The sequence below is a fragment of the Clostridium sp. MB05 genome, from assembly GCF_046581255.1.
Taxonomy (GTDB): Bacteria; Bacillota; Clostridia; order Clostridiales; family Clostridiaceae; genus Clostridium.
In genome coordinates this window covers 3,130,044-3,591,416 of record NZ_CP174370.1, presented here as the reverse complement: position 1 = coordinate 3,591,416, position 461,373 = coordinate 3,130,044, and the positions used below count along the sequence as shown (strand labels likewise).

At 27.8% G+C, this 461,373-nt stretch carries 437 protein-coding genes, 1 tRNA gene, 1 other RNA gene, 4 pseudogenes, 5 riboswitches and 3 other annotated features (2 of these 451 running past the window's edge); of the genes and pseudogenes, 367 read left to right on the top strand and 76 right to left on the bottom strand.

Annotation, left to right across the window (positions count from 1 at the left end):
* The 17 genes from ACH36K_RS16855 to ACH36K_RS16775 form a co-directional block, all read left to right on the top strand.
* A protein-coding gene (locus ACH36K_RS16855; protein WP_411168749.1) for an ATP-binding cassette domain-containing protein crosses the window boundary here: on the top strand, positions 1–70 show its final stretch. The gene continues 830 nt to the left of window position 1, outside the view; the window shows 70 of its 900 coding nt (coding positions 831–900); the start codon falls outside the window, past its left edge; the stop codon is at positions 68–70.
* Positions 42–845 (top strand): ABC transporter permease, encoded by an 804-nt coding sequence (locus ACH36K_RS16850; protein WP_411168748.1) that lies wholly within the window; start codon positions 42–44, stop codon positions 843–845. The genes ACH36K_RS16855 and ACH36K_RS16850 overlap by 29 nt, the downstream gene beginning before the upstream one ends.
* Positions 846–1,181: 336 nt before the next feature.
* Positions 1,182–3,182: a YgiQ family radical SAM protein gene (locus ACH36K_RS16845; RefSeq protein WP_411168747.1), complete on the top strand. Its 2,001-nt coding sequence runs from the start codon at positions 1,182–1,184 to the stop codon at positions 3,180–3,182.
* A 48-nt stretch (positions 3,183–3,230) separates the two neighbouring features.
* Positions 3,231–4,028, top strand: a complete 798-nt coding sequence (locus tag ACH36K_RS16840) for a RelA/SpoT domain-containing protein (RefSeq protein ID WP_411168746.1) — start codon at positions 3,231–3,233, stop codon at positions 4,026–4,028.
* A gap of 304 nt (positions 4,029–4,332) precedes the next feature.
* Entirely contained in the window at positions 4,333–5,118 is a 786-nt protein-coding gene (locus ACH36K_RS16835; protein WP_411168745.1) for a helix-turn-helix domain-containing protein, read from the top strand.
* Between the two features lie 499 nt (positions 5,119–5,617).
* Positions 5,618–5,965 carry a metalloregulator ArsR/SmtB family transcription factor gene (locus tag ACH36K_RS16830; RefSeq protein WP_322459360.1) on the top strand — a complete coding sequence of 116 codons (348 nt, stop codon included), beginning with the start codon at positions 5,618–5,620 and terminating at the stop codon, positions 5,963–5,965.
* The gene (locus ACH36K_RS16825; protein ID WP_411168744.1) at positions 5,962–7,290 is read left to right on the top strand and encodes an MATE family efflux transporter; all 1,329 of its coding nucleotides are present in this window, start codon (positions 5,962–5,964) and stop codon (positions 7,288–7,290) included. Before ACH36K_RS16830 ends, ACH36K_RS16825 begins: the two co-directional genes overlap by 4 nt.
* Positions 7,274–9,580 carry a bifunctional glutamate--cysteine ligase GshA/glutathione synthetase GshB gene (gshAB, locus tag ACH36K_RS16820; protein ID WP_411168743.1) on the top strand — a complete coding sequence of 769 codons (2,307 nt, stop codon included), beginning with the start codon at positions 7,274–7,276 and terminating at the stop codon, positions 9,578–9,580. Before ACH36K_RS16825 ends, gshAB begins: the two co-directional genes overlap by 17 nt.
* 196 nt (positions 9,581–9,776) lie before the next feature.
* On the top strand, positions 9,777–10,814 hold the full coding sequence (locus ACH36K_RS16815; RefSeq protein ID WP_411168742.1) for a M42 family metallopeptidase: 1,038 nt from the start codon (positions 9,777–9,779) through the stop codon (positions 10,812–10,814).
* A gap of 87 nt (positions 10,815–10,901) precedes the next feature.
* A complete protein-coding gene (locus tag ACH36K_RS16810; protein WP_411168741.1) occupies positions 10,902–11,504 on the top strand; it encodes an HAD family hydrolase in 603 nt (200 codons plus the stop codon).
* Between the two features lie 338 nt (positions 11,505–11,842).
* Entirely contained in the window at positions 11,843–13,291 is a 1,449-nt protein-coding gene (locus ACH36K_RS16805; RefSeq protein WP_411168740.1) for a DEAD/DEAH box helicase, read from the top strand.
* A gap of 250 nt (positions 13,292–13,541) precedes the next feature.
* A complete protein-coding gene (locus ACH36K_RS16800; RefSeq protein WP_411168739.1) occupies positions 13,542–15,449 on the top strand; it encodes an EAL domain-containing protein in 1,908 nt (635 codons plus the stop codon).
* Positions 15,450–15,495: 46 nt separating this feature from the next.
* On the top strand, positions 15,496–15,765 hold the full coding sequence (locus ACH36K_RS16795; protein ID WP_411168738.1) for an ATP cone domain-containing protein: 270 nt from the start codon (positions 15,496–15,498) through the stop codon (positions 15,763–15,765).
* Positions 15,766–15,859: 94 nt separating this feature from the next.
* Positions 15,860–16,666 (top strand): sugar-phosphatase, encoded by an 807-nt coding sequence (gene yidA / locus ACH36K_RS16790; RefSeq protein ID WP_411168737.1) that lies wholly within the window; start codon positions 15,860–15,862, stop codon positions 16,664–16,666.
* Between the two features lie 431 nt (positions 16,667–17,097).
* The gene (gene asnB / locus ACH36K_RS16785) at positions 17,098–18,936 is read left to right on the top strand and encodes an asparagine synthase (glutamine-hydrolyzing) (RefSeq protein ID WP_411168736.1); all 1,839 of its coding nucleotides are present in this window, start codon (positions 17,098–17,100) and stop codon (positions 18,934–18,936) included.
* A gap of 189 nt (positions 18,937–19,125) precedes the next feature.
* Complete coding sequence (locus tag ACH36K_RS16780; protein WP_411168735.1) at positions 19,126–19,923, top strand: DUF4037 domain-containing protein; 798 nt, start codon at positions 19,126–19,128, stop codon at positions 19,921–19,923.
* 73 nt (positions 19,924–19,996) lie between these two features.
* Positions 19,997–20,851 carry a CorA family divalent cation transporter gene (locus ACH36K_RS16775; protein WP_411168734.1) on the top strand — a complete coding sequence of 285 codons (855 nt, stop codon included), beginning with the start codon at positions 19,997–19,999 and terminating at the stop codon, positions 20,849–20,851.
* Positions 20,852–21,088: 237 nt separating this feature from the next.
* On the opposite strand, the gene alr is transcribed toward ACH36K_RS16775, so the two are convergent.
* Positions 21,089–22,246: an alanine racemase gene (gene alr, locus ACH36K_RS16770; RefSeq protein ID WP_411168733.1), complete on the bottom strand. Its 1,158-nt coding sequence runs from the start codon at positions 22,244–22,246 to the stop codon at positions 21,089–21,091.
* 122 nt (positions 22,247–22,368) lie between these two features.
* Between alr and ACH36K_RS16765 the strand changes: the two genes are divergently transcribed.
* The 9 genes and pseudogenes from ACH36K_RS16765 (at position 22,369) to ACH36K_RS16725 (ending at position 31,773) form a co-directional block, all read left to right on the top strand.
* On the top strand, positions 22,369–23,763 hold the full coding sequence (locus ACH36K_RS16765) for a PLP-dependent aminotransferase family protein (RefSeq protein ID WP_411168732.1): 1,395 nt from the start codon (positions 22,369–22,371) through the stop codon (positions 23,761–23,763).
* A gap of 79 nt (positions 23,764–23,842) precedes the next feature.
* Entirely contained in the window at positions 23,843–25,027 is a 1,185-nt protein-coding gene (locus tag ACH36K_RS16760) for a pentapeptide repeat-containing protein (protein WP_411168731.1), read from the top strand.
* Positions 25,028–25,442: 415 nt separating this feature from the next.
* Positions 25,443–26,567: a tyrosine-type recombinase/integrase gene (locus ACH36K_RS16755; RefSeq protein ID WP_411170723.1), complete on the top strand. Its 1,125-nt coding sequence runs from the start codon at positions 25,443–25,445 to the stop codon at positions 26,565–26,567.
* A 5-nt stretch (positions 26,568–26,572) separates the two neighbouring features.
* Positions 26,573–28,522, top strand: a pseudogene (locus ACH36K_RS16750) (tyrosine-type recombinase/integrase).
* Positions 28,522–28,896, top strand: a complete 375-nt coding sequence (locus ACH36K_RS16745) for a DUF6262 family protein (protein WP_411168730.1) — start codon at positions 28,522–28,524, stop codon at positions 28,894–28,896. The pseudogene ACH36K_RS16750 and the gene ACH36K_RS16745 overlap by 1 nt, the downstream one beginning before the upstream one ends.
* Entirely contained in the window at positions 28,883–29,047 is a 165-nt protein-coding gene (locus tag ACH36K_RS16740; RefSeq protein ID WP_411170732.1) for a hypothetical protein, read from the top strand. The genes ACH36K_RS16745 and ACH36K_RS16740 overlap by 14 nt, the downstream gene beginning before the upstream one ends.
* Before the next feature lie 141 nt (positions 29,048–29,188).
* A complete protein-coding gene (locus tag ACH36K_RS16735) occupies positions 29,189–29,683 on the top strand; it encodes a DUF2975 domain-containing protein (RefSeq protein ID WP_411168729.1) in 495 nt (164 codons plus the stop codon).
* A 14-nt stretch (positions 29,684–29,697) separates the two neighbouring features.
* Positions 29,698–29,904: a helix-turn-helix domain-containing protein gene (locus ACH36K_RS16730; protein WP_411170722.1), complete on the top strand. Its 207-nt coding sequence runs from the start codon at positions 29,698–29,700 to the stop codon at positions 29,902–29,904.
* Positions 29,905–29,919: 15 nt separating this feature from the next.
* On the top strand, positions 29,920–31,773 hold the full coding sequence (locus ACH36K_RS16725) for a DUF4153 domain-containing protein (protein WP_411168728.1): 1,854 nt from the start codon (positions 29,920–29,922) through the stop codon (positions 31,771–31,773).
* A gap of 83 nt (positions 31,774–31,856) precedes the next feature.
* Here the strand turns inward: ACH36K_RS16725 and ACH36K_RS16720 are convergent, their stop codons facing one another.
* Positions 31,857–33,017: a glycoside hydrolase family 3 protein gene (locus ACH36K_RS16720; protein ID WP_411168727.1), complete on the bottom strand. Its 1,161-nt coding sequence runs from the start codon at positions 33,015–33,017 to the stop codon at positions 31,857–31,859.
* A 230-nt stretch (positions 33,018–33,247) separates the two neighbouring features.
* Here ACH36K_RS16720 and ACH36K_RS16715 point away from each other — a divergent pair, with 230 nt between their 5' ends.
* From ACH36K_RS16715 to ACH36K_RS16685, 7 genes are all read left to right on the top strand, one after another.
* Entirely contained in the window at positions 33,248–33,928 is a 681-nt protein-coding gene (locus tag ACH36K_RS16715; protein ID WP_411168726.1) for a hypothetical protein, read from the top strand.
* Positions 33,929–33,987: 59 nt separating this feature from the next.
* Positions 33,988–34,214: a binding site (T-box leader), on the top strand.
* Between the two features lie 61 nt (positions 34,215–34,275).
* Positions 34,276–35,937 (top strand): glutamate--tRNA ligase, encoded by a 1,662-nt coding sequence (gltX, locus tag ACH36K_RS16710; RefSeq protein ID WP_411168725.1) that lies wholly within the window; start codon positions 34,276–34,278, stop codon positions 35,935–35,937.
* A gap of 193 nt (positions 35,938–36,130) precedes the next feature.
* Positions 36,131–36,313, top strand: coding sequence for a MarR family transcriptional regulator (locus ACH36K_RS16705; RefSeq protein WP_411168724.1), 183 nt, complete (start codon positions 36,131–36,133; stop codon positions 36,311–36,313).
* 298 nt (positions 36,314–36,611) lie between these two features.
* Positions 36,612–37,646, top strand: a complete 1,035-nt coding sequence (gene rsgA / locus ACH36K_RS16700; RefSeq protein ID WP_411168723.1) for a ribosome small subunit-dependent GTPase A — start codon at positions 36,612–36,614, stop codon at positions 37,644–37,646.
* A gap of 1 nt (position 37,647) precedes the next feature.
* Positions 37,648–38,100 (top strand): GNAT family N-acetyltransferase, encoded by a 453-nt coding sequence (locus ACH36K_RS16695; protein ID WP_411168722.1) that lies wholly within the window; start codon positions 37,648–37,650, stop codon positions 38,098–38,100.
* A 249-nt stretch (positions 38,101–38,349) separates the two neighbouring features.
* Complete coding sequence (locus ACH36K_RS16690; RefSeq protein WP_411168721.1) at positions 38,350–38,922, top strand: RNA polymerase sigma factor; 573 nt, start codon at positions 38,350–38,352, stop codon at positions 38,920–38,922.
* Positions 38,915–40,339, top strand: coding sequence for a DUF4179 domain-containing protein (locus ACH36K_RS16685; protein ID WP_411168720.1), 1,425 nt, complete (start codon positions 38,915–38,917; stop codon positions 40,337–40,339). Before ACH36K_RS16690 ends, ACH36K_RS16685 begins: the two co-directional genes overlap by 8 nt.
* A gap of 117 nt (positions 40,340–40,456) precedes the next feature.
* On the opposite strand, the gene ACH36K_RS16680 is transcribed toward ACH36K_RS16685, so the two are convergent.
* Together ACH36K_RS16680 and ACH36K_RS16675 are read right to left on the bottom strand one after the other, a co-directional pair.
* Positions 40,457–41,059, bottom strand: coding sequence for a DUF445 domain-containing protein (locus ACH36K_RS16680; protein WP_411168719.1), 603 nt, complete (start codon positions 41,057–41,059; stop codon positions 40,457–40,459).
* A gap of 261 nt (positions 41,060–41,320) precedes the next feature.
* Positions 41,321–42,979 carry a glutamine--tRNA ligase/YqeY domain fusion protein gene (locus tag ACH36K_RS16675; RefSeq protein WP_411168718.1) on the bottom strand — a complete coding sequence of 553 codons (1,659 nt, stop codon included), beginning with the start codon at positions 42,977–42,979 and terminating at the stop codon, positions 41,321–41,323.
* A 350-nt stretch (positions 42,980–43,329) separates the two neighbouring features.
* Here ACH36K_RS16675 and ACH36K_RS16670 point away from each other — a divergent pair, with 350 nt between their 5' ends.
* The 20 genes from ACH36K_RS16670 (at position 43,330) to ACH36K_RS16575 (ending at position 60,753) form a co-directional block, all read left to right on the top strand.
* Positions 43,330–44,223: a CPBP family intramembrane glutamic endopeptidase gene (locus ACH36K_RS16670; RefSeq protein WP_411168717.1), complete on the top strand. Its 894-nt coding sequence runs from the start codon at positions 43,330–43,332 to the stop codon at positions 44,221–44,223.
* A 145-nt stretch (positions 44,224–44,368) separates the two neighbouring features.
* Positions 44,369–45,127, top strand: coding sequence for a DeoR/GlpR family DNA-binding transcription regulator (locus ACH36K_RS16665; RefSeq protein WP_411168716.1), 759 nt, complete (start codon positions 44,369–44,371; stop codon positions 45,125–45,127).
* A 25-nt stretch (positions 45,128–45,152) separates the two neighbouring features.
* Entirely contained in the window at positions 45,153–45,938 is a 786-nt protein-coding gene (locus ACH36K_RS16660; RefSeq protein ID WP_411168715.1) for an HAD family hydrolase, read from the top strand.
* 18 nt (positions 45,939–45,956) lie between these two features.
* Complete coding sequence (locus ACH36K_RS16655; protein WP_411168714.1) at positions 45,957–46,640, top strand: pseudouridine synthase; 684 nt, start codon at positions 45,957–45,959, stop codon at positions 46,638–46,640.
* A 196-nt stretch (positions 46,641–46,836) separates the two neighbouring features.
* Positions 46,837–47,325: a hypothetical protein gene (locus ACH36K_RS16650; RefSeq protein WP_411168713.1), complete on the top strand. Its 489-nt coding sequence runs from the start codon at positions 46,837–46,839 to the stop codon at positions 47,323–47,325.
* Between the two features lie 141 nt (positions 47,326–47,466).
* Positions 47,467–48,576 (top strand): nicotinate-nucleotide--dimethylbenzimidazole phosphoribosyltransferase, encoded by a 1,110-nt coding sequence (gene cobT / locus ACH36K_RS16645; protein WP_411168712.1) that lies wholly within the window; start codon positions 47,467–47,469, stop codon positions 48,574–48,576.
* Positions 48,577–49,110, top strand: a complete 534-nt coding sequence (locus ACH36K_RS16640) for a cob(I)yrinic acid a,c-diamide adenosyltransferase (protein ID WP_411168711.1) — start codon at positions 48,577–48,579, stop codon at positions 49,108–49,110.
* Positions 49,107–49,658 (top strand): bifunctional adenosylcobinamide kinase/adenosylcobinamide-phosphate guanylyltransferase, encoded by a 552-nt coding sequence (locus tag ACH36K_RS16635; protein ID WP_411168710.1) that lies wholly within the window; start codon positions 49,107–49,109, stop codon positions 49,656–49,658. Before ACH36K_RS16640 ends, ACH36K_RS16635 begins: the two co-directional genes overlap by 4 nt.
* Positions 49,655–50,416, top strand: coding sequence for an adenosylcobinamide-GDP ribazoletransferase (locus tag ACH36K_RS16630; RefSeq protein WP_411168709.1), 762 nt, complete (start codon positions 49,655–49,657; stop codon positions 50,414–50,416). The genes ACH36K_RS16635 and ACH36K_RS16630 overlap by 4 nt, the downstream gene beginning before the upstream one ends.
* 162 nt (positions 50,417–50,578) lie before the next feature.
* Positions 50,579–50,980: a bifunctional adenosylcobinamide kinase/adenosylcobinamide-phosphate guanylyltransferase gene (locus ACH36K_RS16625; protein WP_411170721.1), complete on the top strand. Its 402-nt coding sequence runs from the start codon at positions 50,579–50,581 to the stop codon at positions 50,978–50,980.
* Entirely contained in the window at positions 50,973–51,590 is a 618-nt protein-coding gene (locus tag ACH36K_RS16620) for a histidine phosphatase family protein (RefSeq protein WP_411168708.1), read from the top strand. Before ACH36K_RS16625 ends, ACH36K_RS16620 begins: the two co-directional genes overlap by 8 nt.
* Positions 51,587–52,531, top strand: coding sequence for a cobalamin biosynthesis protein (locus tag ACH36K_RS16615; protein WP_411168707.1), 945 nt, complete (start codon positions 51,587–51,589; stop codon positions 52,529–52,531). The genes ACH36K_RS16620 and ACH36K_RS16615 overlap by 4 nt, the downstream gene beginning before the upstream one ends.
* Positions 52,531–53,604: a threonine-phosphate decarboxylase CobD gene (gene cobD / locus ACH36K_RS16610; RefSeq protein ID WP_411168706.1), complete on the top strand. Its 1,074-nt coding sequence runs from the start codon at positions 52,531–52,533 to the stop codon at positions 53,602–53,604. The genes ACH36K_RS16615 and cobD overlap by 1 nt, the downstream gene beginning before the upstream one ends.
* A 54-nt stretch (positions 53,605–53,658) precedes the next feature.
* A riboswitch (cobalamin riboswitch) is annotated at positions 53,659–53,834 on the top strand.
* A 221-nt stretch (positions 53,835–54,055) separates the two neighbouring features.
* Positions 54,056–54,973 (top strand): ABC transporter substrate-binding protein, encoded by a 918-nt coding sequence (locus tag ACH36K_RS16605; protein WP_411168705.1) that lies wholly within the window; start codon positions 54,056–54,058, stop codon positions 54,971–54,973.
* Complete coding sequence (locus tag ACH36K_RS16600) at positions 54,960–55,988, top strand: FecCD family ABC transporter permease (RefSeq protein ID WP_411168704.1); 1,029 nt, start codon at positions 54,960–54,962, stop codon at positions 55,986–55,988. Before ACH36K_RS16605 ends, ACH36K_RS16600 begins: the two co-directional genes overlap by 14 nt.
* Positions 55,989–55,998: 10 nt before the next feature.
* Entirely contained in the window at positions 55,999–56,754 is a 756-nt protein-coding gene (locus ACH36K_RS16595) for an ABC transporter ATP-binding protein (protein ID WP_411168703.1), read from the top strand.
* A 15-nt stretch (positions 56,755–56,769) separates the two neighbouring features.
* Complete coding sequence (locus ACH36K_RS16590; RefSeq protein ID WP_411168702.1) at positions 56,770–57,435, top strand: diphthine--ammonia ligase; 666 nt, start codon at positions 56,770–56,772, stop codon at positions 57,433–57,435.
* A complete protein-coding gene (locus tag ACH36K_RS16585) occupies positions 57,428–58,933 on the top strand; it encodes a cobyric acid synthase (protein WP_411168701.1) in 1,506 nt (501 codons plus the stop codon). Before ACH36K_RS16590 ends, ACH36K_RS16585 begins: the two co-directional genes overlap by 8 nt.
* 142 nt (positions 58,934–59,075) lie before the next feature.
* Positions 59,076–59,783 carry a phosphatase PAP2 family protein gene (locus tag ACH36K_RS16580; protein ID WP_411168700.1) on the top strand — a complete coding sequence of 236 codons (708 nt, stop codon included), beginning with the start codon at positions 59,076–59,078 and terminating at the stop codon, positions 59,781–59,783.
* 421 nt (positions 59,784–60,204) lie between these two features.
* Positions 60,205–60,753, top strand: a complete 549-nt coding sequence (locus tag ACH36K_RS16575) for an NADH peroxidase (protein WP_411168699.1) — start codon at positions 60,205–60,207, stop codon at positions 60,751–60,753.
* A 35-nt stretch (positions 60,754–60,788) separates the two neighbouring features.
* Here the strand turns inward: ACH36K_RS16575 and ACH36K_RS16570 are convergent, their stop codons facing one another.
* Entirely contained in the window at positions 60,789–61,256 is a 468-nt protein-coding gene (locus ACH36K_RS16570) for a DMT family transporter (protein WP_411168698.1), read from the bottom strand.
* Positions 61,257–61,267: 11 nt separating this feature from the next.
* On the bottom strand, positions 61,268–61,690 hold the full coding sequence (locus ACH36K_RS16565; RefSeq protein WP_411168697.1) for a DMT family transporter: 423 nt from the start codon (positions 61,688–61,690) through the stop codon (positions 61,268–61,270).
* Positions 61,691–61,807: 117 nt separating this feature from the next.
* Here ACH36K_RS16565 and ACH36K_RS16560 point away from each other — a divergent pair, with 117 nt between their 5' ends.
* From ACH36K_RS16560 to trmB, 3 genes are all read left to right on the top strand, one after another.
* Positions 61,808–62,494: a cyclic nucleotide-binding domain-containing protein gene (locus tag ACH36K_RS16560; RefSeq protein ID WP_411168696.1), complete on the top strand. Its 687-nt coding sequence runs from the start codon at positions 61,808–61,810 to the stop codon at positions 62,492–62,494.
* Positions 62,495–62,583: 89 nt separating this feature from the next.
* Positions 62,584–63,231, top strand: a complete 648-nt coding sequence (locus tag ACH36K_RS16555) for a hypothetical protein (protein ID WP_411168695.1) — start codon at positions 62,584–62,586, stop codon at positions 63,229–63,231.
* A gap of 116 nt (positions 63,232–63,347) precedes the next feature.
* Positions 63,348–64,004: a tRNA (guanosine(46)-N7)-methyltransferase TrmB gene (gene trmB, locus ACH36K_RS16550; RefSeq protein WP_411168694.1), complete on the top strand. Its 657-nt coding sequence runs from the start codon at positions 63,348–63,350 to the stop codon at positions 64,002–64,004.
* A 94-nt stretch (positions 64,005–64,098) separates the two neighbouring features.
* Here the strand turns inward: trmB and ACH36K_RS16545 are convergent.
* A pseudogene (locus tag ACH36K_RS16545) lies at positions 64,099–65,396 on the bottom strand (aminotransferase class V-fold PLP-dependent enzyme).
* Positions 65,397–65,540: 144 nt separating this feature from the next.
* On the opposite strand from ACH36K_RS16545, the gene ACH36K_RS16540 reads away from it, so the two are divergent.
* Together ACH36K_RS16540 and ACH36K_RS16535 are read left to right on the top strand one after the other, a co-directional pair.
* The gene (locus ACH36K_RS16540; protein WP_411168693.1) at positions 65,541–66,866 is read left to right on the top strand and encodes a hypothetical protein; all 1,326 of its coding nucleotides are present in this window, start codon (positions 65,541–65,543) and stop codon (positions 66,864–66,866) included.
* A 2-nt stretch (positions 66,867–66,868) separates the two neighbouring features.
* Complete coding sequence (locus ACH36K_RS16535; protein WP_411168692.1) at positions 66,869–67,486, top strand: DUF4397 domain-containing protein; 618 nt, start codon at positions 66,869–66,871, stop codon at positions 67,484–67,486.
* Positions 67,487–67,521: 35 nt separating this feature from the next.
* Here the strand turns inward: ACH36K_RS16535 and zupT are convergent, their stop codons facing one another.
* Entirely contained in the window at positions 67,522–68,298 is a 777-nt protein-coding gene (gene zupT, locus ACH36K_RS16530; RefSeq protein WP_411168691.1) for a zinc transporter ZupT, read from the bottom strand.
* Positions 68,299–68,430: 132 nt separating this feature from the next.
* Between zupT and ACH36K_RS16525 the strand changes: the two genes are divergently transcribed.
* The 6 genes from ACH36K_RS16525 (at position 68,431) to ACH36K_RS16500 (ending at position 76,459) form a co-directional block, all read left to right on the top strand.
* The gene (locus ACH36K_RS16525) at positions 68,431–69,261 is read left to right on the top strand and encodes an alpha/beta hydrolase (protein WP_411168690.1); all 831 of its coding nucleotides are present in this window, start codon (positions 68,431–68,433) and stop codon (positions 69,259–69,261) included.
* The gene (locus ACH36K_RS16520) at positions 69,249–70,277 is read left to right on the top strand and encodes an acyltransferase family protein (protein WP_411168689.1); all 1,029 of its coding nucleotides are present in this window, start codon (positions 69,249–69,251) and stop codon (positions 70,275–70,277) included. Before ACH36K_RS16525 ends, ACH36K_RS16520 begins: the two co-directional genes overlap by 13 nt.
* A 146-nt stretch (positions 70,278–70,423) precedes the next feature.
* Positions 70,424–70,945, top strand: a complete 522-nt coding sequence (locus ACH36K_RS16515; protein ID WP_411168688.1) for an ECF transporter S component — start codon at positions 70,424–70,426, stop codon at positions 70,943–70,945.
* A gap of 209 nt (positions 70,946–71,154) precedes the next feature.
* Positions 71,155–72,003: a patatin family protein gene (locus ACH36K_RS16510; RefSeq protein WP_411168687.1), complete on the top strand. Its 849-nt coding sequence runs from the start codon at positions 71,155–71,157 to the stop codon at positions 72,001–72,003.
* Positions 72,004–72,153: 150 nt separating this feature from the next.
* Positions 72,154–73,323 (top strand): exonuclease SbcCD subunit D, encoded by a 1,170-nt coding sequence (locus ACH36K_RS16505; protein ID WP_411168686.1) that lies wholly within the window; start codon positions 72,154–72,156, stop codon positions 73,321–73,323.
* A gap of 1 nt (position 73,324) precedes the next feature.
* Complete coding sequence (locus ACH36K_RS16500; RefSeq protein WP_411168685.1) at positions 73,325–76,459, top strand: AAA family ATPase; 3,135 nt, start codon at positions 73,325–73,327, stop codon at positions 76,457–76,459.
* A gap of 52 nt (positions 76,460–76,511) precedes the next feature.
* Here ACH36K_RS16500 and ACH36K_RS16495 read toward each other — a convergent pair whose 3' ends face one another.
* Entirely contained in the window at positions 76,512–77,399 is an 888-nt protein-coding gene (locus ACH36K_RS16495; protein ID WP_411168684.1) for a helix-turn-helix domain-containing protein, read from the bottom strand.
* A gap of 141 nt (positions 77,400–77,540) precedes the next feature.
* Between ACH36K_RS16495 and ACH36K_RS16490 the strand changes: the two genes are divergently transcribed.
* The 15 genes from ACH36K_RS16490 (at position 77,541) to ACH36K_RS16420 (ending at position 92,528) form a co-directional block, all read left to right on the top strand.
* Positions 77,541–78,890, top strand: a complete 1,350-nt coding sequence (locus tag ACH36K_RS16490) for an MATE family efflux transporter (protein ID WP_411168683.1) — start codon at positions 77,541–77,543, stop codon at positions 78,888–78,890.
* 123 nt (positions 78,891–79,013) lie between these two features.
* Positions 79,014–80,651 carry a hydroxylamine reductase gene (gene hcp / locus ACH36K_RS16485; protein ID WP_411168682.1) on the top strand — a complete coding sequence of 546 codons (1,638 nt, stop codon included), beginning with the start codon at positions 79,014–79,016 and terminating at the stop codon, positions 80,649–80,651.
* Positions 80,652–80,736: 85 nt separating this feature from the next.
* Complete coding sequence (locus ACH36K_RS16480; RefSeq protein ID WP_411168681.1) at positions 80,737–81,408, top strand: Crp/Fnr family transcriptional regulator; 672 nt, start codon at positions 80,737–80,739, stop codon at positions 81,406–81,408.
* Positions 81,409–81,776: 368 nt separating this feature from the next.
* Positions 81,777–83,216, top strand: coding sequence for an NAD(P)/FAD-dependent oxidoreductase (locus ACH36K_RS16475; RefSeq protein ID WP_411168680.1), 1,440 nt, complete (start codon positions 81,777–81,779; stop codon positions 83,214–83,216).
* Positions 83,217–83,229: 13 nt separating this feature from the next.
* Positions 83,230–84,483, top strand: a complete 1,254-nt coding sequence (locus ACH36K_RS16470) for an NAD(P)/FAD-dependent oxidoreductase (protein ID WP_411168679.1) — start codon at positions 83,230–83,232, stop codon at positions 84,481–84,483.
* 1 nt (position 84,484) lies between these two features.
* On the top strand, positions 84,485–84,838 hold the full coding sequence (locus tag ACH36K_RS16465; RefSeq protein WP_411168678.1) for a DUF1667 domain-containing protein: 354 nt from the start codon (positions 84,485–84,487) through the stop codon (positions 84,836–84,838).
* A 121-nt stretch (positions 84,839–84,959) separates the two neighbouring features.
* Positions 84,960–85,044: riboswitch (cyclic di-GMP riboswitch) on the top strand.
* A 49-nt stretch (positions 85,045–85,093) separates the two neighbouring features.
* Positions 85,094–85,780 carry a signal peptidase I gene (locus tag ACH36K_RS16460; protein WP_411168677.1) on the top strand — a complete coding sequence of 229 codons (687 nt, stop codon included), beginning with the start codon at positions 85,094–85,096 and terminating at the stop codon, positions 85,778–85,780.
* A 6-nt stretch (positions 85,781–85,786) separates the two neighbouring features.
* Positions 85,787–85,870, top strand: a riboswitch (cyclic di-GMP riboswitch).
* A gap of 34 nt (positions 85,871–85,904) precedes the next feature.
* Positions 85,905–86,474, top strand: a complete 570-nt coding sequence (locus ACH36K_RS16455) for a TasA family protein (protein WP_411168676.1) — start codon at positions 85,905–85,907, stop codon at positions 86,472–86,474.
* 259 nt (positions 86,475–86,733) lie between these two features.
* On the top strand, positions 86,734–87,399 hold the full coding sequence (locus tag ACH36K_RS16450; protein WP_411168675.1) for an LPXTG cell wall anchor domain-containing protein: 666 nt from the start codon (positions 86,734–86,736) through the stop codon (positions 87,397–87,399).
* A 185-nt stretch (positions 87,400–87,584) separates the two neighbouring features.
* A complete protein-coding gene (locus tag ACH36K_RS16445; RefSeq protein WP_411168674.1) occupies positions 87,585–87,854 on the top strand; it encodes an ACT domain-containing protein in 270 nt (89 codons plus the stop codon).
* A 14-nt stretch (positions 87,855–87,868) separates the two neighbouring features.
* A complete protein-coding gene (locus ACH36K_RS16440; RefSeq protein ID WP_411168673.1) occupies positions 87,869–89,224 on the top strand; it encodes a PFL family protein in 1,356 nt (451 codons plus the stop codon).
* Between the two features lie 346 nt (positions 89,225–89,570).
* Positions 89,571–90,416, top strand: a complete 846-nt coding sequence (locus ACH36K_RS16435) for a protein phosphatase 2C domain-containing protein (RefSeq protein ID WP_411168672.1) — start codon at positions 89,571–89,573, stop codon at positions 90,414–90,416.
* Positions 90,417–90,516: 100 nt separating this feature from the next.
* Positions 90,517–90,654 carry a hypothetical protein gene (locus tag ACH36K_RS16430; protein WP_322413471.1) on the top strand — a complete coding sequence of 46 codons (138 nt, stop codon included), beginning with the start codon at positions 90,517–90,519 and terminating at the stop codon, positions 90,652–90,654.
* 21 nt (positions 90,655–90,675) lie between these two features.
* Positions 90,676–91,272 (top strand): flavodoxin family protein, encoded by a 597-nt coding sequence (locus tag ACH36K_RS16425; protein WP_411170720.1) that lies wholly within the window; start codon positions 90,676–90,678, stop codon positions 91,270–91,272.
* Positions 91,273–91,292: 20 nt separating this feature from the next.
* Positions 91,293–92,528: a hypothetical protein gene (locus ACH36K_RS16420; RefSeq protein ID WP_411168671.1), complete on the top strand. Its 1,236-nt coding sequence runs from the start codon at positions 91,293–91,295 to the stop codon at positions 92,526–92,528.
* Positions 92,529–92,550: 22 nt separating this feature from the next.
* Here the strand turns inward: ACH36K_RS16420 and ACH36K_RS16415 are convergent, their stop codons facing one another.
* Positions 92,551–93,201 carry a TrkA C-terminal domain-containing protein gene (locus ACH36K_RS16415; RefSeq protein ID WP_411168670.1) on the bottom strand — a complete coding sequence of 217 codons (651 nt, stop codon included), beginning with the start codon at positions 93,199–93,201 and terminating at the stop codon, positions 92,551–92,553.
* Positions 93,202–93,671: 470 nt separating this feature from the next.
* On the opposite strand from ACH36K_RS16415, the gene helD reads away from it, so the two are divergent.
* The 12 genes from helD to holA all read left to right on the top strand — a co-directional run bounded on the left by helD (position 93,672) and on the right by holA (position 109,066).
* On the top strand, positions 93,672–95,951 hold the full coding sequence (gene helD, locus ACH36K_RS16410) for an RNA polymerase recycling motor HelD (protein ID WP_411168669.1): 2,280 nt from the start codon (positions 93,672–93,674) through the stop codon (positions 95,949–95,951).
* Between the two features lie 141 nt (positions 95,952–96,092).
* Positions 96,093–97,265 (top strand): FprA family A-type flavoprotein, encoded by a 1,173-nt coding sequence (locus tag ACH36K_RS16405; protein ID WP_411168668.1) that lies wholly within the window; start codon positions 96,093–96,095, stop codon positions 97,263–97,265.
* Positions 97,266–97,506: 241 nt separating this feature from the next.
* Entirely contained in the window at positions 97,507–99,816 is a 2,310-nt protein-coding gene (locus ACH36K_RS16400) for an AAA family ATPase (RefSeq protein WP_411168667.1), read from the top strand.
* Between the two features lie 207 nt (positions 99,817–100,023).
* Positions 100,024–100,359 (top strand): anti-sigma F factor antagonist, encoded by a 336-nt coding sequence (gene spoIIAA / locus ACH36K_RS16395; protein ID WP_411170719.1) that lies wholly within the window; start codon positions 100,024–100,026, stop codon positions 100,357–100,359.
* A gap of 13 nt (positions 100,360–100,372) precedes the next feature.
* Positions 100,373–100,804 (top strand): anti-sigma F factor, encoded by a 432-nt coding sequence (spoIIAB, locus tag ACH36K_RS16390; RefSeq protein WP_411168666.1) that lies wholly within the window; start codon positions 100,373–100,375, stop codon positions 100,802–100,804.
* A gap of 9 nt (positions 100,805–100,813) precedes the next feature.
* Positions 100,814–101,569, top strand: coding sequence for an RNA polymerase sporulation sigma factor SigF (gene sigF, locus ACH36K_RS16385; protein ID WP_411168665.1), 756 nt, complete (start codon positions 100,814–100,816; stop codon positions 101,567–101,569).
* Positions 101,570–101,740: 171 nt separating this feature from the next.
* Complete coding sequence (spoVAC, locus tag ACH36K_RS16380; RefSeq protein WP_322545759.1) at positions 101,741–102,211, top strand: stage V sporulation protein AC; 471 nt, start codon at positions 101,741–101,743, stop codon at positions 102,209–102,211.
* A gap of 15 nt (positions 102,212–102,226) precedes the next feature.
* Positions 102,227–103,261: a stage V sporulation protein AD gene (gene spoVAD, locus ACH36K_RS16375; protein WP_411168664.1), complete on the top strand. Its 1,035-nt coding sequence runs from the start codon at positions 102,227–102,229 to the stop codon at positions 103,259–103,261.
* A gap of 15 nt (positions 103,262–103,276) precedes the next feature.
* Complete coding sequence (gene spoVAE / locus ACH36K_RS16370) at positions 103,277–103,633, top strand: stage V sporulation protein AE (RefSeq protein ID WP_411168663.1); 357 nt, start codon at positions 103,277–103,279, stop codon at positions 103,631–103,633.
* A 175-nt stretch (positions 103,634–103,808) separates the two neighbouring features.
* Positions 103,809–106,304 carry a hypothetical protein gene (locus ACH36K_RS16365; protein ID WP_411168662.1) on the top strand — a complete coding sequence of 832 codons (2,496 nt, stop codon included), beginning with the start codon at positions 103,809–103,811 and terminating at the stop codon, positions 106,302–106,304.
* Positions 106,305–106,329: 25 nt separating this feature from the next.
* Complete coding sequence (locus tag ACH36K_RS16360) at positions 106,330–108,018, top strand: ComEC/Rec2 family competence protein (RefSeq protein WP_411168661.1); 1,689 nt, start codon at positions 106,330–106,332, stop codon at positions 108,016–108,018.
* 16 nt (positions 108,019–108,034) lie between these two features.
* Positions 108,035–109,066 (top strand): DNA polymerase III subunit delta, encoded by a 1,032-nt coding sequence (holA, locus tag ACH36K_RS16355; RefSeq protein WP_411168660.1) that lies wholly within the window; start codon positions 108,035–108,037, stop codon positions 109,064–109,066.
* Positions 109,067–109,111: 45 nt separating this feature from the next.
* Here the strand turns inward: holA and rpsT are convergent, their stop codons facing one another.
* Positions 109,112–109,375 carry a 30S ribosomal protein S20 gene (gene rpsT / locus ACH36K_RS16350; RefSeq protein ID WP_322458931.1) on the bottom strand — a complete coding sequence of 88 codons (264 nt, stop codon included), beginning with the start codon at positions 109,373–109,375 and terminating at the stop codon, positions 109,112–109,114.
* A 175-nt stretch (positions 109,376–109,550) separates the two neighbouring features.
* Between rpsT and gpr the strand changes: the two genes are divergently transcribed.
* From gpr to lepA, 4 genes are all read left to right on the top strand, one after another.
* Positions 109,551–110,525, top strand: a complete 975-nt coding sequence (gene gpr / locus ACH36K_RS16345) for a GPR endopeptidase (protein WP_411168659.1) — start codon at positions 109,551–109,553, stop codon at positions 110,523–110,525.
* 77 nt (positions 110,526–110,602) lie between these two features.
* The gene (locus ACH36K_RS16340) at positions 110,603–111,721 is read left to right on the top strand and encodes a stage II sporulation protein P (RefSeq protein ID WP_411168658.1); all 1,119 of its coding nucleotides are present in this window, start codon (positions 110,603–110,605) and stop codon (positions 111,719–111,721) included.
* Between the two features lie 62 nt (positions 111,722–111,783).
* Complete coding sequence (locus ACH36K_RS16335) at positions 111,784–112,257, top strand: hypothetical protein (RefSeq protein ID WP_411168657.1); 474 nt, start codon at positions 111,784–111,786, stop codon at positions 112,255–112,257.
* Positions 112,258–112,399: 142 nt separating this feature from the next.
* The gene (lepA, locus tag ACH36K_RS16330; protein ID WP_411168656.1) at positions 112,400–114,205 is read left to right on the top strand and encodes a translation elongation factor 4; all 1,806 of its coding nucleotides are present in this window, start codon (positions 112,400–112,402) and stop codon (positions 114,203–114,205) included.
* Between the two features lie 133 nt (positions 114,206–114,338).
* Here the strand turns inward: lepA and ACH36K_RS16325 are convergent, their stop codons facing one another.
* A complete protein-coding gene (locus tag ACH36K_RS16325) occupies positions 114,339–115,250 on the bottom strand; it encodes a patatin-like phospholipase family protein (RefSeq protein WP_411168655.1) in 912 nt (303 codons plus the stop codon).
* Between the two features lie 166 nt (positions 115,251–115,416).
* Here ACH36K_RS16325 and ACH36K_RS16320 point away from each other — a divergent pair, with 166 nt between their 5' ends.
* The 23 genes from ACH36K_RS16320 to ppdK all read left to right on the top strand — a co-directional run bounded on the left by ACH36K_RS16320 (position 115,417) and on the right by ppdK (position 138,310).
* Positions 115,417–115,686, top strand: a complete 270-nt coding sequence (locus ACH36K_RS16320; protein WP_411168654.1) for a hypothetical protein — start codon at positions 115,417–115,419, stop codon at positions 115,684–115,686.
* A gap of 119 nt (positions 115,687–115,805) precedes the next feature.
* Positions 115,806–116,939 carry a radical SAM family heme chaperone HemW gene (gene hemW / locus ACH36K_RS16315; protein ID WP_411168653.1) on the top strand — a complete coding sequence of 378 codons (1,134 nt, stop codon included), beginning with the start codon at positions 115,806–115,808 and terminating at the stop codon, positions 116,937–116,939.
* A gap of 189 nt (positions 116,940–117,128) precedes the next feature.
* Entirely contained in the window at positions 117,129–118,160 is a 1,032-nt protein-coding gene (gene hrcA, locus ACH36K_RS16310; RefSeq protein WP_411170718.1) for a heat-inducible transcriptional repressor HrcA, read from the top strand.
* Positions 118,161–118,178: 18 nt separating this feature from the next.
* A complete protein-coding gene (grpE, locus tag ACH36K_RS16305) occupies positions 118,179–118,796 on the top strand; it encodes a nucleotide exchange factor GrpE (RefSeq protein ID WP_411168652.1) in 618 nt (205 codons plus the stop codon).
* A 58-nt stretch (positions 118,797–118,854) separates the two neighbouring features.
* Positions 118,855–120,711, top strand: a complete 1,857-nt coding sequence (gene dnaK / locus ACH36K_RS16300) for a molecular chaperone DnaK (RefSeq protein ID WP_411168651.1) — start codon at positions 118,855–118,857, stop codon at positions 120,709–120,711.
* 96 nt (positions 120,712–120,807) lie between these two features.
* Positions 120,808–121,932 (top strand): molecular chaperone DnaJ, encoded by a 1,125-nt coding sequence (dnaJ, locus tag ACH36K_RS16295; RefSeq protein WP_411168650.1) that lies wholly within the window; start codon positions 120,808–120,810, stop codon positions 121,930–121,932.
* Between the two features lie 212 nt (positions 121,933–122,144).
* Positions 122,145–122,642, top strand: coding sequence for a thiol peroxidase (tpx, locus tag ACH36K_RS16290; RefSeq protein WP_411168649.1), 498 nt, complete (start codon positions 122,145–122,147; stop codon positions 122,640–122,642).
* A 169-nt stretch (positions 122,643–122,811) separates the two neighbouring features.
* Positions 122,812–123,753, top strand: coding sequence for a 50S ribosomal protein L11 methyltransferase (gene prmA, locus ACH36K_RS16285; RefSeq protein ID WP_411168648.1), 942 nt, complete (start codon positions 122,812–122,814; stop codon positions 123,751–123,753).
* An 18-nt stretch (positions 123,754–123,771) separates the two neighbouring features.
* Entirely contained in the window at positions 123,772–124,524 is a 753-nt protein-coding gene (locus tag ACH36K_RS16280; protein WP_411168647.1) for an RsmE family RNA methyltransferase, read from the top strand.
* 2 nt (positions 124,525–124,526) lie between these two features.
* Entirely contained in the window at positions 124,527–125,831 is a 1,305-nt protein-coding gene (mtaB, locus tag ACH36K_RS16275; protein ID WP_411168646.1) for a tRNA (N(6)-L-threonylcarbamoyladenosine(37)-C(2))-methylthiotransferase MtaB, read from the top strand.
* Between the two features lie 94 nt (positions 125,832–125,925).
* Positions 125,926–126,267: a histidine triad nucleotide-binding protein gene (locus tag ACH36K_RS16270; protein ID WP_411168645.1), complete on the top strand. Its 342-nt coding sequence runs from the start codon at positions 125,926–125,928 to the stop codon at positions 126,265–126,267.
* A 118-nt stretch (positions 126,268–126,385) separates the two neighbouring features.
* Complete coding sequence (rpsU, locus tag ACH36K_RS16265) at positions 126,386–126,562, top strand: 30S ribosomal protein S21 (RefSeq protein ID WP_008429643.1); 177 nt, start codon at positions 126,386–126,388, stop codon at positions 126,560–126,562.
* Between the two features lie 522 nt (positions 126,563–127,084).
* Positions 127,085–127,363, top strand: a complete 279-nt coding sequence (yqfC, locus tag ACH36K_RS16260; protein ID WP_411168644.1) for a sporulation protein YqfC — start codon at positions 127,085–127,087, stop codon at positions 127,361–127,363.
* Position 127,364: 1 nt separating this feature from the next.
* A complete protein-coding gene (gene yqfD, locus ACH36K_RS16255) occupies positions 127,365–128,504 on the top strand; it encodes a sporulation protein YqfD (RefSeq protein WP_411168643.1) in 1,140 nt (379 codons plus the stop codon).
* A gap of 32 nt (positions 128,505–128,536) precedes the next feature.
* Positions 128,537–130,633, top strand: coding sequence for an HD family phosphohydrolase (locus ACH36K_RS16250; RefSeq protein WP_411168642.1), 2,097 nt, complete (start codon positions 128,537–128,539; stop codon positions 130,631–130,633).
* Between the two features lie 89 nt (positions 130,634–130,722).
* Complete coding sequence (ybeY, locus tag ACH36K_RS16245; protein ID WP_411168641.1) at positions 130,723–131,223, top strand: rRNA maturation RNase YbeY; 501 nt, start codon at positions 130,723–130,725, stop codon at positions 131,221–131,223.
* A 22-nt stretch (positions 131,224–131,245) separates the two neighbouring features.
* The gene (locus tag ACH36K_RS16240; RefSeq protein WP_411168640.1) at positions 131,246–131,947 is read left to right on the top strand and encodes a diacylglycerol kinase; all 702 of its coding nucleotides are present in this window, start codon (positions 131,246–131,248) and stop codon (positions 131,945–131,947) included.
* Positions 131,948–132,051: 104 nt separating this feature from the next.
* A complete protein-coding gene (locus ACH36K_RS16235) occupies positions 132,052–132,453 on the top strand; it encodes a cytidine deaminase (protein WP_411168639.1) in 402 nt (133 codons plus the stop codon).
* Positions 132,454–132,461: 8 nt separating this feature from the next.
* A complete protein-coding gene (gene era / locus ACH36K_RS16230; protein ID WP_411168638.1) occupies positions 132,462–133,352 on the top strand; it encodes a GTPase Era in 891 nt (296 codons plus the stop codon).
* 9 nt (positions 133,353–133,361) lie between these two features.
* A complete protein-coding gene (gene recO, locus ACH36K_RS16225) occupies positions 133,362–134,111 on the top strand; it encodes a DNA repair protein RecO (protein WP_411168637.1) in 750 nt (249 codons plus the stop codon).
* Between the two features lie 6 nt (positions 134,112–134,117).
* Complete coding sequence (locus ACH36K_RS16220; RefSeq protein ID WP_411168636.1) at positions 134,118–134,756, top strand: DUF4342 domain-containing protein; 639 nt, start codon at positions 134,118–134,120, stop codon at positions 134,754–134,756.
* A 195-nt stretch (positions 134,757–134,951) separates the two neighbouring features.
* Positions 134,952–135,590, top strand: coding sequence for a helix-turn-helix transcriptional regulator (locus tag ACH36K_RS16215; RefSeq protein ID WP_411168635.1), 639 nt, complete (start codon positions 134,952–134,954; stop codon positions 135,588–135,590).
* A gap of 89 nt (positions 135,591–135,679) precedes the next feature.
* Positions 135,680–138,310, top strand: coding sequence for a pyruvate, phosphate dikinase (gene ppdK / locus ACH36K_RS16210; RefSeq protein WP_411168634.1), 2,631 nt, complete (start codon positions 135,680–135,682; stop codon positions 138,308–138,310).
* Between the two features lie 38 nt (positions 138,311–138,348).
* On the opposite strand, the gene ACH36K_RS16205 is transcribed toward ppdK, so the two are convergent.
* Positions 138,349–139,410, bottom strand: coding sequence for a CotS family spore coat protein (locus ACH36K_RS16205; protein WP_411168633.1), 1,062 nt, complete (start codon positions 139,408–139,410; stop codon positions 138,349–138,351).
* 145 nt (positions 139,411–139,555) lie between these two features.
* Between ACH36K_RS16205 and ACH36K_RS16200 the strand changes: the two genes are divergently transcribed.
* The 7 genes from ACH36K_RS16200 (at position 139,556) to rnpB (ending at position 146,030) form a co-directional block, all read left to right on the top strand.
* The gene (locus tag ACH36K_RS16200) at positions 139,556–140,581 is read left to right on the top strand and encodes a deoxyguanosinetriphosphate triphosphohydrolase (protein ID WP_411168632.1); all 1,026 of its coding nucleotides are present in this window, start codon (positions 139,556–139,558) and stop codon (positions 140,579–140,581) included.
* A gap of 184 nt (positions 140,582–140,765) precedes the next feature.
* Positions 140,766–142,544, top strand: a complete 1,779-nt coding sequence (dnaG, locus tag ACH36K_RS16195; RefSeq protein ID WP_411168631.1) for a DNA primase — start codon at positions 140,766–140,768, stop codon at positions 142,542–142,544.
* Positions 142,545–142,574: 30 nt separating this feature from the next.
* Entirely contained in the window at positions 142,575–143,687 is a 1,113-nt protein-coding gene (gene rpoD / locus ACH36K_RS16190; protein ID WP_411168630.1) for an RNA polymerase sigma factor RpoD, read from the top strand.
* A gap of 41 nt (positions 143,688–143,728) precedes the next feature.
* A complete protein-coding gene (locus ACH36K_RS16185) occupies positions 143,729–144,421 on the top strand; it encodes a tRNA (adenine(22)-N(1))-methyltransferase (RefSeq protein ID WP_411168629.1) in 693 nt (230 codons plus the stop codon).
* A gap of 12 nt (positions 144,422–144,433) precedes the next feature.
* On the top strand, positions 144,434–145,225 hold the full coding sequence (locus tag ACH36K_RS16180; RefSeq protein ID WP_411168628.1) for a Nif3-like dinuclear metal center hexameric protein: 792 nt from the start codon (positions 144,434–144,436) through the stop codon (positions 145,223–145,225).
* Positions 145,226–145,385: 160 nt separating this feature from the next.
* On the top strand, positions 145,386–145,634 hold the full coding sequence (locus ACH36K_RS16175; protein WP_411168627.1) for a hypothetical protein: 249 nt from the start codon (positions 145,386–145,388) through the stop codon (positions 145,632–145,634).
* 54 nt (positions 145,635–145,688) lie between these two features.
* Positions 145,689–146,030, top strand: an RNA gene (rnpB, locus tag ACH36K_RS16170) — RNase P RNA component class A.
* Positions 146,031–146,080: 50 nt separating this feature from the next.
* Here rnpB and ACH36K_RS16165 read toward each other — a convergent pair.
* The gene (locus ACH36K_RS16165; protein ID WP_411168626.1) at positions 146,081–146,545 is read right to left on the bottom strand and encodes an ImmA/IrrE family metallo-endopeptidase; all 465 of its coding nucleotides are present in this window, start codon (positions 146,543–146,545) and stop codon (positions 146,081–146,083) included.
* A gap of 10 nt (positions 146,546–146,555) precedes the next feature.
* Positions 146,556–147,242 carry a helix-turn-helix transcriptional regulator gene (locus ACH36K_RS16160; protein ID WP_411168625.1) on the bottom strand — a complete coding sequence of 229 codons (687 nt, stop codon included), beginning with the start codon at positions 147,240–147,242 and terminating at the stop codon, positions 146,556–146,558.
* Positions 147,243–147,451: 209 nt separating this feature from the next.
* Between ACH36K_RS16160 and ACH36K_RS16155 the strand changes: the two genes are divergently transcribed.
* The 21 genes from ACH36K_RS16155 to ACH36K_RS16055 all read left to right on the top strand — a co-directional run bounded on the left by ACH36K_RS16155 (position 147,452) and on the right by ACH36K_RS16055 (position 166,462).
* Positions 147,452–147,664 carry a helix-turn-helix transcriptional regulator gene (locus tag ACH36K_RS16155; RefSeq protein ID WP_322379502.1) on the top strand — a complete coding sequence of 71 codons (213 nt, stop codon included), beginning with the start codon at positions 147,452–147,454 and terminating at the stop codon, positions 147,662–147,664.
* 42 nt (positions 147,665–147,706) lie between these two features.
* Positions 147,707–148,153 (top strand): RNA polymerase subunit sigma, encoded by a 447-nt coding sequence (locus ACH36K_RS16150; RefSeq protein ID WP_411168624.1) that lies wholly within the window; start codon positions 147,707–147,709, stop codon positions 148,151–148,153.
* A gap of 239 nt (positions 148,154–148,392) precedes the next feature.
* A complete protein-coding gene (locus tag ACH36K_RS16145) occupies positions 148,393–148,830 on the top strand; it encodes a chloramphenicol resistance protein (protein ID WP_411168623.1) in 438 nt (145 codons plus the stop codon).
* On the top strand, positions 148,830–149,327 hold the full coding sequence (locus tag ACH36K_RS16140) for a hypothetical protein (protein ID WP_411168622.1): 498 nt from the start codon (positions 148,830–148,832) through the stop codon (positions 149,325–149,327). Before ACH36K_RS16145 ends, ACH36K_RS16140 begins: the two co-directional genes overlap by 1 nt.
* A gap of 9 nt (positions 149,328–149,336) precedes the next feature.
* A complete protein-coding gene (locus ACH36K_RS16135; RefSeq protein WP_411168621.1) occupies positions 149,337–149,678 on the top strand; it encodes a DUF6673 family protein in 342 nt (113 codons plus the stop codon).
* Positions 149,678–150,277 carry a bacteriophage Gp15 family protein gene (locus ACH36K_RS16130; RefSeq protein ID WP_411168620.1) on the top strand — a complete coding sequence of 200 codons (600 nt, stop codon included), beginning with the start codon at positions 149,678–149,680 and terminating at the stop codon, positions 150,275–150,277. Before ACH36K_RS16135 ends, ACH36K_RS16130 begins: the two co-directional genes overlap by 1 nt.
* A gap of 64 nt (positions 150,278–150,341) precedes the next feature.
* Positions 150,342–150,974 (top strand): hypothetical protein, encoded by a 633-nt coding sequence (locus ACH36K_RS16125; protein WP_411168619.1) that lies wholly within the window; start codon positions 150,342–150,344, stop codon positions 150,972–150,974.
* A 276-nt stretch (positions 150,975–151,250) separates the two neighbouring features.
* Positions 151,251–152,981, top strand: coding sequence for a hypothetical protein (locus tag ACH36K_RS16120; protein WP_411168618.1), 1,731 nt, complete (start codon positions 151,251–151,253; stop codon positions 152,979–152,981).
* Positions 152,981–153,679, top strand: coding sequence for a phage distal tail protein (locus ACH36K_RS16115; RefSeq protein WP_411168617.1), 699 nt, complete (start codon positions 152,981–152,983; stop codon positions 153,677–153,679). The genes ACH36K_RS16120 and ACH36K_RS16115 overlap by 1 nt, the downstream gene beginning before the upstream one ends.
* 62 nt (positions 153,680–153,741) lie before the next feature.
* A complete protein-coding gene (locus ACH36K_RS16110; protein WP_411168616.1) occupies positions 153,742–154,125 on the top strand; it encodes a hypothetical protein in 384 nt (127 codons plus the stop codon).
* A 34-nt stretch (positions 154,126–154,159) separates the two neighbouring features.
* The gene (locus ACH36K_RS16105) at positions 154,160–158,518 is read left to right on the top strand and encodes a phage tail spike protein (RefSeq protein WP_411168615.1); all 4,359 of its coding nucleotides are present in this window, start codon (positions 154,160–154,162) and stop codon (positions 158,516–158,518) included.
* A gap of 20 nt (positions 158,519–158,538) precedes the next feature.
* Positions 158,539–161,241 (top strand): tail fiber protein, encoded by a 2,703-nt coding sequence (locus ACH36K_RS16100; RefSeq protein ID WP_411168614.1) that lies wholly within the window; start codon positions 158,539–158,541, stop codon positions 161,239–161,241.
* A gap of 11 nt (positions 161,242–161,252) precedes the next feature.
* On the top strand, positions 161,253–161,558 hold the full coding sequence (locus ACH36K_RS16095) for a hypothetical protein (RefSeq protein WP_411168613.1): 306 nt from the start codon (positions 161,253–161,255) through the stop codon (positions 161,556–161,558).
* Positions 161,559–161,578: 20 nt separating this feature from the next.
* Positions 161,579–161,725 (top strand): hypothetical protein, encoded by a 147-nt coding sequence (locus ACH36K_RS16090; protein WP_411168612.1) that lies wholly within the window; start codon positions 161,579–161,581, stop codon positions 161,723–161,725.
* Between the two features lie 28 nt (positions 161,726–161,753).
* Entirely contained in the window at positions 161,754–161,981 is a 228-nt protein-coding gene (locus tag ACH36K_RS16085; RefSeq protein WP_322546095.1) for a hypothetical protein, read from the top strand.
* A 505-nt stretch (positions 161,982–162,486) separates the two neighbouring features.
* Positions 162,487–162,687 (top strand): BhlA/UviB family holin-like peptide, encoded by a 201-nt coding sequence (locus tag ACH36K_RS16080; RefSeq protein ID WP_322382160.1) that lies wholly within the window; start codon positions 162,487–162,489, stop codon positions 162,685–162,687.
* A gap of 9 nt (positions 162,688–162,696) precedes the next feature.
* Positions 162,697–162,984, top strand: a complete 288-nt coding sequence (locus ACH36K_RS16075; RefSeq protein WP_411168611.1) for a hypothetical protein — start codon at positions 162,697–162,699, stop codon at positions 162,982–162,984.
* Between the two features lie 44 nt (positions 162,985–163,028).
* Positions 163,029–164,087, top strand: coding sequence for an N-acetylmuramoyl-L-alanine amidase family protein (locus ACH36K_RS16070; protein WP_411168610.1), 1,059 nt, complete (start codon positions 163,029–163,031; stop codon positions 164,085–164,087).
* Positions 164,088–164,464: 377 nt separating this feature from the next.
* Positions 164,465–164,833 (top strand): phage holin family protein, encoded by a 369-nt coding sequence (locus ACH36K_RS16065; RefSeq protein WP_411168609.1) that lies wholly within the window; start codon positions 164,465–164,467, stop codon positions 164,831–164,833.
* 236 nt (positions 164,834–165,069) lie between these two features.
* On the top strand, positions 165,070–166,113 hold the full coding sequence (locus tag ACH36K_RS16060) for an NADH:flavin oxidoreductase/NADH oxidase (RefSeq protein WP_411168608.1): 1,044 nt from the start codon (positions 165,070–165,072) through the stop codon (positions 166,111–166,113).
* Positions 166,114–166,123: 10 nt separating this feature from the next.
* Positions 166,124–166,462 (top strand): DUF1653 domain-containing protein, encoded by a 339-nt coding sequence (locus tag ACH36K_RS16055; protein ID WP_411168607.1) that lies wholly within the window; start codon positions 166,124–166,126, stop codon positions 166,460–166,462.
* Between the two features lie 80 nt (positions 166,463–166,542).
* Here the strand turns inward: ACH36K_RS16055 and ACH36K_RS16050 are convergent, their stop codons facing one another.
* Positions 166,543–166,944, bottom strand: a complete 402-nt coding sequence (locus tag ACH36K_RS16050) for a bacteriohemerythrin (RefSeq protein WP_411168606.1) — start codon at positions 166,942–166,944, stop codon at positions 166,543–166,545.
* Between the two features lie 434 nt (positions 166,945–167,378).
* Between ACH36K_RS16050 and ACH36K_RS16045 the strand changes: the two genes are divergently transcribed.
* From ACH36K_RS16045 to ACH36K_RS16035, 3 genes are all read left to right on the top strand, one after another.
* A complete protein-coding gene (locus ACH36K_RS16045) occupies positions 167,379–168,422 on the top strand; it encodes an aldose epimerase family protein (RefSeq protein WP_411168605.1) in 1,044 nt (347 codons plus the stop codon).
* A gap of 139 nt (positions 168,423–168,561) precedes the next feature.
* The gene (locus ACH36K_RS16040) at positions 168,562–169,344 is read left to right on the top strand and encodes a potassium channel family protein (protein WP_411168604.1); all 783 of its coding nucleotides are present in this window, start codon (positions 168,562–168,564) and stop codon (positions 169,342–169,344) included.
* Positions 169,345–169,367: 23 nt separating this feature from the next.
* A complete protein-coding gene (locus ACH36K_RS16035; protein WP_411168603.1) occupies positions 169,368–170,498 on the top strand; it encodes a glycosyl hydrolase in 1,131 nt (376 codons plus the stop codon).
* Between the two features lie 54 nt (positions 170,499–170,552).
* Here the strand turns inward: ACH36K_RS16035 and treR are convergent, their stop codons facing one another.
* Complete coding sequence (gene treR, locus ACH36K_RS16030) at positions 170,553–171,266, bottom strand: trehalose operon repressor (RefSeq protein ID WP_411168602.1); 714 nt, start codon at positions 171,264–171,266, stop codon at positions 170,553–170,555.
* 166 nt (positions 171,267–171,432) lie between these two features.
* On the opposite strand from treR, the gene treP reads away from it, so the two are divergent.
* The 11 genes from treP to ACH36K_RS15975 all read left to right on the top strand — a co-directional run bounded on the left by treP (position 171,433) and on the right by ACH36K_RS15975 (position 183,168).
* A complete protein-coding gene (gene treP / locus ACH36K_RS16025; RefSeq protein ID WP_411168601.1) occupies positions 171,433–172,869 on the top strand; it encodes a PTS system trehalose-specific EIIBC component in 1,437 nt (478 codons plus the stop codon).
* A gap of 55 nt (positions 172,870–172,924) precedes the next feature.
* On the top strand, positions 172,925–174,583 hold the full coding sequence (treC, locus tag ACH36K_RS16020; protein WP_411168600.1) for an alpha,alpha-phosphotrehalase: 1,659 nt from the start codon (positions 172,925–172,927) through the stop codon (positions 174,581–174,583).
* A gap of 210 nt (positions 174,584–174,793) precedes the next feature.
* Positions 174,794–174,879 (top strand) — tRNA-Leu (locus ACH36K_RS16015).
* A gap of 146 nt (positions 174,880–175,025) precedes the next feature.
* The gene (locus ACH36K_RS16010; protein WP_411168599.1) at positions 175,026–175,922 is read left to right on the top strand and encodes a helix-turn-helix transcriptional regulator; all 897 of its coding nucleotides are present in this window, start codon (positions 175,026–175,028) and stop codon (positions 175,920–175,922) included.
* Between the two features lie 66 nt (positions 175,923–175,988).
* On the top strand, positions 175,989–176,648 hold the full coding sequence (locus ACH36K_RS16005) for a GyrI-like domain-containing protein (protein ID WP_411168598.1): 660 nt from the start codon (positions 175,989–175,991) through the stop codon (positions 176,646–176,648).
* A complete protein-coding gene (locus tag ACH36K_RS16000; protein ID WP_411168597.1) occupies positions 176,648–177,409 on the top strand; it encodes a GNAT family N-acetyltransferase in 762 nt (253 codons plus the stop codon). The genes ACH36K_RS16005 and ACH36K_RS16000 overlap by 1 nt, the downstream gene beginning before the upstream one ends.
* Positions 177,410–177,427: 18 nt before the next feature.
* Entirely contained in the window at positions 177,428–178,312 is an 885-nt protein-coding gene (locus ACH36K_RS15995; RefSeq protein WP_411168596.1) for an SPL family radical SAM protein, read from the top strand.
* Between the two features lie 154 nt (positions 178,313–178,466).
* Entirely contained in the window at positions 178,467–179,099 is a 633-nt protein-coding gene (gene ppaX, locus ACH36K_RS15990; RefSeq protein WP_411168595.1) for a pyrophosphatase PpaX, read from the top strand.
* Positions 179,100–179,119: 20 nt separating this feature from the next.
* Complete coding sequence (locus ACH36K_RS15985; RefSeq protein ID WP_411168594.1) at positions 179,120–180,079, top strand: D-2-hydroxyacid dehydrogenase; 960 nt, start codon at positions 179,120–179,122, stop codon at positions 180,077–180,079.
* A gap of 270 nt (positions 180,080–180,349) precedes the next feature.
* Positions 180,350–180,450, top strand: a riboswitch (glycine riboswitch).
* 79 nt (positions 180,451–180,529) lie between these two features.
* Positions 180,530–181,912: an alanine/glycine:cation symporter family protein gene (locus ACH36K_RS15980; protein ID WP_411168593.1), complete on the top strand. Its 1,383-nt coding sequence runs from the start codon at positions 180,530–180,532 to the stop codon at positions 181,910–181,912.
* Positions 181,913–182,202: 290 nt separating this feature from the next.
* Positions 182,203–183,168, top strand: a complete 966-nt coding sequence (locus ACH36K_RS15975) for a glycoside hydrolase family 73 protein (RefSeq protein WP_411168592.1) — start codon at positions 182,203–182,205, stop codon at positions 183,166–183,168.
* A 19-nt stretch (positions 183,169–183,187) separates the two neighbouring features.
* On the opposite strand, the gene ACH36K_RS15970 is transcribed toward ACH36K_RS15975, so the two are convergent.
* Positions 183,188–183,457, bottom strand: coding sequence for an acylphosphatase (locus ACH36K_RS15970; protein ID WP_411168591.1), 270 nt, complete (start codon positions 183,455–183,457; stop codon positions 183,188–183,190).
* Positions 183,458–183,586: 129 nt separating this feature from the next.
* Between ACH36K_RS15970 and ndk the strand changes: the two genes are divergently transcribed.
* Positions 183,587–183,988, top strand: coding sequence for a nucleoside-diphosphate kinase (gene ndk / locus ACH36K_RS15965; protein WP_411168590.1), 402 nt, complete (start codon positions 183,587–183,589; stop codon positions 183,986–183,988).
* 228 nt (positions 183,989–184,216) lie between these two features.
* On the opposite strand, the gene ACH36K_RS15960 is transcribed toward ndk, so the two are convergent.
* Genes ACH36K_RS15960 through ACH36K_RS15940 form a run of 5 tightly spaced genes read right to left on the bottom strand, consistent with a single transcriptional unit; the run spans position 184,217 to position 188,536 of the window.
* Positions 184,217–185,284, bottom strand: coding sequence for an ABC transporter substrate-binding protein (locus ACH36K_RS15960; protein WP_411168589.1), 1,068 nt, complete (start codon positions 185,282–185,284; stop codon positions 184,217–184,219).
* Positions 185,271–186,083 carry an ABC transporter permease gene (locus tag ACH36K_RS15955; RefSeq protein WP_411168588.1) on the bottom strand — a complete coding sequence of 271 codons (813 nt, stop codon included), beginning with the start codon at positions 186,081–186,083 and terminating at the stop codon, positions 185,271–185,273. The genes ACH36K_RS15960 and ACH36K_RS15955 overlap by 14 nt, the downstream gene beginning before the upstream one ends.
* Entirely contained in the window at positions 186,077–186,931 is an 855-nt protein-coding gene (locus ACH36K_RS15950; RefSeq protein WP_411168587.1) for an ABC transporter permease, read from the bottom strand. Before ACH36K_RS15950 ends, ACH36K_RS15955 begins: the two co-directional genes overlap by 7 nt.
* Positions 186,924–187,973 (bottom strand): spermidine/putrescine ABC transporter ATP-binding protein, encoded by a 1,050-nt coding sequence (potA, locus tag ACH36K_RS15945; RefSeq protein WP_411168586.1) that lies wholly within the window; start codon positions 187,971–187,973, stop codon positions 186,924–186,926. Before potA ends, ACH36K_RS15950 begins: the two co-directional genes overlap by 8 nt.
* 23 nt (positions 187,974–187,996) lie before the next feature.
* Positions 187,997–188,536, bottom strand: coding sequence for a helix-turn-helix domain-containing protein (locus ACH36K_RS15940; protein WP_411168585.1), 540 nt, complete (start codon positions 188,534–188,536; stop codon positions 187,997–187,999).
* Between the two features lie 430 nt (positions 188,537–188,966).
* On the opposite strand from ACH36K_RS15940, the gene ACH36K_RS15935 reads away from it, so the two are divergent.
* A complete protein-coding gene (locus ACH36K_RS15935; RefSeq protein ID WP_411168584.1) occupies positions 188,967–190,049 on the top strand; it encodes a GNAT family N-acetyltransferase in 1,083 nt (360 codons plus the stop codon).
* Between the two features lie 88 nt (positions 190,050–190,137).
* Positions 190,138–190,851, top strand: coding sequence for a pyruvate formate-lyase-activating protein (pflA, locus tag ACH36K_RS15930; RefSeq protein WP_411168583.1), 714 nt, complete (start codon positions 190,138–190,140; stop codon positions 190,849–190,851).
* A 95-nt stretch (positions 190,852–190,946) separates the two neighbouring features.
* On the opposite strand, the gene ACH36K_RS15925 is transcribed toward pflA, so the two are convergent.
* The 3 genes from ACH36K_RS15925 to ACH36K_RS15915 all read right to left on the bottom strand — a co-directional run bounded on the left by ACH36K_RS15925 (position 190,947) and on the right by ACH36K_RS15915 (position 193,630).
* The gene (locus ACH36K_RS15925; protein ID WP_411168582.1) at positions 190,947–191,576 is read right to left on the bottom strand and encodes an exonuclease domain-containing protein; all 630 of its coding nucleotides are present in this window, start codon (positions 191,574–191,576) and stop codon (positions 190,947–190,949) included.
* Between the two features lie 146 nt (positions 191,577–191,722).
* Entirely contained in the window at positions 191,723–192,628 is a 906-nt protein-coding gene (rocF, locus tag ACH36K_RS15920; RefSeq protein ID WP_411168581.1) for an arginase, read from the bottom strand.
* A 354-nt stretch (positions 192,629–192,982) separates the two neighbouring features.
* Positions 192,983–193,630: a hypothetical protein gene (locus ACH36K_RS15915; protein ID WP_411168580.1), complete on the bottom strand. Its 648-nt coding sequence runs from the start codon at positions 193,628–193,630 to the stop codon at positions 192,983–192,985.
* Between the two features lie 266 nt (positions 193,631–193,896).
* On the opposite strand from ACH36K_RS15915, the gene ACH36K_RS15910 reads away from it, so the two are divergent.
* Both ACH36K_RS15910 and ACH36K_RS15905 read left to right on the top strand, forming a co-directional pair.
* Positions 193,897–195,402, top strand: coding sequence for an LCP family protein (locus ACH36K_RS15910; protein WP_411168579.1), 1,506 nt, complete (start codon positions 193,897–193,899; stop codon positions 195,400–195,402).
* A 122-nt stretch (positions 195,403–195,524) separates the two neighbouring features.
* Positions 195,525–196,169 (top strand): site-2 protease family protein, encoded by a 645-nt coding sequence (locus ACH36K_RS15905; protein ID WP_411168578.1) that lies wholly within the window; start codon positions 195,525–195,527, stop codon positions 196,167–196,169.
* Between the two features lie 52 nt (positions 196,170–196,221).
* On the opposite strand, the gene ACH36K_RS15900 is transcribed toward ACH36K_RS15905, so the two are convergent.
* Positions 196,222–197,730 carry a Ppx/GppA family phosphatase gene (locus ACH36K_RS15900; protein ID WP_411168577.1) on the bottom strand — a complete coding sequence of 503 codons (1,509 nt, stop codon included), beginning with the start codon at positions 197,728–197,730 and terminating at the stop codon, positions 196,222–196,224.
* 366 nt (positions 197,731–198,096) lie between these two features.
* Positions 198,097–198,304 (top strand) — a binding site (T-box leader).
* Between the two features lie 56 nt (positions 198,305–198,360).
* On the opposite strand from ACH36K_RS15900, the gene argS reads away from it, so the two are divergent.
* Complete coding sequence (gene argS, locus ACH36K_RS15895) at positions 198,361–200,052, top strand: arginine--tRNA ligase (protein WP_411168576.1); 1,692 nt, start codon at positions 198,361–198,363, stop codon at positions 200,050–200,052.
* Positions 200,053–200,167: 115 nt separating this feature from the next.
* On the top strand, positions 200,168–201,304 hold the full coding sequence (locus ACH36K_RS15890) for an AI-2E family transporter (protein WP_411168575.1): 1,137 nt from the start codon (positions 200,168–200,170) through the stop codon (positions 201,302–201,304).
* Between the two features lie 54 nt (positions 201,305–201,358).
* On the opposite strand, the gene ACH36K_RS15885 is transcribed toward ACH36K_RS15890, so the two are convergent.
* Genes ACH36K_RS15885 through ACH36K_RS15875 form a run of 3 tightly spaced genes read right to left on the bottom strand, consistent with a single transcriptional unit; the run spans position 201,359 to position 203,531 of the window.
* Positions 201,359–201,523 carry a FeoB-associated Cys-rich membrane protein gene (locus tag ACH36K_RS15885; RefSeq protein ID WP_322388401.1) on the bottom strand — a complete coding sequence of 55 codons (165 nt, stop codon included), beginning with the start codon at positions 201,521–201,523 and terminating at the stop codon, positions 201,359–201,361.
* Positions 201,524–201,537: 14 nt separating this feature from the next.
* A complete protein-coding gene (feoB, locus tag ACH36K_RS15880; RefSeq protein ID WP_411168574.1) occupies positions 201,538–203,298 on the bottom strand; it encodes a ferrous iron transport protein B in 1,761 nt (586 codons plus the stop codon).
* Positions 203,299–203,309: 11 nt separating this feature from the next.
* Positions 203,310–203,531, bottom strand: coding sequence for a ferrous iron transport protein A (locus tag ACH36K_RS15875; RefSeq protein WP_411168573.1), 222 nt, complete (start codon positions 203,529–203,531; stop codon positions 203,310–203,312).
* 286 nt (positions 203,532–203,817) lie between these two features.
* Between ACH36K_RS15875 and ACH36K_RS15870 the strand changes: the two genes are divergently transcribed.
* A complete protein-coding gene (locus ACH36K_RS15870) occupies positions 203,818–204,609 on the top strand; it encodes a ribonuclease H-like domain-containing protein (RefSeq protein ID WP_411168572.1) in 792 nt (263 codons plus the stop codon).
* A gap of 66 nt (positions 204,610–204,675) precedes the next feature.
* On the opposite strand, the gene ACH36K_RS15865 is transcribed toward ACH36K_RS15870, so the two are convergent.
* The gene (locus ACH36K_RS15865) at positions 204,676–205,518 is read right to left on the bottom strand and encodes a ComEC/Rec2 family competence protein (protein ID WP_411168571.1); all 843 of its coding nucleotides are present in this window, start codon (positions 205,516–205,518) and stop codon (positions 204,676–204,678) included.
* A gap of 171 nt (positions 205,519–205,689) precedes the next feature.
* On the opposite strand from ACH36K_RS15865, the gene ACH36K_RS15860 reads away from it, so the two are divergent.
* The 3 genes from ACH36K_RS15860 (at position 205,690) to ACH36K_RS15850 (ending at position 210,016) form a co-directional block, all read left to right on the top strand.
* The gene (locus tag ACH36K_RS15860) at positions 205,690–206,403 is read left to right on the top strand and encodes a lysophospholipid acyltransferase family protein (protein WP_411168570.1); all 714 of its coding nucleotides are present in this window, start codon (positions 205,690–205,692) and stop codon (positions 206,401–206,403) included.
* A gap of 348 nt (positions 206,404–206,751) precedes the next feature.
* Complete coding sequence (locus ACH36K_RS15855; RefSeq protein ID WP_411168569.1) at positions 206,752–208,506, top strand: phosphoenolpyruvate carboxykinase; 1,755 nt, start codon at positions 206,752–206,754, stop codon at positions 208,504–208,506.
* Between the two features lie 148 nt (positions 208,507–208,654).
* Positions 208,655–210,016, top strand: coding sequence for a DUF2334 domain-containing protein (locus ACH36K_RS15850; protein ID WP_411168568.1), 1,362 nt, complete (start codon positions 208,655–208,657; stop codon positions 210,014–210,016).
* A gap of 66 nt (positions 210,017–210,082) precedes the next feature.
* Here the strand turns inward: ACH36K_RS15850 and ACH36K_RS15845 are convergent, their stop codons facing one another.
* Positions 210,083–210,289 (bottom strand): DUF378 domain-containing protein, encoded by a 207-nt coding sequence (locus ACH36K_RS15845; protein WP_411168567.1) that lies wholly within the window; start codon positions 210,287–210,289, stop codon positions 210,083–210,085.
* A 72-nt stretch (positions 210,290–210,361) separates the two neighbouring features.
* Positions 210,362–210,829: an Lrp/AsnC ligand binding domain-containing protein gene (locus ACH36K_RS15840; protein ID WP_411168566.1), complete on the bottom strand. Its 468-nt coding sequence runs from the start codon at positions 210,827–210,829 to the stop codon at positions 210,362–210,364.
* A gap of 265 nt (positions 210,830–211,094) precedes the next feature.
* On the opposite strand from ACH36K_RS15840, the gene ACH36K_RS15835 reads away from it, so the two are divergent.
* Complete coding sequence (locus ACH36K_RS15835; RefSeq protein WP_322545927.1) at positions 211,095–211,433, top strand: hypothetical protein; 339 nt, start codon at positions 211,095–211,097, stop codon at positions 211,431–211,433.
* A 148-nt stretch (positions 211,434–211,581) separates the two neighbouring features.
* Here ACH36K_RS15835 and ACH36K_RS15830 read toward each other — a convergent pair whose 3' ends face one another.
* Positions 211,582–212,613, bottom strand: coding sequence for a histidinol phosphatase (locus tag ACH36K_RS15830; RefSeq protein ID WP_411168565.1), 1,032 nt, complete (start codon positions 212,611–212,613; stop codon positions 211,582–211,584).
* Positions 212,614–212,746: 133 nt separating this feature from the next.
* Between ACH36K_RS15830 and ACH36K_RS15825 the strand changes: the two genes are divergently transcribed.
* From ACH36K_RS15825 to ACH36K_RS15780, 10 genes are all read left to right on the top strand, one after another.
* The gene (locus ACH36K_RS15825; RefSeq protein WP_411168564.1) at positions 212,747–213,247 is read left to right on the top strand and encodes a gamma carbonic anhydrase family protein; all 501 of its coding nucleotides are present in this window, start codon (positions 212,747–212,749) and stop codon (positions 213,245–213,247) included.
* Between the two features lie 14 nt (positions 213,248–213,261).
* Positions 213,262–214,104: a S1 RNA-binding domain-containing protein gene (locus ACH36K_RS15820; RefSeq protein ID WP_411168563.1), complete on the top strand. Its 843-nt coding sequence runs from the start codon at positions 213,262–213,264 to the stop codon at positions 214,102–214,104.
* Between the two features lie 187 nt (positions 214,105–214,291).
* Positions 214,292–215,737 (top strand): hypothetical protein, encoded by a 1,446-nt coding sequence (locus ACH36K_RS15815; protein WP_411168562.1) that lies wholly within the window; start codon positions 214,292–214,294, stop codon positions 215,735–215,737.
* Positions 215,737–216,588 (top strand): GGDEF domain-containing protein, encoded by an 852-nt coding sequence (locus tag ACH36K_RS15810; RefSeq protein WP_411168561.1) that lies wholly within the window; start codon positions 215,737–215,739, stop codon positions 216,586–216,588. The genes ACH36K_RS15815 and ACH36K_RS15810 overlap by 1 nt, the downstream gene beginning before the upstream one ends.
* On the top strand, positions 216,578–217,558 hold the full coding sequence (locus ACH36K_RS15805) for a DUF2334 domain-containing protein (RefSeq protein WP_411168560.1): 981 nt from the start codon (positions 216,578–216,580) through the stop codon (positions 217,556–217,558). Before ACH36K_RS15810 ends, ACH36K_RS15805 begins: the two co-directional genes overlap by 11 nt.
* An 11-nt stretch (positions 217,559–217,569) precedes the next feature.
* A complete protein-coding gene (locus ACH36K_RS15800; RefSeq protein ID WP_411168559.1) occupies positions 217,570–218,820 on the top strand; it encodes a glycosyltransferase in 1,251 nt (416 codons plus the stop codon).
* A gap of 13 nt (positions 218,821–218,833) precedes the next feature.
* Positions 218,834–220,969: a cellulose biosynthesis cyclic di-GMP-binding regulatory protein BcsB gene (locus ACH36K_RS15795; RefSeq protein ID WP_411168558.1), complete on the top strand. Its 2,136-nt coding sequence runs from the start codon at positions 218,834–218,836 to the stop codon at positions 220,967–220,969.
* A gap of 206 nt (positions 220,970–221,175) precedes the next feature.
* Positions 221,176–221,931, top strand: coding sequence for an amino acid ABC transporter substrate-binding protein (locus tag ACH36K_RS15790; protein WP_411170717.1), 756 nt, complete (start codon positions 221,176–221,178; stop codon positions 221,929–221,931).
* Positions 221,932–222,077: 146 nt separating this feature from the next.
* On the top strand, positions 222,078–222,698 hold the full coding sequence (locus ACH36K_RS15785; RefSeq protein ID WP_411170716.1) for an amino acid ABC transporter permease: 621 nt from the start codon (positions 222,078–222,080) through the stop codon (positions 222,696–222,698).
* Positions 222,699–222,725: 27 nt separating this feature from the next.
* Positions 222,726–223,403 (top strand): amino acid ABC transporter ATP-binding protein, encoded by a 678-nt coding sequence (locus tag ACH36K_RS15780; RefSeq protein WP_411168557.1) that lies wholly within the window; start codon positions 222,726–222,728, stop codon positions 223,401–223,403.
* Between the two features lie 140 nt (positions 223,404–223,543).
* On the opposite strand, the gene ACH36K_RS15775 is transcribed toward ACH36K_RS15780, so the two are convergent.
* Positions 223,544–226,174, bottom strand: a complete 2,631-nt coding sequence (locus tag ACH36K_RS15775) for a calcium-translocating P-type ATPase, PMCA-type (RefSeq protein ID WP_411168556.1) — start codon at positions 226,172–226,174, stop codon at positions 223,544–223,546.
* A 153-nt stretch (positions 226,175–226,327) separates the two neighbouring features.
* Here ACH36K_RS15775 and ACH36K_RS15770 point away from each other — a divergent pair, with 153 nt between their 5' ends.
* The 6 genes from ACH36K_RS15770 to ACH36K_RS15745 all read left to right on the top strand — a co-directional run bounded on the left by ACH36K_RS15770 (position 226,328) and on the right by ACH36K_RS15745 (position 233,189).
* Complete coding sequence (locus tag ACH36K_RS15770; RefSeq protein WP_411170715.1) at positions 226,328–226,750, top strand: YaaR family protein; 423 nt, start codon at positions 226,328–226,330, stop codon at positions 226,748–226,750.
* A 148-nt stretch (positions 226,751–226,898) separates the two neighbouring features.
* On the top strand, positions 226,899–228,611 hold the full coding sequence (locus ACH36K_RS15765) for an ABC transporter ATP-binding protein (RefSeq protein ID WP_411168555.1): 1,713 nt from the start codon (positions 226,899–226,901) through the stop codon (positions 228,609–228,611).
* Positions 228,612–228,739: 128 nt separating this feature from the next.
* On the top strand, positions 228,740–229,054 hold the full coding sequence (gene trxA / locus ACH36K_RS15760) for a thioredoxin (RefSeq protein WP_322545443.1): 315 nt from the start codon (positions 228,740–228,742) through the stop codon (positions 229,052–229,054).
* 18 nt (positions 229,055–229,072) lie between these two features.
* A complete protein-coding gene (locus tag ACH36K_RS15755; RefSeq protein ID WP_411168554.1) occupies positions 229,073–229,942 on the top strand; it encodes an NAD(P)/FAD-dependent oxidoreductase in 870 nt (289 codons plus the stop codon).
* A gap of 315 nt (positions 229,943–230,257) precedes the next feature.
* Positions 230,258–231,997, top strand: coding sequence for an oleate hydratase (locus ACH36K_RS15750; RefSeq protein WP_411168553.1), 1,740 nt, complete (start codon positions 230,258–230,260; stop codon positions 231,995–231,997).
* Between the two features lie 406 nt (positions 231,998–232,403).
* On the top strand, positions 232,404–233,189 hold the full coding sequence (locus ACH36K_RS15745; protein WP_411168552.1) for a histidine phosphatase family protein: 786 nt from the start codon (positions 232,404–232,406) through the stop codon (positions 233,187–233,189).
* A gap of 187 nt (positions 233,190–233,376) precedes the next feature.
* Here the strand turns inward: ACH36K_RS15745 and ACH36K_RS15740 are convergent, their stop codons facing one another.
* Positions 233,377–234,117, bottom strand: coding sequence for a MerR family transcriptional regulator (locus ACH36K_RS15740; protein WP_411168551.1), 741 nt, complete (start codon positions 234,115–234,117; stop codon positions 233,377–233,379).
* 146 nt (positions 234,118–234,263) lie between these two features.
* Here ACH36K_RS15740 and ACH36K_RS15735 point away from each other — a divergent pair, with 146 nt between their 5' ends.
* The 5 genes from ACH36K_RS15735 to ACH36K_RS15715 all read left to right on the top strand — a co-directional run bounded on the left by ACH36K_RS15735 (position 234,264) and on the right by ACH36K_RS15715 (position 239,021).
* The gene (locus tag ACH36K_RS15735) at positions 234,264–235,586 is read left to right on the top strand and encodes a PTS sugar transporter subunit IIC (protein ID WP_411168550.1); all 1,323 of its coding nucleotides are present in this window, start codon (positions 234,264–234,266) and stop codon (positions 235,584–235,586) included.
* A gap of 4 nt (positions 235,587–235,590) precedes the next feature.
* Positions 235,591–236,982: a glycoside hydrolase family 1 protein gene (locus ACH36K_RS15730; protein WP_411168549.1), complete on the top strand. Its 1,392-nt coding sequence runs from the start codon at positions 235,591–235,593 to the stop codon at positions 236,980–236,982.
* A gap of 71 nt (positions 236,983–237,053) precedes the next feature.
* The gene (locus ACH36K_RS15725; protein WP_411168548.1) at positions 237,054–238,301 is read left to right on the top strand and encodes a prolyl oligopeptidase family serine peptidase; all 1,248 of its coding nucleotides are present in this window, start codon (positions 237,054–237,056) and stop codon (positions 238,299–238,301) included.
* 97 nt (positions 238,302–238,398) lie between these two features.
* Complete coding sequence (locus ACH36K_RS15720; protein ID WP_411168547.1) at positions 238,399–238,701, top strand: PTS sugar transporter subunit IIB; 303 nt, start codon at positions 238,399–238,401, stop codon at positions 238,699–238,701.
* Between the two features lie 5 nt (positions 238,702–238,706).
* Positions 238,707–239,021 (top strand): PTS lactose/cellobiose transporter subunit IIA, encoded by a 315-nt coding sequence (locus ACH36K_RS15715; protein ID WP_411168546.1) that lies wholly within the window; start codon positions 238,707–238,709, stop codon positions 239,019–239,021.
* Between the two features lie 172 nt (positions 239,022–239,193).
* Here ACH36K_RS15715 and ACH36K_RS15710 read toward each other — a convergent pair whose 3' ends face one another.
* Both ACH36K_RS15710 and ACH36K_RS15705 read right to left on the bottom strand, forming a co-directional pair.
* Positions 239,194–240,012, bottom strand: coding sequence for a VanW family protein (locus ACH36K_RS15710; RefSeq protein WP_411168545.1), 819 nt, complete (start codon positions 240,010–240,012; stop codon positions 239,194–239,196).
* Positions 240,013–240,190: 178 nt separating this feature from the next.
* A complete protein-coding gene (locus ACH36K_RS15705) occupies positions 240,191–241,255 on the bottom strand; it encodes an NAD(P)H-dependent flavin oxidoreductase (protein WP_411168544.1) in 1,065 nt (354 codons plus the stop codon).
* Between the two features lie 373 nt (positions 241,256–241,628).
* Here ACH36K_RS15705 and ACH36K_RS15700 point away from each other — a divergent pair, with 373 nt between their 5' ends.
* From ACH36K_RS15700 to ACH36K_RS15580, 25 genes are all read left to right on the top strand, one after another.
* Positions 241,629–242,606 carry a beta-ketoacyl-ACP synthase III gene (locus ACH36K_RS15700; RefSeq protein ID WP_411168543.1) on the top strand — a complete coding sequence of 326 codons (978 nt, stop codon included), beginning with the start codon at positions 241,629–241,631 and terminating at the stop codon, positions 242,604–242,606.
* Positions 242,607–242,618: 12 nt separating this feature from the next.
* A complete protein-coding gene (gene acpP / locus ACH36K_RS15695) occupies positions 242,619–242,846 on the top strand; it encodes an acyl carrier protein (RefSeq protein WP_322458835.1) in 228 nt (75 codons plus the stop codon).
* A 15-nt stretch (positions 242,847–242,861) separates the two neighbouring features.
* Complete coding sequence (gene fabK, locus ACH36K_RS15690) at positions 242,862–243,788, top strand: enoyl-[acyl-carrier-protein] reductase FabK (protein WP_411168542.1); 927 nt, start codon at positions 242,862–242,864, stop codon at positions 243,786–243,788.
* Positions 243,789–243,800: 12 nt separating this feature from the next.
* The gene (fabD, locus tag ACH36K_RS15685; protein WP_411168541.1) at positions 243,801–244,745 is read left to right on the top strand and encodes an ACP S-malonyltransferase; all 945 of its coding nucleotides are present in this window, start codon (positions 243,801–243,803) and stop codon (positions 244,743–244,745) included.
* Positions 244,746–245,489, top strand: a complete 744-nt coding sequence (gene fabG / locus ACH36K_RS15680) for a 3-oxoacyl-[acyl-carrier-protein] reductase (protein ID WP_411168540.1) — start codon at positions 244,746–244,748, stop codon at positions 245,487–245,489.
* Positions 245,490–245,504: 15 nt separating this feature from the next.
* On the top strand, positions 245,505–246,746 hold the full coding sequence (gene fabF, locus ACH36K_RS15675) for a beta-ketoacyl-ACP synthase II (RefSeq protein ID WP_411168539.1): 1,242 nt from the start codon (positions 245,505–245,507) through the stop codon (positions 246,744–246,746).
* Positions 246,731–247,234, top strand: a complete 504-nt coding sequence (gene accB / locus ACH36K_RS15670; protein ID WP_411168538.1) for an acetyl-CoA carboxylase biotin carboxyl carrier protein — start codon at positions 246,731–246,733, stop codon at positions 247,232–247,234. Before fabF ends, accB begins: the two co-directional genes overlap by 16 nt.
* 10 nt (positions 247,235–247,244) lie before the next feature.
* The gene (fabZ, locus tag ACH36K_RS15665; protein WP_411168537.1) at positions 247,245–247,661 is read left to right on the top strand and encodes a 3-hydroxyacyl-ACP dehydratase FabZ; all 417 of its coding nucleotides are present in this window, start codon (positions 247,245–247,247) and stop codon (positions 247,659–247,661) included.
* A 15-nt stretch (positions 247,662–247,676) separates the two neighbouring features.
* Entirely contained in the window at positions 247,677–249,020 is a 1,344-nt protein-coding gene (locus tag ACH36K_RS15660) for an acetyl-CoA carboxylase biotin carboxylase subunit (RefSeq protein ID WP_411168536.1), read from the top strand.
* Between the two features lie 11 nt (positions 249,021–249,031).
* Positions 249,032–249,889 carry an acetyl-CoA carboxylase, carboxyltransferase subunit beta gene (gene accD, locus ACH36K_RS15655; protein WP_411168535.1) on the top strand — a complete coding sequence of 286 codons (858 nt, stop codon included), beginning with the start codon at positions 249,032–249,034 and terminating at the stop codon, positions 249,887–249,889.
* A 2-nt stretch (positions 249,890–249,891) separates the two neighbouring features.
* The gene (locus ACH36K_RS15650) at positions 249,892–250,683 is read left to right on the top strand and encodes an acetyl-CoA carboxylase carboxyltransferase subunit alpha (protein ID WP_411168534.1); all 792 of its coding nucleotides are present in this window, start codon (positions 249,892–249,894) and stop codon (positions 250,681–250,683) included.
* A 395-nt stretch (positions 250,684–251,078) separates the two neighbouring features.
* The gene (locus ACH36K_RS15645; RefSeq protein ID WP_411168533.1) at positions 251,079–251,909 is read left to right on the top strand and encodes a hypothetical protein; all 831 of its coding nucleotides are present in this window, start codon (positions 251,079–251,081) and stop codon (positions 251,907–251,909) included.
* A 205-nt stretch (positions 251,910–252,114) separates the two neighbouring features.
* The gene (locus tag ACH36K_RS15640) at positions 252,115–252,609 is read left to right on the top strand and encodes a deoxycytidylate deaminase (protein WP_411168532.1); all 495 of its coding nucleotides are present in this window, start codon (positions 252,115–252,117) and stop codon (positions 252,607–252,609) included.
* 121 nt (positions 252,610–252,730) lie between these two features.
* Positions 252,731–253,102 carry a YkvA family protein gene (locus ACH36K_RS15635; protein WP_411168531.1) on the top strand — a complete coding sequence of 124 codons (372 nt, stop codon included), beginning with the start codon at positions 252,731–252,733 and terminating at the stop codon, positions 253,100–253,102.
* Between the two features lie 154 nt (positions 253,103–253,256).
* On the top strand, positions 253,257–253,418 hold the full coding sequence (locus ACH36K_RS15630; RefSeq protein WP_411168530.1) for a hypothetical protein: 162 nt from the start codon (positions 253,257–253,259) through the stop codon (positions 253,416–253,418).
* Positions 253,419–253,574: 156 nt separating this feature from the next.
* The gene (locus ACH36K_RS15625) at positions 253,575–254,720 is read left to right on the top strand and encodes an MGDG synthase family glycosyltransferase (protein ID WP_411168529.1); all 1,146 of its coding nucleotides are present in this window, start codon (positions 253,575–253,577) and stop codon (positions 254,718–254,720) included.
* Positions 254,659–255,348: a polysaccharide deacetylase family protein gene (locus ACH36K_RS15620; protein WP_411168528.1), complete on the top strand. Its 690-nt coding sequence runs from the start codon at positions 254,659–254,661 to the stop codon at positions 255,346–255,348. Before ACH36K_RS15625 ends, ACH36K_RS15620 begins: the two co-directional genes overlap by 62 nt.
* The gene (locus ACH36K_RS15615; protein WP_411168527.1) at positions 255,335–256,378 is read left to right on the top strand and encodes a lysylphosphatidylglycerol synthase transmembrane domain-containing protein; all 1,044 of its coding nucleotides are present in this window, start codon (positions 255,335–255,337) and stop codon (positions 256,376–256,378) included. Before ACH36K_RS15620 ends, ACH36K_RS15615 begins: the two co-directional genes overlap by 14 nt.
* A gap of 84 nt (positions 256,379–256,462) precedes the next feature.
* Positions 256,463–257,302, top strand: coding sequence for a metallophosphoesterase (locus ACH36K_RS15610; RefSeq protein WP_411168526.1), 840 nt, complete (start codon positions 256,463–256,465; stop codon positions 257,300–257,302).
* Positions 257,303–257,372: 70 nt separating this feature from the next.
* On the top strand, positions 257,373–258,107 hold the full coding sequence (locus tag ACH36K_RS15605) for a TatD family hydrolase (RefSeq protein WP_411168525.1): 735 nt from the start codon (positions 257,373–257,375) through the stop codon (positions 258,105–258,107).
* 259 nt (positions 258,108–258,366) lie between these two features.
* A riboswitch (TPP riboswitch) is annotated at positions 258,367–258,474 on the top strand.
* A 127-nt stretch (positions 258,475–258,601) separates the two neighbouring features.
* Complete coding sequence (locus tag ACH36K_RS15600; protein ID WP_411168524.1) at positions 258,602–258,889, top strand: MTH1187 family thiamine-binding protein; 288 nt, start codon at positions 258,602–258,604, stop codon at positions 258,887–258,889.
* A complete protein-coding gene (locus ACH36K_RS15595; RefSeq protein ID WP_411168523.1) occupies positions 258,864–259,640 on the top strand; it encodes an ABC transporter permease in 777 nt (258 codons plus the stop codon). Before ACH36K_RS15600 ends, ACH36K_RS15595 begins: the two co-directional genes overlap by 26 nt.
* A gap of 34 nt (positions 259,641–259,674) precedes the next feature.
* On the top strand, positions 259,675–260,679 hold the full coding sequence (locus tag ACH36K_RS15590) for an ABC transporter substrate-binding protein (RefSeq protein WP_411168522.1): 1,005 nt from the start codon (positions 259,675–259,677) through the stop codon (positions 260,677–260,679).
* Positions 260,660–261,382 carry an ABC transporter ATP-binding protein gene (locus ACH36K_RS15585; RefSeq protein ID WP_411168521.1) on the top strand — a complete coding sequence of 241 codons (723 nt, stop codon included), beginning with the start codon at positions 260,660–260,662 and terminating at the stop codon, positions 261,380–261,382. Before ACH36K_RS15590 ends, ACH36K_RS15585 begins: the two co-directional genes overlap by 20 nt.
* Before the next feature lie 476 nt (positions 261,383–261,858).
* Complete coding sequence (locus tag ACH36K_RS15580; RefSeq protein WP_411168520.1) at positions 261,859–262,524, top strand: deoxynucleoside kinase; 666 nt, start codon at positions 261,859–261,861, stop codon at positions 262,522–262,524.
* A 103-nt stretch (positions 262,525–262,627) separates the two neighbouring features.
* Here ACH36K_RS15580 and ACH36K_RS15575 read toward each other — a convergent pair whose 3' ends face one another.
* Both ACH36K_RS15575 and ACH36K_RS15570 read right to left on the bottom strand, forming a co-directional pair.
* On the bottom strand, positions 262,628–263,146 hold the full coding sequence (locus ACH36K_RS15575; protein ID WP_411168519.1) for a hypothetical protein: 519 nt from the start codon (positions 263,144–263,146) through the stop codon (positions 262,628–262,630).
* A gap of 198 nt (positions 263,147–263,344) precedes the next feature.
* Positions 263,345–263,512: a hypothetical protein gene (locus ACH36K_RS15570; protein WP_411168518.1), complete on the bottom strand. Its 168-nt coding sequence runs from the start codon at positions 263,510–263,512 to the stop codon at positions 263,345–263,347.
* Positions 263,513–263,790: 278 nt separating this feature from the next.
* On the opposite strand from ACH36K_RS15570, the gene ACH36K_RS15565 reads away from it, so the two are divergent.
* From ACH36K_RS15565 to ACH36K_RS15490, 16 genes are all read left to right on the top strand, one after another.
* The gene (locus ACH36K_RS15565) at positions 263,791–264,474 is read left to right on the top strand and encodes an HD domain-containing protein (RefSeq protein ID WP_411168517.1); all 684 of its coding nucleotides are present in this window, start codon (positions 263,791–263,793) and stop codon (positions 264,472–264,474) included.
* Between the two features lie 150 nt (positions 264,475–264,624).
* Complete coding sequence (locus ACH36K_RS15560; protein WP_411168516.1) at positions 264,625–266,037, top strand: MFS transporter; 1,413 nt, start codon at positions 264,625–264,627, stop codon at positions 266,035–266,037.
* Between the two features lie 306 nt (positions 266,038–266,343).
* The gene (locus ACH36K_RS15555) at positions 266,344–266,532 is read left to right on the top strand and encodes a hypothetical protein (RefSeq protein WP_322546194.1); all 189 of its coding nucleotides are present in this window, start codon (positions 266,344–266,346) and stop codon (positions 266,530–266,532) included.
* 63 nt (positions 266,533–266,595) lie between these two features.
* Positions 266,596–267,090, top strand: a complete 495-nt coding sequence (locus ACH36K_RS15550; protein ID WP_411168515.1) for a DUF1648 domain-containing protein — start codon at positions 266,596–266,598, stop codon at positions 267,088–267,090.
* A gap of 103 nt (positions 267,091–267,193) precedes the next feature.
* Positions 267,194–267,652, top strand: a complete 459-nt coding sequence (locus ACH36K_RS15545) for a GNAT family N-acetyltransferase (RefSeq protein ID WP_411168514.1) — start codon at positions 267,194–267,196, stop codon at positions 267,650–267,652.
* 135 nt (positions 267,653–267,787) lie between these two features.
* Positions 267,788–268,225 (top strand): GNAT family N-acetyltransferase, encoded by a 438-nt coding sequence (locus ACH36K_RS15540; protein ID WP_411168513.1) that lies wholly within the window; start codon positions 267,788–267,790, stop codon positions 268,223–268,225.
* 85 nt (positions 268,226–268,310) lie between these two features.
* Complete coding sequence (locus ACH36K_RS15535) at positions 268,311–268,787, top strand: GNAT family N-acetyltransferase (protein WP_411168512.1); 477 nt, start codon at positions 268,311–268,313, stop codon at positions 268,785–268,787.
* Positions 268,788–268,849: 62 nt separating this feature from the next.
* Positions 268,850–269,446 carry a GNAT family N-acetyltransferase gene (locus ACH36K_RS15530; protein WP_411168511.1) on the top strand — a complete coding sequence of 199 codons (597 nt, stop codon included), beginning with the start codon at positions 268,850–268,852 and terminating at the stop codon, positions 269,444–269,446.
* A gap of 167 nt (positions 269,447–269,613) precedes the next feature.
* The gene (locus ACH36K_RS15525) at positions 269,614–269,943 is read left to right on the top strand and encodes a hypothetical protein (protein WP_411168510.1); all 330 of its coding nucleotides are present in this window, start codon (positions 269,614–269,616) and stop codon (positions 269,941–269,943) included.
* A gap of 202 nt (positions 269,944–270,145) precedes the next feature.
* A complete protein-coding gene (locus tag ACH36K_RS15520; protein WP_411168509.1) occupies positions 270,146–270,445 on the top strand; it encodes a TIGR04104 family putative zinc finger protein in 300 nt (99 codons plus the stop codon).
* A gap of 261 nt (positions 270,446–270,706) precedes the next feature.
* Complete coding sequence (locus ACH36K_RS15515; protein WP_411168508.1) at positions 270,707–271,210, top strand: hypothetical protein; 504 nt, start codon at positions 270,707–270,709, stop codon at positions 271,208–271,210.
* A gap of 304 nt (positions 271,211–271,514) precedes the next feature.
* A complete protein-coding gene (locus tag ACH36K_RS15510; RefSeq protein WP_411168507.1) occupies positions 271,515–272,087 on the top strand; it encodes a class I SAM-dependent methyltransferase in 573 nt (190 codons plus the stop codon).
* Between the two features lie 93 nt (positions 272,088–272,180).
* Positions 272,181–272,642 (top strand): hypothetical protein, encoded by a 462-nt coding sequence (locus tag ACH36K_RS15505; protein ID WP_411168506.1) that lies wholly within the window; start codon positions 272,181–272,183, stop codon positions 272,640–272,642.
* 159 nt (positions 272,643–272,801) lie between these two features.
* Entirely contained in the window at positions 272,802–273,512 is a 711-nt protein-coding gene (locus ACH36K_RS15500) for a hypothetical protein (protein WP_411168505.1), read from the top strand.
* Between the two features lie 87 nt (positions 273,513–273,599).
* Positions 273,600–273,731: a hypothetical protein gene (locus tag ACH36K_RS15495; protein ID WP_411168504.1), complete on the top strand. Its 132-nt coding sequence runs from the start codon at positions 273,600–273,602 to the stop codon at positions 273,729–273,731.
* A gap of 148 nt (positions 273,732–273,879) precedes the next feature.
* Positions 273,880–274,344: a GNAT family N-acetyltransferase gene (locus ACH36K_RS15490; RefSeq protein ID WP_411168503.1), complete on the top strand. Its 465-nt coding sequence runs from the start codon at positions 273,880–273,882 to the stop codon at positions 274,342–274,344.
* Between the two features lie 153 nt (positions 274,345–274,497).
* Here the strand turns inward: ACH36K_RS15490 and ACH36K_RS15485 are convergent, their stop codons facing one another.
* A complete protein-coding gene (locus ACH36K_RS15485; RefSeq protein ID WP_411168502.1) occupies positions 274,498–275,472 on the bottom strand; it encodes an arsenic resistance protein in 975 nt (324 codons plus the stop codon).
* A 265-nt stretch (positions 275,473–275,737) separates the two neighbouring features.
* Between ACH36K_RS15485 and ACH36K_RS15480 the strand changes: the two genes are divergently transcribed.
* A complete protein-coding gene (locus ACH36K_RS15480; protein ID WP_411168501.1) occupies positions 275,738–275,932 on the top strand; it encodes a hypothetical protein in 195 nt (64 codons plus the stop codon).
* Positions 275,933–276,238: 306 nt separating this feature from the next.
* On the opposite strand, the gene ACH36K_RS15475 is transcribed toward ACH36K_RS15480, so the two are convergent.
* The 4 genes from ACH36K_RS15475 to ACH36K_RS15460 all read right to left on the bottom strand — a co-directional run bounded on the left by ACH36K_RS15475 (position 276,239) and on the right by ACH36K_RS15460 (position 281,265).
* Positions 276,239–276,436: a hypothetical protein gene (locus tag ACH36K_RS15475; RefSeq protein WP_411168500.1), complete on the bottom strand. Its 198-nt coding sequence runs from the start codon at positions 276,434–276,436 to the stop codon at positions 276,239–276,241.
* 210 nt (positions 276,437–276,646) lie between these two features.
* The gene (locus ACH36K_RS15470) at positions 276,647–277,705 is read right to left on the bottom strand and encodes a DUF4179 domain-containing protein (RefSeq protein WP_411168499.1); all 1,059 of its coding nucleotides are present in this window, start codon (positions 277,703–277,705) and stop codon (positions 276,647–276,649) included.
* Positions 277,698–278,270 carry a sigma-70 family RNA polymerase sigma factor gene (locus ACH36K_RS15465; RefSeq protein ID WP_411168498.1) on the bottom strand — a complete coding sequence of 191 codons (573 nt, stop codon included), beginning with the start codon at positions 278,268–278,270 and terminating at the stop codon, positions 277,698–277,700. The genes ACH36K_RS15470 and ACH36K_RS15465 overlap by 8 nt, the downstream gene beginning before the upstream one ends.
* Before the next feature lie 1,090 nt (positions 278,271–279,360).
* Complete coding sequence (locus tag ACH36K_RS15460) at positions 279,361–281,265, bottom strand: NAD(+) synthase (RefSeq protein WP_411168497.1); 1,905 nt, start codon at positions 281,263–281,265, stop codon at positions 279,361–279,363.
* A 336-nt stretch (positions 281,266–281,601) separates the two neighbouring features.
* On the opposite strand from ACH36K_RS15460, the gene ACH36K_RS15455 reads away from it, so the two are divergent.
* The 5 genes from ACH36K_RS15455 to ACH36K_RS15435 all read left to right on the top strand — a co-directional run bounded on the left by ACH36K_RS15455 (position 281,602) and on the right by ACH36K_RS15435 (position 285,012).
* Positions 281,602–282,033, top strand: a complete 432-nt coding sequence (locus ACH36K_RS15455; protein WP_322545449.1) for an NfeD family protein — start codon at positions 281,602–281,604, stop codon at positions 282,031–282,033.
* Positions 282,034–282,981, top strand: coding sequence for an SPFH domain-containing protein (locus tag ACH36K_RS15450; RefSeq protein ID WP_411168496.1), 948 nt, complete (start codon positions 282,034–282,036; stop codon positions 282,979–282,981). It begins immediately after the preceding gene.
* 160 nt (positions 282,982–283,141) lie between these two features.
* Positions 283,142–284,092: an amidase domain-containing protein gene (locus tag ACH36K_RS15445; RefSeq protein WP_411168495.1), complete on the top strand. Its 951-nt coding sequence runs from the start codon at positions 283,142–283,144 to the stop codon at positions 284,090–284,092.
* A gap of 316 nt (positions 284,093–284,408) precedes the next feature.
* The gene (locus ACH36K_RS15440) at positions 284,409–284,564 is read left to right on the top strand and encodes a zinc-ribbon domain-containing protein (RefSeq protein WP_195263398.1); all 156 of its coding nucleotides are present in this window, start codon (positions 284,409–284,411) and stop codon (positions 284,562–284,564) included.
* A 292-nt stretch (positions 284,565–284,856) separates the two neighbouring features.
* A complete protein-coding gene (locus ACH36K_RS15435; protein ID WP_411168494.1) occupies positions 284,857–285,012 on the top strand; it encodes a zinc-ribbon domain-containing protein in 156 nt (51 codons plus the stop codon).
* Between the two features lie 159 nt (positions 285,013–285,171).
* Here ACH36K_RS15435 and ACH36K_RS15430 read toward each other — a convergent pair whose 3' ends face one another.
* Positions 285,172–285,366, bottom strand: a complete 195-nt coding sequence (locus ACH36K_RS15430; RefSeq protein ID WP_322459217.1) for a hypothetical protein — start codon at positions 285,364–285,366, stop codon at positions 285,172–285,174.
* A gap of 14 nt (positions 285,367–285,380) precedes the next feature.
* The gene (locus ACH36K_RS15425) at positions 285,381–285,569 is read right to left on the bottom strand and encodes a hypothetical protein (RefSeq protein ID WP_322459218.1); all 189 of its coding nucleotides are present in this window, start codon (positions 285,567–285,569) and stop codon (positions 285,381–285,383) included.
* A 467-nt stretch (positions 285,570–286,036) separates the two neighbouring features.
* Here ACH36K_RS15425 and ACH36K_RS15420 point away from each other — a divergent pair, with 467 nt between their 5' ends.
* The 16 genes from ACH36K_RS15420 (at position 286,037) to ACH36K_RS15345 (ending at position 309,992) form a co-directional block, all read left to right on the top strand.
* Positions 286,037–289,780, top strand: a complete 3,744-nt coding sequence (locus ACH36K_RS15420; protein WP_411168493.1) for a phosphoribosylformylglycinamidine synthase — start codon at positions 286,037–286,039, stop codon at positions 289,778–289,780.
* Between the two features lie 167 nt (positions 289,781–289,947).
* The gene (gene purE / locus ACH36K_RS15415; protein ID WP_411168492.1) at positions 289,948–290,427 is read left to right on the top strand and encodes a 5-(carboxyamino)imidazole ribonucleotide mutase; all 480 of its coding nucleotides are present in this window, start codon (positions 289,948–289,950) and stop codon (positions 290,425–290,427) included.
* Positions 290,427–291,131, top strand: coding sequence for a phosphoribosylaminoimidazolesuccinocarboxamide synthase (purC, locus tag ACH36K_RS15410; protein ID WP_411168491.1), 705 nt, complete (start codon positions 290,427–290,429; stop codon positions 291,129–291,131). Before purE ends, purC begins: the two co-directional genes overlap by 1 nt.
* Before the next feature lie 160 nt (positions 291,132–291,291).
* Positions 291,292–292,698, top strand: a complete 1,407-nt coding sequence (purF, locus tag ACH36K_RS15405; RefSeq protein ID WP_411168490.1) for an amidophosphoribosyltransferase — start codon at positions 291,292–291,294, stop codon at positions 292,696–292,698.
* A 22-nt stretch (positions 292,699–292,720) separates the two neighbouring features.
* Positions 292,721–293,722, top strand: a complete 1,002-nt coding sequence (gene purM, locus ACH36K_RS15400) for a phosphoribosylformylglycinamidine cyclo-ligase (protein WP_411168489.1) — start codon at positions 292,721–292,723, stop codon at positions 293,720–293,722.
* The gene (gene purN / locus ACH36K_RS15395) at positions 293,710–294,330 is read left to right on the top strand and encodes a phosphoribosylglycinamide formyltransferase (RefSeq protein ID WP_411168488.1); all 621 of its coding nucleotides are present in this window, start codon (positions 293,710–293,712) and stop codon (positions 294,328–294,330) included. The genes purM and purN overlap by 13 nt, the downstream gene beginning before the upstream one ends.
* Positions 294,331–294,393: 63 nt before the next feature.
* The gene (purH, locus tag ACH36K_RS15390) at positions 294,394–295,896 is read left to right on the top strand and encodes a bifunctional phosphoribosylaminoimidazolecarboxamide formyltransferase/IMP cyclohydrolase (protein ID WP_411168487.1); all 1,503 of its coding nucleotides are present in this window, start codon (positions 294,394–294,396) and stop codon (positions 295,894–295,896) included.
* Between the two features lie 677 nt (positions 295,897–296,573).
* Positions 296,574–297,821 (top strand): phosphoribosylamine--glycine ligase, encoded by a 1,248-nt coding sequence (gene purD, locus ACH36K_RS15385; RefSeq protein ID WP_411170714.1) that lies wholly within the window; start codon positions 296,574–296,576, stop codon positions 297,819–297,821.
* Between the two features lie 53 nt (positions 297,822–297,874).
* Complete coding sequence (locus ACH36K_RS15380; RefSeq protein ID WP_411168486.1) at positions 297,875–298,024, top strand: hypothetical protein; 150 nt, start codon at positions 297,875–297,877, stop codon at positions 298,022–298,024.
* Between the two features lie 714 nt (positions 298,025–298,738).
* Positions 298,739–299,155, top strand: coding sequence for a hypothetical protein (locus ACH36K_RS15375; protein WP_411168485.1), 417 nt, complete (start codon positions 298,739–298,741; stop codon positions 299,153–299,155).
* Positions 299,156–299,335: 180 nt separating this feature from the next.
* On the top strand, positions 299,336–299,908 hold the full coding sequence (locus tag ACH36K_RS15370; RefSeq protein ID WP_411168484.1) for a restriction endonuclease subunit S: 573 nt from the start codon (positions 299,336–299,338) through the stop codon (positions 299,906–299,908).
* The gene (locus tag ACH36K_RS15365; RefSeq protein ID WP_411168483.1) at positions 299,908–303,120 is read left to right on the top strand and encodes a type I restriction endonuclease subunit R, EcoR124 family; all 3,213 of its coding nucleotides are present in this window, start codon (positions 299,908–299,910) and stop codon (positions 303,118–303,120) included. The genes ACH36K_RS15370 and ACH36K_RS15365 overlap by 1 nt, the downstream gene beginning before the upstream one ends.
* Positions 303,121–303,157: 37 nt before the next feature.
* On the top strand, positions 303,158–304,417 hold the full coding sequence (locus ACH36K_RS15360; protein ID WP_411168482.1) for a restriction endonuclease subunit S: 1,260 nt from the start codon (positions 303,158–303,160) through the stop codon (positions 304,415–304,417).
* A gap of 75 nt (positions 304,418–304,492) precedes the next feature.
* The gene (locus ACH36K_RS15355; protein ID WP_411168481.1) at positions 304,493–306,082 is read left to right on the top strand and encodes a type I restriction-modification system subunit M; all 1,590 of its coding nucleotides are present in this window, start codon (positions 304,493–304,495) and stop codon (positions 306,080–306,082) included.
* 455 nt (positions 306,083–306,537) lie between these two features.
* Positions 306,538–308,256, top strand: a complete 1,719-nt coding sequence (locus ACH36K_RS15350; protein WP_411168480.1) for an ABC transporter ATP-binding protein — start codon at positions 306,538–306,540, stop codon at positions 308,254–308,256.
* Positions 308,257–308,270: 14 nt separating this feature from the next.
* Complete coding sequence (locus tag ACH36K_RS15345) at positions 308,271–309,992, top strand: ABC transporter ATP-binding protein (RefSeq protein WP_411168479.1); 1,722 nt, start codon at positions 308,271–308,273, stop codon at positions 309,990–309,992.
* Between the two features lie 350 nt (positions 309,993–310,342).
* On the opposite strand, the gene ACH36K_RS15340 is transcribed toward ACH36K_RS15345, so the two are convergent.
* The gene (locus ACH36K_RS15340; RefSeq protein ID WP_411168478.1) at positions 310,343–310,963 is read right to left on the bottom strand and encodes a DUF4318 domain-containing protein; all 621 of its coding nucleotides are present in this window, start codon (positions 310,961–310,963) and stop codon (positions 310,343–310,345) included.
* 1 nt (position 310,964) lies between these two features.
* Complete coding sequence (locus ACH36K_RS15335) at positions 310,965–311,414, bottom strand: LytTR family DNA-binding domain-containing protein (RefSeq protein WP_411168477.1); 450 nt, start codon at positions 311,412–311,414, stop codon at positions 310,965–310,967.
* 1,518 nt (positions 311,415–312,932) lie between these two features.
* On the opposite strand from ACH36K_RS15335, the gene ACH36K_RS15330 reads away from it, so the two are divergent.
* From ACH36K_RS15330 to ACH36K_RS15300, 7 genes are all read left to right on the top strand, one after another.
* The gene (locus ACH36K_RS15330) at positions 312,933–315,089 is read left to right on the top strand and encodes an RNA-binding domain-containing protein (protein ID WP_411168476.1); all 2,157 of its coding nucleotides are present in this window, start codon (positions 312,933–312,935) and stop codon (positions 315,087–315,089) included.
* Positions 315,090–315,617: 528 nt separating this feature from the next.
* Positions 315,618–316,172, top strand: a complete 555-nt coding sequence (locus ACH36K_RS15325; RefSeq protein WP_411168475.1) for a sigma-70 family RNA polymerase sigma factor — start codon at positions 315,618–315,620, stop codon at positions 316,170–316,172.
* Positions 316,173–317,531 (top strand): DUF4179 domain-containing protein, encoded by a 1,359-nt coding sequence (locus tag ACH36K_RS15320; protein WP_411168474.1) that lies wholly within the window; start codon positions 316,173–316,175, stop codon positions 317,529–317,531.
* An 853-nt stretch (positions 317,532–318,384) separates the two neighbouring features.
* Complete coding sequence (locus ACH36K_RS15315) at positions 318,385–319,002, top strand: TetR/AcrR family transcriptional regulator (RefSeq protein WP_411168473.1); 618 nt, start codon at positions 318,385–318,387, stop codon at positions 319,000–319,002.
* A gap of 1 nt (position 319,003) precedes the next feature.
* On the top strand, positions 319,004–319,882 hold the full coding sequence (locus tag ACH36K_RS15310) for an ATP-binding cassette domain-containing protein (RefSeq protein WP_411168472.1): 879 nt from the start codon (positions 319,004–319,006) through the stop codon (positions 319,880–319,882).
* Positions 319,883–319,896: 14 nt separating this feature from the next.
* Entirely contained in the window at positions 319,897–320,697 is an 801-nt protein-coding gene (locus ACH36K_RS15305) for an ABC transporter permease (RefSeq protein ID WP_411168471.1), read from the top strand.
* A 12-nt stretch (positions 320,698–320,709) separates the two neighbouring features.
* Positions 320,710–321,507 carry an ABC transporter permease subunit gene (locus tag ACH36K_RS15300; RefSeq protein ID WP_411168470.1) on the top strand — a complete coding sequence of 266 codons (798 nt, stop codon included), beginning with the start codon at positions 320,710–320,712 and terminating at the stop codon, positions 321,505–321,507.
* A 191-nt stretch (positions 321,508–321,698) separates the two neighbouring features.
* Here ACH36K_RS15300 and ACH36K_RS15295 read toward each other — a convergent pair whose 3' ends face one another.
* Positions 321,699–322,583, bottom strand: a complete 885-nt coding sequence (locus tag ACH36K_RS15295) for a LysR family transcriptional regulator (RefSeq protein ID WP_411168469.1) — start codon at positions 322,581–322,583, stop codon at positions 321,699–321,701.
* Between the two features lie 210 nt (positions 322,584–322,793).
* Between ACH36K_RS15295 and ACH36K_RS15290 the strand changes: the two genes are divergently transcribed.
* Positions 322,794–323,615 carry a nitroreductase family protein gene (locus ACH36K_RS15290; protein WP_411168468.1) on the top strand — a complete coding sequence of 274 codons (822 nt, stop codon included), beginning with the start codon at positions 322,794–322,796 and terminating at the stop codon, positions 323,613–323,615.
* Positions 323,616–324,148: 533 nt separating this feature from the next.
* Positions 324,149–325,006, top strand: a complete 858-nt coding sequence (locus tag ACH36K_RS15285; RefSeq protein ID WP_411168467.1) for a DegV family protein — start codon at positions 324,149–324,151, stop codon at positions 325,004–325,006.
* Positions 325,007–325,503: 497 nt separating this feature from the next.
* Here the strand turns inward: ACH36K_RS15285 and ACH36K_RS15280 are convergent, their stop codons facing one another.
* Complete coding sequence (locus ACH36K_RS15280) at positions 325,504–326,055, bottom strand: TetR/AcrR family transcriptional regulator (protein WP_411168466.1); 552 nt, start codon at positions 326,053–326,055, stop codon at positions 325,504–325,506.
* 251 nt (positions 326,056–326,306) lie between these two features.
* On the opposite strand from ACH36K_RS15280, the gene ACH36K_RS15275 reads away from it, so the two are divergent.
* The 4 genes from ACH36K_RS15275 to ACH36K_RS15260 all read left to right on the top strand — a co-directional run bounded on the left by ACH36K_RS15275 (position 326,307) and on the right by ACH36K_RS15260 (position 333,513).
* Positions 326,307–327,008, top strand: coding sequence for an ABC transporter ATP-binding protein (locus tag ACH36K_RS15275; protein WP_411168465.1), 702 nt, complete (start codon positions 326,307–326,309; stop codon positions 327,006–327,008).
* Between the two features lie 10 nt (positions 327,009–327,018).
* The gene (locus ACH36K_RS15270; RefSeq protein ID WP_411168464.1) at positions 327,019–330,426 is read left to right on the top strand and encodes an FtsX-like permease family protein; all 3,408 of its coding nucleotides are present in this window, start codon (positions 327,019–327,021) and stop codon (positions 330,424–330,426) included.
* An 812-nt stretch (positions 330,427–331,238) separates the two neighbouring features.
* The gene (locus tag ACH36K_RS15265) at positions 331,239–331,790 is read left to right on the top strand and encodes a helix-turn-helix transcriptional regulator (protein WP_322389812.1); all 552 of its coding nucleotides are present in this window, start codon (positions 331,239–331,241) and stop codon (positions 331,788–331,790) included.
* A gap of 472 nt (positions 331,791–332,262) precedes the next feature.
* Positions 332,263–333,513 (top strand): GNAT family N-acetyltransferase, encoded by a 1,251-nt coding sequence (locus ACH36K_RS15260; RefSeq protein WP_411168463.1) that lies wholly within the window; start codon positions 332,263–332,265, stop codon positions 333,511–333,513.
* Between the two features lie 129 nt (positions 333,514–333,642).
* On the opposite strand, the gene ACH36K_RS15255 is transcribed toward ACH36K_RS15260, so the two are convergent.
* The 3 genes from ACH36K_RS15255 to ACH36K_RS15245 form a co-directional block, all read right to left on the bottom strand.
* Positions 333,643–334,650, bottom strand: coding sequence for an ABC transporter substrate-binding protein (locus ACH36K_RS15255; protein ID WP_411168462.1), 1,008 nt, complete (start codon positions 334,648–334,650; stop codon positions 333,643–333,645).
* Positions 334,651–334,764: 114 nt separating this feature from the next.
* Positions 334,765–335,520 (bottom strand): ABC transporter ATP-binding protein, encoded by a 756-nt coding sequence (locus ACH36K_RS15250; RefSeq protein ID WP_411168461.1) that lies wholly within the window; start codon positions 335,518–335,520, stop codon positions 334,765–334,767.
* Entirely contained in the window at positions 335,507–336,400 is an 894-nt protein-coding gene (locus tag ACH36K_RS15245) for an ABC transporter permease (RefSeq protein WP_411168460.1), read from the bottom strand. The genes ACH36K_RS15250 and ACH36K_RS15245 overlap by 14 nt, the downstream gene beginning before the upstream one ends.
* Before the next feature lie 871 nt (positions 336,401–337,271).
* Between ACH36K_RS15245 and ACH36K_RS15240 the strand changes: the two genes are divergently transcribed.
* The 8 genes from ACH36K_RS15240 to ACH36K_RS15205 all read left to right on the top strand — a co-directional run bounded on the left by ACH36K_RS15240 (position 337,272) and on the right by ACH36K_RS15205 (position 345,615).
* Positions 337,272–338,162 (top strand): CPBP family intramembrane glutamic endopeptidase, encoded by an 891-nt coding sequence (locus ACH36K_RS15240; protein ID WP_411168459.1) that lies wholly within the window; start codon positions 337,272–337,274, stop codon positions 338,160–338,162.
* Positions 338,163–338,334: 172 nt separating this feature from the next.
* A complete protein-coding gene (locus tag ACH36K_RS15235; protein WP_411168458.1) occupies positions 338,335–339,012 on the top strand; it encodes a response regulator transcription factor in 678 nt (225 codons plus the stop codon).
* Positions 339,012–340,715 (top strand): ATP-binding protein, encoded by a 1,704-nt coding sequence (locus ACH36K_RS15230; RefSeq protein WP_411168457.1) that lies wholly within the window; start codon positions 339,012–339,014, stop codon positions 340,713–340,715. Before ACH36K_RS15235 ends, ACH36K_RS15230 begins: the two co-directional genes overlap by 1 nt.
* A gap of 393 nt (positions 340,716–341,108) precedes the next feature.
* A complete protein-coding gene (locus ACH36K_RS15225) occupies positions 341,109–341,810 on the top strand; it encodes a response regulator transcription factor (protein WP_411168456.1) in 702 nt (233 codons plus the stop codon).
* Between the two features lie 129 nt (positions 341,811–341,939).
* A complete protein-coding gene (locus ACH36K_RS15220) occupies positions 341,940–342,860 on the top strand; it encodes an ATP-binding cassette domain-containing protein (RefSeq protein WP_411168455.1) in 921 nt (306 codons plus the stop codon).
* Positions 342,853–343,605, top strand: a complete 753-nt coding sequence (locus tag ACH36K_RS15215) for an ABC transporter permease (protein WP_411168454.1) — start codon at positions 342,853–342,855, stop codon at positions 343,603–343,605. The genes ACH36K_RS15220 and ACH36K_RS15215 overlap by 8 nt, the downstream gene beginning before the upstream one ends.
* A 112-nt stretch (positions 343,606–343,717) precedes the next feature.
* Entirely contained in the window at positions 343,718–344,626 is a 909-nt protein-coding gene (locus ACH36K_RS15210) for a sensor histidine kinase (protein WP_411168453.1), read from the top strand.
* 227 nt (positions 344,627–344,853) lie between these two features.
* Positions 344,854–345,615, top strand: a complete 762-nt coding sequence (locus ACH36K_RS15205; protein ID WP_411168452.1) for a PHP-associated domain-containing protein — start codon at positions 344,854–344,856, stop codon at positions 345,613–345,615.
* 50 nt (positions 345,616–345,665) lie between these two features.
* On the opposite strand, the gene ACH36K_RS15200 is transcribed toward ACH36K_RS15205, so the two are convergent.
* Entirely contained in the window at positions 345,666–346,100 is a 435-nt protein-coding gene (locus ACH36K_RS15200) for a CBS domain-containing protein (protein ID WP_411168451.1), read from the bottom strand.
* Positions 346,101–346,546: 446 nt separating this feature from the next.
* Here ACH36K_RS15200 and ACH36K_RS15195 point away from each other — a divergent pair, with 446 nt between their 5' ends.
* The 4 genes from ACH36K_RS15195 (at position 346,547) to ACH36K_RS15180 (ending at position 348,795) form a co-directional block, all read left to right on the top strand.
* Positions 346,547–347,203 (top strand): DNA-3-methyladenine glycosylase family protein, encoded by a 657-nt coding sequence (locus ACH36K_RS15195; RefSeq protein WP_411168450.1) that lies wholly within the window; start codon positions 346,547–346,549, stop codon positions 347,201–347,203.
* A 25-nt stretch (positions 347,204–347,228) separates the two neighbouring features.
* Positions 347,229–347,789 (top strand): bifunctional transcriptional activator/DNA repair enzyme AdaA, encoded by a 561-nt coding sequence (locus ACH36K_RS15190; protein ID WP_411168449.1) that lies wholly within the window; start codon positions 347,229–347,231, stop codon positions 347,787–347,789.
* A 1-nt stretch (position 347,790) separates the two neighbouring features.
* Positions 347,791–348,261, top strand: a complete 471-nt coding sequence (locus ACH36K_RS15185; protein ID WP_411168448.1) for a methylated-DNA--[protein]-cysteine S-methyltransferase — start codon at positions 347,791–347,793, stop codon at positions 348,259–348,261.
* A gap of 123 nt (positions 348,262–348,384) precedes the next feature.
* A complete protein-coding gene (locus tag ACH36K_RS15180; protein WP_411168447.1) occupies positions 348,385–348,795 on the top strand; it encodes a hypothetical protein in 411 nt (136 codons plus the stop codon).
* 188 nt (positions 348,796–348,983) lie between these two features.
* On the opposite strand, the gene ACH36K_RS15175 is transcribed toward ACH36K_RS15180, so the two are convergent.
* The gene (locus tag ACH36K_RS15175; RefSeq protein WP_411168446.1) at positions 348,984–350,204 is read right to left on the bottom strand and encodes an MFS transporter; all 1,221 of its coding nucleotides are present in this window, start codon (positions 350,202–350,204) and stop codon (positions 348,984–348,986) included.
* 150 nt (positions 350,205–350,354) lie between these two features.
* Between ACH36K_RS15175 and ACH36K_RS15170 the strand changes: the two genes are divergently transcribed.
* From ACH36K_RS15170 to ACH36K_RS15155, 4 genes are all read left to right on the top strand, one after another.
* Positions 350,355–350,816: a helix-turn-helix domain-containing protein gene (locus ACH36K_RS15170; RefSeq protein ID WP_411168445.1), complete on the top strand. Its 462-nt coding sequence runs from the start codon at positions 350,355–350,357 to the stop codon at positions 350,814–350,816.
* A gap of 555 nt (positions 350,817–351,371) precedes the next feature.
* Entirely contained in the window at positions 351,372–352,715 is a 1,344-nt protein-coding gene (locus ACH36K_RS15165; protein WP_411168444.1) for a dicarboxylate/amino acid:cation symporter, read from the top strand.
* Positions 352,716–352,930: 215 nt separating this feature from the next.
* On the top strand, positions 352,931–353,479 hold the full coding sequence (locus tag ACH36K_RS15160) for a hypothetical protein (protein ID WP_411168443.1): 549 nt from the start codon (positions 352,931–352,933) through the stop codon (positions 353,477–353,479).
* A 364-nt stretch (positions 353,480–353,843) separates the two neighbouring features.
* Entirely contained in the window at positions 353,844–354,386 is a 543-nt protein-coding gene (locus tag ACH36K_RS15155; RefSeq protein WP_411168442.1) for a DUF4342 domain-containing protein, read from the top strand.
* A 659-nt stretch (positions 354,387–355,045) separates the two neighbouring features.
* On the opposite strand, the gene ACH36K_RS15150 is transcribed toward ACH36K_RS15155, so the two are convergent.
* The 3 genes from ACH36K_RS15150 to ACH36K_RS15140 form a co-directional block, all read right to left on the bottom strand.
* Positions 355,046–355,324, bottom strand: a complete 279-nt coding sequence (locus tag ACH36K_RS15150) for a DUF3953 domain-containing protein (protein WP_322545875.1) — start codon at positions 355,322–355,324, stop codon at positions 355,046–355,048.
* Positions 355,325–355,560: 236 nt separating this feature from the next.
* On the bottom strand, positions 355,561–355,758 hold the full coding sequence (locus ACH36K_RS15145) for a DUF4177 domain-containing protein (RefSeq protein ID WP_411168441.1): 198 nt from the start codon (positions 355,756–355,758) through the stop codon (positions 355,561–355,563).
* Between the two features lie 421 nt (positions 355,759–356,179).
* Positions 356,180–356,653: a hypothetical protein gene (locus ACH36K_RS15140; RefSeq protein WP_411168440.1), complete on the bottom strand. Its 474-nt coding sequence runs from the start codon at positions 356,651–356,653 to the stop codon at positions 356,180–356,182.
* Between the two features lie 291 nt (positions 356,654–356,944).
* Between ACH36K_RS15140 and ACH36K_RS15135 the strand changes: the two genes are divergently transcribed.
* A protein-coding gene (locus ACH36K_RS15135) for an IS3 family transposase (RefSeq protein ID WP_411167527.1) occupies positions 356,945–358,296 on the top strand; the annotation gives its coding sequence in 2 pieces (ribosomal slippage) (positions 356,945–357,338 and positions 357,338–358,296; 1,353 coding nt in all).
* Between the two features lie 69 nt (positions 358,297–358,365).
* Here ACH36K_RS15135 and ACH36K_RS15130 read toward each other — a convergent pair.
* The 4 genes from ACH36K_RS15130 to ACH36K_RS15115 all read right to left on the bottom strand — a co-directional run bounded on the left by ACH36K_RS15130 (position 358,366) and on the right by ACH36K_RS15115 (position 360,499).
* The gene (locus tag ACH36K_RS15130) at positions 358,366–358,554 is read right to left on the bottom strand and encodes a hypothetical protein (protein ID WP_411168439.1); all 189 of its coding nucleotides are present in this window, start codon (positions 358,552–358,554) and stop codon (positions 358,366–358,368) included.
* Positions 358,555–358,820: 266 nt separating this feature from the next.
* On the bottom strand, positions 358,821–359,000 hold the full coding sequence (locus tag ACH36K_RS15125; protein WP_411168438.1) for a hypothetical protein: 180 nt from the start codon (positions 358,998–359,000) through the stop codon (positions 358,821–358,823).
* Between the two features lie 176 nt (positions 359,001–359,176).
* Positions 359,177–359,602, bottom strand: a complete 426-nt coding sequence (locus tag ACH36K_RS15120; RefSeq protein ID WP_411168437.1) for a selenium binding protein — start codon at positions 359,600–359,602, stop codon at positions 359,177–359,179.
* A gap of 366 nt (positions 359,603–359,968) precedes the next feature.
* On the bottom strand, positions 359,969–360,499 hold the full coding sequence (locus tag ACH36K_RS15115) for a VanZ family protein (protein WP_411168436.1): 531 nt from the start codon (positions 360,497–360,499) through the stop codon (positions 359,969–359,971).
* A 308-nt stretch (positions 360,500–360,807) separates the two neighbouring features.
* Here ACH36K_RS15115 and ACH36K_RS15110 point away from each other — a divergent pair, with 308 nt between their 5' ends.
* From ACH36K_RS15110 to ACH36K_RS15040, 15 genes are all read left to right on the top strand, one after another.
* Positions 360,808–361,347, top strand: a complete 540-nt coding sequence (locus ACH36K_RS15110; protein ID WP_411168435.1) for a ubiquitin — start codon at positions 360,808–360,810, stop codon at positions 361,345–361,347.
* Positions 361,340–362,020 (top strand): response regulator transcription factor, encoded by a 681-nt coding sequence (locus ACH36K_RS15105; RefSeq protein ID WP_411168434.1) that lies wholly within the window; start codon positions 361,340–361,342, stop codon positions 362,018–362,020. The genes ACH36K_RS15110 and ACH36K_RS15105 overlap by 8 nt, the downstream gene beginning before the upstream one ends.
* Positions 362,013–363,266 (top strand): sensor histidine kinase, encoded by a 1,254-nt coding sequence (locus ACH36K_RS15100; RefSeq protein WP_411168433.1) that lies wholly within the window; start codon positions 362,013–362,015, stop codon positions 363,264–363,266. The genes ACH36K_RS15105 and ACH36K_RS15100 overlap by 8 nt, the downstream gene beginning before the upstream one ends.
* 164 nt (positions 363,267–363,430) lie before the next feature.
* Complete coding sequence (locus ACH36K_RS15095; RefSeq protein ID WP_411168432.1) at positions 363,431–364,174, top strand: hypothetical protein; 744 nt, start codon at positions 363,431–363,433, stop codon at positions 364,172–364,174.
* A 206-nt stretch (positions 364,175–364,380) separates the two neighbouring features.
* Positions 364,381–365,442 (top strand): AEC family transporter, encoded by a 1,062-nt coding sequence (locus ACH36K_RS15090; protein ID WP_411168431.1) that lies wholly within the window; start codon positions 364,381–364,383, stop codon positions 365,440–365,442.
* 24 nt (positions 365,443–365,466) lie between these two features.
* Positions 365,467–366,465 carry a 2-hydroxyacid dehydrogenase gene (locus ACH36K_RS15085; RefSeq protein WP_411168430.1) on the top strand — a complete coding sequence of 333 codons (999 nt, stop codon included), beginning with the start codon at positions 365,467–365,469 and terminating at the stop codon, positions 366,463–366,465.
* 85 nt (positions 366,466–366,550) lie between these two features.
* Positions 366,551–368,104 (top strand): ATP-binding protein, encoded by a 1,554-nt coding sequence (locus ACH36K_RS15080; protein ID WP_411168429.1) that lies wholly within the window; start codon positions 366,551–366,553, stop codon positions 368,102–368,104.
* 4 nt (positions 368,105–368,108) lie between these two features.
* Positions 368,109–368,783 carry a response regulator gene (locus tag ACH36K_RS15075; RefSeq protein ID WP_411168428.1) on the top strand — a complete coding sequence of 225 codons (675 nt, stop codon included), beginning with the start codon at positions 368,109–368,111 and terminating at the stop codon, positions 368,781–368,783.
* Positions 368,784–368,881: 98 nt separating this feature from the next.
* Positions 368,882–369,055: a hypothetical protein gene (locus ACH36K_RS15070; RefSeq protein ID WP_411168427.1), complete on the top strand. Its 174-nt coding sequence runs from the start codon at positions 368,882–368,884 to the stop codon at positions 369,053–369,055.
* Between the two features lie 518 nt (positions 369,056–369,573).
* Positions 369,574–369,957, top strand: a complete 384-nt coding sequence (locus ACH36K_RS15065; RefSeq protein WP_411168426.1) for a VOC family protein — start codon at positions 369,574–369,576, stop codon at positions 369,955–369,957.
* A 394-nt stretch (positions 369,958–370,351) separates the two neighbouring features.
* On the top strand, positions 370,352–371,467 hold the full coding sequence (locus ACH36K_RS15060; protein ID WP_411168425.1) for a cysteine desulfurase family protein: 1,116 nt from the start codon (positions 370,352–370,354) through the stop codon (positions 371,465–371,467).
* Between the two features lie 12 nt (positions 371,468–371,479).
* A complete protein-coding gene (locus ACH36K_RS15055; protein ID WP_411168424.1) occupies positions 371,480–371,800 on the top strand; it encodes a DsrE family protein in 321 nt (106 codons plus the stop codon).
* Positions 371,801–372,116: 316 nt separating this feature from the next.
* Complete coding sequence (locus ACH36K_RS15050; RefSeq protein ID WP_411168423.1) at positions 372,117–372,569, top strand: DUF2975 domain-containing protein; 453 nt, start codon at positions 372,117–372,119, stop codon at positions 372,567–372,569.
* A gap of 10 nt (positions 372,570–372,579) precedes the next feature.
* Complete coding sequence (locus ACH36K_RS15045; RefSeq protein WP_411168422.1) at positions 372,580–372,789, top strand: helix-turn-helix domain-containing protein; 210 nt, start codon at positions 372,580–372,582, stop codon at positions 372,787–372,789.
* 45 nt (positions 372,790–372,834) lie between these two features.
* Positions 372,835–374,181 carry a radical SAM protein gene (locus ACH36K_RS15040; RefSeq protein WP_411168421.1) on the top strand — a complete coding sequence of 449 codons (1,347 nt, stop codon included), beginning with the start codon at positions 372,835–372,837 and terminating at the stop codon, positions 374,179–374,181.
* A gap of 77 nt (positions 374,182–374,258) precedes the next feature.
* Here the strand turns inward: ACH36K_RS15040 and ACH36K_RS15035 are convergent, their stop codons facing one another.
* Both ACH36K_RS15035 and ACH36K_RS15030 read right to left on the bottom strand, forming a co-directional pair.
* Positions 374,259–374,696, bottom strand: a complete 438-nt coding sequence (locus ACH36K_RS15035; RefSeq protein WP_411168420.1) for a VOC family protein — start codon at positions 374,694–374,696, stop codon at positions 374,259–374,261.
* An 851-nt stretch (positions 374,697–375,547) separates the two neighbouring features.
* Complete coding sequence (locus tag ACH36K_RS15030; protein WP_411168419.1) at positions 375,548–376,093, bottom strand: DUF3231 family protein; 546 nt, start codon at positions 376,091–376,093, stop codon at positions 375,548–375,550.
* 801 nt (positions 376,094–376,894) lie between these two features.
* Here ACH36K_RS15030 and ACH36K_RS15025 point away from each other — a divergent pair.
* Together ACH36K_RS15025 and ACH36K_RS15020 are read left to right on the top strand one after the other, a co-directional pair.
* The gene (locus ACH36K_RS15025; RefSeq protein WP_322545362.1) at positions 376,895–377,371 is read left to right on the top strand and encodes a helix-turn-helix domain-containing protein; all 477 of its coding nucleotides are present in this window, start codon (positions 376,895–376,897) and stop codon (positions 377,369–377,371) included.
* A gap of 26 nt (positions 377,372–377,397) precedes the next feature.
* Complete coding sequence (locus tag ACH36K_RS15020) at positions 377,398–377,775, top strand: DUF4180 domain-containing protein (RefSeq protein WP_322545361.1); 378 nt, start codon at positions 377,398–377,400, stop codon at positions 377,773–377,775.
* Positions 377,776–378,003: 228 nt separating this feature from the next.
* Here the strand turns inward: ACH36K_RS15020 and ACH36K_RS15015 are convergent, their stop codons facing one another.
* From ACH36K_RS15015 to ACH36K_RS15005, 3 genes and pseudogenes are all read right to left on the bottom strand, one after another.
* Positions 378,004–378,585, bottom strand: a complete 582-nt coding sequence (locus ACH36K_RS15015) for a histidine phosphatase family protein (RefSeq protein ID WP_411168418.1) — start codon at positions 378,583–378,585, stop codon at positions 378,004–378,006.
* A gap of 40 nt (positions 378,586–378,625) precedes the next feature.
* Positions 378,626–378,851: pseudogene (locus ACH36K_RS15010) on the bottom strand (flavodoxin family protein); the annotation flags it as partial.
* A 23-nt stretch (positions 378,852–378,874) separates the two neighbouring features.
* Entirely contained in the window at positions 378,875–379,720 is an 846-nt protein-coding gene (locus ACH36K_RS15005) for an aldo/keto reductase (protein WP_411168417.1), read from the bottom strand.
* Between the two features lie 102 nt (positions 379,721–379,822).
* On the opposite strand from ACH36K_RS15005, the gene ACH36K_RS15000 reads away from it, so the two are divergent.
* From ACH36K_RS15000 to ACH36K_RS14960, 9 genes and pseudogenes are all read left to right on the top strand, one after another.
* On the top strand, positions 379,823–380,221 hold the full coding sequence (locus ACH36K_RS15000; protein WP_411168416.1) for a MerR family transcriptional regulator: 399 nt from the start codon (positions 379,823–379,825) through the stop codon (positions 380,219–380,221).
* Positions 380,222–380,494: 273 nt separating this feature from the next.
* Positions 380,495–381,163: a response regulator transcription factor gene (locus ACH36K_RS14995; protein WP_411168415.1), complete on the top strand. Its 669-nt coding sequence runs from the start codon at positions 380,495–380,497 to the stop codon at positions 381,161–381,163.
* Between the two features lie 62 nt (positions 381,164–381,225).
* On the top strand, positions 381,226–382,236 hold the full coding sequence (locus ACH36K_RS14990) for a sensor histidine kinase (RefSeq protein WP_411168414.1): 1,011 nt from the start codon (positions 381,226–381,228) through the stop codon (positions 382,234–382,236).
* Positions 382,237–382,328: 92 nt separating this feature from the next.
* Entirely contained in the window at positions 382,329–383,096 is a 768-nt protein-coding gene (locus tag ACH36K_RS14985) for an ABC transporter ATP-binding protein (protein ID WP_411168413.1), read from the top strand.
* A complete protein-coding gene (locus ACH36K_RS14980) occupies positions 383,086–385,134 on the top strand; it encodes an FtsX-like permease family protein (protein WP_411168412.1) in 2,049 nt (682 codons plus the stop codon). Before ACH36K_RS14985 ends, ACH36K_RS14980 begins: the two co-directional genes overlap by 11 nt.
* Before the next feature lie 522 nt (positions 385,135–385,656).
* A pseudogene (locus tag ACH36K_RS14975) lies at positions 385,657–385,764 on the top strand (4Fe-4S binding protein); the annotation flags it as partial.
* A gap of 201 nt (positions 385,765–385,965) precedes the next feature.
* The gene (gene sstT / locus ACH36K_RS14970) at positions 385,966–387,198 is read left to right on the top strand and encodes a serine/threonine transporter SstT (RefSeq protein ID WP_411168411.1); all 1,233 of its coding nucleotides are present in this window, start codon (positions 385,966–385,968) and stop codon (positions 387,196–387,198) included.
* A 184-nt stretch (positions 387,199–387,382) separates the two neighbouring features.
* The gene (locus ACH36K_RS14965) at positions 387,383–388,279 is read left to right on the top strand and encodes a Cof-type HAD-IIB family hydrolase (RefSeq protein ID WP_411168410.1); all 897 of its coding nucleotides are present in this window, start codon (positions 387,383–387,385) and stop codon (positions 388,277–388,279) included.
* Between the two features lie 364 nt (positions 388,280–388,643).
* Entirely contained in the window at positions 388,644–390,740 is a 2,097-nt protein-coding gene (locus ACH36K_RS14960; RefSeq protein ID WP_411168409.1) for a PocR ligand-binding domain-containing protein, read from the top strand.
* A gap of 376 nt (positions 390,741–391,116) precedes the next feature.
* Here the strand turns inward: ACH36K_RS14960 and ACH36K_RS14955 are convergent, their stop codons facing one another.
* Positions 391,117–392,004: an ion channel gene (locus tag ACH36K_RS14955; RefSeq protein ID WP_411168408.1), complete on the bottom strand. Its 888-nt coding sequence runs from the start codon at positions 392,002–392,004 to the stop codon at positions 391,117–391,119.
* A gap of 179 nt (positions 392,005–392,183) precedes the next feature.
* Complete coding sequence (locus ACH36K_RS14950) at positions 392,184–392,897, bottom strand: SDR family NAD(P)-dependent oxidoreductase (protein ID WP_411168407.1); 714 nt, start codon at positions 392,895–392,897, stop codon at positions 392,184–392,186.
* A gap of 137 nt (positions 392,898–393,034) precedes the next feature.
* Here ACH36K_RS14950 and ACH36K_RS14945 point away from each other — a divergent pair, with 137 nt between their 5' ends.
* From ACH36K_RS14945 to ACH36K_RS14900, 10 genes are all read left to right on the top strand, one after another.
* A complete protein-coding gene (locus ACH36K_RS14945) occupies positions 393,035–393,163 on the top strand; it encodes a hypothetical protein (protein WP_411168406.1) in 129 nt (42 codons plus the stop codon).
* 390 nt (positions 393,164–393,553) lie between these two features.
* Positions 393,554–394,285, top strand: coding sequence for an MBL fold metallo-hydrolase (locus ACH36K_RS14940; protein ID WP_411168405.1), 732 nt, complete (start codon positions 393,554–393,556; stop codon positions 394,283–394,285).
* 235 nt (positions 394,286–394,520) lie between these two features.
* Entirely contained in the window at positions 394,521–395,045 is a 525-nt protein-coding gene (locus ACH36K_RS14935) for a dihydrofolate reductase family protein (protein ID WP_411168404.1), read from the top strand.
* Positions 395,046–395,271: 226 nt separating this feature from the next.
* On the top strand, positions 395,272–396,057 hold the full coding sequence (locus ACH36K_RS14930) for a CsxC family protein (RefSeq protein WP_411168403.1): 786 nt from the start codon (positions 395,272–395,274) through the stop codon (positions 396,055–396,057).
* Positions 396,058–396,391: 334 nt separating this feature from the next.
* Entirely contained in the window at positions 396,392–397,162 is a 771-nt protein-coding gene (locus ACH36K_RS14925) for a CsxC family protein (protein ID WP_411168402.1), read from the top strand.
* Positions 397,163–397,518: 356 nt separating this feature from the next.
* Entirely contained in the window at positions 397,519–398,289 is a 771-nt protein-coding gene (locus ACH36K_RS14920; RefSeq protein ID WP_411168401.1) for a CsxC family protein, read from the top strand.
* Between the two features lie 250 nt (positions 398,290–398,539).
* Positions 398,540–401,047, top strand: coding sequence for a CsxC family protein (locus ACH36K_RS14915; RefSeq protein ID WP_411168400.1), 2,508 nt, complete (start codon positions 398,540–398,542; stop codon positions 401,045–401,047).
* Between the two features lie 288 nt (positions 401,048–401,335).
* Complete coding sequence (locus tag ACH36K_RS14910) at positions 401,336–402,253, top strand: exonuclease domain-containing protein (RefSeq protein WP_411168399.1); 918 nt, start codon at positions 401,336–401,338, stop codon at positions 402,251–402,253.
* A gap of 95 nt (positions 402,254–402,348) precedes the next feature.
* Positions 402,349–403,314, top strand: coding sequence for a tRNA dihydrouridine synthase (locus ACH36K_RS14905; protein ID WP_411168398.1), 966 nt, complete (start codon positions 402,349–402,351; stop codon positions 403,312–403,314).
* A gap of 104 nt (positions 403,315–403,418) precedes the next feature.
* Entirely contained in the window at positions 403,419–404,057 is a 639-nt protein-coding gene (locus ACH36K_RS14900) for a nitroreductase family protein (protein ID WP_411168397.1), read from the top strand.
* A gap of 136 nt (positions 404,058–404,193) precedes the next feature.
* On the opposite strand, the gene ACH36K_RS14895 is transcribed toward ACH36K_RS14900, so the two are convergent.
* Complete coding sequence (locus tag ACH36K_RS14895; RefSeq protein WP_411168396.1) at positions 404,194–404,883, bottom strand: TVP38/TMEM64 family protein; 690 nt, start codon at positions 404,881–404,883, stop codon at positions 404,194–404,196.
* Between the two features lie 180 nt (positions 404,884–405,063).
* Here ACH36K_RS14895 and ACH36K_RS14890 point away from each other — a divergent pair, with 180 nt between their 5' ends.
* The 6 genes from ACH36K_RS14890 to ACH36K_RS14865 all read left to right on the top strand — a co-directional run bounded on the left by ACH36K_RS14890 (position 405,064) and on the right by ACH36K_RS14865 (position 412,696).
* Entirely contained in the window at positions 405,064–405,753 is a 690-nt protein-coding gene (locus ACH36K_RS14890) for a response regulator transcription factor (RefSeq protein WP_411170713.1), read from the top strand.
* Entirely contained in the window at positions 405,746–407,074 is a 1,329-nt protein-coding gene (locus ACH36K_RS14885) for a histidine kinase dimerization/phospho-acceptor domain-containing protein (protein ID WP_411168395.1), read from the top strand. Before ACH36K_RS14890 ends, ACH36K_RS14885 begins: the two co-directional genes overlap by 8 nt.
* Positions 407,075–407,307: 233 nt before the next feature.
* The gene (licT, locus tag ACH36K_RS14880) at positions 407,308–408,150 is read left to right on the top strand and encodes a BglG family transcription antiterminator LicT (RefSeq protein WP_411168394.1); all 843 of its coding nucleotides are present in this window, start codon (positions 407,308–407,310) and stop codon (positions 408,148–408,150) included.
* A 123-nt stretch (positions 408,151–408,273) separates the two neighbouring features.
* The gene (locus ACH36K_RS14875; protein WP_411168393.1) at positions 408,274–410,187 is read left to right on the top strand and encodes a beta-glucoside-specific PTS transporter subunit IIABC; all 1,914 of its coding nucleotides are present in this window, start codon (positions 408,274–408,276) and stop codon (positions 410,185–410,187) included.
* A 16-nt stretch (positions 410,188–410,203) separates the two neighbouring features.
* Entirely contained in the window at positions 410,204–411,640 is a 1,437-nt protein-coding gene (locus ACH36K_RS14870) for a 6-phospho-beta-glucosidase (RefSeq protein ID WP_411168392.1), read from the top strand.
* A gap of 204 nt (positions 411,641–411,844) precedes the next feature.
* Positions 411,845–412,696, top strand: a complete 852-nt coding sequence (locus tag ACH36K_RS14865) for a GyrI-like domain-containing protein (protein WP_411168391.1) — start codon at positions 411,845–411,847, stop codon at positions 412,694–412,696.
* A gap of 118 nt (positions 412,697–412,814) precedes the next feature.
* On the opposite strand, the gene ACH36K_RS14860 is transcribed toward ACH36K_RS14865, so the two are convergent.
* Complete coding sequence (locus ACH36K_RS14860; RefSeq protein WP_411168390.1) at positions 412,815–413,405, bottom strand: TetR/AcrR family transcriptional regulator; 591 nt, start codon at positions 413,403–413,405, stop codon at positions 412,815–412,817.
* Between the two features lie 314 nt (positions 413,406–413,719).
* On the opposite strand from ACH36K_RS14860, the gene hypB reads away from it, so the two are divergent.
* The 10 genes from hypB to ACH36K_RS14810 all read left to right on the top strand — a co-directional run bounded on the left by hypB (position 413,720) and on the right by ACH36K_RS14810 (position 423,743).
* Positions 413,720–414,391, top strand: a complete 672-nt coding sequence (gene hypB / locus ACH36K_RS14855; protein WP_411168389.1) for a hydrogenase nickel incorporation protein HypB — start codon at positions 413,720–413,722, stop codon at positions 414,389–414,391.
* Positions 414,392–414,427: 36 nt separating this feature from the next.
* Positions 414,428–417,118 carry an FAD-dependent oxidoreductase gene (locus ACH36K_RS14850; RefSeq protein WP_411168388.1) on the top strand — a complete coding sequence of 897 codons (2,691 nt, stop codon included), beginning with the start codon at positions 414,428–414,430 and terminating at the stop codon, positions 417,116–417,118.
* Positions 417,119–417,224: 106 nt separating this feature from the next.
* Positions 417,225–417,566, top strand: coding sequence for a hydrogenase maturation nickel metallochaperone HypA (locus ACH36K_RS14845; RefSeq protein ID WP_411168387.1), 342 nt, complete (start codon positions 417,225–417,227; stop codon positions 417,564–417,566).
* Between the two features lie 58 nt (positions 417,567–417,624).
* Positions 417,625–418,647, top strand: coding sequence for an ABC transporter substrate-binding protein (locus ACH36K_RS14840; protein ID WP_411168386.1), 1,023 nt, complete (start codon positions 417,625–417,627; stop codon positions 418,645–418,647).
* Positions 418,647–419,729 (top strand): FecCD family ABC transporter permease, encoded by a 1,083-nt coding sequence (locus ACH36K_RS14835; protein WP_411168385.1) that lies wholly within the window; start codon positions 418,647–418,649, stop codon positions 419,727–419,729. Before ACH36K_RS14840 ends, ACH36K_RS14835 begins: the two co-directional genes overlap by 1 nt.
* A complete protein-coding gene (locus ACH36K_RS14830; protein WP_411168384.1) occupies positions 419,729–420,565 on the top strand; it encodes an ABC transporter ATP-binding protein in 837 nt (278 codons plus the stop codon). Before ACH36K_RS14835 ends, ACH36K_RS14830 begins: the two co-directional genes overlap by 1 nt.
* Positions 420,566–420,969: 404 nt before the next feature.
* The gene (locus tag ACH36K_RS14825; protein WP_411168383.1) at positions 420,970–421,458 is read left to right on the top strand and encodes a DUF2975 domain-containing protein; all 489 of its coding nucleotides are present in this window, start codon (positions 420,970–420,972) and stop codon (positions 421,456–421,458) included.
* A gap of 14 nt (positions 421,459–421,472) precedes the next feature.
* Entirely contained in the window at positions 421,473–421,697 is a 225-nt protein-coding gene (locus tag ACH36K_RS14820) for a helix-turn-helix domain-containing protein (RefSeq protein WP_411168382.1), read from the top strand.
* 32 nt (positions 421,698–421,729) lie between these two features.
* Positions 421,730–422,392 carry an ABC transporter ATP-binding protein gene (locus ACH36K_RS14815; protein WP_411168381.1) on the top strand — a complete coding sequence of 221 codons (663 nt, stop codon included), beginning with the start codon at positions 421,730–421,732 and terminating at the stop codon, positions 422,390–422,392.
* Position 422,393: 1 nt separating this feature from the next.
* Positions 422,394–423,743, top strand: coding sequence for an ABC transporter permease (locus tag ACH36K_RS14810; RefSeq protein ID WP_411168380.1), 1,350 nt, complete (start codon positions 422,394–422,396; stop codon positions 423,741–423,743).
* A gap of 139 nt (positions 423,744–423,882) precedes the next feature.
* On the opposite strand, the gene ACH36K_RS14805 is transcribed toward ACH36K_RS14810, so the two are convergent.
* Positions 423,883–424,530, bottom strand: a complete 648-nt coding sequence (locus tag ACH36K_RS14805; protein ID WP_411168379.1) for a pentapeptide repeat-containing protein — start codon at positions 424,528–424,530, stop codon at positions 423,883–423,885.
* Positions 424,531–424,794: 264 nt separating this feature from the next.
* Here ACH36K_RS14805 and ACH36K_RS14800 point away from each other — a divergent pair, with 264 nt between their 5' ends.
* The 15 genes from ACH36K_RS14800 (at position 424,795) to ACH36K_RS14730 (ending at position 441,975) form a co-directional block, all read left to right on the top strand.
* Positions 424,795–425,967 carry an NADP-dependent malic enzyme gene (locus ACH36K_RS14800; RefSeq protein WP_411168378.1) on the top strand — a complete coding sequence of 391 codons (1,173 nt, stop codon included), beginning with the start codon at positions 424,795–424,797 and terminating at the stop codon, positions 425,965–425,967.
* Between the two features lie 67 nt (positions 425,968–426,034).
* Positions 426,035–427,006 (top strand): 2-keto-3-deoxygluconate permease, encoded by a 972-nt coding sequence (locus ACH36K_RS14795; RefSeq protein ID WP_411168377.1) that lies wholly within the window; start codon positions 426,035–426,037, stop codon positions 427,004–427,006.
* Positions 427,007–427,263: 257 nt separating this feature from the next.
* Positions 427,264–428,871, top strand: a complete 1,608-nt coding sequence (locus tag ACH36K_RS14790) for an ATP-binding protein (protein WP_411168376.1) — start codon at positions 427,264–427,266, stop codon at positions 428,869–428,871.
* A complete protein-coding gene (locus tag ACH36K_RS14785) occupies positions 428,864–429,538 on the top strand; it encodes a response regulator (RefSeq protein ID WP_411168375.1) in 675 nt (224 codons plus the stop codon). Before ACH36K_RS14790 ends, ACH36K_RS14785 begins: the two co-directional genes overlap by 8 nt.
* Before the next feature lie 78 nt (positions 429,539–429,616).
* The gene (locus ACH36K_RS14780; RefSeq protein WP_411168374.1) at positions 429,617–430,039 is read left to right on the top strand and encodes a PH domain-containing protein; all 423 of its coding nucleotides are present in this window, start codon (positions 429,617–429,619) and stop codon (positions 430,037–430,039) included.
* A gap of 279 nt (positions 430,040–430,318) precedes the next feature.
* The gene (locus tag ACH36K_RS14775) at positions 430,319–430,498 is read left to right on the top strand and encodes a helix-turn-helix transcriptional regulator (protein ID WP_411168373.1); all 180 of its coding nucleotides are present in this window, start codon (positions 430,319–430,321) and stop codon (positions 430,496–430,498) included.
* Between the two features lie 81 nt (positions 430,499–430,579).
* Positions 430,580–431,026 (top strand): WYL domain-containing protein, encoded by a 447-nt coding sequence (locus ACH36K_RS14770; protein WP_411168372.1) that lies wholly within the window; start codon positions 430,580–430,582, stop codon positions 431,024–431,026.
* Positions 431,027–431,614: 588 nt separating this feature from the next.
* The gene (locus ACH36K_RS14765; protein ID WP_411168371.1) at positions 431,615–431,944 is read left to right on the top strand and encodes a hypothetical protein; all 330 of its coding nucleotides are present in this window, start codon (positions 431,615–431,617) and stop codon (positions 431,942–431,944) included.
* Positions 431,945–433,150: 1,206 nt separating this feature from the next.
* Positions 433,151–433,348, top strand: coding sequence for a hypothetical protein (locus ACH36K_RS14760; RefSeq protein ID WP_411168370.1), 198 nt, complete (start codon positions 433,151–433,153; stop codon positions 433,346–433,348).
* Between the two features lie 472 nt (positions 433,349–433,820).
* Positions 433,821–434,067: a binding site (T-box leader), on the top strand.
* Positions 434,068–434,114: 47 nt separating this feature from the next.
* A complete protein-coding gene (gene trpS, locus ACH36K_RS14755) occupies positions 434,115–435,131 on the top strand; it encodes a tryptophan--tRNA ligase (RefSeq protein ID WP_411168369.1) in 1,017 nt (338 codons plus the stop codon).
* 547 nt (positions 435,132–435,678) lie between these two features.
* A complete protein-coding gene (locus tag ACH36K_RS14750) occupies positions 435,679–437,586 on the top strand; it encodes an acyl-CoA dehydrogenase family protein (RefSeq protein WP_411168368.1) in 1,908 nt (635 codons plus the stop codon).
* Between the two features lie 50 nt (positions 437,587–437,636).
* Positions 437,637–438,836, top strand: a complete 1,200-nt coding sequence (locus ACH36K_RS14745) for an FprA family A-type flavoprotein (protein WP_411168367.1) — start codon at positions 437,637–437,639, stop codon at positions 438,834–438,836.
* A 233-nt stretch (positions 438,837–439,069) separates the two neighbouring features.
* Positions 439,070–439,825 carry a cache domain-containing protein gene (locus ACH36K_RS14740; protein ID WP_411168366.1) on the top strand — a complete coding sequence of 252 codons (756 nt, stop codon included), beginning with the start codon at positions 439,070–439,072 and terminating at the stop codon, positions 439,823–439,825.
* A 168-nt stretch (positions 439,826–439,993) separates the two neighbouring features.
* Entirely contained in the window at positions 439,994–441,091 is a 1,098-nt protein-coding gene (locus tag ACH36K_RS14735) for a methyl-accepting chemotaxis protein (protein WP_411168365.1), read from the top strand.
* A gap of 314 nt (positions 441,092–441,405) precedes the next feature.
* Positions 441,406–441,975, top strand: coding sequence for a hypothetical protein (locus ACH36K_RS14730; RefSeq protein WP_411168364.1), 570 nt, complete (start codon positions 441,406–441,408; stop codon positions 441,973–441,975).
* Positions 441,976–442,166: 191 nt separating this feature from the next.
* Here ACH36K_RS14730 and ACH36K_RS14725 read toward each other — a convergent pair whose 3' ends face one another.
* Positions 442,167–442,688 (bottom strand): excisionase family DNA-binding protein, encoded by a 522-nt coding sequence (locus tag ACH36K_RS14725; RefSeq protein WP_411168363.1) that lies wholly within the window; start codon positions 442,686–442,688, stop codon positions 442,167–442,169.
* Between the two features lie 319 nt (positions 442,689–443,007).
* Here ACH36K_RS14725 and modA point away from each other — a divergent pair, with 319 nt between their 5' ends.
* The 6 genes from modA (at position 443,008) to glpK (ending at position 448,948) form a co-directional block, all read left to right on the top strand.
* Positions 443,008–443,808: a molybdate ABC transporter substrate-binding protein gene (gene modA, locus ACH36K_RS14720; RefSeq protein WP_411168362.1), complete on the top strand. Its 801-nt coding sequence runs from the start codon at positions 443,008–443,010 to the stop codon at positions 443,806–443,808.
* A 9-nt stretch (positions 443,809–443,817) separates the two neighbouring features.
* A complete protein-coding gene (modB, locus tag ACH36K_RS14715) occupies positions 443,818–444,489 on the top strand; it encodes a molybdate ABC transporter permease subunit (protein ID WP_411168361.1) in 672 nt (223 codons plus the stop codon).
* An 11-nt stretch (positions 444,490–444,500) separates the two neighbouring features.
* On the top strand, positions 444,501–445,568 hold the full coding sequence (locus ACH36K_RS14710) for a sulfate/molybdate ABC transporter ATP-binding protein (protein ID WP_411168360.1): 1,068 nt from the start codon (positions 444,501–444,503) through the stop codon (positions 445,566–445,568).
* Between the two features lie 431 nt (positions 445,569–445,999).
* Positions 446,000–446,560 (top strand): glycerol-3-phosphate responsive antiterminator, encoded by a 561-nt coding sequence (locus ACH36K_RS14705; RefSeq protein WP_411168359.1) that lies wholly within the window; start codon positions 446,000–446,002, stop codon positions 446,558–446,560.
* 100 nt (positions 446,561–446,660) lie between these two features.
* Positions 446,661–447,416, top strand: a complete 756-nt coding sequence (locus tag ACH36K_RS14700) for an MIP/aquaporin family protein (RefSeq protein WP_411168358.1) — start codon at positions 446,661–446,663, stop codon at positions 447,414–447,416.
* Between the two features lie 32 nt (positions 447,417–447,448).
* Positions 447,449–448,948: a glycerol kinase GlpK gene (gene glpK / locus ACH36K_RS14695; protein ID WP_411168357.1), complete on the top strand. Its 1,500-nt coding sequence runs from the start codon at positions 447,449–447,451 to the stop codon at positions 448,946–448,948.
* Between the two features lie 290 nt (positions 448,949–449,238).
* Here glpK and ACH36K_RS14690 read toward each other — a convergent pair whose 3' ends face one another.
* Entirely contained in the window at positions 449,239–449,988 is a 750-nt protein-coding gene (locus ACH36K_RS14690; RefSeq protein WP_411168356.1) for a MurR/RpiR family transcriptional regulator, read from the bottom strand.
* Between the two features lie 183 nt (positions 449,989–450,171).
* On the opposite strand from ACH36K_RS14690, the gene ACH36K_RS14685 reads away from it, so the two are divergent.
* The 4 genes from ACH36K_RS14685 to ACH36K_RS14670 all read left to right on the top strand — a co-directional run bounded on the left by ACH36K_RS14685 (position 450,172) and on the right by ACH36K_RS14670 (position 457,741).
* The gene (locus ACH36K_RS14685) at positions 450,172–452,124 is read left to right on the top strand and encodes a fructose-specific PTS transporter subunit EIIC (protein ID WP_411168355.1); all 1,953 of its coding nucleotides are present in this window, start codon (positions 450,172–450,174) and stop codon (positions 452,122–452,124) included.
* A 75-nt stretch (positions 452,125–452,199) separates the two neighbouring features.
* Complete coding sequence (locus ACH36K_RS14680; RefSeq protein WP_411168354.1) at positions 452,200–454,809, top strand: glycoside hydrolase family 38 C-terminal domain-containing protein; 2,610 nt, start codon at positions 452,200–452,202, stop codon at positions 454,807–454,809.
* Positions 454,810–454,824: 15 nt separating this feature from the next.
* Positions 454,825–456,513, top strand: coding sequence for a sugar phosphorylase (locus ACH36K_RS14675; protein WP_411168353.1), 1,689 nt, complete (start codon positions 454,825–454,827; stop codon positions 456,511–456,513).
* Between the two features lie 58 nt (positions 456,514–456,571).
* The gene (locus ACH36K_RS14670) at positions 456,572–457,741 is read left to right on the top strand and encodes a glycerate kinase (protein WP_411168352.1); all 1,170 of its coding nucleotides are present in this window, start codon (positions 456,572–456,574) and stop codon (positions 457,739–457,741) included.
* A gap of 104 nt (positions 457,742–457,845) precedes the next feature.
* Here ACH36K_RS14670 and ACH36K_RS14665 read toward each other — a convergent pair whose 3' ends face one another.
* Positions 457,846–458,310, bottom strand: a complete 465-nt coding sequence (locus ACH36K_RS14665) for a GreA/GreB family elongation factor (protein ID WP_411168351.1) — start codon at positions 458,308–458,310, stop codon at positions 457,846–457,848.
* Positions 458,311–458,788: 478 nt separating this feature from the next.
* Between ACH36K_RS14665 and ACH36K_RS14660 the strand changes: the two genes are divergently transcribed.
* From ACH36K_RS14660 to ACH36K_RS14645, 4 genes are all read left to right on the top strand, one after another.
* Complete coding sequence (locus ACH36K_RS14660; protein ID WP_411168350.1) at positions 458,789–459,757, top strand: helix-turn-helix transcriptional regulator; 969 nt, start codon at positions 458,789–458,791, stop codon at positions 459,755–459,757.
* A 66-nt stretch (positions 459,758–459,823) separates the two neighbouring features.
* A complete protein-coding gene (locus ACH36K_RS14655) occupies positions 459,824–460,387 on the top strand; it encodes a nitroreductase family protein (protein ID WP_411168349.1) in 564 nt (187 codons plus the stop codon).
* 104 nt (positions 460,388–460,491) lie between these two features.
* On the top strand, positions 460,492–461,112 hold the full coding sequence (locus tag ACH36K_RS14650) for a TetR/AcrR family transcriptional regulator (RefSeq protein ID WP_411168348.1): 621 nt from the start codon (positions 460,492–460,494) through the stop codon (positions 461,110–461,112).
* A gap of 4 nt (positions 461,113–461,116) precedes the next feature.
* A protein-coding gene (locus tag ACH36K_RS14645; protein ID WP_411168347.1) for a cation:proton antiporter crosses the window boundary here: on the top strand, positions 461,117–461,373 show its 5' end (the start). 991 nt of this gene lie beyond the right edge of the window; only the first 257 of its 1,248 coding nucleotides appear in the window; its start codon is at positions 461,117–461,119; the stop codon falls past the right edge of the window.

Genomic DNA, 461,373 nt, shown 5'->3' with positions numbered 1-461,373 from the left:
TATTAATGCAAAGAATAAAAATGAGGTTTATAGTGAGGAGGATGAAAAACTTGAAAGCAAAATTAGTTAGATATAATTTAGTTAAATATGAATTTAGAAATTTAGTAGGAAATATATTTGCAGTAATATTTGGAGTTATCTTTCCAATATTTATGTCTATTTTTTTAGGAAATATAATTGGTGGAAAAGCTCCAGAAGAATTTAGAGAAATTATAATGACTAATATTTTTATAAGTAACAGTTTAATGATTCCTTTAGCCACTGTATTTATAGGATATTCAGCAACATTTTCACAAGAGCTTGAAAAAAGTATTCCTCTTCGTTTTAGGTTGTTTGGATATAGTGAAAAAAGCTTAGTTGCTTCCAAAGTAGTGGCATATTTAATTTTTATGACTATAGCATTAGCCATATATACAATAGCAACTTTTTTAGCATTAAAAATACAAGTTCCATCATTAAGTTCAGCATTGATTTTAATAGTTTCATTATATTTTCTTGCTACGGTGTTCTTTGCATTGGCACATGGAATATCTTTATTTTTTAAAAAGTTTGGTCCAACCTATGCTATAACTATGATACTTTATTTTGCAATAATGATACTAAGTGGAATGTTTGGAGTTCAAGCAAAGGATTTTCCAGCTCCATTAATGAAAGTAGCATATTTATTTCCAACAACTTATATATGTGGTGAGTTCATAGATTTTTGGCAAAAGGGTAGTTATAATTTCATGCCATATATACAATCATTAGTATTATTTACTGCTATAGCCTTAATAATTTTATTTTTAGCTATAAATCATGATTCAAGATATAGCCATGGAGATAAAGTTTCAGTTATAAAATAATGATGACTTTATTTTATAGTATGAAAATTTAAATGAAACTAAAAAAGGTTATATTTATTAGATAAATATATAAAGATAATTTATGTTAATAAAGTTTTAAGAGAAGTGGATAATTGTTTTAATTACTCACTTCTCTTTAGTTTATTTAATTATATATAAAAATATAAATGTTAATTCTCTAGTAATATTATGTAATTTGATAAAATGCAAAAAAATAAATGATTTAATTGTTTTAAAATGTTATAATCATTAGACGTAATGTTAATATTGATATGTAGGGGATTAATACGAAGATTTCAAGTATCAATTGTCAATTTTTAAAAAGTGGGTGTTTAAATGTCAAATAACAGATTTTTACCAATCAGTAAAGAAGATATGCAAGAACGTGGATGGGAACAATGTGATTTCATTATAGTTACAGGGGATGCCTATATAGATCATCATAGTTTTGGAACAGCAATTATTTCAAGAGTATTAGAAGATGCAGGATATAAAGTTGGTATAATCCCACAGCCAGATTGGCATAGTACAGATGATTTTATGAAGCTTGGAAGACCAAGGCTTGCTTTCTTAGTTAATGGTGGAAATATGGATCCTATGGTTAACCATTATACCGTAAGTAAGAGAAGAAGAGAGAAAGATCTTTATACTCCTGGTGGAAAAATGGGAGCAAGACCAGATAGGGCGACAATAGTTTATTGTAATAAAATAAAAGAAGCTTATAAAAATATAGATATTGTTATAGGTGGATTAGAAGCAAGTTTAAGAAGATTAGCTCACTATGATTATTGGGATAATAATGTAAGGAATTCAATGCTTATAGATAGTGGTGCTGACCTTTTAATATATGGAATGAGTGAAAAGCAAATTGTAGAAGTTGCAAATGCTTTAAATGATGGATTTGAAGCGAAATACATAAGGCATATAAATGGAACTACATATACTATAGATTCACTAGATGAAATTTATGGTGATTATAAATTATTACCTTCAAGAGACGAAGTTACAAAAGATAAAATGAAATATGCTGAAGCTTTTAAAATACAATATGAAGAGCAAGATCCTGTAAGAGGAAAAGTTCTTGTACAAAAGCATGGGGATAGATATGTAGTTTGTAATACTCCAGAAATGCCTCTTACAAGAGAAGAGTTAGACAAGGTTTATGCTCTTCCATATACTAAAGAATGCCATCCTATATATGATGAATTTGGTGGAATTGCAGCTTTAGAAGAAGTTAAATTTAGTATAGTAAGCTCAAGAGGATGCTTTGGTAACTGTTCATTTTGTGCAATTACTTTCCATCAAGGGAGAGCTGTTCAAAGTAGAAGTGAATCATCTATATTAGATGAGGCTGTTGAAATAACTAATCTTAAGGATTTTAAGGGATATATACATGATGTTGGAGGCCCAACTGCAAATTTTAGAAAACCAGCTTGTAAAACTCAGCTTACTATAGGTGCGTGTAAGAGTAAGCAATGTTTAACTCCAAAGCCATGTAAGAACTTAATAGTTGATCATAGTGAATTCTTAGGACTACTAAGAAAGATAAGGAAGCTTCCTAAAGTAAAGAAGGCATTTGTTCGTTCAGGATTAAGATATGATTACATAATGGCAGATAAAAATGATACATTCTTTAGAGAGCTTGTTGAACATCATGTTAGTGGACAATTAAAAGTTGCTCCAGAACATGTTGCAGCTAATACTTTAAAGTATATGGGTAAGCCTTCAGGTGATACTTATGATAGATTTAGAGAAAAGTTCTTTAAGATTAACAAGCAGTTAGGTAAAGAGCAATATTTAATTCCATACCTAATGTCAAGCCATCCAGGTAGTGGATTAAATGAAGCTATAGAATTAGCTGAATATTTAAGAGATACAAAATATCAGCCAGAACAAGTTCAAGATTTTTATCCGACACCAGGAACATTATCAACGGCTATGTTCTATACAGGTATAAATCCGATAACTGGTGAAGAAGTGTATGTTCCAAAAACAAGAGAAGAAAAAGCTATGCAAAGAGCACTTCTTCAATTTAAAAATCCTAAGAACTATAACTTAGTTTATGATGCTTTAGTTAAGGCTGGTAGAGAAGACTTAATAGGAAATGGACCTAAGTGCTTAATAAAATCAAAAGCTGATAGATATATGGCTAAAATGAAAAAAGAAGAAGCAATAGCTAGAGGAAATTCAAAATCAAGAAATTCAAATTCAAAACAAAATACAAAATCTAATTCAAAATCAAGTTCATCTTCAAAATCAAACTCAAAAGCTAAGTATGGAGATTTTAAAGGAAAAGGATCAAAGTCAAGAAGTAGCAATAGTAGAAAAGGAAGATAAAAATTAAAACATATTATAAGAATCCTATAGCCAAAGGAGAATAAGTAAATGAAGAAGAGTTTTAGAATAGATGAATTTATATTGAAATATCCACATGTAGAGGAAAAAATTAAAGATAATAATATAGATGTTGAAGTTTTAAAAGATATTTATAATGATTTTGTAGATTATGAGATGTCTTATGAGAATCAAGCAGATTTTATATCTAATATTTTACGTTCTCAGCCAATGATTCATTCAGTAAAATCAAGAATAAAGGAACCAGATAGATTAATAGAAAAAATTATAAGAAAAACTGAAGATAGAAAATTAAAATATGGTGAAGACTTCCAATTTGCTTTAGAGAATTATAAAAATCAAATAAATGATTTAATTGGGATTAGAGTTATACACATATTTAAAGATCAGTGGCAGGATATTCATGAATTTATAACTAAGACTTGGAAGGTTATTGAGGTTACTGCAAATGTTAGAGAAGGAGATAATACTAAGAAGTTTGAAGAACTTAATATTGAGGTTAGATCAAGAATATCAGGATATAGATCAGTTCATTATTTAGTTGAGTTTTATCCAACTAACGAAAAAGTTATAGCTGAAATTCAAGTTAGAACAATATTTGAAGAAGGATACGGAGAAATAGACCATAGGCTTAGATATTCTCATGTAGAAATACCAGAAATACTAAAGTCAAATCTTCTTTTATTTAATAGAATTGCAGGAAGTGCTGATGAAATGGCATCTTTAATTAATGATCTTAGTAAAGAATGGTTTAATAAAGAAGAAGAATTTTTAAAAATAATAAAAGAGCAAAAAGAAGAGATAGATAAACTAAAGAGTTTAAAGTAAAAAATAAGAAGATTTGAATTACCGACACCAACAATTTAAAATCATTTTTAAAAGTAAAAAAGTCTACAAATACGCTGGTCTCAGCAAGTGCTACCAAAGATTGGAAAGAAAGAGTGCATAAAAAAGTATCATAGATGGAGGGATGCCCGAAAAAAGGTATCCCTAATATATATCTAAGAACGTGAAAATAGCCCATTTTAACAGGGGCGCAACTTGAAGTTTACAAAGTGCATTTCCAGAAAGATAGAAAAAAACACTTTGTTTTGATAAGATTTTAGTATCAAAACACAAGGGGGAATCACATATGAATTTTGGTGAAAAATTATTCAAATTGAGAAAAGAAAAAGGACTGTCTCAGGAAGCTGTCGCAGAGCAAGTAGGTACAACTCGTCAGGCTATAAGTAAGTGGGAAAATGGTCAAGGATTTCCAGAAACAGAAAAGTTAATGATGTTGGGTAATATCTTTGAAGTTTCTATTGATTATTTATTAAAGGATAATGAATGTGAGAATATAGAAAATAATGCTGGTTATTATGTTAGTAAAGAAGTTGCCTATGGATATTTAACTAACGAAAAAAGAAATGCTAAATATATTGCTTTAGGGTTTAGTTCATGGATATTAACCGGTGTACCATATCTCATGTTACAAAATAGCTGGAGAATCGTAGTAATGGCTGTATTCATTGTTTTGGGAATATCATTCTTCGTTGTAGGTTGTTTAAAGGATGAAACAAAGTATGCAGTTTTGAAAAAAGAACCGCTTATCTTTGATAGTAATTTTATTAAACAATTAACAACTGAATACGAAATATCTAAAAAGAAATACCATGCTCTTTTGTTAGCAAGTGTTATTTTAATTGCTGGTGGCATTATTCCTATTTTTGTTACTTTAAAAGGAATGGGCTTCGGAGACATTTTAAGTGAATATCATGCGATATCGTTTTTGATAATAGCATTTGGATTCTTTGGATTTGTTCATTCTGTTTCTCATATGGAAGCATATGAGTTTCTAGTTAAAAACGATGAATATTCAAATAGATTTCTTGTGAAATTTAGCAGGAAATTTAAAAATAAATTTGATAAATTCTAATATACAGTCAGTAAATTCCATGGAGTTTACTGACTTTTTCTTACCTGTAAATGAAAAAATGCCATTTTATAAATACAAAGGAAGGCGAATAAGAGCCAGTGACAAATCATTGGTTTTTCAGCACGTACGCTCCTGTCCCTATTCCTTATGGTATTGCTGGTGCTGAATCTGGGACAGTTCATGCGTACAAACTAGAAAGCGGGCTTTATTGTGAGTTGACAGGTAAGATAATGCATGATTCCTATGTGGAGTATGTTCTGCTCTACGATATGACAGCAAACTGCATTTCCATAGAAAACGTATAGTTAGAGCACAGCAAGCTCCGACTTATGAAAAATATGAAGTTTATTTAATATTAAATAGTTATTTTTTTATTTATTACAAATTATATATTGACTAAATATAGATAATAATCTATATTAAAATGTGTTATAAATAGATAACCATCTATATAATTTATGTTTCATATATAGACAATTATCTATATAAGGAGGGTGTTATGATTAAGAACTATGAGAAGAATATAAAAATATTTAAAGCATTAGGGGAAATAAATAGAGTAAAAATAGTTGATATGTTAGCTACAGGAGAAAAATGTGCTTGTTTAATATTAGAAAGTTTTCATTTTACTCAGCCAACACTTTCTCACCATATGAAGGTCTTAATGGATTGTGGGTTAGTAAAGTGTAGAAAAGAAGGTACTTGGATCTATTATAGTTTAGATATTGATGTAGCTGATGAACTAATGAGATTTTTAAATAGTATTTTAACTAATGAGCAAAAATGTATATGTAGTTCAAAATGTATAGATAAAAATAATGACTTTCAAATAGGGGAGTATAAATGAAGAAGGTAGATTTAACTCAAGGTAATGTACTAAAGGTGTTAATAACTCTAGCATTACCAATAATGGGAAGTTCTTTTTTACAATTTACTTATAACTTAGTAGATATGTTATGGGTTGGAGGATTAGGAAGTAATGCTGTAGCAAGCATAGGGTCTTCTAGCTTTTTTATAGGGCTAGGTTATTCAATTGGTTCCTTAGTAGTTATAGGAACAGGAATAAAGGTCGCTCACTCTATAGGAAGAAAAGATGATAAAGCTGTAGAAGAATATATAGCATCAGGAGTTATATTAAATGCAATTATAGGTGGAATATACTGTTTAGTATTAATATTTTTTGGTAAGAACTTTATACAGTTCTTAAACTTAGATAATGCTATAGTTGAAAAAGAAGCTTATATATATTTAGCTATAAGCGCACCAATGCTTTTCTTTTCATTTTTTAATACATTATTTATTAGAATTTTTAATAGTTTTGGTAATAATAAAAGTGCTCTTAAGATAAGTGCTATTGGAATAATAATAAATATAATTTTAGATCCTATATTTATATATACTTTTAAACTTGGAGTTACAGGGGCAGCACTTGCAACATTATTAGCAAACACAATAATGTTTTTACTATTTATTATAAAAGCAAAGTCTATATTTAATTTTAACTTCAAAAGTGGTATAGATTATATTAAGATTAAGGAAATTACAATATTAGGTCTTCCTATGACCTTTCAAAGAGTTTTGTTTACTTTAGTTAATATAATATTAGCTAGAATAATAGGTGGATTTGGATCAGATGCTATAGCAGCACAAAAAATAGGACTACAAATAGAATCTGTAGTTTATATGGTGGTAGGTGGATTAAATGGTGCTATTGCTGGTTTTGTTGGACAGAATTATGGGGCTAAAAGATATGATAGAATAAATAAGGGCTATAATACAGCTGTTGGAATAGGTATGGTTTATGCTTCAATTATAAGTATTATATTTATATTTATGCCTGAAATATTGGTTAAAATGTTTATTAGAGAATATAATACTATATTTATTGCAAGTAATTATTTAAGAATAATAGGATTTTCTCAAATTTTTGCCACTATGGAAATGGTATCTAACGGAGTGTTTACAGGAATGGGATATCCTAAGATACCTGCACTTATAAGTATTATTTTTACTATACTTAGAATTCCAATAGCATTAGTGCTTATAAATTATTTAAATGAAGACGGAATATGGTGGAGCATATCAATTTCAAGTATTTTGAAGGGAACTACAGCATATTTGATTTATAAATTGAAAATATGGAAGGAGTATAAAGATGTTAGATGTGATTAGATCACTTGAATATAAAAAGAGATTATTGAGAGGGAACTTCGGAGTTGAGAGGGAGACCTTAAGAGTAATAGAAAATGGAGAACTAGCTTTAACAAAACATCCTGAAGTATTTGAATGTAAAATTAGTCATCCATATATAACAACTGACTTTTCAGAAAGTCAAATAGAACTTATAACACCAACATTAAATACATTAGAGGAAGTTTATAGTTTTTTGAATTCTCTTTATGATATAACAGCATTAGAGCTTAAAGATGAATATCTTTGGCCACAATCAATGCCTTGTAGCATACCAGAAGATGATTTAATTCCTATTGCAGATTACGGGAAATGTGATAGTGGTGCAGGGGCAAGTGATTATAGAAAAAAGCTATTGAAAAAGTATGGTGGTAAAAAGCAACTAATATCAGGAATACATTATAACTTTTCATTTAATGAAGAGCTAATAATGGACTTGTACAAATTAATTGGAAATGGTAAGGAATATAGAGAGTTTAGAGATGGAATATATTTAAAAGTGGTTAGAAATTACTTAAGATATAGATGGTTACTTATATACCTTTTAGGTGGCACAACTATAATGCATGAGACATTTGGTGAAAAGTGTGTAGTAAATTTAGATAAGATATCAAATGATAGCTTTACTAATGATGGAGCTATATCTTATAGGAATAGTGAATGTGGGTATAAGAATCAAATAGATTTATATCCAGATTATAGTTCGGTTAAGGATTATGTTTCAAGTGTGTATAGATTTATAGATGATAGGCTCATAGATAGTCATAAGGAACTATATACACAAATAAGATTAAAAGCAATAGATAATAATAGATTTTTAGAATCTTTATTAGAGGATGGAATAAATTATCTTGAAATAAGAAGTATTGATATAAATCCATTTAGTAAAGCTGGAATATCATTAGATGATTTAAACTTTATAAATATATTTACTATATACTTACTTGCTAAAGAAGAAAGCGATTATAAGAACTGGCAAGAAGAAGCTCAAAATAATCAAAATATAATTTCTATGTATGGTCAAATGGATGTAACTTTATATAAAGACGGAAAAACTATATCTAAAAATGATTGGGCTATGAAAATATTAAATGAAATTAAGAACATGAATGATGATCTGTGTTTAGGAAAAGAAGAAATAATAAATAATATGATAGAAAAAATATTAAATCCTAAATTAACTTACGCAAATAGAATATCAGAAATGGTGAAAGAAGAAGGATTTATTGAAAGTCACATTAAGGTAGCTAAAAAGTATCATGAAGATGCTTATAAAAATAGATTTAAATTAGAAGGTTTCGAAGATTTAGAGCTTTCAACACAAATATTAATGAAGGAAGCTATAAAAAGAGGAGTTAAGGTAGATATAATAGATAGAAGTGAGAATTTTATTTCTCTTAAGAAGAATAATCATATAGAGTATGTAAAGCAGGCTACTAAAACATCTAAAGATAGTTATATATCTGTTTTAATGATGGAGAATAAAGTTGTCACAAAAGAAATTTTAAATAAAAATAAAATAAATGTTCCTAATGGATTTGAGTTCTTTTCTTTAGAAGATGCTTTAGAAAACATCCATAAATTTATTGATACACCTATAGTAGTAAAGCCAAAATCAACTAATTTTGGAATTGGTATATCTATATTTAAAGAGGGAGCAAAAGAAGAAGATATTAAAGAGGCTTTTGAAATAGCTTTTGCAAATGACAACACAGTTTTAGTCGAAGAATTTATTAAAGGAAAAGAATATAGATTTTTAGTTGTAGGAGATAAGGTGCCAGGAATTCTTCATAGAGTTCCAGCTAATGTTATAGGTGATGGAAATAGTACAATTAAAGAACTAGTAGAAATAAAAAATAAAAGCTCTCTTAGAGGAAAAGGGTATAGAACTCCATTAGAAAAAATAAATTTAGACAATAATGCTAAGTTATTTTTAAAGCAAGAAAATAAAGACTTTGATTATATTCCTAAGCAATATGAAATAGTATATCTTAGAGAAAATTCAAATATTAGTACTGGCGGAGATAGTATAGATTATACGGATTTAATTCCACAAAGATTTAAAGATATAGCTGTTGAATCAGCTAAAGCAGTAGGAGCTAATATTTGTGGAGTTGATATGATGATTGAAGATTACAATGATGAAAATTCAAATTATTCAATAATAGAATTAAATTTTAATCCTGCAATTCATATACATTCATACCCATATAAAGGTAATGAAAGAGAAATTGCCAAGGAAATATTAAGTTTATTAGAATTAATAGAATAAATAATATTAATTTATTTTAAATAGTAAAAGTATCTTATTATGTTAAAATTATAATAATAACATAATAAGGTATTTTTATTTTGTGCAAATACTATATCTAAAATATATCTGTAGAAATGTTATTAGTAAATATAGTAAAATAATTAATGTGTAAAATAAGAAAATATATAAATTTTTTATAAAAGGAGTGAAAAAATTGAAATATAAAGTTAATAAAGAATTTGTATTAAGTACTACTAAAATAATATTAGAGTTTGATAGTCCGACAGGATTTTGCTTTGATATTATTAAAGTAATAGAAGAAATCTCAACTAATTTTGGTTATAAGTTTGAAACTACAAACAAAGGATGTGGAATAATAACAATTCCAGGAGAAAAAGATGAAAAAGTTATAGGGCTTTCAGCACATGTTGATACATTAGGTGCAATGGTTAGGTCAATAACTAATTCAGGAACATTGAAGTTCACATTGTTAGGAGGGCCAATTCCAGCAACTTTAGATAGTGAATATTGTAAAGTAAGAACTAGGGACGGAAAAATATATACAGGGACTTTTTTAAGCACTAGCCCAGCAGCACATGTTTATCCTGATAGTAAGGAAAAAAAGCGTGATCCAGAAAATATGGAAGTAAGGATTGATGAAAAAGTACTTTCAAAGAAGGATGTTGAAAATCTTGGGATATGTCCAGGGGACTTTATATTTATTGATCCGAAGACCACTATAACAGAAAGTGGATTTGTAAAATCAAGATTTATAGATGATAAAGGTAGTGTAGCAGCTTTAATGGGGCTATTAGAAATTTTTAATAGAGAAAATATAATACCTAACTATACAACGAAAATATTTATATCTACATATGAAGAAGTTGGACATGGAGCATCATATATTCCAAAAGATATAACTGAAATGATAGCTGTAGATATGGGATGTATTGGTGATGATTTAAGCTGTACAGAATATGATGTTTCAATTTGTGCTAAGGATTCAGGTGGTCCTTATGATTATAATATGGTAACAAAGCTTATAGATCTAGCAAAGAATAATGATATAAAGTATGCAGTAGATATTTATCCTATGTATGGATCTGACGTTGGAGCAGCATTAAGAGGTGGCAATGATATAAGAGGAGCTCTTATAGGGCCAGGAGTTCATGCATCACATGGAATGGAAAGAACTCATTATGAAGCATTAGAAAATACAATAAAATTACTTATAGAATACTTAATGAATTAAAACTATTTAAATATATAATTAAGTAAATATTAATGATTTTAATATTTAATATTAGGCTTATATTAAGAAAGATGGGGGAGAGAATTTGTGTATAAAAATATAATATTTGATATTGGGAATGTATTGTTAAGCTTTAATCCAAAAGAATATCTTAAAGAAAAAATTCAAGAAGAGAAATTAGAAAATTTATATAAGGAAATTTTTCAAAGTGAAGAATGGGTTATGTTGGATAGAGGTACAATTAAAGAAGAAGAGGCAATTAATAATATAATAAAAAGAAATACAGATTATAGTAATGATATAAAGTTAGCCTTTAAGGATTGGTATGATATATTAAAGCCAATTGATAAAACTATAGAAATTTTGCAGGATTTAAAAAATAATGGGTACAATATATTTTACTTATCTAATTTTCATGATTTAGCCTTTAATCATGTGAAAATGAAAAATGAATTTTTTAATCTTTTTGATGGAGGAGTAGTTTCTTTTGAAGAAAAGATTATTAAACCAGAAGAAGATATATATAATTTGATTTTAAGTAGATATAAATTAATAGCAAAGGAATCAATTTTTATTGATGATACTAAAATAAATCTAGAGGGAGCAGAAAATGTAGGGATAAACACCTTATTATTTAGCACACCAGAGAATTTAAAGAATGATTTGAGAGAATTAAATATAAATATTTAATAAATTACTTAGAGATTGTATTTAAAGATATTTTTAAATACAATCTCTATTTTCAATGTGGAGGAAAGCATAAAAGTTTTGAAAATGTGATTATATGAGGCTTTTAGCAATTAAATTTGAGAAAGTAGATTTATTTTAACTTTTCTTACATTCATTTTTTACGTGGACATATGTAAGTTTGCGTTGGCTTGGAACGGGGCGACGGAATAAGTAAATTTACATATGTCCACTTTTTTAATGTTAATTGTTAAATATAATGTCATAGGGTAAAATAATATTATTATAATATAAGTTTTCATGCTTTATAACACAATATTTTAAAGGAACGAGGTAAACTAATGAATATAAATAAATTTGAAAATATGAATTTAAGCAAAGAAATTCTTAAGGCTTTAAATAACTTAGGTTTTGAAAATCCTTCAGAGGTTCAAGAAGAGGTTATTCCACATATATTAGATAGAAAAAATTTAGTTGTAAAATCACAAACTGGTAGTGGAAAAACTGCAAGTTTTGGTATTCCACTATGTGAATTAACAAATGTTGAGGAAAATAAAATTAAGGCATTAATACTAGTTCCAACTAGAGAACTTGCAATGCAAGTAAAGGAAGATATATCTGATATAGGGAGATTAAAAAAAGTAAGATGTGCAGCTATATTTGGTAAGCAACCATTTAATGAACAGATAAGAGAACTTAAACAGAGAGTACATATAGTATGTGGAACTCCAGGAAGAGTAATAGATCATATAGAAAGAGGAAACCTGAATATAGACAATATAGAGTTTGTGGTAATAGATGAAGCAGATAAAATGCTGAATATGGGATTTATAGATCAAATATCAGAGGTTTTAAGTAAGCTACCAAAGTCTAAAAATACAGCATTATTTTCAGCAACGATACCTAAGGAAATAGAAGAATTATATTTAAATTATATGAGTAATCCAACTGTACTTGATATAAAATCTAAGGTTTTTAATAAAGATAAAATATCTGAAAGATATTTGAGAGTAGAAAAAGAAGATAAGTTTAAATATTTATTAAAAACCCTTTATGCTTGGACTGATGAATCTGCAATAATATTTTGCAATACTAAGGACTCAGTAAGAAGCTTAAGCTCGTTATTAAAAAAAGAAAAAATTAATGTTAAAGAATTGCATGGAGATATGGAGCAAAAAGAAAGACTAATGACTATGAACGACTTTAAAAATAAGGAGTTTAAGGTTTTAGTTGCTACTGACATAGCAGCAAGGGGAATTCATATAAGTCATATAACAAATGTTTTTAACTATGATATTCCTATGGAAAAAGAGAGTTATGTACATAGAATAGGAAGAAGTGGGAGAGGGGAAAAAAAAGGGCTTGCAATATCTTTAGTTTCAAACTCTGAAAAGAGATTTTTAGATGAAATAGAAGAATATATAAATTATAAAATAGAAGAAGCAAAACTTCCTTCTTATGATGAAACGATAAATGGAAGAAAAGAGTTCTTTGAAAATCAAAAAAATGATTATGGAAATAAAATAAAATCTAAAAAGAATATTCATAATGAAGTAACTAAGATTCATATAACGGCTGGGAAAAAGAAAAAAATTAGAAATATTGATATCCTTGGAGCTCTAAGCAATTTAGATGAATTAAGTGGAGAAGACATAGGAATAATAGATGTTCAAGATGGACATTCATTTGTTGATATTCTTAATGGAAAGGGAAATTTAATATTAAAGAAATATAAAGAGATAAAATTAAAAGGAAAATCAGTTAAAATAAGCAAGGCAAAGAATAATTAAAATAGGTATTTAAATTACTTGAATGATATGTTGAAAAAAATGTATAATTATGATAAGGAAAATCTTTATAAATGTGGGGATGGTGAGCAATTTGAAGCTTTCAAAAAAAATAGCTACACTTTTACTATATTCCACGGTAACAATATCTATTATTATTAGCATGATGTTTATATTCATAACATATCATTTTAAAAATAACTCAAACCAGGTTATTATAAATTATAAGTTAATACTTTTTGCTATTATTAGTTTGATATCTTTTGCTAATATAGGAGTTTATATATTTATAAATGAAAAAATTATAAAAAGATTAGGATTAATAGAAAAATCCATAAAAAAGATAATAACTTCTACAGATATACATGATGAAAGCTTAGAAGTAGATGAAATAAGTAAACTTTATAATGAAATGAATACAGTAATGAATAAACTTATACATACAGAAAGTTATTTGAAGCAAGAAGAAAAAAATTATACAAATATATTAGATGCAATGTCAAATTCCTTTTTCCATTTAAAAGCAATAGTTGATGATGATGGGGAATATATAGATGGAATAATTGTTGATGTTAACTTAGCAGGGGTAGAGCTTTTAGGGCTTTCAAAAAAGGAAATTATAAATAATAAGTTTTCAGAAGTATATAAAAACTTCTCTAGGTATAAAATGCAGATATTGCAAATATTAAAAAGAACAAAAGAATCAAAATCTGAATGTGTTGCAAAAGAAATAAATATTGGAAATGATAAGTGGGGAGTAGTATCGATATACTCACTTAAAAAGGGATATTTTTCTATAATAATAAATAATGTAACGGAAATAAAAAAGTATGCTGAAGATATGACTTATTTAGCGAACTATGATACTTTAACAAATTTATTAAATAGACATAATTTATTAGAATATTTAATAGAGTTAGTAAGTCAAGAAGAAGAGTTTAGTATATATTTTATAGATTTGGATAACTTTAAAAACATAAATGATACTTTAGGTCATAATACAGGAGATGAAGTTTTAAGGATTGCTGCTGATAGATTAACAGAATTATATTCAGATAATATAAAGGTTGGAAGATTAGGTGGAGATGAGTTTATAATAGTTAAAAAAGGACAAAATGATATAAATAATATAGAAAATTTAGCTAGAAATACACTAGACCTTTTAAATAAACCTTTTCAATTTAGTAGATATAGTTTTAATTTAAAAGCAAGCATAGGTATAAGCAATTATCCTAATCATGCAAAAGATGTATTTACTTTATTAAAATATGCAGATATATCTATGTATGAGGGTAAAGAAGAAGGCGGAAATACATTCAAAATATTTTCAGAGGAAATGTTAGAGAAGCTAAACCTTGAGAGTAGATTAAGCTTAGCAATAGATAATAATGAGTTTGAAGTTTATTATCAACCTATTTATGATGTAAAAAAAGACAAAATAGTAGGTGCTGAAGCCTTGATTAGATGGATGAGTCCAAGTGGTATAATTCCCCCTATTAAGTTTATACCTATAGCAAAGAAGAATGGAGATATAGTAAGAATAGATGAATTTGTATTAAAGGAAGCTTGTAAATATTGCAATAAAATAATAAGCCTTGGAGAAAAAGACTTCAAAATGTCAGTAAATATTTCCCATGGATTGTTAAATAAAACTGATTTTGTAGATAAAATTATTAGTATAGTAAATGAAGCCAATGTAAACCCTACATCTATAAAATTAGAAATTACTGAGGATGAAATAATAGATGATACTGAATTTACAGTTAATATCTTAAATAAACTTAGAAAGCTAGGTTTTAGGATAGCTTTAGATGATTTTGGAATTGGATATTCTTCATTTAATCACATAAAAACATTACCATTAGATACAATAAAAATAGATAGAAGTTTATTAATTAGCTTAGAGAAAGATGCTAAAACATTTTCTATTATAGAAACTTTAATTAATTTAGCGCATAGTTTAGATTTAGATATAGTATGTGAAGGAGTAGAACTGAAAAGTCAAATAGATTTACTTAAAAATATAAATTGTGATAGGATACAAGGGTTTTATATAAGTAGACCTTTGAATTTAAAGGATTTCGATGAATTTTTACTGGAATTTAATAATATGGATATAAAAGATATAGATGTTAATAAGCAAACTAGTATAAATTTTTAAGATTTAAATAAAGTTAAAATAATCTAGATAGAAAGAAGGGTTTTTTATGAAGATAATAAAAAAAGATGGAAGACTAGAAGAATTTAATGTTAAAAAGATAAAAACCAGCATAGAAAATGCGGCAAGAGATTCAGGAACAATGTTAAATGAATCAGATTTGAAAATACTAGTTAATGATGCTGAAAAAACTTTACTAAAAACAAGGAAGGATTCTTTAATTACTTCAAGTTATGAAGTAATAGGAGTAATTTTTGACATATTAAAAAGAGACGGATTTAATTCTATTTTAAGATCTTATTTAGAATTTGATAAATAGAGTAACTAATTTGATACATTAACACAATAAATTCATTTATAATTAATGTTATGTTATAATCTAATTAGCTTTAATTATAAACGGAGGATTAAGAATGTATAAGTTAGTAGCAATAGATATGGATGGGACTTTACTTAGAGAAGATAAAAGTATATCAGAAAGAACTAAGAAAGCCATTCAAGGAGCAAGAGAAAAAGGTGTTACAGTAGTTTTAGCTACAGGAAGACCAATAGAAGGTGTTTTGAGATATTTAGAAGAATTAGAAATGTTTACAGATAATGATTACGTACTTAGTTATAATGGAGCTTTAGTTCAAAAGACGAAAAGTAAAGAAATAATAACTAAGGTTGCGTTAAAAGGAGCCGATTTACATTATTTAAAGAAGCTTAGTGATGAATTAGATGTAAATATTCATGCGTTTTGGGAGAATAAGGGCTTGATTACTCCTAAGAATAGTAAATATACAGAAGTTGAGGCACAAATTAATAATATAAATATTCATGAAATTGATATAGATCCTATAGCAGATGATGAAGTTATGATAAAAATAATGATGATAGATGAAGCTGAAATATTAGGACCAGCTATAGAAAAATTACCTAAAGATGTATATGAAAAGTACACAGTTGTAAGAAGTACACCATACTTTTTAGAATTCTTAAATAAAGATGCTAATAAAGGTGTAGGAGTAGAATTATTAGCTAAACATTTAGGAATAAAAAGAGAAGAAATAATAACTTTAGGTGATGCAGGGAATGATTTGCATATGATAGAATATGCAGGACTTGGAGTTGCAATGGGTAATGCTTTTGATGAAATAAAAGAAATTGCTGATTATATTACTGATACCAATGAAAATGATGGTGTTGCAAAAGTAATAGAAAAATTTATATTAGAATAAAATAATTAGTATTAAAGGAGCTGTCGACCAATGATTTTTAAATCGTTGGTCGACGGCTCCGTTTTTGTTTTATTTAAATTTATATGAATTTTCTCTCAAAGTGTCATTTTTGAATATTTCTAGTTTCTCCATAATATAAACCTCTCTTTATAAATTATTATTTTTCTATTTTCAAAGGACCTCTACGAAACGTTAGCCCCTTGTAAATCCTTGATTTTACTAGGTTTATTAAGGGTTTTATCAGATAAAAAATATCTATCTACTGTTTAAATATGCAGAAATCTATAGTTTTTAAAAAAATTTTACGTAAATTGAACTATAATATAACCTATTTCATTTTTCTAATTGCTTTTAAGTATTTTTAATGAACTATTGTCAAAATATAATCATATAAGTATATATAATAGATAAATACAGAAAGAAGGATGATTATGTGTGGAATAACAGGATTTGTGAATTTTAAGGAAAACATTAAAGATAATATTGGAATATTAAAATCTATGACTGATACACTAATTAATAGAGGACCAAATGCAGAAGGAACTTATATATCTAATAATGTAATGTTTGGACATAGAAGATTAGTTGTAGTTGATCCAGAAGGTGGAAAACAGCCTATGAAGAAGGTTGTTAATGGTAAAGAATATGTAATTGTATATAATGGAGAATTATATAATACTGAAGATTTAAGAAAAGAGCTTATCAAAGATGGATTTACTTTTGAGGCATATTCTGATACTGAGGTGTTATTACTTTCATATATTAGATGGGGAATGGATTGTATTAAGAAATTTAATGGTATTTTTGCATTTGCTATATATGATGAGAAGGAAAAGAGAGTTGTACTAGCAAGAGATGCAATGGGAGTTAAACCATTATTTTATACAGTTAAAAATGGAACATTTATATTTGGATCAGAAATAAAGGCTTTATTTAAACATCCATATGTAGAGCCAATAGTAGATAAAGATGGATTAACAGAATTATTTGCATTAGGACCAGCAGTTATTCCAGGAACAACAGTATATAAAGGAATAGCGGAAGTTAAACCAGCTCAGTATATACTTGTTAGGGAAGATGGTATAACTAAAGATATGTATTGGGAACTTAAAGCAGAAGAGTTTAATGAAAGTAAAGAGGAAGCGGTAGAGCATGTAAGAGATTTGCTTATTGATTCTATAAAAAGACAATTAGTTGGAGATGTTCCATTATGTACATTTTTATCAGGAGGATTAGATTCATCAGCTATATCAGCTATTGCAGCAGAGGAATATAGAAAGAAAAATAAAATTTTGACTACTTATTCAATAGATTATGAGGATAATGAAAAGTACTTTAAATCATCATTATTTCAACCAACTTCTGATCAACACTTTGCAGAAATTATGGCAGAATATATAGGTAGCAATCATAAAAATGTTCTATTAAATCATAGGGATTTAGTAAATTCATTAAATAATGCAGTTTTAGGAAGAGATTTGCCGGGAATGGCAGATGTAGACTCCTCTTTATATTTATTTTGTAGAGAAGTAAAAAAAGACTTTGTTATAGCTCTATCTGGAGAATGTGCAGATGAGTTATTTGCTGGGTATCCATGGTTCACTAATGAAGATATGATAAATGCTAATACATTTCCTTGGTCTAGATTTATAGGTGAAAGAAAAGCAATATTAAGTCCGGAGCTTAAAGATTTAAAAATAGAAGAAGTTGCAAATCAAGCTTATTCAGATACTTTAAAAGAGGTTCCTCATTTAAGTGGAGAAAATAAACTAGAGCATAGAATGAGAGAATTATTTTACTTAAATTTAAGATGGTTTATGGTTAATTTATTAAACAGAAAAGATAGAATGAGTATGGCAAATAGTTTAGAAGTTAGAGTGCCATTTGCTGATTATAGATTAGTAGAGTATGCATTTAATATACCATCAAATATAAAGCTATTAGATGGAAGAGAGAAGGGACTATTAAGAAAATCATTAGAAGGAATATTACCTGATAATATAATATATAGAAAAAAGAGTCCATATCCAAAGACACATAATCCTATATATACAGATATGGTTTGTAATATAATGACTAAAGTTTTAAATGATAAGTCATCTCCAATATTAAATATAATAGATGAAAATAAAGTAAGAGAAATAGTTAATACAAAGGGAGAGTCATATAAGACTCCTTGGTATGGACAATTAATGACTGGACCACAAATGATTGCTTATTTAATACAAGTAAATAACTGGTTAGAGACTTATAATGTAAAATTGATATAGTTTTTTATAGGATCATGTAATTTATTTTAATTATATGATCTTATTTAATTGGTTCTGTTAGACATTTTCCTATAATAGAGACATTTAATTAAATCTACATATAAAAGGCCTATTTTTTGGATACTTTGCCAATTTATTTATATTTATATAAGGAGTAAAATTTAATAAGGAATAAAGGGGGAAAGACTTATGGGAAAAGAATTAGATTTAGTTTTACAAGAAATAATAAATGATTTTAAAAGTATAGATGAGGTAGCTGGAATAAGTTTCGCAGGTTCATCAACTTCAAAAAGAGATGATAAACTGTCAGATGTGGATATAGATATCTTTACTTATTCAGATATTTCAGTGGAAGTGAGAGAAAAAATAATTAGTAAATATGCTGCTTACAAAGAAGTGGGCAATGATTATTGGGGACAAGGAGATGAATTTATATTAAGAGATAAAAATACTCCTATTGATATAGCTTATTTCGGAATTGATTGGATAGAAGATACAATAGAAAATATCTTAGTCAAATATAATGCTTCAACAGGATATACAACATGTTTTTGGCATAATATAAAAAATGCAAAAATTATTTTTGATAGAGAAGGAAGATTGAATAAATTAAAGGATATGACAAATATTAATTATCCTAAGGCACTTAAGGAAAATATTATTAAAAAGAATTATCCATTATTAAAGAAAAATATTTCTTCTTATTATAATCAAATAAGTAAAGCAGTAAGTAGAGAAGATTTAAATAGTGTTAATCATAGATTAGCAGGATTTTTAGCAAGTTATTTTGATATAATATTTGCTATTAATGAAATGCCTCATCCTGGTGAGAAGAGACTAGTGAGTATTATAAAAAATTCCTGTACTAAAATACCAATGAACTTTGAAGAAGATATAAATAATATTTTAAAAGCTTCAAGTAGTTTAAATAAAGATTTATTATTGCACTTGGATTCATTAATAATTAATTTAGAGGAAATTTTATAATTAAAATTCAGTTGTTGTATGTTTAATTTATCAGAATTATAATATAGATAAATAATTTAGTTAGGATGATATTATGGCAACAGTAATTTATAGAAATGGAATTATAAAAGAAAATATAGATATAAATGAAAAATCAGAGGATGTAGTTGGTTATTTATATAATTCAAGTAATTTTAAAAGAATAAGTGAAGAAGTTTTAACAAATATTCATAAAGATATAATAATAAAAAGTAAGGATATGATATTTTTAAAAATACCATTTATAGTGGAAGGAAATAAGGTTTTAATAGATGCAGTTATAGAAAATGATGAGTTTATAGTAAATTATGAAGATGATACCTTAATAGAGTTTTTAAATGAAAAAATATCTTTACATAAAAAGGTTGATAAGAATATGCTTTGCTTATTTTTGTTTCAATATTTTTCATATGCATATACAGAAGAATTATTAAGTATAGAAGAGAGAATAGATAATTTATTTGAAGAAGCAGTTTATAAAGGAAATGTAGATAATAAAGAAATACTAGAAATGAAACGAATAGTTTCATTAATAAAAAGATTTACTTTATATTACAAATCTATGATAACTTATTTAGATGATGAATTTAGTGGATTAGATCTTTATGATAAAGTTTTATTAGTTTTAGATAATACATTAAGCTTAGTTGATAATATTCAAAGCTCTATATATTCTTGTATAGATATATATAACTCAGAATTATCAAATAAGATGAATAAAACTATGCAATTATTAACTGTAATAACAGTATCAACTTTACCACTAACAGTAGTGTCAGGAATATTTGGAATGAATTTTTCAAATATGCCTTTAATAAGTAGCAACAATGGATTTTATTTATCTATTATTATTACTCTTATAATTATAATATTACAAATACTATACTTTAAAAGAAAAAAATATATATAAATATAATAAGCATATACTAAATATAACCAGTATATGCTTTCTTTAATTTCTATGAAAGTATAAAAGTTTAAAGTTTCGTAAATATGATTATATAAGGCTTTTAGCAAGTTAATGTGAAAATTTAGATTTGATTTATACTTTTCTTACCTTCAGTTTGTAGGTTGACATATGTAAGTTTGCGTTGACTTGGAGCGAAGCAACGGAATAAGTAAATTTACATATGTCCGCTTTTTTATATTACATTAAATATCTAATTCCTATTGTTTTATAATCTTTAATATATATTCTTGGAGCTCTTCTTCCTATAAGGCAAAGAACTTCATAGCTAATTGTATTTAATAAACTTGCCATATCCTCAGCGTCAAATTTAACATCACCATCTGATCCTAATAATATAACTTCATCTCCAAGAGAAACATTCTCTATATCAGTTATATCTACCATAAATTGATCCATACAAACATTTCCTATAATAGGAGCAAGTTTTCCATTTATAATAACTTTTCCTTTATTAGAAAGACCTCTTGAATATCCATCTGCATAACCAACAGGTAAAGTTGCAACTATAGTTTTTCTTTTAGTTTTAAAAGCCTGACCATATCCTATATATTCATTTTCCTCAACTTCTTTAATATGAATAATTTTTGTTTTCCATGTTAAAACAGGCTTTATATTAAAGTGTTCTTTATCTACATAATTTGAAGGGTAGTAACCATATTGAATTATTCCAGGTCTTACACAATCATAATGACTTTGAGGTAAATCAATTATTGCTGCGCTATTAGATAAGTTTTTCTTATTAACGTTAACACCATTTTCAAATAACTTATCTAAGAATGAGTTATAAATTTCAATTTGATTTAATGAATAACTTTTATCTTTAGAATCAGCAGTAGAGAAATGAGAAAAAATACTTTCAATTTTTAAATTGCTTAAATTAGAAATATTTAGTATATCATTTATACTAGCATCATTTTTTCTAAAACCAATTCTACCCATTCCAGAATCTATAGCTATGTGTATAGGTATTATTTTGTTTAAGGCTTTTGCTTTATTATTAAGGTTTATAGCAAATTCATAGGATGATACAGTTGGTTCTACATCATATTCAAGCAAAGCATCTATAGCATAATTTTCGCTAATTCCAAGTAGCATTATAGGAGATTTTATATCATTTTCTCTAAGCTCTATAGCTTCAACTATATTTGCAACAGCAAGCCTTTTAATACCATTATTAATTAAAACTTTAGATATTTCTACAGCTCCATGGCCATAGGCATTAGCTTTAACAACTCCAATTATTTCACTATCATGTGATTTATTTTTTATTTGCTCTATATTATATATAAAATTATTTAAATTAATTTCTGCCCAAATTGGATGTAATAAATTCATATCTAAAACTCCTTACTATTATTTGACTTATTAGCAATACTGTTGATATTATTATATCATAGACTGGTTCTTTGGTAAGTATCAGTTTTTGTATAATTAATAGTATCAGATGGAGAATGAAAATGGATATTTTAACTATAGCTTTAGACAACAATAATAGTGTTCCTTTATATATACAATTATATAATTTTATAAAAAACGAAATACAAAATGGGAACATAGAATCTAAAAGTAAGCTACCTTCAAAAAGAAAGTTATCTAAGCATTTAGAAATTAGTCAAAATACAATAGAATCAGCCTATGAGCAGCTTATTGCAGAAGGGTATATTATATCTATTCCAAAGAAGGGTTATTATGTATCAGAATTGCAAGGAGTTATTAATATAAATAATAATATTAAAAGAAAAGATAACAAAAGTACATTTAGAAAAAAATATAAGTATGAATTTTTTTCAAGTAGAGTAGATTTAGAAAGTTTTCCTTATACGATATGGAGAAAAATAAATAAGGATATTATTAATGAAGAAAACAGAAATTTATTACAAATAGGTCATTCTCAAGGAGATAGAAACTTACGAGAAGTTATTTCTAATTATTTGAGATTTTCTAGAGGAGTTAATTCAACTGCAGATAATATAGTTATTGGGGCTGGAACTGAATATTTAGTACAACTTTTAATAAATATTTTAGGAAATAGCAAAATATATGGAATGGAAGAACCAGGATATTATAAAATAAGAAAAATATTAAAAAGTCATAATATAGATGCTAAAGCTATAAAAATAGATAATCAAGGAATTAATGTAGAAGAACTATGTAATAGTAAAGCTGATATAGTTCATATAACGCCTTCTCATCAGTTTCCAACAGGAGTTATTATGCCTATAAGTAGAAGGATGCAAGTATTAGCTTGGGCTAAAGAAAAAGAAAATAGATATATTATAGAAGATGATTATGATAGTGAGTTTAGGTTTGAAGGAAAACCAATTCCTGCACTTCAAAGTTTAGACACAGATGGAAAAGTTATATATTTAGGTACTTTTTCAAAATCCTTTGCTCCTTCTATTAGAATAGGGTATATGGTGTTGCCAGATGAGTTAATAAAAATATATAGAGAAAATTTTAGTTTTTATGCTTGCACAGTTTCTAGAATAGATCAACAAGCATTATATAGGTTTATAGAAGAAGGGCATTTTGAAAGACATTTAAATAAAATGAGAAATATATATAAGAAAAAAAGAGAGTTTTTAGTAGCATCAATAAAAAGATATTTATTAGGAACAGAAATAATAGGAACAAACTCTGGGCTGCATTTACTATTAAGAGTTAATAATGGTATGAATGAAGAAGAATTAATAAAAAGAGCAGAAGAAAAGGGAATTAATATTTTAGGTTTATCAAGGTCGTATTTTAATGTTAAAGTTGATACGGCTACAGTTTTTTTAGGGTACGCAAGTTTAACTTGTGAAGAAATAAAAGAAGCTATAATTCAATTAAAAGAAGCATGGAATTTATAATATATATATATATGTTTAATTAAAATATAATTAGGAATAATAATATAAGTAATAATAGCAACTAGAAGGAGTTTATATTATGGCTTATATTAACTTTAAAGAAGAAGTAAATGTTTCAAAGATACAACTAGAAAAAAGACTTAAAAATAATGAAAAATTGTTTAATGAAATTAGATTAAACAAAAACTTACCAAAAGAATATGTTCCAAATGAAAAGTATAGTTATAAGGATTTTAATGAATCAGTTTTTGGTGGTGGACATCCAAAATCAGAAGATGAATTTGAAGAAATAAGTAATACTGATATAGTATGTTCTAAATTTATTAATTGTAGATTTTCTAATATAAAATTTAAATCCTGTAGATTCATTGGATGTCAATTTAGTAATTGTGATTTTATTGGTGGAGGGGTAGTTTTTGAAGAATGTATTTTTATTAAACAAGAAAGTGATGTAATACCAAATCTTAATAAAGAAGATAATTTTTCATGTGAGTTTAATCAATGTAAAATATATGCAAAGTTTTTAAGTTGCAACTTAAGCCATTTAGTGTTTGATAAATGTGATTTAAAGGATACTAATTTTGAATTAAGCGATATGACAGGTGTTATGATTTTCTATTCAGATTTAAAAATGATAATAATTATAGATACAGATTTATCAGGAGTAAAAATAGTAGCTTCATATATAGAAGACTTAGAATTTAGAGATAAATATAAAAGTAAATTAGATGAAAAATCTTTTATAGACAAGGTAGAACCAAAAAAGAAAACAAGAGATGAGTATGAAGGAATTTATACTGTATATGAAACTATAGCAGATAAATTTAAAGAAAATAATTTAAATAATAATTTTGGTGAATATTATTATTTATGCAAAAAAATACAAATGAAAACTTTAAACCCATTACCTAAAATAGTTTCATTTCTTAGCTTAGTAACTTGTGGATATGGTGAAAGACCTTTATATGCTGCATATTTTTCATTATTTATAATATTTGTATTTTCAATATTATATTTAATATTTGGAATTAAAGTAGATGAAGAAATAATAAGATATAGCTTAGGAAATAAACCTACATTAACAGAGTTTTTAAAAGACTATAACGAATCCTTAAATTTAAGTACTGGAATGTTTGCCGGTGTTGGGCTTAATGAAGCGCAACCAGCTCCAATGGCATATATGCTTAGCAATATAGAAATGCTTCTAGGAGTTTTGATGATGGGTATCGGAATAGGGGCATTAGTTAAAAAATTAGTAAGATAAAAGTTAAAATATAAAAAGAGGTGTATCAAGCACCTCTTTTACTTTTACATTTTTATTCAATTTAACTACCACTTAATTAAATTCTTCTTATATACATAATTAATAATACTTCTTCGAAATTATTATGTTAAATAATTGAATAAAAGTATTATAATGAAATATTTCTTTAATAAAGAATAAAAAAATATCGTTTTTCAATAAGAAACTCTTGATAAATAAATTTTGAAGTGATAATATATATTTAATTCAGGAAGAAATATAGTGTAGAAAACTAAACTGTATTTATAGTAATTTAAATAACACTTTCATAAAGAAAAATAACTAAGGTTACGAAATAAATAGTTGTGATAAAAGTAGTTAAGATAGTAAACACTATGGTTAGATAAAAAAATAACTATAGGAGTGAAGAATGAGTATGGAAGTTGTAAAAGTTAAAACTGATGAAGGTAAGGAAAGATACTATCTTGCAGATAGTAACGGATTACCTGTTGAAGCAGTATTAAAATTTATTAGATTTAAGGATAATACAAACTACTCAAGAAATACTTTAAGAATGTACTGTCAGCATTTAAAGTTATATTTTGAATATTTGGAGCAACGAGAAATTAGTTTTCAAGATGTTACAATAGATGATTTAGCTTTATTTGTTAATTGGCTACAAAATCCTTATGAAAGTTTAAAGGTTATACCAGCACACCCTACTGATACAGCAAGAACACCAAGGACAATAAATATTGTTATAAATACAGTATTAGCTTTCTATGATTATATTTTAAGACATGAAGAATATAGCAATAATATATCAGATAGACTTAAAAAGTTTGTATCTACACCAAGTAGAAATTTTAAAGGATTTTTATATGGTATAGCTTATGATAAAAAGAAAGTTACAAGCAATATATTAAAGTTGAAAGTTCCTAAGTCAAAACCTAAAACTTTAGCTAAAGCTGAAATTACAACACTTATAAAGACTTGTAATAATTTAAGAGATAAGTTTTTATTAACATTGCTTTATGAAACTGGCATACGCATCGGCGAAGCCTTGTCATTATGGATTGAGGATTTTGATGTTAGCGATATGGTCATTGACATTAAAGATAGAGGTCAGCTTGAAAATAATGCTGAAATCAAAACCGTATCAAGTCCAAGAAGAATAGATATATCACAAAATCTTGTAGATATGTTTATGGAATATGTAGCAGAATATCATGCTGATGATGTTGAAACTAATCATATTTTCATTAGAATTAGCGGTAATAACAAAAATAAAGCTATGACTTATACGGATGTTGATAATTTATTTAGAATGTTAAATAGAAAAACTAACATATATGTTACACCACATATGTTCAGACATAGTTCATTAACCGTTCTTAGAATTGCTGGATGGCAACCAGAGCTTTTAAGAATAAGAGCTGGTCATAAAAATATCTATACAACAATGAATACTTATATACATCCTTCGGATGAAGAAATATCGAGAGAGTTTGATAAAACTCAACCAAATTTAGAATTAGATATTTATAGCGAAGGAGAATAATACGTATGAGTAATTTACAAAAGATAGATAATCAACAAAGTAAATATGATGAAATAATTGAATATCTTAAACAAGATAATGGATATTGGTTAAAAAATGATAAATGGGATATAACAAAAGAATTCTTCATTGGGGGAAAAGTTAGAAGTCAAAGATATATAGATTTTTCAAATATAAAAAGTGCTTCTTTAAAAAATGAAATCAAATATTTTTTTGTATATAAATTTAAAGAAAATTTCCTAACCAATAGAGGAATTGTTCGTTTAAATACATCATTAAAATATTTCTCAGAATTTTATATTGAAGATTCATTATTAGAATTAAATAGAGAAAAAACATTTATAAGGTGGAAACTTTTTTTGATAAATAAAGGCATTAAATTTGATATAAATGAAAAAAGCTATTTTGGGTTTTCAAATTATTTAATAGATTTTATTCAAGCTTTCTATGATAACAGAGAGGAAATTGAAAAAGATATATGGTATTCAAAGAATATTAAAGGTGCTAGGATGCCTGCAAGTGGAGTTAATCACACTAATAATAATTCCATTAATTTTACTAAAATACCTACTTACTATAGAGAGACTGTAAAAGGATATTTTAAAACTATAATAACTAAAAAAAGTTGGAATCATTGTTTTCAGATATTAAATAACTTAAATTACTTCTTTGGAAAATTCTACTCTAATAACTATACTGATGGATTCATAGAGAATTTAACAAGGCAAGATATAGAGAATTATTTGTATTGGTTGGGCAATGATTATGAGGATAAAAATGCTACTTACAAGAGTAAATTTATATCTTATGTGCGAACATTTTTAGAATATATTCAAATGGCTCAGTATGATAAAGCACCTAAAAAGGAAGTATCGTTTTTAATATTCCAAGATGATATTTCAAAGAGAGAAAGGCTACAAGATGAAATAAAAAGAGTTAAATTTGTTCCAGAACCCGTATTAAAGCAATTAGATAATAACATTATGGATATAGATAGACCACAATTTATCCAAATTTATATTTTACTTCGTGAAACGGGATGGCGAGGAACAGATATATTGAATCTTAGATATAATAATTGTTTAGAGCAGATATGGAATAGTAAAGAACAAACTTACAACTATTATCTTTGTGGAGAAATAACTAAAACGGGTATAGCACAACTTAAAATTCCTATAAGAGATAAAGTTGCTGAAATGGTTCAAAAATCTATTGGTAAGGCTAAATCGTTAAGCACAGAAGAAAATAACCCTAATAAGTATTTATTTAATATTTATGAAGGAAAACTAAAAGGTAAACCGTTAGCGAAGCAAAATTTACTACAAACTATTAATAGGCTTATCAAACAAAAAAATATTAGAGATGTTAATGGTGAATTGTATCATTTTAGATTACATTCTTTAAGGCATACAAGAGCTAAAGAATATGTAGAGCAAGGTATGGGTATAAGTGTTATACAATAGATTTTAGGTCATCAAAGTTTGCAAATGACGGTTCATTATGCAACTGTTAGTGAAAATATTCTTTACGAGAAATTGAAGAATACAGAGGATTTGGAGTTATTTAAAGTTAATACTGAAACTAATGAATTAACATCAATAGATACTTCAACTGATGTTGGTGAAAATCTTGTTAGATATGAATATGTTAAAAAGAACTTAGATGCTGTTAGAGTTCCATTTGGAGTATGTTTTAAACCGTCTAAGTTGCCTTGTAAGCAACAGATGAACCATTGCTTAACTTGTGCAAGTTTCTGTACTACAACCGAAAATATTCCTGAATATGAGGAAGAAATAGAAAAAGTTAAATCTCAAATAGAGATTAGTAATAGATGTGGTAGAGAACTTTGGGCTGAAAAGAACAATCAATATCTAAATATATTGGAACAAACCTTACAAAAGGTAAAGGAGCAAAAGTTGGTTCATAAAAACGGTAAGTCAAGGGAGGATTCATAATGTCTGGAAGTACTAAAGGATTAAAAGAATATGCAAAGCATAAAAGTAAAGTGACTTTAGAAAGAGTTGATAAAGCCATTAGAGAACTTTCGTTGACGGAGCAAAAGATTAACTTTAATAGTGTTTCACAGTTAAGTGGAGTTTCTAAGACTTATCTTTACAATAACGAAGAAGTTAAGAACAGAATCGAGGAGCTTCGCAAGAAGCAACTAAGTAAAACTATGAATCAAAGAGCTAAGTATGATAAAACTTCCAAATCAAAAGATATTATTATAATGGCTAAAGATAAAAAAATAAAAGAATTGGAACAAGAAAATAAAAAGCTCAAAGAACAATTAGAAGTTCTTCGGGGGAAATTGTATGAGAAAATGTAATGTACACAATTGTATTATTATGTTCATTAATGGGGGAGGGGTAAATATGCTTTTAGGCATTCTTATTGAGGGTTCTAAAATTATATTATTGCTATCAATTCTAGTCACAGTAAAAGAAATTCTAAAGTTTTTGAAAGATAAAGAAAAATAAATATTTATGATTAAAACTGCATAGAGTAGTTCTACACAATTTAATCATAGACTACATAGGTTATATGTAGTCTATGATTAAATCAAGTAAAATAAAGCTTTGTGTCGAGATATACACGAGATATAAAAAGGAGAGATTAAAGTGGAATTAAAAGAAGAAAAATTTTTATCTAAGGTATTATCAGTAGTTCTTAATATTAGTATTTTATTTGGAATAATCCTTACAATTAGTTTGTTTTATACAATTTTTTATAAAGGAGGAATACAAGAGTTTATTATAAATAAAGGCTTAATTACAGCATTATTAGTGATAGGAATAAGTAGTTTATTTTATATAGTCTTTCAACTTAGAGGTATAATAAAAACTTTAGTAAAAGGGGATCCATTTGTTAGATCAAATGCAGTAGCTTTCAAAAAGATTTCATTAGCATCATTAATTATATCATTATGCTATTTTTTTAATTTATTCATAAATTCTAACCTTAAAGAGTTTAAGTTTATATATGTTGATAATATGGGGATTCATACAGATATGGAAGTTTTCATATTCTTATTTGCAGCAGCATTTATATTTATATTAGCAAAGGTTTTTGATAAGGCAGTTACTTTTAAAGAGGAAAATGATTTAACAATATGATGAAGGAGAAGAGTATGGCTATAATTGTGAACTTAGATGTTATGATGGCAAAGAGAAAAATATCCTTAAATGAATTAGCTGAAAAGGTTGGAATAACAAATGCAAATCTTTCTATATTAAAAAACAATAAAGCTAAAGCAATTAGGTTTTCAACTTTAGAAGCTATTTGCAAGGAACTTAATTGTCAGCCAGGAGATATCTTAGAATATATAGATGAATAAAAAGGAGGAGCATAGATGGTCAATGCTGTTTGTTTAGTTTTAATGAAGGATGAAAAGATTCTTTTATTAAAAAGGTCAAAAAATAGATTACCAGTTATAATAATGAAAGGAGAAGAAACTCCAGAAGAGTGCGTAAATAGGTGGAAAAAAGGATCTATTGAAGTAGAAGATGCACAAATTATTAATTATAACAAAAAAATTAATGTAGATGAGTATAATATTAGTTTAATATTTATGGATGCTACTAATTTAGATGTGAAATTAGTAGATGAAAATTTAGCTTTTGAAGAATGTAGATGGGCAAATAATATCAACAAAATTGAAAATGAATTTTTAAAATATATAGTATTACAGTGTAATCTAAATAATTATAATTCTATTGCAGTAGAAGCATTAAAAGATTCTATTAACATGAAAAAAAATTACAAGATAAAAAATTCCATACTAAATATTGAAAAAGAGAATATGGATACCAAAAAGGCATTAATGCTTATAGCACTTTCTTTATTGTTTGGAATATTATTTTCTAAATTTATTTTTGGATATTTAGGTATTTCTTTAGTAATTTTAAATATTTTAATGATAGCAATTTTCTTTGTTACAGTTGGAGCAAAAAATAGAAATTTATTAGGATATTTTTTCATATTATCAAGCTTTCTTCTGTCCTGTAGTTACGCAATTTTTACAAATGATTTATTTAGAACATTAAATTTATTTGTAGTTCCAATATCCTTATTCTCAGGATTTTTATTATTAAGTTATAATAATATTCCCTTTAAGTTATTAAGTTTTGGAACTGCTTTTCTTGAAATAATAGTAGGGCAATCTGTAGAGAATTCATTTAAACTTCCTAAAGTAGTTAAAGCTTCCTTGAAGAAAGATACTTCAAAAAAAGAAAATAATAATATTAAATCAATATTAACAGGTATATTAATATCAGTACCTTTAATTATAGTATTGGGAAGCTTACTAGCTGGAGCAGATGAGATTTTTAATTATTATTTAAAAAATATATGGACATATATAAATATACAGAATTTTTATGAATTAATATATAAAATTATCGTAGCACTAATAGTAATGTTTTTAATCTTTGGTTTATATTATAGTTTAAATTCTACTAAAATAAAGGAAATAGATAACAATACTACAAATAAGCCTTTTAATTCAGTTACTGTAATAACAGTCTTGATATGCATAATTGCTTTATATTTAATATTTACTAAAATACAAATTTCTTATTTATATTTAAATAAGGAGTTGCCAAATGGATTTGACTTTGCAAATTATGCAAGAAAAGGTTTCTTTCAATTAGGTACTTTAGTAATAATAAATTTAGCTATAATAACATTAATGATTTTTAAAACATCTACTAACAGTAGCATTATGAAAAAATCTTTAAATTCTTTATATAGCATAATAACATTGCTAACTATAAACATGGGAGCTTCAGCTATATACAAAATGAATTTATATATAGAAGCATTTGGTTACACTAGATTAAGAATTTTAGTGCAAGTTTTTACAGTTTTTTTATGTCTAGTGTTAATAATATTAATGATATTTATATGGAGCAAAAAAAGTTTGTTTAAACCAATATCTATTGTTGGGTTATCTATGTATTTGTGTTTAAATTATTTTAATATAGATAATTATATAGCAAAAAAGAATATGGAAATTATGAATTCAAATAATGAAATAGACGTATGGTATCTTATTACATTATCACAAGATGCATATGATTCTATAACAGAAGGATATAAGCAAGGAACGATAGAAGATAAAGATTATAAATATTGGAAGAATAGAAGGATTGATAAAAAATTAAAGTGGTATGAATACAACTATTTTAACAGTAAAGGAAAATAAAGAAGAATAAAATAAGTAAATTATAAAAAGGAGTTCTATAAAAATAATCTTTCTATTATTTTTATAGAACTCCTTTATTTTGTTTAAAGTATTCCTAAATCAAATTTCCAATTAAGAATTCTTAATACAGATTCATTTATACGATCTTCTGTAATTACTCCATTTTTTAAAGCTTCTAATACAGAGTGAATTTGAATATGAAAATCTGATGCAATTATTAAATCATTGCCAGCAGTTATTGCAAGTACTGCCGAAGTAGAATCTCCTATATACTCCTTTATAGCATCCATTTGTAAATCATCAGTCATAATAATTCCATCATAATTCAATTCATTTCTAATAATTTTATGAACATTAGGTGAAAGAGATGCTGGAAGATTTTCATCCATAGATTTTACTATATTATGAGAAACTAATATACTTTCAGATCCTGCTTCTATGCCTGCTTCAAATGGTAGAAAATCAGAATTTTTGAATGTATCATAGCTTCTTTCGTCAATAGATATACCTGTATGAGTATCTATATTATTACCATAACCAGGAAAATGCTTTAAAGTAGAACCTATTTTATTTTCTTTCATAGTACTAACTACTGTTTTTATATATTGAGCTGTTTCTAATGCATTTTTACCAAAGGTTCTTGGATAAATATAATCATCTGGATTTATAGATACATCACAAACAGGAGCTAGATTAACGTTGATTCCTAAACTTTTTAGTAAAGTGGCTTTTTCTTTTGTGTCACTAATTATTAAAGGGTATCCTCCTTCATTATATAAATCCTGAGGAGAATAGAAGGGAATAGCTCTAAACTCAGAGTATCTGCTTAATCTATTAACTATTCCACCTTCCTCGTCTATTCCAATAAGTAGCTTTATTTTAGATGAATTTTGATATTCTTTTATAGTATTAGTTAAAGATTCTTTTGTTTCGTTATTTATGTTAGCATCAAATAAAATATATCCACCAATATAATATTTTTTTAAATCTTCTAATGCACTATCTTTTCTACATCTAACGAAAAACATTTGTCCAACTTTCTCTTCTAAGGACATTGTTTTAAGTAAATTAGAAGCTTTTTCTCTATTTGATAATGAATTTTTTTCAGGTATAGAATAAGGATTTGACTCATTGTTAGAATCTTCATTTATTATATTATAATTATTATTTAAGAATTTATTTATTAAAAATCCTGATAAAATTGATAAGATTATAAACATTAGAACTAATAAAAATTTTTTCATAATTAAATTCTCCAAGTGTTATTTTAATATATTATAAATAAGAATTTTATTAATATATTTCTCTGTATACTATGATTATAACCCAAATTAATTGCTTTATATTCAATGTAGTAAGCTTTAAATCTGAATATGAGTCTTAGAAAGTTATTTATAAGATTATTAACTATATGAAATGGTAAAGAACTTCCAAATTGAAACGATAGTATAATTAAAGCTAAGGGGGAGATTTTATGCAAATTCAAAGACTAAATAATTGGAACAATCCAATATATAATAAGCTTAAAGAAGCTTCAGAAAATCAAAAGAAAGAAAAAGTAGAGGATGGAAAAAGTATCACTATAGAAAAATCCTCAAATCAAATAATAAAAAACTTACAGAGACTAAAAGAAGATTTTAAAGAACAAAAAAGAGAGCTTCAAGAAACTGAAATGGACCCTAAAGAAAAAAGAATGAAGCTTGAAGAACTAAATAAAAAAATTGCTGAAATAGAAGCAGAAATACAACAAATGAGATTAATAGAAAAAGAAAAAGAGGCCTTAGAGAAACAGCATAAGCTAGAAGAAAAAAATAAAAAGGATGAAATTATTAATTCTAAAAACAAAATGAACTTTAATGAAAATATTGATGGAATAATAATTGAAGACAGCCTAAAGAAGTTAATAGCAGCTAAACATAAATTAAGAAATGCAAATGATTTTGGTAAAACTAAAGCAGTACTAGAAGTAGAAAGAGGGTACTTAAAACTTACTGGAAATGAAAATTCTTTTGTTGATAAGCAATATGCTAAATTAACTAAAGGAATAAGAGGAATAGAAAATAGAATTTTATATGAAGTAGGAAAAGCTAACAAAGAAGTTAGTGATAATTATAAAGATAAGAAAGCTTTCAAAGATGAAAATAAAAAAGAATAAAGTATAAATTATTTACAAAGGGGAAATGTAAAGTTATAATGTTACTGGTAACAAATAAATAAATGGCATTGAAAGAGAAGAGTATATAGAATTTTAATTTAAAGAGATCTGGGGAGGGTGTAATCCTAGAAGTTAAATCTATAGAAAGAAGCTCTTGAGCTATAAACTGAAAAAGCATATATTTGCAAGTAGGTTTATGGGATTCTCCCCTTAAAGAGAATGAGTGGATTAATTTTTAATTAATCAATTTAGGTGGTAACGCGGAATTTTGTCTTTCGTCCTAAGGTTTTTAGGATGGAAGACTTTTTTATTTATATAAAATTTTAAACTACGGAAGGAAGATAAATATGAGTTTTGAAAAATTAGCAGAATTAATATTTCCAAATGTTGATAAGACAATAGAAGATTATACTTCACAATATCCAAAAAGAAATTTAAAAGAAGGTGCTGTTGTTTCTAGATATGCACCATCACCAACAGGATTTCAACATATTGGAGGGGTTTTTGCAGCCTTAATAAATGAAAGGTTAGCAAGTCAAACAGATGGTATTTTTTATTTAAGAATAGAAGATACTGATCAAAAAAGAGAAGTAGAAGGTGCAATATTAGATACAATTCAAACAATGCATAACTTTGGAATGAATTTTAATGAAGGAATGACTGGAGATAATACATCTAAAGGAGAATATGGTCCATATAGACAAAGTGAAAGAGCTGAAATCTATAAATCTTTTGCAAAAGATTTAATTAAAAAAGGTTTAGCATATCCTTCTTTCGATACACCAGAAGAATTAGCAGAACTTAGAGAAAAACAAATTGCAGCTAAAATAACTCCAGGATATTATGGAGAATTTGCTAAAGATAGAAACTTAAGTCCAGAAGAATATATAGAGAAAATTAAAAATGGTGAAAGTTATATAATTAGATTTAAGTCACCTGGAAATATCGAAAATAGAGTAGAGTTCCATGACTTGATAAAGGGAGATATAAGCTTCCCAGAAAATAATCAAGATATAGTTATAATAAAGGGAGATGGACTTCCTACATATCATTTTGCACATGCTGTAGATGATGCCTTAATGAGAACTACTCATGTTATTAGAGGAGAAGAATGGCTATCATCTTTACCTATACATGTTCAATTATTTGATGTATTAGGATTAGATAGACCTAATTATGCACATATACCAACAATAATGAAAAACGATAATGGATCAAAAAGAAAATTATCAAAAAGAAAAGATGCAGAAGCAGCAGTTTCATATTACAAAGAAGTTGGATATCCAATGGTATCAGTAATTGAATATTTATTAAACATAATAAATTCGACATTTGAAGATTGGAGAGCTGAAAATCCAAGCTTAGATTATCATGAATTCCAAGTTGCTTTAGATAAGATGAGTAAATCAGGAGCTTTATTTGATATAGTTAAATTAAATGATGTAAGTAAAGAAGTTATTTGTAAAATGAAAGCAGATGTAGTTTATGACTATTATACAGCTTGGGCTAAAGAGTACGATAAAGAGATGTATGATTTAGTAACAGCAAATGAAAAGATGTCAAAAGAAATCTTCGATATAGATAAAGAAGGTCCAAAACCAAGAAAAGACTTTGCAAAGTGGGATGAAGTAAGAGGGAAGGTTGATTATTTCTTTGATGAATTATTTAATAAAGAAACATCAGAAAATGTTGAACTTCCAAAGACTTTAAGCTTAGAAAATGCAAAAGAAGTAATAAAAGTATATAAAGATAAATTTAACTTTAATGCAGGAAGTCAAGAAAATTGGTTTGAAGATTTAAAGGTTATTGGAGCAGAACTTGGATATTGTGCTAATAGAAAAGAATATAAAGCAAATCCAGATGCCTTTAAGGGAATGATTTCCGATGTTGCTGGAGCTGTAAGAGCTGCTATATCACATAGAAGTAACACTCCAGATCTTTATACTTTAATGCAAATTATGGGTGAAGATAATGTAAGAGCGAGATTTGAAAAGTTTATAAATCTATAAGATAAAGACTATGGATTAAATTTTGATTTCATGTAATTTTTTATTATAACGAAATTTACAATTTAATTCATAGTCTTTTTTATAAGAAATGTAAAAATAATTATTATCTTTAAAAAAGTAAAATTAACTATTGAAAGATAATTAAATAATTATGTAAAATAATAATAGGAAATTTATAAAAGGAGATGAACTTATGGATAATTATAATGTAATACTTGAATGTTTTGAAAAAAACAATGAGCCAATGAATGCTACTGCAGTTGCAGAAAAGACAGGAGTAGACAAAAAAGAAGTTTCAAAAGTTATGGATAAACTAAAGAAGGAAGAAAAGATTTATTCTCCAAAAAGATGTTACTGGCAAATAAAAAATGACTAAAAGATTTTTAAAGGACTGAAATAGTCCTTTTTTCATATATATTACAAAATAAAAATAAAATTTTGTATACAAATATCAATATAAAATATAAAATATATTATATAAATAATGGTAATAATGTAATGCTTTGTTATATATTTATAAAGTATTTATGCCATTAATTATCTGGAAGGATGTGATGTTTTATGATGAGTTTAGTAAGAATTAATAGAAACTATATTGTTGTTAATGGGAAGGTGACTACAGTATAGCAATAAATTAAATATCCTTCCCAATATGTTTTATTTTGGGAGGAAAAATGAATAATAAAAACTTACTAGAATTAGGATTAAATGAAGGATACATTAAGGAAGCAAGTATTTATAATGAAAACTTATATATAGGAAGAATTTCAGTACAATACAAAGATATTTATAAGGTTTTTACAGAAGAAGGAGAAGTATTTGCGAGGGTATCTGGTAAATTATCATATTCTTCAAATAGTATCTTAGATTATCCTGTAGTGGGAGATTGGGTATTATTAGATAGAGCAGATAATAAAAATGGAGATGCTATAATTCATAAAGTGTTATCTAGAAAAAGCTATTTTTCAAGAAAGATTGCTGGAAGTAGGTTTGATACACAAGTTGTTGCAGCAAATATTGATTTTACATTTATATGTATGGCATTAAATAATGATTTTAATATTAATAGGCTTGAAAGATATATAGCTGTAGCATGGGAGAGTATGGCAATACCAGTTATAATATTGACTAAGTCAGATTTATGCGAGGATATAGATGAAAGACTTAGGGAAGTTGAGGAAGTAGCTGTAGGTATAGAAATATTAGTAACTTCAAGTTTAAATGGAAATGGATATGAAAAAGTTAAAAAATATATTAAAAGTGGAATAACAATAGCTTTTATAGGCTCATCAGGAGTAGGAAAATCTACTCTTATTAATAAGTTATTAAATAGAGAAGTATTAAAAACTAATTCAGTAGATGAAAATGATAAAGGAAGACATACAACTACTCATAGAGAGTTATTTCTATTAGAAGATGGAGGAGTAATTATAGATACTCCTGGAATGAGGGAGCTTGGGTTAATGTCTGCCGATGTTGATAAGTCCTTTAGCAATATTGAAGAATTAGAAAGACAATGTAAGTTTTCTGATTGTACTCATAGAAATGAGCCTAAATGTGCAGTGAGAGAAGCTATTGAAAAAGGGGAGTTAGATCCAGAAAGACTAGAAAGATATAGAAAACTAAAAAAAGAAGAAGAATATAATTTATTAAAGTCTAAGCAACAAGAGAAGCAAAGAATTAAAAATATGATGAAGGGTAAGAGATAAAATGAGTATATATTTAAAAGATATTAATGAAGATAATTTATTAGAATGTGCACTCTTAACCACTAATAAGGATGGGAAAAATTATGTTTTTGAAGAATTTGTTGCCTCAAATGCTTTTTCTATTGCACAATCTAAAATTCAAAAAGGATGGACTGTAAAAGCAATATATAATGATGATTTAATAATTGGGTTTACTATGTATGGATATTGTTATGAGTATGATTTTTATGAAATATGTAGGTTTATGATAGATCATAAATATCAAGGCAAGGGATATGGAAAAATTTCATTAGGTAAAATAATTGATGAAATGAAGAAGCTTAAGGATTGCAAAGATATATATATTTCCTTTGATCCAAAGAATAATATTGCTAAAAGTCTTTATGAAAGTATTGGGTTTAAAGACACAGGAAGAATTATAGAAGATGAATTATTATACCAATTAACAATATAAGAAAATAAAGTTAAAAATAAAAGAAGATAGATATAAGAGAGAGCAATTCATATTATGAGATGCTCTCTTTTATTAAGCAATTAGAATAAAAATATTATACTAAGAAATTAAAATAAACAGTATGAAAAAAATTAATAAAAAATAATTGATCTTAAATGTAACTTTTAATGGAACCTTTAATTTAAGATATACGTCTAATTAAGTGAAGATAAGTTAACATAGCTATGTTAGAAGGGGAGGGGATATGTAATGAACACTTCTAATATTATTCCTATAGGAGTATTTAATAAATTTAAAGATGAAAAGCTTAAGAAAAATAATGTTAGATTAGCTATAGATGGAGATAGAGAGGCATTTAATAGTTTAATTAAAGAAAATTTAGATTCTCTATATATTGTAGCTAGAGGGATTTTAAATAGTGAATATGATATAGAAGATGCTATTCAAAGCACTATATTAAAAGCTTATGAGAAAATTTTATATTTAAAAAATGAAGAATTTTTTAAAACATGGATAACAAGAATTTTAATAAATGAATGTAACAACATAATAAGAAAAAATAAAAAGATTACTTATATTGAAGATTCACAAATCAATAATGAAATTTATGAGGATAAATATAAAAATTTAGATTTAATTAAAGCAATGAATTCATTAAATTCTGATTTAAAGATAACTATGTGGCTATTTTATTTCAATGATATGTCCATAGAGGAAATAAGTAATACTTTAAAAATACCTAAGGGGACTGTAAAGTCTAGATTAAATAGAGGGAGAGAAAAGATTTATAATATTATGATTGAAGGTGATAATCATGAATAAGTATGATAAAGATAAAGTTAATGAAGCTATCAAAGAAGAAGTAAGAGATATTAAAATAGATATGCCAGATACTCTTAAAAGTAATGTGCTGAAAACTTTGGAAAACTTACCGGATAGAAAAATAAAAAGAAAAAGTAATTTTAGAAAAGTATCTGGATTAGTGGCTGGAGTTATAATCTGTATGTTAGGATTTAATATATTTATGCCGACATATGCAGAAAGCTTACCACTTATAGGCCCTACTTTTAAAAGTATAAATGATGCTATAGGCGTTGGTGATAAATATGTAAAAGGCTCTAAGAATATAAATATAACAAAAAAATACGAAGATACTACAATGACAATTAAAAATATTTACTATGATGGAGTTGAACTTGCAATAGCATATGAGTTAAAGTCAGAAAAGGGATTTGATGATAAACCTATAATATTCCCTATTATAAAAAGTGGATTTAAAGATATAAATTATAAAAATGAAGAAAATGACGGTGAGTTCATAGATGAAAATACTTATGTTGGACTAGCATCTTATGCACTTACAGAAAATGAATTATCAGATAAGGCAAAAATAGAATTTATAGTTAATGATTTATATGGAAATTGGGCTGGATATTATCCTGAAAAGTTCAAATTTAAGTTTTCTATAGATTCGAAGGACATGGGAAAAGAAAAATATAAAGTAAATAAAGAAATAAAATATGATGATAGTATATTTAAGATTAAGGAGCTAATTACATCAAAACTAAATACTATTATTTATTTAGATACAGATATACAGTTTGTAAAGGATAATGAAAATAATTCAAAGAATTTTTGGGAAAAGTACACATTGAAATTTTGTGTGCAAGATGATAAAGGAGTTCCTTTAAGTATGATAGGGGGATCAGGTCGTGGAAAAAATGTAAATGATGAAAGAGTTAAAGGAGATTATTATTGGAGATATGAAGGTATTCCTGAAGAAACAAAATCAATAACTCTTATACCTGTTATAAATGAAAGTAATTATAATAGAGAATTAATGATAGAGAAAATTAATAAAAATAGTGAAACAATAATGAAGTTAGAAACAGGAGAAGAGTATATTATAAAAAATATTGAATTTAAGGATGATAAAACTGTAATAGATGTAAAAGTTAAAAAATATATAGATAGGTTGGATAATATAGGAGTTGAAGTTTGGGATGAAGAGAAATTAGAAAAATATAAAAGCTCTAATAATGGTCAAGAAGAAAATTGGTATAAGGATACAAGAGATATAGAAATTATAGAAACTAAATTTAATGGGATAGATGATGGTTACAACTTCACCCTAACATTACCAGCATTGGATAAGAATAAAGAGTATTTTATCACTAAGATGAGTAGTGGAGATAAAATATTAGAAAATGAAAAAATAACTATTAATTTAGATGAATAATTTCTAATAATATATAAATATCATTAAGCTAAAGATACTGTATTACTATAACTTTGTAATACAGTATTTTTATTGATTTTTTTAGTAAGACTATGTAAAGTTATATATTTTTTAATTTTAAAGGCAAATAACTAAAACTCCTTGAAGCAAACCAATAATAGCACCTAAGACTAGTCCTAAAATTTCAATATGTTTTAATTCTTTTTTTGCAACTTTAATTATTATATCTTCAAGTTGCACTAGGTCTAATTCATTAATTTTTTCTTCAACAATTTGTTGAATATTTACCTTTTCTTTTGCCTTTAATAATAAGTCATCACTAATTTCATTAATTGCAATTGGAACTTCCTTATCTAAAATTTCATCAATATAAGGAGAAGCCATCATTCTAAAAGGCATAGGTATAATATTTAATTTCTCGTTTATTATATTTTTTATTTTATCTGTTATGTAGGAATTAAAATCTTCCCCATCAGAACTTTTAAGAGCTTGGTTTAATATATCATCTATTGAGAGCAATTCATTAGAAATTATTTCGCCTATATTAGCAGCAATTTCATTTTTTCTTTTAGGAATTAGTCCTAAGATTTCAATATTTAAAATTGGAATTTTAACTGGGGTAATAGGTCTAAATAAAAGCTTAATAGCCAAAATGTTAGTTATCCAACCAATTAATCCCCCAACTATAGTTAACATCGAAATAGTAAATAAAGTATTCATTTAAGTAAGCCTCCTAATTATGTAAAACTTATAATCAATAATGCTAAATTATATATAAATAACTTAGCATTAAATAAAATAATAAAACCTATAGATAATTTTATAGGCAATATATAAATTTTTCAAGGAAAATTTGACTGATTAGTATAAAAAATTGAGATTTAAATTATAAATTAAAAAAGGTTGCTTTTGAGCAACCTTTTTACAAAAATATATTAATTTAGTTTCAATTAAGTATCATCTTATTTTAAAATTCATTAATTATAGTTTAAATGAGCTTTTTAATGATACGATTCTATTGAATACTAATTTATCATCAGTAGTGTACTTAGGGTCTACATTAAAGAAACCATTTCTTACTAATTGGAATTTATCTTGTGCTTTAGCTATTGTAGCAGTAGTGGCTTCTATGAAGCCTTCTAATACTTCTAATGAATTAGGATTTATTTGTTCTAAGAAGTGCTTACCCTCATTTTCAGGAGCATCATCTAGTATTAATGGCTCATAAAGTCTAAATTCAGCAGGCTTAGCACTGTTAGCGTCTACCCAATGAATAGTTCCTTTAACCTTTCTACCAGTAAATCCTGAACCACTCTTAGTTTCTGGATCATAAGTACAATGTAATTCTATAACATTGCCATTTTCATCTTTTATAACATCATTACATTTTATAAAGTAAGCACCGATTAATCTAACTTCATTACCAGGGAATAATCTAAAATATTTTTTTACAGGTACTTCCATAAAATCATCTTGCTCTATATATATTTCTCTTGAGAATGGAACTTCCCTAGTACCAGCTTCTTCATTTTTAGCGTTGTTTGGAATTGGTAACATTTCTGTTTGACCTTCTTGGTAGTTTGTTATAACAACCTTTAAAGGTCTCATAATAGCCATAGCAGCATTAGCTTTTAGTTGAAGATCTTCTCTTATGAAGTATTCAAGCATTTGTGAATCTACAACTGAGTTTGCTTTTGAAACACCAATAGCGCTACAGAAGTTTTTTATAGCTTCAGGAGTATATCCTTTTCTTCTTAATCCTGATACTGTAGGCATTCTTGGGTCATCCCAACCATCAACAATCTTTTCATCTACTAATTGCTTAAGTTTTCTTTTACTCATAACAGTATTAGTAATGTTAAGTCTTGCAAATTCTATTTGTCTTGGGGTGCTTTCCATTTCACATTCTCTTACGAACCAATCATAAAGTGGTCTATGATCTTCAAATTCTAATGTACAAATAGAATGAGTTATTCCTTCAATTGCATCTTCAAGTGGATGAGCGAAATCATACATAGGATATATACACCATTCATCACCAGTATTGTGATGAGTAGCATGTGCTATTCTATATATAATAGGATCTCTCATATTTATATTAGGAGAAGCCATATCTATTTTAGCTCTTAATACCTTTTCTCCATCTTTAAATTCACCTTTTTTCATTCTTTCTAATAAATCAAGGCTTTCTTCAGTAGTTCTGTTTCTATAAGGGCTTGCTTTACCTGGCTGAGTTAATGTACCTCTGTGTTCTCTTATTTCTTCAGGTGTTAAATCACATACATAAGCTAATCCTTTTTTTATTAAAAGTTTTGCTTTATCGTACATAATATCAAAGTAGTTAGAAGCAAAGTAAATATTATCCCAGTTTCCACCAAGCCATTTAACATCCTCTTTAATTGAATCTACATACTCAGTATCTTCCTTAGTTGGATTAGTGTCATCAAATCTTAAGTTAAACTTTCCATTAAATTCTTTTGCAAGACCTGAGTTTAAAACTATTGATTTAGCATGACCTATATGTAAATAGCCATTTGGTTCAGGTGGAAAACGAGTGATAATCTCATCATGTTTCTTGCTTTCTAAATCTTCAATTATTATGTTTCTTATAAAATTAGATGAATTAATTTCATTTGACATATGCATACCTCTCCTGTACAAATTTATCTTTTTATTAGGTTTATATAATTAGTTATATACTATTTTTTACTTTTAAATCAGTTATTATATTTATTAGTGATTATTAATAAAATTATGTATATATCTATATAATAACACTTTAGTTTTACTTTTAATTTTAAACCAAGGAAGAAAAAAAATAAAGATATAAGTATGGTAAAATAAAGTTTTTTATGAGTATTTAACCAAAGGTTATGATATTTTTAGTTTATTTTCTTTATATTGTAATAAAAGTAAATATAGTGAAAGTGTTAATTTTAGTATATAATTATATTTATAAGAAATAAAGCTATTATTTAAGGGGGAAAAGAATGAAGGGAAAATTTAAAAGCTTTTTTGCTGCCGTAGGATATTTACTTTTGGCTTTTGTTATTCAGATAGCTGTTTTTGTAATTGGGGGAATAGCTATAGGAATATATTATGTTGTAAAAAGTCTGACACAAGATGGAGCAGAATTAGTAAGTAATTTAGACAATATGGATGTGATGATTAATCAAATAATAGGATTAACAAGTACCATGCTATTAATTTCTTCTATAGTAACTGTATTAGTATTTATGCTAATTTATAAAATAAGAAAGAAAAAGCTAAAAGAAGAAATTCTTTTAAGAAAAACAAATAGCACAAATATAATTATTGCAGCTGGATTAGGACTATCTGTATGGCTTTTTAATTCAGGAGTATTAACTTTAATTCAAAATAATGGACTTTTACCATCATATTTTGCAAAGATGGAGGAAATGCTTTCACCTTTAAGTGATGGAAGTGTATTTATAGCAATATTAACTGTAGGAATAGTTGCTCCATTTGCTGAAGAATTTTTATTTAGGGGGGTAGTATATAAAACATTAAGTAAAAATATATCTTTAAAATGGACAATAGTAATACAAGGAATATTATTTGGAATTTATCATGGAAATCTTATTCAAGGTATTTATGCAGCGTTTTTAGGTATTATATTTGGATTTGTGACCTATAAAACTAAATCATTGATACCAGCTATAATAATGCATATGGTAAATAATACAATTGCAGTAATATTGCCAGCATTTATATCTGAGTATCTTATGTCAACTGGTACTAATATAGGTTTTATTGTAGTTGGAAGTATAGGTATGATAATATCACTTTTCTTTATTACAAAGAAAAATATTATTAATGATAATAAAATAGAAAGCTTTGATAACTACGGTAATTTAAGTTAATTTTTGAAAGCTAGTATGAATTTGAGAAAATTTATACTAGCTTTTTAACTTGAAAAAAAGCAGTCAATGATATAAAATGATACTAAACAATAATAAATGATAACATATAGTTATTTGAAATTATGAGAGGGTGAGCGATTTGTTTATGGAAGAAAGACTAGAGGATATATTAGAATTGTTAAAGAAAGATGGAAAAGTTAAAGTTAAGGATTTAAGCGAAAAGTTTAATGTATCAGAAGGAATGATTCGTAAAGATTTATGTAAATTAGAGAAGTATGGTAATATTAAAAGAACATATGGTGGAGCGATTTTAGAAAGAAGAATAATTCATAATGACAATACAACTTCAAGAATTATAAGTAATATTAAAGAAAAAGAAAAAATTGCAAAGATGGTTATAGATGAGATAGAGGAAAATGATGTAGTATTTATGGATATTTCTAGTACAAATTATACTGTTGCAACTATGATGTATTCATTTAAAAAGAATATAACATTAATAACAAATATGAATAGAATTGCTATGGCTTTTGATTCAATACCAAATGTAGAAGTGATACAATTAGGTGGTATTTATAATAAGAAAACAGGGGGAACTATAGGAACTTTTACTGTAGATGAGATCAAAAAATTTAAAATAGATAAAGCATTTATTGGGGTTGGAGGAATCAATATAGAGGATAATTTTGTAAGTAACTTTAATTTAGTTGAAGTAAGTACAAAAGAAGCACTTATAAAAGCAAGTAAAAATAGATATTTAGTTACAATAAATGAGAAGTTTTATAATGATGGATCATATAAATTTTCTACACTAGATGAAATTGATTATATAATTACAGATAAGAAACCAGATGATAATATAATAGAAGGTTTAGATAAGTATAATGTAAAAATAATATTTTAAATAATAATTGGGAGTGATAAAGCATATGATAAAATTTATAGCATCAGATATGGATGGAACATTATTAAATGAAAAAAACGAAATAAACAAAGAATTTTTTGATATTTTTAATAAGCTTATTGAAAAAGATATAATATTTGCAGCCGCAAGTGGAAGACAATATTACAATTTACTAAAAAGATTTGAAAATATAAAAGATAAAATGATGTTTATAGCTGAAAATGGAACCTTTGTTGTATATAACGGGGAAGAAATATTAGTTAATTCACTAGAGAAGAAAGTTGCAATCAATCTTATAGAAATAGGTAGAAAGATAAAAAATTCATATGTTATAGTTTGTGGTAAAAAATCAGCTTATATAGAAAATGCTGATGAAAGGTTTGTAAAGGAAACAAAAAAATATTATGAAAGATATGAAATAGTTGATGATTTAACTAAGATAGAGGATGATATACTTAAGGTAACTATATGTGATTTTTCAGGCTCTGAATTCAATAGTAATAATTACTATAATGAATATAGAGACAAGCTACAAGTTACAGTATCAGGTGAAATTTGGCTTGATATAACTGCTAAAGGTGTTAATAAAGGTGTAGCTATAAATAAAATACAAGATATGTTAGGGATAAGTCATAAAGAAACTATGGTATTTGGTGACTACCTAAATGATTTAGAAATGATGGGAAGTGCTTATTATAGTTATGCTATGGAAAATGCACATGATGATTTGAAAAAAGTGTCTAGATTTATTGCAAAAAGCAATAATGATAATGGAGTAGTAGAAGCTATTAAAGAAGTTGTTGGAATATAAGGGAAGGGTATTTACACTGTGAGAATAAATAAATTACTTAGTAATTATGGTTATTGTTCTAGAAAAGAAGTAAATAGATTAATTGAAGATAATAGAATAAAAGTGAATGGAAATATATGCGAAAAAGGTCAATGGGTTGAAGAAAGTGATGATATATTTTTAGATGATAATAAAGTAAAGCCTAAGGAGAAGATATATATAGTTTTAAATAAGCCACCAGGAATAATATGTACAGCTTCAAAAGAAATAGAGAATAATATAATAAGTTATTTAAATTATAGCGAGTATGTATTCCCAGTTGGTAGGCTAGATAAGGATTCACAAGGATTAATTTTAATGACAAATGATGGTGAAACGGCAAATAAAATATTATCTTCAGATAGCTATCACGAAAAGGAATATGTTGTAACCTTAGATAAAGATTTTGATGATAATTTTATTGAAAAGATGTCATTAGGGGTAGAAATATTAGGGGGAGTGACAAGACCTTGTAAAGTAAAAAGAATAGATGGTAATGTATTTAGGATAATTTTAACTCAGGGATTAAATAGACAAATTCGAAGAATGAGTAAAGCTTTAGGATATAATGTTATTAAATTAGAAAGAATAAGAATTATCAATATAGAAATACAAGGCTTAGCGTTAGGAGAATGGAGAATTATAAATAAGGAGAAAATTAACGAACTAATTGAGCAAATTTAATTAAATGTATAATTAATCTACATAAAATAAAAAAATATTTCCAAAATAGGACTTTAGTCCTATTTTTTTATGACTATTTTTGAAGAATATAGGACTTTAAAATTGTAGAAAAAAGTATGAAAATATAAGTATAGGGTATTTTGTTATAATTTAGGTAAATTTAGGGGCTTTTAATTTAGATTAAAGGAGGCTTAGTATGAGTTGTATTGAAATAGATGAAGTTCTATCAACTACAGTGTTGTATGAAGGTTTTTTTAATTATAATGAATTCTTTAAAATTTCCAAGGAAAAAATACATAAGCTTTTATCTATAGCTAGTAAGTATAATGAAGATTATTGCAGTGATTCGGACTTAGAGAAGAATGAAGTATATTTAAAAAATGTAAAAAATTGCTTTTCCAGAGAGTTTAGATATAAATTCAATGACTATATTTCAATTAATAAAATTAAATACTCATCATTTAATAGAGAAGTTAGTTATTATGAAATTTATGAAATAGTAGATGAAGAAAATGATATTGATAAATTAATATTATTTGGATCATATACAGGGAATAATAAAAATTTTATTGAAATATTTTTAAATGGGGCTCTAGTAAAGAACATAAAAATAAAGCTTGTAAGTAAAAAGAATATTTGGCCTAATTCTTCAGAAATAATATTTGAGAAAATAAGTAACAATTGAATTGCAAAGATATTAATGGTAAATCCGTAGATCAGTATGCTTAATCTATGGATTTTTTGCATGTATAAAAATAAGCTTTATTGACTTTTAGATAAAAATTAATATATTATAACAAAAAGAAAGAAGTAAAGGGGAAAGGGCATGGATCATAAAGAAATAGTAGATAATGTTATAAAACATATAAAAGAAATAGATTATAAAGCTAAGGAAAAAGCGAAGATTAGGGTCGATTCTTTAGCAAAGCCCTTAGGAAGCTTAGGAAAGCTTGAAGATATTTCAATTAAGCTATCTGGAATAACAGGAAAAGTAAAAAATAAAATAGAAAAAAAATGCATAGTAATATTTTCATCTGATAATGGTGTAGTTGAGGAGGGAGTTGCTTCAGCTCCACAATATGTTACATTAGCACAAACTATTAATTTTTCAAAAGGGCTAACAGGGGTAGCTGTTCTTGCAAAGGAAAATAATACTGATTTATTAGTAGTTGATATTGGGGTTAACTGTGAAGGTGAAATTCCAGGAGCTATTAATAGAAAAATTCGTAAAGGAACTAATAATATAGCAAAAGAAGCAGCAATGACTTATGATGAGTGTATTGAGTGTATTTATATAGGGATTGATATGGCTAGAGAAGCTAAAGAAAAGGGATATCATATACTTGGCGTTGGGGAAATGGGAATTGGAAATACAACAACTAGTAGTTCTGTTTTAGCTTCATTAATAGGATGCGAAATTGATGAGGTTGTAGGAAAAGGTGGTGGCTTAACAGATGAAGCCTTTGAGAAGAAAAAATCGGTTGTTAAAAGAGCTATAGAAATAAATAATCCTGATACTGATGATCCTATTGATATAGTATCTAAAGTAGGGGGATTTGATTTAGCGGCAATGGTAGGATTATTTTTAGGAGGAGCATATTATAAGGTTCCTGTTGTAATAGATGGATTTATATCAGCAGTTGCAGCTTTGGTTGCAATTAAATTAAATATACTTGTTAAAGAGTATCTTATACCATCCCATTGCTCAAAAGAAATAGGTTATAATATTGCAATGAAACATATGGATTTAGAGCCTATGCTGAATCTAGATATGAGATTAGGGGAGGGAAGCGGGTGCCCAATAGCCTTTTCTATAGTTCAGTATGCTTGTGCTATGATGAACAACATGGCAACTTTTAGTGAGGCAGAAATAGATCCATGTTATTTAGAAAAGGTTAAAGAAGAAAGAAATTATATTGTAGATAGGAGAATTTAAATGAAATTAGGACTTATTCATATATATTGTGGAAATGGAAAAGGAAAAACTACAGCAGCTATGGGACTAGGAATAAGAGCAGCTGGTAGGGGATATAAGGTTTTACTTACTCAATTTTTAAAGGATAATGATACAGGTGAGTTAATATCTATAGAAAAATTAGGTGAGAATTTTCATATATTATTTGGAGAACCTATGAAGAGATTTTTTAAATATTTAAGTGAAGAAGACAAGAATTCTGTAATTAAGGAACATAGAGAAAGATTTGAAAAGGTTACTAAAAAGGCCGTAGAAGAAGGCTATGATTTATTAATTATGGATGAAATCATGGCATCATTAACTTATGGAATATTAGAACTTGATAAAGTGGTTGAATTCTTAAAAAATAAACCAGAGAATTTAGAAGTTGTTTTAACAGGAAGAAATCCAGATAAGGCTTTAATTGAACTAGCTGATTATGTTTCAGAAATCAATCCTATAAAGCATCCATTTGTAGATAAAAAAATTCCTGCAAGAGTTGGAATTGAAAAATGATTGTTTTAATAGTAGGTGGTGCTAAAAGTGGTAAATCAATGCTAGGACAACACATAGCTAAGGAAATAGAAAGTATAAATGGCAAGCTATATTATGTTGCAACTATGAAACCCTTTGATAAGGAAGATTTAAAGAGAATAGAAAATCATTTGCTTGAAAGAAAAGACTGGGGATTTGAAACTATAGAGCAAGATAAAAATATAGAAAATATATTAAAATATATAGAAAAAGAGGATACTCTATTAATAGATAGTTTAACATCACTAGTAACAAATGAAATGTTTATAGATAATAATTTTGTATTAGAAGTTCAAGAAAAAATTTTAAATGAAGTAAAATTGATTTCAAACAAGACATCTAATGTTGTTATAGTAACAGATTATTTATTTAGTGATAGCATAGTATATGATAAATATACAGAAGCCTTTAGAAGGGAACTTGGAAAGTTAAATAGAGAAATAGCAGAAATATCTGATGTTGTTATCGAGTGTTCATTTAATAATAAAATAGTACATAAGGGAAAGGATTATATAGGAAATTTATTATGAAAAAGTATATAAATGCTTTTATAATGGCAATAAGTATGTTTACCATAATACCTGTACCATATAAAAATTGGGATGATGAAGGGGTAAGGCATATGATGAAGCTTTATCCCTTAGTAGGGTGTTTAGTTGGTTTAATATGGTTTAGTATCTATAAGATAAGTAGTCTTTTAGGACTATCACTTATATTAATTAGCGCAATTACAATGGTAACACCGTTTATAATAACTGGAATGTTACATTTAGATGGATATATGGATGTATGTGATGCTCTTTTATCAAGAAGGGATCAAAAAGAAAAAATAAGAATATTAAAAGACCCAAACACAGGTGCCTTTGCAGTAATTTCTTTAGGAATACTTTTTATAATTAATTTTGCATCAATATATACTTTAGTTGAAAAAGGAATAAATGTTATTGCTTTAATTATTATACCAATAATTTCAAGAAGTCTTATGGGACTTATGCTTTTAAAGAAGGAATCCATGAAGGAAAGTTCTCTTGGATCGTATTTTAAAAAGGGAACAGGAAAGATAGATATAATGATAATATATATTTTGTTAATTATATCAAGTATAACATTAACACTTCTTATAGGTATTAATGGAGTTATAGTTTCAATAAGTATGATAATTTCGGCTATAGTTTCAGTAAATAAAAGCACAAAGGAATTAGGTGGAATGTCTGGAGATAGTGCTGGGTATGGACTAGTTATATCAGAAGCAGTGGGTATATTGATTTTAGCAATTTTAGGCATCTAAAAATGAATAACAAGTCAAAGATGGGAAGTATATTTTGAGTTAGACAAGGAAACAGGTTCCTCAGATAGTAGCACTATCTGAGGGGTCTGTTGACGCAGTATAACACAAAATAGACGAACATTCTGACTTATTTATTTTTTGAAGATGCCTTATAGTGTGGAGGTGTTAATTTTGGTACTTATATTTGGTGGAGCTTATAGCGGTAAACTTCATTGGGTTAAAGATAATTTTAATATAAAAGAAGCAGAAATATATTATTGTGGAAGCTCAAACAATAGTAAAGAAATAGATTTTTCCAAAAAAGTTATAAATAACTTTCATAAATTTACTTATGAAATTACTTTAGATGATAAAGATCCACTTGAGTATATTATAGATAATGAAAAACTTTTTGATAATAAGATAATAATATGTGATGACATATCAGAAGGTATAGTTCCACTTAAAAAGGAAGAAAGATTATGGAGAGAAAATACAGGTAAGTGCCTTCAATATCTAAGTAAGAAATCTAATAAGGTATATAGAATATTTTGTGGAATACCAATGGTGATTAAGGATGAATAATATAGAGGTTTACTTAATAAGGCATGGAAAAACTCTTTGTAATGAAAAAAAATTATATTGTGGAGAAACTGATATACGCTTAAGTGATAATGGAATAAAGGAGCTCAAAGGATTAAAGTCAGATATTTCATACCCAATTTGCGATAAATACTTTACAAGCGGAGCAAAGAGAGCAAATGAAACTTTTGAAATACTGTATCCTGGTGAAAGCTTTAATGAGTTAAGAGGTTTTTTTGAATATGATTTTGGTGACTTTGAGATGAAATCCTATGAGGATCTAAAAAATAATAAAAATTATATAAAATGGATTACAGATGAAATAGGAAATGTAAGTTGTCCAAATGGAGAAAGTAAAATTAATTATAGAAATAGAATAAAGAAAGAGTTTAAAGATTTTATAAATATGCTTATAAGTAATGGATATAAATCAGTTTTAGTAGTTTCTCATGGAGGAACAATAGGGACTATTTTAGAACTATTTTTTGATAATAGTAAGAATTTTTATAGTTGGCAACCTGATTGCGGTGAAGGTTATAAGCTTAATATAGAAGTAGAAAATAGTAAATTTACTATAAATGAAGTTTTAAAATTAAAAGAGGGAATAACATGATTGAATTAACAATAGGATATATATTAGATTTAATAATAGGAGATCCTCAAAATCCAATTCATCCAGTAAGATTAATAGGAAGTCTTTGTAAGAATATTGAAAAGTTATTTAGAAAGCTATTTAAAAGTTCTCTAAAAGTTGCAGGTGGGTTAACTTGGATTTTTTCTGTAGCTATAGTATTTTTTATAAACTATATAATTGTAATTTCTAGTTTTAATATTAATAGAATTTTTGGAATAATTATAAGTGGAATAATAATTTATTTTTCTATTTCAACTAAAGCTTTAAAAGTAGAAGGATTAAAGGTAGTATCCTATATTTTAAAAGATGATATAGAGGGAGCTAGAAAACAATTATCATATATAGTTGGGAGAGATACAAAAAGCTTAGATGAAAAAGCAATTTTAAGAGCAGTTGTAGAAACAGTTGCAGAGAATATGTCAGATGGAGTTGTAGCACCTATATTTTACGCTGGACTTTTTGGAGCTCCAGGTGCAATGGTATATAAAGCTATTAATACTATGGATTCAATGTTTGGCTATAAAAATGATAAATATAAAGATTTCGGGTTTTTTCCTGCAAAGTTAGATGATGTATTTAATTATATACCAGCTAGATTAACAGGATTACTTATAGTTTTTGTATCATTATTGCTTAACCTTAATTATAAAGAAAGCTTTAAAATTTATTTAAGAGATAGAAATAATCATAGTAGTCCAAATAGTGCTCATCCAGAAGCAACAGTAGCAGGAGCTTTAGGACTTAGGCTTGGTGGAGCAAATTATTATTTTGGTAAACTAGTAAAAAAGCCAACTATAGGGGATGAGTTAAAGGAAATAGAAGTTAGGGATGTTTATAAAACTAATAATATTTTATACTTAGTATCATTTTTTAGTTATTTATTAGCACTTAGCTTAACAGTAATAGGGAGGCTTTTGTAATGAGTAAAGTAGTTCATGGTGGAAATATAGAGGAGCTATCAAGAAAGTATAAATTAGATAAAGATAAACTTATAGATTTTTCAGCTAATATAAATCCAATCGGAATAAATACTAATATTAAGCTAGAAATGATAAAAGCTTTAGAAGAAGTTGAAAGATATCCTGATATAACTTATTATGATTTAAAATTATCAATAAGCGAGTTTGAAAAAATAAATATTGAAGACTTAGTATTAGGTAATGGTGCAGCAGAGGTAATATTTAATTTAGTAAGAGCACTAAAACCTAAAAAGGTACTTATTCCAGCACCAACCTTTGGAGAATACGAAGAAGCTATTTTAAGTATTAATGGGGATATAGAATATTATATTTTAGAGGAACATAATAATTGGAACATAAGTGAAGATATATTAAATTACATAAAAGAAGATATAGATATGATATTTATATGTAATCCTAATAATCCAACAGGAGTCTTAACTAATAAAGATTTAATAAGAAATATTGCAAAAAAAGCACTAGAAACTAATACAACAGTAGTAGTAGATGAATCTTTTTTAGATTTTATTGAAGCTAGCGATAACTATACTTCTTTAGATTTAATAGAGGAATATAAAAACATATTTGTAATAAAGTCAATGACTAAAATTTTTGCAATACCAGGGATTAGAATTGGATATGGAATATCTAAAAATGAAGAGATATTAGAAAAAATAGTTGAGGTATCAGTACCTTGGAATGTTAATGTAGTGGCAGAGAAAGCAGCTATAATAGCTTTAAAAGAAGAGGAATACATAAAAGAAACCATAAATTATATAGGAAAAGAAAAAAACTATTTATTTAGTGAGCTAATGAAAATAAATAAGATAAAGGTTTTTAAACCATCAGTTAATTTTATAATGTTTAAAACTTTAGAGAATATAGATTTAAAGAAAATTATGCTGAAGGAAAATTTAGTAATAAGAAGCTGTGGTAATTATAAAGGTTTAAGTGATAACTATTATAGAATTGCTGTTAGAACAAGAAAAGAAAATGAAAAGTTTATTTGTACCTTAAAAAGTCTAATAAAATAATATTTTTAATTGACATATTATTTTATTAATAATATAATCAATTTGAAATTTAGGCTATATTTAGATATATTAGGTGCTTTTTAAAGCTTAATAGGGAATCAGGTATTATTCCTGAGCTACCCCAGTAACCGTGAAATGGACGAAATCTATTAATGCCACTGCAAAAGCGGGAAGGTTAGAAAGTAGGATGAAGTAAAGCCGGGAGACCTGCCTTTTATATGCGAACTGTTATCTTCTGAGGGTGAGATAATAGGAATACTATTATAGTTTTAAATTATATTTAATGGATTATACAAGCTATTTTTCTATTAGTTTATAATTTAGAATTAATGAATATGTATTTTAGGCATACTCTTAGTATGTCTTTTTATTTTGTGGAAAAAATAAGCTAATTAGAGCTATTTTTTCTATGAAGTGCAAGCCCTAATAACAAAAATTAGGAGGAATAATAATGAAAAGAAGAAGTAAAATTCTTTCAGTAGTTTTAGTTATGTTGTTTTCTTTAGCTTTATTTGCAGGCTGTACAAAAACTACAAAAACTATGACAGACAGAGAAGGTAATGAATTTACGTTACCAAAGGAAGTTAATAAAATAGTATCAACTGCACCATCAAATACAGAGGTATTAACAGCATTAGGATTAGCAGATAAATTAGTTGCAGTAGATAAATATTCAAAAGGTATAGAAGGTGTAAAGGATGATTTAACTAAGATAGACTTTAGAAATCCAGACGCCGAAACTATAATATCATTACAACCAGATATAATTATTGCATCAGGTCATAATAAAACCGGTGACAATGATCCTTTTGCTCTAGTTAAAGAAGCAGGAATACCAGTAGTATATATTCCAAGTAGTTCCAGTATTGACGGAATATATAAAGATATAGAGTTTATAGCACAAGTAACTAAGTCAGAAAAAAAGGGAAAAGAAATTGTTGAAAACATGAAAAAGGAAGTTGATGCTATAAAAGCTATTGGAGATAAAATAACTGACAAGAAGAAGGTTTATTTTGAAATAGGTTCAGGATCAAAATTAAGTAGCTTTGGTCAAGATACTTTCTTAAATGAAATGATCCAAATAGTTGGAGCTGAAAATATATTTGGAAATGAAAAATCATGGATATCACCTACTCCAGAATCAATAGTTGCAGCAAATCCAGATGTTATATTAACAAATATGCCAGATATGAATGGAATAAAAGCAGTCGATAATATAAAGAGTCGTGATGGATGGGATAGTATAACTGCTATAAAAGAAGGTCAAGTTTATGCAATAGATCAGAATTCATCAGCAAGACCGTCTCAAAATGTAATTAAAGCTTTAAATGAAATGGCTAAGGCTATTTATCCAAATGAATACAAATAAAAAGAATAAAACATTGATGATACTATCAATACCTGTAGTATTTTTAATAATATGTATTGGAACTTCCATTGGAAGTTCCAATATTAGCATTATGGATATTATATCAATAATATCTCATAAAATTTTCAACACTCAATTATTACAGGGTATTGAGGCAAAGGATGTATCTATAATATGGAATATCAGATTACCGAGGGTTTTACTAGCATTTTGTGTTGGAGGATCCCTTGCAGCAAGTGGAGCTGTAGTGCAATCTGTGTTGAAAAATCCATTAGCTTCACCTTATACATTAGGAGTATCATCAGGAGCTTCACTTGGAGTAGGACTTTTAGTAGTTTCAGGAATAGCTATCCCCTTCCTAGGAAACTTCTCATTACCTTTAGTTGGATTTATATGTAGTTTATCAACTATGGGAATAGTACTAACCTTTGCAAGTAAGGTAGATAAAGAGTTATCTAATAATACAATTATTTTAACAGGTATGGTATTTTCTTTATTTTTTAATGCTCTATTAACAACATTAACAGCTTTATTTACAAACAAGATTGAAGCTATAACTATGTGGCAAATGGGCTCTTTTTCAATGAGAGGATGGAGCTATGTAAAGGCTGGGCTACCTTTTTTTATAATAGGGATAATTGGCGTTATGTTTTATGCTAAGGAAATGGATGTATTAACTTTTGGAGAAGAGCAAGCAAAGTCAATAGGAGTAGAAGCAGAAAAAGTAAAGAAATATCTTTTCATATTCGTAGCAATATTAACAGGTGCAGCAGTTGCCATAAGTGGTACAATAGGCTTTGTTGACTTAATAGCACCTCATATAGTGAGAAAGATCTTTGGTTCAAAGCATTCTTATGTGATACCTATGTCAGTTGTATTTGGAGGAGTATTTATGGTAATAACTGATTTAATTTCAAGAATTATTATAGTTCCTTCAGAGCTCCCAGTTGGAGCAGTAACAGCTATGATAGGCGCACCATTTTTTGCTTATTTATACTTTAAAAAATCAAAGTAGGTGACTTAGTATGTTAGAAATAAAGAATGTTAGTTGTGGATACAATGGTATTGATGTAATAAAGAAAGTTAGCTTCAATATAAATAGAGGAGAAAATATATGCATAGTTGGGCCAAATGGATGTGGAAAAAGTACTTTATTAAAAGCTATTTCAAACTTAATTTTATTTAATGGGAATATATCATTAGATGGAAAAGATATAAAAACCTTAAAAAGAAAGGATTTAGCAGCTAAAGTTGCTTTAATGACACAAGCTTCTAATATACAGTTTCCTTATACTGTATTTGAAACAGTAGCACTAGGAAGATATGCCCATATAAATAGTATTTTTTCTAGATTAAATAAAAAGGATGAGGATATAGTAAATAATTGTATAGAACAGGTTGGATTATTAAATATAAAGGATAAGTTAATAAGTCAGTTATCAGGTGGTCAGCTTCAAAGGGTTTTTTTAGCAAGAGCTTTTGCACAAGATCCAGAAGTTATACTTTTAGATGAGCCTACTAATCATTTAGATTTAAGATGCCAAATAGAAATATTAGATTATTTAAAAAAATGGGCTAGAGAAAATAATAAGATTGTTGTAGCTGTTTTACATGATTTAAACTTAGTTCAAAACTTTGGGGATAGAGCTATTATGCTAAAAGATGGAACTCTTAAAGGTGAAGGAAATCCAAAAGAAGTTTTAAATAGCAATGATTTAAAAGAAGTTTATGGAATAGATATAAAGCACTTCATGTTAAGAACTTTAGAAAAATGGAACTAGAAGGGGGAGATTTAAATGAAAAAGAAGTTTGTGATGTCTTATAGTTGTGGAAAGGATAGTACTTTATCTTTATATAGAATGATAAAAGAAGGGCATGAACCAGTAGCTTTATTAATAACAGTTGATAAGAAGGTTTTAAGATCATGGTTTCATGGAGTACCAAAGGACTTATTAAATCAAGTATCAAAATCTTTAAACATTCCTCTTTTATTAGTAGAGTGTCAAGGAGAAAAATATGCAGATGCTTTTAAAAATGCTTTGATTAAAGCGAAAAATGAATTAGGAGCAGAAGGTTGCGTATTTGGAGATATAGATTTAGAAGCGCATAGAACTTGGTGTACTGATAGGTGTAATGAAGTAGAAATAGATGCTATATTCCCACTTTGGCTTGAAGGTAGAGAAAAACTAACTTATGAATTTATAGATACTGGGTTTAAAACAGTTATAAAAAATGTTAGATTAGATGCTTTATCTACTGAGTTCTTAGGAAAAGAACTTACTCATAAAGTTGTTCAAGACATAATTAAAACTGGATCAGATGCTTGTGGAGAAAATGGAGAATATCATACCTTTGTATTTGATGGTCCACTATTTAAGTTTCCTATAAGATTTAAGGAAAATGGAATAATTACAAACGAAACCCATGGATTTTTAGACATAGTGGGTGTTATTAATGAGTAATAATATAATGTTACTTGGAACAGCTTCATCTGTAGGGAAAAGCACTATAGCTACAGCTTTTTGTAGGTACTTTAAAAATAAAGGTTTAAATGTAGCACCTTTTAAAGCCTTAAATATTTCATTAAATTCCTATGTAACAGAAGAAGGATTAGAAATGGGAAGGGCACAAGTTGTTCAAGCTGAAGCCTGTGAAATTAAACCAAGGGCTTGGATGAACCCTGTACTTTTAAAACCTAGTGGAAATATGAAAACTCAAGTAATTGTTAACGGAAAAGTAAAGTGTAATATTGATTCTTACAAGTATAAGGATTTAAATAAAGAGTTGAAGGAAATAGTTAAAGAGACATTTTATAAAGTTTCTAAAGAGTACGACTTAATAGTTCTTGAGGGTTCAGGAAGCTGTGCAGAAATAAATTTAAAAGATAAAGATATAGCAAATATGTCTATGGCTGAGGCAAGTGATTCACCTGTAATATTAGTATCTGATATAGATAGGGGAGGGGTATTTGCTTCAGTATTAGGAACAATAATGCTTTTAGATGAAGATGAAAGAAAAAGAGTTAAAGGTGTTATAATAAATAAGTTTAGAGGTAATACAGAATTTTTTAAGCCTGCAATGAAGCAGTTAGAAGATATAATAAAAATACCAGTACTTGGAGCTATGCCTTACTTTGATTTAGATATAGAAGATGAAGATAGTGTAACTGAAAGATTAAGTAATAATAAAGAAGGAAAGTTAGATGTAGCAGTTATAAGACTTCCTTACATGTCTAACTTTACTGATTTTAATGCTATAGGTAGATTAAAAGATGTTTCTATAAGATATGTAAAAGAAGTTAAAGATATAGGAAACCCCCACCTTTTAATAATCCCAGGAAGTAAAAATACAATAGAAGATTTAAGAGCTATAAAGAAAAATGGATTGTTTGAGAAAATTGTAAATTTAAAAGAAAAAGGAACTATAATATTTGGGGTTTGTGGAGGATATCAAATTCTTGGTAACACTATAGAAGACGGTCTAGGAGTGGAAGGAGATATTACTTCAGAAGGTGGATTTGGATTTTTAGATATAGATACTAATTTTAATAAAGAAAAAACAACCAAACAATCAAATGGGAAAATAATTTCTAATATAATTCCTGCTTTGCAAAATATAGATGTTTTTGGATATGAAATTCATAATGGAGTTAGTAATATAGGGAGAAATTCAGTTCCATTTATCGAACTAAACAATAATGAAATAGCAGGAGTTTCTAATGAAACAGGAACAGTTTTTGGAACTTATATTCATGGAATATTTGATGAAGGAGAATTCTTAAATTCATTTATTAAATACTTAATAAAACTTAAAGAATTAGAAAATATAGAAGAAGAAACTTTAAATTATAAGGAATATAAGTTGAAACAATATGATGAACTTACTAAAATACTTGAAGAAAATATAAATATGAAAAAAGTAGAAGAAATAATTATAAATAATTTAAAAAGAAAAGCTTAAGAATCTTATAAATTCCTTAAGCTTTTCTTTTTAAGAGTACAATATAATTAAAATGTTGTAAAATAAATATTAAGTTATATATCTATGATTAATAAAATGTTTTTTTATGAGATAAGATAAAATTATGGGGGAGGTATTAAGAGTGAAGGAAAGGTATAGAATGTTTATAGAGAAATATAATTTAAGTGATTTAAAAGGATTGGATTTAATGTGGTTTGCATTATTTCCACTATTAAATATAAATTATGTTATAGCTAGCTCAATTGCTGAAAATGGTAAAAATCTTAGTATAGCTTTAGATAAAAAAATACCATTTTTATCGATATTTATCTTTCCATATATATATTGGTATATATATGTTTTTGTAGGATTGACATTCATTTTATTAAAAAATCGCAGAAACTATATGAGAGCTCTTTTAGCCATATCTATAGGTATGTGTGTATGCTATTTGATTTATTACTTATTTCCAGTTGAGATAGTAAGACCAACTATTATAAGTAATAGTTTACCAAATAAACTTGTCAGTATAATTTATGAGAATGATAGGCCATTTAATTGTTTTCCTTCAATACATGTATTAAATACCTATATCATTATGAGATATACAAGCAAAAAGGATAATAAATCATGGTTTTATTATACACAAACTATAGGAATATTAATAATTCTTTCTACTTTATTTATAAAACAACATTTTATCTTAGACGGAATAGCAGGTATAGTTTTAGGTGAAGTTGTTATAGTAGCCTTTAGAAAAATAGAAGACAAGCATTTAGATAATATATTATTATTGCCATATAAATTTATAGAGAAAATTAAAAAGAAAAACGACATACCTATAAATTAAAATATGTGGTAACAGTTTTATTTTAGATTAATAATATATAATTAGATTAATATGAGATGAGAATTTATAAAAGTAGATTCTCATTTTTAAATATCTAGGAAAGTATAACAGTTTAAAGTTTTGAAAATGTGATTATATAATGCTTTTAGTAATTCAATGTGGAAAAGTAGGTTTATTTTATACTTTCCTTACCTTCAGTTTGTACGTGGACATATGTAAGTTTGCGTTAACTTGGAGCGGAGCGACGGAATAAGTAAACTTACATATGTCCACTTTTTTATTATAAAGTTATAAAAATTATTTATAAAATTATAAAAAACTATTTACAACTAATAATAATTATTATATAATAAAAGCATCAAATAAAGTTTATATAAAATTAAATATATAAATAATGTGGAATTTAGGAGGAGTTTAAATTATGAAGAAATTTGTTTGTACAGTATGTGGATACGTTCATGAAGGGGATATGGCACCAGCACAATGTCCAGTATGTAAGGTTGGAGCAGATAAGTTCGTAGAACAATCAGGAGACTTAGCATGGGCAGATGAGCACAGAGTTGGAGTAGCAAAAGATGTAGATCCAAGAGTAATGGAAGGATTACAAGCTAACTTTGTAGGAGAATGTACAGAAGTAGGAATGTACTTAGCAATGTCAAGACAAGCTGATAGAGAAGGATTCCCAGAAGTAGCAGAAGCATATAAGAGAATAGCATTTGAAGAAGCAGAACATGCAGCTAAATTTGCAGAATTAATTGGAGAAGTAGTAGTAGCAGATACAAAGGCTAACTTACAAGCAAGAGTAAATGCAGAACACGGAGCTTGCCAAGGAAAGAAAGATTTAGCAACATTAGCTAAACAATTAAACTTAGATGCAGTTCATGATACAGTTCATGAAATGTGTAAAGATGAAGCTAGACATGGTCAAGCATTCAAGGGATTATTAGACAGATATTTCGGACAAAACTAATATATAAATAACAAAAAGGTTTAGTACAAGATGTACTAAACCTTTTCTATTTTATTTGCATCTTCAATATTTTTATCTAGAATCATATTATAGGATAAGCCAAATAAAATTAATAAACCACCAATTAGTTTGCCTATAGAAACTGTACTATAAGAAAAGTAATCTATTAGAATTCCTATAGAAAGTTGACCAATGAATACTAATAGAGATAAAGAAAAGGATGATACCTTGGGAGTTGTATAGTTAGATAATAAAACTACTAATATTCCAATAGCACCGCCTAAGTATGCATAGAATGGAACTGATGAAAAAGATGAAGTTCCAATATTTATATAATCTCTAGTTAGTATGAAAAATAAGAATGATGTAATTAAACCAGTTAAATAATTTATGAAAGTGCCCTGAAATGTTCCTATTTCCTCTGCTATTCTAGAGTTAAATATTCTTGATATAACTACTGAAACTCCAGCAAGAATTGCTAATAAAATATAAAAATAAAACATAAATCCTCCTTTTATAAAACAGCCATAATGACTATTCCAAGTATAATAATAGAAACTCCAAATATCTTTTTTCTTTGAAATTCTATTTTTTGCATTTTCATTAGTCCAAAATTATCTATAACAAGTGATGAAACAGTCTGCCCAAGCAAACCTAGTGAAATAGTTAAAGATGCTCCTAAAGCACTAAAGCTTATAGTATTAAATAAAACTGTAAATACTCCTATAACTCCAGCACTATATAAAATAATTGGAATGTTTTTAGATAATTCAATTTTATATTTTTTAAAAAGTAAGACTAAAGTTAATATGATAAACCCAACAATATGAATAATTAGAGTGGAGGTGTAATTACCAATATAACTTGATAAAATACCATTAAAGCTAATCATTATAGTTATTAGTACTCCAGTAAATAAAGATAGAAAATTATACATACTATTTTCCCCCTAAGCTTTTTAGATTAATTTATCATAAATGAATTAATTTTTATTAGGACATATGTCATAATTAAGATATAATATATAATTAATTTGATTATTTAAGGAGTTTATATGAATAAAGTAAAAGATTTAAGCTTATTAGATAAATATATATGTACTCATAATATAGGTAATTTGTTTAATGATTATATAAAAGAAAACTCAGAGATTCTTCTCTTTGATAAAAGAGAGTTAATATTCAAAGAGGGGGAGGAGATTACTCATCTAATGTTCTTTGTTGAAGGAAAAGCTAAAGTTTATATGACGCTTAAGAGTGGGAAATTACTTCTACTAGACTTTTATAAAGAACTAGATACATTAGGAGATTTAGAATTAATAACAAATGATATATCTAGTTGTAATGTTGAAGCTCTGGATCCTTGTGTTTGTATAGGAATACCAATAAGGTTTCTAAGAAATAATTATAATAAAGATATAAATCTGTTGAACTTTTTATGTAATTCTTTAGGGAAAAAATTAAAGAAATCATCTAAAAACTCAACTATTAATTTGCTTTATCCTTTAGAAAATAGAGTAGCAAGTTATATTATTTCTATAGGGATTAATAAAGAAAGTAAAGCTTTTAGGTTTGATGAAACACTAACTATAATTTCAGAACTTTTAGGTACAAGCTATAGGCACTTATCAAGAACATTAAATAAATTATGTGATAAAAAAATAATTTGCAAAAAAGAAGATTTTTATATTATTTTAAATTATGATAAGCTTGAAGCTCTATCAGCTGATGTTTATAGATGATTATTTACATAGATTTTACAAAAATTATATATAAGAAATTTACATATGATATAATTAAAATATTCAATTGCAAGAGGAGAGATAAGCATATGAAAATAAAGAAAATATCTGTACTTTTAGCAGCTTTAGCTTTAACAGCAGGGCTAGTAGGATGTACTGCACCTAGTACAAATCTACCTGAAGGAGATGTTAAAATAGTAAATCAACAAACTCAAGGAGTAGTACAATTACTATTAGAGTCTACTGATTATGGGAAAGATAAAAGTACTGTAGCATCAATGTTATTACCAAAAGATTCGCAATATGATATAGATTTCTATATTGAAAGATATGAAAATGGACAATTAATAGAAACAAAGGAGCTTATTAAATATACTACAGATACTATAGATAAAAATTCACTAGTTAATATAATAATGAATACAGCTAAGGCTAATGATGGCGAAGCAGATAGATCTATATACTCAATTGCAGAAGTAGATAAGGAAAAGACAACAGATGAAAAAAATCCAGAGTATAAAATGACTAAAATCTATGAGAAAAGTATAGATTTTGACTCAAAATCAGAATTAACTAAAATAGGTAAAAACTTAGGTGAGGAAGTTACATTAGTTGGGTTAGTTAAATTTAAGGAAGATGACTCGGAAAAATCAAGTATAAATTTAGATTCATATAAAGATGAAGTAGGAAAATATCATTCAGCAGACATAATTAAAGTTAAGGTTACTAAGAAATAATAAGCATTAGAATTAGGTATTAATATATATAATCTTATAAATTTAAAAATATAGTTTGATAGAATTTCTATAAATCTGTATAATAGTTATGAATTATAATAAATGGAGTGAATTACATGAGATTAAGGAAAAAAACATGGGCTAGACCAGAATTAGAAAGTTGTGATTTTTTTGTAATAAATCCAAGTGAGTATAAAGGAAAGTGGAATGGCTTATTTAGCAATGATAATCCTATATATTTAGAACTAGGATGTGGTAAAGGTACTTTTATAGCTGTACATGGATCAGAAAATGAAGATATAAACTATATGGCTATTGATATTAAAGATGAAGTACTAGTGTTAGCGAAAAGAAATATAGAAGAGGCATATAAAGATAAAAATATAGAAATAAATAATTTAAAGTTAATGGCACAAGAAATAGCTTTAATTAGTGATATGCTGATTGCAGAAGATACAATAGATAGAATATACATAAATTTTTGTAATCCATGGCCAAAGGAAAGACATAAAAAAAGACGACTTACGCATACTAGACAACTAGAAAATTACAAGAAGTTTTTAGTTGAAGATGGAGAAATTTATTTTAAAACAGACGATGATGAATTGTTTGATGAATCTATAGAATACTTTAAAGAGGCTGGATTTAATATTGAATATATTACTTACGATTTACATAAAAGTGATTTTATAGGAAATGTTCAAACAGAACATGAAAGAATGTTTAGTAATCAAGGAATAAAAATTAAATTCTTAATAGCAAGAAAAGGATAAATTAAAGAAGAAAGAGTTAAGTGAAAGAAAATATTATTGGATATTTTATAATTAACATTTGGTTATTTATTAACACTTAACTCTTTTATTTATTTTAAATTTTTAATCTAGTAATTAAATCTACTGTATTTAAAAATATATCCACTTCTTTTACTGAATTATATAATCCGAAGCTAGCTCTTACCATACCTGGCATTTTACAATTTGGATCAACTAAATGCCTAGTTGCTTCTAAATCACTTAATTTTAATAGTCTTTTTACATAAGGATGTGCACAAAAGGCACCTTGCCTTACTGCAATAGCTCTAAGGTTTGCTAAGAGTTTTGCAACTTCAGCATTATACATTCCTTCTATATTAAAGATTACTATACCTAATCTATCTGATATATATTGACTATCTCCATAAGTTACAACTCCTTTTATAGAGTTTAATCCATTTAAGGTTCTTTTTAATAACAATCTTTCATTATCTTCAATATCCTCAAATCTAATGTTTTCCAATTCTTTCATTGCTTGAACCAATGCAATGGCGCCAAAAAAATTAGGACTCCCAGCTTCATTCTTTTCTGGAGTAGATAATAAGATTTCTGAGTCATCTAATACAGAGTCAACAGTTCCACCACCTTTTAAGTCTGTATCTAGTCTTTCAAAAGTTTCCTTAAGTCCAACTATTGCACCACTTCCAAATGGTGCATACATTTTATGGGCAGAGAATACTAAAAAATCTATTGACTCATCTTTAGAATTTCCGGAGATATTAATCTTTTATGAGCTACTATTTGTGCAGCATCAACTATCAATTTAGCATTATAACTATGAACAAGTTTTGAAATATAGGATAAGTCATTAACATATCCTGTTACATTTGAAGCAGCAGTGATTGTCACATATTTTACTAATCCATTATATTTTTCTAGTAAGTATTGTAACTCATCTAGTTTTAATCTACCATAATTATCGACTTCTATATATTTTAAATTACATTTTCCTCTCCATGGGAGGTCATTAGAGTGATGCTCCATTCTTGTAGTTATAATTACATCATTTCTATTTTCTATTAATATATTTGAGAGTCTATTAATCCCTTCGGTAGTATTGTTTACGAATATTACAGTGTACTTATCTTTTGGAGCATTTAAAAATTCTAGTATATAATCTCTACACTGACAATATTGTTTTGTTGAATACTCTGATTTCTGTCCAAGACCTCTACCTATAGAACCATATAATGTACATGCTTCAGTTATTTTATTTATAACACTTTTAAAAACAGGAGTTGTAGCAGCATTATCAAAATTTATTGGTATTATTTTATTTTTATCTAATATAGGAACTTTTTCATCAAGACCTATAAATAAATCTCTTAAAGAATTATTTGTTGAATTACACATAGCATTACCTCCCATATATTCTATTCATTTGACTGAGGTATGGTGATATTAAAGTAAAAAACTAGATGGTTATAATCTTATATTAGGTAACATATATAAATATAAAACATATACTTATAATGAAATATTTTTTGGAGGAAATATATGTATTATAATAATTTAAACAGACAGCAAGATGATGATGATTTAAAATTTATGCCTTTAAATATAAAAGAACCTTTTTTAGATAAGGATTCTAATTGGTTTCCTATAGTAAATATGACTTCACCAAATATAGGTGGCATGACAAATAATTTTATGTTAGGATTTGCAACTCCTATGGCTAATGGAAACATTGACGACAATCTTTTAAAAACTATTGAGTATACACCAAATATTAAATATAGCTACACAGATGAAGATGGACTTAATACTTATTATACAAATAATACTTCAAATAACATGAATGGAAGAAATAATAATCTCAACAATACTTTAAATAATATGTCAGAAAGTAGTTATAATCAAAATGACTTACAAGGTAGTATTGATGGATATATGTCCAACACTATGTTATCAAGAAATTCATTTAATAGTATGAGCAATGTTACACCACAAAATACTCCTGGAAATAATAATTATAATAATCAAAGTAATTTTAATTTAAATTATCCATCAGAAACAGAGTCAGGAGAATTATATTCATATAATAAGGATATTAGTTGTAATAAAAATTTAAAGAATATGCCTCCAAGTGGAATGGGAACAAGTCCAGGAAGTCCAGGAATGGCTCCAAGTGGAATGGGAACAAGCACAGGAGGCGCAGGAATGGCTCCAAGTGGAATGGGAACAAGTCCAGGAAGCACAGGAATGCCTCCAAGTGGAATGGGAATAAGTCCAGGAAGCACAGGAATGCCTCCAAGTGGAATGGGAACAAGTCCAGGAAGCACAGGAATGCCTCCAAGTGGAATGGGAACAAGTCCAGGAAGCACAGGAATGCCTCCGAGAGGAATAGGAATAAGTCTAGGAAGCATAGGAATGACTCCAGGAGGAATGGTAACAGGTAAAGGAAGCTCAAGTGGTACTATTAGTGAAATAAGTATGGGTTATGGCGATATGTATAATTTATCAGGTGATATGATTAATAGTAATCAAAATATAGATTATACTTATAATTCAAGTAAATATATGAAAAGTTATACAAATGTAAATGAAGAAAATAAACAAAATACTAGTGACAGGGATAATATAATAGAGCCACCTCATATGGAAGTATTAAGGCAATTAAATTTAGGGGATGACCATGATAGTATTTCTAGAGATGTTAAGGAAAAAGAAGTAAATAAAATATTCAAGAAAATAGAAGGAGAGCATGGTTTTATACTAGGAACATTAAAAATATATAGAATTCCTTATTCAATTAGTAGTTTATTAGTTAAAAAAATAATTAAATTGACTTTAGAAAATTGTAGGAAAGATGGAGGTGAATAAATTTGTTGTTTCGTCAGAACTTACCTAATTTACAAAGTAAAGTAAGGTTCTTACATGCAATTCCTTCTGGACCAGCTGTAGACTTGTATTTAAGTGGAATCCTATTAGGAAAAAAATTATCTTTTTCAGATATATCATGTTATGAAAATATAGCACCTGGAAATTATAAAGTTCAAATATATATATCAGGCACTTATGATATGCCGCTATTTACAAGTGATATAGATATTTTACCTGATACTAGTTTAACAATTAATATAACAACTTTAGGGGGAAATATTAATATATTTGTCTTAAATGATGCAAATATGCCTGCAAGTTTAACAAATTGCTTTTTAAGGTTTATTCATTTATCACCTAATTCACCATTGTTAACATTATCTTTGCCTAATGACATAGCCCTTTTTGAAAATGTAGAATATCTAGAAACTACTGGTTATTACACTCTATCTCCAGCTATATATGATTTTAAATTAAGTTTTGCCGCTATATATGGTCTTGCTAAATATATAAGTCAAAAAACACTTAGAAATGGAAAGTTTTATACAATTTATATAATAGGATTATTAAATAACGAACCACCTATTGGATATCTTATGGTTGAAGATGGGGCAGACTAAAAAAATGACTGTATCTTATTAGATACAGTCATTTTTTAATGAACATAAATATGACTTAGTGGGATTATACATATTCCTAAAAATATTGAAAAAATATATATTTTGTTATACCCATATTGCCTTGAGGATGGGATAAGTTCTGCAAAAGAAATATAAAGCATTATACCTGAAACCATAGCAAATATTATAGCTAGTATTATCTCATTTATATATGGTCTTAAAAATAAAAAAGCTAATAAAGCACCTATTGGCTCTGCAAGCCCTGAAAAAAGAGTATATTTAAATGCTTTATATTTGCTTTTAGTAGAGTAGTATATTGGCATAGCAACAGATATTCCTTCAGGAATATTGTGAAGAGCTATAGCTAAAGCTATTGATATTCCAAGAGTAGTATTTTCATATCCAGAAACAAATGTTGCAATACCTTCTGGAAAGTTATGTATCATTAAAGCTATCATTGAAACAAAGCCCACTCTATATAATTTTCCAGAGGGTGCTGAAGGAGAAGGCCTTGGTTCATCAGGAATGAACTTATCTATTAACATTGCTATAAATGCACCAGATAATAAGAAAATTATTGAAAAAATAACTCCGTTAAGTTTGCCATTAGATTTACTAAGGGTTTCTTCAGCGGACATAAATAAATCTGTAAAAGAAACAGTGATCATTACTCCAGCAGAAAATGCTAAAGCAAATGTAATAAGTTTTTTGCTTTCACCTTTAGAGAAAAATACAATAAAAGCTCCAATAACTGTTGACATTCCAGCCATTAGTGAAAGTAATAGTGGAATAAAAGAGTGATAATCAAACATAAAGTACCTCTCATAAAAATTAATAGTTTAAAATATATTAATAAATATATTAGACTAGAAAATAGACTATGCAATATATACAAAATTTTATAATATATAATAGAAGAAATATTTTAATTTAGGAGAAAAAAGATGAGGAACTATAGAATAGAAGAAAAAATTGAAATGATTCCTGTTATGTATAAGATTTTAATTGGAAATTTAAAAAGCAGAAAAAATAATTTTAAGAATTTAAAGTATGGGGAAAATATAAAACAATATTATAGAATTTATAACGGAGATAGGGATAAGCCTATAATATTTTTTATACATGGAGGAGGATGGTGGCATGGAAGTCCTAAAACCTCTAGCTGTATAGGGAAATTTTTTAATGATTTAGGTTATACAGTAATTCTTCCAGCCTATAGACTAGTTCCATTATATAAATACCCAATACAAATAAATGATATATTTAAATCTATAAAATGTTATTTATCTAGTGAAGAAAATTTAGAAAGTAGAAAATTTATAGTTGTAGGATTTTCAGCAGGTGGAGAGCTTGCAACAAATCTAGTTTTTAATTCTAAAAAACAATTAGAGTTTGGAATAGATAAGAGTATTTTTAAAGGTATGATTACATTAGCTGGTGTTCTTGATTTTGAAAAGTGTATTTCAAAACATTCTATAAGATTAATCGAAAATTATGCTGGAAAAGAAATTGATTTTAGTGAAAGTAATCCAATAAATTTATTAAATGAGAATATTGATATACCAGTTTTATGTTTACATGGAGATAAAGACCCATTAATAGATATAGATAACTCTATTAGTTTTATTAATAAAATAAATAGTCTAAATGGAAATGGAAAGCTAAAAATATTAAAAGGAAAGCATCACTCTGATATTATATCATTAGTAATTAATAAGGGAGAAAAAGAATCTAAAGTAATTTTAGATTTTATAGAAGATGTATGGAGAAAATAAAAGAAAGAAATTATCTATTAGATAATTTAAAAGTTATATTAATATTTTTTGTAGTCTTTGGTCATGTGATAGAGTATTACATAAAAGACAATGATATATTGATGAGTATATATATTTTTATATATATCTTTCATATGCCACTTTTCATTTTTATATCAGGATATTTTTCTAAGAATTTTTATAGAATGAAGAGAAAGTCAATTAGAAATTTACTAATACCTTATATAATATTTAATATGATTTGGTATTTAGCTGTGTATATAGGCACAAAAAAGGCTATGTTTTCTGTTTTATATCCAGGCTGGACTCTTTGGTATTTATTAAGTCTATTTTTTTGGAGAATAACTTTAAAATATATAATTAAATTTAAACATATTTTACTAGTTAGTTTTATAATAGGAATTTTAGTAGGATTAATACCAAGTGTAGGAAGTGTTTTATCTTTTTCTAGAACAATAGTATTTTTACCATTTTTCTTAATGGGATACTATACAAAAGAAGAGCATTTAGAAAAGATTAAAACATTTAATAAGGGATTTTTTATTGTTGGAATATCAATATTTTTAGTACTTGCAGTTTATATTGTAAAGAGTAATTTAATAGATTATAAGTTTTTATATAATTCTTATTCTTATAGTGCTCTTGAAATATCTTTATTTAAGGGAACTTTATTTAGAATATTTTTTTATATGTCTGCTATAATATTTAGTATATGTGTAATAAATTTAGTACCCAAAAAAGAAAAGTTCTATTCAAATATAGGAAAAGCAACTATGAATATATATGTTTTTCATATATATTTGGTTATGATAGTGTACTTCTTTATTCCTAAGTGGAATATGGGAATTACAAAAAATATATTAATTATAATAAGTCCATTTATTATAATATACATTTTATCTCGAAAGAGAGTAAATAAAGTATATGATGGAATATTTTATCCTGTAAATATAAGTATAGATACAGGAAAAAAATCAATTAAAAAATATAAAGATATAAATAAAAAAACTCATTAAATTGTTTAATGAGTTTTTTTATTTTATAAGTTTGTAAATTAATAAAATAAAAATTTATTTATAAGTTATAAGAATAAAAAATATTTACAAATAAAATTAAAGATACTATACTAGTGTATATACACTAGTATTAAGGGGGATTTTATATGGACAGCAGAGAAAAAATTAGGAAAATGGTCTTTGCAGCAGTTCTAACTGCAATTGCAATTATAATTCCAACACAATTTGGATTTTTAAAAATAACAATAGGTCCATTTACAGCTACAATTGCATCACATGTACCTATGTTTTTAGCAATGCTAATATCACCATCAGTAGCAATATTTGTAGGATTAGGATCGGCATTAGGTTTTTTTATAACAACTCCATTAGTGGTTGCAGCAAGGGCATCTATGCATATAATAGTAGGTTTTGTAGGTGCGTTAATAGTAAATAAGGATAAAAATTTCAAAAAGTCTATTGCTATAACAGCGCCTATTCATGGGATATTAGAAGGGCTTATAGTTATACCATTTGGTTTTTCATTCTACCAATTTATAGTTGTAGTAATAATAGGAACTATAATTCATCACTTCGTAGATGGTGCTATATCATATGCTTTAGTTAAATCTTTAGCTAAAGCAAGAAGAAAAGATTTATACGAGGTATTTTCAAGTGAAGCTGCATAATATATTTAATATAATCAGTAATAATAAAAAGTCTGTTTATAAAAGTTAAACAGACTTTTTATTATGAAAAACTATATGAAGTTTTTATATGCTATTAGTTTTATTTTAAAATAATTAAGAAACATATATTTTTATTTTAGATAAAGTGATATAATTTTTAATTAATGGGAAATAATTGGAATAGTATTATATAGTTTGGAGGAATTAGCATGGAGAGTACATCACTTATTCTAGAAGGTGGGGGAATGAGAGGCGTTTATACTGCAGGTGTTCTAGACTTACTATTAGATAAAGAGATAGATATAAAATACTGTATAGGCGTATCAGCAGGAGCATGTAATTGTGTTTCATACATATCTAAGCAGCATAAAAGAAATTATAGAGTAAATATAAATTATGTAAATGATAAGAGATATTTAAGCTTTAATAATCTAATTAAGACTGGATCAGCTTTTGGGATGGATATGCTTTTTGATATTATACCAAATCAATTAGAACCTTTTGATTATGAAAAATTTAAGAGTTCAGGAGTAAAATTTTTAGTAGGAGCAACAAATTGTGAAACTGGTAAACCTGAATTTTATAATATCAAGGATTTTAGTGATGGATATGATGCATTAAAAGCTTCTATTTCATTACCATTAGTAGCAAAGATAATTGAGTTTGATAATAAAAAATTATTAGATGGTGGAATAGCAGCACCAATACCAATACAAAAAGCCATAGATGATGGAATAGAAAAACATGTAGTTATTTTAACGCAACATAAAGGATATACAAAGAGTAAGACAAAGATGATGTCTATAATTAAGAGAAAATATAAAAAACATCCAGCTCTTATTGATGTTATGGAAAATAGATATAGAATATATAATGATACATTAGAAAAGTTAGATAAATTAGAACAGGAAGGGAAATGTTTCGTTATAAGACCAAGTAGTCCTCTAGATGTTAGTAGATTTGAAAGAAATAAAGATAAATTAGAAGCTATTTATAATAAAGGATATGAAGATGCAGAGAAATTATCAGAAGAGTTAATAAAGTTTCTTGAAAAATAACAATTAAAGAAAAGTATAAAATTATTATTTAAAAAGGAAAGTAATTATATAGTTACTTTCCTTTTATATTTATTTATATATAAAATTAATGAAATTACCGTACTATGATATAATTATTCTATATTATGTAAAATATTTTGAGGTGATGTAATGAAGATTTTTCATATGGGAGATTGGCATATAGGAAAGCTTGTTAATGGATTTTATATGACAGAAGACCAAAAATTTATAATAGAACAAATTTATAAAGCAATTGAAGATAAAAAACCTGATGTTGTTGTGATTGCAGGTGATTTATATGATAGATCAGTTCCACCAGTTCATGCAGTTGAATTATTAAATAATACTATGAAAAGAATAGTTAAAGATTTAAATACTAAGGTAATAGCGTTAGCAGGAAATCATGATAGTAATGAAAGAGTTGAATTTGCAAGTTCATTATTAAGTGATAGTGGACTATACATAGTGGGAAATCTAAAAAGAAAAATAGATAAAATAGTTTTAGAAGATAAGTATGGAAAGATTAATTTTTATCCAATACCATATGAAGATGTACCAGTTGTTAGAGACTTATTTGAAGATGAAAATATAAAAACACATGATATGGCAATGAAAAAAATAGTTTCTGAGATATTAAATGATTTTAATGAAGAGGAAAGAAATATTGCAATAGCTCATGGATATGTAACTCAAATGAAGGAGGATAATTTTGAGGTTTTAGAAGAAAGCGATTCAGAAAAGCCTCTTTCTATAGGGGGGACCGAGTATATTAACTCAAAGCATTTTGAGAAGTTTAATTATACAGCTCTTGGACATCTGCACGGACCTCAGAAGGTAGGAAGTGATAAGATAAGGTATTCAGGATCTCTTATGAAATATTCATTTTCAGAAGTGAATCAAAAAAAGGGAATAACTATTGTAGATATAAATGAAAATGGAGATGTAGATATAGAAATTTACGATTTAAAGCCTAGAAGAGATTTTAGGGTTAAGACTGGTACATTAGGTGAAATTATTAAAGGGGTTGATAATTCATCTGAAAATTATGAGGATTATATTAAAGTTATACTAAAAGATAAGGGTGAGCTTTTAGATCCTATGGCAAAGCTTAGAAGCATATATCCTAATGTCATGGAGCTTACTAGAGAGGAAAGAGTTTCAAGAAATAGTAGTAGAAGTGTGGCAACTAATATAAAAGAAAAATCTAAAACAACTTTATTTAAGAATTTTTATGAAGATATAATGGATGAAATTTGTAGTGAAGATGAGATAAATATCATTGAAAAGATAATAGAAGTAGCAGAAAAGGGGGGAGAATAAGGTGAAGATAAGAAAGCTTATAATAACAGGTTTTGGGCCATATGCTGAAAAGCAGGAATTAGATTTTGAAGCAAATCTTGATGGAAAGAATATGTTTGTTATAACAGGAAATACTGGAGCTGGAAAAACTACAATTTTTGATGCTATAAATTTCGCTTTGTATGGAGAAGCAAGTGGTAGTGAAAGAGATGGTAAAAATTTAAGAAGTGACTTTGCTGATAAATCAACTCCAACAGAAGTAGGACTATGGTTTTCACTTAGAAATAAAGATTATTATATAAAGAGATCACCACAATATTTTAGAGCTAAGCAAAGAGGTGATGGCTTTACAGAAAGTAAGCCTTCTGCTGAAATAAAAGTTGGAGATAAGACAGTATCAGGACCAAAAGAAGTTACTAGGTTAGTTGAAGAAATATTAGGAATTACATGTGAGCAATTTAAACAATTAGTTATGATTCCACAAGGTGAATTTAAAAAGTTATTAAATTCAGATAGTGATAAAAAAGAAGAAATTTTTAGAAAGATTTTTGGAACTAAGATTTTTTCAGATATACAACAAAATATAAAAATAGAAGCTAATAATCTTAAAAAGTCTATAGAACAAATACAAAGAGATAGAGAAAATAGAATCAAGGCATTTTCATGCAAAGAAGATGATGAAGATTTAAGAAGAAATATAAATGCTAAGGATTTGAATATAGAATTAATACTTTCAAAATTTAAAGATACCATAGATAAAGATGAAGTAGAGGAAAATCTAATAAAGGAAAAGTTGAAAGATATTAATATAGAAATTAATAATATTTCAAAAGAGATAGTTTTAGCTAATGATATAAATAAAAAGATAGGTAATTTAGAAAATTACAAATATGATTTGGATAAATTAAATTTATTAAAGCATGAATATGAAGCTAAAAGTATAAAATTAGAAAGTGGTAAAAAAGCTGTAACAGCTTTAGGATTTGAAGAAAAATATAAAGAAAAGAAAATATCATTACTTAAAGTAGAAGAGAGCTTAAGAAAAAGTGTAGAGAATTTAAGTAGATATAAAAAAGATTTTGATGATGCAGAAAGAAAATTTAAAATAGAAAATGAAAAAGAAGATTTGAAAAATGATTTAAGAAAAAAGCTTGATGAGATTGAGAAATTAAAGGAAAAGGCTTCAAACTATCAAATTAATAAAGAAAAGTTTGATGAGTTAAAGAGACAATCTCAATATATTATTGAAAGAATTAAACAAATCGATTTAGAGAGAAATAAGAATAATGATTTAATAAAATTATTGTTAGAAGAGCTAGAAAATATAAATAAGTTAAAAGAAGAAAAGAATACTTTGGATATAGAAGAAATAAATTATATATCTAAACAAGAAAAGCTTAATAAGCTTTTAAGCGCTTTGGAAAAATGCAAATTAGAAAGTCAAAGACATGTAAAAGGAACAGCATTTTATGAAAGTGCAGATAAAGAATTTAATGAAAAGAAAAACAATTATGAGCAGCTAGAAGAAGCTTTTAGAAGAAATCAAGCAGGGATACTAGCTAAAGATTTAATGGAGGGTGAAAGTTGTCCTGTTTGTGGTTCTACTCATCATCCAAAGCTTGCAGTTATTGAAGTTGATAGTATAAATGAATCAGCAGTAAAAGAAGCAAAAATAATAGCAGATAAATTCTATGAAAAAAGAGAATCTTATTATAGAGAACTTACTAAGATACAAGCAGAAATAAATTCACTTAAAGAGGAAACGATAAGGCCTATATTTATAGAAATATTTAGTGAAGAAGATTTTAAAGATGATATTGAAAGGTCTATAGAAAATGTTAATACTGAACTAAAAAATAATTATAGTTATTTAGATAAAATAATTAATAGAAAAAAAGAAATTGAAAAAGTAGAGTCATTAGGATCAACTAAACTAAAGCAAAAGCAAGAAATAGAAAAATATACTGAGGAGTTAAGAGTTGAGCTAGAAAATAAAAATAAAGAGCTATTAGCAAAAGAGGGAGAATTAAAATCTCAAGAAGCTAATTTACAAAATATAGTTAATGAGTTTAAAGGAACTATAAGAAGCGTTAAAGATTTAGAAGAAGAACAATGCAAAGTAAATAATAATCTTGAAAAGCTAAAAGAGGATTATGTAAAGGCAGAGAAAGACTTTAATAATATAAAAACTATTTATGATAAAGAAAATGGTAATAAGAGCTCTTTAGAAGTAATGACTGAAAATGTAAAGGTAGAACTAGATGAAGCTTTGAAATTCTTTAAAGAAAAAGTTTTACAGTTAGGATTTAAAGATTATAATGACTATTCTTCAAGTAGAATGACAGAGATAGAAATTGATGTATTAGAAAAGGATATAAATAAGTTTAATATGACATTGTCTAATGCTGAAAAAGTTTATAGCTTGTCTTTAGAAGAATGTAAGAATTTAAAGAAAATTGATATAAGAAGCATAGAAGAAGTTTTAGAAATTAAAAATGGAGAAAAGATTAGTCTAGAAAAGGCTGAAAAAGAAATTTATTTAAGAATAAGTCAAAACAAAAAGATCATTGGAGAATGTATTAACTATAATAAACTGATAGAAGAAGATGAGGATAAATACAAGACCGTAGGTAAGTTATCTAAAATAATAAATGGAGATAATCCGAGAAAGATAAGTTTTGAAAGATATGTTTTGGCAGCATATTTTGAAGATATAATTGAAGCTGCTAATATTAGATTTTCACAAATGACATGTAATAGATTTGAACTTTTAAGAAAAGAAGAGTTAGGAGATAAGAGAAAAGGTCAAGGCTTGGACTTAGAAGTATTCGATAACTATACAGGTAAATCCAGAGATGTAAAGACTCTATCTGGAGGAGAATGTTTTAAAGCATCATTATCTATGGCATTAGGGTTAGCAGATGTAGTGCAAAGTTATTCAGGAGGAATACAACTAGATACTATGTTTATAGATGAAGGTTTCGGAACATTAGATCCGGAATCCCTTGATTCAGCTATTGAATGTTTAGTAGATTTACAAGATGATGGAAGAATTGTTGGAGTAATCTCTCATGTTCAAGAGTTAAAAGATAGAATAGAAACTAAACTTGAAGTAAGTTCAACAAATAAAGGCAGTAAAGCTGTTTTTAGAGTTTAAGTATTAAAAGCAATAAATAGATTTGTTTTATATAAATCTATTTATTGCTTTTTTATAAATTTGTTTTTCTATATTTAGTAGGAGATATTGATAAAAACTTTTTAAAGGTTTTAATAAAATATGATACATCACCAAATCCAACTTCGTAAGCAATTTCTGTTATAGATAAATTTGTATTAAATAAAAGTAAGGTCGCCTTTTGAATTCTAAAGTAATTAATATATTGAGTGCAAGTTTTACCTGTTTGAGATTTAAAGAATCTTAAAAAATGATATTCACTATACTGTGCTATATCAGCTAATTCTTTAATAGTTATAGGATTTTTATAATTGGTTTGAATATATTTAATAACTTCTTTTAATTTTCCAACTTTAATTAAATCACTATAGTTTTCAGAGCTTACATTTAGGCTAACATAACCTTCTTTAAAGATAGTAGAAAAAATTAAAAATAATTCTCCTTTAATCTCTAGTTGAAACCCATAAGCTTTATTACCGTAGCTTTCTATTAAATTATTAAAAGCATTAACTATTTTAGCATGTCCTACATTTGATATGCTTATAACATTTTTAAAAAATAGTTTATTTTGTACTATAGGTGTTACAAAATTAATTTGAGAATAGTCTAAAGTATTTCCTTCTATTAAAGAAAGGTTAAATACAAGTGCTATATAGGAAATCTTAGTATTTTCTTTACCTATCATATAATGAATAGCTCCTTTAGGAATAATAATAAAATCTCCATTAGTTACACTAAATATTTTAAAATCTATACAAATTTCTGCAGAACCATTAAGTATGTATATAAACTCCATTTCATCATGCCAGTGGGAGTAAAAATCAGCTGAGTTTGTAAACTCTACATGATAGACCTCCATCGGTAATTGCATGTTTCCATGATTAACTTGTTCTTTAAGTTGTAAATAACTTTTATTATCCATAATATCTCCTTCAAATAAAAAACGCAGAATTGTTATAACTGTAAGCAATTTTCAACGAGAAAAATAATTCTAATAACAGTATAATACAAAAAGAAATAAATTTCATTATGGCAGAACATCTTTATGATGGTGGAGGTGACTATGAAAGTTGAAGCGAAATTAAGAGGAGAGTTAAAGAGAATAACATGGCCTTTATTTATAGAAAGTGCACTTTTTTCTTTATTGGGTAGTGTGGATACAATAATGTTAGGAAGATATTCTGATAACTCTGTTGCAGCTGTAGGAGTAGCTAATCAGATAATATGGATGCTCAACCTTATGTTTGGAATAATAACAGCTGGGACATCTATTTTGATTGCGCAATATTTAGGCGCTAAAAGTAAGAAAAAAACTATAATTCAAGTTGCAGGAATATCTATTGGTGTAAATACAATTATAGGTGTAACTATAAGTTTTATAATGTTTTTTGGTGGAACTGGAATGATGAAATTATTAAATAGTCCACCAGAGTTAATAGATTTAGGAAATCAATATTTAAAGATAGTGGGTGGATTTATATTTATTCAAGCAATAACTATGACTTTTACAGCTATATTAAGAGCTCATAGTTTAACAAAGATATGTATGAATGCAACTATTATTATGAATCTTGTAAACGTAATACTAAATTATATACTTATATTCGGTAAGTTTGGTTTTCCTAGCATGGGAGTTTCGGGTGCAGCTTTAGCAACTACTTTAAGTAAAGTTATAGGATTAATAATTTTAGGAAAGGCAACTTATGATTTAATTTTAAATAAGTTTAAGATGTCTATGTTTAAGCCTTTCCCAAAAATTCATCTTATTAATATACTTAAAATTGGAATTCCATCAGCGGCTGAACAAATTTCATATAATTTATCTCAATTAGTTATAACAAGTTTTATAAATCTTATAGGGGTAAGTAGCATGGCTGCCAAAAGTTATGTAGGGACAATAGTTTGTTTTAGCTATATATTTGCATCAGCAGTAGGTCAAGGTGGAAGTATATTAATAGGGAACTTAGTAGGAAATAAAGAAGATAATAAAGCATATGATTTATGCATTTATACATTAAAAAAAGCAGTAGTAGTATCAATAGTTATGAGTTGTATAATAGCCATTTCAGGAAAAGGTATTTTAGGGTTTTTAACAAGTAGCTCAGAAATAATATCAATAGCAGTAACAGTATTTGTAATAGAGATAATACTAGAACCGGGAAGATGTATAAATATAGTTGGAATTAATGGATTAAGAGCAACAGGAGATGTTAGATTCCCAGTATATATAGGAATATTTTCAATGTGGACATTTGGAGTTGGGCTAGCATATATCCTTGGAGTAAAATTTAATTTTGGACTTACAGGAATATGGATAGCATTTGCTATAGATGAATGGTTTAGGGGAATATTAGTATTAATAAGATGGAAAACTGGAAAATGGAAGGGAAAAGGATTCGTTAATAACTTATAAATTGTATTTTTAAATTTTTTATTATATATGTAACGATTGTTACCGAATTCCGATTAAAATCCTCATATAATGTAATCATAAAAGAAATAAATTAAGATTTAGATTATCAAGGAGGATTTTTCAATGGAAAATAAAATGTTTTGTTTCCAATGCCAAGAAACAGCAGGATGTACTGGATGTACAAAATTTGGAGTTTGTGGTAAATCACCAGATTTAGCTAGAATGCAAGATCTATTAGTATATACAACAAAGGGATTATCTGAGATTACAACAAGGTTAAGAAAAGAAGGAAAAGAAATTTCAAGTGAAATTAATCACTTTATAACATTAAATTTATTTACAACTATAACTAATGCTAACTTTGATGATGAAATATTCTATGGAAGAGTAAAAAGAACTTTAGAGATAAAAGAAGAGTTATTAAATAAATTATCAAACAAAGATGGCTTATCAGAAGCTGCAAAATGGACAGCTAATACAAGAGAAGAATATGATACAAAATCAGTAAATGTAGGTGTATTACAAACTGAAGATGAGGATATAAGAAGTTTAAGAGAACTTATAACTTATGGACTAAAGGGTCTATCAGCTTACATGAAGCACGCTAATGAATTAAGCTACGATGATGAAGAAGTAAATGCATTTATGCAAGAAACTTTATCAAAGATGTTAGATGACACTATGGGAGTAAATGACCTTGTAGCTTTAACTTTAGAAACTGGTAAGATTGGGGTAAGTGGTATGGCTATACTTGATAAAGCTAATACAGAAACTTATGGACATCCAGAGGCGACAAAGGTTAATATAGGAGTAGGAAATAATCCAGGTATATTAGTATCAGGACATGACTTAAAAGATTTAGAACAATTATTAAAGCAAACAGAAGGTACAGGAGTAGATGTATATACTCACTCAGAAATGTTACCAGCTCACTATTACCCTGCATTTAAAAAATATACTCACTTTGTAGGTAACTATGGAAATGCATGGTGGAAGCAAGCTGAAGAATTTGAAAGCTTTAATGGACCAGTATTAATGACAACTAACTGTATAGTTCCACCAAGAAATAGCTATAAAGATAGAATCTATACAACAGGAGCAGCTGGCTTTGTTGGGTGTAAGCATATAGAAGGTGGAGATGGAGCAGCTAAAGATTTCTCAGAAATAATTGAACATGCTAAGAAATGTCAAGCACCAGTAGAAATAGAAAAGGGAGAAATCATAGGAGGATTTGCTCATAACCAAGTAATGCAACTTGCTGATAAAGTAGTAGATGCTGTTAAATCAGGAGCTATAAAGAAATTCTTTGTAATGGCAGGCTGTGATGGAAGAGCTAAATCAAGAAACTACTATACAGATTTTGCAAAAGCATTACCAAAAGATACTGTAATATTAACAGCAGGTTGTGCAAAATATAAATATAACAAATTAGATTTAGGTGATATTGGTGGAATTCCAAGAGTATTAGATGCAGGACAATGTAATGATTCATATTCATTAGCATTAATAGCATTAAAGCTTAAAGAAGTATTCGAACTAGAAGATATTAATGATTTACCATTAGCATTTAACATTGCATGGTATGAACAAAAAGCTGTTATAGTTTTATTATCACTATTATACCTAGGAGTTAAGAATATCCACTTAGGACCAACACTACCAGCATTCTTATCACCAAATGTTGCTAAAGTACTTGTTGAAAACTTTGGTATTGGTGGAATAACTAACGTTGAAGATGACTTAGAGATGTTTTTAGCATAAAATATATATAATAGATAAATTTAAGAGAAATAGTTATAACTATTTCTCTTAAATTGCAATATATATTTTAGGAAGGGAAACTTTTATGATAGATGTTTTAAAAAATACCTGTTTTTTTAAGGGAATTTCAGAATTGGAAATAGAGGAAATATTAAAGAGTGAATCTTATATAATAAAATCATATAAAAAAGGAGAAGTAATAGCAAATCAAGGAGAAAAATGTAATAGTTTATCTGTAATTATTGAAGGTAAAGCTGTTATTCAAACTATATATGAAAATGGGAAAGTATTAACATTAGCAAATTTTAATGTAAGTGATGTTTTTGCAGAAGCTCTATTATTTTCTAAAGAAAAAGAATATCCTGCAACTGTTATGGCCGGTGAGAATTGTAAGGTATTATCCTTTCCGAAAAAAAGTGTTTTAGGAATAATACAGAAGAATACTAAATTCACAGAAAATATATTGGAGCTTTTATCACAAAAGATAGTTATATTAAATAAAAAGATTAATCTTATAGAACTAGACTCTATAAGGAGAAAAATATGCAAAATATTACTTGATAATTATAAAAAGAATAATACATTTTCTTTTAAAATATCATCTAAAAAAGATATGGCTGAAGAACTAGGAATCCCTAGACCATCTCTTTCAAGAGAACTTATAAATATGAGAGATATGGGGCTTATAGAATTTACTTTAAAAGAAATAATAATTAAAGATCTTGAAGGATTAGAAGATGAATTTTTTATAGAATAGTAAAATAATTAGGCAGACTCTATTTATAGAAGTCTGCCTAATTATTTGGTATATATAAATTGTAAAGAGATAACTTAAATTAACCCGTGTAATAAATATATTATAATAGAAGTTTTTAAATAATTAAATACGATTTTTGAAAAAATATCATAACAAATTAGTGAAGTAATAAAATTTGTATAATTTTGACGAGCTTAAATCAAAAAGATTCTGAAAATTTCATATACATAAAGAAAACTATATGATATAATTTTAGCATAATGTATTTAATGTGCTAAGGAGAACTAGAGTTAAGCACAAAAATAAGAATTGCATTCTTATTTTTGTGCTTTTTTGTTATTAAAATATATTTTAATGGGGGTATATATATGTATGATGTTGCCATAATTGGAGCAGGAATAATAGGAGCTTCTATATTTAGAGAGTTGACTAGGCATAATTTAAAAGTAGTAGCCATTGAAAGAGAAAATGATGTAGCAATGGGGACTACTAAAGCTAATTCAGCTATAATCCACTCAGGATATGATCCTGAAAATGGAACATTGATGGCTAAATATAATGTGAAAGGAAATGAAATGTTTGAAAAAATATGCGATGAGTTATCAGTTCCTTTTATAAGAAATGGTTCATTAGTATTGGCTTTCAATGATGATGAAATGAATTTAGTACAAGAACTATATAACAATGGTTGTAAAAATAAAGTTAGAGGATTGAAAATATTAAACACTCAGGAAGTTTTAGAAAAAGAGCCTAATTTAAATTCAAGTGTATTAGGAGCATTGTATGCTCCAACGGGAGGAATAGTTGGACCATTTGAATATACTATAGCTTTAATAGAAAATGGTATTGCAAATGGAGGAGAAATTAAATTAAGAAGTGAAGTTGTAGGAATAAGTAAAGATGATTTAGAAAATGATGTATTTAAAATTAAAATAAATGATGGAGAGGTTATAGAAACAAAATATATAATAAATGCAGCTGGGGTTTATGCAGATAAAATTCACAATATGATTTGTGAAGAAGAATTTAAAATAACTCCAATTAGAGGAGAATATTATGTGATTGATAAAAATCAAGGAAAGCTATTTAATAACACAGTATTTCAATGTCCATCAAAGCTTGGTAAAGGTGTTCTTGTTACACCAACTGTGCATGGTAATTTAATAGTTGGACCAAATGCAGAAACAATTATTGATAAGGAATCCGTAAAAACAACAGATGAAGGCTTAGAATATGTAAAGGAAACGTGTTTAAAAACAACTGATAAAATTAATTTTAGAAATGTAATAAGGAATTTTGCAGGTCTTAGAGCTCATCCTGATAGTGGGGATTTTATAATTGAAGAAAATAAAAAAGTTAAGGGTTTTATAGATGTAGCAGGTATGAAATCTCCAGGATTATCATCGGCACCAGCTATAGCAATAGATATAGTAGAAATGTTAAAAGTAAGTGGACTTAAAATAAGCAAAAAACAAGAATTTAATCCATATAGAAAACAAATTAGATTTATGGAATTATCAGAAGAAGAAAAGATTGAGTTGATTAAAAAAGATAGCAATTATGGAAAAATTATATGTAGGTGTGAACAAATAACTGAAGGTGAAATTATTGATGCTATTAAAAGATGTTTTGGAAGTGTTTCCTTAGATGGTATAAAGCGAAGATGCAGACCTGGAATGGGAAGATGTCAAGGTGGTTTTTGTGGTCCACGTGTTCAGGAGATAATATCTAGAGAACTTAATCTACCTTTAGAGGATATTGTTTTAGAAAAAGATGGTTCATATATTTTGACTGGGAAATCAAAATAGGGGGGGGAGAAGTATGAGATATAATTTAATTGTAATAGGTGGAGGGCCAGCAGGACTGGCAGCTGCATATGAGGCTTACTTAAATGGTGTAAGAAATATTTTAATAATTGAGAGAGATAGAGAGCTTGGAGGAATATTAAATCAATGTATCCATAATGGATTTGGGCTTCATACTTTTAAGGAGGAACTTACAGGACCAGAGTATGCGGATAAGTTTATAAAAATGGTAGAGGACGTAGATATTGATATAAAACTAGATACTATGGTATTAGAAATAGAGGAAAGTAAAAGAGTTCATGCAATAAATTCTAAAGATGGATATATGATATTAGAAGCAGAAGCAATTATATTGGCTATGGGCTGTAGAGAGAGAACAAGAGGAGCTGTGAGTATACCCGGTGATAGACCATCAGGGATATTTACTGCAGGGGCAGCTCAAAGATATGTAAATATTGAAGGATATATGCCTGGTAAAGAGGTAGTTATTTTAGGATCTGGAGATATAGGATTAATAATGGCTAGAAGAATGTCTTTAGAAGGGGCTAAAGTAAAAGCGGTTGTTGAGCTTATGCCATATTCAAATGGACTTAATAGAAATATAGTTCAATGTTTAGAAGATTACAATATACCATTATATTTATCTCATACAGTTGTTGATATAGTAGGAGATAAAAGATTAGAAAAAGTAATAATATCAAAGGTAGATGATAATAGAAAACCTATTAAAGGAACTGAAATAGAGTTTAATTGTGATACATTATTATTATCAGTTGGCTTGATACCAGAAAATGATTTATCTATAAAGACAGGTATTGAATTAGATAAAAGAACTAATGGTTTGATAGTAACAGAAAATATGGAAACAAGCCTAGAGGGAATTTTTGCTTGTGGTAATGTAGTTCATGTACATGATCTAGTTGATTTTGTTACTGAAGAATCTAAACATGCTGGAAAGGCTGTTTCAAAATATTTAAATAATAATTTAAAAAAGAAAAAATATTTAAATATAAAAAATGGTAAATCTATAAATTATACAGTACCACAAAAAATTTCTATAGAAGATATGGATGATAAATTAACTATTTTTATGAGAGTAAATAATGTTTATAAAAATAAAGTTTTAGTTATTAAGTCAGGAGATATGATAATATCAAAATTTAAAAGAAAACACTTAGCACCATCAGAAATGGAGAAAGTTATTTTAACAAAGAAGCAGTTAGAAAATATCGAAGAGGATTTAATAATTTCTTTAGAGGAGGGTGAATAAAGTGGAAAAGGAGCTTATTTGTATTTGTTGCCCTATAGGATGTCATTTAAAGGTGGATGTAGAAAATAAGAAAGTCACTGGAAATAGTTGTAAAAGAGGAGAAGCTTATGGAATTGATGAAATAACTAATCCTGTTAGAATTATTACAACGACTGTGAAAATATTAAATGGAGAATTACCTGTTATTTCTGTTAAAACTAAATTAGCAATACCAAAAGCTTTAACATTTAAAGCTATGGAAGCTATTAATGATTTAACTCTTGAAGCACCTATAAAAATAGGGGATATAATTTTAGAAAATATACTAGGAACAGGAGTAGATGTAGTAGCGACTAAAACTATAAAAAAAGCATAATTATAATATAAATTAAAAAAAGAGTAAAATATTAAAATTACTCTTTTTTTAAAAGTAAATAAGTAATAAAATGGCAAAATATACAAAAAATGGTTGACAATCTATTTTCGCTATAGTACCATATGTATATGGATGCAAAGAAGTCTATTCTGTAATTTGGTCACTTGGAATAGATGGAGCCAGTAGTGAACCCACTCCAATTTATATATTATAGATTGGAGTTTTTTTATTTTAATTATTAGGAGATAAATATATATGATTAATATTATTTTAGAAAACAAAAATGAGAGCAGCATTATAGAAAAAAATGAATTAGAAGATGAAAATATTGTAAATGATAAAGAAGCAAGTGAAACTTTTAAAAGAAGAAGTAAGAAGAATAAAGAAAAATCCTTTTTAAAGAGGGCATTATCATTGAAAATGATAAAAAATTATATAATATTTATTGTATTAACAACAATATTTGTTTTAACTTTTCAAAGTATAAAAATAAGAATTAACACTGATTATATACCTACTTTATTTGGAAATACCTATTTAAATGTATTAAGTGAAAGTATGGTACCAGAGTTTAAATTAAATGACTTAGTAATTGGAAAAATAGTTAATGATACAAAGGAAATAAAAGTAGGAGATATAGTCACTTATAGAGATGGTAGGATGCTAGTAACTCATAGAGTTGTTGAAGTAAAAAATGGAGGCGAAGCCTTTATAACAAAAGGTGATGCAAATGAAGCACTAGATGCTAATATAGTTCCCAAAGAAAACTTAGTTTCTAAATATAAATTTAATATCCCTTATCTAGGATATATAATAGCTAAATTTCAAGATTTAAAATTTTTGGCTATTATGGGAATAGTATTTATGTACTTTATAATAAAGGAATTAATAATAGAGATTAAAAAGGTAAAGAAAAATAAAAATTTTCAATTAAATAATTAATAAGTCAATCTTAATGGGACTTTGAAGCATAATCTGTATATGGTCACTTGGATTATGTGGAGTTAATAGTGAATCCACACCATTAATATTATATAAAAAATATATTTTAATGGAGGATTGTTTTATGAATAAGAAAATTGCAGCTTTACTATTAGCTGCCGCTTTAACAACTGGTATGGGGGGATTTGGTACTTATGCATATTTCACAGATAGTGATACATTAACTGATAATGTAAACATCACTATGGGTACATTAGATGTAGATGCATATTGGGCTACAGATGCTGGAAAAGATACATGGAAAGCAACATCAAAAGCTACAGAAGTAAAATCAACTAATGCAGAAACACTAACATTTGAAAATGTTAAGCCTGGAGATACATTTGAGAGAGATGTAGTTATAGCTAACCAAGGTTCTTTAAAAGCTGATACTACAGTGGAATTAAAGAAGAATTTACCACAAGGTTTAAAGGTTGAATTAGTAGATGTTACTTCACAAACTGGAAAGGTCGCAATAGATCCAAATTATGCAAATAGATTGTACGAAAATGGTGTTGGAGCTCATGGTGGATTTATAAGAGCAACAGTTAAAGTTACAGTAGAAGAATCAATGAGTAATGAGTGGATGGGGAAAGCCTTTGAGCTAGGTGCACAAGAATTCATAGTTGTTGGTGCTCATCAAACAATTTATTAATATAAATAAGATAAGGATGCAGGTTTTGCATCTTTATTTTACTATATAGGAAATTATATTTTTAAAATCTGTGGATAAATTATTTATAGCATATAAGTTATTAAAATTAGCCCTTGTGATTACGCAAGTATTATATCAACAAAAATCTCTAACAGAGACTATTATCTAAAATATATTTCTCAATATTTCAATAAAATCTATCTTTATTGAATAATTTGGTAAAATAGGTAAAAAATATAAATATTTAAGAGGGGTGAATATGTTATTTAAGAAGTTATTAAATAGTGTGTGCTTAGCTTTAGTTATTGTTAGTTTAAGTAAGAATATTTATGAAACAAAAGCTTATTCTTTACAAGATGGTGTAGTATTAGAAGTTGTTGGAGAAGGTTATGAAAGCCTATTTAATGAAGAAAAAGATGGGCTATGGGCTCCAGGGGATACAAAGACAAATTCATTTATAGTATATAATAATTCTTCAAATGATATAAAGCTAGAGATAATTACTTTTGAAAATAACATAAATTATGAAGGAAATGATGATAAGAATATATTAGTAAAAAATTCATCAATAAAAATTACTGATGAAAATGGCAAGGTTTTATATACAGGAAGTTTAGAAAATCTATTTAATAAATATGAGATGATAAATGATGATGTAATAATACTATCAGGAGAAAATAAAAAATTAAATATGACAATTAATATAAATGAAAATCTAGGTAACGAAGCACAAGATGTATATGAAAACTTAAAGTTTCTAATAAATTATAGTAACTTAAATAGATATACAAATAAAAATGGTGGAACTAATAAAAATTTACCTAAAACAGGAAGTGAAATTAATTCAAGTCTGTTACTAGGTATAGGGAGTTTATTATTAGTTGAAGGTATATTTATTTTAAAGAGGAAAAAAACACAGGTATAAGTTGTTAAAATATATTGAATTATTTAAGAATAAGATACTAAATATAATTTTAGTATCTTATTTTTTACAACAAATACGAATAATGATTATGTATAATTGACAAATTTACGTACTAGGGATAAAATTATAATAACTTTTTAGGTTATATAAAAAATTATAATGAATTTTGATAGGAGTTGAAGTTAATGAAAGCCATTTTAACAGTAATAGGAAGAGACAAAGTTGGAATAGTAGCAGGAGTTAGCAATGAGTTGCTAAGATTAAATATAAATATCTTAGATGTAAATCAAACTATAATGGATAAGTATTTTACTATGATAATGATGTTGGATTTAAAGGAAGCTAATTCAGATTTTGATAAAATTAAAAGTTCACTTCTAGATAAAGGAGAAGAACTTGGGGTAGATGTTAAAATTCAAAGAGAAGAAATATTTAACTCAATGCACACTTTATAATTGGGGGAGAAGTAATGAAGAGTAATAATATATTAGAAACTATAAAGATGATAGAGGAAGAAAAGCTTGATATTAGAACAATAACAATGGGAATTTCTTTATTAGATTGTATAGATTCAGATGGAGATAAGGCGAGAGAAAAAATTTATAATAAAATAGTTACATCTGCTAAGGATTTAGTTAGAGTTGGAAAGGAAATCGAAAATGAATTTGGTATTCCAATAGTAAATAAAAGAGTTTCTGTAACTCCGATATCAATAATTGCAGGAGCAACTGATGAAGAAGATTATGTAAAGTTTGCACAAACTCTAGATAAAGCTGCTGAAACCTTAGGAATAGACTTTATAGGAGGATTTTCAGCACTAGTACAAAAAGGTTATACAAAAGGTGATAAAATCTTAATAAAATCAATACCAGAAGCTTTAGCTAAAACTAGTAAGGTTTGTTCTTCTGTAAATGTTGGATCAACAAGATGTGGAATAAATATGGATGCAGTTAGAGAAATGGGAGAAATTATAAAAGAAACAGCAGAATACACCAAGGGTACAAAAGGTTTTGGATGTGCTAAATTAGTAGTATTTTGTAATGCTGTTGAAGATAATCCTTTTATGGCTGGAGCATTTCATGGAGTTGGAGAAGCTGATAAGGTTATAAGCGTTGGTGTAAGTGGTCCTGGAGTTGTACAAAGAGCATTAGAAAAGGTTAAAGGAGAATCCTTTGATGTAGTTTCAGAAACTATAAAGAAAACTGCATTTAAAATTACAAGAATGGGACAATTAGTTGCACAAGAGGCCTCTCAAAGATTAGGAGTGCCATTTGGTATAGTAGATTTATCTTTAGCACCAACACCTGCTGTTGGAGATTCTGTTGCACATATATTAGAAGAAATGGGACTTGAAGTAGTTGGAACTCATGGAACCACAGCAGCTCTTGCATTATTAAATGATGCAGTTAAAAAAGGTGGAGTTATGGCATGTAGTCATGTAGGTGGACTAAGTGGAGCATTTATACCAGTTTCAGAGGATGCAGGAATGATAGATGCAGTTTTAAATGGATCATTAAACTTAGAAAAATTAGAAGCTATGACTGCTATATGTTCAGTTGGATTAGATATGATTGCAGTACCTGGAGATACGCCAGCAGAAACAATAGCGGCTATGATTGCAGATGAATCAGCAATAGGAATGATTAATAATAAAACTACAGCAGTAAGAGTTATACCAGCACCAGGTTGCAAGGTAGGAGATTTAGTTGAATTTGGAGGACTACTAGGAACTGCTCCTGTAATGCCTGTAAATAAATATTCATCCTCTCTATTTATACAAAGAGGTGGAAGAATACCTGCACCAATTCACTCATTTAAAAATTAATAGATATTTATGGATAATTATAATTTTAAAATATAATTATCCATTTTTTATTATAGAAAGTTAAAATATAACTTTACTAAAAATATATTGTATAGAATTTAATAAATATGTAGATTAATAATCTATAATAGATTTATAAAAATGATTATAGCGGTTATTTGAATATGTATTATTATAAAAAACTAAATATTATAGTCTTAATTCTTTTATTTAAGTTAGATTAATACTAATTTTACTTATATCAATAAATATAGTACTATTTAATTGAATTTATAATACTCATTAAAAATTGTATAGAGGAGTATTATAAATAAAGTGTTTTAAGGTATATACGGGGGAATATTATATGAGAAATTTAAAGGCTTTATCAAAGCAAGGGTCTAATATTAAACCCAATGAAGATAAATTAACTATAGTTGATGGGGCTGCATGGATATTAGATGGAGCAACAGGATTGACAGGTAAAAGGATTACTGAAAAGGAAACTGATGCATTATGGTATGTTGAAGCTTTAGATGATTACTTAAGAAATAATATAAATAGTTCTATGGACATTAAAGAGATAATAAAAAATGGTGTCAAAGAAGTAAAAGCAAGGTATTCAATGTATAATGGATTTAGTGATTTAGATGAGGTAGATTATCCTTGCGCAGCATTAGCTTTAGCAAGATTTGATGATAGAGAATTAGAGTATTATGTAATTGGTGATTGTACTTTAATTTATAGTGAAGATAATGGTCAGATAAAAGAGGTTGTTGATAAAAGATTAATAGAATTAGAGGAAAATATATTAATAAAAATGTGTGAAGTTAGTAAAATAAATAATATATCAGTTTTAGAGTCAAGACAATACTGTAATGATGAGGTAATTAAAGTAAGAAAATTAAAAAATAAATTAAATGGATATTGTATATTAGAGTTAAATGAAGATATCGTAGATAATGGCATATTTAGTAAAGTACCTATAAATAGAGAACTTAATATTTGTATTACTTCAGATGGATTTTCGCAGTATTATGATACATTTAACTTAACAAAGGATTATAAAGAATTTATAAGATTGGTAAAAGAAAATAATATAGAAGATTTATTTAAAGGTTTAAGTGAAGAGCAAGAAAAGGATAGTGAGTGTACGCGTTATCCAAGGTTAAAGAAAAAAGATGATTCAAGTATCATTTATTTTGAACTATAAAATTTACAATTTGGATAAATATGGTGTATAATTAATAGGGAATAATTAGCAAAAGAGAAGGCGATAAATAATGCTTTCTCTTTTATTTTAGGGGGAAATTATGAGGTGCGTTGTAATACACGGTAGTCCAAGAAGAGGTAATACTTGGACTGTATTAAACTTAGCAAGAGATGAAATGAAAAAGTATGGTGAAATTGAGTTTGTAGATATTGAATTAAGGAAAGAAAATATACCATAGTGTAATGGTTGTTTTGCATGTATTTATAAAGGTGAAGATAAGTGTCCACACAATGAAAAAATAAATAACATAGTACAGGAAATTGAAAATTCAGATGCTGTTATAATGACTTCACCTGTTTATTCAATGCAAGTTAGCGGACTTTTAAAAACATTCATAGATCATATGTCTTATAACTTTCATAGGCCCAAATTCTTTACAAAAAAGGCTTTAGTGATTACTACTACTGCAGGGGCAGGACATAAAGTTTCAGCAAAATACATTAAGGATGTTTTATATTATTGGGGATTTAATCTTGTAGAAATGATACCAATAGCATATAGGGGAACAGAACTAAGTAATAAAAATATAGAAAAAATAAAATATATATCTAGAAATTTTAGTAAAGACTTAGTATCTAAAAAAATACACAAACCAAAAGTAAAATCTATCTTTATGTATAATTTATGGAGAAGATATAGTGAAGTACCTTTTAAAGAAGGAGATGCAGATTATAGATATTGGGAGAATTCAGAGCTTTCAAAATTTGTTTATCATCCAGATATTGAAATTGGAATTTTTAGAAGAGTAATAGGTAACTTTACTTATAATATTATTGGAAGTAGCAATAAAAAGTAGTATAATTTGGGGGCTTAGTAATGGATATAATAAACGAAATATATTTAGAATGTAGTAAACTATGGTGGCAAGCTGATAGAAATTTCAAGTTAGATATGAAGAAATATACAAAGATAGATAAGAAAAATAAAGAAAATAAATTAGATAAATATATAGATTTAATAATTCAAAAAATGAAGGACTTTCCACAGGAAGATAATAAAAAGGAAAAGTGGAAAAATGATTTTGATAAAATCATAGATGATTTCATTGAAAGTGAAGAAGATGCTTTTAAACTTGGAATAATAAATAAAAATCTAAAGAATGATTTCTTTAATAGTACTAAAAGCTTTATAAAAGAAGCAAAAAAGTTTAATAAGAGCTTAAGTTATAGTGATATAGGACAGGCTATGAGGAATGTTTGGATAATAAATATTCTTCAGGCATCATTTGGGCAGAAGGTAGAATTTTCTAAAGCTATCTTTGGATATAGTATGCTATATCCATATACAGATAATTATTTAGATAATATAGAAATAGATATAAATAAAAAAGAAAAATTTAATTATAATTTAAAAAAACGCTTAAAAGGAGAGCTTATAGAAGATAAAAATTCTTATGAAGAATCGGTTTATACATTAGTTAGTTGTATAGAGGAAATATTTAAAAGAGATGTTTATACTGAGTTATATGAATCTTTACTTTTAATTCATGAAGGGCAAATAAAAAGCCTAATGCAACAAGAAGGGAATAGTATTCCTTATGAAGATGATATTTTAGGTATATCTATTGAAAAAGGTGGCTCATCAGTATTAGTAGATGGATTTTTAACAAAGGGAAAACTTGATAAAGAGGAAGTATCATTTTGTATTTTTTATGGATTTTTACTTCAGATTGCAGATGATTTACAGGATTTAAAATTAGATATAAAAAGTAACCATATAACTATAATGTCACAGTTAGCACCTAAATATAAATTAGATAAAATATCAAATAAATTAATAAATTTTACAGTAAAACTATTAAGAGATGCTAATTGCTTCAAGGGAGAGAATATAGTTGAATTAAAGGAGCTTATAAAAACAAATTGTATAATGCTTATATTATTTTCAGTAGTATTAAGTAAAGATTTTTTTACAAATGAATATATAAATATTATAGAAGAATATCTTCCGTTTTCAATTAAATATATAGAGAGTATAAAATTTAAACTTAGAAAGAAATTTAGAAAAATAGAATTTGAAGAAGCAGTTAATTATATATTAGATATTAATTAAAAAGCAGCTAAAGTAATTTACTTTAGCTGTTTTTGATTTTGTCATCAACTGATGGCAAAGCAATATAATTTTTAACTGTTTCAAGAACTGAATCTTCTCCAACATAAACAATTATATCTTGTGAATGTATTTTAAAGTAAGGACCTGGAGATAAGAACAAATCACCATCTCTTTTTACAGCAATTATTGTAGCCTTCGTATTATGCCAAAAGTTAAGTTCACCTATACTTTTATCTACTGCAAAACTATCTTTCTCTACTATACTTTCAAATGGAATAATAGAGCCTACATTTCTTAATTGAGTAGCAAACTCTATTATTGAATTAATATTTTTTTCAAGCTTCGCATCAATTTCTTTTCTTTGTTTTATTAAGTCGAAGGTTTCACTATTTAAGTAAGTAAAATCAGACTTTGTTTTGAATTTATTTAAAAATTCTTTAGCTGAATATTTATCATTTATAATAATGCCACTTTTTTCATTTATAGTAACAACATTCATATCTTTTAATAATGCTAAGGATCTTCTGATAGTTTCAGGAGACACATTATATATACTAACTAAAGTTGTTCTTCCTGTGATTTTACTGCCCTCTAAAAATTCATTATTAATTATTCTATAAGCTATATCCATGGCTATTTTTATATAGTTAGGTGTTTTTGTTTGCTTAGACAATACTAACATCTCCTTCCAGTAAAGATTCTAACATACAATATAAGAAAGTAAAATACTTATAGAGAGTTATAATTTATAAATATGTATATAAGTTCTATTAAAGTTTCTAAATTTAATATAGTATTTTAAATTTTGTAAGTTATATAGTTATAAGATGAGTTTAAAGAACCTATATATGTAAAATTAAAAACTATATTATTCTAATTCACCATTAAACTTGTATTTTGAATTTTAACTATTGATTTTAATTTAAATATAGATAATGTAGAATATTAATTAGAACATATATAACCTATTTCTAGAAGTAGAATAAATACTAAATTTATAGTGAATAATTGGAATATAATATATTTTAAAGTGTTTAGCGGACTAAATATTTTAAAATATATTAATTTATAGGTTTTATATAATTGAATTTAAAATTTAATTAGCCTATAATTAAGGCATTAGTTGAATTTAGAGGTACTGCTATGAATAAAAATTTAGAGTTAGAAAAAAAAATATTAAAGGGAAAAAGGGAAAAGATAACAAATGAGCTTTTAGAGAAAAGAAAGAATCATGAAATTATAGAAAAGAAATTAAGAACTTTAACAAAAGAGTCAAAAGGAAATTATAATGAAGAAAAAGAAACTACAGAAAAAATATACTCTGTATTAAAAAAAGATATAAAGAATTATGAGGAAGCTTTAAGGGTTCCTTATTTTGGCAGAGTTGATTTTAGAGAATTAAGAGGGGAAGACGAAAGTATATATATAGGTAAACAAGCTGTAAGTTCAACTTTAGATGGCGAGGAAATAGTTGTTGATTGGAGAACACCAGTAGCAGATTTATACTATAGTGGAACTGGAGGTTACGCATATTATAAATCTCCAGTTGGAATTATAGAAGGTAATTTGTCTTTAAAAAGAAAATTCCTATTTAAAGAAGATTCATTAACAGATATATTTGACGAAGGAATAAATGAAATAATAATAAAAAGTAGTGATGAAGGTAGTGACTTAGTAGATGAATTTTTAAAAATAAATCTTGAAGAAAGTAGAGGGAAAAAACTTAAGGAAGTTGTTGCTACAATACAAAAAGAACAAAATGATATTATAAGATGGCCTAAAAATCTACCGATCATAGTCCAAGGTTCAGCTGGTTCAGGGAAAACTACCATAGCTTTACATAGATTAGCATATTTAATATATAGGTATTCTGAAACTATAAAAGGAAAGGATATATTAGTTTTAGCACCTAATAAACTGTTTTTAGATTATATTTCTGATATATTACCTAACTTAGGTGTAGATGAGGTAAAACAAACAACTTTTCAGGAATTAGTATTAAAATACTTAAAGCTTAAAACAAAGGTTAAAGGAAAAGACGAGAAGTTAAAAGAACTTATAGAATCTACTGATAGTGAAAGATGTAAGTTTATAGCAAACTCATCTAAAATAAAGGGAACATTAACTTTTAAAACAATTATAGATAGATATATTGCTTTATTAGAAGGAGATTCTGTTGACATAACAGATATAGTTATATGCGATTATATATTATTTAATAAAAGGGAAATAATGAGGCTTTATCTTAAGGATTTAAAAAGTTATCCAATAAATAAAAGAAAAGATGAAATTAAAAGGTATCTAAGTTTAAAGCTTAAAGAGAAGATAGAAATACTTTGTCTTCAAATTGATTTAGAGTGGGATGCTAAAATTAAAAATATAAAGCTTAAGTTAGAGGATGGGGAAGAGAGAAGAAAGAAATTAATAGAAGTATATGCTAAAAGAGATGAAATAAAAAATAACATAAGGAATAATTCAAAAAAAGAAATTAATGAGTACTTTAAAAAATGGAGAGGAATAACTTCTAGAGAGATATATATAGATTTATTTAGAAATAAAGAGTTTTTTGAACTTGCAACTTTAAATAAAATACCTAAAGAACTATCTGAATTTATGAAAGATGAAGTTATAGGTAATTATGAAAAAGGTCTTATAGATGAAGATGATTTAGTACCACTTTTATATATCAATATGCTATTAGAGGGAGTCGAAGAAAAAGATAAATATACTCATATAGTAGTTGATGAAGCTCAAGATTATAGCCCATTTCAAATTTACTTAGTAAATCATTTTACTAAGGGAAATTCTCTTACGTTAGTTGGTGATATAGCTCAAGGAATATACTATTATAAGGGGATAAAAAATTGGAGTGATATAGTAGATAAAGTCTTTAATGGTAAGGCAACTTATATGCAGTTAACACAGAGCTATAGATCAACCGTTGAAATAATAGATTTTGCAAATGGTGCTTTAAGTTCACAAAAGTTAGACTTAAAGAGTGCAAAGCCTGTATTAAGACATGGAGAAGCACCAAAAATTATTAAATGTATTAATGAAAAAGAAGCAGTACAAAATATAAATAATATAATTACAGAGATTATGAATAATGATAAAAGTAGTATAGCTATTATTACAAAGGGATTAGAAGAAGGAAAAATATTAGAAAAGCTTATAAAAAAACATTCAACATATAAAGCAACTCTTATAAAGGGGAATGAAAAAGAGAATAAAGATAATATTTTAATAATTCCATCCTATTTAACAAAAGGCTTAGAATTTGATGCAACAATTATATATAATCCAAGTGATACTAACTATAAGGATATTCTTTTAGATCAAAGACTATTATATGTTGCTTTAACAAGAGCATTGCATTATGAATATATAATAGAAATCGATAATATAACAGAAATGATAAAATAGAAAGTTTTTTGTAGAGTAGTTTAAAGTTTAGGCGAAAGTATATACTAAATCGTCAAATTTGATAATTGTTTGACAAAACTCTTTATGATAAAATATTTCTAGAATACATGCACAGAAAAGATTAAACTCGGAGGTAGGTATATGTTACAAGAAAAATTAAAAAATAATATTTATTGGATAGGTGTAAAAGATCCAGAGTTAAGAGTATTTGATATAATAATGGAAACAAAAAAAGGAACAACCTATAACTCTTATGTAATAAATGATGAGAAAGTAGCCATAGTTGATACAGTAAAGACTGGTTTCTATGATGAATTTAAAAAGAATTTAAAAGATATAATTGGAGATAAAAAAGTAGACTATGTAATAGTTCAACATACTGAACTAGACCATAGTGGCTCATTAATAAAACTAATAGAAGATTATCCAGAAATTAAGGTAGTAGGATCTAAAGCAGCATTAAATTACTTAAAAAATATATTAAACAGAGATTTTAATACTTTAGAAGCAAAAGAAGAAATATCTCTTGGAGAGACAACACTTAAATTTATAAATGCTCCAAACTTACATTGGCCAGATACTATATTCACATATGTAAAGGAAAGGAATTTATTATTTACATGTGATTTTACAGGTTCTCATTATTGTCCAGAAGGTGGAATAACTGAAAGCTTAAATGAAGAATATTTTGTAGAAATGGAATATTACTTTAATTGTATTATGGGACCATTTAAGAGATTTGTTTTAATGGGACTAGAGAAAATAAAAGATTTAAATATTGAAGTTATAGCACCAAGCCATGGACCAGTTCATGTTGCAAATATAGATAAAATATTAAACTTATACAGAGCATGGGCAACAGAAGCACCTGTAGATAATAAAAAAGTAGAAATTTTCTATATTTCTGCTTATGGAAATACAGAGATTATAGCTAACTTTATGAAAGAGAAGCTAGAAGAAAAGGGATTTAAAGCTGATGTTACAGAGATAACAAGCATTCCTCTAGAAGAAAGTATATCAAAAATAGAAAAAGCAAAAGGATTTATGGTTGGTTCTCCAACTATTAATCAAGATGCAGTAAAGCCTTCTTGGGACTTACTATCATTAGTTAATCCAATTATAAATAGAGGAAAAGCAGCTGTAGCTTTTGGATCTTATGGTTGGAGTGGTGAAGGAGTTAAGATGCTAACTGCAAGATTAAAGGATTTAAAGCTTAAAGTTGTAGATCCAGGATTATCATTCTGCTTTGTACCATCAGAACAAGATTTTAAAAATGCAGAGGAAATGGTAGATAAATTTATAGAATTAATGTAATAATCTTAAGGACGTATGATTTTGAAATCATACGTCCTTTATTTTTTTACAATAAGATGAAAGTGCTAGTATAAATAAATTCTTATATACATCTAATAGGTTAAATGTATAGAAACTAAATTAAATTTAAAAAACTATTCCCTAAACAAACACATTAAGAATATCTATATAATAAATACTAAAAAAGGGGGGAAACTGCTTCTTAATAATTGCATTATGCAATTTGTAAGATAGGAAATATATGAGAAAAGAGTTGACTTCACAAGAGGTAAAATTTAATTTTAATTTTAAGGAAGGTAATTTTAAAGGGAGTGTAACAAAAATTCCTGAAATAGATAGTGAGTATGAAAAAATTGCTAGAGCTCTTAGCATAGATAAAGAAGGGTACAATCTTTATTTAATAGATTCATTTTCTAAAGAAAAACTAAAGAAGCTAAAAGATTATATAGAGGAGCAGTATAAATATCTGAAACCTCCAAAGGATATTTGTTATGTTACATTAGAGGATGATAAAAAGCCAGAAGTTTTATTTGTTAATAATGGAAGAGGTAAAAAGTTAAAAGATACTGTTGAAGAAATAAGAAAGTATTATATAGAAATAGTAGAAGAATTTTATAACTCTTCTACTGACAATGAAAAAGATGAGATTATAGAAGAAATACAAGGGAAAAGAAATGATTATATAAGTGAACTAATTGAGATGGCAAAAAAAGACGATTTTGAAGTTAAAGTTACGAATAAAGGATTTGCATTCATTCCTTTAATAAATGAAAAAGTGATTAGTGAGAGAGAATATGATAACTTAGAAAAAAATAAAAAAGAGGCCATAGTTGCAAAAGCGTCAATTTTAAAGAAAAGAGCAGAGATAGTCTTAGGAAAGCTTAAGGATATAGAGAGTAAATCCATTAAAAAACTTAAAGAAATATATAGTAATTTTTTAGCAAGTGAAATGGAAGTCTATAAGGATGAAGCTTTAATGGGATTTATAGATGATGATAATGCATACGAGTATTTAGAAAAATTATTTATATCTATTGAAAAAGATATTATAAATTGTTATACAATGGATATGGATGAAGATGAAGAACAACTTTATGAAGTTATAAACAAATATAATATACATTTGTTAGTAGATAACAGTTTAAGATATACTCCACCAGTTATATATGAAGAAGACCCAAATGTAAATAATTTAATGGGACTTATAGAATACGAAAATCGTAATGGAGTTTATACTACAGATATATCTTTAATAAATGCAGGTACCTTATTAAAAGCAAATGAAGGTTGTTTAATATTAAGAGTAAATTCTCTTGCTAACAATGCGTACGCATACTATCATCTAAAAAAGGCATTGATGTCTAATAAAATAAAATATGATATATCAAAATCATATGTTGAATTAATATCAATTAATGGATTAAAGCCACAACCTATATCTATAGATGTTAAAGTTATATTAATTGGAGACCAAGAAACTTATGACACATTGTATAGTTTAGATGAAGACTTTGGAAAGTTATTTCCTTTAAGAGCAGAATTTAATCCTATAGTTGAAGTAAACGAAAATGCTAGTTCTTATATAAATAAGTCAATATTAAGAAAAATAAAAGAAAATAATCTTATGCCTATTACAGAAGATGGAGTAAATGAAGTAATAAAATATTTATCCAGAATGGCAAGTAGCAAGACAAAAGTAAATATAGATACTATGGAAATAGAAAAATTAATAATTTTATCAAACGATAATGCTAAAATTAGAAAATCATCAATGATAGAATCGAGAGATATAATAGAAATTGCTTATGCTACAGAAAGAATAGAAGATGAATATGATACGCTTTATAAAGACAATAAGATTTTAATATCCGTTGTTGGTAATCGAGTTGGAGTTATAAATGCTTTGGCTGTTCTAGACACTGGTTACCATTCTTTTGGAAAGCCAATGAGAATAACTTGTATTGCCCAAAAGGGAAGTGGAAGAATTATAGATATCCATAAAGAGAGTAGGTTAAGTGGAAAAATACATGAAAAATCAATAAATATACTAAAGGGACTTTTAAATAATATATTAAATCCATATGAAGAGCTTCCTATAGACTTTTATTTAAGCTTTGAACAAACTTATGGTTTAATAGATGGTGATAGTGCATCAGTTGCAGAAGTTATATGTATTCTGTCCGCTTTAAGTAAAAGACCAATTAAACAAAATATTGCAGTAACAGGATCTATAAATCAATTAGGAGAAGTCCAAGCAATAGGTGGAGTAAATGAAAAGATAGAAGGATTTTTCAGGGTTTGTAATTTTTTAGATAGGGTTAACAATAAAGGTGTGTTAATACCTTCATCAAATAAGAACGAACTAATATTAATTCCAGAAATTGAAGAAGCCATAGAAAAAGGGGATTTTCATATTTATATAATGGATGATTTAAATGATGCAATAGAAACTTTAATCTTGAATAAAGATGAAACCTTAGAAGAGTTTTATTTAAGTATAAAATTAGAAATTGAAAAATATAAAAAAAATAAAGACAAAAAAGAAGAATAGGATTAATGAAAGAAGAATTAACAATGATTAATATATGTTAATTCTTTTTTATATATAGAAAGAATTATAAATTTGTAAAAAATGTATTATTTCATTTGACTATGAATAAACTAATATGTTAAAATTATGGAAAAAGAAGGAAAAACAAAACAGAATACATTTGAGGAGGTGAAATACTCTAAAGTAAATAACTTTAGGGTGATTTATATGTATCTAAAATTCGACAAAAAAGAAGACAAACTAATTGTTAGCTTAATGGGAGAATTGGACCACCATAGTGCCGAAGAGGTAAGAGTTAAGATAGATGATAGAATAGATAGAGATAACATAAAAAAAGTTATATTAAATTTTAATGGCGTAACATTTATGGATAGCTCAGGTATAGGTGTTGTAATAGGAAGATATAAGAAAATGCAAAATAGAAATGGAAAGCTATGTGTAGCAGAAATTAGTAGGACTGTAAATAAAGTTTTTGAAATATCAGGTATGTATAAAATTATTGATATATATAGTAATTTAAGTGAAGCAGTAATAAGTATTTAATGGAGGGTTTAAAATGGTAGATAATAAAATTAGTATAGAATTAATGAGTAAATCCCAAAATGAAGGATTTGCAAGGGTTTCAGTTGCTGCATTTGTATCCCAATTAGACCCAACCTTAGAAGAATTAACAGATGTAAAAACAGCGGTATCAGAAGCTGTAACAAATTGTATAATACATGGTTACGAAAATAAAAAAGAGGGAACAATTAAAATAGAAGCTAGTATAAGTGGAGATGAAATAACTATAAGCGTCGAGGATTTTGGTAGAGGAATAAAAGATGTAGAAAGAGCAATGGAGCCATTATACACTTCAAAACCGGAATTAGAAAGGTCTGGAATGGGATTTACAGTTATGGAAACATTTATGGATAGCTTAGAAGTTAAAAGTGAAGAAGGTAAAGGAACTAAAGTTGTAATGAAGAAGAAATTCAACATAGTAAGTTAGGTGAAGTATATGGAGAATGGAAGTGTAAGAAAAGGGGTATATAATTATGAAGAAAATTCACAATTGATACCTCTAGCCAAAGCAGGTAATCAAGATGCAATGAATAAAGTCATTGAAATGAATTTACCTCTTGTATCATCCATTAGTAAAAAATTTCTTAATAGGGGGTATGACTACGAAGATATTTTTCAAATAGGATCTATAGGACTAGTTAAAGCTATAAATAACTTTGATGATAAGTTTAATGTTAAATTTTCTACCTATGCAGTTCCTATGATAATAGGTGAAATAAAGAGGTTTATAAGGGATGACGGAATAATTAAAGTTAGCAGAAATGTAAAAACCTTAGCAAGGAAGTTACATTTTGACAAAGAACAATTAACTAAAAAATTAGATAGAGAACCAACAATTGAAGAATTATCTGAATTTTCAGGTGTTGATAAAGAAGAAATATTATTTGCGATAGAATCTTCAGCTAGTATGCAATATTTATATGATACTATTCACCAAGATGATGGAGCGCCTGTTTTACTTATAGATAAACTAAGCGAAAAGGGTGAAGACGATAGTGATATGATAAATAAAATTGCACTAAAAGAAGCTTTAAGAAGTCTTGATAGTAAGTCAAGGCAAATAATAATGCTCAGATACTTTAAAGATAAAACTCAAGTACAGGTAGCAAAAATGCTTGGAATAAGTCAAGTTCAAGTATCTAGAATAGAGAAGAAAGTGTTAGTTTTGATGAAGCAAAAGCTACAAGAATAAAAAAATAAAAATACTAATGACAATAAAGGAATAAAAAAATGAATAAAGTATATTAAAAATCTTTTGAAACAAAATCAAAAGATTTTTTTGTTTTTTTCAAAGATATTCCAGTGTTATATTCGCAATAATTGGAATAATAAAATTATACATATTTAGAAAGGAGTAATAAATATGGCTAAAAAAAAGACACCTAATGAACAACAGATAATGGATAAATTTCAAACTATAGCTAATCAAACAAATCCTAAACCTAAGCTAGTTAGAAATTGTGTAAGAGCATTTTTGGTTGGAGGTGCAATTTGCACAATTGGTCAGATTTTACAAACACTTCTAATTAAATATGGATTTCTAGAAGATGACGTAAAAATGATATTACCGATAATAATGGTATTTTTAGGAGCTTTATTAACTGGAGTTGGTATATATGATAAAATAGCTTCATTTGGAGGTGCGGGAACAGTAGTTCCAATAACAGGATTCTCAAATGCTATTGTAGCACCAGCTATAGAATTCAAAAAAGAAGGTTTCGTATTTGGTGTAGCTGCAAAAATGTTTACCATAGCAGGACCAGTATTAGTATATGGTATAGGAAGTTCAGTAATAGTAGGTATTATTTATTACTTTATTAAACTATTAACATAAGAAAGGTGAATTGCTATGAGTGATAAAAATTTAAATATAAAAAAGGTTGGAAAGCAAACTGTAAAGCTTCAAAACCCTCCTAAAATAATAGCAACGTACTCTATTGTTGGACCTAAAGAAGGCGCTGGTCCATTAAGCAGTTATTTTGATGAAATATTAAATGATGATATGTTTGGAAAAGAAAGTTATGAAAAAGCTGAAAGTGAAATGATGTACACAGCAATAATGGGAGCAATAAATCGTGCAAATTTAAAAGAAGAAGATATAGACTATTTGTTTGCTGGAGATTTATTAAACCAATTAACATCTTCATCTTTTGCTGCGAGAAAATTAAATATACCGTTTTTTGGATTGTATGGAGCATGTTCAACAATGTCAGAATCATTAAGTATAGCTTCTATGATGATGGATGGTGAATTTGCAGACTATGTTGTAGCTTCAACATCTTCACATTTTAGTTCTGCAGAAAGACAGTTTAGATTTCCTTTAGAATATGGAGCACAAAGAAGTCCGCTTGCTCAATGGACAGTAACAGGCTCAGGAGCAATGGTGTTAGGTAAAGAAGGAAATTTCCCAGAAGTAACTTATATAACTACAGGGGTTGTTAAAGATTATGGAATAAAGGATGCTAATAATATGGGAGCAGCTATGGCTCCAGCTGCTGTAGATACCATGGCAATGCATTTTAAAGATACAGGAAGAGATCCTAAGTTCTATGATATAATAGCTACAGGCGATTTGGGTAAAGTTGGAAAGGAAATTACTTGTAAGTTATTATTAGAGTATGGTTATGATATAAGAGAAAATTATGTAGATTGTGGAGATATGATATTTGATGATGACATTCAAAATACAGATTCAGGTGGAAGTGGTTGTGGATGCTCTGCCGTAGTTTCTTCAGGGTGTTTCTATAAAAAGTTAATGAGAAAAGAAATAAAAAATCTATTGTTAATTTCTACAGGGGCATTAATGAGTACAACTTCATCACTACAAGGTGAAAGTATTCCAGGAATTGCACATGCAGTAGCTATAGAGTTTAAAGAAGAATAGAAGGGAGAAACTAATATGGAATATGTAAGCGCCTTTATTGTAGGCGGAATAATATGTGTAATAGGTCAAATACTTATGGATACAACTAAGTTAACTCCAGCAAGAATATTAGTAATTTTCGTAACAGTAGGAACTATATTAGGCGCATTCGGTATATATGATAAATTAGTTGATATAGGAGGAGCAGGGGCTACAGTACCTTTACCTGGCTTTGGGAATACTCTTGCTAAGGGAGCGTTAAAAGCTGTAGATGAAAAAGGATTAATTGGTGCTTTTATTGGAGGCATAACAGGAACAGCAGCAGGTATAACGGCAGCAATTTTCTTTGGATATATAATGGCTTTAATATTTAATCCAAAAACAAAGTCTTAATATATAATTATAGAAAATATTGCAAATTAATACTTTAAAAAATTAACCTAACAACTTATACTATAAGATGTTAGGTTTTTTATTATAGAAAATTAAGTAAAAAAGATGATATAATTAAAATAAGTATAAAAATAATAGGAATAAATGGCGGATTTTTGAAATCGGGAGGGGAATAATGAAAAAGTACTACGGAAATACCTGGTTGAAAGTAGTTGAATTATTAGAGAGCAATATTTATAAAGGTCTTTACCAATATGAGTGTGATATTAGAAAAAATGAGAACGGAGATAATAAAATTTATTTACCATACTCTAGAGGAAAAGTAAAATTAATATTAGATATATTTAAACAAAAGTATCTATATGTATTCTTAGCATTTATAATTTTCTTTTTACTAAACAAATTTAATATTATGGCAATATTAACAATACTATTATTATTACTTAATTTAGGTTTGAAATTTCATCATGAATTATCTAAGGAAAAAGAGATAGAGATTTTACAAAATCTAAATACATCACAAGCATTAGTTTTAAGAGAAGGTGTTGAGAGATTAATAGAAGCTGAGGATTTAGTTACTGGAGATATAGTATATTTTAGAAAAAATTCATTAATTGCAGCAGATATTAGAATTATAGAAAGTGAAAATATTAAGGTTGATGAAAGAAGTATAACTGGAGATAAATTCTTAAAAGATAAATATTCTGTTAAGTTAGATGGTGAGGTTACATCTATAGGAGATATAAATAATATGCTTTTTAGAGGCTCTTTAGTAAAAGAAGGTTCTGGAAAAGGTATTGTTGTAGAAACAGGTAATAACACTCAACTAGGTAAATTAATTAGAATAATAGATAATTCAAAAAGTAAAAAAGATATCACTATAAATAAAATAGAAGAAATGATATTTAAAATAGGATTATGCTTAATTTTGATACAGACTATCTTAGCTGCTATATTTCCAGGGAAATTAATAGAGAAAAAACAGCTATTTGCACAGGGGATATTTGCTATAATTTGCATATTTATACCTCTAATAATAACATACTATGGAAAATATATAAAAAATAAAATGTTAGAAGATGAAATTGAGTTAACTAATTTTTCATCTTTAGATTTAGTTGATAATCTAAAAATAATATTTTTAGATAAAGTAGGAACCATAACAAAAAAGGAATTATACTTAGATAAACTTTATACAAATGAACAAATATATAATGCTAATTCAATAGAGAAAAGTGATATAAATATAAAAAGACTTTTAGATATATCTATTCTTTGTAATAATGCAAAATATAATAATGAAAATAATTGGTCTAAGGGAGATATGTTTGAAATTGCATATGTAAAATATGGAGTTGAAAACTCAATTTTTAAGGCGAATTTAGAGAATAAGAATAGAAGAAAGTTTGAAATGCCAAGAGATTCTAATAAGAATATGGTAACAACAGTAAACAAAAATAGAAATGGTTATAGAGCAAATAGTAGAGGAAATTTAGAAACTATATTAAGTTCTTGTACTCATATTCTTATTAATGGAATAGAAAAAGAACTTACTTCAGAAGATATAATAAAAATTAAGCTTGCAGATTTAAACTTTTCTAAAGAAGGGCTAATAACAGAAGGCTTTGCTTATAGAAGCTTTAGCTACGAGCCGTCAGAACATGAAAATGTAGAAAGTAACTTAGTTTTTGTTGGAATTATGGCATTAGCAAATCCTTTAGTTGATGAAGTTGCTGATGAGATTCAATATCTTATAGATAATGAAGTTTTACCAATAATATTCAATGATGATAATAAAATTTCAGCAGAAGTACTAGGAAGGAAAATAGGACTTATATCTTCTTCAGAGCAAATATCATCAGGAGTTGAATTAGATTCATTAAGTAACGAGGAGATACTTAAGGTTGTATCTAAAACAAGAATTTTCTGTAAGCTTAATCCAGAACAAAAACATAAAATAGTGTCTTTATATAATATGGATGAATATAAGTTTGCGATAGAGGGAGAAACATTAGGCGATATTTCTCTTATAAGCCTAGCTCAAATTGGTATAGTAAAAGGAAAAATATCAATGCTCTTAAAGAAAATAGGAGATATATATACTGAGAAAAGTAGTATTAAAGCATTTCTTAAGTTAAAAGAGGAACATAAAGAAGTAGAAAATGGAGTAAATAAAGGTGTAAGTATATATGTTTTAACAATATTAACAGAAATAGCATTTTTTAATGCAAAGTATTTTTTTACAAATGGAGTTGGAGTAGATGAATACTTTATAATACTAATGAATTTCTTACTTCTTTCACCTATAATACTTATAAACATGATATATGGGAATGTTAATTTAAGAGGTAAAAAATTAGTTATAAAAGGTATTTTATTTTCTATTATTCCTGTAGTAGCAAGTTATTTTATAAAGGATAATTATGATGTCATAGGATTTTTATTGATAGGTATTATGCTTATAATTGATACATTAGTTAATAGTAAAATCTTTAAAAGAGGAAGATACAAAGGGGTAAAACTATTTTTAATATCTATTTTAATTTATATAGCATCTATATTCTTATTAATTTTCTTACAGGGATTTTCTTATTCCATTTTAGTAATTATTGTAATATTTTGGTTAACGATTATTTTCTTATTAGGAGATATAATTATAAAAAAATGGTAAAACTTATTAAATGAGGTGATGCCATTTGAATTATGAAGAAAAGATAAATATACTACCATATATATTTTTAATCTTTATTCTATCTACTTATATATTTACGCTTTCATATAAAAACAAGTGGCTAGCAATATTAATTGCTAGCTGCTTTTTTATAATACTCATATATAAAACTGAACTTAATTTTTCAATTATAATGCTGATATTTTTCTTTATACCAATAGTAAATAATATTCATTATAATGATATAGATATAGTAGGAAATGAAGAAGTTAGAATAACATCAATAAACTCATACGGAGCAATAGGAGAAGTAAAGGGGAGAAAAGCATATTTATCTGGCAATATAAAAGGTATTAGTTTAGGAGATAAGCTTATATTAAACAGTGATTTTAAAAAAGAATTAAATAGAGAAAAAGGTATAATTGGGGAATATAAAGTTAAGAGTTTTAAAAAATTAGACATAGATTTAAAGGCTAGAATATATAAACTAAGAGAGAAGATATTTGATATATTGAAAGAAAAACTTGGCTATAGAAGAGCTGCTATAGTAACATCAATATCATTTGGCTATACTGAATTTCTTGATAGAGAAGACAAAGAAAATATGAAAAGTCTAGGAGTGCTTCATGCTATATCTGTATCTGGTCTTCATATGGTGCTAGTTTATTCAATATTAAAAAGAATATTTGGAGAAAAAATAGCTCCATTTATTTCAATAATATATGTGATATTTACAGGGGCAGCCTTATCGACAGTAAGAGCATATATAATGATGTTGTGTATGACCTTTGCAACCCCACTAAAAAGAAATTATAACCCACTTGCAGCATTATCTATTTCTGGAATCATAATAACTTTATTTAAGTCTTATAGTATCTTTGAAGTAGGATTTCAGTTAAGCTTTTTAGCAACTCTTGGAATAATATTATTTAATAAGACTATAAATAAAAAGTTATATAAAATACCTAAATTCTTAAGAGAAGGAATAGCTATATGTATATCATCACAAGTTTTTACATTTCCAATATTGGTAGGTTGCTTTAGGGAATTTTCATTAGGATTTTTATTAGGTAATTTAATATTATTACCACTAATTAATATAGTTGTAGTATTAGGAAATATACTAGCTTTAGTAATGAACTTTGAAATATTATTTAATTATATTGCTTTTTTAACTTATTATGTGACTATGTTTATAGATATAGCAACTGAATGGTTACTTAATATAACACCTAATTATATATATCTAAATGAAATTATAAATATAAGTTATATGGTTATGTTAATTACAGTATATTTTTATAAAAAAGGATATAAAAAGGTGATATACTTTCCTACAGTTATACTAATGTATTATTATATGCTAATATATTGTCCACTTCCTAAAATTGAATATTTTAAAGAAGGTGCTATTTCATTAAGTTACAAAGGCGAAAGAGCTGTATTTGGATTAAAAAGTGGTATAGATTTAGAGAAAATTAAATTAATCACTTTATCTAAAAATGCATATAAGGATTTTAATAATATAAATATAAATAGTGAATTTAAAATATTAAAATATAATAAGGATATAGTGCTAAAAGGAAAATATAAGACCTATTTAATCAAGACATCAACAGGGAAAAATACTAGCGATTATGATATAATAGATTTTAAATCAGGAAATTACAATAAAATAATTTTACTGAAAAATAAGGTTTTAGTATTAGATTAAGGGAAGGTAGATTATATTGATAGATTTTGATGCACTAGAAGGGGAAATAAAGAAAAACAAAATAGATAATTCATATATTTTTTGTGGATTAGATGAAGAACTTATAAAAGAAGGAATAAATTTAATTGTAAATAATGCTGTAGATAAATCACTTTTGGATCTTAATTATATAAGATTAGATGGTATAACTACAAATTTTGATGATATTATAAATGCTTGTGAAACTATGCCCTTTATGGGAGAGAAAAAGGTAGTAGTCGTGTATAGAGCAGCTTTTCTAAAAGATAAATCAGATAGTTCAGGAACAAAAATTTATAATGAACTACTTAAATATTTAAAAGATATACCTTCATATACAGTTCTTATTATGTACTATTTGTTTAATGATAAGAGGGATAATCCAAGAAAAAATAATAGGATTAAGTCTCTAGATAAAGTATCTAAAGTTGTACATTTTGATAGGCTTAAAAAAGATAGATACTATAAAAAAGTAGAAGAAGTATTTAAGTCATATGGAAAAGAAATAGGCAAAATAGAAGCAAGATATTTTGCAGAGAAAGTTCAAAATAATTTTGATATTATTAAAAGAGAAGCAGATAAAATTATTTCTTATACTGAAGGCAAAAAAATAACTAAGAATGACATAGATAAATTAATAGTGAATTCCAGTGAAGATGATATATTCGATTTAGTAGATTTAATATCTCAAAGAAAAGTCGAAAGAGCCATTGATTTGTTAGATGAGTTATTATTAAAGAATGATCAACATATGCTAATTATAACTAATATAGAAAATAACTTTAAAAGGTTATATGAGATTAAGATACTAAGTAAAAATGGATATGATGTTAATAGCTTGGCTAGTAAGTATAAATTACCTACGTTTGTATGTGAAAAGATTATTAGTCAATGTAATAAATTTACCATGAATCAATTACAAAAATTAATGGAAATTTGTTTAGAAACAGAAAACAAATTAAAGTCATCGGGAGTTGACAAGACCATGGAAATGGAGTTTATGCTTTTTAATATATTTATGGTAAAGTAATTATGTAAAATAATAGCCGGTCCAAAGGACCGGCTTCTTATTTGATTACGCCATAGCGTTTAACTTTGCAGCTAATCTTGATTTCTTTCTAGCTACCATGTTCTTGTGACATACTCCTTTTTGAGCTGCCATATCTAATGCCTTAACAGCCTTAGGGAAAAGAACCTTAGCTTCTTCTGCATTGTTTGCAGTAACAGCTGTTTCAAACTTCTTTATAGCAGTTTTTAAAGCTGATTTAATCATTCTGTTTTGAGAAGTTTTAGCTTCTGTAACTTTAATTCTCTTTTTTGCTGATTTAATATTTGCCATTCCAAATTCACCCCCTTAATAATTTTATAGGGTCTCTTTGCAGTTTTGGGGAAATCTGCGTTCGAGTTCGTTTTTAACATACTAGATTATATCATTGAAAGTTTATAAGTTCAAGTATTAAATTATAACATTAAGGAAAAATAAGAAAGAGGTAAAAAAGTTTGGAGGTATTTTTATGGTAAATGTAAGAACAGATTTAGCTATAGAAGCAAAAGATATGTACACAAAGGAAAATAAAAGAGAGTTAGATGGAGTAATTGTAGAAGAAGAACAAGAGGAGGATATAAAAATAACTACAGTAACAATAGAAAGCGATGAAGCAGGAAAAGAACTTGGCAAACCAAAGGGAAATTACATAACTATAGATTTCCCTGAATTCACACATTATGATGGAGAATCTATGGATAAGGTATCAAAAGTTGTGGATAATGTATTAAAAAGATTAGTTAATATGCCAGAAGAAAAAACAGCCCTAGTTGTAGGTCTTGGAAACTGGAAAGTAACTCCAGACGCTTTAGGACCTAAAGTAACAGAGAAGATTATGGTAACGAGGCATTTAAAACAAGTGATGCCAGATGCAATAGATGATTCTGTAAGACCTGTTTGTTGCATATCACCAGGTGTTTTGGGTATTACAGGAATAGAAACAGGAGAAATAGTAAAATCCTTAGTAGATAAAATTAAACCAGACTTAGTTATATGTATAGATGCTTTAGGATCAAGAAAGTTAGAGAGAGTAAATAGAACTATACAAATAAGTGATACAGGAATTTCACCAGGAGCAGGAGTTGGAAACCATAGGATGAAAATAAATGAGGAAGTATTAGGAGTAAAAGTTATTGCAATTGGAGTTCCAACTGTAGTTCATGCTTCAACAATAGCAAATGATACTATAGATTTATTATTAGATGAGCTTATAAGTAAATCCGAAACAGGAAAAGAGTTTTATAACATGTTGAAGTCAGTAGACAAAGCTGAAAAAAGCAATTTAGTAAAAGAAATATTAGATCCATTTGTAGGAGATTTAATGGTAACTCCAAAGGATGTAGATGCTGTAATTGAATCATTATCTAAAATAATAGCAAATGGAATAAATATGGCTGTACAACCCAATTTAGATATGGAAGATATAAATAAATTTATGAATTAATTAAATAATTTTAATAAAAGTATTAATAATTATGTAACTCCCCTAATATAAATATTATAGAGAAGGGGGAGTTGCCGTTGTATTCATTAAGACAAACTATGCCTAATAAAGAAAAAGCGAAGGGCTTTAGAGGAAAATCTTCCTCTACAAAGTTCAATTTTAATATGGGATATATAATTATCATATTAGGAGTTGTAGTGTTTTTTGCGAGATCTGTTGGCGTGATAAATAAATATAATGAAAGAGGTGGATATGCATATGTCCAACTTTTGAATTATGGAATGCCTCTTGTGAAAACTCAAGCGTATGATGAAACAAATTATAGTGAAAATAAAATATCAATTAAAAAAGTTGCATTAGAAGCTTTAGGGTTAAGTAATATAAATGCAGCAGATATAATAGCAAATCAAATAGCTTTATTTAATGATAGTAGCCTAGTAGAAAATGATATAGGTAATCATCTACCAATACTAAAACCATTTAAGCTTAGTGATACAAGTGTCACTAAAATTACACCAGAAGAAATTGCAGAATTAAATAAAATAAGTCCAGCTTATGATTCAAGCTTAAAGAAGACTTTAGATAACAGTAAGACAAGGGTACTTATATTCCATACACATACAACAGAAAACTATTCAGAATCAGCTTCAGACACAATAGAGAGTGATTGTAACGTAGTTGGGGTTGGAGAAGTTTTAGCTAAGGAATTGGAAGAAGGATATGGAATATCAGTAATACATGATAAAACAAATCATAGCGTTGTATATAATGATAGCTATAAGAGATCTAATGAAACTTTAAAAAAATATTTAAATGAGTATGGAGATTTTGATTTAATAATTGACTTGCATAGAGATGGTGTAGATGGAGCTAAAGCAGCTACACTTAAAAATTCATATACTATTAATTTAAATGATCAAAATTTAGCGAAAATGATGTTTGTAATAGGTGAAAATAGTTCGACTTACGAATCAAACAAAGCGTTAACAGATAAACTAAACGGTATTGGGAATAAATTATTCCCAGGACTTATGAAGCCTACTTATGTTTATGAATTTGCAGCAACTTCAATTAATCAGGGGTTAAGTAACAATTCTTTATTAATAGAGTTTGGATCAAATGTAAATACTTCTCAAGAAGCTAGATTAAGTGCAAAATATATGGCAAGAATATTAGCAGAGCATTTAAATAGATAATTGAATAAAATTTAGTAAATATGAGCATCCTTATAGATATTAAAAAACTAGGGGGTGCTCTTTTGTTTAATAAAAAAGTTTTAATTGGAACAATAATATTTTTCTTAGTAGTATTTATTGGATTTATACAAATTAATATAGTAAATACTAGAGCTTTATCACCAATAGGTAATGGAGAAGATAACTATGAAATAGTTAAAGAAGAATTTGGAGAAGATTTTGAAGAGTTTATAAAAGATAATGCAGAAGTTAAAATATATAAATCAAATAATGAAAATGAAAGTCCAACTATAAAAATAGGTGAAAAAGATCTTAGGATAAATACTAATAATCCTATAACTAATAAATTTTATATGTTAGGTAGTAGTATATACAATTCCTTTACTAGTATAAAGAATAAAATTAATGGGAAAATAAAAGGGAATAATGATGAAAATAAAAATAGTGAAGAAAAGAATAGTAATAATGAAAATAGTTCAATAAATACCAATAAAGATAAGCTGGATAATATAGTAGATGATTTTTTGGAAAATTAAGTTAACTATAGTAATTAAGATATATTCATAACTTCACATTTATATTGACATATATCATATCCTTTATGATATAATTTACCTTGATTTAATTATAATGGGGGTGAAGTGACTATTAGCTTAAAATAAGGTAATAGTTTTATATATGAGTAGTAATAGACAAAAACATATTAGAAATTTTTCAATAGTTGCCCATATAGATCATGGGAAGTCAACCCTAGCCGATAGATTATTAGAAGCCACAGGAACTCTTACACAAAGAGAAATGGAAGAGCAAATTCTTGATAATATGGAAATAGAAAGAGAAAGAGGAATAACTATAAAGTCTCAAGCTGCAAGACTTATATATAGAAGAGAAGATGGAGATGAATATATATTAAATTTAATAGATACTCCAGGACACGTAGATTTTACATATGAGGTTTCAAGAAGCTTAGCTGCATGTGAAGGCGCGGTTTTAGTAGTTGATGCTACTCAAGGTGTTCAAGCACAAACTTTAGCCAATTGTTATTTAGCATTAAATAATGACTTAGAAATAGCACCAGTAATAAATAAAGTTGATTTACAGTCTGCAAGACCTGATGAAGTTAAACAAGAAATAGAAGATATTATAGGAATAGAGGCAGAAGATGCTCCAATGATATCTGCAAAAACTGGTTTAAATATAGGTGATGTTTTAGAAACAGTAGTAGCAAAAGTACCAGCACCAGATGGAGATGAAGATGCACCTCTTAAAGCACTAATATTTGACTCTTATTATGATAGTTATAAAGGTGTTGTTTCTTATGTAAGAATTTTTGATGGAGTAGTTAAGCCTGGAACTAAGATTAAGTTAATGGCTACTAATAAGGTTTATGAAGTAACAGAAGTCGGAGTATTTACTCCTAAGACTTTACCAATATCTGAATTAAGAGCTGGAGATGTTGGGTATATTGCTGCATCCATTAAAAATGTAAGGGATGCAAGAGTTGGTGATACTATAACAGAAGCTGATAGACCAATAAAAGAAGCATTACCCGGATATAAACCTGCAGTTCCAATGGTTTATTCAGGTATTTATCCTGTAGATGGAGCAAAATATCAAGAATTAAAGGACGCATTAGAAAAACTTCAAATAAATGACGCTGCTTTAAGTTTTGAGCCAGAAACATCTATAGCTTTAGGATTTGGTTTTAGATGTGGATTTTTAGGTTTATTACATATGGAAATAATTCAAGAGAGAATTGAAAGAGAATTCAACTTAGATATTATTACAACAGCTCCATCAGTAATATATAAGGTAATAAGAACTAATGGAGAAGTAATAGAACTTACTAACCCAACCAATCTTCCAGAGGCTACAGAAATAGAGTATATGGAAGAACCTATAGTTAAAGCAAGTATAATAGCACCATCTGATTATGTTGGAGCTGTAATGGAATTATGTCAAGAAAGAAGAGGAACTTTCATTGATATGCAATATTTAGAAGAAACAAGAGTTTCAATTAACTATGATATACCTTTAAATGAAATAGTATATGATTTCTTTGATACATTAAAATCTAGAACAAGAGGATATGCATCATTAGACTATGAATTTAAAGGATATACACAAACTGAATTAGTTAAGCTTGATATAATGTTAAATGGAGATGTTGTAGATGCCTTATCTATGATAGTTCCAAGAGAAAAAGCATATGAAAAAGGAAGAGGAATAGCTGAAAAGCTAAAAGAAATAATTCCAAGACAAATGTTTGAAGTTCCAATTCAAGCAGCAGTTGGATCAAAGATAATAGCTAGAGAAACAGTTAAGGCAATGAGAAAAGACGTTCTTGCTAAATGCTATGGTGGAGATATATCAAGAAAGAAGAAACTATTAGAAAAGCAAAAAGAAGGAAAGAAGAGAATGAGGCAAGTGGGATCAGTTGAAATACCACAAGAAGCATTTATGGCAGTACTTAAAGTAGATTAATAAATTTAAATATGAAAAAGGCTAAGCTCAATTAAAGAGACTTAGCCTTTTTCGTAGATAACTATAAGAGTAAGGTGGTAATATTATACTTTATTATATTAAAAATAGTATTGTTTGTTCATGAAATATAAAACTATTTTAAATATATATTTTCTATATAAGAATATAGTGTTGATAAATCATAATTACTTGCAATTGATTTTAAATAAGGAATAAATCTATAGTTATCCATTTCTATAAACTTAGAGACTCTAGGATTTATTCTAAAATAATTAGATTTTAGAAACTCCTTACAATACATATTTTCTAAATCAGACATACCATCCATAAGAAGTGATAATAAAGGTGATTTCATCTTAGTAAATGGATGAAAAGACCATTGTAATATTCCCCATTTTTCTGTTTTTCCCTTAATTCTTTCAGGACTATCACCAGTACCTATAGAAAGTAGTCTTATTTGTTTAAAATCATAGGTGTTACCAAATGCTGAAAGGGTAGCTAATAATGAAATAGCAGTAGGTGAGTTAGCAATTACTCCACCATCTATAAAGTCCTTGTAGGATGGAAAGTATGTAGGAGCAGCTGAACTTGCTAGTATTACATCCTTAACACTAAAGTCAGAAGTTGAATTTTTAGAAAGATTATTAAAAAAAACTGGCTCCCAAGATGGTTTATTAACTCCCTTTACATCAAAAGCAGGAATAAAAATATATTTCTTTAAATCACTTATTTTAAGATCATCGCTAAAATAATTTGAAATAATATTTTTTAAGTTAGTATTACTAAATTTTGGCCTAATTAAATTAAAGTGAGATGGTGAAAATATTTTTTTTGCTACAGGAATGCTATACAAGTTGTTTAAATCTTTAATAGAGATATTATTAGCTAAGAGAGCAGCTATTATTGAACCTGTAGAAGTACCAGTAAACAAATCTATTTCATCTAAAAAGCCAGGATATTTATGACAAACTCTAGAGAGAATTTCAACGCTTAAAGCTCCTTTAATACCACCACCATCAAATGCAAGTATCTTAAAAGTTTTCAAAATAAATGCTCCTCATAAATTAATATATAATTAATTTATTCTAAATTATTTTTATTGCTAGTTATATTTATAAATAAAATTCTTTACTTAATAAATATATTTTGTAATTAAATTTTAGGATTATAAATATATATAAATTGTATAAAATTTTAGGTGAGGTGGATTTATGTTAGAGGCTAATTTAAGAGATATAAAAAAGAAAGGGAAAACTTTAAGGAATTTAGGAATGGTAACAGGTACTCTTAAAAGAAAGAATGGAGAAATATGTCTAATATCAATGATTGGGCATAAGCTAGAAACACATCTTTTAAGAAATGGTTTAAAATCAAAAATTCAATTGAATTTTGAAAACAATATAATAAATACAAGAATAGAGAGAGTTCAAAAAGATATAATATTTCATAATGTAATCAATATAGATTTAGTGGAATTATAGGAAATAGGAGAATAGATTAACATGTTTAATCTATTCTTCTATTTTTAGCTTTAAATTTTTGTTTAGTTATGTATAATAGCAATAAAGAGAAATTTACTTATAGAAAGAGTGATAATAAAATGAAAAATTTAAAGGAAATAGCCCTTTATATACATATACCTTTTTGCAAGCAAAAATGTTTTTACTGTGATTTTCCATCATATGCTTCAATAGATTATCTTAAGGAGGATTATGTAGAAGCATTGTGCAAAGAAATAAATGAAAAAGTAACAGATTATAAAATAAAAAGTATATTTATAGGTGGAGGAACTCCATCATATTTAGAAACGCATCAAATAGATAATTTACTAAAAACAATAAGTAACCTTAAATTAAATAAAGATATAGAGTTTACAATGGAGTGTAATCCAGGTACCTTAGATGAAGAAAAATTAAAAACTATGATAAATGGCGGAGTAAATAGAATAAGTATGGGGTTACAAGCTATTCAAAATTCCTTATTAAAAAATATAGGAAGAATACATAGCTTTAAGCAGTTTGAAGAAAATTTCAACTTAGTTAGAAAAGTTGGATTTAAGAATATAAATGTAGACTTGATGTTTGGATTACCAAACCAAAGTGTAGATGAATGGATAGAATCATTAGAAACTATAGCAAAATTACAACCAGAGCATATATCTGCATATAGCTTAATTGTAGAAGAAGGTACACCGTTTTATAAACTTTGGGAAAGGAATAAATTAATACTTCCATCAGAAGAAGAAGAAAGAAGTATGTATTCAATTACTAAGGAAATATTAAAAGAGTATGAATATAATCAATATGAAATATCAAATTACTCTAGAAGGGGATATGAATGTCTTCATAACAAGGTTTATTGGAAATGTGAAGAATATTTAGGACTTGGTTCAGCATCAAGTTCGTTTATAAATGGAAAAAGGATAAAGAATATAGAAGATGTAAAATCTTATATAGAAAAGATTAATAAAGGAGAATCTATTGTTGAGGAAGAGTTTCAAAACTCACAAAAGGATGATATGGAAGAATATATGTTTATGGGACTAAGAATGATTGAGGGAATAAATATAATTAAATTCAAAGAAAAATTTGAAATAGATATTAACAGTATATATAAAGATGTTATAGATAAAAATATAAATAAAGGACTAATTACATTAGAGAATAATAAATTAAGGCTCACTGAAAAGGGAGTGGAGTTATCAAATGGTGTTATGAGTGATTTTATATTATAAAATGATTTATATAGAAAAATTAAGAATGTAATAGAAAAATTAAGAAAAATAATAATAATTTAATATGTTGAAATTATATTATTTAATTTATACTTTTATGAAATTGACAAAAAAGCTAATAAGGAATATATTGATATTGTAGTCATTAGCACTCAGTAATAATGAGTGCTAACAGATAGAGGTGATGTTATGGCTATTGATGAAAGAAAAATAAAAATACTTCAGGCTATCATTAATGACTATATCATGACAGGTGAACCTGTTGGTTCAAGAACAATAGCTAAGAAATATGATTTAGGAGTTGGGTCAGCTACAATAAGAAATGAAATGGCTGATCTAGAAGATATGGGGTATCTAGAACAACCACATACATCTGCAGGTAGAATACCTTCAAATAAGGGGTATAGACTATATGTAGATAAGCTAATGGAAACTGGAAGGTTAACTCGTGAAGAGGAACTAAAAATTAAGGAGTACATTATAAATTCAGCAATGTATGAGGTTGATAAGATAGTTAAGAAAGCTTGCTCATTGTTATCAGAGCTTACTAATTTAACTACAGTAGTGCAAACTCCATCTGTAAGAAGTAGTTATATAAAATCTATTCAATTACTTACTATTGACAGTCATAATTTGGTTTCAGTTATAGTAGCAGACAGTGGAGTTATTAAGAATCACAGAATAAGGGTAAATAATATGCCAAGGCCTGAAACTATTCAAATGATAAATGAAGTCTTAAATTTAAGGCTAAGAAATTTAACAATTGAAGAAATTAACTTAGAAGTAATAAACAATCTTAGAATGGAACTGAAGGGTTTTGATGAAGTTTTTAATGGGATACTGCCAGCTTTATATGAAACCTTGAAAGAGGCGAATAATACAGAAGTATTTGTTGAAGGTACAACAAATATATTTAACTATCCAGAATACAACAATATTGAGAAAGCAAAAGAAATCCTTTCTCTTATAAATGATAAGGATAGTTTAATAGATTTGATAGAGCCAGGTAATGATATTACCATTAGAATAGGAGAGGAAAATTATTTTCCAGAAGCTAAAGATTGCTCTATAATATCTGCTGAATACTCTTTAGATGGCAGACCGATAGGGAAAATAGGACTAATTGGACCCAAAAGAATAAATTATTCAAAGGTTATTGCCATTATGGGGCAAGTTATGAAAGAGTTAAATAAAAGCCTAAGAAATCAAATTATAGAATAAAAGAGATGAGGTGTTGTTGTGGAAGATAACAGAGAAGTGAGAGAAGATTTAAAAGATGAAGCAATTGAAACAGAAAAAAATGAAGATATAAATTCTACTGTTGAAGCAGAGACAGATGAATCTTCAGATGATATAGTTGAAGAAATCTTAGAAGAAAAAAATGATAAGGAAAATGAGCTAGATATTATGAGAAAATTAAAAGACGAAAATAAAAAACTAAGTAACGAACTAGATGCTTTAAAAGAAAGATTGCTTAGGATATCAGCTGAATATGAAAACTATAGAAAAAGAACAACTAAAGAAAAAGAAGGTATTTATACAGATGCTTGTACAGATGTATTAAAAGAAATGATACCAGTATTAGATAATTTAGAGAGAGCTATAGCAGTAGATGGAAACGTAGATGATTTAAAAAAGGGTATTGAAATGACTATAAAGGGATTTAAGAACTCTTTTGAAAAATTAGGTGTTGAAGAAATAGATTCAACTGGAGAGTTTGATCCAAATCTTCATCAAGCTGTTATGCATATAGAAGATGAAAATTTTGAAAAGAATTCTATAGCTGAAGTATTCCAAAAGGGATATAAAAGAGGCGACAAAGTAATTAGATACACAGTAGTAAAGGTAGCTAATTAATATTGATATAAACAAAATCTATAAATTGAAAGATATAGTTTTTAGGAGGAAATAAATTATGGGAAAAATAATAGGAATTGATTTAGGAACAACAAACTCATGTGTAGCTGTTATGGAAGGTGGAGAACCAGTAGTAATAAGCAACTCAGAAGGAGCAAGAACTACACCTTCAGTAGTGTCATTCCAAGCTAATGGAGAAAGATTAGTAGGTCAAGTAGCTAAAAGACAGGCAATTACAAATCCTGATAAGACAATAATATCAATTAAGAGACATATGGGAACAAACTATAAAGTTAATATAGATGGAAAAGATCACTCACCACAAGAAATATCAGCAATGGTACTTCAAAAAATTAAAGCTGATGCAGAAGCTTATTTAGGAGAGTCAGTAACTCAAGCTGTTATAACAGTTCCTGCATACTTTAATGATTCTGAAAGACAAGCAACTAAAGATGCTGGCAAAATAGCAGGTTTAGAAGTTTTAAGAATAATAAATGAACCTACAGCTGCAGCTTTAGCATATGGTTTAGATAAAATGGATACTAACCAAAAGATATTTGTTTATGATTTAGGTGGTGGTACATTTGACGTATCTATCCTAGAATTAGGAGATGGAGTATTTGAGGTTTTATCAACAAACGGAGATACTAAGCTAGGTGGAGATGACTTCGACCAAAGAATTATGGATCACATAGCAGATACATTTAAGGCTGAAAATGGAATAGATTTAAGAAGTGATAAGATGGCACTTCAAAGATTAAAAGAAGCTGCTGAAAAGGCTAAGATTGAATTATCATCATCAATGCAAACTAACATTAACTTACCATTTATAACAGCTGATGCAACAGGTCCAAAGCATATTGATATGAATTTAACTAGAGCTAAATTTAATGAGTTAACTCATGACTTAGTTCAAAGATCAATAGAGCCAATGAAGAAAGCATTATCAGATGCAAATCTTTCATTAAGCGATATAAATAAAATAATATTAGTTGGTGGATCTACAAGAATTCCAGCTGTTGTAGAAGCAGTTAAGAACTTTACTGGAAAAGAACCATCAAAGGGAGTAAATCCAGATGAATGTGTTGCTGTTGGTGCAGCTATTCAAGCAGGTGTATTAACAGGAGAAGTTAAGGATGTATTATTATTAGATGTTACTCCATTAACATTAGGAATTGAAACTTTAGGTGGAGTTGCTACACCACTTATTGAAAGAAATACTACAATTCCAGCTAAAAAGAGCCAAACATTCTCAACTGCAGCAGATGGCCAAACATCAGTTGAAATTCACGTAGTTCAAGGTGAAAGACAAATGGCAGCTGACAATAAGACATTAGGTAGATTTACTCTATCAGGTATTGCTCCAGCTCCAAGAGGAATTCCTCAAATTGAAGTTACATTTGATATAGATGCAAATGGATTAGTTAAAGTATCAGCTCTTGATAAGGCAACTAATAAAGAAGCAAATATAACTATTACAGCTTCAACAAACTTAAGTGATTCTGAAGTAGATGCAGCAGTTAAGGAAGCAGAAAAATTTGCTGAAGAAGATAAGAAGAGAAAAGAAAAAATAGAAGTTAAAAATAATGCTGACCAAGTAGCTTATCAAACAGCTAAGACTTTAGAAGAGCTTGGAGATAAGGTATCAGCAGAAGACAAGGCTAAGATACAAGCTAAGCTTGATGAATTAAACAAGGTTAAAGATGGAGAAGATTTAGAAACTATAAAGAAAGCTATGGATGAATTAAATCAAGAATTCTATGCTATATCATCAAAGATATATGCAGATGCAAATGCTAATGGAGCAGCAGGAGAAGGATTTGATCCAAATAATATGGGCGGAGCAGGTGCAAGTCAAACTCCACATGATGATAATGTAGTTGATGCAGACTTTGAAGTTAAAGACGATAAATAGTTGTAACTTATTATTCTAATATATATAATATATGAGGGAAGGCTTGAGTCGTCTTCCCTTTTATAAAGTTTAAAATTAAAAATGGTGGTGAAGTAGATGGCAAATAAAGACTATTATGCATCCCTTGGAATTGAAAAGGGAGCTTCAGATGAAGAAATAAAAAGAGCCTTTAGAAAGCTAGCTATAAAATATCATCCTGACAAAAACCAAGGTGATACAGAAGCAGAGGATAAGTTTAAAGAAATAAATGAAGCTTATCAAGTGCTTTCAGATCCAGAAAAAAAAGCTAGATATGATCAATTCGGAAGTGTAGATTTTGATGGAAGTGGATTTGGTTCAGGTGGATTTGGTGGCTTTGACTTCTCAGAAATGGGAGGTTTTGGAGATATATTTGATAGCTTCTTTGGTGGCGGTGGTGGAAGAAAAAGAAATGGACCACAAAGAGGTGCTGATTTAGAATACACAGTTAATTTAACATTTGAAGAAGCTATATTTGGTGTAGAAAAAGAAATTTCTATAAATAGAAGCGAAAAATGTGAGTCATGTAAAGGAAGTGGAGCAAAAACAGGTACTTCTGCAAAGACGTGTCAAACATGTCATGGTCAAGGGCAAGTTAGAGTACAAAGGCAAACTCCATTAGGAAGCTTTGTTAGCACATCAACTTGTAGTACATGTGGTGGAAGTGGTAAAGTTATAGATGAGCCATGTACAACATGTCATGGAAAGGGAAATGTTAGAAAAAATAGAAAAATAACTGTGAATATTCCAGCTGGAGTTGATACAGGAAATGTAATGCCACTTAGAGGCCAAGGAGATCATGGAACTAATGATGGCCCAGCAGGAGATTTATATGTTAGAATTAATGTTACTTCTTCTAAAAAGTTCACAAGAAAAGGAAATGATATATATATAGATGCTCATATTTCTATGGGAAAAGCAGCATTAGGTACTGAAATAACTGTTGCAACTGTAGATGGAGATGTAAAATATATAATTCCAGCAGGAACACAATCAGGAACCTTATTTAGATTAAAAGGAAAGGGCGTTCCAAGAGTAAATTCATCAGGAAGAGGAGACCAATATGTTAAGGTTATAGTTGATATTCCTAAGAATTTAAATGAAAAGCAAAAAGAGGCTTTAAAGGTATTCATGGAATCTTGTGGAGAAAATATGGGGGAAGGAACTTCTCATAAAAAAGGATTTAAAGATTTATTTAAATAAAAGGATTAGCATTTGCTAATCCTTTTTTCTTTAATGGATATAAAATAAAGAGTTTAAAAATTTGAATTTATATTAAATATTTTTATAAAAATTTTTACATTATGGATAATTAATATTTACAAATAATTATTATCGTATATAATAGAGATATATAATTTTATGAGATTTTGTAAAAGATAAAATAGAAATCTTAAAGCGAGGAGAATGATAAAATGAAAACAGTTAAATTTCAAGGATCACCTATAACATTAGAAGGAAATATATTATCAGTTGGAGATAAATTTAAAGATTTTTCAGTGGCAACAAATGATTTAGGAGAATTTACTTTAAAAGATACAAAGGGAGCAAGAGTGTTTTTAACAGTACCATCAATTGATACTCCAGTTTGTGATATGGAAGTAAAAAGATTTAATAAAGAAGTAGATAATTTAAATGGAGTAACTTGTTATACAGTATCAATGGATTTACCATTTGCTCAAGCAAGATGGTGTGGCTTAGAAGATGTAGAAAAAGTAAAAACTTTATCTGATTATAAAAGCAGAAGTTTTGGAGAAGCTACAGGAACATATATTAAAGAATTAGGTTTATTAACAAGAGCATCATTCGTTGTAGATTCAAATGATAATGTAACATTTGTAGAATACTTAGATGAGATTACAAGTGAACCAAGTTATGATAAAATTTTAGAAGCAGCTAAAGCAGTAAAATAGCAAAATAATATAAAATGCAAATTAAAAGTATTTGGTTAATCCGGATACTTTTAATTTTTATAATTTTATTTAAAAGGACTTAATTACTTTAGCTTAATATATAGACAGAAAGTTAACATAAGTGTAAAATAATAAATTAGTCAAAGTATGTTTGAAAGGACTGATTTAAATGCAAGGAACTTGGATAGAGGTTAGAGTTATAACTAAAAGTGAGGCACTAGAACCTGTTTCAGGAATATTTTATGGATTAGATTGTAAAGGGGTTGCGATTGAAGATCCAAATGACATATTAGAAAGAGAGCAAGGGCCATTAACTTGGGATTTTGCAGATATAAATGTATTAGAACATAAGGGCGAGGTTGCTGTTGTTAAAGCTTATTTTTCAGAAGAAGATAATATAGATGAAATATTAAAGTATATAAATGAAAAAATGGATGAACTTAAAGAACTTGGAATTGATACAGGAGTAGCTAAAGTAGAAAGTGAAAAAATGTTCGAAGAAGATTGGGCTAATAACTGGAAAAAGTATTATAAGCCAACTAAGATTGGAGAAAAAATAGTTGTAAAACCTATATGGGAAGAATATAATCCACAGGGAAAAGAACTAGTAATAGAACTTGATCCTGGCATGGCTTTTGGAACAGGTACCCATGAAACAACAAGAATGTGTATTCAATCCTTAGAAAAGTATGTAAAAGAAGATAGTACCGTTTTTGATGTTGGATGTGGATCAGGAATACTTGCTATAGCTGCAGCAAAACTTGGTTCTAAAATGGCTGTTGGCGTTGACTTAGATCCTGTCGCTGTTGAATCTGCTAAAGAAAACGTTGGATACAATAATTTAGAAAATATACAAATACTATATGGTAATTTAGTAGAAGTAATTGATGGAAAAGCTGACATAGTTGTCGCTAACATAATAGCAGAAGTTATATGTATTTTAACAGAAGATGTTAAAAGGGTTCTAAGTAATAATGGATACTTTATTACTTCAGGAATAATACATGACAGGGTAGATATGGTTACTAAGAAGCTTGAAGAAACTGGCTTTGAAGTGGTAGAAATAAATAAAGATGGGGAATGGAACTGTATAGTTGCCAAAGTAAAGTAGTTTTAAGGAGAATGAACAATGCATAAATTTTTTACTCCTAAAGAAAATTTTATAGATAAGCAAGCAAAAATTTTAGGTGATGATGTAAAACATTTATATAAAGTACTAAGGCTAAACGAAGGGGATAAAATAGTTTTAAACAATTGTACTGGTGAAGAATTTCTAGCTACTATATCATTAATAACTAAGCAAGAAGTAATAGTTGATATAGAAGAAAAACTTCAAGTAAACAATGAAAGCAATGTAAAAATATATTTATTTCAAGGATTACCTAAGGCTCAAAAGATGGATTTGATAGTTCAAAAAGGTACAGAGCTTGGAATTACTGAGTTTATACCAACCTTAACAGAAAGAGTTGATATAAAGCTAAAAGGAGATTTTAAAAAGCTAGATAGACTAAATAGAATTGCCTTAGAAGCTGCAAAGCAAAGTAAAAGAAGCTTAGTTCCTAAAGTAGTAGATCCAATAAGTTTTGAAGAAGCATTAGATAAAATGAAGAATTTAGATATAGTTATAGTTCCATATGAAAATGCTGAAAACTTTGGAATAAAAACTTTATTTAATAAGACTAATATTGATATATCTAAAATTAATACTGTTGGAATATTAGTTGGTCCAGAAGGTGGATTTGAATCAGATGAAATAAATAAACTAAAAGAAAATGGTGCTTATATAGTAACTTTAGGAAGTAGAATTCTTAGAACTGAAACAGCAGGTTTTGTAGCTACTTCTTTAGTTCAGTATGAGCTAGGAGATTTAGGAGGAAATTAATAATGAAAGTTGCATTTTCTACATTAGGCTGTAGAGTTAACGTATATGAATCAGAAGCAATGGCTGAGAAGTTTATAAGAGAAGGCTATGAAGTTGTAGATGCTAGTGAAGCAGCTGATGTATATGTAATAAACACGTGTACTGTTACTAATATGGGTGACAAAAAATCAAGACAAATTATAAGTAGAGCAAGAAGATTAAATGAAGGCGCTATAATTGCAGTTGTTGGGTGCTATTCACAAATAGCGCCTAAAGAAGTTTCAGAGATACCAGGTGTAGATGTTGTTCTTGGAACTAGGAACAAAGGTGATGTAGTTTACTATGTTAATAAAGCTAAAGATGAAGGTAAATCACAAGTTCATGTTGAAGGTGTACTTAAAAATAAAAAGTTTGAAGAACTTAATATAGAAGAATACCAAGATAAAACTAGAGCTTTCTTAAAGATACAAGATGGATGCAATAGATTTTGTACATATTGTATAATTCCTTATTCAAGAGGATCAGTTTGTTCAAAGGATCCTAAGAAAGTATTAGAAGAAGTTAATAAACTTGCTGAACATGGCTTTAAAGAAATAATTTTATCAGGGATACATACAGCTTCATATGGATTAGATTTAGAAGGTAAAGTTAACTTGATAGATATAATAGAAGAAATTGAAAAGGTAGATGGAATAGAAAGAATAAGAATAGGATCAATTGAACCAGCATTCTTTACTCCTGAAGTTATAGAAAAGATTAAGAAGTTTAAGAAGCTATGTCCACATTTCCATTTATCATTGCAAAGCGGGTGTGATTCAACACTTAAAAGAATGAATAGAAGATATACGGCACAAGAATATGCTGATTCAGTAAATCTTTTAAGAGAAACTATGCCTGATGTATCTATAACAACAGATGTTATTGTTGGGTTCCCAGGAGAAACAGAAGGGGAGTTTAATGAAACATATGAATTCTTAAGAAACATTAAGCTTACTAAGACTCATGTATTTAAATATAGTCCAAGAAAAGGAACTAAAGCAGCAGATATGCAAGATCAAATAGATGGTAGCATAAAAGAAAAAAGAAGTAAGCTATTAATAGAATTAAGTAATAAAAATGAAAAAGAATTTATAGAAAAGTTTATAGGAAAAGAAATGAATGTACTTATAGAAACAGAGGTTAAAGGGCAAGAGGGTGTGTATGAAGGGTATACAAGAAACTATATAAAGGTTCAAGTGCCGTGTTCATGTACAGATGTTACTGGAAAAATAGTAGATATAGAAATAACAGAGTCAAAAGATGAAGTAGGAATAGCAAAACTTTTATAATTTATAAAATAGTATAGTAATTTTAATTTAGCTATATCTATACAAATTAATTATAAATAATTTTCTTAATAATTAAGAGAAGGGTGGTGAATTTATGGATTGTATTTTTTGTAAAATTGCAAATGGTGAAATTCCGAGTAAGAAGCTATATGAAGATGATAAAGTTATAGCTTTTCATGATATTAGCCCAGAAGCTCCTATTCATTTTTTAGTTATACCTAAAGAGCATATTAAAAGTGCAAATGAATTAAATGAGCAAAACTCAAATATTATTTCACATATTTTCATTGTTATTAATAAGTTAGTAAGAGAACTAAAAATAGACGAAACAGGCTATAGAATTATAAATAACTGTGGGAAAAATGGGGGGCAAACGGTAAGCCACTTGCATTTTCATGTCTTAGGACAAAGAGAATTAAAGTGGCCACCAGGCTAAATAGTTTCAATCTAGATATTGACTTTAATATGTGTCTATTGTATAATATAGCGTGTGTTATTAAGCCCGTAGCTGAGTTAAATTAATTAATTTGAGCTAGCGGAGGGAGGGATAATAGATGTCAGAAATAAAAGTTGGAGAAAATGAAACACTTGAAAGTGCATTAAGAAGATTCAAAAGAAAATGCGCAAGAGCTGGAGTTCTTTCAGAAGTTAGAAAGAGAGAACACTATGAAAAGCCAAGCGTGAAGAAAAAGAAAAAATCAGAAGCTGCTAGAAAGAGAAAGTTCAAGTAAGAACTATTTTGGTTTAAAATTTCACTAAAACTTAATTTAATAAGCTATTATTGGAGGCTCACTTTAATCCAATAAGTGTGAAGGTATTGATTTCGAATCAATATATTAAGGTTGAGGACCATAAGGTTATATATTTTAGCAAAAATAAGTGTGAGAAATTATTATACTTGAATTTTAAAGGGAAATAGACAGGATTTAATTAATCATATTATTTGAGAATGTAGATCTTGTTAAATTACCTTCCTCAGCAGTTAAATAAAAGAAAAAATAAAATTATTAAAGAAACGGCTACACCATAGGTGTTAATAACATTGAAGATATAGCTAAGTCTTAATGAACTTAGTAATGACATTTTAAAGTCAATTGATAAGAAAAATATTAACTAATAAATAAAAGCAAAAGGAACTATAATTGCAGTTCCTTTTGCTTTTTTATTTTTAAAATTTATAAACAAATTATGTGTAATTTTCTATATATTCTTATCATAAAGTACTATTAGGAAAAATATAAGGAGAGAAAATTATGCAAGGAAAAATAGAAAAAAGTAGAGAAGTTATAGCTGAAAAATTTGATTTACCTAAAGATATAGTTTTAAATGTTCCTAAGATAACAATTATAGGAAATGATGAAATAACAATAGAAAATCATAAAGGAATAATATTGTTTGAAAGAAACATCATAAGAGTAAACACCAAGGTCAAAGTAATTAATATTGAGGGAGAAAACTTCGAAATATTATATATTGGAGATTCTACAATTACTATTAGTGGCAAATTCAAATCTATATCATACGAGGTGTAATATGGCTGGGGGAGTTTTTGATAGTGGAAAGGTAGTAGTCGAAATTAACATATTAAGACCAGAAAGACTTTTAAACATATTATGGAGTGAGAATGTAAATGTTATAAATGTTAAGCGAATAGATATAGCAACTATTAGAGTAACAATAAACTATAATGACTATAATACTCTGGTAGAAGCTGTTAAAAGGCTTAATGGAAAAAGTAAAATTATAGGAAGTTCAGGGATTTTATTTTTTATAGGTAGGTTAAAGAGTAAGATGTTTTTAGCTTTGGGTGGTGGAATGTTTATAATATTACTACTATATTTCTCCACTTATATATGGAGTATAGAGATAAATACTAAAAAGAATGTTGCTCCTTATGAATTAAGACAACAATTATATGACATAGGAATAAAGCCAGGAATAAGCAAAAAGAAAATAAAGGTTAAGGAATTAGAAAAACAATTAGAGAATATGAATTCAGATATACTGTGGTTAAGAGCGAGGATAGAAGGTTCTACATTAAAAATATTTATAGAAGAAAAGGTTAATCCTCCAGAAGAAAAGGAAAGAAAGCATGGGAACCTAGTTGCAAAAATGGAGGGGGAAGTAAGGAGGGTTTATGCATTTTCAGGAAGATCTGCAGTTCATATAGGTGATTTAGTTAAACCAGGAGATATAGTTATAGAAGGTATTAACGGAAAAGAAGAGGAACCTTATGAAGTTATACCAGAAGGTGTTGTTATGGCAAATACTTTTTATGAAAAAAGTATGAGAATTAAAATAGAAGGTACAGAATTAAAGAGAAATGGAAATAAAGATAGTGATATATATCTAAAAATATTCGGAAAAAAAATTTATCTTAAAAAGGCTATAAAAGAATTTAAAGAATATGATAGAATAGAAGAGAGTGGAAAAATACTAAATAAAGTTAAATATTTTCAAAAAGAAGAAGTTGCAGTTCAATTAACTGAAGAAGAAGCTGTTAATAAAGCATTAAATAATCTTGAAGAATCTCTTTACAACAATTTAACTAGAGAGGCTAAAATAGTTGATAGGATAGTAAATTCAAAAGAAGATTCAGATGGAAATATAATAGTTAATGTAGTTTTTGTAGTAGAACAAAATATAGTTAATAATGATCCTGTAGATTATTAGTATGGATTAATATTAACTATAGAGATTAGAGGGTGATAGACGTGGTTTTAGATAAAGAAAGCAAAAATGAAAACAAAAATGAAACTAAAAAAGAAGATAAAAAATACAAAAGAATCTTTATTTATTTATCTGTATTTTTAGCTATATACTTACTTCTATTAACTGTAATTGCACCTAAAAAGCATAATTTATCTGTTGGAGATATAGCACCAGTAGATATAAAAGCACCTATTGATACAATAGATGAAATTGCAACTAAGCAAAAAGAAGAAGAAGCTATGGCTAAGGCAAGAGAAGATAAGCAATATATTGTTAAAAGCGAAGTTAAAACACAAGCAATTGAAAATGTTAAGAAATTATTTAATAAGCTTGCAACTGAAAATTCGTCTACTAAAGAAGAGAAGGATAAAATAGCTGAAGTAAAAAAGATAGAAGAGTTTAGCTTAACTGATGCTGAATATAAGACATTAGTTGAATTAAATTCAGCAAAAGTTTCTGAGGTGCAAGAATTAGTAGTAAATGTATTAGAAAGAGTCTATAAAGAAGAGATAGAAGAAAATAAGTATGAAGATTTATTAGAGGCAAAGGGAATAGCAGATACTCAATTATCTAATAGCAATATAGATAGAGGCTTAGAAGAGGTTTTAAAAAATATATGCTATACACAAATTAAGCCTAATAAATTTATTGATAATGATAAAATAGAACAGTCAATAAAAGAAGCTCAAAAAAGTGTTCAAAAAGAAATAATAAAGAAAAATCAAATTATAGTAAAAGAAGGAGAACCTGTAACTCAAAGGCAAATAGAAATATTAAAAGAATTAGGCCTTTTAAATAGTGGTACAACAAAGAATTACTTTTCATCATTTATTTCATTAGGAATATTAGTATCATTAGTATTATTCATTCAGTATGGCTACATATCTAGAGAAAGACCAGATATATTTAAAAATAATAGAATGATAATACTTATAAGCAGTATTAACCTTATAATACTTATAATTTCTATGGGACTTAATATAATTTCACCATATTTAATACCTTTGGTATGTAGTGCGATGTTAATGACTATATTAATAGATTATAGAATATCCTTAATAATTAACTTACTTAATATAATTTTTATATCTATAATAGTTGGCTTTAGCCCCGGAGTTATAATTTTATCTATAGTAAATGTTGTGCTTGGATCAACTGCACTAAAGAAGGTTCAACAAAGAAATGATATAATATATTCAACTCTGTATATAACTATTATATCTTCTGTAGTTACATTAACTTCAGGAATGTTAGCCTCAAATGATTTAAAAGAAATATTTATACAAACAGGATATACAGCTATAGGTGTTTTAATTTCTGGAATATTAGCAGTTGGATTATTGCCATTTTTTGAATCAATATTTGATGTAGTTACTAATATAAAGTTATTGGAACTATCAAATCCTAATCAGCCATTAATGAAAAAATTATTAATGGAAGCACCAGGAACATACCATCACAGCATGATGGTTGCAAATCTAGCAGAAGCCGCTACAGAAGCAGTAGGAGGAAATCCAGTAATGGCTAGAGTTGGAGCATATTATCATGATATTGGAAAAACAAAGAGACCGTATTTCTTTGGAGAAAATCAAATGGGGAAAGAAAACCCTCATGATAAGATAACTCCTAATTTAAGCACATTAATAATACTATCTCATCCAAAAGATGGACTAGAGATGGCTAGGGAGCATAACATTCCTAAGGCTATTCAGGATATAATGGAACAGCATCATGGAACTACATTAGTTAAATATTTTTATTATAAACTTAAAAATTCTTCTGATAAGCCTGAGGAAATAAAAGAAGAGGATTTTAGATATCCTGGACCAATACCATCTACAAAAGAGTCAGGAATTATAATGCTTGCAGATAGTGTAGAAGCAGCTGTAAGATCTATCAGTGAACCAACAAAAGGCAAAATAGAAGAGATGGTAAATAACATAATAAATGACAAACTAAATTCAAGACAACTTATAAATTGCGATTTAACCTTAAAAGATATAGAGACTATAAGAAAAAATTTCTTGAAAACTTTAGATGGGATATATCATCATAGAATTGAATATCCAACAGAAAAGAAAGTTAAATAATTATTAATGTAATTTTATAAAGGATTCGAGAGGGAGGGGTTATAGTGCCTTTCCCTTTAAATTTAAACTAATTTAAAAGGAGATAAGTGATGTTATATACAGAAAATAGACAGGACAAATTAGAAGTTACAGAGGATTTTATAGAAAAAATAACAAGTGTATGTGATTTTGCATTAAAGGAAGAAGGGGTAAATTGTCAGTATCAAATTTCTTTATTATTTGTTGACAATGAAGAAATAAAAGAAATAAATAATGAAACTAGAAATATTAATAGAGAAACTGATGTACTATCATTTCCGATGTTAGATTTTAATGAGGGGAAAGTATTTAGTGACATGTATATAAATTATGATTTTGATGAAACATATAAAGATGGTGATGAATTAGTATTAGGGGATATGGTTTTATCACTAGAAAAAGCCTTAGAACAATCTAAGGAGTATAGACATTCATATGAGAGAGAAGTTAGTTACTTAGTAGTTCACTCAATATTACATCTATTGGGGTATGATCATATGGATGAAGATGATAAGAAAAAAATGAGGGAAAGAGAAGAAGAAATATTAAATAAATTAGAAATTAGAAGATAATAATATATAGTGAGGGGAATATATGAAGATAAAAAAGCTGGTAGAGAGCTTTAATTATGCAATAACAGGAATAATAGAGACTGTAAGAACTCAAAGAAATATGAAAATTCACCTGTTTGCTGCGTTATCTGTACTTTTAGCATGCTTCGTAATCGATATATCTAAAATGGAATTTCTTATTTTAGCAATTACAATTACAGTAGTGCTTGTAGCTGAAATAATAAACACTGCAATAGAAGCAACTATAGATATGTCAACTAATCATTACCATCCTTTAGCTAAAATAGCAAAAAATGCAGCTGCAGGAGCAGTTTTAGTTACAGCAATAAATGCATTACTTGTGGGTTATATAATATTTTGGGACAAAATTTCATATATATCTTATGATGTAATACATAAGATGAAAGAATCAGAGCCATATATGATATTTATAGCATTAGTTTTTGTAATTATTGCAACATTAATAGTAAAATCTATTTTTGGAGAAGGAACTCCATTAAGAGGTGGAATGCCAAGTGGACATAGTGCTCTTTCTTTTTCTATAGCCACAGCAATTTCTTTAATAACAGAAGAACCTATATGTATAGTCTTAAGTTATGTAATGGCATTAATAACAGCACAAAGCAGAGTAGATTCTAACGTTCATTCAATATGGGAAGTTATTGTAGGAGCATTGTTCGGAACATTACTTACTTTATTAATATTTGTTATATTTAAAATTTAATTTACAAATACTTTTATATATTAAAAACTTAACAACAATGCTTTAATTTTAGGAAAGTAATGATATAATAAAAGATACAATAATTTTGAAATGGAGGAATTAAAATGGATTATCAAATTCTTGTGGAAAAAGCTTTAGAGGCTAGAGAACTAGCATATGTTCCATATTCCAAATTTAAAGTAGGAGCTGCAGTATTATTTGAAGATGATAAGATATATACAGGGTGTAATATAGAAAATGCATCATTCGGTGCAACAAATTGTGCAGAAAGAACTGCAATATTTAAAGGAGTATCAGAAGGAAATAAAGTTATAAGAGCAATTGCATTAGTTGGAGATATAAAAACTTATACAACTCCTTGTGGAATATGCAGGCAAGTTTTAAGTGAATTTATAGAAAATGAAAAAACTCCAATAATATTAATAAAGAATAAAGATGATTATAAAGTTAAAACCTTTGAAGAAATTATGCCAGGAGCATTTACAAAAAAGGATTTAGAGAATTAGGAGGAAAGATGTTTAAATCAGGATTCGTAACAATAGTTGGAAGACCAAATGTAGGAAAGTCAACTTTATTAAATCAAATAATGGGAGAAAAACTGTCTATAGTATCAAATAAACCACAAACTACTAGAAATAATATACAAACAATATTAACTGGTGAAAATCATCAACTGGTGTTCGTAGATACACCAGGAATACATAAGCCTAAACATAAATTAGGAGAATACATGGTGAATTCTGCAAAGGATTCTATAAAAGAAGTAGATCTTGTTCTATTCTTAATAAATCCAGAAGAAGAAATAGGAAGAGGAGATAAGTTTATAATAGAAACTTTAAAAAATCAAAAGGCTCCTGTTTTTTTAGTTCTAAATAAAGTTGATGAATTTACCCAAGAAAGAGTAGCTAAAACTCTCCAAATGTATTCATCAGAGATGGATTTTAAAGAAATAATTCCAATTTCAGCATTAAAGGGAAAAAATGTTGATAAATTAGTAGAATTAATGATCGGAGCAATGCCAGAAGGACCTAAATATTATCCAGATGATATGATTACAGATGTACAAGAGAGATTTGTAGTTTCTGAAATAATAAGAGAAAAAGCATTAAGAACATTAAGAGAAGAAATACCACACGGAATTGCAGTTGATATAATTCAAATGAAACAAAGTCCAAGTGGAACTTGGCATATTGAAGTTGATATGCTTTGCGAAAAAGATTCTCATAAAGGGATAATAATAGGTAAGAATGGGCAATCACTTAAGAAAATAGGTGAAAGTGCTAGATATGAAATTGAAAAGTTTTTAAGAAGTAAGGTTAACTTAAAGATTTGGGTAAAAGTCAGAAAAGAGTGGAGAGATAACCAAAACCTATTAAAGGAATTAGGATATAAGAAGGTTAAGTAAAATAAGGGGTTGGTATTTCTGTCACTACATAAAGTAAATGCAGTAGTTTTAAAAACTAAGGAATTTAAAGAGAATGATAAATTAGTATGGTTATATACAGAGAATTTGGGAAAAATAACAGCTATAGCAAAAGGATCTAGGAAAAGTAAGAGTAAATTTTTATCTCTTACTTTACCTCTATGCTATGGAGAATATGTTTTATTTAAAGGAAAAAGCTTATTTAATCTTCAAGAAGGTAAGATAATTAATTCCTTTCAAGGTCTTTTAGATAACCTAGATAAGCTAACTTATTCATCCTATATTTGTGAATTAATAGATATATGTGTAGAAGAAGGAGAAGTGAATAGAGAGTTATTTAAAGATTTTCTAACTTGTATGTATTTACTTAATACAGATGCATTAGATTATGAAATTCTTATTAGGTCTTTTGAGCTTAAATTATTAAAAGCAACTGGATATGGATTAAACTTAGAAAGCTGCGTAAGTTGTAGGAAGAAGATATCGGTGTCAAATTATATATCTTTATCACATTATGGAGGGGTTTGTGAGGAGTGTTCAAGAGAGCATGGAATTTATATATCTAAGCCAGCATATAATGCAATAAGATTTTTGCTAAAGACACCTATGGATAAGATATATAAACTAAATATAAATGCAGAGGTAAAAAAAGATATAAGTAGGGTGACAACCTTTATTATATCATCAAACTATTCTAAAAAGCCTAAGAGCTTAGAAATGTTAAATTATATAAAGGAGTGAATAGATATGGGAATAACATTAGAAAAAGTAGATAAGGTAAAGGAAAGAACTGGTGTTAGCTATGCAGAAGCTAAGCATGCCCTTGAAATTAATGATGGAGATGTATTAGAAGCAATAATATATATAGAAGGAATGAAGGGAATAAAGCCAGATTACATAGAAGGTGAGTTTGGTAAAGAAGGTAGTACTGGTAAAGAAAAGTATGAAACTGTTGATGAACTAAAAAAATGGTTAAAGGACTTAATAAATAAAGGAAATGTTACAAGAATTAGAGTTATCAAAGATGATAAAGAAATTGTAGATGTTCCTGTTAATGCAGGTATAGCTGCAGGAGTAATAGCTATAATTATACCACCTATATTAGCATTTGTTTTAATAGCAGCAGTAGTTACAAAAATAACAATAGAAATAACTAAAGCGGATGGTAGTGTTGAAGTTGTTAATAAATATATTAGTAAGGCTGTAGATGATATAAAAGATGCAGCATCAGATGTAGCTTACATGGTTAAAGATAAAGTAAGCGAAGTGAAAAATGAAAAATTTAAAGGTGATATAAATAAAAATAGTAAAAAGAAGTCAGAGAAAAATGAACAAGTAGATGAAAAAGTATTTACATATACTGTTAATTTTGAAGATGAGGACTAAATTAAAGTAAATTTGAGATAAACAGGAGAAATAAGAGAATAAAGTAAACAGAAAAGGAATATTCAGCTAATATGACTAATTTTTCAGAAAATTAAGTATAGTCAAACTTTTATAAAATGTTATAATTAGAATGTAAATATCAAACTAATCTAAATTATCTGAATATTCCTTGTAAAAGCAGAAAGAGGGATAAAGTTGAAATTATCACAAAGGCAAGAGGAAATCATAAGGATAGTAAAAGAAGGACAGCCTGTTACAAGTGAAACTTTAGCTGATAAGTTAGGAGTAACTAGAGCAGCATTAAGAGCTGACTTAGCTATTCTAACAATGATAGGCATATTAGATGCTAGACCTAAGGTTGGTTATGTATATTTAGGAGAAGCTCATAATACTAGAATATTAGAAAATATTTCAAAAGTTCTAGTTGGAGAAATAATGTCTAAACCAGTTACAGTAAGTGAAGAAACTACAGTGTATGATGCAATCGTATTCTTATTCTTAAATGATGTAGGAACTTTATTTATAGAAAATAATGGGATATTAGTTGGTGCTGTTTCAAGAAAAGATTTTTTAAAAACTGCTATAGGTGGAACTGATATACATAAGGTTCCTATAGGTGTAATAATGACTAGAATGCCTAACATAATATGTGGATATAGCGATGACAGTGCATATAGCTTAGCAAAAAAAATTATAGAGCATGAAATTGATAGTATTCCCATAGTAGAAAAAGTAGAAACAGCAATTAATGAAAAAAATCAATTTAAGATAGTAGGTAAAATATCTAAGACTAACATAACAAAACTTTTTGTTAAGTTAGGAGAAGGTAATTAAAAAATATGGGTTAATTATTTAGGGTAACTACAGTGCTATTAGTACTGTTAGTATATATATTCAATTTGATTGAACGGAGGAGTATTGAGATGGAGAAAAAGAAGTATGTTTACCTTTTTAGTGAAGGCAACGGGTCAATGAAGAACCTTCTAGGAGGTAAAGGGGCAAATTTATCAGAAATGATTTTACTAGGAATTCCAGTACCACAAGGATTCACAGTTACAACAGAAGCTTGTAACAAATACTATGAGGATGGGAAAGTAATCGCACAAGAAGTTATTGAAGAAATTCACGAAAAAATAACAGAATTAGAAAAGATAACAGGAAAAGAATTTGGTAGCTTAACAAAACCGTTATTAGTATCTGTAAGATCAGGGGCAAGGGTATCAATGCCAGGAATGATGGATACAGTATTAAATCTTGGTTTAAACGATAAATCAGTAGTTGCTATGGCGGATTTAACAGGAAATCCAAGATTTGCATACGATTCATATAGAAGATTTATACAAATGTTCTCAGATGTTGTTATGGATATTGAAAAGAGATTATTTGAAAATCTAATAGATGAGCTAAAAGAGGAAAAAGGTGTTGAAGTTGATACTGATTTAACAGCTGATGATTTAAAGGTATTAGTTGCTAGATATAAAGAGCTTTATAAGAAAGAAATGGGAGAAGAATTCCCACAAGATCCAAAAACTCAATTAATTGAATCTATTACAGCTGTATTTAGATCATGGGATAATCCAAGAGCTATAGTTTATAGAAGATTAAATGATATTCCAGGGGAATGGGGTACAGCAGTTAACGTACAAGAAATGGTATTTGGTAATAAAGGAGAAACTTCAGGTACAGGAGTTGTATTCTCAAGAGACCCAGCTACTGGAGAAAATAAAATATATGGTGAATATTTAATGAATGCACAAGGTGAAGACGTTGTTGCGGGTATAAGAACACCACTTCCAATAGCTAAATTAGAAGAGCAAAATCCAGTAATATACAAACAATTTACTGATATAGTTCATACATTAGAAAATCACTATAGAGATATGCAAGATATGGAAATCACAATTGAAGAAGGAAAGCTATACTTCTTACAAACAAGAAATGGTAAGAGAACAGCTCAAGCTGCATTGAAAATTGCAGTTGACTTAGTTGAAGATGGAATGTTAACTAAAGAGCAAGCAATATTAAAAGTTGATCCAGCTCAATTAGATTCTTTACTTCACCCAGCATTCCATACAGAAGACTTAAAGAATGCTACACCAATTGCAAAAGGACTTCCAGCATCTCCAGGAGCAGCTTGTGGTAAAATAGCTTTCACAGCTGAAGAAGCAAAAGAAAGAAACGAAAAAGGAGAAGCTGTTGTTTTAGTAAGACTAGAAACTTCACCAGAAGATATCGAAGGTATGATAGCTGCTAAAGGTATTTTAACAGTTAGAGGTGGTATGACATCTCACGCAGCTGTTGTTGCTAGAGGAATGGGAACTTGCTGTGTTGCTGGTTGCGGAGAACTAAAAGTTAATGAAGAAGCTAAAACTTTAGAAGTAGGCGGAAAAGTTTATACAGATAATGATTTTATTTCAATAGATGGTTCAACTGGTAATATATATGGAGAAGCTGTTAAAACAGTTACACCAGAAATTTCAGGACATTTTGCTACATTTATGGGATGGGCAGATGAAATTAGAAAATTAAAGGTTAGAACTAATGCTGATACTCCAAGAGATACTAAGCAAGCAGTAGAGTTTGGAGCAGAAGGTATAGGATTATGTAGAACAGAGCATATGTTCTTTGCAGAAGATAGAATTATGGCAGTAAGAGAAATGATAGTTGCTAAGAATGAAGAACAAAGAAGAAAGGCTCTTGAAAAATTACTTCCAATGCAAAGAGAAGACTTTATTGGAATTTATGAAGCTTTAGAAGGAATGCCAGCAACAATAAGATTCCTAGATCCACCACTACATGAGTTCTTACCTCATAATAATGAAGATATAGCTGAATTAGCTAAAGATTTAGATATAACTTTCGAAGAGTTAAAAGCAACTGTTGAAGAATTACATGAATTTAACCCAATGATGGGGCATAGAGGATGTAGATTAGCAGTTTCATATCCAGAAATAGCTGAAATGCAAACTAGGGCTGTAATTGAAGCAGCAATAGAAGTTAGAAAAAACAATGGCTATGATGTAGTTCCAGAAATAATGATTCCTCTTATCGGAGAAATAAAGGAATTAAAATATGTTAAAGATGTAGTTGTTAAAACTGCAAAAGAAGTTATGGAAGAAAAAGGTGTTGAACTAGAGTATATAGTAGGTACTATGATAGAAATACCAAGAGCTGCATTAACTGCTGATGCAATAGCTAAGGAAGCAGAATTCTTCTCATTTGGAACAAATGACTTAACTCAAATGACATTTGGATTCTCAAGAGATGATGCTGCTAAATTCTTAAAGGATTACTATGATAAGAAGATTTACGAGCAAGATCCATTTGCTAAACTAGATCAAACAGGTGTTGGAGAGCTAGTTAAGATAGCAGTAGAAAAGGGTAAATCAGCTAGACCAAATATCAAGCTTGGAATATGTGGAGAGCATGGTGGAGATCCATCATCAGTAGAATTCTGTCACAATATTGGATTAAACTATGTATCATGTTCACCATTTAGAGTTCCAGTTGCAAGACTTGCAGCTGCACAAGCACAAGTTAGAAATAAGAGATAATATATTAAGAGGAGGTTTTTAGCCTCCTCTTTTTTAGTTTAAAATTTTACATCATAATATTTTGTAAATGCATTCATAAGTTCATAGGTAAACTCTAATTGGTTTTCAGTCCTATCTAACCCTTTTTCAAGGAGGGCGATAAAAGAATTTTTATTACATTTCCTTATATTCTTATAGTAATCTCTAGATAGTTTCCAAAATTTTTGAGGAAAAGCAATATAAGCTAATATATATTTAAAATCTGAAGAAGAGAGAGGATTTTCTTCCATATAGCTATCAAGGATATCTAGGGTTAAATTAATTTGCCAATTTGTATTTTCTCTTTTTAGCAATCGTCTTAAAAAATAAGAAATATCTCTTGAGCAATAGTCCATTTTACATTTATCAAAATCAATAAGTGAAATATTGTTACCATCTATTAAGATATTTTTATTTACATAATCACCGTGACAAAGAGATGCTGAAAGTTCATCAGTGATAATTGAAGAAGAAACTTCAAATGAAATCTTAGCTAGTTCTAGATTTTCATTGACATTCTTTAGGAATATTTTGGAGAACCTATCATTATACTTATGAGCATCATTTATACTAATTAGTAGTTGATTAAAATGTTTTGATATAGTTTCATTGTAATTCTCTAATCCTTCTCTAGAGCTACTGCCTTTAATTGGAGAAAAATTTTTAGAAGCTTTATGTAATTTTCCTAGAGTTCTTGAGGAAAGTAAAACATTGTCTAAATTATCAAAATCACATTTTTCACCTTTAAGCCAAGGGGTTAAAATAAATAGCATATCTTTATATTTAACATACCTATTTCCATCTATAGTTGGCAAAAGCTTTGGAACGTGGATTTTATTTCTATAACACCATTCCATAGCTGAATATACATATAAAAGATTACCTTCATCATAGTAAACCTTTTTTAAGCAATAACTTCTATTATTAAAATCTATTCTATATACAGCTCTTTGCTTTTCTGTATCTTTAAATTTAATACTAATTATAGATGCATTTTGAAGATTGTAATAAGATAAAATATTAGATTTTATTTCATTAAGAGGAAGCAACTCATCCTTTAAATCTGATACTAAGTTTTCCATTATTCTCTCCTTATAAAATTACTCATTATTAAGATATTAGTAAAAAAAAGAAAATATACTTGGTATTAAATATATTATTATAAAATATGTTTAAATAGAGGAAAATAGAGAAAAATATAGAATATGTAATATAGAGGTGAGATATATGAATGTGAGAGAAAAAATAGAGGGTTTCGAAAGGTTGACATTAGTTCCTCAAGCTACTTTTAGCAATTCAACTTTAGGTAGAAAAAGACCAGAAGAAAATGATACAGTAAGAACTTGTTTTATGGTTGATAGAGATAGAATTGTTCATAGTAAATCTTTCAGGAGGTTAAAACATAAAACACAGGTCTATATAAAAACTTTTGGTGATCATTACAGAACAAGATTAACTCATACATTAGAAGTATCTCAAATAGCTAGAACAATTGGAAGTGGAATTGGTTTAAATGAGTCTTTAATTGAAGCTATTGCATTAGGACACGATTTAGGCCATGTAGCATTTGCACATAATGGAGAAGAAGTATTAAATGATTTTTTAGGTGGGTTTAGACATAATGAGCAAAGTGTGAGGGTTGTTGAAAAGCTAGAAAAGAATGGATTAGGATTAAATTTAACATTAGAAGTAATAGATGGAATACTACATCATAGTGGACTTGAAAATGGAGCCAATAAAGCTAAGACATTAGAAGGAAGAATTGTAAAAGTTAGTGATAAAATAGCTTACTTAAATCATGATATAGATGACTCAATCAGAGCTGGATTGCTTAGTGAAGATATATTACCCAAAGAAATTATAAAGGTTTTAGGTAAGACACATTCCCAAAGAATTGAAACTTTAGTAGTAGATGTTGTAAAAAATACTACAGATGCATTAAATAATAATGATTTAGATATTAAATTTAGTAGTGAAGTATGGGAGGCTATGACAGAACTTAGGAGATTTATGTTTAAAAATGTTTACTTAGGGGATATTTTAAAGGTAGAAAGAAATAAAGCAAAGTTTATATTGGAAAACTTAATAAATTACTATTATAATAATGAAAATGAATTGCCTGATTTATATAAGGAGGTAGCGGCAAAAGAGGGGCTAAAAAGAGCTGTTGCAGATTATATAGCTGGCATGAGTGATGATTATTGCTTAAATACATTTAACTCCCTATTTGTTCCTAAATTAGTAATATACTAAGTTTTTGGAAAATAAGAAAATATTATTTTAAAAGGAATTTTAAAGCTTATAAAGAATATAAATAAAGATGATTCATAAAATTTCATAAAATTTTATAAAATTTTTATTTTAAAGAAGGAAATATAGAAAAAATGTCGAAATTAATATAAGTTGACGAAAATTATTGGTAAGGAGGTGAATCTCCTTGCAGATTTCTGAAGAGATTCTAGAAAAGATAAAAGAACAAAATGACATAGTAGATGTAATATCTGAGTCAGTTAGACTTAAAAGGTCTGGAAGAAACTTTTCAGGACTATGTCCATTTCATAATGAAAAGTCTCCGTCATTTTCCGTATCTCAAGATAAGCAAATATATAAATGTTTCGGTTGTGGGGAATCAGGAAATGTAATTACTTTTATTATGAAAAATAGAAATATGCCCTTTGTTGATGCAGTTAAGTATTTAGCTGATAGAGCAAATATTCCAATAGAAAATGATAGAGGAAGAATAAGTCCTACTGCAAAAAAGAGAGAAATACTCTATAAAGTCAACGTAGAAGCAGCTAGGTTTTTTTACTCAAATTTAAGGTCAACAAAAGAAGCAAAGGAATATTTTTTAAATAGGGGCATAAAAGAAGAGACTATAAAGAGATTTGGGTTAGGCTTTGCAAAGGATAGCTGGAATAGCTTACTTTTTTATTTAAGAAAGTTAGGTTATAAAGATGACTTACTACTTGAAGCTGGGTTAGTTTCAACTTCTGAGAAAACAGGGAACAGGTATGACAGATTTAGAAATAGAGTTATATTTCCAGTTTTTGACTATAGGGGGAAGGTAATAGGATTCGGAGGAAGAGTTCTAGATGATTCAAAGCCAAAGTATTTAAATTCACCTGAAACCTTAGTTTTTCAAAAAGGAGTCAATTTGTATGGATTAAACTTTGCAATAAAAAATAAGATGTCTGAAAGATATTTTATTATTGTAGAGGGCTATATGGATTTAATAACTCTACATCAATATGGAATTACAAATGTAGTAGCTTCTTTAGGAACAGCTTTAACTACAAATCAAGCAAGATTATTAAAGCGCTATGCAGATAAGGTTATAATATCATATGATGCTGATTTTGCAGGTCAGGCAGCTACTATGAGAGGGCTTGATATATTGAAAGAAGCAGGCTTTGATGTTAGGGTCTTAAGTATTCCTCAAGGAAAAGATCCTGATGAATATGTAAGAAGTAACGGAAAAGAGGCATTTATAAAATTAATAAAGAGCGCTGAAAGCTTAATCGATTATAGGCTTAAAAAGGCTGAAGAAGGAATAAATCTTAAAGATAGCAATGATTTAATTGAATATGGAAAAAGGGTTACAGAAATATTAGCAAATGTTAATCCAATAGAAAAAGATGTCTACATAAAGAAGATATCAGAAAATACATCTATACGGGAGCAAACATTATATGATTTATTGTCAAAGAAAATGACAAAAAATATAAAAGAAAATAATTTTACGTATAATAAGGAAGATAATGGAACAAAATTATATTTAGAGCCAGCTTTTTTAAAAGCTGAGAGATCTTTAATGAAGTTATGTTTAGATGAAGACTATTTTGATTATATTAGTAAGTTAATAAGCCAAGAAGAGTTAATTCTTCCAGAACATAAAGAGATTTTTTCTATTATTAAAGATGCTAAAAAGGGAAACATAAATAATATAGTTACCTTTTTAGAATCAAGATGTACAAATGTAAAAACCATTGAAGAAGTTGTTAAAATAAAAGAACAACATGTGTTAATAGGTAATAATAATAAAAAGTTAATACAAGATTTTATCAAGCAATTAGATAATTATAAATTAAACCAAAAACTAGAAGAATTAAAGCGTAAGCAAAAACTTTTAGAATCAGAGGGCAAAATTGAGGAATCTATACAAATAGCAATTGAGCTTAAAAAAGTTAATGAGCAGTTAAAGAGAGGTGCAAAGTAGCAGTTGGTAATAACGGAAGGAGGTAACGAAATGGTAGATGAAAAAACAAAAGCTAAACAAGTTAAAAAAGATAATGAGGACAAAAATAGCAAAATGAATATAGTTAAAAATCTACTAGATAAAGGAAAGAAGAGTGGTACTTTAACATATAAGGAAATAATGGATGAAGTTGAACATATCGATTTAAGTCCAGAACAAATAGAGAAAATTTATGAAGTGTTAGAGTCAATGGGAATAGAGGTTATAGGTGATGCTAATGGCACCGATGCAGTTGAAGAAGAGTTAGAATTAGATTTAACTATTCCAGAAGGTATTGCTATAGATGACCCAGTAAGAATGTACTTAAAAGAAATTGGAAAAGTTCCTTTATTATCCTCAGAAGAAGAAATAGAGTTAGCTAATAGAATAGAACAAGGGGATCAAAGAGCTAAGAAAAAATTAGCTGAAGCAAATTTAAGACTTGTTGTAAGTATTGCTAAAAGGTATGTTGGAAGAGGAATGTTATTTTTAGACCTTATACAAGAAGGAAATTTAGGACTTATAAAAGCTGTAGAAAAGTTTGATTATAGAAAAGGATTTAAGTTTTCTACTTATGCTACATGGTGGATAAGACAGGCGATAACTAGAGCAATTGCTGACCAAGCAAGAACTATTAGAATACCTGTTCATATGGTAGAAACTATAAATAAGCTAATAAGAGTTCAAAGACAATTGTTACAAGAGTTAGGAAGAGATCCTTTCCCAGAAGAAATTTCAAAAGTTATGGATTTACCTGTAGATAAGGTGAGAGAAATCCAAAAAATAGCTCAAGAACCAGTATCTCTAGAAACTCCAATAGGTGAAGAAGAAGATTCACATCTTGGAGACTTTATACCTGATGATGATGCTTTAGCACCAGCAGAAGCAGCTGCATTTACAATGCTTAAAGAACAATTAATAAATGTATTAGATACTTTAACACCTAGAGAAGAAAAAGTATTAAGATTAAGATTTGGATTAGATGATGGTAGAGCAAGAACCCTTGAAGAAGTTGGTAAAGAGTTTAATGTTACAAGAGAAAGAATAAGACAAATAGAAGCAAAGGCTCTTAGAAAATTAAGACATCCTTCAAGAAGTAAAAAATTAAAGGATTATTTAGATTAGCACCAAAAGGTGCTAATTTTAATTTAGCAAGGAGAAGAAATATGGAACTAAGCGAAAGATTAAATTTTATAGTTAAAAATATTGAAAACACATCAGTTTTAGCAGATATAGGAACAGATCATGGTTATATTCCTTTATATGCATTAAAAAATGGAATTTGCAGCAAAGCTATTGCAGTAGATATAAATAAAGAGCCATTAGATAAGGCGAAACTAAATGCTATATTAGAAGGAATGGGAGATGAACTAGAATTTAGGTTAGGTGATGGACTTGCAGTTTTAGGTCAAGGTGAAGTTGATGTTACTGTTATTGCTGGTATGGGAGGAAATTTAATTAGAGATATACTTGAGGCACATATTGAAAAAGTAAATGATATGAGCTATTTAATACTTCAACCAGCACAAAATCCTGAAGTGTTAAGAGAATATCTTTATAATAATAATTATGAAATAATAAGCGAAGATCTTTGTTTAGATGATAATATATATTATGAACTTTTTAAAGCAAGAAGAAAGGAAGGGGAAGCTACTAAATTAGATTCAATATACTATGAAGTAAGCCCTAAATTCCTTATGAGTAAGCATCCTTTAATGAAGGAATATTTAATTTCAAAAGTAGAAAACTATAAAAAGATACTTGGATTTATAACTGAAAGTACAGTTAATGCAAGTGAAAGAAGAAAATTAGTAAATGAAAAAATAGATGTAATTTCAAATATGATTAATTTTCTATAAGGAAGATGATATATGAAGAAAGTTAAAGATATTATAAATATAATGGAAGAGTTTGCTCCTGTTACATTAAAAGAAGATTTTGATAATGTAGGCCTTATGGTAGGAGATAAAGAAAAATCAGTAAAAAAAATACTTTTAGCCTTAGATTGCACCTTAGATGTAATAGAAGAAGCAAAAGAGAAAAAAGCTGATTTAGTAATAACTCACCATCCTCTTATATTTAAAAAGCCCAGTAGTATAACTACTGATACTTTAATAGGTAAAAAGATAATAGAACTTATAAAAAATGATATAAGCTTATATTCTAGTCATACTAATTTAGACTCTGCAGAAGAAGGTCTTAATGAAACTATAGTAAATATATTAGGATATGATTCTAAAGAGCTTATAGAAACAAATAAAAAGGCTAGAAATAATAATGAGGGATTAGGAAGAATTGTTAGATTAGAAAATGAAATAGAAATAGAAGAATTAATAAAAAATATAAAAGAAAAACTAAATATAAAATCTTTAAAATTAGTTGAAGGTTGTAAAAAGATAAAAAATATAGCTATTATAAATGGAAGTGGCTCTAGCTTTTTTGAAACAGCTTATAAAAAAGGTGCAGATTGTATAATAACAGGAGACACCACATATCATTATGCATCTGATTATAAGGAAATGGGAGTATCGATAATAGATACAGGTCATTTTTCATCAGAATGGATTGTATTTTTATCGGTAATGGAAAAATTAAATAATAAATTATCAGATATAGAAATTATAATATCAAATAAAAGTGAAGATCCTTACACATTTATGTAAGGATTTTTTACTTTGTATTAAATTATAAAAATAAATAAATTATTGATAAATTTTTAGGGAAAATTGCATTCATACAGTACCTTGGAAATTTTTTTATATACACAAACTTAATATTACAATCATATAATAGATAATAAGAATATTATTTTGGAGATGAAGTATGGGGAAATCATATCATAGAGGAAAAAGTAAATCGTGGACCAAAGTCTTTCAAAATAGCTTTAAAGATTTATGTGATGGAATAGTAAAGAAATTTAATGGAGGAGTTGTAATTAGGCCAAACTGTTGTAATCGTGGAGCTAGAATATGTATATATGTACTTATTGTAGTAACTCTCCTATTTTCAGGATTGGGGTTTTATTCTTGGGTAATATTAGGAATGTTAATATTAGTACTACAATTTGTTTAATTTGTAAAAAATATCATTTGTGTTATTAATTAAGTTATGGTAATATAGTCTTTGCGAGTAAGACATGCAATCGCTGCTAGACTAGATCTAGGAGAGGAAAGTCGGAGCTCCATAGGGCAGGGTGCTGGATAACGTCCAGTCAAGGCGACTTGAAGGAAAGTGCAACAGAGAGATACCGCCTAATTTTTAGGTAAGGGTGGAAAGGCGAGGTAAGAGCTCACCAGCATCATGGTGACATGATGGCTATGTAAACCCCACCTGGAGCAAGGTCGAATAGGGAAACATTTAGGGGTTGCCCGCCCCGTTTCCGGGTGTACTGCTTGAGCTTATTGGTAACAATAGGCCTAGATAGATGATTGCTTAATACAGAACTCCGCTTACGGCTTATCTCGTAACATGAAAAACACTAGGGTGATGCCTAGTGTTTTTCTTTTTTAGATAAAACTTTAAAAGTCCTCAAATTTTTCTATTATCCATAAAGGATCGAAGCTAATAATATATTTATCAATTCTATAGTATGCTCCATATTTATCTCTATAATAGGATAGAGATTCATTTAAAAACTCTTCAGTTACATCAAAAAATTCTGCTATTTCATATTTATTAGGAATTCCTTTCTTATAGCAAGTAATTAAATTATCTATGCTAATTAGCTTTTCATATCCCCATCTTCTTGCAATTATTTCTTGCTTCCTGTTATTTATTTTACTTTGATCAGTTATATTTCCAACTGTTTTATGGTAATGTCCTAGCTCCTCAGCTAGAATACATTTTTTTTCTTTGTTAGTAACTAGTTTTTTATTAATAGCAATTCTAATTCCCTTACAGTACCCATCTTTAGTGATTAAATTAGCTTCTTTAACTATTACACCTAAATTATCAGCTTCTTTTAGTAAATATTCATAATCCATAAAGCCACCATTAATTATTCCAGAAATCATCATTATCCATTATATTTTCATCATGAATATAATCTTCCTTAGTGAAACTACCATCTTTATCATGGGCAGCCATAGGAGAAGAAGAATCAATAAAATTATTTTTAATATTGATATTTCGTTTAAATTCTAATAACTTTTCTGAATTCTTTCTTTCTAAATCAAATAGTAATAATATTTTTTTGGTTAATAAGTCATAATATGAATTCACAAAATTAGTCTTTATTGTATTACTTTCTATAGAGAAGTTATCTATAGGTATTTTATTTAGTTTTTTAAACTCTAATTCCTCATATTCAGAAAGTTCTTCTATATTATCTCTTATTAACTTTAGTGACATATTATCATTTAGTTTCAATATATTATTAATCAACATAGTTAAATCTGAATTTAGTAATGATTTTTCAAGTTGATTTATATCTATAGTATTTTCAAAATCTTCATCTTTAGATATTAAATTAGTAAGTTCTATGATTTCTATATTAAAAAAATCGGCAATTTTAGTTAAAAGAATATTATTAGGAAGAGTTCTTCCACTTTCAATATCACCTAAATATGATCTAGATATATTTAGAGCCTTAGCTAGATCAGATTGGGTGAATTTTTTTCCTTCCTTCAAACTTAATTTACTTCTTAATTGTTTAATTTTAAAACCTAATTTATTACTCATAAGACACTTACCTTTCTAATTTATGGTTAAATTATACGTCTTTTACGTCATTTTGTCAAATATATTATGGGAAGTAAAGGAAAAATAATATAGAATAAGATATTTTTAAAATTAGAAGAAAAAAGACGTAAATATAAAATAGACAACTACGTCCAAAAGACGTAGTATTAATATCAAGAAAAGTAATTATTACTAAAGGGGGAATGAAGATGAAAGATTTATTTGAAAATCTACCATGGTATAAAAAAATTCAAGTTTTAAGAGTTATTAATGGATGGTCTCAGGCAGAAGCTGCTGAAAAATGCTTTACAGTACAAAAGGCCTATTGGACTTGGGAGTGTGGACAAGTATATCCACGTAAAAATAGTAGAAGAGCTATTTCACAAGCTTTTAGAATTCCAGAAAGTGATATCTTTGATTAAGATTAAAGGGTAATAGAGTTATTTATAAATAAGGAGAAAATTATGAGTAGTTTAAATGAAAAGATTAAGTTAGTAGAAAAAAATTTATATGACTATAAGAAAAATAAAATAGAGATAAAAAATATGTATTTAGATTTAGAAATACTAGAAAACGACTATAGAGGTGTTGGAAGTATAGAATATGGTGAGAAAAGTAGCAAGACATATAAATTTAATAGTAGCGTTGAAAATGAAATAGTAAGAAGGGAAGAAGATATTAAAGATATTAAAAGAAAAATTCGTTTAAAGGAAATACAAGTAAAAAGAATAGGTGACACCATAGATGTTTTAAGTGAAAGAGAAAATTATATAATAAAGGAATTTTATTTTAATAATAATCAAATTAAGTATATATCAATGGATTTAAGTTTAGCAGAAACTTATTGCTCCACATTAAAGACTCAGGCTTTAAAAAAGTTAATTAATTATAATATCTTATTAAATTCATAGTATTTTCTAAGGAATCTATAAGATATTAAGAAAATACCGGTGCTATAATGATATTGTAGAAAATAATGAAAAGAGGCACTTGGTACTTAGTACTATAGGTGTCTCTTTTCATTTGAAGGAGGTGATTATATGAAAAAAGTTGATAATAAACTTCATTAGCTACTAAAAAATAATATAGTAGAAAGATAATTCGAGAATATTAAAATCTATTAAATATTAATATTCTCTGGAGGTAGCGAATGATTATAGATTCTATTAGAGACTTTATAATGACATGTCCACACCTTAGTGCTATAGACAATATTATTAATGTAAATGTGAATTATTTAAATAATACGTCTGATGTATATAGCATTAATCAAGAGCCTGATGAAATTGTTATAAAGAGATATATAAATGGTGACTCTTTAAGAGAATATAATTTTATTCTTATGAGTAAAGAAAATTATAGTGAAGATGTAATGAAGAATATAAAAATATCGAGCTTTTATGAAAAATTCTTAGAGTGGTTAGAAGATCAAACTGATAAAGAGAATTTACCGATTCTAGGAGAAAATAAAAAAGCAATTTCAGTTGAGGCTATAAATAATGGACATGTATTAAAAGTCGAAAATGATAAAGTTACTTATCAAATAAAATGTAAATTAATTTATTTAAGAGAAGGAGAAATGAAGTAATGGGAGTTAAAGAAAGAAAGAGTTATGCAAATTATTTAAATGTAGGAAAGGAAACAGAAGAATATGTTTTAATGGGGGCTGGATTCATTGAGCTAAATGAAGCACCAGCAGCACAAACAGCATCAAAGAAATATATTAATGATAAATCAGCATCAAAAGCAATAATAGGTTATGATTGGTCAACTGCCTTTAATACAGATATGATAAGAAGTGAAAAAGCTATTGAGTTTATATGTGAAATTGGAGAAATACAAAAGATTGGTAGTGAAGCAGAAACAAGCTATATAATAGTAGATTTAGACAAAGCTGTAGCAGGTGAAGGTATTACAAATACATTTAAAGCAAGAAAGTTTAAAGTAGCAGTAGAAGTTGCATCATTTGATAATAACGATGGTCAAATGGCAGCTACAGGAAACTTATTAGGTATAGGTGATATGCTTGCAGGTACATTCAATACCACAACTAATACTTTCACAGTAGATCCAGCAGTTAAATAGGAGGGCATTATGATAATAAATGGAACTGAAATAGGGGATTTAGATATTTTTGATGCTACTGTAGCAGAAAGATATGAAAAGACATTAGAAAAAGTTAATGAATCCCAAAAAGGATTAGAAGGATTGAAAACATCCGTTATAATAAGAAAACAATGTGAGACAGTATTCTTTGTATTTGATGAATTATTTGGAGAGGGAACTTCTAAAAAGCTATTTGGAGATTCTGTGAATTTGATTACATGCTTAAATGCCTTCGAGACTTTAGTTGAAGAAATAAAAAATAAGAATGAGGAAATAGATAAAATTTCTTCAAAATATTCTCAAAATAGAGTACAAAGGCGTAAAAAATAATGAATATTCTAATAGATTTATTACCTAATAAGGTAAGTATTGAAGAGAATGAATACGAAATTAATAGTGATTTTCGTACTTCAATTCTTTTTGAATTATTGATGCAAGATGATAATTTATCGGAGGAAGATAAACTTTATTATGCATTAAATTTATATTACCCAAATTTACCTCAAAATATTAACAAAGCGGTAGAAGAAATATTATGGTTCTATAAATGTGGAAAAGAAGTTGATAGTAATAGCTCATCAAGAGGAAAGAATAAAGTAATAGGTCAGATATATAGCTTTGAGCATGATGATGATTATATATATTCAGCTTTTCTAGATCAATATGGAATTGATTTGCAAGATATAGAATTCTTACATTGGTGGAAATTTAAAGCTATGTTTAAGGCTTTAAAAGAAGACAATGAGATAGTTAAGATAATTGGTTATAGATCTATTGATTTATCTAAGGTAAAAGATAAGAGTCAAAGAGAATATTATAAAAATATGAAAAAACTCTATGAAATACCTAAGAGTAAAAATGAATTAGAAAAAATAAATGAAATTGAAGAGGCTTTACTTAATGGTAAAGACTTAAGCAAAATACTATAGAAATGTAAAACAAGCACTTATTTTATAAGTGCTTGTTATTTTTTACAAGAAAGTAGGTGAGAATGTGGGAGATAAGAAGAACGATATTGTAGTTTTTAATAATTACGAAGAAGCTAAAAAAGTGTCTAAGGATTACGAAAATGCTATTGATAACTCAAGTAAAGCATTGTCTTTAAATTTATCAGATACTAAAAAATCAATGGATGAAATTAATGGGGAGTTTATAAAACTAAGTCAAAATATAATTAATTATCAGCAAACGATGTCAATAAATTTTTCGAATACTGGTAATGAAATAAGTAAATTAGCAGAGAAATCATCTGAAGGAATAAAGGATAATAGTGAAGAGGCAGAAAAGTCGTCAAATATTTTTAAAACAATTGCAGAAAAAGGGAAGGACATATTTTCTAATATAATTACATCAGATACGACTAAGTCTATAATTAATTTTGGAAAAGAAAGTATTAATCTAGCTAGTAATCTAGAAAAAATAGATAATACAATGGAAAAATGTTTTCCAGAAGAGGCATCTAATATTACTGAATGGTCAAAAAATGCTGTTACTGCTTTTGGAATGAGTGAGATAGAAGCAAAGCAATTCAATATAAGCATGGGAAATGTATTTAAATCAATGGGTATTTCTAGTGGGGAAGCTATTAATATGTCTCAAGGAATTATAGGGCTTGCAGGGGATTAAAATTAGTTCCATATGCTAGAAATAGCATATTAAAAATGTGGTGAACTTATAAATATAAGGTGTGCATAAGATTAATTAATATATGTGCTATCGGTGAAAAGCTAAATTATAGATTTATATTCAATTTATAAAATGCCAATACCGAGCCAAGCTTAAAGAGAAATCTTTTTGAAGGTGTAACGACTAGGATAAACGACCTAAGTATTAATAAATATAAGGTTATGAAATCTGTAGATCTAAAATGAAAGGGTTAGATCGAAGCGCCACACATCCTAAATGGATGAAGAGATAGTCTATTCCGTTTTAAATATTACGAAAGTAACGGTGATTAAGTTTAGCAGTTTCTATAATATTGGACATGAAGAAGCTTTTAATGTCATACAAAGTGGGATATTAGGAGAAAGTGAACAATTAGAGCAACTTGGAATTAATATGTCTGAGGCCAATTTAGAGGCTTTTGCACTATCTCAGGGTATTAGTAAGTCATATAGTGAAATGAGTGAAGCGGAAAAGGCTACATTAAGATATAACTATATAATGAGTAATACCTCAGATATACAAGGAAATTTTGCAAAAAGTAGTAATTCACTATCAAATCAATTGATGTTATCAAGAAAAAGTATTGAGCAATTGAGTATAGGATTAGGTAGTGCACTTATACCTATGGCTCAAGGAGTTATTGCAGAATTTACAAATATGACTGTAGAATTAAATAATGCATTTAGTGAAGGTGGACTAAGTGGTCTAGCAAATAACTTTGGAAGTATTTTTGCTGATATGATAACTGGAATATCAGAGAAAGTCCCAGAGATAGTAGATTCAGCAGTAATAATTATTCAATCATTTATCATAGGTATACAAGAAAATTTACCGCAAATAACAGATGCAGCTATAAGTATAATCGAAAGCTTAATTTATGGTATATTCGAAATGCTTCCATATATTTTGGAGTTGGGAATAAATCTGATTGATTGCATAGCAACTGGAATATCAGAGGCGCTACCTAATTTATTACCAGCATTATTAGGTATATTATTATCACTTATTGATATATTTATCATAAATATGCCAATGATAATACAAGCAGGAATTGATCTTATAAATGGATTAATATTTGGACTAATAGGTGCTTTACCTATACTATTAGAACAAGCACCTATTATAATTCAAAATTTAGTAGATGGGTTAATAATAAGTATTCCAATGCTTATAAATGCTGCCTTGGCAATAATAAATGGATTGATAAGTTTTATAACAAATCCAGATAATTTAAATATTCTATTAATATCAATGTTTAAATGTATTGATTCAATTGTTAATGGATTAATAATTGCTATACCTATGCTAGTTGATGCTACAGTTGCTATAATAAATAAATTAGTCGAATTTATTACAACACCAGGTAATCTATCTAAAATAATTCAATGTGCTGTTGAATTAATAATGAAACTGATTGAAGGACTAATTAGAGCATTGCCATCATTAATAGATGGTGCAGTAAAAATAGTAGGAGCTCTAACTGATGCTTTATTTAGTACAGATTGGTTTTCGGTTGGAGGTGATATATTAGCTGGAATAGGAAAGGGATTATTAAATGGAGTAGGGAGTATTGCAAGAAATGTAGGATCTTCATTACTTGGAGGCATAAAATCTGTTTTAGGTATTAATTCCCCATCAAGAGTTTTTAGAGATGATGTAGGAAAATATCTGGCTCAAGGGATAGGCGTAGGATTTATTGATGAATCCGAAAATGTAGAATCAGATATGTCAGATTCTTTATTAAATTTGACATCTAATATGAGAACAACTGTAGAATTTGAAACATCTAAAACATCTCTAGGAATGATGAGTAGCTTAACTAGTTCAGGAAGTAATGAAACAATTTTTGATAATAATGATAATGAAGTATTTATTATTAAAAATTACATGGATAGTGACGAAATATCTGAATATACTTATAGAAAAGTAGATAACAAATTTGCATTAGCTGGAAAGAGGGTGAGATAATGCTTATTAATAATATTGATATAAGTAAATTTAAAGCAAAGTTATTAGAGAGGTCAATACAAAATTCAAATTTTGAAGTTAATAGCATATGGCTAGATAGTTCTAGAGAACCCTTTATAGATAAAAATTTTACTTATAAATTTAAAAAATTAAGTTTTAAGCTAGATCTTATATGTAAGGATAGTAATGAACTTGAAGCTATTAAAAGTAACTTAACTAAGGAATTAGCAATTGCAACTATAAAATTTGATGATATAGATTTTTATTATAGGGGATCTGTAACTGGTGATATTTCAGTGGCTTATATAATGCAAGGAAATGAAACACTAGATATAAATATGTTAGTAGTAGCAGAATCTAAAGAAGTTATTGACCATATGGATGGTTTGCTATCAAAGAGTATAAATATTGGTGGGAATATAGAAATTCCAGTATTATTAGAAATAATCCCCACTATTTCGATGCAAGAGTTAATTATTCAAGGGTTAAGTGAAAAGCCCATAATTATTAAAAATTTAGAGCTAAATAAAAAGGTTACTATTGATGGAGAATTATCTAAGATAACTCAGGATAATATAAATAAATTTAAGGATACTGACTTATGGGAATTTCCAAGGCTACTACCGGGGAAAAATACAATAACATTAAATAGGAACAATTGTAATATTACCATTAGATATAAAGAAAGATGGATATAAAATAATGTTGATATAAAAAGAGCTTTAAAGCTCTTTTTATATTTTAAGAAAGGATGATATACATGAAGTTAAGTAATGAAAAATTAGTAAATAGTATAGAAGTATTATCAAAATTAATTAATATGGATTTAAATATTAAAGCAAGCTATATGATAGCAAGAAATATAAGCATTATTGAAAAAGAAGTATATATATACAATACAGAAAGAGAAAAGCTTATCAATAAATATGGGATAAAAGATGAAGATGGTAAGTTAAAATTAAATGAAAATAACACAATTCAATTAAATCCAGAAAGTATTGAAGATTGGAATAGGGATATAAAAGAATTATTTGACCTAGAAATTAATGTGAATACTGAAGAAATAGACAGAGAAGATTTGTTTAAATGTAATTGTGAAATATCGCCAAGGGAGTTAATTTTAATAGATTATATGATTAAGTAACATTAATTTAAATAAATAGAAGGGAGGTTTTTCATTGTTACAATTATATGATGCTAAATATGATATTAATAAAGTTAAAATAGAAGGATTAACTAAATATAAAGACTATAAGATAGAAAGTGTTTTAGATACAGGAGATAAAACACTTTCTTTTTCTTATCCAAGTTCTTTTTCAAGTAATATTTTAGAAGAATGTTATATAAGAAATGAAACTGATGAATTTGTAGTTAAAGAAACAAAAGATGATGGAAAGTGGAAATCTGTAGTTGCAGTAATGAATGTGGAGGATCTGGAAGGGCAAGCCTGGACACATTTTGATTCTACAAATCAAAGTATTAAAGACTGTTTGAATTTAGCTTTAGTAGGAACAGGTTGGACAGTAAAAATGATAAGTAATATAGATAAAAAAAGAACTGTTAGAAAAACTAATTGTTCCAGCTGGGATTTGATACAAGAAGCGAAAAAAGTCTATAGAGTGGAGTTAGAGTTTGATACTGTAAATAAAATTGTAAAAGTTTATGATAAAATTGGGACTAAAAAAGGAACATATTTTATAGATTCACTGAATTTAAAGGAACTAGAAGTAGAAACAAATTCTTATGATTATTTCACCAAAATTATTGCATTAGGTAAAGATGATATTAGGGTTGAATTAGTAAACGACCAATATTCGAATAAGATAAAAACTTTAATTTGGAAAGATGAAAAATATACAGATATAAATTATTTGACTGAGGATGCTAGATTAAAGTTAAATGAATTATCTAAGCCTTATAAAAGTTATAGAGCTAAAATTATAGATTTGGCTAGTATAAGTGAAAAGTATAAAAATATCTTGGACTATAAACTGGGGGATACAATAGTACTTATATCTAAAGGCTTAAAAATAAAAGAAGAACAAAGAATAGTTAAAATAACTGAGTATCCAGATAATCCTATAAAAAATGATTGCGAAATGGCAAATGCTATTCTTAGTTTTAAGGATTTACAAAAGGAATTTAAAGATTCATCTAATACTGTAAGCAATATTACAGAAAATAATGGGAAAATATCTGAAAAAGCTGTGCAAGGAGCTGTGCAAAATCTTACAGTTAATAAAGCTGATATAAATGATTTTAATGCGGCAGAAGGAAGAATAGGAACTTTAGAAGCAACAACGGCTAAATTAACAGATTTAAAAGCCATAAATGCAGATATAGATTACTTAAAATCAAATAAAGCAAGTATAGAATGGTTAGATGCTTTATCTATAAAAGCAGAAATATTAGAAGCTAAGTCAGCAGAGATAGAAAAAGCACATATACAGGATTTAGATGCTGTTAAATCTAACATGGAAGAGTTAAAAGTACACACTATAAATGCTATTAGAGTTGATATTAAAACTTTACAAGCCGATAAAATTGGAGTAGATAAATTAACTGCCATTAACAGTAATTTTCAGACTATTAATGGTGAAATAGGAGAAATTAATAAAATTATATCACAGGATATAGAGACTGATAAATTGGTGACAAATGTTATAGATGCCATAAATCTTAATGCATCTAGTGCAAAAATTAATGGTGCAAAAATTCATGATTTAGATGCAAGTGTTATAACAACTGGAAAATTAAAATCTGAATTAATAGAGTCAGAAAGTATTACAAGTGAGAAGTTAGTTATAGGTGATTTGTCTAATATATGTAAGATAGATGCCAATTCAGGTATAACAATGAATAATGAAACTATAATTAATTCAAGTGATAGATATAAATATTTTAAAATAGGTTCAGGTGAAAGTAGCCTAATATCTCTATCAACTTCGAAAACATTAGATTTTGATATTGATGATGAATACATTGTTTCATTTTTAGGCTCAAAAGATGGACAAAATATGAGTACCTATTTTGCTATTAGATATTTTTATGAAGATAATGCCTATACTGATGCAGCTAATAATACTATAGATATTAATTATGATCCTAATGAAAATTCATTTATATCATCTTTATGTACTGCAACAGTTAAAATAAACAGCAAACCTATAAGTGGGAAAAAATTAAAGGAAATAAAATTCATACTTCTAAAAGATAATTCACAAACGGGAAGTTTTTATGCAAAAGATATAAAATTGTATAAAAAAAATAATGGCTCCTTGATAGTTGATGGTAGTATTGATGCTACTAAAATAAAGTCTGAAAGTATTACTGCAAAGCAAATAGCAGCAGGTACAATAGTAGCTGGAAGTTCAATAATAGCTGATGGTGCTATAACAAATGCTAAAATTGAAAATGGTAGTATAGATAATGCTAAAATCAAAAATTTAGATGCTATTAAAATAACAACAGGTGACATTGTAGCGAATAGAATGAAAGCTAACATAATAGATGCTGTAAATGGAAGATTTGGAACTGCTACCATAAATGAAGCTATAATTGGTAACTTATCAGCTTCAAAGATTAAAGCAAGTGTAATAGAAGCTATAAATGCAAATATAGGAACAGCGTATATAGATACTGGTATTTTTGATACGATAAATGCAGGTAAAATATCAGGTGGCAAAATAAATACCAGTATTTTATCAATAGGGTCTACCAGTGGTTCTTTAACCATCTCTGATAATACAATTCAAATAGAAGATACTCAAGAAACTCCAAAGGTTAGAGTTCAAATTGGTAAAGATAATAATAATAATTATGGTATATTAGTTGCTAATGCTGATGGGGTTGTTATATTCGATAGTGATGTTGGTGTTTATGAAGCAGGTATAGACGACCAAGCTGTATCAGCTGATAAGATAAGAAATGAAGCTGTTGGTGTTAATCAATTAAATTTAAAAAATCTTTTTGTTTCAGATAGTGCTTTTATAAAAAATATTCAAACAGTAGATTTAAAAGCTGAAAGTATTAAAACTGGTACTATATCAAATGATAGATTAAATTTAAAGGGTTTAATTTCTTTTGATTCTTTATCTTCTGATTTTGATGGAATTTTTGATTTAAGTAATCCAACTCAAACTTATATAAATGGTAACAAAATATTAACTGGAAGTATTACAGCAGATAAAGTAAATACTAGAGGATTAGTTGCAAAAGATGAAAGTAATAATGTAACTTTTGAAATTGATAACATCAATGGGGATGTTATTATTAGTAGCGGGTTATTTAGGTCAAATAATTATACTCATAACAGAAGTGGATATAAAATAGATAAAGAGGGAAATGCTGAATTTAATAATGCAGTATTAAGAGGAAATGTTATTCTACCTAATGCCGGAATGACAAATGATTATGATATGGGACAAATAGTAGGTAGAAATCTTTGTAAACAGAAATGGGAAGGTAGTTCTTCTTTTATAGTAACAATACATGATAACTACACTTCAATACGAAATGATGAAATAGCAGAGGATGAAGCTGTTTATTGTATGTTGACAAAAAGTTTAGATAAAGGCGAAACATATACTTTAAGTATTAAACTAAGAAATAATAAATCAAACGAAATAGTCTTAAAAGAAAATATAATTGAGGGCACTATGAATTATCCTAATAATGAACTTTTAAGGAGAAAAACCACTGCTAATGAATGGGTTATTTTAACAAGTACATTTGTTGCGAGTAGAACTAATATTTGCGGAATAGCTTTTGAAAATACGGATTTTGATTTTAGTTTAACACAAGTGGTAGATGTAGAATGGATTAAACTTGAAAAAGGCGTTGTCGAAGATCCAACATGGATACCAGCTCCAGAAGATAGTTTAAACCCAGTTAGAATTTGGGCTGGTTCTGATGAAACTGGTAAAGATACTGCTCCTTTTAGAGTTATGCAAGATGGTTCGGTATATGCAACTAAGGGTAATTTTGAAGGAACTTTCTCTGGAGAAGTTAATGTTGGAAATATAAAGATATTTGATACAAATACTTCGGATAGTTATATTCAATTGAAAAATAATACCAATACAGAAATATTAGCACAAATATCAGGTGAAAAAGATACATTTTTTAGTAGTAATTTTTATGTTAGAAAAAATCATAAAGCATTTAAAGATAAAATATTTAGTATTGAAAATGATTCTGATGGATTGAATGACAAGATAGTAATGAACGGAGAATTAATATTATTTGGCGATGATGATAAAAAATTTTCTACATCCCCTTTAGACCCATATGAAGTATTTACATTTAAGAATTTAGAAGGAGAATACTATCAAAGATTTGAAAGTGGAGTTGAATTTATAAGCAACAATATGTGGGCTGATTATGATTTTACTTTTTCTAGTAATAAAAAACCAACCGCTGTAGATATACAGGGAGGATTAAATATAAGAGATAAACTTACCATGGGGGATAATGGAATGAAGATAGTAGGTCAAAATGATAACAATGGAAAGGGATTTGATTTTATAGTTATATAAAACAGAAAAGAGGTGGTAAAATGGCTAATATAGTAGGAACTTATTATAGTAATCAGAGTTACAATCCTAAAATAAATTATAGTGTAAATTATTGGCAAACAGGAAGAACAGCTAATACTGTATCATATAAATTTACAGTTAGCTATGCTAGACAAAATGGTTCTTATTTATATGATGTATATATTAATTATTCTATAGGTGGACAATCAGGAAATGTACTTTTAAAAGCAAATAATGACGGAACAGCATCTACATCATGTACTTTTGATGTAACTTGCTCAACAAATGCTAGTGGCGGTACTTTATATGCTAGAATATATTCTTGGTCTAATACAGACAGTACACATTGGCAAAATAGCTTTGATACTGGAGATAAAGATGTAAATAAATCTACATTTAATACAGCTCCATATTGGGGAAGTGGAGCTGTTATTAATTTAAGTCCAAATGGAACTGTTAGAGAAGATACATCTTCGGTAACGGTTTCTTGGACAGGGGCTTCCGATGCAGAAACTACAAGCGGAATGAAATATAAAGTAGATAGATATATTAATGGTAATTTTAGTGCTACAGTTGTAAACGGATCAACATCAACCTCTTTAACCGATAATATAGGAAGTGGAAATAGTGGGAATGTTTATAGTTATAGAGTAACTCCAACGGATAATTATGGAATTAGTGGTAGTACGTTAACAAATTCTCAATCATTAACTAAAAATACTTTGTATGGGGCAAGTATAAGTGGTAGTCCATCTATAAATAATAATACATCAAGTTTTTCAGTAAATGTATCTGGTGGTAGTAATAGTATGGGTAGCGGTAATATAAGTAGAAGACTATCATCAGGAAATGTAAATATAAATAATGCTTATATAGGCACAGGAAATATAACTGTTAGTATTTATAGAAGTGGAACTGTACCAACAGGTGCTTATATTGCTTATGAAGACATAAGAGGACTATTTAAAGATGCAACAAATCAAAGTGGTAATTTTCAAATTAATTTGACTACTTATAATGATTTTGGAAGTAGTTCTCCATCAACTATTACAGTAAATGTTGACTTAAGAGACACGCCTAATCCACCATCAAATATAAGAATTACAGGTACAAAGACAGTTAATGGTATTAGCTACTATATTCCATCACTTCAAGAGCTAACTTTAACCTGGAATAATGGTAGTGATAAAGTTAATGGTAGTAGTTTGAAGTATGAAATACAAGGTTCTACAAGTGCTTCAACTGGATGGAAAACATTAGCATCGGATATACCAAGTACAAGTAGCACGACTAGTAGTAGAATTAGTATTCCTACTGATTATTTTAATGGTGGAGGAAATTATTATTTTAAAGTTATAGGTTATAATGCTTTTAATTTATCTAGTTATGTTATTTCATCAGCTATAGTTTTACACAAATACTCTTCTCCAACTATTAGTTTAGGAGTTGCAAAGAGAACTACAAGTCAACTAATTATACCAATTACAACAAGCTTAAATACCTCATTGCCAAATATAACATATAATGTGTCTAATTCAACAGAATCATTAAGAAAAAGAAATTATAGTTTAAAGTTTAAGGGGACAAGCACTTTTATAAAACCTAGTACACAGCTTACAGCTTCTCCTCAAACTGTGACAATTACTGGATTAGTGGCTGATAAAGAATACACGCTATCAGTTGTTGTTAATGATACTAGTGGATTAACTACTAATGATGTTATTACTGAATTAAATATTGGAAAGTATATTCCTATAGTATCAGTTAGAGATAAGGGATTAGGAATTAATGCTTTTGCTGATGATACTTATAAGGTTGTTGTAGGTGGAAATGCTAAGATAACAGGGCAATTAATAGTTGATGGACAATTAAACCCTAGTAGTATAATGATACCAACTCAAGGAAATATAGCTGCTGAAACAGGAATAACTAGGCCTTTACAAACAGGATTATCTTTAAGACAAGTATATAATAATGGATATCCTACTAATTATGGTAATGCCATTACTATAAAAGGACAAGGAGATAGTCAGTTAGTTATGGGATGGAGTGGCACATCAGGAGGGAATGCTAATTTATATTATAGAAACAAAAGAGATGCTAGTGAGTCTAATTGGAGTGATTGGGCTACTATTTACACTACATCTAATAAACCTTCTCCAAGTGATATTGGAGCAGCCTCAACATCACATGATCATGCTAAGATAGTAGTTACTAATGGTGGGGGTGTTTATGAAGGAAATGGAGATGCAGCAAATTCAACTATAGCTAATTTACAGGTAAAATCTTGGTATGGAATTGGGTTTGCTCCGTCTATTTCAGGTCAGTCAGTTCCACAGAATGAAAATGCAGTATGGATCAATGTTAGAAATGGCGGGATTGGCTGTAGAGGAGATTTAAATGCTGGAGGACAAATTACAGGGAATTCACTAAAAATAAGCGGTTCTGCATATGTACAAGGTACTGGATATGTATTAAATTCAAAAGAATATGGGAGAACTGATATAGTAGCTCCTAGAATAAGCAATTTAAATACGAGAATGAATAGTGGATGGTATGGATGGAGTTTAGGATCAGCAGGTGCACCTACAGATTATGGAATTCTTTTAGTAATTCAATGGAATGAAAATGCAGATTTTGTTCAAATAGCTTTTGGTACTAATAATGCCATGTGGACTAGGTGGTATGTAAATGGCTCTTGGCAAAGCTGGAGCTTAAAATAAGGAGATAAAATATGAATAAAGTATTTTGTAATAAAGAAACGAATATGGTTGAGCAAATAATAAATATTGACATTGACACAAGATTTGAAGAGAATTGGTTTTCAAATTGCTATGTTGTAGATGATATTAATAATGAAATAAATGCTTATAATTTAAGGTACAATAAGGAGATGAAGAAATTTGAATCTGTTGAAGGAGTACCAGATTTCGAAGAAGCTATATTTGAAGAATCAGAAAAAGATTTAAAAATAAAAAGCTTAAAAGAAGAGTTAGAGATAACTCAAGATGCTTTAAACGCCATATTGATGAACTTATAAAAATGGAAGGATGATGTGAAATGGCAGCTTATTTAGCTTTACAAATTAGTAAGAGAAAATTAGATTATATAGCAGTAGTGAATAAATTCTCAAAATATAAAGATGATATTGATTCTATACTAGAATCTGAAGGAAAAGAAGCTTTAATTCAAGTAGAGGCGAAATAATATAAGGCATAATTAGAAATAATGTATTATGCAAAAGCCAGTAGATTTAATTATAGAAGATAGCAAAGAAGCAATATATTCAATTCTAAATAATAGTGGTTTATCAATAACAATTATAAACATGATGTTAAAGGAAATTAGTGACAATGCTAATAGACAAAATTGTGAATATTTATCTTTGGTTAGAAAAGATTATAATCAAGCCTTAAAATCAAAAAGTGAGAAAATTGATGTAGAGAAAGAAAAAATAAAATAAAGTATTGCATAGTTAATAAATATACTATTATAACAAAATGTATATGTAAGTAATTCTTCTAATATTTTCAGCAATAAATAAGGTTAATAATATAAAATGAAATAGAATATTCTATATATAAATAATTTTAAGTATATCAAGATAGATTTTCTTTAGTTTTGTATATTTAATTTAATTTTCATAATGTTATTTAATATCAGGTAGAAAAGTAGTATTTACTAAAATCCACCTGGCAAAATAATTAACTACTTGATATAGATAATAAATTAAAGGCAAGTTCAATGTCAATTAGAGGTTTATAAATTAAAAAAGAGCTTATATTTTAAGCTCTTTTTGATTTAAAAATAAAGTGCAAATATTAGTTGAATTATGGTTATAAAAAGTAAGTTTTTATAGTATTAGATAGTATAAATATATTTATAAGGACTTAGCAAAAGATAAAATATTTAAAAGAAAAGTATTAGTAAATACTAAGTTATTTATTGATAAAGAAAGTAGGTGTAAGATGGATGAATTAATGCAAGTAGCAGTAGGTCAAGGATTAGGATATGCATTATTTGTTTTTCTATTACTTTATGTACTTAAAACAACAGGAGAAAGAGAAAAGAGATATCAGAATTTATTAGACACACTTGCAGATAAGTTTAATGTTGTAGAAGACATTAAAGAAGATGTTAAAGAAATAAAGAATAAAATTGAGGGGTAGAGATGTAAAATGGAAAATTTAATTATCTTAATCTTGATTTCCTTGTTAGCAGAAAGTGTTTGGGAAACTTTAAAAATGGTATGGCAAAATGGAAAATTATCTATAGACAGGATAGGGGCATTAGCAATTGCTTTATTAATAGCTATTGGTACAAGATTAGATTTATTATCATTATTAGGTATAGAAACTAGTATTCCATATTTAGGGGTTGTATTAACAGGTATATTAATAAGTAGGGGATCAAATTTTATACACGACTTATTAGCTAAAGTAGAAGTAATAAAGCTTAATAAGTAGAGAATAAGTTTTATTATAAAATTATTATTTAAGGTGGAAATTATATGTTAAAACAAATGTTAATAGATGAACATAAATATAAGGAAAAATGTCCATATTATATGGAACCAAAAGGAATATGCATTCATAATACAGCTAATGATGCTAGTGCTGAAAATGAAAGAAATAATATAAATAGAGTAGATAGTAATTCAGAGGTATCATTTCATATAGCTATAGATGATAAAGAAGCTATTCAATTAATACCATTTAATCGAAATGTATGGCATGCTGGAGATGGATCAAATGGTGATGGTAATAGAAATTATATAGCAATTGAAATTTGTTATTCTAAATCTGGCGGAGACAGGTTTATAAAAGCAGAGCAAAGAGCAGCTAAAGAAGTTGCATCATTATTAAAACAATATGGATGGGGAATTTCTAAAATTAGAAAACATCAGGACTTTAGTGGCAAATATTGTCCTCATAGAACATTAGATATGGGATGGCAAAGGTTTTTAAATATGGCACAGGCTGAATTAGGTGGATCAAGTAGCGCAAATATATCTTCTATTCAACCTGAATCAAAGCCACAACCACCTGAAATAGAACAATATTTATTTTTAAAACCACACATGAATAAATGGAATGTATATGCTACAAATGTTAAGCCTACAATAGGAAATGAGTGTGGGACTCTAGCACCTTCAAATTACGGAGGATTAGAATATAAAATATTAGGAAATTCTCAAAAAGATGTTTATACAATTCAAACTAAATCTTTTGGTATAGTAAATATATACGTACCTAAAGATGGTGACAGTGAATTTTATAGTAAGGGAGAGTCAAATCAGCAACAGGAGAAACCACAACAAAGTAAAAAGCAATATCTGAATCTTAATCCTCAAGTAAACAGTTGGAGAGTATATCCTACAAATGTTGCTCCTATAATAGGAAATGAAGTAGGATTTTTAGCACCCTCAAGATATGGCGGCTTATCATATGAAATATTAGGTAATCCACAAAATGATGTTTATACTATAAAAACTGAAACTTTTGGAATTGTTAATATTTACGCTTCAAATGATGAGGATAGATTAATAACTTTATATTCAATATATTAATTTTAAAGGTAGCATTTAGAAGTAATATTCTAGATGCTACCTTTTTTAATTTTTTTATTAATAACTTAAAAAATGAAATTATTTTAAATTGAAAATTTTTAATTATTTATATATCAATGAAAAATAATTAAAAATTAAATCTTACATAAATAACACCAGGTAGAAAAGCAGTATGTATTAAAATTCTACCTGGCAAAATAATTAACTACTTATACAGATAATAAATCAAAGACAAGTTTTATGTCAATTAAAAAATTAAGTTAATATAGAATATATTAATATTTTATTTAAAAAATTTTTGTTTATTTTTTAAATATTTTTTGAATTTAAGAGAATACTATATGTAACCAATGAAATGTTACAAAGGAGGAATTCTTATGGGCCAAAGTGATAATGTAAAAGAAAATAAAAATGGTAGTATTTTAGGCTGGATAGGAAGATTAATAATTGTAGCAATTGTTTTAGGATTAACATCCTTCTTCACTCCAGGATTTAGTATTAATGGATTATGGTCATATCTATTAGCAGCAGTAGTAATAACTGTATTAGATTATTTGGTGGAATCATTTATGGGAGTTGATGCTTCTCCTTTTGGAAAAGGATTAAAAGGATTTGTTATTGCTGCTATAATATTATATGTAGCACAATTCCTTGTACCTAATATGAGGGTATCTATATTCGGAGCAATAATAGCAGCTTTAGTTATAGGAGTATTAGATGCAATATTCCCAAAGAGAGTTATGTAATTATAACTTAGTAAAAAATTACTAATACTAATAGATAACTATAAAAAATATTAAAGGATTAAGATAGCTTTATCTTAATCCTTTAATATTTTAATAAAGATTTTTTTAGATTTTGTAGAATGGATTAAAATATAAAAATCAATTATATATACTAACTTAAAAGTGCCTACTTGTTTTATTAGTTTATGTTTTCTATACTAAAGATAAATTAGCTATTAATGAAAGGAGACATTTAGATGAAAGATTTATTTACACCATATAAATTAAAGGGGCTTGAATTAAAAAATAGAATAGTTTTTCCACCTATGTGCCAATATTCAGTAGAAAAAAAGGATGGAGTAGCTACTGAATGGCATTATATGCATTATGTAAGTAGGGCTATAGGAGGCACAGGGTTAATAATTATTGAAATGACAGATGTTGAGCCAGATGGACGTATTAGTGATTATGACTTAGGATTGTGGTGTGATGAGCAAATAGAACCATTAAAAAGAATAGTGGATGAATGTCATAAATATGGAGCAAAAGTGGCAATTCAGATTGCTCATGCAGGTAGAAAGGCAACTGATGCCGAAGTTCCAGTTGCACCATCACCAATTCCTTTTGATGATAAATGTAAAACTCCAAGAGAATTATCTACAAATGAGGTTAAGGAAATTATTGAAAAGTTTAGATTAGCAGTTAAACGTGCTGTTAAGGCTGGATTTGATGCCATAGAAATTCACGGAGCTCATGGATACTTAATACATCAATTCCATTCACCATTGACTAATAAAAGAAATGATGAATATGGAAAAGATTTAACTAAGTTTGGAGTAGATGTAATTAAAGCAGCAAAAAGTGAAATGCCAGAGAATATGCCATTAATTATGCGTGTTTCAGGAAAAGAATACGTTGAAGGTGGATATGAAATTGAAACAGGTATAGGGATTTCTAAAGAATATCAAAAAGCAGGAGCAGATATTTTCCATATTAGCGCAGGCGGTGAAGGGCCAATAGCTTCTGCTGGAAAGCCTGGTACTCATGCTGCATATCAAGTTCCTTTAGCAAGAGCTATTAAGAAAGCATTAAATACAGAAGTTATTGCAGTTGGAAAGTTGGATGAACCTGAAATTGCTAATGCTGTAATTGGGAATGAGGAAGCAGATCTTGTAGCTATAGGAAGAGCTATGTTTAGAAACCCTTATTGGTCATTACAAGCTGCAGTTAAATTAAATAAGGAAACTGAAATACCTAAACAATATTTATTAGGCTTTCCAAGAATTATGCAAAGTAAATAAGGAGAATAAAATGGGAGAGTTGCAATGTCCAGCAATTTATAAGCATTTTAAAAGTAACTATTATGCTGTTATGGGAGTTAGTAAACTGATAGAAAATAAAGATCATATTAAAGAAGCAATAAAGCTACAGACTTTTCATACAGAACTAAATTCAATAATAACTATATATAAGATGGATGACTTATATTTTCACTTAACTGATGATTCTAAAGAATTAGTGTTATATAAAGCTCTTTACGATGATAAGGGAATATATGCAAGACCTATTGATATGTTTTTAAGTGAAGTTGATAAAGAAAAATATCCTAACGCTAGTCAAGAATATAGATTTGAATTATTTAAATATTAATAAAAATAGACTAGAGAATATAAATTCAGCAAGTAGAAGACCAATAATCTACAATTAGATTATTGGTCTTCTAAATTTCATTAAAGCTTTAGATATTTATGTATATTCTTATCTGTTTCTAATATGTGAAATTTTATCCAATTAGAAACAATATCTAAAAGATCATTAATAGACTTTTTTTGATCTGTATCTATAGAATATAAATCAAATCCGTTAATCTGTTCTATAAATGCATCATGAGCAAATTTGTGAGATAGAAACTTAGAGTATCCATTTTTTTTCATAAATTCTTCTTCTGTCTTAAAATGATAAATTGTATAATTTTTTAACTCTTCAAGTATAGTAATGATTTTATCATACTTATCATCATCTTTATTTTTTAATAATAGTTCATAGCAATTATCAAGGATATTAAATAATTCTTTATGTTGCTCATCAATAATTTCTATGTTTACAGAGTATTTATCAGACCAAGATCCCATTTTATAGCTCCCCCTTCTACAATAATGAAATATAAAACTATTATAACTTTGGTACAGGGAATAAACAATAATAAACTAGAAAATAGTGGAATAATTAATCTTTAATTCACTATAAGAATAACAAAAATTTAATTATTTAATATACATAATATTGAAATAGTCATTAATAAGAAGATATAGATTTTGTGTATAAATTGTGTCAAAGGAAGAAATGGTAAATCTAAAGTAAAAAATAAGAAAAAATTAGTAAAAATTTAATTGATTACATTGACTATTGAGTTTTATGAGTATATATTATGAATATAAGTAATAAAATGGTTTAAATACATAAAGACTTTTATCAGGTTTAATTTATATATTAAACCTTGATAGTAACAAATTTAATACATTTTGATAATATATTTAAAATAAATATAAGTTTTAGGAGTGAAACTATGGAGATTTTAAGGGTGCTAGTTGGTAGATTTAGCGACAAAGATGTAATAAGCTACAATTTAAGAAATTCAAGTGGTTTTGGAATAAATGTTTTAAATTACGGTGGAATAGTAACAGATATATTAGTACCAGATAAAGATGAAAAAATTGAAAATGTAGTTATGAAATATAAAGATATTAATTTATACGAAGAGAACCCATCATATTATGGAGCCTTAATAGGAAGAACTTCAGGTAGAATAGCTGAAGGTCATATTGATTTAAATGGTAAGGTTTTAATGTTTAATAAAAATTATGGAGTAAACCAAGGTCATGGAGGAAAAGAAGGATTTAATAAAAAATTTTTAGACTCTAGAATTAACGAGGATGATAAAGAAGCTTATGTTGAATTTTCCTATTTAAGTCCTTCAGGGGAAGAAGGTTATCCGGGTAATTTAAATGTTATAGTAAGATATACAATTACAGAAAACAATGAGTTGAAAATATCTTATAAGGCAATAAGCGATGAAGATACATTAGTTAATTTAACTAATCATAGCTATTTTAATTTAAGTGGAAATTGTAAGGAAGATATTTTAAGCCATTATTTATATATAGATAGTGATTTTTTAATTGAACTTAATGAAAATCAAGTTCCAACTGGAGAACTTATCAATATAGAAGGCACTCCATTGGATTTTACAAGTCCTAAAACAATAGGTAGAGATATAGAAGAGGAAGATTATCAACTTAAAATAGGACAAGGATATGATCACCCATGGATATTAAATGGTGGAGATGATGTAAAACTTAGACTATATCATAAAGGATCAGGAAGAATTATGGATGTTTATACAAATCAAAATAGTGTTGTATTATATTCTCTTAATTTTCCAGATAATGAGTCTTTAGAATGTGGAAAAAGGGTAGGAAAAAGAGATGCTTTAGCTATAGAAACTCAAAGTCCACCTATTGGAAAAGATAATATTTTTGCGAAGTATTCAATATTAAAAAAAGGTGAGGAATACAATAAAGAAACAGTTTATAAGTTTTCAGTAATATGAAAATATTTTAGATAATAGAAGGAGATGTAACGAAATAATTTTTGATACATCTCCTTTTAAGTTATATTTTTAATAAATATCATTTTTTCTAAAGTTACTATATAAAATATAAGTAGATAACTATAGGAGAGGTTTTTATATGCATAAAAGATTATTTTATGATGTTTTTATTGGCTTACTATCACTAATGTCTGCAATAATGATAATATTAGAGCTTATGTATAAACTACCTACTATTGTGATAGAAACCTTTTATTATATAAACTTAGTTGTTTGTTGTATATTTTTTATTGATTATATAGTAAGATTAACATTAACTAAAAGGAAAATTATATTTGTTATTAATAACATTGTAGATTTAATATCTATAATTCCTATTATAGGAATAGGAAAATTAATTTATATATTAAATTTAGATGAAGGAATAGACTTAAAAATATTATTTAAAATAATTAAAGTGATTATTCTTATAATATTAATAGTAAAATTTAAAAATAGAATAAGGGAATCAGTAAGATTAAATAAGTTTAACTATATGTTAATTTTGACTACTATTATAATTGTATTAGGAGCTGTATTTATTGCATTACTAGAAGACATTAGTTTTGGAGATGCTATATGGTGGAGTTTCGTTACATTTACTACAGTTGGATATGGTGATGTTTTGCTTACTACAAATTTAGGAAGAATAGTAGCTATTTTATTAATGATTTTTGGAATAGGATTTATAGGTGTAACAACTAGTACAATTGCAGCCTATATAATAAATAATGATGGAAAAAAGAAAAGAAAAAAAGATTTTAAGGATGAAACAATAGATTTCATTAAATATAAAATAGATAATTTAGATTCACTATCTGATTCAGAATTAGATAAAATTTATGAAACCTTAAAAATATTGAAATCAAACAAGAAAAATTAAAGGGAAAGGAAAGAAGAAACTATATGAAAAAGAAGTATAAAATAGGAATTATAATATTAGCATTTTTAATTCTTATTTTTTATTTAAGCTACATATATTTATTTAAATATATAAAGAAAATAGAAATAGACTCTGTTATATCTAATGAAGAAATAACTGATGAAGAGGAAATATTAAATGACTTTATAAATGAAAAGCTAATGAATGATTTAAGTGGTATATATACTAATTATGTTAATATTTCAACAGAAGGAGATTTAACGAAAGGGCATGATATTTTATCAGAATCTCAAGGAATGATTTTAAATTATTATTTATATAGAAATGAAAAAGATAACTTTGATAGATCCTTCAATTATTTAAAAGAAAATATGATTTTAGATAATGGATTAGTTAGTTGGAGAATAGAAAATGGAAAAAGTTCAGAAGTATCTGCTACTATAGATGATTTAAGAATATCTGAATCTTTAATAGTTGCAGCAGAAGAATTTGACAAATTAAAGTATAGATATTATGGATTAAAAATATCAAATGGAATATATAAAAACTTAACACAAGAAAATAGGTTAATAGATTTTCATGATGGATATGGTAAAAGTAATGTAACAACTTTATGCTATTTAGATCTGTCTGCAATTAAAACTTTATCTCTTTTAGACAATAAGTGGAATGATGTTTATAGTAAATCAATGGAAGTTATAAATAATGGATTTATAAGTAGTGAATTGCCTTTATATAGAAAGTATTATGATGGTAATATTAGTGAATATGACAATGAAGAGAATATAGATACTTTGCTGTCTGTTTTAGTTATTTTGAATAAAGCTGAAGCAAAGGAAGATGTAAATGAAAGTATAAAATGGATAAAGGATAGGCTTAAAACCTTTGGATATATATCTACTTCTTATAACATTAATAAAATAGATGAAAGCAAAATTGAATCAACATCAATTTATGCTAATATAGCTCAAATTGCAAAAGTTATAAATGATGATGAGCTATATACAATGGCTATAAATAAAATGAAGAGTTTTCAAGTGAAAAATGAAAATAGTAATATATATGGATCATTCGGAAATGAAAAAACAGAAGAAGTTTATTCTTATGATAATTTAAATGCCTTACTAGCTTTTAGAAGAAAATTTAATAAATAAGTTTAATTAAGAAAAAAATGTACCAAAATCATTATTTGATTCTGGTACATTTTTTTATAATCTTTTAGCATATGTAGAAAATGTAAATTTATCAGGTCTATGTCTAGATTCTGTGTATTCAAATAAAGATCCGTCTTCTAAATAAACGTAATTTTTTATTATTGCAACTAAATTATAGTTCTTTAAATTTAAAAATGTACTATCTAATTTAGAAAAAGGTTCTATAGAAACTATTTTTTGAGCACCTGCAATTTTCAATGAAAGTATATTTTCTATGTAATAATAAATTGAATTACTTGCAATATCTTCGTTTAAATCCGTAACTATGTCTTTTAAAAAATAGTTAATATCTAATATAGTTTCTTCACCATCTATTTCTCTAGATCTAACTATGTAAAATACCTTGGAACCTAGCGAAAAACCGGTCTTTTTCGAAAGTTTTTCATCAACTATTAATTCCTGAAAGTTATGTACAGTGGTTGAATAACTTATATTATTTGTTATAGAAGCCTCTTTAAAGCTTTGTAATCCACCAACTAAAAATTTAAGTTGTTTTTTTTCTAAAATAAAAACGCCCTTTCCATGAACACTTGCAACTAGACCTTCGAAAGACAATTGATTTATTGCACGTCTAACTGTATTTCTACTTACATTAAATAATGTCGTTAATTCATTTTCAGATGGAAGTTTTTCACCAGCCTTAAATTCATCATTTAAAATTTTATTTTTTAAATATTCATATATTTCCGTGTACTTCACTTGTTTCATATAGCTTAAAATCTCCTTTAGAGCATATTATATAATATATTATAGCATCATAAATTAAAAATAAAATACAAAAAGGAAATAATCTTGTTTAAACAAGTGTTGACATACTTGTTTAAACAAGATATAATGTAATCGTAATCAAAATAAATTGTAAGGAGAGTGTGCTATGGGAAAGTTTAAACAAGAAGCATTAGACTTGTTAGAACTTATTGGAGGGAAGAATAACATTGCAAGTGCAAGTCATTGTGTAACTAGATTAAGATTTGTATTAAAAGATGAAAAGGTTGCAAAGGAAAAGGCAAAGGAAATCGAAAAATTACCATCAGTTAAAGGTACATTTATAAATGCAGGTCAATTCCAAGTAATAATAGGAAATGGTGTACAAGCTTTTTATGATGATTTAATTGAAGTATCAGGATTAAAAGTGCAATCAAAAGAAGAAGTTAAAAAAGCAGCTCAAAATAATATGTCATTGATTCAAAGAGTTATAGCAGGTCTAGCTGAAATATTCATTCCAATTTTGCCAGCTATAATCACAGGTGGTTTAATTTTAGGATTTAGAAATGTAATTGGTGATTTAGCTATTTTTGGAGATGGAACTCAAACTCTTACACAATTACACCCGATATTAGCAGAAATCCATAGTTTTTTATGGATTTTAGGAGAAGCTATATTCCATTTCTTACCTGTAGCAGTAACTTGGTCAACAGTTAAAAAGTTTGGCGGGTCAGAGATATTGGGAATTGTATTAGGTATTACTTTAGTATCACCTCAACTTTTAAATGCTTATGGATATGCAGAAGCAGTACAAAATGGAACAGTTCCTTTTTGGAATTTTGGATGGTTCACTATAGATAAGGTTGGATATCAAGCACAGGTAATACCGGCAATTTTATCAGGTATAGTTTTATCTAAGATTGAACTTACATTACGTAAATATATACCAGATGTATTAAAGCTTATAGTAATACCATTTGTAACACTTTTAATTACAGTTTTATTATCATATATACTAATTGGACCAATTTCAAGAGAACTTGGTAATTATATAGCAATTATATTTAATTATTTATTAACAGGACCATTTAAAATAGTAGGTGCAATAATATTTGGATTAACTTATGCACCATTAGTTATAACAGGTTTACATCATACATTTATAGCAGTAGATCTACAATTGATTGCTAATGGTGGAACAATGATTTGGCCACTTATAGCCTTAAGCAATATAGCTCAAGGAGCATCAGCTGTGGCAATGTTAATTATATATAAGAAGAATGCAAGGATTAAATCAATTGCAGCATCAGCAGGAATATCTGCATGGCTTGGAGTTACAGAGCCAGCTATGTTTGGAATTAACCTTAAATATAAGTATCCATTTGTAGCAGCATTAATTGGTTCAGCTTTAGCAGCTGTTGTATCTATAATGTCAGGAGTATTAGCTAACTCAATAGGAGTTGGAGGATTACCAGGATTCCTAGCAATTCAACCTCAATATTGGGTACCATTTATAATAGCAATGGGTGTAGCAGTAGTAGTTCCTATAATACTAACTTTTATATTTAATAAAAAATTTGGAACAGATATTGAAAATTTAGAATAATTAATTGTGGTTGTAGTAATATTGCTACAACCATAGTTGTTAAGAGGTGGAGTAAATGAAAGAGCAAAATTGGTGGAAATCTTCAGTAGTATATCAAATTTATCCTAAAAGCTTTAAGGATAGTAATGGAGATGGAATTGGAGATATAGTTGGAATAATAGAAGAATTAGATTACTTAAAGGATTTAGGGGTGGAGGTACTATGGCTTACACCTATATATGTGTCACCTCAAAATGACAATGGCTATGATATAGCAGATTATTATAATATAGATAAGATGTTTGGAACACTTGAAGATTTTAAAAGATTATTAGAAGAAACTCATAAAAGAGGAATGAAGTTAATTTTAGATATGGTAGTAAACCATACTTCAACAGAGCATATTTGGTTTAAGGAAGCTCTTAAGGGAAAAGATAATCCATATCATGATTTTTATATATGGAGAGAAAAGCCAAATAATTGGAACTCTAAATTTGGAGGATCAGCATGGCAATATGTAGAAAGTTTAAATGAATATTACCTTCATCTCTTTGACATAACTCAAGCTGATTTAAATTGGGAAAATCCAAAGCTTAGAGAAGAAATATTCAAAATGATGAGATACTGGCTTAATATTGGAGTAGATGGATTTAGATTAGACGTTATAAATCTAATATCAAAGGATACAAGATTCTTAGATGATGATTTTACATCAGCTACTAGAGATGGTAGAAGATTTTATACAGATGGTCCTAAAATTCATGAGTATCTAAAATTAATGAACAAAGAAGTTTTTTCAAAATATGATAAGATAATGACAGTTGGAGAAATGTCTTCAACAACTATAGATAACTGTATAAAATATACTAATCCTAATAATGAAGAATTAAGTATGACATTTAATTTTCATCATTTAAAAGTAGACTATCCTAATGGAGAGAAGTGGAAATTAGAACCATTTGATTTCAATAAATTAAAGGAGATTTTCTTCAAATGGCAAGTTGAAATGGAAGAAGGAAATGGTTGGAATGCTTTGTTTTGGTGTAACCATGATCAACCTAGAATAGTATCTAGATTTGGAAATGATAGCATATATAGAGAGAAATCAGCAAAGATGCTTGCTACAGCAATACATTTAATGAGAGGAACTCCATATATATATCAAGGTGAAGAAATAGGTATGACAAATCCAAACTTTAATAATATTGAAGATTATAGAGATATAGAATCATTGAACGCATATAAGATATTATTAAATGAGGGAATTGATGAAGAAGAGGTTTTAAATATATTAAAAAATAGATCAAGAGATAATTCAAGAACACCAATGCAATGGAATGGTGAGGGAAACTCTGGCTTTACTACAGGCTTACCTTGGATAAATATTTCAAAGAACTATAAAGATATAAATGTAGAGTTAGAAAAAGATAAATCCAATTCTATATTAAATTACTATAAGAAATTAATAATATTAAGAAAGAATAATGAAATAATTTGTGAAGGAAGTTTAATACCAGTTTTAGAAGAACATCCAAAAATATTAGCTTATATTAGAGAGTACAAAGGTAAAAGAATATTAGTAGCATGTAATTTTTATGGAGAAAAAACTATGGCTTCTCTGAAGGAGTTAATTAATGTAGATACTAGTATTATTTTAAATAATTCAGATGAAAATAAAATTGAAGAAGAAAATATATTTTTAGGACCATATGGAAGTATAGTAATTTCATTTTAATAATAAAAATTGCTTGTGATAAAATATATTTGTAATAATTTATTAATAAAAACCATGTATAGAAAGAAGCTTAGGATCTAGTTATGCATGGTTTTTAGAGTTATATAGTACTTTTGTTCATTTTACAATAGGTTTATTTATATAATACTTTTAATAAATATTGAAAAGTTATAGTATATAAATTAAAATAGAATTATAAAAACATATTATGCAGATGTGGCGGAATGGCAGACGCATCATCTTGAGGGGGTGACGAGGGAATCCTCGTGCGGGTTCAAGTCCCGCCATCTGCACCAAATAAAAAATAGTATATAGATAATAATTAAATTATTATCTATATACTATTTTTTATTTTATAAATTATTTATTAATAATATTGAAATATTATTTGATAAGTTTACTATTTAATCCTTATTTTGATAAACTAAAATAGGGTGATAATATGAAGATTAATAGGTTATTTGAAATAATCTATATTTTATTAGATAAAGAGAATACTACAGCAAAAGAGCTTGCAGAACATTTTGAAGTATCTCAAAGAACTATTTATAGAGATATAGAAGATTTATCTCAGGCTGGAATTCCTATTTATATGAGCAAAGGTAAGGGAGGAGGAATAAGTCTTTTATCAAATTTTGTGCTAAATAAAGCTATATTATCAGAAGAAGAAAAGAGAGAAATACTAGCAGCTATGCAGGGGCTTAGTGCTATTAATGAAAATGAATTTAATGGGGCATTATCCAAACTAAGTTCATTTTTGGGTGGAAATAATGAAAATTGGATTGAAGTTGATTTTTCAAATTGGGATAAAAATAATGATTTAGGAGAAAAGTTTACAACTATAAAGAGTGCAATAATAAATAAAAAATTATTGAGTTTTAAATACTTTGGTGCAAATGGAGAATCATTGAATCGTATTGTTGAACCATTAAAATTAGTATTTAAAGGGCAAGGATGGTATTTATATGGATATTGTAGAAAAAGGAATGACAATAGGTTTTTTAAACTGACAAGAATAAATAATTTAAATACTCTTTCAGAAAATTTTATAAGAGTTATACCAAATAAGGTTTTAATAGAAGAGGATAAAGAGTATGACGATGCATTAATAAATTTGAAATTAAAGATAAATAAAAAGATAGCATTTAGAGTGTACGATGAATTTCCAAACTACTCTTTAGATGAAAATGGTGATTTTATAGTTAATTTGAAACTTTCTAAAGGAGAATTATTATTTGGATATATCATGTCTTTTGGAGAAAATATAGAAGTAATTGAACCAGTATATATAAGAGAAGAATTAAAAAAACGATTAAAATGTGCATTAAGTAAATATTAATATGACAGTATGTTGTCATATTAATTATTGTAATATTTATCTATAAATATTAATAAGGAGAGAATTATGGATAAGTTAGATTATAAAAAGGAATTTAAAGAGTTATATATACCTAAGACAAACCCAATGGAAATTGCTGTACCATCAATGACATTTATAATGGTAGATGGAAAGGGAAATCCAAATGATGAAGATGGAGAATATAAAAAGGCTGTTGAACTATTATATGCTTTATCTTATACAATTAAGATGAGTAAGAAGATTAAAAATGAATTAGAAGGCTATTTTGATTATGTTATACCACCTCTTGAAGGATTATGGTGGCTAAAAGAAGATGGAGATATGAATTTTACTAAAAAAGAAAAATTTTTTTGGACTTCTATGATACGTCAGCCTGACTTCGTTACAAAAGAGATATTTGAATTTGCTTGTAATGAAGTTAAAAAGAAAAAGCCTTATATTGATGTATCTAAGGCAAGGTTAGAAATATTTAAAGAAGGATTATGTGTACAATGTATGCATATAGGACAATTTGAAAATGAATATATAACTACTAAAAAAATTGAAAAATATGTTGAGGAAAATAACTTGATTATAGATATTAATGGATTTAATGAAGATGGAAAAATTAGAAGGCATCATGAAATATATCTATCAGATCCAAGAAAAATAGATAAAGAAAGGATGAAAACAGTACTTAGACATCCTGTCAGGAGGAATCTATAGTGGATATAATTACATTAAACCATAGTAATATTGATGACGAACATATATGTTGTTCATTATCTGATAAAAAAGGTGAGTGTGGAGTTTATTTAAAAAAGAAATGGTTAAAAGATAGATTTGAAGATGGATTAATATTTAGTAAGTTAAATGTAAGAGGTAAGGTCTTTATTGAATATATTCCTATTGAAAATGCATGGGTACCTATTGAAGGTAATAATTATATGTTTATAAATTGTTTTTGGATATCAGGAAAATTTAAAGGAAATGGATATGCTAATAAATTATTAAATGAGTGTATTGAAAATGCAAAGAAAAGTGGGAAATATGGTATTATAGCTCTTTCGTCAAAAAAGAAGATGCCATTTTTATCAGACCCAGAATATTTAAAATATAAAGGCTTTGAAGTATGTGATAGTGCAAGCCCATATTATGAATTGTTATATTTTCCTTTTTCTAAAAAATATGATATGCCTAAATTTAAAGAATGTGCAAAGAAAGGAAAAACTAATGAAAAGGGATTTGTTTTATATTATTCTAATCAATGCCCTCATACAGATAAATATGCTAATCTGATAAAGAAAATTTCGGAAGAAAGTGGAGTTGAGTTAAAGTTAATTAAGTTTGAGACTAGGGAGCAAGCACAAAATGCACCTTGTCCTTTTACAACGTACAGTTTATTTTATGATGGAGATTTTATAACTAACGAAATTTTATCTGAAAGTAAGATTAATAAACTCTTTAAAGAAAAAGGTCTAGTTTAGGGATTAGGAGAGTTGAGTATGGATTATATACCTGCAAAAAGCATAATTTCAGAATATAGAGAAAATAATAACTGGTTTGGATCTAACTATAATATGAATATATATAAAGGCTGTAGTCATGGTTGCATTTACTGTGACAGTAGAAGTGAATGTTATGGTATTGATAACTTCGACATTGTTAGAATAAAAGAAAATGCACTTGATACTATACGAAAAGAATTAAAATCAAAAAGAAAAAAAGGAGTAGTTGCAACTGGGGCAATGAGCGATCCATATAATCCATTTAAAAACAAATTTCTTTTAACACGCAATGCCTTAGAAATTATAAATGACAATGGATTTGGAGTAGCTATTGCAACAAAGAGTGATTTAATTACAAGAGATATTGATATTTTAAAAAGAATTAAAGCACATTCATCTGTACTTTGTAAAATTACAATTACAACAGCTGATGATGAGTTGTGTAAGAAAATTGAACCTAATGTTGAAGTTACTTCTAAGAGGTTTGAAGCAATAAAAAAATTATCTGATGAAGGAATTTATACGGGAATATTATTAATGCCTATTCTACCATTTATTAATGATACAGAAGAAAACATAATTAATATTGTGAGGCTAGCAAAAGAAAATGGAGCAAAATTTATTTACCCTGCTTTTGGAGTTACACTAAGATCAAATCAAAGAAATTATTTTTTTGATAGGCTAGATGAATCTTTTCCAAACATTAAAGAAAAGTATATAAAAAACTTTGGGAATGAATATATGTGTGCAAGTTTAAAAGCTAAGAAGTTGTATAAAATTTTTGTAAATGAGTGTAATAAGTTAGGATTACTTTATAAAATGAGTGATATAATCTATAGTTATAAAAAGGAATATAATAATGAGCAGTTAAGTTTATTTTAAATTAGTTGCAAATATATTTAATATTTTTATTGATACCTTAATTAATTTTAGGTATCTTTTTATTTTTAAATAAACAACATAAAGCTAATTTTTTGTACAAGCATATTTTATATGTTATTATAATTATAAATAATCATAATATTAGGAGGATAAGATGATAAAAGCAGTATTATTTGATTTAGATGGAACATTAATAGATACAAATGAGCTTATTTATGATTCTTTTTATAAAACTTTTAAAAATAAGTTAGGAATAGAATTAAAGAGAGAAGAAATTGTAGACTTCTTTGGAAGACCTCTAGGAGATCCTTTTAAAAAACATGCTAAAGAAGAAGATGTAGCAGATTTAGTTGCTTATTATAGAGAATACAATGAAAGTATTCACGACAATATGTGTTTTGCTTTTGAAGGAGTTAAAGAGCTTTTAACTAATCTTAAAGAAAAGGGAATTAAAATAGGAATAGTAACATCAAAAAGAGCTGAGCTTGCAATAAGAGGTATGAAGATAGCTGGAATATATGATTTTATAGATATTATTATAACTCCAGAATCAACAGAGCTTCATAAGCCTAATCCAGATCCAGCACTTAAAGCATGTAGTGATTTAGGAATTGAACCTAAAGAAGCGATTATGGTTGGAGATAGTCACTATGATATATTCTGTGGTAAATCTGCAGGATGTAAGACTTGCGGAGTTAATTATACATTTATAGGGATAGAAAAGTTAAAGAAATCAGAACCAGATTATTTTATAGATAGACCAGAAGATATTTTAAACTTAATATAACTATAAATTAGGAGGATAAAATGAAGAATATAGTAATTTTAGATGGAAAGACTTTAGGGAATTTAGATTTTACTAAGCTAGAGGATTTTGGAGAAGTAACTTATTATGATACTACAAAGCCTGAAGAAGTAGTAGAAAGAATAAAAGATGCTAATATAATTTTAACTAATAAAGTAGTTTTAAATGAAAATAATCTAAAAGAAGCTAAAAATTTAGAACTTATCTGTGAAACAGCTACAGGTTTTAATAATATAGACATTGTATATGCTAAAGAAAATAAAATAGCAGTTACTAATGTAGCAGGATATTCAACTAATACAGTTGCTCAACATACTTTTGCAACAGTTTTATCCTTATATGATAAAATTTCATACTATGATAGTTATGTTAAATCAGGGAAGTATTCAAAATCAGGTTTATTTACTGATTTAACTAAACCTTTTTATGAATTAGAAGGAAAGACTTGGGGAATTATAGGTTTTGGAGCTATAGGAAAAAGAGTAGCTAAAATAGGAGAAGCTTTTGGTGTGAATATTGTATATTACTCAACATCAGGAAAAAATTCAAATTCAGATTATAAGAGAGTTACCTTTGAAGAATTGTTAGAAGCATCAGATATAATTTCTATTCATGCACCATTAAATAAAGATACTCAAGGATTAATAAATTATGATGCTCTTAGCAAAATGAAAAAATCAGCTCTTTTAGTTAATATGGGTAGAGGTCCTATAGTAGTTGAAGAAGATTTAGCAAAGGCTATAGATGAAGAATTAATTGCAGGGGCTGCCTTAGATGTATTTGAAGTAGAACCAATAAAAGAAGATAATCCGTTAGCTTCTCTAAAGAACAAAGATAATCTAATATTAACACCTCATATTGCTTGGGCCAGTGTTGAAGCAAGAAATAGATTATTTGAAGAAATTATAAAAAATATCAAAGCTTTTTATAATGGAGAAATAAGAGGAAGAGTAGAGATTTAAATATAGAAACATTATAAGAAAGTATATATTCATTTAAGGTTAATTTAAAGATTTAATTATAATGCGTAAGTCACTCAAATATGAGATGATTTACGCATTATTTTAATTTCTATGAAAGTATAAAAGTTTAAATTTTTAAATAGGTTGAGATTTTTTAAAAAATTATATATAATGTCTTTATAACTTAATAACGTTCGGTTGAAGGTAGCGGGAGAGTGATTTTTTTAATCCACCGAAGAAGTAAATCTTTCAGGTATTAGGACCGTTACTGGACGAACCTCTGGAGAGACTCAGATGAGCACCGAAGGAGCAAGGTAATTTAATTAATTTAAGTTACTGAAACTCTCAGGTAAAAGGACAGGGGATAAGATAGGGCTATAAATATATTTATTATAGCTTGTTTACCTATCTATTCTCCTCCGTAAATTTTAATTTAAGGGGGATTTTTTTATGTTAAATCAAATTCAATCAATTTTAAGTGGGCTAAATAATATTATATGGGGTCCACCACTACTTATACTTTTAGTTGGAACAGGGATATATTTAACCTTTAAACTAAAATTATTACAAATATTTAAACTTCCTTTAGCTTTAAAGTATATTTTTTCAAAGGATGAAGAAGGAGACGATGAAGCTAGAGGAGATGTTTCAAGTTTTGGAGCACTTTGTACTGCATTATCAGCAACTATAGGAACAGGAAATATAGTTGGAGTTGCAACTGCTATTAAAGCTGGAGGACCAGGAGCATTATTTTGGATGTGGATAGCAGCTTTTTTTGGAATGGCAACAAAATATGCAGAAGGCGTATTAGCTATAAAATATAGAGAAGTAGATGCAAATGGACAGATGTCTGGAGGACCTATGTATTATATTAAAAATGGTTTAGGTCTAAACTGGTTAGCTAAACTATTTGCTATATTTGGAGTAGGAGTTGCCTTACTTGGTATAGGTACATTTGGACAAGTTAAGTCTATTGCAGATGCTGCACAAATAGGATTTAATATTCCTTTAATTGTTACAGCAGTAGTAGTAACCATACTAGTTGCATTAGTCACATTAGGTGGAATAAAAAGAATTTCTAGTGTTTCAGAAAAGATAGTGCCATTTATGGCTGTATTATATATATTAGGTGTTATGTTAGTTTTAGTATTTAATTATAACAAAATACCAGAATCAATTAGTTTAATAATTAGAAGTGCATTTAATCCTGAAGCAGCTTTAGGTGGAGCTGCTGGAATAACTATTTCAATTGCAATGCAAAGGGGAATAGGTAGAGGGGTATTTTCTAATGAAGCAGGTCTTGGAAGTGCACCTATAGCAGCAGCTGCTGCTAGAACTAAATCACCTGTTAGACAAGGGTTAATCTCTATGACTGGAACATTTATTGATACAATTATTATATGCACAATGACAGGACTTGTAATAGTTATTACAGGAAGTTTCAATGGAAACTTAGAAGGTGCAGCATTAACAACTGCTGCATTTGAAAATGGTTTGCCAATAGCTACATTAGGAAAGTATATAGTAAATATAGGATTAATATTTTTTGCCTTTACAACTATATTAGGATGGAATTACTATGGTGAAAGATGTATAGAATATTTATTTGGAGTAAAAGGTATAAAGCCTTATAAAATTATTTTTATAATTTTAGTTGCAGTAGGTCCATTTTTACCTCTAGAAATGATATTTATTATAGCAGATATAGTTAATGGTCTTATGGCTATACCAAACTTAATTGGATTAATAGGATTAAGAAATGTGATAGTAGATGAAACAGAAAAGTTTTTTATAAATAATAAAGTGGTTAATTGTGTTAAATTTGAAAATTAAATAGCTTCATTAAAGTTAGGAGTTTTAAATTAAGTTTTAAGACTCCTAATTTAGTTCTTAAATATTCATTAATTATTCATTAAGTTTTCATATAAATATTTAAGTGATGTAAATTTAAAGTATAATATATATGTTCTAATTAATAATCTACATTATCTATATTTAAATTAAAATAAATAGTTAAAGGTGAAAATACAAGTTTAATAGCAAATTAGAATCATATATATATAATAAAATACTTCTAAATAAATAAACAATATTATAAATTAGTTGATTTTGGAGGTGATAAATTGAAGTGTAGAGGAACTTATAATGGGGTTAATGGATACAGAAAAAAAAAGAGTAAAGGTAAAATAATAAGATTTTTTTTAAAATCAATATTTTTTATAATATGTATATTTAGCATATTTTCTATAGTATTCACATTTACAAATAAAAACGGCAAAAATATTTCATTATCTCATGAAGTAGTGTTAAGTTACATAAATGTTGCTGATGAATTAAGCAAAGAAGGATATCAATTAAATTGGCAGGAGATAGCGGCAATAAATGGAGCTGTTAATGAAGGCGAATTTAATATTAATAATAAAGATCAATTAAATAGTATAGGCAAGGCTTTTTTAAAAAAGAACTCTTCTAATGATAGTATTGGGTTAAGAAATTTTGACTCAGCAATTAAGGAGCTAAAATTAAATGAGAAAAAAGAAAAATTAGCCAAAGATTATTTAATAGAATTAAAGAAAAACTATCTTCATAGCGAATTAGATAAAGAAAAAATACAGTTTATAGAAAAGGTATCAGATGGTGCATATAAGAATTATAAAAACTATGGAATATTGCCATCAATAACTATTGGTCAAGCTATATTAGAATCAGGGTGGGGAGAGTCAGAGTTATCTTCAAGACATAATAATATTTTTGGAATAAAAGCTGATGCAAGTTGGAATGAAGAAAAGGTTAATATGAAAACTAAAGAAAATCATAACGATGTTATTGTAGGGGATTTTAGAGCTTATAACAACATAAGCTCATCGATAGAGGATCATGGAAAATTCTTATGGGAAAATGAAAGATATGCTAAAAATGGGCTTTTTGAAGCAAAAAATTACAGAGAACAGGCGCAGGTACTAGAAGATGCAGGATATAGTACTGCAAAGGATGAAAATGGAAATTTAATTTATGGAGATAAATTAATTAGAGTAATTCAAGAAAATAACTTAATGATATATGATACAAAGGTACAGAGAGGAGAATAGAGCATCTAGATTAAATGCTCTATTTTATTTTAAATTTATGTTCATTTAAAACTAAATCAATTTCTTTTTTAGAGATTGAATCTACTCTTATAAAAAAGTTTCCTTTATTTATTATACTAATAAATTTATTAACTATATTTTTATCTCCTTGCACCTCAATTTCAACCATACCATTATCCATGTTACGAACCCAACCAGTTAAACTAAGAGAAGACGCATTCATTTGACAAAAGTATCTAAAGCCAACTCCCTGAACCCTACCTTCAACAATAATATAGTATCTAGTCACATTATCACTCCTTAAAAACTAATTATAAAAATTATATCATAAATGTCAGATTATTTTGAATATAATTATGTAAGCTTACTAAAAAAATGGTATAATTTGAATGAGAATTATATATGGGAGGGCATTTATATGGAAAGATCACTAGTACTAATAAAACCAGATGCTGTAGAGAAAAATATAATAGGGGAAATAATAAGTAAATATGAGGAGAATGGGCTTAAAGTAGTTGCATTGAAAATGGAAAGGATATCAAAGGATTTTGCCTGCATGCATTATGAAGAGCATATTGGTAAAGAGTTTTTTGAATCTTTAATAAAATTTATAACTAGAGGACCATTATGTGAATTAATTTTAGAAGGAGAGAATGCAATACAGAAGATTAGAGAAATTAATGGGAGTACTAATCCTGAAAAAGCAGCAGAAGGAACTATAAGAAGACTATATGCAGCAAGTAGTATGGAAAACTGTGTTCATGCTTCTGATAGTATTGAAAGTGCTAAGAGAGAAATAAAGTTATGGTTTGGAAATTAAAATATTAAATAAAAAAGTCGTTAAGGCGAGCTTGTCGAGCCGTCGACTTTTTTATCGCATGTGCATTTCTGAAGCTTGCCTGAGGAAAATCTTGCACGCGAACCATATTAATATTTTTACTCTTTAGTAGATAACTTTAATAACTAAATATCTTACAATACTTATCAACAATAAATATAAAAATATAATTTCATAAAGAGTAAAAAGGGGTTACATAAAGTACCCCTTTTAGTCTATTTTTACTTTTAACCATGCATCATCATAAAGCTTAATTTTATTTCCTAAATCTTTAAATATTTCACACTTATCAAGGACTTCTTCAGGAGGATAAACTGTTTCATCTTCTTGAGTTTCTTCGTCTAATAGTTCATAGGCAGCCTTATTAGGAGTAGCATATCCTATATACTCAACATTTTCCTTTGCATTTTCAGGATCAGATAGAAAGTTTATAAATTCCTCAGCTTCAGATTTATGTGGAGCTCCTTTTGGAATAACCATAACATCAAACCATTTATTGGAACCTTCTTTTGGCACTACATATTGTAAATTTAAGTCTGGAGCTTCTTCTTGAATAAATATAGCATCACCAGAGTAAACTGTAGCAAAAGTAGCTTCGCCATTTATCATTTTATCTTTAACTTCGTCCATAACATAAGATTGAACTAAAGGTTTTTGTTTTATTAATTCTTTTACAGCGTCATCAAGCTCATTTTTATCTACTGAATTTAATGAATAACCAAGTCTGGCTAATGAAATAGCAAGTGTATCTCTTATGGAGTCAAACATAAATATTTCACCTGTATATTTAGGATTCCATAAAATATCCCAACTATCTACTGGTTCATCAACCTTATCAGCATCATATATTATTCCTATTGTACCCCACATATAAGGAACTGAATATTCGTTATTAGGATCATAAGGAAGATTTTTAAAGTCATCACCTATATTTTTAAAGTTTGGAATATTATTAAAATCAACTTTTTCTAACATATCTTCACTTATCATTTTTTCAACTATATAATCAGAAGGAAAAATTAAGTCATAGGTGCCAGGACTATTTTTTATTTTTTGATACATAATTTCATTTGATTCATAGGTATCGTATATTACATCAATTCCAGTTTCTTCTTCAAACTTAGCTATTAAATCTTCATTTATATAGTCACCATAATTAAATACATTAAGAGTTCTTTTGTTCTTTGAACTATTTTCTTCATTACTGCAGCCTACAAAAGAAGTAGAAATTAAAAATAATGAAGATAAAATAGCAATTGACTTCTTAAGCTTTTTCAATTTTATCACCTCTAGATGTAAATTCTTTTCTATTAGCAATTAATAGAAGAGTTAATACAGTTACAAACATTAAAGTTGAAAGGGCATTAATTTCAGGTTTGATACCTCTTCTTGCCATAGAATATATCTCAATTGAAAGATTTGTAACTCCTGGACCAGCTGTGAAGAAACTAATAACAAAATCATCAATAGACATTGTAAAAGCCATTAACATACCAGCGAAAATTCCAGGTTTAATTTGAGGTAATATTATTTTCCTTAATGTATAAGATGGAGTTGCACCTAAATCTAGTGCAGCTTCTTCAATATTTTCAGGTAGCTGTCTAAGCTTAGGTAATACAGCTAATATAACATAGGGAATGTTAAATGTAATATGAGCAAGTAGCATAGTAGTAAATCCAAAATCTAATTTTGTAAGTGGTCTAATAAAAATGAATAAGCTCATTAAAGAAATACCAGTTACTATATCTGGATTTAATACAGGTAAATAATTTATATTTAATAAAAGAGCTTTCTTAGGGCCTCTCATTTTATTTATTCCAATTGCAGCAAGTGTACCAATTATTGTAGCTACTATAGATGAAATAATTGCAATAACAACTGTAAAGAATAAAGCTTGCATGATTCTTTCGTTATTAAAAAGCTCCCCATACCATTTTAATGTAAAGCCAGACCATTTTCCCATAGTCTTAGAATCATTGAAGGAGAATACTATTAAGGCAACTATTGGTGTATATAAAAATATAAATATAAGTAATAAATAAAACTTTTTTATAAAGTTTTCAAATTTTTTTACCATAATTGACCGCCTCCTTCTTTAGCATCTGAATTATCAAACTTGCTCATTATAGCCATAGAAATTAATATTATTATCATCATAAATATAGAGATAGATGAACCAAAGTTCCAATCTCCCATCATAGTAAATTGTTGCTCTATTAAGTTACCTAAAAGCATATATTGTCCACCACCAAGTAATCTTGAAATTACAAAGGTAGAAACAGCAGGCATAAATACCATTGTTATTCCTGAGACTACTCCTGGCATACTTAGTGGAAGAACTATTTTTCTAAAAACTTCTTTTCTATTAGCACCTAAATCAGCAGCAGCATTTAATAAGTCTTTATCCATTTTTGTTAGTACAGTATATATTGGAAGAACCATAAATGGTAGAAAGTTATATATCATACCAAGAATTACGGCACCATCATTATACAAGAATGTAAATGGACCTACCCCCAAATAACCAAGGATATTATTTATAAATCCATTTTTACCTAAGATAGGTAACCAAGCATAAGTTCTAAGTAAAAAGTTCATCCACATTGGAACTATGAACAGCATTATTAAAATACTAGCTCTAGAAGGCTTCATTTTAGATATAATATAAGCTACAGGGTATCCTAAAATTAAGCACCATAATGTAGATAGTAAAGCAAGCCACAAACTTCTTGTAAAAACTTTTATATATTGAGGTTGAAGTAGTCTTGTAAAGTTTTCTAAGGAAAATGCATAATTTCCATCAGGTGTAGTTATAGTAAAGCCGAAGAATAAAACTATTAATAATGGAATTACAATAAATAATGCACTCCAAACTATAAAAGGAGATGCAGCAAAATTTTCATTAGTTTTTTTTGCCTTACTCATTATTAGAAACCTTTCTCATAATATGAATATCTTCTGGGTAGATATCTAATCCTATAACTGAATTTACTTCGGCAAACTTAGTGTTATGAATTATCCATTTATTATTTCCTTCTTCAACTTCTATTTCATAGTGAACACCTTTGAAAATTATAGACTTTACAGTACCCTTTAACATTCCTTTATCAGAAGATACAATTTTTATGTCTTCTGGTCTTATAACTACATCTATTAATTCATTTTTTTCAAAACCTTTGTCGACACATTCGAATGTTTTACTACAGAATTCAACTTTAAAATCCTCTAGCATAGTACCCGTTAATATATTACTTTCACCAATAAAGTCAGCAACAAAGGCATTAGCAGGTTCATTATATATATCTTCAGGAGAACCCATTTGTTGTATTTTACCTTTATTCATAACTATTATAGTATCTGACATTGTTAATGCTTCTTCTTGGTCATGAGTTACAAATATGAATGTTATACCAAGCCTTTGTTGTATTCTTTTAAGTTCAATTTGCATTTCTTTTCTAAGTTTTAAATCTAAAGCACCAAGGGGTTCATCTAAAAGAAGAACTTTAGGTTCATTAACTAAGGCTCTTGCAATAGCCACTCTTTGTTGTTGACCACCACTTAAAGATTCTACACTTCTTTTTTCAAAGCCGTCTAGAGAAACTAGTTTAAGCATTTCTTTAACTTTTTTATCTATTTCATTTTTAGAAGTTTTTTTAATTTTTAATCCAAATGCAACATTTTCATATACATTCATATGAGGAAATAATGCATACTTTTGGAATACGGTGTTTACTTGCCTTTTATATGGAGGTAAAGTAGAGATATCAGTTCCATTAAATAAAACTTCACCTTTATCAGCATCTTCAAAGCCAGCAATAATTTTTAATGTTGTTGTTTTTCCACATCCACTTGGACCAAGTAATGTTAAAAATTCATTCTTTTTGATGTTTAATGTAAGGTTATCTAAAACGCAGTTATCCTCAAAAGATTTAGAAACACCCTTAATTTCAATTATATTTTGTTCCAAAATAAACACCTCTTTCTATAGATTTAAAATGATGGTGGAGTACTTATCCAAATTACTTTAGCTTGTGTTTTTCCTCCATTTGAAATATAGTGATTAGATCTAGGTTTAAAGTAGAAGCTTTCGCCTTTTTTTACTTTAAATTTCTTTTTACCTAAATGTAATATTATAGTTCCAGATAAAACAAAGCCAAACTCTTCACCTTCATGAGGTTCCTCTTCTACATATTGACCACCAGGTTCTAAAGTTATCATAATTGGCTCCATTTCATTTTTTTGAGCATTAGGTATAAGCCACATAAGCTTGTACTTTAAATCTTCATTTTCAGTTTCAAACATATCTTCATATGTATAAGTAACCTTTTCCTCACTAGCATCACTAAAAAATTCTGTAAGATTAGTTCCAAGAATTTCTAGAATATCTATTAAAGTTGCTATTGATGGAGAGGTTAAGTCGTTCTCAACTTGAGATATAAATCCTTTTGAGAGCTCACATCTATTAGCAAGTTCTTCTTGAGTTAATTGTTTTTCAATACGCAATCTTCGTATCTTTTCACCTATTTCCACAATTACACCTTCTACCTTTTTAAATTTTATAATACTAAACCTTAAGTTTAAAATTACTAAACAAACAATAGATATTATATATATTTATTGTGTATAAATCAATATTTTTTTATAAAAATTATATAGAAAATTTTAAATATTTTTTTCGCTCAAAGTATTGGTTCTATTTAAGTACAGTAGATTATAATAAATTTGAGTTTAATAAAACAACACTTGAAGTTTACTAATACTAAGTAAAGAATTTGATTGAAAATTAAAAGGTTTTTTATTTTAAATTTTATTTAGTAACATTTGGATATAAATTAATATTATTAATAAAATATTAATTTTAAATTACTTCATTATTGCATTAGAGGTAGATTACTTGATAAAAGAATAAATTTATGAGATAGTAGACTATATATTATCTGGAAGAATAAAGTAAATATCAATGGGTGATAAAATGAGTAAAAACTTTAATTTGTATAGAAGAAATGGTAAAAAGATTTATATAAGACAACCTAAGTTTCATGAGCTATCTTTTGTGGAAAATCTATGGGGTGATAAAGAAAATATGGTTGAGGCTGGAGGAACTTATTCATTTCCAAGAGAAAAGTGGGAGATGTTTTATAATAAAATGGTGCAGCCTTCGGATGGGAAAAATTTTTATTGTCTTATTTATACTTCAGATGATAAGACTATAGGAGAAGTTAGTTTTCATGGATATAATTCCGCAACTAAGGTGGCTAGAGTTAATGTAAAAATCCATCATAGTTATAGAAAAAATGGTTATGGTGAAGAGGCATTAAGGTTAATCTTAGAATATTATTTTTTAGATTTTGGTGGAGAAGCTATAATAGATACAGTAATAACAAATGAATCTAAGAAATTATTAAAGAAAATAGGATTCGATGAAATAAGTAGCTTTAAAAATAAATCAACATATAAGTTAACTAAAAAGAATTTTTTAAGTTTTAAGATAAGTAATAAGAAATCAGTAGCTGTTTTAGCATACGATAACATGGATATGTTAGAATACTCAATACCTTTTAATATCTTTAGTAAGGTAAATGAAATATTAAGGGAAGATTACTTTCAAATATACTCTATATCAGATAAGAAAAATATAAATATAAATAATATGTCTATAATTATTGATAAAAATTTTAATGAAGATATAGACAAGCCTAATATACTAGTGATACCAGGAGGAAATAAATTAGATAATCATATAAATGCTAACAATTTGAGTAGATATGTAGTATCAGCATATAATAATTGTGACTATATAACGACATTTTCTAATGGATTATATTTTTTAAGAGACTTTCAAGATATGGACGGAGTGTTAATACCAGAATCTAATTTGGAAATAAAGGGGACAGTCAAAGTAAATAGATCTTTTGTTGACAACGGAAAGCTAATGTTTGCTTCTAATATTATGGGAAGTATAGAGTTATGTGTAGATATTGTTAAAAAGCTTGCAGGAGAAGAAGTAAGTAAAGAATTGTGCAAAAAGATAGGGATCTTTTAATAATAGACAATTTATTATATACAAATTATAATGAATAAGACAAAATAAGTTTTATTGGCAATTGTCCAAAATAGAGGAGAAGATAAATATGCTAAAAGGTAAGATTCATTCAGTTGAAAGTATGGGGCTTGTTGACGGACCAGGGATAAGAGTAGTCGTGTTTTTTCAAGGGTGTGCATTAAGATGTCTTTATTGTCATAATCCAGATACATGGAATGAAAAGGGTGGAATAGAGTATACTGCTGAAGAATTGGTAAAAAAAATAAAAAGATTTAAAAGCTATTTTACAACTTCTGGTGGTGGAGTTACATTTTCAGGTGGAGATCCACTTAGACAACCAGAATTTTTATTAGAAGCACTTAAGTTATGTAAAGCAGAAGGAATACATACATGTTTAGACACTTCAGGTGTTGGTTTTGGAAATTATGAAGAAATATTAAAATACACGGATCTAGTATTATATGATGTGAAGCATTTATCTGAAGAAGGTTACAAAGATATGACTGGTTACAAAATAGATGAAACAAATAAATTTTTAGATGATTGCAGAAAAGCTAAAACTAAGCTTTGGATAAGACAGGTTGTTGTACCAGGGAAAACAGATAGTGATCAATATATGTTAGAGCTTAAAGACTTTGTTGATTCACTAGAAAATGTTGAAAAAGTAGAATTGTTACCGTATCACTTATTAGGTGTAAATAAATATGAATCATTAGGAATAAAATATAGATTAGAAGAAACTCCAGCAATGGATAAAGAAAAGTGCAAAATCTTAAAAGAAAAGTTTTTTAAGGAATTCTAATATTAATTTATTTAGTTTAGCTTAGCGAAAAACTCTCTATTTTTAAATAGAGAGTTTTTCGCTATATTTATATATAAATATTTATGTGCTAAATATTACTTTTTTATCAAGTTAGAAAAATATCCAGCTGGAATTAGCCCTTTCCTCATTCCTTGTATAACAGTTAAATAAGTTGCAGCTGTATCAAATCGTGCATCATGATAATTTCCACTACTTTCAAAAAGTTCATTTGATTTATTACTTATTTGTTCTTCATTGATTTGAAGAAAATCTATAACTTCTGAAAGTTTAGGATTTTTTATATTGCCAGATGGACTAGGTAGGTTACATAGTGATTTGTAGTATGCCATAGTGCAAAATGTATTTTTAGGCTCCCATGTAGCATCTATAAGTCCAGCTTCCCAAAGTTGTTGTAATTCATGTTTTAGAAATTTTATATCAAATTGAACATTATGTCCAATTATAAAATCTGCATCAAAAAAATCAGGCATAAATTCATGAACACAATCTAAGAATTCTTTACCTTCTGAAAGATCATATAATTTTTCAAGTGAAAATCCATGAATTGCTTCAGCACCTTCGTCCATACTATCAACAGTAAAGAAAAAATTCTTTCCAGTAGTTTTTTGTGGTTTTGTTGAAGCATCTATAACTATATAACTTAGTTGGCAAATATTACCTGGTTTTATACTTGTTGTTTCAGTATCAAAAAATAATAGTTTCATTTTATCCTCCAAAGATTAGTTTTACTTATTATATAATAACACAAAATTAAAAAAAAGTCGTAAGTTATAAAGTGTATAACCTCAGTTAATTAAGAAATTAAAATAATAAAAAATAGCCAATAGAGAACTATTAGCTATTTTAAAATTTATTTACCTTCAAAAGCGTTAGATATAACTTTCAATAATTCAAGACATGTTTCTAATGTTCTTTTATTATCATCTAAGTCTGGATTAAATTCTACAAAATCCATTGCTCTTACTAATGAAGTGTTAATAATAGTTTCGATTACCTGCTTTCCTTCAGAGAAGGATAATCCATCATCAACAGGAGTTCCAGTTCCAGGAACACATGAAGGATCTAAACTATCAATATCGAAACTAAAATGAATATTTTTTATATTTTTCTTGTTTATAGTTTGTAAAAGTTCCTTTAAGACCAATTCTATGCCCTTGATTTTAATATCTTCCATGGTCCATACATTAAGATTATATTCCTTGATTAATTCAAGTTCACCTAAATCTAAGTCTCTGCAACCTAATAAAAATACATTTTCAGGTTTAACCTTTCTACTAGAAAAATAAAGGTTAGTCAAAATTTCATGACCAAATCCCATGGAACTAGCTAAAGGCATTCCGTGAATGTTTCCAGATGGGGAAGTCTCGTGTGTATTTATATCACCATGAGCATCCACCCAAATTACTGCAAGATCTTCAGCAAAAAATTTACTTGAGCCAGCGATACTTCCAAGAGCTAATGAGTGATCTCCTCCAATAACTAAAGGAAGGTACGAATTTGTTAAAGACTCATAAACTTTATCAGCTAGTCCAACATTTGATCTCACAACTTCATCTAAATACTTCATTTTGTCATTAGCTGCGTATTTATCATTTGAAGAAACATTTTTTACATGAACTTCGCCCATATCACAGACTTGGTGGCTTTTATTAAAGATATCTAGAAGGTTGTTCTCTCTTAAAACTTTTGGCCCATTTTCAACTCCAGGATTATCACATCCATAGAATATAGGCATATCAATAATACTAATATTCATAAAACAAACCTCCGATTTGGAATAAATTTTTTAGGGCAATAAATATATATTAATAGCTTAAAACTAATATGTAAATAAAAAAATATAAAAAAATTATTACAATTATATAATTTTTAAGTATATGAAGAAAATATTAAATAAATATATATTATATTTATACTTTTTTGTCTTAAAATGTGAAAAAAAATCAAAATAGAAAGAAAAAATTATAATTCCTATCTCGATTTTAAATTATTTATAACCTCTTAAATAAATCTAATATATAGTTTATTTATTCCCTTAATAAATTTTGTTATTCTTTATTAAAGATAATAAAAAGGAGCTAATGCTCCTTTTTATTTATTGAGTATTTATTTATGATATCATTTCACTTAATTTTTGAAGTGCTTCTTCTCTTTTATCAAAAGAAAATTTATTTTCTTTTATATAGTTTTGATCTATTTCAGGTAAATTTGATATAGGTTTAGAATCTGAATAAACTTTCTTTTGAGATTCAATTATGTTACCAGTTTCATCTGTTTTAAATAAACTAATATAACCATTTTCTTCACCTAAATAATATTTATTTGGTTCTAGAATAACATTAGCAACGCTATCACGTTTGTAAACTAATTTATTACTATCCCATTCCGATAGTACATATCCTTGTTTTGAGAGTTCTTGTGACAATTCATCTTTAGTAAGATTTTCATTTAAAGTTAACGTATCTTTTAAGTTAAGTAAGGTTTCTGACATATCTATATTATCACCAGTTTTAAGGGTAATGTAGATATTATCACTTAAATATTTAGCATTTTCACTATATACAGTTTCATTTAAAAAACTATTGTTTGATCCTTTATTAGGATTAGTAAAATAATCAGTAATAAAATAACTTATGCAAAAGCAAATTGCTAATAAGGAGACAACCGAAACTAATATAGCAGCTTTTTGTTTTTTATTATAATTTCTTTTTTGTTTTTGAGATTTTAATGTTGAGTTTTCTTTATTTAAATTATCCATATTTATCACCTCTTATTCCTATTATTAACAAATAAATGTTAAATTAAACCATAAAATTTAAAAAATTATATATATTATGTAAGAAGTATATAATATGAGTTTATTTTATATTTATAAAGCAAATAATTTATAATATATTAGTGAAGATCATCGGTTGTTATTAATTTGTAACAAATATTACAAATTAATTTGGTATAATAGAATGAATATTGTTGTAAGAATATAAGCCTTGGTTATATAATAGTAAGGTAAAGGGAGGAATTAGGATGAGCGAAAATGATTCATTAAAGAAAAAAAGGCAGAATAAAAAGAAAAAGAATAAAAAAAAGAAAATTATATTAGTATCTATATTGAGTGTACTGGCAATAATTATAGCAGTAGTATGGGGGTATTATAATCATATTAGAAATAAAATTTATGTTGAATATAAACCCGAAAGTAAAAATCAAGCTAGTTACAAAGAAGTAGATGGAATTACAAATGTATTATTAATTGGGACAGATGGAAGAACCTTGGATGAACCAGCTAGATCAGATTCTATTATTATAGCAACTTTGGATAATAACAATAAAAAAGTTAAGTTAACTACAATAATGAGAGATACACTAGTTAATATACCCGAGTATGGAGAAAATAAGATAAATGCAGCCTTTGCTTTTGGTAGTTCTGAACAAGATGAAAAGGGAAATCTTCGTGGAGCAGAAGGTGGAGCAGCTTTATTAATGGAAACTATACAAGAAAACTTTAACTTAAAGCTAGACAAATATATTATAGTGAATTTTTGGGGATTTGAATCTATAATAGATGAAATCGGTGGAATAGAGGTAGATATAAAAGATTATGAGATAGAGGAAGTAAATAAATATATAGGTGAATCAACAGGCGTACATTCACCACCAATAACAGAAACTGGACTTCAAAAAGTAAATGGACAGCAAGCTTTATCATATGCAAGAATAAGATATGTTGGAAATGGAAACTTTGAAAGAGGAGAAAGACAAACTAAGGTCTTATATCAAATTGCTTCTAAGTTAAAACAGGTTAATCCATTAAAATATGTAGGAGTAGCTAATACTTTAGCAGAGCAAGTTAAAACTAATATAGATATTCCAGAAGCATTAAACTTAGCATATACAATTTATAAGTTACCAGATTTAAACTTTGAACAATTACAAATACCACAAGCTGATCTTATTGCAAGAGATAACTTGTATAAAGATAAGGGATGGTGCTTATTAATAGACTTTGATCAAAACATAAAGGTTTTACATGATTTTATATTTAATAATAAGCTACCAAATCCAGATGAGTTTGATTTATTAGCAGTTCAAAATGTAGCAGCAAGATATAATGCAGAAGAGGCTAGATATAATTCTATATATAACATAAAACCAGAAGATTTTAATGATAAAAATACAGATAAAATTCCTGAATCAACTCCAGGTAATAATAAAGAAAATAATAATGGAGGTGAAACACCAGGAGGTGGAACACCAGGAAGTGGAACACCAGGAGGTGGAACACCAGGAGGTGGAACACCAGGAGGTGGAACACCAGGAGGTGGAACACCAGGAGGTGGAACACCAGGAGGTGGAACACCAGGAGGTGGAACACCAGGAGGTGGAACACCAGGAGGTGGAACACCAGGAGGTGGAACACCAGGAGGTGGAACACCAGGAGGTGGAACACCAGGAGGTGGAACACCAGGAGGTGAAACACCAGGAGGTGGAACGCCAGGAGGTGGAACACCAGAAGGTGGAACGCAAAGGTAATAAAAAAGTATTTTAAGAGCTTTACACTCAGTAAAGCTCTTTCTATTAAAAAAATGTAAACAACAGGTATTTAATTTAATAAATATGTTATAATCATAAGATAAATAATAGGGAGGTGAAATATGTCAAATTATTTATTAACTAAAATATTAAGTATTCCTGCAATATTAATAGCTTTTACTGCACAAGGTTATGCAAAGGCGAAAATGGCAGATAAATTAGGTGATAAAACACCTAGATTTCAAGGGAGACTAACTTTAAATCCAGCAGCTCACGTAGATTTAATGGGGTTTGTTATGATAATATTAGTTGGATTTGGTTGGACTAAGCCTGTAGATACTAATCCAAGTGCATATAGAAGAGGTTATAAGGATGCAATAAAGGTAACTTTAGCAGCACCTCTTGCAAATTTATTAGTAGGATTTTTAGGGGTATTTATATTTGCTATATGGACTAATATAGGTTATAGGTTTACGTCTTCATCAACATATGGCATTATTGCTATAGCATTAAAATTTATATCTATAATAAATATAAATCTATTTATATTTAACTTAATTCCAATACCTGGACTTGCAGGCTTTGAATTATTTAGAGAAATAAGTCCTAAAAATTTCTATAAAGTTGCAGATAAGCTTTATCAATATCAAATGTTTATACTTTTAGGAGTAGTTTTAGCAGGACAATATATATTGCAAATACCATCTAGCTTAATATATAACTTGTTTAGCTTTATATCGTTTTTAATTGTAGGAATAATATTTTAATATAAAAAGTGGATTCAATAAGAATCCACTTTTGTATTTTTTTATTAAATATTTAAATTGCCTCTATTATAAGTTCCTTGCCATAGATTTCTTTAAATTTCTCACTAGCTCTTAAAGCTTGGCGAATTTCGAAATCTACATCTATATCTGAAGAAACCTTAAGTGTTACAGTTTCTTCGTCAAAATTGACATTAAGATTTTTAACTGCACCAACAAGGCTTCTATCTAAACCTTCTGCTATTTTAATAAGAACTCCGATTAGTTTAACAGACCTTAAATCTAATTGATTTATTACTGAAGAAAATGGAGCTAAAGGAGTTTGATAACTATTAAATCTATGAGAGGCAGCAATAGCAGCACTCATAAGTACTTCTTTTTGTGTTAGGCCATTTATATAAGAATTTAATATTATATAAAATGAATGCTTATGATGACCATAATAATTTATACTTATTCCACAATCATGAAGCATAGAAGATGTTTTTATTATATGTGAGAATTCATCTCCTAGATGATGCAAAGGCTTTAATGCATTAAATAAGTTGAAAGTCAGATTAAATACATTAGAAGCATGATTTTTATCACTGTTTAGAGTGTCTAATATACCAGTAATACTGTAATCTAAGATATCATTTGGTATAGAGTATTTACTATGTAGATATTCATACATCAAACCTTCTCTAAGTCCACGACCAGATATTATTATTTTACTACATTGAACTAGGTTTGCAATTTTCTTAAAAATTGCTGTACCACCAACTATAATATCAGCAAGCTCAGGTTCAATTCCTTCTAATTTTTGTCTTTGTTTAAAATCCTTACATTTTAATAAGTTGAATATTTCTTGAACATCTAAGTCAGAAAGTTCATAGTTATGAGGTATATCAAAAGGATATCTTTTTCTTACTCTATCTATTTTACCTATATTTCGAACTGTTGATGCAATTCCAATTATAGAATCAAACTTAGTTTCTGTAAGCCAACTTATATCATTTAGTTGAGATGATATAAAGCTAAATGCATCATTTAAATCTTGTGTAGATATTCTATCTTTTAAATTAAATTTATAAGTTAAATTAACACTTCCTACAGGTAAAGTAATTTTTTTTATTACTTTATCACCTTGAACCCATGCTAAGTGGGTATCTGTCCCTGCAACTTCGACCATTAAAGAATTTTCAATATAAATACTTCTTTTTATACCAAGGAAATTATAAGAAATTTCTTCATCACAACTTAAAACTCTTATATCTATATCTAACTCTTTTTTTATAAGGGGAAGAAGTACATCTTTATTTTTAGCTTCTCTTAGAGATTCTGTAGCTACAGCAAATATTTTATTTGCTCCAGAAACAGTACAAAGAGATTTATATGCACGCAATGTAGAAAGTATAGTTTTAAAATTTTCATTACAAATGCCATAATCAGTAACTAAATCGTGACATAATCTAATAGAAGTTTTTAATTCGTCTATTATTTTAAAATATCCATTTTCATTAACTTCAGTTAACATAAGTCTAAGAGAACTCGGACCTATATCAATAATACCAACCCTATCCATATAAACTCCTTTAATAAATACTATGAAAATTATTTTATTTATAGATATTATATCACTTTAATTAATAAAGTATATAAGTTGCAATAAATATTTTAAATTTAACTAAATTATCTTTGAAATTGATAGTATTTAAGTAAAGTCAGTATTTCAGCAACTTATATAAAAAAATTTAAAAATATATATGCTTTCAATTTTGCCATTTTACTTAAATAAGACTATTAACTTTTAATCTTATGAAACCATAATGATGTAAATTATTAATTGAAACATATATATGTTAACTAAATATATTTATATATAAACCTCTTTTAGGTTGACAATAAAAGTTTCATTTATGTATAATGTTTATATTAAATTGTAATAAGTTTATTATCTATGAAGAGAAGAGTACTATATTTGATTCTTTAAGCGAGTAAGGAATTGGTGTAAGCCTTATAAGATAAAATATTAGGAAGAGAGCCTTGGAGATAGCTACTGAAAATTATAAGTAGGATAGTTCGTATAGCTGCGTTAAAGCGTTGAGTGGCATTTTATGCAATCAGAGTGGTACCGCGGAATTTAATCCGTCTCTTAATTATTAAGAGACGGTTTTTTATTTTTATAAATCAGCATAAATTAAGGAGGATAAAAATGGATTATAAAAAGAAAGTTGCAGAAGCGATAAGTAATCATATTGATATGGATATTGAGAGTATAGAAAAACTTATAGAAATTCCACCTAAAAGTGAAATGGGAGATTATGCATTTCCATGCTTCCAATTAGCTAAAGCTTTTAGAAAAGCACCTAATATGATATCAGAAGAATTAGCAGAAAAAATAAATAAAAATGGGTTTGAAAAAATAATAAATGTGGGACCTTATGTTAACTTTTTTGCAGATAAAAGTGTCTTTACAAAGAATACAATTGAAAAAGTTTTAACTGAAGGTGAAAATTATGGTTCTTCTAATGTAGGAGATGGAAAAACTGTTTGCGTGGAATACTCATCACCTAACATAGCAAAGCCATTCCACGTTGGACATTTATTTACAACTGCAATAGGTAATTCTTTATATAAATTATTTAAAAAAGAAGGATATAATGTTGAAGGAATAAACCATTTAGGCGATTGGGGAACACAATTTGGAAAGCTTATATCTGCTTATAAAAGATGGGGAAATGAAGAAGCATTAGAGAAAAATGCAATAGATGAGCTTTTAAGAATATATGTTAAATTCCATGATGAAGCTGAAAAAGAACCTTCCCTTGAAGATGAAGGAAGAGCTTATTTTAAAGCATTAGAGGATGGAGATAAAGAAGTAGAGGCATTATGGAAGAGATTCAGAGATTTAAGTTTAAAAGAATTTGAAAGAATTTATGAGATATTTAACGTCAAGTTTGATTCATATGCTGGAGAAGCCTTTTACAACGATAAAATGGATGTAGTAGTTAATGAATTAAGAGAAAAGGGATTACTAGTAGAAAGTAATGGAGCTCAAGTTGTAATGCTAGATGAGTATAACATGCCACCTTGTATAGTTCTTAAAGGTGATGGGGCGTCAATATATGCAACTAGAGATTTAGCAGCAGCAATGTATAGAAGGAAAAACTATGATTTTCATAAGTGTATATACGTTGTAGGAACTCCTCAAGCTCTACATTTTAAGCAAGTATTTAAGGTTTTAGAGCTTGCAGGACATGAATGGGCAAAAGACTGTATTCATGTTGGATTTGGTCTTGTAAAATTTGCAGACAGAAAGCTTTCAACTAGAAAGGGAGAAGTAATTTTATTAGACGATTTAATAAAAGAATCTATAGATAAAACTATAGAAACTATAAATGAAAAAAATCCAAACTTAGAAAATAAAGAGGAAGTTGCTAAAAAGATTGGCGTTGGAGCAGTAGTATTTACTTACTTAAAAAATTCAAGAGAAAAAGATATAGTATTTGACTGGAAGGAGATGCTTTCTTTTGAAGGAGAAACAGGTCCTTATGTACAATATTCATATGCAAGAGCAAATAGTATTTTAACAAGAGCAGGAGAATTAAAAGGAAATCCTAATTACTCTAAGCTTACTTCTAAAGAAGAATTTGAGTTAGTAAAAGTAATAGAAGGATTTTCAAAACAAATACATTTAGCTATAGAAAAATTGGAACCTTCAATCGTTACAAGATATGCAATTGAAGTAGCTAAATCCTTTAATAAATTCTATAATGCTCATTCAGTATTAAATTTAGAGGACGAAGAATTAAAAGAAGCTAGACTAAATTTAGTTAAAGCTACATGTCAAGTTATAAAAAATTCTTTAGAATTATTAGGAATAGAAGTAGTAGATAAAATGTAGATAATTTCAAGGGGATACGTAAAGTCGTATCCCTTAATGTATTTTCGAGGAAAGTATAAAAGAGAATAATATTGTTGAAGACTTTAAAGTATTATTATGATATAATCAATGAAAATTGAAGAGAGGAGTGGATACTATTTTTAAAAATATAAAAAATAAAGATTTATTAATAACTATTGTTTTATCATTACTGATAGGCTTAGTAGGATTTAAGATAATAGAAAATTATTCGTATTTCTTCAATATATTAAATAAATTATGGTCATTACTTTTACCAGTCATATACGGATTAATATTTGCATATGTTTTAAATCCTTTAGTAAAGTTAATAATAAGAAAATTTAATTTAAAAGAAGGATTAGCAATACTTAGTGCATACTTATTACTATTAGCTTTAGTAGCATTAACTTCTGTATACTTTATTCCTAATATGGTAAATAGTGCAATAGATATAACTAAGAATATGCCAAGTTACATCCAAGAAGCTCAAGGATGGCTAAATAAAATTTTAAATAATGAATCAATAAAAGAAATTATATCTGCTACAGGAACTATGGATAATATTAATCAAGTTATAACTCAAATTGGAGCAATGGCAGTAGCTTTATTAGAAGGTTCATTAAATTATATAGTTAAAATTTCAAGTGAATTAGTAAAAATATTTTTAGGATTATTAATTTCAATTTATGTTTTAGTTGATAAAGACAGACTAATAAGAGAAACTAAAAAAGTATTATTTTTAATATTAAAAGAGAAAAAAGCTATAAAATTAATTGAGGCTACTAGAATATATCATAATATGGTAGGTACTTATATAGGTATTAAGGCTATAGATTCATCAATTATTGCGGCTATGGCATTGGTTCTGTTAACTATAGTGAAATCAGAGTATGCATTTCTATTAGCTGTTATCGTCGGAGTAACTAATATGATTCCATATTTTGGACCTTTTATTGGGGAAATAGTAGGATTTTTATTTAATGTATTTGTATCACCAACAAAAGGATTAATTGTATTTTTAGTTTTACTAGTATTACAATTATTTGATGGATGGTATCTAGATCCTAAATTAATTGGTGATAAAGTAGGTGTTAGGCCATTTTTCATAATTTTAGCTGTATTAGTAGGTGGGGGATTCTATGGAGCTTTAGGAATGCTTCTTGCATCACCAACAATTGCAACTATAAAAATATATTATGAAAGATTAATGAAGAAAAATGAAGAATTAGTAAAGCTTGCAGATAAAATTTAGTTTAATGTTAAAAAGGCTTAAGGGAACAAAAAATAAATTCCCTTAAGCCTTTTACTATTTTTTCTTTTCAAGTTTAATTCCATTTTCCTTATCTTCATACATTGGGCAATGATTAGAGCAACTGCCACAATTACAGCCACCCTTAGAAGATTTTCTTACAGTTTTATATATTGTAAAACCAGCGAAGGCTACAATAATTAAAGTAATTAATATTTCCACAGAAACACCTTCTTTTATATAAATAATTTAGCTATGTTAAATGCTATAAATGAAACTACCCAAGCTAGAACTAGTTGATAAGAACTTGCAAATAAAGTGAATTTTGCTCCATATTCTTTCTTCATCGCACCTATAACTGATATACAAGGAGTATATAGTAAAACAAATACTAAGAAAGATATTGCAGATGCAGCTGTAAAATATGCTGGAAGCATTAAGGTTAAATCACCAGCAAATATGATTCCCATAGATGCAACAACAGTTTCCTTAGCTAATAATCCTGTTAGTAGTGATACTGAACTTTGCCAGTTACCGAAACCTAAAGGTTTGAATACTGGAGCTATTATGTTTCCAATTGAAGCTAAAATACTATCATTAACATCAACCATGCCAGAAAAATTAAAGTTTGATAAGAACCAAATAACAACGCTCATAGCAAAGATTATAGTTCCGGCTTTAATTAAAAAGCTTTTAGCTTTTTCATAAACTTGCTTACCTACACTTTTTAATGAAGGAGTTTTATATTCAGGTAGCTCTATAATAAATGGTTCTTCATCCTTTTTAAATAAAGTATTCTTAAATATTATTCCTAAAATAAATGCTAATATAACACCTAGTAAATATAAAAGAGCAACTACTAATCCAACATAGTCAGGGAAAAATACTGCCGCAAATACAGCGTAAACAGGTAATCTAGCATTACAACTCATTAACGGAACTAATAATGCGGTAAGTTTTCTATCTTTTTCACTTTCTAAAGTTCTAGCGGACATTATTGCGGGAACCGTACAACCAAAACCAACAATCATAGGTATAAAAGCTTTACCTGAAAGACCCATTTTTCTCATTAGTTTATCCATTATAAATGCAACTCTGGCCATATAACCACTGTCTTCAAGTACAGAAATACAAGCAAATAATGCAAGAATTATAGGAAGTAATACAACTATTCCTCCAACACCAGCCACGATACCATCAACAATAAGTGATTGGAACCATGGAGATGTATTAGATAATAAATCTGATAGATAAGGTAAAAGTGAATCATTTAATAATCCATCTAGCAGATCAGATAAAGGTTGTCCTATCCATGCAAATGTAATTTGAAACATTAATGCCATTATTATTATAAATATTGGATATGCAAGGAAGGGATTTAATAAGAAATTATCTAACTTATCTTTAAAAGTAGTTTTAGATTTATCTACAGTTTTGTTACATTTACTAAGCATATCTTCAATAAATGCATAAGCTTCTTTTTCATCTTTGAATTGATAATCATTATCATCTACATTTCTTAAAAAATTACCAGATTCTAATGCATTTTTAATAGCATCAATTCCTTGAGCTTTAGAAGCTACTATTGGAATTACTGTTACTTGCATAAGCTCTGATAGTTTATTGTAATCTAAATTAATACCTTTTTTTTCTGCTACGTCTATCATATTTATAGCTAATATGATAGGTTTTTTAAACTGCTTTAATTGTGTTGTTAAATAAAGATTTCTATCTATATTAGAAGCATCAATTATATTTAAAATAACATCAACTTCATCAGTTTCTAAAAAGGCTTTAGAAATTTTTTCTTCATTAGAATAGGTATCCATGGCATATATACCAGGTAAATCTACCATTTTAATATTACTAAAAAAACCTTCTTTTTTATCAATTGTAACTCCAGCCCAGTTCCCAATTTTTTGATTAGAACCAGTTAAATAATTAAAAAGTGTAGTCTTCCCTACATTTGGATTTCCAAGTAGTGCTACTGTTGTCATTCGTATTCCCCCTATACAGCTAAAAATATATTTTTAGCGTCACTTTTTCTAATTGCTAAATCAAACCCTCTAAGGTTAACTATTATTGGATCACCTAAAGGAGCCACTCTTTTAAGTTCAATTTCAGTTCCTTCGATGCAACCTAGCGCTAATAATCTTTTAGCAAGTTTATCATCACCACTTATAGATTTTATTATAGCTTTTTCTCCCAAATTTAAATCACATAGACTCATACCATCCACCTCGTATTGAAAATCATTATCATAATATTATAATATCAAAGTGTGAAAAAATAGTCAATACTTTTTGTTATTAATTGAAAAAAGTTATCAGTAGAAAATTGTAAATCACTTAAATATAATTATCTTAAAAAGAACATATAATAACTTACATAATATTATATAAGTAGAAAGATTTTAAATTTTATTTGTTTTTACATTGTTATAAAAGGTGATATAATATTATAAGATAAACTAAGGAACTTAAAGGTGATAATGATAAGGAAGAAAGAGTGGTAACGTGATTATTAGAGAAAATATAATAGAGGTAGATTCTTTAGCAAGAGATTTCATGCTAAAAACTAATATAATTAACAGGCCTCCTGAAGAACTAATATTTTTTGATTTAGAACACTATGTTTATAAAAAACCAAAATGTATAGGTGTTTTTGGAGCTTGTATTTATGAAAAAAATAAATTATATGTTACTCAGTATATGATAGAAAATAAAGGGGAAGTAATACAAATATTAGATTTGGCTAAAAGATATTTTTTGAAAATGAAAAGAAAAGGAAAAAAAGCAATTGTTACTTTCTCAGGAAACAATGATTATACAGTAATAAATTATTTGTTTAAAAAATATAGAATAGAATTTAATTTTTCTAAGGAATTTGAAGATATAGATATTCAAAGAGAGTATGAAAAGGAAAAGGGACACTCTATAGGATTGAAAAATTTGGAGAAGGAATTCGGGATTCATAGAGAAGGAGATCTTATTAGTGGCTCTAATCTAGCAAAAACTTTCAATAAGGTGTTAAAAGATAGAGAATATATTTTAAGAATGCCTAAAGAAAAGATAGAAACAATCCTTTTATACAATGAGCAAGATGTTACTAATTTATATAGCATATATATGAAATGGAAAGAGTATGTAAATTCAGAAGAAGAACAAAATGAAAAGCAAGAAGTTGACAAAGCAGTTGAGAGTAATAATACAGAGGATAATGTAAATAAACAAGAAGACTTAAATAAACAAGAAGAAGAGAATATATTATCAAGTGAACAAAAGGATGCATTAGAAGAGTTAAAATAGATTTAAATATTAATTTAAGAATAAATTCTTAAATGATAGATGCTCCTAAAATTTTAGGAGCATCTATCATTTTATAGAGTTTCCATCAGAGGTAATTACTATATTACAATCTTTATCAGTTCTATAAATGCAAGTTTCTTTAATAAGAGATAATACTTTATTAGTGGGATGTCCGTAACTGTTATCATTTCCAACAGAGATTACTGTAATAGAAGGGTTTACTGCAGTAAAGAAATTTTTTGATGTGGAGCTAGAAGAACCATGATGCCCTATTTTTAACACATCAGATTTCAAATCAAAGCCAGCATTTAGAACCTCCTTTTCAGAAAACTCCTCTGCATCACCAGTGAATAAAAATGAAGTACTACCATAAGATATTTTTATTATAGGAGAGTAGTTATTTAAGTCATCATAATTCTCTGAAAGTGGAGAAAAAACTTCTACTTTAGTATTTTCACCAAGGTCTATTGAGTTTACATTAGCTTTTAAAACCTTAATTTTCAAATCTTTTCTAATTAGTGATTCGACCATGGTTTCAAAGGCTTTTGTTGAACTTTCTACTTTGGGAGCATAAAAGTTTAAAACCTTAAATTTATCAATTATATAGCTCATATTTCCTATATGGTCTTCATGTGGATGAGTTGCTACTATATAATCAAATTTATCTATATTCAAAGATTTTAAGTATTTTAATAACTTATCTTTTGAAGTGCTAGAACCGGAATCTATAAGCAGATTTTTAGAGTTTACTTGAACTAATATGGAATCACCTTGGCCAACATCTATATAATGAACTTTCATGTTTTTATTATCATTTATTGATACAGGTTTACTATTTTTAAAGCTGCATTGAAATAGAAATATTACTAGAAAAAGGTTAAAAATAAGATAAATTAATTTTTTCTTCAATTTTAATCTCCTTAAATTGAATTTAGTACAATTCTTATTTAAATAACTAAATTAAATACATAATTTATAGCATATCTATATTATAAACATAATAAAATAAAAATATAATTGAAGAAAAAAATATATACATTTATAATAATATAAGAATTAAATTATGGCGGTGAATAAATAATGAGTTTTTTTAAAGTGTTTAATTATGGTTTGTATATGATATATATGCATTTAAAAAGTATAAAGCTTTGGTATATAAAAAAGACTAAAGGGAAAAAAGCTGGAGTTGAGTACAGTGGACGAGTTGGTGAAAAGTGGGCAAAATATACAATACACAAAACACTAGGGATGAATGTGACAATAAAGGGAAAAGAAAATATTCCAAATGTTCCATGTTGCTATATAGGCAATCATACCAGTATTTTAGATATACCACTTCTTATAGATTCGGTAGGTAAATGTATGGGATTTGTTGCAAAACAAGAAATGGCTAAAGCACCAATTTTGGGATATTGGATGAAACAATATAATTGTGTTCCATTAGATAGAGAAAATGCAAGAGAAGCCATTAAAGTCATAAGACAAGGGGCGGAAAATATAAAAAATGGTTATAGCATGGCTATATTCCCAGAAGGAACGAGAAGTAAGGATGGAAAGCTAAGAGACTTTAAAAAAGGTAGTTTGAAATTAGCAACTATGGCTAAATCACCAATAGTACCAGTGTCTATAGATGGAGCTTATAGAGCATTTGAGATAGATAGAAAATTTAAATCTATAGATATAACTATTACATTTGGAGAGCCTATATATACAGAAAATTTAACTAGAGAACAAGAAAAAGGTCTTATGGATAAAGTTAGAGAAGTAATAGCAGAAAACTTAGGACAAGAGTAATAAATAAACCATGGTATTGATTAAAAACAATATTGTGGTTTATTTTTATAAAAATTAACAGGATTTACATATTATTATTATATTATAGAGAATAAAATTCGTTTATATGGTAGATATTAATGCTTGTATACATAAAATAATTCGAGAATTTAATAAATTTTTAAAAATATACTTAATAAAGAGGAGTGATTACGTTTTCCTTAATTAAATTTATTGAAAAGTCATAATAATTTTGGAAAATGAAAAAAGATTATTCCTAAACTTGCATAATTTATGTTATAATATAAAAAATTAATGGAAAAATGAAGTTTTTAACCTATATATATTTCAAAAAAAGGGGGGCTATTTATGCGTAAAGAGTTTTCAATAAGTAATGATAAAGTATTAATTAATTTTACAGCTAAATATTGTAGCACTTTCGAAGAATTAGTTGAAAGTGAAGGATTCAGAAGGGTTATAGAGAACTATTTAAAGAAGTCAAAGAAAAAAGTGACATTAAGTTGGAGATATTTAAAAGAAGGGTTAAAAACAGAAGATATATCAGAAATTTCTAAGCATTTATCAAAGATAGTTAAATATTGTACTGTTATGAATGTAGAAGAAATAGTAGAAGCCAATTCTTATTATAAGGATTTATTTAAAGATAAAGATAGATTTATAGCTTTTATAGAAGACGTATATTTATTCTGGAGAAGACTAGAAAGATATACAATAATTCATAGTAACAAACGTCAAGATGGGTTATCAGCAGTTAGCTTTACTCAGGCGAATACAGCATTATCGAATTTAATATTAAAATTATATAGAAAAATAGAAAAGAATACATTAGGATTTAAGGCAAATGTATTCAGACAAATTCCTGTTAGTGGAAATGCTTCTATAATAATTAATAAAATTTTATGGCCATTACCAAATGGCTATGAAGCTTTAGAAGATATAGAGTTTATTGATAGTATTTTATTAGAAAGTCCATTTATAACTTATCCAAAGAAGAATACAAGAAGTGGTATGTTTACAGAGATCGATCATAATCCACTATCATATGCTTCTTTAAATAAAGATCATTGGTTTTGCTATCCTGCTAAAGTAGGAGAACTTATAGCCTTTATATATTTCCATAGAGATTTCATGCAGCATGGAATAACTTTATGTAATTTGTTTGAATTGGCTAGATGTGAAGAATATAGAGGTAGAAAACCAGATTTAGTTTATGTATTTGGAGCAACGGATGATGAAAATGAAGATAAAACTGTATTTTATGATGATAAAGAAAATGACATTATGTTAGGATATGTAAATCATTCTGTTAATATTGATTACTTTGGATATATGAAGAAAATGACTCTTACATTACACAATTTAGTAATGATTAAGAGAGGATACCTACCTATACATGGTGCTATGGTTAATATTGAACTTAAAGATGGAAATACAGCTAATGTTGTAATTATGGGAGATAGTGGTGCTGGAAAGTCAGAAAGTTTAGAAGCATTTAGAACTTTAAGTGAAGATTATATAAGTAATATGACTATAATATTTGATGATATGGGTACTTTTAAAGATGTTGACGGTAAAATCATTGGGTATGGTACAGAAATTGGAGCTTTTGTTAGATTAGATGACTTAGATCAAGGATATGCATTTAAGGAAATTGATAGAAGTATATTTATGAATCCAGATAAAATAAATGCAAGGCTAGTTATGCCAGTAGCTCCATATAAAGAGATAGTAAAAGGGTATGAAGTAGATCTATTCTTATATGCTAATAACTATACAGAAGTTAAAGCTGGGGAAAATTCAATTGACTATTTTGAAAATCCTGAAGAAGCAATAAAGATATTTAAATCAGGAGCTAGAATGGCTAAAGGAACAACTTCTGAAAAGGGATTAGTTGAAAGTTATTTTGCAAATCCATTTGGACCAGCACAAAAACAAGCGGAGATGGATATTCTAATAGCTAAGTACTTTGATAATATGTTTAAAGGAAATGTTAAAGTTGGCCAAATAAAAACTTGTTTAGCATTAGAAGGTCAAGAAAAAGAAGGACCTAAGAAAGCTGCAATAGAGTTATTTGATATTATAAAAAAATTTAGAATAAATTAAGATTAATAATTAGAAAGTCTACTTTCAAAGTAGGCTTTTTAGTTGTACAATATAAGTTGATGTATTAAGGCCTAATTAGAAATATTTAATAAATTATTAATTGTTAGTAATTGATTTGTAAAATTGTTTTTATGAGGAAAGGATATATATGAAAAAAGTATATTTAATTTTTTTAATTGTAATTATATTTATTTTAGGGTTAAATCTATTTAAAAAACATCAATTAAGTGCTAAATATTCAGAGACTATAGGAGCTAAATTTGTAGAAAACTTAAATTTACAAAGTGAAAATGAAAACGATAAAGAGCGGGTTAAAGATTTGCCATATGATTTATCTTTTTACTCTGAAAATAATAAAATAGAATTTAATAAAAAGGTATTATATAAAGATAATAGATCTTATATGCCTTTATCAGAGTTTTTACGTTATTTTGGACAAAGTGAAGAAGTAGATTCAGATAATATTAGAATTTCTAATTTAGTAGATATAGATGTAAAGGAAAAAACTTATACGGAAAATGAGGTAACTACAAAATTAAGAGGAGCGTTATTTAAAGAAAATAACGAATATTATGTATCTTTCTTTGACTTATGTGAGATGTTAAACCTTAATACTTATTGGGACTATAACAATAAATCAATATACATATCTAAAAAAGAAATAAAGAATTTTAAAAATAAAGATAATAAAGATAATAAACATAAAAAGAACAAAAAGAATAAAAAAGCATTTATTAGATTCGAAGATTTTACTGCTGGAGATTTATACATAACTAAATCAGCTCTAGAAAAAGTAAGAGCCGTAGCAGATTATATGGATGAAGAAGATGCAAGTTTTAGCGTAGCATGGATTCCTAAGTATGTAAATAATACAAATCATATATATAATGACGTTTCCCAAGATGAATCTATGATAAATTCAAATTTTGTATTTACTCTTGATTATTTATTAAATAGAGGAGGAAATATAGGTTTACATGGATATACTCATCAATATGGAGATAGTAATAGTGTTTCAGGATCCGAGTTTGGAGATAAAGGTTATAATAAAGAAAGTGAAATAAGATCACGAGTAGAAAGCGCACTGGAAATTGCAAATAAACTTAATATTCCTATTAGTTATTGGGAAACACCTCACTATAGAACTAATGTTGAGCAACAAAAAATATTTGAAGAGTATTTTAAAATAATTTATGAGCCTTCTATAAAAGTGTACAACAAAAAAATAATTACTAGTAAAACAAATGGAGTTACAAAGTATATCCCAACTCCTTTAAGTTATGTAGATGATGATAAAGCAAGCACTATGATTGATAGAATAAAAAACAAAAAAGATAATGAAGAATTAAGCTTCTTTTATCATTTAACTATAGAATTAAAAGATATAGATATATATTTAGATAAAAATGGACGTGTTATATATAATTATAATGAAGATTCTATTTTAAAACAATTAGTTAAGTATATTAATGATTCAGAATACATGTTTGAAGATATTAATAATTTATAGAAATTAAAAGAGTGTGGAATTTTCCACACTCTTCTAATTTAAACTAAATACACTATATTATAGTAATTAATTAGAACTCATAAATCTATCTTTAGCAAAGAAAGATAAAGAGTACACTCCTGATATACCTACTAAAGAATAAATGATTCTGCTAAAAACAGTCATTGTTCCAAATAGTGTGTCAACTAAATTAAATTGGAAAAATCCAATTAATCCCCAGTTCACAGCACCAATTATAACTAATATAAGTGCTATTGAATCTAAAACTTTCATAAAAAACACTCCTTTTGAAATAGGTTTACAATATATAGTCTTACCTAAAGAAATGTTTTTATGTATTTTATTTTAAATAGTTATGTTTCTATCAATAGGTTGCTCTAGAGATATAATAGTATCTGTTCTTTGAATACCACCAATTGAATTTATTTTATTAAGCAATATGTTTTGAAGATCAGAAATATTTCTACAAACTACTTTAGCAAAAATTGAATAGTTTCCTGTTGTTAGATGTAGTTCAACAACTTCCTTTATTCTAGACAACTCATCAAAAACAGAATCAAAAGATGATGTTTTGTCTACATATATTCCAACAAAACAACATACATCATAACCTAACTTAGGCAAATTTAAAAGTATTCTAGTTCCTTTTATTATTCCTAGCTCTTCCATTTTCTTCATTCTTACATGTATTGTGCCGCCACTTACATGACAAATTCTTGCTATTTCTAAGTAAGGAGTTCGGCAATCTTTTATTAGTAAATCTAATATTTGTAGATCTAATTCGTCTAATTGATAGGCTGGATTTAAACTCATAAAATCACCTCTTATTAACATTTTATAATTTCTTTTTATATTCTATCAAATAATTAATTAAAATAGAAGGGATTTATAATAAATTTAATAAATAAAATAAAAAAAATTAGTATTTTAGCAATAATAAATAACAGAATATAGAAAGTATATACTATTAAGAGTGATTAGTGTAATTTATTGCAAACATTTAAATCGTATATCTCTTGAAAATAGATAACATTTATTTTAATATAGTAATATAAGCTTTTAAAGGAGGAGTAATACCGTGGGCATATTTTTGAGCATAGTATATTTTGCAGTACTTATTGGATTAATGATAGTGCTATTTACCTTAGGAAGGAAGTATGTATTTTCTAAAGTGAGAATAAATAAATGGATTCCTTTAGCGATATCATTAGTTTTATTTGCATTACAGTTTTTTATTAAGACAACCAATATTAATATGTGGTTAAATATTTTACTTACTTTAGTAATAGTTTGGTTCTTTTTATGGTTTATGGATATTCAAACTACAGGTGGACCAAAGAAAAAAGAAAAGAAAATAGAAATTAGACCTAAGGCTAAACCAAATAGAGTAAAGCATATGCAAAATCAAGATAAATAATTTTGAAGATTTGAAGTTAAATATGGCATACAATTTATGGGAGACATAATATTGTATGCCATATTTATTTTATACTTTTCTTACTTTAAGTTTGCGTTGATTTGGAGTGGGGCGACGGAATAAGTAAACTTATATATGTCCACTTTTTTTATGGAGACATATTTGCTGTACTATCATTTATGAATATTGGTGAGCTAAAACCGATTTTATCATTTTCTTCAATAATTTTAATTATATACCATGTCTCATTATTTTCTCTTTTATGTTCATACATATATTTAATACTACTTAAATTAATGTTTTCTATAGTTCTAATAACATATCCTTTATTAGTTATTATTTGAATTTCTTTTATCTTATACTTGATATCCTCTGTAAAAATCATAAATCTAAGTTTATTAGAAGATATAGATATTTCTTCTCCCATAAAATAATCATTAATAGTAAAATAAAGTTTTAAATACCTAGACTCAGTAGAGTAAGTTCTCCTTTCTCTAAAGGCACCTATAATTTCTGATGAAGATAATTCATTACCTATATAGACAGTTAAATTTTCAGAGTCACCAAAATTTATTTTATGATTATCTTGACCATTTATAGCACCTAATTTCCAGCCATCATCTAAAAGGCTAAAGTAATATTTTTCATGTCTTGTATATTTACTAGCAGGATTTCCATTACCAACTTCAATAGAAGTTATTAATTTATTTAGTATAGGACTATAAGGTAAAGCTTTAATATTTTTATGAGGATGATTAATAGCAATAAAAGCATCAGGATTGTTTAACATCCATAATGTAAGTAAATTTAAATCTTTAACTACTCCTGTAAAAAAGGTAGAAGAATTTACTATATTTAAATCACCATAAAGATAAGTTTTACATTCAAATCCAACTAAAGGTAAAAATTCATCATATTTCTTTTTAGTCTTAGAAGCATAAACTTTAGTTCCTTGAAATTTAGAATATTTATCATCTTTAATAGATATTTCATCTGATAAGAAGGAATTATGATCTGTTATAAACATAAAATTTAATCCAGCCTTGTACCCATACTCATAGGCTTCACTAGGAGAGCCTCTTCCAGTAGAAAAGCTAGTATGACAATGTGGAATTCCATAATAAAACTTTAAATTATCTTGATCAAAAGCTTTTAAACTCGTATGTTTTTTTTTCCCCAAAATAAGCTCCTCAAAAATTATTACTTATTCTATATATAGTATTGAATAGTTATAAATAATGACAATAATATTCTCTAATGATAAAATAACTTTATAAAGTAAATTTGCTAGGTCTGAGAGGAGAAAATTTAAAATGATAAAAGATTTTAATGATAGAAAACCTTTAATAGATAAAACTTGCTATATATCAGAGAGTGTTGATATAATAGGAGAAGTTGTCATTGAGAAAAATGCAAATATATGGTTCGGAACTAGATTAAGAGGAGACATGAATAGAATATATGTAGGAGAAAATACTAATATACAAGAGAATTCTGTCGTTCATGTTGATTTTCACTATGAAACAAATATAGGAGAAAATGTAACCATAGGTCATGGAGCTATAATTCATGGTTGTACAATTTCAGAAAATGTTTTAGTTGGAATGGGATCAATAATATTAAATGGAGCAAAAATAAGTAGAAACACTATAATAGGAGCAGGTTCCTTGATACCTCAAGGTAAAGAGTTTGAAGAAGGAGTTCTTATTCTTGGAAGCCCTGCAAAGGTTATAAGAAAATTAACAGATGAAGAGATTGAAAGTATAAAAAAGTCAGCAAATAACTATGTAGAGTTAAGCAAAAAATACTTATAAATTTAGGAGGAAAAATGATTAATATAGGACAATATAATGTTTTAGAAGTTAAGAGAGAAAAGGAATTCGGATTTTACTTAGGTGATGAAGATAAGATTGATGTTCTTTTACCTAAGTCAGCTACAGAAAATAAAAATATACAAATAGGAGATAAGGTAGAAGTATTTGTATATAGAGATTCAAAAGATAGACCAATAGCAACATTTAAAAAGCCTTTAGTAACAGTTGGAGATGTTGCCTATTTAAAGGTAGTATTTCAAACAGAATTTGGTGCTTTCGTTGATTTTGGATTAGATAGAGATATTTTTGTTCCTATAAAAGAGCAAAGATTTAAATTACAAGTAGGAAGTAAGTATTTATTTTATGTTTACTTAGATAAAACAGGAAGATTAGCAGCAACTACAGATGTAGAGGCATACTTACAAAATGCAATGGAAGAAGAAAAAGAGTTTAAAGTTGGTGATGAAGTTGTAGCACAGGTTTATTCAAAGACACCAGCAGGAACTATTTATTTAGCAATAGACTCTAAATATAAAGGGTTAATACTTCCAAATGAATATTATACAGATGTTTATCCTGGAACAGAAATGAAATTAAGAGTTAAAAGAATATATGAGGATGGGGTTATAGGATTAACTCCAAGAAAAACAAGGTTAAGTGAAAGAGATCAAATACAAGAGGATATTCTTAAATATATGACTAAGAATGGTGGATTTATGCCTTTTAATGATAAGTCAAAGCCAGAAGATATTAAAGCTACATTTAATACAAGTAAAAACTATTTTAAAATGGCTTTAGGTGGACTTATGAAAAGTGGCAAAATAGTTCAAGAAGAAGAGGGAACTAGATTAAAATAAATACTAAACTAAAATAAATAGTTAAATAAAGAAAGAAATTAAAATGAGGCTTAAGTAAGTCTCATTTTTTTTGTATATAATTAAAGGTTCAGAGAAAAATAGATACAAAAGGTTTTTTAGTTGAGATATTACATAATAACTATTGAAGAAAGCACAATATAAAAGTATTAAATTAAGGATGATATTTATGAAAAACATACTAAATAGAATAAATTACTCTATCCTAGCAGTAGGTCTATTTCTATTAATAAGTTTAGTCACCTTATTCCTATCTCCTGTAATAGGTATGGCAGATAACGGGGATTATTACAGAATTATAAGTCAAAATGATTTATATCATTTATCAAAGGATAATGAAGATATATTCTTTGGATATTTTAATAAAAATTATGGAATATATAAGTATAATAATGAAGCAGAAATAACTCTTATATCTACACAATCTCAATTTATTAAATTAGCACTATTTATAGATAAATTAGTAACAAAAGATTATATTTTCGATATAAGAATACTTGCGCTAATATACGTAATAATACAAGCAACAGCTATATATTTAATGACTAAGGTATTGGTAGAAGAAGTAGGAAATAACATATATAAATTTATAATTGTAGGTTTAATTACTATTATATTTTCAGATACTGCTTATATAGCTTATTATAACTCTTTTTATGGAGAGGCTGTTAATATATGCTGTTTTTTATATAGTGCAAGCTTACTTTTATATATGTGTAAATTTAATAAGTTTAATGTAGTGAATCTAGTATTATTTGGACTATCTACATTTTTGTTTTTCGGATCAAAGCAACAATTGGCTCCTATAGGGCTATTAGGAATAATAATGCTAGTAAGAATTTATTTTTTTAAGAAAGATATAAAGATTAGAACAGTCTCAATATTAATAATGGCAGTATTTTTAATAAGCTCTATATATTTTTATAAATCTATACAAGGAGATTTTGATTATATAAACAGATATCATGCTATGACTAGAGGAGTATTATTAAATGAGCCAAACCCAGAAGAAATTTTAGAGGAATTTGGCATATATAATCAATATTCTCTTTTGCAAAATGAAATATTCTTTGAAAAAATTCCAATGATAAATCCTGATGATGAAAAGCTTAAGAATGAGTTTTATAGCAAGTATTCAGTATTTACCATACTTACATACTATATAAAAAATCCTAAAAAATTAACTAAGATGACAGATTTAGCTTTTGAAAACTCTTACTCTATAAGACCTAAGGTTATGGGAAACTATGAAAAAATAGAAGGTAAGCCCTTTGGAAAGCAATCAAATCTCTTTGTGCTTTGGAGTAGCTTCAAGGAAAATATACTACCAAAAGGATTAATAATGTCAGTTGTATATATATTAGTATATTTAATCTTTGCATATAAAAGATATAGAGATTCTATGATGAATAATGATAGAAGTATTTTAATTCTTGAAGAAAGTTTAATATATGTATTTCTAGTAGGATTATCCCAAATATTTATATCTATAATAGGTGCAGGGGATGCAGATTTAGCAAAGCATGTGTTCCTTTATAACTTAAGTTTTGATTTGATGTTTTTATTTACAATAAGTAGTTTCTTAAAAGATAAAGGTAAAAAGGAGAGGTCTTAGTGGTGAAAGAAGAAAGTCAAAGAAAAAAAGTAGATCTTTATATAAATGCACTAATATCATATTTTTTAGTACTTTCTATAATAATTACATTTATAAATTTTAAAGATGATTTTGAAAATTATATTATGTTAACAATTCTTATGATAATTGCCTTAGTAAGCTACTACTTTAATGTAACTATAGCATTAGTATTAACATTAGCAATAGATTTCATATATGGAACTTATAGTCTATACAAAAATATATCAATTGGATACACAATAAATAATACTGTATACATTTGGCTTATATTAATTCCAATTACTTCCTTGATTGTTTCACTAGTTTCAAAAAATATATTATTACTTCAAAATGAAGTAAAGAAATTAGAGATCCTTAATGAAGAACTTGTAATGATAGATCCACTTACCGGAGATAGAAATATTAAGGCTTTTGATAATGAAATGCCAATTTACATAAGTATGAGTAAGAGATATGGAATACCTATTACAATTATGATTGTAAAATTTAAATATAGTGATAGATTAAAAACTATAGTCGGGAAAAATTATTTCAATAAAATATTAGTAAAATCCTCAGAAGTGTTAAGTAAGTCTTTAAGAGTTGAAGACAGAAAATATATTTTAAATGATAATACATTTGTTTACATATTAATTTCTGATAATAAAGGAGCAAAAGTAATAGAAAAGAGATTAAAAAAGAATATATCTAATATAGAAATGAAAAATAGCAAGTTTAAGAAAAATGTAAATATAGAAATTCAAGTTGGTTTTTATACATATGATGGAGAAGTAGATGAACCTTTAGAGTTATTAAAAAATGCTGAGAAGGAATTAGAATATGATTTATAAGAGAAATAATATAAAAATATTAATTATATTTTTAGTAATATTTAATATATTTTTCACTAGGGATTATATATGCGCTAAAGAAAATGAAAAAATATACGTAATGCTAGATGAGGTTTATCCATTTGATGATTTAAATCTATTAGTAGAGAAAATAGATTATTTATATGATAAGGGTTATCCTTTTATAATGTCTGCTATGCCTGTATTTAATAATACAAATTCAAATGCAATGAGAAGATATGCAGAAGTTTTACGATATGCTCAAGCGAAGGGTGGAGCAATAATATTACATTTTCCATATATATATCAAAAGGATAGTGTCAATGCAGGTATAGATGATATATTAGGCAAAATGACAAAGGCTAATAAAAATTTCTTAGATTATTTAGTATATCCAAGTGCAATATATGTACCAGAGGACTTGCTATATTATAATGAAGCATACAAATATTTAAACACTTCCAATACTATATTTTTAGACACTAAGAAAGAAATAAAAAAAATAGATGTAGATAGCTTGAGGAATATAGATAACATTATAGAAAAAATACCTATAGAAGATTTTTACTATAAGAATAGTTACTTTAATAATAAAGCAATTACTTTAAAAGGAGATATGGATATAGGAGAATTTAAAAATAATGTACAAATGTTAGATAATAAAGAAGTTTACTTTGATAATTTTAAATATGTAAATACATATATCCATTTAGGAGATGATATTTTAGAGAGACATAACGGTAGTATTAGTTTAAATAATTCTAATGTAACTCCACAAAAATTTATATCAATAGAAGAGTTTGAAAATATGGTGGGCAATAAGATAGAAAATAAACCTATAGAAAATAATAGGATAAATTTATTCTATGCAAATAAGTGGATTATTTTATTAACTATATTAGCTAGTTTTATATTTATAATTATAGTAATTAGAAATAGGAACTTGGATAGAAAGAAATTTTTAAAATAGGGAGTATAGGTATGAAGATATTTGATTATGTAATTTTATATTCTCTTATAGTTATTTGGTTAATAATTTTAATTAATGTGATTCTTGTTATAGGAGGATACTTTTATTATTTAGATATTATGAATACAAGGCTAGATGAAAGTTTAGATGAATACCCATTTGTTTCAGTACTAGTTCCTGCGCATAATGAAGGAAAAGTAATAGAAAAGACTGCAAGATCTTTATTAGAGATTGATTATCCAAAGAATAGGTATGAAGTAATAATAATAAATGATAATTCAAGTGATAATTCAGCAGAAATATTAGATAGAGTAAAAAAAGAATATAGTGATAGAAATTTCATAATTATTAATACTGATAAAAATACTGGTGGTAAAGGGAAGTCAACGGCATTAAATATTGGATTTTCAAAAAGTAAAGGAGAAATATTAGCAGTGTATGATGCTGATAACACTCCAGAAAAAGAAGCTTTAAAATATTTGATTCAGACACTAATAAAGGGTGATAATCTTGGAGCAGTTATAGGTAAATTTAGATGTAGAAATAAAAATGTAAATATACTTACAAGCTTTATTAATATAGAAACCTTAACATTTCAATGGATGGCACAAGCAGGTAGGTGGAAACTGTTTAAGTTATGTACTATACCAGGAACAAATTTTGTAATAAGAAGAAGTATATTAGAAGAAATAAATGGATGGGATACAAAGGCAATAACTGAGGATACAGAGCTCAGCTTTAGAATATATAGGATGGGATATAAAATAAAATTTATGCCATTAGCAGTAACATGGGAACAGGAACCACAAACATTAAATGTTTGGTTTAAGCAAAGATCAAGATGGGCTAAGGGAAATACTTATGTGGTAATTAAAAATTTTAAGTATTTATTTGATAAAACAGCAGGAGCCACTAGATTTGATATATTTTATTATATTCTTATTTATTTTTTCTTTTTATCTGCAACTATTGTGTCAGATGCAATATTTGTACTAGGTGCTATTGGATTGGTTCATATAAATATACTAGGTTATAATACAATTCTTTGGATAATGGCTTATTCAGTATTTGTTTTATCTATATTGGTTGCCATATCAACAGAAAAAGGACAATTAACTATAAAAAATACTTTTGTAGTAATGCTTATGTATTTTACTTATTGTAAGTTATGGGGAATAGTAGCAGCCCTGGGGTTTTATAATTACTTAAAAGATGTGATATTTAAAAGAGAAGCTAAGTGGTATAAAACAGAGAGGTTTTAAAGGAGGAAAACAAATGAAAAGCTATAGGGTTAGTTTGAGAAAGGCAATACATATACTAATATTATCCTTTTTGTTAGTATCGATTTTTAATTTAATAACTTTTGCAGCACCTAAGAACTATAATGTAGGAAAAAAATCATATATAAAGAAAGAAACTATCAATAATGATTTTATATTTAAAGGAGTTTTTACAAGTCATAGCATTTATTTTAATATAGAAAAATGGTGGAGCGTAGAAAAGATAGAAGCAGAAATTAATTTATCCATAAATCAATTAGTAGATTTAACTAAGGATTCATATATAACTTTTAATATAAATGGAGTACCATTTTATTCTTACAAAATAGTATATAATCCAAATGAAGAAATTCAAAGTTTAAGAGTTAATATTCCGAAAGACAACTTAAAGGAAGGAATTAATGAATTTAAAATTGACGGATATTCTAGAATAACAGATAAACCATGTACTGATGATATTAATAATGCTAATTGGTTAGTAATAAAAAAGCAATCTCAAATAAATATAGCTTATAAGGAAAAACTTGTAGATAATAGTATAATGAATTTCCCATATCCATTTTTAAAATCAAACCAAAATGATTCGCAAATAACTCAAATAGTTATACCAGATGATTATAGTGATAATCATTTAGAAAAAGCTTTGTTAATTTCAACTTATTTAGGAAAAGAAGATAAAAGTAATCTTTACAAAGGAGAATTATTAAAGTATTCAGATCTAAAAAAACAAAATAATGAAAATAATATTATTTTTATTGGGAGTAAGGGATCACTTCCAACTGAAATAAATAATCTATTTAAAAATATTAATAATATAGACCTATCAAATTCAGCATTAATAAAATTAGGGGATTCTCCTTACAAAGGAAATGCTGAAAACTCAAAATTAATGTTAATAATATCAGATAAAGAAGATTATTATTTAAAGGCTATAAAATTTTTAATGAACAAAGAAATTACTACTCAAATAAGTAGTGATACATTTATTATAGATGATAGTATTAAAGAAGAAACACAAGTAAAAGATCTAGAAAATAGGATAACCTTTGAAAGTTTAGGATTTACTCATATACAATTTAAAGGACCTTTTAGAAGGACAGGAACAATTTCATATTTTTTACCTAAAAATAAAGCTATTGCAAGTGGAGCAAAAATAAAATTAAATTTTAGATATTCAGAAAACCTAGATTTTAATCGTTCTTTAGTTACCATTTATATAAATGATATACCAATAGGTAGTAAAAAGTTAGAAAAGGAAAATGTAGCTTCAGATGAATTAGAAGTTCAAATACCTACAGATGTTATTAATAGCAATTATATAGAAGTAAAGATAGCCTTTGATTTAGAAACTATTGGATCTTACTGTGAAATAAGGCAAGAAGAAATGCCATGGGCATTAGTAAATGGAAGCTCATATATTAATTTAGAAACTAAAGATTTAACAGGATATTTCTTTAATAAGTATCCTTCACCTTTTATAATAGATGGTAAATTTAATGAACTGCTTTTTTCAGTTCCTGATAACTTAAGCTCTAATGAACTTATAGCTGTAGGTAGAGTTTTTGCTTTAATAGGTAAGGACATAAGATATAACAATGGAATTTTTGAAGTTTCAAGATATTCTGCTTTAAATGGAAGAGAAAAAAATAAAAATTTAATAGTTTATGGAACTCCAGATTCAAATAAGCTAGTTAAGGATTTAAATGAAAAACTATGGTTTAAATATGAAGATAATTATAAATTTTTTATTAGAAATGAGAAATTATATTTAACAGAACCATTTAAATCTAAAATAGCATCTTTTCAATTAGATTCATCACCTTATAATAATCAAAAGGCAATGCTAGTAGTAACATCTCCTAATAAAGATGTGTTATTAGATTCCTTAGCTTATTTAGGTGACTCTAGTAAAATAGATAAGCTAATAGGAGACTCAGCAATAATAGATGAGTACGGAGATTTAAGAACATTTAAATTTAAGAAGGATGAAGAGAAGCCAGTATATGAAAAAGTAAAAAAATTAGATACTGCTGGAAGGGGCTTACTTGGAATTATAGTCCTAATAATTATATTCTTTACTGCTTCAACAATTATGTACTTTATAAAAAATAAAGAAAAAAAGAATAAGTAGTTTCATAAAGGACATATTTATAAAAAAACTATTATAAGATAAAATACGATAAATAATTTATATAATTATCGTATTTTATCATTGACTTTAACACTTTATTATGATAAAGTATTAATATAAGGAAGCGGATTCGGATATAAATATTAAAGGGGGATTTAATAATGAGTTTATTAAAAAAAATATTATCAAGTTCTTTAGTTGTATTAATGGCATTTGGATTAATTTCATGTGAAGGAAAAAAAATGAAAAATTCTATAGATAAAGATGAATTAATTTTGGGGTTTGATGATACTTTTGTTCCAATGGGATTTAAAGATGAAAATGGAGAATACACAGGTTTTGATATAGAACTAGCAAAAGAAGTTGGAGAAAAATTAGGTAAAACAATAAAATTCCAACCTATAGATTGGAGCATGAAAGAAACTGAACTTAATAACGGAAATATAGATTTTATATGGAATGGATATAGTGTAACAGAAGAAAGAAAAGAAAATGTTGAATTTTCAAAAGTATATTTAAATAACAGACAGGTTATTATAACATTAGCTAATTCAAAGATTAACTCAAAAGCAGATTTAAAGGGTGCAACAGTAGGTGCACAAAATCAATCAAGTGCTGTTGATGCAATAGAGGCAGATAAAGATATAGTTAAAAGTTTTAAAGATAGCAAGGTAGTTACATTTGAAACTAATAATGAAGCCTTAATGGATTTAGAAGCAGGTAGATTAGATGCTGTTGTAGCAGATGAAATTTTAATTAAATACTATATAAATCAAAGAGGAGCTGAAAAATATAAAATATTAAATGATGATTTTGGAAAAGAAACTTATGCAGTTGGTATGAGAAAAGATGATAAAGAGTTAGTAGAAGCATTTAATAAAGCTTTAGATGAAATAATTAAGGAAGGCAAAGCAGGGGAAATATCTAAAAAGTGGTTTGGAGAAGATATAATAGCTAAATAATATTTAAAATAAAATTCTAAAAACTTGCTCATATGTAATTACGGAATCATCATATCAACAAAGATGTCTAACAGAGCCTAAGATTAAAGACATTAATTAAGAAAGAGGTGCTTATTTTGAATTTATTAAATGAAGTCATAGCTCTTATGCCACAAGTATTAGAAGGGTTTAAAGTTACTATAGAAATATTTATAATGACTCTTATACTATCTATTCCACTAGGAGTAATAATAGCTCTAGGTAGAATTTCTAGAATAAAGATTTTAAAATCAATAACAGGAGCATATGTATTAATATTAAGAGGAACACCTCTATTACTACAAATTTTATTTATATTCTTTGGATTACCTTTATTAAATATAAGTATTCCAAGATTCCCAGCAGCAATTTTGGCAATGGTTTTAAATTATGGTGCTTATTTTGGTGAAATATTTAGAGCAGGAATACTTTCTATAGATAAGGGGCAATTCGAAGGTGCTGAAGTACTAGGATTAAGTAAAAAAGATACTTTTTTTAGAATAATAATGCCTCAAGCATTAAAAAGAATATTTCCTCCTGTAGCAAATGAAGTTGTTACTTTAGTAAAAGATACAGCATTAGTATATGTAGTTGGGTTGGACGAGCTTTTAAAAGTTGCTAAGATAGCATCTAATAGATTATCTTCCATAATGCCTTTTGTAGTTGTAGGAATTGTTTATCTAATATTTAATGGTTTCTTAACTAAAACATTAGAAGCTATAGAAAGAAAATTTAATTACTATCAGTAAGAAGAATATATAATAGGAGGTGTTTTTATGCTTAAAATTCAGAGCTTGAAAAAAACTTTTGGGAAAACAGAAGTTTTAAAAGGTGTAGATTTAGAAATTAAAAGTGGTGAAGTAGTAGTTATAGTTGGATCTTCAGGAGAGGGAAAAACTACATTACTAAGATGTATAAATGGCTTAGAGTTTTGTGACGAGGGTACAATAGAAATTGATAATAAATTTTTATGTAAAGATGGAAATTATAAAGAGAAGGTAGAATTTAATGAAGCAAGAAGAGAAATAGGACTAGTATTTCAAAATTTTAATTTATTTCCACATATGAGTGTTATAGAAAACTTAATTGAAGCTCCTAAAAGAGTTTTAGGACAATCAGAAGGAACGGCAAATAGAAATGCTTCAAAAATTTTAGAATTTTTAGGATTAAGTGATAAATTAAATAATTATCCTTATGAATTATCAGGAGGTCAAAAACAAAGAGTAGCAATAGGAAGGGCCTTAGCACTAAATCCTAAGTTAATGTGTTTTGATGAACCTACATCAGCTTTAGACCCAGGATTAACAGGAGAAGTTGCTAATTTAATAAGAGGACTTGCTAAAGATGGAATGAGTATGCTTATAATAACTCACGATATGGCATTTGCAGAGAAGGTCGCGGATAAAATATATTCAATGAAAGATGGTATTTTAAGTGAAGGAAACATTTTTTAGAATTAAGATTATAATTAATAATTATAGATAGAAATTAAGTTTAAAATTAGTATGAAATTTTTCATGATAAATTAAAATAGGGTACATCTAAAGAAGATGACCCTATTTTAATTTTATAGTTAAGCATTCATTATTAATAATTATCTATGAATTTTTTTATCATTCATTCTAAAAAAGATTTTTACTACTTCATTTATCACAAATGGAATTAAAGATATTAATATTACAATTCCCCAATCTTTAAAGTCTAAGGAGTATACTTTAAAGATATTAGCTGTAAATGGCACTGTAATTATTGTAAATTGTAATAAGATACCGAATAATAAGGAGGCTACTAACCATTTATTTTTAAACACTCCAACTTGGAATAATGACTTAGATTCATTTCTTACAGAGAAGGAATAAAATAATTGAGAAACACTAAGTACAACAAACGCCATAGTCTGTGCATGTCTTAAAGAATCAGGATATAGGTATTCACCTAATACAAAAGCAAATAGCGTTGTTGCCCCTATTAAAACTCCATTTATAATTAGCAATTTACCCATTCTTCCTGAAAATAAGCTTTCTTTTTCGTTTCTCGGTGGAATATCCATAACTCCCTTATCTCCAGGGTCTACTCCTAGTGAAAGGGCAGGGAAACTATCAGTAATTAAATTAACCCAAAGAATGTGTATTGGTAAAAGTGGTGATTCCCAATTAAGTAGTATAGCAAAGAATAAAGCAACTACTTCACCTAAGTTACAACTTAGCAAGAATAAAATAGACTTCTTTATATTATTAAAGATATTTCTTCCTTCTTCTACAGCTTTTACTATTGTGGTAAAGTTATCATCTGTTAAAACCATATCAGCAGCACCTTTTGCAACATCGGTTCCTGTAATGCCCATTGCAACTCCTATATCAGCACTTTTTAATGATGGAGCATCGTTAACGCCATCTCCAGTCATAGAAACAATGTTTCCATGAGCTTTAAATGCTTTTACAATTTTAACTTTATGCTCAGGTGATACACGTGCAAAAACTTTATAGTTATTAACTATCTTAGTGAATTCTTCATCTGAATAAGTATCTATTTCACTACCTGACATAGCTTCTGAAATATCATTAGCTATTCCAAGCTCCTTAGCAATAGCAACAGCAGTATTTTTATGATCACCAGTTATCATTATAGTTCTAATTCCAGCATTTTTACTAACTTGAATAGATCCCTTAACTTCTTCTCTTGGAGGGTCTATCATTCCCATAAGACCTACAAAAATTAAGTCCTTCTCTAGATCATCTATTGCAACATGTTCATTTTCTATAGTTTTATATCCTAAAGCTAAAACTCTTAATGCATCATCAGACATTGAATTTGAAGCCTTAAGAATTTTATCTTTTTCTTCTTTTGTAAACTCTTTAATTTCTCCATTTAATAATATTTTATTTGATATTTTTAAAATGCTATCTATGGCTCCTTTGGTGAAAACATTAAAGCCTTTATCATAAGTATTTACAGTGGTCATAAGTTTCCTATCAGAATCAAATGGAATTTCATTGACTCTCTTGTGGATATTGTTTAGCTCATCTTTAAATATATTAACTTTATTTCCAACATCAATTAACGCAACTTCTGTAGGATCACCTGTTTGAACTCCATCTTTTGAAGTGGAGTCATTACATAAAACCATACCATCAACTAAAAGTTTACTTTCATTATTATTAATGTCGATATCATCTAAGTTTATAATTTCATAGTTAACGTAATATTTTTTAACAGTCATTTTGTTTATAGTAAGAGTACCAGTTTTATCAGAACAAATAATAGTTACAGAACCTAATGTTTCGACTGATGGAAGCTTTCTAATTATAGCATTTTCTTTTATCATTCTTTGAACTCCAAGAGCAAGAACGATAGCTACTATTGCAGGTAATCCCTCAGGAATAGCGGCAACTGCTAAGCTAATAGAAGTCATGAACATTTCAATAAAATCTCTGCCTTGAAACATAGAAACTATAAACATAATTATTGAGATACCAACAGCTAAAAATCCTAAATTTTTACCAAGTTGAGCTAATTTTTTTTGAAGAGGAGTTACATTTTCATCTTCGTTATCTAACATTTTAGCTATTTTACCAATTTGAGTATCCATACCTGTAGCTACAACTATGCCCGTTCCTCTACCATAAGTAGCGAGAGTAGACATAAATGCCATATTATGCTGATCACCAATTGGAACATCTTTCTCTTCTTTTATAACTTGAGAATTTTTTTCAGAAGGAACAGATTCTCCTGTAAAGGCAGATTCCTCAATTTTCAAATTTGCAGACTCTATTAATCTTAAGTCAGCAGGGATATATCTTCCTGCATCTATTATAGCTATATCTCCAACAACAACCTCTTCTGATGGGATTTCTATAACTTCACCATTTCTTTTTACTAAAGCCTTAGGGGTAGACATATTTTTAAGAGCTTCTAAGGCTTTTTCTGCTTTGGATTCCTGAATAACTCCAATTATAGCATTAATGAATATTACGATTAGTATTATTATTGCATCACTAACTTCTCCTACTATAGTAGAAATTATTGCTGCAATGAATAAAATATAAATCATAACATCATTAATTTGAGCCAGAAAAAGTTGAAAAGTAGACTTTTTCTTTTTTCCTTGGAGTTTGTTTGGACCATTTTTTTCTAATCTTGTTTTTACTTCTTCTGAAGAAAGACCATTAATCAGATTAGATGATAATTCTTTTACTATTTCTTCAGAACTTTTATTAAACCACATTTAAATACCTCCAAACCTTCTAAAATTTGTAAAATTAAATTCCTTATATAAGTATAGCATAATTATTTTAATTAATATTAATACATGGAAAAAAAAGTGAGAAAAAAACTAGTTGTTAATGATATAATATTCTATAGAGAAAGGGTGAAGAATATGGAAATAAGTAGAGTAAATAGAAAAAGTCCTATTAAACAAGATAGAAGAGTAGTTGCAGAAAAAAAAGATTTTTCACAAAGTTTTAATCAAGCTAGGGAAAGAAAGTCAGAAGAGCAATTAAAGCAAATGATTGAAGAAATACATAAAAAAGGTAATAGATTAGTAATTACTAAAACATATGGGGATGTCATAGCATATAAAAAGTTGATAAAAGAATATCTAGAGTCCATTTTAAGATTTATGTATGATACTAAAAAAGATATTAGCTTTTGGCAAACTCAATATTTTATAACAGTAGATACAATAGATGCAAAGCTTGAAGATTTAACTAAATCTTTTTTAACTGGAGAAGTAGATAACTTAAACATGGCAGCATCAATAGATGAGATTCAAGGATTAATAGTTGATATATATAGATAATATAAATAATAAAACTATAAATGATAAATCTCTTAAGCATAATACATTTAGTAATAGACAGATAATTTCAAAAATTTAAAGATTACTTGAAAATTATTATCAATAAGGCTATTATATAAATAATACATAGCAATAAAAGGAGGTATTTATGGTAAAAAGATTTATTAGTTATTATAAACCATATAAAAAGTTATTTTTCTTAGATATGTTTGCAGCACTTATAGCAGCAGCATGTGATCTTGTTTATCCTATGATGACAAGAACTTTAGTAAATGATAGTATTCCAAATAGAAATATAAGAATGCTAGTTATTTTTGGTGTTACTTTATTAGTTATATATATAATAAAAGCAGCTTGTGGATACTTTATGCAATATTATGGACATGTTATGGGTGTACATATGCAAGGTGATATGAGGAAGGATATGTTTTTACATCTTCAAAAATTACCTAATACTTATTTTGATAATAACAAAACAGGAGATTTAATGAGTAAGATGATAAATGATCTTATGGAAGTGTCAGAGCTTGCTCATCATGGTCCAGAGGATTTATTTATTTCTCTTGTAATGTTAATTGGATCATTTACAGTATTATGTACAATAAATATACCATTAACACTTATAATATTTGCATTTATACCATTTATAGTTTTATTTACATGGAAGCAAAAAAATAAAATGCTAAGTGCTTTTATGGAGACCAGGGTAGAAACATCATCAGTAAATGCTAATTTAGAAAACTCTCTTTCAGGAATAAGGATAACAAAGGCTTTTGTATCACATGACCATGAAATTGATAAGTTCCAAAATGGAAACAACAGATTTAAAAATGCTAGAGCAAGAGCATATAAGGTTATGGCAGAATATTTTGCAGGAGTAGGTTTTGGAATAGACATACTAGATTATGTGGTATTAATAGCAGGTGGTATATTTACATACTTTAATATTATAAACTTAGGAGATTTCTTTGCATATCTTTTATATATAAAATTATTTACTCAACCAATTAAAAAGCTAGTTAATTTTATGGAACAATATCAAAATGGAATGACTGGTTTTAAAAGATTTGTATCAGTAGTAAATGAGAATGTTGAAAAGGATGGAAGTTTAGAACTTAAGGATGTTAAGGGAAGTATAAAATTTGAAAATGTACATTTTAGTTATGATGAAAAGAATATTTTAGAAGGCATAGATTTAGAAATAGAAAAGGGCAAGATGTTAGCTTTAGTTGGGCCATCAGGTGGTGGAAAAACAACGTTTTGTAATTTAATTCCTAGATTTTATGATGTAACAGAAGGAAATATTTCTATAGATGGATTAAGTATTTATGATACTACTTTAGAGTCTTTAAGAAAAAATATAGGAATAGTTCAACAAGATGTATTTTTATTCACAGGTACAATAAAAGATAATATATTATATGGAAAACATGATGCAACTGATGAAGAAATTATAATAGCAGCTAAAAGAGCAAATATACATGAATTTATTATGAATTTGCCAGAAGAATATGATACTTATATAGGAGAAAGAGGCGTTAAATTATCAGGAGGACAAAAGCAAAGAATATCAATAGCAAGAGTATTCTTAAAAAATCCACCTATTTTAATATTAGATGAAGCTACATCTGCATTAGATAATACAACAGAATATATGATACAAAAATCTTTAGAAGAGCTTTGCAATGGAAGAACTACTATAGTAGTGGCACATAGATTATCTACAATTAAAAATGCAGATGAAATTTTAGTGTTGACAGATCAGGGAATTGAAGAAAAGGGAAGTCATGAAATACTTCTTGAAAAAGGTGGTATTTATAAAGAACTTTACGAATCTCAATTTGCACATTTAAAAAAATAATAAAATATATTAATTTGGGAAAAATAAAAGGGTAAAAGCACCCCTATAACCTATTGACTAAAAATGATAAATTGTGTAAAATTAATTGGAATAATACCCCATATGGGTATGATAGGAGGATAATTTATATGGTTCAACATATATCTGAAGTAGATTTTAATGAAGTGGTATTAAAATATGAAGGAGTTGTTTTAGTTGATTTTTGGGCAACTTGGTGTGGTCCTTGTAAAATGATAGCTCCTGTATTAGAAGAAGTAGCTAATGAAGTAAATAATGCTAAATTTGTAAAAGTGGATGTGGATGAAAATCCTAATTTAGCAAATAAGTATCAAATATCTAGTATCCCAACTTTAATGGTATTTAAAAATGGTGCTCCTGTAGACACTTTGGTTGGGTTTATGCCAAAGGACTCTTTAAAAGCTGCAGTTATTAAGCATCTGTAATTATAAAGAGGTAGAAAAGTGAGCGAAAGATATGATATTGCAATAGTGGGCAGTGGTCCAGCTGGTTTGTCAGCAGCTTTAAATGCAAAAATAAGAAATAAAAAGTTTATTATTTTTGGTTATAGTAATTTAACTAATAAGCTAGTTAAAGCCCCAAAAATTAATAACTATTTAGGCTTTTATGGAATGACTGGGGAACGCATTAAAGAAATCTTTCAAGAACATTTAAATGCTATGGATATTGAGATAACAGAAGAAAGAATTAATAGTATTTATGCAATGGGAGAGTATTTTGCTTTAATGGCTAATGATAAAACCTATGAAGCAAAATCAGTTATTATAGCAACGGGAATAGAATATACAAGACCTATTGAAGGTGAAGAAAAGTACTTAGGTAAAGGTGTAGGGTACTGTGCAACTTGCGATGCACCTTTATATAAGGGAAAAGTAGTAACAATAATAGGGCATAACAAAGAGGCTGAAGAAGAAGCAAACTATGTTTCAGAATTAGCAGGCGAATTATATTATATTCCTATGTATAAGAATAATTATAAATTAAAAAACAATATAAAAATAATTGAAGATAAGCCTAAAGAAGTTGCTGGAGAGTTAAAGGTTAATAGATTAATTTTAAATAATACAGAGTTAGAAACTGATGCTGTATTTATATTAAAAGATTCCATATCTCCAGGGCAATTAGTACCAGGTTTAAAAATAGAAGATAATCACATTGCTGTTGATAGACTTATGAGAACTAATATACCAGGCTGCTTTGCAGCGGGAGATTGCGTAGGTAAGCCATATCAATATATAAAGTCAGCAGGTGAAGGGAATATTGCAGCACTTAGTGCAGTTAAATATTTAGATTCAATCTCTAAAAACAAATAAAGTTAAATTGAGTGTATAGTACTTAAAAAGTGCTATACACTTTTTTTATGTGGAGGAAAGTATAAAAGTTTGAAAATGTGATTATATAAGGTTTTTAATAATTTAATGTAGAAAAGTAGATTTATTTTATACTTTCCTTACCTTTAGTTTGTATTTGGACATATATGATTATACTTTTTATAATATGTACAAATTATTAAGTTTAAAGAAATTTAGACAAATAATAAATATTGTCTAAATACATTTTAAAGTAGGCAAACTATAATGTTAATTAGAAAGACAAATAATCTAGAAGGAAAGTTGAGGGATCATTTTATGAGTAAAAAAACAAAAAAAACTAACATAAATCCTCTATTAGCAGTAGGTGCAATTGCAGGGGCAGCTGCAGTAGCTACAGTAGCAGCTAAAAAATTAAAAAATAATGAAGGAAAAAAATCAGCATTTGTAACTTTTACAGAAAATTTTGATGATAATAAGGAAAGACAAGTATACTTTGTTGGTGGAGGATTAGCATCATTAGCAGGAGCTGCATACTTAGTTAGAGATTGTAATTTTAAAGGCGAAAATATTCATATTATTGAGGGTATGCATATTTTAGGTGGAAGTAATGATGGTGCAGGTGATCCTGTAAATGGTTTTGTATGCCGTGGTGGTAGAATGTTAAATGAAGAAACATATGAGAACTTTTGGGAATTACTTAGAAGTGTTCCATCATTAGATATGCCTGGCATGAGTGTTACTGAAGAAATACTAAATTTTGATCATTTACATCCAACACATGCACAAGCTCGTTTAATTGATAAATTTGGTGTTATACAAGATGTAGAAGGTATGGGATTTAATAATGCTGATCGTATAGCACTTGGTAAATTAATGATTACTAAAGAAGAAAAATTAGATGATTTAACAATTGAAGATTGGTTTAAAGATACACCACATTTCTTTACAACAAACTTCTGGTATATGTGGCAAACTACATTTGCTTTCCAAAAATGGTCTAGTTTATTTGAATTCAAACGTTATATGGAACGTATGATATTTGAATTCTCACGTATAGAAACATTAGAAGGTGTTACTCGTACTCAATATAATCAATACGAATCAGTTATAGTTCCATTAAAAGCATATTTAGATGGATTTGGTGTTGATTTCAGCATAAATGAAACAGTAACTGATTTAGATTTTAAACAAGGTGAGGGAATAACAGTAACAGCTATTCATATAGAAGATGAAGAGAGAGAAAAAGTAATTGAACTTAAAGATGGAGATATATGTATTATGACTAATGCTTGCATGACAGATAGTGCAACACTAGGAGATATTAATACTGCGCCTGAGTATAATCCGGACAAGCCAATATCAGGGGAGCTTTGGTCAAAGGTTGCTAAAAAGAAACCAGGTCTTGGAAATCCAGAACCATTTTTTGGGCATCCAGATGAAACGAATTGGGAAAGTTTTACTGTAACATGTAAGGGAAATAAATTATTAAAACTTATAGAACAATTCTCAGGAAATATACCAGGAAGTGGAGCTTTAATGACATTTAAGGATTCGAATTGGTTAATGAGTATAGTTGTTGCAGCTCAACCTCACTTTAAAAATCAGCCAATGGATACAACTATATTCTGGGGATATGGACTTTATACAGATAAAATTGGAGACTATGTAAAGAAACCAATGAGAGAATGTACTGGTGAAGAATTATTAATTGAACTTTTACATCACCTACATTTCGAAGAGCAAATAGATGAAATTATGGATACAGTAGTAAATGTAATCCCATGTATGATGCCATATATTGATGCTCAATTCCAACCACGTAAAATGGCTGATAGACCAGAAGTAGTTCCACAAGGGTCAACTAACTTTGCAATGATAAGTCAATTTGTTGAAATACCAGAAGACATGGTATTTACTGAAGAGTACTCAGTACGTGCAGCTAGAATTGCAGTTTACACATTATTAAATGTGAAGGATAAGAATGTTATTCCAGTAACTCCTTACAAGAAGGATCCAAAAGTATTATTAAAGGCAGTTAAAAAATCTTATAGTTAGAATATTTTTATAAAGATATTAAATTAACTTATAAATAGAAAACAGAAACTTTAAATCCAAAACCACCCTATTAAGTAGATATATAATATTCTTAATAGGGTGATTTTTTATGATAAGAAAAATAAAAATAGTTGAATATAGGCTTAAAGAAATTGCTGAAGAATTAAAGATTAATAGGTTAATTAAAAAAATAAAGAGTTAGAAAGGAATACTGAAACAAGGATTACAGTTTATAAATTATTAAGTGTAAAAGATAAAAAAGTAATTTCAGTAATTCTATAAAAGAAAGATTTAAAAGGTCTATTAAAGTTCCTTAAAAAATCTTTATGAAATGCTTTACATTAAAGCCGCTTTAAGGTTTATAATGTTAAAGTAAATTTATAAAAATTTAAAGGAGGAAATTTATATGAAAAAAAGAATTTTATCATTATGCTTAGTAGGAATATTATCATTTATACCAGTAGGATGTGCCCAAAATAAAGCTAAAGAAACTAAAGGAACAAAACCAGTTGAAATTTATTTAACAAGACATGGTAAAACTATGTTAAATACAACAGATAGAATGCAAGGATGGTGTGATGCTCCACTTACAGAAGCCGGTATCGAAGTAGCTGAATACCTAGGAAAAGGACTTGATGCAGAAGGAATTAAATTCGATGCTGCTTATTCTAGTGATAGTGGACGTGCTATAGAAACTGCTAATATAGTCTTAGATAAAAGTGGACAGCCAGATTTAAAAGTAAATCAAAGTAAAGATTTAAGAGAAGTATCCTTTGGAATTTATGAAGGGGAAAAAACTGAAACTGCATGGGCAGAAGTAGCAAAAGCTAACAATATGACTTTTGAGGAATTTATGGATACTTTCGATATGCCAAGAAATTTAGATATGAATGCAAAAATGCCAGAAAATGATATGGCTGAGAGTTCTGAAGAACTTGCAAATAGAGTAAAACCTGCAATGGATAAAATTGCAAAGGAAACAGAGGATAATGGTGGAGGAAAGGTATTAATTGTATCACATGGTATTACAATAATGAGTTTCTTAGAGCAAATAGCACCAGGAAGTACAGAGGAGCTTATTTCAGGATTAAAAAATGCTAGTGTATGTAAAGTTGTTTATCAAGATGGTAAATACACAGTTGAATCTGTAAATGATATGAGCTATGTAGAAAAAGGGAAAAGTGAAAAATAGCACTATAAATTTAGAATATGTTATAAAGCTAAGACTTAATTATAAGTCTTAGCTTTTTATGCTGTGAATATTATTGTAAGATATATAGAAATAATACAGTGGCAAAAGGGTAGTCCTTTCGCCACTATATTTTAGTAATGTAGGTACTTTGTTTTAAACAAAAGTACCTACACTACTATAATATAAATCAAATAATCTCAATCCAAGCCTGAAAATAATCATAAGGGTAATCAGAAGCTAAGTATTGAGCTAAAATTATTCCAGGTTTAGAATTAATTGAATGAATATAATCAAGATGCTTATCTAGAGTTAATTTATCAATAATATCATCTTTAACTGGTAAAAGACAGGTTATGTAAGTATGTGGAGTATTATCATTTTCCCATAGAGCTTTTTTAGAGGTATCAGGACTATTTACTGAAATCGTACCATAATAATTTATACTACACTTGGTAAAGTCTGTTACAAAGGACAAAACATGTTGATTTTGAATGTACTCAAGTACGTTTTCTGTTTCACTTAAACGTAAGTGTACTATTTTATTAAATTTTGGAGTGGAAATTGAATAAGGCCTTTCTTGCAATTCCCTAAATAGTTGAATTTTTTCTAAAGAATAATTTATTTTATTTAAAGTTTTATTTAAATCTTCTATTTTATTTTGAATTTCAGTTTGCGATTCTTTTAATAAATCTTCGTTATCATCAATGCCCATCTGCAATATATTTTTTAATCTTCTTATAGGTAAATTTAAGCTTCTATAGAACTTTATATCACAAATTTCAAGTAAATTATCTGTACTATATTCACGATAATCGTTTTCATCATTTCTTATAGAAGATATTAAGCCTTCACTTTCCCAGTATCTTAATGTTGATTTTGGAATACTAAAAAGTTTTGAAATTTTATCAATAGTACATGTTTTACTCATTTTTATCACCATAGATTATTTTAACTTTTATACTTTATATAGTCAATTGAGTTAATAAAAATTAGATATAAAAAATTCAAAAGAAATGCTTTACATTAAAGCGGCTTTAAGGTTTATAATTTAATCAAATAAAGGAGGGAATTATTATGTTTTCAAAATTTCAAATATTTCTAGAAAAGTTTGTTGGGCCTATTGCCCAAAAGATGTCAGAAAATAAGGTTGTTCAGGCATTGACTAATGGTATGATGTCAGTATTACCAGTATCATTAGGTGTTGCTTTTATAGCTATTGTAGGAAATTTGCCAATAGGTCCATGGCAAACATTATTAGAAAACTTAGGGTTAACGCAAGTAATCCAAGATTTACTTAATATTACTAATGGATTATATGCTATCTATATTGTATGTACAATAGCATATGAAACGGCTAAAATTGAGGATGAAAATCCTATTACTGCTTTAATTTTAAGTTTAGCTTTTTTCTTAGTTTTAGCACCACAAAGTCAAATAGAATTAGCTCCAGGGGAGTATGCAGCATTCCTTAAAACTTCATCTATTGGAAGTGAAGGAATTTTTGTTGCAATGATTGTTGCAATATGTGTTACACGACTATATAGCTACTTAATGAAGAAAAATATAAAAATCAAGCTTCCAGATTCAGTACCACCAATGGTAACTGATTCATTGAGTCCAACTTTTGTTGCTATGATTATTTTTGTACTAGCATTTGTAGTTAAAGCAATATTTATATTTACCCCATATGGAAATGCCATGGATTTTGTAAATACTGTAATTACAAATCCAATTACTAATGTAGGTGTAACTCCATTGTCTATAGTACTAATATTTACTTTTGCTAATATACTATGGTTTTTTGGTGTTCATCCAAGTGCTATAATAAATATTTTTTATGCAGTTGCAGCACCAGTTTTAGTTGCAAATGTAGGAGCATTTTTAGCAGGAGAACCTTTACCATATTTAGAGATGTTATTTATGCTTAGTATACTTATGATTGGAGGTACTGGTAATACATTAGGACTTGCAATTAGTATGTTATTTGCAAAATCAGAGCGTTTTAAATCAATGAGAAAGTTAACACTTATACCAAGTATTTTTAATATAAATGAACCATTAATTTTTGGTATTCCAATTGTTTTAAACCCAATATTCTTTTTACCTTTAATATTATCAACTGCTTTAGGTGGAGGTATTATTCATATATTTTATAAAATAGGATTTTTAAACTTTTATAATCCAACTATTGAATTACCATGGGTAACACCACCAATTATTGTAGAGTGGGTAGAAGGAGGATTCCGTTTTGCTCTTGTTATGGTTGTAGTAATAGCAGCTTTAACTTTATTATACTTACCATTTTTCAAAATGGCTGATGAAAAAGCCCTTAAAGAAGAGAGAATGCAAGCCCAAGAAGTAAGTGGGCAATCTCAAGAGATAAGTGGGGAGGCCTAACCAGATGACTTTTCCAAAGAATTTTTTATGGGGAGGAGCTATTTCTGCCAATCAGTGTGAAGGAGCTTATAACGTTGATGGAAAAGGTTTAAGTAGCGCTGATATTGCAACAGTATGTAATCCCGAACATAAAAGAGAATATACAAAAGGAGTAATAGAGGGAAAATATTATCCATCTCATGAAGCTATAGATTTTTATAATAGATATAAAGAAGATATAGCAATGTTTGCAGAAATGGGTTTTAAATGTTTTAGATTTTCAATAAACTGGCCACGTATTTTCCCTAATGGAGATGAACTTGAACCAAATGAAGAAGGGTTAAAATTTTATGATTCTTTACTAGATGAATTAGATAAGTATGGAATAGAACCGATAGTAACAATTTCTCATTATGAGGTTCCTTATAATTTGGTTGAAAAATACCAATCATGGAAAAATAGAAAAATGATAGATTTCTACGTTAATTTTTGTGATACATTATTCAGAAGATATAAAGATAGAGTTAAATATTGGATGACATTCAATGAAATAAACGTAATAGGATACAAATCATTTTTTTCAACAGGAATTAATACAAACAACACTGAGTTAATAATGCAAATGGCTCATCATCAATTTGTAGCTAGTGCTAAGGCAGTATCATTAGCACATAGCATATCTAGTGATATGAAAGTTGGAATGATGCTTATGTATGGACCATCATATCCTCGTACATGTAATCCATTAGATATCATGGAAGCGATAAAAGATGATGATGAAACCTATCATTATTCTGATGTACAAGTTAGAGGCAAGTATTCTAATAAATCAAAAAAATTATTTAAAAGCAATGATATTAAAATAGTAATGGAGCCAGAAGATGAAGATATTCTAATGAAAGGGAAAGTAGATTTCATAGGCTTTAGCTATTATATGTCTTGGACATCTGGGATAGATGTTGAAGAAGTGAACGGAAATATGACTGAAGGTGGAGAAAATCCTTATTTAGAAAAGAGTCAATGGGGATGGCAAATAGATCCTGTTGGATTACGTATAAGTTTAAATAAGTTATATGAACGTTATGAAAAGCCTTTATTCATAGTTGAAAATGGATTAGGTGCAAAAGATGTTCTTACTGAAGATGGTAAAGTACATGACGAATATAGAATAGAATATTTGAGAAGACATATCCAAGAAATGGGACGTGCTATTGATGAAGATGGTGTTGACTTAATAGGATATACTCCTTGGGGATGTATTGACTTAATAAGTGCAAGTACAGGGGAAATGTCTAAGAGATATGGTATGATTTATGTAGATAAAGATGATAAAGGGAATGGAGCATTAAAACGATATAAAAAAGATAGTTTTTATTGGTATAAAAAAGTCATTGAAAGTAATGGAGAAATTTTATAATTTAGAAATTTAATTTAATAATAATTAATAAAAAATTTTGATATTATAAGTATAAATGAGGGGAATTAAAAATGTTTAAAAAAAGAAAGATTACGAATATATTAGCTGGTTTAACAATTTGCATTCTTGGTAGTGTGATAACAGGATGCGGCTCAGGAAATAAAAGTACACTGGATACTTCAAATGTAACACTTATAACTAAGGTTAGTCCATATGGTGAAGTGGGATATGCTATGGTTTGTGATTTTGGAGATACAGTTGATTCAAAATATTTAGATACTAAAAATTTTAGTGTAGAAACAACTGTTGACAATAAAACTGAAACTAGAAATATTACAAGAGTATATACCAATAGTGAAATAGCTATATCAGATGAGTCAAAGGATGGAAAATATGTTGTAATTGAGTTAAATCCAGAAGATGCTAATGCGACAACACTTGGATTTAATGAAGAGGCATTTTTAAATTATAGAAATGAAATTAACTATACAGTAACTTTAAAATCTAATATAAAAACAAAAAATGGCAATGGATTTAAGGCTACATCTGATAAAGTTAAATATTCTAATATAGTTACTCCTGTTGCAGATGATTTTAAAAAGTTAACTTATAAAGATGCATCTGGAAATAATATTAATTATGGATTATTCGAGCCAAAGAAAGAAGACGGAAAGAAATATCCATTAATATTATTCTTACATGGTTCAGGTGAAAGAGGTAGTGACAATCTTATGCATTTAATTGGAAATCAAGGTGCAACAGCTTGGGCAGAACCTGAACAACAAGCAAAAAATCCAGCATATGTATTAGCTCCACAAGCACTTGCTAAAGAAGAGTTAACAATGTATTGGGTAGAAGAGCCAAATTATACAACAGTATTAAACTTATTAAAAGAAACTATTGATAAGTATGATGTAGATAAAAATAGAATTTATGTTGTCGGAATGTCTAATGGTGGTATTGGAACTTGGAATGTAATTGAAAAGAACCCAGACTTATTTGCTGCTGCAGTTCCTATTTGTGGTATTGGAGATGTTAGTAAAATGAATCTTGGAGATGAGTATAAGCCAGTAAGTGATTTTACTAATTTTGAAAAGATAAAGAATATGCCAATTTGGATTTACCATGCAGTTGATGATCCATTAGTCGATGTAAGATATAGTAGAGATGCTAAAAAAGTAATAGAAGAATTAGGTGGTACTAAAGTTAAGTATACAGAATATCCAGAAGGTACTGTATTGCCAATGGGACATTTTTCTTGGGTTCCTGCACTGCAAGATCAAGAAATGATAAATTGGTTATTTAGCCAAACAAAATAGAATTTATCTTTAGATTTTGAATTTTTAGACGAAAAATAGCATTTAGTGCACAATGAATAGATTAAATATAGTAAGGTAATGGAGAGGAGTTTTAAATATGAAAAAGATACTTTTAGTTTGTAACGCAGGTATGTCAACAAGCTTACTAGTAAATAAAATGAAAGAAGCTGTTGCAAAGGAAAGTGAAGAATATCAAATAAATGCACATCCGATTTCTGAAGTTAAAGAGAAGGGAGCAGATTGCGATATTATTTTACTTGGACCACAAGTTAGATTCCAATTAAATAAGGTTAAAGAGATGTTACCAGGTAAAAAGATAATGGTAATTGATATGGCAGCTTATGGAACTATGAATGGAGCAAAGGTTGTTGCAGATGCAAAGAAAGAAATGGGGATATAGATAGTATGCAAAGCACAGAATTAATAAGCTTCCAAATTATTTCTGCCGTAGGAACAGCAAGAAGTATGTATATAGAAGCTATACAAGAGGCAAAAAAAGGAAACTTTCAAAAAGCACAAGAGTTAATAGATGAAGGCGAAAAAATATTCAATGAAGGACATCACTGCCATGGTGAGCTAATTCAACAAGAAGCTGCAGGAAATAAAACAGAATTTGAACTGTTATTAATGCATGCTGAGGACCAATTAATGGTTGCAGATGCTTTTAAAACAATTTCTGAAGAGTTTATAGAAGTTCACAAGGCTTTAAAAGGACAATAGATTATTGAAATCAGAAGCTAAAACAATATAGTATTTCATACAGTTAAAAATTTAAATATAAGAGTAACGAGACTATATATAAATTTATATAATTTATTAAATATTACTGGAAATTGTAATTTCCAGTAATATTTTTTAAAATAAGATAATTTATCTTTTTATTAATCATAAATTATAAATTTTCTAAATAAGGTTGATACACCATAAATGCATGATTTTCACATATATATTCATCTTTAATTTCATCACCATCTAGATTTAAAACTTTTCTATATATAATATTATTTCTAATATAATGTCCAAAAAAGCCAGGTGTTATAGAATGTTCTTTTTCATAAACTTCATATTCATAATTGCAAACTTCAGTAGAGCGCCATTCACCTATAAGATTATCTTTAGTAAGATACAGTTTCAGCTGATAAGGCTTATTTGTAGTGTTTTTAATTTCTAAGTCTAAATAGTTAAAGTAGCAAGTGGCACCAGAGCCAAAAGGTTGAGTTCTATTAATATCAGGGAAAACATCATGACTGTGTCTATATCTTTCAGTAACAGCTAGAGGTGTATGAAGAGTAATCCAATAAAGTAAGTTAGATAATTGGCAAAGACCTCCACCAACACCAGGTTTAAAATCTCCATTTGGACAAAGAATTACACCATCCTTATAACCTTTTCTATAAGTAGGCTTTCCAATAAGTTTCCAGTAAGAAAAATACTCTCCAGGCATAATAACAACACCATCAAGCTTTTCTAATGCAAGCTTTAAATTTTCAACCTTATTATGTTGCAAATACATATCTACATTCTTTAGCTTTCTATAAAGAGGAGTGCTATGTCTAAAAATTATATGTTCTAATTGTTCTTTATAAATATTTTTACTATATGAATTTTTAGAGAACCACCAGTAAAAATACTTTCTCACCTTATAGTAAGTTTGTCCTAAAAACAATCTTAATCTACCACGATTAATAGGTTTTTTCTCAACATAGGACATAAATTTCCCTCCTAAAATATAATAAAATATGCTTGTGAAATAATAGAAAATGTAAACAAGTAGTCATGTTAAATAATTTAAGTCTTAATTTTGTAATCCATAGAAATAAAAATGGAAGTAATTCAGTATACTGAATTACTTCCATAATTATTTTGTTTTTTATATATTTATTTCATAATTATTTAGTTTCTTCACCCATTAGTTCACTTATAAGTTCTTTAACAGAAACTATTTTATCTATTCTATAGGCATTAGCACCACAGAAAACTAATCCATTTTCAAGATCTCCTTTAACTGCATTAATTAAAGCTAATGATATACAATATGGAGTATCTGCAGGATTACAAGGAATTAAACAATCATAACATTTAGTTATTTTAATTTTTCCCTTACTAACCCTTTGAGTAAATTCATTGAAAATAGCTCTTCCTGGCATTCCCACTGGACTTACAGTTATTTTAATATCTTCCTTCTTGCAGTTTACATATGCTTCCTTAAAATTAGGATGAGCATCACATTCATGAGTTGCTACAAATCTAGTTGCCATTTGAACTCCACTAGCTCCAAGACTTAAGTATTTAATCATATCTTCATGAGTGAATACACCACCAGCAACTACAATAGGTATATTTGTGTTAAACTCATTTTCAAATATTTTGACTTCTTTCATTATATTTAAAACATTATTATCGAAGTTTTTAATTTCATCTTGTAGATTGTTAGCTTTAAATCCAAGATGACCTCCAGCCATTGGACCTTCAACGATTATTGCATCAGCAGTTCTATTAAAATGCTTTTTCCAATATCCTAAAATTACTCTTACAGCTTTTGAAGAAGAAACAATAGGAGCTATTTTTATAGAGCTTCCTTTTGTAATTTCAGGTAGATTTAGTGGAAGTCCAGCACCAGATATAATTAAGTCCGCTCCAGCTTCAATTGCTGTTTTAACATGCTCAACGTAATTGTTCATGGCAACCATTAGGTTTACACCTATTATTCCATTTGAGCTTATTTCTTTAGCTCTTTTTATATGTTTTGATAAACCCCTAAGGTTAGCTTTTAATGTATTAGTTTCAAAATCATCTTCCATATAACCTGCATGAGCACCAGAGATAACACCGATGGCACCATTCTTTGCAACATTACCAGCAAGATTTGATAGAGATACTCCAACTCCCATTCCCCCTTGAATTACAGGGACTTTAGCTATTAAATTACCAATGATTAATGGTTTAATATTCATAATTTTACTCCTTTAAATTTACTAAATAATACTTTGACAATCAAAGTATTATTTAATAGTATAATCTAGAAATTTAAAAAATACAATAATTAAAAAAAAGTTACGAATCTTGACAAATTAAAAAAATGGTATTATTATGATGGTATTACTTTGATAGTCAAAATATTTGAGAGGTGGTGGAAGAAGCGAAGAGACAAAAATATATATTTCAACCAACTTTTAGTTATTTAATTGGACTTATATTAACATCATATATACAAGTATAAATTTAAAAAAAATAGTAACTTAATATACGAAAAAACTTTGATTATTAAAATATTTGATGAATACAATTTTGTGTGTTTAAATATCAAATTTTAGAAAGAGGCGTTAAATGAAAGGCGTAAAAGTAGTTGGATTAGGTCACTATTGTCCAGAAAACATTATTAGTAATAAACATTTAGAGAATATAGTTGATACTACTGATGAATGGATAATAAAAAGAACAGGGATAAAAGAAAGAAGAATATCTACTGGAGAAGGAACTGTTGAATTAGCTTATAAAGCGGCTTTAGAAGCCTTAAAAAACAGCAATTGTAGTAAAGATGATATTGATTTAATAGTAGTAGCAACAACTTCACCAGATAAAATAATGCCATCTACAGCATGTAGTGTGCAAGGTCTTCTAGGTTGCAAAAATGCAGCAGCTTTTGATGTGTCAGCAGCATGTTCAGGATTTGTATATTCCCTAATTGTGGCATCTAGTTTAATTAAAGGTACTGATAAAAAAAGAGCTTTAGTAATTGGATCAGAAGTTTTATCTAGAATAGTAGATTGGACTGATAGGGGAACTTGTATACTATTTGGAGATGGAGCTGGAGCAGCAGTAATTGAAATTTCAAATGATGAAGAAGGTATTATAAGCACTTGTTTTTCATCAGACGGAAATTTAGGAGAGAAAAGTTTAGTTGGAGGCCAATTAGAGCTTAATACACCTTTTGCAAAAGAAAAAAAATTTGAAAAAAGATATATAGAAATGAAAGGTGCAGAAGTTTTTAAATTTGCAGTATCAATATTACCTCAAATAGTTAATGAACTATTAGAAAAGGCAAATGAAGATATAGCAAATATAAAATATATAGTACCTCATCAGGCAAATTTAAGAATAATTGATGAGGCTGCAAGAAGATTAAAATTAGATAAAGATAAGTTTTATGTTAATGTTGATAAATATGGTAATACTTCAGCAGCAAGTATTCCAATAGCATTAAGTGAGCTTCTTGAAAAAGGTCTAATAAATAGAGGAGATAAAATAATTGTAGCTGCCTTTGGTGGAGGATTAACCTGGGCAGGAGCATTAATTAAATTTTAGGAGGATTTTAAAATGGTATTTGAAAAAATTAAAGGCATAGTAGTAGAACAATTAGGAGTTAACGAGGAAGAAGTAAAATTAGAAACTAGTTTTATAGAAGATTTAGGAGCAGATTCATTAGATTTATTCCAAGTTGTAATGGATCTTGAAGATGCATTTGATGTAAAGGTAGAAAATGTTGAAAATATTAAAACTGTAGGAGATGCAGTAAAGTATATAGAGAATGCTATAGAAAAATAGAGTGGAGGAAATCTCATGAACAATAATATTTGCAAATTGTTAAATATTAAATACCCTATTTTTCAAGGGGGAATGGCGTGGGTTTCAGATAGTTCTTTAGCAGCTGCAGTATCCAATGCAGGTGGACTTGGAATAATAGCAGGAGCAAATGCTCCTGCAAGTTTCGTAAGAGAAGAAATTAGAAAGACAAAAGAATTAACTGATAAACCTTTTGGACTTAATATAATGTTACTTTCAGAGAATGCAGGTGAGTTAGCTCAAATTGCAATTGAAGAGGGAGTTAAGGTTATTACAACTGGAGCAGGAAACCCAGGAAAGTACATTGAAAAATGGAAAGAAGCGGGAATAAAAGTTATTCCTGTAGTTGCATCAGTTGCATTAGCTAGAAGAATGGAAAGAGCAGGAGCAGATGCAATAATTGCAGAAGGTTGTGAAGCTGGAGGTCATATAGGAAAGTTAACAACAATGGTTTTAGTTCCTCAAGTTGTAGATGCAGTAAATATTCCTGTTATTGCAGCAGGTGGAATAGGTGATGGAAGAGGAATTGCAGCAGCATTTATATTTGGAGCAGGTGGAGTTCAAGTTGGAACAAGATTTTTAGTTGCAGATGAATGTAATATACATGATAACTATAAAGAAGCTGTAATAAAAGCTAAAGATATAGATACTGTTGTAACAGGTAGAATTACAGGACACCCAGTTCAAGTTATAAAAAATAAACTTGCAAGGGAATACTTAAACCTTGAAGGTAAGAACGCTTCGATAGAGGAATTAGGTGAGTTAGGAAAAGGGGCTCTTAGGAAAGCTGTAAAAGATGGTGATGTAGAAAGAGGATCTCTTATGGCAGGTCAAATTTCAGGAATGATTACAAAAAGACAAAGCGCTAAAGAAATTATAGAAGAAATGTTTATGGAATATGAAAAGATAAGAAAGAGCCTTTAAAGAGGAGGAAGTATGAAAACAGCATTTATTTTTGCAGGTCAAGGATCACAGTATATAGGAATGGGAAAAGAGTTATATGAAAACATTCCAAGATGTAAAGGAATTTTTGATAAAGCAAATGATATTTTAGGTTTTGATATAAAGGAATTAATATTTAATGGTAGTAAAGAAGAATTAGATATTACAGAAAATACACAGCCAGCGATTTTATTAACTTCAATTGCTGCTAAAGAAGCCTTTGAAGAAAAGGGCATTAAAGCAGATGTTGTTGCAGGCTTAAGCCTTGGAGAATATTCTGCTTTAGTAGCATCTAAAGCTTTAGATTTTGAAGAAGCTTTAGCTTTAGTTAAAAAGAGAGGAAGATTTATGCAAGAAGCAGTTCCGGTTGGAATTGGTTCAATGGTAGCAGTAATAGGATTATCCTTAGAAAAACTAAAGTCAGTTTTAGAAAGAGTAAGAGAAGAAGGCGTAGTAGAAATTGCAAATTACAATACAAATAATCAAATTGTAATTGGTGGAGAAAAAGAAGCAGTAGAAAAAGCTAAAGAGTTATGCTTAGAAGCAGGGGCTAAAAGGGCTATAGAATTAAAGGTATCTGGTCCTTTTCATACTTCCTTATTAGAAGAAGCTTCAATAAAACTAAAAAAAGAACTTGAAAATATAAAATTTAATGATCCTAGTATAAAAATTATATCTAATGTTACAGCAGACTTTATAGAAGATAAAACTAATATAAAAGAGTTACTTTTTAATCAAGTTAAATCATCTGTAAGATGGAGCGAAAGCGTAGAAAAAATGCTTGATATGGGTGTTGATACATTTATAGAATTTGGACCTGGAAGAGTACTAAGTAGTTTTATAAAAGAAATAAGTAGAGAAAAAGGTTTAAAGGTAAGAATTTATAATGTTGAAGATATTAAATCCTTAGAAAAAACATTAGAAGGGATAGGTAGTTAAATGCTTAAAAATAAAAATGCAATAGTTACAGGCGGAACTAGAGGTATAGGAAGAGAGATAGCAAAGACATTAGCTGAAAATGGAGCTAATATTGCAATAAATTATAGAAATTATAATGAAGAAATAGAAAGCCTAATAGAAGAATTAAAAAGCTTTGGAGTAAAGGTAGTAGCAGTTAAATGTGATGTAAGTGATGAAGGGGAAGTTAATAACTTTATAAAAGAAGTTAAAGATAACTTTGAAAGCATAGACATCTTAATTAATAATGCAGGAATAACTAAAGATGGATTAATTATAAGAATGAATGAAAAAGATTTTGATGATGTTATAAACGTAAATTTAAAAGGAACCTTTAACACAACAAAAGCTGTTTCAGCAGTAATGGTTAAGCAAAGATATGGAAAAATAATAAATATATCTTCTGTTGTTGGAGTAACAGGAAATGCAGGACAATGTAATTATGCTGCATCTAAGGCTGGAGTTATAGGCTTTTCAAAATCTGTAGCAAGAGAACTTGCAGCTAGAAACATAAATGTTAATGTTATTGCTCCAGGATATATAAATACAGATATGACAAAAGTATTACCAGATAGAGTTAAAGAAGAAGTTTTGAAAACTATTCCTATGAAAAAAATAGGAGAGCCGAAGGAAGTAGCTAATTTATCTTTATTCTTATCATCTAATTTATCTGATTACATTACTGGTCAGGTAATAAATGTAGATGGTGGAATGGTTATGCTTTAAAAGGAGTGAATTGTTATGAAGAGAAGAGTAGTAATCACAGGATTAGGAGCTATAACACCAATAGGTAATTCAATAGAAAGTTTTTGGAATGCTGTTAAAGAAGGAAAAAATGGTATAGATAAAATAACATTTTTTAATACAGAAGACTTTAAGGTTAAAGTAGCAGCAGAGGTTAAAGACTTTAATGCTGAAGATTACTTAGGTAAAAAAGATGCTAAGAGGCTAGATAGATATACTCAATTAGCATTAGTAGCTTCTAAAGAATGTATTAAAGATAGTGAGATAGATTTAGATAATGTTGATAAAGAAAGATTTGGAGTAATATTTGGATCAGGAATAGGTGGACTTTCTACGATAGAAAATCAAATAAAAACTTTAGTAGCTAAAGGCCCTAATAGAGTTTCACCTTTAACTATACCAGCATCAATATCTAATATAGCAGCAGGATCTATAGCAATAGAATTTGGTCTTTTAGGAACTTGTTTAAGCGTTACCTCAGCTTGTGCAACTTCAACTCATTGTATTGGGGAAGCATACAGAAGCATAAAGGATGGATATTTAGATAAAGCAATTGTAGGTGGATCAGAAGCATCTATCTGTGAATTTGGAATAGCAGGGTTCCAATCTTTAACAGCTTTAAGTAAAAGTGAAGATATTAATAGAGCATCTATACCTTTTGATAAAGATAGAAATGGCTTTGTAATGGGAGAAGGTGCAGGTGCATTAATTCTAGAAGATTTAGAAGGTGCTATTCAAAGAGGAGCAAAAATTTATGGAGAAGTTGTAGGCTACGGAACAACTTGTGATGCTTACCACATAACTTCCCCAACTCTTGATGGAGATGGAGCTTATAGAGCAATGAGAGATGCGATGAAAGATGCAAATTTATCGCCAAGTGAAATTGGATATATAAATGCTCATGGTACATCAACAGAAATAAATGATAAAGTTGAAACATTAGCTATAAAAAAAGCTTTTGGTGATTACTCAAAAGATGTTTATGTAAGTTCAACTAAGTCTATGACAGGACACTTACTTGGAGCAGCTGGAGCTGTAGAAGCAATAATTTCTATAAAAGCTTTAGAAAACAGTTTTATACCAGCAAATATAAATTATCTAAATCCAGACGAAGAATGTGACTTAAATTTAGTTGTAAATAATGGTAAGAATGAAGAGATAGAATATGCTATGTCTAATTCACTAGGTTTTGGTGGACATAATGGTACAGTTATATTTAAAAAATGGAGAGGAAGATAATAATGCTAAATTATGAGCAAATAAAAGAGTTAATAAAGTCAATAGATTCATCTTCCCTTAGAGTTTTTGAATTAGAAAGTGAAGGAATTAAATTAAAGCTTAGCAAAAATGAAGAAGGCTTTAAGGAAAGTTCAAAAGAAAACAAAAAAGAAACCCAAAAAGAATTTAAAGCTTCTGAAAACAATTCAATAATAGTAAACAACAAAACTGAAATAAAAGAAGAAGCTAATATAGAGTCTATCAAAGATGAAAACTTAAAAGTAGTTAAATCACCTTTAGTAGGCACATATTATTCATCAGGAACTCCAGGGGGAAAACCTTATGTTAAAGTAGGAACTAAGGTTAAAAAAGGTGATGTTATTTGCATAGTAGAGGCTATGAAAATAATGAACGAAATTACCTCTGAATATGATGGAGAAATAGTAGAAGTTTTAAGAAGTGATGAAGACATTGTGGAGTTTGGAATGGAATTATTTAAAGTAAAGTAGGTATAGAGATATGGATATAAAAGAAATTATGGAAATAATTCCTCATAGATACCCATTTTTATTATTAGATAGGGTTGAAAGCTTAGAGGATAACAAAATAGTAGCAATAAAAAATGTAACTATGAATGAGTACTTTTTCCAAGGACATTTTCCAGTAGAGCCAGTTATGCCAGGGGTTTTAATTGTAGAAGCACTTGCACAAGCCGGAGCAGTAGCCCTTTTAAAAAGAGAAGAGTTTAAAGGGAAAATTGCATACTTTGGTGGAATAAATAATGCTAAATTTAGAAAAAAAGTTGTGCCTGGAGATACTTTAAAACTAGAAGTTGAGCTTACTAAAATAAGAGGTGCAGCGGGTATAGGAAAAGGAATTGCTTATGTAGATGGTAAAAAGGTCTGTGAAACAGAATTAACCTTTATGGTAGGATAGTAAAGAGGTGTTTTTATGATTAGAAAGGTTTTAATAGCTAATAGAGGAGAGATAGCAGTTAGAATAATAAGAGCTTGCAAAGAGCTTGGAATTAAAACTGTCGCTATTTACTCAGAAGCTGATAAGGATGCTATGCATACACAGCTTGCAGATGAAGCTATTTGCGTTGGAAAGCCTAGATCAAAGGACTCATATTTAAATGAAAGCAATATTATAAGTGCAGCAGTTATAACAAAATGCAATGCAATTCATCCAGGGTTTGGTTTTTTATCTGAAAATGCTGAATTTGCATCTATATGTGAGGAGTGCAATATAAAATTTATTGGACCAAACAGTAAGACTATAGGCATTATGGGAGATAAATCAAGAGCAAGAGAAATTATGAAAAGTGCTAATGTTCCAGTAATCCCAGGAAGTAATGGTATAGTTAAAAGCATTGAGGATGCATATATAGAAGCTAAAGAAATAGGTTATCCAGTAATGATAAAAGCAGCCTTAGGAGGTGGTGGTAAAGGTATTAGAATAGTTCATAAAGAAGAAGAACTTGAAAATGCTTATTTTACTGCCAAATCAGAAGCTAAAACAAATTTTGGTGATGATACAGTATATATTGAAAAATTTATAGAAAATCCAAGACATATAGAATTTCAAATTTTAGGTGATGAATATGGAAATATAATTTACCTAGGAGAAAGAGATTGTACTATACAAAGAAGAAATCAAAAGGTCTTAGAAGAAGCCCCATCATCTATATTAGAAGATAAGTTAAGAGAAGAAATGGGGAAAGTAGCAATTAATGCAGCAAGAGCTGTGAATTATGTAAATGCAGGAACTATAGAGTTTCTAGTAGATAAGCATAGAAACTTTTATTTTATGGAGATGAATACAAGAATTCAAGTAGAACATCCAGTTACAGAAATGATAACATCAGTAGATATTGTAAAAGAGCAAATAAAAATTGCAAATGGAGAAGAATTAAGTATTTCTCAAGAGCAAGTAGAAATAAAAGGTCATGCAATAGAATGTAGAATAAATGCAGAAAATCCTAAAAAGGGATTTGCACCTTCTCCAGGGAAAATAGAATTTTTAAATTTACCTGGAGGTAATGGAATAAGAGTAGATACGGCAGTCTATTCAGGATATACAATTCCACCTACTTACGATTCAATGATAGCAAAGTTAATAGCTCATGGTAAAGATAGAGAAGAAGCAATTAATAAGATGCTTAGAGCCTTAGATGAATTTGTAATTGAGGGAATTGATAATAACATAGAATTCCAAATAGAAATTTTAAATAACGAAAAATTTCGCTTAGGGGACTTCGATACTAGTTTCATAAGCAAAGAATATAATTTATAGTTGGTGAAATTATGGGGATTTTTAAAAAGAGAAAGTATGCAGTAATTAATTTAATTAAGGAAGAAGAAAAAGACGTACCAGTAGTTCCAGATGGGACTTGGGTAAAGTGCAATAAGTGCGGAAAAATTTTATATAAAAAGTCTTTAGAAGAAAGCCTTAATATATGCAGTAATTGTAGTTATCACTTTAGACTAGGTAGTTATGAAAGAATATCACAAATTTGTGATAAAGGAAGTTTTAAAGAATTTAATAAATACATGGAATCAAAAAATCCAATGAATTTTCCAAATTATGAAGAAAAGTTAAAAGTTAATAAAGAAAAAAGCGAAGTTACTGAAGCTGTGGTAACAGGAGAAGGAGAAATTGGAGGAAATAAAACAATTATTGCAGTTATGGACTCAAACTTTCTAATGGGAAGTATGGGTACTGTAGTAGGAGAAAAAATAACATTAGCAGTAGAGGAAGCAACTAAAAGAAAGCTCCCTATTATAATCTTTACAGCTTCTGGAGGAGCTAGAATGCAAGAAGGGATATTTTCCTTAATGCAAATGGCTAAAATAAGTAGTGCACTTGCAAAACATAGTAAAGAAGGACTTCTTTATATAACTGTATTAACAGATCCAACTACAGGTGGAGTTACAGCAAGTTTTGCTATGCTTGGAGACATTATACTTGCAGAACCAAATGCATTAGTAGGTTTTGCTGGAAGAAGAGTAATAGAAGGAACTATAAAAGAGAAATTACCAGAAGATTTTCAAAGTGCTGAGTTTTTATTACAAAATGGATTTATAGATAATATTATAAAAAGAGAAAATTTAAAGAGCACTCTTTCAACTCTTCTTAAATTTCATAAGATTAGGGAGGTGTAGTTATGGTTAAAAAAATTAAAGCTTGGGATAGACTAGTAATTGCAAGAATGGTAGAAAGACCAACTACACTTGATTATATAGATAAAATATTTACAAACTTTTTTGAGTTACATGGTGATAGATGTTTTAAAGATGATAAATCAATAGTAGGTGGAATAGGTCTTTTAGATGGAAATCCAGTTACTATAATAGGAATACAAAAAGGAAAAGACTTAAAAGAAAATATGGAAAGAAACTTTGGGTCACCTCATCCTGAAGGCTATAGAAAGGCATTAAGGCTTATGAAACAAGCAGAGAAGTTTAATAGACCTATTATTTGCTTTATAAATACATCAGGAGCTTATTGCGGTATTGGAGCTGAAGAAAGAGGGCAAGGTGAAGCAATAGCGAGAAATTTAATAGAAATAGCTCAAATAAGAGTACCTATAATCTCTATAGTAATAGGAGAAGGTGGAAGTGGTGGAGCTTTAGCCTTAGCTTGTGGAGATAGAGTATGGATGCTTGAAAACTCAGTTTATTCAATTCTTTCACCAGAGGGATTTGCTTCAATACTTTTAAAAGATCCTTCAAGGTCTAAAGAAGTTGCAGAAACTATGGGAATAACTTCTTATGATCTTTTAGAAGGAGGAGTTATTGAAAAAATAATAAAGGAACCTAAAGGTGGAGCACATAAGAATGTAGACTTAGTTGCAAACTCAATTAAGGAAGAATTAATAAATGAAATAAAAGTGCTGGAAAGCAAAGATAGAAATAAGCTTTTAGAAGAAAGATATTTAAGATTTAGAAATTTCTAATTATCTTTTACTAATGATTAACATTTTAAAACATTAATGGGGTAATAATGCTTGGTACTATTTTTAGATTATAAGCTAACTTTTTTGTTTAATACAAATGAGTTAGCTTTATATTTATTTTAAATATGAATTATAGTTAAAAGCATATTTTATATGTACAAGAAATACAATTAATTATATAATTTAATTACATATAAACTCAAATCAATAGAAATCACATCAAATTACAACATGACTTACTAAGTTACCCAAGTAAAAAAACATAATTTTGAAAACGTATAACATAAGAGGTGTAGTTAATGAAAAAGTGTATCTCTTAGTATTGGCTTAAATAAATTTAATTTTTAGAAGGTTATTTAAATGAGAAATAAATAAAAAATAAAGGAAGGTAAAAAATGTTAATCAAAAAGAGAAGCACATTAAAACCATCAAAGTTAATATCAATAATTGTATTAGCTTTAATGTTAGCAATTGGAGGCTTTCTACCTGGAAGCACTTTGACAGCTAAGGCAAATCACTTTACAGAAACGAAGATGTATTCTATTCATCTTTTAAGTACGTATGAAAGAACTGTAACTTATAATTTAGCTCCAGGAACTGTGATTGTTATGTATCCTAATAGTGATAGAACTGTATTTACGTATTTATGGGCAGATGATTTAGTAAAAAATAATACAGTGCAAACTGTTGTAATGGCAGGGGTTGGAAGTAGTTCATTAGGAACTGCAGCAATGGCAAAACAAATAGCAAATGAATTGGGAGAGCCTGTAGCAGGGATAGTTAGTGGCTGGGGGGACTCTACTATCTGGTATTATGGCTCTCAAGGATATTACGTAGGTAGACCTAATAATATTGATGGGACATACTATAGTAATTCAGCTTCTTATAAATTATATTCTCTATACTTAGATGGCGCTCGTCCACAAAGAGTTATAGGACATAGTAAAGGAAGTATGGATTCAGCAAATGCATTATTCAGACTCAAAAATGAGGGAAAAAATTCTATGTATAGTGAAACAAGTTTTATTTCTTTAGGAATAGGAGTAAATGTACCAGAAGGAGTTTATAATTATAGAGGTTACTTGGGAACAGAGGATTCTTTAGGTGCTACAAATACGACAAATGAGAATGGATTAACAATGCTGAAGGGTAGTGAGCATCATATTAATCCAACCTATTCTAAAAATTTACCAGTAACAGCAGATATGTTAGAGAAGATAGTTTGAATTAAAATTATAATGTATATAAATTAGAAAGAATTAATCAAAAGATTCTTTATGAATGTATAAGTTGAATATTGTTAATGTTAGGAGGTATATATAAAAGTACCTCCTTCATATTTTAGGGGGAATTAGTTATCCTAATAATATTTGACTAAGAGCATTCTTAGAGTATAATAATAAAAAAGAATACTAATAAGGGGGAATTTAAGTGAAGAGAAATGATTACATATCATGGGATGAATATTTTATGGGGGTAGCAATACTTGCAGGAAAAAGAAGTAAGGACCCTAGCACTCAAGTTGGAGCTTGTATAGTTGATAATGACAATAAAATATTAAGCCAAGGATATAATGGACTTCCAAGAGGCTGCTCTGATGACGAATTTCCGTGGAGTAGAGAAGGAGATATGTTAGAAACAAAATATCCTTATGTAGTTCATGCTGAGCTTAATGCTATTTTAAATAGTAGAGGAACCGACCTTTATGGATCTAAGATTTATGTTGCCCTATTCCCTTGTAATGAGTGCGCAAAGGCTATAATACAAGCTGGGATAAAGGAAGTTGTTTATTTATCAGATAAATATGCTGATACTGATATTGTTAAGGCTTCTAAAAGATTATTAAATGCAGCTGGAGTAAAAACTACAAAGTTAGAACCTAATAATAAAAATATAAATATATCTTTAGATATAAATGATATTTAATTAGTAAATATCAATCACGTAGAAGATGATTTCTCTATTAAATGGGAGTCGTCTTTTTTATTTCTTTATATTGGAATTAATTATATAATGTAGATAAGTTAATAAATTAGAGGAAGAAAAAATGAATATCAAAAATATTATAGAAAAATTTAAGTTAAAAATAAAAGTAGTTTATTTAGCATATAAGAATAAGGATACTCCAATAATTGCAAAAATATTAGCTGGTATAACTGTAGTATATGCTTTATCACCAATAGATTTAATACAAGATTTTATTCCTATCTTAGGATATTTAGATGATTTACTAATACTACCTTTACTAATATACATATCAATAAAACTCATACCGAAAGAAATCATAGGGGAATGTGAAGAAAAATCAAAGGAACTTTGGACAAATGGAAAGCCTAAGAGCTGGATATATGGAATTCCAATAATTGTTATTTGGATTATATTTGTAGCTTTAATAATATATAAGCTTTTTATCAAATAAAAGTTATTAATATAAATAATTAAATTAAGAGTAAATATTTAAAGTGTAAACATATAAAAAATTCTATGTTTACACTTTGGAAATAACTCAGTAAAAGGTGTTAACAATTGTGCCTTATAATGAGAAGGAAATAATAATGCTTTGGGAGAGAAATATGAGAGAGAATATATTAATTATAGAAGATGATAAAGATATAAGTGAAATCTTAAGATTTGCTTTAATGAAGGAAGGATATAAAGTTAAAGTAAATCCTAATGGGTTACAAGCTGAAGAAGAGATAAAAAGATTTAATATTACTAGACATAATGTAAAATGATATAGATGGACTTAGTGTTTGTAGAAATGTTTTAAACTTTAGGAAATCTTAAGGCTTTATAAAGTTGAAATTAATAATTTAGTAGTATTATTTATATAAAGTTTTAATTATCGTTAATATACATTTAGCGTAAAACTAAAGAGAGGAAATAATTACATGAAAATATTAATTTTAACAAGCCGTTTTGGAATGGGGCATTATTGTGCTGCAGAGGCTATTAAGGAAGAATTACTTGAATCTAATACTGACGATATTATTGAAGTTGTAGATATCGTAAAGGTATTGTTCCCTATTATGTATAAACTAGTTTATAGATTCTTTAATCTTTTTATATGTAGATTTTCATGTGTGTACAACTTTATAAATAGTTTTGCTATGAAACATGAAAAAACTTGCTTAAGGAGACGAAATTTAAATAAAATAAATTCTCTAATTGAAAAATATAATCCTGATTTAATAGTATCTACATGGTCTGCATGTTCTCGCTTTATTTCAACTTATAAGGAGGAATATGAAGACGATATTCAACTATATACACATATTACGGATATTACAGCTCATGATGGATGGATTGCTAATAAGACTAATATGTATTTTGTAGCAGCGAGAAGCACAATGGAACTCCTTTTATCAAAAGGAGTTGCTGCTGAGAAAATTATTATAAATGGAATACCTGTAAGGAAATCATTTAAAAATGAAATGGAAGTGCAATCTATTAATGATAAAAAGAAAATCCTAATAATGGGAGGAGGGCTTGGGTTAATAAGAGGCCTTGATAATATATTAGAAGAATTATATGAATCAAGCGGGGTTCATATTACAATTATAACTGGTAGAAATAAAAAGTTATTAAAAAAGATTAAAAAAGATTACCCTAAAATAGATGCAGTTGGTTATACAGATGAAGTATATAAATATATGGAAAGGTCAGATTTACTAATTACTAAGCCAGGAGGAATTTCTACTTTTGAAGCTATTTACACGACTACACCGTTATATATTATTAAACCATTTCTATCTCAAGAGGTTGGAAATGCTGAATTTATTGAAAAAATGCTTATAGGAAAAATTGCTTGGGAAAATAACTCTAATATATCTGAAGATATTATATCTTTAATAAGTAACGATAGGCTTTTAGGACAAATGAAATATAATATGCAACATTTGAAGAATGAAATTTCTGAATTTAAACTAAATGAAGTTTACGAAAGGAATGTGAAAAAAGATGTGGATAATTATATTGATAATTATAACGATAATATCTTTAATAATATATGGAGTAATTCCTACATTAATTTATAGAATATGGAATAAGAAACTAAAAAAGCTTAGGAGAGAAAAAGAAATAGAAAATATATACTTGACATTTGACGATGGCGTTGACAATAAATATACTACAGAAGTTCTTAAAGTCCTAAAGACTTACCAAGTTCAAGCAACGTTCTTTGTTGTAGCGGAATTTGCTAAAAATAATCCTGAAATTATTAAGGAAATAAAAGAAGATGGACATGTAATAGGACTACATTCATTAGAACATAAAAATGAAATTTTTCAGACACCATGGAATATAAGAAAAGATTTTTCAAAAAGTATGGATATATTAAAAGAACTTGGTATTAAACCGAAGTTTTTTAGACCTCCTTGGGGGCATTTCAGCTTGGCGGCTATAAAGGAAATAAAGAATTTAAATTTAAAGATTGTTCTTTGGAATGTAATTGTAGGAGATTGGAAGGCAAATATAGATGCAACAACTATAGCAGATAGATTGCTTCGTGAAACAGAAAGAGGAGATATTATCTGTCTTCATGATGGTCGAGGAAAAAATGATGCTCCGAAAAGAACTGTTGAAGCATTAGAGATAGTTCTTCCAATTTGGAAATCACAAGGAATTACCTTTGGAACTTTGGAGGAACTTTATGAACAAATGTAAAAAACTAGTGAATTTATTGAAAAATGGTGGGTTATTTATAATAATTGTTATAGTAACATTCAAAATGATTTTTTTCAATGCTGACTTTAAAGAGATTATAAAAACAGTGTCAGATGTAAACTTAGTATATATTGCTATTGGCATAGCTGCTATGTCTCTTGTGGTTCTTTGTGAGGCTATAAATATAAGGCGTAGTTTAAAGAGTTTTAAAGAAAGGGCAACACTACTTGAATGTGTACAGTATTCATTTACGGGAATTTTTTTCAGTTCTATAACACCGTCAGCCACTGGGGGGCAGCCAATGCAGCTTTATTATATGCATAAAAAAAAGATAGATATTTCTAATGGCATGCTTGCGTTACTAATATGTCTTGCAACATATCAACTTGTTACCGTATCAATGGCAATTATGGGAGTAATAATAAAATTTGAATTTTTAAAAGGAACTCTTGGAAAGTTTAGTATATTACTATTTTTAGGGATTGGGTTAAATGTAATTTTATTAGTATTAATATTGGTATCTATTTTTTCAAAAAAGCTTATTTTTAAAGCTGTAAACTTATGCGTTAAAGTTTTACAACACTTTAATTACCAAAAATCTATAATATTTAATGAAAAGGCATTAATAGAGATAGAGAAGTATAAAAAGGGTGCAGATTATATTAAAAATGATAAATTTTTTATAATTAAAACTATTCTTACTACCACGGTACAAATTTTAGCATTGCATAGCATCCCGTTTTGGATATATAAATCCATTGGAATGTCATCTGGGTCTTTAATTCAATTCATTTTGATTCAGTCTACCTTATACATTACAGGTGCAGCATTACCGTTGCCAGGTGCGGTAGGAATAGGAGAGAAAGGGTTCTTAATATTTTTTAAGACTTTATTTCCAATTCATCTAATAAGTTCTGCTATGCTACTTAGTAGAGGTATAAGCTTTTATTTAATGGTCTTAATTAGTGGTATAGGAGTTATGGTTTTACAGATAAATTTAAATAAAAATTTAAAAGGTGTAGAACTTTAGCTAATTAAAAGGTTAAGTTAAAATTAATAGAATTTGACTAAGGAATATAATTATGGATGGGAAATGAGAGGTTTATATAAAAGGATGAAGAAGTTGATATTAGTATTTTTAATAATTATAGCATTATATGTGTTTGTCGTTTGGCAGAATAATAGTATTGCAATTTCTAACTTTAATTACTCAAGCTATGATGTGCCATCTAAATTTAATGACTTTAAAATTGTACATATTTCTGATTTGCATAACAAAGTGTTTGGAAAAGAGCAATCAGAAATATTAGAAGAAATAGAAAAGTTATCGCCAGATATTATTATAGTTACAGGTGATTTGATAGATAGGCGTAGATATAATTTAGATAAAGCAATGGACTTTATTAATGGTGCAATAGAAGTTGCTCCAATTTATTATGTTTCAGGAAATCATGAAGCATGGTCAGGAAAATATTCTGAAATAAAGGATAGCTTAATTGAAGTAGGAGTTAATATAATAGATGATACTAAGTTAGAGATTACAAAAGAAAATAGTACTATATATCTTTTAGGATCATCTGATCCATCTTTTCTTACCTCGAATTATACAGATGGGACAGATATAAGTAATATGGAGGAATATTTAAGTAATTGGTCAAATATTGAAGGCTTTAAGATACTACTTTCACATAGACCAGAGCTGTTTGATTTATATTCTAAAAATAATATGAATTTAGTTTTTTCAGGACATGCTCATGGAGGCCAAGTTAGGATTCCATTTGTAGGAGGAATTATAGCTCCAAATCAAGGGTTTTTCCCTAAATATACTAGTGGAAGTTATAATAGTGATAAAACTACAATGTTTGTTAGTAGGGGATTGGGGAATAGTTTATTTCCAGTAAGAATATTTAATCCACCAGAAATTATATCAGTAACATTAAAAGGATATAATTAAGAAATTACTAATATAGAATATAAATTAAAGAGTTAATTATGCTACTTAAATTAGAATTCATGGAGGAATTATGTATATAGATGCACACACTCATTTAGATTTTTTCGGTGAAAATATAGAAAAAGCAATTGAAGATATAAATAAAAATGAAATACTAACTTTAGCAAATAGTATGGATATTAAGAGCTATATAAAAAATAAAGAATACAGTAAAAAGAGTAAATTTATTAATCCATGCTTTGGTATTCATCCCTGGAAAGCAGCAGAATATAAAGGGAATTTAGAAGGTCTTATACCTTATATAGAAGAAAGTGAGTTAATAGGGGAGATAGGTTTAGATTTTTTCTGGGTAGAAGATAAAAGTACTTATGAAGCACAAAGAAAGATTTTTAATTTTATACTAGAAGAAAGTATTAAAAGAAATAAGTTTGTAAGTATCCATACAAAAGGAGCTGAAGAAGAAATTTATAATATTCTTAAAAGGAATAATTATAATAAAGCTATTATACATTGGTATAGTGGTGAAATAAGCACTTTAGAAAAATATATTGAGCTTGGATGCTATTTTACAATAAGTGTAGATATAGGGTATTCAGAAAAAACTAATGAAGTTTTAGATAAAATACCATTAAATAGATTACTTATAGAAACTGATGGTCCAACAGCTTTAGAATGGGTTAATGGAGAATATGGATATCCAAGTGCAATAATAGATGTAGCTAAAAAGGTTTCAAATTATAAGAATATAGAGCTTAATGAATTACTAAAGAATATAGAAGGTAATTATATTAGAATAATTAGTTAGGAGAATTTTAATTTCAATGCCTATAATAAAAATAATCATAGGAGCTTTAGGGATTATAGTTGTATTATTTGGAACTAATAAGGGTGAGGGATGAAAAGCACTTAGAGAATTAAGCAAAGTAAATCGTTGAAACTTAACTTAGAAATGGATTGTGTAATATATAATTATTATACAATTAATAAAATTATTTAGTTGATAAGTATTATTGATTAACTTGACATTTCTAATAAAAATGAATAAAATGGAACTATAAAAAGTAAATAGATATCTGGGGGGGCGGTGAACTGCCTGAGATAAAGTTGATACTATTTTGACCCATGAACCTGATTTGGATAATGCCAACGTAGGGAGATTATTTGTTATTGAATTTTAATATACAAATTGAACTATAATACAGTATTTCTAATCAGAGATACTGTATTTTTTTACTATATGGACATATAAATAAAATCAAATTTGTTTACTTTTAAATATATTTAGAGGAGGAAAAGACTATGTCAGTTTGTAATGTAAGTCTTCAAGTAATACCAACAGTTAGTGAGGACAAGATTTATCCTGTTGTGGACAAGGTTATAGAATATATAGCATCCACTGGAGTTAAGTATGAAGTTGGAGCTATGGAAACTACAATGGAGGGGGAGCTTAGTGAATTATTAGAAATAGTAAAAAGGGCTCAAGAAATTTGTACTGAAGAAGGTGCATCAAGAGTAGTATCTATGGTTAAAATAGATTATAAAAAAGAAGGCGTGACAATGGATGAAAAAATTAAAAAATATAGGTAATAAACTAGCACCTATAGTATTTATTATAATTTTATTAGTTTTATGGCAGCTTATAGTAACTATTGGGGGCATAGAAAAGTATATAATGCCAGCACCAACAGATGTTATGCAAACATTAGTTAAAGATTTTAAAGTTATGATACCTCATACTTTAACTACATTATATGAAGGTATGATAGGATTTTTAATAGCAATAGGATTATCTATAATACTAGCAATAATTATGGATATGATTCCACTAGTAAAAAGAGCTTTATATCCAGTACTAGTTATATCTCAAACTATACCGACAGTTGCTCTTGCGCCATTATTTATAATTTGGTTTGGATTTGGTTCACTTCCAAAGATAATAGTGGTTGTGCTAGTATGCTTTTTCCCAATAGTAATTAGTATAGTTGATGGGTTAGAAGGTGTAGATAAGGATTTAATCAATCATTTTAAATTAATGGGGGCATCTAAGCTTAATGTTTTTATGCATTTAAAGTTACCTTATGGAATGATAAACTTCTTTTCAGGTATGAGAATTGCAGCAACTTATAGTATTATGGGAGCTGTAATTGGAGAATGGCTTGGAGGAGAAAAAGGTCTTGGGGTATATATGACAAGAGCCAGAAGTGCTTATGCATTAGATAAAATGTTTGCATCAATAGTAATAATAGTAGTTATAAGCATGGCAATATTTTTTATAGTTACTTTGATGGAAAGAGTATTTACTCCATGGAATAATAAAAAATTAAAGATAAAGGAATAAAATACAAAATAATAGATTTTGAGGTGAAATAATAATGTTAAAGAAAAAAATTATATCAGTAGTATTAGCATCTGTAACAGCATTCACACTATTAGCTGGATGTAGCAAAAAAGAAGAAGCAAAAACTTCAGAAGGATTACAAAAGGTTACCGTAATATTAGATTGGACACCAAATACAAATCATACAGGATTATATGTAGCTCAGGAAAAAGGGTATTATAAAGATCTTGGATTAGATGTTGAAATAATTCAGCCATCAGAAGGATCATCATTACAACTTCTAGCTGCTGGAAAAGGTGATTTTGCAGTAAGTTATCAAGAGGATTTAACATATGCAAGAACATCAGATAGTCCACTTCCAGTTAAGGCAATAGCAACAATTATACAACATAATACATCAGGCTTTGCTTCACCAAAGGAAAAGGGAATAACAACAGTTAAGGATTTTGAAAATAAAGTTTATGGTGGATGGGGAAGTCCATCAGAGCAGGCTATATTAAAAGCTGTTATGGAGAAAAATGGAGCTGATTTTAGTAAATTAAAAACAGTTGATGTAGGAACAGAAGATTTCTTTATAGCTACTAAAAATAACTTAGATTTTGAGTGGACATTTGAAGGTTGGACTAATACTGAAGCTAAGTTAAGAGGTTTTGATATAAACTATATACCAGTCAAAGATTTAGATCCAGCATTAGATTACTACACACCAATTATTGCAGCTACTGAGGATACTATTAATAATAAAAAGGATTTAGCTAAGAAGTTTATTGAAGCAACAACTAAAGGATATGAGTTTGCTATGAAAAATCCAGAAGAAAGTGCAAAATTATTAGTAAGTAAAGTTCCAGAAATAGGAGAAGAACTTGCAATAGAAAGTCAAAAATATCTTGCAGATAAATATAAAGATGATGCAGCTGTTTGGGGAGAAATGAAAGATAGTGTATGGGATAACTATACTAAATTCTTATTAGATAATAAGCTTATAAATAAAGATATGAAAGCAAGTGAGGCTTATACAAATGAATTCCTATCAAAATAAGATTTTATTAAAAAATATATCTAAATCTTTTGATGAAATGGAGATATTAAAAGATATTAGTATAGAAGTTAATGAAGGTGAACTAGTATCAATTTTAGGTCCATCAGGCAGTGGAAAAAGCACAATATTTAATATATTAACTAATATTATAAAGTGTGATAGTGGTGAATTAAAAATAAATGGCGATTTAAGCTATATGTATCAAAAAGATATGATGGTTCCTTGGAAAAAAGTTATTGATAATATAGGAATTCCACTTGTATTTAAAGGAAATAATAAAAAAGAAGCTAGAGAAAAAGTTAAAAAGCATATAAATGAATTTGGACTTAGTGGCTTTGAATATAAGTATCCATCACAACTGTCAGGTGGTATGAAACAAAGAGCCAATTTCTTAAAGACATATTTAACATCAAGAGATATTATGCTTTTAGATGAACCCTTTGGTGCTTTAGATTCAATAACTAGAAGAAAGATGCAAAAGTGGCTTTTAGATTTAACTAAAGAAATGAATTCAACTATACTATTCATAACTCATGATATAGAAGAGGCAATATTACTTTCTAATAGAATATATGTAATATCAGAAAAGCCAGCAGTTATAAATGGTGAAATAAAGGTTAACCTACCTAAGGAAAGAAATGAAGATATAGTTACCAGTGACGAATTTGTAGCTATAAAAAAAGAAATATTAAAGCTTATGTAACTATAAGAGAATTAATATTTAAAATATGTAAGTATAAAGTAATTAATATTTAGCAATAGAACTTATACAAGTAGACTTTTCTATTAATGTCTATTTTATAAGTTCTATTTTATTTACTCTATAGAAAATTATCAAAAGTTTATTCTGTCGATAACTTTTGATAATTTCCTTCCTTCAGTTTCCAAGTGGACATATGTAAGTTTGCGTTGACTTGGAGCGAAGTGATGGAATAAGCAAACTTACATATGTCCACTTTTTTATTATAAATACTTTTTAGTTATTGTTTAAACTGAAAGTTACTAATAATTTAAACAAATATGAATATATAGACTTGAGAAATTATATAATTATACCATATATAGTGATTTTTGAAATATAAATACCATATATGGTATAAAAATAAAAAGTCAAGACTTGAAAGTAAATTTTAAATTATGTAATATAGAGAAAGACAAAAAGTAAAGGATAGGTGAAGCATGTTGATAGTTGTTGGTGGGATGATTGGGCTTGGGAAAAGTTCTGTAGCAGAAATTTTAGGGGAGCACTTTAAATCAGATGTATTTTATGAAAGTGTAGATGATAACCCTATATTACCTTTATTCTATAGTGAGAGTGAGGAAGAAATTCAAAAAAAGAGATATCCATTTTTATTACAACTTTATTTCTTAAACACTAGATTTAAAAGTATAAAAGAAGCATTAGTTCATAATGACAATGTATTAGATAGATCAATTTATGAAGATTGGTATTTTGCTAAGAAAAATATGGAGCTTGGTAGAATAAATGACTTAGAGATGAAAATATATGAAGATCTTTTAAATAATATGCTTGAGGAGTTAGAAGAGCTTCCTAAGAAAGCTCCAGATGTAATGGTGTATTTAAAAGGATCCTTCGAAACTGTTTTAAATAGAATAGCATTAAGAGGAAGAGATTTTGAAATTGATGAAAGCTTAAAAGAATATTACCGCTTTATATGGAAAGATTACGATGAATGGGTAGAAAATTGTTATAATGCATCAGAGGTTTTAATAATAGATATGGATAAGATGGATGTTGTAAATAATGAAGCAGATAAAGAAAAACTTATAGAGTTAGTAGAAGAAAAGCTTAGAGAAGTTAGAGATATTGAAGAAATTGCATAAGAAGAGTTATTTTTATTATAATAGAGCAAACAATTTAGTTTGCTCTATTTTTTAAATTTAGAATAATATAGTCTAATATAAAGAGAACCTATAAGGGTTATTCCTAAGAGAGTATATCTTCTATTATTAAAAGTATAGAAGATATATTATCATTCCCATTTGAGAATATATTATAATCGTAAATATAATCATCAAGAGATATTTCTGTTTTATGCTTATTTTGGGTTTCTGTTAAATTACTTTCATAATTTAATCTAGTAATATGAATTGATGTAGTTTTACCAATGGATTTTAGACAATCTATTTCTTTAGGAAATCTAGCATCAGGAATTAAGGCTACATCAAAATCATCTCTAACTAGTGATAATATTTTTAGTAATTCGTTTATTAAAAACATTTCATCTACTTCTCTCATTTTATCTCCTAAATGTTGAAGTAAGGTTCTACCATTATTATCTTTTAATTCATTCCAACCATAAACTTGTGTTGCAACCATTTTTAAATAGTCGGCATAGTGAATAATAAATACTTTTTTACCCTTTCCCTCTAGTATTTCTTTTAACTTCAAAGCTAAAGTATCTTTTCCATGTCCTGCTCTCCCAGAAATTGAAACACACTTCATTAAGGAACCTCCTTCTTATGTTTAATATATATTATATAGCTTTTGGAAAAATTAAATTATTATTTTTATATTATAACAATATTAGTTTTATTTTAAATAGTATTATTCAAATAATTCTTTAGCTTTTAGTGCTATGTTCTCCAAATATTGAAAACATGGGTTTACTTTGTGAAAAGTTTTCATCTAATGCAGCAGCATCTAAATGAATACAGCTTTACTATCTAGTAAAAAGCTATCATCTACATTGTTTAAATCCAATACACCAACTTCAATTGTAGTTACTTTTTTTATGTCTTCAGATACTACATTAGCCATTTCTTTTGTATGACTAGTTTTACTAAAATATAAAATTGATATTTTCGCCATAAATCTAAAAATTATAATTATATATATTATAGAGGCTTATGAATTTATATACAAATTATAGAATTTTAGTGTGTATGAGCGAGAGTTAAATAATATAAATTATTGAGTAAATTTAGCATAAATATATTAATTTTATGATTTGCATATTATAATTATTTGTAATCAGAAAATATCTGAAATATGATTAGATATAATTTATTAAATAACTAGAATTAATAATGAGGGAGGCGTATTTAGTGATAGATTTTTTAATTAAAGTTCTTTCACTAAGATAACATATGAAAAATTTAGATGAAATAAAAGAAATAATAAGTAAAGAGGTCAGCAATATAATTGATAATGAAGTAGATAAAGCTTTATTAAAATATTTAATGGAAAATATTTTAGAAAATTATAAAGTTTTTGATAAGGGACATGGCATAAAACATATAGCAACAGTAATAGATTCATCAATTAAACTATCAAAAAATTTCCCAGTAAATAAAAATATGGTGTTAACTATTGCAGTATATCATGATTTAGGAATGCGTATTGATAGAAAAACTCATCAAATGCATTCAAGGGATATGCTGATAAATGATAAAGAGTTAGAAAGATGGTTTACAAAAGAAGAGTTGACTTTAATGGGGGAAGCATGTGAGAATCATAGAGCATCAAATTCTCATGAACCAAGAAGTATATATGGATATATCGTTTCAGATGCTGATAGAACAACAGATATATATGATATGATAGAAAGATGTTATAACTTTTCAAAGAAAAGCTATAAGGATTTAAATGAAGAGGAAACATATAACAGAGTTTATAATCATTTAGTAGAAAAATATGGAGAAGGTGGATATGCTAAATTTTATTTAGAGGAAAGTAAAGATGTAATAATGAAACCTTACATAGAAGCTCAAGAAATACTTAAGGATGAAGAGCATTTCAAAGTTTTTTATAAGAAAATTATAGCTGATTAGAATTTTGATGGAAATATACAAAATTTAAAGATAATTTCGTAAGAATGACGTAGGAGGAATCCTACGTTTTTCTATATGTATTTTCAATTTTTAAAACTAGGAGTATTATATAATGATAGGATACAAAAGATAGACTAGGAGATGGACAATATGAAGATAAAAAAAGAGTGGGCAATATTATTAACGGTGTTACCTATGACATTTATGACTACCCTTGATAGTAGTATAGTAAACGTAGCTTTGCCAACTATGGCTAGGGAACTTGGAACAACAATGGCTGGAATAGAATGGGTAGTTACAAGTTATTTAATAACTATATGTGCAACTATTTTATTATTTGGTAGATTTGGAGATATAATTGGTAAAAGTAAAGTATTTAAAATTGGAATTGGGGTTTTTACTTTAGGATCTCTTCTTTGTGGGATATCTAATAGCCTCTCAATGCTTATATTATCTAGAATAGTTCAAGCAATAGGTGCAGGAGCCGCAATGGCAACTAATCAAGGAATAATTACAGAAACATTTCCTCCTAATGAAAGAGGTAGAGCCCTTGGAATGACTGGAACCGCAGTGGCTTTAGGAACTATGGTAGGACCTACATTAGGAGGTCTTATAGTATCAGTGGCACCATGGAAATATATATTTTTAATAAATATACCAATAGGAATTTTAGTTTATATTGGAGTAATTAAGGTATTAAACTTTAAAAAGGTTAAAGAAAAAGTTCCATTTGATATAAAAGGAACTATATTATTTATGATTTCAGTTATATTACTGTTTACCTCTATAAACTTTGGGCAAAGTATAGGATATACAAATCCTATAATTATAGGAGCTTTTATTATTTCATGTTTATTACTATTTATATTTATAAAGATAGAGAAAAAAATAGAAAACCCTATGTTAGATATAAGTATATTTAAAAATAAATTATTTTCATTAAGTATATTTTGTGGATTCACTTCTTTTGTTTCTATAGGAGCAATAAATATAATTTTACCATTTTATTATCAAGATGTATTAAAGCTTACTCCAAGTGCAGCTGGACTTATGATGACAGTTTCCCCTATTATATTAGCTATAGTTGCACCTTTAAGTGGATATCTTTCAGATAAAATTGGGAGTGAAAGAATATCCTTTTTAGGGTTGTCCATATTGACATTTGGTATATTCTCATTGACTATACTTACAGAAAATACTTCATTATTAGTAGTGGCTATAGTAGTCGGACTACTTTCATTAGGAAGTGGAATATTCCAATCACCAAATAATTCATTAATAATGTCAACAGTTGATAAAACAAAGCTAGGTATAGCTGGAAGTATAAATGGGTTAGTTAGAAATATAGGAACAACAACAGGGATAGCACTTTCAACAAGTCTTTTATACAGTATGATGAGTAGCAAAATGGGATATCATGTCGTAGGATATATAGAAGGTAGAGCAGATGTATTTATATATGCAATGAGATTTGTATTTACTGGTATAGGATTTATATGTTTAATTGGTGCAATTTTAACTTTACTAAGAGTTATAAATAGAAAATCCAGAATAGAAAATTAATAAATATAAAAGATTTTATAAAAACTACGTAAAAGCTTCAGTATAAAGAATTAACTTAAAATAATAGGATAAATCCTTATATTATCTTATTATCTTAAGTTAATTTTTTTATTTTAGTCACTTAACAAAAGTATAAATAAGAGAAAATATATAAAATCTTTTTTATCTCGTTATTTTTAATTTTTATATGATCTCCCTAAGTATTTTAAAATATATTATCAACAATTCTAAGATAATACGGGTGGAATAATTTGGATGTTGGTGATATAATCTAATATTATATAATTTACAAGGAGAAAATATCATATGAAGCAATATGAATATAGAATCGAACAAATACAAATAGAATTAAAAAGCATAATTAAGACTGATAAAAGTAAATATAACAACGAAATTTCAGAAAAATTAAACTTACTTGGAAAAGATGGCTGGGAATTATCCGATGTAGATGGTACTTGGTTTTATTTTAAAAGAGAACTTAATTGTACAAAGTAAATTACTTTAAAGTTAATAAATTTGGTAGTAATCTAAATGTACTAAACTCAGGAGATGATAGAAATGCGTAAGTGGGAGAGCAGTGGAAAGTATAAAAATATTAACAAAATACTTGATATTATAGGAATTATATTAATTTTGGCTTTAGTTATAATTACCTTTATGTATTGGTTGAATGCACCAGATATTGTACCAATTCACTATAATGCTCGAGGAGAAATAGATGGATACGGCTCTAAAAATACGATATTTTTTCTATTGTCTATAGTAATAATATTATATATAGGATTGTATTTTTTAGCAAAATATCCACAAATATATAATTATGCAGTAAAAATAACCCCAGTAAACAAAGAGAAGCAATATAATATGGCAACTACTTTCATGAGAGTGCTTAATGTTGAATTAGTATTAATATTTTTTTATATTCAATTAAAACAATTTACTTCTATTAGCGGAAATAATAAAAATCTATCTATGGCTTTTTTACCAATAGAATTAATGGTTTTATTTGGAGCTATTGCTTTTTATATTTACAAATCAATTAAAAATAAGTAGATAAGCTTGTGGAGTATAAATTTTTTATTGCAAACACTTTCTGAAAGAAAAGGGTATATAAAATATAAATAATTTAAGATAGTATTAGGAGAATATATTAAAAATGAATATAGAATTTAGAGTAATAGATAGAAGTAATTATAATCAATGTATAGAATTAAAAATAAGTGAAGAACAAAAAAGATTTGTTGCATCAAATATTTTTTCTTTAGTTCAATCAGCATATGAGCCAAATTTATATCCATTAGGAATTTATAAAAATAATGAGATGGTTGGTTTTATTTTATATGATTTTGATGATGAAATTAATGGCTGGTCAATGAGTAGATTTATGATAGATGAAAAGTTTCAAAATCAAGGAATTGGAAAGGTAGCGTTACAAAAGTTTATAGAGTTTTTTATCAAAAAATATGGACATATAAAGCTTTATACAAGTGCTGAAGTTGATAACACTGTTGCAATTGGCTTGTATGAAAAGAATGGATTTAAAAAAATAGAAGTATTTGAATATGAATTTGGTGGAGAAACTTATAAAGAAGTTAGAATGGCTGTTCAACTATAAGAGAGTGCTTACAGAGTACTCCCTATTTATTTCAAAAGACTATATGCATTTTATCTAGAATTAATTTATTTCTTAAAAATAAGTAATTCAGCCTGTATATACCGAGTAAATTTAGTTAAATAATTAGGAGGGAAAATGGAATTTAAAGAAATAACAATAGAAGATATAAAAATACTTTCAAGTATGTATGTTGAAACATTTAATTCTCCACCATGGAATGACGAGTGGACAATTGAAACTGCATCTAAAAGGTTATACCAAATGATAAATTGTGAAGGTTTTTATGGACTTATTGCATATAAAGAAGAAATGGTTGTAGGGATGATATTAGGTAGTGAAGAACAGTTTTTTAACGGATTAATGTTTAATATTAAGGAATTTTGTATTAAGAATGAAATGCGTAATAATGGTATTGGAACAATACTTTTAAAAGAGTTTGAGAACCGATTAAAAAATAGAGGAGTTACAGAAATAATTTTATTTACTTCAAGAGAGGATGGAACAGAGGGCTTTTATAATAATAGAGGACTAAAATCTTATAATGGTATGGTTATGATGGGAAAAAAATTATAACTATATTAGATGAACAATCTTAACATATTGTGAGGAAAAATAAATATTTATTTTTATTAACCTTTATAGAAGAATAAGGAGTACTATGGAAAGTTTAAATATAAGAAGATTCAATGATAATGATGCAGCTATTGTATCAAAAATAATTTGCAGAAATTTTTTAGAAGTAAACATAAAAGATTATTCTAAAGAAGAAATGGAAGCTTTATCACAAATTTATGATACTAATAAAGTATTAGAGATATCTAGTTATGCTCATATGTATGTTGCTTGCATAGATAATGAAGTTGTTGGATGTGGTGCCATTTCAAGTTTCTGGGGAAGAGAAGAGGAAAGTATATTATTAACTATATTTGTTTTACCAGAATTGCAGGGGAGAGGGATAGGCAAATCTATAATAGAAACCTTAGAAAGTGATGAGTATTTTCTAAGAGCAAAAAGAATAGAAATACCGGCATCAATTACTGCATGTGAATTTTATAAAAAAATGGGGTATAACTATAAAAATGGTTTAGAAGAGTTAGATGATGAGAGGAATTATAGGCTAGAGAAATTCAGATAAATTTACTTATTCTAATCATAAATAAGAAATTATTTAGATTTTAAGGAGGATAATAAAACATAATGATGGATATTAAAATGAGGATGGCAAATGAAAATGATGCAGAAGAAATATTAAGAGTATATGCACCATATATAAATGATACAGTTATAACTTTTGAATATGAAATACCAACAATCAATGAATTCAAAAATCGTATTAGAAAAATATCATTAGATTATCCTTATCTAGTTTGCACTTTAGATGAAAAGATAATTGGATATGCTTATTCATATAGATATAAGGAAAGAGCTGCTTATCAATGGAATGTTGAATTATCCGTTTATATTGATAATTCATATTTACATTGTGGAATGGGAAAAGCTCTTTATAGTACTCTTATTGAAATATCTAAACTACAAAATATTCAAAATATATATGGAGGAGTTACATATCCAAATAAAAATAGTGAGAAATTACATGAGTATTTTAGTTTTAAGAAACTAGGAGTATATCATAATACTGGTTATAAATTTGGAAAGTGGCATGATGTTACTTGGTTTGAGAAAAGTGTTGACGAATATTATGGTGAACCCAAACCATTACTTTCAATTAAAGATATTGATGAAGAATTGCTTGACGAAATTATGGCTAAATGTTGTAAGATGATAAAAATATAATGAAAAATCATTTATAGAGGCTATTTATTTTAACTAAATCAGATGGACAAGAAGTAATTACAAATAGAAATCTGTATGGATACGGGATTTGTTATTGAAGATATTGATGGAAGGTGGATAGGCTTTGGGATAAAGGAACATTAAATATATTTTAAGGAGTGACAGTATTGGTAAAAATTAAGCTACAAGATTTAGTAAAAGTATTAAGTGAAGATGTATTAAAAAATAATTCTTGTATTGAAATTAACTTTTGTATTGATAATGATGTAGAATATGAAGATTGTTGGATGGGGAAAATGCCAGATAAGAATAATGTGAATAAAGAAATTTACTGGTATGGATTAGTTGAAGATGGTTCACAAGGCTATGATTATGATTGCTTAGAGGACTTTTTAAATGCAAAAGTATTTAAGAATAAAAGCATATGTGATATTTGGGAAAATATTACTTTATACTCATTAAACGGGTGTGATGTAGAAGAAATGCTTCAATATTAAATTTTTTATAATTTAAATACACAATATCAATATATTATGGGTAATCTTATTATAGAAGAAATGAGAGGGAAATAGTGAGAAAGATATAATTGATAAAAAATATCTACAAATAGATTTTAATGCAAAATCAGGAAATACAACTAGGAAAGCATTTGAAGAAGGTAACAACAAGGTTAATAAGTAATTTGAGGAGAAGATTATTATGAGAAATTGTATTGAATGCAATCATAAGTTCACGTTTCATGATAGACTAAAAAGCATGTTAAATTTGAAAGGATATTTGAAGTGCCAACAATGTAACTCTGTTTATAAACCCAAACCCAATATATATATGGGAATATATACTGGATTAGTTGTTTTTATATCTATTATTGGATTTGATTACGTTACTTTGAGTAATTTTAAATTAAAACTCATATTGCATATTTTTATTTTAATTCTAGTCTTATCTTTGTTTTATGTTTTACCTCATAGATGGCACAAATATACAAAGATTAATTAAATATTAAATTGCTTAAAATACCGTATTATTCAAATGAATATGCGGTATTTTTTATATTTAAATAATAAATGAGTGTAATAGATAAGTAATCTACTCTATATAAGAATGTTTAATTTGAAATTATTGAGAACTAGCTAATAGAATATGATCTTTGAAAATTGAATAATTGGGTATTGAATAAATTATTCTAGATTAATATATCTAATGAATTTTGGGAAAGATAATTTTGCAACAATAATTAGATATAATCAGGAGGTAATTATGAAAAAATATTTAAGTTGTTTTTTAATTTTATGTACTGTAATTACAATGCAGTTATTTGGGGTAAGTGAAGTAAGTGCTAAATCTGTTGTGGAGCTTTCTAATACTTATTTAAGTGCTGAGAATAATAGAGAATTCGATATTCCACAGCTTGTAAGACTACAGCAGATTTCACCTAATCAAATTCAAATAAGCTATGATATGGATGTGGATATGGATCTAGGAACAAAAGCAACTAATTACTGGGTTCAAGATACAAAGAATGTTAAACCAGAACATATAGCTACTCTTGGTAAAAATGATAAGGTTAATGAAACTAATTCGCTTACTGACAAATTAGTTAAAATTAATTCAAAAGATGGTTCAGCAAAAACATTTGTATTAACCTTTAGTCAAGATATTCCTAAAGGAGAAGAATATAAACTAATAATTTGTTATGTAACTGTTAAAGGAGCTCCGCCTTATAATGGAGATAATGGATCGGCTACTTTTGTTGGAATGTAAAGATAACTACATTTTTGGAAAAAGATAAATATTAGACTTAATTATATAGAATATTAATTAAAATACCGTATTATTCAAAAATGAATAGACGGTATTTTATATTTAAATAATAAATGAGAGAACTACATAAGTAATATATCCTATATAATAATGTTTAATTTAAAGTTATTGTGAATTAGATAATTAAATATGATATTTAATTATCAAATAGTACAATATCAAGAAAAATATGTAATTTAATGGATTATTAGTTTATAATTGTATTATGCTGTGTGGGTAATAAAATTTTAGGAGAGAATTTAAAATGAGGTACATGGGAAATAAGGAATTTTGGGATGATAAATTTGCAAATAGAAGTGATAATCCATTAAATCCAGAACAATCATTAGTTGAAAACATTATATATTTTAAAAGGGGTTCTGCTCTTGATATAGCATGTGGTGATGGAAGAAATGCTTTGTTTTTACTTAAAAATGACTTTAAAGTAATAGGAGTTGATTTTAGTAGTGAGGCACTTGAGCGTTTAAGTAGGTTTGCTAAAAGAAATAATTATTTAATAAACACAAAACAAATTGATTTAAGTGTAGCGGATTCATTAAATGATATAGGTATATTTGATAATATATTAATTAATCACTATAGATTAAACAAGGATCAATTTAAAAATATAGAAAATCATATAACTGAGAATGGAATTTTATTTGTTTGTGGGTTTGGGCATAATCATAAAGTTGATTCTAGAATTAGAAAAGAAGATTTAATTCAACCAACTGATTTTCAATATATAAAGAAGTCATTTGATTTAATTAAGTATATAGAAAATGAAGATGATAGAGGTTTTTTTGTTACTTATATTTTTAGTAAGAGAAAAAATTAATTATAACTTGAACTTATTGAAACTTAATTAATAAAACTTAATATTAGAGTATTTCATTATAATATAAACTTTTTAAGGAGTAGTGAAAATCTTATGAATCTTAGTGATTATTTTCAAATAGTATTGCTTTGTGCTTTAATTCTTATAGCATTAATTGGACAACAGTATTATTTGATTAAGGCTTCAATTAATAGAATATATCGTGCTTTTATGTGGATAGCATCAGTTTCTATATTAGTAACTACTTTTTTAAAACATACAGACACTCATGAATTAATATATGGAATAATATATACAGCTTTATTTTTAGTGTTATCATTTATGCGTAAAGGAATTACTCAAAAAGGCTTATCAGGTATTAAAGGTGATTCATGTAAATGGAGTAAAATTAATAGTGTTAAGTTATTAAAGCATAATAATAAAATTAAATTAGTATATCTTCATTCTAGGGGAGAAAGCTATATGTACTTTGATTATAGTGACTATAATAAGTTAATAAAAATTTTAAGGCAGTTCCTTAGTTATGATAAGATTAATATCTATGTCAGAACTTAGTTATTAATTGTTATATGTGATTTTTTTTACATTATTAAATTTTATATTCTAACAGTATAAATTTGCTTAGGTTTCAATTTTGGTAGTAGGACTAGCTAGAACTATATATAAAATTAATAAATATGGAAAGATTGATAGATAATCAGAGGGAGGAGAATTTTGGATAAGTTATCTAAAATACAAAGAAGAATACTTTGTTATTTAGGATTAGCAATAATGTTTGTGTTAATGGGAAATAGCAATAATGTACCAGAAATATTTACTGAAAGAATATTTAAACCTATTAGGGGTAATGGTTGGGGAATTTATTATGCTGGGTTAATCGTTATGGTGGGAATATATTATTGTTTAAAACAACTTAATGAAATAGAAGAAAACTCTATAATTAAGACAACGTTTAGAAGAGTTATTGTAACAGTAGCATTAATGAGTATTTTTCCTGTAATGTGGGTTTATTGTATTCAATTTTATAAAGGATTTTCTAAGGATTTAAATTCGATATATCTTGATAGAGAAAAAACTTTAGTGAACTTTCATGGAAATAAGGATAAACTCACTATAAATGGAAGAATAGATATAGTAAATTGTAGCAATGATACACAAAAGTTGCACATAAAAATTAAGGCACCATCCTTAGTAAAAGAGTATGTAAAGGAAGATTATATTACTTTAGAAAATGAATTTAAAGCACATCCAAAAGAAGAAAAAACTTTATTTATAAGTGAAGAGTTAAATTTTGATAGAGAAACTCAATATTCAGGATATAGCGCAAAAGCCTTTGAATATATATTGTTTAATGATAAAGGTGAAGTTGTGTTTAAAGGAACATTAGGAGAATATCAAACAAATGATTGGAGTTTAGAAACTTAATTTTTTTGATAGAGAGTAAAAATCAATGAGCAATTATCTTATAATGTGAAATAAACATAATTAACAAATTTAAAGGTAGACCTTATAATGAACATTCGTAAATGTGAAATGAAAGATGCAGATAATATGTTAAAAATGTTATTAGCATTAGATAAAGAAACAAATTATATGTTATTTGAACTTGATGAAAGCCCTAAAGATGGTAAGATAATAATATGAGAAAATGGATTTCAGGTAGAAGAAATTAAAAAAAAATTCTATATATCGTGATGGTAAGTATATTGATGAATAATATGGCTAAGTTATACTAATAATTTAATGGATATTTTTCAGTAAGTATTTATTACACAATGAAAGAGAGGTTAAGATGAATAGTTTTGAATTTATAAATGGGAGTATAGAGCTACTTGATTTAGTACAACCTTTATGGGAAAAATTAAATAAACATCATGAAGTTAACTCAACCTATTTTTACGATATCTTCAAAAATTTCAAATTTGAAGATAGAAAAAATAAGTTTATAAAGAATAATAATTTAGAGGTTAAAATAGATTTAATTAAAGACTTAGAAAATGGCATATATATTGGCTATTGCATAAGCACAATAGATAAAGAATTAATCGGAGAGGTTGATTCTCTTTTTATTGAGAAAGAGTATCGTAAATACGGTTTAGGAGATAAATTAATGAATATGTCATTAGAATGGCTAGATAGCAAACAAGCAAAAACAAAAATAATCGGAGTAGCAGAAGGTAATGAAAATGTATTAGAGTTTTATAAAAAGTATGGTTTTTGTAAAAGAAGAGTGATTCTAGAGCAGATAAACGAATAGATTTTAATGTATAATACTATATTTAATGATTATATTGTGAACTAAATTTTATTATAATTTAAGGTATTCATTAAAACATCTGTTTCTTAGAAAAAAAGTTTAGTATGATAAATTTATCTTATCATACTAAACTACGAACAATATACTTAAACATTAATTATACTGATATGATTCTTGTTTTAATTTTATGCCTAATAAAATTTTGGATATTAAAAATAGTACTGGTAACTCTATCAGTGGCCCGATTATAAGAGCTAATGAAATTAAAGGCTTATCTGGAAATGATGCAACAGCAATTGCTAATGCTATAGGAGAGTTCCTAGCGAGAGTAGTTAAACTTAAAGAAACACTATCTTGGTAATTCAGTTTAATAGCCTTACCTACTAATCTTCCAACTATAAAGTTAAGTATAAAGAATATCAATATTGGTACTAATAAAATAAATAATACTTGATAATTTTCTAGCAAGACTTTTCCCTGCGAAGCAAACATAGATATAATGGCTATATTTAAAAAATATCCTTGATAATCACACGCTTTAGGAAGTAGTTTATCTTCAAATACACTATCACCTATTTTATTTATAATAAGTTTTCTAGCGACTATTGAGCACAATAGAGGGATCATTAAACTAAAGATAACTCCTTTACCCAAGCTTATAACATTTATATCTACACTAGTTCCAGCTATCAATAATATATACACTGGTAATAAAAGTAATTGAAGTATTATATTTAAAGGAAGGATAGAAGAACCTAAAGCTACATTTCCCTTGGCAATTCCAGTAAATATTAAATACCAATCTGTGCAGGGAGTTACTATAAGCATAATAAAGCCTATTAAAAGTTCTGGATGATTATTTAAAAATAATCTACCTAAGATAAATACTATTATTGGTGTCCACACAAAATTTATGATAATTGATGTTAATGTGAACTTTATATTTTTAAATGAATTTCCTATTTCCCTTAAAGGCACTTGTATAAATACTAAAAATAACATTATTGTTAATGATGGTATTATTAAATATTCTGAATAAGTTTGTATCAGACTTATTTGACCTAGTAGAATTCCTAATAAAACCATCACGAAAATAGTAAAACTTTGAAACTTATTTATACTTTCCATTAATAATCTCCTTTGATTTAAAGTGATAGTGATTGAATATGATTATCATTTCGTGAATTAAATTATATTATACAGCAAATGATATTACAAGTTTCAATACTATAAATTTTTGTCTAAGAGATTCGAGATGGGTTTATTTAATAATTTTAAAGTATAACCAAAATAAAACTAAATATTTAATTTATGGAAGTATTGTATTATTCAAAAGTGAATATGAGGTATTTTTTATTTTGTAATTCTAATAATACTGAAAGGAGGAATTTTTATGAAAGAGATAAAAATAGAGAAATGTCCTTATTGTGAATCCACAAATTTTGCTAAAGGTTATCAGGTGGCACAAGGAAGCATTTATCCACAGCCATTTGGATTTAAAATGGGGAGTTCTATTGAGCATACTATTTGCAAAGATTGCGGTAGCATAATTCATTCAAAAGTAAGAAACATAGAAAGGTTTAAGTAATCTAAATCATATAGACTAATTGTCAACTTAATTATAACACCTATAATAGTGCACTTTCACTTAAATAATTTTACAGTTGAATAGAAAAAATTCTTAAGCTGTTTTTAATAACGCAAAATTTATTCTATGGTGAACAACTTAAGGCGACTTAGTAAATATATATTAATTTATATTTTTCTAAATCTTTCTTATCATCCTCATATCCAGTATTAAAATTATAAGAATCATTAGAATATATTCTTGCTTCAATATTAAATTTTATTTATATTTCACTTACCTAATCCTATTTTTTTCAAGCTTAGGGAGTTAAATTGTTCTTTTAACATAGTCAATTGTTTCATCTATATTATTAAAGAATACTTTTGGTGTATACACATTATTATATAGGGCATATTCATAAGTATATTTATCTAATTCATTATTAGCTCTTAAATATTCTATTTGACTTTCAACATTAGATATTCTTTCCTTAAATTCATCAACTATATTCTTAATACTTTCCACATCTAAACTATATGAAGTTAAGCATATAATAATTGGTTTTGTTATTATATTAATTTCACTTGGAGCTTCTAGCTTTGTATATAATAAGAAAGATTATTATATACACTAATTAGGCACATGAAAAGAAATAATACAATTTAAATTAAGAATGAAATAAAAGACATAGAACTACCTACTAAATAGTAAGTTCTATGTCTTTTTTATATTTATCTATTCTAAACTTATTATTTTTTCTAGTAAGATTTCAGTTGTATTCTCTGTAACTATCTTACCAATATCGTCTGAATCACTTTTATAAAGTACGATTCTAATATTTTTCAAGTTACTAGTATCATAATGGAACGAAGTAGAAATTTTGTTGCTATTAAAACTTCCGTTACTATCTTTTAAATATCTGCCACTTTCTATTGGTATCTCATTATTTGCTTCATCAAAAGCTTTAATGTTTGACTTAGAATTTTCATTAGGATTACTACTATTTACTATAATAGTAAATGGAGTAATTAAAATAGAGTCTATGGAATAACCATTTTCACCTTTATAGTTTATATCAAATGTTTTACTTAATAATTTATCAACTTTGACTGGTACATTAAAGGCCCATTCACCTTTTCTGTAATCATCATCTTCATTTACTGTTAGATCTTTAGTTCCTACTGAGGTTAATTTAACCTTAAAGTTAAAGGAATCTGGTATTTCTTTATTAAGAGATTTTAATCGATAGCGTTGCATTCCAATAAAAGTTCTTTCATCTATAAATTTCCCTTGTAATCCTGCTATACCAGAGTCATCAAGTTCTTCATCTGAAAAACTAACATTAGCTAAACTACCTCTAGTCAACATTTGAGTCATTGTTAATGGAGCATCTCCCCATGAAGTGTGTTTGAATGGTTTTTCGCTTTCAACAATATAAGTTACGTATAATCCTTCACCATCGCATAATATATCTGACAAAGTTATACTTACACCATTATTGGTTACAGTTTCATTAATTGATGTAGCATACTTAGAATATTCGCTAGGATATATCAAAGTTTTTTCAATTGCTTTAAATACATTTCCTACAATAGGCAGTTTAGCTGCAAATGTTGGATTTGCAATTCCAAATGTAATAAAAATCACAATGCCAGCAGCTGCGAGACCTGTTATTAAATTTCTTTTATACGCCTTTTTACTCTGTATTTCTTTATAACCTTTATTTATACCTTTATCTATTTCTATATCTAGTGTTTCGGGAATATCTATATTAAATCTATCTTTTTTATTCATTTAAATAGTCCTCCTTTAATATCTTACTTAAGCTTTCTTTTCCCCTTTTTAAATATGTTTTAACCGTGTTTTGTGGTATATCCATAACATCTGAAATATTCTCTATACTCATTTCTCTAAAGTACTTTAAAATAATAGCAGTCCTATATTTTTCTCCAAGTAAGTCTATTGCATTATGCAAATCTAATTTTTCATCAGTGGATATTGATTTATGTTCAACTGTAGACTCAATGCCATCTTCAAAATATAATTCGTTGTTTTTAACTTTAAGCGAATCAATGCTACAATTTATCACTATTTTTGTAATCCAAGTTTTAAAATACTCAGGATTCTTAAGTTTTGATATATATAACATCGCTTTATAACTACATTCTTGCATTATATCAATTGCATCGTCTTTATTTTTCACATAACTATAAGCTATTTTATATAAATCCTCCTTATTTTCCTTTATAAGTATAGCAAGTGAATCTTTATCACCTTTTATAGCCTTCTTTACTAGGACAATTTCTTTATTTTTAGTAAAATTAAATAATTTTATTTTCATAGTAGCTACACCATCCATAATTTTCTCCTTATTTAGTTAAATTAATGATAACATGCATGTTTGTAAATTAGACTAGGATTTTAATATAAAAGTTTCAAATATTAAAAATTAATTTAATTAGTATTTTTATAACTTAATTATATTTATAGATATTAGATCTTAAATCTTAAATAATATAAAATAGGTATATAAGTTAATATTTCTACTATAGATAAAGATTACCAGGTTCTAACTACAATGAGTCATGATAAAAGAGCGAGGCCTGAATATTTATCACGTGAGATGGCATTTCATGATGAAGCAAGTAGAATTGAAGACGCTATACTTAAGAAGGATTTATAGTATAAGGCACAATCTTAGAAAATATTAAATTTCCATGTTTATAAATTTTATACAAATTATGATTTTATGTAAATTAATTGCTTTTTAGTGTATAAGGGTGGATACCGAGATAAAGAGTTATCGCTTATATCTAATATGTGGAATAATTCACAACTATGTAACGCAAGGCTTACAAGTGTAGGTATAGCTAATATAAAAGTGAAGCTTGGATTAGATTTTGATTTAGGAATTTGGATAAAAGAATAATTAGAGAAGTTATTAAGATAATAATGTTGCATTAAAATGACCAGAATTATTCGCTAAATAGAATTTTCACGATAAAATAAAAAATTACAGTTTTAAGCCATTTGTAAGACCTTAAAATTAAAAAAATTATAATTTTAAGGTTACTATAAATAAACTTATATAAAAAAGCTATTATTTCGTACATTGCAATACTAAATTACAGCTTTTAATCATTTCTCATTAAGAATTTCTATTGTCTGAGCGAATGCGAGTTATAGAAATTTTAGAAAATTTAAATAAGTTTAACTATGTAAAAGTTAATTGATGCAAATTCGGTTTATATAAAAAAGAAAGATATTGTATGGAAAGTAGTATTATCATGAACTGTTGGAGTTTTATAATTCTATGTTTCAAAATGCCGTTAAGAATTACTATTGTTTGAGCGAATGCGAGTTATAGTAATTTAGGTGTTTTGAATAAATAGAATTATAAAAACTCCCAATGAAATGATACTGACTACTTGGAATACAATATCTTTCTTTTATTTAAAAGAGTTAAAAGAAGCATCAGAAGGCATTCTCCAATCACCACGAGGACTCAATGATATACTACCAACCTTAGGGCCATCTGGAAGAGCACTTCTCTTAAATTGTTGAGTAAAGAATCTATATATAAATTTATCAAGCCATTTTCTTATTTCTTCAGAAGTATAATCATCTTTAAATGCTTGTTCTGCAAGCATTTGGATTCTTTCTTTTGAAGATCCATTTTTAATGAAATGATATAAGAAGAAGTCATGTAATTCATAAGGTCCAACTATGTCCTCAGTTTTTTGAGTTATTTCACCTTTTTCACTCTTAGGTAAAAGCTCAGGACTAACTGGAGTATCTAATATATCTAAAAGAGTATCTGAAACCTGAGAATTAGATTCTTTTTCAGCAACATATCTAACTAAATATCTAACAAGAGTTTTTGGTATTGATGGATTAACTGAATACATACTCATATGATCTCCATTATAAGTACACCAACCAAGAGCTAGTTCAGAAAGGTCTCCTGTACCAATTAATAAACCACCTTCTTTATTAGCTAAATCCATAAGAATTTGAGTTCTTTCTCTTGCTTGAACATTTTCATATGTAACATCATGAATATTTTTATCATGACCTATATCTTCAAAATGTTGAAGAGAAGCTTTAACTATATTTATTTCTCTTAAATCACAACCTAATTCCTTGCATAAAGTTAAAGCATTGTTATAAGTTCTATCAGTAGTACCAAATCCAGGCATAGTTATTGTAACTATATTTTTATTATCTAACCCTAATAATTCAAAGGTTTTAACTACTACTAATAAAGCTAAGGTAGAGTCTAGACCTCCAGAAATACCTATAACTGCTTTCTTTAATCCTGTATGTTCCATTCTTTTTGCAAGAGCAGAAGCTTGGATATTAAATATTTCTTTACATCTTTCTTCTCTAACTTTTGCATTAGAAGGAACAAAAGGATGCTTATCCACAAATCTATCAAAGTTAGATAGTTTAGTGTCTTTATAATTAAAGTTAATATTTTCAGCTTCAAATGGAAGTATCCTTGAAGCATCTCTATAGCTTATATTCTTAAGTCTTTCACTATTTAGTTTAAATACATCTATACATGAGTATATTACTTCATTATCTCTTTGGAATCTTTCATTTTCTTTAAGTAAAGTTCCATTTTCAGAAATTATCATATGACCACTAAATAATAAGTCAGTAGTTGATTCATGTACTCCAGCAGAAGAATAAATATAAGCTGACATACATCTAGCACTTTGATTAGAAATAAGTGCCTCTCTATAATCTTTCTTACTTACGAGCTCATTGGAAGCAGAAAGGTTTCCTATTATATTTGCACCAAGAAGTGAAAGGTAAGAGCTAGGGGGAATTGTAACCCAAAGATCTTCACAAACCTCAAAGGCAAATCTAAAATTTCCAGAAGTGAATATTAAGTTAGTTCCAAAAGGAACATCTTTTTGAAAAGAAAAATCTACTTTCTCATCAATTATTCCAAGACCTTCACTAAACCAACGTTTTTCATAAAATTCACTGTAGTTTGGTATGTATGATTTAGGAACTATTCCAAGAATCTTTCCATCAAAAATTATGTAAGCACAATTAAATAAAGCATTTTTAAAGTTTAAAGGAGCTCCAACTGCAATTAGCATATCTAAGCCTTTACTTTTTTCAATAAGCTTTTCTATGGCAGAATTAGCTTTATCTAACAAACTAAATTGCATAAATAAATCACTGCAGGTATAGGAGGTGATACATAATTCAGGAAAAACTATTGACTTAGCTCCATTCTTATGTGCCTCATCTAAACAAATAAATATATTTTCTAAGTTATAATCAACATCAGCTACACGGGTTACTGGACATGCTGCTGCAACCTTTATAAAATCCATAAAATCTCTCCAATCTATATTAAGCTAATAATAATCTTGTATATAAGTTATTTTAACTCTTTTTCCTTTTTAAATTCATTTGGTTAAAAATAGTTTAGGCATTTTAATTAAATTTTAGATATATAAATAATAATAAAAGGAAAACTATAGAAAATCAATGATAATAGAAGGAAGATGAATTTAAAGATAAAATAAGTTATAAAATACTACATAAAAAGATTTAAAAGACATTGTAAAGGAGTGAGCAGTATAGTATAATCAATTCATAAGTTAACAAAATTTTAATTTTTGTTAAAATATGTTATAATGCTATTAGAAATAAAGGAGGGGGAAATAATGAATGCAGTAATTTTTTGGATTATAGTTGCTGCTGCAGTAATTGCTATAGATATAGCAACTAGTAATTTCTTGTTTGCTTGGTTTGCAGTTGGAGCATTTGCAGCTATGATAGCAGATTTATTAGGAGTATCTTTTGGGGTGCAAGCAGTACTTTTCTTAGTTGTAAACTTAATAACTGTATCTGTAGGTTATCCATGGGCAAAACGAAAGTTTAAGGTTGGAGTTAAACGTACACCGTTAATGGAAGAGAACTATATAGGAAGAGTTATTAAAGCAAAAGAAGACATTAAAGACAGAGCCAAAATAAAAGTTGACGGAATATACTGGACTGTACAAAACTCAGGAGAAGAAATAAAGCAAAATGAAAGTTTTAAGATTATAGGAATAGAAGGTATTAAATTAATGATAAAAAAAGAGGAGGAAATTTAGATGGGTTTAATAGGACTAATAATTACAGGGGTAGTAATACTTTTTGTACTAATAGTGATTTTATCAACAATTAAAATTGTTAACACAGGATACTTATATGTAGTAGAAAGATTTGGTCAATATCATAAGACTTTAGAACCAGGATGGCATTTTTTAATTCCTTTTGCAGATTTTGTTAGAAAGAAAGTTTCAACAAAACAACAAATTTTAGACGTACCACCTCAATCAGTTATTACAAAGGATAATGTTAAAATATCAGTAGATAATGTTATATTCTACAAATTATTAAATGCAAGAGATGCTGTATATAATATTGAAGACTTTAGATCAGGTATAGTTTATTCAGCAACAACTAATATGAGAAATATTCTTGGTAATATGAGTTTAGATGAAATATTATCTGGAAGAGATAAAATAAATCAAGATCTTTTAAGTATAATAGATGAAGTTACTGATGCATATGGTATTAAGATACTTTCAGTTGAAATTAAAAATATAATTCCACCAACTGAAATTCAAGAAGCAATGGAAAAGCAAATGAAAGCAGAAAGAAATAAAAGAGCTATGATTCTTGAAGCAGAAGGTTTAAGACAATCTCAAATTGAGAAAGCTGAAGGGGAAAAGAGAGGTAAAATCCTTGCAGCAGAAGCTGAAAAAGAAGCTAATATTAGAAGAGCTGAAGGTTTAAAGGAATCTCAATTACTTGAAGCAGAAGGTAAAGCTAAAGCTATAGAAGAAATATCAATTGCAGAAGCAGAAGCTATAAGAAAAGTAAACCAAGCAATTATAGAATCAGGTACTAATGAAACAGTTATAGCTTTAAAGCAAGTTGAAGCCCTTAAAGAAATGGCTAATAACCCAGCTAATAAGCTTATATTACCAAATGAGACTTTATCTTCACTTGGAAGCATCGCAGCTATAGGTGAAATGTTAAAGAAAGATAATTAGTATTAGAAATTAAAAAGTTAATATATTAAATTATGGATAAGGTACTATAAATAAGATAGTACCTTATTTTGCTATATAAATTAATCAGAAATCTATAATAAATTTAATTTTATTTCAAAGACTATATATTGAAGTTTAAATTAGTTTGGAGAAGTAAAATATGAAAATATTTATAAAAAAAAGAATAAAACTAATAATTATATTAGTTTTATTAATACTAGAAACTTTTAAAATTAGTACAGATGCAAGTTCATTAGGAACTGGAAGTAAAAATATTAATTATAATAGGGAAGCAGCTAGAGAATATGCTTTAAAATGGGCCACATCATCAAATAGTAAATATTATAACTACGTTAATGAAGGGGGAGATTGTACTAATTTTGTATCACAGGTTTTAAGAGCTGGTGGTTTAGAGTTTGTAGGTTCTAAAGCAAATGCCACTAGTATTAAATCCTGGTTTTATTATTCTCAAAACCTTCCTAATAGAACATCTACATGGACAGCAGCCCAGCCCTTTGCTTTACATTTTGGTAAAGAATACGAAAGAGCTTATGCCTTTAAAGAATATAAGCTAATAGATGCACTAGAAAATTGGGATACTATATATGAAAGTCTATTACCAGGTGACATAGTTCAGTATGCAAGGCAAAATAATATAGCTTTTCATTCTCAAGCTATTACAGACTTAATAGAAAAAAATAGAACTATATATTTTTGTCAGCATTCAAATTCTATGGAGTATTTCAGGAAAAATGGTAATTTAAGATATTATCTAATGGGAAAGCCAAATGATTACAACTTTTATATATATAATATAAAAGAAGATAGTGTTAATAGATCAGAAAATTTAGAAATTAAAAGTAGTAATAATTTAGATAATAGTAAAACAGAAGAGGACTACAGAAAAGAGCTAATAGAAGCTTTAGATATAATAAAACTAAGCTTAGAGGATACAAGAATTGAAAATGAAAAAAACTATGATGAAAAAACAAAAATATTTATAGACAAAATGGATAAAAGAATAGAAGAAGTAGAATTTCATATAAATAAAAGGGGAAAATCCTCAAAAGAATTATTAGATATACTATTAGAAAGAACAAGCTTAGATTAAAAAAATAATAAAAATTTATAAACAGAGATTATTATGAAATTTAGAATAGAAAGAAATAAATATGATAAGAATAAGAATAACCCAATAGGGTTACGTAGGTTTCTTTGCCGGTGGTTAAAACTGCCGGTATTTTTTTATTTTTAATAAATTAAAATTATTTTAAAAAAAGAGTAGCTTTTTTAAAATAACTATGTTATTATAAATGAGTAGTCAATAAGACTAACAATATTTTGTTTAAAGATTTTGAAAGATAATGACATTCTCCGTTATAGAGATTAGTAGTTACTTGAATAGTCTTTAGAATGGAGGATTTAAAATGGAAGATAAGAAATTAGTATGTAAAGATTGTGGTTCAGAATTCGTATTCACAGTAGGAGAACAAGAATTCTACAAAGAAAAAGGATTCGATAACGAGCCAGTAAGATGCATGGATTGCAGAAGAGCAAGAAAAGCACAAAACAACAGAAGATAGTTATCTGTAATTTAAGCTATAGGTTTTCCTATAGCTTTTATTTTTATGTGAAGATACATATAAAATAAACATAATATAATATGCTGAAAAATATTAATATATATCGAAAAATGAATGTTAAATTATTAATTAATATATTAAAAACCACTAGAAAAAATAATAGATGTATGATAAAATATTATAGTAAGTCGTAAGACTAAGAAATATTTGTTTAAAGATTAAATAGAAATTAGCTTTCTCCATTGTAGAGATTGGTTGATATTATATTGGTCTTTAGAATGGAGGATTTAAAATGGAAGATAAGAAAATAATGTGTAAAGACTGCGGTAAGGAATTCGTATTCACAGTAGGAGAGCAAGAATTCTACAAAGAAAAAGGATTCGACAACGAGCCAGTAAGATGTATGGATTGCAGAAGAGCAAGAAAAAATCAAAACAACAGAAGATAATTAGCAAAGACTGTAGGTTTTCCTACAGTCTTTTTAATTTATGCTCTAAATCTTTGATTTAGTTATTAAAACTTACACCCCAGAAGGTATGTGAAGAGGTGTTTCCAAATTTGCTACTATAAATATTCTATTTAATTAGTAGAATTTGAATTTCTATTCTCAATCTTTAAACCCATAAGTTGAAGTTCTAGTTGCATGTAGAGCTTCATTAACATTAGATAAAGTATCTTGAATAAGTTGTTTATTATCATCTTTTTCAACAGATTTAATAGCATCATGCAATAATTTTTGAGCATGAGTAACGTCAGAAAGAGCAAAGTTCAATTCATTTTTTGCATTTGGTTTATGTCCCATAAAAGCATCTCCTCCTAATCCTTAAATTTGTTTAAAGTGTTTTGTGCAGAATCTATAGCACTGTCAATAGATTTAAGTGCAGTATGAATTTCATTTCTATTATGATCATTTTCTGCGTGTAAATAAGCAGTATTTAGATGGGTTTGGCATGAACAAAGCTCATCTAAAGCTATTTCTAAATTTTCTTTGGAATTACCTTTCATAATTAACACCACCTTAAATTAAATCTCTATTAGTTTGTGTAAAAAAAATATTTCAATAACATTTATTAATAAAATTAATTAAAGAATTAATAGCTAAAATGTTATTAATTAGCTTTAAAACGCGCTATGTTCAAACATTAAAACTTATTAATGCAATATTTACTACAGAAAGAATGAGATTCTAAAAGTTCGCTTATATTTTTTACGCAACTATCATATCAACCAAAATATCTAACAGATCCTAAAATTCCAACGGAATAACTAAGAATATATATACGAATATTATTTTTAGATACCAATAATATAATTCGATATATAACGAATTATAAAAAGAAATATTGATATAAAGTTGACAAAAATATATCTAAATGATAACCTTAAAATATAAATACGAAATATATGAATAAATAATAAAAAAATATTCGTATTTTAAAATGGGGACTAATACTGCTTTGGAGGTATGAAAGTTGAAGGTGAGATGTGTATTTGTAGAGAAAAAAAGAGGCTTTAATGTTGAAGGAAAAAGTTTGCTTGAAGATTTTAAAAATAATTTAGCAATCAATTCTTTGGAAGAGGTTAGGCTTGTAAATAAATATACTTTAGGGCAAATGAAGGAAGAAGATTATAAAAAAGCTCTTTATACAATATTTTCAGAAAGAACAGTAGACAATGTTTATGAAAATAAATTTGAAGTAAAGGATAACGAAATTGCCTTTGGAGTTGAGTATTTACCAGGACAATATGATCAAAGAGCAGATTCAGCTTCAGAATGTTATCAATTATTGACTTCAGGAGAAAAAATAGAAGTTAAATGGACAAAAATAATAATTTTAAAAGGTGATTTATCAAAGAATGAAGTAGAAAAAATTAAAAATTATTATATAAATCCAGTAGATTCTAGAGAGGTAGAAATAGGTAACATAGAATTATCATCAAAACTTCCAGAGCCAGAGGATATAAAAATATTAAATAGATTTACAAGTAAAAGTAATGAAGAAATAAAAGAGTTACATAGCAAAATGGGGCTTGCTATGAGCTTAGAGGATATAAAGCTGATAAGAGATTATTTTAAAAATGAAAATAGAGATCCAAGTATTACAGAGATAAAGGTTATAGACACATATTGGTCAGATCATTGTAGACACACAACTTTTTCAACTGCAATAGAAAAAGTAAATATAGAAGAGGGGCTTTATACAAGAGCTTTAGTTAAATCATATCAAGCATATTTAAAGTCAAGAGAATTTGTTTATGGTGAAACAAATAGAGATGAAACCTTAATGGATATAGCTGTTATAACAATGAAGGAAATGAGAAAAAGAGGGCTATTAGAAGATTTAGATGTATCCGATGAAATAAATGCTTGTTCAATAAAGGTAAACATAGAAACTAATAACGGAACTGAAGAATACCTAGTAATGTTTAAAAATGAAACACATAATCATCCAACTGAAATAGAACCCTTTGGTGGGGCAGCTACATGTCTTGGCGGGTCTATTAGGGACCCGTTATCAGGAAGAACTTATGTATATCAAGCTATGAGAGTTACAGGGGCAGCAGATCCAACAGTTAGCATAGAAGAAACATTAAAAGGAAAACTTCCACAAAGAACTATAACTTTAGGGGCAGCACATGGATATAGTTCATATGGAAATCAAATAGGACTTGCAACAGGACAAGTTTCAGAAATATATCATCCTAATTATATTGCAAAGAGAATGGAAATTGGAGCAGTTATAGCAGCAGCACCTAAGAAAAATATAGTTAGAGAGGAACCTAAGCCAGGAGATGTTGTAATACTTTTAGGTGGAAGAACAGGAAGAGATGGATTAGGTGGAGCAACAGGATCATCTAAAGAACATACAGAAGATTCAATCAATGAATGTGGAGCAGAAGTTCAAAAGGGAAATCCACCAACAGAAAGGAAAATTCAAAGATTATTTAGAAATTCAGAAGTTTCAATAATGATAAAAAGGTGTAATGACTTTGGGGCAGGTGGAGTTTCAGTTGCAATTGGGGAATTAACAAGAGGATTAGATATAGATTTAGATAAAGTTCCAAAGAAATATGAGGGATTAGATGGAACAGAAATTGCAATTTCAGAATCTCAAGAAAGAATGGCTGTTGTAGTTAATAAAGAGGATGAAGAAAAGTTTATAAGCTTAGCAGCAAAAGAGAATTTAGAAGCAGTAAGGGTAGCTAAAGTAACAGATACAGAAAGACTTAGAATGTTCTGGAGAAAAGCAAAGATAGTAGATTTAAAAAGAGAATTTTTGGATACAAATGGGGCAAGGCAAAGAACAGAAGTAGAAGTACAATTACCAAAGAATTATCCATTCAATGTAGCAGATGTAGATGTAAAAGAAGAATGGATTAACAATTTAAGAAATTTAAATGTAGCATCACAAAAGGAGTTAGTTGAGAGGTTTGATGCAACTATAGGGGCAGGGACAGTGCTTATGCCTTTTGGAGGTAAGTATCAAACTACACCAGCAGAAGGAATGGCAGCAAAAATACCTGTTCTAAATGGTGAAAGTAAAGATGCTACATTAATGACATATGGATTTAATCCTGAAATGGGAATGTGGAGTCCATATCATATGGCATATTATTCGGTAATTGAGGCGATAACAAAACTTTCAGCTATGGGTGGGAATTATAAAAAAGTAAGACTTACATTACAAGAGTATTTTGAGAGATTAGGAAAAGATAAAAATAAATGGGGAAAACCTTTTTCAGCATTACTTGGTGCATATCAAGCACAAATAGATTTAGGAATACCAGCAATTGGAGGTAAAGACTCAATGTCAGGAACTTTTGGTGATTTAGATGTACCTCCATCACTAGTAGCTTTTGCTGTTGGGGTTATTAAAGCAAAGGATGTTATATCACCAGAATTTAAAAATAAAGATTCAAAAATCCTGCTTTTAATAGCAGAAAAAAATGAAGATATGACTTTAAAAGTAGATGAGTATAAAAAGAATTTAGAAACATTGCATAAGCTTATTTTAGATGGGAAAGTAATTTCAGCATCATCAATAAAATTTGGTGGCTTAGCAGAAGCCTTAACTAAAATGAGTTTAGGAAATCGTATTGGGGTAGAATTTGAAGGCGTAAATAAAGAAGAATTATTTGGCCTTAATTATGGAAGCTTAGTTTTAGAAGTTAAAAATGAAGTGGAAATAGATAAAGAATTCAATGGTTGCGCTTATAAAGTAATAGGTAATACAACAGAAAATAGGGCTATAGTTTCAAAGGAATATGATATTAACTTTAAGATAGAAGATTTAGAAAATATATTAGAAGAGAAATTATCAAAGGTATTTAAGACTAAAACAGAAGATAAAAATGAAAGAATTGAGACAGTTTTATATGAGAAAAAAGAAATAAAAACACCAATAATAAAAATTGTAAAACCAAAAGTATTTATTCCAGTCTTCCCAGGTACAAACTGTGAATATGATTGTGCAAGAGCTTTCAATAATGAAGGTGCAGAAGTTTCAGAGCTTGTTTTAAATAATATAAACAAGGAATTATTAAAGGAATCAATTTTAAAAATGGAAAACACAATAAGAGAAAGTCAAATAATTATGTTACCAGGAGGATTCTCTGCTGGAGATGAACCAGATGGATCAGGTAAGTTTATAGCAACAGTTTTCAGAAATGAAAGAATTAAAGATGCTGTAATGGACTTATTAAAAAATAGAGATGGCTTAATCCTTGGTATATGCAATGGCTTTCAAGCTTTAATAAAATTAGGATTAGTTCCTTATGGTGAAATTGTAGATATAGAAGAAGATATGGCAACACTAACTTACAATGAAATCAATAGACATATGAGTTCAATAGTTAGAACTAAAATAACTTCAAATAAATCACCTTGGTTTAGTGAAGTAAATGTAGGAGATATTCATTCAGTTGCAATTTCTCATGGTGAAGGAAGATTCGTAGCACCAAAAGATTTATTAGATAAGTTAAGAGAAAATGGACAAATAGCAACACAATATGTTGACTTAAATGGTGAAATATCTATGGACATGCCTTTCAATCCAAATGGATCAATGCTAGGTATAGAAGGAATAACAAGTCCAGATGGAAGAATCCTTGGTAAAATGGGTCACTCAGAAAGAATAGGAGAAAATCTATATAAAAATATTCCAGGAGACTTTGATCAAAAGATATTCAAAGCGGGTGTGAAGTACTTTAAGTAAGGCTCTAAATCTTTGATTTAGTCAGCCGAACTTACACATTCGAACGCAGGTGAGAAGGTGTTTCCTATAAAGAAAGACTGATAAAATAAGGCTCTGTTAGATATTTTCCTCTAACACAGACTAAGCTAAAAGAATATAAAGATTAATGGATAAAGGAGAGTTTATTTATGAAGGTAGCTATATTTTTTGGAAGTAAATCTGATACTGATGTTATGAAGGGAGCTGCTAATTGCTTAAGGGAGTTTGGAGTTGAATTTAAAGCGTATGTGTTATCAGCTCATAGAGTTCCTGAAAAGTTAACGGAAACTTTAAAGGAAGCTGAGGAAAATGGATGTGAAGTTGTTATTGCAGGAGCTGGACTTGCAGCTCATTTACCTGGAGTTATAGCTTCTCAAACTACTATGCCTGTGATAGGAGTTCCAATAAAGGGAGCAGTTGAAGGATTAGATGCTTTGTTTTCAATAGTTCAAATGCCAAAGTCAATTCCTGTTGCAACTGTTGGAATTAACAACAGTTATAATGCTGGAATGCTTGCAGTTCAAATGCTTGCTATTAAAGATAGTACTTTAAGAGAAAAATTAAATAAATTTAGGATAGATATGAAAAATAAATTTATAGAAGAAAATGGAGAAGGAGTAGATCTATAATGGAAAAGTTAGAAATGATGTATGAAGGAAAAGCAAAAAAAATATACGCTACAGATAAGGCTGATGAAGTAATAGTTTATTACAAAGATGATGCAACAGCATTTAATGGAGAAAAGAAAGGCCAAATTGAAGATAAGGGTGCTTTAAATAATGCAATAACATCAATGATTTTTGAAATGCTAAAGAACAATGGAATCAAAACTCACTTTATAGAAAAGCTAAATGAAAGAGAACAACTTTGTAAAAAGGTTGAAATAGTACCACTAGAAGTAATAGTTAGAAATGTAGCAGCTGGATCAATGGCTAAGAGATTAGGTTTAAATGAAGGTTTTGAACTTAAAACTACAGTATTTGAATTATCATATAAAGATGATTCACTAGGAGATCCATTAATAAATGATTATCATGCGGTGGGAATTGGAGCAACTACCTTTGAAGAATTAAATAAGATTTATGAAGTGACAGCTAAAATAAATGATTTATTAAAAGAATTCTTTATAAAACAAAATATAAGGTTAATAGATTTTAAATTAGAGTTTGGAAGGTATAATGGAGAAATCCTATTAGCAGATGAAATTTCACCAGATACATGTAGATTTTGGGATGCAACTACAGGAGAAAAGCTAGATAAAGATAGATTTAGAAGAGACCTTGGAAATGTTAAAGATGCTTATGTTGAGATATTAAACAGAATAAAGAAATAATAAATTAATGGATAATTGAAGATGGACAATAGAGAATGTAGATTGTCCATTTTCAATTATCAATCAAATAATTTATTTAAGTAAATTAGTTTTTATGAATTATATCAACAATTGTTAATAATCAATTACTAACTGTGAATTAATTGTAGGGGGTATTGTTTTGAGCTTAGATTTAATTTTAGATCCAAGTAATGATAAATTTAAGGATGAATGTGGTGTTTTTGGTGTTTATGTAAATAAGCCTATGGATGTTGCTTCTATGACATATTATGGCTTATATGCACTTCAACATAGAGGTCAAGAAAGTGCTGGAATAGCTGTAGCAAATGGAGAAACAGTTGATATTCATAAAGGTATGGGGATTATAACAGAAGCATTTTCTAAAACAGATTTAGAGAAACTTAAAGGTTTTGCAGCAATAGGACATGTTAGGTATTCAACATCTGGAGATACTAGAATTGAAAATGCACAGCCATTACTTAGTAAGACTAAACTTGGGTCTATAGCTATGGCTCATAATGGTACTTTAGTTAATGCAGATGTTATAAGAGAGCTTTTAGAAGATGGAGGACATGTTTTCCATACATCAATAGATTCAGAGGTTATAGCTAATCTTATAGCAAGAGGAGCTAAAAAAGGAATTGAAAGAGCTATATTTGATGCAATTCAAGCAATAAGAGGCTCTTTTGCAATGGTAATCTTAACAGAAAATAAGCTTATAGGAGTTAGAGATCCACATGGAATTAGACCTTTATGCCTTGGAAAAACAGAAGAAGGATATATATTATCATCAGAGAGCTGTGCTTTAGATGCAATAGGAGCAGAACTAGTTAGAGATATTGAGCCAGGAGAAATAATTGTTATAGATGAAAAAGGAATTAAATCTTATAAATACTCAGAAAACACCCAATGTCAAACATGTGCCTTTGAGTATATATATTTTGCAAGACCAGACTCAACTATTGATGGATTAGATGTTCATGAATCAAGAGTTAGAGCTGGGGAGCAATTATTTAAAGAGCATAAAATAGAAGCTGATGTGGTAGTTGCAGTTCCAGACTCAGGAATACCAGCAGCAATAGGTTATTCAAAAGCTTCAGGAATACCTTATGATACAGGTTTTATAAAAAATAGATATGTAGGTAGAACCTTTATAACACCCTCTCAAGAAATCAGAGAAAAAGCTGTAACTGTTAAACTAAACCCACTTAAGGTAAATGTAAATGGAAAAAGAGTTGTACTAATTGATGATTCAATAGTAAGAGGAACTACATCAAAATATTTAGTAGAGTCCTTAAGAAGAGCAGGAGCAAAAGAAGTACATTTTTTAGTAGCTTCACCAATAGTTAAATTTCCTTGCTACTTTGGAATAGATACTCCATATAGAAGTGAGCTTATAGGATCTAAAAAATCAATTGAAGAAATAAGAGAAACAATAGGATCAGATAGTTTAGGATATTTAAGTATAAAAGGTATGTATAGTTGCTTTAAAGAAAACTGTGGATATTGTGTTGGTTGCTTTAATGGAATATATCCAGTAGCAACACCTATAGAAAAAGCAAAATAAAAGCTGAAAGGTAGTGTGTTAAATGATAACTTATAAAGAAGCTGGAGTTAATATAGAAGAAGGATATAAATCAGTAAAGCTTATAAAAGAATATGCAAGCAAAACAATGAGTGAATATGTATTAAATGGACTTGGAAGCTTTGCTGGAATGGTTGAACTTCCAGAAGGATACAAAAAACCAGTTTTAGTTTCAGGTACAGATGGAGTTGGAACTAAGCTTGATATAGCTTTTAAAACTAAAAAATACGATACAGTAGGAATAGATTGTGTTGCAATGTGTGTTAATGATATTTTATGCCATGGAGCAAAGCCACTATTTTTCTTAGACTATATAGCTTGTGGAAAGTTAGAGGCTGAAGTTGCTTCTGATTTAGTAAAAGGAGTATCAGAAGGATGCCTTCAAGGAGATTGTGCTTTAGTTGGAGGAGAAACTGCTGAAATGCCAGGGTTTTATAGAGATGGCGAATACGATATGGCAGGATTTGCAGTAGGAATTGTAGATAAAGATAAAATAATAAATGGTAAAGATATAAAGGATGGAGATAAGCTAATAGGTATTGCATCTTCAGGATTACACTCTAATGGTTACTCATTAGTTAGAAAATTATTTGAAGATTTAAATGAAGACCTAGGTGGAAAAGAAGCTTGGAAGACTCTAATAACTCCAACAAAAATTTATGTAAAACCAATTTTGAAACTACTTGAAAGCTTTGAAATAAAGGGAATGGCACATATTACAGGTGGCGGATTTATAGAAAATGTACCAAGGATGTTTAATGGAGAAAACTTTACAGCAGTTATTAAAAAAGATAGTTATCCATTACAATTAATATTTGAAAAGATAATAGAAAAAGGTGTAGGTAAAGATCATATGTACAATACCTTCAATATGGGAATTGGGTTTGTACTATGTGTTAATGAAGCAGATGCTGAGCCTGTTATAAAAGCTTTAATTGAAATGGGAGAAAAGGCTTATGAAATAGGTTATGTAACATCTGGAGGTGAAGGTGTTTGTTTAAAATAGCAGTACTTGCATCTGGTGGAGGAACAAACCTTCAATCAATAATAGATTCAATAGATAATGGAAAATTAAATTGCAAAATAGAAATGGTTATAGGAAGTAAAGAGGGGATATTTGCTTTAGATCGAGCTAAGAAAAAAGGAATAAAGACTTATGTAGTATCTAAAAAAGAATATAAAGATACTACATCAGATAAGATATTAGAATTAATTAAGGGAAAAGTTGATTTAATAGTCCTTGCCGGATACCTTTCAATACTACAAGGAGATATCCTTAAAGAATTTAAAAATAAGATAATAAACATACATCCATCATTAATACCAAGCTTTTGTGAACCAAGAATGTACGGGTTAAAGGTTCATGAAGCTGTTATAAATTCAGGAGTAAAATATTCAGGTTGTACAGTGCACTTTGTAAATGAAGAAGTAGATGGTGGAGCAATAATACTACAAGAAGTGGTGCCAGTTTACTTTGAAGATACAAAAGAAGAATTGCAAAAAAGAGTATTAGAAAAAGAACATATAATATTGCCTAAAGCAATTGATTTAATAAGTAAAGACAAAGTAGAAATTATAAATGTAAAAGCAAGAATAAATCCAATTAACAATTAAAGATTGATAATTTATTAAATAATTCTAATAGCAATAGTCCATTGAAAGAAAGGGGTTTTTAAGTTGATTAAAAGAGCGTTAGTTAGTGTTTTTGATAAAGAGGGTATTTTAGAGTTCTCTAATTTTTTACAAGATAAAGGTGTTGAAATAATATCTACAGGTGGTACTTATAAACATCTTAAGGATAATGGAGTTAATGTTATTGAAGTTAACGAAGTTACTGATTTCCCAGAGATGTTAGACGGAAGGGTTAAAACTCTTCATCCTATCATCCATGCAGGAATACTTGCTATAAGAGATAATGAAGAACATATGGATACTATTAAAGAAAGAAATATTGAAACTATAGATATGGTTATAGTTAATTTATATCCATTCTTTCAAAAGCTTAGAGAAGATTTAAGCTTTGATGAAAAGATTGAATTTATAGATATTGGTGGACCTACAATGCTTAGAGCAGCAGCTAAGAATTTTAAAGATGTAGTAGTTATTTCAGATAAAGAAGATTATAAGGCTGTTATGGAAGAAATATCTGAAAGTGGAGATGTTTCATTAGCTTTAAGAAAAAAATTAGCAGGAAAAGTATTTAATTTAATGAGTGCATATGATGCAGCAATATCAAACTTTTTATTAGAAGATGAAGAATATCCAGAATACCTTTCAATATCCTACAAGAAAAAGCAAACCTTAAGATATGGAGAAAACCCACACCAAAGTGCAGCTTACTACAGCTCAACAGAATTTGATGGAGCTATGAATAGTTTTGAAATATTAAATGGTAAAGAGTTATCTTACAATAATATTAAAGACTTAGATATAGCTTGGAAAGTTGCCTCTGAATTTGAGGAAGTAGCTTGCTGTGGACTTAAACATAATACACCTTGTGGAGTAGCTATTGGAGAAACTCCTTTTGAAGTTTATAAAAAGGCACATGATGCAGATCCAACATCAATTTTTGGTGGAATAGTAGCAATAAATAGAAAGATAGATAAAGCTACAGCAGAAGAAATGGTAAAAATATTCTTAGAAGTAGTAGCAGCACCAGATTTTGATGAAGATGCTTTAGAAGTTTTAAAAACTAAAAAGAACCTAAGAGTAATTAAGTGCAACAACACTCCAAAAGATAAAAAATATATGGTAACAGTTGATGGTGGAATACTAGTTCAAGAAGAAGATAAAAATCTAATTGATGAATTAAAAGTAGTAACAGAAAAAGCACCAACTAAAGAAGAAATGACAGATTTACTATTTGGTATGAAAGTAGTTAAATACGTTAAATCTAATGCAATAGTTGCTATAAAAGATAAAGTAGCAGTTGGAATAGGTGGAGGACAAGTTAATAGAATCTGGGCAACGGAGGAAGCACTACAAAGAGGGAATGGTGCAACAGTTTTAGCCTCAGATGCATTCTTCCCATTTAGAGATGTAGTTGATGAATGTGCTAAGAATGGAATTAAAGCAATAATACAACCAGGTGGATCAGTGAGGGATCAAGAGTCAATTGATGCTTGTAATGAGCATGGGATTGCCATGGTATTTACGGGGGTTAGACATTTTAAGCATTAGTCTTGAGGAAAGAGAGAAATTATTACTACAGTTTATTATGCAATTTCATAGAGTATTTCTAATGTTCTTTTCAGCAGAATAGCTAAATTTAAGTAACTCCCTACGGTCAGACAACTTAAATTCTTAACGCAATTATGCTTCAAAGAACATTGAAATACTTACTACTCATTGCAATATAAACTTCCGTAAGAATTTCTCTCTTTCCTAGACGTTAATAAATGATTAGGCGTTTTTATATGTAAATACCATAGTGGGAATAGCATTGGGATGAGAGAGAGAATGGATATTATTACAATGAAATACTAGTTGCTCATTGTGATATCGCCTTCCTCAATATTTCTAATCTTCCAGTGCTAATGTGACTAAAATAGTGGTTAGGAAAATAGAGAAATTATTGCTACAGGATGTTATATGATTTTGCAGAGTATTTCTAATATTCTTATCGGTATAATTTCTAAATTTCAGTAACTCGCTTTGCTCAGACAACTGAAATTTTTAACGCAATTACACCTCAAAGAATATTGAAATACTAATTGCTTATTTCAATATATACCTCCGTAAAAATTTCTATGTTTCCTAGACGTTAAGTTAGTGCTTAGTCGTTTTACGTAAATATTATAGTAAAAGTAGCATTGGGATTATAGAGAATAAATAGTACTACTTGGAGGTAATTTGTGATGAAGATTTTATTAATTGGATCTGGTGGAAGGGAGCATGCTTTGGCTTGGAAGCTTGCTAAGAATGATAGGGTTAAAAAGATATTTGTTGCTCCTGGTAATGGGGGAACTGCTAGGGAAAGTAAGTGTGAAAATATAGATATTACTGATATAGATGAACTTTTAAAGTTTGCTTTGGAGAATTCTATTGATTTAACTGTTGTTGGGCCTGAGGATCCTTTAACTAAGGGGATTGTTGATAGGTTTAAGATGGAAGGTCTTAAGATTTTTGGACCTAGTGAAAAGGCTGCAATGCTTGAAGGGAGTAAGAGTTTTTCTAAGGATTTTATGAAAAAGTATGGAGTTAAAACTGCTGAGTATGAAGTTTTTTATGATGCAAACAAAGCTTTAGATTACTTAGAAACTTGTCCTTATCCTACAGTAGTTAAGGCTGATGGATTAGCTGCTGGAAAGGGAGTTGCTATTTGTGAAAATAAAGAAGAAGCTATAGATGCAGTAAAATCTTTTATGGTTGATGATATATTTAATGGAGCAGGACAAAAAATAGTTATAGAAGAATTTTTAGATGGGGTAGAAGCTTCAATACTTTCAATAACAGATGGAAAGACTATAATTCCATTTATATCAGCAAAGGATCATAAGCAAATCTTTGATGGTGGCAAAGGTCCAAATACTGGAGGAATGGGAGTTTTAGCACCTAATCCATACGTAACAGAAGAGGTTTTAAAAGATTTTGAAGAAAATATAATGAATAAAACTTTAGTTGGAATAAGAGAAGAAGGTTTTGATTATAAAGGGATAATATTCTTTGGGCTTATGATAACTAAAAAAGGCTCATACCTTTTAGAATATAACGTGAGAATGGGAGATCCAGAAACTCAATCAGTACTTAATTTAATGGAAAGTGACTTATTAGAGCTTATAGAAGCTGCATTAATAGAAGATTTAAAAAATACAAAAATTAAATGGAAAAATGGAGCTTGTGTTAATGTAGTTTTAGCATCAAAAGGATATCCAGGAAGTTTTCCTAAAGGATATGAAATAACTATAGAAGATGAAATAAAAGATAAAGTATTTTTAGCAGGAGCAAAGCTTGAAGATGAAACTTTAAAAACTAATGGAGGAAGAGTTCTTTCAGTAGTTGGAGTTGGGGAAACAATAGAAGAATCTAGAAAAGATGCTTATAAGACTATAGAAAAGGTTGACTTTAAGGACAAGTATTTTAGAGAAGATATAGGATTAGTATAATTGATCTAAGTTTCACAAATAATATAAAAGAAAATATTATTTGGAGGAATACCATGAATAGAGAAACTGAAAATCAAGTTTACGAAAAAGCAAAGCAAATGATAATAGCAGGTGAGTCTTGGGATAAAATAATGGAAGAAACAAGACTAAGACAAAAGGATTTAAAAAGAATACAGATGGAAGAGATAAATCCTAAATTCTAAGAATGTTAGAAGATGATTTAGCTGAAATTCTAGATAAAGTTTAAAGTGGATTTTTTATGATCCGCTTTTTTGCACAAATTAGCATGGAGGTTCTATACGCCTCGACTCCACCAATAAATCCACGATATAAATATCGTGGATTTTTATTTATATTGATAAATTTTTAGAGGTTTTTTATAGAAATTGTAGTTGTTTTTAATAATTGTGCACATCCATTAGTGGCATTTTCATTAGGGGTGTGCATTTTTATGTTTAAAAAGAAATACTATTATAAGTACGTACTTATAATAAATAAAAATGTAATTTTTAAAAACTACGAAAAATAGTATTGTAATTTAATTCCTTTTGTGGTAGTATATATTCATAAGATGAAAATTTAATTTTAAAAAGGCACAAAATAAGTTGTGGGTTATAGGATGAAGTTACTTTTATAGATCAATAAAACATTTATAAAAGTAAACAGGATAAGTTATATAAAAATAATATAAAAAAATTCAAGGTAAAAAGAAAAGATAGAACAGTGCTTCAAACTGTTTTATCTTTCAAAAGTAATATATAATTTTAATTCGTTTCAATAAAATTATAAGGTCAGCAATTTTTGTTGTCAATGCTTTTGGTATAATTAGAATAAGGGAAAGTGGGGAAACAGTGAAATTATAATACCTTTTTTTCTTGAATTTATATAGATAAAAATTTATAGAAAGAAGGATAAAAATGAAAAAGATTATAGAATACAAATATATGTATTTAAAAAATGATTACTTTGCACACAGGAGAGATACAAGAGAAAGAAATGATATTGTATATGTAAGATATACTGATGGTACGGAAGTGTGTAGGATTTACCTTAATAATGTTGAAGAATATGTTGAAATTATATATGATTCTGTCATGGTATCATATATTTCTAAGATAACTTGGACAAAAGATACAACAACTGATAAGGGAGGTTTTATCAAGTCGGATGCTGATAAGGTATGTTTAAACAATGTGTTAAGAAGATATAAAAAGATAGAGAAATATAAAGTTAAAAAATTATCTGAGGAAAGCATTGATAAACATGAAAAATGGGAAAAAAGAAAAGAATTAATTAAGAATAATCCTGAGGCAAATACTGATAAAGCTGCATAGTTGAGGATGACTAAATTAGTAATATGTAAATAGTATATAGACTATTAAACGGTATCTTAATGAATTCAATTATATGTAAGAGGTGTTATTAAACTATAGTTTAGCTCACCTCTTATCAATAATTAATGATGTGATTATGCTTAGATAGATTTTAATAAATTATAGAAAGGAAAAATAAACATGAATAAGTTAAATGAATTAGTTGAATTTATAAGTGGTTCACCTCAATTTAGAATTAGAGAAGTTGTTGATGAAAGTGCACCTGTATTTACTTACTATAGTCAAACAGATTTAACAGATGATTTGGTTGGGATTATATCAGAAAAAATAGAGAATAAACAAGTTAGAACTTATGATAAGATAAGTACATTATGTGAGAATGATGTTATATTTAGTTTAGTTAGTGGAATGGCTACTATTGTAAGAAAGAGTCATGAAGGATATCTTTATACACAGAACTATGTCAAATTATTACCTAGGAATGATATTGATTTAAAGTTTTTAGTGTATATGATTAATGAAAATAAAATGATAAGGAAGCAACTTATGTTTGGGCTTCAAGGATCTCAAGTTTTAAAATATACTCTAAAACAGCTTAAAGAACTTGAAATACCTAAAATTCCTTCTATTGATAAACAAAGAAAAATTGGACAAATTTATTTTAATCATTTAAGACTTGAGGCTCTTAAATATAGAGCAGCTAAGCTTGAATCCATAATTATATTAGCAAACTTAGAGGAGGGGAGTAAATAATGACAGAAAACAAATTTGAGACAGAATTAATACAATATATTACTACTGGAGCTATAACTAAACCTGAGCATTTAGAAGGGTTAGGCGGATATACTATAGCGGAAGAGAAGAATGTAGATTATGTAGTTAAATCAAAGCTATGGACTTATGAGCCAAAAATTAAGACAACAGAACAACTTTGGAATAATTTCAAAGAAATTCTTGAAAGAAATAATCAAAATACTCTTGATAATCCTTTAAGTGTTGTTGAGTTTAATCAAGTTAAGAAGATTATTTCTGGTATTAAGACACCATATGAAGCAGGACAATTTTTATATGGACTTAATGGTGTATCACAAATTGAGATTGATTTAGATGATGGGCGTCATGTGTTTTTAACAGTTTTCGATCAAAAGCAAATTGGTGCAGGGAATACAGTATATCAAGTAGTTAATCAAATTAATCGTCCTGCAGTTATTAATGGGAAGCAAGATCGTCGTTTTGATACTACACTTTTAATAAATGGATTACCAATAATACAAATAGAAGAAAAACGGGATACTCATGATGTAAATGAAGCATTAAATCAAATGCATCAATATTGTGATGAAAATCAATATGGTGATATTTTTTCAACATTACAAATCTTAGTGGCAATTACTCCAAATAACGTGAAGTATATGGCAAATACTACAGCTGATAAGTTCAATAAGGATTTTGCTTTTAACTGGCAAAGAAAAAGTGATAGTTCAATTGTACGAAATTGGAAAGAGTTTGCAGATTCAATGTTAAGTATCCCAATGGCACATCAAATGGCTACCAATTATATGATTTTAGATGGTACCAAAAATAATAAAACTTTAAAGGTAATGAGACCATATCAAGTATATGCAACACAAAATGTAATTGAAGAATTAAAGAGAGTTGATTTTGAATTAGGGATAAATAAGGCTGGATATATTTGGCACACTACTGGATCGGGGAAAACTATAACTAGTTTTAAAACAGCATGGCTTGCAAGTCGTATGCCAAAAGTGGACAAAGTGGTTTTTGTAGTAGATAGAATAGCTTTAACTAAACAAACCAATGAGAATTATAAAGCTTATGATCCAGATTCTAGTGATGATGTTGTTGGTAGTGTTCAAGATACTTACAATACAACAGATTTAAGTAGAAAATTGAAAAGTAAGGATAATAATATAATTGTAACATCTGTTCAAAAGCTAGATACTTTAGTGAAACGTGCATCTTTTAAGTCTCCTGACAAAAACATAGTTTTTATTGTTGATGAGGCTCATCGTTCAACTGGAGGAGAAAGTTTTGAAAAAATTCAAAAGGCTTTTAAAAAATCAGCTTGGATAGGTTATACTGGTACTCCAATGTTTGATGATACTACAAGTGGATTAAGAACAGAGGATATTTTCGGATCTCTTTTACATGCTTATACAATTCGTGAAGCTATTGCAGATAGAAATGTTTTAGGATTTAAGGTTGATTTTGAAACAACTATTGATGAAGAACAAATGAAAAAAGAATATCTACCAGCTTTCTATAAAGAAAGCTACCCAAGTTGGTCAGAAGAGAAGATTCAACAAAAAATAAATAATTTGAGTCAAGAAGATATGGATGATGCAGTAGAACCGAGTTTTTATGATGAAAATATTGATCATATAAAACTTGTAGTTAAGGATATTTTTTCTAACTGGAGAAATCGTTCAAATGAGGGGAAATATAATGCATTATTCACAACACATGTAGGTGGAGGGAAAGCTAGTACACCAATGGCGATGATGTATTTTAGAGAATTTCAACGAGTAAATAATGAAAATAGAAAAAATGGAGGACAAGTATTAAAGGTTGCAATTACATTTAGTTTAAATAATTCTAATAATAACAGTATGCTTGAAACTAATAGAGGTTTGTTTGAAGCAATAGATATTTATAATAAAGAATTTCGTACAAGTTTTGGTATGGATGATGTTGCAGCATATACACAAGATGTTACAAGTCGTTTAAATAAAAGTGCAGTAGATAAGAATTTCTTAGATATTGTAATTGTTGTAGATCAACTTCTAACAGGATTTGATGCACCAGAGCTTAATACTCTTTACGTTGATAGGACATTAAAAGGGGCTGGACTTATACAGGCATATTCAAGAACAAATCGTATTTCTGATATGCAAGAAAAGCCTTGGGGGCGTATTGTTAATTATCGTTGGCCTGCACATAATGAGAAGCTTATGAATAAAGCTTTAGCAATTTATGCAAATAAGGATTCAGCAGTTTTATCAGATGAGGAACAACGTGAATCTAATAAAAATGATGGAATTGTAGCTAAGCCTTTTGTAAATGTATTTAATGAAGTAAAAGAGACAGTTGAAAAATTAAGTAGTTTAACCAAGGAATTTCAACAGTTACCACCATCAGAGAAGAAAAAAGAAGAAATGTTGGAATTAATACGTGATTACAGCTCTGGTATGGCAAAATTAAAGCAATTTAACGCTGAAGAAGTTAATGGTAATACTGTAGGCTTTAACTATGATAATCCTGATGAGTTAATTGAAATGTTAGGTATGACAAGTGAACAAGAAGTTATGCTTACAACAGTGTTAACAAACGAATTAAGGCAACATCTGGCAAAGGAAAAGAATATACCATTTTATCAAATTGAATTAAAGATGACGCATGTTAAAGATGTTAAAATTGATTATGATTATTTAACTGAATTGGTAGAACAACTGTTAAATGAAGTGCATGAAGGTAAAAAACAAGAGGCTAAAACTACTAAGGATAGAATAGACCAATTTGCTAATGGTTTGGAGGATAGAAGTTACGCTAATAAAATTAAGAATGCTGCAAATGCTATTATAAAAGGATATTATCCACCAGCAGATGCTAATGTAAAATATCCAGTTAAATTAGATAGCAGTGAGATTATTATTCAACAAGCTAATAATGTAACTTTAGATAGAGTATTTTTAGATTTTAGAGTTAAATGGGGAATTACAGATGTTATAAAAAATGCAGAGATGAGAGAGTTATTTAGCAATCATCGTTATGGATTACAGGATTTGGATGATAATGGGAAAATAACAGATATAATCACAAAGGCAACATTGAAGTATTCAACATTAGCACATGATAAAGAAGTACAAAGTCTATCTAAGATTAAGTATCGCAACAGTTTACGTGATGCTTTGTATAAATTAGCAGATGAACAAGTAGATAATTAATTAAGAAAAAATAATGTATAGTTAGATAGGAGATAAAATGGATAAAAATGAGAAAAATGTACCTAAAATAAGATTTCCAGGTTTTACAGATCCTTGGGAACAGCGTAAGATCGGTGATGTGGGGTCATTTTATTACGGACATAGCTGTCCTAAATGGTCTGTAACAGAAGATGCAACAACTCCATGCATTAGATATGGTGAGTTATACACTAAATTCGGGACAAAAATTGATAAGGTATATTCTTATACAAATATGCCAGTTGATATACTACGATTTAGCAAAGGCACAGAAGTTTTGATTCCTCGAGTTGGTGAAGATCCGATGGATTATAATCACTGCACATGGCTATCTATACCAAATGTAGCGATTGGTGAAATGATTTCTGTCTATAATACAGAACAAAATCCATTGTTCACAGCAACCATGTTTAACGCAACACTTCAAGGTGAATTTGCTATTAGAGTTGAGGGGGGAAGCGTAACAAATTTATATTTTGAAAAATTGAAAAATATAGATGTATCTTTTCCATCTTTAATTGAGCAAGAAAAAATTGCTGCATATTTTCAACAACTTGACAACTTCATCACCCTTCATCAGCGTAAGTTAGAGCACTTAAAAGATCAGAAGAAAGGGTTACTACAAAAAATGTTTCCGAAAGATGGAGATAAATATCCGGAACTTAGATTTCCAGGATTTACTGACCCTTGGGAACAGCGTAAGATTCTTGAACAAGTCGAGAAAGTTCTTGACTACCGTGGAAAGAGTCCGACAAAATTTGGTATGTCTTGGGGTGATTCAGGATATTTGGTCCTTTCTGCATTGAATGTAAAAAACGGATATATTGATAAATCTGTAGATGCGAAATATGGAGACCAAGAACTATTTGATAGGTGGATGGGTAATGAACGATTAGAAAAAGGTGATGTTCTTTTTACTACTGAAGCACCATTAGGGAATATTGCTCAAGTTCCTGATAATAATGGATATATATTAAATCAACGTGCCGTTGCATTTAAAACTTCGCCAGATAAATTAGATAACAATTTTCTGGCAACATTGTTAAGTAGTCCTTTGTTTCAAGATAAGTTGCAAGCAAATTCTTCAGGTGGAACAGCAAAGGGAATTGGCATGAAAGAATTTGCAAAAATTGCTACGCTGTTACCGATTGATATAGCCGAACAGAAAAAGATAGGTTTATTTTTCAAGGATCTAGATAACCTCATCACCATTCATCAGCGTAAGCTAGAACATTTACAAAAGCAGAAGAGAGGTCTTCAACAACAGATGTTTGTTTAGAGTAAAATATTAGTTTAAGGTGAATTTTTGATTAAATTTATATAGAAAATTAATTAGAGAAAGGAAATAAAAATAATGAGTTATAACATACAATCAATTACGAGTAAATTATGGGCAATGGCTAATGAGTTACGTGGAACTATGGATGCATCTGAGTATAAGAACTATATATTAGCATTTATGTTTTATAGGTATTTATCAGAACACCAAGAGGAGTATTTGGTAAAGAATCACGTTCTTGACATTATAGAGGGGGAGTCTATTAATGAATCTTATAATTCACAGGTAGATGAGTCGGAATTAGAAGATTACTTACAAGATATTTCATCAAGCTTAGGGTATGCAATTGCTCCAAAGGATACATGGCAGTCTTTAATTAATAAAATTAATGATTCTCAAGTTATTCCTAGTGATTATCAAACTATTTTTGATAACTTTAATAAAAATGCTGAATTAAATAAAGAAGCAGCAAAAGATTTCAGAGGCGTATTTAATGATATTAATTTAGGGGATTCTCGTCTAGGAAGTTCTACAAATGAACGTGCTAAATCACTTAATAACATAGTAAAGTTAGTTGATAGTATAGAATATAGAGTGGAAGACGGAAAAGATATCTTAGGTGAAATATACGAATATTTAATTGGTCAATTTGCAGCAAGTGCAGGTAAAAAAGGTGGAGAATTTTATACACCACATCAAGTAAGCAAAATTTTAGCTAAAGTAGTAACAGAAGGTGTAGAAAAATCTGATGAATTATTTAGTGTATATGATCCAACAATGGGGTCAGGTTCTTTATTACTTACTGTGGGACAAGAGTTACCTAATGGTACTATTATTAAGTATTTTGGCCAAGAATTGAATACAACAACATATAACTTAGCACGAATGAATTTGATGATGCATGGTATATCATATAACAATATGGTATTAAATAATGCTGATACGTTGGAAAGTGATTGGCCGGATGGACCAAATGTAAAAGGAATTGACCAGCCACGTAGCTTTGATGCAGTAGTTGCAAATCCGCCGTATTCAGCAAAGTGGGATAACAATGAAACTAAATTGAAAGATCCACGGTTTAGTGAATATGGTAAGTTAGCACCTGCTTCAAAAGCAGATTATGCATTTATATTGCATAGTATCTATCATTTGAATAATAGTGGAACAATGGCTATTGTATTACCTCATGGTGTATTATTTAGAGGTGCAGCAGAGGGGAAAATAAGAGAAACTTTAATTGGGAAAAATTATTTAGATACAGTAATAGGATTACCATCAAATTTATTTTATGGAACAAGTATTCCAACAGTAGTTTTAGTGTTAAAGAAGAATCGTAAAAATAAAGACATATTATTTATTGATGCAAGTAATGATTTTGAAAAGTGTAAAAATCAAAATAACTTAAGAGATGAAGATATCAATAAAATTATTAACACATTTAAAGAGCGTAAAGATGTTGAAAAATATGCTCATGTAGCATCAATTGATGAAATTAGAGAAAATGATTTCAATTTAAATATACCACGTTATGTTGATACATTCGAAGAAGAGGAACCTATTGATTTAGAAGAAGTAAATAGGCTATTAGAACAAGATAATAAAGAAATTGCTGAGCTTGAAGCTGAAATTAATGAACAATTAAAGATTTTAGGCGTAAAAATGTAGGATCTACCAAAAGGGAAGTTGAGATTCAACTTTCCTTTTTTGTTTGATTGAGAACAGCGTAAATTTGAAGAAATCTTTACAATTTCACAAGGATTACAAATTGCAATTACTGAAAGATTTTTAGAACCAGGTGAAAAAAGGTTCTTATAATAATTTTTTCAAGATTAAGTAGGATAAAGAATGTTTTGATAAGTACTTTATTTGTGAATTTGTATCGTGACAAAGGATGCAAAAGAGAATTTTAAGTAGTGCTGGAAGTTCAACAATTCCAGATTTAAGTCATAAGTCTTTTCATAAACCGCTTATTGCCATGATTACATTAGGTTTATAAATTCATTAAAGTAATAGAGAATAAACATGTAATACTTTAATTATTAGGAAAATTTATTGTCATATTTTTATATATTGATGTACAATAAAAAGGAATAAAATAAATTTAAAGGGAGGAAGAAATAGTGTTTAAACTAAGCAGATTTCTTAAACCCTATATAAAAGAAACGGTAATAGGCTCAGGAGCTAAATTATTTGAAGCTGGTTTGGAGCTACTATTACCTATTTTTATGGGGAAAATAATAGATATTGGAATAGTAAATAAAGATATGTCTTATATAGGGAAAATGGCTGCAATAATGTTCTTGATAATAAGTATAGGATTAGCATCAGCTACTTTATGTCAATACTATGCTTCTTATACATGTCAAAATGTTGGTAATGATATTAGAAAAGAACTATTAAGAAAAATATCTTTATTTTCTTATGCAGATATAGATAGGTTTGGTAATTCTACATTGATTAATAGAATGACTAATGATGTAAATCAGGTGGTTTGGGCAGTTGCTATGTTAATTAGACTCGTAAGTAGAGCCCCTTTTTTATGTGTTGGTGCTATGGTAATGTCAATATACATAGATACTAAGATGTCTTTAATATTTGTAGTTTTAATTCCTATATTTGTTTTAGTAATAGCTATAATCATGATAAAAACTTTACCATTATATAAAAATGCTCAAGGAAGAATGGACAACCTAGGTCATGTTCTTAGAGAAAATTTAACTGGTGTTCGTGTAATTAGGGCTTTTGCAAGACATGAAAATGAGAGTACTCGTATGAAAGAGGCAACAGAAGATGTATCAAAAGCTTATATTAGGGTTACAAATTTATCTGCATTAATGAATCCTATAACTTCGCTTATAATGAATATGGGAATTATAGTGTTACTTTATGTTGGAGGAATTAATGTAAATATAGGAAGCTTAACTCAAGGTGATATTGTTATTTTGATAAATTATATAACACAAGTTTTATTAACTTTAATAATAGTTGCAAACTTATTAGTTACTTTTACTAAGGCATCAGCTTCTTCTGCTAGAATAAATGAAGTTTTAGAATGTGAACCAAGTATTAGAGATGAGGAAAGGTTAGATGATATTTCAGAAGAAATATTAAGTGTTAAGGAGATTGTAGCTTTTGATAATGTATCTTTTAGATATAATACTGAAGAAGTCTTATCAGATTTATCTTTTTCAATTAAAAAGGGAGAAGTCTTTGGAGTTGTTGGAACAACAGGTAGTGGTAAATCTACTGTAGCCAATCTAATACCAAGATTCTATGATACAACAGAAGGTAAAGTATTATTTAAAGGAAAAGATGTAAGAAAGTTATCTCAGAGTTTTTTACACGAAGAAATTGGTATAGTTCCTCAAAAATCAGTATTATTTACAGGTACTATAAGTGAAAATATTAGGTGGGGAAAAGAAGATGCTACTGATGAAGAAGTAATAGAGGCTTTAAAAGCTGCTCAGGCTTATGACTTTGTTAGTAAAATGAAAGATAATATTGATTCTGTTATATATGAGGGTGGAAAGAATTTTTCAGGAGGACAAAAGCAACGTTTAGCTATTGCAAGAGCATTAGTTAAAAAACCTACATTAATTATTTTAGATGATAGTTTAAGTGCTTTAGACTATGAAACAGATAAAAAGCTTCGCCAATCTTTAAGAGAAAATTTAAAAGATACTAATACCATAATAATTTCTCAAAGAATTAGTTCTATTATTTCAGCAGATAAAATTTTAGTTTTAGATGACGGAATGTGTATGGGACTTGGAACTCATGAAGAGTTATTAAAAAATTGTCCTACCTATAGAGAAATATATGAATCTCAAGTTAAGTAAAGGGGGAGAGTGTTTTGAATAATTTTAAAAGAGTATTAAGATATGTAAAGGGATATAAAGTTCAAGTTATACTAGCAATTTTCTGCGCATTTATCACTAATATTGGAGTAGTTGTTGCAACATATTTAAGTGGATTAGCAATAGATAATATTGGTGGAATAAATAATGTAAATTTTAAAAATTTAGTAGTAATACTAATATACCTAGGGTTTATATACTTAATTTCATCGTTATTTCAGTGGCTTATATCACTATATGCAAATAGAGTCTCATATTTAATAGTTAGGGATATGAGAAGAGATACTTTTGAAAGCTTAAATAAACAACCATTAGCTTACTATGATCATCATCCACATGGAGATATAATTAGTCGTTTTACTAACGATTTAGACAATGTAAGTGATGCTTTAGCTGTATCAATTACTAATGTATTTTCTGGAGTAGTTACTGTAATTACAGCACTTATATGCATGTTATATTTAAATGTTAAAATTACAATAGCTATATTAGTAGTAACACCTATATGTTTTCTTATTGCTTCAATTATAAGTAAATTTAGTCAAAAGTCTTTTTTAAGACAACAACAATCAGTTGGAGAGTTATCTTCTTTTGTAGCAGAAATAGTTGGTAATCAAAAAATAGTAAAGGCCTTTGATAGAGAAAAAACAGCAATGGAACAATTTGAAAAAATTTCAGATGATCTTTCTAAAACAGCTATAAAAGCTATGTTTGCTTCAGCCCTTATAAATCCAAGTACAAGATTTATAAACAATATATCTTATATAGCTGTTGGTTTTGTTGGAGGAATTTTAGCTATAAAAGAAGGAGTTTCTGTTGGGATAGTTTCAAGCTTTTTAATATATTCAGCTCAATTTGCAAAACCTTTTAATGAGATTTCTGGAATAACAGCTCAAATTCAAACTGCTTTTGCTTCTTTAACTCGTATATTTAATATAATAGATGAGAAATCAGAAGAGCCAGATAAAAATGATGCTATAGAGTTAGATAACTGCAAAGGTAATGTTAAAATTGAAAATGTATATTTTTCTTATGATAAAAGTATTTCATTAATACAAGATTTTTCTTTTGAAGCTAAAGCTGGTGAAACAATAGCAATTGTTGGTCCAACAGGCTGTGGAAAGACTACATTAGTTAATTTATTAATGAGATTCTATGATATAGATAAGGGTGCAATATATATAGACGATATCAATGTTAAGAGCCTAACAAGAGATAGTTTAAGAAAAAACTTTGGAATGGTACTTCAAGACCCATGGCTTTTTAATAGTACAGTAAAAGAAAATATTGCTTATGGTAAGGAAAATGCAACAGATGAAGAAATAATTAATGCAGCAAAGGCTGCCCATGCACATTCTTTTATTAAAAGATTAAAAAATGGATACAATACCATAATAAATGATGAAGATTTATCAGCAGGTCAAAGACAGTTATTAACTATAGCTAGAGTAATGCTTGCAGAGCCTAAAATTCTTATACTAGATGAGGCAACAAGTTCTATTGATACCTTAACAGAAGTTAGAATACAAAAGGCATTTTCAAAGCTTATGGAAGGAAGAACCAGCTTTGTCATTGCTCATAGACTTTCAACTATTGTTAATTCTGATAAAATATTAGTTATGAATAAGGGAAATATAATAGAGCAAGGAAATCATAAGGAATTGCTAGAAAAACGAGGATTCTATTATGATTTATATAATAGTCAGTTTTCATATTAATAATTGTTCTTTCAGAACTTAGTTGATTTTATATGTTTTTTAATTAAAGAAGGACTAATTTCTGATCATGATTGTGGAGATTTACACAAAATTATTGACAGACTTAAAAAAAAGTTATGACTTATATTAAATTATAGTCATAACTTTTAATTTTATTTAAATGTATTTTGGTTACGCTAGTAAAAACTATAACGCCCGTTATACTTATAATAAATCTTTTTAAATTCAATTAAATTTTAATTAATTTATATTTCTCTACAATTAATAACATGGTTTGCAAATCTGCCAGCAGTAGATACTATGCATTTACATAATACATTATCTATTTTAATAATAGGCTCTGAGATTTCTTATAGTTCAGTTATTTTTATTGCATAAACTAATACTCCTGTAAGGTCATAATAGTAACTTATTTCAGCTTTATTTAAAACACCATTCATTTTAACTATAGCTGGTAAATCTTTTTCAATATACTCTAATGAAATATTACTAGTACTACAGTGTCTTTCTAGAATTTGAAAAAACTCTTCCTTTGTTTTGGGTTTGCTTTTTAAATCTATTGCTAATGTTCTATTTTTAAAGGATGTAACACCATTTAACTCTTTGGCAACTTTACTAAGGGATATATAATCAATAAGCCAAAGAATAATTATCACCATTATATTTACTAATACTATACAACGAATATATGCTGGGATAAAACTTGCTAAAAATTCTAATACAGCACAAATTAAAAAAAGCCAATAAACTGATTCTATTCCTTTTGTACCATTAATATTTTTTCTAGGTGGCAAGTTATGAAGATATTGAATAGCTATTCCAATTAGAATATAGATAATTAAAATAGGTATAAAATATTGAAATGCTTTTAATGTATTTTCAATATCATTAGTAAACCTTAGTGCTAAGATTGAGCTTATAAGCAAGGTAAAACCAATACTAGTTCCTTTAACTATATTTTCCCTCATCATATTATAAACCTCCCTTTATACGATTTCTTACTTCTTTTAAATATTTTCTTGAAATATAAGCTGTTTCTGAATTTATTAATTTAGCTTCCATTAGCCCATTAAGTAATGGACTATACATTGATACTTTTTCCAAGTTTAATATAGTTGACTTTGAAATTCTTATAAACTTAGGTGGTAGTATTTTTTCTAATTCGTAAAGTCGATTTTTTGATTCATAAGTTTGGTTATTTGTATGAATTAATAAAGTATCTTTATTTGTTTCAACATAAAATATATCATTACTTTGTATCTTAAAAAGCTGATCATTTTTATAACATGATAATTTGATGCTTTTGTACTCATCATTTTCTATATAATCAATAAGTGTATTAATTGAGTTAGTTTTTTCATGTATATATATAGATGCAAATTCCTCTTTATCATGTCCTATCTCTTCAACTGATACTTTCATAATATCCTCCTAGGTCTGTATTTAAAATAACGTGCATTTATTTTAATTGGTTATCTCTTTAATATAATAATATGATATTATTGATTTATTTTCCATATTTAACAGGCAAGTGGCAGCTATTAATAGGTAAGTGGCATTTCTAGAGTTATTAAAAATTATTGATTAGTTATTATAAGATATATATAGAAAGCAAGTTAATTCACTAGAAAAAGTAAGGTTCATAAGCTTGATTAATATAATTTAAAGTTATTTATCTTTTATATGTAATAATTGATTTAAGTTTTACAAATAACATGAAAAAAATATTATTTGGAGGAAGAACATGAACAAAGAAACTAAAAATCAAGTTTATGAAAAAGCAAAGCAAATGATAATATCAGGTGAGTCTTAGGATAAAATAATGGAAGAAACAAGACTAAGACAAAGACAAATGGATTTAAGTAGCACCATATTGGAATGTAAATGTAGTTACTCTAAAAGGAAATAAGATAACTACAAATATTAGTAGCACTATATTGAAATGTAAATTTTTTAATTATGAAAGTATATTATTTTAATATAAACTAGTATGGAGGTTCTATACGCTTCGCCTCCACCAACAAATCCACGACCATTTGCATGTGGCTTGAATAGCTACTTACAGGTGGTCATGTTTTTTTATTGTCACGGTGTATCACAACAATAAAATGAACAGTAATAATTAGAAAAATAATAAATATATAATCAATGGAAGCCAAGTATGTAATTATATAAGCTTGTATAGGAATGGTATTACCAGATTTTATTAAATATGTACTTAGCAGAAATATTCCAAAATGCAGAACGTTCATAAGCAATTTTGTTAAAGAAATAATAGTTATTAAAGCTGCATTAAAGTAACATACAATGTAATTCTTTTTTGACGAAAAATAGAATAAATGCATTAAATAAAGCAGTAGAATATCGAAAATTTAGTTATAAGTTATCTAAATGATAAATTGGACATTGGTTATATAAAATGTTCACAAAGATTATAGATGCTTTATATAAAGAAAAGTTATAAGCAACTAGAGATTTGATATAGTGTTTCAAGAGAAGATGGAATGAAAAGAGAGTTTGTGGATGAAGAGTGTAAGTTAATGAAAAAATAGACAAATATAAGGTAGCTTAATAAAAAACATCAAAGCTAATGTTATATTGTTATTTTTATAGTAAGAAGTGTTATATTCGTTCAAGCTGGAGGTAAAGAGGATGACAAAAAGTAATATGTTATACATTAAGAAATTTTTAGGAGCACATAAAATAATTCATGTTTATTAGAAATACTGTAAGTGAATAAAAAAATGTTTGACTTATGTACGAGTTGGTGAGAAAATTATTTAGCAAAAATCTAAAGGAAAATTATTGCATAAAAAATTGGATATTAGATGTACAAATGGTATAATAAGGTGTGTAGTGAATTATAATTACCGAGTTTGAAATTAAAATGATTGAGAAATAAATGTAATTAATCATTTTAATACTGTGGAGGAATAGTTAATGATAGAAAATGAAAAGAAGATTTTCAGTATTGATTTCCATGTACATACACCTGAATCAAAATGTTATAATCGAAATGGTGAAGAGGAAAATGATGCATATAAAGAATTATTAGTAAAAATTAGAGAAGCAAATTTAGATGCTGTGTGTATAACAGATCATAACTCAATTAATGGTTATAGAAAACTAAATGACATGATAAGAGACATAAATATAAAACTTGAAATATATAATAAGTTAGATATTTCAATTTTATCAGAAGATATAAAAAAAGAAATAGAAGAACTTAATATGCTTAAAAATATATTTGATAGAGTTAAGTTTTTTCCAGGTGTTGAGTTTACAACACAAGATCAAATACATATGATAATAATTTTTGATGAAAAGTTAAATGTGGCATCAATAGAAGAGTTTATATATAGAGGCGGATATGAACAAGTAAACCAAGGAAAAGATGAAAATGGGGTACTTTCGAAGTGGACTGTTATCGATTTAATGAATGAGGTTAGTTCAACATTTAAGGAAAAAGCGATAGTAATTGCAGCTCATGTAGATAGAAAAAAAGGCATATGGGAAAGTTTAGATAAAAGTATATATAGAGCAAATATATTGAAATCACAAAATCTGATGGGAATAACATATAATACTCATAGTACTAAAGAGGTAATACGTAATGTTTTTAATAATAAAGAATATAAAAGAGAAGCTGCATCTCCAATAGCATTTTTCCAATGTTCAGATTTTCATAATAATGAAGGAGATAGAATTGGAACTCCACGTGCATATTTTAAGATTAATTCTTTAGAATTTAATGATCTAAGAAGTGCATTCTTCAATCCAGATGAGTATATATCATCTCCTGCACCAATGCAAACAATGAGTATAATAAAACAATTAATAGAAAATGAAGAAAATATATTAGTAGATTCATTTAAAGATAAAATTGATGAAATATGCAAATCAGTATGTGCATTATCAAATGGCGAATATGGGAATATTTTAATAGGAGTAGATAAATATAAAAATCCAGTTGGTGTAGAAGTTAATAAAGCAGATTTGGAATCATTAAAGGCAAGTGTAATAGAACTTGTAAACCCTAAGCCTAATATAGAGTTCGAAACATATAATTTAGGAAAATATGAATTGATTAGTCTTAGAGTTAATGGGGGAGAAGAAAGCTTATATTGGTATAATGATGAATGTTATTTTGTAGAAAATAGAGTATCTAAAAAAGCGCATCCAAGTGATATATTAAGACATGTTCAAGATAAAATGGCTAATAAATATAATGATATATTGACAGTAAATAAAAATAAATTGAAAAAGATTTCTGATTTATTATTGGTATATAATGATGGAGTAGAAGTTATACAGTATATCAATAACTTCGAAAAATATACGATTTCCATAAGTGACATTATAGAGTTAGAATTAATAGAGAGAGCAACAAATTTATATTCCCACAGATTAATAAAGTTTGAGAAAACAGGAAATGTAATACTATTATGTAGTGCAGAGCCAAGAATAAAAGATGCAGTATATAGATTTACTCCTGAAGTGCATTCTTTTTCTATGAATGATATAGAAAATATGCAAATAGAAAAGTTTGGTGGTGAAAAAATCATAATATCCAATTCTGGAGTAGTACATTATGATAATTCTGATGATAGATATATTTTTACAACTACAATAGGGCTTGTGTTAAAGGTAAAGGAGATATATAGTAATAGTATTTCAACTAAGTTTATTAGTGCATTTTTGAAATCAAAAGCATTATTTTATTATGTATATTTGTTAAAAGGTACATTTAACATATTTAAACCAGATGTATTTAATTCATTGAGGATACCAACTAATATACCGAAAGAGACAACTTTAGAAATAGATAATTTAGTGGATAAAATAATAGAAATTGAAAATGAATTTGTACAAAATATGAATAAAAGATGCATAGCATGTGAAGATAAAGGTGGGAAGTGTTCAACAAATGGAAATGAGTATGATGATTGTGAATCCTATTTTGATAATCATAATAAGAAGATTTACGATATTATGCAACTAATTGATTTAGAGATATATTCTTTGTTATCTATAGATGAGGAAACTCAGTTAAGAATAGAACAAGTTTTAGATACGGCATTTTCGGACATGTTTTAGTAAATATAGATATTGTATTTAATATTATTATAAAAATATCAATCTTACCAATATATTTTTGTATCTTTATATATCATGGAACAGGTAAGCGAGAATGAGTATGAATTTATATCTATATATTATAGCTTTTAATTTAGATAATTAAATATAATAGTGGATTTCAAAGGGCACGCATCGCATCCACCATGAAACCCTCGACAATACAGAAATGTGTTGTCGAGGTTTATTTATTTTTTAGGATTAAGAATAATGAACTGTATCATAAGTAAATGTGAAATTTACTGAAATTTGATAATTAAATTATAGAAACAACTTATATTATTAAAAATTATAATATAGATTATTTTTTGATAAAGATCTCGTAGTATAGCTTTATATTACGGGAATTTTTAATTAGAAAACTTTGTTTGAAAATTGAAGAAAGTATATGATATATTTATATAAATTTTTACATCTATAACAAAAAGATATATTAAGGGAACTTTTTGGTATAGATATTTATCTTAATAGTGTAAGGAGGGGAAAAGGATGAGTATTAGCACTAAAGTTTTAAATTTTTATAGCTTTAATAAATCCAAAATAGAAGGGGATACAATTAAGAAGATTGATAAGATAGAATTTATTAAGCTCATTGAAGAGAATAAATTACCGTTATATAGACTTGCAAAGAGTATAGTCAAAAATGAACATGATACACAAGATGCTGTTAGTGAAGCTATAGTAAAGGCTTATGAGAATTTGGAGAGGCTTAAAAGTAGAGATAGTTTTAAATCATGGATTATGAGAATTCTTGTTAATGAATGTTATGCATTACTCAATAGACAAAATAAAATAAAGCTTGAAGAAAATATGACTGTTTATAACATATGTTATGAAGAAAATGCTCCATATGAACTTATGTGTGAGATTGAAAAATTAGAATTAGAATTTCGAACTGTTTTAATACTTTTTTATTATGAAGATATGAGTATAAAGTCCATAAGTGAGGTATTAAGTATTTCTCAGGGTACAGTAAAATCTAGATTAAGTAGGTCTAAAGCTAAACTTAAGACTATATTAGAAGAAAGTGAGGGAGGAATATAAATGGATGATTTTGATAAGCTAATTAAATGTAAGATAAAAAACGAAAAATGGGAAACATCAATAGCTTTTGATAATACAATAAAGACTTCCTTAGATAGATTAGAAAATAAAAAAATAAAAAAGATGATACCTCGTAAGATAATAGCTATAGTAGCTATACTTACTGTTGTGAATGTTACAACTGTTTTTGCAATGACACCCCAGGGAAAAGAGATGATAAAAGGGATTGTTGAGTTTTTTAATGGACAATATGGACAAGAATATATATCGAATAAGGATAATTTTGATAAATTCAATAAAGCAACAGGCATTACAGTAGAAGATAAAGGGATAAAGGTAACCCTTGATAATGTTGCAGTTGATGATAATTTTTTAAATACTTTTTATACAATAGAAAGTACAGAAACTATAAAAAAAGTTGAAGAAGATACTCCGTGGACAGCTACATTTACATCACCATTTTTAATATCAAGTATAAATGGTGATAATAATTATATAGGGAATAATAATGATATAGATGCATATTTTAAGTCTGATAAAATATTAAAAGTAATGAAAAGAGAGAATATTTCTCAAGTTAATCTTAATGACACTTTTGATTTGAGAATAACTTGTGATGAAATATTCGGAAAAAAGGGTAACTGGACAATAGATACTAAGGTTAGTAAAGAAGATGCTAAAGTAGAAACTATTTCAGTTAATCCTAATAAGAAAGCAACTATTAACCTAAGCGATTTTAAGCATGATATAAATATTGAAAAGGTTACATTATCACCTTTCGGAAATCAAATAGTTATATCTGAAGAAACTTCTACAGAGAGATTTTTTTCAATATTTGCATTATATGATGACAAAGGAAATTCACTAGATGTACTTAATACTAGTTTACATGGAAGCTCCTTTGGGAAGGTTACAAATTCTTATGAATTTATAAATTCAAATAAAGATATGAAGTATGTTACATTAGTACCTATAGAGTGGGAAGATAAACATCAAGAAAAAGATAAAATTAAAAATGATTTAAATAGTTTTCCAGTGAGTTTAAATGTAAGTGAAAATGGAAAATTAATGATTCAAGATATGCAATTTGAAAATAATGCATTAAAGATAGACTATAAAAAAGAAGGGGTAGTAGTAGTTGACCCAACGTTTTCTTTTTATGATGAAAATGGAAACGATATTGATTTTGGTCACGTATATTTATCTAGTAAAGTTGATAGACAAAATGGTATATATACTGAAATATTTAAATTTACAAATGAGAACATAGACATATCTAAGATTAAGAAAATAGGTGCCTCTAAGCAAGATGATTTTAAACTACTTAAAAATCAATCAATAAAAATTGATTTAGAATAAGTGTATAAATTAATTAAGAGGAATAGAGTCAATAAAATTTAAAATAAATGATAGTTTAGTGGATTATTTAAGTAAAGAAGAAGGGGTGTCTGTAAAGGGGACTTCTTCTTTCTTATCGCATAAAAGTTCTTATGGAATAAATATTTAAATAGATTGTAAATCAATGAAAATGTAGTTACTTTAAAGAGAAATAAGATAACTACAAATATTAGTAACACCACACTGGAATGTAAATGTAGTTACTTTAAAGGAAAATAAGGTAACTACAAATATTAGTAGCACCATATTGGAATGTAAATTTTTAAATTATGAAAGTATAGTGTTTTAATATAAACTAGTATGGAGGTTCTATATGCTTCACCTCCACCAAATAAGAACTATAATTTTGATACATATAGAAAGCTCTTGATTTCAAGTGCTCTTACCCCCATTATGTAGACAGTAGACAAAGGGTTGTGTACAATCTACATAATGGGGTGATTTTTTATGTCAATAAAACACAAAACTTATAGTACAGAATTTAAAATTAAGGAATTGATAATAGTATTGCTATTAAAGGCATAGGTGAAATTACTTTAGAAAAGTGGTTATTAGTGTAATAATTCAAAAGTCAACTAATGTAATATATTATAGAACATGGTAGAACTTATGTAATCATAGGCTCTATCACTTTTTTATGCCAAGGAAACTATATTGATGAAAAAATTTGCATTTTTAGAATTTAATTAATTTGACATTCAGCTTAAAGAATAAAAAATTTTATAGATAATCCCTTGGAATTTATAGTCAATGGAGTATTATATAATTATACTGACTCATATAGTTAAACTAAAGTGGTTATGGTGGTGTTACTATGAATGAAAAATTTTTTGAGTTACCAATAGAAAAGCAAAGGAGCATTATTAATGCAGGTTTTAAAGTGTTTTCTCAGAATGATTATAAAAGATCATCTACTGAAGATATTGCAATCTATGCAGGTATATCTAAGGGATTGTTATTTTATTATTTTCATAATAAAAAAACTCTATATATGTTTTTATATGAATATGCAACGAAATTAATTACAGAAAATATAGTGGAATCTAATTTTGAAGATATAACTGATTTCTTTGAGTTAATTCAGTATGCAGGATCCAGAAAAGTCCAATTGTTAAAGGAAAGTCCATTTATAGCTGAATTTATAGTTAAATGTTTTTATTCTCAAAAGGAAGATGTTTCTGAGGATTTAAATAATAAGATTGTTGATGTTACAGATATGCTTTATAAGCAGTACTTTACTAATATAGATTTAACAAAGTTTAAGGACGATGTTAATCCTAAAGATATAGTAAAAATGCTTACTTGGATGGCAGATGGGTATTTACATGAACTTAATCGTAGAAATTCACATGTAGATTATGATGAGTTTAATAAGGAATATAAAATGTGGTGTAGTATGTTAAAAAAAGTTTCATATAAGGAGGATTTATAATATGGATATTATAATCGAAACTAAAAATCTTACTAAGAGTTACGGGAAATCAAGGGGGATAATTGATGTCAATTTAACTGTGGAGCAGGGCGAAATATTTGGTTTTATTGGACCTAATGGAGCAGGTAAGTCTACCACCATTAGAACGCTACTTTCCTTAATAAACAAAACAAGTGGTGAAGCTAAAATTTTTGGACTTGACTGTGAAAAAGATAAAGTGAATATTCTTAAGGAAGTTGGATATTTACCATCAGAAGTATTCTACTATGATAATATGAAAGCTAAGGATTTACTAAATTATTCTGCTAGCTTTTATGGTAAAGATTGCTCTGCAAGAATAAAGGAATTATCAGAAGCCCTTGAATTAGACTTAAATAAAAAGATTGAAGATATGAGCTTAGGCAATAAGAAGAAAGTAGGGATTGTACAAGGTTTATTACATTCACCTAAATTAATAATACTAGATGAACCTACATCAGGGTTAGATCCTTTAATGCAAAAGAAATTCTTCGAAATTATAAAAAAAGAAAATGAGAGAGGAGCTACAGTGTTATTTTCATCACACATATTAAGTGAAGTTCAAAGGATTTGTGACAGAGTAGCTATTATAAAAGATGGAAGAATTATAAAAACTGAAAAAATAAGTGATTTAAAGCAAAGTTCATATAAAAAAGTAACTTTTAATATAACTGATGAAACACCTAAGAAGTTAAATATACCTGGATCTAAAAATGTTGAAATTAATGGTCAAAATATTTCATTCCTTTATAAAGGTAATATTAACTCACTATTAGAGGAAATAGGAAAATTTAAATTAACAAACATAGATATAACTGAGCCTTCGCTAGAGGAAGTATTTATGCACTATTATGAAGCATAAGGAGGTACAAGACATTGAATATATTTAAATTTGAATTGAAGTCAGCCTTAAAAAATTCAATTATCTGGCTAGTAGTTTTGTTAGTATTAATTTTAGTATTTATGAAAGCTATGTATCCTCTTTATATTGATGGAGCAAAAGATATAGAGTCAGTAGTAGCTAATTTTCCACCGGAATTTACTGCAGCTTTTGGATTTAACATAAAAGAAATATTTCAATATGGGGGATTTTACTCTTTCTGTTCTAATTATATAGTTTTATGTGGAGCAATAATGGCAGTATATTTAGGTGTATCAACTTTTGCTAGAGAGAAAAAAGTTAAGACTATGGATTTTCTTTTTACAAAACCGATATCCAGAGAAAAAATATTTGCATGTAAATTATTAGCTAATATTTCTATTCTATTAGTTACTAATATTGTTTTTATTACTTCAGCTTATTTTATATATGAAAGCAGTGGAGATACTACTACAACAATTGAAAAAATCTTATTAGCTACAAGTGGTTTGTTTTTTACTCAATTAGTATTTTTATCCTTGGGAATTATATTCGCAATATTTGTAAAGAAAGTAAGAAGTATAGCTGGTATAGCAATAGCTTTTGGGTTTGGTGGTTTTATAATATCAGCGGTAGTTAACATTATAGATGAAGAGATATTAAATTATATAGCACCAATGAAATATTTTGCTCCAAATTCTGTTTTTAGTAATGGAGCTTTCGAAGTGAAATATGTTATTACAGCAATAGTTGTAATAGTAGTTTGTATAGGCGCTGCTTTTATTAAATACAAAAACAGCGATATACAAGCTGTCTAGGAGGTGAATGTAATGAATATATTAAAAAAGGAATTGAAAACAGGATTAAAACCTTTTATATTTTGGACAATAGGTCTATTTTTTCTAGTATTTGCTGGAGTAGTAAAATTTACTGGCATAGGTGGAGAAGGAGGAGCCTCAGTTAAGGAATTATTTGATAAGTTTCCTAAGATAATTCTTGCCCTTTTTGGTATGTCAGGGTTAGATGCTACATCTATAGATGGTTATTATGGTATTTTAGTATTTTATGTATTGATATGTGGGATGATATATGGGGTATCTCTTGGAACTAACATTATTAATAGAGAAGTAGTTGATAAGACATTTGAATTTATTTTTACAAAGCCAAGAAATAGAAGTTATATAGTAAATATGAAGTTTGTAAGTGCTACTATATATTTAGCAGCTTTTAGTCTTGTAAATTATATCTTTTCTATAGTAGCTATAAGAACTTTAGATTTAGAAAAAAACATAGATAAAGAGATATTATTATTTTCTTTAACTATATTTATAATTAGTATGTTGTATTGTGTTATAGGTATATTTATTGCAACTGTAGTGAAAAATCATGAAAAGGGGAACTTATACGGAAACTTATTTTTCTTTGTAACATTCATCTTAAGTATAGTATATGATGTCGTAGGGAATGGAAGAGTAATTAGGATATTTACACCATTTAAATATTTCTTGCCTACAGATATTGTTGATGGAAAGTTTGAAATAGTACCTCTTATTGCATCAATAGTTATAATTGTAGTTCTATATATAATTTCACTTGGAATTTTTGAAAAAAAAGAACTGAATAATTAGCAAGCTCAGGGCAAGCCCTTACGCAAGGCTCCCCTGGCACGAACAAGATTTAGATATTGTTGCAACAGGTTACGAAGGTGAAGGTATAGCAAAGCTTGAAGTCTACCCATGACTTACGGACAGTTATTAGGTATAAATTTATTAATATTCATAGTCCCCGAGAGGGGATTTTTTATGGGTTTACTAAACTTCTAACTCTTAGAAGCTAATGATATTACATAGTCTCTAAACTTTTTTGTTGTAGGAGACATGTAGGAATTCTTTAGCCAGCCCATATAAATAGTTTTATATCCAATATCTTCTTTTATTTTTATAATAGAGAGAGCATTTGTATTAATAAGAGGAGCGTTAGCAACTATAGTAATACCAGCACCAGCAGCTACTAATCCTCCAAGCATACTAACTTCGTTAGGTTGTATAGAAATTTTAGGAGTATAGCCAATAACTTCAGAATAAGAAAGAATCATATCTTTATTTCCTTCAGAAGATACAATAAATGATTCGTCTTTTAAGTCTTTTAAAGAAACTTCCGCTTGATTTGAAAGAGGATGATTTTTTGGAACAATCAAAACGTACTCTTCTTTTTTTATTGGTATTGATTTGATTTCAGTATGTTTATGAACATCATCAATGTTGTCATAAACCCCTAAATCTATTTTACCATCTTTTAAATCATTTAATATTTCAGGTGTAGATCCATGACTAAATTGAAATCTAATACAGGGATAGCTGTTTAAAAAATCACTAATTATAAAAGGCATAAAATATGTACCAATGCAATAAGTAGACGCAATAGAAATAATTCCTTTATCAGGGTTTGCCATGTCCTGTAATTCACGAAATCCTTTTTCAACTTCTAGAAGAGCTATATTGGCATGTTTTAAAAATGCCTCTCCAAAAGAGGTAAGTTTAACATTACGGCCATTTCTTTCAAATAAAGGTACATTTAATTCTGCCTCTAATTTAGAAATTGCTTTGCTTAAAGCAGGTTGAGTTACCGATACTAAAGCTGCAGCGGTGGTAAAATTTTGGGTTTCAGCTACTTTTTTAAAATACTTTAATTGCTGTAAATTCATGTGCATACTCCTTTTATTTGAAAATAGTGTGAATCTATAACTTTTGGTTATATGAGTATGAATATTAGTAATTAGTCATAATTAATAAAATCATGATATAATCCTAATATATCAGAAAATATATAAATAATTTAATAGGTTTATTATAAATTTTATTTATATATAAGTCAAAAGTATATTAAATAGAACCTATAAGGAGTAGAGTATATTATGATGAATGTAAATACTGAAAAGTGTATTGGCTGTGGACTATGTGTTAAGGATTGCTTTCCAAGAGACATTGAAATAGTTGATGGTAAAGTCAAGATTAATAATGAAACTTGTATTAAATGTGGGCATTGTATAGCTATATGTCCTAAAGAAGCAATATCAACAGATGAATACAACATGGAAGATGTGAAACAGTATAGTAAAGATGAGTTTTTAGTTGATGCTGATAACCTGCTAAATTTCATTAAATTCAGAAGAACTATAAGACAATTTAAAGATAAGGAAGTAGAAGAAGAGAAGATTTCTAAAATTATAGAAGCTGGTAGGTATACTCAAACTGGTGGCAACCTACAAGAGGTGTCTTATATAGTAGTAAGAGAAGGAATACAAGAACTAAAAGCTTTAGCAATAGAAAGTTCAAAGAAATTGGGAGAAGATGTACTAGCCAATCTGACTCCACAGACTATAAAACTTAAAAAATATGCAGAGATGTGGATAAAAATGTATGAAGAATATAATGCAAATCCTAATAAAAATGATAGGATGTTCTTTAATGCACCGGTAGTAATAATAGTTACAGCTAATTCAGAGGTAAATGGTGCATTAGCTTCTTCAAATATGGAGCTTATGACAAATGCTTTAGGTCTCGGAACAGTATTTAGCGGATTTTTAGTAAGAGCTGCACAAGATAACAAAAAGATTATGAATTTTCTTGGAGTAAAGGAAGGTAAAAAGATTGTAACATGCATGGTAATTGGATATCCTGATGTGAAATATTCTAGAACTGCTCCAAGAAAAGAAGCAGATATAAGTTGGAAATAAACTCATTTAATTATGAGTATTAGTATCACCTTTCTATAAAAACGCATGTGGAGACAGTTGTGAAGATAGTACGCAAATAAGCTGATATCGAAGGATTTGAGGAATTTATAAATACCTTATCAGAGGACGGTGAGTTAATGCTTATCGTCCTTTCTTCTTTTGCACAGGAAGAAAGTAAAAATGTGAGTGACAATCTTAAAGAATGAAAACTACAAAGGAGATGTGGGAATAAGTTCAAGAAGAAATTAAAAGAAGAAGTAATGAATAATAAAATATGTATAATATGAAACTTTTAAAATAAAACTATAACATTATTAAAACAATTTTATAATATAATTATGGTTATTTAGTAAATTATTTACAAATAAGAAGAGCTATACTATGATTAATGTATTAGATGATTATATAGCAAACCAATTGCAAACTTATAATATGAATAAGTAGATGGAAAACGAAGTAAACTTCATTTCATTAATTAAATAAAATAGCTTTAACAATATAAAATAATTAGATAATAGAAGGGGTAATTAAAAATGAGTAATATTATATTAGTGGCGGAAACTGGGTCAGATATTCCGAAAGATATTACAGAACAAATGGGAATTTTCCTTGTCCCAATGCATGTTACTATGGGGAATGAAACTTTTGATGATGGAACTTTTCCAGTTGAAAAAATTTGTCAGTATTACAACAATACAAATAAAATACCAAAGACAAGTGGAAGCTCACCAGAGGATTTTATAAGAGTATTTGATGAAATTCACAGATTATATCCGGATAAACAGATATTGCATTTAGCATATTCGTCAGTAACAACTTGCTCCTATCAGAGTGCTTTGATAGCAGCAGAGGATAGAGAATATGTTACGAGTATTGATACTAAGCAGGTATCTATTGGTCAGGGGGCAATTGTAATTCAAACAGCAAGATATTTAAAAGCAAACCCTAATGTTACTATGAAAGAATTGATAAAAGAAGTAAGCAGACTATGTGATATTTGCCAAATGTGTTTTATTCCTAATAAATTAGAGTATCTTAGAGCTGGAGGGCGTGTGAGTAATGCAGTCTTTATAGGTGGAAAAATACTTAATATACATCCATCAATTGAAATTGAAAATGGATATTTAGTAGCTAAGAAAAAGTATCGTGGAAAAATGGAAAGGATAGTCACAAAGCTAATAGAAGAATATAGCGATACGAAAAATTTGGATAAAAAAGAAGTGTGGCTATTGTGGTCAATAGGATTGTCTGATACAGTTCGTAGAGCAGCTGAAGATAAAGTAAAGGAAATAGGCTTTGAAAATATTAGATGGATGCAGACCGGATGTGTAATTACTACTCATGGAGGACCAGGTTCATTTGGAATTGTAGGATTTTCTAAAGCGGTTTAGGAGTGGCAATCTCAGTCGCTAACGCCTTCAAAAGGTTCCCCAGCAGGCGGTGAGAAAATTAATAAATTTTTAATATTCCTTCTGAAAATGCGGTAAAATAGGCATAAATAATTTAGAATTATAACTGAACAATTTGAGGGGGAATATCTTGAACAAGGACCAGAGATATGGCGTGTAGCTATTAAAAAGAAATAAAATTGATATAACTTTGACCTAATTTCTAAATAAATAAAAGGCATATATAGTATTTATAATAAAGCAGAAATTATATCAAAGACAATTAAAAAATATACCTTATAAGAATAAAACGGAACCTATAAATATAAACTTATGATTAAAGTGATATTTATATAGGTTCTTTTTTGTGCAATAATATAAAGCTCAGAGCAAATCCTTGTAGCATTATCATATCTTGCCTTGCTACTACATTGACGTAAGAATGGTGCATATGGGTTCCTGGAAGATTAAAGGTCACGAAGTGACCTTCTTGTAAAATTTTAAGGATGAAAAGCAATAATATGATTTATAATTCTAACTATTTCCTTAGGAGATTCATTTAAATCATTTTCTAGCCAAGTTTGAACAACTGAAACAACTCCTCCTACAGAATATTTTATAAAATAATCTAAAAAGACATCATCAACTTTTGAATTGTTAACTAGCTTATCAATTTCAGCTCTACTTGCTACGTAAACAATACGATCCATGATGTTATTTTCCATTTGTTTGCTGAATAATATTTTGCATAACTCTTTGTTCTCCTCAATTAATTCAAGGGCTTTAAGTAATAAAACATCTTTATAATCTTCAACAGGGGTTTCCTCAATATATTCTGAGATTTGATTAAAGAGTTCATCTTCTATGGAATTAAGCAAATCATAGGCATCTTTATAATAGGCATAAAAAGTTCCTCTATTAATATCTGATTTTTTGCAGATATCAGTAACAGTAACTTCGTGAATTTTCTTATGCTTAAGCAAATCAATTAAACTTTCTTTTATTATTTTTTTAGTATATAAAGTTCTTCTATTTCCTTTAACTCCTGCCATTTAACTCATCCTTTTCAACTAATCAAAAAAATTTTTAATTATATGCTATTAAATAAACAAAAATAACTCAAATGTATATTTAATAACATTATAAAAATATGTGCTTATTGTAACTAGCTTATGTATTATTTATACTTAGTATTATAGCATTAACCAAACAAAGTGTCTATTTAATAACATTGAGTATTTTAGGCATCTGAAAATTATTTTTTGAAGATGCCTTAAAGTAGATACAGATAAAGGAGAACGAGATGGCATATATAGAAATAAGAGATGAATATAAAAGATACAAGGTTGGAGAAAATATTGTTGTAGCAAACAATGGTATTGATTTTTCAATAGAAAAAGGAGAGTTTGTTATTATTTTAGGACCAAGTGGAGCAGGTAAAACAACTGTATTAAATATACTTGGAGGAATGGAGACTTGTGATGAAGGAAAGATAATTATTGATGATGTTGATATATCTAAATTTAATAATAAACAACTTACAAGTTACAGAAGATATGATGTGGGATTTGTATTTCAATTTTATAATTTAGTTCAAAATTTAACTGCAAAAGAAAATGTAGAACTTGCTACACAAATTTCAAAAAATGCTTTAGATGTTGATAAAACTCTTGAGTTAGTTGGACTTGCTCATAGAAAAGGTAATTTTCCATCTCAATTGTCAGGAGGAGAACAGCAAAGAGTAGCTATAGCAAGAGCTATTGCTAAAAATCCTAAATTGCTTTTATGTGATGAGCCAACTGGTGCTCTTGACTATAAAACAGGAAAACAGATTTTAAAGACATTACAAGATACATGTAAAAATACAGGGACAACAGTAATTGTTATAACTCATAATTCAGCTCTTGCACCAATTGCAGATAGAGTTATAAAACTCAAGGATGCAAAGGTTAGAAGTATCGAAGTAAATGAAAATCCTGTTTTAGTTGAGTCTATAGAGTGGTAGAGGATAAAAGATGAAAAATAGAGCATATAAAAAATCAATAACAAGAGAAATATTATCTTCAAAAGCAAGGTTTAGTTCTATATTAGCCATAATATTTTTAGGAGTTGCCTTTTACTCTGGAATCAAATCAAGTGGACCAGACTTAAAAGAATCTATAAATGAATTTTTTAGTGAACAAAATTTAATGGATAGTAAGATAGTATCTAGTGTAGGTCTTAATGATAATGATCTAAAGTTACTTGAAAATAACGATAAAATTTTAGACTACTATGGAACACATAGTGTAGATGTAAATTTAACTAATACAAATAATGTTGTTAGGTTTATGGAATATAATCCAAATGACTCTGCTAATATAAATAAACATATTGTTACAGAAGGCAGATTACCTGAAAATAGTGGAGAGATATCTTTAGATAAAAATGCTTTAAAGGAAAATGAAAACTTAAAAATAGGTGATGATTATACAATAGAATCTGATGTAGACTTAGATAAGTATTTTACTAAGAAAACTTTTAAGATTGTTGGATTTGTACAAAGTCCTATGTATATAGAAAATATATCTAGAGGAACGACTACTGTTGGAAAAGGAAGTGTAGACTACTTTGCAGTCTTAAATAGTAGTGATATATCAATGGATGTATATACTGAAATATATGTACGATTTAAAAATGTAGCTAATCTTGGTTCATATAGTGATGAGTATAAAGAAAATATGGAAGAAAATAATAAGTATCTTGAAGACTTATATTCAAATAGAGCTATAGAAAGAATTGAGGAAGTAAAATTAGATGCACAAAAAGAATTTGATAAAGCTTATAAAGAAATAGAAGATGGGGAAAGAAAGCTTGAAGATGCTCAAAAAGAAATAGATGATGGTAAAGTGCAACTTCTTGATGGTAAAAAGCAATATGAAGAATTTGCAGAAAAGTATCAGCAAGAAATTAAAGATGGGGAATTAAAACTAATAGAAGGTGAAAAGCAATTAGATAATGGACAAAAGGAACTAGATAAGCAAAAAGAGCAATTTTTAGATGGTGAAAAACAACTTCAGTCAGCTAAAATTGAACTTGAAAATGCAAAGCAAGAATTCTTAAACAAAGGAATTGATCCTACTCAAAGTACAAAAGAGTATGAAAATCAAATAGATAGTTTAAATATGTTAATTACAACATACAATGCACTTTCCAATGATATAAAAGAAACAGCAAATAACCTTAAAGAAGGGGAGAAAATTCCAAATGAAAAAATTCAGTATTGGAAAGGGGTTATATCTAACCCTAGTTTAGGATTAAATGCTTTAAGTGATTTAGTAAATAGTTTAGAAGAAAATCCAACAAATATTTCTTTAGCACTTAATATCTCAAATGGTATAGAAGGTGCTAGTAAAACTGTAAGTGAAAATAAATCTAAATTGGAAACCTTAGTAGCTGGAATAACCCAATATCAGCAGGGAGTAACTGCTTATGAAGAGCAAGTTAGCATTTTTAATAATGGAAAGATAAAACTTGAAGAAGCTCAAAAGGAATTAGATAAAGGAAAAGAAGAGCTTATAAAAGGAAATATAGATTTTGAAGAAGGTAAAAAACAAGGTCAGTTAGAACTTGATAAGGCTAAGAAAGAGCTTGATGATTCAGAGCAAAAACTTCTTGATGGAGAAAAAGAAATCAAGGAAAATAGAGAAAAACTAATAGATGGACGAAAAGAGATAGATAAAGAAAAAGAGAAATTAAATGATTTAGATGATAGTAAATATTATTTCTTTGATAGGGAGGATAATCCTGGTTACTCAACTTACAAAGGTTCAATTGATAGTTTAGATAAAATAGCTTCAGTATTTCCTGTATTTTTCTTCCTAGTTGCAGCACTTATATGCTTAACTACAATGACGAGAATGGTAGAAGAAAATAGAGTAGAAATAGGAACGCTAAAAGCTTTAGGATATAGAGATTTAGAAATAGCTAGCAAATTTGTAGTTTATGCAGCATTAGCTAGTATTGTAGGATGTGTAATTGGTATATTAGTTGGAAGTAGTATTCTTCCATATATAATTAATCAAGCTTATGCATTTGCATTTACTTTACCAGATGTAAAAATACACTATTATTCATCATATATAATTCAATCTTTAGTAGCTTCAATACTTTGTACAGTAGGAGCAGCCTTAATTGTATTAAAGGGAGAATTAAGAGAAAATCCTTCTAATTTAATGAGAGCAAAGGCTCCAAAGCTTGGTAAGAAGATATTGTTAGAAAGAATTACTCCTTTATGGGAAAGATTAAACTTTAATCAAAAAGTTACATTTAGAAATCTTTTTAGATATAAGCAAAGGATGTTAATGACAATCCTTGGTATATCAGGATGTATGGCTATGCTTGTTGCAGGGATGGCTCTTGAAAAATCTAATTCTTCAGTTATGGATATTCAATTTGACAAATTATTAAAGTATGATGCTATGGTGGTATTTGATGATAATAGTACTGAAAAAGCAGATGAAGAATACAATGAGTCTTTAAATAACTTAAAGGGATATGAAAGTAGCTTAAATATTCATCAAGAGTCAGTTACTTTTAGTAAAGAAGGTATAAGCAAGCAAACTGCTACTATGTATGTACCAGAAAATACAAATGAGTTAAGTAAATATATATTACTAAATGATAGAAAAAGCGGTACTGAATATAAACTATCTGATAATGGTGTAATTATAAATGAAAAACTTGCAAAAATTTTAGATGTATCTGTAGGTGATGATATAATTGTAACAGATTCAGATAATAATTCTCATAAAGTTAAGGTAGATAATATAGTAGAAAATTATGCTGGACATTATATATATTTATCACCATCATATTATAAAGAGATATTTAATAGTGAGGCAATATATAATGCACAATTACTTAAGTTAAATTCAGAGAGAGAAGATGATAACAAAATATCCTCTACTCTTATGGATAATGATAAAGTAATAAATGTTACTCTTGCTTCAAAGATAAGAAGTTTAAGTGAATCTGCTGACTTAGGATTAGTTATGATAGTAATAATAGTTGCTTCAGGAAGTCTAGCATTTGTTGTATTATACAACTTAATAAATATAAATGTATCTGAACGTATAAGAGAGATATCTACAATAAAGGTACTAGGTTTTTATGATAATGAAGTAGCAATGTATATATTTAGAGAAAATATAATACTAACAATACTAGGAATACTTTTAGGTTCATTTATGGGTAAGATATTATATGTATTTTTAGTAAGCACGGCAGAAATGGATAATATGATGATGATACCAACTGTTGACATGAGTAGCTATGTAATCTCTGGATTAATTACAATGGTTTTTGCAATATTAGTTATGATAATGATGCACATAAAATTAAAAAAAGTAAATATGGTAGATGCTTTAAAATCTATAGAGTAAAATTAAAGGGAGTCGCGAAATGCGACTTCCTTTAATTTTTAATCAATATGTTAATTTACTATGATACTGATGTTAGTATAAAAAGTGTATTTATTCTTTTATACTAACACCAGTTTTAAGTAGGAAAGAGATAGGTACAAGAATAACTGTTTTTATGCCTGAAAGACAGTAGAATATATCATTGGTATTTTTTCTGTTTTTCAAGGACCTAATGAAACGTTAGCCCCTTCAAAATCCTTGATTTTACTAGGCTTATCAAGAGTTTCAGTAGATAAAAAATATCTATCTACTGTTTAAATATGCAGAAAATCATAACTTTTAAAAATTTCTAATAAAAAGCTTGTTATTAATAATAAATATAATAAAATTTATAAGAATTTATAATATCATAAAAATGAATGTATAAAAAAATAGAAATGGAAAAATATTTTTAGGATTAATAAGGGAAAATCGTATTATAAATAAGTGCTATTTTTAGCCTTAGGCATTGATATATATTGCCTAAGGCTGTTTTTGAAATTGAAAATACCGTATCATAAATAATATTATATTTACAAAATATGCTATAATTAAATGGGAAAAATAATCTTTAAGTGTAAGACAAATAGGGATTTATCGGAGAGATAACCTCAAAACTATTTATAGTATGTAATGTAATAATTTTGATAAAAATTAAATGAAAAAGGATTTTTTCATACATTTTATGAATATTGCAAATTCAAGTTGCGGATTTGCAATTGTAGGTTGGTGTTATTTTAGTGTAAAACTTATTATAATTTACACATAATAACAAAGAAGAGAGGTAGAAAATCATGGGTTTTGCAGATAATTTAAAATCAATTAGGAAAGAAAGGAATATTTCACAGGAAGAGTTAGCAGAAATAATTGGAGTAAGCCGTCAAGCAGTTTCTAAATGGGAACAGGGAAGTGGCTATCCAGAGATGGAAAAATTGCTTGTGTTATCTAAAGAGCTTAATATATCTTTAGATTATTTGATGTTAGGTGAGATAAAATCCACTGAAAACAACCAAAAGTTATCCAATAATATAATTATACCAACTGGGAAAATTACTATTAAATCATATGATGGAAAAGCAATTGTTAATTGCTATAAAGTTTTAGCATCACATGTAATGTATAAAGCAAAAAGCGATGAACCAAAATATTGGTTGATTGGTGTTAATAGCGGAGCATTTTGGGGAGAAAAATCAATTGTACTTGGTTGGTATGCTGATGAAGAAAAAATAAAAAAGGAAATGGATGAAATTGCAGAATCAATTAATAATGGTGTACCAGCATATGAATTAAAATATGCAGTAAAAGTTAAGAATAAAATGTTAAGAGTAAAAATAGATGAAGAGTAACTTAATTTATTATATAATAGATGAGAATAAGTTAGAGTTTAACAAATTCCAATTTGTGGCCAAATTAAATAAATTTTAATTTATATGTTAGTAAAAAATTTTTATATAAAATAATATTAGATGCTTATTTTTTATAAAAATTTGATATAATATAACAGTAATAATTTTTGAAATTAATTGTGAAAGGTGGGCTTAATACAAAGGTAGTTAAAACTAATTAAGAAATTTTATAACTATGAAGACTTAGAAATAAGTCTATTAGAGTAGAAATTTTTAGGTATATTAATTAGTATAACTATTTTTGCTAAGTTCATTTAATTACAAGCTAAATATATAATTATTTGTAAGTAGTTAAGTTGTAGGTGAATTAGTTTGCCTGCAACTTTTTTGTTTATATGAATTTATTAAATAGTAATTACAATTAATATACTCTAATCGTTTCTAACTTGTAATTAGAAAGGAGTAATAAGAAATGGAAATCAAATTTTTAAAACAGGAAGATAAAGAAAGATATATTAAGTTTAATAAATTAATTTTTAAAGGTGGCAGAATTGAAGAAGAAATAGATAAATTACTATTTAGAAATCCATTCACCAAAATAGAAGAAGATTGTTTTTATATAGAAGAAAGTAATGAGATTATCTCTTCTTTAGTAGTAACTAAAAAAGTGCAAAAGATAGGGAATAATATTGTAAAAGTTGGAGAATTCGATTTAGTAGGAACTCATCCAGAATATAGACATAAAGGTTATTGTAGTAAGTTGATGGAGTATTCTTTTAAGAAGATGAAGGAAGAGGAAATATTTTTATGTAGATTGATCGGTATCCCTAATTTTTATCAACAGTATAGGTTTGAATATGCAGTACCTGCATATTTTTATAATTACGTAACTATTAACCATGAAGCATTAAAAAATAGTAAAAATCAATATGCTGTAGAAATGGTTAGTGAATTTAATAATGATTTATTAGAGAAAATGTTAGAAATATTTGAACAAGAAACAGATTTTAACTTTGGTTCAGAAGTAAGGAGTGTAGAATACTTAAAATATATGATAGAAGAAAAATGCCTAGATAAAAATTCCTACTGGTATATCGTGCTAGAAGAAGATGAATTAATGGGCTATGCATGGATTAAAGAGGAGGAGAAGCAGCTAATTATTAAAGAAGCTGCTATGAAAAATGAGTTGGCTTCAGAAAGCATATGTTTTAAGCTTTATCAAATTTTAATAAGTAAAAATTGTAATCATCTAGGAGTAAGAGCACCATTAAATAATAGTTTTGCTAAGTATATCTATAAACATGGTGGAGCAATCAGATGTAATAATGAAATATTTGATGGCACATGGGGAGAGATGTATAAGATTCTAAATTTAAATGAAGCCTTGATGAGTATTTCAAGTTTATTGGAAGAGAGATTGAAGGAATCAAAATTTTATAAATTAACTGCCCAATATACAATAGTGACGGAATTAGGAAGTGCCACGTTAGAAATAGATGATGGTGTAATTAAAGTAACTAATGGAATAGGATTAGAAGTTAGAATTCCTATAAATGTGCTTACTTCAGTTTATACAGGTTATAAATCTATCGAGTGTTTTAAAGATAAGATACAATATTTTAATGATGATATGGAGGCAGTATTTAAGGTTTTATTTCCTGAAGGCTATCCATATATATGGACATTAGATATAAATGATAGCTTGAATGAAATTACATATTAGTGCTTTCCATCTTTGCAGTGAATTTTAAAGGTCATGCTTCGCCTTCACTAATAAATCCACGACATTTCTGTCGTGGATTTTTTATTTTATGATAATATATATTTTTGTTTTTTACACTATGATCCTTAATTAATTTTTGTCAGTTTTAACATATACTATGTTTTTATCATTAATTTTTTCTATAGAAAGAGATTTTAAAGTATCTTCATTAACTATTATTTGAGTTTCATCTAACATGGTTACAGGAATATTAGATACTTGCTCACCATTTAAAACTTTAACAGCAAGTTCTCCAGTTTTATAGCCTAATTTTTCGTAGTCTATACCTTGACATGCAAGTGCACCAGATTTGACAGAACCATCTTCTGAGGCGATTACTGGAATTTTATTATTAGTAGCGATTCTAGAAACTATCGGCATAGAAGAAACAATTAAGTTATCTGTTGGAACATATAAAACATCTATATTAGCTATTAAACTAGACATGGCTTGATTAATTTCATTTGCAGAGGAAACACCCTTTTCTATAATTTTATAATTATTTTTAGACGCATACTCCTTTAGCATATCAACCTGTACTTTTGAATTTACTTCACTAGTATTATATAAAACACCTATAGTCTTAGCATTTGGGATAAGTGTTTTAATCAATTCTAGATTTTTATCTATAGATATATAATCTGATGTACCAGATATATTTCCTCCAGGCATATCTAGAGATTTTACTAAACCAGCAGCGACTGGATCAGTAACAGCGGTCATTAGAATAGGTATATCTTTAGTTGCGTTATAAGCTGCTTGAGCTGATGGCGTTGATATAGAATATATTAAATCTTTTTTATCAGATACAAACTTATTTGCAATTGTTTGATTTGTAGGCATATCATTTTGAGCATTTTGGTAATCGATTTTTATATTTTCTCCATCTTTATATCCGTTATCTTCTAGTGCTTTTATGAACCCATATCTTGCTTTATCTAAAGATGGATGCTCTACTAGCTGAGTAATTCCTATGGTTTTGATATCCTTATTTGAATTAGATGATTTCTCATTATTATTCTTTGAACAACCTGTAAGTAAAGAGACTCCAACTGAGACTATTAAAATTAAATTTATTAACTTATTTTTTATTATCATATATATAATCCTCCTAAATTTTATTTTTATATGTGTTCACATATTCATATATATTGTTAAATCTATACACAAATTTATTTAACATTAATTAAGATATAAATTAAGTTTTATATTTTAAACTGCATATTCAAATTTATCTAGTATTTCTTCTATAGTGATATTTAATTTTTCATCACCGCTTATATCTAAAATTATTTTACCTTTATGAAGCATTATAAGCCTATCACCATAGTTGATAGCATGTTTTAGATTATGAGTTACCATCAGTGTAGTTATATTTTTTTCTCTAACAATTTTATTAGTCAAATCTATAATTTCATTTGAAGTCTTAGGATCTAAAGCAGCAGTATGTTCATCTAGTAATAAAACCTTTGGGTTTGTAATACTAGACATAATTAGAGAAATTGCTTGCCTTTGACCGCCAGATAAATATTTTACTTGAACATCTAAATATTTTTTTAGATCAAGTGATATATCTTCTAATAAATCTTCGATAACTTCAGTTTTGTGACGAAGACATTTTTTTAGATTTAGTAAACTCCCTTTGTTTAAAGCTAAGGATAAATTTTCTCTAACTGTCATAGAAGGACAAGTGCCTAAACTTGGATCTTGGAATACTCTACTTATTAGCTGAGTTTTTTTATGTTCAGCTAGCTTTGTTAAGTTATTACCGTCTAATAAAATATCTCCTTGGCTTTCTTTTATAAATCCTGAGATTATATTAAGTAAAGTAGATTTACCGGTGCCATTACTTCCAATGATACTAACAAATTCTCCTTTATTTATAGTTAGTGACAGATCTTTGAAGATTATATTAGGATCTCCATATGGATTAGGGAATGTTTTTGAAATATTTTTAATTTGTAGCATCTAAAACACCTCTTTTCTTTAAATTTTTATGATCAGTATTTTTATTGGTAAAGATATTTAGATTACCAATACTTAAGAATAAAATTATTACTATAGAAGTCATTAATTTTAAGTTATTAGGAGATACTACACCTAAATTTATCGCGAAATAGATTGTAAATTGGTAGATTAAAGTTCCTAATAATACAGATGTAGTGGTCTTAATAAATGTAAGTCTCTTAAATATAGATGTACCAATTATAATTGATGCTATTCCAAGCACCAAAGTACCAATGCCCATATTAACATCAGAGAATCCTTGAAATTGAGCATATAAGCTACCAGATAAAGAAACCATAGCATTAGATAACATTAATCCTAATATTTTTATAATATCAATATCAATTCCTAATGATTTAACCATTTGAGGATTATCACCAACAGCTTTTAAGGTATATCCAAGTCCAGTAGTTAAGAACAAATCTAAAATAAATTTACAAGATAATGCAGCAGCTATAACTAATATTAATGGAGAAATACGAGTATTAAATAAGTGATTGAAATTAAATAATGGAAGGTTTGATTTTCCCATTATTCCTAGATTAATAGAGTAAAGCATACCCATAACTAAAATTCCTGAAAGTAAGTTAGAAATTTTAAGTTTAATGTGTAAAATACCAGTAACAAGACCAGAAATTAAACCACATATAAGTGCTAATAAAGTTCCAAGTGTTGGAGAGATTCCATTAGTTAAAGAGAAAGCAATAACAGCACCACCTAGTGAGAAGCTTCCATCAACAGATAAGTCTGGAAAATCTAAGATCTTATAGCTGATATAAATACCTAATGCCATAATCGATAAAATTAAACTTTGTATTACTACAGATACAATTCCTGTCATAAAAAATACTCCTTTGAAATTTATTTTGTATAAAAAAACCACACAGTATAATCTGTGTGGTTAATTTTTGATATAAAAAAGCCACACAGCATAATCCGTGTGGTTAATTTTTGAATATAAAAAAGCCACACAGTATAATCCGTGTGACTTTATAAATGGTAATAATGAATAACATTATAAACAATATAGCCAACACAGATACAATCCCAAATTATTTGTGAGTCATAAGGGGCTTGTATCCATGTTAAAGTTAATCAAATTTATAACTTGGTACAAACCCTATATAAATTGGCTATAAAAACTAAATCGTGCTTGTTTGTTTATTAAAGTATTCATAATTACCCTCCAGTTCTATTTTTTAATTAATAATATTTAACGTTCATTTTTAATTTAATATAGAGTATATACTATGAAAATTTATAAGTCAATAAAAAATATTAAATTGAGTAAATTTTTAAAAAAATTAAATGAAGCGGATAAGAATAAACTAAAAATAAAATTATGATTCAGGTCTTCTAAATTAATTCGTGGGTTTTATTACTGCGATTCGCCTCCACCATTAAAACCCAGCAAGGACAACAAATCAACCATTTTTTAATATACCTTGTAGTTCAGCATCTACTTTGTTGGGTATATATTGCATTCTTTTAAAGGAAAAATTAAGACCTATTAATAGTTGTCTTATTCCTGTAGTAGAATTAAATATCAATATACACAAAATATACACAAGTTCTAAATATAAACTAAAAAAGAAAAGAATATAATTCTCAGTGAAAGAATGATATGTTATCTTGTATTGTTAAAAATATTTTTCAAAGTAAAGTACTGCTCGATTATTCGAGACTATAAAAAAGAGAAGGTGGTTATTAAAATGAATAATCTTTGGATATTTGATTTAAAGAAGAAACAGAATAAATTGGTGGAGGCTATACCGAAGCCTATATATTTTATTTTATGCGGTATACTGGCAATATTTTTATTTTTTTCTATGCAAGCAATTACTAGTATGTTGTTTTCAATTATTATTCCTTTGGATCCAGAAAAAAATCCAGCTTACAGAGACATTAGTAGGATATTTTCATTTTGTGGTGTTTGGATTTTATTATTAGTTTATAGATATGGATTCAAAAATTCCTATGCTAGTATTGGTTTTACCAAAACTTCTACGAGAGAATTTGTAAAAAATATAATCAGTGCAGTTATTATCGGAATGATAATTAATTATGTCAGCATTTTCTTATACTCGCTAATTTTAAAAGTGCCTATGGGTATGACGGATTCATTAACTCAAATTAGTTCGTATCCTTTTATTTTATTGTGTGTAGTATCTTACCTGATTCAAGGTGGAGCAGAAGAATTAATTTACCGTGGTATTTTATTCAAGTGGTTGTCTAAAAAGTATAATTTATTGATGATCGGCATAATCAGTTCACTTGTTTTTGGTATAATGCATCTTCCGGCAGGAATTATGATAGTAATATATGCGACATTCTTTGGGATTTTACTTTTTCTAATTGCAGTAGATAGTAATAGCATCTACAAATGCATGATTGTACATGGTATCTATAACGTATCTGAAGAATTTTTTAAATTTAATGATGAAGCAATGTCTAAAGCAAAATTATTTTATATAAATACAGATATGAGTTCATACCAAGCAAAAGCATATATCATTACTATAGTTATTGTTATTCTTCTTTCAGTTTATTATGTCATTAAGTTAAACAAAAAAGATTCAAAATGGTATTTAACTAGAAAATAATAAGATGATTTTCGATAAAAGCCAAGACGTTTTTGAGAGTCTTGGCTTTTAAAAGTTTAGAAAATTATAGAATTTTTAAATGGTGAAAGCTAGAAAAATCTGGCTTTCACCATTTGATTATGGTAGAGTGTAAACAAAAAAGTATAAATTAGTAGAATAAGAGGTTGACTAAATGTATAAAGTTCTAATAATAGAAGATGATGCAATGATAGGAAAGTTAATTAAAGATTATTTTTCTAAAGCAGGGTTTGAAGTGATATTAGAAGATGATGGAATTGAAGGCTATGTTGCCTTCAATTCTAATCATGTTGATTTGATTATCTTAGATGTGATGATACCTAGTTTAGATGGATTCTCTATTGCTAAGCGCATTAGAAAAAAATCAAATGTTCCTATAATAATGGTTACAGCCAGAAGCGATGATAAAGATCAGTTAATGGGATATGAATTTAAGGTAGATGATTATGTAACTAAGCCTTTTAATCCTGAAATTTTAGTTGCTAAGGCTAAAAATATTATTGAAAGATTTAAAACTTATAAGGAAAATGAGGTTGAAGATATATTTGAAATATGTGATTTTAAAGTGGATTTTTTAAAAAGAAAAGTTTTTATTGAAAATGAAGATATTATTCTTGAACCTAAACAATTTGATATTTTAAAGTACTTAATAATTAATAAAAGTAAAGTAATTTCAAGAAAAGAATTATTAGATAAAATATGGGGATATGATTATTTTGGTAATGATAGAGTTGTAGATACGCAGATAAGAAAACTGAGAAAAAATTTAGCACATAAAGCATATCTTATAAAAACAATTTTTTCAGTAGGATATTCTTTTGAGGAGGAATAATGAAAAGACTAAAAATAAGAGATAAATTAATAATCGTGAATATTAGCATATTTCTATTTATATTTTTAAGTCAATTTGTTTTTCAAAATATATTTTTTGATAATTATTATAACTATTACAAAGAAAGTAAATTAAGAAATAGTATCAAAGGATTTGAAAAGGTACTTCATAATGATAATCTTTCTAATGAATATATAAATAGAAATTTGCATGGAAATGAAATAGTACTTTTTTATTTAGATAAAGATTTAAATGTAATAAAAGGAGAGTTAACAAATGTAAGTAAGCTTAGCATAAAAACTAAGAACAATAATGTTATAGATTTAGCTGTTGGATTTATGCCATTAGAAGGAAGTTATTTAAGGGTAGGAGATTTTGTAGAGATAGATGCATTAAAATTAAAAAATGATGATAATATTTACATAAAAAATATAGTAATTAAAGAAACTAGGAAAGAGAAAACTAACCCAATATTGGATTTATCTAAATATGATTTTGATTTTGAAGAAAAAACAGATGTAAGATTTGAAGGAGAAGTGATTTCTTTTGATAATGTTAACGAAAAAATCTATAACAATAAACAAACAGTTGTAAATTATTTAAATTTTCTCGATAAAAATAAAATTGAAGAAGGTAGTAAGATTTTTAGTGATTTAAATAAAAAATATTTAATAAACTTAAAAAAAGTAGATGACAATTATATTTTAGCTTTGACATCTATGGAAGGATCTAAAGAAACAATTGACATTTTAAATAATTTTAATATATATATAATACTTCTTACTCTAGTTTTAGCAGTTTCAATAATATATATATATTCTATGAAAATAACCAAGCCTCTACTTGAAATGAAGGAAGTAGCAAAATCAATAGCAAATCAAGATTTTGATAAAGAATTAATTATAAACTCAAAAGATGAGTTACAGGATTTGGCACAATCTTTAAATAGTATTTCTTCAAATTTAAAAGGAAATATAAGTGAGCTGAAGGAAGCAAATGAAAAACTTAAACGAGAGTATGAAGAGAGATTGGAGATAGAAAAAAATCAGAATTTTTTATTAATAAATATATCGCACGATTTAAAGACGCCTCTTACAATAATTAAGGGATATCTAAAAGCTATAAAAGATGGCATATATAGTAAGGATGAATATATAGATTATACGATATCGGGTGTAGATGAAATAAGTAAAACATTAAATGAAATGTTAGAGATAACCAAGTTGAAGTCAAAATCCTATTTCCTAGATATAGAATTATCTGATTTCACAAGATTAGTATATAAAACATATGATAAATTAAAATACCTTGCTAGGGAGAAGCAGCAAATAGTAATGCTCAATTTAGTAGATGATGCTTTTGTAAATGTTGATGAAAAGGAAATGAAAAAGGTATTAGAGAATCTTATAACAAATGCTATAAAATATTCTCCTAATAAAATGAATATAAATATAGATTTAGTTGAAAATCATGATAAATATGTTTTTAGTATAGAAAATGAAGGAGTTCTGATACCAGAAGAGGATATAAAAAATATCTTTAAAGAGTTCTATAGAGTTGATAAATCAAGAAACAAAAAAACAGCTGGACATGGGTTAGGATTGGTAATAGTAAAAGTAATATTAGAGTCTCATAACATTCAGTATAATATAGAAAATAATAAAAAAGGTGTAAAATTTACAATGTATCTACCTAAAAATTAAACATTGTTGAACTTTGTGATAAAATAAATAATTGACATACATGTTATAAAAGTATTAAACATGTTGATTTATAATAACAATTGGTTCTTCGTGAAATTTAATGAAATAATAAATAGTGAATTTTAAAGATAATGCTTCGCCTCACCATTGAGATCCAAGACCGCCTGCAAGTAGCTTAAGTAGCTACTTGCAGGTGGTCATATTTTTTGCTTAATTAAGGTAGCTACACCAATAAAGGGATTAATCATTTAAGAAGACTTTTTTGTCTGTATTTTCTACTTAACTTAGGATATTTGTATTTTACTAATAATGTAAAATGAGTTGTGGTAAAATATTCATATAGAAATTACAAAATAAAAAATAACTTCATATAGATTTAGAAGGGGAAAAGTTATGGATAAAAGAGCTAGGATTTTAGTAGTTGAAGATGACAATGATATTAATAAATTACTTTGTAGTATTTTTGAAAATAAGGGATATAAATATAGAGCAGCTTTTTCAGGAACAGAAGCTTTAATGTGTGTAGAAAATGAAAAGTGGGATATGATTTTACTAGATTTGATGATTCCAGGACTTAGTGGAGAAGAAGCCATATTAAAAATAAGAAAAATCACAAAAGCTCCAATCATTATTGTGAGTGCAAAAACATCTAAAAAGACTAAGCTAGAACTATTAGAAAAGGGAGCTGATGATTTTATTTGTAAGCCTTTTGATCCAGATGAAGTGTTTGCAAGAGTTAATTCTAATTTGAGAAGATATTTAGAATTTTCTACAGATGAGGAAAATAGAAATAACATTTTGAGTTATAAAGATATTACTTTAAATACAGAAAGTAAGGAAGTAAAAGTTGGACAAGTCATAGTTACATTAACAGCAAGAGAATTTTCAGTATTAGAGTTATTATTAACTAATCCTAATAAGGTGTACAGTAAAGCTAATATTTTTGAAAGCATATGGGGAGAAGAATTTTTAGGTGAGGATAATACCGTAAATGTACATGTAAGTAGATTAAGAAATAAGCTATCTAAAGCTAATAGTAGAGGTGAAGATTACATAGAAACAGTTTGGGCAATGGGGTATAGATTAAGGAAATAGTTAATTGAAATTTAGTATAAAAAATACCTATTAAAAAGATTTAATACTTTTGAAAGGTTTTAGCAAAGTTTTCTTATAAAATATTCTTTATTATAAAAGCATGATTTATAAGAGGAGGTAAAGTCTTAAATGAATGAATATGTAATCAGAACTAGTAACATCACAAAAATATATAAAAAGCGCAAGGTGTTAGATAATTTATCCATTAATATTAAAAAAGGTGATATATATGGGTTTGTAGGAAAAAATGGTGCTGGTAAAACAACTATGATTAGGGTACTTACAGGACTTGTTATACCTAATGAGGGGCAAGTTGAGCTATTTGGGGGTAGTGAAGAGAAAGAGGTCACAAAAGAAAGAAGAAGAATTGGGACATTAATAGAATCGCCAGAGATATATCTTAATATGAATGCAAAAGAAAATCTTGAACTTATCAGAATTCAAAGGGGAATTCCAGGAACTAAGTGTATTGATGAGGCCTTAAATTTAGTAGGACTTAAGGAGGTAGGGAAGAAGAAAGCTAAAAATTTCTCATTAGGAATGAAACAGAGATTAGGAATTGCTATGGCTTTATTAATTGATCCAGAACTTTTGATTTTAGATGAACCTATAAATGGATTAGATCCAATTGGAATAAAAGAAATAAGAGGACTTCTACTTAAATTAAATAAAGAAAGAGGAACTACCATTTTAATATCAAGTCATATATTATCTGAGCTTACTCAAATTTCAAATAGATATGGTTTTATAGATGATGGAAAATTAATTGAAGAAATAACTGCAAGTGAACTTTCTAATAAATGTAGAATGTATCTTCACCTCAAAATAAACGATTCTTCAGATGTTTCAATTATTCTAGAAAATGAACTTGGAATAAAAGATTATGAAGTTTTTCCAGATAATATTATAAGAATATATGATGAATTTAATGGAGAAAAGATTGCGTTGGCTTTAGCTAAGCATAACATAGGAGTTAAAGAAATAATGAAAATGGGTGAATCCCTAGAAGATTATTTTACTAAGCTAGTTGGAGGAGAAGATAATGAGTAATTTAATTAGAGGGGAATTTTATAAATTAAGAAAAAGTAAGTATTTTATTGGAATAATATTTTTGCCATTAGTGGCTTCATTTTTTTTGATAAGAGATTTTGATTCAAAAGCTCAAATCTTAAGAGATGTGCATCCTGAACTTGTAAATGGAATGTATTCAATAAATTGTGCATTTCAATATATTTTATTTTCAAGTTTTTTCTTTGCCTTATTTGCAGGAGAATTTATTGCTAAAGACTTAAAAAATAATATGAGTAAAAGTTTTATTTATGGATATAAGAGAAGTGAAATTATATTAAGTAAGTTAATAGTCTTTATAATATCTTCTTTATTTCTAGAATTAATTTATACAACAATTTTAGTTATATATGCTTCAGTTAATTATGGATTTTGTGAAGCTTTAAATTATAGTACTATATTATTTTTAATTAGAATGATTGTTATTGGAATAATGTATAATTTAGCAACAATATCTATAGTTGCCATGATTGCCATAGTAACAAAGAATAGTTTGTGCACAGTTGTTTCACCAATTTTATTTATTTTATCATCTTATATATTTGTTTCAAGGTTACCTATTTCAACTATAGTTGCATACGCATGTCCTTTTATTAGTGGTGGAGCGGCAATAGCTCAATTTGCACCAAAATCAGATATCATAATTGGAATAATTTCATCAATTGTAACATTTATAATAACAATTGCAGTAAGTCTGTTATATGTAAAACATGAAGATATTAAGTAATTAAGGCATAATCAAATAAATAATAGACCAAATATGCTTCGAATCTTTGGTCTCTTATTTCTTTTCATATGCCGAAGATAAAAAATTTATTATATAAATTAGGAGAATTGAGATGTACTTATTAGCTATTATTTTATTTATGATTTTCATAATTATATTTTCAATAGTAATGTGTATTAAATTATTTGCATATAAAAGGCAAATACGAGATATTACTAATCAGATTAGGGACTTTAAAGAGAGAAAAACAAGTAAAAAGATTAATACTCAAATAGCAGATAAAGATATAGAAGAACTTGCTTGCGAGGTTAATGAATACTTAGAACTCTATAAAAGAAATGAACAAGAAAAGGTAGTATTTGAAAACACATTAAAACAAGGAATAGCTAATATGTCTCATGATTTAAGAACACCATTAACTTCAATAGTAGGATATTTAAAGTTACTTCAAAATGATGAAATAGATAGAGAAGAAGCACTAGATATACTTAAAAATAAAACTAATAAGTTAAATGTGCTTATAAATGATTTTTTTGAGTTAGCTTCAATAGAAAGTGAAGATTATGAATTAGATATGACAAAAATAAATTTAACTAATGTAGTAAGTGATGAAATTTTATCACTTTATGAAGCTTTTCAAAGCAAAGGACTTGAACCAAAGATAAATATTTTGGATAAACCAATTTTTATAATGAGTGATAAGGACAGCTTAGAGAGAATAATAGATAATTTACTTTCTAATACATTAAAATATGCAGAAAAAGACATTGAAATAAATTTAGAAGAATCTAAAGATAAAGTTATTTTAAAAATCTCCAATATATGTACAGGCATTGATGAAAAAGATGTATTACGTATGTTTGATAGATTTTATATGGCAGACAAGGTAAGAAAAGGACAAGGAGTAGGACTTGGTCTTTCTATTGTAAAAAGTTTAATGGAAAAGATGGATGGAGTTATAACCTCAAGGTTTGAACAAAATAGGGTTTCTATAATATGTGAATGGAAATATATAAAATAATATTGTTTTATATATTTATACTATGTTGATAAAGTTTGAAAGTGGGTTTTTATAATTCACTTTTATTTTATCTTTTGGAGTAAATTGGAATGAAAGATATTTAATTTATTTTATTTGTTGAGTATAATAAATTAAAGTGAAAAATCTAAGGGGTAGTAGAAAATATTTTATTCTTAGGATTACGAAAGAGATTAGTAGTAGAAGTTTAAAGGATAGGAGAAAAAATTATGAAAATAGATTTACATAACCATTGTATGCAAAGATCAAGTTGCAGTGGTTCAGATGAGGAAGAATTAATACAAAGTGCAATAAAGAATGGATTAGATGCAATAGTTTTTAGTGATCATGATAAATTAATGCCAAAGGATAGACTAAAAGAGCTTAGAGAAAAGTACAAACCATTTAAAATATTTAATGGGGTAGAAGTTAGAACTATACCAAATGGAACGGATGTTCTAGTTATAGGAGTAGATGATGATATTATAGAAAATAAAAAGTGGACATATGAAGAGTTGTATAAATTGGTAAAAGAAAGAGATGGGTTTATAGCTTTATGCCACCCATATAGATATTCTAATGTAATTGATATAGATATTGCTACTTTTACTCCAGATGCTGTTGAGCTACACTCTTCTAATATAGGAGCTTGTGATGAAGAGCTTGTAAGAAAATTAGCTGGAAAATTAAATATGAAACTTTTAGGAAATTCAGACTCTCATAGTACTGATAAAGTTGGTATATATTATAACATTATTGATACTGATGCAAAGAATGAGAAGGAACTTGCAAAGGCTCTTATAACAAAACCAATAGAAATTGGATGTGATAAAGAAAGAGTAGAAAAAATTAATTCTGTTATAAGAAAAAACGAAATATTAATTAAAAAGTATATAGAAGAAGGAAAAACTGGGGAACAATACGCTAAAGATACTGGCGATTGGATTGGTGGATTTGATAGAGTTAAGCTTGGAAAATCATATGAGATATAGGGCTTAATCAAGCCACCAGCTTAGCTGGTGGTACTTGACTTATGTAATAATTATATTTGGTTATTTGATCCTGGTTTTGAGATGTTTTTAAGAGCCACCCCAGCATTATCATCAAGATTGGGTTCTTGTGAAATATCTCCCAAAGAAACTATTCCAACAAGATTATTATTTTCAACAATAGGGAGTCTTTTTACTTGATGCCTACTCATTAGTCTTATTGCATCATGAATATCCATATTAGGATTTCCTGTAACAGGATTTAAAGTCATGAAATCACATACCTTTTGCTCTTTTGCATTGGCACCTGATGCTACAGAATTTAATGTAATATCTCTATCTGTAATTATTCCAGCTAATCTATGGGAATCATCGCACACAGGGATTACTCCTATATCATATTGTTTCATCATTTGAGCAGCCTTTTCAACAGAATCATTTGAATTTAAATTTATTAGATCTTTTGACATAACATCTTTTATTAACATAATATTCACCTCCACAAATATATTTCCCATTGAATGCATTTTTTATAATTAAAAAATTTTATATTTTTTATTAATTTTAAAAAGATTACATTCAAGAAGGTAGTTATTTATATTAAGAATGGAAATAAGAAATATTTAATAGTGAATTTCAAAGGTCACGTATTGCCTCCAACATGAAACCCACGAAAATCTAAAATTTGGATTTTCGTGGGTTATTTTAGTTTGTAAGTATTTGATAGAAAGAAGTTATATTTATAACTACTATAAAAATGTATTAAAAACAGCAATAGAAAACCATTTTAGAATTGCATAAGATAAACTAGATATAAAGTTTCCATTAGTTTATATTTTTTTATAGAATTGAATGTACAAATATAGGAAGAATAATCACCGGCTAAGTGTTACAATAATGATAGATATCAGAAAACTTAAGGTTGGTGATTTTTTTGTATTTTGAATATGGAGATAATGAGATAAATTACTTAAAAAGTAAGGATAGAGCACTTGGAGTGGCTATTGATAAAATAGGTCATATTAATAGAGAAGTAGATATTGATTTATTTTCATCAGTGGTACATCACATCATAGGACAACAGATTTCGACTACAGCCCAAGCAACTATATGGAGAAGAATGAATGAGGCTCTGGATGAGATTACAGTAGAAACTATTTGTGGCACTGATATTAACAAACTTCAAAGGTTTGGAATGACTTTTAAGAAAGCAGAATATATCAAGGACTTTGCGGACAGGGTACAGTCTGGTGAATTAAATATAGAAGAACTGAACAACAAAAGTGATGAAGAAGTTATTGCAGAATTATCAGCACTGAAAGGAATTGGAAGGTGGACTGCAGAAATGATTATGACATTCTGTATACAAAGACCAGATGTGATGAGTTATGGAGATCTTGCAATACATAGAGGTCTTCGAATGTTATATCATCATAGAAATGTAGATAAGATTAAATTTGAGAAATATAGACGCAGATATAGTCCATATGGAACTGTGGCAAGTCTTTATCTATGGGCTATTGCGGGTGGAGCAATCGATGAAATGAAAGATTATGCTCCTAGACGTAAATCTACTCAAAAGAAAAAATGAATTACTTAAAAAGCGAGGTGAAGTTATGACGGTGGAAGAAAAATGGAAAGCAGTATTAAATAATGATGAAAATTATGATGGAATCTTTTTTTATGCGGTCAAATCAACAGGTATCTTTTGCCGTCCATCTTGTAAGTCTAAATTACCATTAAGAGATAACGTATCATTCTATGAAAATGGTCAGGCTGCAAGGAAAGCTGGATATCGACCTTGCAAGCGTTGTAGGCCGGACTTGTTGGAATATCACCCGGTAAAGGATATTGCGAAACAGTCAAGAAAGATTATTAAGCAGTATTTTCATACAAGAGACAAGTTAGAACTGGAAATAAAGAAACTTGGAGTGTCAGATCACCGTATAGCCGAAATATTTAAGGAAGAGTATGGAATTACACTCTTAGAATATACGAATTCATTACGACTAGATCAGGTAAAGAAAAAACTGCAGAATATGGATGATGATATTGTTACGATAGCATATGAAGTTGGTTTTGAGAGTTTGTCAGCTTTTTATCGCTTTTTTCGAAAGTATACTGGAACGTCACCAGCTAAGTACCGAAAAGAATTACTGGGTAAGGAGGATAATTGATATGGATTATGCGATTTACGATACGCATTTTGGAACAGTGAAAATTGGCTATACAGATAAATTTATTATCCATCTGGATTTAGAAACGCATGAAAATACAAATAATAGAGGAACTACTTCAAAATTGAGTGATTTAGCTTATTCGCAGCTTACAGAATATTTTGAGGGACAACGAAAAGTATTTGATTTTCCATATAAGATGCAGGGCACTGATTTTCAAAAGAAAGTATGGAAAGCACTCTGTGATATTCCTTATGGGGAAACAAGAAGTTATAAAGACATTGCAATTGTAGTAGGAAATCCAAAGGCAAGTAGAGCGGTAGGTATGGCAAATAATAGGAATCGCCTGCTTTTTGTGGTACCATGTCACAGAGTGATTGGAGCCAATGGATCATTAGTAGGCTATGCAGGTGGATTAGAGATGAAAACAACATTATTAGAACTAGAAAGGAAGTATAAAGATAAATTATAAACCAAGTAATTTAGATTAGATTAAGAAATCATTTTCTTTTCAGACAGAGAATTTTAAGAAGTGAAACATAAGTTTTTCAAAGAAAGAGTACATTGATTATACCGTAAAATGTATGGAATAAAAATGATGAAAGAAGAGGAAATATTTGATGGCACATGGGGAGAGATGTATAAGATTCTAAATTTAAATGATGCATTGATGAATATTTCAAGTTTATTGGAAGCGAGATTGAAGGAATCTAAATTTTATAAATTGACTGCTAAATATACAATAGTGACGGAATTAGGAAGTGCCACGTTAGAAATAGATGATGGTGTAATTAAAGTAACTAATGGAATAGGATTAGAAGTTAAAATTCCTATAAATGTGCTTACTTCAGTTTATACAGGTTATAAATCTATTGAGTGTTTTAAAGATAAGATACAATATTTTAACAATGATACGGAGGCAGTATTTAAGGTTTTATTTCCTGAAGGCTATCCGTATATATGGACATTAGATATAAATGATAGTTTGAATGAAATTACATATTAGTAATTTCTCTCTTTGCAGTGGATTTTAAAGGGCACGCTTCGCCTCCACAGTGAAACCCTCGACTAATTTGATTAGTCAAGGGTTTTTACCGTCTATTAGAGTATATGAAAAAATATAAAGAACTGGTTAAATAAATTTTGTAAGCTGCTTGAAATCACTGCTCCAGAAGATAAAACACTCTACTGCAACTAATTACAATCTTGTACAATATAGTCTCTTTTAGAAAGTTTAATCATCATAAGACTTGCTATTATAGCCAAAATGCTTCCGAAAATAAAGGTTGCAGAAATATTAATATATTGCCATATAAGTCCCGCTAAGAAGCTTGCAGGAAAAGCCATTATTCCAATTGCACCATTATATAATCCATAGGCAGTTCCTCTCTTGCTAGAAGGAACTATATCTGCTATAAAGGCTTTAGAAACACCACCTGTACAGCCATAGTATATGCCGTACAATACATATAAAATAAATATATGAGTGCTATTCTTAGCAAAAGCAAATCCTAGATATATCAGCGAATATATAACCCAGCCAATGATAATTAGCTTTTTTCTGCCAATCTTATCAGAAAGACTACCAGATATAAATGATACCACAGAAGTAACAAAGTTAAACATTGCCAACATTATAAAGATATTAAAGATAGACATTCCAAGTGATTGTGCCCTTAAAATTAGAAAAGCGTCACTTGAGTTTCCTAAAGTAAAAATAAGTAATATAACCAAAAAGTAAATAAATGACTTATCAAAATCTTTCAGTCTAAAAGATGGCATTATTGTACTCTTACCTTCAGGTTTTTTAACATCCTTAATAAATAAAATTATTAAAAGCACAGAAAACAATGCAGGAATTGTAGATATAAATACTAACTTTTTATAAATATTAGCTGTCATAGTTCCAATACCTTTACTTGTTAGATAAAGCAATAATGAAGCACCTAAAAGTCCAAGAACAGCACCTAATTGGTCAGCAGCTCTATTGAATCCAAATGATTTACCCCTATTTATTTTAGAGGAAGATTCAGATATTAAAGCGTCTTTGGGTGAAGTTCTTATTCCTTTACCAACTCTATCCATAAATCTGATTATGAGTACGAAAAACCATGAATTTGCAAAGTATAGTAATGGCTTAGATAAAGTTGATAGTCCATATCCAATAGTCACAAGATTTTTTCGCTTTCCTATCTTATCAGATATATAACCTGAAAATATTTTGAGTAAAGTAGCTGTAGTATCTGCAATACCTTCTATAAGTCCTATGATTGATGTTTTAACACCTAGTACATTTGCAAGAAAAAGTGGTAATGTTCTTACAGTTATCTCACTGCTAAAGTCATTTAACATGCTTACAAATCCAAATACAAAAGCATTTTTGCTTAAATCAAGATATTTCTTTTCTTTTCTCATTATTAACACCTCCAAAGTAATTATATAATATTATGCAGCTAAAATAAATTATATGTATATTAGAATCAATTATTAATACATTAAATTCACTTAGTTTACATGATGGGTTTCGTGGGGTATAATATTATTAAAACTAAAGGAGGAAGATATATGGAAAATGAAATTCTAACTCTTGAACAAGCTTGTGGATTTTTAAATGTTAGTGAGAGAACAATGATTAAATTACTAAGGGAAGAACATTTACCAGCTAGAAAAATAGGAAGAGAGTGGAGATTTAGCAGAAAGGCATTAATAGATTGGATTGCTTCTGGAGACTCTGTTCGTTATACCAGTCAGGATGAAACATATGCAGTTTATGAAGATAAAGTTGGAAATTACAAAGATATTATAAATGATATTTGTATCGAAGCTTCTAAGCTACAAGAGAATAATAATATAAAAGCATTAATAAAAGATTTAGATTCAAATATAAACATACCTGATGATGTTAAATTAAGTATTAGTTATAAACAAAAAAGGGATGTAGAAAAATTGGAGTTTAAAATATTTTGGCCCTTAAGAGATGAAGTCAAAATAATTACAAAAAATAAATCAAAAAATGTAAGTGATTAAAATGCAAAAAGCCTACGTTATAACTTTTATTAGAAAAGGAAAATTATAATTGCAAAGGCTACTGCAACTGGTGAAGAAGCAATAGAAGTATTAGAGAGATATAACTGTAATATTGTAGGTTCTATTATATAGTTAGAAAGACAGAGAAAAGTAGACAATAACGAAATTACTATAATAAGTCAGAGTAAGGTTTTGTAATATATAAGAAATATTTAGAAAATTTAAACTTATTTATAAGTAAACAAAATAGCTTCTACAATGATTGACAAGCATTATATTGAATGGTAGTATAAGAAAAAATCCCTTTAAATTGATTCGAGAAATCAGCAAGGAAGTTATAGTATACTTATAAATTTTATCTTTTTAATTGTGTGTAAAATACAATAAAAAGCAAATGAGAGAGTTATCATAGCCTTCCTTATTAGGAAGGCTTTTTTACTTAGATAAATAAAAGTAAAAATAGAATAATAAGAAAGTTATAAGTTAAGTATATTAAACCTTATGTAGTTGTTTAGGTCTCACAAATAGGGAAATAACTAATTAGGAGAAGGTAACATGAAAGTAAACAACAATAACAGAGTAGCTGTAAAAATGGCAATTGCTTTAGTCTTAGGGTTAGTAGTAGGTATAGGATGCTTATTACTAAGAGAAAATCTAATTGCAAATGGAAATGCAGATATTTGGAGAAAGATAAATAGTATTTTATTCCAAGATATATCAGCAGAAGGGGCAACAAGTGCTTTAGGTATATTTTATATTATAGGTCAGCTATTTGTTAACTCACTTCAACTTATAATTGTACCAATGGTATTTACTTCTATAGCATTAGCTATGTGTAAAATAAGTGATACTAAGAAGCTTGGACGTATTTCCTTTAAAACTATATTAGGTTTTTTAATAACATCATTTTTTGCATTAGCATTAGCTGGAGTAATAGGGTTTACAATTAAAAACTTAGGTTTATTTGCAGCTAATGTAGAAAATGTTGCAGCAAAAGCAGGTGTAGCAAGTTCTACAAATCCATTACTTGTAATAGTAAATGTAATACCTAATAATATTTTATCTGTTTTCTCAAAGAATAGTGAAGTACTAGCAGTAGTATTTATAGCAGTAGTAACAGGATTATGTATTAACAATTTAGGTGATAAGATAAAAGTGCTAAAGACTGTATTAGAAGAAGTTAATTCTATTATTACTGTATTTTTAACTTTTGTAATAACTAAATTTGGACCAATAGCAATATTTGTTCTTATAACAAGAACTTTTGCAATATATGGTGTAGATAATTTAAAACCGGCTTTAGTGTATGTAGTAGTTACAATAGTTACTTTATTATTATTCTTAATATTTGGATATGCAATATTTGTAGCTATAGGGGCTAGACTTAACCCAATTAAATTTGTAAAGAAAATAGGTAAGGTTGCTTTATTCGGATTCTCAACTTCATCTTCAGCAGCAACATTGCCTTTAAATACAAAAACTACAACCGAAGAACTAGGTGTTGATAAGGATATAGCTTCATTTATATTACCACTTGGAATGACTGTTAATATGAATGGTACTGCTATAATGCAAGTTATTGCAACTATATTTATAGCATCATCAGCAGGTTATAATGTAACAATAGGAAACATAATTATTATTGCATTAATAGCCTTAATAGCATCAGTTGGTACTCCAGCTGCGCCAGGAGCAGGAGCTATAATACTTTTCACAGTATTATCAGGAATGGGATATAACAATGAGGGAGCAATACTCGCTTATTCATTAATACTTGCTATAAATAGACCAATAGAAATGCTTGTTACATCTTTAAATGTAGTAGGAGATGCAGCAACAAGTGTTGTAGTTGCAAAATCTGAAGGTATGTTAGATGAAGAAATTTATAACGCTAATTAAATTATCAAATTTTATATATGAATGAAATAAATGCACACCATTACTTCAAAGAGTAATGGTGTGCATTTTAATGTTATAAGCATATATAGTAGTTTATAGGATCTTCTAAAAAAGGGTATTTATTTACTTACTATATTTAGTAACATAATGATTAATGTGAAATATAATATATTATACTATATTATAAATTAAAAAGAGTAAGGAGGTAACTCAATATGTCAGATTATTGTTATTTAGATAAAGAATCACAAGAGTTTAAATCATTAATATTCAATGCAGGAACAATTAATGACGCTGAAGAGAGTATCCCTGATACTGTACCACTTGGAAGCGCTAATTCTAGTATTAGAATATTGGGATGGCTTTTACCTCAAGGTGATACAGATGAGTATTCATTAACTTTTAGTGTGCCAAAAGATGCTCGTAATAGACATCAAAAAGCTAAAGTATTTGTTCATTTGTTAACTGATAATTCAAATACACCAAATGGAAATAGGTTTGCAATTAGACTTTCATCATTGTTCGCTAGAGCTAATGGTGTAGTAAATGCAGCTAATATAATGGTTAATAATAGTGGTAATATTCCAATTCAAAACTCACCAGGCAATTTTCAATATAATCATTATGTTTTAGAGTTCGACTTAGATGATATTATTAGAGCAGAAGATTTTGCATTGTTGAGCGTTGCTCGTATTGCAGTTAATAATGATTTTGCTGGTGCATTACTTTTAACTAGTATAGAGTTTAGATATTTAAGTAACTAATTATAAAAATTAATTGAAAATAAGATCAGCTAATCAATGTTAAGTAAAATATTAAAAAATATTTTATTAAAAATTTTGCATGACAAATAAATTCCTCAAACTTCAAAAGATAAATTAAAAAAAATTTACGGATGGTTATTGCAAATTAGTAGTGACCATCCTTTTTGCATAAAATAGTGATAAAGGATAATATTAAATTTAGTTATCGTAGGATTTATAGATTTAGAAAATTAGTCATTAAATATTATCTTTACTAAATAGTAAATTTTAATCTAATTTTAATCTTTCTTATATTTTAGATTAATCTTCTAAAAGTATTATATAACCATGATGAATGATTAACAAATACATGGAGGGAAATCAAATGGAAAGAAACGAAATGATTGAAATTATAATTGCAAAGGCTAATGTAACTCGTGAAGAAGCAATAGAAGTATTAGAAAAGTGTAACTGGGATATTGTAGATTCTATTATATATTTAGAGAGAAGTGGAAAAGTAGAAAATAATGAAACTACTACAATAATTGAAGTCAAAGAGAAAGAACAAAAGCAAGATAAAAAGGAAAATAGTAAAAAGAGTGAAGAAAGATATGGTGGAATTGGAGAAATTATTGGTAGAGTATTTAAATTTATAGGTAAGTTTATAAAAAAAGCAAATAATAACTATTTTGAGATTAAAAAAGAAAATGAAAAGCCAATAAGAGTATCATTAACAATATCAATACTTTTATTAATATTCTTATCTGTACCAACTATAGTATTATTAGTAATTGGATTATTCTGTGGATATAGATACTCATTAGGTGGATCTAACATTAATTATGATGGAGTAAATAATGTTTTTGAAAAGGCATCAGAATCAGCAGATACTATTAAAAATGATTTTAAGGAAGGTTATGAAAAATAATAAATTGTTAATTAAAAAATGCCGTATATTCTTTTTGAATAATACGGTATTTTTATTAATTTTATGTTCGTAATATATTAAAATTATTGCTCATTTTTTAAAATTTCTATAAAAGTATTTCTAAAACATATATCTCTAAACGAAATTATAATTCCTATAATAAAGCCAATTATAATGTCATTAACATTAATAACCAACAAAAAGAACATTACAATAAATGTAGATATGAAAATAATTAATTTAAATTCATCTTTCTTCTTTTTATTCAAAGTATCGGTTTTACTTTGAATTTGTTTAAATAATCCAAGCTTACTGCAGTTTAGCCAATAGAACAAATAACTAAATATTAGCAGAGATAAAGAACATGACATTATAGCTAGTACCACTTTCATTGCTCCTTTTTTATATTTATATAATTCGAAAAATAATACAATTCCGAGTTAATTATAACATATTTTTACAATGCCGTACTATTCAATTTTCAAAGAACATATTTTATATAGAGTGGATTACTTATGTAGGCTACTCATTTATTTAAATTGCGAACTAAAAATACCGCATATTCACTTTGAATAATACGGTATTTTTAATAATTTAATATTCATTTATACTTCATAATATATTAAAGTTGTTCATCAAAGCAACTCTACAAAGTGACTTTATCTAATTACAAATATAAAAATTGCAACTAAAAAAATAAATATCGCAGCACATAAACTAAATATAGCAACTACTTTATTTTTTTTCCAATTCTGAATGGCTTGGATCAAAATTAGCACACCCAGCAATGGTTCAAATACATTTATTGCAGTTTTCCAGATAACTAAAATCTGCATACACGCCAATATTATTATGCTTATGGAACAAATAATACCCAGTACAGATAGAACTTTCTCATTTGTTTGTTTTTGATTCCATATATTTCTGATATTTTCCATTATACCTCCTATATATTCATATTTCCTATTAACAATTTAATACTATCACGAATTAATTGTAACATATTTTTCCAATACCGTACTATTCAATTTTCAAGGAACATATTTTATATAGAGTGGATTACTTATGTAGTGCACTCATTTTTTTGAATTGCGAATTAAAAAATACCGCATATTAATTTTGAATAATACGGTACTTCCATAAATTAAATATTTAATTTTATTTTCATTATACTTTAAGATTGTTCATCATCACTCTTTTCAAATATCAAATCAAAGGTTTTAGGTTGACCATTATTTGCACCGAATGATGTAGGTATAGAATTTATATATTTCCAACCTTCTTTAGCGTACTTATCAATTAATTCTCTATGGTTTTCATCTGAAAACATTCCTTTAGTTTTAGCCTCAACATATAAATACTTAAATCTCATATCTATCCCTCCAATATTTTCATTTTCTAAAGCGAACAATTTAATACTATTATAAGTCAATTATACCACATTTAACCAATACCGTACTATTCAACTTTCAAACAACATTTTTATTAATTACTTCGCCATTATTATATTTCACCATTTAAAATTACTAAATGAAGAATTAAGGAAGAAATTCTTAGGGAATTTTTAAAGTTAGGCTCTGTTTTAAAACATGTTTATATATGTCCACTTTTTTGAAGTTATATAAAGTCATGATTAAGTGGAAAATTAATAATTTTTCACTTCAATAATTACTTTTTATAATATTTGAATTGCGAACTAAAAAATACCGCGTATTCATTTTTGAATAACACGGTATTTTTATCAATTTACTTTATAATTTTATCTTCGTCATAGTTAATATTACTCTTATCTTTTAAGGTAAAGGTGAGCCTATTACTGTATGTTTTCTAACTAAGTATAACAATTCTTCTGTTGCTTCATTATCTAATGGATTATCCTTTACCTTTTTTATTAAAGGATTTAAAATATTTAAATCATTTTCATCTAATACTTCCTGAATATTAGTTCTATTAGATATATTATCATTTAATATCCTTAAAGTTTCATGTAATAATTTATTTTTACTATAATAAGATGTTGAATTATATATTGCATATGATTGGCCTATTGCAGAAGATAAAGCAGCCATGTCAACAATTTCATCATGTCTCTTTTCTTCAATAGATTCTATACTGTTATAAATCATGACTAATGTATACCTAAATTCATTATCATTTCTTTCAGTAAGTTTCTTATAATTAGTTATTTTAATAAATTGATAAAAGTTTGTTAATATTAATAGCACCATAAAAGCTACAATCAAACGCTTTTTATTAATTATGTTCATAATATCTCCCTACATATTGATAAATTTTATTTCACTTTTTAATATAATACTATTATAACTAATTTGACCATAATTTTACATGTGTTTTAATACCGTATTATTCAATTTTCAAAGAACATATTTTATATAGAGTGGATTACTTATGTAGTCCACTCATTTATTTGAATTGCAAACTAAAAAAATACCGCATATTCTTTTTGTAAAATGTACCCTATAAGATAGACAACTAAAAAATGTCTATTTTATAGGTTTTTTTATGTATAATAAAACATAACGATAGGAGTGGATTAGATGAGTAGCAAGTTATTTACGAAGGAAGAAATAGAATTATTAGCTAATAATAAATATGTAAAGAGTGTCAGTGAAAGATCAATTACTTACACGAATGAATTTAGACGTATTTTTATATCAGAATACGAAAAAGGAAAATTCCCACGAAAGATATTTGAAGAATATGGTTTTGTAATAAGCATATTAGGAGTTGGACGAGTTGAGTCAATAAGTAAGAGATGGCGTGCTGCATATAAGAAAAATGGTATACATGGATTAGATGATTCAAGAAAAGGTAAGTCAGGAAAAATTATTGATAAAGAATTTTCTATAGAAGAAAAATATGAACGTCTTAAAGCGCAAAACAATCTACTTAAGGCTGAGAATGAATTACTAAAAAAGCTCGATATGATGGAAAGGAGGATGAGAAAAAAGAAATAGTTTTATTAGCAAAAGAAAAATTTATTCTTATTAAATCAGTAATTAAAAGATATAAACTAAAAAATATGACTAGTTATTTATGTGCATTAGTTGGTGTGTCACGTTCGGGGTATTATAATTATTTTTCATCAAAATCCGAATGCTTGCGTAGCAAGCGCAACGATAAGGACCTAGAGATTAAAAATGTAGTTTTAGCTGCATTTAATTTTAAAAATCGTAAAAAAGGTGCCAGGCAAATAAAAATGACATTGGAAGGCGAATATGGAATTGTATATAATCTAAAACGTATTCGTAGAATTATGAAAAAATATAATATTGTTTGTCCTCATAGAAAAGCAAATCCATATAGGAGAATGGTAAAAGCAACCAGAGAACATAAAGTCTTACCAAATCTACTTAATAGAAATTTCAAACAAAATATTCCGGGTAAAGTACTACTTACTGATATCACTTATTTATTCTATAAAGATAGGAGTAAAAAGGCTTATTTGTCGACCATTAAAGATGCATCTACTAATGAAATATTAGCCTACAACGTATCTGAAAGCCTTACTTTAGATATAGTTATAGATACTCTTACTAATCTAAAAAAATCAGAACGTGTAAAAATTCATAATGAAGCTTTTATTCACTCAGATCAAGGTGCACATTACACAAGTCCCAAATTTCAAAAGCTAGTAAAAGATTGCGGCTTGGGTCAATCTATGTCTAGGCGCGGTAACTGTTGGGACAACGCGCCGCAGGAATCGTTCTTCGGACATTTTAAAGATGAGGTCAACATAAAGCCGTGTCAAACTTTAGAAGATCTTAGAAATGAGATAGACCAATATATGACTTATTATAATGAATATAGATATCAATGGAACTTAAAGAAGATGACTCCTGTTCAATACAGAAATCATCTTCTTAACTTAGTACGGTCTTTTTCATAATGTCCTTTACAAGGGATACATTTTATTGAATAATGCGGTATTTTTTATTTAATGATTTCTTTTTTTTATTTATTTATTATCATTTATTGATTCAATAATTAATAAAGTACAAGTAAACATAGTAAATATTATACCAATTCCAAAAATAAATAAAGTTACAAAAACTTCATTTCCATTACAAAAAGATAAAAGAATACAAAGTATAGTAGTAACAGCAGAAGTATATAATAAAGATTTTCCTAATAATTTAAAACTCATAAGTTCCTCCAAATACCATATATAGTTACATTGATATTAAATAATTAATTAAATTAACTAATAATATAATACAATTATATACTATTTGTCTATATATTTACATTCTAATTATAATACCATATTATTCAATTTTCAAAGAACATATTTTATATAGAGTGTATTACTTATGTAGTCTACTAATAATTTATAATTTCGAATAAAAAATACCGCATATTCTTTTTTGAATAATACGGTGTTTTTATAAATTTAATAGCATTATATGTAAATCACTTCTTATCTACTTTATTAATTACATATTCAGCAACTCCCCATATATTAATACAAATAACTATGGTTCCTACCAAGATAAAACCTTGTGCATCTGTTGCTCTTAAAATATTTTGTAATAATATAAATAATCCAAATGATATTATTCCCATCAAAATTGGCATTGTCTTATTCTTCATAATCCCCTCTCTTTTATTCACTAAATTAATAAACAATCATTTATATAACAATTATACACTAATCAACCATAAGGTTACATATATAACTTAATACCGTATATTCATTTTTGAATAATACGGTATTTTAATATAATATTTACATTTTTACTTCTAAATAATTTAGTTAAAACAATTAATTAATATCCTCTAAATTCATGAAGAGCAGCACTTAATTCTTCACTTAATTTAATAAATTCCTCTAAATCTTTCTCTGTAATAACATATTGTTTATTGTGTTTATCTTTTGTTGCTAACTTCTGTTCTCCATCTTTATCTGTAATTTGGAAGCTATGAATAATTCTATTTCTCTTACAAATAAGTTCCTCAAACTTTCTTGAAATTTTTGTATTCGAATTCTTTGTTATAGTTTCTTTTATTGGAGAGAGTAATTCCCCAGAAGTTTTGTCAATTAAATCACTCCAATTATACGATGACCCTTTGTCGTTCCTTAAGATATTCTCTATAATAAAGGCATTATTGGAATTAAAAACGCAAATTGCACTTCCTAATAGTTCTCTATAATATTTTGATGGTAATGACTGACTTGTATAACTTTCGTACATTTTAACCTCCTTAATAGAAAAATATGAATTGTTGATTTTGTGATATTAAAATCCACATTGAATTAATACAATTAATTACTATTATTGATAAATTATAACATATTTCCCCGATACCGTACTATTCAATTTTCAAAGAACATATTTTATATAGAGTGGATTACTTATGTAGTGCACTCATTTTTTTGAATTGCGAACTAAAAAATACCATATATTCACTTTGAATAATACGGTATTTTTAATAATTTAATATTCATTTATACTTCATAGTATTTTTAAAAATGCGTGCTAATTATATACCAACTTCATATAACTTCTATACATTGGAATTTAACTTTTATTTATAGTTCACTAGTAGTATGTAAAGTATCAATGTCTAAATATCCATAAGTTGTTTATCATTAGTAATAATAACAATAAAATCATTAATATAGTTCCTATTATCGCAATTATATTTATGAATTTTTGTGCCTTACCACTATTTTTGAATACTTTTTCAATTCCTTTATATATCATTAATCCAATTATTCCACCTAAAGTATTATTAATTATGTCTGTAATATCAGAAGCCCCAACATTCAAAATAAATTGGAATATTTCACATATTAAACTAATTGAGAAAAATAAGAAAAGTTTTTTTCCAATAATCCATCTTTTAAATAAAATTCCTGAATATATACCAAGCGGTACAAAAATCACTACATTCATAATGATTTCACTAAAAGCAATTTTACCATTTAAGATTAAAGGTTCACTAAACGGAATTAAGTTTATACTTCTCATATTTCTCAAAGAAGGTAATCGTACATTAAATTTAAATACTATAATCCAAAATAATGCAATTAAATAAATTATAAATAATACATTAGTTAACTTGTTTGTTTTATTATTATCTTTCATATTGTTCCTCCAATATTTTTGCAAATTCATGTTTATCGATAAGATTATAAATAACTGCTAGTTTGCATTTTTTTAAATTATGAGTAATTATAGCATATTTTATAAATACGATGTTATTCAATTTTAAAAGAACATATTTTCTTAATTAGTTCGTAATTAGTTCGTAATAATTTCAAACAGTTTATTAGATTTTTATTTGTAGAATTACTTTATAATTTATTAAGAATTTAATATACTTATGGCAAGTAAAATAGTAAAATTTAAATAATGTATTTTATTTTTTATGCCATAGATATGGAGGTCTATTTATGGAGAAGCTTAAGTTAGTAGATAAATTGAGGGAAAAAACAAATATAAGCTATGAAGAAGCTAAAACAGTTTTAGAGAATAATAATTGGGATATATTGGATGCTTTATTATATTTAGAAGAGAGTGGAAGGGTGAGAAAACCTTCTGTTAGTATCTTTAATACTAATGAAACAAAGTATAGTGAGGAAAGCAAAGAAGTTAGGAATAGTGAAGGGAACAAGCACAAAAATAACAAAAGCTTTCAAGGGATTTTTGAGAGTATATGTAAGTTTATAGATACATGTAATAATATTTTCTTAGAAATAAAGAAGAAGGACAAAGTATTTTTAAGAGTGCCACTTACAGTAGTTGCTATACTTTCATTTTTTATGTTTTGGATTATTATACCTTTAATTGTTATTGGATTATTTTTTGATATAGAATTTTATGTGTATTCAAATAGAGTTAATACAAGTAAGGTTAATAAGGTATTAAGTGAGATTTCAGAGAATGTAAAAGTCATAAAAGAAAAATTTAAAAAGGTGAGTAAGAATGATTAAGATTTTAATAGTTGAAGATGAAGAAAAATTATCAAGATTCATTGAACTTGAGTTAAAACATGAAGGTTATGAAATAGTAAAAGCAAATAATGGGAGAACAGGTCTTGAAATTGCAGAAAAAGGTGAGGTGGATTTAGTTCTTCTTGATATAATGCTTCCAGAAATTAATGGTCTTGAAGTATTAAGAAGGCTTAGAAGGACTTCTGACATCCCAGTTATAATGCTTACTGCAAGAGATGCAGTTATGGATAAGGTATCAGGTCTTGATGCAGGAGCAGATGATTATATAACTAAGCCATTTGCAATAGAAGAGTTACTTGCAAGGATAAGAACAGCACTTAAAAAGAGAATAGTTACAGCAAAAAAGGATGAAGACATAATAAGGTGTGGATTATTGTCATTAGATAAAATGAGACATAAAGTAATGTATGATAGTACAGAGATAGAACTTACTAATAGAGAGTTTAATTTGTTAAAAATATTAATGGAAAACAAGAATATAGTCTTAACTAGAGATACACTTATGGAAAAGGTATGTGGGTATGATTATATTGGAGAAACAAATGTTATAGATGTTTATGTAAGATATTTAAGAACAAAAATAGATGATGTTTTTAATGTAAAAATAATAACTACAGTTCGTGGTGTGGGGTACGTAATTAAAGATGAGTAGAAAAAATAAAACAAAAAATGTTACATCTATTGCAATAAAACTAAATTCTGTTTTTGTAAGAGAGTTATTTCTAAAGTTTCTTATTATTGATATATGTATAATTGCTGGGCTTATTGGAGTTTGGTGTATTGAAAGTGAACTAAGCTTTTATGGGGAAATTGTGAAAAATGCTCAAAGATCCTTTGAGTTTTATCCTATAGAAACAGCAACTTATAAAGTTATTTGGGATAATGGAAAAGTAATGATAAAAGAAGCTAGCACTTTTCTTAATCTTCTTATAAAAGTAATTGCTGCTATTGGAATAATAGAATTAATAATGCTATTAAATCAAATGATATTTGGTACTGCAAAAAATAGAAGGATTTTAAAACCACTTAATGAAATAGCAGAAGCTGCAAGCAGGCTTAGTGATATAGCTTTTGATGAACAAAAATTTCAAAGTCTTGAGGACGCTATATCTAAGATTAGTCCTGTTACATCTGATGAAAGAATTCATATTGGAGATAGCGATCTTCAGGGGCTTGAGGAAGCAATTAATAACTTATTAGATAGAATGAGAGATTCTTATAGACAGCAAGCAAGATTTGTTTCAGATGCATCACATGAGCTTAGAACTCCTATATCTGTAATTCAAGGTTATGCTAATATGTTAGATCGTTGGGGAAAAGATGATGAGGAAGTATTAGAGGAATCTATTGCAGCAATAAAAAGTGAATCAGAAAATATGAAAAACTTAATAGAGCAGTTATTATTTTTAGCTAGAGGTATTAATGGTAAAACTCAACTTAAGGTTATAGAATTTTCACTTAATGATATGATGAAAGAAGTTTTGGAAGAATCTAAGATGATAGATAAAGATCACATATATAGATATGTAGATTCAGAAAATATAAATGTTTATGGGGATATAGCTTTACTTAAACAAACAGCTAGGATATTAATAGAAAATGCAGCAAAGTACACAGAGAAAGGTGAAGATATAATACTAAGAACAGGAAAAAATGATAAAAATAAGCCTTATTTCTCTATTCAAGATAATGGAATAGGAATGGATGAAAAGGATGTATCACATATATTTGAACGCTTTTTTAGAGCTGATACTGCAAGAGTTAGAAAAAATGGTGGTACAGGACTAGGACTTTCTATTGCTAAGTGGATTATTGATAGTCATAAGGGCTATTTTAGTGTTTTAAGTAGGAAAGAAATAGGTACAAGAATAACTGTTTTTCTGCCTGAAAGACAGTAGAGTTGGAAGAACTTTAAATTTATCAAACATTAATTAATATTAAGTAGATAAGAAAAAATAAGGTTGATATAATGTATAGGGGCTCTATATAGAAATAGATAAGGATGAATTTATAATATAGCATGATTTAAAATGGGAAATATGTGAAATGAGGGCACTGATATATGATATATAAATTAATATGCTGTGGGGTAGAAAATGAAATTATATTTGATAATCTAAGAGACGGAGTACAATTTATAAATAATTCTGATTTAAAAAATGAAATTCTAAATAGAAATTGTTATAAAATTGGTAATGATAGAATAGAGATTATTAAATTAAATTCAGAAATTAATAATATTGCTAGCTTTGAATTTATAAATTACAATGAAGGTAGGGTATTATTGGTATTAAGTGAAATTAATGATGATAATATATTAAAATTAAATGAGTTATTTAAAAATAAGAATGTAATTATATTAGCTATAAGAAAAAAAATATCATTAGATATATATAAATTAAATTTAGAAATTATAAGTAAATTAATAATACTAAAACAATCTTATTTTAATAATAAAATAGATGTAGAGTTTATTTTATTACCTTTACTTAATAACTACGATAAAAATAAACTTATAGGTAATGCTAAAGAACGATACTTAATTTTAGGTTGTGAATATGGAGAAAATGCCTTAGGTAAAATAGTTTTAAATATATTAAAATCTTGTAATGATATACATAGATATAAAAATTTAGCTTTGAATTTATACCCTAATAAAGAATTTGATTTGCAAGAATTAACATATATAGAAGATCCGTTAAGAGAATATATGGAAGAAGATGCAAAATTGATTATTAAACAAATAACAAACAATAATATGGATGGCAAAGTATATTTTTCAATGCTAATAAATTATAAGAATTGATAAATCCGCTGAAATCCCTGTGTATAATACCTTTGAAAAGGTATTATACACAGGGATTTTTATATTAAAAAAATAAAGTTAAATAAAAATATTACTTAAATAAGTTAAATAATTATTAATTAATTTAAAAAAATTGAAAAGAAATATCGAAAATTGTACTATAAATTTGAGAGTGTTAAAAAAAAAACAATGATGGAGGAAGAAGAATGTTAGAAATTATTAAAAATACTTTAACTAATAATGAAATTTTAGGCGCAATATTTTCATCAGTATCAATAATACTTTTAGGTTTTTATTTAAGAAAAAAAGAAATATTAAATGGACAAGCATCAAAAACTATATCTAAGCTTGTTTTGACAGTTTCATTACCTGCTTTAGCATTTACTTCATTTATGAAGGATATAAATGGTGAGGAGTTACATCAAGGTATAAGTATTTTAATATGGGGATTTGTAATTTACATATTATTAATACCAATTACTAAATTTATGTATTCAAGAGTTAAAGGAGATAAACAGGATGTATATAGAGTACTTACTATATTTGGATCTACTACATTCTTTGGAACTCCAATAGTTACTGCGGTTTATGGTGCAGTTGGAGCTATGTACTCAAATATATTTAACATAGCTTACAGAGTGTTCTTATATTCATATGCATTTATAAAAATGTCTGGAGCTAAAATGGATAAAGAAAACTTTAAGAAAAATATGAAGGAAGTATTCTTAAATCCAATTATATTAGCTACATTCTTAGGATTATTTATATGGTTATTCCAAGATAAATTACCTCAAGTTACAATAGCAGTTAAAGATGGAACTGCAAGTTATGGGTTCTTAAGATTAGACAAAACATTACCTTGGTTCTATAAAGCACTTGATTATTTAAGTAAGTTAGCATCACCACTTTCATGGATATGTATAGGTGCTACTTTAGCAGAAATACCAATGAAAAAAGCTATAGTACAAAAAGATGCTTGGGCATACAGTTTAATAAAAGTAATGCTAATACCAGTTATAAACTTTGTGTTATTGTTAGCTGTAAATAAATTAGGAATATTACCAGTTTCATTTGAAGGAATGGCTACAACAGTAATAATGATGGCAGCCCCAACTGCAACAGTTGCAGCATCATATGCTATAAGTTTTGATAAAGAATCAGTGTTTGCATCAAACTGTTCGTTAATATCAACAGCAGTAGCTGTATTCGCTATGCCGGTGTGGATAATTATATTAGAAGTTATAAAAAATCTAGGATTATTTATGTAGATATAATATAAGGAGGATTAGATTATGATGAAAATAGTTTGTTATGGAGTTAGAGAGACAGAGGTTCCTTTCTTCAATGAGATAAATAAAAATTACGGATACGATTTAAAATTAGTTACTTTAGGTCTTAATCATGAAAATGTAGCTGAAGCAATTGGAGCTGAAGCTATAATGGTTAGAGGAAATTGCAAGGCTGATAGAAAAAACTTAGAGTTATTAAAAGCTAATGGATTACAAATAGTTTTAACAAGAACTGTTGGATTTGACCATGTTGACTTAGAAGCTGTTAAGGATTTAGGATTAAAAGCAGCTAGAGTTCCTGGATATTCGCCAAATGCTATAGGTGAATTAGCACTATCCCATGCAATGATGTTATTAAGACATACTGCATATACAGTAAATAGAACAAGAGAAAAGAATTTCTTAGTTGATGGATTTATGTTCAGTAAGGAAATTAGGAATTGTACAGTAGCAGTACTTGGAGCTGGTAAAATAGGTTTAACTACAGCTAAATTATTCAAAGGGTTAGGCGCTAGAGTAATAGCTTACGATGTATTCCAAAGTGATGCAGCTAAAGAAGTAGTAGAATTTATGGAACTAGATGAAGTTTTAGCACAAGCAGATGTTATATCAGTTCATATGCCATATATAAAAGGTGTAAATTATCATATTATAAATGATGAATTTATATCAAAAATGAAGGATGGAGCTATACTAGTTAATACTGCAAGAGGAGAACTTCAAGATATAGACGCAGTAATCAGAGGAGTTGAATCTGGAAAACTAGGAGGATTTGCTACTGATGTATTAGAAGGAGAATCAGAAGTGTTCTTTAAGAATTTAAATGGACAAGAATTAGAAAATTCATCATATGAGAAGTTAGTTGATTTATACCCAAGAGTATTGATAACTCCACATATAGGTTCATATACAGACGAAGCTTTAACTAATATGATAGAAATATCATATGAAAATGCAAAAGACTTCTCAACAAAAGGAACTTGTAAAAATAATATAGCATAAATAATATAAAAAGCGTATTATTGAGGTAGATATCTTAATAATATGCTTTTTATATTAAGAAAACAATAGTTAGTTGGTGATCTTTATGAGAAAAAAATTGAAATTTGAGCATAAAATAATTTTATCCTCAATAGTTATTGCATTTATACCTCTTATATTATCATATATTATATTTATTAATGAGAAGATATCGTATATAGATGATGTTATAAAGTCAAATTTAAAACATGTAGGATTTACCATAGGTCAAAGTGAATTAATTCAGAATAAACTTTATAATAAAGAAAATGATGGGCAAGTACAAGAATATACAAAAAAATTCATTTCTAACTTTAATGATGCAGATATAATTGTAGTTTCTGATATGAATGGAGAAAAGTATTCTCATTTAGATGAAACTCAAATAGGACAAATATATGTTGGGGATGATAAGGAAGAAGTTTTAAAAGAAGGAACAAGTTATTTCTCTTTAAAGGAAGGTTCGATGGGAGTCACATTAAGGTGGTTTGAGCCAATCATGTATAATGGAGAACAAGTGGGATTTGTTATGGTAGGTAAATACTATAAAGATATCACTGGAATAAATCAAATAATAAAAGTAAGATATTTACTTTTATTTATATTTACATTATCTATTTCGATAATGGCATCAAAGTTATTTGGGAGAAGCGTAAAGAAAGAAATTTTAAATATGGAGCCATATGAAATAGCAACATTATATAATCAAAAAAAGATTATAATAAATAGCGTAAAAGATGGTATTATAGCTTTAAATAAAAATAACGAAATTACAGAAATAAATAAAAATTGTTATAGGTTATTTGATGACTTTGATTCTCATAAGGTTATAGAAAAACTTAAAACTTACATAGACCATAGAGAAGCTTTTGAGATGAAAGAATTTATTATACAAGGTAAAAAAGTTTTTGTAACAATTAATCCAATTATACAATCATCAGATTATTTAGGAATGGTTATTACCTTAACTGATAAAGATGATATAAGAAAAGTTGCAAAAGAAATAACTGGAGTAGATGAAATTATAAAAAACTTAAGAGCTAATATTCATGAATTTAGAAATAACCTACATGTTATATTAGGATTAATGAAAATAGATGAATATGAAGAAGCAAGAAAATATATACTAAATATACAACGTATACAGGAAGCTAATTCAAATAAATTTTCCAGTATAAAAGATTCATATATAAGAGGTTTATTGTTAAGTAGAGAATTGGTAGCTAGAGAAAGAAAAGTAGATATGGTTCTTACTGAAGATTCATTTTTATATGCAAAGCATGACTTTATAAATTCATATGATTTAGTTACTATTTTAGGGAACTTAATAGAAAATTCCTTAGATGCTTGTTCAATAAGTCAAACTAAAATAAAAAGAGTTGAAATTGATTTATTTGAAGATGATAGAAAAATTAGAATTATGGTGAAAGATAATGGGAAAGCCATAGACAAAGATATAAAGAATGATATTTTTAAAGAAGGAGTATCTTCAAAAGGAAAAGATAGAGGAATAGGTCTTAATTTAGTAAAAAATAGAGTAGAACTTTATAATGGAATTATAAATATTAAAGAGCTTGAAGAAGAAAAGATATTTACAATAACTATTTATAAGGGGGATTAGGAAGATGGTAAAGGCGCTAATAGTAGAAGATGATCCAATGGTAGCATTAATAAATAGAAAATATCTAGAAAAAATAGGAAATATAAAGGTATATGGACCAGTAATTAGTGAAGAAGAAATAATAGAATTATTGAAAAAAGAAACAATAGATTTAATTTTTCTAGATGTATTTTTGCCACAAAAAAGTGGAATAGAAATATTAAAGTCTTTGAGAACCAAAGAATATTTAGTTGATATTATCATGGTTACTGCAGCAAATAGTATAGAAGATCTAGAGAGAGCTTTTTCATATGGTATTATAGATTATCTTGTTAAACCATTTGAATTTGAAAGATTTGAAGAAGCATTTAATAAATTCAAATTGAAGTATGAAGTATTCAATAGATCAGGCAATTTAACTCAAAAAGAGATTGACTCTATGCATGGTAAAAGCACTTGTCGACAAAGTACAGAACTTCCAAAAGGATTAAATACAAGAACTCTTGAAAGAATAGAAGAATTTTTAAAAGATAATTCAAATAGAATATGGACACTAAGGGAAATTGCGAGAGAGCTAAATGTTAGTAATGTGACTATAAAAAAATATATGGATTATTTAGAGAGCATAGATAAAATATGTGTGAAGATAACATGCGGTAATGTTGGAAGACCAGAGTTAAAATATAGCATTGTAGAATAAATTAGAATTTATTAAATATAAAATTATAAGTACTTATAGTATAATAATTATAAAAGTATAAAATACATTAAGAATTATTATATTAGGAGGATTGCATTATGGAATATGGTAAATATAAGTACTTGGGATTTCTAGGATTATTATCGTTGATAGGACTTAAGGGATTTATAACTTCTAATTATTTATGGTTTATTACGTTTTTAAATTATGGATGGTTTACTTTTTTCTATGAAGATAGTTTAGTTTATAAATTAAAATTAGGAAATAGATAAAAATAAAGATTTATTATTAAAATTTGATAAACGTAATATTTAATACAGACAATAAATTTACGAATGAAAAATCGTAAAGGTCATATATCTCCTCCACCATGAAAACCCTCAACAATACAGAAATGTATTGTCGAGGGTTTATTTATTTTTTCTATTTTACAAGGACCTCACGAAACGTTAGCCCCTTGTAAACCCTTAATTTTACTAGGTTTATCAAGAAAATTATTAAATAAAAAATTTCTATATACTATTTAAATATGCAGAAAACTATAATTTTTAAAAATTTCTAATAAAAACTTATTATTAATAATAAATGCAATAAAATTTATAACAATTTGTAATACTATAGAAATGAGTGTATCAAGAGGTAGAAATGAGAAAATATTTTTAGGATTAACAAAGGAGAACCGTATCACAAGTAAGTGATAGCTATTAACAATAGTATTTTATTAAAATTGGTTATATTATATAATATTACTAATATATAATATTTTTCAATAGATAAGGAAGTGTTTTTTATGATTAACATATTAGGTCAAGTTATGGTTTATGTAAATAATCAAGATGAAGCAGTAAAATTCTGGACAGAGAAAGTAGGTTTTACTGTAATTTCTGAAGAAGATAATGGTGAAGGAATGAGATGGATTGAGATTGCGCCTCAAAAGAGTTCGCAAACAACTATTGTGCTTCACAATAAAGAAGTAATTGCTAAAATGGGAACAGGAATAAATTTAGAAACACCATCTTTATTATTTTATACAGAAGATATAGAAACATTACATGTTAAGTTATCTAATAACAATGTTCTTGTAGGAGAAATAATATCTATGCCTTTTGGTAAAACTTTTAATTTTGCAGATAATGAACAAAATTATTTTGCAGTAGCTGAAAGAAATAAATAAATTTTTTAGCCTTAGGCATTGAAATAAAATGCCTAAGGCTATTTTTATGAGTAAAAGTACATAAATTCTAATTAAGTATGATAATATTAAAGAATAAATGATATTCATCGGCTATTTGTTTGAATTTTATTACCATATACTCGGAATAATAATTTAAATATTTTCGCAAATAACTAGATGAGAAAATATCTAAAGAAAAAGTAGATTGAGACAATTAAAGGTTTTGATAAAACTTGGCTTTTCAGAAATAGAAGAATAAAAAAGTCACTCCTATAAAATTTACGTTTACACATACTGATAAGAATAAGAATACAATTGCTAAAAAGGCTGGTAATTAAATTTATAGATAACACGTAGTAATACCATTAAAGAAATTTATAGAAAGGATGATTATATGATTTATTTAGATTATAATGCCACAACACCTATAGATAAGGATGTTGCTGAAGCCATGCTACCATATATTTATGGAAACTATGGGAATCCATCTAGCAATCATGAGCTAGGCACTACTGCCAAAAAGGCTGTTGAAATGGCAAGGATACAAGTTGCAGAATTAATAAATTGTTCACCAGAAGAAATAATCTTCACAAGTGGAGGAAGTGAATCAAATAATATGGTTATCAAAGGAGTATCTCATATATTAAAGAATAAAGGAAATCATATTATAACATCACAAGTAGAGCATCCAGCAGTACTTAACCCATGTCATTATCTTGAGAAATTAGGATATGAAATAAGTTACTTAACAGTTGATAAATATGGAATAGTTAATCTTTCAGAACTTGAAAGTTTGATTACGGATAAGACTATACTTGTTACAGTTATGCATTCTAATAATGAAACAGGTGCTCTTCAGCCAATAGAGGAGATTTCTAAAATATGCCGAAAGCACAAGGTTTTATTACACACAGATGCTTCACAATCATTAGGAAAAGTACCTGTTGATGTTACTACCCTAGGAGTAGATTTTCTAACTATTGCAGGACACAAGCTATACGCACCGAAGGGGATTGGTGCATTGTACATCAAGAAAGGTATTAATATAGAGCCACTAATTCATGGCGCAGGTCATGAGAGTGGAAGACGTGCAGGAACTGAAAATATTATTTTTGATGTTGCACTTGGAAAAGCATGTGAAATTGCAAAGAATGAACTAAAAAATAATCAAGTGAAACTATTAACCGATTATTTTTATCAGCAGCTTAAAGAAAAATTTGGTGAAAGAATACAATTAAATGGGCATCTGGAAAAGAAGCTTCCTAATACGCTAAATATTAGCTTTTTAGGCCTTAATGGACATGAGGTTTTAGGTAAGATAAATAATATTCTAGCTTCTACAGGATCAGCTTGCCATTCTGGTAACACTTCAATATCACCTGTGTTAAAGGCAATGGGAGTTTCGGAAGAGGTAGGACGTGGAGCCGTACGTTTTAGTCTTGGTAGATATACAACTAAAGATGAAATTGATTCTGTTATTGATCAAATCAATAAAACTTTAAATTATTAAGGAGGAATAAAAATGAAACTTGGAGTTATTATTGAAACTAAGGAATTTGAAAAAGCGTGGAATGCATTTAGATTTGCAGTAACTGCAAAGAAGAGTGGCCACGAAGTAAAAGTGTTTTTAATGGGAGAAGCTGTAGAGTGTGAAACACTTACCCATGAAAAATTTAATGTAGCGGAACAAGTTAGAGAATTTAGTGAAGTTGGAGGAGAGATTTTAGCATGTGGAACTTGTTTAAAATCTAGAAATATGAATGAAACTAAAGTTTGTCCTATCTCAACAATGATTGACTGTGTAGAAATGGTTGAATGGGCTGATAAGACTGTGACATTTTAAATTCAGCACTATAACTTTTTAAAATTTCTAATAAAAACTTGTTATTAATAATAAATACAATAAAATTCATAAGCATTTATTATAAGAGATGGCATTGGAAACCCACCACAATACTGATACAAGTATTGTGGTGGGCTATTTTAGTTTATAGATATTTTAAGAAGGCTTAATATTTATAATACTATAGTAATTGATATATAGTTTGAGTATATGAAATAAATCAATAAATATACAATTAAAATCAATAAAAATTGATTGATAAACGATAAAAACTATGTTATCTTATACATAGAAATTGAAAATGAGGTGCTTTTATATGAAACGATGTTCAACAATTTTCTTAAAGATAGCTGTTATTCTTATTGGGATTCCAGTTCTTGCCCTGTGTATATTTTGGGCTCCAGGATTTGCAGGTTATTTGCCATATCCTATTTTAATTGGTGTGTATGCAACTGCAATATCGTTTTTCTTTGCTCTGTATCAGGCTTTAAAACTTTTAATCTATATTGACAAGAACAAAGCTTTCTCGGAATTATCTGTAAATGCTTTAAAGTATATAAAATACTGTGCAATCACAATCAGCGTTATATATGTAGGACTTACACCATTCTTATATCCCATAGCAGATGCAGACGATGCCCCAGGTCTCGTAGCATTCCCAATCATAATTATTTTTGCATCTTCTGTGGTTGCAGTTTTTTCTGCTGTTCTTCAAAGGCTTTTACAAGATGCTATTGATATAAAGTCAGAAAATGATTTAACAGTGTGAGGTGAATAACATGGCGATTATAGTCAATATTGATGTGATGCTGGCTAAAAGGAAAATGAGTGTAACAGAGCTTACAGAGAAGGTTGGAATAACCATGGCGAATCTTTCTATATTGAAAAATGGAAAGGCAAAAGCTATTAGATTTTCAACTTTAGAGGCAATATGCAAAGCTTTGGACTGCCAACCAGGTGATATTTTAGAATACAGAAATGATACATAGTAGATTAGTTAAATGTTAAGTAAGGTTTATTTCAGGAGGTAATATATGAAGATTAAATTAATTCAACCTGCAATGCTACCAAGACCTATGGACACAAAGTTAAAAACAAGAATGTCTCCTTCATTAGCTTTATTAACAATAGCGAATCTTACGCCGAAAGAGCATGAAGTTATTATTGAGAATGAAAATGTTGAAAAGATAGATTTTGATGAGCCTGTAGATTTGGTAGCAATAACTGTCACTGTAGATGTTATGAATAGAGCAGTGGAAATATCGAAGGAGTTTCAAAATCGTGGAGTAACAGTAATTGCAGGAGGGATACACATTACTGCAGATCCAGAGGGTGCGGCTAACAGTTTTGACGCAATAAGTGTAGGAATGGCTGAGAGAGTTTGGGCAAAAATCCTTAAGGATAAAGAAAATAATTCACTTAAAAAGATATATTATGATATGGAAAATATTGATGGTAGTGAAATAGTATCACCCAAATATGATATTATTGATAATAAAAAATATTTATATACAAATATAATTAGTACAAGTAGGGGATGTCCTTTTCAATGTGATTTCTGCTATAATAGTTGCACCAATTCACTTAAAACTTATATTAATAGACCTATAGACGATGTAATCAGAGATATCAAGGCATTAAAAACAAGACACATAATGTTTATTGATGATAATTTTATTGGAAATCCAAAATGGACAAAAGAATTATTAAAGAAAATAAAACCTCTTAAATTAAAGTGGAATGCAGCGGTTACTTCTAATATAGTGGACATGCCTGAATTATTAGATGAAATGAAAGAATCAGGTTGTCAAAGTCTTTTTATAGGTTTTGAAAGTATAAATAGTAAGTCTATAGAAAGTATCCATAAAGTGCAAAATAGTGTAAACAGATATGAGAAACTTGTAGATGAAATTCATAAAAGAGGAATAATGATAAATGCAAGTTTTGTTTTCGGATTAGATGAAGATGATGTTTCTGTATTTAAGAATACATTAGAATGGATAGTTAAAAATAAGATAGAGACGGTGACTTCGCATATACTTACCCCATATCCTGGCACAAAGTTATACTCATCATTAATAGAGAAAAATAGAATTGTAGACTATAATTTATCAAATTATAATACTGCACATGTGGTATATAAACCAAAGAATATGACAGCAGAAGAATTATATAATGGCTATCTATGGATATATAAAGAGGTCTACACCTTTAAAAATATAATGAAAAGACTACCAAAATCTAAAAAACAATGGATTCCATTTTTAGCTTTTAATTTATTTTATAGGAAGTTTGGAAAGCTAACTGAGTTATTGTGCAATATAGTTTCTTTTGAAAATATAGGAAGGTTTTCTAGAAGGCTTGCTTATAGAATAAAGTAGATGGTGCAAGAATAAAATAACCTTCTATGATTTTATCTTATCATAGAAGGTTATACTATTTTTAGATTTAAAGATTATTAGTTACATTCTTTTTGATCTTCCCAAAGTTGTACACGTTCTTCAAAACTAACTTCTTTATATACTTGATGTAGCATCCATTGATAGCCAAATTTATCACTAAATATAGCGTTTGCTACACCATAATTAGTCAATTCTGTTACTGGTTGTATTTCGGTACAACCTGCATTCATTGCTTTTAAATATGTTTCTTTAATATCAGGAACCAAAATGTTAAACCAAATTGTATTAGGATTATCTTTAGTTGGTGCTTTCAGTGCAAATTGTGGATTTTCGTCTAACATATGAAAGCGTACACCATATAAATTGAAAATAACTTCATTTTCACCTTTAGGGAATTTAGTAGCCTCCACAGTCTCAATTTCAAATATATTTTTATATAGTTCTAAAGCTTTTAAGCTATCTGTTACAACCATATCAATTTCTACTCCAACCATATTTCTACACTCCTTTTTATAGATTAATTTATTATACATCTTATCTATTAAATAAACTTTTAATTTATATTCAAGGGCAAGTGCTATTTAGTGTAAGTTACGTACTATAGAACTATCTATAGATAATAATTAGAAAAAATATTTATTGGTATAATAAGTATTTTAGACTAGTATAGCATAATTACTTATGAAATCAATAGTATCGATAAACTAGAAGGATATTATTACATCTAGGTAAAAAAGATACGCCTTTGAAATAATGTTTGAATAGTAAAAGAAACAAATAAGGAAGTTTACTAATTGCAAGAGTTAGAAAAGTGGTGGTATAGGACTAGGGCTTTCCATTGCTAAGTGGATTTTATATATTCAAAGGGAGTCGCGTTTCGTGACCCCCTTTCTAAACCCTTGATTTTACTAGGTTTATTAGGGCTTTGTTAAATAAAAAAATATCTATCTACTATTTAAATATGCAGAAAACTATAACTTTTAAAAATTTCTAATAAAAGCTTTTTATTAATAATAAATACAATAAAATTCATAAGAATTTATAATACTATAGAAATGAGTGTATCAAGAAGTGGAAACGAGAAAGTATCTTTAGGATTAACAAAAGTGAACCGTATCATAAATAAATGAGGTCTTTTGTAATACAGTGGTTCAATAAGATTCGGCTCCACCATTTAAATGTACAAAAAAAGAGGATAAGGTTAACTTCTAGGCGAATCCATTATTTTTAGGATTCGCCTTCTTTTCTTCTACAACTAACGCCTTACGTTAGTTAAATAATATAAAAAAAGTAGAAAGCAGATATTTGTATCTGTTTTTCTACCCTTTTACAAACTTATTATTAATTATTGTTGTTTTGTTTCATGATGAAGTGGTGGTGGAACTAGCCAACCTTTATCTTTCATGATTTGTAATAATGCTGCACCATCTTTTGCTTTTTTTGCACCCATTTGGCCAAATAATAACCCAACATCTTCACGAATTGATTGACTCATTCCTTGACTACTTGCTACAACAGCTGCTGCTATATCAGCAGCTACTATATAAGCTATTTGTGCATCTTGCAATCTCGCGCCAACTGGAATTTGTTCAAGGTCTGCTTCAGGTCGTTCTGCTGGTGTGGGTGGAAGCGCGATATCGTTATGCAGTAATACTTCTTCTATGTCTTTTATTGATGGTTTGATTGATGATTCAATTACTTGTTTTAAAAATGCTTTTAACTCTTGGTCACCAGTATGATTAATAAAAACTTGATAGCTGTCTAATGCACCTTTTGCAACTGATAAGGAGCTCCATAATCCAAATACCTCGCCATAATGTAAAGGCTCATCTTTAGGATTTCCACTTAAAATTCCCATAATAATATTACTTCCTTTCGTTATTAGATTCATAAAATTCTCCTTCTAATTGAATGGTCACAAAACTATTATTTGTCTAATAGTAGATTTTATACATATAGATAGAGTATTTATTATGGAGCCTCCACATATTAGAAAACCAGAAGATTTATACCCCTTCATCAATGCAATGAAGGCTCATAATATATTAAAAGTAAAAAGTTAATATTTTATTATAATTACTAGTTTTGTTAAAAGGAGTAAAAAAATAAAATTATATTTTGAATAGGTACAGAGTAATAATATTAAAAACCTCACTTACTACCGATACGGAGAACCATATCATAAGTAAATGAGGTTTTCAGTCTTAGCCATTGATATTACTTGGTTAGGACTATTTTTATAGGTGAAAATATTGTATCATAAGTAATATATTTAAAGTAAGCATAACTGTAATTCATATAGTTATATAGTAAAATTTGAGTTGTAAAACAAAAATATAAATTGTAAAACATTGGAGTGGTTCTAAATGAATACAAGAATGTATAGGTCAGAAGATTGCAAGGAAATTATTGAATTATTTTACAATAAGGACAAATGTTAATGAATTTTATTATGGAAAAATGCTTAATAATTAATAGTACAAAGATAAGTAGATAAGTATTAGGATGCAAAAAAAATTTGTTGAATTCCTACTAAATTACAATTAAGAAAAGTCATGAGCGTAGCAAGTTTTCTTTATTTTAACTCAATAAAGTATAATAAAGTATAACAAAACACAATAAAGTGCTTGACTAGGGTGAAATGAATTATTATAATTTAACTATAAATTAATTTTGAAAGGGTAGATTTTTTATGGAAAATCAATTTTATACAATAGATAAAATTGCAGAAATATTAGGTATGCATCACAAAACTATAAGAAAGTTTATAACAGATGGAAAGCTTGCTGCAAGTAAAGTAGGAAAGCAATGGAGAATTTCAGGTCATGATTTAAGTCTTTTTATTGAAAAGAATAATGTTAATATAAATGATAAAAATATTGCTGAAGAGTCAAATATTGATTTTTTTACTAATGGAGAAGTTAAAGAAACTATAAATCAAAAAGTAAATGTATCTACTGTTGTTGATATAAATGATGTAGATAAAGAAGAATATTTTAGAATATCAAATACCCTTATAGCAGTAATGAATTGTAAAGATTCTAAAATGGGAAAATCAACAATCAATATGAAATATAATGAAAAAGAAAACAGGCTAAAAATTCTATTATGGGGGAGTGTAAGCTTTATTGAAGGGATGCTAAATTCTATTTCTATGCTTGTGGAATAAACTAATTTATAAGAGGAGTGAATGTTTTGAATTATAGAATAGTAAATACAAATAATAATAAATATATTGAGTTTGCTTCTGAAGTATGGAAACTTTCTTCAGAGCAAGATGTGTTGGATTGTATATCTATTTGTATGGAAAATGACGTTTATACAATTATGCTTCATTCAAATGTATTATCTGAAGACTTTTTTAATCTTAAGACAAGATTAGCAGGTATGGCATTACAAAAATTTATAAACTATCATGTAAAAGTTGCTGTTATTATAGAAGATGAAGGCAGGTACAATGATAGGTTTAAAGAAATGATTATGGAGGCTAACAAAGGAAACAATTTTAGAACCTTTAATAATATTGCAGAGGCTGAAATTTGGATTTCAAAATTTACAAGAAGAGAGAATTAGAACTAAATCTGACCAAGAGTTAGTTTTAAGATTTTTAATATTGAAAAATGATAATAGTTTAGTAAACCTCACTTACTACTGATACGGAGAAGCGTACCATAGGTAAGTGAGGTTTCTTTTTTATGTTTGTGTGAGTGGTTTGATGCAATTTTATTTGCTAAAATACCGTATAATATGCAAAGAAATTTAAAGGCTGCTTATAATAGAAGAACTTTTAAATTTTATTGATTAAGATAATTCACTAAAATCATGATTTATTATTTCTATCAATTTAAACTCATCATTTTTAAATTCAAATTTTAGAATACAACAATTACCTAGTCTTTCTTTTTGCTCAACATCACTAGTATGAGCCCAGTATCTCATAAATTGACGGCAAGCCGCCCCATGTGAAACGGCTAAAACCGTATTATGGCCATCATTCTTCATAATTGAATGAAGGGTTTTAGCAACTCTGTTTCTCAATTCAATTTCATCTTCACCACCATACTTAACAAAAAAGTCTCCATAAGGTAATGGTGGGTTTAAATCTTCACTTTCTCCTTCAAAAATACCAAAGTTCCATTCTTTAAGTCCTTTTAGTCTTTTATAAGGTATATTGGTAATATACTCCAATGTATCACAAGCTCTTTCAGATGTAGATGAGTAAGCATGATCAAAAGCTATGCTATTGTTTTTGAAGTACTCTCTAGCAATAACAGATTGTCTAATTCCTAAATCAGTTAATGGGGCATCACACCACCCTTGAACTTTTCTTTTAAGATTAAATAATGTTTGTCCATGTCTCATTAAGTACAATATCTTTTTCATATATACCTCTCTTAATTTTTAGTATATGCTAATTTATTCTCTATTTAATAAAATTTGTGAAGATATGATTTTCTTTTTCAGGTAAAGCAAATTGTTCTTTACCAATTTAATACTTTTCATTAAGAATGCCATATTTTTACCTAATGCACGTATTGTTTGTATTGATTCTAAATCTTGTTTTACTTCTTCAGAAGAGTTACCATGCACCATATTCAAATATTGTTTGATGCAACTGGCATACCTAAGATAACCAAGTATTTATTAACAGTACCTTCATTTATAGTTCATCTTATCTATTAAGACTAGCTAACATCTCTACAGATGATGCCTCTTGATGGTTAAAGAAAGAGCTTTCTTTTTTGTCTAAAGCAGAGATTGTATTCATATCATCTTTACTTAATTCAAAATTGAAAATATCTATATTTTGTTTCATTCTTTCTTTATTCACTGTCTTTGCTAGTGGAACAATTCCTCTTTGAAGTAACCACCTTAAAATAACTTGGGCAAGTGATTTATCATACTTATCCCCAATTGACTTTAAAGTAAGATTATCAAACATTCCATTTTTTCCTTCAGCAAAAGGAGCCCATGCTTGTAGCTGTACCCCGTACTTGATGTTAACCTCCTGTGCTATTAATTGTTGGTGGAATGGATTAATCTCAATTTGGTTTACAGCAGGTGTAACTTCATTGAATAAAGCCAGGTCAACTAAACGGTCTGGATAGAAGTTTGATACTCCTATTGCCATAATTTTACCTTCTTTATTTAAATCCTCCATAGCTCTGTAAGTATCATAGTAATCACTTACTGGTTGATGGATTAAAACTAAATCCAAATAATCTAATTTCATTTTCTTTAGAGATTCTTCAATAGACTCCTTTGCTTTTTCATATCCAGCATTACTAATCCATACTTTAGTAGTAATAAATAATTCTTCTCTAGGTACTGGTGATTTAAGAATAGCTTCTCCAACCGCTTCCTCATTTCCATAGGCTTGTGCTGTGTCAATTAAGCGATATCCAACATCAATAGCATCTAGCACAACCTTAGTACATTCTTCTTTATCTGTGATTTGAAAAACTCCAAATCCAACCTTAGGCATCTTTGTACCATTATTTAAAGTTACATATTCCATTTTTATTTCTCCTTTATTTTTAATATTTTGTGGTCTATAATAATGGTACCAGTAGGTAGTAGCTACCGAGCAAGAGCTTTTATTAAATTAGGAGGGAATTTTATGTATACAACAAAAGAAGTATGTGAACAAGTTGGAATATCTTATGAAACATTAAAATTTTATTGTAAAGAAGGTTTAGTACCAAATGTAAAAAGAGATAAAAATAACTATAGAATTTTTGATGAAAAGAATATTGCGTGGTTAAAAGGGTTGCAATGTCTAAGAAAGTGCGGTATGAGTATCAAAGATATGAAATTGTATATGAATTATTGCATGGAAGGTTCTTCTACAATTGCTCAGAGAAAGGAGATGCTTGATAAATTAAAAGAATCTTTATTAAAGAAAATGAATGAACTTAATGAATGTATTGATTTCATTGACAATAAGCAATCTTTCTACGATGATGTGTTGGATGGTAAAATAGAATATATGAGTAATTTGATTGATGTAGAAAATTAGGAGAATACTTAATATTACTATGATGAAAACTTGAATTTGAAATAAGCTTAATTATATTGTGCGTGGGGATATATAGCTTTTTTACTTAATGTGTGGTGAAGCGTATTTATGTAGAACCAAAATAAATACAAAGTAGATTTACTTAGAGGAAAATAATTTAAAAACATATTAATTCAAACAAATCGAATGTTTACTATATTTATTTTCTAGCTATATAATTAAGTAAGATAAAATAATTAATAAGAAAAACAAATTATAATTGGAGAAAAAATTATGTTTACAATAATGATAATAGATGATAATGAACAACTTCAAAATGAAATTGGAAACCTATTAACAATAAATGGTTATTCGATCTTGAAACCAAAGGCTTTTGATAAGATACCTCAAATAGTAAAAGAAAACAACCCTGATTTAATTTTATTAGATATAAATTTACCTGAGGATGATGGATTTAAAATATGTACAGAAATACGAAGTTTCTCAAAGATACCTATAATCTTTATAACTAGTAGAAATACAAATATAGACGAGCTTATGGCTATTACTTTAGGTGGAGATGATTTTATAACAAAACCATATAACACTCAAATACTTTTAGCTAGAATAAATTCACTTATTAAAAGAGCATATCCAAATGAAAATAATTTAGATGTGATTGATTATAATGGTTTAAAGTTAAATATTTTATCAAGCACAATTGAGCATAATGGAAATAATGAAGAGCTAACAAAAAATGAGTTAAAAATATTATATTACTTATTAATTAATAAAGAAAAAATTGTATCTAGGGCTGAGATAATGGAGTATTTGTGGGACAGCTCCATGTTTGTAAATGATAATACACTTACAGTAAATATTACAAGAATAAGAAACAAAATAGAGGAAATAGGGCTAAAGGATTTTATTAAAACTAAAAGAGGACAAGGTTATATGATATAAGGAAGAATTCTTTTAAGAAAACTAAAACTACCATTACGTAAAAGAGGACAAAGGTATATGATATGAATTTTAAAGATTACTTAAAAAGTAAGACAGGAACAATATTCTTAAATATTATAGGAGTAATAGCTTTATCTATTTTTCTTCTTAGTATAGGTAATGAATTTAAAGCAGTAATGATAATAGTATTATCCTGGATTACTGTTTTATTTATGTACTGTATTATTTCTTATAGAAAAAGAAAAGATTATTTTGAATTAATAGAGAAATCTGTATCAAAGATAGATAAGAAATACTTAATAAGTGAGGTATTAGAAGTACCACCATTTTTCGAAGCAGAGCCATATTATTATCTTCTAAAAAAATCCAGCAAGTCTATGAGAGAAGAAATTAATAAAGAAAAATTAAGACTTAAAGATTATAAAGAGTATATAGAACAGTGGATTCATGAAGTGAAAACGCCTATTTCACTTATAAAATTAATGGAAGAAAATAATAGGACAGCTAAAAGTTCAGCAATACTTATGCAATTGGAGGAAATTGATAGATATGTAGAACAAGCTTTGTTTTATGCAAGAAGTGAAGAGGTGGATAAAGATTATCTTATTAAGGAAATAAGTCTAAAGGATTGTGTAAACAGTGTAATTACTAGAAATAAGCAAGGCTTTATTTTAAATGATATAAATCTAGAAATTGATAATATTGATAAAGAAGTTTATTGTGATAGCAAATGGCTTGAATTTATTTTAAATCAGATAATAGTAAATTCTATAAAATACAGGAATGATAAAAATCCAGAAGTTAAGGTATATGTAAGTGATATAAAAAATGGAATAAAATTAATTGTTGAAGATAATGGAATTGGTATCCCTTCTGATGAATTAGAGAGGGTATTTGAAAAAGGATTTACAGGAAATATAGGTAGATTAAATAGTAAATCTACAGGAATTGGATTATATTTATGCAAAAAATTATGTAATAAATTAGGATTATTAATAGATATAGAATCAGAAATAAATAGTTATACAAAAGTTAGTATTACTTTTCCTATGGGAAGCTTTTGTAAGTTTTGATTTAGCAATGTTACGACATTGTCACCTAAAAGTAATATTAAATCGAATCTAGTAGGTAATATATAAGTTAAAATATCTTTGAGGTGATAAGAATGAATGAAGTACTAAGAATAAATAATATTGAAAAATATTATGGAAATAAAGGAAATATAGTTAAAGCTATTGATGATATAAGCTTCAATGTGAAAAAAGGTGAATTTGTAGGTGTAATGGGGCCATCTGGGTCAGGTAAGACAACATTGTTAAATTTGATAGCTACAATTGATGATGTTAGTTCAGGTAATATTTATTTAGACGGAAAAGATTTAACAGAAATAAATCAAAAGAATATAGCAAAATTTAGAAGAGAAAATTTAGGATTTATATTTCAAGATTTTAACTTATTAGATACATTAACTATCCATGAAAATATAGCTTTAGCCCTTACTATAAACAAAACTAAAAAAAGTGAAATAGATAGTAAAGTGTTAAGTGTTGCAAGAGAACTAGGAATAGAAGATTTACTTTCAAAATATCCTTATGAGGTATCAGGAGGACAAAAGCAAAGAACAGCTTGTGCCAGAGCGTTAGTAACTGATCCTAAATTAATTCTAGCTGATGAACCAACAGGAGCACTTGATTCAAAATCAGCTCAAATGTTAATAGAAATGATATCAAATTTAAATAAAGATTTAGATGCAACAATATTAATGGTAACACATGATTCTTTTACAGCTAGTTATTGTGATAGGATATTATTTATTAAAGATGGAAAAATATTTACGGAATTAGTGAAAGGTGATAATACACGAAGACAATTCTTTAATAAGATATTAGATGTAGTAGCATTATTAGGTGGTGATGTTAGAGATGTACGCTAAGTTAGCCATTGGTAATGCAAAAAAATCTATTAAAGATTATCTAATTTATTTTATAACTATAACAATATGCGTAAGTTTATTTTACGCAATTACATCACTTTCTAGTTCCAGTTATGAACTAATTACTGAGGACTCTTATAACTTTAAAGCCTTAAAGTTAATATTACAATATTCAACTTATATAATTACAGCTATTCTTATTTTACTTGTAGCTTATGTAAATAAATATATGATAAGAAGGCGACAAAGGGAATTTGCAACATACGTATTGCTTGGTTCAGAACAAAAAGGTGTAGCACTTATGTTTTTTATTGAAACGCTTGTAATAGGAGTTTTAGCTATAATAGCAGGAGTATTTGTAGGAACTTTATTTTCTCAAGCAGTTACAGCCATAGTTTTAATAAGTGCAAAGCAAGAAGTAACATTTAGCTTCAAGTTATATATGGATACATTAGGAATTACATTTATATTCTTTATAGCAATGTTTTGCATAATAGGATTATATAATTTTATGGTTTTAAGAAAAATAAAGCTTATAGATATGTTAAATGCACATAAACAAGTTGAGTTTCAGTTTAAAAGAAGTGGCAAAGTATATAGTGTAATATTTGCATTATCAGTAATTTTATATATTATTTGTGGCAGTTGTACTATTAAAATATTAAATTCAAAAATAGATTACAGTATTGAATCATTAATGTATATAGGTGTATCTCTAATTGCTTTTATAATAGGGACTTACGCCCTATTTTATTCTATTTCTTATATAATGATACACATAAAAAATAAGAGAGTTAATTTTAAATATGAAGGAACAAATTTATTTTTAATAGGATCAATAGTATCTAAAATAAAGACAGCACCAATACTAATGGCTACAATATCAATGACTTTTTTAGGTGCTATGATGAGTTTTATAATATCAATTGTAATGGCTCAATGGATACTTGGATATTTAGATATGAGGGTTCCTTATGATATAGATATAAGAAATAGTTATAGTACAAATTTTCTAAAAGAAGCTAATATAAATGATGTTAAAGAGTTACCTAAATTAGATTATAGTGAGGTTATAGATTACTTAAATGGTAATGGGCATGATGTAAAGAGTTATTGCCAGGTAGAAAAATATATAGTAAAGGCAGATGAAAATAGAACTCCAACTTTAGCAATAAAATTAAGTGATTTTAACAAACTAAGAGATATGCTAGGATATGAAGAAATAGAACTTAAAGATAATGAATTTACTACTCAGTGGCATAGTGCCAGTACTGATGAAACTATAAATGATTATATAGGTAAAAATCTTCAGTTTGATATTAATGGAGAAAAATATAATATTAGTGAGAATTCATATTATAAAGAATCCATTGGAGAAGGCTTTTACTATAATACAGAGAATATTATAATTTTGCCAGATAAAGTATGTGATAAGATTGATTTTGTAGAGACTAATTTTATGGCTAATATTAAAAATAAAATGAGTTATAAAGAAGCTGATGATTTTCAATATAATTATGTTAATGACTGGTTTAGAAAAAATAATAATGAATTTATAGAAAAATACAGTAAAGAACATGATGTATCCCGTAGTGTAATTAGAACAAGAATAAAATCATTAGAAACTAATAATATTTTAGTTACAACTTTAGCTATGAGGATTCTTGGAATATATCTAGGTGTAGTACTTCTAATGATAAGTTTAACTATTTTATCACTTAGCCAACTTTCTGACTCTATTGAGCATAAAGATAGATTTAATGTGCTTAAAAAGTTAGGGGTTGAAGGTAAGGAGATAAATAATATTATATTAAAGCAAGTTTCATTGTATTTTATAATTCCTATAAGTATAGCAATGATTGGTGTTGCAATATTTATATATAATTTTTATTTATATTATAAGGATATAATTACTGTTTTTGTTGGCGATACTACATTTATTTTAAGTATAATTTTTGGAATTGCTTTGATGATTATGGTCTATATATGTTATTTTGTAGGAACATATTATACATTTAAGAGAAATGTTAATAATTGAAGCAAGTAAATAATCAATAATTGAACTAAACTATTGTGAACGATAAAATTCCAATTTATGCAGGTGAGTATATTGAAAGTGATGAAGATGAAATAGTGATGCTGTAGAGATTTATTATATGTATAGGTAGTTAAGAAATGTGAATAAAAGGATAGGTTTAAAAGCCTATCTTATTTCTTTAACAAAAATATAATTAAAATTTGAAATGGAAATTAAAATGGTTATATTGTAAGAGGTAAAGCGTTTGCCTATGGTGAGGTGAAGCGTACCATAGGTAAGTGAGGTTTCTTTTTTATGTTTGTGTGAGTAGGCTTGATGCAATTTTATTTGCTAAAATACCGTATAATATGCAAAAAAATTTAAAGGCTGCTTATAATAGAAGAGCTTTTAAATTTTATTCATATCAAATTGTGGTAGAATACAAGTTTATTACTTTAGTGGAACAGGAAATACTGCATTCATAGTAAATAAAGTTGCTGAAAAGTTAAGATTTTTAGGAAATGAAGTTAATGCAAATAGTGTATAAAAAATTGTCCTACTAATAATATAGTTTTTAAAGATGATAAAATTATATTTGAAGATAGATGTATAATATGTATGAGATGCTATAATTTTTGCCCTAATAAAGCTATACAAATGACAAATAAAACAAAAAATATAGATAAGTATATTAGATATGATGGACCAGAAGGTTTAGGAATTAGAACTGTGTTTAATAAAAATAAATAAAGTGAAAAAATTGAAATAATATTGTTCTTATTGTGGTAAAAACAGTATTATGATATTATTTTATTATATTTTTTAACAACATGATAAATATAAGGGGGCAAAATGAAAAAAATAATAGAAAAATGGAATAACATAAGCTTAGTTAAAAGAATTATAGTAGGTCTAATATTAGGTATAATAATTGCATTAACAATTCCAGATTTGGGGGCACCAATATCAATATTGGGATCATTATTTGTAGGTGCATTAAAGGCAATAGCACCATTATTAGTATTCTTCTTAGTAATGGCTGCACTTTGTCAGTATAAAGAAGGTAAAAAGACTAATATGAAGTCAGTTATATTATTATATCTTTTAGGAACACTTTCAGCAGGAGTAGTTGGGGTTATTGGTAGTTTTTTATTTCCTGTTAAATTAGTTCTTACTACAAGTGTAGAAAACTTAACACCACCAAGTGGAGTAGGAGAAGTATTAAATAATTTACTAATGAGTATAGTATCTAATCCAGTTAGTGCACTTTCTAATGCTAATTATATAGGAATATTATTTTGGGCAGTAATTTTAGGGCTTGCTCTAAAAAATGCTAGTGAAGGATCTAAGGAAGTTATAGTAAATATTTCAGATGCTATATCACAAGTAGTAAGATGGATAATTAATTTAGCACCATTTGGAATAATGGGACTTGTGTATGATAGTATATCTAAGCAAGGAATAGAATCATTACTTAAATACGGACAATTGATATTAGTATTAGTTGGATGTATGGCATTTTTTGCTTTAGTGATAAACCCAATAATAACTTTTATAGCAATACGTAAAAATCCATATCCACTTGTTATTAAATGTTTAAAAGATAGTGGTATTACAGCATTTTTCACGCGTAGTTCAGCAGCTAATATACCTGTGAATATGAGATTATGTAAGGAGCTTGGACTGAACGAAGATACATATTCAATTTCTATACCACTTGGAGCAACTATAAATATGGGTGGTGCTGCTATAACTATATCAGTATTAGCACTTGCTGCAACTAATACTCTTGGTATAACAGTAGATATTGGAACAACTATAATACTTACTTTATTATCAGCTGTAAGTGCATGTGGAACCTCAGGAGTAGCAGGGGGATCATTATTATTAGTACCACTTGCTTGTAGTTTGTTTGGTATACCAAATGATATTGCTATGCAAGTAGTTGGTGTTGGATTTATAATTGGAGTTATACAAGATTCTTGTGAAACAGCACTTAATTCCTCAACAGATGTACTTTACACTGCAGTAGCTGAGTTTGCAAAAGAACGTAAAGGAAATCAGGATAATAGACTAGTTAGCTAAAAAATTGGAATTTTTAGAAGCTTAGGTTAGTAGAACTCTTACTTGTATTAGAGGTGCAGGTAAGGGTTTTTTATGTTTGGAAAATGGAAAATTAAATCAAGAAAGTTTATTTTTTATATAATATCATAAATATATGTTATTATATAATAGACAATAAAATAGATTTTTAACGGAGGAATTTTTAATGATAAAACTTATAGCATCAGATATGGATGGAACTTTATTAAATAATGATCATGACATAGATAAGGAAACTGTTGATGCAATTAGAAAAGCAGAAGAAGCAGGTATAATATTTGCAATATCTACAGGCAGAGAATATGAGAGTGTTAAGGGGCTATTAGAGAAGAATAATATAAAGGCTCAGTGTATTCTTTCAAATGGAGCAGAATATAGAGATGAGGATGGAAATATATTAGACGTTATAAATATAAAGAAAGAAAATGCGAAAAAGATAACAGAGATATTAGATGAAAATAAACTGTCAGCTCGTATATTTACAGATAAAGGAGTATTTACTACATCTACAAGAGAAGAAGCATTTCAAGAAGTTGTATTTAGAACTATGATATTCAATGAACATTTAACAGAGACTGAGGCAAGGGAAATAGCTAAAAATCAAGAATTTTTCACATGCTTACAGTATATTGATGATATAGATAAATTCTTTGAAAGTGGAATAGAAGTAAGAAAGTTTGTAGCATTCCATAAAGATATAAAATTTATAGATAAGATGAAAAAAGTTATTGGAGAAATTGAGGGATTAGCAATATCATCATCATTTAGAGATAATATAGAAATAACTGATGTAAATGCACAAAAAGGAATTATTTTAGAAAAAGTAGCTAAGAATATGTCAATAGCAATGGAGGATGTTATGATCCTTGGAGACAGTTTTAATGACTACTCAATGTTTGAAATATTTGAAGAAACTGTTGCGATGAAGAATGCTATACCAGAGGTTAAGGCTATAGCTAAGTACATAACAGATAGCAATGACAATTTAGGCGTTGCTAAGGCTATCTATAATGTGATTAATGATGAAATGCATAAAATGATTAAGTCAAAAGAAAATAATTAGAGTTTTAGACTATAATAAGTGGAATGCTTTTTATAGTCTTTTTTATATGTAAATATATAGTGGAAATTAAAAGAGAAGTAACTATATAAAGAGTATATCAAAAAGACTGAAACAGTAATGCTTACGCCAGTATCTGTTCATGAAGATTATTTTAGATAAGGTGTGGGTTCTACTATGATTAAATTAGCAATTGAAAAATCTATAATAGGTTATTAATAATATACTAGCTATTATAATATTTTAAAAAAAAGGGATTTTTTAGTTAAATGTAGAATATATTAACGTGCTAAATAGAAAAATAGATTATTTTGTATAAATTAGAGAGATTATGTATCAATTCCATTTGTATTTTCGGGGGGATATTATGAAATACGAACTAACAGATCTTGTAGATATTAATCAGCTTCAAAAATTATTAGATAGCTTTTATCATTCAACTGGTATTGCTTCTGGAATTGTTTCAAGAGATGGAACCATTCTCACCATAACAGGTTGGAAAGATATGTGTACAAAGTTTCATAGAGTAAATCCTAAATCTAAACTCAGGTGTATTGAAAGTGATATATTCATGCTTGAAGAGCTAAAAAATAAAGACGTTATTATAAATCATAAATGCAAAAATGGTTTGATAGATATCGGTACACCTATTGTATTAGAGGGAATCTTTCTTGCCACTATCTTTAGTGGCCAAATTTTTTTCGAAAAACCAGATAAAGAATTCTTTCGGATGCAAGCAAAAAAATTCGGTTTTGATGAAGATGCTTATCTAAAAGCTTTAGATGAAATTCCAATTGTTAATAAAGAAGAGCATGAAAAAGTGCTTGTGTTTCTAAAACATCTCTCAGAAATTGTTAGCGAGTTAGGTTTACGTCAACTGAAAATTTTAGAATCCCAAAAAAAGCTTATGCTTTCTGATGAGCGATATGAACTTGCGCTATATGGTTCTAATGATGGAATGTGGGATTACAGAATTATAGAAAATACTTTCTATGCTTCAGATAGGTTACTTCAGATTTTAGGTTATACAAAATCTGAATTTAACCTTTACCGCTACAATTATAAGGAATTTATTCACCCTGAAGATAGAGAGTATTTCATAAAAGAATTGGGATTCCACTTACAAGGACATAATAGCCATTTTAGACAGGAGGTTCGAATTAAAGCTAAGAATGACAAATATAAGTGGGTTTTAATACGTGGGGCTGCTATATTGAATCATGAAAACGTTCCTGTAAGAATGTCAGGTTCTTTAACAGATCTATCTTATCAAAAAAACACTGAGGAACAATTAAAGAATGAACAAACTTTTTCTAAAACCATAATAGATCATGCAAATGCTATAATTTGTGTTTGGAACCAAGATGGTTTTCTAGTTCAATTCAATAAATATGGAGAAAAGCTTTCAGGGTATCTTGCTGAAGAAGTTTTAGGTTATGGATGGATGAATACTATCTTTAAAGAAGAAGATGGAAATGAAATATTGAACTACATTCGTTCACTAAGCCCAGAAATATTCTCAACTCAAATTGAAAAATCTTTTTATAGTAAGCAAGGTTCATTAGTCACTATACTTTGGAATACTCAATTAATAAAAAATGAAGATGGCACATTTAAAAATATTATTGGTATTGGATTAGATATAACAAAAAGAAAAAATGAAGAGAAAAGATTAACAGAATTTTTTGCAAATATATCTCATGAATTGAAAACTCCATTAAACATAATATTTTGTTCAATACAATTAGGTGACTTATATTATAATAATTCACCTAATGAAAATAAAGTTCAATTAGTAAATTGTAAAAAAAGTATAAAACAAAATTGCTATAGATTAATAAGATTAGTAAATAATTTGATTGATATTACTAAAATCGATGCAGGATTTTTAGAGCCGAGTATGGAAAAGTGTAATATTGTCAATTTAATAGAGGATATAACACTCTCTGTAATACCATATATACAAAGCAAAGGATTAGAGTTGGTTTTTGATACAGATATTGAAGAAAAAATAATGTGTTTTGATCCTGATAAAATTGAGAGAATTGTATTAAACTTACTTTCAAATGCAATTAAATTTAGCAATCCAGCTGGAATTATTAATATATCTTTAAAAGATATGGGGAATGGTATTTCCTTTTCCGTAAAGGATACCGGTATAGGAATTAAAGAAGATCAGCTAAATATCATATTCGAACGTTTTAAACAGGTAAATAAATCTTTTACAAGGGAACAGGAAGGTAGCGGTATTGGATTATCCCTTGTAAAAGCACTGGTAGAACTGCATAATGGATCAATCGAGGTTAAAAGCAGCTATAGCGAAGGCAGTGAATTCATAGTCAAACTTCCCTCTAACATGGAATTTTGCACTAATAAAGATAAAACTTTGAATAATAAGCAAAAAAGCAAATACTCTAATGTAGAAAAGGTAAACATTGAGTTTTCTGATATTTATTTTAATTAGCATGTAGCTTTTATAATTTAGTAACTTAGGACAATCTTTAAAGATATTGAAAACCATAAGTTTAGATTTATTGAACCAAAGGTGGATTTCTTCAAGAAAATGGACCATCAATATTTATAGTGGATGGATACATTAAACTAGTACCATATAGTGTTAAAGTTAGGTATTCATATCAATTAGATGTTACTGATAATGATATGATATATGCTATCTAATGTGCAGAAAAAAGAGCCTTAACCATTGATATTACTTGGTTAAGGTGTTTTTTATGAAAAAGGTTAGTAGAAGTATTAATACCTTTCGATTAACTAAGGGGATGAGATATATTAATGAATTCTGTAACCACATATCCTCTAGGCTTCCTTAAATATAGATTTTATGAATCAAATTTCTCTTTATATGATAAAATACTACCTAAAAATACAGTTAAACAAATTACACTTGTTATGGAAATCACTATAGCTACTACTTTAGCTGATGTAGTTACTGGTACTATATCGCCATATCCAATAGTAGTAAAAGTAATCATTGTGTAATAAAATAAATCAAAACTTCCTGTAGCATTTAAATACGCTGCACCATCTGCAAGGGCATTTACGAAACAAACAGCTAAATACATATTCATTACAAGCATTACTAACACTAAAATAGCTGCTATTAGTACTCTTGCAAAATTAGTTTTTTCTTCCTTTTCTGATTTGATGTTGTGTGGTTTTCTCATAAGAGTTATTAACACCTTTATATTTAAATAGTAGCAAATTATAACTCCTATAATTCCTATAGCTGCATTTTTCTTAAACTGATCTGGAAAAACTATAAGTACAGCTAAAAATGTACTTGTAATAAAATAGCTTAATATAAAATCTAGTTTTAAGTTTTTATCTTCAACTTTATAAATAAATTTATGAATTTTAGAACTAACAAATAATATATAGCCTATTGAATAATGAACAATTATAAAAGATATTATTATAGCTAGTATTTTTATTAACCATTCTACACCAAAGGATAAATGTGTATTAAAATACCTCATAATTGTTGTAAATATAGTTATAAATGCAAATACTTCACCACATATAACCATTCCACCTTGAGTTATTTTATAAAGCAAAGTTCTCCCTTTAAAAAGTTCTTTATAGGTTTTATTAATTTCTACTATAAGTGTTCCTAAAACAGATTTTATCTTCCTATTATTTCTTACGCTTCTTACAATTAAGACAGCAAGAGCAATAATTGTTGTTAAAATAATTATAAAACTTCCCATTAGCACCTCATATAATATCAATAATTTAAAAGGATAAGGTTATCACTACAATTAGCTTGTCCTTTTTATTTAGTTCAATTTGATTTTAAAATTAGCTAATAAATAAAAATTACAGTTACACAAAATTATCTAAAGTCTCTTTGTACCTAACAAATTAAAACTAATCTTTAAATAGTCAGCTATCTAAGATGTCCACCACCACTTACTCTTAAAATTTCCCCTGTAATAAAAGAGCTTTTTTCAGAAAGTAAAAATAATATTGCATTAGTAGTATCTTCTACATAACCAATTCTTTTTAATGGATAATTAGCTACAAGAGCATTTCTTACAGCATCTTTTTCTTTGTCTCTTCTTGTCATAGGAGTATCTATATAAGAAGGAGCAACACAATTAACTCTTATATTAGGTGATAGCTCTAAAGCAAGATTTTTAGTTAATTGACAAATAGCAGCTTTAGCAGGTGAATAAGCTATACAATTTGCAACAGCTTTTGTTCCAAGGCTAGAAGATATAGTTACAATACTTCCTTTAGTTAAATAATCTAAAGAAGCTTTAATAGCGTTATAAGTTCCTATTACATTAACATTAAATAGTTCAGCAAATCTTTCTTCGCTTGTATTATATATATCTTCAGCTACTCCACATACACCAGCACAAGTAATAACTCCATCAATTGATTTAATATCATTATTATCTAGTACACTTTTTAAAGAATTTTTTAAACCTTTTGAATCTCTAACATCAGCTTGAAAATATATAAAATTAGTATCACTTAAAGCACTAGTAGGTTCTAAACCACAACCTACAACTATATGATTTTCTTTTAATAAATTTTTTGAAGCATCTTCACCAATTCCGCTAGATGCACCTGTAATAAAATAAATTTTTCTCATAAAATAAATTCCTTTTCAACATAATAATACAATTTAATTTATATTTTGATATTTATTATTATATTATTTCAAAAACTAGAAATCAAATATATATTAAAGTTGTATATTTAGTTATATCAAAAGAAACGATTATACCAATGCATTGGCATAATAGCTTAGAAATTGCATATGTAATATCAGGCCAAATAAATTATATAGTTGAAGGAATAAATTATAATTTAGGAGAAGATGAGATTTTATGGAATAGTTTTCCAAATACTTCTTGACAATAGCAAAGTTAAACTATATATTTAAATAAAATTATAATTATATAAAAAGGAGATTTGAGGAGATGTACACAATAGTTCTTAACTAAACTATTAAAATTAAATAGTTTAAAATGCTTTGAAAGTTCTATAATAGAGCTTTGTTTAATAATGCATTTTAAGAACAATATCTTCTATTAAACTCTTTTATATAAAAATGAAATAACTACAAATGAATATATAAAAATATATATGATTATTTATATTACGATGAATATTAATAAATATATATTTTGTATTAAGTTTAATTTGAATGTAATAAAAAATTTTTATGTAAATACAATCCCCATGGATGATATTGTTCGTCTGTGGGGATTTTTAAGTTTTATATTAAAAAAGGTGGGATATTTTATGGCATTAACAAAAGTTACGGAAAGGATTTATTTTCTTGAAAATGATAAAGAAGTGGATAGACCATTAATTGGATACATTAAAGGAGATAAGTATTCTTTAATGGTGGACGCAGGAAACTCGAGAAATCATGTTGAAAAATTCAATAATTCTATAGAAAAATTAAATTTAAGATTACCTGATTATGTGGCTATTACTCATTGGCATTGGGATCATACTTATGGTATGAATGCAGTTACAGGAAAAACAATAGCATGTGAAATAACTAATGAAAGATTAAAGATTATGTCTAAATGGCAATGGACAGAAGAATCAATGAGTCAACGTCTTTTAACTGGTGAGGATATTGAATTTGCAGATACTAATATTCGTAAAGAATATAAATCTCTTCAAGATATAAAAGTTATACCTGCTGATATAGTATTTAAAAATGATTTAGAAATAAACTTAGGTGGATTAGTTGTTATTTTAAAAAATGTTATTGCACCTCATTCAGAAGATTCTGTTATAGTTTATGTGCCAGAAGAAAAAGTATTATTTATTGGAGATGCTTACAGTATAGATTTTTATAATAACTATAAGTATGACTCAGTTAAATTACAAAGTTTTATAAATATGTTAGAGAGCTTAGAGTTTGATACTTGCTTCTTGGGGCACTCGTCACCTCTAAAAAAGACAGAGATCATTGAGTTTTTAAAATCGCAATATAAGAAAATTATAAATGCGAAGTAATGATAAAAAAGATATAATACTTACTATTAATGATTTATTACTATCTAGATGGGAATGGGATTAATCTATAATTAAAAGGAAAAAGGAGATAATTATTTATGAGAAAGCTTATTATTTATGGTGTCAACTATTATAAGTTATAATATATTTTGTATGAAGTATAAACTTTAAATATGAAAAATTCTATTAAAAAACAATTAAGATATTTAGAAATATAAAAAAGGAGTGAAAAGATATGAGTAGAAAAATAATATTAAACTTAGCAATAAGCATTGACGGATATATTGCCTCAGAAGACGGAGGATATGATTGGATAGTTGGAGATGGAGATAATAAATTAGATACTGAAAAGAAATGGAATTATGATGAGTTTCTAAAGAACATAGATATTGTAGTTATGGGAAAAAACTGTTATGATCAAAACTTTCATAATGATTTTAAGGATAAAAAAGTATATGTAGCAACATCAAAAGTATTACAAGATCATGATAATATACATTTTATAAATGGAGATATATGCAAAGTAATAGAAGAAGAAAGAGAAAAAGAAGGTAAAGATATCTTCTTATTTGGTGGTGGTGGTCTTGTAGATAATTTCATTAAATCAGATATTATTGATGAGTATATAATCGGAATAATTCCTACAATATTAGGCAAAGGTAGACCTTTATTTCTTGGAAATAACCCTAAAATAGATTTACATCTAGATCAGTATATTATGGATAATGGTATTGCAATATTAAGATATTCAAAAAGATAAGAATACTCTACTAAGAAAATCATCAACAATACTTAATATAAGTGTTATTGATGATTTTTTGCGTTATAAGGTAAATAGATATAACTTAATAATTGTAACCACATTTTTATTATATAGAAGAAATTTTTTTATTCATATATGCACAAAAAAGGGGGATTCGTATATTATGTAGTATAAGGTTTCACTAACTAGATTTTAATTAAATAAAAATGGAGGAAATGTTATTATGAATTATAACACAATAAATACAAATGATAATGAATGTGTAAAACAACCTTGTGCAGTTGTTAAATCTCAACCACAATCAATAACCGAACAAATTGCTGTAGCTCCTGCTGTTATTCCGGCTGGACCTGTAGTTGTTAAGGTTCCAGTTGTATTAGCAGAGGTAAATGTAACTATTCCTGTTGAAGCTACTATAACATTAGACCAAGTAGCTATGGAAATTAAACGAATTAGAAAGAATGTATTTTTAACTCAATCCCGTCTTATTCCATTTTCTCAAGATAATAGACCTGGTACTGGAATACTATATATAGCAGGTTTTATAAGAAAGAATATTGAGTATGCAACTCAAACTTGTAGGACATTTGGAACTGCAAATGTTTGTGGAGATATAAGACATTGTACAGTTGAAGTACCTTTTAATTTTACAACAAGAATTACGTTCCTTAGACCACCGATTTTTGTTCAAAATACAACTCCAAGAGAAGTAGAATTCTTTACAGATAAGCTTCAAGGTTGCGATGCTTGTGCAGATCCAGTAATTGGACGTAATACTTGCGATCAGAGTTCTTCCTTTACAGAATTCTTTAATGAAAAACCTTTTACTGAATTAGTAAGTGCAGATATTACTGAAGTTGATATTAACACAAATCCAAATATAAGTTGCGCAAATCCTACAGAACAAATGTTTACTAGACTTACAGAAAAAGTAGTAGTAAATTTAACACTAAAAGTATTACAAAATCAACAAGTAAGAGTTCAAGCAATAGCAGCAGGACTATGCTAAGAATTAACTTTAAAAAATAATCTTATTAAATGATATATTGCAGACCTAAAGCTTACTAAGAGAAGTTTTGGGTCTGTTTTTAAGAGAAAAGTTATCTCTACCAAGTATATCCTCGATAATACTTAATATAAGTGTTGGCGAGGATTTTTTGCGTTATAAGGTAAATAGACATAGCGTGATAATTTTAACCACACTTTGATAATTTTAACCACACTTATTAATAGAAGAAATATTTTTGTTTATCGATGTACAAAAAAGGGGGAATTTGTATATTATGAAGTATAAGATTTTACTAACTATATTTTAATTAGATAAGGATGGAGGAAATGTTATTATGAATTATAACAGAATAAATACAAATGATAATGCATGTGTAACACAGCCTTGTGCAATTGTTACTACTCAACCACAATCACTAACCGAACAAATTGCTGTAACTCCTTCTGTTATTTCACAAGGACCTGTAGTTGTTAAGGTTCCAGTTGTATTAGCAGAGGTAAATGTAACTATTCCTGTTGAAGCTACTATAACATTAGACCAAGCAGCTATGGAAATTAAACGAATTAAAAAGAATGTATTTTTAACTCAATCCCGTATTATTCCATTTTCTCAAGATGGTAGACCTGGTACTGGAATACTATATATAGCAGGTTTTATAAGAAAGAATATTGAGTATGCAACTCAAACTTGCAGGACATTTGGAACTGCAAATGTTTGTGGAGATATAAGACATTGCACAGTTGAAGTACCTTTTAATTTTACAACAAGAATTACTTTCATTAGACCACCGGTTTTTGTTGAAAATACCACTCCAAGTGAATTAGAATTTTTTACAGATAAGCTTCAAGGTTGCGACGCTTGTGCAGATCCAGTAATTGGACGTAATACTTGTGATGAGAGTTCTTTCTTTACAGAAATCTTTAATGAAAAACCTTTTACTGAATTAGTAAGAGCAGATATTACTGAAGTTGATATTAACACAAATCCAATTATAAACTGCGCAAATCCTACAGGACAAATGTTTACTAGACTTACAGAAAAAGTAGTAGTAAATTTAACACTAAAAGTATTACAAGAACAACAGGTAAGAATTCAAGCAATGTAACTATAAAAAATTATAAATCTAAGAATTAAATTTAAAAAATAATCTTATTAAATGATATATTGCAAATATAAAGCTTACTAAGAGGGGTTTGAGTCTGTCTTTAAGAGAAAAGTTGTCTCTACCAAGAATATCCTCGACAATATTTAATATAAGTGTTGTCGAGGATTTTTTGCGTTATAAGGTAAATAGACATAGCGTGATAATTTTAACCACACTTTGATAATTTTAACCACACTTATTAATAGAATAAATATTTTTGTTTATCTATGTACAAAAAAGGAGGAATTTGTATATTATACATTAGATCGATTTAAATAACTATATTTTAATTATATAAGGATGGAGGAAATTTTATAATGAATAATGACAGAAAAAATATGAGTGATTTTGAATGTGTAACAGAGCCTTGTGCAACTGTTACTACCCAAGTACAATCATTAACTAAACAAACTCCTGTAACACCTGATGTTATTAGATGTGGGCCTGTATTTGTTAAGGTTCCAGTTGTATTGGCAGAACTAAATATAACTATTCCTGTTGAAGCTACTATTAAATTAGACAAAGAAGCTACTGAAATTAAAAGAATTAGAAAAAATGTATTTTTAACTCAATCCCGTGTTATTCCATTTTCTGAAGATTGTCGACCTGATACTGGAATACTATTTATAGCAGGTTTTATAAGAAAGAATATTGAGTATGCAACTCAAACTTGTATGACAGCTGGAACTCCAAATGTTTGTGGAGATATAAGACATTGCACAGTTGAAGTACCTTTTAATTTTACAACAAGAATTGATTTCATTAGAGAACCGATTTTTGTTGAAAACACCACTCCAAGTGAATTAGAATTTTTTACAGATAAACTTCAAGGTTGCGATGCTTGTGCAGATCCAGTTATTGGACGTAATCCTTGCGATCAGAGCTTTTTCTTTACAGAATTCTTTAATGAAAAACCTTTTACTGAATTAGTAAGAGCAGATATTGCTGAAATTGATATTCACACAAATCCAACTTCAAGTTGCCAAACTCCTACAGAACAAAAGTTCACTCAACTTACAGAAAAAGTAGTGATAAATTTAACATTAAAAGTATTACAAAAACAACAGGTAGAAATTACAGCACTATAATTATTAAATAATATAAAAATTTAATATTATTTAATAAATATAAATTTAAAAGTTTAATATTATTAAATAAATATAAATCTAGAAATTTACTATTATTTGATAATATAATACAGACCTAAAGCTTACTAGGAGAGGTTTTGGGTCTGTTTTAAAGAAAAGATAAATATTAAAACTAGCGACAGCTACATAGGTACACTAAAAACTAATTTATATGCTTAAATTTATTAAATTCTTAAGTGGAGGAGATATTATGGAAAGAATATATTATTCAAGACAAAATTATAATCAACTTAAGAGAAAACAGTATGAAGAATATCTTAAAAGGCAGAACAACTATTATATATATATGAAAAAATATTATGAAGAATATGTTAAAAGGCAGAATAAGTATTATCTAGAGAAAAAAAAACATTATGAAGAATATGTTAAAAGGCAGACTGAGTATTATTTATATAAAAAAAAATGTTATGAAGACTATCTTAAAAGGCAGAATAAGTATTATTTATACAAGCAAAAATATGATGAAGAACAACATAAAAGAAATAATGATAAAACTGATACTTCACAAAGTGAATTTTTTAATTCTTCTAAAACTGATAGCATAGAAGATAAGAACATAAATGACGAGAACATAAAAAACAATAACCATGGTTCTTTAGAAATTAATATTGAAGAAAGTAACTTAAAATATAAAAAAGATGATTCAGCCCAATATGATAAATTAGAAAATAAGAATTGTACTAGTCTTGAAGGTTCATGTAATGAAGAATTCTTAGAAGAAAATTATGAAGAATTCTTCGGAAAAATCAGTAAAGAATTTTTAGAAAAAAATGATAAAGAATTTTCAGAAGAAGATGATGAAGAATCCTTAGAAGAGAATGATGAAGAGTTCTCAGAAGAAAATGATAAAGAATTCTCAGGAGAAAATAATGAAGAATTCTTAGAAGAAAATAATGAAGAGTTCTTCGAAAAAATTAGTAAAGAATTCTTAGAAGAAAATTATGAAGAATTCTTAGAAGAAGATGATAAAGAATCCTTAGAAGAGAATAATGAGGAGTTCTTAGAAGAGAATGATGAAGAATTTCCAGAAGAAAATAATGAGGAATTCTTAGAGGAGAATGATGAAGAGTTCTCAGAAGAAAATTATAAAGAATTCTTAGAAGAAAATAATGAGGAATTCTTCGAAAAAATTAGTAAAGAATTTTTAGAAAAAAATGATAAAGAATTTTCAGAAGAAGATGATGAAGAATCCTTAGAAGAGAATGATGAAGAGTTCTCAGAAGAAAATGATAAAGAATCTTTAGAAGAAAATAATGAGGGATTCTCAGAAGAGAATGATAAAGAATTCTTAGAAGAAAATAATGAAGAATCCTTAGAAGAAAATTATGAAGAATTCTTCGAAAAAATTAGTAAAGAATTTTTAGAAGAAAATAATGAAGAGTTCTTAGAAGAGAATGATAAAGAATTCTCAGAAGAAAGTTATGAAGAATCTTTAGAAAAAAGTTATGAAGAATCTTTAGAAAAAAGTTATGAAGAATCTTTAGAAAAAAGTTATGAAGAATCTTTAGAAAAAAGTTATGAAGAATCTTTAGAAGAAAGTTATGAAGAATCTTTAGAAAAAAGTTATGAAGAATCTTTAGAAAAAAGTTATGAAGAATCTTTAGAAGAAAGTTATGAAGAATCTTTAGAAGAAAGTTATGAAGAATCTTTAGAAGAAAGTTATGAAGAATCTTTAGAAGAAAGTTATGAAGAATCTCTAGAAGAAAGATATGAAGAATCTCTAGAAGAAAGATATGAAGAATCTCTAGAAGAAAGATATGAAGAATCTCTAGAAGAAAGATATGAAGAATCTCTAGAAGAGAGTTATGAAGAATCTCTAGAAGAGAGTTATGAAGAATCTCTAGAAGAGAGTTATGAAGAATCTCTAGAAGAGAGTTATGAAGAATCTCTAGAAGAGAGTTATGAAGAATCTCTAGAGGAAAGTTATGAAGAATCTTTAGAAGAAAGATATGAAGAATCTCTAGAAGAAAGTTATGAAGAATTCTTAGAAGAAGCTTATAATACTGTTGTAAAAGAAGAGCTATCTAAAGAAAGCAATATTTCGACTAAATGTGTATATGTTAAATTTCCAGTTATATTGGCAGAGACAAATATAACAATTCCTATTGAGGCTAATATTACATTTGACCAAAGAGTTATGGAGATTAAAGAAATTAAAAAGAATTTATTTTTAACCCAATCCCATCTTGTTCCATTTTCTTCAAGCTGTGTAGATACTAATTCAGGAGTACTATTTATAGCGGGTTTTATAAAAAAGAATATTGAGTATAAAACTCAAACTTGTACCACAGCGAGAGCAACGAATGTTTGTGGAGATATAAGACATTGTACAGTTGAAATGCCTTTTAATTTCACTACTAGAATTACTTTTCTTAGATCACCAATTTTTACTGAAAAAACTACTACAAGAGAAGTGGAATTTTTTACAGATACACCTAAAGTGTATGACGTTTATGAAAATCCAGTGATTGGACGTGATCCTTGTGAACAGAGTTCCGTATTTACCGAAGTCTTTAATGAAAAGCCTTTTGTTGAACCAGTAAAAGCAACTTTTATTGAAGTTGATATTCATAATAATCCAATTTTAAGCTGCGAAATTCCTGAAGAACAAACGTTCACTGAAATTACAGAAAAATCAACCGTGAATTTAACACTAAAAGTATTACAAAAACAACAGTTAAGAATATCAATAGAATAGGATTCTAAAAAAATTTAAATCTAAAAATTTAATTGTTCTTCAAATAGTATGAAACAGTAGATAGTTTTGTTTTTAAATAAAACTATCTACTGTCTAATTAAATATCTTTTATTATTTATTATATAGTCAGTTTGCTTAGTTAATCTTTATATAGATATTGTGGCTTTTTCAAGAATTATTGGTAATAATACTGAAGTTGTTGTAGAATTTTTTAGAGATGATTTTGATAATCTCATTATTATATACTACAATATAATATATTTTACAATAAGATTATGGAGAAGATAAATGGATTTTATAGCAATTGATTTTGAAACTGCCAATGAGAAAAGGAGTAGTCCATGCTCTATTGGTATTGCTGTTGTGAAAAATGGACAGGTTATAGAGAAGGTACATCACTTAATAAGACCTAAGGAAATGAGGTTTATGCCAATTAATATTGGAATTCATGGAATAAGGCCAGCTATGGTTGAGAATGAATTAGAGTTTGATCAAGTGTGGGGAAAGATTAAACATTATTTTAACGGAAATTTAGTAATAGCACATAATACTTCCTTTGATATATCAGTTTTAAGAAAAAGTGCAGAACTTTATAATATAGAACTGCCTAGTTTTGAGTATATTTGTACAATGAAGCTTGCTAAAAACTTTTATAGAGGAATTGAAAATGCAAAGTTAAATACAGTTAATGATTATTTAGGATATAAGTTTAAGCACCATGATGCACTATATGATGCTCTTGCTTGTAGTAACATATTACTTAATATATGTGAAGAATTAAAATGTGATGATATTAATGAAATATCTAAGTTAATAGGCGTAACTATTGGAGCTGTGGATAGTATTGGATATAAACCATCATCAACAAAAGGAAGAATATTAAAAACATCTAATAGAGTAAGTAATTCTAAGAAGGAAAATTTACTAAAAAGATTTGAAGAAGATGCCTTAAAAAATGAAGTGGTGGTATTTACTGGAGGTCTAAACTCTATGTCTAGAGATGAGGCTATAAGACTAGTTAGAAGACTTGGAGGAACTACAGGAAGTTCTGTTACTAAAAAGACAACAATTTTAGTTACAAATATGAAAGACATAAAAGATTTACGTAGAGAAGAAATGAGTACTAAACTAAGAAAAGCAACAGATTTAAAGGAAAAAGGACAGAATATAAAATTTATGAATGAAGAGGAATTTTTTAATGTTTAAGTTGTGGGTGGGAAGAAAATATAATTAATATTATGTAGATAACCAAAAAGAAGGCTGATATAATGTTTTTTAGAATGTTTAAAAGGAGTTGTTCTATGAAATGTTATTTAGCACCAATGGAAGGAATTACAGGACATATATATAGAAATTCTTATAAAAAGTTTTTTAATAATATTGATAAATACTTTACACCTTTTATTGTCCCAACTAGCAGTAAAAGTTTCAAAACCAAAGAATTGAAAGATGTTTTACCTGAGAATAATGAAGGACTTAGTATAGTTCCTCAAATACTTACTAATGATTCAGAAGGTTTTATTTCTACTTCAAGAAAGTTACAACAATTAGGTTATAATGAAATTAATTTAAATTTAGGATGTCCTTCTGGGACAGTTGTTTCAAAAAATAGGGGCTCAGGGTTTTTAGCTAAAAGAGAAGAACTTGATAGGTTTCTAGATGAAATATTTAAAATTGAGGATATGAAGATTTCTATAAAAACTAGAATAGGAAAAGATAGTCCAGAGGAATTTTATGAAATAATAAAAATTTACAATAAATATCCCTTAGAAGAGTTAATTATTCATCCTAGAACAAGAGAGGATTTTTATGGGAACAAACCTAATTTAGAGGTATTTAAAGATTCATTATCATTAAGTAATAATCCAGTATGTTATAATGGAGATATTTTCACTGTTGATGATTATAATAAGTTAACAAAAGCTTTTCCAGAAGTAAAAACAGTAATGCTAGGAAGAGGAATATTAGCTAATCCAGGATTAATAGATGAAATTAAAAACAGTGCCTTTATGGATAAAGAAGTATTAAAGAATTTTCATGATGAAGTTTTTAATGGATATAGAGAATTGTTTAATGAAGATAAAAATGCAATATTTAGAATGAAAGAGCTTTGGGGATATATGATTTACATATTTTCAGATAATAAAAAATATGCTAAAAGAATAAAGAAGGCCCAAAGGGTAGATGACTATAATGAAGCCGTTTTAAGTTTATTTACGGAACAGGAAATCATAAAAGGGGCAGGCTTATTTAGCAATGAGTATTAAACATATGTACAGTTCTATAAGATTAAGAAAAATGAAAAGTTGACCTAACATACCTTTTTATTTATAATCTGTTTATTATTAAAATTTACAAGGAGAAATAAATAATGGCAAACTTAGATTTTATTTATAATCGTAAAAGTATAAGACAGTTTAAGGATACACAAGTAAAAAAAGAAGATATATTAGAAATAATAAAAGCTGGTACTTATGCACCATCTCCAAAGCATCAACAAAACTGGCATTTTGTTGTATTACAAAATAAAGATGTAATAAATGAAATGGCTAATATAGTTACTGAAAGCCATAAGAGAATTGGACAACTTGCAAAAAATGAAAAAGATTATAAAAGACATATGAGCGTAATAAGTTATTACACATGTTTTAAAGATGCACCAGTATTAATATTAGTGTATGGTAGTGAATATAAAATGATGGAATATAAGATATTAAAAGAAAATAATGCACCAAAAGAGATTCTTGATGTATTATTATCACCACAATCAGCAGCTCAAGGAATAGGAGCAGCAGTTGAAAATATATTACTAGCAGCAACAGAAATGGGGTATGGAACCTGCTATATGACAGGCCCTACACATGCAAAAACTGAGATAGAAAGTTTAATTAATTTTGAAAAAGAAGGATATGAGCTTATGTCTATGATTGCATTAGGAGTAGCAGAGGATAATACACCAAAACAACCTCCTCGTAAGCCATTAGAGGAAGTTGTAACATTTATAGATTAGTAATAAAAATGATTGTCAAACAGATTTTGTCCTCCCATAAGGGAAGTGTTTTTATTGGGCATAGCTCTTATGGTGGATTTTCTGTCACTTTAACTTTGCCTATTTAATGATAAGAGTAGCAATATAATTGCTACTCTTAAGCATTTTTATTAGATGAAAACTTGCTTATAATCTTATCTTTGTAACGTATTCCAAAAATAAATGATACCAGGGATATGAGTGCTATTATTATTGTTGATATATAATTACCATAGTGAATATTGGAGCCAATACTTACAGAGGCTAAAAGCCACGGAAATCTACTAACGAGTAAAATTCCAAAAAATCTTAATGGATTTATAGGTGTTAATCCTGCAACGTATATTAAAAAATCTTTAGGTAACCCAGGAACTAGAAAAACAATGAATAAGATAGCAGAAAATTTTTTGCTGTCCATGATATCCACCATCCATTGAGAATTGTTCTTACTTAGTAGCTTTTCTATAAAATGTCTGCCTATAAACCTGGTAAAGTAGAAAGCTATAATAGCTCCTAACAGCAGCCCTATTGTTGTATAAATTACACCAAAGGTCACGCCATAAACATATCCACCAGCAACTTGAATTACCTCTCCTGGAATTGGAGCAATAATTGTTTGTAGCATTTGAAAAAAAATTAAAACAACAGATCCAAAACTGCCTAGAGAAATTATATAGTCCCTAAATTTATCAACTGATACAGTCAATTCAATGATATGTGGTAAATATTTTAACACTAATATAATTGTCAAAAAAATTAATAAAGCTGCTAATATCTTGAAAATTAAAAATTTTTTAGATTTATTCATAATTGTTTAGTAATTCCTCCTGTGTTATTTTTAATTAATAGTTTATTAGAAACATCTTAAGATTTGGCTATAATAAATCTTAAGAGTTCTTAAGAAATATTAAATCACTTAAATAATATAGATTTAAACTATATTGACGTATATACTAATAATAAAATGGAGGAAGATTCAATGAATACTATGAAAAATATTTTGATAGCAGATGATAATGACGAGATAAGAGAAATAGTCCGCGTTTTATTAGAGAGTGAGGGCTATAATGTAATAGAAGCTGTAGATGGTGAAGATGCTGTAATTAAAGTTGATGGAAGTATAGATTTAATCATACTTGATATAATGATGCCTAGAAAGTCTGGATTTAAGGCATGTGCAGAAATTCGTGAAAAAACAAGTGCTCCTATTTTGTTTTTAACTGCTAAAACTCAAGATTCAGATAAATGTATGGGATTTTCTGTGGGAAGTGATGATTATCTATCAAAGCCTTTTTCATATACCGAGCTAGTTTCAAGAGTTAAAGCGTTACTTAGAAGGTATTATGTATATAAAGGAAAAGATAAAATTGATTCAATTGGTAGTATTAATATAAATGGATTAACAATAAATACAACTTCAAATGAAGTATCAATAGATGAAGAAGAAGTTACACTGACAGAAATTGAGTATAATATCTTGCTGTTAATGGCGCAGAATCGGAAAAAAATATTTTCAGCACAAAATTTATATGAAAGTGTTTGGAAAGAGCCTTATTTCTATTCTTGTAACAATACAGTTATGGTACATATAAGAAACCTAAGAAGAAAATTGGAAAAGGACCCAGAGAACCCTAAATATGTAAAAACAGTATGGGGAAAGGGATACAGAATTGAATAAGAAATTTTTATGTACAAAACTAGAAATTAAATTAATTCTATGTTTAATATTTTCATTCATTATATCTGTTGGTATATTCTTTTTATTACAAACAATAGGGGAAAGTATATTAGATAATCATTTTAATAAAATATCCTTTATGGACAAAGAAAAAAATCAAGCTATATCTGATTTTAGAACATATATATTAGAGAACAATTTGACAATAAATGATCATGATGAAATAACAAAATGGGTTCGTAAAGAGAAATATGTAAATCTTTATATTTATAAGGACAATAAATTAGTCTATGATTCTAATATGAACAATTCAATTATTGATTATGAAGAATATCAGGAAAGTTTAATATTTTTGCCAAGTAAAACCCTCTATGATATTACATTTAATGATACCGATGCAAAAATGTATATGGAATGCTTTTTTGAGTACAAGTATTATTATATTGTAAGCTGTTTTGGTATTGCAGTTTCCTTTTTCTGCTTTATAACAATTATGTTATTTTTTATAAAAAGAAAAACAACCTATATTGCAATGCTTGAGAGTGAAATAAGAATACTAGAAGGTGGCAATTTAAATCACGAAATTACTATTAATGGGAATGATGAGCTTTCTTCTTTGGCTAAAGGAATTAATGAGATGAGAAAATCATTTATAGGGAGATTGGAAAGTGAAGATAAAGCAAGGGTAGCAAATAGCGAACTTATTACAGCAATGTCACATGATTTAAGAACACCTCTTACAGTACTAGTAGGATACTTAGATATTATAGAATACAAAAAGTATAAGACAGATGAAAATTTGAGACAGTATATTCACAATAGTAGAGAAAAAGCATATCAAATTAAATATCTCTCTGATAAATTATTTGAATACTTTATGGTGTTTAATACTAATGATGATGATTTAGAATTAGAGACTTTTGATGGAAATGAACTTTTAGATCAACTACTTGAAGAGAAAATTTTTATATTGGAAGATAACGGTTTTGATTTTCAAATTAATTCTTGTAACATGTCTTTTCTTATAGAAGTAAATTTAATTTCGATACAGAGGGTTTTTGATAATATTTTCTCTAATATCATTAAATATGCAGATAAATCCAAGCTAGTTAAAGTTAAATACTATATAGAAAATCAATTATTATTTATTTATGTTGAAAACCAAATAAATAATAATTTGAAAATAGTAAGCAGCACAGGAATTGGCATGAAAACATGTAAAAAAATTATCGAAAAGCATAAGGGAGAAATTGTTGTTAGAAAAACAGAAAATACTTTTTCTGTACAGATTAGCTTAGCTATAAAATTAAGTAATAACTAAGTAAATTAAGCTAAAAAATTTGTACTTAAAAAATAAAATCTTAAGCTATAAAAGATATTTAGAAAACATTTGCATTAAACCTTTATATATGATAACATACATGTAGATAAATGCATATTGAACGTTAGGATAGTGATTGTTTGAGCAAGCTAAACCTGCACAAAATTAATTATAGTATACCTATATACTATAATTAATTTTGTGCAGGATTTTTTTATGTAGGAGGTGGAAGTATGATTATTTACAAAATACTAAATAACAATGTTGTTTTAATATTAGATAAAAACGATGAAGAACAAATTGTTATGGGTAGAGGTATTGCATATAAGAAACGTGTTGGAGACGAAATAGAGGAAAATATGATTGATAAGGTCTTTACTTTATCTGATAAAAATATGACTAATAAGTTTACAGAATTATTAAAGGACATGCCTTTGGACTATGTTGAAGTAGCTGATGAAATTATTAAATATGCTAAACTTCAGTTAGGAAAAAGGTTAAATGATAATTTAATTATTTCATTAAGTGATCATATAAAGACTGCAGTAGAAAGACATCTGGATGGGATAAATATGAAGAATTTCTTGTTATGGGATATAAAGAGGTTCTATAAAGATGAATTTGTAATAGGTTTAGAAGCATTAAAAATAATTGAGAAGAGAATAGATGTAGATTTGCCAGAGGATGAAGCAGGATTTATAGCTATACACATTGCCAATAGTTTAATGGATGAAAGCCTAACAAATATGTACGACATAACAAAGGTAATGCAAGAGATATTAAATATTGTTAAATATAATTTAAGTATTACTTTTGATGAAGAGTCAGTATATTTTTATAGATTTGTAACTCATATAAAGTTCTTTTCACAGAGGCTTATAACTGGTAAAACCTTTGATGATGAAAATGATGATAATTTGCTAGATATAATTAAGGTAAAATATCAGGATTCATATAAATGTGTTAATAAAATAAGTGAGTTTATTTATAAAAAATATAATTATGTTATTTCAAATGAAGAAAAATTATATTTAACGATTCATATCGCTAAAATTTTAAGTAAACAAACTATTTAATATACTATTAAATAAGGAGGTATATCAAATTAACTATTAATTTTTGTTTTGGGTGGTGACATTAAGTTGGCCAAACCTTCATATTTCATATTTACTAAAAATGAATCAATGGAGGTATTAAAAATGGGAAAATATGAACAATTAGCAAAAGATATTATTAAAAATGTTGGAGGAAAGGAAAATATTAAAAGCTTAACTCATTGTATAACTAGATTGCGTTTTCAATTAGATGATGAATCAAAGGCTAATGATGCTGTTTTAAAGAATATGGACGGTATTGTTACAATACTGAAATCAGCAGGTCAATATCAAGTTGTTATTGGTAATCACGTATCTAAGGTTTATGAAGATGTTTGTGAAGTGGCAGGAATATCTTCTGAAAGTGAAAGTAAGAGTGAAGATAATAAAAATAAGAAGCCATTCGATAAGTTTATTGATGTTATTTCAGGGATTTTTCAACCTATTTTAGGTGTATTAACTGCAGCAGGTATGATTAAGGGATTCCTTGCTTTATTTAGTGCACTAGGTTGGGTTACTCCAGATAGTGGAACTTATATGATTTTAAATGTAATTGGTGATGCAATGTTTATGTATTTACCTGTTATGTTAGGTTATACAGCAGCTAAGAAATTTGGTTTAAAGCCATTTGTTGGGTTAATAATCGGTATAGCATTATGTTATCCTGCAATTCAACAAGGTACATTATCAGCAACTCTTGAGCCATTGTATACATTATTTGATGGAACAATGTTTGCTTCACCAGTATATATAGAGTTTTTAGGGTTACCTATTATCGCTATGAATTATACTTCAACAGTAATACCTGTAATCTTAATATGTTATGTTGCAGCTAAGTTCCAAAAGCTATTTGATAAAATAGTTCCAGAGTTACTTAAATTTTTCTTTGTGCCAATGTTAACACTATTATTTGCATTAGTATTAGGTTTTATAGTTGTTGGACCAATAGCTACTTATGCATCTACAATAGTGACTAATGTAATATTAGCTATACGAGGAATCTCACCACTAGTAGCAGGTGCTGTTATAGGTTTGTTCTGGCAAGTTTTAGTTATATTTGGTATACACTGGGGACTACTTCCGATTTATATAAACAATATATCAACTTTAGGTTATGACAATGTTATGATGCCTTTCTTTGCTACAACTTTTGCAACAACTGCTGTTGTTATAGCTATAATGATTAAAACAAAGGATAAAAAATTAAAGAGTTTATGTCTTCCAGCAGCTATTTCAGGAATTTTTGGTGTTACAGAACCAGCAATCTATGGAATACTGTTACCACTTAAAAAGCCATTTATTATAAGTTGTATAGCATCAGGGGTAGCAGGTGCATATTATGGTTATGCTGATTTAAAAGAGTTTATTATGGGGGGATTAGGAATATTTGAATTTCCTGCAATGATAGACCCAGCAACTAATAGTATGGATAATATTAAAGTTGCTGTAATTGGTGTTATTGTTGCTATGGCTATTGCATTTGCTTTAACAATGATATTCTTTAAAGATAAAGAAGAAGACAAGGTAGAAGTTGAAGATACTAAGAAGGAAGTAATAAAATCAAACTTAGAAAAAGAAGTAGTAAATATGCCTATGGAGGGAACTATTCTTCCATTAAGTGAAGTATCAGATGATGCATTTGCAGAAGGTGTGCTTGGAAAAGGTTTAGCTATAAAACCATCTAAAGGTATAGTTAAATCACCTGTAAAAGGAACAGTTACAACTTTATTTCCAACATATCATGCTATTGGATTAACTAGTGAAACAGGAGTAGAGCTTTTAATTCATGTTGGTATGGATACTGTTAATTTACAAGGTAAGCATTTTAGCCCTAAAGTAAAGCAAGGAGATACTGTTGAAATAGGTGATGAATTACTTGAGTTTGATATAAAGGGAATAGAGGAAGAGGGTTATTCAACTATAACACCTATAGTTGTTACTAACCATGATCAATACTTTGATGTTATAGAAAGTGGATTATCTGAAAATAGTAGTGACTTTCTTACAGTTATTTTTTAAAAGGTAGGTTAGTTAAATGAATAATGAAAGATTTCCAAAAGACTTTTTATGGGGTGGAGCTACTGCTGCTAACCAATGTGAAGGTGGATATAATGAAGGTGGCAGAGGATTAGCAAATGTTGATGTAATTCCTTATGGAGAAGATCGCTTCCCTGTAATGGATGGAACTATGAAGATGTTAGGATTTGATGATAAATATTATTATCCTGCTAAAGATGGAATTGATATGTACCATAGATTTAAAGAAGATATTGCATTATTTTCAGAAATGGGATTTAAAGTTTATCGTATGAGTATTGGATGGAGTCGTATCTTTCCAAAGGGTGATGAGGAAAAACCAAATGAGGAAGGATTAAAATTCTATGAAGATATATTTAAAGAATGTAAAAGATATGGAATAAGTCCTTTAGTAACAATTACCCATTTCGATTGTCCAATTCACTTAATAAAGAAATATGGTGGATGGAAAAATAGAAAGCTTATAGGTTTTTATGAAAATTTATGTAACGTATTATTTAGACGTTATAAGGGATTAGTAAACCATTGGATAACTTTTAATGAAATTAATATGATTTTACATTTACCATTTATGGGAGCAGGATTATTAAAAGAAGAGGGAGAAAACTTTGAAAAGGTTCAATACCAAGCTATTCATCATGAGCTTGTTGCTAGTGCTATTGCAACTAAGATTGCACATGAAATTGATCCAAACAATAAGATTGGATGTATGATTGCAGCAGGAAGTACTTATCCAAATACAAGTAATCCTAAGGATGTTTGGAAGGCTTATAGAGGTGATAGAGAAGGGTATTTCTTTATAGATGTACAAGCAAGAGGTTATTATCCTAATTATGCTTTAAAAGAGATGGAATGCAAAGGAATTATGCCTAAGATGGAAGATGGGGATAAGGAACTACTTAAGAAACATACTGTAGATTTTATATCTTTATCTTATTACAATAGTCAATTAACAAGTGCTGACCCAGAAATAAATAAATTAACACAAGGGAATGTATTTCCTACATTAAGAAATCCTTACTTAGAGGCAAGTGAGTGGGGATGGCAAATAGATCCATTAGGATTCCGTATTACATTAAATAGTTTATTTGATCGTTATCAAAAACCATTATTTATTGCAGAAAACGGCTTAGGAGCAATAGATGTTATAGACGAGAATGGAAATATATATGATGATTACCGTATAGACTACTTAAGAGAGCATATAAAAGCTATGAGAGATGCTATTGAAATAGATGGTGTTGACGTCTTTGGTTATACTACTTGGGGATGTATTGACTTAGTCAGTGCATCTACAGGAGAAATGAAGAAACGTTATGGCTTTATATATGTAGATAAAGATAATGAAGGAAATGGCACCTTCAAAAGATACAAGAAAAAATCTTTTTACTGGTATAAGAAGGTTATAGAAAGTAATGGGGAAGACTTAGATTAATAAAAATTAAAGCTCAATATTATACCTTAAGGTAGTAAGCATAGGTTGTGTTTACTACCTTCTTCTATATATAATATTTATATTGCTTGAGAAATAGAAATAAAGATTAAATTTACATATAGTTAATCTCTCATATTTGTGCAGAAAATGAGAGGTTATTAAATTTGTATATTGCTATACTTTTATTGTAAGGAGATGAAGTTTATGGAATGGTTAGATAGGTTAAATGAAGCATTAAATTATATTGAAGATAATTTAGATGGAGAAATTGATTATACAAAAGCAGCAAAGCTAGCATGTTGTAGTGTATATCATTTTCAGAGAATGTTTTCTTATATAGCAGGTAGACCACTTGCTGAATATATAAGGAACCGGAGGTTAACAAAGGCGGCTATTGATTTGCAAAGTGGCGATAAGGTAATTGACGTAGCAATGCGTTATGGATATGAATCTCCAACTGCTTTTAATAGAGCTTTTCAAAAGTTACACAATGTAACTCCTTCAAGTGCACAAAAGGAAGGAACATTCCTAAAATCATATTCTCCTATAAGTTTTAAAATAACAATAAAAGGAGTAGAGGAAATGAATTATAGCATAGTTAAGAAAGATGAATTTAGAGTTGTTGGCGTTAAGGTATTAATTAAAAAGAATATTAAAGAGAATTTTGAGTATGTACCAAAGTTTTGGGCAGAGACAGAGAAGAGTGGAAGACTTAATGATGTAATAGCTTTAATGGATGAAAAATCTAATGGAGTTTTAGGGTTAAGTTTAGCAATGGATGAATTAGAAAACTGGGAATACTATATTGCTACTAAAACTAATAAAGAAGTACCAGAAGGTATGCATGAATATATGGTACCAGCATGCACTTGGGCTATTTTCTCTGGAGGAGGGGTTATGCCAGATGCAATTCAAGAAGTTCAAATGAGAGCATTTACTGAGTGGCTACCAACTTCAGGATATGAGTATGCAGATGCACCAGATATCGAAGTTTATTTAAATGCAGATCCTTCAAATTCAAAGTTTGAGGTATGGATACCAATAAGAAAGAAATAATATAGAAACTACATCTAGTTAATCTAACAAAAAGGATGTCGCGTTTCGCGACATCCTTTTTATATGCTTTTAAAACTAGTAAAATAAACACTTTCAGAGATTTTTTAGATTTAATAGGCTACTTTTTATAATTAGCAAGTATTAAGTTTAAGTCAAAAGTTATATTAGTTTTTAGGTCATAACTTCCTTGATGAAGGCACCAATCAAAAATAACACCCCTTGATGTTCTTAAAAGAGTTTTAGTTAAATCATCAGAAGAAATATTAGATTTTAGCTCACCAGATTCTATAGCTGATTCTATAGCAGATTTAATTTCAACTGTAAGAAAACGATCTGATTTTAAAGTATATTTACTATCTATAGAAAGAATATTCTTGTAAACATCAGATACAAATAGCCATCCTAGATCTTGGAGTAAAGAAAGTCCCTCACTAAACAAGTACATCATTTTTTCTATATTTGAATTAAAGGTTTGTGACTCAAATCGTTCTTTTAATAACAAATCTATTTGCTCATAACCTGTATTAACTATTTCATTTTTAGATTTAAAATGATGGTAGAAGGCACCGGTTGAAATTTCAGATGCATCACAAATTTCTTGAATCTTTACATTTTCAAAGCCTTTTTCTTTAAAAAGATTCGTTGCTATCTGTGTAATTCTAAGTTTTGTGGCAATAGCTTGCTTTTGTCGGTCTGTTAATTTTTTCATAATATAATTCCTCGTGCAATTAATTTTAAAACATAATGATTTTGAATTTTGTTAAAGTATATCACAAAAGGAATATCAAAACAATTTATGAATATGTTTACAATAAGAAGAAAGTATGTTATATTATTAACATAATCAGATTCGGTGAATTTAATTATGTTAATTATGTTAAGAAAAATTGGTCAATAATATTATGTTTTTATAATGTACTTTTATTGTATGAAATACTTTTTTTATTATTTAAGTTAAAAAGGGGAAAGTTAAATGTAAAAAAAGAAAAAATAAAATTTATTATTAAATAAGGGGTGGATAATATGGAAACTTATAAAATTCTTGAGATTAAGCAAAGTGTTTTTGAAGATAATGATAGACAAGCAGATTTGCTTAGGGAAGAGTTAAAAAAAGATAAGACATTTTTATTGAATTTGATGTCATCACCAGGTTCAGGTAAAACAACAACAGTTGTAAGAACAATTAATGCCTTAAAAGATGAAATGAGAATTGGAGTTATGGAAGCTGATATTGACTCAGATGTTGATGCTAATACTGTTTCAAAAACTGGCGCAAAAGTAATTCAATTACATACAGGTGGAATGTGTCATCTAGATGCAGATATGACAAAACAAGGTTTACTAGGACTTGGAACAGAAGAAATTGATTTTGCAATATTAGAAAATGTAGGGAATTTAGTGTGTCCAGCAGAATTTGATACTGGAGCATCAAAAAATGCAATGATTTTAAGTGTACCTGAAGGACATGATAAACCATTAAAATATCCTTTAATGTTTTCTATTGTAGATGTTGTATTAATTAATAAGATTGATGCAATGGATTATTTTGATTTTGATTTAGAGAAAGTTAAAGAGTATATTACTAAATTAAATCCAAATATAAAAATAATACCAATATCTGCGAAGACCGGAGAAGGTATTGAGGAGTGGGCAGATTGGGTGCGTACTGAAGTTAAGAATTGGAATGAAAATTAGAGATATAATAAATTAAAAAAATGGGGGAATATATTAATGGTAAATCAGAAGGTATTGGATCTTGCAAATCACATAAGTATGAAAAAATCTGGGTCGAAATCTGAAATTAAGCCAGATCAGCCTGAGTATAAAATTCTTGAGCCTGTTGTTACAACAGAAATGGCAGAAGTAGGACTTCATCTTGAATTTCGTAAAAAGAAGAGTGCAGAAGAAGTTGCAGCTTTATGTGGAAAATCTGTAGAGGAAACAGCAAAATTACTATGGGATTTAGCTGTTGCTGGTGTTTGTTTCATTGGTGAAATAGATGGGGTTGATAAATACTGGTATGATCTTTGGGTTCCAGGACAAATGGAAATGATAGTTAATCATCCTAATAGAGAAAGTGTTGAAAATTATAAGCAAATTGCAGAAGCTTTTGAGGCATATGGAAGAAAAAAAGCTCCTCTTACAGCAGGTGTTTTTTCAGTAGGAACAGGAACTATGCGTGTTATACCAATAGAAACAGCTATTGAAGGAGAAACTAGAAGAGCTTCATATGAAGAAATTTCTAAATATCTTAATGAAAATACTGTATTCTCTGTATCAGATTGTTCTTGTCGTACATCAAGAGAAGCTATGGGTGAAGGTTGTGGACACTTAAAAGAAGACATGTGTATTCAACTTGGACATGCGGCAGAATACTATATACGTACAGGTAGAGGTAGAGCTATTACTCGTGAAGAAGCTTTTGATATTATTAAGAGAGCTGAAGAAAATGGTTTAATGCATCAAATACCAAATGCAGATGGTCCAGGACATACTCATGCTATCTGTAATTGTTGTGGATGTTCATGTTATGCTACAAGACTTGCTGGTATGTTCAGAAACAATGATTTTGTGCGTTCAAATTATGTTTCAAAAGTAGATAAAGACAAATGTGTGGCTTGTGGAGAATGTGTTCAAGTTTGTCCAGTTAATGCATTAAAATTAGGTCAAAAATTATGTACTAAAACACCAATTCCTGAGAAGAAGAGAGTAGATTTTGCTCATAATACAGAGTGGGGCGAAGATAAATGGAATGTTGACCATCGTATAAATAGAGAAAACGTTGTTGAGACTGGTACAAGTCCTTGTAAAACATATTGTCCAGCACATATTTCTGTTCAAGGTTATATAAAGCTTGCTTCTCAAGGAAGATATAAAGAAGCACTTGAGCTTATAAAAAATGAAAATCCATTCCCAGCAGTATGTGGACGTATTTGCCCAAGAAAATGCGAATCTGCATGTACTAGAGGAGAAATTGATGAAGCAGTTGCTGTAGATGAAATTAAAAAGTTCATTGCTGAGCAAGATTTAAATACAGAACATCGTTATGTGCCAAAGAAAAGACATGAATATGGTAAGAAAATTGCAATCGTAGGTGGTGGACCTTCAGGTTTATCTTGTGCATATTACTTAGCTATTGATGGATACAAGGTAACTGTATTTGAAAAGCAAAAGGTACTCGGTGGTATGTTAACACTTGGAATTCCATCTTATAGATTAGAAAAAGATGTAATAAATGCAGAAATAGAAATTTTAAGAGAATTAGGTGTAGAATTCAAAACTGGTGTTGAAGTAGGAAAAGATGTAACTCTTAAAGAATTAAGAGGTCAAGGCTATGAAGCATTCTATGTTGCAATAGGTGCACAAGCAGGAAGAAACCTTGGTATAGAAGGTGAAGAGGCAGAAGGTGTTATGACTGGAGTTGATTTCTTACGTGAAGTTAACTTAGGAAATGATATTAAGCTAGATGGAGAAGTTGTTGTAATCGGTGGTGGTAATGTTGCAATTGACGTTGCAAGAACTGGTACAAGAGTTGGTGCAGCTAAAACTTCTATGTTCTGTCTTGAATCAAGAAAAGAAATGCCTGCTTTAGATGAAGAAATTGATGAAGCTTTAGCAGAAGATATTGAAATTAATAATTCTTGGGGACCAAAGAGAATTCTAACTGAAAATGGTAAGGTAGTTGGAATTGAGTTTAAGAAATGTATTTCTGTTTTTGATGAAAATAAAAGATTCAATCCAAAATTTGATGAAAAGGAAGTTAAGGTTGTTAAAGCAAGTCATATTTTAATTTCAGTAGGTCAAGGAATGGACTGGGGTAACTTATTAGAAAATAGCAAAGCAGAATTAAATCCAAATAAGACAATTAAAGCAGATTCATTTACATTACAAACTGGAGAACCAGACGTATTTGCAGGTGGAGATGCCTTAACTGGACCTAGATTTGCTATAGATGCTATTGCTTTAGGTAAAGAAGCTGCCATATCAATTCATCGTTTTGTTCATCCAGGTCAAAGCTTAGTTTTAGGTCGTGATAGAAGGGAATATCATGCCTTTGATAAAGAAAACTTAAGGTTAGAGGGTTATGATAATATTAAGAGAAATAGAATAGATCATGTGGATGGAGCTAAATCAAAAGAAACATTTAGAGATTTACGTCCTACATTTACTGAAGAGCAAATGAAGAAGGAAACAGAACGTTGCCTTGGATGTGGTGCTACAACAGTGGATGAATATACATGTATAGGATGTGGAGCATGTACAACTAGATGTAAGTTTGATGCTATTTCTCTTTATAGAAAATATGATGCACAAAGTGTAACTCTTAAACAACTTAAGCCAAAGGTTATTAAGAATACAATTAAGCGTAAAATTGTAATTAATGCTAGAAAAGTTAAGAAGATACTTAAAGGAAATTCTTAATTATTTATTTGATAATGTCTAAAGGAAAGATAGATTGAAAAAAGATATAGGGGGAACTTAAGGTTCCCCTTAGATTTTTAATATAGAGAAGTAGAGGTGAGTTTAGTTGCATGAATTAGGAGTTGTCTTTGAAGTAGTTAGAACAGTTGAAAACTTTGCACAAAGAAATGCATTAACAAAAATAGATAAAATAGTTCTTCAAATTGGGGAGCTTTCATCAATGATTCCAAGATATATTGAATCCTGTTACCCAGCTGCAGTGGATGGTACTATATTAGAGAATACAAAATTAGAAATTGAAATATTACCAGGCAATGTTATGTGCAAAAAGTGTAATAAAGTTTACAATCTTATTCAAAATAAGGATGCTTGTCCATATTGCGAAGAAAATCATTGGGAATTATTAAGTGGGAAAGAGTTTATGATTAAGGAAATTGTAGCTTGTTAAATAATACTTATTAACTCAAAACATAATTTATGGAATAGAAAGCGGAGGATAACACTTTATGAATAAGAGGTCAAAAAAGCTTATAATTATGGTAACTATAGCTACGCTAGCTTTTGGTACAGTAGGCTGTTCTAATAATGAAAAAGCTAAGGGGCAAAAAACAAATACTGAGGCTCAAGCAAGTAATTTTGAAACAGTAAAATATGTATATTCAGATGGGGCTAAAGATTATGATGTAACAGTAAACTCTCCAAGACAAAAGGCAGTTACATTATCTCAATTTATGACAGAAATGTTACTGGCATTAGGACTGGAAGATAGAATGGTTGGAACGGCTCTTTTAGATAATCCTATATTGCCAGAATTTGAAGAAGCTTACAATAAAATACCAGAGCTTAAAATTTCAGAAGGACATGCTGTTTCTAAGGAAGGATTTCTAGCTACAGGTGCAGACTTTGTAAGTGGATGGGATTCATCTATAAGTGAACAAAGCACAGGATCACCTAGTGACCTTATATCAAAAGATATAACTCCATTTATGGCTAAGTCTTATAGAGTAGATGCAACAGTAGAAACTGTTTATGAAGATTTTGAATTGCTTGGAAAAATATTTGGAGTACAAGATAAAGCTCAAGAAGTAATAGATAAAATGAAAAAGGATATAAAAGTTGTAACTGATAAGGTAGGAGACATAAAAGAAGAAGATAGAGTGAAAATGATGGTATGTGATTCAGGTGAAAATGATGCAATGGTAGTTGGAGCTGGTCTTGCTAACAACTTAATAGAGCTTGCAGGTGGGAATAATATATTTGGAAAGACAGCAAATAAGCCTTATATAAATGTAAGTTGGGAAAGTATAGTAGCTGAGAAGCCAGAAGTTATATTAGTAACTGATTTTATGGCAGGTAAGCCAGTACAAGAGAAAATAGATTTCCTAAAAGCTCATCCTGCTCTTAAGGATGTACCAGCTATAAAAAACAACAAAATATATGTTGTAGGATTAGCTGATCTTTCTCCAGGTGTTAGAAATCCTAAGTTAATACAGCAAGTGCACGGATATTTATTTGGAGAAGGTAATTAATGCAAGAAGCTTTAAAAGATAAAAGAAGAGTCACTAAAAAGAAAGGCTTTTTATTTTGGGTTGTGGCTTTAAGTTTAATACTGTTAGGTACAATAGTTATAGCAATAGCTATAGGTAGCACATATATAGAACCAGGAGAAGTATATAAGGTACTACTTTGTAAATTAACAGATGGAGCAATTTATAGTGATGCAGGAAACGTAATGACACAAAATATTATATGGGAAATAAGATTACCTAGGGTGATATTGGGAGCTATATGTGGAGCAGGCCTTGCACTTTGTGGAGTGCTTATGCAATGTGTTACTAAAAATCCAATAGCAGAGCCATACATATTAGGTATATCATCAGGGGCATCTTGTGGTGCTGTTGCAGTTATAGTTTTAGGTGGCATATCATCACTTGGGATAAATAGTATTGGGGTAGGGGCTTTTATAGGTTCCTTAATTTCAGGAATATTAGTTTTTGCAATAGGAACTCAAATGGGCAGAACAACATCTACAACAAGACTAGTATTATCAGGTATGGCAATATCAACAATATTTTCATCGCTTACTAACTTACTTATATATTCAGCAGAAAATTCAAATCAAGCAAAAAGTGCTCTTTTTTGGACTATTGGTAGTTTAGGAGGAGCTAAGTGGGACGTTTTATTATTTCCATTTATTATATTAGTTGTAGTTATTATAGCATCATTAATAATGTCTAAATCACTAGATATATTACTTCTAGGTGATGATAGTGCAATAATACTTGGAATAAATATAAAGATTATAAAATCTATAATTTTAATACTATCTACATTACTTACATCAGCATTAGTTGCTATAACAGGAGCAATAGGATTTATAGGACTTGTAGTTCCTCATATATGTAGAACTATAGTAGGAAGTGATCATAAAAAACTTATAGCACTTTCAACACTTATAGGTGCAATATTTTTAATAGCATCAGATGTTATAGCTAGAGGACTTTTTCCACCAATAGAAATACCTATAGGAATAATAACTTCATTAGTTGGAGGACCATTCTTTTTATATTTAATTTCTAAGAAGAACTATTCATTTGGAGGAAAAGAGTAATGTTTAAAGTTCAAGTTAAAAATTTAAGGTTTTCTATAGATAAAAAAGAAATATTAAAAGACATATCTTTTGAAGTTCAAAAAGGTTCCTTTGTAGGGGTCATAGGCCCCAATGGTTCAGGAAAATCTACATTACTTAAAAACATATATAGACTTTATAAACCATCAAGTGGAAGTATATTGTTAGATAATAAAGAATTATCTAAAATGAAAGATAAAGATTGTGCAAAAGAGATTGCAGTTTTAGCTCAAGAAAGTAATACTCACTTTGATTTTACTGTAAAGCAAATAGTAAAAATGGGAAGATATCCATATAAGTCAGTTTTTGAGGATTACTCTAAAGATGATTTAAAAATGGTTAAGGAAATGCTCAAAAAGGTAGGCTTAGAGAGCTATAGTGACAGGAATTTTTCTGAACTTTCAGGGGGAGAAAAGCAGAGAACTTTAATAGCTAGAGCTTTAGTTCAAAATACTGATTTTTTAGTGCTAGATGAACCAACAAATCATTTAGATATAGGATACCAAATACAACTTATGGATTTAGTTAAGAGCCTTAATATAACTACATTAGCAGCAATACACGATATGAATTTAGCGGCTATGTATTGTGATTATTTAATTGTAATGAAAGATGGAAAAATAAAAGAAGTTGGAACAGTAGAAGAAATAATAAATTCTAAAATGTTAAAAGATGTATTTGGGGTAAATGCTTATGTAGGAGTTAATCCTATAAATAAAAAACTTCAAGTATCATTTATGCATACACATGAGCATATTAAAGGAATAGGAACAGATCATGTCCATGAAGATGGATTTACAGGAGTGCATACTCATTAAAAAGTACAAATGAGTTATAGCATGGAAATAAGTATACAGCTATTATAGCATTTGTAGTATTATCAATTATATTACATATAATAGTTTGGAGAGTTTCAGATGATAAATAAAATGAAGAATTAAGATAAAGGTCTATAAGATTAGTATTAAATTATTAATCTTATAGACCTTTTATTTTACGTCTAGGAGTGCTTTAGGGAATACTTTTAGATTTATTTTTTATATTTAATAAATTATAGAATATTTTTTGAAATCAGCATATAAGATATGATTCTTATTAAAATCAGAGAAATTACCTGAATGATTATTAAAGAAAAAATATCTTTTTGAGGAAAAAAATTATTGACAAACGATAAATATTTATCTTAATATAGTTATATAAACTTAAAGGAGAGATTAGTAAAATGAAAAAAAACTTAAACTACAAAATTTTAAATTTTCTTGTACTTCTAGGAATATGTATTACATTATTAATGCTTTTAGGAACTCCACTTATTACAACTGCACTTTTAAAAAGTGAATATTCTTTATTGGATAAAAACTTAGTGATAAAAATATCGACATGTATTTATCTATGTGCTGTTCCATATGTTATAGCATTATTTAATTTAAAGAAAATCTGTAAGTTAGTTGCAAAAAATAATGCCTTTTCACTTAACATTGTTAACTCTTTAAAAATAATTTCTTTCTGTTCATTTAGTGAAATAATTATTTTTATCATGAGTACAACATACTTAAAGTACTCAACTGATTTTTTTAGAAATGCTCTTTTACTAGGTTCTATTTTTATAGTTATTTTCATCGGAACAACTATAGGATTTTTATTCTTAGTACTATCACAATTATTTAAGATTTTTATAGAGATTAAGGATGAAAATGATAAAACAATATAGAAAGGGGTGTTTCCATGCCTATTATAGCAAATCTAGATGTGATGATGGCAAAAAGAAAAATTAGCTCTACAGAGCTTTCAGAAAAGCTTGGTATAACCATGGCTAATGTTTCGATTTTAAAAAATAATAAAGCAAAAGCTATTCGTTTTTCTACGTTAAAATCATTATGTAAAACTTTAGATTGTCAACCAGGAGATATCTTAGAATATGTAGATGAAGGTGATGATGGATTAAAATAAAAAATATAATTAAGAATAAGGAGAGAAAAAACATGATAAATATTAAAAATATAAGTAAGACTTATAATATTGGTAGTGAGAAACTTACTGTGTTAGATGATGTAAGTTTAAAAATAGAAAAAGGTGAGTTTGTTGCTATAGTTGGACCATCGGGTTCTGGTAAATCTACATTAATGAATATGATAGGAGGATTAGATAGACCTTCAAGGGGAGAGGTAATTATCGAAGGTGAGGATATTAGTAAATTTAAAGATAAGAAAATGTCTAAATTTAGAAATGAAAAAATTGGATTCGTATTTCAATCCTTTAATTTAGAGCCTACCCTTACAGCAGTAGAAAATGTTATGATGCCGCTAATGATAGCAGGAGTATCTGATAAAGAAATGAATGATAAAGCTAAATCAGTGCTTGAAGCTTTGGGGATGGGAGATAGAATGAAGCATAAACCTACAGAACTTTCAGGTGGGCAAAGACAGAGAGTGAGCATAGCTAGAGCTTTGGTAAATGATCCTAAAATAATTTTAGCGGACGAGCCAACTGGAAATTTAGACTCTAAATCAGGATCAGCGGCTATGGAAATGCTTACTAATTTTAAAAAGAAAGGATATACCATTGTTATGGTAACACATAACATGGAAGAAGCAAGGTATGCGGATAGAGTTATAAAAATTAAGGATGGTAAGGTGGAGGTTTAATATGAAACTGAAAAATAGTATAAAAACAGCATTTAGAAATCTAAGTAGAAGAAAAATGAGAACTTTTCTTACATCTTTTGCAGTTTCCATAGGAGCTATGCTAATAATACTCATGGTAAGTCTCGGAGTAGGAGTACAAAAGATTATAGAAGATAATTTGAAAGCTAGGGCTTCTGCTAATGTTATTGATGTAACTCCTTATAAGACAGAACAGGATGGTGTAAAGTTAGAAGTCAATAAAGAAGGGGAAAACTCTTCTGAACAATCAAAATTAAAGCCTAAGATTCTAGATAAGAATGCTTTGAACAAAATTAAAGAAATTAAAGAGGTTAAAGATATAAGCGTTTATACATATATACCATCTATTGAGAAAAAGCTTATGGATAAAGAGATAAAGGATACAGCTATTTTGGCATATGATTTAAACTATCCGATATTTACTGAGAATAACATAGAAACTGTAAGAATTAAAGAAAAGAAAGAAGATTTAGAACCAATTATCTACGGTGAAATGCTTAAAAAGGAAGATAAGAATTCAATATTAATAGGGAAAAAATTATTAGATAAGTTAGGTATTAATGATGCTGAATCTGTTGTTGGAAAGGAAATCACTTTAACAGCTAAGTTGCCAGACATATCTGGGATACCAATGATGGAACCTTTAGTTAAAAACTTTAAAATTGTAGGCATAATAGGAGAAAATTTTTCTAATAGTGATAAGCTAATAGTTTCTATCGATGATGTAAAAGACTTAATAAGTTATCAAAATTTAAATCAAAACTATTATGAAGAAAATGGAGCAGACAAAGTAGAAGTTACAGTAAAAAATATATCTGATGTTTCATCAGTTTCAGATGAAATTACTAAAATGGGTTATGGAACTACAAGTATACAATCAATGATTAAAGATGTTAAATCTACTTTCACTGTAGTTAACGCTGTGTTAGCAGTGATAGGTATAATAATAGTATTCGTTGCTTCTATAGGTGTAATTAATACTATGACTATGGCTATATATGAAAGAACAAGATCTATTGGAATAATGAAAGCCTTAGGATGTTCTAGGGGGGATATAAGGAGGTTGTTCATTGTAGAATCAGCTGCTATTGGATTTATAGGCGGATTAATAGGTGTAGTTTTTAGTTTAATAAATACTCAAATTATTAAAGTATTCTTAGATGGTTTCTTGAAATCAAAGGGAATTAATGACGTTCCTAATATTTTCTCTACTCCTATTTGGTTAGTTCTTGGGACTATAGGATTTGCTATATTAATTTCAATTATTGCGGGCTTGTATCCAGCTAATAAAGCTTCAAAGCTTGATCCTGTAGAGTCATTACGATATGAATAAGGTTAATTTCATTAAAATAAAGTAATAGTGATAAAATAAGGAGAGTTTAAATAATCCAGTGAGATAACAATAAAATATGTACATCTCACTGGATTATTTACTTTTTAAAAGAAATACTATTATGTAAAATTTATTAATACTAAGATATTGGCATATTTTGAATAAATTTTATTATATAACTTATTGTATAAAAATCTCTATCTAATTCACTAGCAATAAAATTTAATCCTTTAATTAATGTTTCTTCATCAAAATTTTCTAAAAGAATCATAATATTTAAGTAATTAAGACCGCCTTCTTTTGTATCCAGAACCCTTGAAGCTTTTATATATTTATTATTGAATGTATTAAAAGCTGCATTTTTAAGTTCTTCACTTATTTCTATTTGAGGCATTTCATCAAAAATTCTTATTCCTGGATTTTTAGTATCTAAATTTTTAGCTTTACTTAAGTCAGTTGATACAAATATTGTATTTATAAATTTGGCATCTTTAAAATCAACATCTTCTAGCTTTACAGAGTCAAATATAGCATTTTCAAAGATAGCATCTTTAAATTTACTCTTTTTGAAATTAGTTCCTATAAACTCAGACCATTTAAAACTACATTTAAAAAAGCTAGATGACTTAAAATGTGCACCTCTAAAATTTACGTAATCAAAATTTGAACCTGAAAAATTACAATTATAGCAATTACTTCTTTCAAGATTTTTGTACATAAAGTTCTTATCTTTCTTCTCTATGTTGTTATAATTGAAATTTCCTTTAACGCTTTGGTTTTTAGCCATTGTTACCTCCATCTTAATATCTTGAATTTTATTTTGTACCTGTTTAGTCTAGTTAATATTAACATACTGTTAGGATTATTACTAATAAAATGAATTTAATAAAATAATATTTATATGTTGTTAAAAACATAACAAAATATTCTTTATGACCATAATATGTTTTTAAAGTTTAAAATATTTTAATAATAAAAAAGTGATGTTATTATTTACTCATGGAAAACGAATACAAAAAATAATATGAAATTTGAAGGGTAGGTATAAAATATGAATTATTTTGAAGAAAGTTTAAAATTACATGAAAACAATATAGGAAAAATAGAAATAAAATCAAAGATTAAAGTTGAAACAAGAGATGATTTAAGTTTAGCTTATACTCCAGGAGTTGCAGAACCATGTAGAAAAATTCATGAGAATGAAGAAAACGTTTATAAGTATACTTCAAAAGGAAATCTAGTTGCAGTAGTGACAGATGGAACAGCAGTATTAGGGTTAGGAGATATAGGTCCTAAGGCTGGATTGCCAGTTATGGAAGGTAAAGCAATATTATTTAAAGAGTTCGCAGGGGTTGATGCATTCCCAATATGTCTAGATACAAAAGATGTTGATGAAATTGTAAAAGCTGTAAAATTAATAGCACCAGGATTCGGAGGAATCAATCTAGAAGACATTGGAGCTCCAAGATGCTTTGAAGTTGAAGAAAAATTAAAGAAAGAACTTGATATACCTGTATTCCACGATGATCAACATGGAACTGCAATAGTTGTTCTTGCAGGAATGATAAATGCTCTAAAAGTAGTTAATAAGAAAATAGAAGACGTAAAGGTTGTTATAAATGGCGCAGGAGCAGCAGGAACTGCTATAGCTAAACTATTACTTTCTTCAGGAGTAAAGAATCTAATTGCATGTGATAGAGTTGGAACTCTTTACAAAGGAATAGAAAATGTAGATGATGCTAAGAAGGAACTTGCAAAGATAACTAATCCAGAGAATATTCAAGGAACTTTAGCTGATGCATTAGTAGGTGCAGACGTATTTATAGGAGTTTCAGCACCAGGAGTAGTAACTCAAGACATGGTAAGATCAATGAATAAGGATTCTATATTATTTGCAATGGCAAACCCAACACCTGAAATAATGCCAGATGAAGCAAAAGCAGCAGGAGCTAGAGTAATTGGAACAGGAAGATCAGACTTCCCTAACCAAGTTAACAATGTACTTGCATTCCCAGGAATATTCAGAGGAGCATTAGATGTTAGGGCAAAAGAAATCAATGAAGAAATGAAAATTGCAGCAGCATATGCTATAGCTTCTATAATAAAAGATGAAGATTTAAATGAGAACAATGTAATTCCATATGCATTAGACAAAACTGTTGCAGCTAATGTAGCTGAAGCAATAAAAGAAGCAGCAAGAAAAAGCGGAGTAGCAAGAGTATAAAAATTCAGAATAATGGACCGCTTGTAGAAATTCTACAAGCCGCTAAAAGATAAATGGAGGGGTAAAAATGCAAATTCCAATTAAAAAAACACTTGATAAAATTCCAGGCGGTATGATGGTAGTCCCACTTTTTTTAGGGGTATTAGTTAATACATTTTTTCCACAATTTTTCGAGATTGGTGGTTTCACAACGGCATTATTCGGACCAAAGGCATCAACAACAATTTTGGCTTGTTTTATGTTCTTAATTGGTTCACAAATTAATTTCAAATTAGCACCAAAGGCAATAAAAAAAGGTGCAATATTAATATCAGGAAAATTTATAGTAGGTGCAGGTATTGGTATATTTGTAGGAAAAGTTTTTGGACCTGCAGGAGTATTAGGCTTATCACCATTAGCTATCCTTGCGGCATTAACAAATTGTAATGGTGGATTATATGCATCTCTTGCTTCACAGTATGGTGATGAAACAGATGTAGGAGCGTATGCTTTATTATCTTTAAAAGACGGCCCATTTTTCACATTAGTTGCATTAGGTGCATCAGGACTTGCTCAAGTTCCTTTTAAGGCACTTGTAGCAGTAATGATTCCAATAGTAGTAGGTATGATTTTAGGAAATATTGATCAGGATATGAGAAAATTCCTTGGAAGCAGTAAAATGTTATTAATACCATTCTTCTCTTTCCCATTAGGCGCAGGAATGGATCTTAAAACTATTGTAGAAGCTGGAGGTCCTGGTATATTATTAGGAGTAATAGCTGCTTTAACAGGAATAGGAGCTTATGTGTTACTAAAACTATTTAAAGAAGAACCTATAATTGGACTTGCAACAGGGTCAACAGCAGGAAATGCTGTAGCGACACCAGCGGCTGTTGCAGCTGCAGATCCAAGTATGGCTGTTGTGGCAACAATGGCAACTGCACAGGTTGCAGCAGCATGCGTGGTTTCAGCAATCCTTTGTCCACTAATTGTAACGTATGCATTCAAGATACTTCAAAAAAATAAAATGAAAAAGTTGCAGAAGGAAGCTGCTGCATAAAAAATATTTATTAGATACTAAATTAAACACAGAAAAAGTAGGAGACAATTATGAATGAAGTACTATATAATGAGATTAAGATAGTCTCTTATATTAATTCTTCTAGGTTTACATAAGGTCTTCTACTATTCTGTGTTTTTTAGTTTCAAAATATAGATATAAAAACTTCAAAAGTTTATACATTTAAAATAGTTATGTTATAGCATTTTAATGTATTTTAATTAATAGAAAAATATATTAAAATTGAGGTGATGAATATGAAAAAACCAATTAAATTGCAAACAAAGCTTACATTATTAGTTAGTGCAGTAGTGTTTGTTTCTATAATTATAATCATTTCTTTTGTCGCCTCATGGATGACTGGGAATATTGAAAGTAAGGCTAGGACTAATATTATGAATGTAGCTGAGATGGTAGCGCATTCTAGAGAGATAGTAGATGCATTGGAGGATAAGGATCCAAACCGAAAGATTGGACCTTATGTTAATATGCAGCTTAAGCATTTAGAGCAAATTGAGTATATAATTGTAGTAGATATGGAGGGGATTAGATATTCTCATCCAAATCCTGAAATGATAGGGAAAAGCTTTGTTGGAGGAGATGAGTATAGAGTATCTCAAAAGGGAGAAACATATATTTCTGAGGCTACGGGAACATTGGGAAAATCCTTAAGAGCTTTTGCTCCAATATATGATGAAGAAAACAAAAAAGAGATAGGTTTTGTTTGTGTAGGTACACTAACTCACAGTGTTGAAACAGCTAAGCATACAGCTATTTTATATATAATATTAATTGCAATTGGTGGATTGACAGTAGGTATAATAGGTGCATTTTTATTAGCAAATAATATAAAGAAAATTTTGATGGGACTTGAACCTGATGAAATAACAAAACTTTATAATGAAAGGATGGGAATTATTGATGCTATTCATGAGGGGTTAGTAGCTGTTGATCATATTGGTATAATTACTCTTATAAATGACTCAGCTTTAAAGATATTAAATCTTAAAAATGCTGTTAATAAAGAACAGATTATAGGGCATAATGTAGAAGAAGTTATTCCTAATACCCATATGATTAATGTATTAGAAACAGGAAAACCTGAGTTTGAAGAAGAGCAGAGAATAAATAACACAATAATAATGACTAATAGAATTCCTATAATTAATAGAGGTAAGGTTGTGGGAGCTATTGCTAGCTTTAGAGATAAAACTGAGGTGACTAGAATGGCTGAAGAGCTCACAGGTGCTAAAAAAATGGCATGGTCCTTAAGAGCTCAAAATCATGAATTTATGAATAAACTTCACACAATTGCAGGACTTATACAGCTAGAAGAATATACTGAAGCTCTACAATTTATAGCAGATGTGGCGAAGGTAAGAAATAATATAAGTAATATTCTAACAGAGAAAATAAAAGATCCTTCTTTATCAGCTTTGTTACTTGCAAAATACAATAAGGCTGAGGAATGTAGAGTTAAATTAAAAATAGATGAAAATTCAAAGCTTAAAAATTTACCAGAATGTATGTCTTCTGAAGAAATTGTATCAGTTATGGGAAATCTAATAGAAAATTCTTTAGATGAAGTTAAAAATGATGGAACTGGATTAATATATATAAAAATAGTTGAAGATAAACATTTTTTAAATATAAAAGTGAAAGATAATGGTGGAGGAATTCCATTAGAATATAGAGGAAAAATATATCAGCAAGGGTTCTCTACGAAGGAAGGACAGCGTGGACATGGTATGTATATTGTTAAAAAAATAATAGATGAAATGAACGGTACAATAGAATTTCATGTAGATGAAGGTGTTCTTTGGAATATAGATATACCAATGGCAAGGAGTGATAAGTTTGATTGAAGTTATGATTATTGAAGATGATCCTATGGTTAGAGCAATAAATGTTAAGTTCTTAAAAAGAATAGAAGGATTTGTTTTATATAAAGCTGTTTCTAACCTTACCGATGCAAAAAAAGTTATATCAACTAAAAAACCTGATTTAATATTATTAGATGTGTACCTGCCTAAGGAAAATGGAATTGATTTATTAAAGTGGATAAGAGCACAAGAGATAGATATAGATATTATTTTAATTACTGCTGATAAATCTATTGAAAGAATACAAGAAGCTTTTAGGTATGGAGTTGTAGATTATCTTATTAAACCTTTTGACTTTGATAGATTTAAAGAGGCTCTTTATCAATTTAAGGGTAGATATGATAAATTCAAAAATAATGATGAAATTGAACAAAAGGAATTAGATAAGTTGATAGCTAATTCAATTGTTTCCAAAAATGAAGAGGATTTTGCTAAGGGCCTTAATAGATTTACATATAGATCTATATGGGATGAAATAGAAAAAAGTAATTATGAGGATTTGACAGCAGAATATTTAGCAGAAAAACTAGGTATAGCAAGAGTAACAGTTAGAAGATATCTTGAATATATGGAAAAAGAAAATAAAGTGGAAAAATTGGTGGAATACGGCAAGGTAGGTAGACCACAATACAAATATCACAAAATTTAAAAAAATCCATGGAATAAAATTATCATTTGATAGCTATTCCATGGATTTTTTAAGTATTTACTTTTTGAAAAAATATTAATGTGCTTTATTGGTCTTCATAATTATGTTAATGGTAAACATGATTCTAATTTTGCCTATGATGTTACTAACAAAAGGATCGTTATGGCACAAAAGAAGAGGGTAGGAGAAATAATTCAAACTGTATCATTAAAAAATCTTAATGATATTACTATGACGACAGGTGCAATAACAGGTATTATTACTATAGATATTGTAAAAGAAACTTTTAATGTTGAAGTAAATAAAAGTGCAGCTAGAAATATTAATGATAAAATACATGAATTACTTTTAGAGGTACAAGAGTCTAAAACAAATCCAGTAGTACAACAAACAGGTTCAGTGCAAAATTATAGCTCAGCAGATGAAATTTTAAAATTCAAAGAATTATTGGATATGGGGACATCATATATTTTCTATGAATACATAGTTATAAATGTTTAATAATAGATTTTTATAAGCTATAATTACATTTATAATTAGCAAGTAATAGTAATTGCGCCCGTTAAATAGGAATTTGTAGCTTAGATATAGTATATGTGCTCTCATAAGGGGAGTATAGTTTATAGTTTTTTTTATAAACTCTCACCATATAACATAAGGCAGAGAAAAAATTATAAAAAATGCCTAAATAGAGTTTTTTATATAAATATAAAGTATTTATGATATATAAATATAGATTGCTTTTAGTTTAACTAAATAATTGATAGAAGGTGTGCTACTATGAAAATTGATAGATTATTAGGAATATTAAATATACTAGTTAATACAGACAGAATTACAATAAAAGAGCTGGCAGAAAGATTTGAAGTTTCTAAGCGTACAGTTTTTCGTGACTTGGATGCATTAAATGAATCAGGAATTCCTATAATTACATATTCGGGTATTGGTGGCGGAGTATAAGTTGTTGAATGATACAAATATAAAAAAAGTATTTTTTCTAATAATGATATAAAAAATATTTTTACTGCACTTTCTGGGTTGATGAGCATTAATAGAAATAATGATCTAATAAATCTAATGGCAAAAATAATACTAAAAGAAACAAAAACTATATTTTCAGAAAGTGACTATTTAATTGATTTATCATCATGCTTTCAAGATATCATTACACAGGAAAAAACTACTGGTTTGCATGAAGCGATAGAATATCATAAGTGTATTTGCCTTGAATATATTTCTAAAAGTTCTAGAAAAATGAGGATTATTCATCCATATAAACTTATTTTTAAGCAGTCATATTGGTATTTATATGGTTTTTGTCAAGATAATAATGAATTTCGTTTTTTTAAGGTTAATAGAATTGTTTCATATAGAATTCTGGATAAAAATTTTAATTGCAAGTCAATTGAAAAAATTGATTTTAGAAATGATTTCGGTACTGCTTTGTTTCCTCGCAAGATTCAAAAACTTTATATAATGTTACATTAGAATAGGACATTATTAATAAAATTTTTCTAACAGATAAAATTGATGCAAAATTTTTTCAGAGAAACAGCAATGAAGAAAAGGGATACATAATATTTCAAGTTAGTGATCTGGACTGGACTGTGGATTTTGTTATAAGCATGCAGGACAAAGTTAAAGTTATATCTCCACTACAATTAAAAGAAAAAGTAAAATTATGAATAAAGAAGATGAGTGAAATTTATAAAGGTGACACATAGGTGTCATCTTTTTTAATATACAATATCTTAGAAATGATAAATTTGGTACAACAGAATTTTAATATAGATATTAATTAGTAGCTAATGGAGCTAGTCTTAAGTAATTATTATATTTGCTTACGGCTAGTTTTATTAGTTATTATTTTTATAGATAATTGGCTAAAAGAGGACAAGCGTTATAATTCTATTATTAGAATATTAGTTTCTATTGCTGGTGGAACGATATGTTATATGGTATTAGTTCAACTAGTTTTTTAGAAAGTTTATATTGAGTATAAATAAAAAACATCTTACAAATAGTACCATTTTTGTTTAGAGTGAATATCATGCTAATAGAAAGGAAGTGATTTAATTGAATTTTGACAGAGGCGAGAATTATAGCCTACAAAATTTATTCGATGAATGCAAAAGATTAATAGACTTTCATATTATTTTAGTAATGAAAGATGGTAGTTCAGTGGACGGAATCCTAGAAAATGTCGATTCTAATGGAATTATTATGTTAGTTGGTGAGGACGTAATAGATATAGACGATATGCCTATGCCTGAGGGACAAAGGCAATTTGGTGGCGGTAGGGGAATGAGAAGACGCAGGAGATTTAGACGTAGGGGCTTTCCATTTAATAATGTCCGTGGGGTATTCCCATTTTTCTTCCCATTTCCATTCTTTCCATTCTTTTAGATCTAAAGATAAAATTGTACATGTGATATAAATAGTTAGTTTATACTAAGTAGAATATATATTATATTGATTCCACTTTGGAGAATAAAAGTGAGCAGGCAAGATAATATATACTCTACTTTTTTATCTATATTGACTTGAAGTTAACTTTAAATATTAAAGTTTGGTATGAGGGAATATTTAAAAATAGGCTCTGTTTTAAACCAGTGTTGATAATAGAACGTATAAAAGTGGACAAATTAATTTGTCCACTTTACTTCTTAATCCTAATAATTTAAGATTGTTCATAAATTCTAATTGATAAATTGGAATTTATCTATATGTTCATCGAGAAATGCAAAAACAGCTTTTCGTGGTAGATATAAGTCAAGTTTTTCGTGATTTGGCATAATAACCGATTTATGTTCTGTATCAAATTCTAAAATTGGAATTTCGTTTTTTATAATACTCATATTTAAAATATTTCCTCCTTTAAATTCCAATTTAGGATGGGGTTGAATGTTAAAAAAGCAATCTGAATTTATATATATTAATAATAAACAGGTCATTTATAATTGGGAGATGAATATTATGAGATTATTTAATAAACTAGCAAAATAAGGAATAAAGAACTCAGCATCCACTAAAAAGGTTGTATGCCAATGCACGGTAGTTGAGAATATCATTAATGGCGATAGCCATGGTGATTATATTGCGAATATTAATAGGCTCAATGATTTGGAAAAACAGGAGATAATTGAGCTTTATGCAGGAGATAGTTATATTAAGGATGTAGCGTTACATTGTGGAAAATAGGAATTTATTTATAGCATTTAGGAGGAATAGAGAATGGAATCATTGAGTAAAAGTTTAAGTGAGTATGGGAAACTATTACAAGAAATCAAATTGCAAAAAGCTTATAAAGGTTTGATTAAATAGATTGCAGGATTACGAAAACACTTTAAGGAAAAGTTCCATAAATATGAAGTATCAGATTAAAATGTCGCATCATTCTGAAATGAATTTGTGATATTTTTTATTCTCAAAGCTAAATAACAAATGAGTATAGATTACACTCTATTGAGAGGTAGAAATTAAGTTTTTGGAATCCAGCAAGAATTAGTGAAGATATATTAAAGAGATACGTGTAAGAAAAAGAAAAGTTTGAAAAAGTGTATGGCAAAAATTCATATGATTATTGTTATGATATATTTGGAGTACTAAAAAATGTTAAACAATATAAAAAAGCAGTATGAATTAAAAAAACATGAACGTAGTTATTATGAAAACTTTAAAAGTAACTACAATAATTATAATTCATATGGTGACTATCATAGTAATAAACATAATAACCACAATGAAGAATATAAAAGTAAATATAAGAAACTATATGAAACTTTAGAAAGGCATATCACCCAAATATAGTAAAAGATGATGGGGAGATGATGAAAATAGTTAATAAGTTAAAAGAAGAATGGGGTATATAGTAGTTACCTAATAAATTTATGTAGTAACTACACCTAAATCATTGATATAACTAGCCTTTAAAGATGTTTTATGCTAAAACAAGCATAAACATAATAATTAAATAGAATTAGTACCCCACCATTTTAGTAGAAGGCTTTATATAAGAGACTGCGGGAAGTATATCAGTCTAAATTGAATATTATATTGTGGTCTTTTTATTTTTAATAAATATAAGAAATTTTATTAATCTAAACAATAAAATATGTTCTTTGAAAATTAAATAATACCATGAATTTATGCTATAATTTACTTATGATATATATTTCGAAGAGAATAGGAGATTGATAAATAGGAATTTGTCAAGGAAATTTAAGTATTATAAGATTGCAAATTAAGAGTATTTGATGTAAAATGTAATAAATTTAAATAATAACATCCAAAGATAAGGAGTAGTAGCTATATTAAGCTTCAATAAAGAGAGTTAGGGGTGGTGGAATCCTAACAAGAAGAGATTTAGTGAATGGACCTTTGAGGAACGATGAGAAATGATTATCAGAGTATCTAAGTGGTGGGCTGCATCTTATAGCAGATAGAGTATGGTAGTACTTGAAAAGGAGTGGTATAGTATATTTTACTATACAATTTAGGTGGCAACGCGGTTTATCTCCGTCCTATTTATTTAGGACGGAGTTTTTATTTTGCAAAGAATTAAGGGGTGAAGATTATGAGTAAAGAAATCATATTAACAGGTGATAGACCAACAGGGAAGTTGCATCTTGGACATTATGTAGGTTCATTAAAAAAGAGAGTAGATCTACAAAATAATGGGGATTACACAAGCTTCATAATGATAGCAGATCAACAAGCTTTAACTGATAATGCTAGGAATCCAGAGAAAATAAGAAAAAATTTAATAGAGGTAGCATTGGATTATTTAGCAGTAGGAATAGATCCTTTAAAATCTACAATATTTGTTCAATCACAAATACCAGAGTTAAACGAATTAACAATACATTATCTAAATCTAGTTACAGTTTCAAGGCTTGAAAGAAATCCAACAGTGAAAAATGAAATAAAAGAAAAGAACTTTGAATTGAGTATTCCAGCAGGTTTCTTAACATATCCAGTAAGTCAAGCAGCAGATATAACAGCCTTTAAGGCTACTATAGTTCCAGTAGGAGAAGACCAACTACCTATGATAGAACAAACTAGAGAAATAGTAAGAAGCTTTAATAGTATTTACGGTAAAGAAATATTAGTAGAACCTAAGGCTATAATTCCCATAAATGGTATGGGAAGATTGCCAGGTGTCGATGGAAATTCAAAAATGAGTAAATCTCTAAATAACGCAATCTATTTATCTGATGAACCAGATATTATAGCTAAGAAGGTTATGGTAATGTATACAGATCCAAATCATATAAGAGTAGAAGATCCAGGTAAAGTTGAAGATAATCCTGTATTTACGTATTTAAATGCTTTCTGCAAGGATAAAGAAATTTTAAAAAATATGAAGGAGCATTATAGTAGAGGTGGACTCGGTGATGTAAAAGTAAAGAAATTCTTAAATGAAGTTTTACAAGCAGAGCTAGAACCAATTAGGGCTAGACGTAGGGAATTAGAAAAAAATATAGATTACATTTATAGTGTTTTACTTCAAGGGAGTAAAATATCAAGAGAAGTAGCTTCAAATACTTTAGATGAGGTTAGAGATGCTATTGGAATAAATTATTTTAAGTGATGTTGACTTTGTAAAGTGCTGGTTTGAGGATACAAAAGTGATGAGTACTGACTGCAGTAAAAAGTATGTTGTTTTTAATGAATAACATACTTTTTTTGTTATTAAAATTATTGTAAAAGCCTATGCAAAAATGTGTGTAAATTTTCTTTTTGTACCTCTCAAGTAAACTATTTTTATAATATTAGCTACACTTTTTCTGATGAGTGAATTATAAAAAGTTCTTCTTATTAAGATTAAAATGAATATATAGTTTTAGATATAAATAATATTATCTAGTAGGCACTAATATTAATTATAAAACTGGAATTGTTTACAGAAAAATTTGACAATAGATATTTAGAGTTTTATAATAATAATTATTAAGAAAGAGAAAAACTGGAATAATAGATATTAATTGGTATAGAGTATATAACACATAAGGACATAACAACATAAGTTTTAGCTTGATTATTAGAATAGTGTATTTTGATATTAGACTTACATATTTTATAAATTTTAAAAAATTTATAAAAATTAAATAAAACACTAAATAAGAGGAGGCAAGTTTATGTTTTTTAAGACTACAGAACAGCACGAAGCTTTTCGTGTGAAAATTAGAGAATTTGCAGAGACTGAAATAAAGCCTATAGCATTTATGTTGGACAAGGAAAGTAAATTCCCAGATGAGGCTATAGAAAAGTTAGGAGAAATGGGTGTATTAGGAACTCCTTATTCTAAGAAGTATGGTGGATTAGGTTTAGATGCACTTAGTTATGCCATTGCAGTTGAAGAGCTTTCTAGGGTTGATGGAGGTACAGGTGTAATTCTATCAGCCCATGTTTCATTAGGAATATATCCAATTTTTGCCTATGGAAATGAAGAGCAAAAGCAAAAATATTTAAATCCTTTAGCTAAAGGTGAAAAAATTGGTGCCTTTGGTTTAACTGAACCTAATGCTGGAAGTGATGCTGGTGGAACAGAAACTACTGCTGAACTAGAAGGCGATTATTATATTTTAAATGGTGGAAAGATTTTTATAACTAATGCAGATAAAGCTGATATTTATGTTGTATTTGCAGTAACAACTCCGGACATAGGAGTTAGAGGCATAAGTGCCTTTATAGTCGAAAAGGGATGGGAAGGATTTACCTTTGGTGATCATTATGATAAGTTGGGAATTCGCTCTTCTTCAACTGCTGAATTAATATTTAACAATGTTAAAGTACCTAAGGAAAACTTATTAGGTGAAGAAGGACAAGGCTTTAAAATAGCTATGAAAACATTAGATGGTGGTCGTATAGGTATTGCAGCTCAAGCTCTAGGTATAGCTCAAGGAGCTTATGAAAATGCTTTAGAATATTCAAAGGAAAGAATACAATTTGGTAAACCAATCTGTCAACAACAAGTAATTTCATTTAAGTTAGCTGATATGGCAACAAAGCTAAGAGCAGCTAGATTTTTAGTATATAGTGCTGCTGAACTTAAGGAAAATCATGAACCTTATTCTATGGAAGCTGCTATGGCTAAACAATATGCCTCTGATATATGTTTAGAGGTTGTAAATGATGCATTACAAATATTTGGAGGATCTGGTTACCTTAAAGGAATGGATGTAGAAAGAGCATATCGTGATGCTAAAATTTGTACTATTTATGAAGGAACAAATGAGATTCAAAGAATGGTAATTGCATCTCACATAATTGGTAAAATGCCTAAAAATGAAACTATAACTAAAAAATCTACATCTGGTGGAGTGACTGGTGCTCGTAAGAAGATGATTATGAAAGATGGAACAGCTGAAGAAAAAGTTACTAAGCTTATAGAATCATTAAAAGCAGATGGTTATGACTTTACTGTTGGTATTGATATAAATACTCCAATATCCAAGGCAGACCGTGTTGTTAGTGTAGGTAAGGGAATTGGAGAAGAAAAAAATATGGAGCTTGCTAAAGCTTTAGCTATTCAAGCTGGCGCAGCAATTGGGTCATCTCGTCCTGTAGCTGAAACTTTAAAATATTTACCTTTAAATCGTTATGTTGGAATGTCAGGTCAAAAATTTAATGGAAATCTTTATATAGCATGTGGTATATCAGGTGCTGGACAACATTTAAAGGGGATAAAGGATGCTACTACGATAGTTGCTATTAATAATAATCCTAATGCTCCAATATTTAAGAACGCAGATTATGGTATTGTTGGAGACTTACTAGAAATAATGCCATTACTAACAGCTGCTTTAGATAATGGAGAACCAAAAAAGGAAGCACCTCCTATGAAGAAAATGAAAAAGTATGTTCCTAAAAAGACTATTCCTACTTGGAAGAGATATGTTTGTAATGGATGTGGCTATGAATATGACCCAGCAGTAGGGGATATAGAAAATGACATATCACCAGAAACTTTATTTGAATCTCTTCCAGAAGAGTGGATTTGTCCAGATTGTGGTGAAGAAAAATCTAATTTTATAGAGGTCTAATTTTATAGCAAAAATTTTAAGGTTTTTATAGCAAAAAGGAGGAGTAATTTATGTTTTGTGTTAGAAAAGTAACGGAAGACCTTTATTGGGTAGGCGGTAATGATAGGCGTCTAGCTCTTTTTGAAAATATTCATCCAATTTCAAGGGGTGTTTCATATAACTCATATTTACTATTAGATGAAAAAACTGTACTATTCGATACTGTGGATTGGTCAATTTGTAGACAGTTTTTAGAAAATGTACAAGCAGTTCTTGATGGTAGGCCACTTGATTATTTAGTGATAAATCATATGGAACCTGATCATGGAGCTTCTATTGAGGAAATAATATTACGTTATCCTAATGTTAAGATTATAAGCACTGAGAAGGCTTTTCTATTAATGAGACAATTTGGATTTGACATCGATGGGAGAATAGAGGAGGTTACTGAAGGCGATACAAAATCTTTTGGAAAGCATGAAGTAACATTTGTAGCTGCACCAATGGTACATTGGCCAGAAGCTATGGTTACATTTGATACTACAAATGGTGTTCTTTTTTCAGCTGATGCTTTTGGATCCTTTGGAGCATTAGATGGTAAGCTATTTAATGACGAAGTTGACTTTGACCGTGATTGGATTGATGACGCTAGAAGATATTATACAAATATTGTTGGAAAGTACGGAGCTCATGTTCAATCATTATTAAAAAAAGCAAGTGGACTTGATATTAAAATGATTTGTCCACTACATGGTCCAGTTTGGCGTACAGATCTTGGATATTTTATTGATAAGTATGATAAATGGAGTAGATATGAACCAGAAGAAAAAGCAGTAATGATAGTATATGCTTCAATGTATGGTAATACAGAAACTGCAGCTACCTCTTTAGCTACTAAATTTGTAGAAAGAGGTATAAAAGATGTAACTATGTATGATGTTTCAAGTACTCATGTATCTCAGCTAATTTCTGAGACCTTTAGAGTTAGTCATGTGGTTTTAGCTTCTGTAACTTATAATCTTGGAATTTATCCACCTATGCATAATTATCTTATGGATATGAAGGCACTTAACCTTCAAAAAAGAACCTTTTCAATTATTGAAAATGGTTCATGGGCATGTAAGTCTGGTAAGTTAATGAGTGAGTTCCTAGATGAAATGAGAGAAATGACAATTCTAGAAGATAAAGTTTCACTTGTATCCTCTATGAATGAGGACAATGCTATAGATATGGATTCACTTGTTGAAAGTGTTATAGAATCAATGCAATAGATATACTAAACATGCTATAAAATAAATTATGATTTTACTTTTATAGTAATGAGGTACCTCCAATAAAATTCTTATTAATAGAAATTATTATTAACTTTAAATTTAAGGTGAGTATTATCCGAATTTTTAGATAATACTCATTTTTATTATATCAATAATATTAAGTTTTAAGATTATATATCGATAGAAGTAAGGTATGCTTTTAAATAAAGTAAATTAATGGGGGTAGGCAGATGAAAAAGAAAGTAGGAAAAGTAAGTTTTAAAAGTATTAAAATTCAATTATTAATAAGTTTTATCTCTTTAATAGTTGCTATTTGCATAGGAATCTCTTTAATTTCTTCTTTAATATCAAAAATATCATTAAAAAATACCGTTCAAAAAACTTTACCAGAAATTTCGATTCAAGCTTCAAAGGCTATTGAAAATGGACTTATTGCAGAAATGCAGGCTTTAGAAATAATTTCTGAGAACAATAATTTAAAAGACCCCAAAATATCTATTAATGATAAGGTTTCTACTTTAAAATCAATAGCTAAAAATAGAAATTATACAGCAATGAATTTTATTACCTTAGATGGTACTGCTAGCAGAACAGATGGAACTAGTTTTAATGCAAGTGATAGAGATTACTTTAAAAATGCCGCTTCAGGTACATCATATGTATCTGATCCAATTGTTAGTAAGGCATCAGGAGAAATTGTAGTTATATATTCTGTCCCAGTTAAGTTCAATGAAGATGTAATAGGTGTTATCACAGCTGTTAAAGATGGAAATGAACTTAGTAGATTCGTTAGTGATGTTAAGATTGGTTCTACTGGTCAAGCTTTTATAATAAGTAAATATGGGACAACAATAGCACATAAAGATAAAGAATTAGTATTATCTCAAAATAACGATTTTGAAAATATAAAAGAAGACCTAACTCTTCAATCTATAGTAGATATAGAAAAGAAAATGGTAGCTGGTGAAACAGGATATGGAGACTAAACTTATAACGGTGAATCAAAATACGTTGGATATGCTCCAATAAAGCTTACAAATTGGTCCACTGCTATAACAATAGATACAGATGAAATTTTAAGTGAAATACGTACCTTAAATATAGGTATAGCAATAGTATCTATTATATTTATAATAATTGGTGGATTAATCGTAGTGCTTATATCAAAATCTATAAGTAAACCTATTGATGGAGTAATGATTCATTTAAAAGAAATATCAGAGGGAGATTTAAGTAAAGAAATTTCCGAGGAGCTTTTAAATAGACAAGATGAGATAGGTAAGATGTCATCAGCCTTAGATGTTATGAAAGGTTCAATTATTAATATATTAAATGATATAAAGGAAAGTTCTACTGGTATTGATACTCAAACAGATAAACTTTCAGTAACAGGGGATGAAGTATTGTCTTCAAGTAAAAATATCTCAATAGCTATTAACGATGTCTCAAAAGGCACTATGAATCAAGCCACAGATTTAGTTGATATCACTGCAATACTTCAAGAGTTTAGCGCAAAGTTAGGGGATATGGTTAAGATAATAAAAGATGTAGATGTAAATACAATTAATATAAAATCTATGGCTAATAATAGTAATGATGATATGGAAAATGTAATTGAATCAGTTAGAAATGTTAATAAAGCATTTAATGATTTAATTCTGAAAACACAAGGCGTTGGTAAAAATGTAACAAAGGTAAATGAAATAACTAATTTAATAAATAGTATTTCTGAACAAACTAATCTTTTAGCTTTAAATGCAGCTATTGAAGCTGCAAGGGCGGGAGAGGCTGGCCGTGGTTTTTCAGTTGTTGCTGAAGAAATAAGAAAGCTTGCTGAACAAAGCAAAGAATCTTCTATAAATATAGCCACTATAATATCTCAAATATCAAAGGATACAGAATTAATGGTTGAAACCACAGACTCAGTTAAGTCAGAGCTTCAAACTCAAGAAAAAAATATATTTACTGCTATAAAATCATTTGAGAATATAACAGTAGCAGTAAATGAAATAACACCTAAAATTAATGTTGCAAATAATTCAGTTGAAGATTTAAATGAGAATAAGGATGTAATATTAGAAAAAATAGAAGGGGCTTCGGCTATATCTGAGGAAGTATCTGCATCTGCAGAGGAAATATCAGCGTCCACTGAGGAAATGACTAGTTCAACTAAAGTTGTTGCTGAATCATTAAATGAGTTAAGTGACATGAGCAAAAAGATGATGGTTAATGTCAATAAGTTTAAAATATAAATTAATGATGCGATGGGTAACTATTAGTACCATCGCATCTACTAAGAAACATCAGTAATATGATGTTTTTTTACTCTTTAGGAAATTATATTTTTATGTTTATTGTGAATAACTATCGTAAAATATTTAGTTATTAAGGTTATATCCTAAAGAGGAAAAATAAGACTATATTTTTAATTTACTAAATAAGTTTTATATAATGAATTTGTATAATTATTTTAAATATACTAAAATGTATATATAGATAATATTAAATTATATAAAGAAAGTAGTGTAATGACTTTCTATTGAATTATTTAAGGAGATGTATTAGTATGAATAATTCAGAAAAAAATATAAAAAAAATTAGTAGACTATTTAATTCAATTGATAACTTTTTAATTGAGGGAAAAGAACAAAAGTTAAAAATGACTCTGAGTAAGAAAATAAAAGATTGTATATTTACAGATGAGATTTTAACAAAGCTTAATGAACATGATTTTACTGGAGTTGTTGATAAGGAAGAGGATGTAGTAGTACTTTTTTCAACTATATTCCCTATATTTATAAAAGAAAATGATACTATATTTAGGTTGTATAAGCATAAAATTGAAGTTGATTTATCTGATGAAATGAAAGATAGGTATATTTACATGTTTTCTGATGGAAGATTAACTTCAGGATTATTTAAGTGTTATAACATTAGTGATGATGAATATGTATATGGAATAAAAAGAATAATAGAGGTTATTCCAATTTTTAAGTCTGCTATATTAGAAACTCTATCTAATTATGAAAGTATTATAAATTCAAATAATAAAATAAAAGACTTAAAATCAAGAGAATCATTAGCTGAAAATAATTATGATGAATTAATATCTTATTTATCAGAAAAAAATAAATAAAATTAAAAATGAAGAGTTAAAAAATGATTAAGTACTAAACATTTTGCAACTCTTCTTTTTTTATTTTAACTTATGTTAAAACAATAGCTAATTAAAAAAGATTTAGTGTTGAGCAAGTTTATATAGATATTTATAAAAGTATTAGTATTGATAATAAGGTATTTAATTATTAATTGACAACAAGGAAAATACTATTTATAAACTTTTACAGACATAGTTTTGAAAATGGCGAAAAGCTCCATTCCTTTTTCTATACCCATTTCATTTAAGGATTTTTTTGTTATTAGCGCTACTAAAGGAATACCAACATTTAAAATTACTTTTGCACTATTTCCATCTATTATAATATCCGCTACAACGCCTTTATGAACATTTCGTGCACTACTTATAAAGGTACCTTTACTTAGTATGATATCTTCTGGATGAATACAAACTTTTACTTTTCCTTCTAGTTCAGTATTAACTTGAATTTTAACTGAGTTAATATATGCAAACATTTCTTCATTTTCATGAATTAAGGTTGCTTCATAGCTGTTTTCATAACCTTTAGATTTTAAAAGATAAATATCAAATTGTGAGTTAGATATACGAAGATGCTTTCCCATACGATGAGCATCTAAATCTCCACGTTTTATCATTTCGTACACAGTGCTTTTAGTTATCTTTAATTTTTGAGCAATTTCATCTGGTGTATATAAGATATCTTCATTCATTTCATTCACCTTTTCATTTTATTATTTAATATAAAAATAATTTAACATAATAATTTAAATATAACAATTAGGAGTTACCTTTTTTGTTAAATTTTAGAACTATATATTTGGTTTTAAATATCATCTTATAGATTTCAAATTTAGTTTAATTGGTAAATAAACCTAAAATTGAAAATAATTTGACATAAGGAAATGTTTACATTATAATTTAAATTATTCATTTTAGTTATGTTTAGTTCGGTTTTGTTGTGTTTTATCAAGATTAAAACAACTTTACATTTCTAAACTTATAATTATTTAATAAATGGGGGTATAGAGAATGAAAAAAAGAATAAGTTTAATTTTAAGTATGTGCTGTTTAGTATTTTTTGCTGTTGGGTGTAGCAAAAATAAAGCTACAGAAAATGTAAAGGATAGTCAAACTAAAGAAACAACTATAACTGTTGCAGCTGCAGCAAGTTTAAAAAATTGTATGGAAGATAAATTAATACCAATGTTTAAAGAAAAAAATCCTAATATTAAGGTCCAAGGAACTTACGATAGTTCAGGAAAGTTACAAAGTCAAATTGAAGAAGGTGCAGAAATAGATGTTTTTATGTCAGCAGCAATGAAGCAAATGAATGAATTAAATAAAAAAGGTTTAGTTGATGAGAGCTCTATTGTTGAACTTCTTCAAAATAAAATTGTGCTTATTGTTCCAAAAGGTAGTAATAAAGATATAAAAACTTTTGAAGATATATTAAAGTCTGAAAAAATTGCTATTGGAGATCCAGAAAGTGTACCAGTTGGACAATATTCAAAACAATTATTTGAAAACCTTAAAATTTGGGATCAAGTTTCTTCAAAGGCAAGCCTTGGGACAAATGTTACAGAAGTTTTAAATTGGGTTGCTGAAGCTAGTGCTGATGCTGGAGTTGTATATTCAACAGATGCAGCTTCAAATAGTAAAGTAGAAGTTGTTACAGAAGCTAAAGAAAGAAGTGTTTCTAAAGTAATTTATCCAGTAGGTATAGTGAAGAGTACTAAAAATCAAGAATCAGTAAAGAAGTTCACAGAATTTTTGAAATCTGATGAAGCAATCAAAGTATTCGAATCTTATGGATTTTCAGCTAATAAATAGGAGAATATAATGGATATATCACCAATAATAATTTCTTTAAAAACTGCAACCGCATCAATGGTCTTAACATTTTTGTTAGGACTTTTTGTAGCAATATTTATTGTAAAGATAAAGTCCGAAAAAATAAAAATGATTTTAGATGGTATATTAACATTACCATTAGTTTTGCCACCAACAGTAATGGGATTTTTCCTTTTGATTATATTTGGTGTAAATAGGCCAATAGGTAAGTTCTTGTTAGATTTTTTAGGGGTAAAAATAGTTTTTTCTTGGGCAGCCACTGTAATAGCCTCTGTAGTAATATCTTTTCCACTTATGTATCGTTCAGCAAGAGGTGCATTTGAACAAGTTGATCAAAACTTAATAATGGCTGCAAGAACATTAGGAATGTCAGAGAAAAAAATTTTTTGGCGTATAATGATGCCACTTGCATTACCTGGAGTTGCTTCAGGGGGCATACTAGCCTTTGCAAGAGGGCTTGGAGAATTTGGAGCTACAGCAATGATTGCAGGGAACATAGCAAATAAGACAAGGACCCTACCTTTAGCAATTTATGCAGAAGTATCAGCAGGGAATATGGGGGTTGCTTTTGACTATGTTCTAATTGTTACCATAATATCATTTATAGTTGTTGTTTTAACAAATTATTTTACTCTAAGAGAAAGAAAATATTTGAAGTAAGGAAGAATTTAATGAGTTTGTTTGTTGATATAAAGAAAAAGTTAAAAGGTTTTTCTCTTGAGGTTTCTTTTGAAACAAATGGAGAGTATCTTGGAATTTTAGGTGCTTCTGGCAGTGGAAAAAGTATGACTCTTAAATGTATTGCTGGAATTGAAACTCCTGATGAAGGACGTATTGTACTTAATGGAAAAGTATTATTTGATTCTGAGAAAAAAATTAATCTTAAGCCTCAAGAAAGAAATATAGGATATTTGTTTCAAAATTATGCTTTGTTTCCGAACATGACTGTAGAAGAAAATATTGGAATAGCACTATTAGATTCAAAAAGGGAAAAAGAAAAGAAGGTAAATGAAATTATAAAATCATTTCATTTGCAAGGATTAGAAAAGAAATACCCAAGTCAACTTTCTGGAGGTCAGCAACAAAGAGTTGCTATGGCTAGGTGTATTATATATAAACCAGATATATTGATGCTTGATGAACCATTTTCTGCATTAGATTCATATTTAAAAGAGCAACTTCAGACTGAGGTTTTAGAACTGCTAAAATTGTATAATGGAGAAGTTTTAATGGTTACTCATAGCAGGGAAGAAGTATATAAGTTTTGTAAAAATATTGCTATTATTGACAAAGGTAATTCAATTTTATTAGGAAACACTAAGGAGATTTTTAAAGAACCAAAATTGTTTGAAGCAGCAATACTTACAGGCTGCAAAAATATTTCAAAATGCCAAATTCTTTCTTCAAATAGGGTTTATGCTACTGATTGGAATATCATCTTAGAAACAGAAAAAATAGTACCTGAAAATATAAATTATGTTGGAGTTAGAGCTCACAACTTTAAAATCATTGATGATGTTAACACACAGGATGAAAAAAATGTTCTAGAATGTAAAATAATTAAGATAGTAGAAAACGTATTTGAATATAACATAATGTTTGAAAATAAAAATATTAATGAAAAAAGTGATAACAGTGTTATATTGTATAAAGTTAAGAAAGAGGAATGGGATAATAAAAAAAATAAAGAAAATTTATATTTAAAAATACCTGAAGATTCAATTTTACTTTTGGAGTAATAATTTATAGTGATTATATAGTAGCTTAATAAGTAAAGTTCTTAATTTATAATACAAAATTTAATAATGATTAGACAAAAGGGATATTTTTATAGCTGAAAATATCCCTTTTGTTTACAGTATAAATAGGTTAGCAAAATTTTTTTATTAATTTATTATTTTTTATAATTAATATTTTAAGAAAATCTCTAAAATTTGTTAAAATTTTATCCTAATCATTTATGAGTCAAGTCATAATTTATAAGACAAATAGAGCTTACTATCAGGAGGGATTTAATTTAAATTAATATATTATTTTTTGATATAACCATTTTTGTGAAATAATAAACAAATATATAGAAATAGGGATATATTGACAATTGAATATATGACGTGATAGAATAATATCGTACTGTAAATGATTACAAAAAATAGAGGGATAGAGGAATAAAATGAGTAATTTTAAAAGAGTTTTAGAGGACAATCCTATAGTCGCAGCAGTAAAAGATGAAAAAGAATTAGAGTTAGCTTTAGAGAGTGATATACAAGTTATTTTCGTTTTATTCGGAAACATATTAAATATTAAAAATATAAGTGAAAAAATATTTAATAGTAATAAAATAGGTGTTATTCATATAGACTTAATAGAGGGGATTTCAAGTAAAGAAGTATCTTTGAGATTCTTAATTGAAAACACAAAATTCCAAGGGATAATAAGTACAAAGCCTCAAGTAATAAGATCAGCTAAGAGACTTGGACTTATAGCCGTTCAAAGAGTATTTATGATAGATAGTTTGTCTAAAGAAAATATAAAAAATCATTTAGTAGATGAGTGTGATGCTGTAGAGATTCTTCCAGGATTACTTTTCAAAATAATTAAGGAACTTTCTTTAAGTCTTAATAAGCCATTAATAGCAGGGGGATTAATTTCAGATAAGGAAGATGTAATGGAAGCCTTAAAGTGTGGTGCGACATGTATATCTACAACTAAAAAAGAAATATGGTCTATGTAGAAAAGAGAGAATAAGAGAAAAAGCTACATAAGATTGCTCATGCAATTTTATGTGGTTTTTTTTCTTAAAATAATAATTTTTAATAAAAGGGGAGAGCAAAATGCAAGCATATTTAGCAGAGTTCTTAGGTACACTTATTTTAATTCTACTAGGTAATGGGGTTGTTGCCAATGTAGTACTAAAGAAAACAAAGGGAAATTCTTCAGGATGGATTGTAATAACAGCAGGATGGGGGTTTGCTGTAGCAGTAGCAGCATATATTACAGGATGGATGAGTGGTGCTCATCTAAATCCAGCAGTAACTATTGGACTAGCTTCATCAGGATTATTTGCTTGGGGAAAAGTACCAATGTATATAATAAGCCAGATGTTAGGAGCCATGGTTGGGATGTTTATTGTTTATATTAACTATAAGCAACATTATGATGAAACTTCAAATGGAGAAGACATAAGAGCAACATTTTGCACAGCACCAGCTATAAAAAATAAATTTTATAATTTTGTAGGTGAATTTACTGGAACCTTTATATTATTATTAGGTATAAGAGGAATAACTTATAGTGAAGTCTTTAAAACTACCTTCCAAGGTTCAGGAGGAGAAATAATAGGAACAGTAGGAATTATGGGATCATTTTTGGTAGGTATTTTAGTATGGGGTATAGGATTGTCTCTTGGAGGTACAACAGGATATGCAATAAATCCAGCTAGAGACTTAGGACCAAGAATAGTACATGCTATACTACCTATGAAGAATAAAGTTGATTCAGATTGGAGCTATTCTTTAATACCAGTTATAGCACCTATACTTGGAGGAGTTTTTGGAAGTTTAGTATTTGATTTAATTATTAAATTATAAATTTGAAATTGAAAAATGAGGGAGAGATAACTATGGGAAAGTATATTATAGCACTAGATCAAGGAACAACAAGTTCAAGAGCAATTGTATTTGATAAGGAACAAAATATAGTAGGAATAAGCCAGAAAGAATTTACTCAAATATATCCTAAAGAAGGATGGGTTGAGCATGATCCAATGGAAATATGGGCTACTCAATATGGAGTACTTCAGGAAGTTATAGCTAAAACTAATATTACTCAAGATGAAGTAGCAGCTATAGGTATAACAAATCAAAGAGAAACTACTATTGTTTGGGAAAAAAGCACAGGAAGACCTGTTTATAATGCAATTGTATGGCAATGTAGAAGAACAGCAGATATATGTGATAATCTAAAAGCTAATGGATGGGAAGATTATATTAAGAAAAATACTGGATTAGTTGTAGACGCTTATTTTTCAGGAACTAAAATAAAATGGATACTAGATAATGTAGAAGGTGCAAGAGAAAAGGCAGACAGAGGAGAACTTTTATTTGGAACTGTAGATACATGGCTTGTATGGAAGTTAACTAATGGTAAAGTTCATGTTACTGATTATACTAATGCATCAAGAACTATGCTTTATAATATAAAAGAATTAAAATGGGATGACAAAATTTTAGAGGAATTAAATATACCAAAGTCAATGTTACCAGAAGTTAGAAATTGTTCTGAAGTTTATGGTGATACAAACCTTGGAGGAAAAGGTGGAGTAAGAGTTCCTATAGCTGGTATGGCAGGAGATCAACAAGCTGCTTTATTTGGTCAAACTTGTTTTGAAAAGGGTGAAGCTAAGAATACCTATGGGACAGGATGCTTCTTGTTAATGAATACAGGCGAAGAAATGGTAGAAAGTAAAAATGGTCTTTTAACGACTATAGCTATAGGTCTTGATGGAAAGGTTCAATATGCTTTAGAGGGATCTGTATTTGTAGGAGGAGCTGTTATTCAATGGCTTAGAGATGAGCTAAAAATAGTAAATGATTCAGTAGATACTGAATATTTTGCATCTAAGGTTGATGACAATGGTGGAGTGTATATAGTACCAGCTTTTGTTGGACTTGGAGCACCTCATTGGGACATGTATGCTAGGGGAGCAATATTTGGAATAACAAGAGGAACTAATAGAAATCATCTTATGAGAGCTGCTCTTGAGTCCATAGCATATCAAACAAGAGATCTTATAGATGCTATGAAAGAGGATGTTGGATCAGATCTTAAGAGTATAAAAGTAGATGGAGGAGCAAGTAGAAATAAATTCTTAATGCAATTCCAAGCAGATTTATTAGGTAAAAAGGTTGTAAGGCCTATAATATCAGAAACAACAGCATTAGGAGCGGCTTATTTAGCAGGTCTTGCAGTAGGATTCTGGAAGGATAAAGAAGAAGTTAAGAAATTCTGGCATATGGCTGATGAATTTGATGCAAAGCTTGATAAAGAGCAAGTAGATAAGTATTATAAAGGATGGAAAAAAGCTGTTAAGAGATCCTTAAGATGGGAAGATGAAGAGTAGTACTAAATAATATTCCGATGATTAATATTTATAAATAGTAAAATTATATTTTTAAGAGGTATATGTCTTAGATATTATATTTTAAGACATATACCTTAAATATATATCGCTATAATATATATTTTTATATAATGGAATTTCTATTGCTGAGATAGTAAAATGTCTTATGTATTTATTATAAGATCAAAATAAGATTAATATATAAATTAGAGTCTTTTATAATAATAGAAGAAAATTTAGATAAAGATCCATATGAGAAAGTAAAATAGCCTGTCATAGATTAAGACGGGCTATTTTTTTATTGTATTGTTAATATAATAAGCGAAAATAACGTCAAGAATAATTAAAAGAGTAGATCTTGCTGTTATATCATAACCATATAAATTACTTTTTTCAGAATAAGTGTTTATAGAAGTATCTACAAGTTTAGATAAGGAAGAATCAGGAGTATTAACTATAGCAGCAGTTTTAAAATTTCTATAGCTTAACTTTTCAGCTATATTGGTTAATGTATGAGTTTCTCCACTATTAGATATAAATATAATTAAATCATCATGAGTTGAACTTTTATCTAGAAGATCAATTATGTGAGATTCGTATATATAAAAGCTACTTTTATTAGCTTGCATTAGTAGTTTAGAGAAGTATTCTCCCATGGGTTTAGAAAGTCCAACAGAAACTATAATTATTTTCTTAGCTTCTTTTATCATATTTACTAATCTATTTATGTTATTAATAGAGAGTTTATCTAGTGAAAGATTTATATTATTTTTGATAGCTTCTATATAGTTATCTATATGAGGATTGGTATCTATATTAATAGTTTTTAATATGTATTTAAGCTCTGAAAAGCCTGATAAGCCTAGTTTACTACACATTCTAATAATTGTAGTTGTACTTACATTGTTTTCATCTGCCATTTTAGTTAAAGATTCTTTTTTTGATTTTTCTAAGTTTGAGTCAATATAATAAAAAATATGTTTTTCAGCATAAGTTAAATTATTTAGCTTATCAGAGAAGTAATTAACAAGAGTACTCATAGATATAACCTCCAAATAAAAAAATTGTATATTTAAAATCATTATACACATTTAGATATAAAAAAGTAAAATTATACTTTCATTGTATAACAAAAGTTTATATAAGTATGTAATAATAGGCTTGTAAAAGATTGCAAAAGATATAAAGCGATGTACATTAAAATTAAAAAGGAGAGAATGAAGATGGATTTAAAAAAGATGACCAATAATAATCTTATTCTTTTAAATCAAAAATGTTCAAATAAAAAAGAAGTAATAAAAAAATTAGTAGAAAGACTTTATGATGATAATATAATTTCATCAAAAGAAGAATTTTTACAAGCGGTTATGGAAAGAGAAGCACATTCTCCAACAGGGCTTGAAAGAGGAGTTGCAATTCCACATGGTAAGTCAACCACAGTAAAAAAAGCAGCTTTTGCAGTGGCAAGATTAGAAAAGCCTATAATGGATTGGGAAAGTGTTACTGATGACAATAATGTTGATTTAGTATTTTTATTAGCTATTCCAAAAGCTGAAGAAGGATCAACTCACTTAAAATTATTAGCTGAATTATCATCGGCTTTAATGTATGAAGATTTCACAACTAATTTAAAAAAGGCTAAAAATAGTAAAGAATTTATTGAAGCCTTAAATTATAAGAAGGAAAATAGTGAAGTTAAAGAATATAATAAGACGGTTTTAGCTGTTACAGCTTGTGCTACAGGAATTGCTCACACATATATGTCTGCTGAAGCATTAGAAAAGGCAGGAAGAGAGATGGGAGTTAGAATACTTGTTGAAAAGCAAGGGGCTAACGGAATAGAAGATAAGCATAGCAAAGAAGATATAAAAAATGCTGATGGAGTAATATTTGCATGTGATATAGCTGTTAAAAATATTGAAAGATATAATGGCAAAAATTTTGTTAAAGTAAAAGTTGCTGAACCATTAAAGGATGCTAAGGCTTTAATAAATAGAGTTTTAGAAAATCCAGAAGGAAAAGTAGATGGAGGAGAAGTAGCAGACACATCAAAAGATAATGAAAAGAAAAAAGGAATTTTATCTGAAATGATGGAAGCTGTAATGACTGGTATTTCTTATATGATTCCAGTTATAGTTGCAGCAGGCCTTATGATGGGAATAGCAAAGCTTTGGGCCATGGGAATAGGTCAAATAGATAACTTAGGGCAGTTTGGAGAAAGCTCAAATCAATTGTATGTATTCTTACATTATTTAGATAAGTTTGGTGGATTAATATTTAAGTTTATATATCCAGTATTTGCAGCTTATGTTTCTTATTCAATAGCAGATAGACCAGGTCTTGTACCAGGGTTCATAGGAGGTGCTTTTGCCGGTGGATTACATTATACATTCTGGGGAGTTAAGGGTGGAATACCTTCAGGATTCTTAGGTGCTTTAGTATTAGGTCTAGTTGCAGGTTATTTAAGTAAATTCTTAAATGAGAAGATTAAATTACCAAAAAATCTTCAAGCAATGAAACCAATGTTTTTATTACCTGGTATATCAGTATTAACTATATTTATACTGAATTTTTATCTTATAGATCCAATTTTTGGAGGAATAAATGGTTGGTTATCAAATTTAATAGCTTCTTTTGATACAGGAAGTACGTTACTATTAACATCTGTAATAGCAGCTTGTACAGCGTTTGACCTTGGAGGGCCAGTAAATAAGGCAGCTGGAGCTATAGCTATGGGACTAGCAGCAGATGCCATATTCCCTCTAACAGGAAGAGTATTATCTATAATAATACCTCCAATAGGATTGGGCCTTGCAACAGTTTTAGATAAATTTGTCGTTAAGAGAAGAGTATTTGATGAAAGTTTAAGAGTTGTTGGTAGTACATCAATTATGTTAGGACTTATAGCAGTAAGTGAGGGAGCTATACCATTTATGTTAAAGAACCCATTAATAACTATTCCAATTAATATGCTTGGTGCAATATTTGGATCATGTACTGCTGTTGCTTTAGGTGCAGTTCAGTGGAATCCATTACCAGCAATATGGGGATGGCCTTTAGTGGAGAACTTATGGGCTTATATAGTAGGGCTACTAGTAGGAACATTATTTATAGCTTTGGCAAATATCTTTATAAGATATTACTTAATTAAAAAAGAAGAGAAGAACATAATGTAATAATCAATTATGAACTAAAAGCTATATTTATAGTTTTTAGTTCTTTCACTAGGAAGTAAAATTAGGAGGATAAGAATGAGTAGAAGAAAAAAGGTATATGTAGTACCACATTCACATTGGGATAGGGAGTGGTACTTTACAATAGAGGATTCAAACCTACTACTAAGTCAAAATATGTCATATCTTATGGATGTATTAGAAAAAAATTCAGAATTTAATTCATATACATTTGATGCTCAGCTTTCAATTGTTGATGAATATTTAAAAATTTATCCAGAAGATAGGGAAAAGTTAGAAAAATTAATAAAAGAAAGAAGAATCTTTGTAGGGCCTTGGTATACTCAAACTGATAGTTTATTAGTAAATAAGGAGTCTATAATAAGAAATTTACTATATGGAACAAGATTAGGAAATAAGTTAGGTCATTCTATGAAGGTAGGATATTTACCTGATATTTTTGGGCAAAATCAATATTTACCTTCAATTTTTAAAGGGTTTGATATAGAAAATAGTGTACTTCAAAGAGGGGTGTACACTGATGAGTTAAAGGGAAATTTGAATTTTAAATGGACTTCACCTGATGGAGAGACTGTAAAGGCAAACAATATTTTCTTAGGATATGGACCAGGAAAATTTTTATCATCAGATAAAGAGTATATAGAAGAAAAGCTTATGCCTATGCTTAAAAAACTAGAGGATTTAAATAAGGATTCAGATAATCTTTTATTACCAGCTGGTGGAGATCAAGTTCTTATTAGAGAGCACTTTCCAAAGGTTGTGAAAGAACTTAATGAAAAACAAGATAAGTATGAATTCATATTATCTAACTATGAAAATTTTATGGCGGATACTTGGAATGCTGATTTTGAAAATGAAATAAGAGGAGAATTAATAGCTTGTCAAAAATCAAGAATCCATAATACTATAAAATCTCAAAGATATGATATTAAAAAAGCTAATTATGACGTGGAAAACAAGATACTTTATATTTTAGAGCCACTTGCTGTTATAGGAAAATCTCTAGGTTTAAAATATCCAACATCCTGGATAGATATGATGTGGAAATTATTATTTGATGTACATGCTCATGATAGTATAGGTGGATGTAATTCTGATGATACAAATAGAGAAATTTTAAATAGATTAGAGAAGGTAAATAGAATTTGTTCAGGGTTAATAAACATAATAAAGAAACAAATTACTATAGCAATTAGTAATAAGGTTGGAAAGGAAAATATACTTGTACTTTTCAATACTAAGGTGCAAAACTCAATAGAAAATATCAAAACAGTAATATTCACTAAAGAAAAAAACTTTATATTAGAAAATTTAGATGGAAGCAATGTAAGCTTTGATTTAATAAAACAAGATTATTTAAGTGGGGGAAAACAAGTTGTAGTAACAGCTGAGGGCGAAAAGGAGATAGAACTTCCAGGGTACTATAGAAGTGAAGTAGTTATAAATAATCAGGAGCTTTTAGCTATAGGATATAAGACTATAGTAGTTAATGATGGAACAATAAATAAAGAAAATATTCTAGAATCTATTAAAGAAAATAAAATAGAAAATAAGAGCTTTAAAATAGTGGTTCAGGATAATAATGTTATATTAGTTAATAAGAAAACTAAAGAAGAAATTAAAAATATGTTCTACTTTGAGGATACTGAAGATTGTGGTGATTCTTATGATTATTCACCAGCAGAAAGTAATGAAAAAACACTTCTATTAAAAGCTATATTTTTAGGTGTTAAAAAATCTAAAAACATAAATAAGATGTTTATTCAGCATGAAGGATTTAACTTAAAAGCTGAAGAGGTAATTGTAAATACAGAAATAGAGCTTAGAAGTAATGAATCATTTATAAGAATAAAACACAGTATAGATAATAATGTTAAGGATCATAGGGTAAGAGTTATATTAAATAGTAACGTAAACAGTACAAAATCTTTAAGTGATGAAGGATTTTCCTTTGTTGAGAGAAATAATATAAACACATATTTTAATACATGGAGAGAAAAAGGCTTTGCAGAAGCTCCAGTACCTATATATGCCTTAGAAAATATAGTTGCATTAAAGAATGAAAATAATATTTATGGAGTTATTGCTAAGGGAATTAAAGAATTTGAAATTTTAGATGATTCAAAGATAGCACTAACACTATTTAGAAGTGTTGGAGTACTTGGAAAAGATAATCTTCTATGGAGACCAGGAAGAGCTTCAGGAATAAATAATAAGGTTGTTTACACTGAAGATGCACAACTAATTAAGGAAATGAATTTCGAGTATGCAATAGCAATGATAGATTCACCAGAAGAAGAATTATTTAAGCTAGCAGATAAGTATATTGAAAGATACACAACTTATCAAAAGCAAAGCTTAAACCTTTTTGAAGAGAGATTGGAAAGATTTGAAATTCCATTAAATTATGAAGTTAATAAAGAGGAATATTCTTTAATTAAAATAGATAATTGTAATGTAATACAAAGTGTATTTAAAGAATCTTATGAAAAAGATGGATATATATTAAGACTATTTAATCCTAGTGATAAAGAGGAGAGTATTGGTTTAATGGGAGATTTTAAAAAATTAACATTAACTAATCTTTATGAAAGAGAAATTGAGGAGATTACAGGAAAAATTAAAATCAAGCCTAGAGGGTATGTAACTATAAAGGTAAGATTATAAAATCTGGAGGTTTTTATGAATAAACTAGAACTAATTAAATCTATAGTTGAAAAAATAAGATTTGTATATAATTCAGATTATAAAGAAGAATTTGAAGTGGAAATTGAAAAGCTAATAAATAAGTGGGAGAAAGTAAGTTTTATAATACCAGAAGCTATTTCTGAAAAAAATGTATATTTAATAACTTATGGAGATAGTATTTATGAAGAGGGAGTACCAACAATAAGAACTTTAAATAAGTTTTTAAAGGAAAATATAGAAGATACTATAACTGATGTGCATATACTTCCAATGTTTACTTATACTTCTGATGATGGATTTTCTGTAGTTAATTATATGGAAATAAATAAGGATTTAGGAGATTGGGAAGATATAAAAAATTTATCTAAAGATTATAGATTGATGTATGACTTTGTAGCTAATCATATTTCTAAATCTAGTAGCTGGTTTAAGGGATACTTAAATGATGAAGAAAAATATAAAAATTATTTCATAAAAGATGATAATAACTTTGATAGTAAGAATGTAGTAAGGCCTAGAACATCACCATTATTTCATGAGTATAAGGGTGAAAGTGGATTAAAGACAGCTTGGACAACATTTAGTGAAGATCAAATTGATGTTAATTTTGGACATTTCCCAGTTTTTTTAGAAATGACAGATATATTATTAAACTATGCCCAAAATGGTGCCACATCAATAAGATTAGATGCTATAGGCTTTTTATGGAAGGAATCAGGTACAAGTTGCATGCACCTTCCACAAACTCATGCCATTATTGAGATTTGGAGAATGCTTTTAGATTATTTTAAGCCAAATACTCAAATAATAACAGAAACTAACGTACCTCATAAAGAGAATATAAGTTATTTTGGTGATACAACTAACGAAGCTAATATGGTGTATCAATTTGCTTTACCACCATTAGTTTTACATACTCTTACAACTCATAACTCTAAAAAGTTAAATGAGTGGGCTAAAACTATAGATAAGGTATCTAACACGGCCACATACTTTAATTTTCTATCAAGTCATGATGGCATAGGAATGAGACCAACAGAAGGTATATTATCTGACGAAGAAAAGCAACTTTTAGTAGACAAGGTTATTAAAAATGGTGGTAAGGTTTCTTATAAGAATAATACTGATGGAAGTAAGTCTGTATATGAGCTTAATATAAATTATAATGATGCTATTATAAATTTAGAAGAGGATATTGAATTAGAAATTCAAATTAATAAGATAGTTGCTTCAAATTCTATATTATTATCTTGTGTAGGAGTACCAGCAATATACTATCACTCACTATTAGGTTCAAAAAATGACTATAAGGGCTTAGAAGAGTCAGGAATAAATAGAAGGATTAATAGAGAAAGACTTGAGTTCTCAAGAATATCTACTGAATTAAAGTTAGATGAAAGAAGAAAAAAGATATTTAATAGAATAAAGGAATTAATTAAAATAAGAAAAGAACATTCTGCATTTTCACCATTTGCGTCTCAAAAGGTTTTAAATCTAGGAGAAAATATATTTGCTTTAGAAAGATTTAATGAATACACAAAGGAGAAAATAACTTTTATAGTAAATATAGATTCTAAAATATCAAAAGTAAATTCAATTATTTCTGGTAAAGATATAATTACAGGTAGAGAAATAAGTAGTAACATAGAATTAAAACCGTATGAATTCTTATGGATAAAGTAAATTAAAATAAGATATTGATATATTTTGAAATCTACTAACTACATAGGAGTGAACTTATATGGGAATTAAAAAAATTATATTAGCACCAGATTCATTTAAGGAAAGCATGACAGCAAAGGAAGCTTGTTTTGCTATGGAAAAGGGAATAAAAGAAGTATTTAAAGATGTTGAATGTGTTCATGTACCTATGGCGGATGGTGGAGAAGGAACGATGGAATCTTTAGTTGATGCTACGGAAGGTAAATTATATACTGTAGAAGTTACAGCACCATTAGGAAATAAAATAGAAGCAAAATTTGGTGTCTTGGGAGATGGTGTAACAGCAGTAATAGAAATGGCAGAAGCAAGTGGACTTAATTTAGTTAAAAGAGATGAAAGAGATCCATTAGTTACAACTACTTATGGTACAGGAGAACTAATAAAATCAGCGTTAGATATTGGAGCAAAGAGGCTGGTTATAGGATTAGGTGGAAGCGCTACAAATGATGGTGGAGCAGGGATGCTTCAAGCTTTGGGAGTAAGTTTAAAAGATAAGAATAGAAATGAGCTTAAATTTGGCGGAGGAGCTTTAAAAGATTTAGAAACCATAGATTTAAGTAATTTTGATAAGAGAATTTTAGAAATAGAGATAGAGGTAGCTTGTGATGTAAAAAATCCCCTAACTGGGAAAGATGGAGCGAGTTATGTATTTGGACCTCAAAAAGGAGCCAGTAAAGAGACTATAGAAATTTTAGATAAAAATTTAAAGCATTATGGAAATATAGTTAGAAAAGAATTAAGTAAAGAAATAGATAATATAGAGGGAGCTGGGGCAGCAGGAGGCCTTGGAGCAACTCTTGTAGGTTTTTGTAATGGGAAACTTAGAAGCGGAATAGATCTTGTGATTAAGTATTCAAAGTTAGAGGAAAAGATAAAGGATGCAGATTTTGTTTTTACAGGAGAAGGAAGTATAGATTTTCAAACTAAGTTTGGTAAAACACTAATTGGAGTTGCCAATATAGCTAAGAAATATGATATTCCTGTAATTGCCTTTGCTGGTAAAGTTGGTTCAGATATCGAGGAATTATACGATTTAGGAATAGATTCAGTTATAGGAATAATGTCTGAAGTAGCTACTATTGAAGAAGCATTAAAGAATGGGAAAAATAATTTAGAAATTTCAGCTAATAATATAGCAAGAATAATTAAGCTATCAGAAAAAATATGTATTCAGAAGAAGAGTTTATAGGAATTAGGGATATTGTATTTGAAGAATTTAGTAAAGCTATTAGAGTGTGCATAAATAAAATCCACGATAAATTATCGTGGATTTTTTAAGTAAAATATTTTTTATTATAATATCTCTAATACTTCTATTGTATATTTATCTTCAGGAGCATTAACCTCAACTATATCATGAGCTTTTTTGCCTATTAATGCTTTTCCTAAATCTGATTCAATGCTTATAAACATATTTTCAGGATCTGAATCCATAACAGTTACTAATGTTAATACATCTTCGAAGTCGTCTTCTACAAATCTGATTTTAGCTTTACTATTAATACCTAATACTGATTTATCTATATCTTTATCATCTACAACAGTTGCTGTTGAAATCATAGTTAGCAAATATTGAATTCTATTATCGTTTTCTCTGTAATTTGCACAAGCTTCTTTATATTCTGCATTTTCAGATCTATCACCATGTGCAGCGGCTATTGCCTTTTCTTTTGCAATTTCTGCTCTTTTTACAGTCATTCTATATTCTAATTCTTCTCTTAACTTTTTTATATTTTCTTCTGTTAATGTATTATTCATAAAAACCAAATCCTTCCCAAATATATCATGTTAATATTATATAATATATAGAAAAAAATAAAAGATATTTTATATAATTCTAAGAAATTAAAAATAGAAGATAAGTTAAAGATTAAAGATGAAGGATAGTAATGAATAGAATTAACACCAGTAAAAGTATGTTTATTGCATCTAGAAAGATCACGGAATTTATTTTTGTCTATATGATTTTGAAGATGATATATTAAAATTATTGAATTATAAATACTGACAGGTCTATGTCAGTATTTATATGATATTATTACTTTAAAATTAATTAAAAGATACAATTCTTGTATGAGATAGAAATAAAAAATATAAGGGGGTTTTTCTATAGATGTAATTTAATATATATCAAAAGATAAGAATAAGAAAATTTTTATGAAGAAAAGAAGTGGAGAAATATGAGGAAAATTAATATGAGAGATATAAAATATATTTTTATATATGGTAATATGTTATGCAGAAAATAGAAAGGCTAATGGCTATTATTTTAGCATTAAAAAAGAATAAGAAAATGATTGCTAAAGAGTTAGCGGATACTTTCGAGGTAGATATTAGAACGATTTACAGAGATATTCAAGCTTTAAGTGAAATGAATATACCAATAATATCTTATACTGGAAGTGAAGGGGGATATGAAATATTAGAAAATTATTTTATACCTCCAATTATGTTTAACGAAGATGAAGTTTTTTCTTTACTTTTATCTAAAAAAATTATTGATACAGTTAATATTCCAGGCTATTCAGCTTTTATAAACTCTGCATTTTTAAAAATAGAAAATATAGTTCCTAAATGTTTAAAAAAAGATTTTGAGGATATTCAAAATAAAATAATTTTTGATTTAAAATATAATGATATAAATATAGAAAATGCTTATGTTTTTGATATTGTAAAAAAAGCTCTTAAAAATAATTTGAAAATGAAAGCAATTTATAATGAAGATGCTAAATCTAATTTAGTGGAGCATATAATAAGAGCTTATGGCATAGTTTTTGAGGATGGAATATGGTATATTGTTGCATTTTCAGAATTAAGTAATTCAAAAATACGCTTAAATATTGAAAGAATAAAGAGTATTTCATTATTAGATGAAGTGTTTGAGGATACTAAAGATTCTAATATGGAAAATTACTATAGTACAAGTTGTTTTAAAAGCGCATATAGAAACAAGGAAAGTGTACTTATAAAATTAAAAATAAAGAAAGAACTATATCCTGATATAAAAGACTATGTATTTTTTAAATATGGTGAAATTATTGAAGAAAAAGATAGTTATATTATAGATATAAAAACCATGAAACCAGATTTTTATATATCTCTTGCATTTAGGTTTTTTAGAAGCATGGAAGTTGTAGAACCTTTATGGATTCGTGAAAAGATTAAAGAAGAATTAAATAATTTAAATAAAATTTATGAAAGTTGATCTTAAGCATTAAAGTACAAACAATATATTAAATAATAGAGTTAGATAAATTTAGGGGGAGTTTATATGATTAAAGAAATTGAAACTCGTAGAAGTGTAAGAAAATATAGTAATAAACCTGTAGAAGATGAGAAAATTATTAAATTAATTGAAAGTGCAAGACTTGCTCCATCAGGTAGGAATAAACAGCCTTGGCATTTCATTATAGTTAAATCAGAATCAACTAAGGAAAAAATATCAAAAGTATCTCATGATCAAAAATGGATGAATACTGCACCAATTCATATTGTGTGTGTTGCAGATATACGTGAAAGAATAGAAGAGGATATAGAGATATCTCTTAATGAGAGTAGTCCACAACCAGAGCTTAAAATTGTAATAAGAGATGTTTCAATTGCAATAGAGCATATGGTACTTGAGGCTGAAAGGTTAGGATTAGGTACGTGCTGGGTTGCTTGGTTTACTCAAGATGAAATTAGACCAATATTAAATATACCAGAGGATAAATATGTAGTAGCTGTTATCCCTGTTGGATATGCAGATGAAATTCCTAAGCCTCGTCCAAGAAAGAATATAGAAGAAATAATACATTATGAATATTGGCAAAAATTAGATGATTTGGATTTTTAGTTTACTATTTACAAAATAATAACATTTAAATTGTTGACCATATGGTTTGTTTTTGTTAGAATAAAAATAGACCATATGGTCTGTATTTGTTTGGAGGAAAGGAAATGAAGCAAAAAGAAAAAAATAAAATTAGCAAAGATAAAATATTAAATGCAGCTATTGTAGAATTTGGAACTAAAAATTATGAAAATGCATCTTTAAACAATATTTGCAATGATAATAATATTTCAAAAGGACTTATCTATCATTATTATAAAAATAAAGATGATTTATTTTTAAGTTGCGTAAAGTATTGTTTCGATGAATTTGTAAGTTATATTCAAAGTGAAGAGTCTGATAAAAATGATTTTCAGAATATTATGCAAAAATATTTAGATTTAAGATATCGGTTTTTTAGAGAGAATATTTATTTAAGTCATATATTTTTTAATGCAGTTTTACAGCCACCTATGCATTTAAAAAAAGAAATTAAAATTCTAAGGGAGAATTTTGATAATCTTAATATAATTAATTATAGATTTGCTTTAAGTAAAATAACGCTAAGAGAAGGTATAACAGAGGAAGAAGCAATAGAATATTTTTTGATTTTTCAAGAAATGTTCAATGGATATTTTGAAAGTAAAACATATGAGGACTGTGAGCTTAATGGTTTGATTAAATCACATGAAATCAAGCTTGAAAAAGTATTAAATATTATGCTTTATGGAATTATAAAGGAGGAATAAAAATATGGTATTTTCAATATTAAAATTATCATTAGCAGTTGTATTTGCCTTTTTTATGGGTAAATTAATTTCAAAGATAAAACTACCAGCTATTTTAGGATGGTTACTTACGGGGATGATACTTGGTCCTCATGCAGTAGGACTTATAAATGAAACTATTTTAAATGCTCAATGGTATCAAATTATTATACATATTCTAGAGTGTGTAGTAGGGCTTCTAATTGGAACAGAGTTAATTTGGAAAGAAATTAAAAAATCAGG

What these genes read in the sequence shown, in the direction of transcription:
- ACH36K_RS16850 (WP_411168748.1), top strand. Translation starts at nt 42, where the DNA reads ATGAAAAACTTGAAAGCAAAATTAGTTAGATATAATTTAGTTAAATAT.
- ACH36K_RS16845 (WP_411168747.1), top strand. Translation starts at nt 1,182, where the DNA reads ATGTCAAATAACAGATTTTTACCAATCAGTAAAGAAGATATGCAAGAA.
- ACH36K_RS16840 (WP_411168746.1), top strand. Translation starts at nt 3,231, where the DNA reads ATGAAGAAGAGTTTTAGAATAGATGAATTTATATTGAAATATCCACAT.
- ACH36K_RS16835 (WP_411168745.1), top strand. Translation starts at nt 4,333, where the DNA reads ATGAATTTTGGTGAAAAATTATTCAAATTGAGAAAAGAAAAAGGACTG.
- ACH36K_RS16830 (WP_322459360.1), top strand. Translation starts at nt 5,618, where the DNA reads ATGATTAAGAACTATGAGAAGAATATAAAAATATTTAAAGCATTAGGG.
- ACH36K_RS16825 (WP_411168744.1), top strand. Translation starts at nt 5,962, where the DNA reads ATGAAGAAGGTAGATTTAACTCAAGGTAATGTACTAAAGGTGTTAATA.
- gshAB (WP_411168743.1), top strand. Translation starts at nt 7,274, where the DNA reads ATGTTAGATGTGATTAGATCACTTGAATATAAAAAGAGATTATTGAGA.
- ACH36K_RS16805 (WP_411168740.1), top strand. Translation starts at nt 11,843, where the DNA reads ATGAATATAAATAAATTTGAAAATATGAATTTAAGCAAAGAAATTCTT.
- ACH36K_RS16795 (WP_411168738.1), top strand. Translation starts at nt 15,496, where the DNA reads ATGAAGATAATAAAAAAAGATGGAAGACTAGAAGAATTTAATGTTAAA.
- yidA (WP_411168737.1), top strand. Translation starts at nt 15,860, where the DNA reads ATGTATAAGTTAGTAGCAATAGATATGGATGGGACTTTACTTAGAGAA.
- asnB (WP_411168736.1), top strand. Translation starts at nt 17,098, where the DNA reads ATGTGTGGAATAACAGGATTTGTGAATTTTAAGGAAAACATTAAAGAT.
- ACH36K_RS16780 (WP_411168735.1), top strand. Translation starts at nt 19,126, where the DNA reads ATGGGAAAAGAATTAGATTTAGTTTTACAAGAAATAATAAATGATTTT.
- ACH36K_RS16775 (WP_411168734.1), top strand. Translation starts at nt 19,997, where the DNA reads ATGGCAACAGTAATTTATAGAAATGGAATTATAAAAGAAAATATAGAT.
- alr (WP_411168733.1), bottom strand. Translation starts at nt 22,246, where the DNA reads ATGAATTTATTACATCCAATTTGGGCAGAAATTAATTTAAATAATTTT.
- ACH36K_RS16765 (WP_411168732.1), top strand. Translation starts at nt 22,369, where the DNA reads ATGGATATTTTAACTATAGCTTTAGACAACAATAATAGTGTTCCTTTA.
- ACH36K_RS16760 (WP_411168731.1), top strand. Translation starts at nt 23,843, where the DNA reads ATGGCTTATATTAACTTTAAAGAAGAAGTAAATGTTTCAAAGATACAA.
- ACH36K_RS16755 (WP_411170723.1), top strand. Translation starts at nt 25,443, where the DNA reads ATGGAAGTTGTAAAAGTTAAAACTGATGAAGGTAAGGAAAGATACTAT.
- ACH36K_RS16745 (WP_411168730.1), top strand. Translation starts at nt 28,522, where the DNA reads ATGTCTGGAAGTACTAAAGGATTAAAAGAATATGCAAAGCATAAAAGT.
- ACH36K_RS16740 (WP_411170732.1), top strand. Translation starts at nt 28,883, where the DNA reads ATGAGAAAATGTAATGTACACAATTGTATTATTATGTTCATTAATGGG.
- ACH36K_RS16730 (WP_411170722.1), top strand. Translation starts at nt 29,698, where the DNA reads ATGGCTATAATTGTGAACTTAGATGTTATGATGGCAAAGAGAAAAATA.
- ACH36K_RS16725 (WP_411168728.1), top strand. Translation starts at nt 29,920, where the DNA reads ATGGTCAATGCTGTTTGTTTAGTTTTAATGAAGGATGAAAAGATTCTT.
- ACH36K_RS16720 (WP_411168727.1), bottom strand. Translation starts at nt 33,017, where the DNA reads ATGAAAAAATTTTTATTAGTTCTAATGTTTATAATCTTATCAATTTTA.
- ACH36K_RS16715 (WP_411168726.1), top strand. Translation starts at nt 33,248, where the DNA reads ATGCAAATTCAAAGACTAAATAATTGGAACAATCCAATATATAATAAG.
- gltX (WP_411168725.1), top strand. Translation starts at nt 34,276, where the DNA reads ATGAGTTTTGAAAAATTAGCAGAATTAATATTTCCAAATGTTGATAAG.
- ACH36K_RS16705 (WP_411168724.1), top strand. Translation starts at nt 36,131, where the DNA reads ATGGATAATTATAATGTAATACTTGAATGTTTTGAAAAAAACAATGAG.
- rsgA (WP_411168723.1), top strand. Translation starts at nt 36,612, where the DNA reads ATGAATAATAAAAACTTACTAGAATTAGGATTAAATGAAGGATACATT.
- ACH36K_RS16695 (WP_411168722.1), top strand. Translation starts at nt 37,648, where the DNA reads ATGAGTATATATTTAAAAGATATTAATGAAGATAATTTATTAGAATGT.
- ACH36K_RS16690 (WP_411168721.1), top strand. Translation starts at nt 38,350, where the DNA reads ATGAACACTTCTAATATTATTCCTATAGGAGTATTTAATAAATTTAAA.
- ACH36K_RS16685 (WP_411168720.1), top strand. Translation starts at nt 38,915, where the DNA reads ATGAATAAGTATGATAAAGATAAAGTTAATGAAGCTATCAAAGAAGAA.
- ACH36K_RS16680 (WP_411168719.1), bottom strand. Translation starts at nt 41,059, where the DNA reads ATGAATACTTTATTTACTATTTCGATGTTAACTATAGTTGGGGGATTA.
- ACH36K_RS16675 (WP_411168718.1), bottom strand. Translation starts at nt 42,979, where the DNA reads ATGTCAAATGAAATTAATTCATCTAATTTTATAAGAAACATAATAATT.
- ACH36K_RS16670 (WP_411168717.1), top strand. Translation starts at nt 43,330, where the DNA reads ATGAAGGGAAAATTTAAAAGCTTTTTTGCTGCCGTAGGATATTTACTT.
- ACH36K_RS16665 (WP_411168716.1), top strand. Translation starts at nt 44,369, where the DNA reads ATGGAAGAAAGACTAGAGGATATATTAGAATTGTTAAAGAAAGATGGA.
- ACH36K_RS16660 (WP_411168715.1), top strand. Translation starts at nt 45,153, where the DNA reads ATGATAAAATTTATAGCATCAGATATGGATGGAACATTATTAAATGAA.
- ACH36K_RS16650 (WP_411168713.1), top strand. Translation starts at nt 46,837, where the DNA reads ATGAGTTGTATTGAAATAGATGAAGTTCTATCAACTACAGTGTTGTAT.
- cobT (WP_411168712.1), top strand. Translation starts at nt 47,467, where the DNA reads ATGGATCATAAAGAAATAGTAGATAATGTTATAAAACATATAAAAGAA.
- ACH36K_RS16640 (WP_411168711.1), top strand. Translation starts at nt 48,577, where the DNA reads ATGAAATTAGGACTTATTCATATATATTGTGGAAATGGAAAAGGAAAA.
- ACH36K_RS16635 (WP_411168710.1), top strand. Translation starts at nt 49,107, where the DNA reads ATGATTGTTTTAATAGTAGGTGGTGCTAAAAGTGGTAAATCAATGCTA.
- ACH36K_RS16630 (WP_411168709.1), top strand. Translation starts at nt 49,655, where the DNA reads ATGAAAAAGTATATAAATGCTTTTATAATGGCAATAAGTATGTTTACC.
- ACH36K_RS16620 (WP_411168708.1), top strand. Translation starts at nt 50,973, where the DNA reads ATGAATAATATAGAGGTTTACTTAATAAGGCATGGAAAAACTCTTTGT.
- ACH36K_RS16615 (WP_411168707.1), top strand. Translation starts at nt 51,587, where the DNA reads ATGATTGAATTAACAATAGGATATATATTAGATTTAATAATAGGAGAT.
- cobD (WP_411168706.1), top strand. Translation starts at nt 52,531, where the DNA reads ATGAGTAAAGTAGTTCATGGTGGAAATATAGAGGAGCTATCAAGAAAG.
- ACH36K_RS16605 (WP_411168705.1), top strand. Translation starts at nt 54,056, where the DNA reads ATGAAAAGAAGAAGTAAAATTCTTTCAGTAGTTTTAGTTATGTTGTTT.
- ACH36K_RS16600 (WP_411168704.1), top strand. Translation starts at nt 54,960, where the DNA reads ATGAATACAAATAAAAAGAATAAAACATTGATGATACTATCAATACCT.
- ACH36K_RS16595 (WP_411168703.1), top strand. Translation starts at nt 55,999, where the DNA reads ATGTTAGAAATAAAGAATGTTAGTTGTGGATACAATGGTATTGATGTA.
- ACH36K_RS16590 (WP_411168702.1), top strand. Translation starts at nt 56,770, where the DNA reads ATGAAAAAGAAGTTTGTGATGTCTTATAGTTGTGGAAAGGATAGTACT.
- ACH36K_RS16585 (WP_411168701.1), top strand. Translation starts at nt 57,428, where the DNA reads ATGAGTAATAATATAATGTTACTTGGAACAGCTTCATCTGTAGGGAAA.
- ACH36K_RS16575 (WP_411168699.1), top strand. Translation starts at nt 60,205, where the DNA reads ATGAAGAAATTTGTTTGTACAGTATGTGGATACGTTCATGAAGGGGAT.
- ACH36K_RS16570 (WP_411168698.1), bottom strand. Translation starts at nt 61,256, where the DNA reads ATGTTTTATTTTTATATTTTATTAGCAATTCTTGCTGGAGTTTCAGTA.
- ACH36K_RS16565 (WP_411168697.1), bottom strand. Translation starts at nt 61,690, where the DNA reads ATGTATAATTTTCTATCTTTATTTACTGGAGTACTAATAACTATAATG.
- ACH36K_RS16560 (WP_411168696.1), top strand. Translation starts at nt 61,808, where the DNA reads ATGAATAAAGTAAAAGATTTAAGCTTATTAGATAAATATATATGTACT.
- ACH36K_RS16555 (WP_411168695.1), top strand. Translation starts at nt 62,584, where the DNA reads ATGAAAATAAAGAAAATATCTGTACTTTTAGCAGCTTTAGCTTTAACA.
- trmB (WP_411168694.1), top strand. Translation starts at nt 63,348, where the DNA reads ATGAGATTAAGGAAAAAAACATGGGCTAGACCAGAATTAGAAAGTTGT.
- ACH36K_RS16540 (WP_411168693.1), top strand. Translation starts at nt 65,541, where the DNA reads ATGTATTATAATAATTTAAACAGACAGCAAGATGATGATGATTTAAAA.
- zupT (WP_411168691.1), bottom strand. Translation starts at nt 68,298, where the DNA reads ATGTTTGATTATCACTCTTTTATTCCACTATTACTTTCACTAATGGCT.
- ACH36K_RS16525 (WP_411168690.1), top strand. Translation starts at nt 68,431, where the DNA reads ATGAGGAACTATAGAATAGAAGAAAAAATTGAAATGATTCCTGTTATG.
- ACH36K_RS16520 (WP_411168689.1), top strand. Translation starts at nt 69,249, where the DNA reads ATGGAGAAAATAAAAGAAAGAAATTATCTATTAGATAATTTAAAAGTT.
- ACH36K_RS16515 (WP_411168688.1), top strand. Translation starts at nt 70,424, where the DNA reads ATGGACAGCAGAGAAAAAATTAGGAAAATGGTCTTTGCAGCAGTTCTA.
- ACH36K_RS16510 (WP_411168687.1), top strand. Translation starts at nt 71,155, where the DNA reads ATGGAGAGTACATCACTTATTCTAGAAGGTGGGGGAATGAGAGGCGTT.
- ACH36K_RS16505 (WP_411168686.1), top strand. Translation starts at nt 72,154, where the DNA reads ATGAAGATTTTTCATATGGGAGATTGGCATATAGGAAAGCTTGTTAAT.
- ACH36K_RS16495 (WP_411168684.1), bottom strand. Translation starts at nt 77,399, where the DNA reads ATGGATAATAAAAGTTATTTACAACTTAAAGAACAAGTTAATCATGGA.
- ACH36K_RS16490 (WP_411168683.1), top strand. Translation starts at nt 77,541, where the DNA reads ATGAAAGTTGAAGCGAAATTAAGAGGAGAGTTAAAGAGAATAACATGG.
- hcp (WP_411168682.1), top strand. Translation starts at nt 79,014, where the DNA reads ATGGAAAATAAAATGTTTTGTTTCCAATGCCAAGAAACAGCAGGATGT.
- ACH36K_RS16480 (WP_411168681.1), top strand. Translation starts at nt 80,737, where the DNA reads ATGATAGATGTTTTAAAAAATACCTGTTTTTTTAAGGGAATTTCAGAA.
- ACH36K_RS16475 (WP_411168680.1), top strand. Translation starts at nt 81,777, where the DNA reads ATGTATGATGTTGCCATAATTGGAGCAGGAATAATAGGAGCTTCTATA.
- ACH36K_RS16470 (WP_411168679.1), top strand. Translation starts at nt 83,230, where the DNA reads ATGAGATATAATTTAATTGTAATAGGTGGAGGGCCAGCAGGACTGGCA.
- ACH36K_RS16460 (WP_411168677.1), top strand. Translation starts at nt 85,094, where the DNA reads ATGATTAATATTATTTTAGAAAACAAAAATGAGAGCAGCATTATAGAA.
- ACH36K_RS16455 (WP_411168676.1), top strand. Translation starts at nt 85,905, where the DNA reads ATGAATAAGAAAATTGCAGCTTTACTATTAGCTGCCGCTTTAACAACT.
- ACH36K_RS16450 (WP_411168675.1), top strand. Translation starts at nt 86,734, where the DNA reads ATGTTATTTAAGAAGTTATTAAATAGTGTGTGCTTAGCTTTAGTTATT.
- ACH36K_RS16445 (WP_411168674.1), top strand. Translation starts at nt 87,585, where the DNA reads ATGAAAGCCATTTTAACAGTAATAGGAAGAGACAAAGTTGGAATAGTA.
- ACH36K_RS16440 (WP_411168673.1), top strand. Translation starts at nt 87,869, where the DNA reads ATGAAGAGTAATAATATATTAGAAACTATAAAGATGATAGAGGAAGAA.
- ACH36K_RS16435 (WP_411168672.1), top strand. Translation starts at nt 89,571, where the DNA reads ATGAGAAATTTAAAGGCTTTATCAAAGCAAGGGTCTAATATTAAACCC.
- ACH36K_RS16430 (WP_322413471.1), top strand. Translation starts at nt 90,517, where the DNA reads ATGAGGTGCGTTGTAATACACGGTAGTCCAAGAAGAGGTAATACTTGG.
- ACH36K_RS16420 (WP_411168671.1), top strand. Translation starts at nt 91,293, where the DNA reads ATGGATATAATAAACGAAATATATTTAGAATGTAGTAAACTATGGTGG.
- helD (WP_411168669.1), top strand. Translation starts at nt 93,672, where the DNA reads ATGAATAAAAATTTAGAGTTAGAAAAAAAAATATTAAAGGGAAAAAGG.
- ACH36K_RS16405 (WP_411168668.1), top strand. Translation starts at nt 96,093, where the DNA reads ATGTTACAAGAAAAATTAAAAAATAATATTTATTGGATAGGTGTAAAA.
- ACH36K_RS16400 (WP_411168667.1), top strand. Translation starts at nt 97,507, where the DNA reads ATGAGAAAAGAGTTGACTTCACAAGAGGTAAAATTTAATTTTAATTTT.
- spoIIAA (WP_411170719.1), top strand. Translation starts at nt 100,024, where the DNA reads ATGTATCTAAAATTCGACAAAAAAGAAGACAAACTAATTGTTAGCTTA.
- spoIIAB (WP_411168666.1), top strand. Translation starts at nt 100,373, where the DNA reads ATGGTAGATAATAAAATTAGTATAGAATTAATGAGTAAATCCCAAAAT.
- sigF (WP_411168665.1), top strand. Translation starts at nt 100,814, where the DNA reads ATGGAGAATGGAAGTGTAAGAAAAGGGGTATATAATTATGAAGAAAAT.
- spoVAC (WP_322545759.1), top strand. Translation starts at nt 101,741, where the DNA reads ATGGCTAAAAAAAAGACACCTAATGAACAACAGATAATGGATAAATTT.
- spoVAD (WP_411168664.1), top strand. Translation starts at nt 102,227, where the DNA reads ATGAGTGATAAAAATTTAAATATAAAAAAGGTTGGAAAGCAAACTGTA.
- spoVAE (WP_411168663.1), top strand. Translation starts at nt 103,277, where the DNA reads ATGGAATATGTAAGCGCCTTTATTGTAGGCGGAATAATATGTGTAATA.
- ACH36K_RS16365 (WP_411168662.1), top strand. Translation starts at nt 103,809, where the DNA reads ATGAAAAAGTACTACGGAAATACCTGGTTGAAAGTAGTTGAATTATTA.
- rpsT (WP_322458931.1), bottom strand. Translation starts at nt 109,375, where the DNA reads ATGGCAAATATTAAATCAGCAAAAAAGAGAATTAAAGTTACAGAAGCT.
- gpr (WP_411168659.1), top strand. Translation starts at nt 109,551, where the DNA reads ATGGTAAATGTAAGAACAGATTTAGCTATAGAAGCAAAAGATATGTAC.
- lepA (WP_411168656.1), top strand. Translation starts at nt 112,400, where the DNA reads ATGAGTAGTAATAGACAAAAACATATTAGAAATTTTTCAATAGTTGCC.
- ACH36K_RS16320 (WP_411168654.1), top strand. Translation starts at nt 115,417, where the DNA reads ATGTTAGAGGCTAATTTAAGAGATATAAAAAAGAAAGGGAAAACTTTA.
- hemW (WP_411168653.1), top strand. Translation starts at nt 115,806, where the DNA reads ATGAAAAATTTAAAGGAAATAGCCCTTTATATACATATACCTTTTTGC.
- hrcA (WP_411170718.1), top strand. Translation starts at nt 117,129, where the DNA reads ATGGCTATTGATGAAAGAAAAATAAAAATACTTCAGGCTATCATTAAT.
- dnaK (WP_411168651.1), top strand. Translation starts at nt 118,855, where the DNA reads ATGGGAAAAATAATAGGAATTGATTTAGGAACAACAAACTCATGTGTA.
- dnaJ (WP_411168650.1), top strand. Translation starts at nt 120,808, where the DNA reads ATGGCAAATAAAGACTATTATGCATCCCTTGGAATTGAAAAGGGAGCT.
- tpx (WP_411168649.1), top strand. Translation starts at nt 122,145, where the DNA reads ATGAAAACAGTTAAATTTCAAGGATCACCTATAACATTAGAAGGAAAT.
- prmA (WP_411168648.1), top strand. Translation starts at nt 122,812, where the DNA reads ATGCAAGGAACTTGGATAGAGGTTAGAGTTATAACTAAAAGTGAGGCA.
- ACH36K_RS16280 (WP_411168647.1), top strand. Translation starts at nt 123,772, where the DNA reads ATGCATAAATTTTTTACTCCTAAAGAAAATTTTATAGATAAGCAAGCA.
- mtaB (WP_411168646.1), top strand. Translation starts at nt 124,527, where the DNA reads ATGAAAGTTGCATTTTCTACATTAGGCTGTAGAGTTAACGTATATGAA.
- ACH36K_RS16270 (WP_411168645.1), top strand. Translation starts at nt 125,926, where the DNA reads ATGGATTGTATTTTTTGTAAAATTGCAAATGGTGAAATTCCGAGTAAG.
- rpsU (WP_008429643.1), top strand. Translation starts at nt 126,386, where the DNA reads ATGTCAGAAATAAAAGTTGGAGAAAATGAAACACTTGAAAGTGCATTA.
- yqfC (WP_411168644.1), top strand. Translation starts at nt 127,085, where the DNA reads ATGCAAGGAAAAATAGAAAAAAGTAGAGAAGTTATAGCTGAAAAATTT.
- yqfD (WP_411168643.1), top strand. Translation starts at nt 127,365, where the DNA reads ATGGCTGGGGGAGTTTTTGATAGTGGAAAGGTAGTAGTCGAAATTAAC.
- ybeY (WP_411168641.1), top strand. Translation starts at nt 130,723, where the DNA reads ATGTTATATACAGAAAATAGACAGGACAAATTAGAAGTTACAGAGGAT.
- ACH36K_RS16240 (WP_411168640.1), top strand. Translation starts at nt 131,246, where the DNA reads ATGAAGATAAAAAAGCTGGTAGAGAGCTTTAATTATGCAATAACAGGA.
- ACH36K_RS16235 (WP_411168639.1), top strand. Translation starts at nt 132,052, where the DNA reads ATGGATTATCAAATTCTTGTGGAAAAAGCTTTAGAGGCTAGAGAACTA.
- era (WP_411168638.1), top strand. Translation starts at nt 132,462, where the DNA reads ATGTTTAAATCAGGATTCGTAACAATAGTTGGAAGACCAAATGTAGGA.
- ACH36K_RS16220 (WP_411168636.1), top strand. Translation starts at nt 134,118, where the DNA reads ATGGGAATAACATTAGAAAAAGTAGATAAGGTAAAGGAAAGAACTGGT.
- ppdK (WP_411168634.1), top strand. Translation starts at nt 135,680, where the DNA reads ATGGAGAAAAAGAAGTATGTTTACCTTTTTAGTGAAGGCAACGGGTCA.
- ACH36K_RS16205 (WP_411168633.1), bottom strand. Translation starts at nt 139,410, where the DNA reads ATGGAAAACTTAGTATCAGATTTAAAGGATGAGTTGCTTCCTCTTAAT.
- ACH36K_RS16200 (WP_411168632.1), top strand. Translation starts at nt 139,556, where the DNA reads ATGAATGTGAGAGAAAAAATAGAGGGTTTCGAAAGGTTGACATTAGTT.
- rpoD (WP_411168630.1), top strand. Translation starts at nt 142,575, where the DNA reads ATGGTAGATGAAAAAACAAAAGCTAAACAAGTTAAAAAAGATAATGAG.
- ACH36K_RS16185 (WP_411168629.1), top strand. Translation starts at nt 143,729, where the DNA reads ATGGAACTAAGCGAAAGATTAAATTTTATAGTTAAAAATATTGAAAAC.
- ACH36K_RS16180 (WP_411168628.1), top strand. Translation starts at nt 144,434, where the DNA reads ATGAAGAAAGTTAAAGATATTATAAATATAATGGAAGAGTTTGCTCCT.
- ACH36K_RS16175 (WP_411168627.1), top strand. Translation starts at nt 145,386, where the DNA reads ATGGGGAAATCATATCATAGAGGAAAAAGTAAATCGTGGACCAAAGTC.
- ACH36K_RS16165 (WP_411168626.1), bottom strand. Translation starts at nt 146,545, where the DNA reads ATGGATTATGAATATTTACTAAAAGAAGCTGATAATTTAGGTGTAATA.
- ACH36K_RS16160 (WP_411168625.1), bottom strand. Translation starts at nt 147,242, where the DNA reads ATGAGTAATAAATTAGGTTTTAAAATTAAACAATTAAGAAGTAAATTA.
- ACH36K_RS16155 (WP_322379502.1), top strand. Translation starts at nt 147,452, where the DNA reads ATGAAAGATTTATTTGAAAATCTACCATGGTATAAAAAAATTCAAGTT.
- ACH36K_RS16150 (WP_411168624.1), top strand. Translation starts at nt 147,707, where the DNA reads ATGAGTAGTTTAAATGAAAAGATTAAGTTAGTAGAAAAAAATTTATAT.
- ACH36K_RS16145 (WP_411168623.1), top strand. Translation starts at nt 148,393, where the DNA reads ATGATTATAGATTCTATTAGAGACTTTATAATGACATGTCCACACCTT.
- ACH36K_RS16140 (WP_411168622.1), top strand. Translation starts at nt 148,830, where the DNA reads ATGGGAGTTAAAGAAAGAAAGAGTTATGCAAATTATTTAAATGTAGGA.
- ACH36K_RS16135 (WP_411168621.1), top strand. Translation starts at nt 149,337, where the DNA reads ATGATAATAAATGGAACTGAAATAGGGGATTTAGATATTTTTGATGCT.
- ACH36K_RS16130 (WP_411168620.1), top strand. Translation starts at nt 149,678, where the DNA reads ATGAATATTCTAATAGATTTATTACCTAATAAGGTAAGTATTGAAGAG.
- ACH36K_RS16120 (WP_411168618.1), top strand. Translation starts at nt 151,251, where the DNA reads ATGGATGAAGAGATAGTCTATTCCGTTTTAAATATTACGAAAGTAACG.
- ACH36K_RS16115 (WP_411168617.1), top strand. Translation starts at nt 152,981, where the DNA reads ATGCTTATTAATAATATTGATATAAGTAAATTTAAAGCAAAGTTATTA.
- ACH36K_RS16110 (WP_411168616.1), top strand. Translation starts at nt 153,742, where the DNA reads ATGAAGTTAAGTAATGAAAAATTAGTAAATAGTATAGAAGTATTATCA.
- ACH36K_RS16100 (WP_411168614.1), top strand. Translation starts at nt 158,539, where the DNA reads ATGGCTAATATAGTAGGAACTTATTATAGTAATCAGAGTTACAATCCT.
- ACH36K_RS16095 (WP_411168613.1), top strand. Translation starts at nt 161,253, where the DNA reads ATGAATAAAGTATTTTGTAATAAAGAAACGAATATGGTTGAGCAAATA.
- ACH36K_RS16090 (WP_411168612.1), top strand. Translation starts at nt 161,579, where the DNA reads ATGGCAGCTTATTTAGCTTTACAAATTAGTAAGAGAAAATTAGATTAT.
- ACH36K_RS16085 (WP_322546095.1), top strand. Translation starts at nt 161,754, where the DNA reads ATGCAAAAGCCAGTAGATTTAATTATAGAAGATAGCAAAGAAGCAATA.
- ACH36K_RS16080 (WP_322382160.1), top strand. Translation starts at nt 162,487, where the DNA reads ATGGATGAATTAATGCAAGTAGCAGTAGGTCAAGGATTAGGATATGCA.
- ACH36K_RS16075 (WP_411168611.1), top strand. Translation starts at nt 162,697, where the DNA reads ATGGAAAATTTAATTATCTTAATCTTGATTTCCTTGTTAGCAGAAAGT.
- ACH36K_RS16070 (WP_411168610.1), top strand. Translation starts at nt 163,029, where the DNA reads ATGTTAAAACAAATGTTAATAGATGAACATAAATATAAGGAAAAATGT.
- ACH36K_RS16065 (WP_411168609.1), top strand. Translation starts at nt 164,465, where the DNA reads ATGGGCCAAAGTGATAATGTAAAAGAAAATAAAAATGGTAGTATTTTA.
- ACH36K_RS16060 (WP_411168608.1), top strand. Translation starts at nt 165,070, where the DNA reads ATGAAAGATTTATTTACACCATATAAATTAAAGGGGCTTGAATTAAAA.
- ACH36K_RS16055 (WP_411168607.1), top strand. Translation starts at nt 166,124, where the DNA reads ATGGGAGAGTTGCAATGTCCAGCAATTTATAAGCATTTTAAAAGTAAC.
- ACH36K_RS16050 (WP_411168606.1), bottom strand. Translation starts at nt 166,944, where the DNA reads ATGGGATCTTGGTCTGATAAATACTCTGTAAACATAGAAATTATTGAT.
- ACH36K_RS16045 (WP_411168605.1), top strand. Translation starts at nt 167,379, where the DNA reads ATGGAGATTTTAAGGGTGCTAGTTGGTAGATTTAGCGACAAAGATGTA.
- ACH36K_RS16040 (WP_411168604.1), top strand. Translation starts at nt 168,562, where the DNA reads ATGCATAAAAGATTATTTTATGATGTTTTTATTGGCTTACTATCACTA.
- ACH36K_RS16035 (WP_411168603.1), top strand. Translation starts at nt 169,368, where the DNA reads ATGAAAAAGAAGTATAAAATAGGAATTATAATATTAGCATTTTTAATT.
- treR (WP_411168602.1), bottom strand. Translation starts at nt 171,266, where the DNA reads ATGAAACAAGTGAAGTACACGGAAATATATGAATATTTAAAAAATAAA.
- treP (WP_411168601.1), top strand. Translation starts at nt 171,433, where the DNA reads ATGGGAAAGTTTAAACAAGAAGCATTAGACTTGTTAGAACTTATTGGA.
- treC (WP_411168600.1), top strand. Translation starts at nt 172,925, where the DNA reads ATGAAAGAGCAAAATTGGTGGAAATCTTCAGTAGTATATCAAATTTAT.
- ACH36K_RS16010 (WP_411168599.1), top strand. Translation starts at nt 175,026, where the DNA reads ATGAAGATTAATAGGTTATTTGAAATAATCTATATTTTATTAGATAAA.
- ACH36K_RS16005 (WP_411168598.1), top strand. Translation starts at nt 175,989, where the DNA reads ATGGATAAGTTAGATTATAAAAAGGAATTTAAAGAGTTATATATACCT.
- ACH36K_RS15995 (WP_411168596.1), top strand. Translation starts at nt 177,428, where the DNA reads ATGGATTATATACCTGCAAAAAGCATAATTTCAGAATATAGAGAAAAT.
- ppaX (WP_411168595.1), top strand. Translation starts at nt 178,467, where the DNA reads ATGATAAAAGCAGTATTATTTGATTTAGATGGAACATTAATAGATACA.
- ACH36K_RS15985 (WP_411168594.1), top strand. Translation starts at nt 179,120, where the DNA reads ATGAAGAATATAGTAATTTTAGATGGAAAGACTTTAGGGAATTTAGAT.
- ACH36K_RS15980 (WP_411168593.1), top strand. Translation starts at nt 180,530, where the DNA reads ATGTTAAATCAAATTCAATCAATTTTAAGTGGGCTAAATAATATTATA.
- ndk (WP_411168590.1), top strand. Translation starts at nt 183,587, where the DNA reads ATGGAAAGATCACTAGTACTAATAAAACCAGATGCTGTAGAGAAAAAT.
- ACH36K_RS15955 (WP_411168588.1), bottom strand. Translation starts at nt 186,083, where the DNA reads ATGGTAAAAAAATTTGAAAACTTTATAAAAAAGTTTTATTTATTACTT.
- ACH36K_RS15950 (WP_411168587.1), bottom strand. Translation starts at nt 186,931, where the DNA reads ATGAGTAAGGCAAAAAAAACTAATGAAAATTTTGCTGCATCTCCTTTT.
- ACH36K_RS15935 (WP_411168584.1), top strand. Translation starts at nt 188,967, where the DNA reads ATGGGTGATAAAATGAGTAAAAACTTTAATTTGTATAGAAGAAATGGT.
- pflA (WP_411168583.1), top strand. Translation starts at nt 190,138, where the DNA reads ATGCTAAAAGGTAAGATTCATTCAGTTGAAAGTATGGGGCTTGTTGAC.
- ACH36K_RS15925 (WP_411168582.1), bottom strand. Translation starts at nt 191,576, where the DNA reads ATGAAACTATTATTTTTTGATACTGAAACAACAAGTATAAAACCAGGT.
- rocF (WP_411168581.1), bottom strand. Translation starts at nt 192,628, where the DNA reads ATGAATATTAGTATTATTGATATGCCTATATTCTATGGATGTGATAAT.
- ACH36K_RS15915 (WP_411168580.1), bottom strand. Translation starts at nt 193,630, where the DNA reads ATGGATAATTTAAATAAAGAAAACTCAACATTAAAATCTCAAAAACAA.
- ACH36K_RS15910 (WP_411168579.1), top strand. Translation starts at nt 193,897, where the DNA reads ATGAGCGAAAATGATTCATTAAAGAAAAAAAGGCAGAATAAAAAGAAA.
- ACH36K_RS15905 (WP_411168578.1), top strand. Translation starts at nt 195,525, where the DNA reads ATGTCAAATTATTTATTAACTAAAATATTAAGTATTCCTGCAATATTA.
- ACH36K_RS15900 (WP_411168577.1), bottom strand. Translation starts at nt 197,730, where the DNA reads ATGGATAGGGTTGGTATTATTGATATAGGTCCGAGTTCTCTTAGACTT.
- argS (WP_411168576.1), top strand. Translation starts at nt 198,361, where the DNA reads ATGGATTATAAAAAGAAAGTTGCAGAAGCGATAAGTAATCATATTGAT.
- feoB (WP_411168574.1), bottom strand. Translation starts at nt 203,298, where the DNA reads ATGACAACAGTAGCACTACTTGGAAATCCAAATGTAGGGAAGACTACA.
- ACH36K_RS15875 (WP_411168573.1), bottom strand. Translation starts at nt 203,531, where the DNA reads ATGAGTCTATGTGATTTAAATTTGGGAGAAAAAGCTATAATAAAATCT.
- ACH36K_RS15860 (WP_411168570.1), top strand. Translation starts at nt 205,690, where the DNA reads ATGAGTTTTTTTAAAGTGTTTAATTATGGTTTGTATATGATATATATG.
- ACH36K_RS15855 (WP_411168569.1), top strand. Translation starts at nt 206,752, where the DNA reads ATGCGTAAAGAGTTTTCAATAAGTAATGATAAAGTATTAATTAATTTT.
- ACH36K_RS15850 (WP_411168568.1), top strand. Translation starts at nt 208,655, where the DNA reads ATGAAAAAAGTATATTTAATTTTTTTAATTGTAATTATATTTATTTTA.
- ACH36K_RS15845 (WP_411168567.1), bottom strand. Translation starts at nt 210,289, where the DNA reads ATGAAAGTTTTAGATTCAATAGCACTTATATTAGTTATAATTGGTGCT.
- ACH36K_RS15840 (WP_411168566.1), bottom strand. Translation starts at nt 210,829, where the DNA reads ATGAGTTTAAATCCAGCCTATCAATTAGACGAATTAGATCTACAAATA.
- ACH36K_RS15825 (WP_411168564.1), top strand. Translation starts at nt 212,747, where the DNA reads ATGATAAAAGATTTTAATGATAGAAAACCTTTAATAGATAAAACTTGC.
- ACH36K_RS15820 (WP_411168563.1), top strand. Translation starts at nt 213,262, where the DNA reads ATGATTAATATAGGACAATATAATGTTTTAGAAGTTAAGAGAGAAAAG.
- ACH36K_RS15815 (WP_411168562.1), top strand. Translation starts at nt 214,292, where the DNA reads ATGAAAAACATACTAAATAGAATAAATTACTCTATCCTAGCAGTAGGT.
- ACH36K_RS15805 (WP_411168560.1), top strand. Translation starts at nt 216,578, where the DNA reads ATGATTTATAAGAGAAATAATATAAAAATATTAATTATATTTTTAGTA.
- ACH36K_RS15800 (WP_411168559.1), top strand. Translation starts at nt 217,570, where the DNA reads ATGAAGATATTTGATTATGTAATTTTATATTCTCTTATAGTTATTTGG.
- ACH36K_RS15795 (WP_411168558.1), top strand. Translation starts at nt 218,834, where the DNA reads ATGAAAAGCTATAGGGTTAGTTTGAGAAAGGCAATACATATACTAATA.
- ACH36K_RS15790 (WP_411170717.1), top strand. Translation starts at nt 221,176, where the DNA reads ATGGCATTTGGATTAATTTCATGTGAAGGAAAAAAAATGAAAAATTCT.
- ACH36K_RS15785 (WP_411170716.1), top strand. Translation starts at nt 222,078, where the DNA reads ATGCCACAAGTATTAGAAGGGTTTAAAGTTACTATAGAAATATTTATA.
- ACH36K_RS15780 (WP_411168557.1), top strand. Translation starts at nt 222,726, where the DNA reads ATGCTTAAAATTCAGAGCTTGAAAAAAACTTTTGGGAAAACAGAAGTT.
- ACH36K_RS15775 (WP_411168556.1), bottom strand. Translation starts at nt 226,174, where the DNA reads ATGTGGTTTAATAAAAGTTCTGAAGAAATAGTAAAAGAATTATCATCT.
- ACH36K_RS15770 (WP_411170715.1), top strand. Translation starts at nt 226,328, where the DNA reads ATGGAAATAAGTAGAGTAAATAGAAAAAGTCCTATTAAACAAGATAGA.
- ACH36K_RS15765 (WP_411168555.1), top strand. Translation starts at nt 226,899, where the DNA reads ATGGTAAAAAGATTTATTAGTTATTATAAACCATATAAAAAGTTATTT.
- trxA (WP_322545443.1), top strand. Translation starts at nt 228,740, where the DNA reads ATGGTTCAACATATATCTGAAGTAGATTTTAATGAAGTGGTATTAAAA.
- ACH36K_RS15750 (WP_411168553.1), top strand. Translation starts at nt 230,258, where the DNA reads ATGAGTAAAAAAACAAAAAAAACTAACATAAATCCTCTATTAGCAGTA.
- ACH36K_RS15745 (WP_411168552.1), top strand. Translation starts at nt 232,404, where the DNA reads ATGAAAAAAAGAATTTTATCATTATGCTTAGTAGGAATATTATCATTT.
- ACH36K_RS15740 (WP_411168551.1), bottom strand. Translation starts at nt 234,117, where the DNA reads ATGAGTAAAACATGTACTATTGATAAAATTTCAAAACTTTTTAGTATT.
- ACH36K_RS15735 (WP_411168550.1), top strand. Translation starts at nt 234,264, where the DNA reads ATGTTTTCAAAATTTCAAATATTTCTAGAAAAGTTTGTTGGGCCTATT.
- ACH36K_RS15730 (WP_411168549.1), top strand. Translation starts at nt 235,591, where the DNA reads ATGACTTTTCCAAAGAATTTTTTATGGGGAGGAGCTATTTCTGCCAAT.
- ACH36K_RS15725 (WP_411168548.1), top strand. Translation starts at nt 237,054, where the DNA reads ATGTTTAAAAAAAGAAAGATTACGAATATATTAGCTGGTTTAACAATT.
- ACH36K_RS15720 (WP_411168547.1), top strand. Translation starts at nt 238,399, where the DNA reads ATGAAAAAGATACTTTTAGTTTGTAACGCAGGTATGTCAACAAGCTTA.
- ACH36K_RS15715 (WP_411168546.1), top strand. Translation starts at nt 238,707, where the DNA reads ATGCAAAGCACAGAATTAATAAGCTTCCAAATTATTTCTGCCGTAGGA.
- ACH36K_RS15710 (WP_411168545.1), bottom strand. Translation starts at nt 240,012, where the DNA reads ATGTCCTATGTTGAGAAAAAACCTATTAATCGTGGTAGATTAAGATTG.
- ACH36K_RS15705 (WP_411168544.1), bottom strand. Translation starts at nt 241,255, where the DNA reads ATGAATATTAAACCATTAATCATTGGTAATTTAATAGCTAAAGTCCCT.
- ACH36K_RS15700 (WP_411168543.1), top strand. Translation starts at nt 241,629, where the DNA reads ATGAAAGGCGTAAAAGTAGTTGGATTAGGTCACTATTGTCCAGAAAAC.
- acpP (WP_322458835.1), top strand. Translation starts at nt 242,619, where the DNA reads ATGGTATTTGAAAAAATTAAAGGCATAGTAGTAGAACAATTAGGAGTT.
- fabK (WP_411168542.1), top strand. Translation starts at nt 242,862, where the DNA reads ATGAACAATAATATTTGCAAATTGTTAAATATTAAATACCCTATTTTT.
- fabD (WP_411168541.1), top strand. Translation starts at nt 243,801, where the DNA reads ATGAAAACAGCATTTATTTTTGCAGGTCAAGGATCACAGTATATAGGA.
- fabG (WP_411168540.1), top strand. Translation starts at nt 244,746, where the DNA reads ATGCTTAAAAATAAAAATGCAATAGTTACAGGCGGAACTAGAGGTATA.
- fabF (WP_411168539.1), top strand. Translation starts at nt 245,505, where the DNA reads ATGAAGAGAAGAGTAGTAATCACAGGATTAGGAGCTATAACACCAATA.
- accB (WP_411168538.1), top strand. Translation starts at nt 246,731, where the DNA reads ATGGAGAGGAAGATAATAATGCTAAATTATGAGCAAATAAAAGAGTTA.
- fabZ (WP_411168537.1), top strand. Translation starts at nt 247,245, where the DNA reads ATGGATATAAAAGAAATTATGGAAATAATTCCTCATAGATACCCATTT.
- ACH36K_RS15660 (WP_411168536.1), top strand. Translation starts at nt 247,677, where the DNA reads ATGATTAGAAAGGTTTTAATAGCTAATAGAGGAGAGATAGCAGTTAGA.
- accD (WP_411168535.1), top strand. Translation starts at nt 249,032, where the DNA reads ATGGGGATTTTTAAAAAGAGAAAGTATGCAGTAATTAATTTAATTAAG.
- ACH36K_RS15650 (WP_411168534.1), top strand. Translation starts at nt 249,892, where the DNA reads ATGGTTAAAAAAATTAAAGCTTGGGATAGACTAGTAATTGCAAGAATG.
- ACH36K_RS15645 (WP_411168533.1), top strand. Translation starts at nt 251,079, where the DNA reads ATGTTAATCAAAAAGAGAAGCACATTAAAACCATCAAAGTTAATATCA.
- ACH36K_RS15635 (WP_411168531.1), top strand. Translation starts at nt 252,731, where the DNA reads ATGAATATCAAAAATATTATAGAAAAATTTAAGTTAAAAATAAAAGTA.
- ACH36K_RS15630 (WP_411168530.1), top strand. Translation starts at nt 253,257, where the DNA reads ATGAGAGAGAATATATTAATTATAGAAGATGATAAAGATATAAGTGAA.
- ACH36K_RS15625 (WP_411168529.1), top strand. Translation starts at nt 253,575, where the DNA reads ATGAAAATATTAATTTTAACAAGCCGTTTTGGAATGGGGCATTATTGT.
- ACH36K_RS15615 (WP_411168527.1), top strand. Translation starts at nt 255,335, where the DNA reads ATGAACAAATGTAAAAAACTAGTGAATTTATTGAAAAATGGTGGGTTA.
- ACH36K_RS15610 (WP_411168526.1), top strand. Translation starts at nt 256,463, where the DNA reads ATGAAGAAGTTGATATTAGTATTTTTAATAATTATAGCATTATATGTG.
- ACH36K_RS15605 (WP_411168525.1), top strand. Translation starts at nt 257,373, where the DNA reads ATGTATATAGATGCACACACTCATTTAGATTTTTTCGGTGAAAATATA.
- ACH36K_RS15600 (WP_411168524.1), top strand. Translation starts at nt 258,602, where the DNA reads ATGTCAGTTTGTAATGTAAGTCTTCAAGTAATACCAACAGTTAGTGAG.
- ACH36K_RS15595 (WP_411168523.1), top strand. Translation starts at nt 258,864, where the DNA reads ATGAAAAAATTAAAAAATATAGGTAATAAACTAGCACCTATAGTATTT.
- ACH36K_RS15590 (WP_411168522.1), top strand. Translation starts at nt 259,675, where the DNA reads ATGTTAAAGAAAAAAATTATATCAGTAGTATTAGCATCTGTAACAGCA.
- ACH36K_RS15585 (WP_411168521.1), top strand. Translation starts at nt 260,660, where the DNA reads ATGAATTCCTATCAAAATAAGATTTTATTAAAAAATATATCTAAATCT.
- ACH36K_RS15580 (WP_411168520.1), top strand. Translation starts at nt 261,859, where the DNA reads ATGTTGATAGTTGTTGGTGGGATGATTGGGCTTGGGAAAAGTTCTGTA.
- ACH36K_RS15575 (WP_411168519.1), bottom strand. Translation starts at nt 263,146, where the DNA reads ATGAAGTGTGTTTCAATTTCTGGGAGAGCAGGACATGGAAAAGATACT.
- ACH36K_RS15570 (WP_411168518.1), bottom strand. Translation starts at nt 263,512, where the DNA reads ATGGCGAAAATATCAATTTTATATTTTAGTAAAACTAGTCATACAAAA.
- ACH36K_RS15565 (WP_411168517.1), top strand. Translation starts at nt 263,791, where the DNA reads ATGAAAAATTTAGATGAAATAAAAGAAATAATAAGTAAAGAGGTCAGC.
- ACH36K_RS15560 (WP_411168516.1), top strand. Translation starts at nt 264,625, where the DNA reads ATGAAGATAAAAAAAGAGTGGGCAATATTATTAACGGTGTTACCTATG.
- ACH36K_RS15555 (WP_322546194.1), top strand. Translation starts at nt 266,344, where the DNA reads ATGAAGCAATATGAATATAGAATCGAACAAATACAAATAGAATTAAAA.
- ACH36K_RS15550 (WP_411168515.1), top strand. Translation starts at nt 266,596, where the DNA reads ATGCGTAAGTGGGAGAGCAGTGGAAAGTATAAAAATATTAACAAAATA.
- ACH36K_RS15545 (WP_411168514.1), top strand. Translation starts at nt 267,194, where the DNA reads ATGAATATAGAATTTAGAGTAATAGATAGAAGTAATTATAATCAATGT.
- ACH36K_RS15540 (WP_411168513.1), top strand. Translation starts at nt 267,788, where the DNA reads ATGGAATTTAAAGAAATAACAATAGAAGATATAAAAATACTTTCAAGT.
- ACH36K_RS15535 (WP_411168512.1), top strand. Translation starts at nt 268,311, where the DNA reads ATGGAAAGTTTAAATATAAGAAGATTCAATGATAATGATGCAGCTATT.
- ACH36K_RS15530 (WP_411168511.1), top strand. Translation starts at nt 268,850, where the DNA reads ATGATGGATATTAAAATGAGGATGGCAAATGAAAATGATGCAGAAGAA.
- ACH36K_RS15520 (WP_411168509.1), top strand. Translation starts at nt 270,146, where the DNA reads ATGAGAAATTGTATTGAATGCAATCATAAGTTCACGTTTCATGATAGA.
- ACH36K_RS15515 (WP_411168508.1), top strand. Translation starts at nt 270,707, where the DNA reads ATGAAAAAATATTTAAGTTGTTTTTTAATTTTATGTACTGTAATTACA.
- ACH36K_RS15510 (WP_411168507.1), top strand. Translation starts at nt 271,515, where the DNA reads ATGAGGTACATGGGAAATAAGGAATTTTGGGATGATAAATTTGCAAAT.
- ACH36K_RS15505 (WP_411168506.1), top strand. Translation starts at nt 272,181, where the DNA reads ATGAATCTTAGTGATTATTTTCAAATAGTATTGCTTTGTGCTTTAATT.
- ACH36K_RS15495 (WP_411168504.1), top strand. Translation starts at nt 273,600, where the DNA reads ATGAACATTCGTAAATGTGAAATGAAAGATGCAGATAATATGTTAAAA.
- ACH36K_RS15490 (WP_411168503.1), top strand. Translation starts at nt 273,880, where the DNA reads ATGAATAGTTTTGAATTTATAAATGGGAGTATAGAGCTACTTGATTTA.
- ACH36K_RS15485 (WP_411168502.1), bottom strand. Translation starts at nt 275,472, where the DNA reads ATGGAAAGTATAAATAAGTTTCAAAGTTTTACTATTTTCGTGATGGTT.
- ACH36K_RS15480 (WP_411168501.1), top strand. Translation starts at nt 275,738, where the DNA reads ATGAAAGAGATAAAAATAGAGAAATGTCCTTATTGTGAATCCACAAAT.
- ACH36K_RS15470 (WP_411168499.1), bottom strand. Translation starts at nt 277,705, where the DNA reads ATGAATAAAAAAGATAGATTTAATATAGATATTCCCGAAACACTAGAT.
- ACH36K_RS15465 (WP_411168498.1), bottom strand. Translation starts at nt 278,270, where the DNA reads ATGGATGGTGTAGCTACTATGAAAATAAAATTATTTAATTTTACTAAA.
- ACH36K_RS15460 (WP_411168497.1), bottom strand. Translation starts at nt 281,265, where the DNA reads ATGGATTTTATAAAGGTTGCAGCAGCATGTCCAGTAACCCGTGTAGCT.
- ACH36K_RS15455 (WP_322545449.1), top strand. Translation starts at nt 281,602, where the DNA reads ATGAATGCAGTAATTTTTTGGATTATAGTTGCTGCTGCAGTAATTGCT.
- ACH36K_RS15450 (WP_411168496.1), top strand. Translation starts at nt 282,034, where the DNA reads ATGGGTTTAATAGGACTAATAATTACAGGGGTAGTAATACTTTTTGTA.
- ACH36K_RS15445 (WP_411168495.1), top strand. Translation starts at nt 283,142, where the DNA reads ATGAAAATATTTATAAAAAAAAGAATAAAACTAATAATTATATTAGTT.
- ACH36K_RS15440 (WP_195263398.1), top strand. Translation starts at nt 284,409, where the DNA reads ATGGAAGATAAGAAATTAGTATGTAAAGATTGTGGTTCAGAATTCGTA.
- ACH36K_RS15435 (WP_411168494.1), top strand. Translation starts at nt 284,857, where the DNA reads ATGGAAGATAAGAAAATAATGTGTAAAGACTGCGGTAAGGAATTCGTA.
- ACH36K_RS15430 (WP_322459217.1), bottom strand. Translation starts at nt 285,366, where the DNA reads ATGGGACATAAACCAAATGCAAAAAATGAATTGAACTTTGCTCTTTCT.
- ACH36K_RS15425 (WP_322459218.1), bottom strand. Translation starts at nt 285,569, where the DNA reads ATGAAAGGTAATTCCAAAGAAAATTTAGAAATAGCTTTAGATGAGCTT.
- purE (WP_411168492.1), top strand. Translation starts at nt 289,948, where the DNA reads ATGAAGGTAGCTATATTTTTTGGAAGTAAATCTGATACTGATGTTATG.
- purC (WP_411168491.1), top strand. Translation starts at nt 290,427, where the DNA reads ATGGAAAAGTTAGAAATGATGTATGAAGGAAAAGCAAAAAAAATATAC.
- purM (WP_411168489.1), top strand. Translation starts at nt 292,721, where the DNA reads ATGATAACTTATAAAGAAGCTGGAGTTAATATAGAAGAAGGATATAAA.
- purD (WP_411170714.1), top strand. Translation starts at nt 296,574, where the DNA reads ATGAAGATTTTATTAATTGGATCTGGTGGAAGGGAGCATGCTTTGGCT.
- ACH36K_RS15380 (WP_411168486.1), top strand. Translation starts at nt 297,875, where the DNA reads ATGAATAGAGAAACTGAAAATCAAGTTTACGAAAAAGCAAAGCAAATG.
- ACH36K_RS15375 (WP_411168485.1), top strand. Translation starts at nt 298,739, where the DNA reads ATGAAAAAGATTATAGAATACAAATATATGTATTTAAAAAATGATTAC.
- ACH36K_RS15370 (WP_411168484.1), top strand. Translation starts at nt 299,336, where the DNA reads ATGAATAAGTTAAATGAATTAGTTGAATTTATAAGTGGTTCACCTCAA.
- ACH36K_RS15365 (WP_411168483.1), top strand. Translation starts at nt 299,908, where the DNA reads ATGACAGAAAACAAATTTGAGACAGAATTAATACAATATATTACTACT.
- ACH36K_RS15360 (WP_411168482.1), top strand. Translation starts at nt 303,158, where the DNA reads ATGGATAAAAATGAGAAAAATGTACCTAAAATAAGATTTCCAGGTTTT.
- ACH36K_RS15355 (WP_411168481.1), top strand. Translation starts at nt 304,493, where the DNA reads ATGAGTTATAACATACAATCAATTACGAGTAAATTATGGGCAATGGCT.
- ACH36K_RS15340 (WP_411168478.1), bottom strand. Translation starts at nt 310,963, where the DNA reads ATGATGAGGGAAAATATAGTTAAAGGAACTAGTATTGGTTTTACCTTG.
- ACH36K_RS15335 (WP_411168477.1), bottom strand. Translation starts at nt 311,414, where the DNA reads ATGAAAGTATCAGTTGAAGAGATAGGACATGATAAAGAGGAATTTGCA.
- ACH36K_RS15330 (WP_411168476.1), top strand. Translation starts at nt 312,933, where the DNA reads ATGATAGAAAATGAAAAGAAGATTTTCAGTATTGATTTCCATGTACAT.
- ACH36K_RS15325 (WP_411168475.1), top strand. Translation starts at nt 315,618, where the DNA reads ATGAGTATTAGCACTAAAGTTTTAAATTTTTATAGCTTTAATAAATCC.
- ACH36K_RS15320 (WP_411168474.1), top strand. Translation starts at nt 316,173, where the DNA reads ATGGATGATTTTGATAAGCTAATTAAATGTAAGATAAAAAACGAAAAA.
- ACH36K_RS15315 (WP_411168473.1), top strand. Translation starts at nt 318,385, where the DNA reads ATGAATGAAAAATTTTTTGAGTTACCAATAGAAAAGCAAAGGAGCATT.
- ACH36K_RS15310 (WP_411168472.1), top strand. Translation starts at nt 319,004, where the DNA reads ATGGATATTATAATCGAAACTAAAAATCTTACTAAGAGTTACGGGAAA.
- ACH36K_RS15300 (WP_411168470.1), top strand. Translation starts at nt 320,710, where the DNA reads ATGAATATATTAAAAAAGGAATTGAAAACAGGATTAAAACCTTTTATA.
- ACH36K_RS15295 (WP_411168469.1), bottom strand. Translation starts at nt 322,583, where the DNA reads ATGAATTTACAGCAATTAAAGTATTTTAAAAAAGTAGCTGAAACCCAA.
- ACH36K_RS15290 (WP_411168468.1), top strand. Translation starts at nt 322,794, where the DNA reads ATGATGAATGTAAATACTGAAAAGTGTATTGGCTGTGGACTATGTGTT.
- ACH36K_RS15285 (WP_411168467.1), top strand. Translation starts at nt 324,149, where the DNA reads ATGAGTAATATTATATTAGTGGCGGAAACTGGGTCAGATATTCCGAAA.
- ACH36K_RS15280 (WP_411168466.1), bottom strand. Translation starts at nt 326,055, where the DNA reads ATGGCAGGAGTTAAAGGAAATAGAAGAACTTTATATACTAAAAAAATA.
- ACH36K_RS15275 (WP_411168465.1), top strand. Translation starts at nt 326,307, where the DNA reads ATGGCATATATAGAAATAAGAGATGAATATAAAAGATACAAGGTTGGA.
- ACH36K_RS15270 (WP_411168464.1), top strand. Translation starts at nt 327,019, where the DNA reads ATGAAAAATAGAGCATATAAAAAATCAATAACAAGAGAAATATTATCT.
- ACH36K_RS15265 (WP_322389812.1), top strand. Translation starts at nt 331,239, where the DNA reads ATGGGTTTTGCAGATAATTTAAAATCAATTAGGAAAGAAAGGAATATT.
- ACH36K_RS15260 (WP_411168463.1), top strand. Translation starts at nt 332,263, where the DNA reads ATGGAAATCAAATTTTTAAAACAGGAAGATAAAGAAAGATATATTAAG.
- ACH36K_RS15255 (WP_411168462.1), bottom strand. Translation starts at nt 334,650, where the DNA reads ATGATAATAAAAAATAAGTTAATAAATTTAATTTTAATAGTCTCAGTT.
- ACH36K_RS15250 (WP_411168461.1), bottom strand. Translation starts at nt 335,520, where the DNA reads ATGCTACAAATTAAAAATATTTCAAAAACATTCCCTAATCCATATGGA.
- ACH36K_RS15245 (WP_411168460.1), bottom strand. Translation starts at nt 336,400, where the DNA reads ATGACAGGAATTGTATCTGTAGTAATACAAAGTTTAATTTTATCGATT.
- ACH36K_RS15240 (WP_411168459.1), top strand. Translation starts at nt 337,272, where the DNA reads ATGAATAATCTTTGGATATTTGATTTAAAGAAGAAACAGAATAAATTG.
- ACH36K_RS15235 (WP_411168458.1), top strand. Translation starts at nt 338,335, where the DNA reads ATGTATAAAGTTCTAATAATAGAAGATGATGCAATGATAGGAAAGTTA.
- ACH36K_RS15230 (WP_411168457.1), top strand. Translation starts at nt 339,012, where the DNA reads ATGAAAAGACTAAAAATAAGAGATAAATTAATAATCGTGAATATTAGC.
- ACH36K_RS15225 (WP_411168456.1), top strand. Translation starts at nt 341,109, where the DNA reads ATGGATAAAAGAGCTAGGATTTTAGTAGTTGAAGATGACAATGATATT.
- ACH36K_RS15220 (WP_411168455.1), top strand. Translation starts at nt 341,940, where the DNA reads ATGAATGAATATGTAATCAGAACTAGTAACATCACAAAAATATATAAA.
- ACH36K_RS15215 (WP_411168454.1), top strand. Translation starts at nt 342,853, where the DNA reads ATGAGTAATTTAATTAGAGGGGAATTTTATAAATTAAGAAAAAGTAAG.
- ACH36K_RS15210 (WP_411168453.1), top strand. Translation starts at nt 343,718, where the DNA reads ATGTACTTATTAGCTATTATTTTATTTATGATTTTCATAATTATATTT.
- ACH36K_RS15205 (WP_411168452.1), top strand. Translation starts at nt 344,854, where the DNA reads ATGAAAATAGATTTACATAACCATTGTATGCAAAGATCAAGTTGCAGT.
- ACH36K_RS15200 (WP_411168451.1), bottom strand. Translation starts at nt 346,100, where the DNA reads ATGTTAATAAAAGATGTTATGTCAAAAGATCTAATAAATTTAAATTCA.
- ACH36K_RS15190 (WP_411168449.1), top strand. Translation starts at nt 347,229, where the DNA reads ATGACGGTGGAAGAAAAATGGAAAGCAGTATTAAATAATGATGAAAAT.
- ACH36K_RS15185 (WP_411168448.1), top strand. Translation starts at nt 347,791, where the DNA reads ATGGATTATGCGATTTACGATACGCATTTTGGAACAGTGAAAATTGGC.
- ACH36K_RS15180 (WP_411168447.1), top strand. Translation starts at nt 348,385, where the DNA reads ATGATGAAAGAAGAGGAAATATTTGATGGCACATGGGGAGAGATGTAT.
- ACH36K_RS15175 (WP_411168446.1), bottom strand. Translation starts at nt 350,204, where the DNA reads ATGAGAAAAGAAAAGAAATATCTTGATTTAAGCAAAAATGCTTTTGTA.
- ACH36K_RS15170 (WP_411168445.1), top strand. Translation starts at nt 350,355, where the DNA reads ATGGAAAATGAAATTCTAACTCTTGAACAAGCTTGTGGATTTTTAAAT.
- ACH36K_RS15165 (WP_411168444.1), top strand. Translation starts at nt 351,372, where the DNA reads ATGAAAGTAAACAACAATAACAGAGTAGCTGTAAAAATGGCAATTGCT.
- ACH36K_RS15160 (WP_411168443.1), top strand. Translation starts at nt 352,931, where the DNA reads ATGTCAGATTATTGTTATTTAGATAAAGAATCACAAGAGTTTAAATCA.
- ACH36K_RS15155 (WP_411168442.1), top strand. Translation starts at nt 353,844, where the DNA reads ATGGAAAGAAACGAAATGATTGAAATTATAATTGCAAAGGCTAATGTA.
- ACH36K_RS15150 (WP_322545875.1), bottom strand. Translation starts at nt 355,324, where the DNA reads ATGGAAAATATCAGAAATATATGGAATCAAAAACAAACAAATGAGAAA.
- ACH36K_RS15145 (WP_411168441.1), bottom strand. Translation starts at nt 355,758, where the DNA reads ATGAGATTTAAGTATTTATATGTTGAGGCTAAAACTAAAGGAATGTTT.
- ACH36K_RS15140 (WP_411168440.1), bottom strand. Translation starts at nt 356,653, where the DNA reads ATGAACATAATTAATAAAAAGCGTTTGATTGTAGCTTTTATGGTGCTA.
- ACH36K_RS15130 (WP_411168439.1), bottom strand. Translation starts at nt 358,554, where the DNA reads ATGAGTTTTAAATTATTAGGAAAATCTTTATTATATACTTCTGCTGTT.
- ACH36K_RS15125 (WP_411168438.1), bottom strand. Translation starts at nt 359,000, where the DNA reads ATGAAGAATAAGACAATGCCAATTTTGATGGGAATAATATCATTTGGA.
- ACH36K_RS15120 (WP_411168437.1), bottom strand. Translation starts at nt 359,602, where the DNA reads ATGTACGAAAGTTATACAAGTCAGTCATTACCATCAAAATATTATAGA.
- ACH36K_RS15115 (WP_411168436.1), bottom strand. Translation starts at nt 360,499, where the DNA reads ATGAAAGATAATAATAAAACAAACAAGTTAACTAATGTATTATTTATA.
- ACH36K_RS15110 (WP_411168435.1), top strand. Translation starts at nt 360,808, where the DNA reads ATGGAGAAGCTTAAGTTAGTAGATAAATTGAGGGAAAAAACAAATATA.
- ACH36K_RS15105 (WP_411168434.1), top strand. Translation starts at nt 361,340, where the DNA reads ATGATTAAGATTTTAATAGTTGAAGATGAAGAAAAATTATCAAGATTC.
- ACH36K_RS15100 (WP_411168433.1), top strand. Translation starts at nt 362,013, where the DNA reads ATGAGTAGAAAAAATAAAACAAAAAATGTTACATCTATTGCAATAAAA.
- ACH36K_RS15095 (WP_411168432.1), top strand. Translation starts at nt 363,431, where the DNA reads ATGATATATAAATTAATATGCTGTGGGGTAGAAAATGAAATTATATTT.
- ACH36K_RS15090 (WP_411168431.1), top strand. Translation starts at nt 364,381, where the DNA reads ATGTTAGAAATTATTAAAAATACTTTAACTAATAATGAAATTTTAGGC.
- ACH36K_RS15085 (WP_411168430.1), top strand. Translation starts at nt 365,467, where the DNA reads ATGATGAAAATAGTTTGTTATGGAGTTAGAGAGACAGAGGTTCCTTTC.
- ACH36K_RS15080 (WP_411168429.1), top strand. Translation starts at nt 366,551, where the DNA reads ATGAGAAAAAAATTGAAATTTGAGCATAAAATAATTTTATCCTCAATA.
- ACH36K_RS15075 (WP_411168428.1), top strand. Translation starts at nt 368,109, where the DNA reads ATGGTAAAGGCGCTAATAGTAGAAGATGATCCAATGGTAGCATTAATA.
- ACH36K_RS15070 (WP_411168427.1), top strand. Translation starts at nt 368,882, where the DNA reads ATGGAATATGGTAAATATAAGTACTTGGGATTTCTAGGATTATTATCG.
- ACH36K_RS15065 (WP_411168426.1), top strand. Translation starts at nt 369,574, where the DNA reads ATGATTAACATATTAGGTCAAGTTATGGTTTATGTAAATAATCAAGAT.
- ACH36K_RS15060 (WP_411168425.1), top strand. Translation starts at nt 370,352, where the DNA reads ATGATTTATTTAGATTATAATGCCACAACACCTATAGATAAGGATGTT.
- ACH36K_RS15055 (WP_411168424.1), top strand. Translation starts at nt 371,480, where the DNA reads ATGAAACTTGGAGTTATTATTGAAACTAAGGAATTTGAAAAAGCGTGG.
- ACH36K_RS15050 (WP_411168423.1), top strand. Translation starts at nt 372,117, where the DNA reads ATGAAACGATGTTCAACAATTTTCTTAAAGATAGCTGTTATTCTTATT.
- ACH36K_RS15045 (WP_411168422.1), top strand. Translation starts at nt 372,580, where the DNA reads ATGGCGATTATAGTCAATATTGATGTGATGCTGGCTAAAAGGAAAATG.
- ACH36K_RS15040 (WP_411168421.1), top strand. Translation starts at nt 372,835, where the DNA reads ATGAAGATTAAATTAATTCAACCTGCAATGCTACCAAGACCTATGGAC.
- ACH36K_RS15035 (WP_411168420.1), bottom strand. Translation starts at nt 374,696, where the DNA reads ATGGTTGGAGTAGAAATTGATATGGTTGTAACAGATAGCTTAAAAGCT.
- ACH36K_RS15030 (WP_411168419.1), bottom strand. Translation starts at nt 376,093, where the DNA reads ATGAATCTAATAACGAAAGGAAGTAATATTATTATGGGAATTTTAAGT.
- ACH36K_RS15025 (WP_322545362.1), top strand. Translation starts at nt 376,895, where the DNA reads ATGGAAAATCAATTTTATACAATAGATAAAATTGCAGAAATATTAGGT.
- ACH36K_RS15015 (WP_411168418.1), bottom strand. Translation starts at nt 378,585, where the DNA reads ATGAAAAAGATATTGTACTTAATGAGACATGGACAAACATTATTTAAT.
- ACH36K_RS15005 (WP_411168417.1), bottom strand. Translation starts at nt 379,720, where the DNA reads ATGGAATATGTAACTTTAAATAATGGTACAAAGATGCCTAAGGTTGGA.
- ACH36K_RS15000 (WP_411168416.1), top strand. Translation starts at nt 379,823, where the DNA reads ATGTATACAACAAAAGAAGTATGTGAACAAGTTGGAATATCTTATGAA.
- ACH36K_RS14995 (WP_411168415.1), top strand. Translation starts at nt 380,495, where the DNA reads ATGTTTACAATAATGATAATAGATGATAATGAACAACTTCAAAATGAA.
- ACH36K_RS14990 (WP_411168414.1), top strand. Translation starts at nt 381,226, where the DNA reads ATGAATTTTAAAGATTACTTAAAAAGTAAGACAGGAACAATATTCTTA.
- ACH36K_RS14985 (WP_411168413.1), top strand. Translation starts at nt 382,329, where the DNA reads ATGAATGAAGTACTAAGAATAAATAATATTGAAAAATATTATGGAAAT.
- ACH36K_RS14980 (WP_411168412.1), top strand. Translation starts at nt 383,086, where the DNA reads ATGTACGCTAAGTTAGCCATTGGTAATGCAAAAAAATCTATTAAAGAT.
- sstT (WP_411168411.1), top strand. Translation starts at nt 385,966, where the DNA reads ATGAAAAAAATAATAGAAAAATGGAATAACATAAGCTTAGTTAAAAGA.
- ACH36K_RS14965 (WP_411168410.1), top strand. Translation starts at nt 387,383, where the DNA reads ATGATAAAACTTATAGCATCAGATATGGATGGAACTTTATTAAATAAT.
- ACH36K_RS14960 (WP_411168409.1), top strand. Translation starts at nt 388,644, where the DNA reads ATGAAATACGAACTAACAGATCTTGTAGATATTAATCAGCTTCAAAAA.
- ACH36K_RS14955 (WP_411168408.1), bottom strand. Translation starts at nt 392,004, where the DNA reads ATGGGAAGTTTTATAATTATTTTAACAACAATTATTGCTCTTGCTGTC.
- ACH36K_RS14950 (WP_411168407.1), bottom strand. Translation starts at nt 392,897, where the DNA reads ATGAGAAAAATTTATTTTATTACAGGTGCATCTAGCGGAATTGGTGAA.
- ACH36K_RS14945 (WP_411168406.1), top strand. Translation starts at nt 393,035, where the DNA reads ATGCATTGGCATAATAGCTTAGAAATTGCATATGTAATATCAGGCCAA.
- ACH36K_RS14940 (WP_411168405.1), top strand. Translation starts at nt 393,554, where the DNA reads ATGGCATTAACAAAAGTTACGGAAAGGATTTATTTTCTTGAAAATGAT.
- ACH36K_RS14935 (WP_411168404.1), top strand. Translation starts at nt 394,521, where the DNA reads ATGAGTAGAAAAATAATATTAAACTTAGCAATAAGCATTGACGGATAT.
- ACH36K_RS14930 (WP_411168403.1), top strand. Translation starts at nt 395,272, where the DNA reads ATGAATTATAACACAATAAATACAAATGATAATGAATGTGTAAAACAA.
- ACH36K_RS14925 (WP_411168402.1), top strand. Translation starts at nt 396,392, where the DNA reads ATGAATTATAACAGAATAAATACAAATGATAATGCATGTGTAACACAG.
- ACH36K_RS14920 (WP_411168401.1), top strand. Translation starts at nt 397,519, where the DNA reads ATGAATAATGACAGAAAAAATATGAGTGATTTTGAATGTGTAACAGAG.
- ACH36K_RS14915 (WP_411168400.1), top strand. Translation starts at nt 398,540, where the DNA reads ATGGAAAGAATATATTATTCAAGACAAAATTATAATCAACTTAAGAGA.
- ACH36K_RS14910 (WP_411168399.1), top strand. Translation starts at nt 401,336, where the DNA reads ATGGATTTTATAGCAATTGATTTTGAAACTGCCAATGAGAAAAGGAGT.
- ACH36K_RS14905 (WP_411168398.1), top strand. Translation starts at nt 402,349, where the DNA reads ATGAAATGTTATTTAGCACCAATGGAAGGAATTACAGGACATATATAT.
- ACH36K_RS14900 (WP_411168397.1), top strand. Translation starts at nt 403,419, where the DNA reads ATGGCAAACTTAGATTTTATTTATAATCGTAAAAGTATAAGACAGTTT.
- ACH36K_RS14895 (WP_411168396.1), bottom strand. Translation starts at nt 404,883, where the DNA reads ATGAATAAATCTAAAAAATTTTTAATTTTCAAGATATTAGCAGCTTTA.
- ACH36K_RS14890 (WP_411170713.1), top strand. Translation starts at nt 405,064, where the DNA reads ATGAAAAATATTTTGATAGCAGATGATAATGACGAGATAAGAGAAATA.
- licT (WP_411168394.1), top strand. Translation starts at nt 407,308, where the DNA reads ATGATTATTTACAAAATACTAAATAACAATGTTGTTTTAATATTAGAT.
- ACH36K_RS14875 (WP_411168393.1), top strand. Translation starts at nt 408,274, where the DNA reads ATGGGAAAATATGAACAATTAGCAAAAGATATTATTAAAAATGTTGGA.
- ACH36K_RS14870 (WP_411168392.1), top strand. Translation starts at nt 410,204, where the DNA reads ATGAATAATGAAAGATTTCCAAAAGACTTTTTATGGGGTGGAGCTACT.
- ACH36K_RS14865 (WP_411168391.1), top strand. Translation starts at nt 411,845, where the DNA reads ATGGAATGGTTAGATAGGTTAAATGAAGCATTAAATTATATTGAAGAT.
- ACH36K_RS14860 (WP_411168390.1), bottom strand. Translation starts at nt 413,405, where the DNA reads ATGAAAAAATTAACAGACCGACAAAAGCAAGCTATTGCCACAAAACTT.
- hypB (WP_411168389.1), top strand. Translation starts at nt 413,720, where the DNA reads ATGGAAACTTATAAAATTCTTGAGATTAAGCAAAGTGTTTTTGAAGAT.
- ACH36K_RS14850 (WP_411168388.1), top strand. Translation starts at nt 414,428, where the DNA reads ATGGTAAATCAGAAGGTATTGGATCTTGCAAATCACATAAGTATGAAA.
- ACH36K_RS14840 (WP_411168386.1), top strand. Translation starts at nt 417,625, where the DNA reads ATGAATAAGAGGTCAAAAAAGCTTATAATTATGGTAACTATAGCTACG.
- ACH36K_RS14835 (WP_411168385.1), top strand. Translation starts at nt 418,647, where the DNA reads ATGCAAGAAGCTTTAAAAGATAAAAGAAGAGTCACTAAAAAGAAAGGC.
- ACH36K_RS14830 (WP_411168384.1), top strand. Translation starts at nt 419,729, where the DNA reads ATGTTTAAAGTTCAAGTTAAAAATTTAAGGTTTTCTATAGATAAAAAA.
- ACH36K_RS14825 (WP_411168383.1), top strand. Translation starts at nt 420,970, where the DNA reads ATGAAAAAAAACTTAAACTACAAAATTTTAAATTTTCTTGTACTTCTA.
- ACH36K_RS14820 (WP_411168382.1), top strand. Translation starts at nt 421,473, where the DNA reads ATGCCTATTATAGCAAATCTAGATGTGATGATGGCAAAAAGAAAAATT.
- ACH36K_RS14815 (WP_411168381.1), top strand. Translation starts at nt 421,730, where the DNA reads ATGATAAATATTAAAAATATAAGTAAGACTTATAATATTGGTAGTGAG.
- ACH36K_RS14810 (WP_411168380.1), top strand. Translation starts at nt 422,394, where the DNA reads ATGAAACTGAAAAATAGTATAAAAACAGCATTTAGAAATCTAAGTAGA.
- ACH36K_RS14805 (WP_411168379.1), bottom strand. Translation starts at nt 424,530, where the DNA reads ATGGCTAAAAACCAAAGCGTTAAAGGAAATTTCAATTATAACAACATA.
- ACH36K_RS14800 (WP_411168378.1), top strand. Translation starts at nt 424,795, where the DNA reads ATGAATTATTTTGAAGAAAGTTTAAAATTACATGAAAACAATATAGGA.
- ACH36K_RS14795 (WP_411168377.1), top strand. Translation starts at nt 426,035, where the DNA reads ATGCAAATTCCAATTAAAAAAACACTTGATAAAATTCCAGGCGGTATG.
- ACH36K_RS14790 (WP_411168376.1), top strand. Translation starts at nt 427,264, where the DNA reads ATGAAAAAACCAATTAAATTGCAAACAAAGCTTACATTATTAGTTAGT.
- ACH36K_RS14780 (WP_411168374.1), top strand. Translation starts at nt 429,617, where the DNA reads ATGTGCTTTATTGGTCTTCATAATTATGTTAATGGTAAACATGATTCT.
- ACH36K_RS14775 (WP_411168373.1), top strand. Translation starts at nt 430,319, where the DNA reads ATGAAAATTGATAGATTATTAGGAATATTAAATATACTAGTTAATACA.
- ACH36K_RS14770 (WP_411168372.1), top strand. Translation starts at nt 430,580, where the DNA reads ATGAGCATTAATAGAAATAATGATCTAATAAATCTAATGGCAAAAATA.
- ACH36K_RS14760 (WP_411168370.1), top strand. Translation starts at nt 433,151, where the DNA reads ATGTTAAACAATATAAAAAAGCAGTATGAATTAAAAAAACATGAACGT.
- trpS (WP_411168369.1), top strand. Translation starts at nt 434,115, where the DNA reads ATGAGTAAAGAAATCATATTAACAGGTGATAGACCAACAGGGAAGTTG.
- ACH36K_RS14750 (WP_411168368.1), top strand. Translation starts at nt 435,679, where the DNA reads ATGTTTTTTAAGACTACAGAACAGCACGAAGCTTTTCGTGTGAAAATT.
- ACH36K_RS14745 (WP_411168367.1), top strand. Translation starts at nt 437,637, where the DNA reads ATGTTTTGTGTTAGAAAAGTAACGGAAGACCTTTATTGGGTAGGCGGT.
- ACH36K_RS14740 (WP_411168366.1), top strand. Translation starts at nt 439,070, where the DNA reads ATGAAAAAGAAAGTAGGAAAAGTAAGTTTTAAAAGTATTAAAATTCAA.
- ACH36K_RS14730 (WP_411168364.1), top strand. Translation starts at nt 441,406, where the DNA reads ATGAATAATTCAGAAAAAAATATAAAAAAAATTAGTAGACTATTTAAT.
- ACH36K_RS14725 (WP_411168363.1), bottom strand. Translation starts at nt 442,688, where the DNA reads ATGAATGAAGATATCTTATATACACCAGATGAAATTGCTCAAAAATTA.
- modA (WP_411168362.1), top strand. Translation starts at nt 443,008, where the DNA reads ATGAAAAAAAGAATAAGTTTAATTTTAAGTATGTGCTGTTTAGTATTT.
- modB (WP_411168361.1), top strand. Translation starts at nt 443,818, where the DNA reads ATGGATATATCACCAATAATAATTTCTTTAAAAACTGCAACCGCATCA.
- ACH36K_RS14710 (WP_411168360.1), top strand. Translation starts at nt 444,501, where the DNA reads ATGAGTTTGTTTGTTGATATAAAGAAAAAGTTAAAAGGTTTTTCTCTT.
- ACH36K_RS14705 (WP_411168359.1), top strand. Translation starts at nt 446,000, where the DNA reads ATGAGTAATTTTAAAAGAGTTTTAGAGGACAATCCTATAGTCGCAGCA.
- ACH36K_RS14700 (WP_411168358.1), top strand. Translation starts at nt 446,661, where the DNA reads ATGCAAGCATATTTAGCAGAGTTCTTAGGTACACTTATTTTAATTCTA.
- glpK (WP_411168357.1), top strand. Translation starts at nt 447,449, where the DNA reads ATGGGAAAGTATATTATAGCACTAGATCAAGGAACAACAAGTTCAAGA.
- ACH36K_RS14690 (WP_411168356.1), bottom strand. Translation starts at nt 449,988, where the DNA reads ATGAGTACTCTTGTTAATTACTTCTCTGATAAGCTAAATAATTTAACT.
- ACH36K_RS14685 (WP_411168355.1), top strand. Translation starts at nt 450,172, where the DNA reads ATGGATTTAAAAAAGATGACCAATAATAATCTTATTCTTTTAAATCAA.
- ACH36K_RS14680 (WP_411168354.1), top strand. Translation starts at nt 452,200, where the DNA reads ATGAGTAGAAGAAAAAAGGTATATGTAGTACCACATTCACATTGGGAT.
- ACH36K_RS14675 (WP_411168353.1), top strand. Translation starts at nt 454,825, where the DNA reads ATGAATAAACTAGAACTAATTAAATCTATAGTTGAAAAAATAAGATTT.
- ACH36K_RS14670 (WP_411168352.1), top strand. Translation starts at nt 456,572, where the DNA reads ATGGGAATTAAAAAAATTATATTAGCACCAGATTCATTTAAGGAAAGC.
- ACH36K_RS14665 (WP_411168351.1), bottom strand. Translation starts at nt 458,310, where the DNA reads ATGAATAATACATTAACAGAAGAAAATATAAAAAAGTTAAGAGAAGAA.
- ACH36K_RS14660 (WP_411168350.1), top strand. Translation starts at nt 458,789, where the DNA reads ATGCAGAAAATAGAAAGGCTAATGGCTATTATTTTAGCATTAAAAAAG.
- ACH36K_RS14655 (WP_411168349.1), top strand. Translation starts at nt 459,824, where the DNA reads ATGATTAAAGAAATTGAAACTCGTAGAAGTGTAAGAAAATATAGTAAT.
- ACH36K_RS14650 (WP_411168348.1), top strand. Translation starts at nt 460,492, where the DNA reads ATGAAGCAAAAAGAAAAAAATAAAATTAGCAAAGATAAAATATTAAAT.